This window comes from Paenilisteria newyorkensis, from assembly GCF_000766145.1.
GTDB classification, from domain to species: domain Bacteria; phylum Bacillota; class Bacilli; order Lactobacillales; family Listeriaceae; genus Listeria_A; species Listeria_A newyorkensis.
On sequence record NZ_JNFB01000012.1, the window covers coordinates 1 to 461373 of the forward strand.

445 protein-coding genes, 7 tRNA genes, 1 other RNA gene, 1 pseudogene and 3 riboswitches (1 of these 457 only partly in view) are annotated in these 461373 nt (G+C 42.6%); of the genes and pseudogenes, 343 read left to right on the top strand and 111 right to left on the bottom strand.

The window, feature by feature from the left end; genetic code table 11:
- Positions 1-1193: toxin Cry1Ac domain D-VI-related protein (locus EP58_RS04570; protein ID WP_036090682.1), on the bottom strand; the 1193-nt coding region annotated here is incomplete at its 3' end.
- 275 nt (positions 1194-1468) lie between these two features.
- Here EP58_RS04570 and rapZ point away from each other — a divergent pair.
- The 4 genes from rapZ to namA are packed head-to-tail and all read left to right on the top strand — an operon-like array spanning position 1469 to position 5333.
- Entirely contained in the window at positions 1469-2344 is an 876-nt protein-coding gene (rapZ, locus tag EP58_RS04575) for an RNase adapter RapZ (protein WP_036090684.1), read from the top strand.
- Position 2345: 1 nt separating this feature from the next.
- A complete protein-coding gene (locus tag EP58_RS04580; RefSeq protein ID WP_036090687.1) occupies positions 2346-3311 on the top strand; it encodes a gluconeogenesis factor YvcK family protein in 966 nt (321 codons plus the stop codon).
- Positions 3312-3317: 6 nt separating this feature from the next.
- On the top strand, positions 3318-4286 hold the full coding sequence (gene whiA, locus EP58_RS04585; RefSeq protein WP_036076742.1) for a DNA-binding protein WhiA: 969 nt from the start codon (positions 3318-3320) through the stop codon (positions 4284-4286).
- A 30-nt stretch (positions 4287-4316) separates the two neighbouring features.
- Positions 4317-5333 carry an NADPH dehydrogenase NamA gene (gene namA, locus EP58_RS04590; RefSeq protein WP_036090689.1) on the top strand — a complete coding sequence of 339 codons (1017 nt, stop codon included), beginning with the start codon at positions 4317-4319 and terminating at the stop codon, positions 5331-5333.
- Positions 5334-5390: 57 nt separating this feature from the next.
- Here namA and EP58_RS04595 read toward each other — a convergent pair whose 3' ends face one another.
- Complete coding sequence (locus EP58_RS04595; RefSeq protein WP_036090691.1) at positions 5391-6023, bottom strand: hypothetical protein; 633 nt, start codon at positions 6021-6023, stop codon at positions 5391-5393.
- 127 nt (positions 6024-6150) lie between these two features.
- Here EP58_RS04595 and EP58_RS04600 point away from each other — a divergent pair, with 127 nt between their 5' ends.
- The 6 genes from EP58_RS04600 to EP58_RS04620 all read left to right on the top strand — a co-directional run bounded on the left by EP58_RS04600 (position 6151) and on the right by EP58_RS04620 (position 10877).
- The gene (locus tag EP58_RS04600) at positions 6151-6777 is read left to right on the top strand and encodes a hypothetical protein (RefSeq protein WP_036090693.1); all 627 of its coding nucleotides are present in this window, start codon (positions 6151-6153) and stop codon (positions 6775-6777) included.
- A gap of 613 nt (positions 6778-7390) precedes the next feature.
- Positions 7391-7969 (top strand): hypothetical protein, encoded by a 579-nt coding sequence (locus EP58_RS04605; RefSeq protein ID WP_036090696.1) that lies wholly within the window; start codon positions 7391-7393, stop codon positions 7967-7969.
- 14 nt (positions 7970-7983) lie between these two features.
- A complete protein-coding gene (locus EP58_RS04610; protein ID WP_052171347.1) occupies positions 7984-8586 on the top strand; it encodes an accessory gene regulator B family protein in 603 nt (200 codons plus the stop codon).
- 7 nt (positions 8587-8593) lie between these two features.
- Positions 8594-8749, top strand: coding sequence for a cyclic lactone autoinducer peptide (locus EP58_RS17865; RefSeq protein ID WP_420063863.1), 156 nt, complete (start codon positions 8594-8596; stop codon positions 8747-8749).
- 598 nt (positions 8750-9347) lie between these two features.
- Positions 9348-10097 carry a sensor histidine kinase gene (locus EP58_RS17465; RefSeq protein WP_159106208.1) on the top strand — a complete coding sequence of 250 codons (750 nt, stop codon included), beginning with the start codon at positions 9348-9350 and terminating at the stop codon, positions 10095-10097.
- A gap of 15 nt (positions 10098-10112) precedes the next feature.
- The gene (locus tag EP58_RS04620) at positions 10113-10877 is read left to right on the top strand and encodes a LytR/AlgR family response regulator transcription factor (RefSeq protein WP_036076760.1); all 765 of its coding nucleotides are present in this window, start codon (positions 10113-10115) and stop codon (positions 10875-10877) included.
- A gap of 239 nt (positions 10878-11116) precedes the next feature.
- Here the strand turns inward: EP58_RS04620 and clpP are convergent, their stop codons facing one another.
- Complete coding sequence (gene clpP / locus EP58_RS04625) at positions 11117-11710, bottom strand: ATP-dependent Clp endopeptidase proteolytic subunit ClpP (protein ID WP_036062063.1); 594 nt, start codon at positions 11708-11710, stop codon at positions 11117-11119.
- A 395-nt stretch (positions 11711-12105) separates the two neighbouring features.
- Between clpP and EP58_RS04630 the strand changes: the two genes are divergently transcribed.
- The 25 genes from EP58_RS04630 to ssrA all read left to right on the top strand — a co-directional run bounded on the left by EP58_RS04630 (position 12106) and on the right by ssrA (position 40264).
- A tRNA-Arg gene (locus EP58_RS04630) sits at positions 12106-12177 on the top strand.
- A gap of 261 nt (positions 12178-12438) precedes the next feature.
- A complete protein-coding gene (locus EP58_RS17470) occupies positions 12439-12606 on the top strand; it encodes a hypothetical protein (RefSeq protein WP_156110573.1) in 168 nt (55 codons plus the stop codon).
- A gap of 11 nt (positions 12607-12617) precedes the next feature.
- The gene (locus EP58_RS04635) at positions 12618-13205 is read left to right on the top strand and encodes a GNAT family N-acetyltransferase (protein ID WP_036090701.1); all 588 of its coding nucleotides are present in this window, start codon (positions 12618-12620) and stop codon (positions 13203-13205) included.
- Between the two features lie 213 nt (positions 13206-13418).
- Positions 13419-14588, top strand: a complete 1170-nt coding sequence (locus EP58_RS04640) for a hypothetical protein (protein WP_036090704.1) — start codon at positions 13419-13421, stop codon at positions 14586-14588.
- 88 nt (positions 14589-14676) lie between these two features.
- Positions 14677-15543, top strand: coding sequence for a UV DNA damage repair endonuclease UvsE (uvsE, locus tag EP58_RS04645; protein ID WP_036090706.1), 867 nt, complete (start codon positions 14677-14679; stop codon positions 15541-15543).
- 68 nt (positions 15544-15611) lie between these two features.
- Positions 15612-16214 (top strand): TetR/AcrR family transcriptional regulator, encoded by a 603-nt coding sequence (locus EP58_RS04650; RefSeq protein WP_036090708.1) that lies wholly within the window; start codon positions 15612-15614, stop codon positions 16212-16214.
- A gap of 90 nt (positions 16215-16304) precedes the next feature.
- Positions 16305-18509 (top strand): MMPL family transporter, encoded by a 2205-nt coding sequence (locus tag EP58_RS04655; RefSeq protein WP_036090711.1) that lies wholly within the window; start codon positions 16305-16307, stop codon positions 18507-18509.
- Between the two features lie 68 nt (positions 18510-18577).
- Positions 18578-19507, top strand: a complete 930-nt coding sequence (locus EP58_RS04660) for a dipeptidase (protein ID WP_036091599.1) — start codon at positions 18578-18580, stop codon at positions 19505-19507.
- Between the two features lie 111 nt (positions 19508-19618).
- Positions 19619-20974: an RNA polymerase factor sigma-54 gene (gene rpoN / locus EP58_RS04665; RefSeq protein ID WP_036090714.1), complete on the top strand. Its 1356-nt coding sequence runs from the start codon at positions 19619-19621 to the stop codon at positions 20972-20974.
- Between the two features lie 406 nt (positions 20975-21380).
- Positions 21381-22427, top strand: coding sequence for a sugar-binding transcriptional regulator (locus EP58_RS04670; RefSeq protein WP_036090718.1), 1047 nt, complete (start codon positions 21381-21383; stop codon positions 22425-22427).
- Positions 22428-22461: 34 nt separating this feature from the next.
- On the top strand, positions 22462-23472 hold the full coding sequence (gap, locus tag EP58_RS04675; protein WP_036090720.1) for a type I glyceraldehyde-3-phosphate dehydrogenase: 1011 nt from the start codon (positions 22462-22464) through the stop codon (positions 23470-23472).
- Between the two features lie 88 nt (positions 23473-23560).
- A complete protein-coding gene (locus tag EP58_RS04680; protein WP_036090722.1) occupies positions 23561-24751 on the top strand; it encodes a phosphoglycerate kinase in 1191 nt (396 codons plus the stop codon).
- A gap of 198 nt (positions 24752-24949) precedes the next feature.
- Positions 24950-25705 carry a triose-phosphate isomerase gene (gene tpiA / locus EP58_RS04685; RefSeq protein ID WP_036090723.1) on the top strand — a complete coding sequence of 252 codons (756 nt, stop codon included), beginning with the start codon at positions 24950-24952 and terminating at the stop codon, positions 25703-25705.
- Positions 25706-27238 (top strand): 2,3-bisphosphoglycerate-independent phosphoglycerate mutase, encoded by a 1533-nt coding sequence (gene gpmI / locus EP58_RS04690; RefSeq protein WP_036090726.1) that lies wholly within the window; start codon positions 25706-25708, stop codon positions 27236-27238. It begins immediately after the preceding gene.
- A gap of 111 nt (positions 27239-27349) precedes the next feature.
- Positions 27350-28642, top strand: a complete 1293-nt coding sequence (eno, locus tag EP58_RS04695; protein ID WP_036090728.1) for a phosphopyruvate hydratase — start codon at positions 27350-27352, stop codon at positions 28640-28642.
- A 143-nt stretch (positions 28643-28785) separates the two neighbouring features.
- Positions 28786-29493, top strand: a complete 708-nt coding sequence (locus EP58_RS04700; protein ID WP_036090730.1) for an alpha/beta fold hydrolase — start codon at positions 28786-28788, stop codon at positions 29491-29493.
- A gap of 246 nt (positions 29494-29739) precedes the next feature.
- Entirely contained in the window at positions 29740-30483 is a 744-nt protein-coding gene (locus EP58_RS04710; protein WP_036090737.1) for an alpha/beta hydrolase, read from the top strand.
- A 477-nt stretch (positions 30484-30960) separates the two neighbouring features.
- A complete protein-coding gene (locus EP58_RS04715) occupies positions 30961-32874 on the top strand; it encodes an immunoglobulin-like domain-containing protein (protein ID WP_036090738.1) in 1914 nt (637 codons plus the stop codon).
- A gap of 209 nt (positions 32875-33083) precedes the next feature.
- Positions 33084-33530: a carboxymuconolactone decarboxylase family protein gene (locus EP58_RS04720; protein WP_036090741.1), complete on the top strand. Its 447-nt coding sequence runs from the start codon at positions 33084-33086 to the stop codon at positions 33528-33530.
- Between the two features lie 296 nt (positions 33531-33826).
- Complete coding sequence (secG, locus tag EP58_RS04725; RefSeq protein WP_036063112.1) at positions 33827-34057, top strand: preprotein translocase subunit SecG; 231 nt, start codon at positions 33827-33829, stop codon at positions 34055-34057.
- A 210-nt stretch (positions 34058-34267) separates the two neighbouring features.
- Positions 34268-35014 carry an alpha/beta hydrolase gene (locus EP58_RS04730; protein ID WP_036090744.1) on the top strand — a complete coding sequence of 249 codons (747 nt, stop codon included), beginning with the start codon at positions 34268-34270 and terminating at the stop codon, positions 35012-35014.
- Between the two features lie 27 nt (positions 35015-35041).
- Positions 35042-37399, top strand: a complete 2358-nt coding sequence (rnr, locus tag EP58_RS04735; protein ID WP_036090747.1) for a ribonuclease R — start codon at positions 35042-35044, stop codon at positions 37397-37399.
- Between the two features lie 15 nt (positions 37400-37414).
- The gene (gene smpB / locus EP58_RS04740) at positions 37415-37879 is read left to right on the top strand and encodes an SsrA-binding protein SmpB (RefSeq protein ID WP_036090750.1); all 465 of its coding nucleotides are present in this window, start codon (positions 37415-37417) and stop codon (positions 37877-37879) included.
- Positions 37880-37958: 79 nt separating this feature from the next.
- Positions 37959-39566 carry a tetratricopeptide repeat protein gene (locus tag EP58_RS04745; protein ID WP_112859908.1) on the top strand — a complete coding sequence of 536 codons (1608 nt, stop codon included), beginning with the start codon at positions 37959-37961 and terminating at the stop codon, positions 39564-39566.
- A gap of 330 nt (positions 39567-39896) precedes the next feature.
- Positions 39897-40264: a transfer-messenger RNA gene (ssrA, locus tag EP58_RS17190) on the top strand.
- Between the two features lie 477 nt (positions 40265-40741).
- On the opposite strand, the gene EP58_RS04750 is transcribed toward ssrA, so the two are convergent.
- The 4 genes from EP58_RS04750 to EP58_RS04765 all read right to left on the bottom strand — a co-directional run bounded on the left by EP58_RS04750 (position 40742) and on the right by EP58_RS04765 (position 46747).
- Positions 40742-42067, bottom strand: a complete 1326-nt coding sequence (locus EP58_RS04750; protein ID WP_036090756.1) for an APC family permease — start codon at positions 42065-42067, stop codon at positions 40742-40744.
- Positions 42068-42157: 90 nt separating this feature from the next.
- Positions 42158-43129 carry an L-threonine 3-dehydrogenase gene (locus EP58_RS04755; protein WP_036090758.1) on the bottom strand — a complete coding sequence of 324 codons (972 nt, stop codon included), beginning with the start codon at positions 43127-43129 and terminating at the stop codon, positions 42158-42160.
- 222 nt (positions 43130-43351) lie between these two features.
- The gene (locus EP58_RS04760) at positions 43352-44542 is read right to left on the bottom strand and encodes a glycine C-acetyltransferase (protein ID WP_036090760.1); all 1191 of its coding nucleotides are present in this window, start codon (positions 44540-44542) and stop codon (positions 43352-43354) included.
- Between the two features lie 99 nt (positions 44543-44641).
- Complete coding sequence (locus EP58_RS04765) at positions 44642-46747, bottom strand: BglG family transcription antiterminator (RefSeq protein ID WP_036090761.1); 2106 nt, start codon at positions 46745-46747, stop codon at positions 44642-44644.
- A 353-nt stretch (positions 46748-47100) separates the two neighbouring features.
- Between EP58_RS04765 and ald the strand changes: the two genes are divergently transcribed.
- The 3 genes from ald (at position 47101) to EP58_RS04780 (ending at position 49514) form a co-directional block, all read left to right on the top strand.
- On the top strand, positions 47101-48204 hold the full coding sequence (gene ald / locus EP58_RS04770; protein ID WP_036090763.1) for an alanine dehydrogenase: 1104 nt from the start codon (positions 47101-47103) through the stop codon (positions 48202-48204).
- Positions 48204-49202, top strand: coding sequence for a bifunctional threonine ammonia-lyase/L-serine ammonia-lyase TdcB (gene tdcB / locus EP58_RS04775; RefSeq protein ID WP_077917863.1), 999 nt, complete (start codon positions 48204-48206; stop codon positions 49200-49202). The genes ald and tdcB overlap by 1 nt, the downstream gene beginning before the upstream one ends.
- An 81-nt stretch (positions 49203-49283) precedes the next feature.
- A complete protein-coding gene (locus tag EP58_RS04780) occupies positions 49284-49514 on the top strand; it encodes a lipopolysaccharide assembly protein LapA domain-containing protein (RefSeq protein ID WP_036091601.1) in 231 nt (76 codons plus the stop codon).
- A gap of 55 nt (positions 49515-49569) precedes the next feature.
- Here the strand turns inward: EP58_RS04780 and EP58_RS17475 are convergent, their stop codons facing one another.
- Complete coding sequence (locus EP58_RS17475) at positions 49570-49740, bottom strand: hypothetical protein (RefSeq protein WP_156110608.1); 171 nt, start codon at positions 49738-49740, stop codon at positions 49570-49572.
- Positions 49741-49942: 202 nt separating this feature from the next.
- On the opposite strand from EP58_RS17475, the gene EP58_RS04785 reads away from it, so the two are divergent.
- From EP58_RS04785 to EP58_RS04800, 4 genes are all read left to right on the top strand, one after another.
- Positions 49943-50893, top strand: coding sequence for an ABC transporter permease (locus EP58_RS04785; protein ID WP_036090767.1), 951 nt, complete (start codon positions 49943-49945; stop codon positions 50891-50893).
- A complete protein-coding gene (locus tag EP58_RS04790; RefSeq protein ID WP_036090769.1) occupies positions 50886-51827 on the top strand; it encodes an iron chelate uptake ABC transporter family permease subunit in 942 nt (313 codons plus the stop codon). The genes EP58_RS04785 and EP58_RS04790 overlap by 8 nt, the downstream gene beginning before the upstream one ends.
- Positions 51824-52582 (top strand): iron ABC transporter ATP-binding protein, encoded by a 759-nt coding sequence (locus EP58_RS04795; protein ID WP_036090772.1) that lies wholly within the window; start codon positions 51824-51826, stop codon positions 52580-52582. Before EP58_RS04790 ends, EP58_RS04795 begins: the two co-directional genes overlap by 4 nt.
- A 79-nt stretch (positions 52583-52661) precedes the next feature.
- Entirely contained in the window at positions 52662-53603 is a 942-nt protein-coding gene (locus EP58_RS04800; protein ID WP_036090774.1) for a siderophore ABC transporter substrate-binding protein, read from the top strand.
- 40 nt (positions 53604-53643) lie between these two features.
- On the opposite strand, the gene EP58_RS04805 is transcribed toward EP58_RS04800, so the two are convergent.
- Entirely contained in the window at positions 53644-54198 is a 555-nt protein-coding gene (locus EP58_RS04805) for a GNAT family N-acetyltransferase (protein ID WP_036090777.1), read from the bottom strand.
- A 126-nt stretch (positions 54199-54324) separates the two neighbouring features.
- Between EP58_RS04805 and EP58_RS04810 the strand changes: the two genes are divergently transcribed.
- From EP58_RS04810 to EP58_RS17195, 27 genes are all read left to right on the top strand, one after another.
- Entirely contained in the window at positions 54325-55128 is an 804-nt protein-coding gene (locus EP58_RS04810; protein ID WP_036090780.1) for a YwqG family protein, read from the top strand.
- A gap of 248 nt (positions 55129-55376) precedes the next feature.
- Positions 55377-55721, top strand: a complete 345-nt coding sequence (locus tag EP58_RS04815; protein ID WP_036090783.1) for a PadR family transcriptional regulator — start codon at positions 55377-55379, stop codon at positions 55719-55721.
- Positions 55712-56989: an FtsW/RodA/SpoVE family cell cycle protein gene (locus tag EP58_RS04820; RefSeq protein ID WP_036090785.1), complete on the top strand. Its 1278-nt coding sequence runs from the start codon at positions 55712-55714 to the stop codon at positions 56987-56989. The genes EP58_RS04815 and EP58_RS04820 overlap by 10 nt, the downstream gene beginning before the upstream one ends.
- 178 nt (positions 56990-57167) lie before the next feature.
- Entirely contained in the window at positions 57168-57758 is a 591-nt protein-coding gene (locus EP58_RS04825) for a VanZ family protein (protein ID WP_036090788.1), read from the top strand.
- A gap of 10 nt (positions 57759-57768) precedes the next feature.
- On the top strand, positions 57769-58338 hold the full coding sequence (locus tag EP58_RS04830; protein ID WP_036090791.1) for a YdcF family protein: 570 nt from the start codon (positions 57769-57771) through the stop codon (positions 58336-58338).
- 78 nt (positions 58339-58416) lie between these two features.
- Positions 58417-59175 carry a MerR family transcriptional regulator gene (locus EP58_RS04835; protein WP_036090794.1) on the top strand — a complete coding sequence of 253 codons (759 nt, stop codon included), beginning with the start codon at positions 58417-58419 and terminating at the stop codon, positions 59173-59175.
- A gap of 67 nt (positions 59176-59242) precedes the next feature.
- Positions 59243-59740, top strand: a complete 498-nt coding sequence (locus EP58_RS04840) for a GNAT family N-acetyltransferase (RefSeq protein ID WP_036090797.1) — start codon at positions 59243-59245, stop codon at positions 59738-59740.
- Positions 59741-59805: 65 nt separating this feature from the next.
- Positions 59806-60786, top strand: coding sequence for an ABC transporter substrate-binding protein (locus EP58_RS04845; RefSeq protein ID WP_036090800.1), 981 nt, complete (start codon positions 59806-59808; stop codon positions 60784-60786).
- The gene (locus tag EP58_RS04850) at positions 60786-61781 is read left to right on the top strand and encodes a FecCD family ABC transporter permease (RefSeq protein WP_036076844.1); all 996 of its coding nucleotides are present in this window, start codon (positions 60786-60788) and stop codon (positions 61779-61781) included. Before EP58_RS04845 ends, EP58_RS04850 begins: the two co-directional genes overlap by 1 nt.
- Positions 61778-62569, top strand: a complete 792-nt coding sequence (locus EP58_RS04855; RefSeq protein WP_036090803.1) for an ABC transporter ATP-binding protein — start codon at positions 61778-61780, stop codon at positions 62567-62569. Before EP58_RS04850 ends, EP58_RS04855 begins: the two co-directional genes overlap by 4 nt.
- A gap of 181 nt (positions 62570-62750) precedes the next feature.
- Positions 62751-63908 carry an FtsW/RodA/SpoVE family cell cycle protein gene (locus EP58_RS04860; protein WP_036090806.1) on the top strand — a complete coding sequence of 386 codons (1158 nt, stop codon included), beginning with the start codon at positions 62751-62753 and terminating at the stop codon, positions 63906-63908.
- Between the two features lie 74 nt (positions 63909-63982).
- Entirely contained in the window at positions 63983-65158 is a 1176-nt protein-coding gene (gene rodA / locus EP58_RS04865) for a rod shape-determining protein RodA (RefSeq protein WP_036090809.1), read from the top strand.
- 132 nt (positions 65159-65290) lie between these two features.
- A complete protein-coding gene (locus EP58_RS04870) occupies positions 65291-65644 on the top strand; it encodes an arsenate reductase family protein (RefSeq protein WP_036090812.1) in 354 nt (117 codons plus the stop codon).
- 28 nt (positions 65645-65672) lie between these two features.
- Positions 65673-66050 carry a glycine cleavage system protein GcvH gene (gene gcvH, locus EP58_RS04875; RefSeq protein ID WP_036090814.1) on the top strand — a complete coding sequence of 126 codons (378 nt, stop codon included), beginning with the start codon at positions 65673-65675 and terminating at the stop codon, positions 66048-66050.
- 66 nt (positions 66051-66116) lie between these two features.
- Entirely contained in the window at positions 66117-66422 is a 306-nt protein-coding gene (locus tag EP58_RS04880; RefSeq protein WP_052165044.1) for a thioredoxin family protein, read from the top strand.
- A 105-nt stretch (positions 66423-66527) separates the two neighbouring features.
- Positions 66528-67181: a DUF6088 family protein gene (locus tag EP58_RS04885; RefSeq protein ID WP_052165043.1), complete on the top strand. Its 654-nt coding sequence runs from the start codon at positions 66528-66530 to the stop codon at positions 67179-67181.
- Positions 67150-68157, top strand: a complete 1008-nt coding sequence (locus EP58_RS04890) for a nucleotidyl transferase AbiEii/AbiGii toxin family protein (protein WP_052165042.1) — start codon at positions 67150-67152, stop codon at positions 68155-68157. The genes EP58_RS04885 and EP58_RS04890 overlap by 32 nt, the downstream gene beginning before the upstream one ends.
- A 29-nt stretch (positions 68158-68186) precedes the next feature.
- A complete protein-coding gene (locus EP58_RS04895; RefSeq protein WP_036090820.1) occupies positions 68187-69059 on the top strand; it encodes a cation diffusion facilitator family transporter in 873 nt (290 codons plus the stop codon).
- Positions 69060-69116: 57 nt separating this feature from the next.
- Positions 69117-69815 carry a response regulator transcription factor gene (locus EP58_RS04900; RefSeq protein WP_036090821.1) on the top strand — a complete coding sequence of 233 codons (699 nt, stop codon included), beginning with the start codon at positions 69117-69119 and terminating at the stop codon, positions 69813-69815.
- The gene (locus tag EP58_RS04905) at positions 69799-70947 is read left to right on the top strand and encodes a sensor histidine kinase (protein WP_373862714.1); all 1149 of its coding nucleotides are present in this window, start codon (positions 69799-69801) and stop codon (positions 70945-70947) included. Before EP58_RS04900 ends, EP58_RS04905 begins: the two co-directional genes overlap by 17 nt.
- Positions 70948-71096: 149 nt before the next feature.
- On the top strand, positions 71097-71933 hold the full coding sequence (locus EP58_RS04910; RefSeq protein WP_036090825.1) for a D-alanyl-D-alanine carboxypeptidase family protein: 837 nt from the start codon (positions 71097-71099) through the stop codon (positions 71931-71933).
- Positions 71934-72019: 86 nt separating this feature from the next.
- Positions 72020-72139, top strand: a riboswitch (SAM riboswitch).
- A 95-nt stretch (positions 72140-72234) separates the two neighbouring features.
- Positions 72235-73257: a methionine ABC transporter ATP-binding protein gene (locus tag EP58_RS04915; RefSeq protein WP_036090828.1), complete on the top strand. Its 1023-nt coding sequence runs from the start codon at positions 72235-72237 to the stop codon at positions 73255-73257.
- Positions 73254-73928, top strand: a complete 675-nt coding sequence (locus tag EP58_RS04920; RefSeq protein WP_036090830.1) for a methionine ABC transporter permease — start codon at positions 73254-73256, stop codon at positions 73926-73928. Before EP58_RS04915 ends, EP58_RS04920 begins: the two co-directional genes overlap by 4 nt.
- An 18-nt stretch (positions 73929-73946) precedes the next feature.
- On the top strand, positions 73947-74777 hold the full coding sequence (locus EP58_RS04925) for a MetQ/NlpA family ABC transporter substrate-binding protein (RefSeq protein ID WP_036090832.1): 831 nt from the start codon (positions 73947-73949) through the stop codon (positions 74775-74777).
- A 147-nt stretch (positions 74778-74924) separates the two neighbouring features.
- Positions 74925-75863: an ABC transporter ATP-binding protein gene (locus EP58_RS04930; RefSeq protein WP_036090834.1), complete on the top strand. Its 939-nt coding sequence runs from the start codon at positions 74925-74927 to the stop codon at positions 75861-75863.
- Positions 75864-75882: 19 nt separating this feature from the next.
- Positions 75883-76989 carry an ABC transporter permease gene (locus tag EP58_RS04935; RefSeq protein WP_236637301.1) on the top strand — a complete coding sequence of 369 codons (1107 nt, stop codon included), beginning with the start codon at positions 75883-75885 and terminating at the stop codon, positions 76987-76989.
- Between the two features lies 1 nt (position 76990).
- Positions 76991-78139 (top strand): ABC transporter permease, encoded by a 1149-nt coding sequence (locus EP58_RS17195; RefSeq protein ID WP_077917830.1) that lies wholly within the window; start codon positions 76991-76993, stop codon positions 78137-78139.
- 20 nt (positions 78140-78159) lie between these two features.
- Here EP58_RS17195 and EP58_RS04945 read toward each other — a convergent pair whose 3' ends face one another.
- The 4 genes from EP58_RS04945 to EP58_RS04960 all read right to left on the bottom strand — a co-directional run bounded on the left by EP58_RS04945 (position 78160) and on the right by EP58_RS04960 (position 80149).
- Positions 78160-78561, bottom strand: a complete 402-nt coding sequence (locus tag EP58_RS04945) for a type II toxin-antitoxin system death-on-curing family toxin (protein WP_036090837.1) — start codon at positions 78559-78561, stop codon at positions 78160-78162.
- Entirely contained in the window at positions 78558-78806 is a 249-nt protein-coding gene (locus EP58_RS04950) for an AbrB/MazE/SpoVT family DNA-binding domain-containing protein (RefSeq protein WP_124892757.1), read from the bottom strand. The genes EP58_RS04945 and EP58_RS04950 overlap by 4 nt, the downstream gene beginning before the upstream one ends.
- Before the next feature lie 117 nt (positions 78807-78923).
- The gene (locus tag EP58_RS04955; RefSeq protein WP_036090840.1) at positions 78924-79376 is read right to left on the bottom strand and encodes a threonine/serine exporter family protein; all 453 of its coding nucleotides are present in this window, start codon (positions 79374-79376) and stop codon (positions 78924-78926) included.
- Positions 79377-79396: 20 nt separating this feature from the next.
- Positions 79397-80149, bottom strand: coding sequence for a threonine/serine exporter family protein (locus tag EP58_RS04960; RefSeq protein WP_036090841.1), 753 nt, complete (start codon positions 80147-80149; stop codon positions 79397-79399).
- A 171-nt stretch (positions 80150-80320) separates the two neighbouring features.
- Between EP58_RS04960 and EP58_RS04965 the strand changes: the two genes are divergently transcribed.
- The 4 genes from EP58_RS04965 to EP58_RS04980 all read left to right on the top strand — a co-directional run bounded on the left by EP58_RS04965 (position 80321) and on the right by EP58_RS04980 (position 82705).
- Complete coding sequence (locus EP58_RS04965; protein WP_036060774.1) at positions 80321-80530, top strand: YdbC family protein; 210 nt, start codon at positions 80321-80323, stop codon at positions 80528-80530.
- 15 nt (positions 80531-80545) lie between these two features.
- On the top strand, positions 80546-81211 hold the full coding sequence (locus EP58_RS04970) for an alpha/beta hydrolase (RefSeq protein ID WP_036090843.1): 666 nt from the start codon (positions 80546-80548) through the stop codon (positions 81209-81211).
- Between the two features lie 22 nt (positions 81212-81233).
- Positions 81234-82160, top strand: coding sequence for an NADP-dependent oxidoreductase (locus EP58_RS04975; RefSeq protein WP_036090844.1), 927 nt, complete (start codon positions 81234-81236; stop codon positions 82158-82160).
- Between the two features lie 233 nt (positions 82161-82393).
- On the top strand, positions 82394-82705 hold the full coding sequence (locus tag EP58_RS04980; RefSeq protein ID WP_036090846.1) for a hypothetical protein: 312 nt from the start codon (positions 82394-82396) through the stop codon (positions 82703-82705).
- 57 nt (positions 82706-82762) lie between these two features.
- Here the strand turns inward: EP58_RS04980 and EP58_RS04985 are convergent, their stop codons facing one another.
- Complete coding sequence (locus EP58_RS04985) at positions 82763-84013, bottom strand: hypothetical protein (protein WP_036090849.1); 1251 nt, start codon at positions 84011-84013, stop codon at positions 82763-82765.
- A 533-nt stretch (positions 84014-84546) separates the two neighbouring features.
- Positions 84547-85737, bottom strand: a complete 1191-nt coding sequence (locus EP58_RS04995; RefSeq protein WP_036091622.1) for a class I SAM-dependent rRNA methyltransferase — start codon at positions 85735-85737, stop codon at positions 84547-84549.
- 225 nt (positions 85738-85962) lie between these two features.
- On the opposite strand from EP58_RS04995, the gene EP58_RS05000 reads away from it, so the two are divergent.
- Positions 85963-88428, top strand: coding sequence for a glycosyl hydrolase family 28-related protein (locus EP58_RS05000; protein ID WP_159106209.1), 2466 nt, complete (start codon positions 85963-85965; stop codon positions 88426-88428).
- A gap of 64 nt (positions 88429-88492) precedes the next feature.
- On the opposite strand, the gene EP58_RS05005 is transcribed toward EP58_RS05000, so the two are convergent.
- A complete protein-coding gene (locus EP58_RS05005) occupies positions 88493-90313 on the bottom strand; it encodes a LysM peptidoglycan-binding domain-containing protein (protein ID WP_036090857.1) in 1821 nt (606 codons plus the stop codon).
- Between the two features lie 428 nt (positions 90314-90741).
- Between EP58_RS05005 and secA2 the strand changes: the two genes are divergently transcribed.
- From secA2 to EP58_RS05040, 7 genes are all read left to right on the top strand, one after another.
- Complete coding sequence (gene secA2 / locus EP58_RS05010) at positions 90742-93060, top strand: accessory Sec system translocase SecA2 (RefSeq protein WP_036090860.1); 2319 nt, start codon at positions 90742-90744, stop codon at positions 93058-93060.
- An 83-nt stretch (positions 93061-93143) separates the two neighbouring features.
- Complete coding sequence (locus tag EP58_RS05015; RefSeq protein ID WP_036090863.1) at positions 93144-94310, top strand: AI-2E family transporter; 1167 nt, start codon at positions 93144-93146, stop codon at positions 94308-94310.
- 694 nt (positions 94311-95004) lie between these two features.
- Complete coding sequence (locus EP58_RS05020; protein ID WP_036090866.1) at positions 95005-100257, top strand: FN3 associated domain-containing protein; 5253 nt, start codon at positions 95005-95007, stop codon at positions 100255-100257.
- A 240-nt stretch (positions 100258-100497) separates the two neighbouring features.
- Positions 100498-100752: a hypothetical protein gene (locus EP58_RS05025; RefSeq protein ID WP_036090869.1), complete on the top strand. Its 255-nt coding sequence runs from the start codon at positions 100498-100500 to the stop codon at positions 100750-100752.
- A complete protein-coding gene (locus EP58_RS16905) occupies positions 100749-101255 on the top strand; it encodes a DUF2716 domain-containing protein (protein WP_052171348.1) in 507 nt (168 codons plus the stop codon). The genes EP58_RS05025 and EP58_RS16905 overlap by 4 nt, the downstream gene beginning before the upstream one ends.
- A 572-nt stretch (positions 101256-101827) precedes the next feature.
- The gene (locus EP58_RS05035; RefSeq protein ID WP_036090871.1) at positions 101828-105238 is read left to right on the top strand and encodes a leucine-rich repeat domain-containing protein; all 3411 of its coding nucleotides are present in this window, start codon (positions 101828-101830) and stop codon (positions 105236-105238) included.
- Positions 105219-107303, top strand: a complete 2085-nt coding sequence (locus EP58_RS05040) for a MucBP domain-containing protein (protein WP_036090873.1) — start codon at positions 105219-105221, stop codon at positions 107301-107303. The genes EP58_RS05035 and EP58_RS05040 overlap by 20 nt, the downstream gene beginning before the upstream one ends.
- 586 nt (positions 107304-107889) lie before the next feature.
- Here the strand turns inward: EP58_RS05040 and EP58_RS05045 are convergent.
- Entirely contained in the window at positions 107890-109623 is a 1734-nt protein-coding gene (locus tag EP58_RS05045; RefSeq protein ID WP_036090874.1) for a pyruvate oxidase, read from the bottom strand.
- 136 nt (positions 109624-109759) lie between these two features.
- On the opposite strand from EP58_RS05045, the gene EP58_RS05050 reads away from it, so the two are divergent.
- From EP58_RS05050 to EP58_RS05075, 7 genes are all read left to right on the top strand, one after another.
- Positions 109760-110788: a hypothetical protein gene (locus EP58_RS05050; RefSeq protein WP_036090878.1), complete on the top strand. Its 1029-nt coding sequence runs from the start codon at positions 109760-109762 to the stop codon at positions 110786-110788.
- 36 nt (positions 110789-110824) lie between these two features.
- Complete coding sequence (locus EP58_RS05055; RefSeq protein WP_036090881.1) at positions 110825-111151, top strand: hypothetical protein; 327 nt, start codon at positions 110825-110827, stop codon at positions 111149-111151.
- A 24-nt stretch (positions 111152-111175) separates the two neighbouring features.
- Positions 111176-111583: an SMI1/KNR4 family protein gene (locus EP58_RS05060; protein ID WP_036090885.1), complete on the top strand. Its 408-nt coding sequence runs from the start codon at positions 111176-111178 to the stop codon at positions 111581-111583.
- 12 nt (positions 111584-111595) lie between these two features.
- On the top strand, positions 111596-111733 hold the full coding sequence (locus EP58_RS17480) for a hypothetical protein (RefSeq protein WP_159106210.1): 138 nt from the start codon (positions 111596-111598) through the stop codon (positions 111731-111733).
- A 70-nt stretch (positions 111734-111803) separates the two neighbouring features.
- A complete protein-coding gene (locus EP58_RS05065) occupies positions 111804-113195 on the top strand; it encodes a branched-chain amino acid transporter BcaP (RefSeq protein WP_036090887.1) in 1392 nt (463 codons plus the stop codon).
- Between the two features lie 147 nt (positions 113196-113342).
- Positions 113343-113534, top strand: a complete 192-nt coding sequence (locus EP58_RS05070) for a hypothetical protein (protein WP_036090890.1) — start codon at positions 113343-113345, stop codon at positions 113532-113534.
- Between the two features lie 15 nt (positions 113535-113549).
- Positions 113550-113771, top strand: a complete 222-nt coding sequence (locus tag EP58_RS05075; RefSeq protein WP_124892752.1) for a hypothetical protein — start codon at positions 113550-113552, stop codon at positions 113769-113771.
- 133 nt (positions 113772-113904) lie between these two features.
- On the opposite strand, the gene EP58_RS05080 is transcribed toward EP58_RS05075, so the two are convergent.
- Positions 113905-114450 carry a PadR family transcriptional regulator gene (locus EP58_RS05080; protein ID WP_036090894.1) on the bottom strand — a complete coding sequence of 182 codons (546 nt, stop codon included), beginning with the start codon at positions 114448-114450 and terminating at the stop codon, positions 113905-113907.
- Positions 114451-114600: 150 nt separating this feature from the next.
- Between EP58_RS05080 and EP58_RS05085 the strand changes: the two genes are divergently transcribed.
- Both EP58_RS05085 and EP58_RS05090 read left to right on the top strand, forming a co-directional pair.
- Positions 114601-115800: an MFS transporter gene (locus EP58_RS05085; RefSeq protein WP_052171349.1), complete on the top strand. Its 1200-nt coding sequence runs from the start codon at positions 114601-114603 to the stop codon at positions 115798-115800.
- 13 nt (positions 115801-115813) lie between these two features.
- Positions 115814-116233 (top strand): universal stress protein, encoded by a 420-nt coding sequence (locus tag EP58_RS05090; protein WP_036090898.1) that lies wholly within the window; start codon positions 115814-115816, stop codon positions 116231-116233.
- Positions 116234-116280: 47 nt separating this feature from the next.
- Here the strand turns inward: EP58_RS05090 and EP58_RS05095 are convergent, their stop codons facing one another.
- Complete coding sequence (locus tag EP58_RS05095) at positions 116281-117126, bottom strand: alpha/beta hydrolase (protein WP_052171350.1); 846 nt, start codon at positions 117124-117126, stop codon at positions 116281-116283.
- 252 nt (positions 117127-117378) lie between these two features.
- Here EP58_RS05095 and allC point away from each other — a divergent pair, with 252 nt between their 5' ends.
- From allC to arcC, 9 genes and pseudogenes are all read left to right on the top strand, one after another.
- Positions 117379-118608 (top strand): allantoate deiminase, encoded by a 1230-nt coding sequence (allC, locus tag EP58_RS05100; protein WP_036090900.1) that lies wholly within the window; start codon positions 117379-117381, stop codon positions 118606-118608.
- 111 nt (positions 118609-118719) lie between these two features.
- Complete coding sequence (locus tag EP58_RS05105) at positions 118720-119958, top strand: MFS transporter (RefSeq protein ID WP_103034780.1); 1239 nt, start codon at positions 118720-118722, stop codon at positions 119956-119958.
- Positions 119959-120026: 68 nt separating this feature from the next.
- Positions 120027-120815, top strand: a complete 789-nt coding sequence (gene allE, locus EP58_RS05110; protein ID WP_036090904.1) for a (S)-ureidoglycine aminohydrolase — start codon at positions 120027-120029, stop codon at positions 120813-120815.
- 35 nt (positions 120816-120850) lie between these two features.
- Complete coding sequence (gene allD, locus EP58_RS05115; protein ID WP_036091632.1) at positions 120851-121906, top strand: ureidoglycolate dehydrogenase; 1056 nt, start codon at positions 120851-120853, stop codon at positions 121904-121906.
- A 16-nt stretch (positions 121907-121922) separates the two neighbouring features.
- Positions 121923-122972: an ureidoglycolate dehydrogenase gene (gene allD / locus EP58_RS05120; protein WP_036090905.1), complete on the top strand. Its 1050-nt coding sequence runs from the start codon at positions 121923-121925 to the stop codon at positions 122970-122972.
- A 15-nt stretch (positions 122973-122987) separates the two neighbouring features.
- A complete protein-coding gene (fdrA, locus tag EP58_RS05125; RefSeq protein WP_036090907.1) occupies positions 122988-124760 on the top strand; it encodes an acyl-CoA synthetase FdrA in 1773 nt (590 codons plus the stop codon).
- Between the two features lie 22 nt (positions 124761-124782).
- Positions 124783-126051: a YlbE family protein gene (locus EP58_RS05130; RefSeq protein WP_036090910.1), complete on the top strand. Its 1269-nt coding sequence runs from the start codon at positions 124783-124785 to the stop codon at positions 126049-126051.
- A gap of 41 nt (positions 126052-126092) precedes the next feature.
- Positions 126093-126845: pseudogene (locus tag EP58_RS17665) on the top strand (oxamate carbamoyltransferase subunit AllH family protein); the annotation flags it as partial.
- Positions 126846-126875: 30 nt separating this feature from the next.
- Complete coding sequence (arcC, locus tag EP58_RS17670) at positions 126876-127835, top strand: carbamate kinase (protein WP_036091635.1); 960 nt, start codon at positions 126876-126878, stop codon at positions 127833-127835.
- Positions 127836-127891: 56 nt separating this feature from the next.
- On the opposite strand, the gene EP58_RS05140 is transcribed toward arcC, so the two are convergent.
- A complete protein-coding gene (locus tag EP58_RS05140) occupies positions 127892-129271 on the bottom strand; it encodes a sugar porter family MFS transporter (protein WP_036090912.1) in 1380 nt (459 codons plus the stop codon).
- Positions 129272-129537: 266 nt separating this feature from the next.
- Between EP58_RS05140 and EP58_RS05145 the strand changes: the two genes are divergently transcribed.
- Positions 129538-130344, top strand: a complete 807-nt coding sequence (locus EP58_RS05145) for a helix-turn-helix domain-containing protein (protein ID WP_159106211.1) — start codon at positions 129538-129540, stop codon at positions 130342-130344.
- Positions 130345-130961: 617 nt separating this feature from the next.
- Here EP58_RS05145 and EP58_RS05150 read toward each other — a convergent pair.
- Entirely contained in the window at positions 130962-131735 is a 774-nt protein-coding gene (locus EP58_RS05150) for a polysaccharide deacetylase family protein (protein WP_052165035.1), read from the bottom strand.
- Positions 131736-132041: 306 nt separating this feature from the next.
- Here EP58_RS05150 and EP58_RS05155 point away from each other — a divergent pair, with 306 nt between their 5' ends.
- A complete protein-coding gene (locus EP58_RS05155; protein WP_036090918.1) occupies positions 132042-132842 on the top strand; it encodes a formate/nitrite transporter family protein in 801 nt (266 codons plus the stop codon).
- 43 nt (positions 132843-132885) lie between these two features.
- On the opposite strand, the gene EP58_RS05160 is transcribed toward EP58_RS05155, so the two are convergent.
- Positions 132886-134472 carry a leucine-rich repeat protein gene (locus tag EP58_RS05160; RefSeq protein WP_036090920.1) on the bottom strand — a complete coding sequence of 529 codons (1587 nt, stop codon included), beginning with the start codon at positions 134470-134472 and terminating at the stop codon, positions 132886-132888.
- A gap of 187 nt (positions 134473-134659) precedes the next feature.
- Between EP58_RS05160 and EP58_RS05165 the strand changes: the two genes are divergently transcribed.
- Positions 134660-135172 (top strand): GyrI-like domain-containing protein, encoded by a 513-nt coding sequence (locus EP58_RS05165; RefSeq protein WP_036090922.1) that lies wholly within the window; start codon positions 134660-134662, stop codon positions 135170-135172.
- A 125-nt stretch (positions 135173-135297) separates the two neighbouring features.
- Here EP58_RS05165 and metX read toward each other — a convergent pair whose 3' ends face one another.
- On the bottom strand, positions 135298-136407 hold the full coding sequence (gene metX, locus EP58_RS05170; RefSeq protein ID WP_036090925.1) for a homoserine O-acetyltransferase MetX: 1110 nt from the start codon (positions 136405-136407) through the stop codon (positions 135298-135300).
- Between the two features lie 111 nt (positions 136408-136518).
- A riboswitch (SAM riboswitch) is annotated at positions 136519-136619 on the bottom strand.
- 311 nt (positions 136620-136930) lie between these two features.
- Between metX and EP58_RS05175 the strand changes: the two genes are divergently transcribed.
- The gene (locus EP58_RS05175; RefSeq protein WP_036090928.1) at positions 136931-137458 is read left to right on the top strand and encodes an HdeD family acid-resistance protein; all 528 of its coding nucleotides are present in this window, start codon (positions 136931-136933) and stop codon (positions 137456-137458) included.
- A 64-nt stretch (positions 137459-137522) separates the two neighbouring features.
- Here the strand turns inward: EP58_RS05175 and EP58_RS05180 are convergent, their stop codons facing one another.
- The 3 genes from EP58_RS05180 to EP58_RS05190 form a co-directional block, all read right to left on the bottom strand.
- Positions 137523-138893 (bottom strand): LPXTG cell wall anchor domain-containing protein, encoded by a 1371-nt coding sequence (locus EP58_RS05180; RefSeq protein WP_052165034.1) that lies wholly within the window; start codon positions 138891-138893, stop codon positions 137523-137525.
- Positions 138894-139055: 162 nt separating this feature from the next.
- The gene (locus EP58_RS05185; protein WP_052165033.1) at positions 139056-139781 is read right to left on the bottom strand and encodes a Crp/Fnr family transcriptional regulator; all 726 of its coding nucleotides are present in this window, start codon (positions 139779-139781) and stop codon (positions 139056-139058) included.
- 88 nt (positions 139782-139869) lie between these two features.
- Positions 139870-140409, bottom strand: coding sequence for a biotin transporter BioY (locus tag EP58_RS05190; RefSeq protein ID WP_036090930.1), 540 nt, complete (start codon positions 140407-140409; stop codon positions 139870-139872).
- 180 nt (positions 140410-140589) lie between these two features.
- On the opposite strand from EP58_RS05190, the gene EP58_RS05195 reads away from it, so the two are divergent.
- The 5 genes from EP58_RS05195 to EP58_RS05215 all read left to right on the top strand — a co-directional run bounded on the left by EP58_RS05195 (position 140590) and on the right by EP58_RS05215 (position 143701).
- Positions 140590-140922 (top strand): PadR family transcriptional regulator, encoded by a 333-nt coding sequence (locus EP58_RS05195; protein ID WP_036059127.1) that lies wholly within the window; start codon positions 140590-140592, stop codon positions 140920-140922.
- Entirely contained in the window at positions 140915-141493 is a 579-nt protein-coding gene (locus tag EP58_RS16910) for a DUF1700 domain-containing protein (protein ID WP_052165032.1), read from the top strand. The genes EP58_RS05195 and EP58_RS16910 overlap by 8 nt, the downstream gene beginning before the upstream one ends.
- Positions 141486-142514, top strand: a complete 1029-nt coding sequence (locus EP58_RS05205; protein ID WP_036090933.1) for a DUF4097 family beta strand repeat-containing protein — start codon at positions 141486-141488, stop codon at positions 142512-142514. Before EP58_RS16910 ends, EP58_RS05205 begins: the two co-directional genes overlap by 8 nt.
- Before the next feature lie 52 nt (positions 142515-142566).
- Entirely contained in the window at positions 142567-143130 is a 564-nt protein-coding gene (locus tag EP58_RS05210; protein ID WP_052165031.1) for a hypothetical protein, read from the top strand.
- Between the two features lie 70 nt (positions 143131-143200).
- The gene (locus EP58_RS05215) at positions 143201-143701 is read left to right on the top strand and encodes a GNAT family N-acetyltransferase (RefSeq protein WP_036090936.1); all 501 of its coding nucleotides are present in this window, start codon (positions 143201-143203) and stop codon (positions 143699-143701) included.
- A gap of 53 nt (positions 143702-143754) precedes the next feature.
- Here EP58_RS05215 and EP58_RS05220 read toward each other — a convergent pair whose 3' ends face one another.
- The 5 genes from EP58_RS05220 to EP58_RS05240 all read right to left on the bottom strand — a co-directional run bounded on the left by EP58_RS05220 (position 143755) and on the right by EP58_RS05240 (position 147628).
- The gene (locus EP58_RS05220; RefSeq protein ID WP_036090939.1) at positions 143755-144435 is read right to left on the bottom strand and encodes a cyclic nucleotide-binding domain-containing protein; all 681 of its coding nucleotides are present in this window, start codon (positions 144433-144435) and stop codon (positions 143755-143757) included.
- Between the two features lie 137 nt (positions 144436-144572).
- Positions 144573-144974, bottom strand: a complete 402-nt coding sequence (locus tag EP58_RS05225; RefSeq protein WP_036090942.1) for a hypothetical protein — start codon at positions 144972-144974, stop codon at positions 144573-144575.
- 78 nt (positions 144975-145052) lie between these two features.
- On the bottom strand, positions 145053-145403 hold the full coding sequence (locus EP58_RS05230) for a magnetosome magnetite crystal formation protein family (protein ID WP_036090945.1): 351 nt from the start codon (positions 145401-145403) through the stop codon (positions 145053-145055).
- Positions 145404-145575: 172 nt separating this feature from the next.
- Positions 145576-146916, bottom strand: coding sequence for an MATE family efflux transporter (locus EP58_RS05235; protein ID WP_036090948.1), 1341 nt, complete (start codon positions 146914-146916; stop codon positions 145576-145578).
- A 133-nt stretch (positions 146917-147049) separates the two neighbouring features.
- Positions 147050-147628, bottom strand: a complete 579-nt coding sequence (locus tag EP58_RS05240; protein ID WP_036091647.1) for a TetR/AcrR family transcriptional regulator — start codon at positions 147626-147628, stop codon at positions 147050-147052.
- 169 nt (positions 147629-147797) lie between these two features.
- Here EP58_RS05240 and EP58_RS05245 point away from each other — a divergent pair, with 169 nt between their 5' ends.
- The 5 genes from EP58_RS05245 to EP58_RS05265 all read left to right on the top strand — a co-directional run bounded on the left by EP58_RS05245 (position 147798) and on the right by EP58_RS05265 (position 153590).
- Entirely contained in the window at positions 147798-148559 is a 762-nt protein-coding gene (locus EP58_RS05245) for an SDR family oxidoreductase (protein WP_036090949.1), read from the top strand.
- A 127-nt stretch (positions 148560-148686) separates the two neighbouring features.
- The gene (locus EP58_RS05250) at positions 148687-149154 is read left to right on the top strand and encodes a MarR family winged helix-turn-helix transcriptional regulator (RefSeq protein ID WP_036090952.1); all 468 of its coding nucleotides are present in this window, start codon (positions 148687-148689) and stop codon (positions 149152-149154) included.
- A gap of 8 nt (positions 149155-149162) precedes the next feature.
- Positions 149163-150887, top strand: a complete 1725-nt coding sequence (locus tag EP58_RS05255) for an ABC transporter ATP-binding protein (protein WP_036090955.1) — start codon at positions 149163-149165, stop codon at positions 150885-150887.
- Positions 150884-152710, top strand: a complete 1827-nt coding sequence (locus tag EP58_RS05260; protein WP_036090958.1) for an ABC transporter ATP-binding protein — start codon at positions 150884-150886, stop codon at positions 152708-152710. Before EP58_RS05255 ends, EP58_RS05260 begins: the two co-directional genes overlap by 4 nt.
- Before the next feature lie 346 nt (positions 152711-153056).
- Positions 153057-153590 (top strand): shikimate kinase, encoded by a 534-nt coding sequence (locus EP58_RS05265; RefSeq protein WP_036090961.1) that lies wholly within the window; start codon positions 153057-153059, stop codon positions 153588-153590.
- 48 nt (positions 153591-153638) lie between these two features.
- Here the strand turns inward: EP58_RS05265 and EP58_RS17485 are convergent, their stop codons facing one another.
- The gene (locus EP58_RS17485; RefSeq protein WP_156110606.1) at positions 153639-153815 is read right to left on the bottom strand and encodes a hypothetical protein; all 177 of its coding nucleotides are present in this window, start codon (positions 153813-153815) and stop codon (positions 153639-153641) included.
- A gap of 113 nt (positions 153816-153928) precedes the next feature.
- On the opposite strand from EP58_RS17485, the gene EP58_RS05270 reads away from it, so the two are divergent.
- The 3 genes from EP58_RS05270 (at position 153929) to EP58_RS05285 (ending at position 157136) form a co-directional block, all read left to right on the top strand.
- Positions 153929-154609, top strand: a complete 681-nt coding sequence (locus tag EP58_RS05270) for a L,D-transpeptidase family protein (RefSeq protein WP_052171351.1) — start codon at positions 153929-153931, stop codon at positions 154607-154609.
- A gap of 136 nt (positions 154610-154745) precedes the next feature.
- Positions 154746-156386, top strand: a complete 1641-nt coding sequence (locus EP58_RS16915; RefSeq protein WP_052171352.1) for a M6 family metalloprotease domain-containing protein — start codon at positions 154746-154748, stop codon at positions 156384-156386.
- A gap of 99 nt (positions 156387-156485) precedes the next feature.
- A complete protein-coding gene (locus EP58_RS05285) occupies positions 156486-157136 on the top strand; it encodes a MarR family winged helix-turn-helix transcriptional regulator (protein ID WP_077917836.1) in 651 nt (216 codons plus the stop codon).
- A gap of 41 nt (positions 157137-157177) precedes the next feature.
- On the opposite strand, the gene EP58_RS05290 is transcribed toward EP58_RS05285, so the two are convergent.
- From EP58_RS05290 to EP58_RS05305, 4 genes are all read right to left on the bottom strand, one after another.
- Positions 157178-158407: a chloride channel protein gene (locus EP58_RS05290; RefSeq protein ID WP_036090963.1), complete on the bottom strand. Its 1230-nt coding sequence runs from the start codon at positions 158405-158407 to the stop codon at positions 157178-157180.
- 135 nt (positions 158408-158542) lie between these two features.
- Positions 158543-158920, bottom strand: a complete 378-nt coding sequence (locus EP58_RS05295) for a hypothetical protein (RefSeq protein ID WP_036090966.1) — start codon at positions 158918-158920, stop codon at positions 158543-158545.
- Between the two features lie 219 nt (positions 158921-159139).
- Positions 159140-160075 carry a flotillin-like protein FloA gene (gene floA, locus EP58_RS05300; RefSeq protein WP_036059155.1) on the bottom strand — a complete coding sequence of 312 codons (936 nt, stop codon included), beginning with the start codon at positions 160073-160075 and terminating at the stop codon, positions 159140-159142.
- A complete protein-coding gene (locus tag EP58_RS05305) occupies positions 160072-160377 on the bottom strand; it encodes an NfeD family protein (protein ID WP_036090969.1) in 306 nt (101 codons plus the stop codon). The genes floA and EP58_RS05305 overlap by 4 nt, the downstream gene beginning before the upstream one ends.
- A 169-nt stretch (positions 160378-160546) precedes the next feature.
- Between EP58_RS05305 and EP58_RS05310 the strand changes: the two genes are divergently transcribed.
- Positions 160547-160879 (top strand): MerR family transcriptional regulator, encoded by a 333-nt coding sequence (locus EP58_RS05310; protein WP_036090971.1) that lies wholly within the window; start codon positions 160547-160549, stop codon positions 160877-160879.
- A 3-nt stretch (positions 160880-160882) separates the two neighbouring features.
- Positions 160883-161341 carry a hypothetical protein gene (locus tag EP58_RS05315; protein WP_036090974.1) on the top strand — a complete coding sequence of 153 codons (459 nt, stop codon included), beginning with the start codon at positions 160883-160885 and terminating at the stop codon, positions 161339-161341.
- A 48-nt stretch (positions 161342-161389) separates the two neighbouring features.
- Here the strand turns inward: EP58_RS05315 and EP58_RS05320 are convergent, their stop codons facing one another.
- Entirely contained in the window at positions 161390-162016 is a 627-nt protein-coding gene (locus EP58_RS05320; RefSeq protein ID WP_036090977.1) for an FMN-dependent NADH-azoreductase, read from the bottom strand.
- 173 nt (positions 162017-162189) lie between these two features.
- Between EP58_RS05320 and EP58_RS05325 the strand changes: the two genes are divergently transcribed.
- From EP58_RS05325 to EP58_RS05370, 11 genes are all read left to right on the top strand, one after another.
- Complete coding sequence (locus EP58_RS05325) at positions 162190-163353, top strand: GNAT family N-acetyltransferase (protein WP_036090979.1); 1164 nt, start codon at positions 162190-162192, stop codon at positions 163351-163353.
- Between the two features lie 108 nt (positions 163354-163461).
- Positions 163462-163551, top strand: a tRNA-Ser gene (locus EP58_RS05330).
- Between the two features lie 141 nt (positions 163552-163692).
- Positions 163693-164265 carry a hypothetical protein gene (locus EP58_RS05335; RefSeq protein ID WP_036090981.1) on the top strand — a complete coding sequence of 191 codons (573 nt, stop codon included), beginning with the start codon at positions 163693-163695 and terminating at the stop codon, positions 164263-164265.
- A 2-nt stretch (positions 164266-164267) separates the two neighbouring features.
- Positions 164268-164876, top strand: a complete 609-nt coding sequence (locus EP58_RS05340) for a hypothetical protein (protein WP_036090984.1) — start codon at positions 164268-164270, stop codon at positions 164874-164876.
- 132 nt (positions 164877-165008) lie between these two features.
- Positions 165009-165305, top strand: coding sequence for a hypothetical protein (locus EP58_RS05345; protein WP_036090985.1), 297 nt, complete (start codon positions 165009-165011; stop codon positions 165303-165305).
- Between the two features lie 19 nt (positions 165306-165324).
- Positions 165325-165636 (top strand): hypothetical protein, encoded by a 312-nt coding sequence (locus EP58_RS17335; protein ID WP_036090988.1) that lies wholly within the window; start codon positions 165325-165327, stop codon positions 165634-165636.
- A complete protein-coding gene (locus tag EP58_RS17490) occupies positions 165623-167095 on the top strand; it encodes a T7SS effector LXG polymorphic toxin (RefSeq protein ID WP_052171353.1) in 1473 nt (490 codons plus the stop codon). The genes EP58_RS17335 and EP58_RS17490 overlap by 14 nt, the downstream gene beginning before the upstream one ends.
- Positions 167095-167541, top strand: a complete 447-nt coding sequence (locus tag EP58_RS05360) for an SMI1/KNR4 family protein (RefSeq protein WP_036090991.1) — start codon at positions 167095-167097, stop codon at positions 167539-167541. The genes EP58_RS17490 and EP58_RS05360 overlap by 1 nt, the downstream gene beginning before the upstream one ends.
- A 56-nt stretch (positions 167542-167597) precedes the next feature.
- Positions 167598-167720: an SMI1/KNR4 family protein gene (locus EP58_RS17870; RefSeq protein ID WP_077917838.1), complete on the top strand. Its 123-nt coding sequence runs from the start codon at positions 167598-167600 to the stop codon at positions 167718-167720.
- Positions 167696-168172 (top strand): immunity protein YezG family protein, encoded by a 477-nt coding sequence (locus EP58_RS05365; protein ID WP_036090995.1) that lies wholly within the window; start codon positions 167696-167698, stop codon positions 168170-168172. Before EP58_RS17870 ends, EP58_RS05365 begins: the two co-directional genes overlap by 25 nt.
- A 12-nt stretch (positions 168173-168184) precedes the next feature.
- A complete protein-coding gene (locus tag EP58_RS05370; protein ID WP_036090997.1) occupies positions 168185-168655 on the top strand; it encodes an SMI1/KNR4 family protein in 471 nt (156 codons plus the stop codon).
- A gap of 171 nt (positions 168656-168826) precedes the next feature.
- On the opposite strand, the gene EP58_RS05375 is transcribed toward EP58_RS05370, so the two are convergent.
- Positions 168827-169108 (bottom strand): hypothetical protein, encoded by a 282-nt coding sequence (locus tag EP58_RS05375; RefSeq protein WP_036091000.1) that lies wholly within the window; start codon positions 169106-169108, stop codon positions 168827-168829.
- Between the two features lie 89 nt (positions 169109-169197).
- Here EP58_RS05375 and EP58_RS17210 point away from each other — a divergent pair, with 89 nt between their 5' ends.
- Both EP58_RS17210 and cas13a read left to right on the top strand, forming a co-directional pair.
- Positions 169198-169416 carry a helix-turn-helix domain-containing protein gene (locus EP58_RS17210; protein WP_216362197.1) on the top strand — a complete coding sequence of 73 codons (219 nt, stop codon included), beginning with the start codon at positions 169198-169200 and terminating at the stop codon, positions 169414-169416.
- Between the two features lie 737 nt (positions 169417-170153).
- Positions 170154-173309, top strand: a complete 3156-nt coding sequence (gene cas13a / locus EP58_RS05380; RefSeq protein ID WP_036091002.1) for a type VI-A CRISPR-associated RNA-guided ribonuclease Cas13a — start codon at positions 170154-170156, stop codon at positions 173307-173309.
- Between the two features lie 521 nt (positions 173310-173830).
- Here cas13a and EP58_RS05385 read toward each other — a convergent pair.
- The 3 genes from EP58_RS05385 to EP58_RS05395 form a co-directional block, all read right to left on the bottom strand.
- The gene (locus EP58_RS05385) at positions 173831-174391 is read right to left on the bottom strand and encodes a DUF4240 domain-containing protein (RefSeq protein ID WP_077917840.1); all 561 of its coding nucleotides are present in this window, start codon (positions 174389-174391) and stop codon (positions 173831-173833) included.
- On the bottom strand, positions 174324-174632 hold the full coding sequence (locus EP58_RS05390) for a hypothetical protein (RefSeq protein WP_036091009.1): 309 nt from the start codon (positions 174630-174632) through the stop codon (positions 174324-174326). Before EP58_RS05390 ends, EP58_RS05385 begins: the two co-directional genes overlap by 68 nt.
- A gap of 95 nt (positions 174633-174727) precedes the next feature.
- The gene (locus EP58_RS05395; protein ID WP_052171354.1) at positions 174728-175546 is read right to left on the bottom strand and encodes a LysR family transcriptional regulator; all 819 of its coding nucleotides are present in this window, start codon (positions 175544-175546) and stop codon (positions 174728-174730) included.
- Between the two features lie 68 nt (positions 175547-175614).
- On the opposite strand from EP58_RS05395, the gene EP58_RS05400 reads away from it, so the two are divergent.
- Positions 175615-176613, top strand: a complete 999-nt coding sequence (locus EP58_RS05400) for a YeiH family protein (protein ID WP_036091013.1) — start codon at positions 175615-175617, stop codon at positions 176611-176613.
- 52 nt (positions 176614-176665) lie between these two features.
- Here EP58_RS05400 and EP58_RS05405 read toward each other — a convergent pair whose 3' ends face one another.
- Complete coding sequence (locus tag EP58_RS05405; protein WP_036091016.1) at positions 176666-178438, bottom strand: ABC transporter ATP-binding protein; 1773 nt, start codon at positions 178436-178438, stop codon at positions 176666-176668.
- Positions 178438-180159, bottom strand: coding sequence for an ABC transporter ATP-binding protein (locus EP58_RS05410; protein ID WP_036091019.1), 1722 nt, complete (start codon positions 180157-180159; stop codon positions 178438-178440). Before EP58_RS05410 ends, EP58_RS05405 begins: the two co-directional genes overlap by 1 nt.
- A 354-nt stretch (positions 180160-180513) precedes the next feature.
- Here EP58_RS05410 and EP58_RS05415 point away from each other — a divergent pair, with 354 nt between their 5' ends.
- Together EP58_RS05415 and EP58_RS05420 are read left to right on the top strand one after the other, a co-directional pair.
- Positions 180514-181377, top strand: coding sequence for a GRP family sugar transporter (locus EP58_RS05415; protein ID WP_036091022.1), 864 nt, complete (start codon positions 180514-180516; stop codon positions 181375-181377).
- Positions 181378-181746: 369 nt separating this feature from the next.
- Positions 181747-182478, top strand: coding sequence for a WxL domain-containing protein (locus EP58_RS05420; protein ID WP_036091024.1), 732 nt, complete (start codon positions 181747-181749; stop codon positions 182476-182478).
- Between the two features lie 419 nt (positions 182479-182897).
- On the opposite strand, the gene EP58_RS05425 is transcribed toward EP58_RS05420, so the two are convergent.
- Entirely contained in the window at positions 182898-184367 is a 1470-nt protein-coding gene (locus tag EP58_RS05425) for an AcpB/EbpR/MafR family transcriptional regulator (protein ID WP_036091027.1), read from the bottom strand.
- A gap of 1201 nt (positions 184368-185568) precedes the next feature.
- Here EP58_RS05425 and EP58_RS05430 point away from each other — a divergent pair.
- The 21 genes from EP58_RS05430 (at position 185569) to cls (ending at position 215948) form a co-directional block, all read left to right on the top strand.
- A complete protein-coding gene (locus EP58_RS05430; protein WP_036091031.1) occupies positions 185569-190404 on the top strand; it encodes an immunoglobulin-like domain-containing protein in 4836 nt (1611 codons plus the stop codon).
- Between the two features lie 70 nt (positions 190405-190474).
- Positions 190475-190954, top strand: coding sequence for a DUF4352 domain-containing protein (locus tag EP58_RS05435; protein WP_159106212.1), 480 nt, complete (start codon positions 190475-190477; stop codon positions 190952-190954).
- A gap of 50 nt (positions 190955-191004) precedes the next feature.
- Complete coding sequence (locus EP58_RS05440) at positions 191005-192294, top strand: nucleotide sugar dehydrogenase (RefSeq protein WP_036091037.1); 1290 nt, start codon at positions 191005-191007, stop codon at positions 192292-192294.
- Positions 192295-192304: 10 nt separating this feature from the next.
- Positions 192305-192532 carry a hypothetical protein gene (locus tag EP58_RS05445; RefSeq protein ID WP_036091040.1) on the top strand — a complete coding sequence of 76 codons (228 nt, stop codon included), beginning with the start codon at positions 192305-192307 and terminating at the stop codon, positions 192530-192532.
- Positions 192533-192577: 45 nt separating this feature from the next.
- Entirely contained in the window at positions 192578-193780 is a 1203-nt protein-coding gene (locus tag EP58_RS05450; RefSeq protein WP_052165029.1) for a glycosyltransferase family 4 protein, read from the top strand.
- Positions 193767-195035, top strand: coding sequence for a glycosyltransferase (locus EP58_RS05455; RefSeq protein WP_103034778.1), 1269 nt, complete (start codon positions 193767-193769; stop codon positions 195033-195035). Before EP58_RS05450 ends, EP58_RS05455 begins: the two co-directional genes overlap by 14 nt.
- A 4-nt stretch (positions 195036-195039) precedes the next feature.
- Positions 195040-195375 (top strand): hypothetical protein, encoded by a 336-nt coding sequence (locus EP58_RS05460; protein WP_036091042.1) that lies wholly within the window; start codon positions 195040-195042, stop codon positions 195373-195375.
- Positions 195372-197480, top strand: coding sequence for a CgeB family protein (locus tag EP58_RS05465; RefSeq protein ID WP_052171355.1), 2109 nt, complete (start codon positions 195372-195374; stop codon positions 197478-197480). Before EP58_RS05460 ends, EP58_RS05465 begins: the two co-directional genes overlap by 4 nt.
- Positions 197481-197490: 10 nt before the next feature.
- Complete coding sequence (locus EP58_RS05470) at positions 197491-199641, top strand: glycosyltransferase family 4 protein (RefSeq protein ID WP_103034777.1); 2151 nt, start codon at positions 197491-197493, stop codon at positions 199639-199641.
- Positions 199616-200584 (top strand): hypothetical protein, encoded by a 969-nt coding sequence (locus EP58_RS05475; protein ID WP_036091045.1) that lies wholly within the window; start codon positions 199616-199618, stop codon positions 200582-200584. Before EP58_RS05470 ends, EP58_RS05475 begins: the two co-directional genes overlap by 26 nt.
- Positions 200585-200608: 24 nt before the next feature.
- Positions 200609-201400: a hypothetical protein gene (locus tag EP58_RS05480; protein WP_036091048.1), complete on the top strand. Its 792-nt coding sequence runs from the start codon at positions 200609-200611 to the stop codon at positions 201398-201400.
- Between the two features lie 233 nt (positions 201401-201633).
- Positions 201634-201828 carry a hypothetical protein gene (locus tag EP58_RS17340; protein ID WP_124892737.1) on the top strand — a complete coding sequence of 65 codons (195 nt, stop codon included), beginning with the start codon at positions 201634-201636 and terminating at the stop codon, positions 201826-201828.
- 141 nt (positions 201829-201969) lie between these two features.
- Positions 201970-202662 carry a Crp/Fnr family transcriptional regulator gene (locus EP58_RS05485; protein WP_036091050.1) on the top strand — a complete coding sequence of 231 codons (693 nt, stop codon included), beginning with the start codon at positions 201970-201972 and terminating at the stop codon, positions 202660-202662.
- Positions 202663-202775: 113 nt separating this feature from the next.
- Positions 202776-203486, top strand: a complete 711-nt coding sequence (locus EP58_RS05490) for a polyphosphate polymerase domain-containing protein (RefSeq protein WP_036091053.1) — start codon at positions 202776-202778, stop codon at positions 203484-203486.
- Positions 203486-204163, top strand: coding sequence for a DUF4956 domain-containing protein (locus EP58_RS05495; protein ID WP_036091056.1), 678 nt, complete (start codon positions 203486-203488; stop codon positions 204161-204163). The genes EP58_RS05490 and EP58_RS05495 overlap by 1 nt, the downstream gene beginning before the upstream one ends.
- 182 nt (positions 204164-204345) lie before the next feature.
- Positions 204346-205257 (top strand): class A beta-lactamase, encoded by a 912-nt coding sequence (gene bla, locus EP58_RS05500; protein ID WP_036091059.1) that lies wholly within the window; start codon positions 204346-204348, stop codon positions 205255-205257.
- Between the two features lie 512 nt (positions 205258-205769).
- Complete coding sequence (locus EP58_RS05505) at positions 205770-208412, top strand: cation-translocating P-type ATPase (RefSeq protein WP_036091061.1); 2643 nt, start codon at positions 205770-205772, stop codon at positions 208410-208412.
- A complete protein-coding gene (locus tag EP58_RS05510; RefSeq protein ID WP_036091064.1) occupies positions 208405-209346 on the top strand; it encodes an L-lactate dehydrogenase in 942 nt (313 codons plus the stop codon). Before EP58_RS05505 ends, EP58_RS05510 begins: the two co-directional genes overlap by 8 nt.
- Before the next feature lie 247 nt (positions 209347-209593).
- Complete coding sequence (ytvI, locus tag EP58_RS05515) at positions 209594-210703, top strand: sporulation integral membrane protein YtvI (protein WP_036091067.1); 1110 nt, start codon at positions 209594-209596, stop codon at positions 210701-210703.
- A 195-nt stretch (positions 210704-210898) separates the two neighbouring features.
- On the top strand, positions 210899-214306 hold the full coding sequence (locus tag EP58_RS16925; protein ID WP_052171356.1) for a M6 family metalloprotease domain-containing protein: 3408 nt from the start codon (positions 210899-210901) through the stop codon (positions 214304-214306).
- 118 nt (positions 214307-214424) lie between these two features.
- Positions 214425-215948: a cardiolipin synthase gene (gene cls, locus EP58_RS05525; RefSeq protein WP_036091070.1), complete on the top strand. Its 1524-nt coding sequence runs from the start codon at positions 214425-214427 to the stop codon at positions 215946-215948.
- A gap of 217 nt (positions 215949-216165) precedes the next feature.
- Here cls and EP58_RS16930 read toward each other — a convergent pair whose 3' ends face one another.
- Positions 216166-216672, bottom strand: coding sequence for a hypothetical protein (locus tag EP58_RS16930; protein WP_052171357.1), 507 nt, complete (start codon positions 216670-216672; stop codon positions 216166-216168).
- A gap of 148 nt (positions 216673-216820) precedes the next feature.
- On the opposite strand from EP58_RS16930, the gene EP58_RS05535 reads away from it, so the two are divergent.
- Positions 216821-217033 carry a hypothetical protein gene (locus tag EP58_RS05535; RefSeq protein WP_036091071.1) on the top strand — a complete coding sequence of 71 codons (213 nt, stop codon included), beginning with the start codon at positions 216821-216823 and terminating at the stop codon, positions 217031-217033.
- A 169-nt stretch (positions 217034-217202) separates the two neighbouring features.
- Here EP58_RS05535 and EP58_RS05540 read toward each other — a convergent pair whose 3' ends face one another.
- Positions 217203-219530 carry a glycoside hydrolase gene (locus tag EP58_RS05540; RefSeq protein ID WP_036091073.1) on the bottom strand — a complete coding sequence of 776 codons (2328 nt, stop codon included), beginning with the start codon at positions 219528-219530 and terminating at the stop codon, positions 217203-217205.
- 125 nt (positions 219531-219655) lie between these two features.
- On the opposite strand from EP58_RS05540, the gene EP58_RS05545 reads away from it, so the two are divergent.
- From EP58_RS05545 to EP58_RS05555, 3 genes are read left to right on the top strand one after another with little or no spacing between them, the layout of a single operon-like run.
- Positions 219656-220528, top strand: coding sequence for a PhzF family phenazine biosynthesis protein (locus EP58_RS05545; protein ID WP_241481000.1), 873 nt, complete (start codon positions 219656-219658; stop codon positions 220526-220528).
- A 56-nt stretch (positions 220529-220584) separates the two neighbouring features.
- Entirely contained in the window at positions 220585-221322 is a 738-nt protein-coding gene (locus EP58_RS05550) for a DUF2238 domain-containing protein (RefSeq protein ID WP_373862713.1), read from the top strand.
- Entirely contained in the window at positions 221319-221699 is a 381-nt protein-coding gene (locus EP58_RS05555) for a VOC family protein (RefSeq protein ID WP_036091079.1), read from the top strand. The genes EP58_RS05550 and EP58_RS05555 overlap by 4 nt, the downstream gene beginning before the upstream one ends.
- A gap of 45 nt (positions 221700-221744) precedes the next feature.
- Here the strand turns inward: EP58_RS05555 and EP58_RS05560 are convergent, their stop codons facing one another.
- Positions 221745-222401 carry a Crp/Fnr family transcriptional regulator gene (locus EP58_RS05560; RefSeq protein ID WP_036091080.1) on the bottom strand — a complete coding sequence of 219 codons (657 nt, stop codon included), beginning with the start codon at positions 222399-222401 and terminating at the stop codon, positions 221745-221747.
- Between the two features lie 327 nt (positions 222402-222728).
- Here EP58_RS05560 and EP58_RS05565 point away from each other — a divergent pair, with 327 nt between their 5' ends.
- Complete coding sequence (locus tag EP58_RS05565; protein ID WP_036091082.1) at positions 222729-222959, top strand: helix-turn-helix domain-containing protein; 231 nt, start codon at positions 222729-222731, stop codon at positions 222957-222959.
- A gap of 85 nt (positions 222960-223044) precedes the next feature.
- Positions 223045-223881 (top strand): VOC family protein, encoded by an 837-nt coding sequence (locus EP58_RS05570; protein WP_036091083.1) that lies wholly within the window; start codon positions 223045-223047, stop codon positions 223879-223881.
- Between the two features lie 54 nt (positions 223882-223935).
- Here the strand turns inward: EP58_RS05570 and EP58_RS05575 are convergent, their stop codons facing one another.
- The gene (locus EP58_RS05575) at positions 223936-224235 is read right to left on the bottom strand and encodes a hypothetical protein (protein ID WP_036091085.1); all 300 of its coding nucleotides are present in this window, start codon (positions 224233-224235) and stop codon (positions 223936-223938) included.
- 113 nt (positions 224236-224348) lie between these two features.
- Here EP58_RS05575 and EP58_RS05580 point away from each other — a divergent pair, with 113 nt between their 5' ends.
- From EP58_RS05580 to EP58_RS05590, 3 genes are read left to right on the top strand one after another with little or no spacing between them, the layout of a single operon-like run.
- A complete protein-coding gene (locus EP58_RS05580; RefSeq protein WP_036091086.1) occupies positions 224349-225302 on the top strand; it encodes a magnesium transporter CorA family protein in 954 nt (317 codons plus the stop codon).
- Positions 225303-225331: 29 nt separating this feature from the next.
- Complete coding sequence (locus EP58_RS05585) at positions 225332-225973, top strand: GntR family transcriptional regulator (RefSeq protein WP_036091089.1); 642 nt, start codon at positions 225332-225334, stop codon at positions 225971-225973.
- Positions 225974-226033: 60 nt separating this feature from the next.
- Positions 226034-226690: a GntR family transcriptional regulator gene (locus EP58_RS05590; protein WP_036091090.1), complete on the top strand. Its 657-nt coding sequence runs from the start codon at positions 226034-226036 to the stop codon at positions 226688-226690.
- 24 nt (positions 226691-226714) lie between these two features.
- On the opposite strand, the gene EP58_RS05595 is transcribed toward EP58_RS05590, so the two are convergent.
- The gene (locus tag EP58_RS05595; RefSeq protein ID WP_052171358.1) at positions 226715-227248 is read right to left on the bottom strand and encodes a GNAT family N-acetyltransferase; all 534 of its coding nucleotides are present in this window, start codon (positions 227246-227248) and stop codon (positions 226715-226717) included.
- Entirely contained in the window at positions 227229-228296 is a 1068-nt protein-coding gene (locus EP58_RS05600) for a DUF975 family protein (RefSeq protein WP_052171359.1), read from the bottom strand. Before EP58_RS05600 ends, EP58_RS05595 begins: the two co-directional genes overlap by 20 nt.
- 174 nt (positions 228297-228470) lie before the next feature.
- Between EP58_RS05600 and EP58_RS05605 the strand changes: the two genes are divergently transcribed.
- Positions 228471-228662, top strand: a complete 192-nt coding sequence (locus tag EP58_RS05605) for an Lmo0654 family protein (protein ID WP_036080536.1) — start codon at positions 228471-228473, stop codon at positions 228660-228662.
- A gap of 88 nt (positions 228663-228750) precedes the next feature.
- A complete protein-coding gene (locus EP58_RS05610) occupies positions 228751-229470 on the top strand; it encodes a metallophosphoesterase (protein WP_036091685.1) in 720 nt (239 codons plus the stop codon).
- 9 nt (positions 229471-229479) lie between these two features.
- Here EP58_RS05610 and EP58_RS05615 read toward each other — a convergent pair whose 3' ends face one another.
- The 5 genes from EP58_RS05615 to EP58_RS05635 all read right to left on the bottom strand — a co-directional run bounded on the left by EP58_RS05615 (position 229480) and on the right by EP58_RS05635 (position 234064).
- Positions 229480-230493 carry an LLM class flavin-dependent oxidoreductase gene (locus EP58_RS05615; RefSeq protein WP_036091093.1) on the bottom strand — a complete coding sequence of 338 codons (1014 nt, stop codon included), beginning with the start codon at positions 230491-230493 and terminating at the stop codon, positions 229480-229482.
- 99 nt (positions 230494-230592) lie between these two features.
- A complete protein-coding gene (locus tag EP58_RS05620) occupies positions 230593-231528 on the bottom strand; it encodes an LCP family protein (protein WP_036091687.1) in 936 nt (311 codons plus the stop codon).
- Between the two features lie 93 nt (positions 231529-231621).
- The gene (locus EP58_RS05625) at positions 231622-232185 is read right to left on the bottom strand and encodes a DUF420 domain-containing protein (protein ID WP_036091094.1); all 564 of its coding nucleotides are present in this window, start codon (positions 232183-232185) and stop codon (positions 231622-231624) included.
- A gap of 175 nt (positions 232186-232360) precedes the next feature.
- A complete protein-coding gene (pdxK, locus tag EP58_RS05630; RefSeq protein ID WP_036091096.1) occupies positions 232361-233176 on the bottom strand; it encodes a pyridoxine/pyridoxal/pyridoxamine kinase in 816 nt (271 codons plus the stop codon).
- A 21-nt stretch (positions 233177-233197) separates the two neighbouring features.
- Complete coding sequence (locus tag EP58_RS05635; RefSeq protein WP_036091098.1) at positions 233198-234064, bottom strand: Cof-type HAD-IIB family hydrolase; 867 nt, start codon at positions 234062-234064, stop codon at positions 233198-233200.
- 192 nt (positions 234065-234256) lie between these two features.
- On the opposite strand from EP58_RS05635, the gene EP58_RS05640 reads away from it, so the two are divergent.
- From EP58_RS05640 to EP58_RS05655, 4 genes are all read left to right on the top strand, one after another.
- Complete coding sequence (locus tag EP58_RS05640) at positions 234257-234643, top strand: DoxX family protein (protein ID WP_036091099.1); 387 nt, start codon at positions 234257-234259, stop codon at positions 234641-234643.
- 102 nt (positions 234644-234745) lie between these two features.
- Positions 234746-235318, top strand: a complete 573-nt coding sequence (locus EP58_RS05645; RefSeq protein WP_036091101.1) for a maltose acetyltransferase domain-containing protein — start codon at positions 234746-234748, stop codon at positions 235316-235318.
- Complete coding sequence (locus EP58_RS05650; protein ID WP_036091103.1) at positions 235318-235605, top strand: YwdI family protein; 288 nt, start codon at positions 235318-235320, stop codon at positions 235603-235605. The genes EP58_RS05645 and EP58_RS05650 overlap by 1 nt, the downstream gene beginning before the upstream one ends.
- A gap of 16 nt (positions 235606-235621) precedes the next feature.
- Entirely contained in the window at positions 235622-235996 is a 375-nt protein-coding gene (locus tag EP58_RS05655) for a DUF423 domain-containing protein (RefSeq protein WP_036091106.1), read from the top strand.
- Between the two features lie 301 nt (positions 235997-236297).
- On the opposite strand, the gene EP58_RS05660 is transcribed toward EP58_RS05655, so the two are convergent.
- The 6 genes from EP58_RS05660 to EP58_RS05685 all read right to left on the bottom strand — a co-directional run bounded on the left by EP58_RS05660 (position 236298) and on the right by EP58_RS05685 (position 243157).
- Positions 236298-236669: an iron chaperone gene (locus tag EP58_RS05660; protein ID WP_036091107.1), complete on the bottom strand. Its 372-nt coding sequence runs from the start codon at positions 236667-236669 to the stop codon at positions 236298-236300.
- Between the two features lie 131 nt (positions 236670-236800).
- Entirely contained in the window at positions 236801-238735 is a 1935-nt protein-coding gene (locus EP58_RS05665) for an ABC transporter permease (RefSeq protein WP_036091109.1), read from the bottom strand.
- Positions 238722-239489: an ABC transporter ATP-binding protein gene (locus EP58_RS05670; RefSeq protein ID WP_036091110.1), complete on the bottom strand. Its 768-nt coding sequence runs from the start codon at positions 239487-239489 to the stop codon at positions 238722-238724. Before EP58_RS05670 ends, EP58_RS05665 begins: the two co-directional genes overlap by 14 nt.
- A 900-nt stretch (positions 239490-240389) precedes the next feature.
- Positions 240390-241145 carry a hydrogen peroxide-dependent heme synthase gene (hemQ, locus tag EP58_RS05675; protein ID WP_036091113.1) on the bottom strand — a complete coding sequence of 252 codons (756 nt, stop codon included), beginning with the start codon at positions 241143-241145 and terminating at the stop codon, positions 240390-240392.
- Positions 241146-241449: 304 nt separating this feature from the next.
- Positions 241450-242403, bottom strand: coding sequence for a mannose-6-phosphate isomerase, class I (manA, locus tag EP58_RS05680; protein WP_036091115.1), 954 nt, complete (start codon positions 242401-242403; stop codon positions 241450-241452).
- A gap of 19 nt (positions 242404-242422) precedes the next feature.
- Positions 242423-243157 carry an NADPH-dependent oxidoreductase gene (locus EP58_RS05685; protein ID WP_036091118.1) on the bottom strand — a complete coding sequence of 245 codons (735 nt, stop codon included), beginning with the start codon at positions 243155-243157 and terminating at the stop codon, positions 242423-242425.
- Positions 243158-243295: 138 nt separating this feature from the next.
- On the opposite strand from EP58_RS05685, the gene EP58_RS05690 reads away from it, so the two are divergent.
- Positions 243296-243520, top strand: a complete 225-nt coding sequence (locus EP58_RS05690; RefSeq protein WP_036091121.1) for a helix-turn-helix domain-containing protein — start codon at positions 243296-243298, stop codon at positions 243518-243520.
- Between the two features lie 37 nt (positions 243521-243557).
- On the opposite strand, the gene EP58_RS17215 is transcribed toward EP58_RS05690, so the two are convergent.
- The 3 genes from EP58_RS17215 to EP58_RS05700 are packed head-to-tail and all read right to left on the bottom strand — an operon-like array spanning position 243558 to position 245933.
- A complete protein-coding gene (locus tag EP58_RS17215) occupies positions 243558-243701 on the bottom strand; it encodes a FeoB-associated Cys-rich membrane protein (RefSeq protein WP_059141181.1) in 144 nt (47 codons plus the stop codon).
- 16 nt (positions 243702-243717) lie between these two features.
- Positions 243718-245706 carry a ferrous iron transport protein B gene (gene feoB, locus EP58_RS05695; RefSeq protein ID WP_036091123.1) on the bottom strand — a complete coding sequence of 663 codons (1989 nt, stop codon included), beginning with the start codon at positions 245704-245706 and terminating at the stop codon, positions 243718-243720.
- Positions 245703-245933: a FeoA family protein gene (locus tag EP58_RS05700; RefSeq protein WP_036091126.1), complete on the bottom strand. Its 231-nt coding sequence runs from the start codon at positions 245931-245933 to the stop codon at positions 245703-245705. The genes feoB and EP58_RS05700 overlap by 4 nt, the downstream gene beginning before the upstream one ends.
- A gap of 181 nt (positions 245934-246114) precedes the next feature.
- Between EP58_RS05700 and EP58_RS05705 the strand changes: the two genes are divergently transcribed.
- Together EP58_RS05705 and pta are read left to right on the top strand one after the other, a co-directional pair.
- Positions 246115-246834, top strand: a complete 720-nt coding sequence (locus EP58_RS05705) for a pseudouridine synthase (protein WP_036091129.1) — start codon at positions 246115-246117, stop codon at positions 246832-246834.
- 192 nt (positions 246835-247026) lie between these two features.
- Positions 247027-248004 carry a phosphate acetyltransferase gene (pta, locus tag EP58_RS05710; protein ID WP_036091132.1) on the top strand — a complete coding sequence of 326 codons (978 nt, stop codon included), beginning with the start codon at positions 247027-247029 and terminating at the stop codon, positions 248002-248004.
- Between the two features lie 53 nt (positions 248005-248057).
- Here the strand turns inward: pta and pdxT are convergent, their stop codons facing one another.
- Complete coding sequence (pdxT, locus tag EP58_RS05715; RefSeq protein WP_036091135.1) at positions 248058-248624, bottom strand: pyridoxal 5'-phosphate synthase glutaminase subunit PdxT; 567 nt, start codon at positions 248622-248624, stop codon at positions 248058-248060.
- A 1-nt stretch (position 248625) separates the two neighbouring features.
- Positions 248626-249513, bottom strand: coding sequence for a pyridoxal 5'-phosphate synthase lyase subunit PdxS (gene pdxS / locus EP58_RS05720; protein WP_036091137.1), 888 nt, complete (start codon positions 249511-249513; stop codon positions 248626-248628).
- Between the two features lie 984 nt (positions 249514-250497).
- Here pdxS and EP58_RS05725 point away from each other — a divergent pair.
- Positions 250498-251916, top strand: a complete 1419-nt coding sequence (locus EP58_RS05725; RefSeq protein ID WP_036091140.1) for an aminotransferase-like domain-containing protein — start codon at positions 250498-250500, stop codon at positions 251914-251916.
- A 64-nt stretch (positions 251917-251980) separates the two neighbouring features.
- Here EP58_RS05725 and EP58_RS05730 read toward each other — a convergent pair whose 3' ends face one another.
- Both EP58_RS05730 and EP58_RS05735 read right to left on the bottom strand, forming a co-directional pair.
- Positions 251981-252322 (bottom strand): YxeA family protein, encoded by a 342-nt coding sequence (locus tag EP58_RS05730; RefSeq protein WP_036091143.1) that lies wholly within the window; start codon positions 252320-252322, stop codon positions 251981-251983.
- Between the two features lie 16 nt (positions 252323-252338).
- Complete coding sequence (locus tag EP58_RS05735; protein WP_036091146.1) at positions 252339-252701, bottom strand: YxeA family protein; 363 nt, start codon at positions 252699-252701, stop codon at positions 252339-252341.
- A 194-nt stretch (positions 252702-252895) separates the two neighbouring features.
- Between EP58_RS05735 and EP58_RS05740 the strand changes: the two genes are divergently transcribed.
- The 12 genes from EP58_RS05740 (at position 252896) to mreB (ending at position 266524) form a co-directional block, all read left to right on the top strand.
- Entirely contained in the window at positions 252896-254230 is a 1335-nt protein-coding gene (locus EP58_RS05740) for an MATE family efflux transporter (RefSeq protein WP_036091148.1), read from the top strand.
- A gap of 438 nt (positions 254231-254668) precedes the next feature.
- A complete protein-coding gene (locus tag EP58_RS05745; RefSeq protein ID WP_036091150.1) occupies positions 254669-256945 on the top strand; it encodes a ribonucleoside-diphosphate reductase subunit alpha in 2277 nt (758 codons plus the stop codon).
- A gap of 71 nt (positions 256946-257016) precedes the next feature.
- Positions 257017-258066 carry a ribonucleotide-diphosphate reductase subunit beta gene (locus EP58_RS05750; protein ID WP_036091151.1) on the top strand — a complete coding sequence of 350 codons (1050 nt, stop codon included), beginning with the start codon at positions 257017-257019 and terminating at the stop codon, positions 258064-258066.
- Positions 258063-258503: a flavodoxin gene (locus tag EP58_RS05755; RefSeq protein WP_036091154.1), complete on the top strand. Its 441-nt coding sequence runs from the start codon at positions 258063-258065 to the stop codon at positions 258501-258503. Before EP58_RS05750 ends, EP58_RS05755 begins: the two co-directional genes overlap by 4 nt.
- Positions 258500-258829: a thioredoxin family protein gene (locus EP58_RS05760; protein ID WP_036081872.1), complete on the top strand. Its 330-nt coding sequence runs from the start codon at positions 258500-258502 to the stop codon at positions 258827-258829. The genes EP58_RS05755 and EP58_RS05760 overlap by 4 nt, the downstream gene beginning before the upstream one ends.
- Positions 258830-259062: 233 nt before the next feature.
- Positions 259063-259581: a hypothetical protein gene (locus EP58_RS05765; protein ID WP_036091157.1), complete on the top strand. Its 519-nt coding sequence runs from the start codon at positions 259063-259065 to the stop codon at positions 259579-259581.
- Positions 259582-259879: 298 nt separating this feature from the next.
- Positions 259880-261319: a PTS mannitol transporter subunit IIBC gene (locus EP58_RS05770; protein ID WP_036091161.1), complete on the top strand. Its 1440-nt coding sequence runs from the start codon at positions 259880-259882 to the stop codon at positions 261317-261319.
- Positions 261320-261333: 14 nt separating this feature from the next.
- Entirely contained in the window at positions 261334-263418 is a 2085-nt protein-coding gene (locus EP58_RS05775) for a BglG family transcription antiterminator (RefSeq protein ID WP_036091163.1), read from the top strand.
- Between the two features lie 2 nt (positions 263419-263420).
- Positions 263421-263855, top strand: coding sequence for a PTS mannitol transporter subunit IIA (locus EP58_RS05780; RefSeq protein WP_036091166.1), 435 nt, complete (start codon positions 263421-263423; stop codon positions 263853-263855).
- A complete protein-coding gene (locus EP58_RS05785) occupies positions 263852-264997 on the top strand; it encodes a mannitol-1-phosphate 5-dehydrogenase (RefSeq protein ID WP_036091168.1) in 1146 nt (381 codons plus the stop codon). Before EP58_RS05780 ends, EP58_RS05785 begins: the two co-directional genes overlap by 4 nt.
- Before the next feature lie 46 nt (positions 264998-265043).
- Entirely contained in the window at positions 265044-265346 is a 303-nt protein-coding gene (locus tag EP58_RS05790) for a nucleotide pyrophosphohydrolase (RefSeq protein ID WP_036091170.1), read from the top strand.
- A 161-nt stretch (positions 265347-265507) separates the two neighbouring features.
- Positions 265508-266524, top strand: a complete 1017-nt coding sequence (gene mreB / locus EP58_RS05795; RefSeq protein ID WP_036091172.1) for a rod shape-determining protein — start codon at positions 265508-265510, stop codon at positions 266522-266524.
- 72 nt (positions 266525-266596) lie between these two features.
- Here mreB and EP58_RS05800 read toward each other — a convergent pair whose 3' ends face one another.
- Both EP58_RS05800 and EP58_RS05805 read right to left on the bottom strand, forming a co-directional pair.
- A complete protein-coding gene (locus tag EP58_RS05800) occupies positions 266597-267058 on the bottom strand; it encodes a GNAT family N-acetyltransferase (RefSeq protein WP_052165019.1) in 462 nt (153 codons plus the stop codon).
- 41 nt (positions 267059-267099) lie between these two features.
- Positions 267100-267279 carry a hypothetical protein gene (locus EP58_RS05805; protein WP_036091175.1) on the bottom strand — a complete coding sequence of 60 codons (180 nt, stop codon included), beginning with the start codon at positions 267277-267279 and terminating at the stop codon, positions 267100-267102.
- Positions 267280-267543: 264 nt separating this feature from the next.
- Here EP58_RS05805 and EP58_RS05810 point away from each other — a divergent pair, with 264 nt between their 5' ends.
- Positions 267544-268560: a PTS sugar transporter subunit IIC gene (locus EP58_RS05810; protein ID WP_036091177.1), complete on the top strand. Its 1017-nt coding sequence runs from the start codon at positions 267544-267546 to the stop codon at positions 268558-268560.
- 907 nt (positions 268561-269467) lie between these two features.
- Here EP58_RS05810 and EP58_RS05815 read toward each other — a convergent pair.
- From EP58_RS05815 to EP58_RS05830, 4 genes are read right to left on the bottom strand one after another with little or no spacing between them, the layout of a single operon-like run.
- Positions 269468-269941 carry a GNAT family N-acetyltransferase gene (locus EP58_RS05815; RefSeq protein WP_036091180.1) on the bottom strand — a complete coding sequence of 158 codons (474 nt, stop codon included), beginning with the start codon at positions 269939-269941 and terminating at the stop codon, positions 269468-269470.
- A 15-nt stretch (positions 269942-269956) separates the two neighbouring features.
- Positions 269957-271192 (bottom strand): ABC transporter permease, encoded by a 1236-nt coding sequence (locus tag EP58_RS05820; protein WP_036091183.1) that lies wholly within the window; start codon positions 271190-271192, stop codon positions 269957-269959.
- Positions 271185-272081 carry an ABC transporter ATP-binding protein gene (locus EP58_RS05825; protein ID WP_036091185.1) on the bottom strand — a complete coding sequence of 299 codons (897 nt, stop codon included), beginning with the start codon at positions 272079-272081 and terminating at the stop codon, positions 271185-271187. The genes EP58_RS05820 and EP58_RS05825 overlap by 8 nt, the downstream gene beginning before the upstream one ends.
- Positions 272082-272105: 24 nt before the next feature.
- Positions 272106-273554 (bottom strand): AcpB/EbpR/MafR family transcriptional regulator, encoded by a 1449-nt coding sequence (locus EP58_RS05830; protein WP_036132911.1) that lies wholly within the window; start codon positions 273552-273554, stop codon positions 272106-272108.
- A 147-nt stretch (positions 273555-273701) separates the two neighbouring features.
- Between EP58_RS05830 and EP58_RS05835 the strand changes: the two genes are divergently transcribed.
- From EP58_RS05835 to EP58_RS05850, 4 genes are all read left to right on the top strand, one after another.
- Complete coding sequence (locus EP58_RS05835) at positions 273702-274349, top strand: GntR family transcriptional regulator (protein WP_036091190.1); 648 nt, start codon at positions 273702-273704, stop codon at positions 274347-274349.
- 359 nt (positions 274350-274708) lie between these two features.
- Positions 274709-275452 carry a (Fe-S)-binding protein gene (locus EP58_RS05840; protein ID WP_036091192.1) on the top strand — a complete coding sequence of 248 codons (744 nt, stop codon included), beginning with the start codon at positions 274709-274711 and terminating at the stop codon, positions 275450-275452.
- A 15-nt stretch (positions 275453-275467) separates the two neighbouring features.
- Positions 275468-276940: a LutB/LldF family L-lactate oxidation iron-sulfur protein gene (locus EP58_RS05845; RefSeq protein WP_036091194.1), complete on the top strand. Its 1473-nt coding sequence runs from the start codon at positions 275468-275470 to the stop codon at positions 276938-276940.
- Entirely contained in the window at positions 276937-277653 is a 717-nt protein-coding gene (locus EP58_RS05850; RefSeq protein WP_036091197.1) for a LutC/YkgG family protein, read from the top strand. The genes EP58_RS05845 and EP58_RS05850 overlap by 4 nt, the downstream gene beginning before the upstream one ends.
- A gap of 60 nt (positions 277654-277713) precedes the next feature.
- On the opposite strand, the gene EP58_RS05855 is transcribed toward EP58_RS05850, so the two are convergent.
- Entirely contained in the window at positions 277714-278358 is a 645-nt protein-coding gene (locus EP58_RS05855) for a cyclic nucleotide-binding domain-containing protein (protein WP_036091199.1), read from the bottom strand.
- A gap of 323 nt (positions 278359-278681) precedes the next feature.
- Between EP58_RS05855 and EP58_RS05860 the strand changes: the two genes are divergently transcribed.
- Complete coding sequence (locus EP58_RS05860; protein ID WP_036091201.1) at positions 278682-281027, top strand: cation-translocating P-type ATPase; 2346 nt, start codon at positions 278682-278684, stop codon at positions 281025-281027.
- A 50-nt stretch (positions 281028-281077) separates the two neighbouring features.
- Here the strand turns inward: EP58_RS05860 and EP58_RS05865 are convergent, their stop codons facing one another.
- Positions 281078-282433, bottom strand: a complete 1356-nt coding sequence (locus EP58_RS05865) for an aspartate kinase (protein ID WP_036091204.1) — start codon at positions 282431-282433, stop codon at positions 281078-281080.
- 192 nt (positions 282434-282625) lie between these two features.
- Positions 282626-284587, bottom strand: a complete 1962-nt coding sequence (locus EP58_RS05870) for a fructose-1,6-bisphosphatase (protein ID WP_036091206.1) — start codon at positions 284585-284587, stop codon at positions 282626-282628.
- Between the two features lie 155 nt (positions 284588-284742).
- Between EP58_RS05870 and EP58_RS05875 the strand changes: the two genes are divergently transcribed.
- The 7 genes from EP58_RS05875 (at position 284743) to EP58_RS05905 (ending at position 290632) form a co-directional block, all read left to right on the top strand.
- On the top strand, positions 284743-285468 hold the full coding sequence (locus EP58_RS05875) for a gamma-glutamyl-gamma-aminobutyrate hydrolase family protein (protein WP_036091208.1): 726 nt from the start codon (positions 284743-284745) through the stop codon (positions 285466-285468).
- 72 nt (positions 285469-285540) lie between these two features.
- Positions 285541-285954: a phosphate-starvation-inducible protein PsiE gene (gene psiE, locus EP58_RS05880; RefSeq protein ID WP_036091692.1), complete on the top strand. Its 414-nt coding sequence runs from the start codon at positions 285541-285543 to the stop codon at positions 285952-285954.
- Positions 285955-285972: 18 nt separating this feature from the next.
- Positions 285973-286572, top strand: coding sequence for a short chain dehydrogenase (locus EP58_RS05885; protein WP_036091210.1), 600 nt, complete (start codon positions 285973-285975; stop codon positions 286570-286572).
- 13 nt (positions 286573-286585) lie between these two features.
- Entirely contained in the window at positions 286586-286963 is a 378-nt protein-coding gene (locus EP58_RS05890; RefSeq protein WP_036091211.1) for an OsmC family protein, read from the top strand.
- Between the two features lie 329 nt (positions 286964-287292).
- Positions 287293-288576: a glycosyltransferase family 4 protein gene (locus EP58_RS05895; RefSeq protein WP_036091213.1), complete on the top strand. Its 1284-nt coding sequence runs from the start codon at positions 287293-287295 to the stop codon at positions 288574-288576.
- A complete protein-coding gene (locus EP58_RS05900) occupies positions 288569-289591 on the top strand; it encodes a glycosyltransferase family 4 protein (RefSeq protein WP_036091215.1) in 1023 nt (340 codons plus the stop codon). Before EP58_RS05895 ends, EP58_RS05900 begins: the two co-directional genes overlap by 8 nt.
- Before the next feature lie 6 nt (positions 289592-289597).
- Complete coding sequence (locus tag EP58_RS05905; protein ID WP_052165018.1) at positions 289598-290632, top strand: lysylphosphatidylglycerol synthase transmembrane domain-containing protein; 1035 nt, start codon at positions 289598-289600, stop codon at positions 290630-290632.
- 493 nt (positions 290633-291125) lie between these two features.
- Here EP58_RS05905 and EP58_RS05910 read toward each other — a convergent pair whose 3' ends face one another.
- Positions 291126-291371 (bottom strand): hypothetical protein, encoded by a 246-nt coding sequence (locus EP58_RS05910; RefSeq protein ID WP_036091217.1) that lies wholly within the window; start codon positions 291369-291371, stop codon positions 291126-291128.
- The gene (locus EP58_RS05915) at positions 291368-292573 is read right to left on the bottom strand and encodes an MFS transporter (protein WP_036091218.1); all 1206 of its coding nucleotides are present in this window, start codon (positions 292571-292573) and stop codon (positions 291368-291370) included. Before EP58_RS05915 ends, EP58_RS05910 begins: the two co-directional genes overlap by 4 nt.
- Positions 292574-292756: 183 nt before the next feature.
- Between EP58_RS05915 and EP58_RS05920 the strand changes: the two genes are divergently transcribed.
- The 3 genes from EP58_RS05920 (at position 292757) to EP58_RS05930 (ending at position 303856) form a co-directional block, all read left to right on the top strand.
- A complete protein-coding gene (locus tag EP58_RS05920; RefSeq protein ID WP_036091220.1) occupies positions 292757-293416 on the top strand; it encodes a Crp/Fnr family transcriptional regulator in 660 nt (219 codons plus the stop codon).
- Positions 293417-293532: 116 nt separating this feature from the next.
- On the top strand, positions 293533-295254 hold the full coding sequence (locus EP58_RS05925) for an ABC transporter ATP-binding protein (RefSeq protein ID WP_036091222.1): 1722 nt from the start codon (positions 293533-293535) through the stop codon (positions 295252-295254).
- 406 nt (positions 295255-295660) lie between these two features.
- Positions 295661-303856 carry a SpaA isopeptide-forming pilin-related protein gene (locus EP58_RS05930; RefSeq protein WP_159106213.1) on the top strand — a complete coding sequence of 2732 codons (8196 nt, stop codon included), beginning with the start codon at positions 295661-295663 and terminating at the stop codon, positions 303854-303856.
- Between the two features lie 59 nt (positions 303857-303915).
- Here the strand turns inward: EP58_RS05930 and EP58_RS05935 are convergent, their stop codons facing one another.
- Both EP58_RS05935 and EP58_RS16935 read right to left on the bottom strand, forming a co-directional pair.
- A complete protein-coding gene (locus tag EP58_RS05935; protein WP_036091226.1) occupies positions 303916-304467 on the bottom strand; it encodes a GNAT family N-acetyltransferase in 552 nt (183 codons plus the stop codon).
- A 3-nt stretch (positions 304468-304470) separates the two neighbouring features.
- Positions 304471-305136, bottom strand: a complete 666-nt coding sequence (locus EP58_RS16935) for a TetR/AcrR family transcriptional regulator C-terminal domain-containing protein (protein WP_052171360.1) — start codon at positions 305134-305136, stop codon at positions 304471-304473.
- A gap of 126 nt (positions 305137-305262) precedes the next feature.
- Between EP58_RS16935 and EP58_RS05945 the strand changes: the two genes are divergently transcribed.
- Both EP58_RS05945 and EP58_RS05950 read left to right on the top strand, forming a co-directional pair.
- Positions 305263-306735, top strand: a complete 1473-nt coding sequence (locus EP58_RS05945; RefSeq protein ID WP_036091228.1) for an MDR family MFS transporter — start codon at positions 305263-305265, stop codon at positions 306733-306735.
- Positions 306736-306920: 185 nt separating this feature from the next.
- Positions 306921-309569, top strand: a complete 2649-nt coding sequence (locus tag EP58_RS05950; RefSeq protein ID WP_036091230.1) for a cation-translocating P-type ATPase — start codon at positions 306921-306923, stop codon at positions 309567-309569.
- Positions 309570-309627: 58 nt separating this feature from the next.
- Here EP58_RS05950 and EP58_RS05955 read toward each other — a convergent pair whose 3' ends face one another.
- Positions 309628-309918 (bottom strand): rhodanese-like domain-containing protein, encoded by a 291-nt coding sequence (locus tag EP58_RS05955; RefSeq protein WP_036091232.1) that lies wholly within the window; start codon positions 309916-309918, stop codon positions 309628-309630.
- A 76-nt stretch (positions 309919-309994) separates the two neighbouring features.
- Positions 309995-310270, bottom strand: coding sequence for a DUF1294 domain-containing protein (locus tag EP58_RS05960; protein WP_052171361.1), 276 nt, complete (start codon positions 310268-310270; stop codon positions 309995-309997).
- Positions 310271-310369: 99 nt separating this feature from the next.
- Here EP58_RS05960 and EP58_RS05965 point away from each other — a divergent pair, with 99 nt between their 5' ends.
- From EP58_RS05965 to EP58_RS06005, 9 genes are all read left to right on the top strand, one after another.
- The gene (locus EP58_RS05965) at positions 310370-311050 is read left to right on the top strand and encodes a hypothetical protein (protein WP_036091234.1); all 681 of its coding nucleotides are present in this window, start codon (positions 310370-310372) and stop codon (positions 311048-311050) included.
- A 65-nt stretch (positions 311051-311115) separates the two neighbouring features.
- Complete coding sequence (locus EP58_RS05970; protein WP_036091235.1) at positions 311116-311493, top strand: RidA family protein; 378 nt, start codon at positions 311116-311118, stop codon at positions 311491-311493.
- A gap of 63 nt (positions 311494-311556) precedes the next feature.
- Positions 311557-312666: a 5-methyltetrahydropteroyltriglutamate--homocysteine S-methyltransferase gene (locus EP58_RS05975; RefSeq protein ID WP_112859893.1), complete on the top strand. Its 1110-nt coding sequence runs from the start codon at positions 311557-311559 to the stop codon at positions 312664-312666.
- Between the two features lie 362 nt (positions 312667-313028).
- The gene (locus EP58_RS05980) at positions 313029-314423 is read left to right on the top strand and encodes an amino acid ABC transporter substrate-binding protein/permease (RefSeq protein ID WP_373862715.1); all 1395 of its coding nucleotides are present in this window, start codon (positions 313029-313031) and stop codon (positions 314421-314423) included.
- Positions 314416-315144 carry an amino acid ABC transporter ATP-binding protein gene (locus EP58_RS05985; protein ID WP_036091240.1) on the top strand — a complete coding sequence of 243 codons (729 nt, stop codon included), beginning with the start codon at positions 314416-314418 and terminating at the stop codon, positions 315142-315144. Before EP58_RS05980 ends, EP58_RS05985 begins: the two co-directional genes overlap by 8 nt.
- A 118-nt stretch (positions 315145-315262) precedes the next feature.
- Entirely contained in the window at positions 315263-315940 is a 678-nt protein-coding gene (locus EP58_RS05990) for a response regulator transcription factor (RefSeq protein ID WP_036091243.1), read from the top strand.
- Positions 315937-317364 carry a sensor histidine kinase gene (locus tag EP58_RS05995; protein WP_052171362.1) on the top strand — a complete coding sequence of 476 codons (1428 nt, stop codon included), beginning with the start codon at positions 315937-315939 and terminating at the stop codon, positions 317362-317364. Before EP58_RS05990 ends, EP58_RS05995 begins: the two co-directional genes overlap by 4 nt.
- Positions 317365-317394: 30 nt before the next feature.
- On the top strand, positions 317395-318483 hold the full coding sequence (locus tag EP58_RS06000) for an ABC transporter permease (protein WP_036091245.1): 1089 nt from the start codon (positions 317395-317397) through the stop codon (positions 318481-318483).
- Positions 318483-319151 (top strand): ABC transporter ATP-binding protein, encoded by a 669-nt coding sequence (locus EP58_RS06005; RefSeq protein ID WP_036091247.1) that lies wholly within the window; start codon positions 318483-318485, stop codon positions 319149-319151. The genes EP58_RS06000 and EP58_RS06005 overlap by 1 nt, the downstream gene beginning before the upstream one ends.
- On the opposite strand, the gene EP58_RS06010 is transcribed toward EP58_RS06005, so the two are convergent.
- Positions 319148-319351, bottom strand: coding sequence for a hypothetical protein (locus EP58_RS06010; protein ID WP_036091249.1), 204 nt, complete (start codon positions 319349-319351; stop codon positions 319148-319150). The genes EP58_RS06005 and EP58_RS06010 overlap by 4 nt on opposite strands.
- 253 nt (positions 319352-319604) lie before the next feature.
- Between EP58_RS06010 and EP58_RS17785 the strand changes: the two genes are divergently transcribed.
- The 8 genes from EP58_RS17785 (at position 319605) to cshA (ending at position 327917) form a co-directional block, all read left to right on the top strand.
- A complete protein-coding gene (locus EP58_RS17785; protein ID WP_252371094.1) occupies positions 319605-319730 on the top strand; it encodes an Lmo0850 family protein in 126 nt (41 codons plus the stop codon).
- Positions 319731-320587: 857 nt separating this feature from the next.
- Complete coding sequence (locus tag EP58_RS06015) at positions 320588-321358, top strand: hypothetical protein (protein ID WP_036091700.1); 771 nt, start codon at positions 320588-320590, stop codon at positions 321356-321358.
- Between the two features lie 114 nt (positions 321359-321472).
- The gene (locus EP58_RS06020; RefSeq protein ID WP_036091251.1) at positions 321473-322024 is read left to right on the top strand and encodes a TetR/AcrR family transcriptional regulator; all 552 of its coding nucleotides are present in this window, start codon (positions 321473-321475) and stop codon (positions 322022-322024) included.
- A gap of 86 nt (positions 322025-322110) precedes the next feature.
- Positions 322111-322461, top strand: coding sequence for a DMT family transporter (locus EP58_RS06025; protein WP_036091253.1), 351 nt, complete (start codon positions 322111-322113; stop codon positions 322459-322461).
- Positions 322461-322781: a DMT family transporter gene (locus tag EP58_RS06030; RefSeq protein ID WP_036091702.1), complete on the top strand. Its 321-nt coding sequence runs from the start codon at positions 322461-322463 to the stop codon at positions 322779-322781. Before EP58_RS06025 ends, EP58_RS06030 begins: the two co-directional genes overlap by 1 nt.
- A 352-nt stretch (positions 322782-323133) precedes the next feature.
- Entirely contained in the window at positions 323134-324252 is a 1119-nt protein-coding gene (locus tag EP58_RS06035) for a D-alanine--D-alanine ligase (protein WP_036091256.1), read from the top strand.
- A gap of 72 nt (positions 324253-324324) precedes the next feature.
- Complete coding sequence (locus EP58_RS06040) at positions 324325-325698, top strand: UDP-N-acetylmuramoyl-tripeptide--D-alanyl-D-alanine ligase (RefSeq protein ID WP_036091258.1); 1374 nt, start codon at positions 324325-324327, stop codon at positions 325696-325698.
- A gap of 677 nt (positions 325699-326375) precedes the next feature.
- Positions 326376-327917, top strand: coding sequence for a degradosome RNA helicase CshA (gene cshA, locus EP58_RS06050; RefSeq protein WP_036091262.1), 1542 nt, complete (start codon positions 326376-326378; stop codon positions 327915-327917).
- A 193-nt stretch (positions 327918-328110) separates the two neighbouring features.
- Here the strand turns inward: cshA and EP58_RS17220 are convergent, their stop codons facing one another.
- A complete protein-coding gene (locus tag EP58_RS17220) occupies positions 328111-328356 on the bottom strand; it encodes a transposase (protein WP_077917850.1) in 246 nt (81 codons plus the stop codon).
- Between the two features lie 224 nt (positions 328357-328580).
- On the opposite strand from EP58_RS17220, the gene EP58_RS06055 reads away from it, so the two are divergent.
- Positions 328581-329255, top strand: coding sequence for a hypothetical protein (locus tag EP58_RS06055; RefSeq protein WP_036091265.1), 675 nt, complete (start codon positions 328581-328583; stop codon positions 329253-329255).
- 520 nt (positions 329256-329775) lie between these two features.
- Here the strand turns inward: EP58_RS06055 and EP58_RS06065 are convergent.
- From EP58_RS06065 to EP58_RS06080, 4 genes are all read right to left on the bottom strand, one after another.
- Positions 329776-330627 (bottom strand): aldo/keto reductase, encoded by an 852-nt coding sequence (locus tag EP58_RS06065; RefSeq protein WP_036091269.1) that lies wholly within the window; start codon positions 330625-330627, stop codon positions 329776-329778.
- A 76-nt stretch (positions 330628-330703) separates the two neighbouring features.
- Positions 330704-331126, bottom strand: coding sequence for a MerR family transcriptional regulator (locus EP58_RS06070; protein ID WP_036091271.1), 423 nt, complete (start codon positions 331124-331126; stop codon positions 330704-330706).
- A 134-nt stretch (positions 331127-331260) separates the two neighbouring features.
- Positions 331261-333957: a YhgE/Pip domain-containing protein gene (locus EP58_RS06075; protein WP_036091273.1), complete on the bottom strand. Its 2697-nt coding sequence runs from the start codon at positions 333955-333957 to the stop codon at positions 331261-331263.
- A 5-nt stretch (positions 333958-333962) separates the two neighbouring features.
- Positions 333963-334454: an RrF2 family transcriptional regulator gene (locus EP58_RS06080; RefSeq protein ID WP_036091275.1), complete on the bottom strand. Its 492-nt coding sequence runs from the start codon at positions 334452-334454 to the stop codon at positions 333963-333965.
- Between the two features lie 198 nt (positions 334455-334652).
- Positions 334653-334697, top strand: a riboswitch (PreQ1 riboswitch).
- Between the two features lie 10 nt (positions 334698-334707).
- On the opposite strand from EP58_RS06080, the gene EP58_RS06085 reads away from it, so the two are divergent.
- A complete protein-coding gene (locus EP58_RS06085; RefSeq protein WP_036091276.1) occupies positions 334708-335193 on the top strand; it encodes a QueT transporter family protein in 486 nt (161 codons plus the stop codon).
- Positions 335194-335247: 54 nt separating this feature from the next.
- On the opposite strand, the gene EP58_RS06090 is transcribed toward EP58_RS06085, so the two are convergent.
- Positions 335248-335457, bottom strand: a complete 210-nt coding sequence (locus EP58_RS06090; RefSeq protein ID WP_036091278.1) for a hypothetical protein — start codon at positions 335455-335457, stop codon at positions 335248-335250.
- Positions 335458-335538: 81 nt separating this feature from the next.
- Positions 335539-335994 carry a hypothetical protein gene (locus EP58_RS06095; RefSeq protein ID WP_036091280.1) on the bottom strand — a complete coding sequence of 152 codons (456 nt, stop codon included), beginning with the start codon at positions 335992-335994 and terminating at the stop codon, positions 335539-335541.
- A 219-nt stretch (positions 335995-336213) separates the two neighbouring features.
- Between EP58_RS06095 and EP58_RS06100 the strand changes: the two genes are divergently transcribed.
- The 19 genes from EP58_RS06100 (at position 336214) to EP58_RS06190 (ending at position 350383) form a co-directional block, all read left to right on the top strand.
- Positions 336214-336696, top strand: a complete 483-nt coding sequence (locus EP58_RS06100) for a PH domain-containing protein (RefSeq protein WP_036091283.1) — start codon at positions 336214-336216, stop codon at positions 336694-336696.
- The gene (locus EP58_RS06105) at positions 336689-338161 is read left to right on the top strand and encodes a PH domain-containing protein (RefSeq protein ID WP_036091286.1); all 1473 of its coding nucleotides are present in this window, start codon (positions 336689-336691) and stop codon (positions 338159-338161) included. Before EP58_RS06100 ends, EP58_RS06105 begins: the two co-directional genes overlap by 8 nt.
- A 31-nt stretch (positions 338162-338192) precedes the next feature.
- The gene (gene hemG, locus EP58_RS06110) at positions 338193-339581 is read left to right on the top strand and encodes a protoporphyrinogen oxidase (RefSeq protein ID WP_036091288.1); all 1389 of its coding nucleotides are present in this window, start codon (positions 338193-338195) and stop codon (positions 339579-339581) included.
- Positions 339578-339961 (top strand): holo-ACP synthase, encoded by a 384-nt coding sequence (gene acpS / locus EP58_RS06115; protein ID WP_036091290.1) that lies wholly within the window; start codon positions 339578-339580, stop codon positions 339959-339961. Before hemG ends, acpS begins: the two co-directional genes overlap by 4 nt.
- The gene (gene alr, locus EP58_RS06120) at positions 339952-341049 is read left to right on the top strand and encodes an alanine racemase (RefSeq protein ID WP_036091292.1); all 1098 of its coding nucleotides are present in this window, start codon (positions 339952-339954) and stop codon (positions 341047-341049) included. The genes acpS and alr overlap by 10 nt, the downstream gene beginning before the upstream one ends.
- Positions 341050-341265: 216 nt before the next feature.
- Positions 341266-341544, top strand: a complete 279-nt coding sequence (locus tag EP58_RS06125) for a hypothetical protein (RefSeq protein WP_036079655.1) — start codon at positions 341266-341268, stop codon at positions 341542-341544.
- Between the two features lie 8 nt (positions 341545-341552).
- Positions 341553-341897 (top strand): type II toxin-antitoxin system PemK/MazF family toxin, encoded by a 345-nt coding sequence (locus tag EP58_RS06130; protein WP_036079839.1) that lies wholly within the window; start codon positions 341553-341555, stop codon positions 341895-341897.
- Positions 341898-342209: 312 nt separating this feature from the next.
- Positions 342210-343049, top strand: a complete 840-nt coding sequence (locus EP58_RS06135) for an RsbT co-antagonist protein RsbRA (RefSeq protein WP_036091295.1) — start codon at positions 342210-342212, stop codon at positions 343047-343049.
- Positions 343050-343053: 4 nt separating this feature from the next.
- Positions 343054-343410 carry an STAS domain-containing protein gene (locus EP58_RS06140; RefSeq protein ID WP_036073255.1) on the top strand — a complete coding sequence of 119 codons (357 nt, stop codon included), beginning with the start codon at positions 343054-343056 and terminating at the stop codon, positions 343408-343410.
- Between the two features lie 2 nt (positions 343411-343412).
- A complete protein-coding gene (locus EP58_RS06145; RefSeq protein WP_036091297.1) occupies positions 343413-343823 on the top strand; it encodes an anti-sigma regulatory factor in 411 nt (136 codons plus the stop codon).
- A gap of 15 nt (positions 343824-343838) precedes the next feature.
- The gene (locus tag EP58_RS06150; protein ID WP_036091299.1) at positions 343839-344852 is read left to right on the top strand and encodes a PP2C family protein-serine/threonine phosphatase; all 1014 of its coding nucleotides are present in this window, start codon (positions 343839-343841) and stop codon (positions 344850-344852) included.
- 55 nt (positions 344853-344907) lie between these two features.
- Positions 344908-345252 carry an STAS domain-containing protein gene (locus EP58_RS06155; RefSeq protein WP_036091300.1) on the top strand — a complete coding sequence of 115 codons (345 nt, stop codon included), beginning with the start codon at positions 344908-344910 and terminating at the stop codon, positions 345250-345252.
- Positions 345236-345709 (top strand): anti-sigma B factor RsbW, encoded by a 474-nt coding sequence (gene rsbW, locus EP58_RS06160; protein WP_036091302.1) that lies wholly within the window; start codon positions 345236-345238, stop codon positions 345707-345709. The genes EP58_RS06155 and rsbW overlap by 17 nt, the downstream gene beginning before the upstream one ends.
- Positions 345687-346493 carry an RNA polymerase sigma factor SigB gene (sigB, locus tag EP58_RS06165; protein WP_036091304.1) on the top strand — a complete coding sequence of 269 codons (807 nt, stop codon included), beginning with the start codon at positions 345687-345689 and terminating at the stop codon, positions 346491-346493. Before rsbW ends, sigB begins: the two co-directional genes overlap by 23 nt.
- 9 nt (positions 346494-346502) lie before the next feature.
- Positions 346503-347105, top strand: coding sequence for a PP2C family serine/threonine-protein phosphatase (locus EP58_RS06170; RefSeq protein WP_036091703.1), 603 nt, complete (start codon positions 346503-346505; stop codon positions 347103-347105).
- A 362-nt stretch (positions 347106-347467) separates the two neighbouring features.
- Positions 347468-349630 carry a Tex family protein gene (locus tag EP58_RS06175; protein ID WP_176579691.1) on the top strand — a complete coding sequence of 721 codons (2163 nt, stop codon included), beginning with the start codon at positions 347468-347470 and terminating at the stop codon, positions 349628-349630.
- 7 nt (positions 349631-349637) lie between these two features.
- On the top strand, positions 349638-350096 hold the full coding sequence (locus EP58_RS06180; protein WP_036091706.1) for a SprT family protein: 459 nt from the start codon (positions 349638-349640) through the stop codon (positions 350094-350096).
- 92 nt (positions 350097-350188) lie between these two features.
- Positions 350189-350261 (top strand) — tRNA-Asn (locus EP58_RS06185).
- A 31-nt stretch (positions 350262-350292) separates the two neighbouring features.
- Positions 350293-350383, top strand: a tRNA-Ser gene (locus tag EP58_RS06190).
- An 89-nt stretch (positions 350384-350472) separates the two neighbouring features.
- Here EP58_RS06190 and EP58_RS06195 read toward each other — a convergent pair.
- From EP58_RS06195 to EP58_RS06210, 4 genes are all read right to left on the bottom strand, one after another.
- The gene (locus EP58_RS06195; protein ID WP_036091308.1) at positions 350473-351561 is read right to left on the bottom strand and encodes a DUF871 domain-containing protein; all 1089 of its coding nucleotides are present in this window, start codon (positions 351559-351561) and stop codon (positions 350473-350475) included.
- Positions 351554-352729, bottom strand: coding sequence for an anhydro-N-acetylmuramic acid kinase AnmK (gene anmK / locus EP58_RS06200; protein ID WP_036091310.1), 1176 nt, complete (start codon positions 352727-352729; stop codon positions 351554-351556). The genes EP58_RS06195 and anmK overlap by 8 nt, the downstream gene beginning before the upstream one ends.
- A gap of 18 nt (positions 352730-352747) precedes the next feature.
- Positions 352748-353035, bottom strand: a complete 288-nt coding sequence (locus tag EP58_RS06205) for a hypothetical protein (protein ID WP_036091312.1) — start codon at positions 353033-353035, stop codon at positions 352748-352750.
- 63 nt (positions 353036-353098) lie between these two features.
- Positions 353099-354403, bottom strand: coding sequence for a PTS sugar transporter subunit IIC (locus EP58_RS06210; protein ID WP_052165013.1), 1305 nt, complete (start codon positions 354401-354403; stop codon positions 353099-353101).
- A gap of 350 nt (positions 354404-354753) precedes the next feature.
- Between EP58_RS06210 and EP58_RS06215 the strand changes: the two genes are divergently transcribed.
- The 3 genes from EP58_RS06215 to EP58_RS06225 all read left to right on the top strand — a co-directional run bounded on the left by EP58_RS06215 (position 354754) and on the right by EP58_RS06225 (position 357666).
- Positions 354754-357057, top strand: coding sequence for a family 10 glycosylhydrolase (locus EP58_RS06215; protein ID WP_052171363.1), 2304 nt, complete (start codon positions 354754-354756; stop codon positions 357055-357057).
- Positions 357058-357182: 125 nt separating this feature from the next.
- Positions 357183-357254, top strand: a tRNA-Glu gene (locus EP58_RS06220).
- 328 nt (positions 357255-357582) lie between these two features.
- Positions 357583-357666, top strand: a tRNA-Leu gene (locus tag EP58_RS06225).
- A gap of 92 nt (positions 357667-357758) precedes the next feature.
- Here EP58_RS06225 and EP58_RS06230 read toward each other — a convergent pair.
- Positions 357759-358814 carry a tyrosine-type recombinase/integrase gene (locus tag EP58_RS06230; protein ID WP_159106214.1) on the bottom strand — a complete coding sequence of 352 codons (1056 nt, stop codon included), beginning with the start codon at positions 358812-358814 and terminating at the stop codon, positions 357759-357761.
- A gap of 211 nt (positions 358815-359025) precedes the next feature.
- Here EP58_RS06230 and EP58_RS06235 point away from each other — a divergent pair, with 211 nt between their 5' ends.
- A complete protein-coding gene (locus tag EP58_RS06235; RefSeq protein WP_036091315.1) occupies positions 359026-359715 on the top strand; it encodes a hypothetical protein in 690 nt (229 codons plus the stop codon).
- Between the two features lie 281 nt (positions 359716-359996).
- Here the strand turns inward: EP58_RS06235 and EP58_RS06240 are convergent, their stop codons facing one another.
- Positions 359997-360488: a hypothetical protein gene (locus EP58_RS06240; RefSeq protein ID WP_036091317.1), complete on the bottom strand. Its 492-nt coding sequence runs from the start codon at positions 360486-360488 to the stop codon at positions 359997-359999.
- A 59-nt stretch (positions 360489-360547) separates the two neighbouring features.
- Positions 360548-361462, bottom strand: coding sequence for a helix-turn-helix domain-containing protein (locus EP58_RS06245; RefSeq protein WP_036091319.1), 915 nt, complete (start codon positions 361460-361462; stop codon positions 360548-360550).
- Positions 361463-361807: 345 nt separating this feature from the next.
- On the opposite strand from EP58_RS06245, the gene EP58_RS06250 reads away from it, so the two are divergent.
- Positions 361808-362011 carry a hypothetical protein gene (locus EP58_RS06250; protein WP_036079619.1) on the top strand — a complete coding sequence of 68 codons (204 nt, stop codon included), beginning with the start codon at positions 361808-361810 and terminating at the stop codon, positions 362009-362011.
- A 26-nt stretch (positions 362012-362037) separates the two neighbouring features.
- Here EP58_RS06250 and EP58_RS06255 read toward each other — a convergent pair whose 3' ends face one another.
- On the bottom strand, positions 362038-362496 hold the full coding sequence (locus EP58_RS06255; RefSeq protein WP_241433139.1) for a helix-turn-helix domain-containing protein: 459 nt from the start codon (positions 362494-362496) through the stop codon (positions 362038-362040).
- A 91-nt stretch (positions 362497-362587) separates the two neighbouring features.
- Here EP58_RS06255 and EP58_RS06260 point away from each other — a divergent pair, with 91 nt between their 5' ends.
- Complete coding sequence (locus tag EP58_RS06260) at positions 362588-362806, top strand: DUF739 family protein (RefSeq protein WP_036079617.1); 219 nt, start codon at positions 362588-362590, stop codon at positions 362804-362806.
- Between the two features lie 308 nt (positions 362807-363114).
- Here EP58_RS06260 and EP58_RS06265 read toward each other — a convergent pair whose 3' ends face one another.
- Both EP58_RS06265 and EP58_RS06270 read right to left on the bottom strand, forming a co-directional pair.
- Complete coding sequence (locus EP58_RS06265; protein WP_036091321.1) at positions 363115-363351, bottom strand: hypothetical protein; 237 nt, start codon at positions 363349-363351, stop codon at positions 363115-363117.
- Between the two features lie 253 nt (positions 363352-363604).
- The gene (locus tag EP58_RS06270) at positions 363605-363796 is read right to left on the bottom strand and encodes a hypothetical protein (RefSeq protein WP_036091323.1); all 192 of its coding nucleotides are present in this window, start codon (positions 363794-363796) and stop codon (positions 363605-363607) included.
- 77 nt (positions 363797-363873) lie between these two features.
- Between EP58_RS06270 and EP58_RS06275 the strand changes: the two genes are divergently transcribed.
- The 49 genes from EP58_RS06275 to EP58_RS06525 all read left to right on the top strand — a co-directional run bounded on the left by EP58_RS06275 (position 363874) and on the right by EP58_RS06525 (position 402636).
- A complete protein-coding gene (locus tag EP58_RS06275) occupies positions 363874-364095 on the top strand; it encodes a helix-turn-helix domain-containing protein (protein WP_052171364.1) in 222 nt (73 codons plus the stop codon).
- A 455-nt stretch (positions 364096-364550) separates the two neighbouring features.
- Positions 364551-365363: a hypothetical protein gene (locus EP58_RS06280; RefSeq protein ID WP_036079613.1), complete on the top strand. Its 813-nt coding sequence runs from the start codon at positions 364551-364553 to the stop codon at positions 365361-365363.
- A gap of 130 nt (positions 365364-365493) precedes the next feature.
- A complete protein-coding gene (locus EP58_RS16940; RefSeq protein ID WP_052171365.1) occupies positions 365494-366303 on the top strand; it encodes a hypothetical protein in 810 nt (269 codons plus the stop codon).
- A complete protein-coding gene (locus tag EP58_RS06290) occupies positions 366300-366740 on the top strand; it encodes a hypothetical protein (protein ID WP_036091325.1) in 441 nt (146 codons plus the stop codon). The genes EP58_RS16940 and EP58_RS06290 overlap by 4 nt, the downstream gene beginning before the upstream one ends.
- 2 nt (positions 366741-366742) lie before the next feature.
- Positions 366743-368056 (top strand): replicative DNA helicase, encoded by a 1314-nt coding sequence (locus EP58_RS06295; protein WP_036091327.1) that lies wholly within the window; start codon positions 366743-366745, stop codon positions 368054-368056.
- On the top strand, positions 368056-368274 hold the full coding sequence (locus EP58_RS06300; RefSeq protein ID WP_036091328.1) for a hypothetical protein: 219 nt from the start codon (positions 368056-368058) through the stop codon (positions 368272-368274). Before EP58_RS06295 ends, EP58_RS06300 begins: the two co-directional genes overlap by 1 nt.
- Positions 368249-368404, top strand: a complete 156-nt coding sequence (locus EP58_RS17875; RefSeq protein ID WP_420912087.1) for a DUF6906 family protein — start codon at positions 368249-368251, stop codon at positions 368402-368404. Before EP58_RS06300 ends, EP58_RS17875 begins: the two co-directional genes overlap by 26 nt.
- An 8-nt stretch (positions 368405-368412) precedes the next feature.
- Complete coding sequence (locus tag EP58_RS06305; RefSeq protein ID WP_036091330.1) at positions 368413-368925, top strand: hypothetical protein; 513 nt, start codon at positions 368413-368415, stop codon at positions 368923-368925.
- A complete protein-coding gene (locus tag EP58_RS06310) occupies positions 368925-369680 on the top strand; it encodes a putative HNHc nuclease (RefSeq protein WP_052171366.1) in 756 nt (251 codons plus the stop codon). The genes EP58_RS06305 and EP58_RS06310 overlap by 1 nt, the downstream gene beginning before the upstream one ends.
- Before the next feature lie 10 nt (positions 369681-369690).
- On the top strand, positions 369691-370080 hold the full coding sequence (locus EP58_RS06315; RefSeq protein WP_052171367.1) for a hypothetical protein: 390 nt from the start codon (positions 369691-369693) through the stop codon (positions 370078-370080).
- Positions 370081-370119: 39 nt separating this feature from the next.
- A complete protein-coding gene (locus tag EP58_RS06320; RefSeq protein ID WP_036091332.1) occupies positions 370120-370836 on the top strand; it encodes a hypothetical protein in 717 nt (238 codons plus the stop codon).
- Positions 370837-370880: 44 nt separating this feature from the next.
- Positions 370881-371714: a DNA adenine methylase gene (locus EP58_RS06325; RefSeq protein ID WP_052171368.1), complete on the top strand. Its 834-nt coding sequence runs from the start codon at positions 370881-370883 to the stop codon at positions 371712-371714.
- Positions 371711-372349 (top strand): hypothetical protein, encoded by a 639-nt coding sequence (locus EP58_RS06330; protein WP_036091335.1) that lies wholly within the window; start codon positions 371711-371713, stop codon positions 372347-372349. The genes EP58_RS06325 and EP58_RS06330 overlap by 4 nt, the downstream gene beginning before the upstream one ends.
- 27 nt (positions 372350-372376) lie before the next feature.
- Positions 372377-372931, top strand: a complete 555-nt coding sequence (locus EP58_RS06335) for a hypothetical protein (protein ID WP_036091337.1) — start codon at positions 372377-372379, stop codon at positions 372929-372931.
- Positions 372928-373515: a hypothetical protein gene (locus EP58_RS16945; RefSeq protein ID WP_052171369.1), complete on the top strand. Its 588-nt coding sequence runs from the start codon at positions 372928-372930 to the stop codon at positions 373513-373515. The genes EP58_RS06335 and EP58_RS16945 overlap by 4 nt, the downstream gene beginning before the upstream one ends.
- A 6-nt stretch (positions 373516-373521) precedes the next feature.
- Positions 373522-373734, top strand: coding sequence for a hypothetical protein (locus tag EP58_RS06345; RefSeq protein WP_036091339.1), 213 nt, complete (start codon positions 373522-373524; stop codon positions 373732-373734).
- Positions 373735-373939: 205 nt separating this feature from the next.
- Positions 373940-374185 (top strand): hypothetical protein, encoded by a 246-nt coding sequence (locus tag EP58_RS06355; RefSeq protein WP_036091343.1) that lies wholly within the window; start codon positions 373940-373942, stop codon positions 374183-374185.
- Positions 374175-374531: a hypothetical protein gene (locus EP58_RS06360; protein ID WP_036091346.1), complete on the top strand. Its 357-nt coding sequence runs from the start codon at positions 374175-374177 to the stop codon at positions 374529-374531. The genes EP58_RS06355 and EP58_RS06360 overlap by 11 nt, the downstream gene beginning before the upstream one ends.
- Positions 374528-374782: a hypothetical protein gene (locus EP58_RS06365; protein WP_036091348.1), complete on the top strand. Its 255-nt coding sequence runs from the start codon at positions 374528-374530 to the stop codon at positions 374780-374782. Before EP58_RS06360 ends, EP58_RS06365 begins: the two co-directional genes overlap by 4 nt.
- Positions 374783-375260: 478 nt before the next feature.
- Complete coding sequence (locus EP58_RS06370; RefSeq protein WP_036091349.1) at positions 375261-376088, top strand: prohibitin family protein; 828 nt, start codon at positions 375261-375263, stop codon at positions 376086-376088.
- 372 nt (positions 376089-376460) lie between these two features.
- Positions 376461-376634, top strand: coding sequence for a DUF3954 domain-containing protein (locus EP58_RS17345; protein ID WP_143812793.1), 174 nt, complete (start codon positions 376461-376463; stop codon positions 376632-376634).
- Between the two features lie 83 nt (positions 376635-376717).
- The gene (locus tag EP58_RS06385; protein WP_036091355.1) at positions 376718-377269 is read left to right on the top strand and encodes a sigma factor-like helix-turn-helix DNA-binding protein; all 552 of its coding nucleotides are present in this window, start codon (positions 376718-376720) and stop codon (positions 377267-377269) included.
- A gap of 178 nt (positions 377270-377447) precedes the next feature.
- A complete protein-coding gene (locus tag EP58_RS16950; protein WP_112859889.1) occupies positions 377448-378176 on the top strand; it encodes a DNA methyltransferase in 729 nt (242 codons plus the stop codon).
- Positions 378177-378191: 15 nt separating this feature from the next.
- A complete protein-coding gene (locus EP58_RS06395) occupies positions 378192-378506 on the top strand; it encodes an HNH endonuclease (protein ID WP_036091357.1) in 315 nt (104 codons plus the stop codon).
- Between the two features lie 206 nt (positions 378507-378712).
- Complete coding sequence (locus EP58_RS06400) at positions 378713-379168, top strand: phage terminase small subunit P27 family (RefSeq protein ID WP_036091359.1); 456 nt, start codon at positions 378713-378715, stop codon at positions 379166-379168.
- Positions 379149-380948 carry a terminase large subunit gene (locus EP58_RS06405; protein WP_036091741.1) on the top strand — a complete coding sequence of 600 codons (1800 nt, stop codon included), beginning with the start codon at positions 379149-379151 and terminating at the stop codon, positions 380946-380948. The genes EP58_RS06400 and EP58_RS06405 overlap by 20 nt, the downstream gene beginning before the upstream one ends.
- 19 nt (positions 380949-380967) lie before the next feature.
- The gene (locus EP58_RS06410; RefSeq protein WP_036091360.1) at positions 380968-382197 is read left to right on the top strand and encodes a phage portal protein; all 1230 of its coding nucleotides are present in this window, start codon (positions 380968-380970) and stop codon (positions 382195-382197) included.
- Positions 382198-382234: 37 nt separating this feature from the next.
- Positions 382235-382966, top strand: coding sequence for a head maturation protease, ClpP-related (locus EP58_RS06415; RefSeq protein WP_036079572.1), 732 nt, complete (start codon positions 382235-382237; stop codon positions 382964-382966).
- A gap of 2 nt (positions 382967-382968) precedes the next feature.
- The gene (locus EP58_RS06420) at positions 382969-384108 is read left to right on the top strand and encodes a phage major capsid protein (protein ID WP_036091362.1); all 1140 of its coding nucleotides are present in this window, start codon (positions 382969-382971) and stop codon (positions 384106-384108) included.
- 271 nt (positions 384109-384379) lie between these two features.
- Entirely contained in the window at positions 384380-384721 is a 342-nt protein-coding gene (locus EP58_RS06430) for a head-tail connector protein (protein WP_036091365.1), read from the top strand.
- Entirely contained in the window at positions 384711-385046 is a 336-nt protein-coding gene (locus tag EP58_RS06435; protein WP_036079566.1) for a phage head closure protein, read from the top strand. The genes EP58_RS06430 and EP58_RS06435 overlap by 11 nt, the downstream gene beginning before the upstream one ends.
- Positions 385047-385059: 13 nt before the next feature.
- The gene (locus tag EP58_RS06440) at positions 385060-385440 is read left to right on the top strand and encodes an HK97-gp10 family putative phage morphogenesis protein (protein ID WP_036091368.1); all 381 of its coding nucleotides are present in this window, start codon (positions 385060-385062) and stop codon (positions 385438-385440) included.
- Complete coding sequence (locus EP58_RS06445; protein WP_036079564.1) at positions 385437-385835, top strand: hypothetical protein; 399 nt, start codon at positions 385437-385439, stop codon at positions 385833-385835. Before EP58_RS06440 ends, EP58_RS06445 begins: the two co-directional genes overlap by 4 nt.
- Before the next feature lie 15 nt (positions 385836-385850).
- Positions 385851-386426 carry a major tail protein gene (locus tag EP58_RS06450; protein WP_036091371.1) on the top strand — a complete coding sequence of 192 codons (576 nt, stop codon included), beginning with the start codon at positions 385851-385853 and terminating at the stop codon, positions 386424-386426.
- A 154-nt stretch (positions 386427-386580) separates the two neighbouring features.
- Positions 386581-388332, top strand: coding sequence for a polysaccharide deacetylase family protein (locus tag EP58_RS06455; RefSeq protein WP_143812795.1), 1752 nt, complete (start codon positions 386581-386583; stop codon positions 388330-388332).
- Positions 388333-388350: 18 nt separating this feature from the next.
- A complete protein-coding gene (locus EP58_RS06460; RefSeq protein WP_036091375.1) occupies positions 388351-388701 on the top strand; it encodes a hypothetical protein in 351 nt (116 codons plus the stop codon).
- A 49-nt stretch (positions 388702-388750) separates the two neighbouring features.
- Positions 388751-389191 carry a phage tail assembly chaperone G gene (gene gpG, locus EP58_RS06465; RefSeq protein ID WP_036091376.1) on the top strand — a complete coding sequence of 147 codons (441 nt, stop codon included), beginning with the start codon at positions 388751-388753 and terminating at the stop codon, positions 389189-389191.
- Positions 389192-389383: 192 nt separating this feature from the next.
- Positions 389384-394819, top strand: coding sequence for a phage tail tape measure protein (locus EP58_RS06470; protein WP_052171372.1), 5436 nt, complete (start codon positions 389384-389386; stop codon positions 394817-394819).
- 2 nt (positions 394820-394821) lie between these two features.
- Positions 394822-395682 carry a phage tail family protein gene (locus EP58_RS06475; protein WP_052171373.1) on the top strand — a complete coding sequence of 287 codons (861 nt, stop codon included), beginning with the start codon at positions 394822-394824 and terminating at the stop codon, positions 395680-395682.
- 21 nt (positions 395683-395703) lie between these two features.
- A complete protein-coding gene (locus EP58_RS06480) occupies positions 395704-396708 on the top strand; it encodes a phage tail protein (RefSeq protein WP_052171374.1) in 1005 nt (334 codons plus the stop codon).
- Positions 396705-397733: a hypothetical protein gene (locus EP58_RS06485; RefSeq protein ID WP_052171375.1), complete on the top strand. Its 1029-nt coding sequence runs from the start codon at positions 396705-396707 to the stop codon at positions 397731-397733. Before EP58_RS06480 ends, EP58_RS06485 begins: the two co-directional genes overlap by 4 nt.
- Entirely contained in the window at positions 397733-399364 is a 1632-nt protein-coding gene (locus EP58_RS06490) for a BppU family phage baseplate upper protein (RefSeq protein ID WP_036091379.1), read from the top strand. The genes EP58_RS06485 and EP58_RS06490 overlap by 1 nt, the downstream gene beginning before the upstream one ends.
- Entirely contained in the window at positions 399361-399858 is a 498-nt protein-coding gene (locus tag EP58_RS06495; RefSeq protein WP_036091381.1) for a hypothetical protein, read from the top strand. The genes EP58_RS06490 and EP58_RS06495 overlap by 4 nt, the downstream gene beginning before the upstream one ends.
- Positions 399859-399868: 10 nt before the next feature.
- On the top strand, positions 399869-400018 hold the full coding sequence (locus EP58_RS17585; RefSeq protein WP_167333278.1) for a hypothetical protein: 150 nt from the start codon (positions 399869-399871) through the stop codon (positions 400016-400018).
- Between the two features lie 35 nt (positions 400019-400053).
- Complete coding sequence (locus tag EP58_RS06500; RefSeq protein ID WP_036091382.1) at positions 400054-400467, top strand: hypothetical protein; 414 nt, start codon at positions 400054-400056, stop codon at positions 400465-400467.
- On the top strand, positions 400440-400838 hold the full coding sequence (locus EP58_RS06505; protein WP_036091385.1) for a hypothetical protein: 399 nt from the start codon (positions 400440-400442) through the stop codon (positions 400836-400838). The genes EP58_RS06500 and EP58_RS06505 overlap by 28 nt, the downstream gene beginning before the upstream one ends.
- 58 nt (positions 400839-400896) lie before the next feature.
- Positions 400897-401184: a hypothetical protein gene (locus EP58_RS06510; protein WP_052171376.1), complete on the top strand. Its 288-nt coding sequence runs from the start codon at positions 400897-400899 to the stop codon at positions 401182-401184.
- 68 nt (positions 401185-401252) lie between these two features.
- Positions 401253-402107: an N-acetylmuramoyl-L-alanine amidase gene (locus tag EP58_RS16955; protein WP_241481001.1), complete on the top strand. Its 855-nt coding sequence runs from the start codon at positions 401253-401255 to the stop codon at positions 402105-402107.
- Positions 402108-402138: 31 nt separating this feature from the next.
- Positions 402139-402636 carry a hypothetical protein gene (locus EP58_RS06525; RefSeq protein WP_052171378.1) on the top strand — a complete coding sequence of 166 codons (498 nt, stop codon included), beginning with the start codon at positions 402139-402141 and terminating at the stop codon, positions 402634-402636.
- An 800-nt stretch (positions 402637-403436) separates the two neighbouring features.
- Here the strand turns inward: EP58_RS06525 and EP58_RS06535 are convergent.
- Positions 403437-404123, bottom strand: a complete 687-nt coding sequence (locus EP58_RS06535; RefSeq protein ID WP_036091390.1) for a hypothetical protein — start codon at positions 404121-404123, stop codon at positions 403437-403439.
- A gap of 388 nt (positions 404124-404511) precedes the next feature.
- Positions 404512-406020, bottom strand: a complete 1509-nt coding sequence (locus EP58_RS06540; protein ID WP_036091393.1) for a P-loop ATPase, Sll1717 family — start codon at positions 406018-406020, stop codon at positions 404512-404514.
- 564 nt (positions 406021-406584) lie between these two features.
- Between EP58_RS06540 and EP58_RS06545 the strand changes: the two genes are divergently transcribed.
- The 5 genes from EP58_RS06545 to EP58_RS06565 all read left to right on the top strand — a co-directional run bounded on the left by EP58_RS06545 (position 406585) and on the right by EP58_RS06565 (position 410241).
- Positions 406585-406803, top strand: coding sequence for a hypothetical protein (locus EP58_RS06545; RefSeq protein ID WP_036091395.1), 219 nt, complete (start codon positions 406585-406587; stop codon positions 406801-406803).
- Positions 406804-406805: 2 nt separating this feature from the next.
- Positions 406806-407096, top strand: a complete 291-nt coding sequence (locus EP58_RS06550) for a hypothetical protein (protein ID WP_036091397.1) — start codon at positions 406806-406808, stop codon at positions 407094-407096.
- Positions 407096-408562 (top strand): hypothetical protein, encoded by a 1467-nt coding sequence (locus EP58_RS16960; RefSeq protein WP_052171379.1) that lies wholly within the window; start codon positions 407096-407098, stop codon positions 408560-408562. Before EP58_RS06550 ends, EP58_RS16960 begins: the two co-directional genes overlap by 1 nt.
- An 11-nt stretch (positions 408563-408573) precedes the next feature.
- Positions 408574-408912, top strand: a complete 339-nt coding sequence (locus EP58_RS06560; RefSeq protein WP_036091398.1) for a hypothetical protein — start codon at positions 408574-408576, stop codon at positions 408910-408912.
- Between the two features lie 384 nt (positions 408913-409296).
- Positions 409297-410241, top strand: coding sequence for a tyrosine-type recombinase/integrase (locus EP58_RS06565; protein WP_036091401.1), 945 nt, complete (start codon positions 409297-409299; stop codon positions 410239-410241).
- A 35-nt stretch (positions 410242-410276) separates the two neighbouring features.
- On the opposite strand, the gene EP58_RS06570 is transcribed toward EP58_RS06565, so the two are convergent.
- Complete coding sequence (locus EP58_RS06570; RefSeq protein ID WP_036091403.1) at positions 410277-410606, bottom strand: helix-turn-helix transcriptional regulator; 330 nt, start codon at positions 410604-410606, stop codon at positions 410277-410279.
- Between the two features lie 125 nt (positions 410607-410731).
- On the opposite strand from EP58_RS06570, the gene EP58_RS06575 reads away from it, so the two are divergent.
- The 14 genes from EP58_RS06575 (at position 410732) to EP58_RS06640 (ending at position 420785) form a co-directional block, all read left to right on the top strand.
- Complete coding sequence (locus EP58_RS06575) at positions 410732-410953, top strand: helix-turn-helix transcriptional regulator (protein WP_036091405.1); 222 nt, start codon at positions 410732-410734, stop codon at positions 410951-410953.
- A complete protein-coding gene (locus tag EP58_RS06580) occupies positions 410950-411438 on the top strand; it encodes a hypothetical protein (protein WP_036091407.1) in 489 nt (162 codons plus the stop codon). Before EP58_RS06575 ends, EP58_RS06580 begins: the two co-directional genes overlap by 4 nt.
- Positions 411439-411497: 59 nt before the next feature.
- Positions 411498-411929: a hypothetical protein gene (locus EP58_RS06585; RefSeq protein WP_036091409.1), complete on the top strand. Its 432-nt coding sequence runs from the start codon at positions 411498-411500 to the stop codon at positions 411927-411929.
- A gap of 771 nt (positions 411930-412700) precedes the next feature.
- Positions 412701-413423: a hypothetical protein gene (locus tag EP58_RS06590; RefSeq protein WP_036091411.1), complete on the top strand. Its 723-nt coding sequence runs from the start codon at positions 412701-412703 to the stop codon at positions 413421-413423.
- 181 nt (positions 413424-413604) lie between these two features.
- Positions 413605-413898, top strand: coding sequence for a hypothetical protein (locus tag EP58_RS06595; RefSeq protein ID WP_036091413.1), 294 nt, complete (start codon positions 413605-413607; stop codon positions 413896-413898).
- A gap of 22 nt (positions 413899-413920) precedes the next feature.
- Positions 413921-414235, top strand: coding sequence for a hypothetical protein (locus EP58_RS06600; protein ID WP_036091415.1), 315 nt, complete (start codon positions 413921-413923; stop codon positions 414233-414235).
- Positions 414222-415697, top strand: coding sequence for a T7SS effector LXG polymorphic toxin (locus EP58_RS16965; RefSeq protein ID WP_052165011.1), 1476 nt, complete (start codon positions 414222-414224; stop codon positions 415695-415697). Before EP58_RS06600 ends, EP58_RS16965 begins: the two co-directional genes overlap by 14 nt.
- A 17-nt stretch (positions 415698-415714) precedes the next feature.
- Complete coding sequence (locus EP58_RS06610; protein WP_036091417.1) at positions 415715-416425, top strand: PoNe immunity protein domain-containing protein; 711 nt, start codon at positions 415715-415717, stop codon at positions 416423-416425.
- A 301-nt stretch (positions 416426-416726) separates the two neighbouring features.
- Positions 416727-417614, top strand: a complete 888-nt coding sequence (locus EP58_RS06615; RefSeq protein WP_036091419.1) for a hypothetical protein — start codon at positions 416727-416729, stop codon at positions 417612-417614.
- 173 nt (positions 417615-417787) lie between these two features.
- Positions 417788-418387 (top strand): recombinase family protein, encoded by a 600-nt coding sequence (locus EP58_RS06620; protein WP_036091421.1) that lies wholly within the window; start codon positions 417788-417790, stop codon positions 418385-418387.
- Positions 418388-418504: 117 nt separating this feature from the next.
- Positions 418505-419452, top strand: a complete 948-nt coding sequence (locus EP58_RS06625; protein WP_036091422.1) for a hypothetical protein — start codon at positions 418505-418507, stop codon at positions 419450-419452.
- A 20-nt stretch (positions 419453-419472) separates the two neighbouring features.
- Positions 419473-419895, top strand: coding sequence for a hypothetical protein (locus tag EP58_RS06630; RefSeq protein WP_052165010.1), 423 nt, complete (start codon positions 419473-419475; stop codon positions 419893-419895).
- 29 nt (positions 419896-419924) lie between these two features.
- Positions 419925-420248, top strand: a complete 324-nt coding sequence (locus EP58_RS06635; RefSeq protein ID WP_124892670.1) for a hypothetical protein — start codon at positions 419925-419927, stop codon at positions 420246-420248.
- A 464-nt stretch (positions 420249-420712) separates the two neighbouring features.
- Positions 420713-420785 (top strand) — tRNA-Ala (locus tag EP58_RS06640).
- Between the two features lie 57 nt (positions 420786-420842).
- On the opposite strand, the gene EP58_RS16970 is transcribed toward EP58_RS06640, so the two are convergent.
- Both EP58_RS16970 and EP58_RS06650 read right to left on the bottom strand, forming a co-directional pair.
- Entirely contained in the window at positions 420843-421574 is a 732-nt protein-coding gene (locus EP58_RS16970) for a hypothetical protein (protein WP_052171380.1), read from the bottom strand.
- An 82-nt stretch (positions 421575-421656) separates the two neighbouring features.
- Entirely contained in the window at positions 421657-422889 is a 1233-nt protein-coding gene (locus EP58_RS06650) for a threonine/serine exporter family protein (RefSeq protein ID WP_036091425.1), read from the bottom strand.
- A 150-nt stretch (positions 422890-423039) separates the two neighbouring features.
- On the opposite strand from EP58_RS06650, the gene EP58_RS06655 reads away from it, so the two are divergent.
- The 3 genes from EP58_RS06655 (at position 423040) to EP58_RS17350 (ending at position 424654) form a co-directional block, all read left to right on the top strand.
- Entirely contained in the window at positions 423040-423465 is a 426-nt protein-coding gene (locus tag EP58_RS06655; RefSeq protein ID WP_036091427.1) for a MarR family winged helix-turn-helix transcriptional regulator, read from the top strand.
- A gap of 21 nt (positions 423466-423486) precedes the next feature.
- Positions 423487-424422: an NADP-dependent oxidoreductase gene (locus EP58_RS06660; RefSeq protein WP_036091777.1), complete on the top strand. Its 936-nt coding sequence runs from the start codon at positions 423487-423489 to the stop codon at positions 424420-424422.
- Positions 424423-424492: 70 nt separating this feature from the next.
- Positions 424493-424654, top strand: a complete 162-nt coding sequence (locus tag EP58_RS17350; RefSeq protein WP_103034833.1) for a lmo0937 family membrane protein — start codon at positions 424493-424495, stop codon at positions 424652-424654.
- A 60-nt stretch (positions 424655-424714) separates the two neighbouring features.
- Here the strand turns inward: EP58_RS17350 and EP58_RS06665 are convergent, their stop codons facing one another.
- Both EP58_RS06665 and EP58_RS06670 read right to left on the bottom strand, forming a co-directional pair.
- Complete coding sequence (locus EP58_RS06665) at positions 424715-425410, bottom strand: phosphatase PAP2 family protein (RefSeq protein WP_077917855.1); 696 nt, start codon at positions 425408-425410, stop codon at positions 424715-424717.
- On the bottom strand, positions 425407-426156 hold the full coding sequence (locus EP58_RS06670) for an alpha/beta hydrolase (RefSeq protein WP_036091429.1): 750 nt from the start codon (positions 426154-426156) through the stop codon (positions 425407-425409). Before EP58_RS06670 ends, EP58_RS06665 begins: the two co-directional genes overlap by 4 nt.
- A 209-nt stretch (positions 426157-426365) precedes the next feature.
- On the opposite strand from EP58_RS06670, the gene EP58_RS06675 reads away from it, so the two are divergent.
- From EP58_RS06675 to EP58_RS06725, 11 genes are all read left to right on the top strand, one after another.
- On the top strand, positions 426366-426782 hold the full coding sequence (locus tag EP58_RS06675; RefSeq protein ID WP_036091431.1) for a hypothetical protein: 417 nt from the start codon (positions 426366-426368) through the stop codon (positions 426780-426782).
- A 383-nt stretch (positions 426783-427165) separates the two neighbouring features.
- A complete protein-coding gene (gene msrA / locus EP58_RS06680) occupies positions 427166-428293 on the top strand; it encodes a peptide-methionine (S)-S-oxide reductase MsrA (protein WP_036091433.1) in 1128 nt (375 codons plus the stop codon).
- 18 nt (positions 428294-428311) lie between these two features.
- Positions 428312-429001: a response regulator transcription factor gene (locus EP58_RS06685; protein ID WP_036091435.1), complete on the top strand. Its 690-nt coding sequence runs from the start codon at positions 428312-428314 to the stop codon at positions 428999-429001.
- Positions 428998-430047, top strand: coding sequence for a sensor histidine kinase (locus EP58_RS06690; RefSeq protein ID WP_036091437.1), 1050 nt, complete (start codon positions 428998-429000; stop codon positions 430045-430047). Before EP58_RS06685 ends, EP58_RS06690 begins: the two co-directional genes overlap by 4 nt.
- Complete coding sequence (locus EP58_RS06695; protein WP_036091439.1) at positions 430044-431234, top strand: ABC transporter substrate-binding protein; 1191 nt, start codon at positions 430044-430046, stop codon at positions 431232-431234. Before EP58_RS06690 ends, EP58_RS06695 begins: the two co-directional genes overlap by 4 nt.
- Positions 431221-432024: an ABC transporter permease subunit gene (locus EP58_RS06700; protein WP_036091440.1), complete on the top strand. Its 804-nt coding sequence runs from the start codon at positions 431221-431223 to the stop codon at positions 432022-432024. Before EP58_RS06695 ends, EP58_RS06700 begins: the two co-directional genes overlap by 14 nt.
- Positions 432021-432755, top strand: a complete 735-nt coding sequence (locus tag EP58_RS06705) for an ABC transporter permease (protein WP_036091442.1) — start codon at positions 432021-432023, stop codon at positions 432753-432755. The genes EP58_RS06700 and EP58_RS06705 overlap by 4 nt, the downstream gene beginning before the upstream one ends.
- Positions 432746-433606 carry an ABC transporter ATP-binding protein gene (locus EP58_RS06710; RefSeq protein ID WP_052165007.1) on the top strand — a complete coding sequence of 287 codons (861 nt, stop codon included), beginning with the start codon at positions 432746-432748 and terminating at the stop codon, positions 433604-433606. Before EP58_RS06705 ends, EP58_RS06710 begins: the two co-directional genes overlap by 10 nt.
- Entirely contained in the window at positions 433599-434192 is a 594-nt protein-coding gene (locus EP58_RS06715; RefSeq protein WP_036091443.1) for a CDP-alcohol phosphatidyltransferase family protein, read from the top strand. The genes EP58_RS06710 and EP58_RS06715 overlap by 8 nt, the downstream gene beginning before the upstream one ends.
- Positions 434193-434197: 5 nt before the next feature.
- Complete coding sequence (locus EP58_RS06720) at positions 434198-435550, top strand: dihydrolipoyl dehydrogenase family protein (RefSeq protein WP_036091444.1); 1353 nt, start codon at positions 434198-434200, stop codon at positions 435548-435550.
- On the top strand, positions 435547-436194 hold the full coding sequence (locus tag EP58_RS06725; protein ID WP_036091445.1) for a TVP38/TMEM64 family protein: 648 nt from the start codon (positions 435547-435549) through the stop codon (positions 436192-436194). Before EP58_RS06720 ends, EP58_RS06725 begins: the two co-directional genes overlap by 4 nt.
- 91 nt (positions 436195-436285) lie before the next feature.
- On the opposite strand, the gene EP58_RS06730 is transcribed toward EP58_RS06725, so the two are convergent.
- Positions 436286-437218, bottom strand: coding sequence for an LCP family glycopolymer transferase (locus EP58_RS06730; protein ID WP_077917858.1), 933 nt, complete (start codon positions 437216-437218; stop codon positions 436286-436288).
- A gap of 213 nt (positions 437219-437431) precedes the next feature.
- On the opposite strand from EP58_RS06730, the gene EP58_RS06735 reads away from it, so the two are divergent.
- The 6 genes from EP58_RS06735 to EP58_RS06760 all read left to right on the top strand — a co-directional run bounded on the left by EP58_RS06735 (position 437432) and on the right by EP58_RS06760 (position 449416).
- Positions 437432-438493, top strand: coding sequence for a glycosyltransferase family 4 protein (locus tag EP58_RS06735; protein ID WP_373862719.1), 1062 nt, complete (start codon positions 437432-437434; stop codon positions 438491-438493).
- A gap of 117 nt (positions 438494-438610) precedes the next feature.
- Positions 438611-439519 carry a peptidase U32 family protein gene (locus tag EP58_RS06740; RefSeq protein ID WP_036091449.1) on the top strand — a complete coding sequence of 303 codons (909 nt, stop codon included), beginning with the start codon at positions 438611-438613 and terminating at the stop codon, positions 439517-439519.
- 13 nt (positions 439520-439532) lie between these two features.
- Positions 439533-440798 carry a peptidase U32 family protein gene (locus EP58_RS06745; RefSeq protein ID WP_036091451.1) on the top strand — a complete coding sequence of 422 codons (1266 nt, stop codon included), beginning with the start codon at positions 439533-439535 and terminating at the stop codon, positions 440796-440798.
- A gap of 90 nt (positions 440799-440888) precedes the next feature.
- Positions 440889-441446, top strand: a complete 558-nt coding sequence (locus EP58_RS06750) for a LemA family protein (RefSeq protein ID WP_036091453.1) — start codon at positions 440889-440891, stop codon at positions 441444-441446.
- A gap of 23 nt (positions 441447-441469) precedes the next feature.
- Positions 441470-442396: a zinc metalloprotease HtpX gene (gene htpX, locus EP58_RS06755; protein ID WP_036091455.1), complete on the top strand. Its 927-nt coding sequence runs from the start codon at positions 441470-441472 to the stop codon at positions 442394-442396.
- 453 nt (positions 442397-442849) lie between these two features.
- Positions 442850-449416 carry an immunoglobulin-like domain-containing protein gene (locus EP58_RS06760; RefSeq protein ID WP_036091457.1) on the top strand — a complete coding sequence of 2189 codons (6567 nt, stop codon included), beginning with the start codon at positions 442850-442852 and terminating at the stop codon, positions 449414-449416.
- Between the two features lie 99 nt (positions 449417-449515).
- Here EP58_RS06760 and EP58_RS06765 read toward each other — a convergent pair whose 3' ends face one another.
- On the bottom strand, positions 449516-451357 hold the full coding sequence (locus EP58_RS06765; RefSeq protein ID WP_036091458.1) for a heavy metal translocating P-type ATPase: 1842 nt from the start codon (positions 451355-451357) through the stop codon (positions 449516-449518).
- Positions 451358-451755: 398 nt separating this feature from the next.
- Positions 451756-452766, bottom strand: a complete 1011-nt coding sequence (locus tag EP58_RS06770; RefSeq protein ID WP_036091460.1) for a LacI family DNA-binding transcriptional regulator — start codon at positions 452764-452766, stop codon at positions 451756-451758.
- A gap of 199 nt (positions 452767-452965) precedes the next feature.
- Between EP58_RS06770 and EP58_RS06775 the strand changes: the two genes are divergently transcribed.
- The 7 genes in view from EP58_RS06775 to EP58_RS06805 are tightly spaced (at most 41 nt apart) and all read left to right on the top strand, a layout consistent with a single transcriptional unit that may run on beyond the window.
- Positions 452966-453925 carry a sugar kinase gene (locus tag EP58_RS06775; protein ID WP_308738472.1) on the top strand — a complete coding sequence of 320 codons (960 nt, stop codon included), beginning with the start codon at positions 452966-452968 and terminating at the stop codon, positions 453923-453925.
- Between the two features lie 18 nt (positions 453926-453943).
- The gene (locus EP58_RS06780; RefSeq protein ID WP_036091462.1) at positions 453944-454579 is read left to right on the top strand and encodes a bifunctional 4-hydroxy-2-oxoglutarate aldolase/2-dehydro-3-deoxy-phosphogluconate aldolase; all 636 of its coding nucleotides are present in this window, start codon (positions 453944-453946) and stop codon (positions 454577-454579) included.
- Between the two features lie 22 nt (positions 454580-454601).
- Complete coding sequence (locus EP58_RS06785; RefSeq protein ID WP_036091464.1) at positions 454602-457025, top strand: glycoside hydrolase family 31 protein; 2424 nt, start codon at positions 454602-454604, stop codon at positions 457023-457025.
- The gene (gene uxaC / locus EP58_RS06790; protein WP_036091466.1) at positions 457022-458428 is read left to right on the top strand and encodes a glucuronate isomerase; all 1407 of its coding nucleotides are present in this window, start codon (positions 457022-457024) and stop codon (positions 458426-458428) included. Before EP58_RS06785 ends, uxaC begins: the two co-directional genes overlap by 4 nt.
- A 41-nt stretch (positions 458429-458469) precedes the next feature.
- Complete coding sequence (gene uxuA, locus EP58_RS06795) at positions 458470-459549, top strand: mannonate dehydratase (RefSeq protein ID WP_036091468.1); 1080 nt, start codon at positions 458470-458472, stop codon at positions 459547-459549.
- A gap of 1 nt (position 459550) precedes the next feature.
- Complete coding sequence (locus EP58_RS06800; RefSeq protein WP_036091470.1) at positions 459551-460393, top strand: SDR family oxidoreductase; 843 nt, start codon at positions 459551-459553, stop codon at positions 460391-460393.
- 33 nt (positions 460394-460426) lie between these two features.
- Positions 460427-461373: the 5' portion of an MFS transporter gene (locus EP58_RS06805; protein WP_036091472.1), read on the top strand. Its footprint extends 565 nt past the window's final position; the window shows 947 of its 1512 coding nt (coding positions 1-947); the start codon lies at positions 460427-460429; its stop codon lies beyond the right edge, outside the window.

Consider the following 461373-nt stretch of genomic DNA (forward strand, 5'->3'; position numbering starts at 1 on the left):
AACGTACCATCTGCTTTGACAGTGCCAGTACCGATAGTTGTCGTGCCGTTTTTGATGGTCACAGGAGCGTTGGGTTCCCCACTTCCTGTTACTTTGACAGAATCTGTCGTTAAAGCGCTTATAGTAGTTGGCGCGATAACATTGAAAGCTGTTGTTGCTTTGTCAAGTTCTGCTTGAAGTTCTGCTTTTTTAGTTGCGTCTGTTACAGCATCGATTTTAGCTTGCGCTGCGTCGATATCCGCTTGAGTGGTTGTTTGTCGGATGCTTTTTTCGGGATCATTGTCTACGAAAAGTTGATTTACAGCGGTTGTTGCAGCTTCAATTGTAGTGAAATCTGCAAGTCCTGCTGTAGCTTTGTCGATAGCTGCTTGTACAGCTGTCTTGTCAACTGTGTCAACAACTAAGTCTAGCGCCGCTTGTACGGCATCGATATCCGCTTGTGTGACAGTAGGCTTAATGCTTTTACTGGTATCATTATCAATGAATAGAGCGTCAACAAGATCTTGGGAGTGGTTTGTTGATGGGTCCTGGATGATTACTTTTGCAGGTGCGCTTACATTAGAGTATTCTGCTAAGGATGATCCGTAACCTTGATATGCCATAATGTAGTCTCCAGGCGAATATCTGGATAAATCGATATTGAATGTTAGATTTCCACCAGATGGAGCCATTTTTTGAAGAAGCCGGTTTAAATATGCTCCATTTTTATCATAAACGTCAATCTTTATTAGTTGAAGATATTCAGCATTGGTCAGTTGGACGCTAGTGGAAGAAACGGTTAATGGATTTATATTTAGTTTGGGAAATTGAACAGGTGTTTTTGTTATAGAGCTCTCAACACCATTAACAACTTGACTGATAGATATAGACATTCCTGCTTCAAGATGCATATTTGCTACTGAAATATTAAAGGAACCGTCTGTATCGATATCAGTAAACTCATAATTGGCTAATACAGACTGATTTGGGTTATGGACTTGAACTTTAATAGATGATGTATGGGGATCCACTTTACCAGTTATATGAGTAGAGTTCGTAATGATAGGATTAACAATGGGACTTGTTACGCTCGTTTCTGTATTTTCTTGAGTAGATGTTGCATAAGTGCCAGCAGGTAATGTCGTCAGTACTGTGCTTGCTAACACATTGGTTGCTAAGATTACTGTGGCTACTTTTTTGATATTCTTATTCATTTTTATAATTCCTCCTTCAAGTTATCGCATTTTCTAGTGCTTCTAAATAGTATCATGGTTGTGTGGGCTAAAAAATACAGAATTTCCGTATATTGGAATGGAATTGTGTACAGTTTGTGACAGTTTACGAAAGGGAAATGAAACGCCCGGCTGATTTACTTTGTTAGGTTTTTGGGTGGAGATATGGTAGAATGAGTTTGTATATTAGTATAGAAAGAAGTAGCCTAGAGTACACATTGGGACTACTTTTTGAGATAGGAAAGGTTGGGCTATAGATGGCGACGAATCATTTGCAGTTAGTGATTATTACGGGGATGAGTGGGGCAGGGAAGACTGTCGCAATGCAATCTTTGGAGGATTTGGGCTACTTTTGTGTGGATAATTTACCGCCGAGTTTATTGCCGAAGTTCTGGGAATTGATGAAGGAATCTGGCAAAATGAACAAAATTGCGCTCGTGATGGATTTGCGGGGTCGCGAGTTTTTTGATTCGATTCAGCCGGCGCTTGATGAGTTGGATAATACGTCTTTTATTACGACGAAAATGTTGTTTTTGGATGCGGATGACCAGGTTTTGGTGTCTCGTTATAAGGAGACTCGCCGTCATCACCCGCTTGAGCCTAATGGTTCGGTGTTGGAGGGAATTAAGCAGGAGCGCGAGTTGTTGGAGGACTTGAAGGGTCGTTCGCAGCTTGTGATTAATACGTCGACATTGGCGCCGCGCGAGCTTCGTGAACGGATGAACAATGAGTTTCAGACGAGTGACCGGGAAGTTTTCAACGTGCAGGTGATGTCGTTTGGGTTTAAGTATGGTTTGCCGATCGATGCGGACTTGGTTTTTGATGTGAGGTTCTTGCCGAATCCGCATTATATTGATAAGATGCGTCCGCTGACTGGGCTTGATCGGGATGTTTATAATTATGTGATGAAATGGCCGGAGACGGAGACTTTCTTGAATAAATTGATGGACATGATCTTGTTTACGTTGCCGTATTATAAGCGTGAAGGGAAGACGCAGTTGGTGATTGCAATTGGTTGTACTGGCGGTCAGCATCGTTCTGTGGCGCTTTCGGAGTACGTTGGTAATAACTTGAAAACGAAATATGAGACGCAGATCTCGCATCGTGATATGAAACGCAGAAAGGGAAAGTGAGATGACAACGACGCAAAAGCCGAAAGTGGTCGTGATTGGTGGCGGGACAGGCTTACCGGTCATACTGCGAGGCTTGAAAAAACAACCGATTGATTTGACTGCGATTGTCACGGTTGCTGATGATGGCGGGAGTTCGGGCAAGATTCGCGAACAAATGGATGTATTGCCACCTGGTGATATTAGAAACGTGATGGTGGCGCTGTCGAATACGGATCCGCGGATGGAAGCTTTGATGCAATATCGTTTTAAAGTGGAAGGTGATTTGTCGGGGCACGTGATTGGAAACCTGATTTTGACGGCGTTATCGCAGTTGAATGATAGTTACGTGGAGGCGATCGAAGTACTTAGCAAGGCTATGCGGATTCGTGGAAAAGTGATTCCGGCGACGGATCGACCGCTGATTTTGAATGCGGTGATGGAGGATGGTTCGCTTGTGCAAGGGGAGTCGGCGATTCCGATGCAGGGCCAGCCGATTGACCGCGTGTTTATTACGCCGGCGGATGTGAAGGCTTTGCCAGCCGCGATTGAGGCGATTCATGACGCGGATTTGATTGTGCTTGGGCCGGGAAGCCTGTATACGAGTATTTTGCCGAGCTTGTTGGTGCAGGATTTGCAAGATGCGATTTTTGAAAGTAAGGCGTACAAGGTGTATATCTGCAATATTTTGACGCAAGTTGGGGAAACGGATTTCTTCACGGACGCGGATCATGCGCAGGTGATTTTGAACCATGTGGGTCGGCCGATTATTGACGCAATGATGATTAATACGGCGGAAGTGCCGCGACATTTGATGTTCCCGGATGATGTGATGCAGGTTGAGCAGAATTTTGAGAAGGATCACGCGCTGAATATTAACGTCATTGCAGGCGATTTACTCTCCACAGAAGGCGGATTAGTAAGGCATGCTGCGGATAAAGTGACGAATACATTATTACAGATTCTGATGAATTTGAAAGAAAAGGAATGAGGGTCTATGTCCTTTGCCTCGGAAACAAAGAAAGAATTAACCAATTTAGATATTACAAAAACGGATGCAAAAGTGGAACTGTCGGCTTTTATCCGCATGAACGGTGCCGTCTCGTTTTCTAACCAGATGATGGTGGTGGACGTCCAGACGGAGAACGCAGCGATTGCGCGCCGAATGTATCGACTTTTGAAGGAATTGTATCAAGTGCCGATCGAATTATTGGTACGCAAAAAAATGAAATTGAAGAAAAATAACGTCTATATTGTGCGTTTGAAGGCTAAGACGAAAGAGATTCTGGCCGATTTGGCGATTTTAAATGATGGCGTGTTTCAGAATGCGATTAATCCTGCGTTAATTAAGACGAAGAGTGCGCGCCGGGCCTATCTTCGCGGCGCATTTTTGGCGAGTGGATCGGTGAATAATCCGGAGACGTCGTCGTATCATTTGGAGATTAACTCGGTGTATGAGGAGCACAACGACGCGATTTGTAGTTTGATGAACAGTTTCAAGCTCAATGCGCGGACATTGGAACGCCGAAATGGCTATATTACGTACTTGAAAGAGGCGGAGAAAATTACGGAATTCCTGAATATTATCGGGGCAACTGGGGCGCTGCTTCATTTTGAAGACGTTCGGATTATGCGCGATATGAGGAATTCGGTGAACCGGCTTGTGAATTGTGAGACGGCAAACTTGAATAAAACGATTAACGCGGCGGTGCGGCAAATTGATAATATTAAATTTATCGCGGCGGCGGTGGGCTTAGAAGCATTACCTGAAAAGTTGCGGGAAATCGCGGTTTTGCGCGTGCAATATGAAGACGTGACGCTGCAGGAACTCGGCGACATGCTCTCCAGCGGGCCAATCAGCAAATCAGGAATCAACCACCGTTTGCGCAAACTTGACCAAATCGCGGACCAACTACGAAGCGGCGAATCCCCGTCACAATTAGGACTTAGAATACCTTCGAAATAAATATAACTAAGAAAAGGATGCGATCAAACCATGTCAAAATTGTTTTCTACGTATAAAACGAAAGGTCTTACTTTGAAAAACCGTGTGGCGATGTCCCCAATGTGTATGTATTCTGTAGAGACGGATGACGGAGTGGCGAACGATTTTCATTTCGCGCATTACGTTTCCCGCGCGGCCGGTCAAGTTGGCCTTATCATCTTGGAAGCAACAGCGGTACAGGCGGTTGGCCGAATTTCTCACGGCGATTTAGGATTATGGGATGACGTCCAAATTCCAGCCTTGAAGCGAATCGTTGACGGTGTGCATTACCATAAAGGCGCAGCTGGAATCCAGTTGGCACACGCCGGTCGAAAAGCCGTTTTAGACGTAGATCCAGTCGCACCAAGCCCCGTCGCATTTGACGATGAAAGCAAAAAACCGCACGAACTGACAGCAGCAGAAATAGAAGAAGTCGTAGCTGATTTCAAAAAAGCAGCCTTCCGCGCGAAAGAAGCCGGATTTGATGTCATTGAAATTCACGCAGCGCACGGCTATTTATTACACGAATTCCTATCACCGATTTCGAATTTACGCGAAGACCAATATGGCGGCCCAGCAGGGAACCGTTACCGCGTTTTAGGCGATGTGATTAAAGCCGTTCGCGAAGTTTGGGATGGCCCACTTTTCGTTCGTATTTCCGCGACCGATTACGCGCATGGCGGTTTGACAGTAGACGATTACATCCCGTTCGCCAAATGGATGAAAGCAGACGGCGCCGATTTACTAGATGTCAGCAGTGGCGCACTAGTAAATACCGTTCCAAAAGTATATCCAGGCTATCAAGTACCATTCGCTGAAAAAATCCGCACAGGAGCAGGAATCGCGACAGGCGCAGTAGGCCTAATTACGACAGGCGTTCAAGCAGAAGAAATTCTGCAAAATGACCGCGCCGATTTGATTTTCCTAGGACGCGAATTGTTGCGTGACCCGTATTGGGCGAGAACCGCTGCGAAAGATGTTCGTGGAGAAGTGACACCGCCTGAGCAGTATTCGCGTGGTGGTTGGTAATTAAATAGAAAAACAAGCATTCCGAGTTTGATGGGATGCTTGTTTTTGGCTATAAACCTATTCGTTTTCTTGTGAAATTTCGGTGTATAAGTCTCCGTATAAATCTTGGTAATCCGAGTTCTCCAAACTATGGGTTGAGCCGTTCTCATTCAAAAATAGTTCATGTTTAGGCTCCTTATTCACAGGATACTTACTCAAAAATGCATTTGTTAAAACGTAGTTATCGCCGGATGTGCTGTTTCTAAGATAGAGATAATAAGACTTTCCTATGTCCATTTTTTTATAATAATCAAAAGTAAGCGTCTTTTTTTCGTTTTCAATCAGTACATCAGTCACTACATTCTCTACAATTTCAATCTTGTCACCGACTTTTAGAGAGCTGGTGGCATCTTTTTGTATGTCTTTGATAATTACACTGCTCAGCGTATAAAATTCGGTGGGCATAATACTTTCTTCGGATTCCTTAATCACCGTTTGCTTTTCTCCATTTTTCGCGACCTCTACAATAATCGGCGATGTATTTTCTAATTCGGTTAGATTGGAAGCCAAGGAAGTGTATTTATTAGGCGATGAGATAATAGTTCGTTCATCAACTGGCACTACTTTTTGGGTTATTTTATTATCTGCTGCCACCTCGTTTGTCGAACAACCTGATACAAGAAGTAAACTAGCTATTGCGATTCTTATCATGAATAACGGCTCCTTTTTTGTTAGTATGTCTAACCATAATACCATTATTTAGGTTCAGACGCTAATTTGGTATTTCGACTCAAAACGTGTTATTGTAAAACTATCTTATAAAAAAGGGAGCGCTTATATGAAAAAAATGAGAATTATTATCCTATCACTGTGTTGTTTTGCTTTAGTCTCGTGTGGTGATGAAGATACTAACAGCAAGCCCAGTGGAAGCAATGAGCTAAAAGCGAGCGTCCATACATCAATCGAAGCTGTTACATATAATCAAGCAATCAAAGAATCTGATTTAATAGCAGAAGTCCAGATTGCAAAGAAAAGCGATACAATTTCAGGTGGGAACAATATTGTCCCAAAAACCAAATTTGAAAGTAAGATTAAAAAAGTCTACGCAGGAGATAAGAAGAATCAGGATATAATTGATATTCTCCAAGGTGGCCAAGAAGGACTGGAGATTGAAAATTATCCATTATTCCAATCAGGCGAAACGTATATTTTAATGCTGATGGATTCAGGTGATGGTCAGACATTTTGGATTAAAGGTCAAGTAAATGGAACTTATTTCGTCGATGGAAATACAACACTGAAATTCGGAAATAGAGAGCCGGGTTTGCCTGGAAATAACGGCAGAAGTAAGCTGGGAATGCTCATTACTAAGAAACAGAAAGAAATGACAAGCAATTTTCAAGTGCTGGATACATCAGCTTTAAAAGAGAAAATTGAAAAAGACGCGAATGAAACTGCCTACTAAAGATTTGCGAAATAAGAACTTAATTATTAATGTAAAAACGCTAATCAAAGTAAAATTCATATTTATCTTGTATATATGTTATAGTGTTCATATAGTGAAACCAGTTACGAGTCATGGAGTGTAAAAATAAGATTATAAATAACAGGAGGCTAAATATATGAGTCAATACATACCTATCACAATGGTTGCTGTAGTTGTAATTGCCATAGCAGTTCTCACAGTCATCATCAGAAAATCTATAAAGAAAAGCCAGCCCTAAAAACTTTTGAGTTAAAGTTTATGAAGGTTGTTCGAATATAGGAGTAATTTATTTTCTATTTTAGAAATCAAGAATTAGGGCGTCACTCATATGATAAACGGAAAATAAAAACCAGGATAAAACATTGGACTCACCTCCGATATTTTATCCTTTTTTTGGCTATGAAATCAATTAATGTTACATACATGACTAAAAAACACCCCTTTTTTCGCGCTTACGAACGAAATCGCTACGTTCACGACAAAATGATAAAAATGCTACCTTTCTGTCGTATAATTGGTTTATGGAAATAAGGCTTACCGAGATGAGCTTTTTGAACCACATTATTCGACGCTGAAAGGAGTAGATCACGAAATGATGAAACCATTTGTTCAAGCAAAAATGGCTAGCACACAACCATGCTTATTTTTCCAAAAGGAAATTGTTCGTGATTTGCAGTTTTTTAGCCCCGTCTTGGCTAAAATTAATTTAGTAGACCGTAATAGTGAGGATTCAAAATGGGATTGTCTCATGTTGGCAGTATTTTCAAAGCTTGGACGTGACTATATAAATAAAGAAGACTACTTTTTAGATCGGTTTCCAGTAGCTGGCCATCAACCAAAATATAAAATGTTGATTACATACCGTGGTTACATCTATTTTTTGGATAGCATCACAAGGCACGTTGGGATCAGTGATAATCGGTTTTTGGTAGGACTTAATCGCGACAAGCTGTACATGATTGTTTATCGGGATGAGGCACTGTATAGTAAGCCGTTGAGAGGGAAGCACAATCTTCTCTCTCAAGACGCAAGAGTTACACGAAATATAGAGAAAATATTGAATGAGAATGAAATACCAAATGATAGGGTAGAAATTGCAGAGTTTGTTAATTCGGACAGAGCTAGTGAAATCTCGCTAGTCTCTGTCTGGGAATTAGCACTCGATGAATAGGGAGGCGAATTGGAATGTTTAGTTTGACCGTCCCCAATATGGCAGCAAAGATTACCAGAACAATTTTCCGCGATAGGGAAGTTGACGAAGACAGATTTGCGATTGTAAAGTATGGTGTAGAAATATTTTTAGTGAACGTGACGAAGGGAATTACCGTATACCTCGCCGCTGCCTTGTTAGGGATGATTTGGCAGACGTTGATTGTACATCTTTCTTACTTGATTGTTCGTAGGCATTCGTTTGGACTGCATGCGAAGACTAGTTTGGGGTGCACAATAACGAGTGTTGTGGTGTTTGTGGTGTTACCTTACATTGTGAAGGAAGTTCAATTGTCTGGATGGATGATTGTACTTATAAGCGCTCTAATTTTACTGAATATTGCGATATTTTCACCTTCGGATACTGAAAATATACCACTTTTTAACGCTCAAAAAAGACACATTTTGAGGCGAAAATCAATAAATAACACCATTGTTGTTATTTTTATCATGTTGCTAATATCAAATGGAGTTGTAAAAAGCCTAATACTGCTTGGTCTATTGATTCAAGTAATTTCAATTCATCCATGGACTTACTTTTTATTGAAAAGGAGATATAATAATTATGCGAAAAAATAAATTTAATATGAATTCTATAAAAAATAAAATATCCAACGAACTAGAGGATAGGTTTGAAAAGTTAGCTGATAATGCTCGACAATCAGAGGGAAGTTGCTTTTTGATTTTCTATGAACCTGAGATGCCCGAGATTTTAAAAAAAAAGAATGAAGACTGTGAATAGTGCATGGATTAAGTTGTAAAAAAGAGTATTTTAGACTATAATTTAGTTAAAGTACTCTTAGATTCACGAAGGAGGAATTATGCAAGCTTTACTATTCGGACTTTTTTTGCTAATAGGTTGTTTATTGATAGGTATCCAAGTTTTAAGTAGAGTTAGATTTCAATGGAAGAAGCTACTCATTTTACTTACATTTTTAACATTAACAGCTCTACCGCTGTATGTATATCTGGAGTTTATGTCGATACCATACATAATGCTAGTTTTATTTATCTTTATGTACCGAAGTACTAAAAATGTAAAACTTTCGCTAATGAGTATTGTTCTTTCTTTTGCAGTAGGAATTATATCAAATTTATTGACAAGCTTGACACTAGGCAACACATTTTTAGATCAGGAATTTAGTACAGCCATTTTTATCTTCGTGTATTCATGTATTATTTTTAAAATAATAGACGTTTTTTTAGCTCGCATAGGGAGTGAAGTTATATTTCAAGGGAGGTACTTAGCTCTTATCCTCATTGTTAGCTCAGCAACAGTAGCTCTATTTTATTTTTATATAATTCGTGATGCTAGGACTGAGCTAACTCAAGAAGCTTTGATGGTGAATGCTGTGGTCTTTCTATTCTATACATTTTTCATGATTATTGTACTAACAGTCATTGTCAGAAGCGCAGTCAAAAACGCAAAAGTCGAAGCTCAAGCTCTCCAAATGAGCCAACTTCGCGAATATGTCGGGGCACTCGAAGCGCTTCAAAAAGACATGCGGGTTTTCCGACATGATTATGTGAATATTTTATCTGGCATCAATGGTTTCATCACAAATTCGGACATGGATGGGCTTAGCGTTTATTTTCGGACGAAGGTTATTCCGATGAATTCGGATATGGAAGTTAATATTTCGAAGCTGTCGACGTTGCAGAATTTGGAGGTTATTGAACTGAAGGGACTGTTTGCTACGAAGATGATTCGGGCTCAGGAATTGGGCGTGGATGCGCAGGTTGAGGTTTATAAGCGAATTGATGAAATGAATATGGATAGTATTGATTTATGTCGGGTGACGGGGATTTTATTGGATAATGCGATTGAGGCGGTCGTTGATACTGCTGATCCAACTGTTCGCGTTGCAATTATTCAGAAAAAAGAGGCGATTGTACTCATTTTTGCTAATAGTTTACCGGAGGATTCGCCGCCGATTCATCAATTTTTCGAGGAAGGGTTTTCTACGAAGGGCGAGAACCGCGGGATTGGGCTTTCGACTTTGAAGAAGACGTTAAAGAAATATCCCAATGTATCTCTGGACACGAAGATAACGCAGCATGGTTTTGTGCAGGAACTGGAAATCGGCTAACAGGAGGGTGAGGAGATGATTGAGGTTTTTATCTGTGAGGACGAGGTTAATCAACGAAGCGAGCTTGTGAAACATGTTGAGAATTACATCATGATGGAGAATTTTGACATGGAGCTCGCTTTATCCACAGGTGATCCTGAAGAACTATTATCTTACGTCCAATTTGGTGGCGAAGGTATGGGTCTTTACTTTCTAGATGTTGACTTGAAGCATCCGCGGCTGGACGGTTTGGAGCTGGCGCAGAAGATTCGGGAATACGATCCTAGAGGGTTTATCGTTTTCATCACAACTCACGCAGAACTCAGTTACTTGACTTTTACATATAAAGTGGAGGCCATGGATTATATTATCAAGGACGATTTCGACAAAGTGCGCAATCGGATTTTTGATTGTATGAGAAGTGTTGAGGAAAGAGTTGGCAGGGAACGTAAAGAGGTCGGCAAGTTTTTTACTATGAAAACAGATGAAAAAGTTATTCACGAGCTCTATGATGATATCTTGTTTTTGAGTACGTTAAAAACGAAGGCGCGGAGGATTATTTTGCATGGGCAAGACCGCCAAATCGAGTTTTATGGCACGCTTAAGAGCTTGGAAGATAGTTTCGACGAGCGATTTTATAAGACGCATCGGGCTTTCATTGTGAATACGGACAAAATTGAATCGGTGAACTATGTAAATGGTATTATCACGATGGTAAATCAAGAGGAATGCCTGCTTTCTACGAGGTCGAGTAAGGATTTTCGTGATTTTATTCGTAGACGTCGTGGGAATATTGATTAAAAAACTCCCGAGTCTCAGCCTGTCGACAAACACCCATTTTCGTCGTTAAAAGCTCTGTTCCGATGCTCACGTACCTCAGTACGCTCCGCTTCGGTACTCACTTTTGCCTAGAAACTAGGTATTTGTCGACAGGCTGAGGTTTGGAGGAACGGACAGGTTTCTGTGGAAAATATAGTTTTTGAAAAGCAAAACTCCCGAGTTATCTCTGAAAACGAGAATGGCTCGGGAGTTTTGTTTGGTTATTTTAGACCAGCTTTGTTGACTACGATGTCGTCGATTAGGCCGTATTCTTTGGCTTCGCTTGCAGTCATGAAGTTGTCGCGATCTGTGTCGCGTGAAATAACTTCGATTGGTTGACCTGTGCGCTCTGCCATGATTGTGTTCATGCGCTCTTTTATTTTTAAAATGTGGCGAGCTGCGATTTCGATTTCCGTTGCTTGGCCTTGTGCGCCTCCAAGCGGTTGGTGAATCATGATTTCAGCGTTTGGAAGTGCGAAACGTTTGCCGTCTGCGCCAGCTGTAAGTAGGAATGATCCCATCGATGCTGCCATACCCATCGCGATTGTTTGAACGTCCGCTTTTACGAAGTTCATTGTGTCATAAATCGCCATCCCAGCAGAAATACTGCCGCCTGGTGAGTTGATATAAAGGAAAATATCTTTCTCAGGGTCTTGCGCGTCTAGAAATAGCAATTGCGAAACGATCGAGTTCGCTACGTTATCGTCAATCGCACTGCCTAGCATAATAATCCGATCTTTAAGTAAGCGGGAATAGATGTCATAAGCGCGTTCCCCACGGCTAGTTTGCTCGATTACTGTTGGAATTAAATTCATAATAAAACCCTCCTGTTTAGGTATATTTCATTTAAAAAAGAAACTGAGACAAAATCGAAATAATGAAAAGATTGCCAAACCCTTTTACGGGTAAGATGAAGATAATGCTTTACACGAATCGAGCGAAAGCGTTTGTATTCCAATAATTTGGTGGAAGCCGGAAGCGGAGCATACTAGTGTATGTGAGAACCGGAAGTCCGCCGAATTATTGGAATGCATGCGCTTGTCGCCGATTTATTTCGATTATGTTCCATTCTCCTCTTGATGCTTCTATATTACACGAATGGTCAAACTAGGTCAAACGAAAGGCTCGAATGAAATATTCCTATGAGATAAAGCTTGTGTAATTGGCATTTTTCCGCTATAATTATTGATTGTGAGTGTATTAAAATTTCGTCCTCGTGGTGCAACGGATAGCACGTGAGCCTCCGAAGCTCAAAATACAGGTTCGATTCCTGTCGAGGGCATTAAAAGTGAGTAGTACCAATGTGTCCATGTGATTAATGGCTGTTAATTACATGAATCATAATTCCTTTGTCCAATTAGGCTAAACTAATTGGACACTTTTTGTTATATATGTGTACCGTTTTTTCTTAATCTGTGGTACTATAGGATTAGAGGTATAAGGCTATACGAACTATGTAGTTTTGCACATTGCTTGGCGTTGTATTAAATTTTAAAATTAAATTTACTATCAAGACTAATAATATAATTTGGAGGAATGAGCTATGGTAACAGGTACATTGAAAAAAAATGATGTCATTGTTCTACCGGATAAGGATTTTAAGAATGCAGTTAAATTGTTTGAAAATCCAGTAGTTGATTTAAATAAAGTGAATGAAGTTGTCCTAAGAATGAGAAGAGCAAAGAAAAACAAAAACATAAATATTCATTGAGGGATGGAAATATGATGAGGGATAACGAGAAGCAGCAAAGTGGCGACATAGATATTTTCTCTCTTAATGGATTAGTGTCTCATGATAATGTTGTGGGACCATTTGGATGTGGGATTGATCTATTGAATGACTTTATTCGTACAGACGCGATGAAACAAGATTCTGAGATGCTTAGTGCCACAACGATTATGATGATGGGGAACGAATTAATTGGTTACTTCACAGTATGCGCGAGTGAGGTGAGTTTAGCTAAGAAATTTAAACGTTCCAATACGAAATATTTTACAAATCAATTAAGAGTTTATCCAGCTTTTAAAATTACACACTTTGCAATAAAAGAAGAGCATCAAGGCCAAGGATATGGATCAGCTCTGATGAATGCTTTGTTCAGGATATGTAGTATTAATATATCTCCATATGTTAAGTTCCCAGTGTTGGTTGTGGATTCGCTAAATGAAAAATCAACCAGCTTTTATAAATCGATGGGGTTTGCGGATATTGTTCATTTTTCTGGTGCGGGAGAACATCTTATGGGAATTGCTACAAAACAAGTTCAAGAAACGATTTATAGAGAGATGGAAGATATGTTGCATAATTAGCCTATATTTTGGGCTTTTTTTATTTGATAATTTGCTATGAATTGTGCTACAATCCTTGTGACAGTAAATTATTTTACTCTTTTTGATTGGTTATTAGTACTTATTGTTACTTTTAAATTTCAGAACATTCTATCAGTTTGTTCGGTAATTAACAGAGTGAAAGCATACAGAGAGAAGATTGGTTGGAATAATTTAATGAGATGGGGGATTTATATGAATCCGGTTACGGCTTTTACGATTATCATGCTTATTTGGACGATTGGGGATTTTGTGGCTAAGAAAACGAAATCAATTATTTCTTCTTTACTTGTGGCGGCGATTATTTTCATAGTCGGGTTTAAAACGAATATGTTTCCGGAAGATTTGCTGACTAGTTCTTCTTTACTCGCGCTGGGCCAGACGGTTATTGGCATGCTAATTGTTCATATTGGGACGATGATTAGTATTGATGAGCTGAAAAAGCAGTGGAGAACGGTTCTTATCGGTGTTTCTGCGATTCTTGGTATTATCGTTTTCCTTTTCACAATTGGCTCTTTCTTTTTGGATCAAAATTTCATCATTTCGGCGATTGGGGCGATTAGTGGTACGACGGTCGCGGTCATCATTATTCAAGAGGCCGCGCTGGCATCTGGACTGGTGTTGGTTGCTGTTTTTGCTGTGCTGATTTCGGCTTTTCAGGGGTTGATTGGTTATCCGCTCACTTCGATTATTTTGCGGAAAGAGGCGAATCGTTTGAAGGGAGAATATCGGGCTGGCCGATTGAAAGTGAAGGAGCCTGTGGAAAAAGCGGTGAAGGAGGAGCCGAAAACAATATTGCCGAAAGCTTTCCAAACGACGGCGGGGACTTTGTTCGTGGTCGGTGCAGTCGTGATGCTTGCTGGATTTATTTCTGATTTGACGAATGGGATTGTGAATCAATTTGTTATTGCGTTGCTGCTTGGTATTTTACTGCGTGCGTTTGGTGTTCTAAAACCGAATATTTTGACTGGTATCGATGCGTATGGGTTGATGATGATTGGGATTTTGCTCATTATTTTTGGCCCGCTCGCTACGTCTTCTGTGGACGATTTAATTGCGTTGATTGGTCCGCTTTGCATCGCGTTTGCCATTGGGGTTACAGGAAGTGTCGCGTTTTCGGCTGTTTTGGGAAAACTTCTTGGGTATAGTATGGCGATGTCGATGGCGATTGGGCTCACGACGCTCTATGGTTTTCCTGGAACGATGATTTTGAGTCAAGAGGCCGCGAAAAGTGCTGGTGAGAACAAGGAAGAAATCGCGGCGATTGAGGCAGAAATATTACCGAAAATGATTGTGGCTGGTTTTTCGACGGTGACGATTTTGTCGGTGGTGGTTACGAGTATTTTGGCTGAGTTTATACATTAGGATGGATAGCGAAAGCAACGATCAAAACCACTTTACTTGGTGTGATGGTTGCTTTTTTGCTATGATGGTGTGCGGAAGGGGTGGAGTGATGAAATTAGGATATGCGTGTATTAATATGTCGATGCCTTCGAAGTTTCGGACGTGTCGGTTGCGGACGGTGGAGGAGCAGGGGCTGGAAAAAGTGAAGGAGATTGCGGTACATAATTTGGCGGAGGTTATTCGGGTTTTGGAGTGGAATATTGCGCATGAGATTTATTTTTTCCGAATGTCGAGTGATTTGATTCCTTTTGCGTCGCATCCGATTATGACGTGGGATTGGCAGCGGGATGCGGATATTTTGGCGTTGACGGAGGAGATTAGTCGGCTGCGGGAGCTTCATGGGATGCGGTTGTCGATGCATCCTGGGCAGTACACGATTATTAATTCGCCGCGTGCGGATGTTGTGGAGAAGGCGATTGCGGAACTTTCGTATCATCAGCAGTTGTTGGATTTGGTCGGTGGCACGGATATGATTTTGCATATTGGTGGGGCTTATGGCGATAAGAAAACGGCAAGTGAGCGCTTTATACAGGCATATAAAGGCTTATCGGATGATATTAAGCGGCTTTTACGGCTGGAAAATGATGATAAGACGTATACGGCGAATGATGTTTTGGCTATTGCGGAGGCTACGGGCGCAACGGTTTGTTTTGATATTCATCATCATATTTGTAATCATGAGCCGGATGCAGATGTGGCGCAAATTGTGACGGATGTTTTTAAAACGTGGGAAACGACGCCAAAAATGCATATTAGCTCTGGAAAAACGGGGGCTACGGATCGGTCGCATCATGATTTGATTCATTTGGAGGATTTTCAGCGGTTGATGGGATTATTGGCTGGGCGTGATGTGGATATTATGTTTGAGGCGAAGCGCAAGGAGCAGTCGGTTTTGGTGTTGCGGGAGGAGTTGTGATGTGAGGTTTACGGATTGGCGAAGTCGTGATAAAATGATGGAGGAATGAGTGATGGAGGCGAAACGGGATGAAGAAGCGGACTCGTGCGGAGGAATTGGTTTTTACGCGGAATAAAATCTTAACGACGGCTCGTGATTTGTTTATGGAGAAGGGTTATCGAACGGTTTCTACGCGTGATATCGCGGCGCAGTGCCAGATGACGCAGCCTGGGCTTTACCATCATTTCAAGGATAAGGAATCGCTTTATGTCGAGGTTGTTCGGCAGTTGACGATTGAGATTCATACGGATATGATTCCGATTGAGCAAGCAAATGATTCGCCAAAAGTGCAACTAAAGGCTATGCTAATGATGTTGATTGAGAATCATCCGACGAATATTTTGATGATGATTCATGATATATTGAACGAGCTGAAGAAGGAAAATCAGTTTTTGATGTTTCAGCTTTGGCAATCGACGTATTTGGATCCGTTTAAGCGTCTCTTTGAAAAGATGGCAGATGATGGGACATTACGCCCGGGGGTGACGAGTGAGACGGCGGCGCGTTATTGTTTGTCGACGATTAGCCCGGTTTTTGCTAGTGATAGCCCGTTTCGTACTGGTTCTATTTCGGACCGTTTGGACGAGTTGATTGATTTTATGATGTTTGGAATTTGTAAAAAAGAGGTATAATTGGAATGTCTCTTTTTTTATAAATAAAAATTTATCGATTGATAAACGAAAATGTTGATCAAGTGATAAATGAATTAGGGGGAAGTTGAGATGAGTCATGGTATTTTTAGTAAGATTGCGAACGCGGTAGGTGGAAAGCGTGGACGGTGGATTACGCTTGCTGTCTGGATTTTGATTGTGGTCGCATTGCAGGTGTTTTTGCCGAAATCGGCGGATTATAAGGATGATGCGGCGTCGGATTTGGCGGCATCGGAGCCTTCTGTCGTGGCGCAAAAAGTGATGGATGAGCAGTTTCCGACTGGGGAAGGTACGCCGGCTCTGATTACGTGGTTTCGGAGTACGGGGCTGACAAATACTGATTTAGCGCAAATTCAGGAGTTTTCGAAGGCGTTGCAGCAAAACCCAGTGGATCATCAGAAAACGGTGGTTCCGTATGATAAGATGCCACTTCCGGTTTTGAAGCAGCAGGTTTCGAAGGATGGTACGACGTTTATTCAGACGGTTTTGATGGATTCGAAGGCGTCTTCGGATGAGCTGAAAACAAGTTTTGAGGAGTTAGAAAAGACGGCGAATGGGATTTTTGCGGATAAGCCGTTTGATCAGAAGGTGAGTAGTAAGGATACGTTGACGGCGCGCACGACTGGGCCTGCGGGGATTAGCGTGGATGCGACGGAGTTATTTAGTGATGCGGATGTGTCGCTGTTAATCGGGACGGTCTTGCTTGTTTTGATATTCTTGTTGCTGATTTATCGCTCACCGATTTTGGCATTTATTCCGCTTATTGCGGTTGGTTTCGCTTACTTGGCGGTGACGCCGATTATTGCGTTGCTTGGGAAAGAGGGCATTATTACGTACGGTTCGCAGGGGCTTTCGATTATGACGGTGCTTTTGTTCGGGGCTGGGACGGATTATTGTTTGTTCTTGATTGCGAGATTCCGCAGTCAGTTGCATCATGATGAAAATCGCTATACGGCTTTCAAAAAGGCGTTTAGTAACACGGCGGGCGCGATTGCGCTTAGTGGCTTTACGGTGATGGCAGCGTTACTTATTTTACTTGTTGCAAAATATGGTTCAATTCACAATTTTGCGGTACCGTTTAGCTTGTCGATTTTGATTATGATGATTTCTTCGTTGACGCTCGTTCCAGCGCTACTCGGCATTTTTGGACGGATTTCGTTCTGGCCGTTCGTTCCGCGCACAGAGGAAATGGCAAAAGCGCATGCTGCTAAAAAGGGTAAAACGGTGAAACCTCATCGCGAAAACCGTTTTTGGCACCGTGTTGGTGAAATGTCAGCGCAACATCCGATTAAAACGTTTGTGATTACGATTTTGATTTTGGGTGGTTGTGCGATTTTTGCGACGCAGGTGAAGTATACGTATGACACGCTTTCGACATTCCCGAAAGATATGCCTTCGCGTGAAGGTTTTACGCTAATTAGTGATCATTTTGGTGCGGGGCAATTAGCACCGGTGAACTTAATTGTAAAAACGGATGGGGAGAAGACGGATCTTCGGGCTGATTTGGAGAAAGAGGATGGTATTGCGAATGTGTCTGTGGGTATTCCGAGCACGAAAAATCCGGATTATGTGATGTACACGATTGAGCTGGCGGATAACCCGTATAGCAACGAGGCGATGGACGTGATTCCGGATATTCGTGATACGGCAAAAACGACGCTGAGTGATGCTGGGATTTCAAAAGACAATGTTTGGATTGCTGGACAAACGGCGACACAATACGATTCGCGCGCTGTGACGAAACAGGATGAGGCGTTGATTATTCCACTTGTTATCGGCTTGATTGCGTTGCTACTACTCGTTTACTTGCGTTCGGTGACAGCGATGATATACCTTGTGGCGACGGTTCTGCTTTCGTTCTTCAGTGCACTTGGACTGGGCTGGCTTATCATTCATTACGTGATGGGCGTCGAGGCAATCGCTGGTTTGATCCCGATTTACGCGTTCGTCTTTATCGTAGCGCTCGGCGAGGATTACAACATTTTCATGATTTCAAGCATCTGGAAAAAAAGTCGGGAATTGCCGTTACGTGAGGCGATTACAGAAGGCGTGGGACAAACGGGTGGCGTTATCACATCAGCGGGTATTATTTTAGCAGGAACGTTCGCTGTTTTGACAACCTTACCGATTCAATTGCTCGTCCAATTTGGCTTAATAACGGCGATTGGTGTCTTATTGGATACTTTCATTGTCCGTCCATTCTTAGTCCCAGCGATAACGATGCTGCTTGGAAAGTGGTCATTTTGGCCGGGGAAAGGGCATAATAAAGAACGTTGATCAAATAACGCTTGTTTCCCACCTCAAAAAGTATATAATAGAGATATTAAATGGGGGTGGGTGTAATGATGAACATCGTGGATATGCATTGTGACGCGCTTTATAAGCTGCAGGCGGGTGCTGGGAAAGTGACGTTTCAGGATTCGGAGCAGTTGGACGTGAATTTTGAAAAAATGATTGCGGGCGGTATTAAAATGCAGGCTTTTGCGATTTTTCTAGAACCGACGACACCTGTCGAACAGAAATGGAAGAAAGCGATTGAGCAAGTGAATATTTATAAGCAGCATGTTTTGCATCGAAATGGTGTGATTAAGCCGCTCAGACAGTGGTCCGATTTTGCTCGTGTGCCGGAGGAGAAAATCGCGGCGTTCCTGACTTTGGAGAGTGTGGAGCCGATTGGGACGGACTTGCGCAAATTGGATCAAATGCTTGATTATGGGGTGCTTTCGGTCGGTTTGACTTGGAATAACGCGAATTTGGCGGCGGATGGGATTGAGGAGTCTCGTGGCGCTGGTTTGACGGATTTCGGAAAGGCGATTGTGGCGCGGCTGAATGATCGCAAGGTGTTTACGGACGTTTCGCATTTGAGTGAGAAGGCATTCTGGGACGTGATGGAACTCGCGGATTACCCGATTGCTAGCCATTCTAATGCCAAAGCGATTTGCCCGCACCCCCGTAATTTGACGGACGAACAAATCAAGGCATTACTTGAAAAAGACGCGATGATTCACCTGGTTTTCTATCCACTTTTTGTGAAGGAGACGGCGGACACGGTTTATATGGAAGATTTAATTGCTCATATCAAACATATTTGCGATCTTGGCGGTGTTAAAAATATTGGCTTTGGCTCTGATTTTGATGGTATTCCGTATCATATTGAGGGCTTGGAGGATTGCTCCAAATATCCGGCTTTTATCGCGGAGCTTCGAAAGCATTTTACGGAACAGGAAATTAAGGGCTTTTGCTACGATAATTTTTTGGAGCATTTGCCGAAATAGGACGATGCGCCTCCCAGCATGATTGGGAGGTGTTTTTGATTTAGGGCTTATCGACTTGGAGGGGACGTGTTATAATAGAGAGGACGAGTATGAAATAGGAGGAGTTATCTCATGAGATTAGAGTCCAATTTTGTCCAGAAGCAGCAGCAGACGCAATCGATGAAGTTGATGATGACACAACAGTTGTCGCAATCTATCGCGATGTTGCAGTTTAATATGGAAGATTTGACGGCTTTTCTGGAAGATAAGGCACTGGAGAATCCTTTGATTGAGGTGATTCCGGGTGTGGATACGGCTCCTGATTATACAATAACGACGACGCGCAAAAAAGATAATCTTGCGGGAGCGGATGATACGGATTGGCTGGAGCAAATTGCGGATACGACGATGACGCTTTCCGATGCTTTGAAGGAGCAGATGCAATTTTTAGATATGACGAGTCAGCAGAAGTTGGCGTTATTGTTTTTGATTGAAAGCCTTGATAAAAATGGCTATTTGCAGACGGAGCTGGATGTTGTAGCTTCGGCGTTGCTTATTTCTGAGGGCGATGTGCTGGAAATGCTGGAGACGTTGCAGGGGTTTGAGCCTGCGGGGGTCGGCGCGCGTGATGCGAAGGAATGTATTTTACTGCAAATCCAGAGGCATGAAAGAGCGCCAGATAAGGCTTACGAGCTAATTCGGGATTATTTCGAGGACTTTGCGAACAAGCGCTGGAAAAAGATTGCGGATGGCTTGGGTATTGAGATGGTGGACATTCAGGCGATTTCGGATTTCATCATTACGCTCAATCCAAAACCTGGTGCGGAATTTGAATCGGAACGGGTACAATATGTTGTGCCAGATCTTGTGTTGCAGCGGGATGGGGATGAGCTGCGGGTCAAGGTAGCTAAGCAATTTTTGCCGCGGATGAAGTTTCAAGAGGGTTACTTCAAGATGATGCAGGCGACGCAAGAAAAAGATGTGGCGGCTTTTTTGAAGGAGAAGGCTGGCGAATTTGACTGGTTGAAGAAGGGTTTGGAGCAGCGGGAAAGTACGATTGGTCGTGTTGGTGAGGCGATTGTGAGGCATCAGCGGGAATTCTTTTTGCATGAGGGAAAGCATTTGCAGCCATTGACTTTAAAGGAAATCGCGGAGGAAATTGATGTCCATGAATCGACGGTGAGCCGGGCGGTGAATGGGAAATATATGGAGACGGTGCAAGGTGTATACGAGTTGAAGTATTTCTTTTCATCGAGCCTGACGAAAAAAGCGAGCGAAGAATCGGATGCGGGTGATGTTTCAAGTCAAAGTATTAAGAAGTTAATCCAGCAATTTGTGAACGAAGAAAATAAGCTAAAACCACTTTCTGATCAAAAAATTGTGGAGATGCTGGATGATCAAAGTATTCAAGTTTCGCGCCGGGCGATTGCGAAATATCGCGGTGAGTTGAATATTCCATCTTCATCGAAACGGAAAAGATTTGTTTGACCTCTTGTCATGTGGCGAGAGGTTTTCTTCTCGATTTGAATTGTTCATGTTTTAACATAGTCATTCCGTGGAATATGGTAGTGTGTGCTTATTATATAGTAGGAACACAGTGTTAATGAATCATGAATTTTTCTTTAAATGATAGCTTAATGCTTGAATTTTGACCTAATCACTGGTAGAATGGTTGTTGTAGGGTAATGAAATAGCTACTTGCTTTATGGCAGGCGATTTACGAGAAGAGATGGGTTAGTTTAGAAACGAAAAGATGACTGGCGTTGCATTTTAACGAGCGATGGTCACAATAGTTTACTAGCAAAGACTTAGTTCTCTTGTTTTTTTAGTTTTATCGGGACATCTTATGACTAAGCGGGTCAAGAAGAGTCCAAGATGGTTAGGAGACTTTGAAATGTCAGATATTATTAACATTCAAAAGAAATTGTTACCCGACATGCTTCTAGTAATGCAGAAGCGCTATCAAATCTTGCGTTCGATTTATTTTGCGGAACCGGTTGGTAGACGGACACTTGCCCAGATGTTGGGTATGAGTGAGCGGGTGCTGCGCGGTGAGGTTGAATTTTTGAAAGCACAAGGGTTGATTGGCATTGCTCCTGCTGGGATGACAGTGACGAAGGATGGTCTGGTCGTATTTCGCGAATTAGAATCCGTTATGAATCAATTGACGGGAATACATACAATGGAAGATCGACTCCGCGAGAAATTAAAGATCAAAGCTTGTTTTGTTGTTCAAGGTGATAGTGATGTGACGCCGTGGGTCCTGGAAGAAATGGGACGTGTGGCACTCGAACAGCTGGATATATCGCTCACGGAGAAGAAGAATACGATTGCCGTGATGGGTGGTTCTACCATGGCGACGCTAGCCGAAATGATGACACCTGATTTTTCAAATGGACGCGAACTACTTTTTGTCCCGGGACGTGGTGGGCTTGGTGAGGATCTCAATAATCAAGCGAACACGATTTGTGACAGGATGGCAACGAAGACGAACGGCAAACACCGTATGTTTTATGTACCGGAACAGCTTGGCGAAGAAGCATATCAATCATTGATGAAAGAGCCTGCAATTCAAGAAGGACTGCGACTCGTTCAATCTGCGAATGCGATATTACATGGCATTGGCGACGCGATGACGATGGCACAGCGCCGGCACACGAACGCCGAAACGATGCAGAAAATCACGGAAAGACAAGCCGTGGGAGAAGCATTTGGCTATTACTTCAATGAGCAAGGAGAAGTCGTGTACAAAGTTCCAACATTTGGTTTACAATTTGAAGACCTACCTCGCATACCGAATATTATTGCGCTAGCAGGAGGCACTTCGAAAGCCAAAGCAATCAAATCGTATATGAAAACCGCTCCGGCACATACGATTTTAGTAACAGACGAAGGAGCCGCAACGATGCTTTTAAAAGGGGAAAACACCCTTTTGAAATAAAAAATTTCATTATTTTCAAGGAGGAAATTGACTTATGACAGTTAAAGTTGGTATTAATGGTTTTGGACGTATCGGACGTCTAGCATTCCGTCGTATTCAAAATGTGGAAGGTATTGAAGTTGTTGCAATCAATGACTTAACAGACGCTAAAATGTTAGCTCACCTGTTGAAATATGATACTACTCAAGGTCGTTTTGATGGCGATGTTGAAGTACATGATGGTTATTTCAACGTGAACGGCAAAGAAGTTAAAGTTTTAGCTAACCGTAACCCTGAGGAATTACCATGGGGCGAACTTGGTGTAGATATCGTTCTTGAGTGTACTGGTTTCTTCACTGCGAAAGAAAAAGCTGAACTACACATCAAAGCTGGTGCTAAAAAAGTTGTTATCTCAGCTCCTGCATCTGGCGACATGAAAACAATCGTTTACAATGTAAACCATGATACTTTAGATGGAACAGAAACAGTTATCTCTGGTGCTTCATGTACTACTAACTGTCTTGCTCCAATGGCTAACGTATTAGAAAAACAATTTGGTATTGAACAAGGTCTTATGACTACAATTCACGCTTACACAGGCGACCAAATGACACTTGATGGTCCTCACCCAGGTGGAGACTTCCGTCGTGCGCGTGCTGCAGCAGAAAACATCACTCCTAACACGACTGGTGCTGCTAAAGCAATCGGTCTTGTATTACCATCACTTGTTGGTAAATTAGACGGTGCTGCTCAACGTGTTCCAGTTGCAACTGGTTCATTAACTGAATTAGTAACTGTTCTTAAGAAAGAAGTTACTGTTGAAGAAGTGAACGCTGCAATGGAAGCTGCAAGTGATGCAGATACATTCGGTTACACTAACGATCCAATCGTTTCTTCTGATATCGCTGGAATCACTTTCGGTTCTTTATTCGACGAAACACAAACTAAAGTCCTTTCAGTTGGTGGCAAACAATTAGTGAAAACTGTTGCTTGGTATGACAACGAAATGTCTTACACTGCACAATTAGTTCGTACACTTGAATATTTCGCTAAAATTGCTAAATAAGATTGCTAAGAACTAAATAATAAACAAATAAGCGGGAACAGGTCTTTTGTTTCCGCTTTTTATTTGAAAAGTATGGAGGAAAAGTATTATGGCTAAAAAAGTTGTGACCGATTTAGACTTAAACGACAAAAAAGTTCTAGTACGTGTTGATTTTAACGTTCCAATGAAAGACGGTAAAATTACCAATGATAATCGTATCGTAGCGGCACTTCCAACGATTCAATATATCCTTGAACAAAACGGGAAAGCAATTCTTTTCTCTCACTTAGGTAAAGTGAAGACAGAAGAAGACAAAGCGGACAAATCTCTTCGCCCAGTTGCTGAACGTTTGAGCGAATTATTAGGTAAAGAAGTCAAATTCGTACCTGTAACTCGTGGACCAGAACTTGAAGGCGCAATTAACGAAATGAAAGACGGCGACGTGATCCTTTTCGAAAATACGCGTTTTGAAGATGTTGACGGTAAAAAAGAAAGCAAAAATGATCCTGAACTAGGCAAGTATTGGGCTTCTCTAGGTGATGTTTTTGTAAATGATGCATTTGGTACAGCCCACCGTGCGCATGCTTCTAACGTTGGAATCGCTTCTAACTTAGACTCAGCGGCAGGCTTCCTAATGGAAAAAGAAATCAAATTCATCGGTGGCGTTGTGGATAACCCATCACGTCCACTAGTTGCAATCCTTGGTGGCGCGAAAGTTTCCGACAAAATCGGCGTTATCGAGAACTTAATCGAAAAAGCAGACAAATTACTTATCGGTGGCGGAATGGCGTATACATTCTTTGTAGCGCAAGGTAAAGAAGTTGGCATTTCCCTTTTAGAAAAAGACAAAATCGATCTTGCGAAGAGCTTACTTGAAAAAGCAGGCGACAAATTAGTACTTCCAATCGACAATGTTGTTTCTCATGAATTCAGCAATGACGCACCATTCCACACGGTTGACTCAAACCACATTCCAGCTGACGAAGAAGGTTTGGATATCGGTCCTGCAACAGTGGAACTTTTCACAAAAGAATTGCAAGGCGCGAAAACAGTTGTTTGGAACGGTCCTATGGGCGTATTCGAAATGAGCAACTTTGCTAAAGGAACAATCGGCGTTTGTGAAGCAATCGCGAATCTTGAAGGCGCAACTACAATCATCGGCGGTGGCGATAGTGCAGCTGCAGCGATGGACCTAGGTTACGCTGACAAATTCACACACATTTCAACTGGTGGCGGCGCTTCTCTAGAATACCTAGAAGGCAAAAAACTACCAGGCGTTGAATCAATTAGCGATAAATAAGGACTGAAATTGTGAGCCATTCGTATTTCGCAGAGCAAGATAGAACCTGTGAACCTCAGCGTGTCGACAAATGCTTAGATTTTAGGCAAAGCTGAGTACTGAAGTGGAGCATACTTGGGTATGTGAGCATCGGAACGGAAGGTTTAACGACAAAGATGAGCGTTTGTCGGCGCGCTGAAGAGGAAGGTGGAATAAATTATGCGTAAACCTATCATTGCAGGAAACTGGAAAATGAACAAAACGGCGGCGAAAGCTGGACAATTTGCTGAGGACGTTAAGAATAAAGTTCCAAGTAACGATGTTGTGGATTCTGTCATCGCAGCACCAGCTCTATTTTTAAAAGAATTAGTTGGCCTAACTGAGGGGACTGATCTTAGAATCGCAGCGCAAAATACTTATTTCGAAGACGAAGGTGCTTTCACAGGCGAAATCAGCCCGTTTGCAGTCGCTGATCTAGGCGTTTCTTACGTTGTTATCGGACATTCTGAACGTCGTGAGTATTTCCACGAAACAGACGAAGATATCAACAAAAAAGCACACGCAATCTTCAAACACGGCATGACGCCAATCATTTGCTGTGGTGAAACATTGGAACAACGCGAAGCTGGCCAAACGAACGAATGGGTTAGTGGACAAATCCGTGCAGCGCTTAAAGGCTTGACGGAAGAGCAAGTTGCTAAATCTGTTATTGCTTATGAGCCAATCTGGGCAATCGGAACTGGTAAATCTTCTACAAGTAAAGACGCTAACGACACATGTGCTGTTGTTCGTCAAACCGTTGCAGAAGTTGTTTCTAAAGAAGCGGCAGACGCTGTTCGTATTCAATACGGCGGTAGTGTAAAACCTGAAAATATTGCTGAATATATGGCACAATCCGACATTGATGGAGCTTTAGTTGGTGGCGCGAGTCTTGAGCCAGCATCATTCTTAGCTTTATTGGAGGCAGTGAAATAAATGGCAAAATCACCTGTAGCTATCATCATTCTTGATGGTTTCGGTTTACGTAACGAAACAGTTGGGAATGCTGTTGCCTTAGCTAATAAACCTAACTTTGACCGCTACTGGGAAACGTATCCACATGGACAACTGAAAGCAGCCGGCCTTGATGTCGGTCTTCCAGAAGGCCAAATGGGTAACTCAGAAGTGGGACATACAAATATCGGCGCTGGACGTATTGTTTACCAAAGTTTGACGCGTATTGATAAAGCCATTGAAGAAGGCGAATTCGCGAAAAACGAAGCGTTAAACAATGCTTTCACGCACACTAAAACGAACAATTCTGACCTTCACTTGTTCGGCTTGTTATCAGATGGCGGCGTGCACAGTCACATCAACCATTTAGTAGCCTTGCTTGAAACAGCGAAGCAAGAAGGCGTGAAAAACGTCTACATCCATGCTTTCCTTGATGGGCGTGACGTGGCACCACAATCCGCAGTAGGATATTTAGAGACGTTACAAAAAGCTATTGCTGATCTTAACTATGGCGAAATTGCAACGGTTTCTGGACGTTTCTACGCGATGGATCGTGATAAGCGCTGGGAACGTGTCGAAAAAGCCTATAACACGATTGTTAAAGGTGAAGGCGCGCAATTTGAAGATCCTGTGAAATTGGTCGAAGCTTCTTACGCAGATGGCAAAAATGACGAGTTCGTTGTTCCTGCTGTTGTAGCGAAAGATGGTAAACCGGTTGCAACAGTGAAAGATAACGACGCTGTTATTTTCTTCAACTTCCGTCCTGACCGCGCGATCCAACTTTCGAATGCGTTCACGGATACAGAATGGGAACATTTTGACCGTGGTGAAACACATCCGAAAAACATCAAATTCGTAACGATGACACTTTACAATCCGAGTATTATCGCAGAAGTTGCTTTTGCGCCGATGCCAATGACGAATGTGATCGGGGAAGTTTTATCTAATGAAGGCTTATCGCAGTTGCGTATTGCTGAAACAGAGAAATATCCTCACGTTACTTTCTTCATGAACGGTGGACGTAACGAAGAGTTTCCTGGTGAAAGCCGGATTCTAATCGATTCGCCGAAAGTGGAAACGTACGATTTGAAACCTGAAATGAGCGCCTATGAAGTAACGGACGCGTTAGTAGCAGATATCGAGAATGATAAACATGACGCGATTATCTTAAACTTTGCGAATCCTGATATGGTAGGTCACTCAGGCATGGTTGAACCAACGATTAAAGCGATTGAAGCAGTGGATGAGAACCTTGGGCGCGTTGTCGATGCTATTTTGGAAAAAGGCGGTTCTGCGATTATTTTCGCCGATCACGGTAATTCCGAAACGATGACAACACCAGAAGGCAAGCCACATACAGCGCATACGACAGTTCCGGTTCCAGTAATCGTAACAAAGCCAGGCGTAACATTGCGTGAAGGCGGTCGTTTAGCCGATGTAGCCCCAACAATGCTTGATCTTTTAGGCGTGAAAAAACCAGCAGAAATGACTGGCGAAAGTTTAATTCAAAAATAAACAAGGTCTTGCTTTGCGTTTTCGACCAAACAAGGCTAAAATAAGAAGGTAAGCAACCGGTAATTCGGTCACTTCCTTACAAAAATTCATTTTTAGAGGAGAGTATAAATTATGTCTATTATTACTGAAGTATACGCACGCGAAGTTCTTGATTCCCGTGGTAACCCAACTATCGAGGTAGAAGTTTACACAGAAACTGGCGCATTCGGTCGCGCATTAGTTCCAAGTGGTGCATCTACTGGTGAATATGAAGCAGTAGAATTACGCGACAACGATTCAAGCCGTTACATGGGTAAAGGTGTTTTGAAAGCAGTTGAAAACGTAAATGACATTATTGCAGACAAAATTATCGGTTTTGACGTAACAGACCAAATCGGTTTAGACCAAGCAATGATCGAGCTTGACGGTACTGAAAACAAAGGTAAATTAGGCGCTAACGCAATTTTAGGTGTTTCTTTAGCAGCAGCTCGTGCAGCAGCAGAAGAATTAGGCCTTGAGTTATACGAATACATTGGCGGCGTAAACGCGAAAGTATTACCAGTTCCAATGATGAACATCGTTAATGGCGGCGAACATGCTGACAATAACGTTGACATTCAAGAATTCATGGTTATGCCAGTTGGAGCTAAAACTTTCTCTGAAGCATTACGTATGGGTACTGAAATTTTGCATAACCTTAAAACAGTTCTTAAAGGCAAAGGGCTTAACACTGGTGTTGGTGATGAAGGTGGATTCGCTCCTGACCTTAAATCTAATGAAGAAGCATTAGAAACAATCATCGAAGCAATCAAAAAAGCTGGTTATACGCCAGGCGAACAAGTTAAATTGGCAATGGACGCAGCATCTTCTGAGTTCTATAACCGCGAAACTGGTAACTATGAACTTAAAGGTGAAGGCGTAACGCGTACTTCAGAAGAAATGGTTGCTTGGTACGAAGAGTTAGTTAACAAATACCCAATCATCTCTATTGAAGATGGTTTAGACGAAAACGACTGGAAAGGTCACAAACTGTTGACTGAACGCCTTGGCGATCGCGTACAATTAGTTGGTGATGACTTGTTCGTTACAAACACGAAGAAACTAAAAGAAGGAATTGACAATGGCATCGCTAACTCAATCCTTATCAAAGTAAACCAAATCGGTACGCTTACTGAAACATTAGACGCTATCGAAATGGCTAAACGCGCTGGTTACACAGCAGTTATTTCCCATCGTTCAGGTGAAACAGAAGACAGCACAATCGCTGATATTGCTGTTGCAACAAACGCTGGACAAATCAAAACAGGTGCTCCAACTCGTACAGACCGTGTTGCTAAATACAACCAATTGCTACGTATTGAAGATAACCTAGGTAACTTAGCACAATACCATGGCGACGATACTTTCTATAACTTGAAAAAATAATCGCTAAATGAAACGAAGCACTCCAGAAATTATGGGGTGCTTTTTGTATTGCAAAATGTCAGTTCCTAGTCGTATGGAAAATGTGTTTTTTCTGCTATAATTGCTTTACTAAGACTTCGGTGTTAAAAGGTTTGGTGATAGCGATGAAAGTACATGTGAATGGAATTGACCTTTCTTATCATATTTATGGCAGAGGCGAGCCGCTTGTTTTGTTGCATGGAAATGGGCAGAGCCATGGTGCAATGAAGCGCCAAATCGACTTTTTTCGAAAAAAATATCAAGTGATTGCGGTGGATTCGCGTGGACATGGGAAGTCGGAATTGGGTTTTCGACCGCTAGATTTTCAGATTATGGCGTTGGATATTTTATGTTTATTAGATTATTTGAAAATTAATAGGTATCGCGTGATTGGGTATAGTGATGGTGGAATTATTGCGTTGGAAATGGCGATGTATCAGCCAAATCGGCAGGTGCAGATGGTTGTGATTGGGACGAATTATGACACGAGTCAGATTAAATGGTGGGCTAATATTTTTACTTTTGTCGGTTATTTATTTTCAATTCTTTTGGCGCCGTTTAGCTTCTTTTTTAGGCGTATCAAGGCGCAGATGGGATTGATGATTTTTCATCCGCATATTAAAGAAAGGGATTTGGCGAGGATTTCAGCTCCGATGTTGGCGATTATCGGGGAGTATGATGTGATTTCAAAGGCGGACACGCAGAAAATGGTGCGTTTGGTTCAGCGCGGGGAGATGACGGTTATTCATCATGGTACGCATTTTTTGACTCGGCAGAAACCGCGCGAGTTGCACCAGGTTATTGCCTCCTTTTTTGACGAAGATGTGACGTAAATGTAGGGATAAAGTAGCTAAATGGTGTTTTTCGATGGATTATGTGAGAATTAGATTGACAGTTCCTCCGTTTGGCGTTATCATATGTCTATTGTATAAATTACTTACCCAAAAAACAGAGATTGTGAACGGTGCTGAATCCTTTGATACCAAGGGTTTTCGGGGCTCGAATCAAAAGTTGGCAATTGGCGCAAATATGGCGTACAATGAGGGCAAGTTAAGGAAGATGGAGGAGTGCAATTAATCATGAGTACGGATCGTAGCTTTCTTTTAAAAGCAGGCAGTCGTGCTGTTCTATTACTGCATGGATTTGCAGGAACGACAGAGGATGTTAGAGAATTAGGTGAATATCTAGCAGAGAATGGTTATACAGTGTATGCACCAAATTATCGCGGTCATGGCGAGGAACCGGCAATTTTCCTGAAAACCACACCAGATATGTGGTACGAGGATGCGAAAGCTGGTTATAAACACTTGCAGGACCAAGGATATCACGAAATAGCAATAGTAGGCGCTGCAATGGGTGGTGTTTTTGCTCTGAAAATGGCGGAAACATTTAATCCGAAAGCAATCGCTCCATTATGTGCGAACGTGAACCGTAAAATGCGATATATTCCAGTGGAGAAGTATCTATTAAAGAGCATGAGTAGAGAAGGTATTGCAGATGAGGAAGCACAAGTAATGCTTGCTAATTATGCACCTGAGATAAAAACAATGACTGACGCGCGTTCTTCTTTTTACAAGGCAGTGGCGAGCGATATTGAACGCATTGAAGTGCCGACGATGATTGGCCAAGGTTGTCAGGATGAAGAAATTGCGCCAGACGACGCGAACTATATTTTCAAAAATATTCACTCGGATGATAAGCAACTTTGCTTTTATGCGGGCTCGGGTCACGATATTACAACGGACTGCGAGAAAGATATTTTAGCGGAGGATTTAGTTTATTTCTTGGACGATTTGATGTGGGTAGAAGAAGTCGTGGTATAAGATAGAAAGAAGCAACCGAATTGCATTGAATCCCAAAATTTGGACCCTAATTTAATCGAATTTCCTGGCTGGCCTAAAAAACGGTGTTTCACCGGACTAAGGTCAGCCAATTTTTTTGGTACGATAATGATTGTAGGCTCGGTCTGTCCGCCTTGCTTGTACTTTAAAGGTACATTAATTTTAGCGTAGATTACTTTAATTCAGCTAAAAAGTCAAAAAAAATTCACAAAAACAGATGTTAAAATCCACATTTTTAGAAAACTGTATTGATTTATTGCAATATACTAAATTCATCAACTAGAAAGATAATTTCTTGAAAGAGAAGGAATCGCTTATTAGTGGGCCTACTATGAGCAAGGTAATGTTGCAAGTTGTTATTAATGGCAGCGGTTACATTCGAAGTGATATCTTAGGTGTGATGCGGATGTAACGAGTTTAGAACTCCTGTTAAAAAAAAGAGGAAAGAAGGAATGGATTATGAAAAGTAGAAAGGTTGCAAAATTAATAAGCCATTTGTTAGTAGTATCAGTTGTAGGAGCGACTATTTCATCTTCATTTAGCATGTTCACGGGTCAAGTTCAAGCAATGCAAAATGTTCAGGCAGTGTCAATGGAAACAACGAATCAATATACTACGCAAAAAGCAATGGAAAATTTATTTAGAAATCCCTCATTTTACTTTGAAGTAGGGAATAGTACAATGGAGGGATGGAAACTTTTAAGGAATACAACAGCTGTACTTACTGCTAATGTCCCTATAGCATTAAAAAATGAACTAGATGAAAATGGGGATGTATTGACGGAGAGTAAACATATCAAATTAAAGACTGATTTACCCTCAGGTGAAATTGGAGGTTACGTGAGAGCAGATACGGTTGTTATAATTGGACAGACGATTGACACTATTGCAGGCCATGAATATCAAATAGAGGGGACACATACTGGTCTAGATAAAATGGGCTATACGGTTTTTGATGGGATAGATGTGTATGCCGGTCACAAAGCCTTAACTACTTCTTATGTAATGAATCCAGATGAACAAAAGCGTCAAGTAGTGTTTATTGCCAAATCAAATAAAACGAGCATTGGCAATCGTGCATACTCCAATAAAAGCGATAATTGGCAAGCATTTCATATGAAACATCTAAAAGTGGTCGATTTAACGGTGATAAAAGAGGAGGAAGCAAAAAAAATAGTGAGTCAACTATTCATAAATGATGATCCAACTATGAATGTATTAAAAGATACCACTAATCAAGAGGCGATTGCCGTGGCTCAAAAAGCGATTGACAGGGTGGAAGATACTTTGAAAAAAGCCAAGTTGCAAGCTGATTTAGATAGGGTACAGGAGCTTTTGAGCCAAAAGGTGATAGAGACACAAGCGGAAAAAGATAAGCAAGATGTTGCAACAAAGGCTGTGCAAGATTTATTTATCAATGGTAATCCGCTGACTAATCAAATCAAAGATACTACAAATCAACAAGCAATTGATAATGCTCAGAAGCTGGTAAATGAAATACAGGATGAAACTGTTAAAAAGGATTTGCAAATGTATCTGGATGTTGCAAAAGTACACTTGAAGAAGCAGGATGAAGTGCAAGTAGTGATAGCACCGCATGATTATGTCTTGGGAGTAAGTCGCTATATAACTGGAACATATGAAGGTGATGTGGCCTTTGTCAGGGTTACAATTGATGGAAAAGAGTATAAAGGCGGGGTGACAAGCAATGGTACATTCAACTTCTACAGTTTTGATAAGATTCAGTCATTGACAAGTGAAGTTATTGTAAGTGCTTACGATGCCTCAGGTGAGTTACTAGACACGAAAATAGTGACACTCAAATCAAATGTTGAGGTTACAAAAGGGTATATTGCGCCAGATGATTTTATAATAGGTAATAAGAACATTACTGGAACCTACGCACATGATGTGAAATCACTCATTGTCACTGTAAATGGTACAAGTTATAAAGGAGGCACATTCCATGGTGACGGTGAGTTTAAATTCTATGTCTTTGGTAAAATTAAATCAGCGAATGATATCGTTACAATTCAAGCTTTGGACAAGAAAAATAACATATTGGACACGAAAATAGTGACGGTTAAATCGGCATTTATTGAAGATATCGGGGAAATAAATTTGGATACATTTACAATTGGTGATAAGAATATTACGGGCTCGTATACAGGTAGTGTGAAATCTATTGTCATAAAAGTCAATGGTATCAGCTATAAAGGAGGTACATTCCATAATAATGGTACATTTAAGTTTTATGCGGTCGACAAAATAAAAAAAGCTACTGACGTTGTATCGGTAGAAGGATTTGATAAGTTTGGTAAATTGTTGGATATAAAAAACCTAACTATGAACACAAAAAAGTTAACTAAATAATCGATTGGGGAATGGCTTAACGAATGCTTTGTACAGGCAACTTTCAAGCTTTACCTATATATTAAAATATGCTATCATGGAACCACCTTGGACTCTGTATAGATGTGAGGTATAGGACAAACTGAAGATTAGCATTTTGTCAAACATGTAGTCGAATTTGTAGCATAGATTCTATTCTATACTCTAGGAAGATATGGAGGGGAAAGTAAATGAGTGCACGTTTTAATTTGATGAAAGAAAATGCGGAGGTTTATGCAACATTAGGTAAGTTGGATACGTTAGGGCGGGAGAGTAGTATTCCGAAAGATTTGCAGGAATTGATTAAGATTTATGCGTCGAGCTTGAACCATTGTGCGTTTTGTATTGATATGCATACGAAAGAGGCTTTGGAGAATGGTGAGACGGTGCAGCGTGTGATGGGCGTGAATGCTTGGCGTGAGGCTCCGTTTTATACGGATAAAGAGCGTGTGGTGTTGGAGCTTGTTGAGGAAGTAACGTTTATTCATCAGCACGGTGTTTCTGACGCGGTTTATACAGAGCTTGAGAAGCATTATGGTGAGAAGGAGATTGGTGAGTTGTACTTGTTGATTGCGACGATTAATGCGTACAATCGATTGGGCGTTATGAGTCGCTTGCAACCTAAAGTGGATAAATAGATTTTGTGATTCTAAAAAATGATTAAATCGCTTTCTATTATTTTTTGAGTAGGTTTAAGATCATGCTACACGCAAATCGAGCGAAAGCGTTTGTATTCAGGGGATTTGGTGGAAGCCGGAAGCGGAGTGTACGACTTGTACATGAGAACCGGAAGTCCGCCAAATCCCCTGAATGCGAGCGCTTGTCGCCGATTTATTTGGGTTATGATCCGAACTCCTTTTAGGCTTTACGTTCTTTGTAAAATATGCTATCATAAAAGGTAGTCAAAAAGAGGACGGTTTTAGGAGGAAAGAGCATGAATACAGCGTTAACAATTTTATTAGTTATTGTATCGGTATTGTTAATAATCGTAGTTGTTCTTCAACCAGGTAAGAGTAACGGGTTATCCGGAGCTATCTCTGGTGGAGCAGAAGAACTATTTGGTAAACAAAAAGCAAGAGGACTTGAGCGTATTTTACATCGTACAACGATTGTTTTAGCGGTAATCTTCTTTGCAATATTGATTGCTTTAGGATTTTTCTTGTAATTTTAAAAAGCTCCACCTGAATTTTTTTCGGGTGGAGCTTTTTGTTGGTGGGGCTATGGACGAAGAGAGCAGTTAATCCATTGTAAAACCAATTGTCTTGAACTCCAGTGCCGCTAACTTGATTCATTCAATACCTTCTTTTTGAATTTTAGGTGTGGAGGCGGTACACTGGGTGTAGTGATATTTTTAGAATGAAGGGGATTTTTTGATATGAAGATGAAGGCGCCAGAGCCATTTTTATTTGAGACGGGGAAGCGTGCGGTATTGTTGTTGCATGGTTTTACGGGTAGTTCGGCGGATGTGCGGATGTTGGGTCGGTTTTTGCAGGATAATCATTATACGTGTTATGCGCCGCAGTATAAGGGGCATGGTGTGTCGCCTGACGTGCTGTTGACGACGGGGCCTGAGGATTGGTGGCAGGATGTGCTTGAGGCTTATGATCGCTTGAAATCGCTTGGCTACGAGGAGATTGCGGTGGCTGGGCTTTCGCTCGGTGGACTTTTCTCGTTGAAGCTGGGGTATAATCGGCCGCTGAAGGGGATTGTCGCGATGAGTACACCGACGCGGATGGATAGTTCTTCGCCGATTATTCAAGGGTTTTTGGATTATGTGCGGAATTATAAGAAGTATGAGGGCAAGACGCCGGACGTGATTGATGCGGAGATGTTGGCGTATCAGGATGCGCCGATGGACACGATTGCAAAATTGAAGGATGAGATTCAGGATGTTATTCCGCAAATTGATATGATTTATGCGCCGATCATGGTCGTTCAGGGAAAAAAAGATCAGATGGTGGATGTAAATGGAGCGGAATTGATTTATAATAAGGTAGAGTCAGATCAAAAGGAACTGAAATGGTACGAGAATTCTGGGCATGTTATTACGATTGACAAGGAAAAGGCGCAGTTGCAAGCGGATATTTTGGCCTTTTTAGATACGCTGGATTGGCATGTTTAAGTTTTACGAAGAGAAAGGAGGGAAACAATGAAGAAAATAGAAGATAAGATTTTAGAATTTATGAAGGAATCGCCGAAAAAGACGTTTTCGCTAGATGATTTAGAGGCGGAGATGGGTCTGCAGGATGCGGATGATTTTAAGGCGATGGTGAAGTCGCTTGTTGCGATGGAGGATCGCGGGGATGTGCTTCGGACGAAGAAGAACCGTTATGCGTTGCCGGAGGAGCTGGATTTTGTGAAGGGGACTTTCCGGGCGCATGAGAAGGGCTTTGGATTTGTGCTTCCTGAGGACCAAGAGATGGATGATATTTTTATCCCGCCAACGCAAGTGAATAACGCGATGAATGGGGATATTGTCTTTGCGAATATCACGAAGATTAAGGGTGATAATTTAGCGGAGGGCACGATTCATAAAATTGTGGAACGGAAAACGTCGCAGGTTGTTGGGACTTATATGGAAGATTTGATGGGCGATCCGATTGTGATTCCAGATGATAAGCGGACTTTTGGGCAGGTGGAAATTGACCTTGCAAGTGGTCTGAAACCCGTGGATGGTCATAAGGTTATCGTGGAATTGACGGAGTATCCTGAGGGTCGTCACCGTGCGCGTGGGATTGTCAAAATGATTATTGGGCATCGGAATGATCCGGGTGTTGATATTTTGTCGATTATTCATAAGCATGGGATTCCGATTGCGTTTCCGGATGATGTGATGGAGGAGGCTAACAAAGTTCCTGCTGAGATTTCGGATGGTGAGATTGGGGCGCGTCGTGACTTGCGTGATCAGGTTATTATTACGATTGATGGCGCGGATGCGAAGGATTTGGATGATGCTGTAACGGTGTCGCAACTTCCGAACGGGAATCATAAACTGGGTGTACATATTGCGGATGTGAGTTCGTATGTGACGGAGGGCTCGGCGCTTGATCGTGAGGCGGCAGAGCGTGGCACGAGTGTATACTTGGTGGACCGGGTTATTCCGATGATTCCGCATCGTTTGTCAAATGGTATTTGTTCGCTGAATCCACATGTGGACAGGTTTACGATGTCGTGTGAGATGGAAATTGATGCATCGGGAGCGGTCGTTTCGCATGAGATTTTTGAGAGTGTGATCAATACAACGGAACGGATGACGTATACGGATGTGAATGATATTTTAGTGGCGGAGGATGCGGATTTACGCGCGAAGTATGCGCCGATTGTGCCGATGCTTGAGGATATGTATGCTTTGTCCAAAATTTTGAATAAGAAGCGGGATGCGCGTGGGGCGATTGATTTCGACTTTAAGGAAGCGCGTGTTGTCGTGGATGAAGAGGGGCGTCCGACGGGAGTTGTGACGCGGGAACGTTCGGCTGGTGAGCGCCTGATTGAGGAGTTCATGTTGGCGGCCAATGAATGTATCGCGGAGCATTTTTTCTGGATGCAGGTACCGTTTATTTATCGTATCCATGAAAATCCAAAAGAAGAGAAGTTACAGCGTTTCTTTGAATTTATTACGAACTTCGGCTTGGTTGTGAAGGGGACGGCGAATGATGTGCATCCGCGGGCTTTGCAGCAAGTTTTGGAAGAGGTTAAGGGGAAACCGGAGGAGATGGTTGTTTCGACGATCATGCTTCGTTCGATGCAACAGGCGAAATATGATACGGCGAACTTAGGGCATTTCGGGTTGTCGACGGAATATTATACGCATTTCACGTCGCCGATTCGCAGGTATCCGGATTTGATCGTACATCGCTTAATTCGCGAGTATTTGATTCATGGGGATATTGATGACGCAACGATGGCGAAATGGGCTGAGCGCCTTCCTGAGATCGCAGAGCATACGTCTAAAATGGAGCGCCGTGCTGTAGAGGCGGAACGTGAGACGGATGAGCTGAAGAAGACGGAGTACATGGTGGATCATGTTGGTGAAATTTTTAAAGGGATTATTAGTTCGGTGACGAATTTCGGTCTGTTTATTGAGTTGCCAAATACGATTGAGGGCCTTGTGCACGTGAGTACGATGAAGGACGATTACTATCAATTCCATCAAAATCAGCTGGCTATGATCGGTGAACGTACGGGTCGTGTGTACCGAATTGGTGACGAGGTCGAGGTTGAGGTAACGAAGGTGGACGTGGATCATCGCGAAATCGATTTTGCGCTTCGCAGTCTTGGTAAGGAAACGCCTGGCTTTAAGCGGAGTAAGAAAACGGTGGAAATCTCGAAATCGTTTAAGAAAAATAAAAACCGTCCGAGTGGCGATAAAAAACGGAAGGACAACGATTCCTCGCGTAAGAAGGGCAAGCAAGATGGTGGGGACGCTGGACAACCGAAGAAGAAAAAGAAAAAACCATTTTACCAAGGTGTGGCAAAGGGCACGAAGCCGAAGAAACCACGCCGTTAGAAGGGAAGATGTATCATGCCTAAAGGTGATGGACGTTTACTAGCGCAAAATAAGAAGGCGCGTCATGATTACGCGATTGAAGAGACTTTTGAGGCTGGGATTGTGCTTCAGGGAACGGAGATTAAGTCGGTTCGTAATGCGCGCGTGAATTTGAAGGATGCGTATGCGCGAATCGATCGTGGCGAAATTTTTCTGCATAATATGCATATTAGTCCGTATGAGCAGGGAAATCGCTATAATCATGAACCGCTGCGGACGCGTAAGTTATTGTTGCACAAGAAGCAAATTAACAAGTTAATCGGCGAGACAAAAGAGGCGGGGTACTCGATTATTCCGCTGAAAATGTATATCAAGGATGGCTATGCAAAAGTGTTGATTGGTGTGGCGAAGGGTAAGAAGAAATACGATAAGCGTCAAGATTTGAAGAGTAAAGAAGCGAAACGTGATGTGGAGCGGGCGTTTAAAGAAAGACAGCGATAAGATTGGGAGGCTGAATAGATATGTGGTTGAGATGCCTATCTATTTGGTCTTTTTTAGCAGATATTAATAGGGAGTGTAGATGATGATTCCAACTAGAATAATGAAGTTTGAGGCGTTTATGAAGCTTGTGGATCAGGGGGAGATGACGGAAGCTAGGGAGGTTGCGGCGGCTTATGTGGAAGCGCAACCACGAGGGTTTCTAGGTTATTTATGCTGGACGTATGCGGCGTTTGTTGGGGATGGCGACTTGGATTTGGCAGACGGGTATCTGGAGGAGACATTGCGATGGGACTCGCGTTGTGAGGAAGCGATTCATTTAGGTGTGTTGATTTGGGCAGACCGCGATGATGCTAAGGAGAAATATTTTATCGAGCAAGGGATGCGTTATGTTTCACGGGAGCCGTTTTATCCCTATCGGATGGGACTTTTGCTTGAAAAGAAGGATTTGAAAGAGGCTGCTGTTTATTTTGAAAAGGCGGCGATTTTAGGTTCGCGAAATGCGTCATATCTTGGGAAATACGCGACGGTGATGTATTCGCTAGGCAAGAAAAAGGTTGCGCGTGAGTACATAAAACGGGCGCTCGGAATTGATCCGAATCATACGGAGAACGTGCGGCGTTTCGCGCAGATGAGTTATGAGGCTGGTGATTTTAAGGCTGCTCGGGAATTCTCGGAACGGGCTTTGGAGATGACACCAAATGATTTGGAAGCGCAGACTTTAGTCAGGCAAGCCTATCCAACTGGGAATGGACTAGTAGCTTTTGTTCGGAAATTCGGCATGTTTTTCGCACGTTTATTTCGAGGGAAAATGACGGATGCAAAAATAAATGCTGGTTTTCTGCTGGGCTTCGGTATTTTGTATGTGCCATTGTTTTTTATCAACGCGACTTGGGGAATTGCATGTCTTGCGGGTGTTCTAATCGTTGTGGCTCTGGCCAGGTTGATTGCTGATGTTCGATTGGCAAAGCGGAAAATTGGGCGGGTTGAACCGGGACCAGTGCCTGTTATCGCAAAAACGCCAGTACCTAAAGTAGCCACGGCGCCTGCTAAGAAAAACGTGGCACCGCGGGAAGTGAAGAAGCATCGCGAAGTTAATCCACCACTTACGAGGAAAGCGGTAAATAGTAAGCGATTAAACCCAAAAATTATCCTTGTTCCGGCTGCCATTTTGCTTGGATTTGGAATAATTAGTAGCGCGATAGATTCCAATAACGGTTTGGTGGACGGTGAATCTTTCATGGAAGATGATGCATTTGCGGATTCAGAGAGCATCTCGAGCTTTTTAGCGATTCAAGAGGGATATTACGAGGATGCGGATGAGGAGACACGAACGAATGCGCTAGATTATGTGGACGAATCGTATCGGCCAACCTTTGAAAAATTGATGGGAACAGAAGCGCTGAAGGATGAGTTTATGCTTGGAATGACGGATTATTATTTTGATGATCAGGAATTTCAGTATGTAAAAATTATGAATGAAGCGGGCGATTTGTTGTTCCTGGCTGAATTTCAAGAGGGGCAGCTGCATTATCTATACGGTGATGATTGGAATCAGACGGCGGAGGATAAGGCGCGTTATCAAGCGTTGTTGCAGGTGACGGAGGAAGAATACACAGATGAAGATACCGAAGATTATTATATAGAAGAAGATGATGCAATTCTAGACGATGAATATATAGAAGAATAAAATGGATGTCACTCATGATTGGCTTTAATTTGCCATCTGTGAGCCGTTCGTGTATAATATTAGATACTGTCACGTTTGGTGTTTCGCAAAAAGAAACATTTTTCTCGTAGAATGTTGATACTAACTCTAAACCATGCAGAATCAAGGAATCCCTCAATTGGGTAGGACGAAGATGATGCTTTAAACAAATTGAGCGAAAGCGTTTGTATTCAGCAAGTTTTGTAGAAGCCGGAAGCGGAGTGTACGACTGTACATGAGAACCGGAAGTCTGCAAAACTTGCTGAATGCGAGCGGTTGTCGCCAATTTACTAGGGTTAGGCTCTATTACACGGGGACGTTACGGATTCGACAGGGATAGTTCGAGCTTGGATTGCGAGTCGGGGGGATCGGCCTCGTTACAAACGTCAAAGCCAATAATAACTGGCAAAACTAATAATAACCTAGCTTTCGCTGCCTAAGAACAGTCGATAGCTGATCCTCCGTGCATCGCCCATGTGCTACGGTAAGGGTCTCAAATGAAGTGGGATACGATTCTAAGTCTCCGTCTGGGGCTTAGGAGAAGAGCTCAATCAGACTAGCTTTATGGAAGCCTGTTGTCGGGCTGATGTATATGCGAAATCCTAATACGACGACTACGCTCGTAGAAGTCTAAGTGCCGTTATTTCTGGACGTGGGTTCGACTCCCACCGTCTCCATAAGACGAAAAAAACCGCTTGAAGCATTAGTAAAATGTTTCAAGCGGTTTTTTCATGTGGAAAAGCGTTGTTAAATAATCAGAATGGTGTTATACTGGGTTTATAAGTTTATAGCGTGTCAATACGAAACCCCACAAGTCTTATCACCTTGTGGGGTTTCTTGTCGCCTAAAACCTATTCAGTAACCAATGAATGAGTGCAAGCACAATTCCAATAAATAAGGGGGTTATCAAGCCCCTAATGAAAAATTGTTCTCGCTCCCGTCGTCTTTGTTTATTTCGTTTATAGCGTGTCATGTTCGCACCTCCTTCACGTTAAACACACGCGAAAAAAGTGGGATGGCGACATGGCTAGTATAGCATGATTCGTGTTTTTTGGAATCTATCGAAAAATCGATTTTCACCGCGATTACATCATTTTACAGAACAAAAAAGCATTGGAAAACGGTTTTTACACCAGTTTCCAATGCTTTTAATACTGTTATTCAGAAAAATGACCTTTTTTCTTTTTGTAAAGGTAGATTGGTAGTCCAATTGCCGTTAGAACTAGTCCAATTCCGGCGTTCATCGGTTGTGTGAAGAGGGTGTTGAGTACGATGAAGGCACCACCTAGAATCGCAATGATTGGTATCACTGGATAGAGTGGAACTTTGTATGGCCGGACGAGTTCTGGTTCTCGTTTTCGCAGTACGAAGACGGCAATGAACGTGAGTGTGTAGAAAATCCAAATGACGAAGATAAGCATGTCGGTTAATTGGTTGAATCCTCCGCTGAAAATCATGATGATGGAAATGATTAGAATCACGATTCCGCCGTTGTAAGGAACACTACTTTTCGCGCCGAGTTTCTTGAACCAGTTACTGAATGGCAGTTGGTTATCAAGAGCCATTGCGTACGGGATACGAATTCCGGTCATTGTGTAGCCGTTGATTGTGCCGAATACAGAGATCAGAATACCAACAGTGATGAGCTTACCGCCAATCGAGCCGAAGATGATATTCGCAACGTCTGATGCTGGTGTTGCTGTAGCAGCTAGTGCAGCGGCTGGCATAACGAACAAGTAAGCGATATTGATCAATAAGTACACCAACATAACGCCAGTTAGACCGAACACGATAGCTTTTGGTAAATCTTTTTTCGGGTTTTTCATTTCGCCGGCAATGTTACCAACGTGAATCCAGCCGTCATACGCAAACATGGTTGCTACGAGACCTGATCCTAAGCTTGTCAAAAATGGGTGATCTTCTACGCTGATCGGGAATAACCGGAACGCAACGTCTCCCTGATGAAAGAGTCCAAATATAATAATTAAGATAAGTGGTACTAGTTTGCAGATTGTTGTGACTGCTTGGAATGACCCAGCGACTTTTGCCCCGATAAAATTCATGAGCATAATGAACGCTGCTGCTGCAATGGCCACTGGGACGATGATGCCATCACCAGTTCCAAAAAGGTTCGCGACTTGTGTTGCAAAAATGATCGATAATGCCGCGATATTCGCTGGGAAGTAAATAACGGTTTGCGCCCAGCCAAGTAAGTACGCGGTTAATTTGCCATATGTTTTTTGAAGGTACATCATCATTCCACCGGTTTGCGGGATGGCAGCGGAAAGTTCGGCTGCGGTTAGCCCTCCACAAATGGTGATGACGCCGCCGAGAATCCAAGCTAGTAGGCCAAGACTCGCGGTTCCTGTTGCTGAATAAACGGCTTCAGGTTTGAAGAATACGCCGGAACCGATAACAGTTCCCATAACAATGGTTAGTGCAGTAAAAAAGCCAATCTCTTTTTTTAGTTTCTGATTTTCCATGTGTTTTCCCCTCGCTTGTTGTCAGGAATCAGCGCCCCCTTTGAACACTAATTCCTAATCAACAGTTGTTTTGTTAAAAATAGAAATTTATTAATGCCTTACTACTGTATCATTTTCTAGCTTTTTTGTCAGCTTTTCCAGCATATCTTTTGTCATGCGGTCTAGGTCATATTGCGGGTCAAAATCCCATTCGTTTCTAGCACAGCTTGCATCGAGTGAATCTGGCCATGAGTCTGCAATCGCTTGGCGGGCAGGATCAACATCATATTTCAGCTCAAAATCAGGGATAAATTTGCGAATGGACGCGGCGATTTGTTCTGGTTCAAAGCTCATTGCCGTGATATTGAAGGCATTGCGATGAACTAAACGTTTTGGATCCGCTTTCATCAGTTTGATAATGGCATCGATTGCGTCTGGCATATACATCATATCCATGTGCGTGCCTTTCGCGATGAACGAGGTGTAGCTCTTATTTTTCAGTGCTTCGTAGTAAATATCTACGGCATAATCGGTGGTTCCGCCGCCTGGAAGTGTTTTGTAGGAAATCAGGCCTGGGAAGCGCACGCCGCGAGTGTCTACACCAAATTTGTGGAAGTAGTAGTCGCATAGTAGTTCGCCACTTACTTTCGTGACACCGTACATGGTCGTTGGGCGTTGCAAGGTGTCTTGTGGTGTGTTATCTGCTGGTGTGCCAGGTCCGAACGAGCCAATCGAGCTTGGTGTGAAGAATTTCAATTTCAATTCGCGAGCGACTTCAAGTGCGTTCACAAGACCGCCCATATTGAGGCTCCACGCGAGTTGTGGTTTTTCTTCGGCTACAGCAGAAAGCAATGCGGCCAAATGAATAATCGTGTCGACTTCATATTCACGCGCGATATCCATCATTTTATCTTTATCGGTTACGTCTAAAATTTCGAAGGGACCGCTTTCAATAACTTCGTTGCCAGCGATACGGCGGATGTCTGTTGCGATAACGCTGTCCGTGCCGTTTTCAGCGCGCAAACGCATCGTTAATTCGGAGCCAATTTGACCTAGACAACCAGTGATAAGTACTTTTTTCATTTAAAAAACCTCCATTGTATTAGAAATCGTATTTTTATATGTTCTATCGCTTTAGTGGTATAATTAAGTTTGGTATTAGAAAGAGTAATCGGCTGGGTGAACATTGAGACGAATGGCCACTCAGTTGCTCTTTTTTGTTTCTTAATCACACGAATTGAGTTGTTATTTTACTTTGGAAGGGAGCGAAAGTGCGTTTGAAATCACTTTCTCCCAGCCTGTTTTTTAGATGACTTTTAGTTCTTTGCCGACTTTTTCGTATGTTGCTAGTACTTCGTCGAGCATTTCTTTCGTGTGGGCAGCGGTTGGCATGTTACGTACGCGGCCGGTACCTTTTGGAACGGTTGGGAAGACGATGGATTTCGCATAAACGCCTTCTTCTAGCAAACGACGTGAGAATTGTTGTGTTAGGTTCTCGTCGCCGATGATGCAAGGCGTGATGGGTGTTTCGGAATGACCGATGTCAAAACCTAATTTTGCTAAGCCGATTTTTAGATACGTGCCATTTCCCCATAGTTTTTCCATGCGTTCTGGGTCGCTTTCCATGATATCGATGGCTTCGATACATGCTGCTGCGGTTCCAGGTGTTAAAGAGGTCGAGAATAGGAACGGTCTAGCGCGAACTTTTAGCCAATCGATGAGTTGTTGGGAGCCTGCTACGTAGCCGCCGACAACGCCGATTGCTTTAGATAGGGTACCCATTTGGAAGTCGATTTTGTCGGACATGCCGAAATGTTTTACGGTCCCTGCACCTTTGCCCATTACGCCTGAGCCATGCGCGTCATCTACATAAGTAATTAAGCCGAATTCTTCTGCGATAGCAACGATTTCAGGGATTTTTGCAACATCGCCATCCATGGAAAAAACGCCATCCGTGATGTACATAATTTTTTCGTATAGTCCGCTTTCTGTTGCTTCTTTGGCGACGCGGCGAAGATCGTCCATGTCTTGATGCTTGGCGCGCAATACTTTAGCACCGGATAGGCGACACCCGTCAATAATCGATGCGTGATTCAGTTCATCGGAAATGATGGCGTCTTTTTTCGTCATAACGGCGGATATAGCGCCCATGTTACAGTTGAAACCGGATTGGAAAGCGATCGCAGCTTCGGTATGCTTGAATTCTGCTAGGCGTGTTTCGAGTTCATTATGGATTGTCATGGTACCGTTGATAGTGCGCACAGCCCCAGCGCCGACGCCATATTGTTCGGTTGCTTCGATGCATTTCTTTTTCAGGCGGTCGTCATTGGAGAAGCCTAAATAGTTATTGGAAGAAAGGTTGATCAACTCAGCGCCGTTCACCTTGATCTTCGCGCCGTTTGGACCTTCAACGGTATCGATAGTGTTGTAAAGTCCTTGATCTCGTAGTGCTTGTAATTGTGGTTCTAGAAAGTCGTTTAAAACTTTGTTCGTCATGTGAGAGATGCCTCCTAAAAAATTTTTTATATATTATCACGCGTCCCTTACGCCGGATGGGGTTGGGAAAGGGAACCGCGCGGTAATGCCAAAATAAAACTAGAAACCAAGCGATCGATCGGTCACCAGATGGTTGATGTTCTTTTGTTCTAAAAACTCTTGAAGTATCGAGAGAATCAGGTTTTTGATTTTTTCTGGGTTGCCGGATTCAATCATGCTGGTCGCGATTTCATCTTCGGTTAACATCGTGATTAAGTAGGTGAAAATCTCGATTTCTTCGCTCGATAAGGTTTCTGGAAGTAAGAAGACGAGGATGTTCGTGATGTTGACTTTGCCTTCTGATGCGATGTGCATTTCTAAATTATGCTTGGAGCTAAAAACGTGAACCGAGGCCGTTTCAACCTCTGTATTAATAAGAAACATGGCCGTATTTGTTCCGCAGGCCAAGACTTTGCGGTGATTCTCGTGTTTGTTTAATTGTTCGTAAAGGTCGTCCGCCGCGAGATTGGTTTTCTGGGCGATCTCTTGACTGAAGCCGCGGAGGTTATCTTCTAAATTGCGGGTCATCACGCTGCTCGCTGTAAAATGGGTCGCCTTAATGAGTGAGATAATTAAATGATAATAGGTTTGCATCACAGTCAAACTCGATAAAGCCGTCTCAAAATCGGTCGTTGCAACGGCATCCATTGGGAAAGTCTCGTTTTGCTTACGATTCGCGATTTTTTCGAGCTTTTTATTGATGGCGTTGATTTCATTATCTGTGAAAAAAATACTGATAAATTGATAATCATGGGCGAAATTCTCTAAGTGTGATGTCGAGAGGATCATATCGTATTTTTCTAGATTGGTTTCTTTCATAAGATCGATTGGCGTGATAAACTTCATTTTTTTTAGTTTAGGTAAGCGCTTCCTAAATCTTGCTTGTAGCCAGGTATTGATGCCACTGCTGCGCGAGGTCACGATGAGTGCGCTGTACGGTCGCATGTTTTCAGAATGGATAATCGCGGCTTCGAAGTGAAGGACGATGAATCCAGTTTCTTCTTCGGGAATTTGTTTAAAGGGATAGACGTCACACGCTGCTCTGTGCACGATGTCGAATAAATCCGGGAACTCGGCTTTGATCATTTCGAGTAGGGGATTGCTCATCGGCATTTTTTTCTTCAATCGGATGATGGAATACTGGATGTGTTCGGTGAGCCCTTTTAAAACAGTGATTTGTGATAGCGGTGTATCAATTTCTTTCGCGACACGGGAAATGAGTTTTTTCGCGATTCGAATGGCTTGTACTTTCTCGTTTCGGTAAAAAACATCTTGTCCGCGGCGAATTTCTGATTCGAGCACGAGCATCGTCAGCTCCGCGATTTCGCTGTCTGGAATTTCGACCATATCTGGCAAACAGTCACGCAAAATCCGTTCGGCGATGTCGTATTCAGGGTATTCTTGCAGGAAAACATGATTGCCGTCACTTTTAGCGATGATTTTCCCTTTTGGAATTTGTTGAATCGTTATCATGAGGTAAGTCAGCAGGTTTATGTAGGAATCATTGCTAATTTCATAGGAAAGCTTTTTCATCCATTTAGTGATAATCGGATCGCACATGTGCAAAAGGGATAGGTCGACGAAATCCGCGATACGCTCATCGATGTGGGCTTCGTTATCATCTAGGAGGTCGCTGAACATTTGATAGAGCTTGATTTTCGGAACTGTCATTAAAAGCAGTTCTCCGAGCAGTTCGCGTTTTTCTAGGACGGAAGATTCTAATTCGACGCCGATGCCACGTTTTCGCTTAATGTGGATTTTGCCGTTCCAGTCTTCTTCCAGCCGGGTTAAATCACTGCTCACAGTGGCGACGGTGACCGAAAGTTCGTTGGCAAGCGCAATCAATTTCACCGGTTCGGACTCGTTTAAAAGCACCCGCAAAATGATTTGTTGTCTCTCAAAAGGTGTAAACTCATTATTGACGAGTTCCAATATGTTTTTTTGAATGCGATCACGATGGGCAGACGCGCCGGTGACAGTGAGCCGACTCCCGTGTTTGACTAAGGTTAATTTGAAATCCTGCAATGTTTCGCCGACTTCTTTTAAATCGCGACGCACGGTTCGTTCGCTGACATCTAAATAAGAAGCGAGCTGTGCAATCGAAATATCGCCGGGTACCGATAGGATTTTTTCTAAAATGATTCGTGAGCGTGCAGATAGGTACATTATGTTTCTTCCTTTCGCAGAAATTTTCCCCATGAAAGCTGCGTATGCGTTTCATTTTCTTTCGCTGCTAAAGATTCACCTTACACCCTTATACTATGACTCCGCTTGCATATAAGCAATACAAACATATTGCTAATTTGTCCAGTTTTGAAATTGAAAAGTTGGACAAAGTTATATCAAGCCACGAAATGAGTGCTTTTCCTAGTGTTTGCAGGTGTTGGCGCGCAATGCTTTTCGGGATTTAATTGCTATTTTATATTGTGAAATACTTATCAAACTCGATTTGACAGCGTTTACGTCAGGGTGCTATTCTGTACTCGCAAACACAATCTAAAAGAAGGACGTGAACGAAGATGAGAATTAGTGTCGTGAAAGAAATCAAGGCGGGCGAGGCTCGTGTTGGTATGACGCCTGAAAACGCGGCGGTATTGGTGAACCAAGGGAACGTTGTATTAGTAGAACAAGATGCTGGGATTGGTTCCGGTTATACAAATCAAGAATATGTGGACGCTGGTGCGACGCTTGTTGATCAAGCAGAAGCATGGATGGCGGACATGGTTGTCAAAGTGAAAGAGCCACAGCCTTCCGAATATCCGTTTTTCAAGCGAGGTCAGATTATCTGGGGATTTCTTCATTTAGCCGCGTCGAAACCGTGTGTGGAAGCCCTTTTAAAAGCAGGTGCCACAGCGATTGGCGGGGAAACGATTGAAAAAGATGGCGTGCTTACGTTGTTAAAACCAATGAGCGCGATTGCAGGACGTCGAGCGATTTTCATGGGTGCGTATTATTTGGAAAAACAACATCAAGGTGAGGGAATCTTGCTATCTGGAATTGAAAATATCCCGGCTGGTGAGGTGGTGATTCTTGGTGGGGGAAACGCAGCGATCAACGCGTGCGATATGGCGATTGGAATTGGCTGTAGCGTGACGATTTTGGAGTTGAATCCAGAACGAATTGCGTATTTAACGGAACATTACGCAGGGAAATCAGTCACAATTTTGCCATCGACAACGGAAAATCTCGAGCGGGAAATCCAGAAGGCGGACGTCTTTATTTCGACAATCCTCATTCCTGGAGCGAAACCGCCAAAAATAGTCAAGGAATCTATGGTGAAATCGATGAAACCGGGCAGCGTCATTGTTGATATCGCTATCGATCAAGGCGGAACGGTGGAAACCATCGAGCACTATACGACGCATGATGATCCGATTTTTATCAAGCATGGTGTGCTTCATTATGCGGTTCCAAACATGCCGGGTGCGACGCCTAGAACCTCGACCATGGCGCTGGCAACGGGGAACCTTCCGTATTTATCAGCCATCGCGGAAAAAGGACTGGAACAAGCCTTACGCGCAGATGTTTCTTTGGCAAGTGGGCTGAACATTCATCAAGGGAACATCATGTCAAAAAGCCTCGCCGACACGTTAGGAATGGAATATAGTGAGGTACTCCAATGATGAAAACCGACGAATATGTGACGATTTGGGACATTAATAAAGCGAAAGAAGTGCTTCAAGATAACGCCCGCAAAACACCGCTTGTAAAATCATTCTACTTAACAAGTGTGGCAGAAGCAAACGTTTACCTAAAGTTAGAAAACATGCAATTAACTGGCTCTTTCAAATTCCGTGGTGCTTATAACAAAATCGCGGCCTTGACGACGACCGAAAAGGAGCACGGTGTCATCGCTTGTTCAGCAGGAAATCACGCGCAAGGCGTTGCTCTGTCCTCAAAATTACTCGGAATCAATAGTAAAATCGTGATGCCTGAAACCGCGCCACAAGCTAAAATCGATGCAACGAGAGGTTATGGTTCGGACGTTGTTTTATATGGGCAAACGTTTGATGAAGCCAAAGAGAAATGCATCGAAATCGCGGAGAAAACAGGACGCACCTTTTTGCATCCATATGACGATCCGGCGGTGATTGCTGGGCAAGGAACGATTGGTTTGGAGATTTTGGACAACATGTGGGATGTCGATACGGTTATCGTGCCAATTGGTGGCGGTGGTTTAATATCGGGCATCGCGATTGCGCTGAAATCGTTTAATCCGAACATTCGCATTATCGGCGTGCAAGCGGAAAATGTGCATGGAATGAAATCGTCGTTTGATGCTGAAAAAATCACGCCGCATTACGCAGCGCCAACGATGGCAGATGGCTGTGCGGTGAAAGTTCCTGGGGACATCACGTTTTCTATTGTGAAAGAATTGGTAGACGAGATCATCACGGTTTCGGAAGACGAGTTAGAACAAGCGATGAAAGATTTGCTACAGCGTGGAAAAGCGGTTGTTGAAGGCGCCGGGGCACTCAGCACGGCCGCACTCGTTTCCGATAAAATAACAGATTATGTGAAAGGCAAAAATGTTGTTTGCATCATATCTGGCGGAAATGTTGATTTAGAGCGAATTTCTCAAGTTTGCGAACATTTCTTTTCTAGCGAAGTTGTCGAGTAATAGTAATCACAATCATTGTAACTAGTTGCTAAAGTGGGTATACTTAGAAAAACAGTACTATCCGTAGAAGGAGTGAGTGCAATGAAGGTACAGTGGCAAGTGATTGTTGGGATTATTATAGCTATTTTGATTCTTGTGTTTGGAACGACGAACATGGGAACAGTAGATGTCAAATTATTATTCTGGACGGTGCAATGGCCGCTTATTATCGTGATTCTAGGCTCGGTCGCAGCGGGCATTATCATGGTGCTTTGCTTTAATTATTACAGATCGAGAAAGAAGAAAAAAAGCGTGAAAGTCAAAGCAAAATAAGCATATGTACAAAAAATCTCCAAAGGTTGTTCCTAAACCTTTGGAGATTAGTATTTTATTTTAGAATTTTTCGGTGAAATTGTTGGTGAGAATCCTGCACTTGTTGGTGCGGTTTCCCATGTAAATTTTCGGCGAATGGCTTTTTCTCTTTGTCCTTTGGAAGAGCGTCACTGATTTTCGGTGTGTGAATCGCTTGCGAGGTCTGACTTTTTTTAGAATTGGTCATTTTTTAAAACCTCCTTTGTTGTTCCTTACCCTGAGGGCGGAGAGTTAAAACACAGATTTTGGATTGGAAGTTTCTCATTAGATGGGAGGCTTTTTTGTTTGTGCATTTGAAAACATGTCCTTGACAAGCAGAAGTGTTTCTATTAGAATAGGTTCTGTAAACGATAATGAAAATCATTCTCAATTAAAAGGCGGGTGATTACTTGAAGAGAGCGATACTTATTATTGTGTTTTTATTATTGGCATTGCTTTCGGTGTTCGTTGGCGTGCAGAAGATTTCTATTGTACATATTTTTGAATTGACGCGGGAACAGTGGGACATTATTTGGATAAGTCGGATTCCTAGGCTTGTGAGTATTATTTTGGCCGGAGCTGGGATTAGTATTTGTGGGATGATTATGCAGAGTTTGACGCAGAATAAGTTTGTTTCACCAACGACGGCGGGGACGATGGATGCTGCGAGATTAGGGATATTGGTGTCTTTGCTTGTTTTTACAACGGCGAGTCCTTTGGTGAAAATGGGTGTGGCGTTTCTGTTTGCGCTTCTCGGGACATTTATATTTATGCAGATTTTGGAGCGAATTCCGTTTAAAGATACGATTTTTATTCCGCTTGTTGGGTTGATGTTCGGCGGGATTCTCAGTTCGATTACGACGTTCTTTGCGTATAAGTTTGATTTGATTCAAAATATTTCTTCGTGGCTTCAAGGGGATTTCTCGATGGTGCTAAAAGGGCGATATGAGCTGCTTTACGTTGCGGTTCCGCTGATTGTGATTGCGTATTTGTATGCGAATCAGCTCACGGTTGCTGGGATGGGGGAGACGTTTTCGCGGAATTTGGGATTGTCTTATAAGGCGATTATGCGGATTGGATTGGTGATAGTTGCGTTTATTACGGCGTCTGTGGTTCTGACGGTTGGCATGATACCTTTTCTTGGCTTGATTGTACCGAATATTGTGTCGATTTATCGCGGGGATAATATTAAGAAAACTTTGTTTGATACGGCGGTTTTTGGTGCGACTTTCTTGCTGTTTTGTGACGTGCTCGGTCGGGTGATTATTTATCCGTACGAAATTTCGATTAGTTTGATGGTTGGGATTATTGGGAGCGCGATTTTTATTTATCTGCTAATGAGGAGAAAAGCTTATGCGTAAAAATTGGATTTTAGCAGGTATTGTTGTGTTTTTGATGGCGGGTTATTTGTTTTTGTTCATGGGTGGAAGTCCGGCGTTTGCGCTGGAACTGAGGTCGACGAAGCTGATTGCGATTGTGTTTACGGGGATTGCGATTGCGGTTTCGACGGTGGTTTTCCAGACGATTACGCAGAATAAGATTTTGACGCCTTCGATTATGGGGCTGGATTCGTTATACATGTTATTGCAGACGTCGCTCGTGTTTCTTTTTGGGTCACAGGCGTTGATGCGGGCTGGAAGTGGGCGCTGGAATTTCTTTTTATCGGTCGTTTTGATGATGGGATTTGCACTTGTTTTATACTGGTTGATGTTTAAGCGGAATGGACGGAATATTTATTTCTTGCTGCTGGTCGGGATTGTGTGCGGGACGTTTTTCTCTAGTTTTTCATCGTTTATGGAGATGTTGATTGATCCGAATGAGTTCCAGATTGTGCAGGATAAGATGTTTGCGAGTTTTAATAATGTGAATACGTCGATTTTGGCGATTGCAATCCTTATTTTCGTAGCGGCGATGCTTTATTTGTTGCGATTTGTGAAGTATTTGGATGTGCTGGCGCTGGGCAAGGATCACGCGGTGAATTTGGGCGTTCCGTATAACAAAATTGTGAAACAGTTGCTGCTCATTATCGTGGTGCTGGTCTCGGTTGCGACGGCGCTCGTTGGACCGATTACGTTTTTAGGATTGATTGTGGCGAATGTGGCGTATCAATTTTTGAAAACGCATCGGCATGTGACGTTGCTTGTTGGGGCGAGCTTGATAAGTCTGGTGGCGCTCGTTGGTGGGCAGTTGTTGGCGGAGCGGGTGTTCCATTTCGATACGCCGATCAGTGTGATTATTAACCTGTGCGGCGGCGTGTATTTCTTGTATTTGCTTTTGAGAGGGGCGAAATTATGATTGAAGTGCGGAACTTAGGAAAAAAATATGGGACAAAAAATGTGCTTCAAGCGGTTGATTTGGTGATTCCTGAGAAGCAGATCGTGTCGTTTATCGGGGCAAATGGCGCTGGAAAAAGTACGTTGTTGTCGATTATTGCGCGGTTGATGAAAGCGGATAGTGGCGAGGTGTTGGTGGATGGCGTGGCGCTCGGTGATTGGAAGTCGGATGATTTGGCGAAACGGTTGTCGATTTTGAAGCAGAGTAATCATGTCACGATGCGTTTGACAGTGCGAGATTTGGTGGCTTTTGGGCGGTTTCCGCATTCGAAGGGACGCTTGCAAAAGGATGATGAGGCGTTTATCGAGATGGCGCTGGATTATATGGAATTGCGGGATTTGGCGTCGCGCTATTTGGATGAGCTTAGTGGTGGTCAGCAGCAGCGGGCGTATATTGCGATGATTATTGCGCAGAATACGGATTATATTTTGCTGGATGAGCCACTGAATAATTTGGATATGAAACATTCGGTGCAAATTATGCAGTTGTTGCGGCGTTTGGTGGATGAGCTGGGCAAGACGGTGTTGCTGGTTTTGCATGATATTAATTTTGCGTCGTGTTATTCGGATTCGATTGTGGCTTTGAAGAATGGCGCGGTTGTGGCGAATGGCAGCACGGCGGAGATGATTCAGGAAGACGTGTTGGCGCAGGTTTTTGATATGCATATTCCGATTTCGTTGATTAATAATGACCGGATTGGCGTGTATTTTAAATAAAGGAGGTGAGGGCGCGAAACGGTTGGTATGACAAGGAATAATAGCTTCAAAAATAGATAAATAAGGGTGGTTAAAGTAGATGAAGAAATTAGTAATGGTCGCAATGTTGATGCTTTTGACGGTGTTTGCGGTTGCTTGTGGGACGGATGAAAAGACGAATGCGGACGCGGAAAAAACAGCGAAGGAATTAACGATTAAGCACGAACTTGGCGATACGAAAGTGAAGCAAAACCCTGGAAAAGTGGTTGTTTTTGATTTTGGAACACTTGATACGTTGCAGGCACTCGATTTGTCTAAAAATGTGACTGGTTTGCCGAAACAATCTTTGCCGAAGTATTTGGATGCTTTTGCGAGTGATAAATACGCGGATCTTGGCGGTTTGAAAGAGCCTGATTTTGAGAAAATAAACGAGGCGGCACCGGATTTGAACATTATTTCTGGGCGCCAATCCGATTCTTATGATAAATTTTCCGATATTGCACCAACGATTTATCAAGGTGTGGACACGAAGGATTATATGAAGTCGTTCCAAGCGAATGTGAACACGGTGGCTAGTTTGTTTGGAAAAGAGGACGAAGCGAAGAAGCAATTGGATGCGATTGACAAGCAGGTTGCGGATGTAAAAGCGAGCGTGCCAGCTGGTAAAACGGGATTAATTATCTTGGCGAACGATGGAAAAATGAGTGCGTATGGCCCTGGTTCGCGCTTTGGATTGATTCATGATGTACTTGGTGTGACGCCGGCGGATCCGAAAATTGAAGCGTCAACGCATGGTCAAAGTATTTCTTCCGAGTATATTGCGGAGAAAAATCCAGATTACTTGTATGTGATCGACCGCGGTGCAGCGATTGGTGGGGAATCTTCCGCGAAATCAGTTGTTGAGAATGATTTAGTGAAAAAGACGAATGCTTATAAAAATGGCAATATTGTTTACTTAAATCCAGAGTATTGGTACTTGTCTGGAGGCGGGTTAGAGTCTGTTTCGGAAATGGTGAAAGAGGTTGGAGATAGCTTTAAATAAGGAGGAAAAACTGCTCCGCGACATATGTCGCTGAGCAGTTTTATTTGGCGTTATATTCTTCTTTTAAAATAGCGTAATAAGCGTCGTCTACGAATTCTTCTTTGACGTAGCGGCTTTTTCGAAGTGTGCCTTCGTAAGTCATACCTAGTCGCTGCATGACTTTTCCGGAGGCGGGGTTGCGGACGTCGTGCATGGCGTAAACGCGTTCTAGTTGTAGTGTTTGGAAAGCAAGATCGAGGATAGCGCGCGCAGCTTCGATCATGTACCCATGGCCCCAGTAATCGCGATGGAGGACGTAGCCGAGACAACCGCTTCGGTTCATCGGATCAATGCGAATATCGATGGTACCGATAAATTTGCCAGTTTCAGCGAGTTCTATCCCGTATTTTCCGATTGGAGACGCGACGAAATACTCGGCGATTTTTTGACGGGTTATCTCGATGGATGGATGTGTATCAAAAACAAAGCGTGTATTTTCATCATCAGAGGCGTATTCGAACATGTCTTTTGCGTCGGCGAGCGTTATTGGGCGTAAGATGAGTCGTTCGGTGTGAATGATTTGATGTTCCACTAACAAGTAAGTAAAGCTTTCCATTTTCGTTCCCTCCTTTTGGGTATTGTTGCTTATTTTAGCACATTTATAGTGGCGATTAAAGTCTATATTGAAAGTTTTTTATAATATGCTATGATGAAGTTATTATATAAAAAGGGAGGCTTTTCCATGTTAAAAGAAAAACTTGAAAAATTGGTAGCACCTGAAATTGTAGATCGGATTCTTGCGACGGAAGTAGAACGGATTTTGTTGTCTTGTGAAGGCGATGGGGAGTTAGGATTGACTGATAGTAAGGCGGGCGGGCGTGGCTATGTGCCTAAATCTATGGAATATCCACGTAATAACGACGGGGGTCCTCTTAGTTTGCTGGCGCAGATTAATTTTTCAGAAATGCCTGATTTGGAGGACTTTCCGAAAACGGGATTGTTAGCGTTTTACATTGATTATTTCGATGATTTGACTGGGCTTGATTTTGATGATCAGACGTGTCAAAATGGCTTCCGAGTTTTGTATTTTGAAACAGCGGATGAGGCTAGTTATTCAGCAGAGGAACAGGATACTTTTTTTGCGTCGGTGGATGAGGCGTTTTATCCAATTGTGGATGGTGAATTTCGTTTACAAGGGGAAATCCAGAAACAAGTGGCTTTGAAAGATAGTTATGATTTTAAGCAGGCGTATGGCGGTGAGTTTTATGATTTGATGGATACGTGGACTGGTGAGGATGAGGATAAGGTGGACGCGCTGTTTGAATTGGATAGTAGCAGTAGTCAGCTTGGCGGTTATCCGTTTTTCACGCAAGAAGATCCGCGGCTTAGTGATGAGAAGGCGCATCACGACACGTTGTTATTTCAGCTAGATTCAGTTGATGGTATTATGTGGGGGGATATGGGTGTTGGCAACTTCTTTATTAACCGGGAAGATTTGAAGCGAAAAGATTTCTCGAATGTGTTATATAACTGGGATTGTTATTGATTTTAAGGGGGGCGTGTGTTGTTCCTAAATGAGATTTTAGAGCAAATAGCTAATTTCCAAAGTTAAGTCCTGTAATAAATGTTGGGGTAGAAAATAATCTGCCTCAGCATTTTTTTTGTTCTTATTTCTAAATAGCAGGTGTAGAATCAAAAAGCTATATCCAAAGAATTGACACGCATTAATTTATAATATAATATATACATAGAATTACTATGCATATGTGATATATGTATCGGAGGGAGACTGTTATGAAGATTAGTAAAGAGTTGCTAAAAGGTAGTACCACCACGCTTATTTTAAGCCTACTCCATTCAAAACCAATGTATGGCTATGAAATTATTAAAGAGTTGGAAAGGAAGTCTGAGGGAATTTTTAGTCTTAAAGAAGGAACGATTTATCCCCTTCTGCATACGCTTGAAGATAAAGGCTTGATTATTTCTTATTGGGAAGAAGGTCAAGGGAAGAGAAAGAGAAAATACTATAATATCAACGAAAAAGGTAAGGAATTTATAAAAGAAAAAAAGGAAGAATGGTCCATCTTTAAAACGGCAGTGGACGAAGTGTTGAAAGGAGAGAAAACGGTATGCGATTAGAGCACGATTTTGAAGTATATATGAAAGAATTGTGTAAAAAAATAAGAAATAAAGATGTACATGCTAGTTTAAAATTGGAAATAAGTGATCATCTTCAAACGCTTAAAGAGGAAGGTTTGCTTGCTGGGCTCTCAGAAAAAGAGGCAATTGCTCAAGCATTGAGTCGTATGGGGGATGTAAATGTACTTGGAAAGCAACTCAACAAAACACACAAAGCTCCAATGGATATCAAAACCATATTTCCAGTAATGATAGCCTCCCTGTTTGGATTAATCGTCATGTATTATTTACAATTTCATTCTACTTTTGCAGCGCTCCAGGACATGGAAGTATTTAGAAAAAGTCTGCTCTTTTACTTAGTAGGAATTCTTCTTATGCTAAGCTTGTCTAGGTTTGACTATAGAAAGTTATTAAAGTTCTCCAAACCTTTATACGTGGGAACGGTCTTCATTCTATTAATAACTGTTCTTTTTGGTGTTAGGGTGGATGGGATTCCGTTTTTAATCTTAGGTTTTGCTAATGTTAATTTTATCGAGATTACTCCTTTTCTCCTAGTTATATCCTTTGCTGGAATCTTTCACTCTTGGAATTGGAATGATTCTCGAAAATCTTGGCTTGGAGTAGGCATCTTGGCACTCCCTGTCTTATTACTATTAACAACAAGTGCCATAGCAACTTCTATCATTTGTATTATTGCCTGCACAGCCATTATGTTGAGTTCTAGAGCAAGTATGAAGCAAACGGTGGCATTTACAGCTACTACATTTATATGGCCAATCTTCAATCTATGGACGCTATCGCAAAATGGTACATTGATTGATGCTGGGTATATAAAAAACCTAGGCACATCTCATTTTATTGGAAGTAGTCTTCAGTTAACCCCAAATTTAATTTCTGAGGTACATACAGATTTCATATTCACGTACATCGTCTATTCATTTGGCTGGTTAGCCGCGGTTATTGCTCTTGTGCTGCTTCTATTCTTTATTTGTAGAATATGGAGTACCGCAAAAGGGATTCATTTCAATTATGGTAAAATGCTGGTTATAGGGCTGGCAGTAACCTTTGCAAGCCAATTTATACTAAGTATCCTGACAAACCTGGGCTTATCATCTTCACTTGGTGTAGCAATGCCATTCATGAGCTTTGGAGGCTCACATATATTGTTGGAAATGATTGCATTAGGTTTGATTTTAAGCATATTTAGAAGACGAAAAACAGCTGTACAAATAAATGAAGCAGAAAACCAGAGTCTGGGAGAAAGTTAGATTTTTTCGTTGGCGTTTAATGTATCGTTATTGATTTTAAGGGAGTTTAGGAGCGAGTGTTGTTCCTAAACTTCTTTTTCTGTCTGTAAAACCTTAACATTTCTTTAAAAAGTTTTTAGTAAGCCTTGATTGTTGGGTGGTATGCTAGAAACTATAGAAAAGACGAGGAGGAGATAGAATGAAAAAGTTAACGATTTGGACGGTTCTGCCAGTGCTATCCCTTTGCGCGGCGGTCATGATGTATTATTTTTGGTTTCAAGGATGGTTGCAATTTTATTTGAGAGATGTGATGCAAGCGGTGGATCACATGGGATATATAACGGTTGGTGTGACGGCATTGATGCTTTATCTTTGCGCGGTACAGCTGGTCAATTGGAAAATTAATAAGACGTTGCTTGTTTTGACGTATGTGATTTATTTTGGGATTATGATTGGGCTTCTTTTTGGAAAAGCGTCTGGTGCGCAAGGCTTCTCGACGGATACGTTTGGTTTTGTGGATACGTTTATTTCGGGGAACTTGCGGGTGATCACGATTGGAAACGTGCTGGCTTTTGTGCCGATTGGTTTCTTGATGAAGAAATTATCACCCTTGATGGCGTTGTTTTCAGCGGGAATCATGATTTTTATCGTGGAAGGGTTGCAATATGCGCTACATGTAGGGTATTTTGATACGGGAGATGTCTTTTTGAATGTATCTGGTATTATGATTGGGTACGTGACTATTCGTATTTTTTCAAGTTCGCATAAACATATCATCGAGCAGAAATGAGTGAACAGACGTGAAATTGTGGAAAAAAGTGATTTTGGGAGTAGTCGGAATTGGCATTGTGTATGTTGGCGTCGTGTTTGGCTTTATGTACAGCGGGGCGCGGTCGGTACCAGCGCCAAATCCGGATACGATTCTTATTTTAGGTTCAAAAGTAATCGATGATCCGGCGCGGCCAATGCCTGTTTTGCGGGAACGATTGGACGCGGCGATTCCGTTTATTGAGAAACACGACACGGCGAAAGTGGTTGTGTCGGGCGGTCAGGGCGAGGATGAATCGGCGTCAGAGGCAAGCGTGATGAAGGCATATTTAGTCGCGCATGGTGTTGCGGCATCAAGGATTGCGGTCGAGGATACATCGATGCGTACTGAGGAAAACTTAGCGAACAGTAAGGCTGAATTTGAGCTTGGGAAAACGGTCATCGTGACGAGTGATTATCATTTGTACCGTGCGCTGATGCTTGCTGGACGGCAAAATATCGATGCAACGGGATTGCCTGCCAAAACACAGACGGGAGCGCTTTTCAAAGGGGTGCCTCGCGAAATTTTATCGATTAGTTATGCATGGGTTTTTGATCGGTAGCTTTTTTTTTTGAGAAAGTCATTGACATTCACGTTACGTCAAGGTGTAAAGTAGAGTTATCAAGGAGGCGAGAGACGCATGGAATATACGGTTCAAAAGCTTGGACAGCTTGCGGGAGTTAGCACGAGGACGCTGCGGTATTATGATGAAATTGGGATTCTGAAGCCGGCGAGAATCAATTCATCGGGTTATCGGATTTATGGACAAACCGAGGTCGACCGATTGCAGCAAATCATGTTTTACAGGGAAATGAATGTGAGCTTGGAAAAAATCAAGGCGATTCTAGAACAACCTGATTTTAACGAGGCGGAAGCACTTCGAAAACATCGCGTCGAGCTGCTTGATAAACGAAAACAATTAGACGACCTGATTCGCAATGTGGAGAAATCTATCGCGTATTCAGAAAGGAGAATGACAATGACGGATCAAGAAAAATTCGAAGGTTTTAAGCAAAAAATGATAGATGACAATGAAGAGAAATACGGCGCGGAAATTCGCGGGAAGTATGGCGATGAGAAAATCGATCGGTCGAATGCCAAGCTTAAAGGGATGAGCGAGGCTGAGATGGAACGGATAAATCAGCTTGCGGAGACTATTTTAGCGGACTTGCAAGTGGCGTTTGAAACGGGTGATCCAGCTGGCGAGAAGGCTCAAGCGGTTGCGGCGATGCATAAAGAATGGTTATCGGCGTACTGGGACACCTACAGCAAAGAGGCGCACGCAGGACTTGCCCAGATGTATGTGGACGACGAACGTTTCACGGCTTATTATGATAAAAAGCAACCTGGTTTGGCGGCATTTTTACGTGACGCAATTGTTATTTTCACGAGTAAGTAATATAATGAAGGGAGCTTCCAAGCACAATGATGCGGAGGCTCTTTTTTCATTGGGAGGGATTTTTTAGATGATAGAAACGAAACGACTTATTTTGCGCGAATTGGATCAGTTAGATTTTGCGGATTTATGTGAGATATTGCAAGACGATAGTGTGATGACGGCTTATGAGGGCGCTTTTACGGATGAGGAAGTGCAGCGTTGGCTTGCGAAACAGTTGGATAATTATGAGCGTTGGGGCTTCGGTTTGTGGGCGGTGATTAAGAAAGATACTGGCGAATTTGTCGGGCAAGTTGGGTTGACGATGCAGCGTGTGGAGGAAGAGGAAGTGCTTGAGATTGGCTACTTGCTGAAGCAGAAATTTTGGTATCAGGGGTTTGCGACGGAGGCTGCGCTTGGCTGTAGGAAATACGCGCTGGAAACGCTTGGTGCGGAATTGGTGACGTGTACGATTCGCGATACGAACTTGGCTTCCCAAAAAGTCGCGGAACGTATTGGTATGACAAGGCATAAGCGCTACGTGAAATATTACAAAGGCGTGGAGATGCCGCATTATTTGTATTACTAAAAGAAGAGCGAGACATTACGCCCGATTTTTAGTACAATAGAAGGGAGCGTGAGAAGGAGGAAAGCATGAAAAAAATTCTAATTATAAGTCTATTTTCATTACTTCTCGTTTTAATGGCGGCATGCGGACCTAAGGAAATCGGTTCTTCTGGAAACACTAGTGAAAAAACCAGCAAACAAAAGGTATCCGAGGAAGCAGCTGTTTTAACGATTACTGATATGGCGGGCAGAACCATCAATTTCGCAAAGAAACCAGAACGTATTATTACACTGACCAATTCTGATATGGGCATTGTTTATGCGCTTGGAGGCTCGGTTGTCGGGCGCCAAACGATGGATGCTAGTGGTGTGGAGCCAAGTGCCGCGCTAAAAGCTACAGAAGTCGGCAACACGCACGATCTAAACTTGGAGAAAATCGCATCCTTGACACCAGACGTCATTATCGCGAGTTCCGAACAGAATTTGAAAGATGTTCCGGCGCTCGAAGGCATCGGTGCACAGGTCGTTTTGACAGGAGCCAATTCAATCGCAGACATTAAGAAACAAGAAGCGATTTTGGGCCAATTACTAGGAAAAGATGCGACTAATTTACAAAAAGAAATCGATCAAAAAGTCGCTGAAATAAAGCAAGAACAAACAGGAAAGGCAGTTCGCGCGTTGCTCATACTCGGCGCGCCGGGCAGTAATTACGCAGCATTGCCGAATTCGCTGAGCGGGGATATTCTCGAGGCAGCAGGCGGCGTCAATGTTGCAAAGGATTTCAAAGGGGTCGAGAATTTCCCACAATACGCATCGCTTAACATCGAAAAAATCGTCGAATCAGATCCAGAGGTTATTTTCTTGATGATTCACGGTGGCGATGAAAAGGAAACCGAGCTCGCGTTCCAAAAAGAAATGAAGCAAAACGACGCGTGGAATTCCACAACGGCTGTGAAAAACAATCATATCGTCGTGCTTCCCGCTGATCTTTTCGGTACAAATCCTGGCATCCGTATTACAAAAGCGCTCGATTACATGGCAAATGAACTGAATCAGGTTAGTAAATAATGCATGATCCACGTAAAAAAAGAAGAATCATTACATTTATCGTCACGATTCTACTGCTCGTTGTCGTGTTCTTTTATGGCTTAACGACGGGTTCAGTGAAAGTGAGTTATGCTGAGGTTTGGCAAACATTAATGGGGCATGGCGATGACCTTTCGACACAACTCATTTGGAATCTACGTTTGCCGCGGATGTTCCTCGCGTTTCTTGTCGGAGCAGCACTCGCGATTGCAGGCTGCTTATTGCAAGGCGTAATGCGAAACCCACTTGCTGATCCAGGCGTTATCGGCGTCTCGGCCGGCGGTGGACTCGTCGCCATCATCCTCACCATCGTATTGCCGTCCCTGAGCCAGTTCGTCCCACTCGGCGCATTTCTCGGCGCATTCGGTACCGCGTTACTTATTTACGCTGTCGCCTGGGACAAAGGCGTAGCACCACTTCGCGTTATTTTATCCGGTGTTGCCATCAATGCCTTCATCGGCGCGATGACATCAGGCATCATGGTTCTTTACAGCAACCGCGTCCAAAGCATCATTTCCTGGATGACCGGTACGCTATCCGGGAAAAGCTGGTACCATCTCAATCTTATTTTGCCATATATGCTCGTCGGATTCGCGCTCAGCATCTTTGCAATTCGCTCGTCAAATGTCCTGCTACTAGGCGATGACGCGGCAAAACTGCTCGGATATTCCGTCGAAAAACACCGATTCTTCATCATCATGTTGGCGGCATTCCTAAGCGGCGTCGCAGTCAGCGTTGCCGGACTCATCGGCTTTGTCGGACTCGTCGTCCCGCACATTTTCCGACTCATTATCGGCAATGACTATCGCTACTTACTGCCCATGTCAGCAATCGGCGGCGCCCTACTCGTCGGGTTCGCAGACACGGCCGCGCGCAGCTGGTTCGGCTCCATCGAACTACCCGTCGGCATCCTGCTGGCCATGATCGGCGCACCGTTCTTCCTATTCCTACTACAAAGAGGGAGGGTTGCATCATGACCGCCATCACAACACTACAAAACGTCACCTTCATTCGCAAGCGTTCCTTCGAGATTAAGAACCTCGAGCTTGCGATCCCAGAAGGCAAAATAACCACGATTATCGGTCCAAATGGTTCGGGTAAATCCACCATTCTGCGTCTGATCATGCGCCTCCTAGCACCAAACGAAGGCAAAATCATGCTTCACGGCACCGACATCGACGCCATCAGTGCGAAAAAATTAGCACGCGAAATGACGATGCTATCCCAATCACCAGATGGCCTAATCGATGTCGTCGTTCGCGATCTCGTCAGCTATGGCCGGATGCCGTACAAATCATGGCTTGGCACAATGGAAAAAGAAGATGAGCTTGCCGTGGATTGGGCGATGAACGTTTGCAACCTAGAAGAACTCGCGTATCGACCACTACACACGCTTTCAGGAGGCGAAAAGCAACGCGCTTGGCTTGCGATGGCGCTCGCACAAAAAACACCGATTCTGCTCTTAGACGAGCCGACAACGTATCTCGATATTTCGCATCAACTCGAATTACTCGACTTATTGAAGCAACTCAATCAAGATTTCAACATGTCGATTATTCTCGTCCTGCACGATCTAAACCAGGCAGCCGGATACAGCGATCACGTGATTGTCTGTGAAGAAGGAACCATCCAAAAAACAGGAACACCCGAAGAAGTTTTTACAAAACCCCTATTACGCGATATTTTCAAAATCGAAGCAGAGATCCATCCGACCGAGCGAGGATTACGCGTTTTGCCAATCGCCTCGACGAAATTTCATTCATAAAGTTAAAGATAATTTAAAGATTTATAAAGCCGGTTCTAGGAAACTAAGACAGCACCTTGTTTTGTTCCCTAGAGCCGTTTTTCGATGCATTAGAATTCGATGAAAAAGCTTCCTATCTCGCTTGAAATTTTATATAATAGAGGGGTTGATTTAGACAGAATAAGGACGCAGGAGGCCGCACATGAACACGAGTCGAGAAAATAGCACCAGAATAGATTATTCCATCATTTTATTGGTTATGTGCTTGTGTCTTACCGGCATCGCAGCAATCTACATCGCGAGTTTAACGAACAATCAATACGCAACGGACTTCCTCGTTAGGCAGCTTATTTGGCTTGTCGCAGGAGCCGTTATTATCATAATTATCGTGAAATATTTCGACTATGACAGACTACAACAAACGGCGTATTATCTCTACGGATTAGGTCTTTTTTTATTGGTGCTCGTTTTTGCACCGGTCATTGGTATCGAGCGAAAAGGCGCGCAGAGTTGGGTCGGAACAGAGGCGATCAACATCCAGCCTTCCGAACTGATGAAAAGTTTCCTGATTGTCGCGCTCGCGAAGCTCATCTGGGATCACACGAAGAAAACATCTATTCGCACGCTAAAAACCGATTTTCACCTTTTTATAAAAATCAGTCTCATGACCTTGGCGCCGATTACGCTAATTATGCTACAATCGGACTTGGGAACTTCGCTCGTGCTCATCTCAATCATGGTGGGCATGATGTTTATCTCAGGTATCACTTGGCGCCTACTACTGCCCATTTTTGGCGGGATCGCAGCGATTGGAACGACCTTAATTCTACTCGTGCTAAAAAGTCCAAGTACCCTGACGTCGCTTGGATTCCAGAAATATCAGTTCAACCGGATTACGTCTTGGCTGGAGCCTGAAAAAGATCCGCTAGATACGGGGATGCAGCTTTTGAAATCGATGCGGGCGGTTGGTTCAGGAGAATTACAAGGAAGCGGCATCGGATATGAGGCGATTGAAATACCGGAGAACCATAATGATTTTATTTTTACAATTATCGGTGGGGACTTCGGCTTTGTTGGTGCATGCGTCTTAATTGTGTTATACTTCTTATTAGTTTACCAAATTATTCGTGTCGCTCTGGATGTGGGAATTCCTTTTTATTCCTATATTTGTACAGGCGTCGTAGCGATGATTTTCTTTCATGTGCTACAAAATATTGGGATGACGATCGGTATGTTGCCGATTACGGGGATTCCGCTGCTATTTGTTAGTTATGGCGGAAGTGCAATGTTAGGGAGTTTAATGGCGATTGGCCTTGTATTATCTGTCCGTTACAATGCGCCAAAAGCAATGGATTTATAAATTTTTAGAACTGTATGGAAAGTAACAGAGGTTTGGAAGAAATAACTTATTCCATCCAGTAAGGAGCGTTAAGAATGAATTCGCAAAACAAAATGTCTGCGAGAATCGATTATGGCATCGTGTTATCTCTCATGTTATTATGCGTTATAAGTATGATTTCAATTTACAGCGCACAGTTAACAAATGAGCAATACAACGCCAACTTTGTCATGAAACAAGCCGTGTGGTTTGTAGTCAGTGGCTTTGCTATTTTCGTTATTATGCAATTTGATTATGAACGGCTGACTAAATGGGCCTACTATTTTTATGGAATCGGTCTTTTAATGTTAGTTTTCGTATTATTCTTCGGAAAAGAAATAAACGGCGCGAAAAGTTGGATTATCATTCCGTTTCTAGGAAGTCTGCAACCATCGGAAGTCGTGAAAGTCATCCTGATTATCACCCTCGCAAAAGTGATTTGGGATCATAATCGGAAATATAAGATGCATAACGTGAAATATGATTTCCTATTACTGGTAAAAATGGGTATCATCACAATTATCCCGATTGGTTTAATCATGTTGCAACCCGATTTAGGAACTGGTCTCGTTTTCATCGCGATTATGTCTGGGATGATTCTCGTGTCCGGCATCACGTGGAAACTGATTGTGCCGATTTATGGCTCGATTGTTGCTGTCGGCGGTACATTGCTATACTTAGTGCTCTATCATGAGAGCTGGCTCGTAAAATTAGGCTTTAAATCCTATCAATTTGAGCGGATTCATACGTGGATTAATCCAGAATCGGATCCTCAAGGTGGCGGTTATCAAGTGCTGCGAGCGATGACGGCGATTGGCTCTGGTCAAATTGGCGGGAATGGTGCGGGTTATAATGCCATCGCGATTCCGGAAAACCATAATGATTTTATTTTCACAGTCATTGGTGGCGATTTTGGATTCATCGGTGCGAGTATTTTGCTAGCGATTTATTTCTTGTTGATTTACCAAATTATTCGTGTGGCACTTGATATTGGGATTCCGTTTTATTCGTATATTTGTACAGGCGTTGTCATGATGATTATGTTCCACGTTTTCGAAAATGTGGGGATGAACATCGGCTTGCTACCAATTACAGGGATTCCGTTACCGTTCATTAGTTACGGAGGAAGTGCGCTCCTCGGAAATATGATGGCGATTGGTCTGGTTCTTGGAATTAGGTACAATTACCAGAAATCGATGTTTACGGTGAAAGAGGAGAAACTCGCGGACTAAAATAGATTACCTTGTCTGGAAGATGCGGATAAGGTAATTTTTTTATGTTTTTTTCAGGGAACTATTTGTTATTGTAATCGAAATCTATTATGATAGGGGTAGCACTACAATTTTGGGAGGGGAAAAACAAATATGATTACTTTTTACTGGTATCCGAAATGTTCGACATGCAAGAAAGCAAAACAGTGGCTAGATGAGAACGATGTGGCTTATAATCAAGTAGACATGATTGAAACACCACCGAAAAAAGAGGAATTACAGAAATGGTTTAAAAATAGTGACTTAGGAATTCGCCGTTTCTTCAATACAAGTGGCATTTTGTATCGCGAAATGGGTTTAAAAGATAAAGTGGACCAAATGACGGAGGATGAAGCGTTTACATTACTCGCGACAGATGGTAAACTAATTAAGAGGCCAATCGTTACGGATGGCAAAAAAGTGACACTTGGCTTCAAGGAAAGCGAATTTGTAGAAAACTGGAAGTAAATACTGACTTGAAGGGGGATTTATTAAGATGAGTTTACCAAAGGATTTACGTTATTCAGAAGAGCACGAATGGGTGAAAGATGACGCGGGAAATTTCGTTATCGGGATTACAGATTTTGCGCAAGATCAACTAGGCGACATCGTTTTCGTTGAGTTACCAGAAGTGGGCGACACGATTACACAAGGCGATTCGATTGGAAGTATTGAATCTGTTAAAACTGTATCTGATTTTTACGCGCCAATCACGGGTAAAGTGGTTGCAGTGAATGAGGAATTAGAAGATGCGCCAGAACTACTTAACTCAGCGCCATATGATGCGGGTTGGTTGTTGAAAGTGGAAGATGCGGACGCGGCTCAAGTTGCAGCATTACTTTCGGCGGAAGATTACGAAAAAACATTAGACTAATGGTGATACATAGAAGACCCTGCTTGCATTATGCGACGGGGTTTTCTTCTTTTGGAGGGATTGAACTTGGTAGATATTTGGAATAAACAGCAATTGATGGCGCGACTCGATGCTCGTGAAGATTTTGCGGTATATTTTTTCACGCCGATGTGTTTGGGATGTCAGCAGGCGATGAAGTTGGTGGATTTGGCGGATGAAACGATACCAGAGCTTACGATTGGCAAAATGGATTTGAATTATGTCCCGGAATTGGCGGAGCGCTGGGCGATTACGAATGTGCCGGTGTTGCTCGTGTTTAAGGGCGGGGAACTTGCGGGGACGAGTTATCGGATGGGGAATATGATGGAGGTTTATGATTTTTTGAAGGAGTGAGGGAACTTGGGAGCGGGGGGCTTCTGAGTTTTTTTGTCTCGATTTTTTATTTTTTTATTTAAATATTGTATACTTAAGAAGAATGAGGGCGCGGAGGTGGAGAAGATGGCGATAAGAGAGATTTTGTTGGATGAATATGGTTACAATGAACCGATTGTGACGACGAATATGAGTAAGCAGAATTTCGGATTGAAGCCGGATAGCTTGCGCAGAAATATTAATCGATTAGTGGAGAAAAAGGAGATGGCGCGTTTTTGTGACGGTGTTTATTATTTTCCGAAATGGAACGAAATGTTGCAGCAGAACACGCAAGTTAGTGAGCGAGTCGTGATTGAAAGGAAATATATTCAAGATAAAACGGAGCGTTATGGTTATTTTTCGGGGCTTGCATTGGCGAATGAATTGCAGCTAACGACACAAGTTCCTGCTGTGCTTGAAATTGTAACGGAGAATAATGCGAGTAAAAAAAGAACGGTGATGTTGAAAAATACGCCGTTAACGTTGAAAAAGGCGCGCGTCCCAATTACGTTTGAGAATTATAAAGTCCTGCAAGTGTTTGATTTATTGACAGATAAGGTTTCCTACAATGAGGTACCGAAAGAAATCATGATAGATCGGCTTAAAGCTTATTTGGAGGACGTCACTTTATCGGAAGCGGAGATTATTGAAATTATTGCTAAGTATCCCAGTAAAACATCGAAAGAATTAATTGAAACGGGGTTATATCATGCACTTATTCAAGGACAAAGAGACGTTTGAGCAACTTATCATTGCGACGGGTGCTGCTAAATCGTTATCAGAAGCTATTGTAGAGAAAGATTATTATGTGTCGATGCTATTGAGAGAGTTGAGCGAACGGTTGCCAGATATTGTTTTTAAAGGTGGCACGTCGTTATCGAAAGCGTACCATGTGATAGATCGGTTTTCTGAGGATATTGATCTTACGTTTGTGGCGAGGTTGAAGAATACGGAATTGAAGCGGAGTAAGGAATGTATTATAGCGATAATTGCTGATTTGGGCTTAGAGTTAGCTAATCCGGATAGAGTTATGTCGCGGAGACGGTTTAATTGTTACGAAATTTATTTGGATAATTTGCGGCCCAATCATGCATTAAAGGAACATCTTCTGATTGAGACTTTTGCGCATTATGTGCCTTATCCTGTTGTGGAAAAGCGGATTTCTAATTATATTTTTGAATATCTGGAATCTATAGATAGAATCGATTTAGCAGAGGTATTTCCTGAGTTGAAACCATTTTCAATGAAAGTCCAGTCGATAGAGCGAACCTACATCGATAAAATTTTTGCTGTGATGGATCATTATGTGAAATGTAATAGCATTGGGCTATCGAGGCATTTGTATGATTTGCATAAGATAGCCGAGCATGTAGATGTAAAAAGTGAGACGATACGCTCGCTTTTTTTAGATGTGCAAAAAGAGCTTGCTGTCGATGTGGAACAGAATCCTTCTGCGGAGATTGGCTTTGCATGCCAGAAGGTGCTTATATCGTTGTTGGAATCGGATTACTATAAAGCGGATTATGAGTCAATTACAGCGCAACTTATTCAAGATAATATGTCGTATGAGGCGGTTAAATTATTCTTATTGGTCACGTTTGAGAACATGTGTGATTGTTTCGCTCGCCCAACAAAGTTTCGTGTCCGATATAGAAATGAGTCGCCTAAAAAAGGTTGCTATAGACCCACACGAATGAGGTGTGGTACTATACTTTAGGTAGTTATTTATGTTAACGGGGGTAAGTGATGAGCAATTCTAATTTGACTATTCTATCGGTAATAAGTAATTTTGTTATCGTTATTTTGAAATTTATTGTGGGGTTTTTGACGGGATCGGTCGCGGTTATTTCGGAGGCTGTGCATTCGTCGATGGATTTGTTTGCGTCGGTGATTACTTTTTTCTCGATTCGGATTTCGAACCGGCCGGCAGATGATGATCATCCATATGGGCATGGGAAGGCAGAGAACATCGCTGGGACGATTGAGACGCTGCTTATTTTTGTGGCGGGTATTTGGATTATTTATGAGTCGATGAATAAGTTTTTCAATCCGCATGAGATTCGGTTTCCTGCGCTTGGGATTGCGGTGATGTTGTTTGGGGCAGCGGTGAATATTGTGGTTTCTCGGGTGATTAAGAAGGCGGCGGACAAGGAGAATTCGGTGGCGATGAAGTCGAACGCGCTTCATTTGTATACGGATGTGTTTACGTCGCTTGGGATTGCGTTTAGTTTGTTGCTCGTTCATTTGACGGGCTGGTTATGGCTTGATCCGGTGATCGCGATTCTGACGGCGTTTTATATTATGTATGAGGCTTGGAAGTTGTTGAAGGAATCGTTTCCACCACTCATGGATAAGCGTTTGTCGCCGAGTGAGGAAGCGGAGATTAAGCGGATTATTATGTCGCATCAGGCGGATTTTATTGAGTTTCATGATTTCCGGTCGCGTCGTGCTGGTGCGCAGGAATATATTGATTTTCATTTGGTTGTGGCGAATAATCAGACGATCGAGCAGGCGCATTCGCTATGTGATGTGATTGAGAAGGAAATTTATGATTTTTATGCGAAGGCACAAGTGTTGATTCATTTGGAGCCGGAGCAGGAACGAATTTTGACGAAATAACGCGGGCCTTTATGTTACAATACAAGTATGTGAAACGAAAAGTGAGGTGGCGCAAGGATGACATCGATTTTAATTGCGGATGATGATAAGGAAATTGTGGATTTAGTGAAATTATATCTTCAGAATGAGGGCTATACGATTTATTATGCTTATGACGGCGCGCAGGTCTGGGAAACGGTGCAAAAAGAGCAGCTGGATTTGGTTGTGTTGGATATTATGATGCCGAAAATGGATGGTCTGGAGGTCTGTCGATTAATGCGTCAAGAGGGGATTACGACGCCGATTTTGATGCTGAGTGCGAAGGCAGAGGATAATGATAAAATTATGGGACTCTTGACTGGAGCGGATGATTATATGGTGAAGCCGTTTAATCCGCTAGAGTTGTCGGTGCGCGTGAAGGCGATTTTGCGACGGGTGCAGTTGATGCGTCAGGGGAATATGGGTAGTACGCCGCTGAATCAGTTGATTTTAGGCCCCATCGTGATTGATCGGGAGTTGCATACGGTGATGGTGAATGAGAAGGATTTGCATTTGACGACGTCGGAATTTGATATTTTATTTTTGCTGGCGAATGAGCCGGGTCGTGTTTTTAGTTCTGAGCTGATTTTTGAACGGATTTGGCAGGAGAAGGCGCTGGGTGCGAGTAAGACGGTGATGGTGCATATCAGCAATTTACGTGATAAGTTGAAGGATGCGATGGACGGAGAAAATGTGATCAAAACCATTTGGGGAGTAGGTTATAAAATTGAGGTTTAAGCAGTTCATATGGCGAATTTGGCAGCAAATGCATCCATTACAAATCGTTATTTTTGCGTTGTTGTCTTGGTTTGCTAGCTTTGTGGCATTGCGGAGTATCGGTTTGTGGCTCGTTTCGGTGACGCAGGATTCGGTTGTGTTGACTGGGACGACGAAGAGTTTTATTGATTTATTCGGCTACGGTCGTTATGATAAATTGCTGAATTCGCCGTGGCTTATCATGTTAAAATATCTTGGTATGACTGGTGTAGCGCTCGTATTTTTCATTTTTTTCTATTGGCTTTTTAAACAGAATTTACTTAGAAAACAGTTGCGACAGATTAATGAGGCGATACTTCAAGATCAGCCGATGGAGCAGGACAGTTTGATTCCCGAGATTGTGCAGTTGGAGGAGAGCATCGAGAAAATGCGGGTGCACCAGGCGGAATTGATTGAGCAGGAGCAGGAGGCGCAACAGGCAAAAAACGACTTGATTACGAATGTGTCGCATGATTTACGTACGCCGCTGACTTCGATATTGGGTTATTTGAGTTATATTCATGAGGACCGGTATCGCGATGAGGTGGAGTTGCGCCATTATACGGAATTGGTGTATGGAAAAGCGCAAAGACTGCATAAATTGATTGATGATTTGTTTGATTATACGCGTCTTGAGAGCACGGAGTTTCAGATTAAAGAGGATACGCTCGATATGGTGGAATTATTGCGCCAGCTCGTTTCAGAGTACGAACGTTCTGCTGCTGAAAAAGAGGTTCGGATCGTTGAAATGTATGCCGTTGAGAACTTGAAAGTTATGGGGGATGGTATGCAGATTATGCGTTTATTTGAGAATCTGTTTTCGAATGCACTTCGGTACGGTGCTTCTGGGAAGAAAATCGATATTAGCGCGAAAAAAGAAGCAGGTATGGCGATTATCGAGGTTTCGAACTATGGAGCTGAGATTCCGGCTGGTGATTTACCGCAGTTGTTTGATCGGTTTTATAAAGTGGATAAAAATCGGACGACGACGGGAACAGGGCTCGGTTTGGCGATTGCGAAGTCGATTGTTGAGCGTCATGGTGGACAGGTTTTCGCTACGAGTAGAAAAGGAAAAACGACATTTACGGTGAAGTTACCAGTTACCGAGAGTTAGTAAGGTATGATATTTTGCAAGAAGCAGCGCGTAATAGGGACTTTTCTTACAGAACTGTCATTTTACGCGCGGAATCTTAAGCTTTTCTTTCTAATTTCTTACTCTCCATTTTATCATTTTTAGGTAAGATGTAATCAGGAGGGGAAATTATGAAAAAACAGACATTGATTTTAATTCTCGCTTGTTTGACGATTGTTGCTATTTTAGTTTTTGTATTATTAGGAAGAGATATTCGTGCGACGCCATCGATTGAGGCTAGTAGCGCGCTTGTTGTGAACACGAAACAGGAGAAGGCGCTTTTTGCGGAAGATGTGAATCGCGCGGTTCCGATTGCAAGTATAACGAAATTAATGACGACCTATTTAGTTTTAGAGGCGATACATAAAAAATCTCTTTCTTGGGATGAGATGTTGCCGTTGGGGCGTCTGGATGATCCACAGGCGGTGAGTCTGTACGCGAAAACGGGAACGAAACACTATTCGGTGGAGGATTTATTTGCGGCGATGCTGATTATGTCGGCAAATGATGCGGCGGAGGCTTTGGCTGAGCGAGTGGACGCGGAGCATTTCACGGAGAAGATGAATGCGCGGGCAAAAGAGTTCGGCATGTCAGCGAAGACGCATTTCAGCAGTGCGAGCGGTTTGGATAAGGATGGCGACATGTCGATGTCAACCGCAGCGGATTTGATGATTTTGACGAAGCGGTTGTTGAAGGATTATCCGGAAGTGCTGGATACGACATCGCGAACGGATTACGTGACGAAAAAAGGCGATACGATTCATACGACGAATGGTGCGCTCCAAGAAGGCATGGTAAGCGGGATGGATGGCTTGAAAACGGGTTATACGGATCAAGCTGGGTACTGTTTTGTAGGAACGGCGGTTCAAAATGGAGAGCGAGTCATCTCGATTACGTTGGGTAGTTCGACGGATGAAGGACGAATAAAAGATGCTAAAAAAATGATGGAGTTCGGCTTTTCGAAATAAAATTGAAACTGAATCTTGACAAATCCGACTAAAAACATGTAATATTAATAAACACAAGGCGTGTAAGTGAATGCGTCTAAAAAATAATCTTATCAAGAGTGGTGGAGGGATATGCCCGAAGAAACCCGGCAACCTAAGTGGATGAATGATTTTATCCATTGCAAGGTGCTAAATCATACAGAGTGTCAGACTCTGAGAGATGAGAGAAAAGCGTAAATTATGCATGTAATTACACCTTTCTTCGCTCAAGTGGCAAGAGAGGTTTTTTGTTTTTAGAAAAAGATTGAGGGTGGAGTTTACTTTGATAAGGCTTAAAAGTGTTGCGAAGGATTATAAGACTCGAAAAAACAATGTGAGAGCAGTGGATGATGTTAATTTGGACATCGCGGACGGTGAAATTTTTGGCGTTGTGGGGTATTCTGGCGCTGGGAAAAGTACGCTGATTCGGATGTTTAACGGTTTGGAGTTGCCGACAGAAGGCACGGTGGAAGTGGATGATTTGTTTATTTCCCAAATTAGAGGGAGTAAATTGCGTAAGGCGCGTCAGCAAATCGGGATGATTTTTCAGCATTTTAATTTGCTTTGGTCGCGTACAGTGTATGATAATATCGCGTTTCCGCTGGAGATTGCGGGAGTGCGTGGCGAGAAGCGGCGTTTTCGAGTGAATGAGTTGATTAGACTTGTTGGCTTGGAGGGCAAGGAAGACGCGTATCCTTCTGAGCTAAGTGGTGGTCAGAAGCAGCGTGTTGGGATTGCGCGGGCACTTGCGAATAATCCGAAAGTATTGCTTTGTGATGAGGCGACATCGGCACTCGATCCACAAACGACGGATGAAGTGTTGGAGTTATTGCTCGATATTAATCGCCGTCTGAACTTGACGATTATTGTGATTACGCACGAAATGCACGTTATTCGCAAAATTTGTAATCGTGTGGCGGTCATGGAAGCGGGGCGTGTAGTCGAACTTGGCGATGTTATTGAAGTATTCCAACATCCGAAAGAGTCGGTGACAAAACGGTTTGTGCGCCAAGTAACCGAATCCGATGAGACGGAAGAATTGATTCACATGTTGCTGGAAAACTATTCGGAAGGCAAGCTTGTGAAGCTGCTTTTTGTTGGTGGGAAGGCGACGCAGCCGATTATTTCACAAGTAGCGCAAGACAATAAGGTATTACTCAACATTTTACACGGGAACCTGACGCAAACGCAAAATGGAGCGTACGGGACTTTATATATTCAAATTCAAGGTGAGGAATCGCAAGTCGATGCCACAATCACCCGGTTACGCGAGCTTGAGATAGAAACGGAAGTGATTGAAGGATGAACGATTCGACAGGATATTTCGCAAATGTAGATTGGGACATGATGAAAACGGCCACAGAGGAAACGCTTTACATGACGATTGTTTCGCTGTTCGCGGTCTTCTTCCTCGGCTTGGCTTTGGGGCTCGTTTTATTCTTGACGAACCGTAAAAAGGACGCTGGATCACGGACGGCTTACTGGATAACGGCGATTTTGGTCAACGTATTCCGGTCGATTCCGTTTATCATTTTAATCGTGTTATTACTTCCGATGACAAAAACGCTTGTCGGTACGATTATTGGGCCTAAAGCGGCGCTACCAGCTTTAATTATTTCGGCGGCTCCATTTTATGCACGAATGGTGGAAATCGCGTTTCGTGAGGTCGACAAGGGCGTTATTGAGGCGGCAAAAGCGATGGGTGCGAACCTATTCACGATTATTGGTAAAGTTTTGATTCCAGAAGCTTTGCCCGCAATCATTTCAGGCATTACCGTGACGGCGATTTCACTGGTTGGCTTCACGGCCATGGCGGGTGTTATCGGTGCAGGCGGGCTCGGAAACGCGGCTTATCTAGAAGGTTTCCAACGAGCACAGCCAGCAGTCACATTAGTTGCGACTATTATTATTTTAATTATAGTATTTGTTTTCCAGTTCATTGGGGACATCTTGACCAAATGGGTCGACAAACGATAGGAAAAGGGGAGTTAACGGATGAAAAAAGTTTTATTAGGATTATTTACACTGACATTGGTATTAGTTTTAGCGGCTTGTGGCGGAGGTTCGAAGGATGATGCGAGTGGCGACAAAGAAACAACGCTTGTTATTGGTGCATCTAACTCACCGCATGCTGTCATTTTAGAAAAAGCGAAACCTATTTTAGCGAAAAAAGGTATTAATTTAGATATTAAAAAGTACACGGACTATGTAATGCCGAATGTGGCGTTGGATGAAGGCGATTTGGATGCGAACTATTTCCAAACGATTCCTTACATGGAGCTTGAAATGAAGGAAAAAGGTTATAAATTCGTGAACATGGGCGGTATTCATATCGAGCCAATGGGTCTTTATTCTAAGAAAATTGATTCGTTAGACGACCTACCGAAAAATGCGCAAGTGATCATGTCTAATAGTAAATCGGATTGGCCGCGTGTGCTGGGCATTTTAGCGGATAATGGCGTGATTAAACTGAAAGACGGCGTAAAGCGTCAAGATGTCACATTTGATGATATCGTTGAAAATCCGAAAAATATCAAATTTAAATACGATGTGGATGCTGGTTACTTGATGACGGCGTATAATAATGAAGAAGGTGATATTGTTGCAATCAACTCGAATTTTGTGGTGGATCAAGGCATGAATCCTAAGGAAGATGCGATTGCGATTGAGCAAACAGATTCTCCTTACGTGAATATCGTTGCGGCACAAGAGAAGAATAAAGATAACAAGGATATTAAAGAATTGGTGAAAGTTTTACAGTCTAAAGAGATTCAAGATTTCATCACAAAAGAGTGGAAGGGTGCAGTCGTACCGGTTTCTAACTAATAAGCGTTATGTCGTCCTACCTGATTTGGGTGGGGCGATTTTTTTGTGAGTGGAAATGTGCTATATTTGATTTATAAAATGGACTGGATTAAAATTGTAATGCTGATTTAGAAATTATTTTTGGAGTAATGGAAGTGAGGAAACGTCATGAAAATCGTGGAGATTGAGCAGTTAACGAAGAAATTTGAAAAGAATATCGCGGTGGATAATCTGGATTTGACGATAGAAGAGGGACAGATTTTCGGATTGCTTGGGCCTAATGGGGCTGGGAAAAGTACGACGATCAGTGTTTTGTGCGGGCTTTTGAAGAAGAATAGTGGGCAGATTCGGCTGTTTGGGGAGGAGCAGGAGACGCATAGTTTGGAGATTAAGCAGCGAATTGGCTTGGTGCCACAGGATATTGCGCTTTATAGTGATTTGTCGGCGTTTGAGAATGTGCGCTTTTTCGCGGGGCTTTATGGGTTGCGTGGGAAGGAATTGGATGCGGCTACGAACAGGGCTTTGGAGTTCGTTGGTTTGGCGGATAAGGCGAAGGATAAGCCGGGGACTTTTTCTGGTGGGATGAAGCGGCGCCTGAATATTGCGTGTGCGATTGCGCATAAACCGGAGCTGATTATTATGGATGAGCCGACCGTGGGGATCGATCCGCAGTCTCGGAATTATATTTTGAAGTCGATTAAGAAGTTGAATGCGTCGGGTTGCACGATTATTTATACGAGTCACTATATGGAAGAAGTCGAGGAGTTGTGTGATTATATTTCGATTATTGACCACGGAAAAGTGATTGCGGAAGGCACGAAGGAGCAGTTGGTGAGCCTTGTTTCGGATCGGAAAGAGATGCGTTTAGTTGTGGATGATGCGTCGAAAATTGATCTGGAGGCGTTGCGGGCCATTCCTGGGATTTTGGCGGTGGATGTGACGGAGGGCAATGTGCTTGGCATCACGTCGAACAGTGAGGTAAATAATTTGAACGCGGTTTTAGAACGGCTGATTGGGCAGGCGGTTGAAGTGTTGGAGATGAACCAGCAGACGTTGAATTTGGAAACAGTCTTTTTGAATTTGACGGGCCGAAAATTACGGGATTAGAGAGGAAGTTGAGCTTGTGATGATGATTTTTCATATAATGTTGAAGGCAATCAAGCTGACGCTGCGTGATAAGGGCTATTTTCTCTATATGATGATTTTCCCGTTGGCGTTGATTTTGGTGCTGGGAAGTGTGTTGCAGGACGCTTTTAGTAGCGACGTGGAGCTGGACAAGATGACGGTGGAGTACACGGTGCAAAAGGATAGTCCGGTTGGCAAGGCGTTCGGTGAGTTCGCGACGGGGGCTAGTGGGAAGCAGGTGACGTTTAAGGAAGCGGACAGTGCGAAGGCTGGCAAAGATGCGGTGGCGAATGGGGATGCTGTTGGTTTTGTGGACGTGAAGGATGATTTGACGGTGACGACGAATGCGCCGAGTCAGATTGAAATGAGTGTGCTGGATGGCTATTTGGATGGCTTTGCAGCGCAGTATCGACTGGCGAGTACGATTATAAAAGTAGACCCGACGCAGGCGAGCGTTTTGCAGAATCCTCCAAAAGCCTCGGATTCCGCGATTCAGGTGGAGAAATTGGCTTCGGGAAACAATATTAGTGCTTTTGAATATTATGCGATTGCGATGATTGCGATGGTGATGATGTTTGGGATTAATAGTGGGATTAACGTTTTTCGCGAGGAGAAGGTGCGGCATACGGACGTGCGGCTATTTATCGCGCCAATCAAGAAGTCGACTGCAATTATTGGGAATTTTCTCGGCGCTATTTTTATGCAGACAATGTCACTGATTTTGCTGATGGTGATTTCGAATTTGTTTTTCGGGGTTCATTGGGGTGACTATGCGCTCGTGATTTTCGTGATTTATTTCAGTTTATTGTTCTTGTCGGTGGCGCTCGGTATGGCGGTCGACGTGTTTAGTAATGGGAATCCGGCGGCGAATGGGGCTGCGACGATTTTGATACAAGTATTCGCTTTTTTGGGTGGCGCGTATTTCCCGACCGGCGATGGCTTGATGTCCAAATTATCACCGATTGGCTGGGTTCGGATTGGTGTTCGGGATGTCTTGTATAATCATGATGTAGCAGCGGCCGTATTTCCGATAGGCCTGAACTTGTTGATAACAGCGGTTCTTGTTGCTGGAATGAGCCTGTGGATTAGACGAAAGGAAGTGTATTAAGATGCAGCAAATTGGTTGGATATTCAAGCATAATTTGAAAAGTCTCACGCAAAACAAGGCGAAATTAATCATGATTATAGGTTTGCCAATCTTGAGTATTTTAATCTATTTTCTTTCATACGGTGCACAATCTGGGACGACGACGCTGAAAATCGGTTTGGTAAATGATGACCCGGGCGTGTATACGAGTCAAATGGTGACATGGATGAAACAGGATAGCGACAGCGTGCAGTCCGTTTCGAAGCCAGCTGGGGATAAGAAGCTGACTGGCGGCCAATTGGATGCGCTGGTGATTTTTGAGGAGGGTTCGGAAAATAGTATCGCGACACTTGATCCGCAGCATATTAAGGTGAAATCGATGCAGGGCGATGCGGTCAACAAGACTGTGAAGCGAACGGTTGACGCCTCGCTTAGCAACATCATGACGATGATTCAGGCGAGTGAAAAAGGTGGGCAAGATTTCGCGACATATGCCACGACGTTTGATCAGTCAAAACTCAGTGTAACGCAAAAAACGACGAGTAATCAACACGATGTTGTGCTGATGATGTCGACGCAAATCCTTGGTTTTCTATGTATGATGTTGTTGTATGCAGCGGGAAATTTGGGGGAACTTATTTTGCAGGAGAAGGAAGATGGCACGTTTTATCGGTTGATGTCGACGCCGCTTAGTAGCAAAGCGTATCTTTTCGGGAATGCTTTGTTCGCGCTAGCCGTCGTTGTGACCGAGGTCGTCATCTGCTTAACGGTGATGCGATTTGCATTTGGTATCGATCCAGGAGTGTCCTACTTCGCGCTATTTGGTGTGTTGTTCGTCTTCTCGATCATGGCGGTTTTGCTATCATTGGCACTCGGATTCACAGCGACGAGCAGAAAAAGCGTCAGTGGATTACAAATGATCCTGTTCACGCTAACAAGTCTGCTTTCCGGCGCACTAATTCCGGTTCAAATCATGCCAGCCTTCATGCAAAAAATCGCGGAGTTCTTGCCACAATACTGGGTGATGAACGCGATTACGACACTACAGCAAAATGGCGATTTAGCATCGATTAGCTTGAACATCGCGATTATACTAGGTTACGCCTTGCTATTCTTTTGCATCGCGAGCTACAAATTTACGAAAAACAATCGAGTTAACTCTTTTGTATAGAAAAATTCGGCGATGCCTCGTTAAAGATGCGTCGCCGAATTTTTATTAATCCAATTAGAAATAGTAGCCAGCTCCATATCGCTATTCAGTGCAATACTGACCGTGAAGTCCTCTGCATCCTGATTGGAAGCCATTAATTGTGAACCATTATATTTTAAGAATAAACCTAAAGAAGCAAGCGCTGTCCGCTTATTTGCATTAGCGAAACAATGTTTGATGACTAAGTTTTTATAAAGAATTCCAGCTTTATCATGCAGCGTTGGATAGAGTTCGCGCTCAAAAACAATTTGTTTTGGCTGTTCCACACACATGTTTAGCGCTCCCGGCTCCATGATACCAATAGGCTCCATTGGGCTAAATTTCTTAATCAACAAACCGTTCAACATAATGACCTCGGGTTCCGTGAGATAGCGAAGTGTCATCGATCAACTAAACCGCGGAAGGCTTGGTCGTATTCTTCCAACACTTCTTCGGCCATTTTTAGGAAATCTTGAGAGACAGCTTCTTTCTTCTCAGCGGCTTTTCTTAATTCTACAACGTTATCCTTGATTACAAACTCGACATTATCTCCAGAAACGAGTTCTAGCTTCGACATAACATCTGGCGGCAACGTTGTAATGACACTATGGCCAGATTTTCTAGTAGATCTTTTCAATGCGTACATCATTGTCATCACCTCTTCTATAATAGTATACATGTATATACGTATCGATTCAAGTGTCATAATCCCTATTTTTCGCTCATTGTCCAGATTATTTATTCCATACATAAAAAGAAATGAAGATTAGATATTCTCCTTATGCTCCCGGAAGCGCCGAATACTATGGTTCAAAACCTCTGAAAGTACTAGTCCTGCAGCAATCGCGCCGGCAACTAAGGCAACGCGAACCGAGAATGAAATAGCTTCGAGATAATCGCCGAGCACAAAATTACGAACGGCTTGATAGGCGAGGCCACCTGGTACAAGCGGAACGATGCCTGGAACGTTAAAAATCGTGACAGGTAGCCTTTTTGATTTTGCGAAGAAGAAGCTGGCGATGGCGACCACAAAAGCACCAGCGAGCGTACTCATCGTCGTGCCAGCGTCGAGATGCATTAAAATCCAATAGGTCATCCAGCCAAATGTACCAGTTAGACCACAAGCAATGAGCGAGCGGCGCGGGACATTGGTGATGATAGCGAATGCAAGTGTGGCGAGAAAACTAAATGACAGTTGCATGAGTATAGTCCAAAACATTTGCTTTTACCCCCTTATTTCTATCCAAAAAACCGAAACACAACGGCGATTCCAATTCCGATCGTCCCAGCTGTAATCAAAGCTTCCGTCCCGCGTGCCATTCCTGATAGCAGATGTCCCGCGAGCAAATCGCGCACGGCGTTCGTAATTGGAACCCCTGGCACAAGTGGCATTACACCACCGATAATCATCTTATCCAAACTCACGCCCCAGCCAATCGAAATCGACAAAACCGCCAACATTCCGACCGTAAACGCAGCTAAAAATTCTGCTAAAAATTTAACTTTGAAAAATTCTGTCCCGTAATAAAAAATCGAAAATCCAATCGCGCCAATAATACAAGTCGTTAATAAGTCTTTCCAAACCCCTCCGAAAATCATCATCAGCGTTCCACTAACCACTGCGGCCGCAACAATTTGCAACCAGACTGGGAAGAAAATCACTTCCTTATCAAGCGTCCGCAACTTCGTATAAAATTGACCCAATGAAATCTGCTTCATCGTGAATTCACGCGACAAATCATTGACCTTTGAAACCTTTTCCAAGTCAATCGTCCGCGTTGGAATCTGCTCCATTTTCACCGTTGTACCGCCTTGCAAAGCCATAAAAATACCAGTCGGCGTCACAAAGCTAATCCCTTTCGAATCCGAGCCAGCTTCTGCAATCCGGCTCATCGTATCTTCCACACGGTACATTTCCGCACCACTTTCCATCATAATTTTTCCCGCCAATAAACATGTGTCCAGCAAAAAATCTTGAGGAGTTTCTTCCATCGTTCTGACCTCCGTTCTATCTAGTCTCTAATCCCATCCTAACGCAACCACGGCGATATTTCTAGTTAAAATAAAAAGATTTTTGGAAAATACGATTCTACGAGGGGATTTGAGGGTAAATATCTGTTAGTATGAACTATGGTAGATTACTTAATAAAGGAGTTTTTGCAGATGAGCAGTATTGAATATGAAATTGTAGAGCATATCGGTGTTTTGTCGGAGAATTCGAAAGGGTGGCGCAGAGAGGTCAATCTGATTAGCTGGAACGGTCGCGCGCCGAAATACGATATTCGTGATTGGTCACCAGGCAATGAAAAAATGGGCAAAGGCATCACGCTCACGGAGGAAGAATTTAAAAAAATCGCTGAATTAGCGAAGTAACGGGGGAATTGTTTTATGTTTGCATATGATATTTATGAACCGATTGATCGGAAGGTAGAAGATACGTTTCCGACCATCTTTACACTTCACGGTATTGGAGCAGATGAACTAGATATGCCAGGTACACTCGAGTCAATAATGGATCGCTTCGTTATTGTCAGCATTCGAGGTAGCGTGCAACAAGGTCCAGGATATTCCTACTACAAGCCGGTATTGGACGGCGAACCTAGTGAAAAGACGATTTCATATGCAGCAAACAACGTTCACGAATTTATTGAAACCATTTTGAAGCAGTACCCATCGATTGACCGAAAAAAGCTCTATCTGTTCGGCTTTGATCAAGGTGGAATCGTTGCGATGACTGAGTTTGTGAAAAATGGTGGGATGTATCACGGCGGCGTTTTTCTGAGCGCAAAATTACCAGCCTTTTTAGAAGATGGACCGAAAAACTTATTATTGAAGTCCAAACGTATTTTTATCGGGCATGGAACAAAAGATCCGATATTTCCTGTCACAGAAGGCGAGCGGTCGGCGAAATATTTTGAAAGTCTAAGCAATGATGTAACATTCCAGACTTTTGATGTGGTGCATAATGTCAGCGCAGAAGAAGCAGAGATTATATTGGATTGGTTTACGAAAGTGGAAGTGAATAATCCAGCAGCGAATAAAGAAAAAAGTTAAACAAACATGGAGGTTTTACAGGATGAAAGCATTAGGTTTTACAAAATATGGCGATCCAGAAGTATTTGAAGAATTAGAATTACCAAAACCAAAAGCAAGTGAAAAAGGCGTGGTTATCAAAGTTTTAGCAGCGGGGGTGAATCCTTACGACGGCTTATTACGATCAGGCGCGATGCAAAAAATGCGCCCACTCGAGTTCCCGATTGTTCCAGGAAGTGACATTGTCGGCGAAATTACCGAGATCGGCTCTAAAGTGAAGAATTACGCGGTTGGCGATATCGTGATTGGCCATCCAGCAATTGGCGGCTACAGCGAATATGTCGCGACTCCGAGCTACAACGTCGTGAAAAAACCGAAAGAAATGACCATCGAGGAAGCAGCAGGACTAGCTTCAGTCGGAATTACGGCTTACTATGCCCTTCAAGTTGCCAAACTGAAAAAAGGCGAAAAACTGATCATTCTCGGCGCGTCAGGAGCAGTTGGTTCGATAGCTGTCCAAATCGCGAAGGAACAAGGACATAAAGTGATTGGTGTAGCGAGCAGTAAAAACGCGGATTACGTAAGTGCATTAGGCGCTGACCACGTTTTCTCCTACGATCGCGATGATTTATCTCAAGTGTTGCACAATAAAGCGAACGTTGTGTTGGACATGAGTTTTGGCGGTAAAGGTTCCGCGGAAGGATTGCACTACGTGAAAAGAGGCGGACGCTATGTTTCGCTAACAAGTTTGCCAGAAAATGCAGACGAGAAGAAAGTGAAAGCTATCCGTATGAAGCGTTCGAAAGATATGAAGGACAAAGAAGCGTTGGGATACTTGGCCGATTTGTACCGTGCGCATAAATTACAATTAAAAACAGCGGAAGTGCTGACATTCGATCTACGCGGCGTGATTGGCGCGCATCAGTTGATTGATAAGAAGCAAGTGGCTGGGAAGTTGATTTTGAAGTAATAAATGGAGACACCTGAGAAATTGGGTGTCTCAGCGTGTCGATAAACGACCATTTTCGCTGTTAAAAGCTCTGTTCCGATGCTCATGTACCCCAGTACGCTCCGCTTCGGTACTCACTTTTTCCTAGAAACTAGTCATTTGTCGACACGCTGAGGTTTTGCGGGAAATCACGGGAAGTAGTTTTTCTACAGTCTGATGTGCCTATGTGATTTTGAAAAAAGGTGAGGATGAAAATGCATATATTAAATGGAAATCATAAGTACTCGCAGCAGGCAACGAAAGCCCTATTAATCGTATTTTTTACGACAAGTGCATTGATTCTTTTGTCGATTATAGCCATGTTCCTCTTGAAGGCTTGGTGGCCGCTGATTGTTATCGCGGTGACTGTATTAGGTTGGTATTTATTTAATACAACGCGTAAAACGGTGCCGCTGTATGATTTGACGGAGCAGACGGATATTGTGGTGGCTAATAAAGATTGGGTGGCGTTTAAAAAAAGTTATCCGAATCAAGTCGTTGCGAATGGCAAGAAAACAGAAGTGTGAGTCAGAGAAAAGGTAGTATATTCATGGAGCGACCAATCCGTGAATATACTACCTTTTTTAGCGTAGAATTTTGCCTAAATAGAGGCCACTGCAAGCTGCGTGTGACAGAGAATGCGTGGCGCCGGAACAATCACCGATGAAATAGAGGTTCGGAACATCAGACTCAAATGCCATGTTGGTTTGTATCTCCGGCCCGAAATCCTTCGTGTCGTAGCAGTATAATAATGTATTTCCATCTATTTTAGACGGCATACTCTGTTCTAAATGGCGGAAAAAAGCGAGCGTATCTTGCAATAAGTCCTCTAAAAGAATGTCAGCCGAGAAATCCGATTCGTATGGCACGGTGCCTTGGATTTCCTTGCGCGGCTCGAATTCTGAGGATAAGGAGGAAAGCGGATAACCAATGATTCTGTCTTGATTTTGGTTGATTTTAGAGAATAGCGACTCGAGATAAGCGTTCATTTCTGCTTCGGTATCAAAATAATAAGGACGGAAAAGTGTGAAGTTTAGATTCTTGCTTGGTTTGTCTTCTCGAGAGTTCTGGCCCTCTGCCGTCACGCGGCCGTGCAGATGGCGCTTAATGACCCGCCCGAATTTGTTCATACAATAGCTATAAAGATTGCCACTCCTCATTTTGACTTCCAGGTTGTTTTGGAGAATTGGATCAAATGTTTCGCTTAACATTTCGATGCGGAAACCGATGTCGACTCTCGTTTTCTGATATGTAAGGCCTAATTCCGCAAAGCTTTTGTTCAGGAGTGGATTCTTTTTGGAACCGGTGGCAACAATGACTTTTTTGGCGTGAAAAATATTGTTTTCTGAGGTTGTGATTTGGAATGTATCGCCGGTTTTCTCAATGTGGCTCACGGCGTTGTTAAAGAGGAATTCTAATTTAGTAGATAGGTATGCGAATATATTGTTATACACTTCTTTTGAAAGCGCGGTGCCTAGGTGCTTGGTTGGGCAGTCTAGGAATTGGATGAAAGAATCATTTTCGATATCCGCGTGGGATTGATAGGTTAATGCAGATTTCCCACCGAATGTATCGATTATTTCCTCGACTTCTGATAGATGCTTGATGACCAAGTTTTCTCCGATTTTGCTACTTAAATTACCACCCAAATCAGGCGAAAAATTATATTTTCCTTCCGATAAACCTAAGCCGCCAAAACCAGTTGTGGAAGGTTGAGCGAGGCGATTTTCCATGCTAGGACCGGCATCGATGGCGAGGATTTTTTTGTTAGTGTCTAGTTTCAGCATGGTGAAGATACTGCTGACGCCAGAGCCGATGAATATGATATCGTACATTTTTTTGACTCCTTTCTAAGTATGTTAACTTCGTTTTATAATAGGTTAACATCGATGGGAGGAAATTGCAATAGGCTTTCCTAAATCTCAACTAAAGGCGCTTTTTAGCTAGCTCTTTTTTATTTTTTCAATGCGGAATCAATTTACTATAGCAAATATTCGAGGTATGATTAAATGAAAGATAGAAAAGGAGAAAAATTACATGTGGGCTCTATTTTGCTTGATCTTAATAACAATCAGTATACTTACGATTATTCCAAGGACCATTATTGGCGTTCAAAAAATAAAGAAAGGGCGACTGGAAAACTATTTTGTACATCGCATGGTAAGTGGTCGGATATGGCGCGATATTAAAGATAAGAATACAGTTACCGTTTTGAGCTATAAAGTGCAGCGTCTTCTATTTATATCCTATTTTTTCTCCATGGTTGGGCTCGTATTTCAGGTACTGGCTTCAACAGGAGTACTCCAACTAAATCCAATAAAAACCTCCAATCAGGGCATCTCGACGCGCCGTGACTGGAGGTTTTTTCCTATTTTACTTCCAAAAACAAGACCTTCAAATAATCGCCTTCTTTAAAACTACTCCGCGTTGCAAAATCTGCGGGGAGCGTAAACTGCTCAACAATGCGGTATTCGCGTCCTTGATTCCTAAACGCTTCTTGCACGACCTGCTTGAATTTATCCATGCCATAGCCGGCGTAATTCGTTGATGCGACGATTATTCCGTTCGGATTCGTAATCGCTATACTTTCCTCCAACAGTTTTCCGTAGTCTTTCGCGACGCTGAATGTTGTTTTTTTCGTGCGGGCGAAGCTTGGTGGGTCTAGGATGACCATATCGAACGCCAATTCTTTACGGTTCGCGTATTTGAAATATTGGAAAACGTCTTCGGCCATGATGGTGTGTGCAGCTGGATCGAGCTCGTTCACAGTGAACTGTTCGCGGGTTTTCGGGATGCTGCGATTGGCGACGTCGACATTGGTTGTATGTGCGGCGCCTCCGAATGCTGCGGCTACGGAAAACGCGCCGGTGTAGGAGAATGTGTTCAAAACGGTTCGTCCAGCGGCGTATGTGTCGCAAATCGTTTTACGAACATCGCGCTGATCGAGGAAAATGCCGGTCATCGCGCCGTCGTTTAGGTATACTGCATAATTAATGCCGTTTTCCTTGATGATAAGCGGTTCTGGGGCAGTGTCGCTTGCTAAGAAATCATCGCTTTCTAGATACTGACCTTTTGCGTCGAAGCGTCGTTTTTCGTAGATGCCGCGCGTGGTAATCGCTGTTTTGATAGCGGCAAGGATCATCGACTTCCATTGATAAATCCCGTGGCTATACCATTGCAGGACGAGAAAGCCGTCGTAATAATCGATCGTTAAACCGCCTAAACCATCGCCCTCGCCGTTAAAAATTCGAAACGCGGTTGTGGCGTCATCATTGAAAAAAACTTGGCGTTTCGCAAAAGCTTCTTCGAAAAGTGTGGCGAAAAAGGCTTGATCAAGTGCTTGTTTTTCGTCGTAGGTCAGTATCCAGCCGATGCCTTTATTCTGATTGCCGTGATAGCCTTTTGCGAGGAAGCGGCCGGATTCGTCGACTAAGCGCAGAATCACGCCTTCTTCCATGTCTGGGAAGGTCACGAGTGCTTCTTTTGTTAGTAAGGGGTAGCCTTTTATGTAGCTTTGAGCTGATTTTTTCTTTATTTTAACGGTTATTTCATTCACAATTTTCATCCTCATTTATAAAGTAGTACCTCCACTATATCACAAAACAATCGGAAACGAAATTGTGACAGAACGTTCATATCTATCTGGCTTTTATCGGAAATATTTAACTTTTGGGATAGCGAATTATGCTATGATTTTAGTTGAAGGGGCTATTTTGAAGGAGGTGTTGACGCAAGGATCTTCAGGAGATAAGCATGATATCCAAAAATAGGGAGGATGTTTCGTGTGAAGAAGTTACTGTTTATGTTAATTGTTGTTGTTTTTTGTGCTGTTGGTCATCAGGGGATTCAGGCAGAAACGAACGAATTGGATTTAAATAAATATGTAACCGCTAACAATAAGGAACTTGCTGAACAAAATGCTTATAACTGGAATGATCTGATGCGTAAATTGGATAGTTCCGAACCTACAACGATTTATGTGCCAAAAGGAGATTTTTACTTTAGTCAAACGCTGGCGATTCCGTCAAATGTTACGATTATTGGGGCGGGGAATCACGATACGGCTTTCATTTTTACGAAAGTGGTGGTGGGAATTACGAATCGTTTTCCTGCGAATGAGATGCGGGCGAGCGGGATTCGTCTGGAGAATTTGAAAATCACGTATGCGGATGCGGCGGTGGATCAGAAGGCGTCAAGTCTTGTGAGTTTTGGGACGGCGTATGATGAGGCGAGCTATGAGGATTATCAGGTCATTGATACGCTTACAATCGAGAATTGTATCATCGACGCGAAGAAGAAGGGGAGTTCCGCGCTTTATCTTGGACGGGTTGCGAATGCGACGATTAGCGGGAACGTGATTCGGAATTCGGGTTTGCAGAACGGGATTGGATTGGAATTTTGCAAGAATGTGCGGATTTATGATAATGAGTTGACGGATCTCGGGCGTTCGGGGATTCAGATGTATCGCTTTAATGGCGGGAAAAACGAGCCGATTTTGATTGAGAATAATCGGATTACGAATTGGATGCAGCGGTATGGTTACGAGCATTTCAAGACGAAATATGAGGCGGGCATTCCGGTCGACGTGATGAATGATGCGGGGATTGATAGCTACGGTCCGAAAAATGAGAATTTGATGATCAAAAATAATGTTTTGACGGCTGGCAGGGTGAATAGTTACAATCCGAATAATACGAAGATTCTCGCGGATTATGGGGAAAATATTTATAAGGAGCACGTCATTTTTTTCACGGGAATTCGGTTGTGTGGTGTGAAGGACCTGCTTGCAAAGGGAAACGAGGTCGATTTGAAGGGGCGCGATATTTTCACGTTGGTGTATATTAATAGTCGCGAAAAGGAGAAGGACGGCGCGCCGATTGTGACGAAGCCGGACAATATTATGCTGGAGCAAAACACGTTTCGTGCGGAGGGCAATATTCGCTACCCAGTTCGTATTTTTGAGGGGGACACGGCGGGGATAGCGTTTACAAACAATCAATTTGCGGTGGACGGGAAGCTGGTCGATAACGGCTATTTCGCGTTTTTCACAGTCAGTTCGACGACGGAAAAACTGCTTCTGATCGGAAATAAAATCGAGATGTCGACGCGGCTGGATCATCTTGTTTCGGTGAGTGACAACGAATACAACGGGGAAAAGGTAAAGCTGGCAGAGCTCGGAATGGTTTTGAATACGTGGAATGGCGATGTGGCAAAAAAGGTTCGCGGGAATATTGGGTCGCTGGACGGCACGTATTTTTTGCAGGATAAACCGCTGTATACCAACACGAATTTGTATACGGGGCAGTATCGGGAACCAGTTTGGAAGGTTCGATTAGTGAAAAATGGCGTGGTTATCAAGCAAGCGGAAATGGATGAGGCGGTCAAAAGCTACACATTCCGAGGCGTGGATGGGTTGGTGAAAGAAGACGGGGCATCGTACGAACTGCTCAGCGTGGACAAGGCGTACAAAGAAGTGCTGCGGATTCCACTGATGGTCCTGCCAATCCTAGATGTTCCAGCGTATATCATCGGCACCAGTGATTATCAAGGTCGTTTTGGAGGCGCTATCACGAAGGTTCGACTTTTGAAAAATAAGCAGGTGTTGAAGCAAGCGGACACGATCGGGGCGGATTATCGGTTCAAAGATATGAAGAGTCTCATTCAGGATGACGGTAGCAGTTATGAAATTATCGGTGTGGATAAAAATTATCAAGAGGTCATTCGTATTCCACTGGAAATGCGGTCGATCCTGACGGTGCCGGAATATACGGTTGGTGATCGGGAATTAACGGGGGATTTCCAGGATAATATCTGTTTTGTGCGGCTGTATAAAGACGGGAATATCGTGAAGAATGCGGATATCACGGCGAATAAGTATGCGCTGAAAGGTTTGGAGAATATCGTGGCGAAGGATGGAAGCAACTATGAAGTGGCCGGTTTGGATGCGAGTTACAAAGAGGTAGTCCGAATCGATTTAAAAGTGAATGCGCTACAGGTGAGCTTGACGCCGAATCTTTATACGCTAGGGGCAAGAGAAAATAGCGGGGTATTCGATGGTCCGGTTGCGCGTGTGCGTTTATCGAAAAATGGTGCCATCGTGAAACAAGCGGATGTGGACGTGTTAGCCAAAACTTACGTATTAAAAGGGCTAGATACCATTGTTCAAAAGGATGGGAGCAAATATGAACTCGTCGGCGTGGATCAGTTTTTCAAGGAGATCATTAGAGTGGATTTTAGAATAGCGAACTAGTGCAAAATAAAGAAGCGGAAAGGATTATCCGAGTTTGGACAATCATTCCGCTTCTTTTTATTGTTTAGAAATTAGCAACTTTGCCGTATCCTACAAGATACTTAGCCCAGTAACCAGATGTTACGTTGTCAATTTTCACGCCATCGTTTTGTGCGTTGATCATTTGACCGCCGCCGATGTAGATACCAACGTGTGCAATGCCGCTACCATAATCAAAGAATACTAGGTCGCCGGGTTGTGCTTGGCTCGCGCTGACCTTTGTGGAAGCTGCGTATTGGGATCCAGATGTACGTGGAATCGAAATGCCTTGTTTTGCAAAGACGTATTTCGTATAACCAGAGCAATCGAAGGATGATGGTCCATTTCCGCCCCATGAATAAGGTTTTCCAAGGTGTTTCTGCGCTTCGTTCATTAATGCGCTGAAACTTGCAGTGCCAGACGATGAATTGCTGTTGGAATTGTTATTGGAGTTGCCAGTGTTGGCGTTGGAATTCGAATTGCTGTTATTATTGTTTGATGTTGATGGTTTGTTAACGTTGGAAGCTGTTCCTTTTACTTTTAATACATCGCCAACTTGTAGGTTGTCACTTGATGCGTTGTTGAGTGCTTTCAAGTTAGCTACCGTTGTGCCAAATTTTTGCGCGATTGTGAAGTACGAGTCGCCGCTTTGGACAGTGTAGTTAGATGTATTCGAAGTGTTGACAGCTGGTTTATTCGGCGTGCTTGGTTTGTTGACATTGGTTGTCGTGTTTGTATCTGGTTTCGATACTTCTGGTGTTACGACTGGTTTTTCTGTGTCGGGTTTGTTCACCGTTTCTTTCACTGGTGCGGAACCTTTCACTTTCAAAACGTCGCCGACAACGATATTATCATCAGTTAGGCTGTTGATTGCTTTTAAGTTTGCTACGCTTGTGCCAAAAAGTGTTGCAATTTTAGAAAGCGAGTCGCCAGATTGAACGGTGTATGTAGATGCGTTTGTATCTACTTGAACGACTGGAGCTTCGTTTTGTTCCAATTTCGGTGGTGCAACTGGAGCAGGTGTTTCTTCTTTAGCCTCTTCTTTCACTTCTTCTTTCGCTGGTGGTGCAGTTTCTGTAACGGTTTCCGGTGCTTCGTCTTTCACAACGGGAGCGGTTACTTCTTCTTTTTCAGGTGCAGCGGGAGCTTGTGCTTCGCTTTGATTGACTGCAAGTGTTTGACCAACGTAGATCGAAGAGGAAGATAGGTTATTCCATGCGATCAAGTCTTGAACGGATACGCCGTATTTGGTTGATAATGCCCAAAGTGTGTCGCCGCTTTTTACTTTATGTGTTGTCGCGTTCGCTGTTACTTCTTGTTCTGCAGCAGGTTGTGTTGCTTCTGCCTCAGCTTTTGGCGCGACTGGTGTTTCGGTTTTTTGTTCGTTTACTTCTTCTTTTGCAGGTGTGCTTGGTGCTTCTTCTGCTTCTACAACGGGCGCTACAGCCGTGACATCAGATAGATATTTGCCATTGACATAACCTGATTTACCGTCTTCGTATACGACTTTATTCCAGCCGTTTGCTTCGGTTGTTTCGACAGTGACTTGTGTGCCACCTTTAATGGAAGTGATAATGTTGTTGTCAGCGCTTGGTCCTTGACGAACGTTTAGCCACGTTGCGTTGACCGCTTTCTTCGTTTCCTCGGTAACTTTGTTTACCTCTAATTTTTGACCAGGATAAATTGTATCTGAAGTTAGTTTATTGGCTTTTTTAATAGAATCAACGTCTGTACCTGCTTTTTGAGCGATTCCCCATAGTGTGTCGCCTGCTTGTACGATTACCGTGCTTGCTGATGCGATAGTTGGTGCTGCGAAGGCTGTTACTGCGATTCCTGCAGTTGCCGTTGCGATTGCCGCCTTTTTCATATTTTTAAAACTCCTCTCTTACTTTTTGTTCTAGGTTTTTCTTTTTATACATACTCATGTAATACCCATTCTACGGGGAATTAAATTAAATTACAAATGGAGAAATCAGGATTTGGAGCTATTTCATGAACACGCGGTTGTTTCTGTAACATAGTTGTAAAGAAGCAAAATCAGAACGCGTGTTTCATCCGTGCATAGAACGCATGAACTTGGGAAGTAGGGAGGTGAATTAATATACAATAGCTTTATTAGACTTGCGCAACACGAAACCTATTGGTAATCAGCAACAGAAAAATTTAATCAAACTGTAACAATTGAATTCGAGTTGTTTTCACTAACCGTGACGTAATGTGAAAATTGTTCCGTGATTTCCTTGGTTTTGCAATGGTTTCTAGGTTATAATAGGAGAGGATTAGGAGGCATAAAAAATGGCACAAACATATGATGATCGAAAAATAGTAAAAGCATATCGGGATTTGGCTCGCGAGGTAGTGAAGCGGGAAGATTTATATAGATTGATGGATCAGTCGGCGTTACAGGAGCAGACACAACACTGGTTGCAAAAGTTTCAGGAACGTGAGATTACGGAGCGGGATCGGATTTATATTTTTGCACTTGTAAGGGAGGCTGCGCGGCGTGTGGTTGGCCTGGAGGCGGTGATGGTGCAGTTGATTGGTGCTTTCGTGCTCGGTGATGGGAAAATTGCGGAGATGAAGACGGGGGAAGGGAAGACGCTCGTTTCTTTGTTTGTCATGTACATAGAAATTTTGCGGGGGAATAAGGTGCATCTTGTGACGGCGAATGAATATTTGGCGAAGCGTGACCGTGAGGAAATTGGGCGCGTGTTGGAGTACCTTGGCTTGTCTGTGGGCTTGAATGTTTCGGGGCTTGATAAGGAGCAGAAACAGGCGATTTATAAGGCGGACGTTATTTATGGAACGGCGGCGGAGTTTGGATTTGATTATTTGCGGGACAATATGGTGCGTCAGACGGAGGACAAAGTGCAGACGAGCCTTGATTTCGTGCTGATAGATGAGGCGGATTCGATTTTGATTGATGAGGCTCGGACGCCGCTTTTGATTTCGGATCGCAAGGAAGAGGATTTGACGCTGTATGGTGTGGCGGATACGCTCGTTCGGACGATGTTGACGGATGATTATGAGGTCGAGGAGAAGAAGCGTTTCGTGTGGTTGCATGACGCGGGAATCGAGAAGGCGCAGCGTTTCTGGGGCATTGATTCGTTATATGCGGAGGAACATCAGCCGCTCCACCGGATTACGACGCTACTTTTACGGGCGCATTTTTTGATGCATAAGGACAAGGATTATGTCGTGTTGGACGGGGAAGTCTTGATTATCGATCCGCATACGGGACGGGCTTTGCCGGGACGGCGTTTTAATGATGGTTTGCACCAAGCGATTGAGGCAAAAGAAGGCGTGGAGGTTCGGGAAGAATCGCGGACGCTGGCGACGATTACGGTGCAGAATTATTTCCGGATGTACAAGAAGCTTTCGGGCATGACGGGGACGGCGAAAACGGAGGAAGAGGAATTTCGGCATATTTATAATATGGATGTCGTGGTGATTCCGACGCATTTGCGGGTGAACCGGGTAGATAATGCGGATGAAGTTTTCTATACGCGGGAGCAAAAAGGGGAAGCGATTGTTCGCGAGGTTTCGTGGCTTTATGAGCGGGGGCAACCGATTTTGATTGGGACGTCTTCGATTAAGAGCAATGAGTGGGTCAGCGAGTTGCTTTTGAAAGCGGGGATTCCGCATCAAGTGCTGAACGCGAAAAATCATGAACAAGAGGCGGAGATCATTGCGCGCGCTGGAAAACGAGGCATGGTGACGCTGGCGACGAATATGGCGGGACGCGGAACGGATATTAAGCTTGATAAAGGCGTCTACACATTGGGTGGTCTTGCGGTGATCGGGACGGAGCGTCATGAGAGTCGCCGTATCGATTTGCAGTTAATGGGACGTTCTGGCCGCCGTGGTGACCCTGGTTTTAGTAAGTTTATTTTGTCACTGGACGATGAATTGGTCGATCACTTCGATAACAAGCGTTGGGAAAGCTATATTCGCCGGATGAAGCGGAAATATAATTTTGATGATAAACCGGTGCATTCGCGAAAAGTGCATCAGTTGGTGATTGAGGCGCAGAAACGTTTAGAGGGCTCGAACTATGACATTCGGAAGGACTTGCTCGCGTATGATGAGGTCATCGATATCCAACGCAAAAAGGTATACGAAGAGCGCGACCGCCTGCTTGGCATCGATAAATTGGGCGCTTTCTCCGAGCGAATTTTGCGGGAAGTGGCGGAAGATGTTTTCTCGGAACGCGAACCAGATTTAGACGCGCGCTACGCAAAAATGGGCGAATTACTCGGCGGAACGAAATTTCCATATTCGTTTGACCAGGTCACGTTGATGTCGCAAGAAGAAGCCGTAGAAGCGCTCATTTTCTGGCATCGGAAACAACGAACGAAATTCCCAACCGGGACAATCAATCAAATCGAAAAAGAGGTTTATCTGAACTTGCTGGATCAAATGTGGGTGATGCACTTGGATCAAATGGTGCAACTCCGAGAAGGAATTCATTTGCGCGCTTACGGGCAACAAGATCCACTCGTGATGTACCAAAAAGAAGGCGCAGACCTATTTACCAACTTCCAAGATCGCTATCATTTCTATTTTGCGCACGCTTTATTGGAGCTCGATCCAGAAGGACTTGTATTAGGATAAACGTAAATACGTGATATCTCTAGGGATTACTTGTATACTAGTTTACAAACGAGACGAAAATAAAGGGAAAGAAGGTTGGGAGAATGAAAGAGTCCATTTCGAAATTCAAACAGTTTATTACAGAAAACAAATTTGTACTCGGTCTGCTAATTTTCTTGTTAGTGGCGCTGGACATCTATGTTTTAACGAAGATATCATTTATTTTTGACCCGATTATGGTCATTATAGCTACGATTGCGGCGCCGATTATTTTGGCCGGAATTGCTTACTATCTATTTAATCCAATGATTGATTGGCTGGAGAAAAAAGGCTGGAAACGCGGTTGGTCGATCGCTTTGCTGTACGTGATTATCACCGGTGTTATCGTGTTGATTTTCAGTTTTATCGTGCCAGCCGTGAAAGATCAAATCGTGAGCTTGGTGAAAACTTTCCCGTCTTATTGGGATAAAGTCGTCGCGAAGTTCAATGAATTCTCAGAGTCACCACTTTTCGATCAAGTAAAAGACAAGGTGCAAGGCAATCTGAGCGAAATCACCAAAACAATTTCTGAAAAAGGCGGAAGTGTTGTAAGTAGCGCGGTCGACAGCATTGGAAACGTCGTTGGAACCGTGACCGAAGTCGTACTCGCCATCGTAACAACGCCTCTAGTCCTGTTCTATCTATTAAAAGACGGCAATAAACTACCAGACTACCTATTGAAAATGTTGCCAGTCAACTCACGCGCACATACACGCCAAGTACTACACGAATCGAACGGCCAAATCAGTTCATACATTCGCGGACAGATTATCGTTAGTTTGTGCATCGGTATTTTGCTATTCATCGGTTACATCATTATCGGTTTGCCGTACGCACTGACACTAGCAATCATCGCGGCATGTACGAGCATTGTGCCATACTTAGGACCCGTTATTGCGATTACACCAGCGATTATTATAGCCATCGTGACATCGCCATGGCTACTTTTAAAACTGATTATCGTTTGGGTCGTCGTGCAATTATTAGAAGGTAAATTCATTTCGCCACAAGTCATGGGTAAAACGCTAAAAGTACATCCGATTACGATACTATTCGTGATTTTGGTTTCCGGAAAACTATTTGGTATACTAGGCGTCATTTTCGCAGTACCAGGCTACGCGGTGCTTAAAGTCATTGTGACACACATGTTCACTTGGTTTAAACGCGTATCCGGACTTTATGGCGAACAACCAGAAAGCGACTATTTAGAAGAAGACAAGCCGACAAAATAAAATCCAATGGAATTCTCATAAAGAACACAAGAGAATTTCATCGAACCTCTGTAATATAGAGAATGTAAACAAGGTAGCAGTCAGTTTCCCCCCCTTTTTCTAACTGGGAACCTTGAAAACTCCTTTTTCGACCAGCCCCCCCTAGGCTGGTCGTTTTTTGTTGGTACTGTAGGAACAAAGTGACTTACAGTACCAATATAAGGACGAACGAAGTGAGAAGTTAATCCATGCCCTAAATCCCTAAAACATGATCACCTACTCTAACCCCTCGACCAAACCACCATATAACCGATTGAATAAAAATACATAAAAATGTATATTAAAACCGCCATCACCATCATAAAAAACATTGTCCAAACTGTGAACACGCCCCATTAAAATCCCCAAATTACCAGACAATTAAATGACACATCAACTCAGATAACGATAAGGTATGTATAGGGACAGAATAAAATACACCAATAAGAACCTACTGAAAATAAAGACTAGAAAGGTAGGAGGAAATCACATGGGAGTAGGCGTATTCAGCGCCAATCGTCTTTTTTTAAAGGCTAAATAGGTGAGAGAGAGAAAACCTTTACGCAAAATAAGTATGCAACACTAGTGCGGATAAATGTATACTATATCACAATCAAAAAGGAGGATATGACTATTTTGCATGAAAACTTATGTATAAATAGTTGTGAATTTAACCATGAAAAAGAGAGAAAAGTTTGGTTTGAAAATTTTATCGGCGGCGATGATCGTTGCTTTGATGGTGCCGAGTTCGATTGGGAACATCGCAACATCGGCGGAAACGGAAGTAGCTACAAAAACAGAACAAGCAATTGAAAAAACGTTTAGCCATAAAACAGAATATCCAATACAAAAGGGAATAGATGACGCAGAAGTTACGAGTACAGCAGTCAATTTAACGAGCACAGGGCTGGATTTACACGGTTTAGCTGGAGCAACACAAGCCACTTACTTACGATTTGCCGATGTCGTTTTACCGAGTGATGCGAAAATTTCAAAGGCGTATATTTCATTCACCACACGCGATGCATCGGCGGCAGCGAACGCGACGACTATTAGCATCACAGGGGAACTTGGTACGCAGGCTGCATTTGCAAGTACGGTAGCCTCTTTTACAAGCCGCCAATTTACAGAAACTGCTGTGAAAATGATAACGCCGGTCGTAGCGGTCAACACAGTTTTCAATACGAATGACGTGTCTTCTATTGTGAACGAAATGCGCGCGAATACAGCAGACATCAAAGACTACGTGTTCAAAGTAACTGGGAGCGGATTAGGGTCATTTGTGATGCGTTCTTACGAGTCAAACGCAGCGATGGCGCCAAAACTCGTGTTTGAATATACATCTGCATCTGGCGAGTACAAAGCCAATATCGCGAGCACATCGGATGACGCAGAAGAATACGGCATAAATAAAACGATGGATCTGAACTCGGCGATGGAAATAGGCGGGTATTATTCAGCCACGTTAACACCGGCCTACAAAGATACCTCCGCTTTCCGTTTTGCGAATGTAGCGTTGCCGGAAAATGCAAAAATTGACGACGCTTATCTAGAATTCACGACTTACGGCACCACTGCAAATCGTGTTTCCAATATGTCCATTGTGTCAGAACTCGGCAATCCCACGGCTTACACGAGCGTAGCAGGAAACATAAGCAGCCGTAACTACACGAGTTCGACTGTGAAATATGAACAAGCTTCCTTCACGACAACTGGCCAATCCATCCGAACGCCAAACCTCAAAAGCATCATCGACGAAACGCGCTTAATGGGCTGGCAAAATGGCAATGCTCTCGCGTTTAAAGTCAACGGTGATAACTTTATTGGTAGCGTTTATCAAGGTGGTTCAGCCGTAGCATACCAACCGAAATTAGTCATCAAATACACGTATAGTGAAAATGACGCGGTTGGGGAAAATGTCGAAAAAGACCCAGCACAGCTCAAAAATATTTTTATCAACGAAGTAGCAAGCATGGGCACGGACGCTCAGAAAGATGGCTGGATTGAGGTTTTTAACAACAATGATGTGCCAGTCTTTTTTGAAAAAGATGTTTTTATATCCGATGAAGCGAGTGCTTTAGGGAAATCAGAGTTGAAAAACCTCTATATCCCTGCAAAAGGTTACCGAATTGTGAAAGCGGACGGGACGGCAAACTTCACATTAGGCGATCACGAAACCACGCTTTATTTAGCAACAAAATATGACGATAGCTTCCACAAAATAGATACGTTCGACGTGAAAAAGATGGCGTTTGGCGAAACAATGGGACGCTTCAATGACGGGGAATCTAATATTGTTTCTTATAAACCAGGAACGTATGAAAGCACGAATAACGACGCGAAACCAATTGTGGCGATTGCGCTAAACCAAAAACCAGGGATGTATAAAACTGGCTTTGATTTAACGATGAAATCCGATAGCGTCAACACGATTAAATATACACTCGATGGCACGACGCCAAGCGAAACGAATGGTATTTTATACACAGGCCCAATTACGATTGACAAAACGATGACCGTTAAAGCTTACGCGTACAATGCGAAACAAAATAGCGGCGTCCAAACTTATGTCTACTCGATTCGAGAGGATGCGGAAAACATACCGCTAGCTAAAAAAGAATTTAGCGTCAAAACTGGCACGGATGACGCCGAGGTTAGCGCGACAGCCGTCAATTTAACAAGCACGGGTCTAGATTTGCACGGTCTCGTTGGCGCGGTACCGCAAGCCACTTTTGTGCGTTTTACCGATGTGGCATTTCCAGCGGATGCCGTGATTAGCAAAGCATATATCACATTCACCACACGCGATGCATCTAGCACGCCAACGAATTTGACGATTTCAGGAGAAGTTGGAAACGGTAGCGCGTTCAGTTCTGCAGTCACAACCTTCACGAATCGCCAACTAACAAATAGCACAGTGAAAACAACGACTCCTGCCAAAGTAGCGGTGAATGAACTCGTAAACACCGAAGATTTAGCACCAGTAATCGACGAAATGCGTGCAGGAAATCCGGACGTGACGAATCTCGTTTTCAAAATCGACGGGGATAAAACGGGCTCTTATCTTGCTCGTGCGTACGAATCAAACGCTGCAATGGCGCCAAAATTGGTCGTCGAATATTACTCGGGATATGGTGATTTTACTGGAAAAGTCGCGGCGGCTTCCGATGACGCAGAAGAATACGGCACGGCAAAAGCCATCGATTTAGGCTCTGTTCTAGAAATTGGCGGCTACTACTCCACCAATCTGATTCCGGCGTACAAAAACACCGCAGCTCTGCGATTTACCAACGTCGCGATCCCAGAAACTGCCGAGATTGAAGATGCTTACATGGAGTTCACGACCTACAACACCAACGCCGCAAAAGTGAGTTCTAACATGGAAATCCGTTCTGAACTTGGCAATCCTGAAACATACAAAGCGGTAGCAGGCAACATCACCGCGCGTAACTACACCAATTTGGCAGTGAAATATAGTCAGCCAGCTTTCACGGCGAGCAATCAAATCGTTCGTACGGCTAACTTGAAAAATATCATCGACGAAAATCGTTTAGCAGGCTGGAAAAATGGCCAAGCGATGGCATTCCGTATCGACGGCGATAATTATATCGGAAGTGTGTACCAAAACGGCTATCCCCAAGCGGCGAAACTGATTGTGAAATATAAAAACAACGGCAAAGGTCCAGGCATCGACGGCGCACTCACGACACCTGACAAAATTCAAAACGTCTACATCAACGAGCTATCATCAGAGGGTACCGCGAGCTCCAAAGCAGCATGGATCGAGCTTTACAACGACAACGATGTACCGGTTATTTTGGATAAAGGAATGTACTTGACCGACAAAGCGAAGACACTCGACAAATTCGAGTTTTCCAACTTCCTTATCCCTGCAAAAGGCTACCGGATTCTGTATTCTGATAAGGCGACCGAGCTTGGAAATAACCACCTGAATTTTGAAATCGGTGGGAGTGGGGATGTTATTTTATCCGCAAAAGTTGGCGCCACAATGAAAACGGTGGATTCGATTAAGTATACGAAGCAAGCGTACAATCAAACATTCGGACGCAAGCCGGATGCCAGTAAGAATTTGACTGTATTCAGCTCTGAAACATTCGCGAAAACGAACAACGATGGGCAAGAAAATTATGCCGTGCAATTCAGCAAGGAACGCGGCGTTTACGATACCGGTTTTGAATTGAGTCTGTCTTCTAAAGCGGGAACAACCATCAAATATACGCTGGATGGCATCACGGATCCGAGCGCGACAAAAGGAACGGTCTACACAGGACCAATCACGATTAGCAAAACAGCCGTTGTTAAAGTGTACGCCTATGACGCGGATGGCAATACAGGCGTGATTTCAAGCACCTACGTTCTGCGCGACAACTACAAAAATGAAGTGACATCTGGGTATCAATGGCAGTTTAAAAACACGATAACGAGCGATGAATATGCCGAAGCAATAGATGATTTCCCGATTGTTTCCGAGACAGGTAACACGGCGAATCTGAACGCGACGACTTACGTACCAGGAACTTTCGAGTATTTAGACACGCATATGAATAAAGGTGGAACCAACTACGTCAGCTATACAGGCGGGAAAAAATTCGGACAAGTCAGTTCTGGGCAATACAATTCGGGAGTAGCAGTGAAGTTCCACCGTGACTATAACGCGAAAAAAGCAAAATACAACTTCTTTGACGCAACGCCGGGCGAAGCCTTCCCAGTCGTAGGCAAATTCAGCAAGTTAGAATTAAAAGAAGGCCAAGACGGCCCGCAAAATGATATCTACAATCTTGGCTACAATCGTTACGACGAAAAAGTAACGAACACGTTGGCGCAACAAATGAACAAGATTTCACTACACGCAAGATACGTGCATTATTTCTACAACGGAAAATACATGGGCGTGAAAACGATGCGTGAAGATTTTGGTCAAAATATGTTTGAAGAATATTTCGGTGGCAGCGATGATGATTATACTAAAATTCGTTTCCAAGATGGCTATTTTGTACCGGGAATTGTCGAAGCTGGCGATGGTGACACGAACATTTTGACGAAAGTAAAAGCCGTTGCCGCAGCGAAAAATTTCCAAGAATTTAAGCATTATGTCGATGTGGAAGATATGATTAAAATGCAGATTCTATTCATGTTCGTGGATACAGAGCGTGAAGTGGATGCGGTTGTTTCGAATGATATTTTGAATGGAAATGGCGTGAAAATGAAGTTCAATATTAATGACACGGACGGTGCTTTTTACAATAATGGTGGTACTGGAACGAGTTATTCGGCGCTAGCTGGAGGCGGTGGAACGTATCGCTTCAAGTGGCTCGATGTGACGTCAAGACGTGGTGCTGGTGATTTCTTCGGGAATTTCTCTGGAGATAGCCAAACAGCAACGGCCGGAAATTTGGAATTCAAAACGCTCGTTAAAGATCAAGTTTTAGCACAAATTGGTCCAGCGAGTGGTGAGTTCGCGGGTGCAGCAGGAGCTCCGCTGTCCGTAGCGAATGTGAAGCAGCTCATCGCGGATAACCAGAAAGAAATCGACGCGGCCTACAAACTCGATGCAGCATACATGGGCGCGAGAAACACGATGTATAAAGACTGGTTGAATGTTCAAGTTAAAGTGCAGAACCAAACCGCAGATCGTGTGAAATATTCGCTCGAAATGTGGGCGAAATACGGCATGGCGCATACGTTGCAAGCCGTGAAAATCGTGGCAAACGATGCGGGTGTGGTTTTAGAAAATCCTAACGCCGGAACCGATGTTTACTATACAACAGATGGCAGCGATCCAATGGGCGCAAATGGCGTTGTTTCAAGTACAGCAACGAAATACGAAGCAGGAACAAAACTTGACGCAAACGCAAAACTGACCGTGCGCGCCTTTACTACTAACAACTGGGGGCCACTAATAAAATAAGATTGGAAAAGCCCAGCGTGGCGACAAACGCTCATTTTCGTCGTTAAAAGCTCCGTTCCAGTGCTCACGTACCCTAGTATGTTCCACGCTGGTACTCGCTTTTGCCTAGAAACTAAGCATCTGTCGCCACGCTGAGGTTTGGTAGGAACGCATAGGGCATAGTTTTCAATAGCCTTGGAAAAGTCTTTTATCTCATGTATACTGTGAGGTAAAAGGCTTTTTATGTTGGGAGAGTTAAAAATGAGTGCTGGAAAAATTATAGTTGGCGTCGTGGGTCTGATTTACGCGGTGATTTTGGTTAATATTATTTACTATATGGTGCAAACGAAGGCTGGGCTGGCATTTCCGGTTTGGATTCAAATCGTGCTCGGTGTTTGTTTCTTATTTGTTTCGGTATCTAATTGGAAGGCGAAACATTATATTTTCGGGAGTCTTTTTGCCAGCGCGGTGATTTTGATTGCAGCAAGTGTGATTGTGACTAGCGTGTTCGGATGATGGAATGGTATGAAATAGAGCATTGGCGCGCGGTGGATGAGAAGTTTCATGCGCGATATAACTTTCAGCCGTTGTGTTCGATTTTTGCGAAGGGGATTGAACCGCGAGATTCGAATGTGGTTTTTAAGGAATATAAGATGGCGGTTAAGCGTACATATACGGAAAATGATGATTTGGAACAAGCGTATTTTGACGGGGAGAAATGGACGAAAGAGCTGTTTTTACGGTTTTTCGGGGAGGAGATGTATGCGCTGGATTCGTATCATGACTATTATCGTTTTCTTGTGAATACTGAATATCCGCGTGGGGAATTTGGCGAGTGGTGCGTTCCGTATTTGCCGGACGGTGACTATTATTTCTTTCTAAATATGGACATGAGTTTGGCGTGGCTCGGCCATCCGTGGCGGAATACAGTGACGGTCGTTGGCGCGGAGCTGGTGGCGTATATTGAGGAAAATGGTTGCCCGTTTTTAGAGGGAGAACCAGCATCTCCGAGTAAATAGGACATCGCGTAATATTCTGAATATTACGCGATGAACGAAGTTCCTTTTCATTATAGCGGAATGATGGAAGGAGGCAAATCATCACTTGCTGTTCTTCTCCTAGTGTTTGAAAACGCTAGCGTGTCCCATTTACTCGAAGTTAATGGTTCTACCGCAATATGGGACGTACGCTTCTTAAAATTTCTTTCCATCATCCCTTCTATCCATGTAAACAAAGACACCATTTCGTCTTATTTTGTATACATAATGAAAGTGCCTCAATGACTTGATTCGAGTATACCCCAGTCACCCAGCACCATGCCGTCTGATTGCAAGCATATGGGAGGGGAAGATCATGCCATTTGTAAGTCATAAATCTTAAAAGAAAGCGGTTCTTTTTTATAAATGCTTCCGCTATAATAAGTGAAGGAATCTAGGTGGCTCGCCTGGATGAACGTGAATGGGAGGCTATTTGTTCACAAAATGGTAACAAAAAAAGGGGAGAAACGAAAAATAGTAGACATGGACGGTCATTTCAACATGGTATGCTAAACAATGACGAGACATTTGATAGGAAAAAGGGGAGAAAGAACATGTTTAAAAAAAAGGGATTACTTCTGTGGCTGTACATACTGCTAGGCATTGGTTGTTGGGACATCAAAGGAGAGACACAGGTACATGCGAGCACGTTGGAAAGCTATCGTACTTTGTTTCCGGACATCACGTTAGCGCAGGAGGTCTATCGCACGATTCATCCAGAAATCGAAGAGGAAGAAGAGATGGATTTAAATCGCTCGGTAACAGAGGAAGAATTGGCACACGTAAAAACGGTCACAGACTACACACGTGGCCTTCGCATCCAGAATCTAACAGGGATCGAACATTTGCCAGCATTAGAGTCGCTCTATTTAGAAGGCGATCAAACCGGCAAAATCAATTCTTTACAAGGAATAGAAACATTAAAGCAGCTACGGGTGCTGTCCTTGAAAAATGAAAACATCACAACCATTGATAGGTTGCGCGACTTACCACAATTGGAAGAAGTGAACCTAGTAGGCAATGAGATCGAAGATGTAGCGCCATTAGCAGGTTTGGCATCCCTCACCGTGTTAAACATCTCCGGGAATAAAGTCATGGATTTGCGTGCTTTAAGGGATTTAGCCGTCGTGAAGACGCCTGGTTTTCAGGCCTTATCGCAAGCAGTCACAAAGGAAGCGACAACAACGGGAGAAAACCAATGGATGTCGATTTGGGATGAGAATGGCCAGCCGTTGTCCCCTGTTGGTTTTACAGGGAACCTGGAACCATTAGGGGAAACTAGTTTTTATTGGACGACACCTGGCACCAATAAAGCATGGTATGGCGGGGGAAATACGAGTAGTGCGCCCTTTAGTGTGTTTGTCACACAAGAGGTGCGTGGCGAAAAGCTAGACCCACCTGTTGGTATACGAGCGGCAAGCAGTACACCAGAGGGAACCCCCTTAGTGCTGTTGAATGCGGATGGACAAGAGATTATTGGAAGTGCATTTTTCTTGACACCCAGTAGCGCTGATAACGGTAATATTGAAATGTCTAATTCACAATCGATAGAACAAGCAATAGCCGTATTGAATCAGTTACCAAGTAATTCGAGCCAGCACAAAGGAACCTTGATTATCCCAAAAGGAACGTGGCAGATGATGCGCCAAATCAAGGTTTTAGAAGGGATTACCGTACAAGGGGAGAACACGACAACAACGCTCATACGTCAACCAAAGTATTTCGAAAAAAAGCTAGAAGACCGGAACTTCCAGTATGATTCACTAGTTCGTTTGTATAACTATACAACCATTAAACAACTACGATTAGATGGACAACGAACTCTGACAGATAAATCACCATCCGATTTGTACTATCAAAATGGGATTACGCTACATGGACAGTATGAACCAGAGGGGATTGTTCCGCCTCCCTTATCCCAGTATCAACATGATATTCTTATCCAAGATGTACAGATTGAAAATTTTAATGGAACAGGCATTATGGCGGACTTAGTCTATGATGTCACGATAGAAGGGACAGAGGCGCCAACGCCAAGATATCATCCAATGGCCGTCGATAACATGGGGCATGATGGGATTATGGTTTACTCTGGAAAGAATGTGCGTATGCATCAAACATTGGTTAGAAAATTAGGTCACGACAAAGGCGACTCCGTCCGTGCGCACTTTTATGGTATTGCGGCTTCAATGCGAAAGGTTAGCGGTTATTCAGGGGAACAATCTGTCATTGTAAGAGATCAATTACGGTTTCCGCTCAGTGAGGATATCACCGTAGAAAAAAATGTGGTGTTAGAAAATCCCTATTGGGAAGGGATTGATGGGCATTCGGTTCAAAACTATACCATTCGGGAGAATGTGGTCATTGGTGCGGATCGTGCCATTGTGATTGGTGGCCAAGAATATAGCCAACGCTATTTTTTCCCGTCGCAACAGGTGCGGATTACGCACAATCGCATCAATCAACTACAAGATCGGGAAGCTTGGGTATCCCATACGCCAACGTCGCAAGCGGGTATTGTTGTGTGGGGAACCACCGATGGTACACCTCTATTTGATAGCGTAGGAAACGTATTGCCAAAAATAGAGACCAATAAAGGGTATACAGAAGATACCCTCATTGCTTATAATACCATCGACGCTATTTATCCGAGAGAAGTCGATACGCTCTTTTTTGGTGGGATTGCGATCAAGCTAACACGACAGCTGACGATCGAACAGAATAAAATTGGATTGGAGCGACCGCATTCGGTACAAGTCGCAGGCATTAGTTTGACGTCTAGTAATATGGGGTTTGTCATCACGGACAATCAATTTGGTGCCATTGGGTATTTGGAAACAGCCACCGGAGGGAAAGCGAAAGCCGTCCCTAGTTTGCGCGATGTATTTTCACCGATTGCGTTTCGTGAGATGCATAATGCGCATACAGATACGGCGATGCCAAGCGTCAAAGATCGGACGAGCCGGATAGAACGGAATGTCGCTGCGAGCTGGAATCCGTCCATCATTGGCGATACGAAATTTGGAGAGCGGTCGAATAATCGTTATAGTGGTGGCGAAACGAATCTGTTCCAAGACACGATCGGAGAAGGTGTGACGACGCTGACACGTGTTGCGTCGGCTTATGGCGTCACACAGGTGCAATGGTTGCCGTCGTTTGGTACCGTGGAAGGAAAGGCGGGTATGGATATCGCACGCGTGGATATTTATGCCGCACCGATTGCGGATATGGCGGAGCTTGATACCAGCAAGCGAGTACCCATCGCCACGGCAAACGTGGATGCATCAGGGAATTTTCAAGTGACTGGTGTGGACGGAGCAGCGCTCGGGGCATCGCCGCTTCTCCTAGTGGCACGGAATAAACATGCCAATCCCTTGTATCAGTATGCGGTCACGCAACAGCTATTGATCCCATCTTACCGGCTTACCGTTTCACCTTATCCATTGGATAGTCAAGATATTGTCGGACTTTACGACCCAGCAGCTACGAAGGTGGTGCTGTATGTGAATGGGGTCGCGAAGAAAAGCGGGGCATTAGATGCGAGCACAGGCAGCTATCGGATTAGTGCCAAAGGATTGATTGACACGGCGATTCAAGACGTGGAGCTGGTGATGGTACGTGGAAGTTCGGAGATTCTACACCGTGTGAAAGTCCGTGTCGAAGATCCTTTGACGGTGGAGCCTTATGTCGTAGGCGATGCCTATGTACGGGGACAATTCCCACGAGGGGTGACGAAAGTGGTGCTCTATGTGGACGGGGTCGCGAAGAAAAGTGGTGCGTTGCAGACCACTGACCCGAATCGTCCCTATCTCATCTCGGCGCAAGGCCTGATAACCAATCCCAAACAAGTGGTGGAAGTAGTCGCTTCGGATGGAAACGTGGTGCGGGAACGATTAATCGTCCCGATTTCTACCACCCCAATACAAACGATAAAGGAGTATGAATATGTACAAGCAAAGGAGTAAATCGAGTTGGTTTAAATTATTTTTATGTGTGCTAGTCATCGGCAGCACCATCTGGTTACCGAAAACAGCACAGGCAGAAGATGGGCCTGTTTTTCCCGTAGGGAAAACATTCGAAGAGGTCATGCCAGATATGTTTACACGGGCAGCATTTGGTGCAGAAATTATGCAGACGACCGAAGCGGACTACGCCAAGAATGGAATAAAATACGGGAAGCAGATTGTAACACAAGCAGATTTTGATCGTGCGATTACTAGCCGTGTTAAATATGAGGACTCTATTAACTATACATTTGACACGGAAGGGATGCAGTACTTGCGCAATTTGGAGGTCTTTCGTTTTTATTCTGGTTATACGGGTGTGGATATGGATGACCTTTCCTATTTAGCCCCATTAAAAAAACTAAGGGAACTATCGTTGGGGGATGTGACGGGTGTGACAGATTTATCCCCCTTACGTGGTTTAACGAATCTAGAGTATTTGTTCTTGTGGTCGAACATAGGGATTACGGATCTATCGCCATTAGCTAATTTAACGAAATTAGAACAGTTGCAGTTAAATAAAACGAGTGTGACAAGTATTGCACCACTCCGAAACTTAACGCATCTAAAAGGGCTAACCCTTGACGGTTATTTTGACGATGCATGGACACTAAAAGATTTACCATTATTTCAGCGAGAGGATACCATTTATTCGATGAGTACCACCATCACTTTGCCGCCAACAGTGATAGGAAAACCTACGGTCGTAAATATACGAGATAGGTTTGGCAACCCCCTATCTAGTGCAGACTTATGGATGGACTTTAAAAATGGAGATGATATAGGAACTTTCGAAAATGGCGTGGTGACTTGGAATAAAATTGGGATGGGTACTATTAGTAAAGGAAATCCAGGGAAAACCCAATATCAGAGGTTTGGTATGTCCATTAATCAAGAAGTAAAACCCCAAGTAGCCGGTCAACCAGTTACCGTGCAGTATGAAACCGAAACAGGGGATGTGTTGGCGGACCCCATTGTCTTGCAAGGGATGCAGGAGTTTCCTTATGAAGCCGTTGCGAAGGCATTGGATGGGTATACCTTAGTGGCGGAGCCATCCAATGCGACAGGTGTGTTTCGTGATCAACCGCAGACGGTACGTTTTGTCTATAAAAAAATCGAAACAGGAAGTGTCCATGTGCATTATGTCGATGCAGAAGGAAAAACAGTACGCATGAGTGATGTCTATACAGGAAATGTAGGAGAAGCGTATGAACTGGTATGGCCAACGATTGCTGGGTATCAGGTGAAGGAAGCGCTAACCTCAACAGGTCAGTATACAGTAGAACCGCAAAAAATCACGCTTGTGTATGTTCCAGAACAAGCAACAAAAGGAATCGTGGACGTGCAGTATGTCGATAGCGACGGAAAGGCGCTACGTGCGCCAGATAGATATGAGGGTAAAATTGGAGAAGCGTATGAACTGGTATGGCCAACGATTGCTGGGTATCAAGTGAAGGAAGCGCCAACCTCAACAGGTCAGTATACAGTAGAACCGCAAAAAATCACGCTTGTGTATGTTTCAGAACAAGCAACAAAAGGAATCGTGGACGTGCAGTATGTCGATGTCGATGGAAAGGCGCTACGCGCGACAGATAGATATGAGGGTAAAATGGGAGAAGGCTATACGTTGACATTTCCGACGATTCCAGGTTATCGTCTAGCGAAAACACCGGAGGCAAAAGGAACATACGGAGAAGGTGTGACAACGCTTCGGGTGGTCTATAGCGCCCAAGGAAAAGAAGTAGAACCGAAGAAAGATGGGCAAGAAGAAAGCCCCCCTAGACCTACACCAGAAGCCGTGCCGTTGCATGAAAAACCGGCTACGCCAGTAGCAGCGACCATCCTCAAGCAAGGTGTGAGTCTACCTGCCACGAGTATACAGGAGGCAGGAAGTGATGCTGTTCAACAAGTAATCGGAGCCCGACTTCCAGTAACAGGGGATGCTTCCGGTGTACCGATGGCACACCTATTCCTAGGCGTTTTCTGTTTCGTTAGTGGGATGTGGCTCTGGAGAAGAAAATTTTAAGCAAACGTATTAGCAAGTTCCGAAGGGTGTAATTTCCATGGTGGGTTGCACCTCCATTAGTCTATAATAAAAGATCTCGTTGACTGTGGTAACTAAACATGGGAAATGAAAATGTTTGTCATTAAATTCTAATCTGGATCACAGCATATTTTTTTCTTTACGATGTAATATGTAAACATAAGCTAACAACAAGCATATTCATACTTCTCCCAAAGCATGGATATATGAACTCCTTTTTTGACCGTCGCGGTTACTCCCTTTTCCGCGGTGGTTTTTTGTTGTCTGAACAAAAAGTAAATGTCTGATAAGGGTTTACCCTTATCAGACACTTTCAAGTGATTGCTAAATGCCAAGTTCCATTGTAAAATTAGGGTGTTAAATAAATTGTAGCCAATATTATATTTGGAAGAAACTCGATTCATAAGATATTCCAATCATTATAGCCAGAACATTGCGTAATACCCGAATTGATCGGAAATTCTGGTGATACCCCTTTTAGAATGAAAATAGAGCGTTGGGACAGACCTCTAAACATGACAAAATCGCCTACCCAATTAATATGGGTAGACGAAGATTATGCCTCTTTCTAAAAGAACCGACGAATGATGGTTTTTAGTGATGGCATCTTGCTGAAACGGTGATCTTCTAGGACGGAGCGGATTTCGAATTTTGTGTATCCGAGTGCTTCGTCCATCACGATTTTTCCGGGAAGTGGTGCGGCGTTGCTATCTACTACCACGTCGATAATTACTGGACGTTTGGCGGTACGGGCGGCTTCGAAGGCAATTTCGAGGTCTTCGAATGCTTCTACGCGGAACCCAAGTCCACCGCAACTTTCGGCAAAATCGGCGTAATTGATATCGGGCAGGTCAATCGCATAATTCAGCTCGCCGGCGGATTGTTGCTCGTATTTGATGAAGGAAAGCTCCTTGTTGTTCAGCACGACGATAATCATTGGGAGTTTGTAATGCACGGCTGTGACAAAATCTTGCATCACCATCGAAAAACCACCGTCTCCTGCAAGCGCGATGACTTGGCGATTGGGGAAGGCATATTTTGCGGCGATAGCTCCTGGTAGTGCGCAACCCATCGTTCCAAGCCAAGCGGAGATGAGAAAATCGTTCTGGTGATCGAGTTGTAAATAACGCGTACTCCAAACTGTTGACGTGCCGACATCGATAGAGAAGATTGCGTCTTTCTCGGCGATTTTTTGAATGCTTGCCATCACGGCTTCTGGTGCGATTGGAGTGCCGGTTTTCGCTTGATCTTCGCGGAGCCATTTCCACCAGTTAGCCATGTTTTCCTGAGAGGCTTCGAGAAATTCGCGCTTCGCTATGTAATCTGTCGTTTCGATTAGAGCGGTAAGTGCTTCTTTGGCGTCGCCGACAATGCCGACCGTTGCTGGAAAACGATGGCCAATTTTGGATGGATCGATATCGATTTGAATGCATGTGACGTCATGTTGCGGCAAATAGTCTGTATACGGATAATCATTGCCAATCATGAGCAGTAAATCCGCTTCCTGCATCGCTTCATAAGCTGGTTTTGTGCCGATTTTGCCAAGGTTACCGAGGAAATTCGGATGCGAGTCTGGCATGACTCCTTTGGCTGGCAGGGAGATGATGACGGGCGTTTTTGTGTGCTCGGAAAATTGGACGAGCGTTTCTTTGGCGTTTTTGGTGCCGATGCCTGCTAGGATAATCGGATTTTTCGCGGAGTTGATAAGCTCTGCTGCCCGAGCGATGGTTTCTGTCGCGATTTCCGGTTTGATTTGCTCGTAAACTTCCCGTTTTGGCTTGACGGTATTTTTGATTTCTGTCAGTGGAATGTTGTTTGGAATCGTTAAAACGGCGACTCCTTTTTTCTCGTAAGCGGTGCGAATGGCTTCGTCCACGATGTCTGGCAAGGTTTCCGCGCTTTCGATTTGTTTATTGAAAACGGCGACATCCGCGAATAAAGTTGGCAGGTCGACTTCTTGGAAATATTTCGTGTTGGCGACGCTGGTTGGGACTTGGCCGGCTAGAACGAGCATCGGCACGTTATCCATTTTGGCATCGTACATACCGTTTAGCATGTGAATCGCGCCGGGGCCACCGATTGACAGGGCCACTCCGATTTTTCCGGTAAGTTTGCTGTAAGAGGAAGCGGCGAGTGTGGCGACTTCTTCATGGCGAACGTGGATGAACTGAATGGCTTCCTGCTCGGCACGGAGCGCATCGACAATCGTATCGATCGAGTCACCCGGAATCCCGTAGACATGATCGATATCCCAGTTTTTTAGCGTGTTCACGAGAGCTGTACTTGCTTTGATTCTTGACATGTGTTCGTCCTCCTTCATAGTAATTGAGCGTATAGTGTTGTCTACCCTACTTGCGCGTAGGAAAACTTTTTTACTATTGAAGATATTTGGAAAACTGGGTATGATGGAGGTTAGAATATTTTAAAAGGAGAGGCATATGGGGAAAATAGAGGGAATTGAGAAATTAGCAGATACATCAGATTTTGACGTGATTCCTAATGCAAAATCGTTATATGAGATTAGCTTTGGTCGGGAATATGGAACGGAAGATTTATTGGCGATTTGCGGGAATGATGTGGCGACGATTATTATGGATTCCGATAAGGATTTGGAGGCTGGGCTAAAAGAACGTGGGACGCCGTATCATTTTTTTGGATATCAAATTTTTGTGCCACTTCCGAGTTTGAGCGATGTGCGTTTTTTGATAGAAGGCTTTTATTTGAGTAAAGTTGTGGATCACATGTCGGTATTTTTGATGAAGGAATGCCAGCCGAAATTGGATAAGGTTCAGCTGAAAAAGAAGGCGGAATGGTGGTCGGAATATTACTTGCAAGATGGCGCGGTTTCTTTATTTTTGACGGATTATCAACGTGTGGCGCTTGTTTGTGCGCAGGATGATGCTACCGCTAAGGACTTTATTGAGGTTCTGAAAAAACGGATGGCGGGGGAGCGCGCGCCTTTAATTGAAACAATTGAGGAAGCTACGGCGCTAGAAATTCCGGATGAACTACTTGCGGATTTGAAGTTGCCACCAGCATCGGGGTTTAATCACGTGACTGGGCAGTTATTGTCTGACGCGTCAATTATGAAGGTGTCGCGAGCACGTGATGAGATTGATGCCATTTATGACGACGAATTGGTGCAGGTCATTACGACAGAAGACTTGGATGATTTTTTCAAAAAGGAGAAGATTCCGGTTCAAAGGCAGAATGGTTGGCTTGTTTCTGATGCGATTCCAAAGGCGAAGCGGAAAGCGGTGTTATCGAGATGCCATAATGAGGCTTTAACGGATGTGACCTATTTATTTTATGGTAGCGTGCCGAATGTGCGCTATGAGAAGAAACAGAATCAGGGATTTTGGAGTAAGTTGTTGACATCGTATTATTATCCGGTTTTTGAATTGGATGAAGAGGGCAAATGTGTGGTGCTGGCTCTGAATGGTCAAGTCGCGATTTGTTTTGAATAAATAATTATTAATAGAGAGAATAGGAGAACAGGGAATATGGATATTATTTTATTAGCGATCATTGCTTTTTTTACATTGATTTTTGGATATTATGGGAGTATGGTAGGTTACTTTTGTGTGACTGGACGGCCTGCGAAAATAGACGATCTGATTTTTTTGAAGAAAACGAAAGCGTATTTGCGTGAAGAAAAAGTAGAACCGACGAAACTGTTTAAAATGAAGTTTGCGGTTATTGTGCAGTTTGTTGCGTTTACGTTGTTGGCAATCGTTTATTTTACGACGGATGGCTGGGGTTTTGCGTTGATGACTGTTTTTGCGGGGATTTATTTCGGGACGAATGCTTTTATTGCTAAGTTGATTTAGGAATTAATCACAGGAGGGATAGATATGGAACGTTATATAGCAATGAGTACGACGCAAAAGGAAGGCGTAATGCTGGCAGATTTGGTGAAGTTAGAGCATGAGTTGGGGATTCGTTTTAGTTCGGAGTATCGAGAGTTGGTGCAATTGGTGAACGCGCCGGAGTTTGGTGAGTGGCTGTTCTATCCTGTGAGAGATACGAGGGATTTGAAAAAAACATTTGATGATGTGGCACGGAATACAAAGTTAGCACGTGAAAATGGTCTATCGGATGCATTTATTGCTATTGCGGAAGATGGGACAGGTGATTTGCTATGTTTGCGGATTGGGGATTCGGGGGAACTTTTGAAAGAAGTATATGTGTGGCTTCATGAGACTGGTGAATGTGAGCAGACATACCGTGATTTAGGCGAGATGATTAAGATGCAAGAATGAGGAGGTTGAAAAATGAAACACTGGTGTGGCTGGGATAAAATGAACAGCTTTGATTCTATCGTGGCAATTTTGCAGGAATATCGGGAATTGGAAGAAACGGTTGCCGCTCGTGAGGCGTTCGATCGTGCGTTGGAGGAATTAGTTGGGTAATTTTATTCCGACTAAGGTTGAAGTAGTCCGAAAATTATGCTAAAATCGTGTATAGGAACGGAGGAGTTTGATGGAAAACAATAATTCATTTTTCAGAAAAAAGAAATTTCATTTAGAAACGAGTGGCGAACACCACTTAAACAAGACGCTCGGTGCATTTGATTTAACGATGCTAGGCGTTGGGGCAGTAGTTGGGGCAGGTATTTTTATTTTACCGGGACAAATTGCGTCAGTTACAGCAGGGCCAGGAATCATTATTTCATTTATTATTGCAGGATTAGCTTGTTGTTTGGCGGCACTTTGTTATTCGGAGTTTGCTTCTAAATTGCCGATTGCGGGTAGTGCGTATACATATAGTTACCATGTGTTCGGCGAAGGGATCGCATGGATACTAGGATGGTCGCTACTACTAGAGTACGGACTTGCTGTTGCTGCTGTTGCAAGTGGTTGGGCGGCTTATGTGAAAAGCTTGCTGGCCGGGTTTAGCCTTCATGTGCCAACAGCGATATCAGGTTCTTACAATCCAGATAACGGGACTTATTTCGATTTATTAGCATTTATCATCATTATTGTGATAGGTATTTTACTGAGTCTTGGCATTAAGGAATCCACGCGCGTCAACAATATCATGGTACTCATCAAGGTTGCCGTTGTTGTCCTATTTATTGTCGTTGGTGTTTTCTATGTAAAACCAGACAATTGGACACCGTTCTTGCCGTTTGGATTTAGCGGTGTGATCACGGGAGCATCGATGGTATTCTTCGCTTATATCGGTTTTGATGCGGTTTCGACGGCATCGGAGGAAGTGAAGAATCCGCAACGCAACATGCCAATCGGGATTATTGCTTCCCTCGCGATTTGTACGTTATTGTACATTTTGCTATCCGGCGTGTTGACAGGGATCGTTCCTTACGCTGATCTAGAAGGCATTAGCGCGCCTGTAGCTTTTGCACTTCAAGCAATCGGGCAAAATTGGTTCGCAGGTCTCTTGTCACTTGGCGCAATTGTTGGGATGACAACTGTTATCCTCGTTATGTCATATGGCGGAACACGTTTGTTGTTCGCGATGGGGCGTGACGGACTGTTGCCAGAAAGCTTCTCTAAGTTAGGAAAACGCAATACACCAGTTCGTAATACACTTATTTTTGCGATTGCAATGGGGCTTGTGTCTGGTGTGGTACCATTAGCGCAACTGGCCGAACTAATCAATATTGGAACATTGTTCGCGTTCTCGATGGTTTCACTCGGAATTTTCTTCTTACGTAAAAATAAAGACCTACCGACAACTGGTTTCAAAACACCGTTATATCCAGTTGTACCAGCGTTATCATTCCTATTATGTGTGTACTTGATCTTAAATCTTTCCGCGATTACATGGATTTCATTTGCGATCTGGTTCGTGGTTGGATTGGCTGTGTACTTCGTTTATGGAAAACGGCATTCTAATTTGAACGCAAAATAAAAACAATCAAAAACCCTTGAAAAAAGGGTTTTTTGATTGTAGAAATATAGCGTTCAGGATCAAAATCCGTACGTTTAGGACGAATTTGGTTTTTCGGGTCATTTTTATGATACGCTAAGTGTAAAAAAGATGAGGGAGTTTCATAGCATGAGGAAAATGATTGCGGCGGGCCTGATTTTGGTAGCGTTGATTTTGATTGGGGTTGCGTGTTACAGTTATTCGAAAAAAGAAGAATTTATTGATCGGAGACATCCTATGCGAAAGGATTTTTATCGGACATTGTACGATGAGAGATGGCTTGAGCGGTTTCCGATACAGCGATTACATAGGGGAGAGTAGTATAGGATGGTTATTTTGAAATTAATTTTTTATCTTGTTTGTGCCATTACATTGGCTGGATTGGCGGATTATGTTTTTCATTGGGAACGTTGGCGTAAGTGGATTCGGTATCTAGTTGCTGCCGTTTTATTTGTGATTGGCTTGGAGTTATTTCAAGCAGCAGGCGGGATTATTTTTAATGAGTTGGGTGTGCCAATGCCATCTTGGTTAAGATGGTTAACAGAAGAAAGCGATTGAGGTTCGGGCAAAACTCAATATAAAGAAAAATCGCCTCACCCTTTTTGGGGGTAAGACGGAAAATTTTGCTTGACACAAATCGAGCGCTTGTCGCCGATTTATATGGGTTATGCACCAGACTCAATGACTTTTTTCATATCTTATCAAACGAACTATGATACAAATCTTCGGCCCAGTCACACCATGCGAGTTCCTGCGCACAAACATCATCGCGGCGCTTCACAATCAAATACCGGCCGAATGAATTGCGCCATTCTTCTTTTCGTGTTGGGTCATTTTGCAGTGCTTCCAGTTCCTCGAGCTTCGGTTTATTAATCGTGGCTCTTTTTTTGTAGTGTCTGCGGCGGTCGTTGAAAAGTTGGGCAACGGTGTTTTTGTCCATTAGCGCGATGACGTAAATTTTTGCGAGGAATTCATCGCGGCTAATCGGCTCGGCGGTTTCTTCTAGCACCCATTCGCTGACGGCTTGAACGCCTTTTTTTGTTAGCGAGTAGATTTTCTTCGTCGTATCAGGATCAGCCTCGAATTGGACGTAGCCTTCTGTTTCCATTTTGCCGAGAACGGTGTAGATTTGGCTGTGATGTGCTTGCCAAAATAATTCCATATATTGCTTTAATTCGTAGCCTGTGCACGATTTGCGCGCGAGCATGCATAGCAGGACGTAACTCAATGTATTCAATTCGAACCCCTCCAACGCAACGTTTATGTGTTCAGTATACCACATCCGATTCTAAAATTTAATGTAAAAAAAAACATGTCAATATTGACATTATAGTCGAATGAGGAGTATACTTTAAAACAGGTTAATAAACAAACAGGAGTGGTAAACGTGGTAGAAGGAAAAGTAGCAATAAAAAAAGAGGATGGCGTTTTGAAAAGTTTGCTGCACCAGCCTAAATCGGCGTTGGCAGTAGCTTTTTCATGTGTGGTCGCCTTTATGGGAATCGGACTTGTCGATCCTATCTTAAAATCAATTTCGGAGCAGTTGCATGCGACGCCGGCACAAACATCGTTATTATTTACGAGTTATATGTTGGTAACGGGCATTGTGATGCTGTTTACTGGATTTATATCGAGCCGAATCGGGGCAAAAAAGACATTGCTTATCGGGCTCGTCATTATTATTATTTTCGCAGGGCTGGGTGGATTATCGCAATCTGTTGGGCAGTTAGTTGGGCTCCGCGCTGGTTGGGGACTTGGAAATGCGCTCTTTATTTCGACGGCGCTGGCAACGATTATTGCGGTTAGTTCAGGCGCGACGGAAAAAGCGATTATCATGTATGAGGCCGCGATGGGGCTCGGTATGTCGGTCGGTCCGCTGGTTGGTGGTTTGCTTGGAAGCATCACGTGGCGCGCACCATTTTTCGGAGTAGCGACTTTAATGGCAATTGGATTTGTGGCGATTATCATGTTGCTCGATCCGATACCAAAGCCAAAAGTGAAATCGAAATTCTGGGATTCACTCCGAGCTTTGCGTCACAAGGGCTTGCTTGTCACCGGTTTAACGGCGTTATTTTATAATTTCGGATTCTTTACGTTACTTGCTTATTCGCCATTTTTGATGGTTGGATATAGCGCGATTCAAGTGGGATTAGTATTCTTCGGTTGGGGCTTAATGCTCGCGATTTCCTCGGTTTTCGTGGCGCCGCGATTGGAAGAAATGTGGGGGACAAAATTGGTGATGATGGGCGCACTGGGACTTTTTGCGGTTGTTTTAGTCGTGATGGGAATTGGCGCGAATGATAGCACGGTCATTTCCGTCTGCATCGTGATCGCTGGCTTTTTCCAAGGGATTAACAACACGCTGATTACGTCGGCGGTGATGGTCGTTTCGCCAGTGGAGCGTGCGACGGCGTCCTCGGCCTACAGCTTTATCCGGTTTACGGGCGGTGCGATTGCGCCATGGCTCGCAGGGAGTTTGGCGGTTTGGTTCAATCCGCACGTGACGTTTTATGTGGCAGGATTTGCCGTACTCATCGGGATTATTATTTTGCTAGCAGGTCGAAAAGCATTGAGCGCACTTGATTAATGGAGGGATTAGAATGAAATTAGCGGTATTAATTGCAGACGATCAACTATCTAAAAAAATCGTGACAAAAACCGTGGCGTTGTGCCAAGAATTTGCAGAGGCGCCGGAAATCACGCTGATTCATGTCGTGAATGACAAAGCGATTGCGGAGGACGTGGAAGTTGGCGTAGACATTTCGGAGAATTTAGAGGAAGACGCACAGAAGATGCTGGCGGAAAAAGGCGCGATGTTCAGCGAGGCAGGACTGATGTATAAAACGGCTATCTTGAGCGGTTTTCCAGCAAAAGAAGTGACGAAATACGCGGGGGAAGCGGGATTGGATATGCTGATTATGGGGCATCACGATTTGTCGCTCGTTCAGAAAATGACGATTGGCAGTGTCGCGAAGAAAGTCGTCCAGCACGCGGAATGTCCGGTATTATTGATCAAATAAAAGCTAGTAGGAAGCTCACGTTCGTTGTGATTTTCCTACTAGCTTTTTTATTTGTACTCTTCTAAAAAACGTAAGGCTTGTTTGTAGGCCGGTAAACCGTCGTCGATGTTGGAATCGAAATCATGCTCCAAATTCTGCACGGTGAAAAGTTCATTTTGGAAGGTAGTCTGAGCTATTTTTTCAGCTTCGGTGTAGGGCACGTCTTTGTCAGTCGTACTATGCGCGATGAATACGGGCGGCAAAAAGCTGAAATCGCGCATGTCTTCGAGTGAAAAGGCGTCGATATCGGCGTCTTGATGCGGTCCAAAAACTTCATCGAGCCACTGCCCCTTTTGGCGACAGTATATGTACAAGGCGTAACGCTTTTCGATGTAACCTTCTGTGAGCTCCGTTTTGCCAGTTAAAGCGGTTTTTAAATCGGCTGGAATCGTTGGGAGCTTCGCGTAATGTGGACTCGGATTTTGATACCAGGAACCGTCAATCGAAGCGTAGCCATAGAAGGATAGCACGGCGTCGGCGGTTGGAAGCGTGGCGTCGGATGCGGCTTGGAGTGCGAGATAAGCGCCGGCGGAACGTCCGAACAAGATGAACGCGTTGGCAACACCGAACGTTGCGCGGGCGTTGGCTTCAAACCAGGAAATCGCGTCTTGCACATCTTCATAAATCGCAGGTAGCTTGGTTTCCGGCGCCAATCGATAATCGACCGCGAAAAAATGATACCCAGCTTCGAGAAAAAGATTGCGGTACGTTTCCGGCAAATCGTTGCGAAGTCCCCAAATGAGACCGCCACCGTGAAAATAAATAATCGTTTTAGCGGCATCAGGACGCGGACTTGGATAGAAATCCCCTTTTAGCGCCAAGCCATTTTTTTCAGCAAAAATAATTGTTTGCAATTGGGTCATCTCCTTTGTTATTCTTCAAAGACAGCATACACTAGATTTCCTGTGAGCTCAACGATTTATGATTGGGCACGCGAAATCTATATAATCACTATCAACAATTTGGGCAGCTTAATTAGTCATAATGAACAAAAAGCGAACAGGGTTTTTATCGCTTTTAAACGATGCAATCAAAACTTGAAACGCTTACACTTTAAAGAGTAGAGAACAAGTAGGACAAATCAGATGAAGGGTGGACTTTTAACGATGGACAGAATTTTTCAAGATGTGGCGGATAATGTGGCTTGGCTTTCGGGAATTGGCGCGGATCCGACTGGTGGAACGACGCGGTTGCTTTACTCGGATTATTGGGTGGAGGCGCAGCAGGGCGTGAAGAAGAAAATGGACGATGCGGGTTTCACGACGTATTTTGATGATATCGGCAATCTTTTTGGCCGTGTGGAAGGGTCTACATATAAGGATGAGACGATTATGTCGGGTTCTCATATTGATACGGTGGTCAACGGCGGGAAACTAGACGGTCAATTTGGCGTTTTGGCTGCGTACCTTGCGATTAAATATTTGAAGGAAAAACACGGTCAGCCGCTTCGGAACCTAGAAGTTATTTCGATGGCAGAAGAGGAAGGAAGCCGTTTTCCGTATGTTTTCTGGGGAAGTAAGAACTTCTTTGGACTTGCGAATAAAGAGGAAATGGCGGACGTTGCGGATTTTGAAGGTGTAAAATTTGTGGATGCGATGCGCGGAGCTGGGTTCGATTTCCGCGATGAAACGAAGCCGCTGCGTGACGATATTAAGGCGTTCGTCGAGATTCATATCGAGCAGGGGAAAGTGCTGGAAAACGAGGGTAAAGTAGTTGGTGTGGTGAATAGTATCGCTGGGCAACGTCGCTATACTATCGTGCTAAACGGCGAGTCAAACCACGCGGGAACAACGCCGATGGGCTACCGCAAAGATACCGTTTATGCGTTCAGTAAAATCGTGTCGCAATCGATTGACAAAGCCAAAAAACTTGGCGACCCACTCGTGCTTACGTTCGGAAAAGTAGAGCCGAAGCCAAATACGGTGAATGTCGTTCCTGGTGAGACACTGTTCACGATGGATTGCCGTCACACGGATGAGGCTGAACTGCATAGCTTCACGCAAGAAATTGAGCAAGATATGAAAACAATTTGCGCAGAAATGGGCATCGATATCTTGATTGATCTATGGATGGACGAAGCACCAGTGCCGATGGATCCACATATCGTGTCCGTGCTAGAAGGCGTTTGTAAAAAAGAAGGACTCAATTATCGCGTGATGCATAGCGGCGCAGGTCATGATTCTCAAATTTTTGCACCGCGTGTACCGACGGCGATGTTCTTCGTGCCTAGTATTGGTGGGATTAGCCACAACCCGGCGGAAGATACGAAAACAGAAGACTTGGTTGAAGGCGTGAAAGCACTAACAGAAGCATTATACGAATTAGCATATAAATAAATAGCTCATACATCATGTAAATCGGCGGCAAGCGCTCGATTTGTTGGAAGCAAAATGTAGATGTTATACGAAATGAGAAATGATTAAGATTTCATAGGGAGTGAATCAAAAATGGAAAACGAAACGGCAACAATGAAAAAGGGGCTCCAGTATTGGCAGCAAATTATTATTATTTTATGTTTAGGTTGGGTAGTTATCTGGATTTACCGCAGTGTCTTAACACCGATTTTTCCGGAAATTCAACAAACGATTGGGCAACATTCTGATGCACAAATGGGCTTGATTGCGAGTTTCTATTTCTTCGCGTATACAGGAATGCAGATTCCAGCGGGGATTTTAGTCGATAAATTTGGTAAGAAAGTCGTGCTTATCCCTGGTTTCTCACTGTTCGCCATCGCAGCACTTGTGATTGGTACGGCGCAAAACTTGGAAATGATTTATCTCGGTAGTTTGCTTGCCGGTCTTGGCTGTGGATCTTATTACGGTGCGGCTTACTCGCTGTCCTCTGAGAATATTCCAGCAGAAAAACGTGGCCTATCAACGGCTATCATCAACAGTGGTTCCGCGCTCGGTATGGGTATTGGCTTGATTGCTTCTAGTTTACTTGTAAAATCGGTCGGTATGAACTGGCAAATCATGCTTTTCATTATCGCTGGTTTGATTGTTGTGATGATCTTTGTTTTTGCGAGTGTGATTAAAAGTTCGCCAAAAGTGGATCGTTCCGCGGTGGCCAAAGAAAAAGCAGCACCAAAAGAGAAAGCGCCAATCAAAAACTTGTTTACAGGTCGGATGATTGCGTCGTACATTCTTTATTTTGCAACGTGTTACGGGTACTACATGGTCGTGACGTGGTTGCCATCTTTCTTACAACAAGAACGTGGATTCCAAGGCGTGGCGATTGGATTTTCCGCTGCACTTGTAGCTTTTTCCGCGATTCCAGGGGCATTATTTTTCAGTAGAATGTCGGATATCTTCAGAACGAAAAAAGTGCGTTTCATCGTTGGTTTGACGGTTGCAGCCGCGGCGATGTTGATGCTTACAGTACTGGCGCCAACTTCGGGCATCTTGCTAGTCGGCCTGATTTTATACGGATTGCTAGGAAAACTTGCAGTAGAGCCAATCCTGATCTCTTACGTAGCAGATAGCGCACCGAAAAAAGGATACGGAACATCGTTTGGCGTATTCAACTTCTTCGGAATGAGTTCATCGGTTATCGCGCCATTCTTGACAGGGGTTATCTCCGACTCGACAGGATCGAAAGTAATGGGCTTCTATATTTCCGCGATTATCCTGGTTATCGGAGCAACAGTATTTTTGATTGCAAATATTAAATCGAAGAAAATAGCATAATTTGAATAGGGAATCAGTGTTTTCGAGCGCTGATTCCAATTATAATTTGGAAAAGAGAGGTTTTTAGAATGGGTTACAGAAATAAGAATACGGGTTATGTGAGCGATATTCTCGCTTCGAGATCGGTAATCAAGCGTGGCAATTACGCGATTATTCCGCCGAATGGATTGGTGAATAACTCGATTCCAGGTTTTGAGAACTGTGAATTGTCGATTTTAGCAACGCCGAAATTGGGCGCTTCTTTCGTGGATTATATTATCACGTTGCTAGATGGCGGCCAAAATAAGGCTGGTTTCGGCGCACCTGGCGTAGAGACTTTCTTCTATTGCTTGGACGGGAAAATCACGGTTTGGGCGGATGACGCGAAGCATACACTTGAGGCTGGTGGCTATATTTATTGCCCAGCAGGTGTGATTTTGAAATTCGAAAATGACAACGGTGGCGCGAATAGTGAGGCGTTCCTTTATAAGAAGAAATATGAGGCGGTAGCAGGTTACGAGGCGCATGTTATTGTGAATAATGTGGCGAATCTGGAGAAAATTGCGTACGAAGGTATGGAAGATGTGATTTTGCAAAACTTATTGCCGGCGGATCTTGGTTTTGATATGAATTTCCACATTTTAAGCTTTGAGCCGGGTGCGTGTCACGGATATATTGAAACGCATTATCAAGAGCACGGCGCGTATATGCTATCTGGAGAAGGCGTTTACAATTTGGACAACGAATGGGTTCCAGTCAAAAAAGGTGATTATTTATTCATGGGTGCGTATGTGCCACAAGCGACGTATGCGGTCGGACGCGGTGAAGCATTCAGTTATTTGTATTCGAAAGACTGTAATCGCGATCCACAATTATGAGAAGGTAGGGAATTGGTGTGAAAGAGCCACAAATGATTCGAGTAAGGAAACATGATTTACATGATTTAATTCAAAAGAAATTGGAAGCAGCGGGGCTTTCTGAGGAGCATGCGGATGGCGTCGCGGAATCTTTAGCATTCGCTGACGCGCGCGGAATTCACTCACATGGTGCGGTTCGCGTGGATTATTATGCGGAACGAATTGCCAAAGGTGGCACGACGATTGAGCCTAACTTCCGATTCAATAAAACGGGACCGAGTTCGGGCGTTTTTGAAGCGGATAATGGCGTCGGGCATGTGGCGGCACGCAAGGCGATGGATGAGGCGATTGGTTTGGCACAGGAAACAGGCGTCGGGATTGTCGGCGTGCATGAAATGGGACACAGTGGCGCGCTCGCTTATTTTGTGAAGCAGGCGGCGGATCAAGATATGGTCGCGATTTCTGTTTGTCAGTCGGACCCGATGGTGGTGCCGTTTGGTGGCGCTGAGCCTTATTTTGGAACGAATCCGATCGCGTTTGCAGCGCCGCGCATGGACGGTGAGCCGGTTATTTTTGATATGGCGACGACGGTTCAGGCATGGGGCAAAATTTTGGACGCGCGCTCAAAAGGGGTGGATATTCCGCCAACGTGGGCTGTGGATGCGAACGGCGAACCAACGACGGACCCGCACCAAGTGAACGCATTGCTTCCGGTTGCTGGACCAAAAGGGTACGGTTTGATGATGATGGTCGATATTTTATCGGGAATTTTGCTAGGATTGCCATTCGGAAAACGGGTGTCTTCGATGTATACGGATTTGACGAAAGGTCGCAACTTAGGGCAGTTACATATCGTGATTAACCCGGCTTTCTTCACGTCTTTGAAGGAGTTTAAGCAAAATATCGCGCAAATGGTCGATGAACTGCATGCGACGAAAGCGGCACCGGGATTCAGTCAAGTGTTGTATCCAGGCGAGTTAGCGGAGATTGTGGAAACGGACTATGCGGATGCGGGAATTCCGATTGTGAAAGATGTGTATGATTATTTGATCAGTGACACGGTTCATTACAATCAGTACGATCACGCGGGGTTATTCGCGGAACAAGACTAGAAAGGTGGCAGGCAGAATGCGAGTTTCAAAGGAAGATTTGCACCAGCTGATTCAAACAAAAATAGAGCGGGCTGGTTTGACGGAAGAACACGCCGATATTGTCGCTGATGTGTTGGCGTTTGCGGATGCGCGCGGGATTCATTCGCATGGCGCGGTTCGTGTCGAGTATTATTCGGAGCGGATTGCCAAAGGTGGCATCACGAATCGACCGGATTTTCGGTTTGAGCAGACGGGACCGACGAGTGGTATTTTCCACGGGGATAATGGTTCTGGGCACGTGGCGGCGAAACGATCGATGGAAGAGGCGATCCGGATTGCTGGCAAAAATGGTGTCGCGGTTGTGGGCGTGAAAAATATGTCGCATAGCGGGGCGCTGGCTTATTTTGTAGAACAAGCTGCGAGTTGTGATTTTGTAGCGCTTTCTGTTTGCCAGTCGGATCCAATGGTGGTGCCGTTTGGTGGCGCGGAGGACTATTTTGGCACGAATCCGATTGCGTTTGCAGCGCCGACCGATGACGGGAGAATGTTGACGTTTGACATGGCGACGACGGTTCAGGCTTGGGGCAAGGTGCTTCATGCGAGGTCGCGCGGGGAATCGATTCCGCCGACTTGGGCGGTAGACGCGGACGGGGCGCCAACGACGGATCCAGCGAAGGTCAACGCGTTATTGCCAATCGCTGGGCCAAAAGGGTACGGCTTAATGATGATGGTGGACGTTTTGTCGGGAATTTTGCTGGGATTGCCATTCGGGAAGCATGTGAGCTCGATGTACGCGGATTTGTCGAAGGGGCGCGATTTGGGGCAATTGCATATCGTGATTAATCCAGCGTTCTTCACGGATATCGAGGCGTTTAAGGCGAACATGTCGGAGGTTCTAGATGAGGTGACGGCTGTTGCTCCTGCGCCGGGCGTGGATCGGGTGTATTATCCTGGTGAGCGTGGACGGTTGCGTGAGAAGGCTTACGAGGAGCAAGGAATCGAGATTGTGGATGATATTTATGAGTATCTGATTTCGGATGCGATTCATTTTGACAATTATGATGGAAAAAATAAATTTGCGGAATAAGGAGAGGTGAGCACGATGTTACACACGATTATTAAGGAAAATGCGTATCAAGATTCGGTTGTTTTGATGCTGCTTACGAATAAGGTTTCGACGATTGATGGGGTAAACCGGGTATCGATCATGATGGGAACGCCTGCGAATAAAGATATTTTCGGAACATCGGGCTTGCGTACAGAAGAGCTGGAAGCGGCATCGGCGAACGATATGGCGATTGTTGTAGACACGGAAGATGCTTCTAAAATTGATGAAATTTTGGCGGAAGTGGATGCGTTTTTAGCCAGTCAAGCGACGAAGGAAAGCAGCAACACGACGGAAACGGCGCGGACTTGGGATAAGGCGATGAAGCTCGATCCGGATGCGAATATGGCTTTGATCTCGATTCCAGGTACATATGCGGTGGCGGAAGCGGATCGCGCATTGGATGAAGGGCTGCACGCGTTTATTTTTAGTGATAATATGCCGATCGAGGAAGAGCTGCGTTTGAAGCAGAAAGCGCATGACAAAGGTCTTTTTGTAATGGGGCCAGATTGTGGAACGGGGATTGTGAATGGTGTTCCGATGGCGTTTACAAACGTCGTGAAGCCTGGAAACATCGGCATTGTCGGTGCATCTGGAACGGGAATTCAAGAAGTTTCGACGATTATTGACCGTCTTGGTGGTGGCGTGACGAACGCGATTGGAACGGGTGGTCGCGATTTATCCGAAACGGTTGGCGGTATCACGATGCTAGACGCGATTGCAGCGCTTGAAAAACAAGCCGATACAGACGTGATTGTCGTTATTTCGAAGCCACCTGCAAAAGCGATTCGCGATAAAGTTTTGGCGTTATTACGCACGATTTCAAAGCCTGCCGTGACGATCTTTTTAGGTGAAAAACCGACATATCACGAGGCGAATTTATATCACGCTTACACGCTCGAAGAAACGGCGCGCATTGCGGTGGAGCTTGCGAAAGGTGAGGCGATAACGGCGGTTGAGACGGAAATCGTGACGCCTGACATCCGCTTAACTCCGGAGCAAAAACACATCAAAGGCTACTATTCTGGCGGGACTTTAGCATCTGAGGCGGCAATGCTTATCGCGGACGCCTTACAGTTAAAAGAAGGTCTGATTAAGCAAGACGGCTATATTTTGAAAACAGAGGGTCACGAGGTTATCGATCTCGGCGATGATATTTACACGCAAGGAAAACCGCATCCAATGATTGACCCTGAAAAACGGATTGCGTTCATTGAAGATGCGGCAAATGATCCGGAAACGGCAGTTATTTTGCTTGATGTGGTGCTTGGTTACGGCTCACATGAAGACATGGCGGGGCAATTGGCGCCAGCGATTAAAGACGTGATTGCAAAAGCGAAAGCGGCCGGACGCGAATTGGCTGTTATTGGAACGGTATGTGGGACGCTTCAAGATCCGCAAGACTACAAGGAACAGCGTCAAACGTTGGAAAATTCTGGCGTAATCGTGAAAGACAGCAATAATGAAGCGGTTAGAACGGGACTCGCGCTCGTTGGTCGTACGGTGGAAGAGGCTGATAAAGCGATTCGTGAAGTCGAGTCAGGCGAAGCAGCGCCAATTTTAGAAGCATCAGACGCGATGTTAAACTTGTTGGCAAAACAACCACGTGTCATCAACGTTGGACTAAAAAGTTTTGCGGAGGCGATTACCGAAACTGGCGGACGTGTCGTGCAATTTGACTGGCGCCCAGTGGCTGGTGGAAATACTGAACTACAAAAAGTACTACAATTCTTGAATAGTTACCGCGCTGAGACGGCGGACGTGAAATAAATTTTTGAAGGAGGAAAAAACAATGACAAACTACCAGACAATTGATGAAGCAAACCGCGCAGTGGCGGACAAAATCGTTGCATCAGCCCCATTTTTATTGGACGTCGTGCCTGCTAAATCTGTAATCGCTGAGTTAAATGAAGGAAAGGTTTTACTTCACGCGGGCCCTCCGATTAAATGGGAAAACATGACGAGCCCAATGCAAGGTTCGTGTGTTGGGGCCGCATTATTTGAAGAATGGGCGGACAATGAAGACGACGCGCGTGCGATGCTTGACCGCGGCGATGTCACGTTTATTCCGTGCCATCACGTGGACGCAGTTGGACCAATGGGCGGTATTACCTCGGCGAATATGCCAGTTGTTGTCGTGGAAAACCACACAGACGGCAATCGCGCTTACTGTACGATGAACGAAGGCATTGGCGCAGTGCTGCGTTTTGGTGCTTATTCCGCAGAAGTTGTGAATCGCTTGCGCTGGATGCGTGACGTGCTTGGCCCAGTGCTTAGCAAAGCACTGCAAACGCTCGATGAAGGCATGAATCTAAACGTTATCGTTGCAAAAGCAATCGCGATGGGAGACGAGTTCCACCAACGCAATATCGCGGCTTCCCTCGTATTTTTGAAAGAAGTGAGCCCAATCATTGTGAGCCTGGATATCGATGAAAAAGAACGCCAAGAAGTCATCAAGTTCCTCGCAGATACCGATCAATTTTTCCTAAATATCATGATGGCTTCCGCAAAAGCAGTGATGGATGGCGCGCGGATGATTCAAGAAGGCACGATTGTAACTGCGATGTGTCGTAACGGCGAAAACTTCGGAATTCGCATCAGCGGTATGGGAGACGAATGGTTCACAGCACCCGTCAACACTCCGCAAGGCCTTTATTTCACAGGTTATTCCGGCGAAGATGCGAACCCAGATATCGGGGACAGCGCGATTACAGAAACGTTTGGCGTTGGCGGTATGGCAATGATTGCAGCACCAGCCGTGACTCGTTTTGTCGGTACAGGCGGATTTGGCGACGCACTGAAAACAAGTAATGAAATGCTTGAAATCGTGATCGACCAAAACCCAAATTTCACCGTTCCAACATGGGATTTTCAAGGAATTTGCCTCGGTATTGACGCTCGTAAAGTAGTCGAAACCGGCATTACACCAGTCATCAACACTGGAATCGCCCATAAAAAAGCAGGTATCGGCCAAATCGGCGCTGGAACCGTAAACCCACCAGTTGCCTGTTTTGAAAAAGCAATCACAGCCTACGCAGAAAAGTTAGGCTTAACCGTATAAAAAGGAGGTGAAAAAGGATGTCAATGATTCAATCACAGCGCATGGCTCAAAACGTCGCGAATTTGCTAGTTGAGCGTCAAACATGGCGCGTCCACAGTGTTTTCACAAACGGTTTCAACTTGGAAAACGAAGCCGAACGCATTTTTATCGGCACAACCAAAAACGGCCAACTACCATTTGCTGTTCAAATAACAACTCGCGACGTAACCAAGCTTATCGCTACGATTCAAGCCAATCAAACCTTCCAATACGAAGGCGGCATCCTTTTTCACCAACAATCCAAGCTTCAAATCACGCTCACTGGTGCCACCCAATACACCAGCAAACGTGAAAAAACAGCAATTCAGCCGAATCCCAGTTTTTTAACACACACATTGCAAAGCGAGAAGCAAACAGGACTAGGTTTTTCCATCCGAGAATGGCTAACCCAGCCCGAAACCGCGAATCTCGCAAAAGCAATAAGCAGCACAGACTCGGCGTTTATCGAACAAACCTTGCGCTATTTTATAGGTCGCGGCAGTGGTTTGACGCCATCCGGAGACGACATCTTGCTCGGCATTTTGCTCGTTGGGCAGGAAAGCCGGACTTTTAAAGAAGTATTAGCGACATTAATCCAGACCGAGCTATTGACCACAGACATCAGCCAAACCTATCTGAAATACGCGTTACAAGACCAATTCAGCGACACATTACTCGCACTATACGAAGCATTCCAAAAGGGCGCAGAAACTGGGGAAATCATCGAACACATTTACCAAAACGGACATACGTCGGGAATAGACACGATAGCAGGTGTCGCACTCGCAATAAAGGAGGAATTTTCAATGGGAAAACGCGTAGTTATCGCGCTTGGCGGTAATGCAATCTTGCAACCGAATCAAGAAGCAACATTTGAAAACCAATTAAAAAACGTGGAAGACAGCTGTGCAAAAATCGCAGAAATCACAGAAGCAGGGCACAAAGTCATCGTGACACACGGAAACGGCCCGCAAGTCGGCAATATTTTACGTCAAAACGAAGAAGCCAAAGCATACGTTCCAGCGCTGCCAATCGACGCGTGTAGCGCAGAATCACAAGGTTTTATCGGCTACATGATGGAACAATCACTAAAAAATGAACTCGCACGCAAAAAACTACCAACAAACGTCATCACGCTTTTAACACAAACCGAAGTTAGCGCGAGCGATCCCGCATTCCAAAGCCCAACAAAGCCAATCGGTGTTTTCTATACACGCGAAGAAGCCGTTGAACTCTCCGCTGAAAAAGGCTGGGAAATGGCAGAAGACGCAGGCCGAGGATACCGCCGCGTTGTCCCATCCCCACAACCACAAAAAATCCATGGCGTCGAAGCGATTAAGCAACTTGTAGCCACGGATACCGTCGTTATTTCGACAGGCGGAGGCGGAATTCCCGTCGTGCAAAATGAAGAAGGCGACCTAAAAGGCGTCGAAGCAGTCATCGACAAAGACCGTTCCGCATTACGCCTATCCGAACAAGTCGAAGCTGACGTTTTCATGATTTTAACCGACGTGCCAAACGTTTACCTACATTTCGGCGAACCAAATCAACAAAAACTAGAAGGCGTTCCAGTCAAAGAAGCGAAAGAATACATGAAAGAAGGCCATTTCGCAGACGGCAGCATGGGTCCAAAAATGGAAGCAGCGATTGCCTTTGCCGAATCTGGAAAAGAAGCCATCATTTGCTCACTAGACGCTGCAGTAGAAGCATTAGCTGGCTGCGCAGGAACACGAATTTTGCCCCAAAAAAGCACGGTAAACGCTTAAAAATGTATTTTAAAAAGGTCAAATAGCTCATCGCTACTTGACCTTTTTCATTGCTACTAAATTGCTTTCGCAGTACTCGTTCTATTTTTATTATTCAATGCTTTCGTCTCATTTTTCACTAGCGCATCCTCAATTTCCTCTAACGTATAGCCCCGTGTCTCAAATACAAAGCTTCTAACAAAGAATACCGCAGCGACGCAAACCAGTCCGAAAATAATGAACAGCGTCACATTTCCAATCGTTTCTTCTAAAACCGGAAAACTAACCGAAACAGTCCAGTTAGCCACCCAGTTCACCAGCGACGCGATACCAACAGCTAAACCGCGAATTTGCAACGGGAAGATTTCGCCGATCATAACCCACATAACCGGTCCCCAAGTTGCGCAAAAACTAGAAATATAAGTAGCTAGGAAAATAAAGGTGAACAGATGGAATCCAGGTTTATCCGCTTCTAAATGGAACGCCGCAGATAAAGCAAAGAACGAAACGCCCATCGCCAAAGCCCCAACCATCAGCACTTTTCTCCGGTCAAACCGATCCATCAATGACACGGCTACGGCAGTTACAATAACATAGAAAATACCTAGAAAAATTTGCGTCTGAATCGCCGAAGTAGCGTCTGTCCCACCACTCATTAAAATACGCGGCGCATAATAAAAGACCGTATTACAACCCATCCACTGTTGCAAAATAGCTAAACCAAAAGCCGCAATCACGGATGGACGCACCCATTTTGAAAAGACATCTTTCAAACGACCTTTTTCAATATGACTCTGCTCCTCGATTTCAAGGATTTCCGCTTCCGCCTCTGACTTGCTACGAATGTTTAGCAAGATGGCTTCCGCTTCCGCACGTTTCCCAACTTTCACCAAATAACGCGGTGATTCTGGTAATAAAATGCCACCAATAAACAGAATAAGTGCAGGCACCGCAGCAAAACCTAACATCAATTCCCAACCAATCGGTGAATCCCGCCAAACATAATTCGCAATGTAAGCGAGCAACATCCCAATCATAATCATCAACTGATTCAAAGAAGATAAGCTTCCACGCTGATTCGCTGGTGCCAATTCGGCCAAGTACATCGGAACAAGCGCACTAGCTCCACCAACCGCTATACCTAAGAACATCCGCGAAATAATTAAGGCCGTCACATCAGGCGACAAGGCACTGCCCAAAGCCCCCACAAAGAAGATAAAAGCAGTCAAAATAACCATTTTCTTACGGCCATATCGATCCGATAACGGTGAAATTAAGACCGCCCCGACAACCGCCCCAATCAAAATACAACTAACGACAAATCCAATCTCGCCATTACTTAATTGAAGCTCATCCTGAATAAAAATCTGCGCTCCAGCAATGACACCAGTATCATAACCAAATAATAGTCCACCTAAAGCACCGAAAAAGTAAATTAAATTTTTTGATAATCTCATAAATATCCCCCATTTTTAGTAGTATAAACAATGATTGCGCTATTCATTTCCTCCTTTGATGATATAAATTATATATTGCTTCCGCTTTCAATTTCGCTTATAGTAAGAATATTGAGGAGGGAAGGAACATGACCAATGAATTTGAGTTAATTGAACATAGTAAAGTACAAGACATTCATGTTTTTCTGATTGAGATGCATTATCGTAGCATGCACCTACATATGGATATCGAAGTCGTCTATTTGCTAAGTGGTTCGCTAAATATTGTGACAAATAACAAGAAAATTTCACTCGAAAAAGGCGATTTTATTGTCTTAAATTCCTGCCAATTACACGAATTAGATTCGAAAAATTCTGCATTGTTATTAATTTTTCAATTTTCGCCAAAGATTTTTGAAGCTTTTTTCCCGCAAATTAACGAGGTTTATTTCGACACAACGCCTATCACCTTAGAAGCTTCCGAAACGGGCCGGCGTCTGTTAGGAAATATAGTAGCCGCAAGTCAAGCCTATTTTAAAGAAGAAGCCTACTTTTCACTGCTGTGCCACGGCTTTTCCTCCATTATCATGTTTGATTTAATGAAACTCGTCCCGCACAAACAAATGAAAGAAGAAAAGAAAGATCAGCTACTATTAAAACTCGAAAGAATCAAAAGAATAAGCGATTACATTTCCAAACACTATCAAGAAAAGCTGTTACTTTCTGACATAGCAGAGAAAGAAGCGCTATCATTTACCTATTTATCGCACTTTTTCCACGAAAATTTTGGTGTAACGTTCCAAGAATACGTCAATCTTCTCCGATGTGAAAAAGCGAAATATTTATTAATCCATACAGAAAGCACACTCTTAACTATTTGCGGCATTTGCGGTTTTTCCGATTTGCGTTATCTCAATAGTTCCTTCCAGCGCTTTTATGGCGTAAGCCCGAAAACATTTCGAAAGCAGAACCAAGATTGCCCAAACCAAGTGAATACGCTAAAACAAGATGTGACAAATAAACAGTATATTTTCTCAAAAACGCAGAGCCTGGAGAAAATCACGCGGTTCTTCACGCCACCATTTCAGCAATAACTAAAACTACAATGTTGCGTTCAATTAAATAGCCGTTTTTCGCCATCATTTAAAGTTAGCGCTTACTTAACTACTATAAACTGTATTTTATCACTTTTATTTTTGGTTTTCCCACATGATTTTATTCTCATTAATAGACAATCTTGCTATTTTAGAGAATGTCCATAAATTAGTTAAAATCACAGCCCCCAAAAGCCCAGGATTAAGCTCCGTTTATTTTTTAATTAAATTCTAATCTAGATCACAGCTAAATCTCCCCGACGACCGTTATTATATAGTTATAAGCTAACAAATTAAATTTTTATTCTTTCCCCTGAGAATAAAATCCCAAACTCCCTTTTTGACCACCGCGGTTCCTCCCTTTCCGCGGTGGTTTTTTGTTGTGTATTTTTCACCAAATTTTGTTTAATTGTCTAATTTTAAAGGTCATGCTACACCTCAGCGAAGCGACAAATGCTTAGATTCTAGGCAAAAGCGAGTACCGAAGCGGAATGTACTAAGGTACATGAGCACCGGAACACAGCTTTTAACGACGGAGATGAGCGTTTGTCGCTTCGCTGAAAGACCAAACGCTCTTTTTGACCACAGTGGTTTTTTGTTGTGCTTTTATGCACTGATTACAAATCTGGATCCTTCCGAAAATTCAGATGAAAGTCATTATCCTCAAAATAAGGCATCAATTCAAAACCCTTTTCTCGAATTGCTTTTACTAAGCTGGGAATTGCTTTTAATGTATCTTCTGTTTCGTGTACCAAAATAACGGGGGAAATTTTATGGAATTTATCTAGTTGTTCCTTAATAGAGGTCACTATTTCTTGAGGTTTTCCTTTGTGTCGCCAATCTTCACTATCGATATTCCAATCAAGTAGGCGGTACTTTTTTTCCTGCGCATTTTTGATTTGCATCGCACTTAAATATGTACTGCCATAAGGTGCCCGAATTAGCTTTATTTGCTTACCTAGAAGGCTGTTAAGTAGTGTCGATTCTTGTTCCATTTCTGGGATGAACTGGCCATTTTTGTACAATTTTTTTGCGTCGTGCGTCATACTATGCATACCTATACTATTACCGGCTTGGGCGGCTTCTTTGACTGCCTGTTTGCGGTCTCCTGTAATATTATTGCCAACGAGGAAAAAAGTAGCCTTCACGTTTTCCTTTTTTAGTGCGGCTACAATCGCTGACATGTACTTTGTCGGGCCGTCATCAATGGTCAAATAAGCAATTTTGTGTTCACTGGCTTGTTTTGGCGCTTGTTGACGTGGTGGTTCTTGTTTACTCGTTTTTTTGTCTACTTTTGCTACATCCGCGGATTTCAGAAAGAAAGAAGCGCCAACGACTAAACAGGGAATGAGTAACAGAATCGATGCTATCACGATAAGTTTCTTTTTCATTTCATTACCTCCATCTGATTTATTAAATGATATCGTTCCATGCTACCAATAAAGTTTAAAGAAATTTATAAAGCTTCTCTAATATTCGCATAAGATAAAGGACGCGATGCACGCTTTCATGTTTAGCCAGCAAACACAATGGGAATGGTAGTCTAGATTCATAAAAATAAATCGGTTTCAGTAACTTTTCAGAAAAAGTGTGAAAATATTTCATTATCGTTAAAATGGTTATTTTCAAAGCGCTTATTTCGTGCTACAATAGTAAAGTTGTGGCGTTATGAAAACTGATTAATGGAGATGAAGAATTTGGACTCAGAAAATAGTACATTAATGCAGAAAATCGATTACAGTACGCGTAAGAAAATCGATCTTGTGCATCATAGTGTTGCCCGTTATATTTTCCGTGCTGTGCTAGCTTGTTTATTTTTAACATTAGGAACGGCGGTTGCGGTTATGATTGGCGACAAGGTGGATCATTTTGCACACGGACTTGGTAAAATCGTTTATGCATTCATGTTCAGCTGGTCACTTGTAATGATTATTTATATGAACGCCGAGCTCGGTACAAGTAATATGATGTACATGACAACAGGTGTCTACCAAAAAATCATTAAACCCGGTAAAGCTTTAGGTATTTTATTTTTTTGTATATTATGTAATTTAATCGGTGGTATTTTGGCTGGGTATTTGATGTCACTCACATCGGCATTCCACGCGTTACCAGCCGACCATTTCTTATTCACAGCCGTTACTGGCAAACTCGAAAAAGAACCATTACAAATTTTTATTGAAGCGATATTTGCGAATATTGTCGTGAACACGGCGGTTATTTGTACGATGCGGATGAAAGACGATGCAGGAAAAATCTTCGCGATGGTCTTCATTATCTTCATCTTTGCTTTCCTAGGTTTCGAGCACGTTATCGCTAACTTCTCGTCATTCTCACTGGCATTCTTTGCCTCAGGCGGTCACTTAGACGCGATGACATGGAGCAGCGTATCAACGAACCTCTCTCTAGCATTACTCGGAAACTATGTCGGCGGTGGTCTCGTTATCGGACTTGGCTATGCATGGCTCAATAAGACGAAATCGATTTATAAAGACTAAAAAATGCGCGGTCTAGGAGATTTTCCTAAACTGCGCATTTTTTCTATGGAGCGAGAACGAGTTCCCACTGGATTTCTGTGCTAAACTTGCCGACGAAGGCTTGCTGACTTGCGATGTTTAGCAAAATGCCGCGATCTTGTGCCCACTGAATTTCGGTCGCGTTATTTTTAGCCGTACTTTTATAGACGGGGAGGGCTTCGTTCGTTAGTGGTGTTTTGTTGCCAGTTTCATCGACGTAAACCAATGCGTTATCTAGCGTTCTTGCTGAGATAGGATCGGTTAAAGGTGCTTTGATTTTTGCATGAACCTCCCAGTCGCTTTTGTGGAACCGTTCGTCTAGGATTTGAATACCTGTGGAAGATGCTCGACGCTTCACTAAAAGATCCCGTTCGGAAATCGCAAAGTCTTCGAATGAAAAGATGGGATACACGGCGCCAAAACCAATCGTGCCTGCGAGGACGCTTACGATATGTTCCGCCGAGGTTGGCCAACTAGTCGGTGTCGCTTGATTATTAATAAAAAAGCGAGCGGTGATGGTTCCGGAATGTGTGGATAGTGCTTGTGGCGTCACTAATAATGATGGCGTTGTTGCGAATAATGCGTTATCTTTGAACCACTGGAATGCGACATTTGTTGTTGGCGCAGTTTTAAAATCGAAGGCTGAAATGGTCAACGGATCGCCTTCCTTTATGGATTGTTCCGTGGAGCCCTTTGGAGAAGCGACAACGGTATTTGTGTGTAAACTAGTATCGCTAATATCATCAAAATTCATTTTATCAGAAACATGAATCAAAAGGTTAGAAATATTGGTGCTTCCAGTAGAAAAGGCAATATCTTGTTCGGCGTATGCTGTATTTTTAATCTCGACATATTCTAACCGTTCAGAATTAATCGCATTCAGAAAATTTCTAGGAGCGATTGAAATACCGTTTAGTTTTAGTACACGCAAATTTTTGAGGTCACCTAGTTGCATCCACGGAGAAACACTTGTTATATTAGGCAAATCTAGGGTATCAATATTTGTATTCTCGAGTGCGGTACTTGTGATTGCCCCCGACAAATTTGGTGCTTCAAAGATAGTTAATAATGTACAGCCAGAAAATCCCCAGTTATTCAAGCTTGTCAGGGTAGAACTTTTGAAAGAGGTGAGTGATAGACATTCTCGAAAAGCACCTGTATCCAGTGATGTGACGCTATTCAGTTCAACTTCTTCCAAACCGCTATACGCAAAAGCATACATCCCAATGGCTCTAATCGTTTTGTTCGTATCAATCAGTGTTTTCAAATGAGGGGCTTGATAAGCTAAAAAGCTGGGAACTTCTGTGGTACCATCTAATTCAAGTTCTTCCAAATCGTGAAAGGTATACACGCCTTGATTACCATACGTTGTCATGTCGCCGATAATCTTTAGCCGCTTAATTTTATTCCCTTGCAAGTCCATGTTTTTCAAGTAGTTCAGCACTTCATTTCCAGTTGCCGCGGAACCAGTGATTTGTAATACGACGTAATCAGGACTGGGAATGCTAGACGTAAAGGCTGGTGCACGTGTCTCTGCGGTTGCTGGTGTGCTTATCAGATGCGGCACTAAGAAGAAGCACAGTGCGACGAGTGTAAGTCCATATTTTTTCATAAGAATAGAGAATCCTCCTTGTATTTTTAATATATCTTTATGATAGCCTTAGTACAGGAGAAAATCTCTAACTTCTTTTTCTGATTTCGCGCATTTTGTGTGGTACAGGTTTTGAAAAGAAATCTGCTTCCAAAAGAGGTATACTGGAGTGGAGTAAAGGAAAACTGATTTTGAGAGGGGTAGAAATATGGACTATAAAATCGTGGAACAGGAAGGCTTTCAAGTCATTGGGGTCAAAAAAGTATTTTCATTTAACGCCGGGCAAAATTTAGTCGAGATTCCGAAGTTTTGGGAAGCAGTGTGGTCGGACGGGACAATGGAGCGTTTGGAGGCGTTGGGGAACGGTGCGGTTTCGCGTTATTTGGGGATTTGCAGCGTTTCTGAGGAGCAGGCGCCGAAACAGGAAATGGATTATTGGATTGCGGTGGAGAATGACGGAGAGCCACCTGCTGGCATGGAAAAATGGCAAGTTCCGAGTTTACAGTGGGCGGTGTTTCGTTCAGTGGGAGCGATGCCCGACGCGATTCAACAAACGTGGCAAAAAATCTATGCGGAGTGGTTGCCAAATAGTGACTATGAACATGGACCTGGGCCGGAGATAGAGGTTTATGGACCGGGTGATAATAAGGCGGACGATTATGAATGTGAAGTGTGGATACCAATCGTCAGCGTGTCGACAAACGCTCATTTTCGTCGTTAAAAGCTCCGTTCCAGTGCTCACATACCCTAGTATGCTCCGCGCTGGTACTCGCTTTTGCCTAGAAACTAAGCATTTGTCGACACGCTGAGGTTTTGCGGAAAATCATATGAGGCGATTTTCCGCACTTATTTTTTCAACTCAATTCGCGAATGCTGCGTCAAGAAAGTACTAATCAGCGGATGAAATTTCTCAACCTCGACCAAAAACGCATCATGCCCATAATCCGAATCTACTTCATAATATGTCACCGGCACATCCCATTCCTTCAAAAGCTCGTAATCCCGACGCAAATCATGAATCCGAAACAGCTGATCGCTCGTCACGCCAACCAACAAATACGGAATCTGAATCCCCGTAAAAAGCGGTTTTTCATCCCGACCATTCACCGTCACATCAAACAAATCAATCGCTTTCGTCAAATACAGGTAACTATTCGCATCAAACCGCTCCACAAACGAATCTCCCTGATATTGCAAATACGACTCGACTTGGAAATGCTCCTTCGAAAAAGCGCCAGGAGAAGAATCAGCCACTGTAAATCGCTCAAACCGCTTTGAAAACAGCTCACTCGTGCGATACGTCATCATCCCGACCATCCGCGCCGTAGCAAGACCACCCTCAGGCTGCCCAACATAATCCCCACCATTAAAATCAGGATCATTCAAAATCGCCATCCGCATAATCAGATTATACCCAATCGCCTCAGGACTTGCCGCTAATGGAGAAGCCAAATTAATCACACTCCCCGTTATTTCCGGATAATCAATCGCCCACTGCGTCGCCTGCATACCACCCATCGAACCACCAATCACCGACACCACATGCACCACGCCGAGCGCATCCAGTAGCGCTTTTTGCACCTTAATAATATCCTTAATCGTAAACCCTGGAAAATGCAATCGGTATTCCGCACCAGTCTGCGCATCCACCGAAGAAGGTCCGGTTGTCCCACTACACCCCCCAAAAACATTCGTACAAATAATAAAATAGTCAGCCGGATCAATCGTTTTTCCAGCTCCGATAAAATCATCCCACCAACCAGCCACGTCCTCCTCAAAATGCTTCGCCGCGTGCGCCGTCCCAGTCAAGGCGTGCTCCAACAAAATACAATTATCCTTCGCCAAAGCAAGCTCACCATACGTCTCAAAGCCAACCACAATCGGCCCAATCGTTTCCCCATTTTCAAGCTTCAACGGTGTATCCTTAAAAAGTTCCATCTGCCTAAGCGTTCCCATGCCATCACCTTTTCTCTCTTTAATAATAGTCCAAAATAAAACCTCCCCATCAAGGCGCCTAATAAGCGTCACGACGGAGAGGTTGAACAAACAACAAATCTACAATCCATTAGCTTATCTTCGCAAAAAAATTGCTGGAATTAGCACCGTGATCACAATGTCCGGTTGCTAAGGTTTCAAAGGGCCAGTCCCTCCACCTTTCTTGATAAGAAGCGTATTAAATTGGTTCTATCATACAATTAGTTGGGCACGTTTGTCAAGAGAAGTAGACAGATTTTTCTAAAGAATGGCACCCAAATCAAATTATGAACTTTTTCTACCTGTTTTTCCGAAAAAAGCGCTCCAATGGTTGTAAATAACAACAAAATAACGCTTGCACATGAGATAAATCAAGCGTTTGTGACTAAAGACAAAATCCATAAAATGTTATCCGATACAAAAAGTGTTTTAATTTAAAAAGATAGGGTAAAATAAGCAACAGAGCCTAAAAATTCTAATCATAAAAAAGGAAGTGTTACATATCATGAAAACATTCACACGTATATTGGTCTTATTAGCCGGTATCGCGATGATCTGTTTAGGAATCTGGTTTGTTTTCCATCCAGGTATTTCTTTACTATCATTCACTCTATTCATCGGAATCTTAATGCTAGTCGTTGGGGTATTCCAAATCATTCAATATTTCTCAAACCGCGGCGGGCAAAAAGTCTCCGGCTGGATTTTAGCGGAAGGAATCTTATCCGTCTTACTAGGAATCCTGCTACTTGCTGACCAATTAGAAGGAACAGTCACACTCGTTCTTGTCTTCGGCATGTGGGTTCTATTCGCAGGAATCATGCGTACAATCGGTGCTTTCGCTGCTAAAAATGAAGGCGTACAAGGCTGGGGTTGGATTTTAACACTTGGTATTCTAGGAATCATTCTTGGATTTATCTCGTTATTCAACCCAATCGTTGGCGCAATCGGTATCGTTATCCTCGTTGGAACATTCTTCATCGTTCAAGGAATTAACTGTATCGCAACATTCTTCTTTGTAGGTAAACTAAAATAATTAAAAATGAGACAAAAAAAGGCTAGAGATCTGAAGTTACAGATCTCTAGCCTTTTTGCTTATATTAGCCACGTTTTCTAAGAAGTGCTACAGCAAGTCCAGAAACAAGGAAGCCTGCGAATACCAAGCCAGCAGAACTATTGTCTCCTGTTTTTGGTAATTCTTTAAGCGTTGTTGTTTTTGTTGGTGCAGCAGGGGCTGCGGCTTTTTTCACTGCTTGAATGACAGCAGGTTTCACTGTATTTTCAACAGGGGCAGGGGAAACTGATAGAGCGGATTGTTTGAATGTGAATGAAGATTCATTACTATACTCGCCAGTTTCAAAATCGATGCTTGCAAGGAGAACTGTTTGTCCATTAACAAGAGGTGTATCTAATTTGATATGGAAGTTACCGTCAGCATCTGCATCTCCCATACCAAGGAGCTCTTCGCCGTCTTCTGAAACGATAAAGACAGTTGTATTTGGTTCAGCTTTACCGTAAACATCTGTAGCGGTCGTTTTTGCTACGTTTACAACAGGTGCATCGAAGAAATATGCATCCTCGCCAAGTACTTCATAAGAAAGAGTCACGCTAGAAGTATTACCGCTAGCATCTTCTGCAATGATAACAGTTGTATGTGGGCCTTCTGTTGATGTATCAAGGAACTCTTTACCGTTCTCAAAGTATACTTTAACGAAGCCAGAGTTATCTGTTGCATCAACCAATTCTTCAGCGTACCACTCTTCATCAATACCTACATAAAAATCATCTTCAAAAACGTCAATCACTGGTTTTGTTGTATCAACCACTGTGTAGTTTGCAACGATGTTTTCAGTCGTTGTGCCATTTGTAGCCGCAACTGTTACTGTTTGCGCGCCTAAGCGATTGACAGCTGGTGCTTTTACGAAAGATAGTGTCACGCCAGATGTTGCCGTTACGAATTTACTTGGATCTTTCACTGCAACATTGATTTCAGTGGTTACATTTGTTTTTGCCGTAGCAAGAGCAGCCGCTTTAACAGGTGCTTTCGCTGGTTCTGTTACTTTGTAGCTCACAACGAATTCTTGAGTTGTTGTGTCAGCTAGAGTTGCAACGATGGTTGTTGAGAATGTTCCAGCAACCGCTGTTTTTGGTTCTGTTCCTGCTTTAAAAGCAAGTGTTGTGCTTGCATCTGAAACAGTTACGAAATCGGCAGGCGTTGTCGTAGCATCTTTAACAAATGATACATCTGTTTTTGGGACGGCTGCTGACACAGCCGCTGCTTTTAGTTGCGCTTGTGGTGCTTCTTCTGTAGCTTCAGGTGCTGTTTCTGTAATCTCTTTAGCTTCTGGAGCTGGTGTTTCTGCGGTTACTGCTGGAACTTGTACTTCTTCCTCCGCGAATACTGGTGCTGCAAGTGAAAAAGTTAGTCCGCATGCGAGCAATCCGCAAGCTAATTTAGTTGGTTTTGACATTCAATTCTCTCCCTTTTATGTGTAATAAGGCTATTATACTAAAGTTTAGTCGAATCGTCACTAAAAATTTGCAACGATTCCCAAAAGAAAGCGCATTCCGTCAAAAATTTGTCACATGTGTGTAATAAAAAACCAGCGATAGAAATATCACTGGCATACTTTTTATTCTTTTGTTAAGGAATAAAGATCGGTATATTTCATGTCCAACATCTCTTTAACCGCTGCCATATCATGTATTTTCCATGGTTTTGGAGAGAGGGAAATGAGACCGTCTTGTTCTAATTTGCGTAGATTAGTGGCTACATAAGCGCGTGCCAAATTTAAATACTTCCCGATTACTTTTTGTGTAAAATAATACGGAATGAGATAAGAGCCATCAGGTTCAGCGCGACCGAAACGCTCGGCGACAATAACGAGACCGGCTAGAATTTTTTTGTCGGACGGTAGATTAGAAAGTGATTCGCGAACGAGAATCGGGTGTGTAAAATTAAGATAGAAGAAATACGCATACCAGAAGCTTTCTTGGCTAAAGGTGATTTTGTCGATAACGTATTGGCGCTCAAATCGGAGCAAGGTAACTTCACTAATAGCTGTGTAGGAAATGGGCGATACGGCGTTTTCTAGGACACTTAAAAATCCTAAAATATCGTCCGGACCGCAGAATGTCAGAATGGAATCATCCCGAACCGTTCCTTTTGACATCGCGACCATTCCTTTTTTGACAACGTAGAAGTGCCGATTGGCGGAGCCTTCTTCCATGATGACTTCATTTCTACGGTATGTAAGTTCCGTATAAGGTGGTGTGTCTTCGTTTGTTTTCATCAAGGTGGCAAGCATTTTGTCGGTATCGAAACTTTCTTTCAGATTGTTGTAATCGTATAGCGTCATATTATGTCCCCTTTTCATACAGATTGTCTTTTTTATTATATCGAAGGAAAGAGGGTTTGTATAACGTTTTCCCTTGAATTCGGAAAATTTAGATCAATTTCCCAGAGACAAGACGTTTGCGGATGCCGATTCCAGCGAGTGCCGCAAGTGTTGCTTTTAGAATGCCTGGGATGATGAATGGAACAGCACCAGCTGTGAAAGCTGTACTCCACGATAGGTCTCCGCTGATTTTTAACCAAATGACGCCGAAAAGTAGCGTGACAAATGAACCTAGGATATTGGCGAAAATAGCGTATGCCATGCCGAAATTTGTTTTTTCGATGATGTATCCTGTGATGTAGGCGTTGAATAGGAAACCGATGATGAAACCACCTGTTGGGCCGAAAATGATGCCGAGTCCAGCGGCCATGCCAGCGAAAACGGGAATACCAATGGCACCAAGGACGATGTAAACGGCGACGGAGATGGTTGCATTGCGGGCACCGAGAATGGTAGCGGCAAGGCCAACTGCGAAGGTTTGTCCTGTGAGTGGGATGGGGCCAATGGGGATTGTGATTTGGGCCAGAATAGCGATAATCACTGCGAATAGGGCGTTAATAATAAGTTGTTTTAATTTTTTATCTCTCATACATTTCTCCTTTGTTAACTTGATATGATATTAGGTTAACATCAAAATAATAAATTGGCAATACTATTTTTTTTCGTCACTACCTTGCATTAATTAGTAGTGCGTGATATAGTTATCTATAACAAGTAGTGATTATTGTTCAGTACTGGAATTTTGACAATAAGAAATGGAGGGTTCGGCATGGAAGTGAATGTGCAGTTTAAAAAAGGTGTGCTTGAGTTATGCTGCCTTTTCCTGATTCATAAGAAGGATCAATACGGTTATGAGCTGGCGCAACATGTTTCACAGTATGTGGAAGTTGCGGAGGGTGCGATTTATCCGGTATTGCGGCGCTTGGTAAAAGAGGGGTATTGCGACACGTATTTGAAGGAGTCGACGGAAGGCCCATCGCGGAAATATTATCAATTAACGGTTAAGGGTGAGATGTATATGACAGAATTAATGTTTGAATGGAAAGATTTTGTGGCGAATGTCAACAGATTATTTGTAGAAGGAGGAGAGCAAATTGGATAAAACACAATTTCTAGATGAGCTCGCGCTAAAATTGGCGGGATTGGATTCTGAGGAAAGACAGGAGATATTGGCGGATTACATGGAGCATTTTGCTGCGGGTGAAACGAGTGGGAAAACGGAACAGGAGATTGTTTTTGATCTCGGGAGTCCGGATGAAATTGCGCGTGATATTTTAGCGGGGCGCGGCGAGTCGTTGCCAGAGGAGCCGTATTATGTGCCGAGACCGAGCCAGCCGAAGAAACGGGGCGCGGGTTTTAAAACGGGCGTATTTTTAGCGATGTTGATTCCGAATTTGGTCGTTTACTCCTTACTGTTATCTTTTTGGGGTGTGGTCGCAGGATTTATTGGATCAACGGTGGGCTTTTTCTTAACGCCATTTGGTTTTATTTTGGACGCGGTATTGAATCAAGCGTTTGAATGGTATAAATTCTTTGGAACGATTGGTATTGTAGGGCTGGGCTTCATTTTCTTCGTCGTGACGATTTGGATGGCGAAAGCGATGATTATGGCTACGGTTGGTTATACGAAATTCAATATGCATTTGATGAAGGGAGAGAGCAAACATGTTTAAAAATAAAGTGAGATTGCTGATTATCGGTGCGGCTCTTCTAGTCGTTGGTGGTATTGGATTTGGACTGACTTTTGATAATAATAATGTGGATCGTGGCGAGTCTTACAATCGTGAGTGGCAGCTGGCGGACGGTGACATTTCGCAAATTAAATTGATGGGTGATCAGGATTTGCGCGTGAATGTGACGGAAAGTACGACTGGGAAAAGTTACGTGACGATGAGCGGGCATCTATCGCAAGAGGCGATTAATCGCTTGGATAAGAGCGTGAAGCCGAATCAGGATAATTTAACGATCGATGTGGAAAATGAGCAGGAATGGTTCGAGTTTTTGGAGTTCCAAATTTACGGGGAGCAGACGGTGACGGTTCACGTGGCTAAGGGCGCGAAGCTTGGCGAATTGGCGAGTGATATGAGTTCGAGTGACCTCGTAGTGCACAATGCGACGGCGAAAACGATTACGCTGAAAAATGGTTCTGGTGAAGTGGAAGCGTCGAATTTGACGGCGGACACAACGACGGTTACGAACAGTTCGGGAGATATCGACTTGAAAAACGTGACGTCGAATCTGGAGCTAAAGAATGGCTCTGGTGAGAGTTCTGTGCAAGGAATGACTGGCGATACGCTGAGCGCGACTTCGAGTTCTGGTGATATGGAGGTGAATCAGGTTACGGCGAAAACAACGATGCTGAAAAATGGTTCGGGTAGTATTGACGGGGAGCAAGTGAGCGGCGCGGTGACAGTGGATAATAATTCTGGTGATATCGAGTTGTCAGGGTTGGATAGCGCGGCGAATGTTACGAGTGGATCTGGCGAAGTAGACTTGACATTTAGCGATGTGACGAAAAATGTGACGGTGGATGCGAGTTCTGGTGACGTGAACATCGAAATTCCAGCAGCGTTTAACGGCTTCTTAGATCTGCGTAGCAATTCTGGGGATATTAAATCGCCGAACATTAAAACGAGCGGCAACAAAGTCATCAAGGTACGTACAGGATCTGGAAACATTAAAGTAGAGCAATAATTTGGAGGTGGGCTCTCGCGCTCACTTCTTTATTTTATGGGGGAAATGGCCGATGAAAGTATACGTGATTTTGACAAAAACAGAGACGATTCCAGGGCGTGCTATTCAAAAATATACGCGAAAACCGTTTAATCATGTGTCGATTAGTTTGACGGAGGATTTGACGAAGGTGTATAGTTTTGGTCGGATTGGGAAACGGAATCCGCTGAATGGTGGGTTTATTGAGGAAGATATGCGTAGTGGTGTCTTGGAAAATGCGGCGACGGCGATTCTTAGCTATGATATTACAGTGGAACAACGGACGCGTATTCAAAAGGAATTGGATTGGTTTTCGCTGACTGCGGAGAATTATCGCTACAATTTTTGGGGAATTTTAGGGTTGGTATTGCGTTTGAATTTGTCGGGGAAAAATGAGTTTTTCTGTTCACAGTTTGTGGGGCATATTTTGGAGCTTGGTGGGATATCGGTCGTAGGAAACCGCGTGCAGCATTTTTTACAGCCATGTGATTTTTTGTATGAGGGCGCGATGGAAGTGGTGTTTTGCGGGGCGATGTCGCGGTATTTGGAGCAGTTCGAAACGGAGAATCAGGAATTGGTGTCGTGTGCTTTGGCGTGACTAAAATGCCAATGAAAGGGTATACTAAGTGATAATGCTTCATCTCAATGGATGAAAGGGGAAATCACAGATGACAGTTGAAATTCGAAAAGGAACGCTAGAAGATATTGAGGCAATCCAAGATATCGCGGTAAAATCTTGGCATGACACGTATGAGGATATTATTCCACGCGCTGTGCAAAATCGTTTTTTAGACATGTTTTATAATTTGGAAACGCTGAAAACGCGTGTTGGTGCGACGCCATTCGCGGTGTTGGAGCAGGACGGAAGTGTGATTGGTTTCGCTAATTTTATCGAGCTTGAGAAACGTAAGAGCGAACTCGCGGCTTTTTATTTGTTACCGGGTGTGCAGAATAAGGGATATGGGACGATGTTGCTTGACGAAGGTATCAAGTTGTTCGCGTTGCCATTGCCGTTATTTGTGAATGTAGAACAGGAAAATACGAATGCGATTGCGTTTTATAAGGCGCGCGGATTTGTGGATTGGGATAAATTTGAGGAGGACTTTTACGGACATAAGTTGGAGACGGTTCGCTTGCAGTTAATTCAACATGTGGAAGAAGAGGTTTAAGTCAGAAAAGCACCACTAAGATTAGATTTGGCGTCTAATCTTAGTGGTGCTTTTTATTGGAGATTATTTTCTGGGATATTTTTAGATTCTAGGATGGCGTTAAACGCTGTGACATTTGTTATCGTCCCATTTTTTTCGAGTAGCTGGTTCGCTTGCAATTGGTTCAAGATGTCGGTGGTGTAGTCCAGTGGCGTGAGAGCGTACTCGGCGATTTTTTGATGATCGGCAAAAGCAGGAAGTTGGATGGCGTTGGATGCAATTGGCGAACCTAGGCGCATCAAGTTGAGTAGGGTAAAGTAAATGCGTTCTTCGGGATGCATGCGGTCGAGCAGAAAATGGTTCTCAATATTTTTTCGAGATTTATCGGAATGCGTGGTGAAAAACGCCTGATCTGGATCTTTTTGACGCACCGTTTCATTGAAAAAAGAGGGATCTATTTTCCACCAAGTCACGTCTGTTAGTGCTTCACAAGCCATGATTTCTGGGGTTTCTTCGTCATCGGATGGTAGATAGGGAAAATCGCCTGCTTGTAAGATTATATGTAGGTATTCGTCTGTTCCAATATCGCGTAAACAGCTTAGAAAACCGCTTTCTATGAGATAGAGGTTATCGCCTAGATGGGATGCAGGAATGGTATCGCCTGTTTTTAATGCTTCCTGAACACAGTAATGATGGAAATCTGGGGCCATTTGTAGCAATGTGAGAATAGGTGGTGTCTCCTTATTTGTATGCATAGTAATTTTTTCCCTCCTGACATAATTATGAATAACAGTTTTATATACCCAAACATGTGGAAAGTTAATCTTCCTTTATTATACAAAAATAGCGATGAAAAATCGAATTTCATCGCTTGATGTGTTTTTGCAGAGAATTATGTGTTGTTTTTTGGAGCGGTTGCTGCTTTGCCACTTGCTTTTTGACCGCCGCGAATCGCGAAGAAAATCCAAGCTAGAATCGCGCATAAAACGCCGCCGAGAAGCGAAATCAAGATGACCATGATGGCGCTGATGAGCTGCAGAATACTTGTGATAATTACGGTAGCGATGACGCCAAACAGAAAGCCCCAGACGATGAAGCGTTTCGCCGTGGCATTTTTGCTGAAGCCGTAGAACATTTCGGCAATGGTTGTGCCGACGAGTATGAGTGGCGCGGCGAACAGAATCGCTGCAAACACGAGCTGATACGTTATTTCACCGTACATAATGGCTTCCATTCCAATGACGGAAAAGATGCCGAGTATAAATACAGTTAAGTAAGCAAAGATAAAACGCATGATGCATTCCCCCATTTCATCCCATATTATATCACAAAAGCTAGCCGGAATCTTCTTCCCAGCTAGCTTTTATACGAATTAATCGATGGAGTTAAAACGTGGATTATCTTCTTTTGCCGTTAGCGCTTGGATACCGCGGATAATGTTGAATAGGGCGAGTACGATGGTCATAAGGCCAACTGCAACGACTAGGCCAAGCCCGATAAAGCCGGTGACGTTCGAACTGTTGGTACTAAATCCGACAATTCCGACGCTGAGTGCGGTGATGATTCCTCCGATTGTTGGTAGTATATGTGTGAATAAAGCCACTTTTGCGTGATGTTTGGTATTTTCCGTGCCACTAAAAATCCAGATGGCAATCGGTACGATAAATGGTGCGAAAAATAGGCTGAAATAGCTGAGTGCGTTTAATATTTTTTGATCGTTCATAGTGATAACGTCCTTTCGTAACTTGATGTCTTTATTATACGATAGTTAGGGACGCATGAACCATTGAATTAGGTGACAATTTGCGGGATGGAACGTTACATTTTTGTAAGTAGTGTGCTCTTAAACTCGGCTTTACACCAATCGAGCGAACGCTTGTCGCCGATTATCAGGATTATAGAACTGACTTGAGCGACCATACCTTTGAGCGCCATCGGTAGACCATTAGTCCGCCGCGGATTCCTTCGTCGATGATGTAGGCGAGCCAGACGCCGACGAGTCCCATTCCTGCGGTGATTCCGAGGATGTAGGAGAACGGGAGGCTGACTATCCACATCACGATGATGCCGACAATGAATGGGAATCGGACGTCACCTGTCGAGTTGAGACTGCTGATGATAATGATGTTGGTGGAGCGCGCGATTTCTAGGAAGATGGATAGGAAAAATAGTTGTTTTGTCATCGCGATGATTTCTTCGTTGGATGTGAAGAGATGCATGATTGGTTCTGAAAAGAAATAGATGAGAATGCTTAGAAAAACGGCGATTGCGAGTCCGATTTTCCAGCTTCGCAAGCCTTGCTTGTAGGCGCGGTCTACTTCTTTTGCTCCGACTGCGCGTCCGATGATGATTTGGGATGCCTGGCCGATCGAGATGGCGAACAGGGCAACGAATTGGCTAACCGTTGAGGCGTACACTTTGGTCGTCAGGGCATCGGTACCCATGAGGGCGATGATGGCGGTGACGACAAGCTGGGAACCTGCGTAGGACATATTTTCGCCAGCGGAAGGTAGGCCGAGTCGCAAAATGGAATACATGGTCCGCCGTGATAGTTCTTTGAATTTATGCCATTTGAAGCGGTATTCGACGTGGCGATGCAGGAGCCAAATGGATAGGAAAACGGCGATAAAGTTGCCGAAAACCGTGGCTAGTGCTACGCCGGTAACGCCTAAATCTAAATAGGAAAGCGGTCCGTAAAGAACGAGAAAGTTCCCAATAACCGTGATGATTCCAGCAACAACGGGAATGTACATGGCTTGGCGAACATAGCCGTGTGTCCGCAGAATGGGCATGATTGCGTACGGAATCGCAGTCAGGATGGAAACGCCACCGATGATTTCGAGAAACGGTGTGCCGATTTCGACTAGGTGTGGGTCAAGCCCCATCCACGTTAGGAAGTGCGCGGATAATAGAAGGAAAACAAGGCTGACAATCGCGCCAATCACGACAGAAAACACGATGCCGTTTGTGATGACTTGTTCGATGAGCCGGTGTTTCTTAGCGCCGATCATTTGTGCAACGAGAATTTGTACGCCGACACTGATGAAGGCGAACATGATGACGGAGAGTACGAGAATCTGGTTCGCGACACCTGTTGCTGCCACGGCGTCATCGGAATAATGCCCCAACATAAAGACGGTGACGTAGCTAATCATGACCCGCAAAAATTGCTCAATAAAGATGGGCCAAGCGAGGGAGAATAGACTTAATTTTGATGCGGATTGACTTTTATCCATGCGACCTGCTCCTTTCGATGAACCTAGGCGTTAAGTGAATTTTATCACGCTCACAACAATATCTCCTTATTATAAGGCAGGTCATGCTTAAAGTATAGACTAATCGGCAAATGATAACGAACTGTAACAATTACTAAGTAGTAAAGGAAGTGTCAGGATGAACGATTTGGAGCAGCTGTTCGGACATGTAGACGGGTGTGTATTCAAAGTCGGATTGCGCCCAGTAAACGATTAGACCAAAAATGGCATGGGCTTGATAGCTCGCGTGGAGTTCTGGATTGGCGTTTGACTGTTTTAAAACGGTTGCAAAATCGCGAAGGGCAATGCGTTTTATTGCGTCACATAGCTGATTTTGAAAACCTGGTCGGAATTTGTCATCGATGGCTTGTTTGTAGAATAGTTTGTGCGCATAGACATGATCGAAAATCTTGACCATCGCTGGTGTCATTCTTTTTACGGAAAATGGCGTCATTTTTTCATAGGGATTGCGGTAGGCGACTTCGAGGTCAGCGAGCACGTCCGCGATAACTTCATCGAGCAAGTCTTCTTTTTCTTGGTAGTGTTTGTAGAAGGTTCCGCGGTTGACGTCGGCGTACGTGACGATATCGGTGACGGTGATTTTCTTGAATGGCTTCTCGTCTAGAAGTGTCAGCAGAGCTTTCGCGAAGGCGGCTTTCGTTTTTCGGATGCGGCGGTCTGGTTTTTCGGTCATTTTTTCACGTCCTTTTTCATCGTTAGTATACATATACCGCAAAAGTGTCGCCAAAGCAACAAAAACCGCTTTCATTACCTATTGAAGTTGGGTGCTGAACAGGGCTATACTGAATGCATGGAGTTGTTTTTGAAACTCTGGCGCAATTTAAATTCGAGGAGGAATAATCATGGGTAAATTAACTGGAAAAGTAGCCGTCGTCACTGGTGCGGCATCAGGAATGGGTCGCGAAATTGCGTTGCTGTATGCAAAAGAGGGCGCGAAAGTAGTCGTTGCGGATATTCAATTAGAGGCAGCGGAGAAAACGGTGACGGAGATCAAAGCTAGCAATGGGGAAGCTTTGGCGGTTGTTGCTAATGTAATGAAGGAAGACGACGTGCAAGCGATGATTGATAAAGCGGTCGAGGCTTACGGCACGCTTGATATACTTGTAAATAATGCGGGAATCATGGATAATTTTGTTCCGGCTGGAGAAATAACGGATGACCTTTGGGATCGTGTATTTGCGATTAATACAACAGGTGTGATGCGCGCTACGAGAAAAGCGTTGTCGATTTTTGAACCGAAAGAAAGTGGTGTGATTGTGAATATTGCATCGGCGGGCGGTTTATTCGGCTCACGTGCAGGCGCGGCTTACACGGCTTCGAAACATGCAGTTGTTGGCTTTACGAAAAATGTTGGCTTCCAATACGCAACCAAGAATATTCGTTGTAACGCGATTGCACCTGGTGCGGTGGAGACGAATATCGGGACTACGCTTTATGCGCCGGATGCGTTTGGCCAAGCGCGCGCAACAATTGGTATGGGAACGAATCCACGTGTTGGGCAAGCTTCCGAAATCGCAAAAGTCGCGTTATTCTTAGCATCGGATGATTCTAGCTTCGTCAATGGTACAGTTGTGACGGCTGATGCTGGTTGGACGGCGTATTAATATATCGAACGAAGAGTGGCTCCTAGCTTCATTGCTGGGAGTTTTTTCGTGATGGTTTATGCTTGACTTTCTACATAAGAGTAATATACTTAGTTAAGTAAACTAAATAAAAAGGGGATGCAAGAGAGTGCAGAATTCGGAGGAAGATTTAGGCCAATCCGTTGTGAAAGCTTTTATGAATTTCAAGCGGGCTGAACTGCAAAATTTTAAGGTTGCTGGTTTGAAACGGTCCGAAACACGATTCTTGTTTATGTTACACCAAGGTTTACGACACGCAGATCATGAACAAGGCATGAAAGTATCGGATGCAACCGCGATTCTCAGGGTATCAAAACCGAGTGTGACGCAGCAAATCAATGCGTTAGAGGAGAAGAAGCTAATCATTCGAAGCCAGGATCCAGTGGACAAACGAGCGGCATATATTCAGCTCACGGAAAAAGGCAAGAAGGTAGTAGAAGAAATTATTTCAACTTTTCACAAGAATTTTGAGGATATGACCTTGTTTTTGGGTAAAGAAGAAATGGAGAGATTAATTTCACTACTGGATAAACTAACGGAGTATCTCAACAAAAAAGCTGAGAACGAGGAGGTATAAGCAACGTTATGATGAGATTAATGAAGCGAATGGGCGCCTATAAATGGGGCATCGTACTAGTTTTAGTACTAACATTTCTGCAAGTGCTTGGCCAGTTGTATTTGCCGACATTGATGGCAGATATTATTGACAATGGTGTTGCGAAGGGTGACACGAGCCACATATGGAAAGTAGGATTGCAGATGTTAGGCATTTCTGCGCTTTCAGGCGGACTTTCCGTTGTTATCGTGTACTATGCATCCAAAATTTCGATGGGATTTGGACGCGATTTGCGGGATAACATTTTTGGACGGGTCGAGAATTTTTCATTGCAGGAGTTTGACAAAGTTGGGACGGCGTCTTTGATTACGCGCTCAACGAATGACGTGGTACAAATTCAAAACGTATTGTACATGATGTTACGAATGATGGTAATGGCACCGATTATGTTGATTGGTGGCGTGATTATGGCAGTTGGGAAAGACGCCAAACTGTCACTTATTTTTGTGGTCGTTTTACCGATTTTACTCGTATTGGTCGTACTTATCGGTGGAAAAGCGATGCCGATGTTTAAATCACTACAAAAGAAAATGGATAAACTGAACCAAGTGATTCGCGAAGGTTTGACGGGGATTCGAGTGATTCGCGCGTTTAACCGTGGCGATGATGAGTTGAAGAAATTCGATGCTTCGAATGAGGACTATGCAAAAACGGCGGTTGGTGTGAATAGACTGCTTTCCTTGATGAGCCCGATGATGATGCTGATTATGAACTTGACAACGATCGCGATTATTTGGATCGGTGCCAAATTTGTCGGTGACGGCAGTATGCAAGTCGGGGATTTGATGGCGTTTATTCAGTATGCGACACAAATTATGATTGCGTTCATGATGGTTTCTGCGGTATTTATTATGATTCCACGTGCGGCGGCTTCGGCAGAACGTATCAATGAAGTATTGGAAATGGATACCGAAATTCATGATCCTAAAGATGCGAAAAACGTGATGGCTCCAGTTTCTTTGGAATTTGACAACGTGTCGTTCCGTTATTCTGGTGCTGAAAAACCGGTCATTGAAGGTATTTCTTTTAAAGCCAAAGCTGGCGAGACGATCGCGATTATTGGTAGTACGGGGGCTGGGAAGTCTACGATTATCAACATGATTCCGCGTTTTTACGATGTGGCGGAAGGGTCTGTTCGCGTGAATGGCCTCGATGTCAAAGAAATGACGCAGGAAGATTTGCGGATGAAGGTCGGTTTAGTTCCTCAAAAAGCGATGTTGTTTACTGGTGATATCGAGGAAAACATGCGCTACGGTAACGAAACGGCGACCGAGGAAGAAATTTGGGCGGGATTACGAACGGCTCAAGCGGAAGATTTTGTTTCAAAATTGGAGGACGGCTTACATAGTCGTGTTGAACAAGGCGGAAACAACTTCTCGGGTGGTCAAAAGCAACGTTTGGCGATTGCGCGTGCGTTGATTCGGAAACCACAGATTTATATTTTTGATGATAGTTTTTCAGCGCTTGATTTTAAAACGGACTCGTTGTTGCGTGCGGCTTTAAAACCGGAAACGCGGGAATCGATTACCATTATTGTGGCGCAACGGATTACGTCGGTTGTTGATTCAGATCAAATCATTGTGGTCAACGAAGGTAAAGTTGCCGGAATTGGGACGCATGAAGAATTGAAAGAATCGAACACGATTTACCAAGAAATTATGAGATCACAATTGTCAGAGGAGGAGATAGCATGAGTCCAGGACCAGGATCAGGTGGACATGGCGGCAGAACCGTGATGCCAGCAGCCAAGCCTAAGGAATTTAAAAAGTCCTTGTTTCGCCTATTAGGATATATGAAACCGCGCGCTATCTCACTCATTGTAGTGCTCTTACTCGCGATATTGTCGACCATTTTCAACGTTATTAGCCCGAAAGAACTCGGGAAGGCGACGACGGAAATATTCGCTGGTGTGATGACGCCGGCTGGAATTAATTACGATAAGATTTTTGATATACTATTTATCGTATTGATGCTTTACTTAGGTAGCTCGCTCTTTAGCTTCCTGCAACAATATGTGATGTCGAGTGTGGCGCAACGCACGGTGTATGATATGCGTAAAGAATTGAAGGCCAAACTGGGTCGTCTACCGCTTCGCTATTTTGATACGCGTTCGAATGGTGATATTTTGAGTCGTTCTGTGAATGACATGGATAACATCGCGAATACGTTGCAACAGGCATTGACACAGGCGATTACGGCGATTGTACAAATTGTCGGCGTTCTGATTATGATGTTGACGATTAGTTGGCAGATGACGCTGATTGTTGTCGCGACTGTCCCACTTAGCGTGTTGCTTGTCGCCATTGTTGCTAGCCGTTCGCAAAAGTATTTCAGCGCGCAACAGAAAAATCTCGGTGTGCTAAACGATCACGTGGAAGAAACATTTGGCGGGCACACGGTGGTGAAGGCATTTGGTCAAGAGAAGAAGACGCTTGGCAAATTCGATGTGGTGAATAAAGATTACTACGTCGCTGCGAAAAAAGCGCAATTTATCTCGGGTATCATGATGCCATTAATGCAATTTGTCGGTAATCTTGGTTACGTGGCGGTCTGTGTTGGTGGTGGGATTTTCGTAACGAATGGCACGCTAACAGTTGGTAATATCCAAGCGTTTACGCAATATGTACAACTGTTCTCCCAACCGATTTCAAGCGTGGCGAACATCTCGAATGTCATTCAATCCACGATGGCATCGGCAGAACGAATTTTTGAAGTATTGGATGAAAAAGAAGAAGAGGATATTATTCCTGAAAAGGTAGAACGTCGTGCGGGAGAGTCGGATCGGATTGTTTTCGATCACGTGAAATTTGGCTATACGCCAGATAAACCGCTGATGCACGATTTGAATATTGATGTAAAAGAAGGTCAGATGGTGGCGATTGTTGGTCCGACTGGTGCGGGTAAAACGACGATTATCAACTTGCTGATGCGTTTTTACGATGTGGAAGGCGGCGGTATTCGTCTTGGCGGTGTCGATACGCGTGATATGACGAAAAACGATGTGCGCTCAAAATTCGGAATGGTGCTTCAGGATACGTGGTTATTTAATGGTACAATTGCAGAAAATATTGCGTACGGCCGAGATAACGTGACGACAGAAGAGGTTATCGCGGCGGCAGAAGCGGCGTATGCGGATGAGTTTATCAGACGTTTGCCGGATGGTTATGACACGGTTCTGAATGAAGAAGGCTCGAACATTTCGCAAGGGCAAAAACAATTATTGACGATTGCGCGCGCGATTCTTTCTGATCCGAGCATTCTGATTTTGGATGAGGCGACGTCAAGTGTGGATACACGGACCGAGCTGAATATTCAACTGGCGATGGGTAACTTGATGGAAGGCCGGACGAGCTTTGTGATTGCACATAGATTGTCGACGATTCGTGATGCGGACTTGATTTTGGTCATGAATCACGGGAATGTGATTGAACAAGGAACGCATAAGGAATTGCTTGCTGAAAACGGCTTCTATGCAGATCTTTATAATAGTCAGTTTGCTAATGACCAAGCCGTCTAGGTCTCTCAGGCGGACGACAAACGTTCAGCTGCGTCGTTAAAGATTCCGTTCCGATGCTCACGTACAGGTCGTACGCTCCACTTCGGTACTCGTCTTTGCCTAGCATCTAAGCATTTGTTGTCCGCCTGAGGTGTAGCTTTGCCTTCAACGTTTGGCGTGAAGATATTAGAGAACAAGAACTTTAGAATCAGGAAAAACCACTTTACATGATATTTCACCAAACTTCAGCGTGCCGAGAAATGCTTAGTTTCTCGGCACGCTGAAAGAAGTGCTATTGGCTTTGGCTGGTAGCGCTTTTTTTGTGATAAAATGGTGGGGAAGTTTCTTTTATGAGGAGGGATTAAGTATGACTAGAATTCATGTGATGGGGGCGTCGGGGGCTGGGACTTCAACGCTTGGTAAGGCGCTGGCTGATAGGCTGGGGTTGCCTTTTTTTGATACGGATGATTATTATTGGGAGGAGAAGTTCTCTGTTAAAAGGGCGATTGAGACGCGGTTGGAGATGATGGAGCGAGATTTTGTGGGGCGTGAGGATTGGGTATTGTCGGGGGCGTTGTCTAATTGGGGAACGTCGTTGGAACCGTTTTTTGATGTGGTCGTATTTCTAGAAATTCCGCGGGAGGTGCGATTGGAGCGCTTGTTGACTCGGGAACGGGCGCGGTATGGTGAGGCGATTTTGCCGGGTGGAAGTCGCTATCAGGAGCATCTTGAATTCGTTGCGTGGGCATCTAGATATGAGGACGGGGATGTGGATGTGCGGAGTAAAAAACTGCATGAAGTCTGGTTTGAAAGGCTAGCGTGCCCTGTGCTGCGAGTGACTGGGGACATGACGGTGGAGGAGGAAGTGGAGCTGGTTTTGGTAGCGCTTCATTCGAAATAAAAAAAACGAGAGTGAGCATCCAGTTTCAGCGGATGTTCGCTCTCGTTTTTAATGTAATGCTTTATCTTTAGATTTTAAAGGTAGTTGGGCGTGTTCTTTTTTTGCTCGGTCAAAGTCGGTTTGGGAGAAATTGCGCTCATTCTCGACTTTTTTAGTGTTCCATTTGTGCGAGGCTGTTGCTCCATGTGCGGCTAGCTTCTCAGAAAATAGTTGATTTAAACCCATTGTAAGCACCTCCTAGTGTTCTTTCACATTCATTATACCACAGAATTATTTGTGCCATGTTTAAACATCCGAAAAAGTGGAACCTTATAAAGATAAGTAGGGGGGATTTTGTTGTGAAAAAAGTATTTTGGAGCTTGATGGTTGTTTTTCTAGCGTTTGGGGTTATTTTTGCAGTTGGGGGCAAGGCGGATGCGGCGACGAATGATGCGCAGCGTTTCAAAACGGTTGGGGCGAATAAGCAGCTGATTTTGGTGACGACGCCGGGCTACAAGTCCAACAAGGCAACGATTCAGACGTTTGAGCGGGATAGTAAGGGCGTGTGGCAGCGCAAGGCGTTGATGTACGGTTTTATCGGCCGGGACGGTTTTGCGACGACGATGCGAGAAACGGTCGTTCAAAGTCCGCGCGGGAAGTTCACGCTAGGCACGGCGTTCGGTCGCTACGCTAATCCGGGGACGAAGATGCCTTATCGCAAAACGACGACGCGCGATGTCTGGGTGGATGACGGCAAGTCGAAACTCTACAATTCGTGGCAAGTACTGCCGGTCAATAATCGCTGGAAATCCGCAGAAAAATTATATCAGCCAGCATATAATTATGCGTTCGTGATTAACTATAATCCACTTAGAAAACCAGGCTGGGGTTCGGCAATCTTTTTCCACGTATCTAGTAGCTACACGATGGGCTGCACTGGAACAAGCCAAGCCAACGTCGTCAAAATTCTGAAATGGCTCGATCCGAAGAAAAAACCGGTGATTATTCAGTCGCCGCGGACGGAATTGAGTAGATATTAAGTAAGTCAAGTCTTCCAAATTCGGAGGGCTTTTTTCTTTGTGCACCAGTGCGCATCGTTTAACCTTTTTTAATTACGGGTATTAATTACCAATCAAGAAGCGGTGAATTTTGCCGAAATTAAAGGAGGAACAAATCATGCGGCCTATTCTAAAATGGATGGCGCTGATAGTCATGATGGTTCTATCGATAGGTACCGCAACGATAGCACAAGCAAGTTCCGCAGAATCCTTACAAGCAGCAAATCAAAAAACGACACCCGTTACGGTAAGTAAATATCCGAGCGCATCATCTCTACCAGCGCAAACACCAACGACGGCGATTCCTAAAGTGAGCGCAATGCCAACGACAAATCGCTTGCTAGTGATCCTGGTGAGTTTCAAGGACGTGGCAATCAAGCAGAGCGAGGCAAGCTGGAATCAGAAGGTTTTTAGTACGACGAGTAAATCAGTGCGACTTTATTATACACAAGCGACGAATGCAAAAATTAATCTCGTTCCCGCCAGCGAAACGTCAGGAACTGCGAACAATGGCGTAGTGCGGGTCAAATTGAATCGTAATCATCCTCGAACTGGCACGGCGATTGATACGCGTAACCAATATATTGTGCGGGACGCGTTGATTGCAGCGAACGGCTTTGTTAATTTTGCGCAATATGATACGAATAGAAACGGGCGCATCGACGCGAGTGAGCTACACATCATGACGATTGTGGCCGGGCAAGAACGGGCGTACACGAATACGGCAATCTCCGTTTGGGGGCACATGTGGGGCATGAACGCGAATATCACACCGAAATTGGACGGTAAGACGTTCTTCACGTACACGCAGTTTGGCGAGATGCACGGCACGCACATGGCAACTATTGGCGTCATCGCGCATGAACTCGGCCATGATCTCGGCTTGCTGGATCTCTATAATACAAACGGCTCAGGCAGCGGGCTCGGAACTTACAGTTTGATGGCAAAAGGAGCTTGGGGAAAACAGTCCGGCGATAGTTATCCTGGTCAGACGCCCGTCCTTCTAGACGCCTATTCCAAAGTGAAAATTGGCGCTGTGACGCCGCGCGTTGTGAGCACGACCACATCATCCACTCAGACAGTTTACACAGGCACCACCATTTTGCGAATCAACACGAGTTCCCCGAGAGAGTACTTTTTGATCGAAAATCGGCAGTTTATCGGCTTTGATCGTGCGCTGATTGGGAAAGTATATAAAGGCGGCATCGCTATCTATCACGTGAATACGAATTATGGCGGCAATCAAACGGTCGGCAAGCAACTCGTCACGCTGAAAGAAGCGAATCAAGGCATTGCAGGTTATTCGCAATTAAATAGTGGCAGCACCGCGATGTCCGACGCCTTCTATTATGTTGGCACGGGCTCTCGAGGAAAAGCGCAACAAGTCTATTTGACGAATCGCACAAATCCATCGAACCGTCTCAGCAACGGCGCCTATCCGAATTTTTCATTCAAAGTCAATTCAAAACCGGGAACCGCGATGTCTGTCAGGATTGGCCCAGCTTATCCAGTGACAGCCATCTCACTCAACCGTAGCGGCGTCTATCTCAAGAAGAATACCGCTTTCCAAATGCGAGCCACCATCGCACCAGCCAATGCATCGAATAAAGGAATCGCATGGACCACCTCGAATGCAAAAATCGCAACCGTAGATGCAAAAGGTAAAATAACCGGTAAAACAGTTGGTACAGCTACAATCACGGCGCGAACATTAGACGGTTCCAAAAAGGATACAGTGCTCATTAAAGTAACCAATTAAATCAGCTTGACAAAATAGAAAGGTGCCTTTATAATATAAAACAAAGGTACCTTTTAATTATGTCTCATGACTAAAAATAAACAAACGGAGGAATTACAAATGAGCGAAACAGAAAACAATTTAATGAAACAGTTTATTCAATTTAACCGGATGTTGCACCATTACCAAATCCACAATTTACGCAGTGCAGGACCGTTTGGCAACCCATATCGAGGTCAAGGCCGCGTGCTATCCATTTTAAAAATGAAACCAGAGATCACGCAGAAAGAATTGGCGTATTTGCTCGATATGCGCAACCAGTCATTGGGTGAGTTGTTGGCGAAACTGGAGAAAAGCGAGTATATCACGCGTGAACCGTCAGAAGCAGACCGCCGTGTGATGAATGTGAAGTTGACCGAAGCGGGCGCTGAGGCAGCAGAGCAAAGCAAAGATAACCAAACCGATTACAACAAGATTTTCGACGTGTTAAGTGATGAAGAAAAAGCTAATTTACACGATTACATGCACCGAATCACAGATGAACTTGAGAAAGAGTTGGGCGATATGAGTGGAGATGAGCCTTTCGAGGACCCACGGATGCAAGGTAGAGGTGGCTTCCCAGGTTTTGGCGGAGGTAGACCACATCCCGGCGGTCATGGTCATCGCGGTCACCACTGCGACCCACGTTTTGCCCGAGGCAGATATCCAGATTTCGGCGCTATGCGTGATGTAGATCATTTTGGACACCATGATTTTGAAAGTCAAAAATAACAAATTTTCACATTTATAAAAAATCGAGTATCGCTGTTTTTTCAGACAGCCGATACTCGATTTTTGCTTTTAGGTTTATATACTGCAAGATAGGCTGCGACAATGATGAATGGCCATAATTGGATTGGGAAGAACAATGCTAATAAAAAAGCAGCAGCTAGCGGTTTCTTCAGAATCACAGAACAAGATGCTGTTGCAAAAATGGCTACTATGAATATTGGATCGACTGGGAGTATTTTTGTTAATGCAAATCCCACTGCAATGCTTGCAAAGATGATTGGAAAGATGTGGCCACCACGCCAACCAGTACCTAGGCATATTTTAGTGACAAATAATTTTGCAAAACCTATAGTAAGTAAGAGATAGATAGACATAGTATCGTATTCGTTAGAGATTTCTCCGACTCCATGTTCACCAGAGTAGAGCATGTAGGGTAGCAAGGTTGCAAGAATACCTAATATTAGACCGCCACTTACGGCAAGAATGACTGGTTTGGCTTGTATTTTACGAGTTGCAAAAGCAATGACCATTTCGAAGAGTCCATATATTTTACCGAAATATTTGCCGGCAAGTAAGAGCGGAATTAGTAATAGCAATTCTGGCCAAGATACGGTAGCAGAACCTAAATTTGCGAAAGGGCTCGGGCCATCGTTAAGTTGTAGTAAATAGTAGAAAACCAGGAAGCCAGCAGATACGGAGAAGAAGTAAATGACTATTTTTTGAATATGTAATTTCTTATTTACTGGAGGAGCTGATTCTCTTTCTTGTGTGGAAGCAACACCAAATAAGGGCGAGGAAAAGATGATGGAAAGTAAGGCGCCGATTCCAAATTCTATGAGAGCATCGCGTTGTTGGTAGGTAAAGTGAAGTTTATCGCCGACCCAGGTGACAAGCCCTGCGCAGATGCTGACTAAAGCGGCTTCGGGGCCGAGACTTGCGCCAAACATTAGCACAATAAGCGCAGCTACTAGATTTCTCCATATTTTCCCTTGGTAGGAAACGCGGCCATTTGCGTGGAATTCGCCCATGACTTCATCCATTTCACGTGGGTATGGGCCGATGTGTTTTCGGGATAAACCGACAAATATGCCGCCTAATGTACATATCAAGATTGGCCAAAATACGGGATTACCGAATAATGAAGCCCCTGCATCCCAGACTAGGTAGATGAGGAAGTTTGTTAATCGGAGGAATAAGAAGGCGATAACTGCTACAAGCGTGCCTAGTATAACACCGTATAAAGTTAGAACTAATTGCAATCGAAATTTCATGCTAAATCCCCCTGAAAAGTAAGCGTAGTGATAGACTACCAATTCCCTAGAATAATTTATACTAAACTTAGTGGATGTGATTAAAAAAGACCAGTAAGTGCGCGCGGCGATTGGCAACGCTTTACTGGCCCGCTCTTATTTTTCCTGTCTCAATGAAACCGGTTTATCTAGAATTTCTTTCATGATAATCGCTTCCTGCATCTTACCACGAACCCGCTTTTTTGTAACGGTATGGTGATGATGCAACTGCGTCACGTTTGTGTCGGCATTCGTGATGGCATCTTTAATGACAGTATCTTTATACCCCGATGGTTGCGATTTTTTAGCAGGTGTTTTTTTAGATTTGGAATGGGATGACGGGCGTTGTTTCGGGACTTTTGGAAGGTTCGATTTCTCCTCTTCCTCCTTCTCGGTCTCGGCTTTTTTGAAATAGCTGATGAGGCCAAACAGAATCCCGATGATAACAACAGCAGTTCCAAACCAATCGCCAATATTAGCAAAAATACTATCCATTTTCGTTACACCTTCTTTCTGAACTACGTGGATAGGAACTAAGAGAGTATCCTATCCACTAACGAACGACAATGTCTCACCAAATTTATTTATCTTCTTTCGCAATAGCCTCACGCATTGTTGGGACTGTACGAATAAAATGAGTTACAGTCCCAATGTAAGCGAGAACAAAGTGAGCGGTTAATCATTAATCAACTACAACGACGATGTCCGCCAAACTTATTTATCCTCTTTCGCTATAGCTTCTCTCATTGTCGTATCCGCCTGAACATTATCCATCCGATAAATATCCATCGCACCTAAATTTCCTTTTTCAAGCGCTTTTGCAAGGGCTCTTGGAACTTCGGCTTCAGCGGCAACAACGACAGCGCGGTTTTCTTGTTCTAACGCGATAGCTTCTGCTTTACGTTTTGAGGCTGCGGCTTGGGCAACTTCCATGTCTGCGTTGGCTTTTTCGATGTCTAGTTTAGCCTTGATGTTGTCGCCAATACGCATTTCAGCAATATCAATCGATAGAATCGTGTAGGCTGTGCCATCGCCCAGACCTTGTTCTTGTACTTTTTTCGAGATACTGTTTGGATTTTCGAGAACATCGGTATGCTCGCGAGTTTCACCGACTGTGGAGACTACGGCTTCACCAACACGCGCGATAACGGTATCTTCACCGGCACCACCGACGATACGGTCGATATTGGATTGCACGGTAATTTGTGTGATAACTTTTACTTCGACACCATTTTGAGCAACACCGGTAAATTCAGGTGTGCGGATAACTTTTGGTGTAACGGAAGTTTGAACGGCTTCTAAAACGTCGCGTCCTGCAAGGTCAATCGCTGCGGCACGGCTAAAATCAAGTTGAATATTGGCACGGTGCGCGGCAATCAAAGCATCGACGGTTTTATCGACGTCACCACCAGCTAAGTAATGGCTTTCCAGTTGGTTTACTTCTAGGTCAAGTCCAGCTTTTACGGCTTTAATTAGTGGTTTGACAACGCGAGAAGGAGTTACACGGCGCAGACGCATGCCGACAAGTGTTCCCAGTCCTACGCGAACTTGTGCGGAAATAGCGCTGATCCATAGGCCTACTGGTACGAGTGTGAAAAATATAATCAAAACTACAAGTACTAAAACTGCGATAATAATTGGTCCAATCATGAATTATCTTCCTCTCTTTTTAGGTCTTCGTTTACTAAAACATAGCCAATATCAATGCCGACAACAACGATAGGAGTTCCTATGTCTAAATAGCCGTCTTTTAGCCTAGCGTCGTACCATTCGCCATCAATGATAACTCTGCCAATTGGTTTCAAGGTTGTTCCGGCTTTTCCATGCTTGCCCATCACTTTATCTCGTAGCGCTTTCATTCGTTCGATCTCGCTGTCCGCTAAGAAACCACGATGTACAAGTCCCCAAGATTCGCCGTATACAAGATCGTCTTCTGTATATTCTCGCGACATTATGTCTCACCATCCTTACAATAATATTAGGCTCCCTTCTAGTATAACCTATTTTACGTTAGGTGTGGTGGGTAATGTGGAAATAGTATGAAATTTTTTTCACGAAAGCTCCTTATTGACACGGTGGTGCGCTACATGGTTTATACTTGGGGATGAGGAGGGGAAAAACATGTATCGAATTGGGGAGTTTGCGGAGATGACTGGGCTTACAAAGGAAACTTTGCGATATTATGCGCAGATAGGGTTACTGTTACCTGTATTTGTGGAACCTCGAAATAAATATAGTTACTATGATAACAACTCATTTTTGCTGGCGAGGTTGCTCGTTTATTTGCGCCGATTCGATTTTTCGATTCAGGAAATGTTGACGGTGGTGCATGATCGGTCGCTGGATGAGTTAGAGGAAATTTTGAAGGAGAAGAAGGTGGCTTTGCGTCAGCGGATTGCGGATACGGAGGCGATTATTAGTGAGATTGATGGGTTTTTGGAAATGGAGGAATGACGGATGGTGACGTGGCATGAGGAAATGGAGATTAAGGCAAATATTGAGGTGATTTGGAATTTGTTTGCGCTTGAAAATATGCAGCGAGTGATGCCTCAGGTGGTGGAAAATGAAGTGATTGAGATGAAGGAAGGTATTGTGGGCTCGACATATCGGCAGAAATATCAGGAAGGGAAGCGGGTAGAGACGTATATTGTCGAGGATTTGGAGCATGAGGATACGCCGGAACGCAAGCATAATACAAGTGGATTTGTGTTGGCGAAGGCTTTCAAAATCGAGACGTCTATTACGCTTGAAAAAATCGATGAGAATACGACGCGATTTATTTATTATGGCTCGAATCAAGGCGTTAATTTTTTAGGGAAAACATTGATGAAGCTTGGCGGATCAAAGAATAATGATAAAGTTGTAGCGGATTTCATGAAACGTGTGGAGTCTGAGGCACTGAAAGATATATCATAAAAAAATAAGTCTCACTACCTTTTTGAGGAGTAGCGAGACTTATTTACATTAAAATTTAGTTGCTAATTCGCCAGCTTCTTTAACACCAGCTGCAATTAAATCTTGCGCTTGGTCTGGTGCTGCGTTGTGACCTTCTACGACAACGGTTTGTGGATTCGTGATACCGAAGTGAGTTAAGATATTTTTCACGTAGTTAAGAGACATTTCCCAGTTTGCCATTGGGCCGTCTGAGTATACGCCGCCGCGTGCGTTTAGTAATACGACTTCTTTGTCCGTTACTAGACCAACTGGACCTTGTGCTGTGTATTTGAAAGTTTTTCCAGCTTGGTTTAAGTAGAATAGGTACGTTAGGAATTGTGCTGGGATGCTGAAGTTCCACAATGGGAAGGCCATCACAACTTTGTCTGCTGCTAAAAATTGATCTAGGTAGCTGTTTGCAACTTTTGCTAGGCGCGCTTCGTCTTCTGTTAATGTTTCGCCGATGGACTCTTTGTGAAGACCGCTCATCATCGTTGCATCGTAATAAGGAAGGTCGACTTGGAACAAATCAAGTTCCGTGATTGTGTCGCCTGCATTGCTTGCTGTATAGTTTTTTAAGAATTCTTCGTATAATTTCACACTCACGGAACGCTCCGCTGGTAAACCGTTTGCTTTGATAAATAATACATTAGCCATTTTATAAATTCCTCCAATATGTTTTGTTTACTTTTACAGTGTATAATATTGTACGCTACACTTCAAGTAATATGCTTACAAAAAATTAGTTTGTTGTAAAAAGTAAGTGAAAACGTTTTCGTGAACAATTAGACGCATTTTGTGCTAAAATAAAGGAGAATGGGGGTGTCGGCATGGAATTGAGGGAAATTAAGGATTCAGAGATTGGAAAAGTGAAGGAATTACGCGATTATGCGTTCCGAGTTCCTGCATCTGGTGGAGAAGCAGATTTTAATTATTGGGCTGAAAATGCGCGGCGTCTGGGGTTGTTTTATGGCGAGCATTTACTAGCACAGGTTTTGACATATCCGCTCAACGTTTCGATTTTAGGCGAAAGTTTTTCGATGGGTGGCATTGCGTATGTGGCGAGTTATCCGGAGTATCGGAATGCTGGCTTGATTCGCCGTTTGATGGAGGAATCGCTCGTTAGAATGAAGGAAGCTGGGCAACTGGTCTCTTATTTGAGCCCGTTCTCGATACCGTTTTATCGGAAATTCGGCTATGAGGTTTTCACTGAAAAAATTGAGGTGGAAATTCTGAGCAATGCGTTGCCGGATATGGGAACGGTGCCGGGGCGCGTGATGCGGTTTTCGAGTGAAGATGGTACAGGGATTTCGGTCGTTCGCGAGCTGTATAACCGGTTTGCATTGACGAAAAAAAGTGGCATGATGATGCGTGACGATGCGTGGTGGTTGCGACTGGCGCGGCGCGGATACACGAAGGAAATCGCGGTGTATTGCGATATGAACGGCGTGACGATGGGGTATATGTTGTTTACGCTGGATTCGGAAGTGTTCAAAGTGCACGAGATGGTCGCACTGGATTACGAGGCTGAAAGAGGTTTGTGGCGGTTTGTTGGGACGCATGGCATGATGGTGGACCGAGTTGTCGCGAAAAATGTAGGAAGCTTGCGTGATATCGCGCTTGCCTTTCCATCACCGGATTTCCAGAAACGCGAGATTTTGGACTTCATGATGCGAATCGTGGATGTCGAAGCATTTTTAGGTAAATATCGGTTTGAGCGGACGGAAAACACGTTGTATCTGCAAGTCGAGGATGAAACAGCGCCGTGGAATGACGGGATTTTTGAAGTTCGAGGCAGTTTTGTGAAGCGATTAGAGCAGACTAGCGAACCAGTTTTGGCGATTTCCATCCAAGCGCTAGGGCAGATGCTGATGGGCTTTGTACGACCGCGAGACCTCGTGTATTACGGAAAAGCAACGGCGAGCGAAGTAACGATTGCGACTTGGGAAAAAGCAGTGCCACACGTGCGAAGCGATTTTTACGACGCGTTTTAAAAAACGGAGAGAAAACACTGGATTTTTACGAAAAAATGCATTAGAATGGAACTTGTGATTGTTCAGGGTACTGCGTTTAGCACGTATTCAGACAAGCATCTGCATGTTGGGGAAATACCCAAGTCCGGCTGAAGGGGACAGACTCGAAATCTGTTAGGCGGTTCAGGCCGCGCCGGGGTTCGAATCCCCGTTTCTCCGTTTTTAGGAAATGAAGAAGCACCATAAATCGTTGATAGTAAACGGTTTATGGTGCTTCTTTGTCCTGAAAAAAGTAGTGAAAGATTATATTGAGTAACTCAGTAAAAACATGTATAATTAAACAAAAAAAGGGTGATAATTATGCTTAATGATTTTTTTAGTAATCCATTGGTTCAAAGAGTACTTACCGACATATTGCTAATATCAATCGTAGGATTTATTTTTAACAGGAAGCTAGAAAAATATAAATCTGAGAATGCAAAAAAACTTCAAATTGATAATTTTTTTAGACAAATTAGTGGGGTTAAGATTGAAGAAACTTTTGATCATTGGTCTAATTTATTAATGAATACGGAGGAATTCAGCAAAAGTACGACGGTGGAGGCTATGAATGATATGCTAAAGAAGATTGTAATGTATGGGTCCGAAGAAACTGTAAAGATTGCTTCATTATTTCAGCAGTATAATTATAAATACAATTCAGCAGAAAAAAATGAAGATTCAGAACGAGTTGAGGCAAGGACTATGTTTACATTGCTTTTTTTAGCTGCGGAGACAATTTGTTCTTTAAAAAATGATTTCACAGGTCATAAAATTAATGTAATGGACTTAATGAGGATGAAATTAAACGATACATATAAAAAAGAGGTATACGATGAACTTGTTATGGCGGAGAAAGCTGCTCGAAGTATAATACGAAATGGGGTTCATTAATTATGGAACTCTATAAAATTCTTATTTCTTTAATAGCCTTACTCATCGCTTTTTTAGCAGGGTTCTTTTCTGACTACTGGCAAAGAATGGCTAGCACAAAGAATGCTAGAGCTATATTGTTGAAGACAATATCTTATTTAGTACTACACTATAAGTTTTTGCAACATAAAGCAACCACAAACGCCTCAATTGAAAATATAACTCTGACTATGAATTCTATAAAGAAGGCTATATCTATTCTAGATGAAATTGATATTAACAAGCTGGATAAGGATTTTTTCTTCACATATCACATGATTAGAACGACTATTAACGATATGCTTTTTATTACTGAGGATGAGTTAGCAAAAGCCATAAAACAGAATAAATTAGCTGGGAAGAAATATGAACATTATAAAGTGGTTGAACAACAGTTATTTGTAATTCCTAAATCTAATTCAGGATTTATTGGGTGTACAAGAGAAATATGGGGCACTCTAGAAGAGATGTATAATCGTTTGGGCTATGCAAAAACGTATAAGCCTGATGAGTTTTATAATGGTATTGGTATGAAAGTAGAGGAAGTAGTTGAGGAAATAAGCGAGTATTCATTTGACAAAAAATATATGTGATCTTGTCTATTAGTGTGTTGCAAAAATTAGAGGAGCATACTGACTTATAAAAATAGATATGCGTACTTAGAGTATAATTAGAAAATACGGTATAGTTAATAAAGAAATAACAATGGAAAGGGATGGATGAGCATGGCGAAAAAGATACAATTACCAAGCGGTCGAATAGCGGCACATGCGAGTGCGATCCAAGCGACAACAAATACGTTGAAATTACAGCCCAAACCGAGTGTATCGTATTCTACTGGTAGCGCACGACAACTGGTAGAAGGCGCGATGGAGTTTGCACAAATGACAGCATCAACTCCCGCTGCGTTTCAAAAAGATACAGCGAATTTGAAGAATGTGGAGAAAGCATTTGTTGCCTCGGAAAAAGCGCTGGGCGACATGCTGCACAAAGGAATCGAATGGGTGGGAAGTAAAAAATAGGTCAGGGGGATACATAGCAATGCAACCAAGACAACGGGAAGAAGACGCTTGGAAAGAACAAATCAAGAAAGAGCGGCAGTTTGAAGAGTTGGAGCAACTATTTTCAAAAGCGAAACGGGCGCAAGAAAATGTGTTACATACATTTCAGGATGCGTGGCAGGGGAACCGGTCAAGACAGCGATTAGGACTAGTGGAAGAGACCATGACAGAAGAATGGCGGAAGCGGAAAAAGCAGATGTATGCCGTGGATGATGCGATACAGGAATCGCGTCGTGCGCATCAACGAGCCAAATTTGCATCGAAGGAGGCTGGGACGCATGCCTCGAATTGAGATTGGGGAAGTACGTTATTTTGTGGAACAGTTTTTACGAGAAAGTAAACGATTACGGGATGCGTTGCGGGATTATCGAAAAGCCGTCGCGAAATTAGTGGCGGATGGTGAGATCCAAGGCGAGTTTGTGGATAGTGCAAAAAGCTATTATGAAACGGTGCATTATCCCATCGTAGATACGACCATCGAGTGCTTGAGTGAAGCGGATCGGATTTTGAAGAAGTATGTGCAGGATTTTGAATCGCAGGTAGATGATGCGTTTGACTCCCGATTGGATTCGGATAAATTGGATGCGCTGTATGCCGAAATCAGGCGGTCGGAGAATTTATTGGATGACTTCACGCACGCGATGGATTCGATGACGGGGAACTTGAACCTCGGACAACAGATAGGCATGAAGCTGGGGCTGGAAACATCCATGATGCAAATCAAAGAAGAAATCAAGATTTTAGAACGCTATCTGGATTTTGAGCATAGTCATACGAATGTGATGCACGATGTTTTATCGCGGATGTATCAGGTGAAGACGGGCGTGAATGAAATCCTAGCTGGAAAAGCGTTCAATGGGACGACACATACCTATGATTCCAGTAAAATGCAATTAGGCTGGTTGAATCATCTAGTACCAGAGAAGAAGCCAAAGAAAACATATAACTTCGATGATTACACAAAGACATTAGAGGGTGGTTACTGGATTTTAAGCAAGAATGGCGTGACAGATCAAGAATCTGCAAGAGCAACAATTGCCTACAATGATGGCTTAAAAGATGGTACAATTAAGCGCAAAGCTGAAGACGCAGATATTGATTTTGAAACAGAATACATGCTAGCTGCAATGGAAGGCTACAATTTACTCACAGGCGAACCAATCACCAAAGCACAAAGCTTTTCTATCATATCAGCAGTGCTTCTCGGCGCTGTTGCAATGAAAGGCAGAGGTATTAAAGTTCCAAAAAGTAGCCTAAGCAAGATACAAAGTGACTTGAAAATCAAAGCAACCAAAGATTTAGAAATGAAAAATATTAGTAAGAAAATCATGGCGACGAAGCCAATGAACTCCCCAGTACCAGAGAAATGGATTAAAAAAGGTGGCAGTATTGCTATTGATAGTAAAGGCACATGGAGTTATACCAACAAGAACGGTCAGACGGTTAGGTATCCGAATGGTTATCCAGACTTTAAAGACTACAGACACCCCAATGTTGAGCCTGTTACGATAAAGGTGGCGTCGCCTAAGAACCCTCAAGCCGATTTCAGGGCTGCAAACCTTGAAGCAAAATTAGATAAGAATTCGCAACCACCTGTTCCTGAACTGAGTAAGCCACCGATAGGATATACTTGGCACCATCATGAGGATGGGATGACAATGGAGCTTGTTGAAGCGAAAATTCATAAAGATTTTAGGCATATTGGTGGACAATCTGCTGTAAATGGAAAAATAAATAGGAGCGTGAAATAATGTTTAAGATGAACAGTGAAAATAAAAAAATAACTAGTAAGGATATTGAAGCATTTGAATCTAAGCATGGTTTACACCTACCACAAGAATATAAGGCTTTCTTGCTTGAATTTAATGGTGGATACCCTGAAAAATCTAATTTTATAATATCAGACGATGAAGGCGTTAGCTTAGTCAATAAATTTTATGGTATTGGAGAAGAATCTGGGGATTTAGGTGAGACATTTGAAATATTGGATGGTGAAATACCAGATGGCTTCATTTCTATTGCTGACGATCCTGCTGGAAATGAAATCTGCATAGGAACAGAGAAGAGCAAGTATAAAGAAAAAGTATATTTTTGGCGCCACGATATGGAATCGGATTCGGAAATGGATAATATGTTTTTACTTGCTGAGGATTTACAAACATTTTTGAATAAATTGTATGGAGATAATGATGAATAGTGGGTACTTGTAGTGATAAAAGAATTTAGTAAGGCACAGGCAGGGATATAAAAGCTATGGAAAAACGATACGATATCAATCTGCCATGGGATTATATAGCTTTTCTAGAATTGTCCAATGGTGGCATAGTAGATAAGTCTGAAAGGAACCAAGTATGGAAGTATTGTATCAAGAAATAGCTAATCAAGTGAATAATGTTATTCCAGAGGACTGGAGCCGGCTCTTGCTTTACTCTGAAATGGATCAATACAGAGGAGCAACTTTCTTTTACTATTATCCAGTTGAAGGTAAAGATCCCATCTACAGTTTGGATATTGAAGACATGGAGCATATTGATATGGATGAGGTTCAAAATGGACTAAGCAATTTAAATGGATTATTAAGAGATTTATGGAATGAATTTATCAATCAGAAACAAGAACCATGGAAAAGCTTAAATTTAAGTCTGGATTCTGAGGGCAAGTTCAATATTCAATACAGCTATGATGACTTGGAGAAAGACGGCTATGATTATATTGAACGGGTTAAAATTTGGAAGTATGAAAAACTAGGTATCCTGCCTAACATTAAGGATGTAAGTGGCTGCAAGTTAATTGAGAAGTATAAAAAAGATGCAAGCAAGAAAAAGTGAGTGGAGTGTAAAATGCGCATAGAAAAAGGTTCAATCGTACTGCCATTACCTACAGAAGACATAGTAAGCAATGAGGAAAATATGTGGGGGATTAAACTTCCAACAAAATACAAAGCTTTGTTAATTGAAAATAATGGCGGGATCCCAATCGAAAAATCATTTGTGGCTAATAATCATTCATATGCAATTGACCGATTTTTATGTGTATTAGAGGATACTGAGGGTAATAATCTAGGAGAATATGATATAGATGTTACGCTCACAAGAATCGAAGAGAGGCTAACAGGTAATGAGGATTTAGTAGGTGTAGACTTGTTACCAATTGCGATACTATTTGCTGGTGATTACCTATGTTTGGACTATAGAGAATCAAAAGATACACCCAAATTATGCGTTTGGAACCATGAAGAATCTGGAGAATTTGATCCAGTAGTATACTTTGCGGCGAGCAGTTTTGAAGACTTTATCAACAGCTCAGAATAGTATGTAAGCATTTTCTGAAACTAAATAAATAATAAAAATGGCGGAGGGGCGTGCTGGACATGCTGCTTAGTAAATTGAACAAATGATGTAGTTGGTTTAAAAAGAATTAAATAAGATTAATGATTAGATAAGACATTGAACTGTGGTTGGGTTCAATGTCTTATTTAGTGTTTATATAATATGGTTTTGGAGTAACAGAGTTTTAGCATCATTAAAGCCTAGCTTATAAATGTGTTGAGTAAGAAGTTGTTCATAGTTAAGGACGGTTTTTTCATAACGATTTAGAAGATCTAACGCTCGGTCATCTTCGTCTAATTGTAAAAATAATTTATTTAATAAGGAAGTGCAATTAGAATTGAATTCCCCTATTTTTTTATCAGTTGAAGGGCTTTCCATAAGGGTTTCAATTCGAGTAAGAACAAATTCTTGAAAATCAATATCTAAATTTTTCATTAATAACTCCTTTCTGATGTCTTTAGCGACACCATATGATTACACATTATACTATATGATGTTCTTATAAACAACAGAAAGGGATGAGCATGTTGAGTAGATATGTAATTATTAACTTGAAGAATCTGGTGGAGAGCAGAAATATATCTTTACGAGAACTTGCACGGTTATCTGATATTGAGCCTTCGATTATTAATAAGTTATCAAATAATAAGCATGAGAGAATTTCATTGCGGCATATTGAAAGGATTGCAGATGCTCTAGAAATTGATGACATACGGGAGATAATAAGTATAGAATCTTATTAATGAAGGTTTAAGGTGGAGATATTATGCGCAGAGGAATTGACAGTGGGAAAATTAGACATGTAGAGGCAATTCTGTATTCTGAGTTGTCTCTTAATTTATGAAAAAATAATTATGTTTTGGTAATCTGTCAAGATGCAGATCCATTAATAATCTGGTATAGTTATGTTGTTGCAAGTGAATATATTACCTCAAAATAAAAGAGGACTAAAACTAATTGGTGGCGTGATACGCCGTAATGCTTGATTTAGAGTACCTCAAAACAAAAGAGGACTAAAACTACTTGTCGATATGGTATAGCTTTTTTCAGATTTAGAGTACCTCAAAACAAAAGAGGACTAAAACTAAAGCTTCTAAATGGTGGCGCGTTACGCCGATTTAGAATACCTCAAAACAAAAGAGGACTAAAACCTAGCAAGCCGGTCGCCGCGCTCAAAGTAAGATTTAGAGTACCTCAAAACAAAAGAGGACTAAAACCTCTTTTGTGGATAAGTATTCGAAATAAAGCCATAAAAACTGTGATCCAAAGAGCTGGATTATTGGTTTTTATGGCTTTATTCAATTCTTAGTATTGTAGATGAACCATCAGTGAATGTTGTCTTGCAACGTGCCTTCTTGTATAATGAATATATTGATAAATAATAGAAATTTCATACACGCATGAAGAAACCAATTAAATTTTCAGCATTAATGAAGCATTAGGTACATGACTATAAAACCAAATGGAGCTGAGTAGACAGATGAAAATCACAAAGATGAGAGTAGATGGAAGAACTATCGTAATGGAGAGGACAAGCAAGGAAGGTCAACTGGGTTATGAAGGTATCGATGGAAATAAGACAACAGAAATTATATTTGATAAGAAAAAAGAGTCATTTTATAAGAGTATCCTCAATAAAACTGTGAGAAAACCCGATGAAAAAGAAAAGAATAGGCGTAAGCAGGCAATTAATAAAGCGATTAATAAAGAAATAACAGAATTAATGTTGGCGGTGTTACATCAAGAAGTGCCAAGCCAAAAGTTACATAATTTAAAGAGTCTAAATACGGAATCTTTAACTAAACTATTTAAACCGAAGTTCCAAAACATGATTTCTTATCCGCCTAGCAAAGGTGCCGAACATGTTCAGTTTTGCCTTACAGATATAGCGGTACCAGCGATTCGAGATTTAGATGAAATTAAGCCAGATTGGGGCATTTTTTTTGAAAAATTGAAACCCTATACGGATTGGGCAGAATCATACATTCACTATAAGCAGACAACCATACAGAAATCCATTGAGCAAAACAAAATACAGTCCCCTGATTCGCCAAGGAAATTAGTATTGCAAAAATATGTCACAGCCTTTTTGAATGGAGAACCGCTGGGACTCGATCTTGTGGCGAAAAAATATAAACTGGCAGACTTAGCGGAGTCGTTTAAATTAGTAGATTTGAACGAGGATAAAAGTGCAAACTATAAAATTAAAGCGTGCTTGCAACAACATCAGCGAAATATTTTGGATGAATTGAAAGAAGATCCGGAGTTAAATCAATATGGTATAGAAGTGAAGAAATATATACAGCGATATTTCCCAATCAAACGTGCACCGAATAGAAGTAAACATGCACGAGCGGACTTTTTGAAAAAGGAATTAATTGAGTCTACAGTGGAGCAACAATTTAAAAATGCTGTATATCATTATGTACTGGAACAAGGCAAAATGGAGGCATATGAGCTAACAGATCCTAAAACAAAAGACTTGCAGGATATTAGATCTGGTGAGGCATTTAGCTTCAAATTTATTAATGCTTGCGCCTTCGCATCGAATAATTTGAAGATGATTTTAAACCCTGAATGTGAAAAGGATATCCTAGGTAAGGGCAATTTTAAAAAGAATTTGCCAAACAGTACTACGCGATCTGATGTTGTGAAGAAAATGATTCCCTTTTTCTCGGATGAGCTTCAAAATGTGAATTTTGATGAAGCTATCTGGGCGATTAGGGGCTCTATTCAGCAAATTAGAAATGAGGTTTACCATTGTAAAAAGCATTCTTGGAAAAGCATACTTAAAATAAAAGGCTTTGAATTTGAACCTAACAATATGAAATATGCGGATTCTGATATGCAAAAATTGATGGATAAAGATATCGCCAAAATTCCAGAGTTCATCGAAGAAAAACTTAAAAGTAGTGGAGTAGTAAGGTTCTACAGGCATGATGAGTTGCAATCCATATGGGAAATGAAACAAGGATTTTCGTTGCTGACTACTAATGCGCCGTTTGTCCCAAGCTTTAAGCGTGTCTACGCAAAAGGGCACGACTACCAAACTTCTAAAAATAGATACTATAATTTGGATTTGACTACTTTTGATATTTTGGAATATGGAGAAGAAGATTTTCGTGCACGCTATTTCCTGACGAAGCTAGTTTATTATCAGCAATTTATGCCATGGTTTACAGCTGATAATAATGCTTTCCGAGATGCTGCCAATTTTGTATTGCGATTAAATAAAAATAGACAGCAGGATGCAAAAGCTTTTATTAACATTAGAGAAGTTGAAGAAGGTGAGATGCCTAGAGACTATATGGGTTATGTCCAAGGTCAAATAGCGATACATGAGGATTCAATTGAGGATACACCGAATCATTTTGAGAAATTTATTAGTCAGGTTTTTATTAAGGGCTTTGATAGGCATATGAGATCTGCTAATTTAAAATTTATTAAAAATCCAAGAAATCAGGGGCTAGAACAAAGTGAGATTGAGGAAATGAGCTTTGATATTAAAGTGGAGCCGTCATTTTTGAAAAATAAAGATGACTATATTGCATTTTGGATATTCTGCAAAATGCTTGATGCTAGGCATTTAAGCGAGCTAAGAAACGAAATGATTAAGTATGACGGTCATTTAACTGGAGAACAAGAAATCATTGGTTTAGCATTGCTCGGAGTGGATTCACGAGAGAATGATTGGAAGCAGTTTTTTAGCTCAGAACGGGAATACGAGAAAATTATGAAGGGCTATGTTGTAGAGGAATTGTATCAGCGGGAACCGTACCGACAAAGTGATGGCAAAACACCGATTCTTTTTCGTGGTGTAGAGCAAGCGAGGAAGTATGGTACTGAAACAGTGATTCAACGGCTTTTTGATGCTAATCCTGAGTTCAAAGTGTCAAAATGCAACTTAGCAGAGTGGGAGCGGCAAAAAGAAACCATTGAAGAGACTATTAAGCGAAGAAAAGAATTGCATAATGAATGGGCAAAAAATCCAAAAAAACCGCAAAATAATGCATTTTTTAAAGAGTATAAAGAGTGTTGTGACGCTATTGACGCTTACAATTGGCATAAAAATAAAACTACGCTTGCATACGTTAATGAGCTGCACCATTTGCTAATTGAAATTCTGGGAAGATATGTTGGCTATGTAGCAATAGCTGATAGAGACTTTCAATGTATGGCGAATCAATATTTTAAGCATTCAGGAATAACTGAGAGAGTGGAATATTGGGGCGATAATAGACTAAAAAGTATTAAAAAGCTGGATACATTCTTGAAAAAAGAAGGACTGTTTGTTTCTGAGAAAAATGCAAGGAATCATATAGCGCATTTAAATTATTTATCACTCAAATCTGAGTGCACGTTGCTGTATTTATCCGAGAGGTTGAGAGAAATTTTTAAGTATGATCGTAAATTAAAGAATGCCGTTTCCAAGTCATTAATCGATATTTTAGATAGACATGGTATGAGCGTCGTATTTGCTAACTTGAAAGAAAATAAACATAGGTTGGTGATAAAAAGCTTAGAGCCAAAAAAATTGAGACATCTGGGTGGGAAAAAAATCGATGGTGGTTATATAGAAACAAATCAAGTTTCAGAAGAGTATTGTGGTATAGTGAAGAGACTGTTAGAAATGTGATGTAGGATGTTACAGTCAATCTCAAAATGAAATTGGAAGTTACAAGAGGACGTAATATGATGTTACTATTAAAAATACCTCAGAATAGAAGAGGACTAAAACAAATGATTGCAAGCCGTTACAAAAAATATGATTTAGAGTACCTCAGAACAAAAGAGGGCTAAAACTAGAATAATCGATTGAGACGGTCTACAAGTGATTTAGAGTACCTCAAAACAGAAGAGGACTAAAAACCTGCTGTGGATAAGTGAGGAATAACATTTTCAATTGTAATGGCTGTGAAGAGAAAAAGTCAGCGCACAACAAAGAAGATGACGAACAAAATCTCTCGCCATCTTCTTAAAATTATTTGCCACACAGCCAACATTATAAGCGTTAAAACCAGCACCATGAGTACATTTCACCCAACAATCAGAATCCCCGTTTCTCCGTTTTTAGGAAATGAAGAAGCACCATAAATCGTTGATAGTAAACGGTTTATGGTGCTTTTTTGTCCTGCGAAAAAACGCTAAATAAATGGCCTATTTCAGAGCGGCTGCAATTTTAGGGAAAATAATTTCTAAATCATCGTCTTCGTCCCATTCTAAAGCTTCCGGTAATACAATATCGGCATGAATCTCGGCTTTCTCTTCGGCGGTTAGAGCCAAACGATCGCAGGCTTCAAAGAAAACTTCTTCCTCATCCTGCTCGGTTTTCTCTAAATACGCGTCACTACTGATATACATAATTTCTTCAAATTCGGCTAAAAAATCATCGTCAACATTGCCTTGAAGCAGTTCGCCGAGACAATCCGGGTCTTTTAGTATCGCCAAAAAAGCATCCTGTCCGAGGGAAATGAGCCAAGCGCGGAAATAATCGAAACCGTCGTCACTCGCTCCGTCATTCAATAGATAAGCCGCGGCCCAGAGCCTGTCTGCCTTCGAAACTTCAAGATATTCGTCAAAAATAAGTTGCCATTTCACCATATCATCTGGCTTTAGTTTACGGAGCAACTTTTCAAGCATTTCTACGTATTCATCGATGTCTGCGCCGCTTCGCACGATAGCTTTGTTGACGATTTTCCAGAACTTTTTCTTGTTCATTCTTTTGACTCCCTTTCATTATCCAAAGTGTGATGGTTGTTGCGGCAAACAGGAATAATATGCTCATAATCGAAATATACAGCATCCAACTGTCCATCTCAGAAAAATCATCGAGCGGAAAGTTATGGAGATAGGAACTACTAATCGATGCGACTATATCCGGTGTTTTATACATAAAAACAGCAATCGCGAGCAAAATACCTGTAAAAAGCCAATCTAAATCTGTCCATTTCTTCTTCATTTTCTCTAAACTCCTTTTCATCAATAATACTGATAATTAGTATCTAAAATATCTATTTTACTTATCACGAAATCCTTTGTATACTGTAAATGTAGTCAAGAAAAGCTAGCTATCAACAATTCGTGTAGCGCGATTTGTAGCGGATCTTGCGGGAAAGCATGATTGTGAATCTGAAAAAGTGGGCGAACAATCGGTGTTGGCGGGTGCTCATACGGAAAATCGCGGACGCTCAAATCAGAAAGTAGCGTTTTTCCGACGCCTTGCCGCAACATAGTCAAAATCGCCTCATTGCTTGCAATCTCCATTTTTTGCGCGGGAATTATGTTTTCTTGTTGAAAAAATTGGTCCGTGTACGTGCGAATTCCAGAACCAGTTTCACGCAACAGCCAAAGATCGTTCGTCATATCACCAGCCAAAACAAGCGAATCGTGGGCAAAAACAGTGCGCGTAATCATCGGTGCAATCATCGGCGATTCCACAAGCCCAACTTGGTATTCATGCGTTTCCACCCGATTAAAAATTACCGTCGAATTCGCAATCGAGACCACAAAATCATAGTTCGGAAACTGCTTTTGAAGCTGCGGTAAAACAAGAGGGAGCATATACACACCAATCGTTTGCGAGGCGCCAATCGTGTAAGTAATCCGCGTGTTTCCCTGCAATTGCTGGATATCGCTCAAACTAGTTTCCCATAAAGAATCGAGTTGTTTCGCGCGAACATAGAGTAAGTCAGCGCTTTCGGTCGGTACAGCATGATTGCGTCCGCTCCGGATAAACAATTCGCTCCCCGTTATTTCTTCCAATTTTTGAATATGTAACGAAACAGTTGGCTGTGAGATAAATCGTTTTTCGGCGGCGTGCGTAAAATTCTTCTCTTCATAAACCGTCATAAACGTTTGAAGCCAGTGAAACATGCGAGAGAGCCCCCTTTTACATAAGATTTCTTATTATTATAACACGGATTTAGGAGATGAATGGAAAAATGAAGATAAAATGGCAGGAAAAAGGATTTTGGATCGGTGTAGCCGTCACGCTCGCCTGTTCACTAGCAGGAAAATATTTAGCACAAATACCGGGCTTGCAGATTGTCGGCGCACTCGTCATCGCACTAATACTCGGAATGCTCGTCCAAATGAGCCGGACACTTGTCGTCAGCGCACAACCTGGAACGAGCTTCATATCGAATAAATTTTTGCGGTTAGGGATTATTTTGTTAGGATTCCGGTTGAACTTAAAGGCGTTGGCGGATTCTGGCGTGAAAACGATTATCTTCGCGATTGTGGTCGTCGCATTCACGATTGTCACAGTATATTTCCTCTGCAAATGGCTAAAAGTAGACAGCACACTCGGCATGCTCACGGCTTGCGGGTGCGGGATTTGCGGTGCCGCTGCGGTCATGGGCGTGTCTCCCCAGTTGAAGGCAAAAAATGATGATGCGGTGCTAGCGGTGGCCGTGGTTTGCATCTTAGGAACGGTATTTACGCTCATCGAAGTAGGACTGATGCCCGTTTTAGGTATGACGCCAACGCAATTCGGTGTCATGGCCGGCTCATCTTTACATGAAATCGCACATGCGGTAGCAGCTGGTGGGGCAGGGGGAACGCAGGCACTTGACGCGTCGATTATCATGAAATTATCTCGCGTCTTGCTACTCGCACCAGTTGCTTTAATAGTAGGAATCATCGCCCAACGCAAAACACAAGGAGCATCAGACGAAAAGGCCAAATTACCGATTCCGTGGTTCATGGGTGGATTCCTATTGACGAGTGCGATTGGCACCTTCATCGCGATGCCAGCAAGCTTATTAGACGGCCTGGTTTCACTGGCGTATCTTTGCCTCGGAATGGCGATGGCAGGACTCGGTATGAGCGTGAATTTCCAAGTGATTATCCGTCGCGGCGGGCGTGTATTTTTAGCGGCAACTATTGGTTCTGTTGCGTTATTAGCCCTATCGATTACCGCGAGTAAACTCTTCTTTTAAACGCAAAAACAGCGCATCCCGCGAAAAGGATGCGCTGTTTCTATAGAAAAACTTATTCAATCACAAACTGATTATGATACAATTCGGAGTAGAATCCTTCTTCTTTCAGCAATGATTCATGTGTGCCTTGCTCGATAACTTCTCCTTGATGCAAGACCACGATATGATCGGCGTCAAGAATCGTTTTCAAACGGTGGGCAATAACGAAACTAGTACGACCCGAGATAACGTTATCCATCGCTTTTTGAATGCGGCTCTCGGTCACGGTATCTACATTACTTGTCGCCTCATCTAGAATAAGCAGGGACGGATTTGTAATAATCGTACGCGCGATACTAATCAATTGCTTCTGACCAACACTGAAAATATTATTCTCATCCGTGATTTCCGTGTCATAACCGTTCTCAAGCGTCATGATGAAATCGTGAATATTGGCTTGTTTCGCAGCATCCGTAACTTCTGCATCTGTTGCTTCCGGTTTACCGAAGACGATATTATCGCGGATAGTACCCGAGAAAAGCACAGAATCTTGAAGCACGATACCAACTTCTTTACGAAGAGACGCGAGTTTAATGTCACGAATATCGACATCATCGAACAAAATCGCACCGTTATCGACATTGTAGAAACGGTTCAGTAGGTTCATGACGGTCGTTTTACCAGAACCAGTCGGGCCAACGAGGGCAACCATTTTACCTCTTTCCACATCAATCGAGACATTTTTAAGCACTGGTTTTTCAGGCGTATAAGCGAAGTCCACATTTTGCAACTTCACGCTTTTGTGAACGCCATCGATTGTTTTCAGGTCTTTACGCTCCACTTCTTCTTCTTCGTCAAAAATTTCACTAACACGGCGCGCACCAGTAATTGCTAATTGAAGCATGCTGTACTGAGACGAAATTTGAGTAAGTGGCATATAAAATTGTTGCGAATACTGCACGAACATAACGATCAAACCAAGAGCTGCGGCACGTTCGATACTACCGTCAAGCGCTAGGTAACCACCGAAGAAGATTACGACAGCTGTATTGATTAACGAAATACCTTGCATCATCGGGAAAAGTAAACCGGAGTAAACTTGACCTTTAAAAGTTGCGTCTTTCACGATGTTATTATGTTTCACGAAGCCTTCAATCGTTTCTTGCTCTAAACCGTTTGTAATAACGATTTTTTGACCGGAGATTTTTTCATCGATATAGCCGTTTAGTTCGCCGAGACGATCTTGTTGCATATCCACGTATTTACGAGCTTTGCGGATAATCAACGCGGCAATAACAATCGCAATTGGTGCCATCAGAAGCGTCACCGTTGCTAATTTCACATTTTGGTTATACATCATGATGATAACACCAATCATTAACGCAACGTTTGACAAAACTTGCACGAGCGCTTGGTTCAGCGTATTCGAGATGTTGTCTAAGTCACTTGTAAAACGGCTCAGCATTTCGCCATCTTTATGCCCATCGAAGAAACGAATCGACAGTTTCTCCATTTTGCGGAACAATCCGATACGCATCCGGTTCGTCGCGCGACCAGAAACGCCGGCCATCAAGATCGTTTGAATGAATGTTGCAGCGGCAAGTAGGACATAGAATAGAATTAGCATCCAAATAATATGGACGAAATCCGTCTTGTCATCAACGCCAGTCGTGAAGAAGCGTTGCGCGTAAGTTGCCAGTTCTTGGATAGCTTTCCCGATATATTCAGGAGCCTTGACTTGTAAATAAGTAGCACCGATAATCGCGATAATAATCACGGTCAGCTGCAACTTGTAAGCTTTTAAATAGTGCCAGAAAAAGCGGCAGATACGTTTAAATTCAGCCATTACGCGTCAACCTCCTTTCCCTTTTGTGTGTCATAGATTTCTCTGTAAACCGCACTTGTTTCAACGAGTTCTTTGTGTGAACCGACGCCAACAAGTTCCCCAGCATCAAGCACGAGAATCTTGTCTGCATGAATCACAGAAGAGATTTTTTGCGCGATAATGAAAGTGGTCGTGTTGCTCAGTTCTTTATTCAGCGCTTCTTTGACAAGTTTCTCACTGCGCGCATCTAGGGCACTCGTAGAATCATCAAGAATCAGAATCTTCGGATCACCGATAATACCGCGTGAGATGGAAAGGCGTTGTTTCTGCCCGCCGGAGAAGTTATTACCACGCTCAACGATTGGCGCTTCATACACATCCGCATGGCGTTCAATAAATTCTTTCGCCTGCGCAATGCGTGTCGCTTTTTCCATATCGTCTGGCGTTGCGTCTTTCTTACCATGACGTAAGTTCTCGGCAATCGTACCTGAGAAAAGAATCGCGCGTTGCAATACAAGCGAAACCGTATCGCGTAACGTCTGTTTATTCACTTTCTTCAAGTCCGTTCCACCAATCAAAATTTCACCCTCGGTTGGGTCGTATAATCGTGGAATCAGTTGTGCCAAGGTCGATTTACCAGACCCGGTCGCTCCAACGATACCAACCATTTCGCCAGGTTTCGCTTCGAATGAAATATGTTTCAGCGCTTTTGTTTCATCGCCTTCATATTGGAAACTAACATCGCGGAACTCCACGCTACCAACTAAATCTTGTTTTGGCGCGTTTTCGTCATACGTAATATCAGGCTCTGTTTCTAGCACTTCACCGATACGTTTCAATGAAATCATCGCACGTGACGCCATCATCATCATCATACCACCGATAATAATCGCCATCATAATTTGCATTAAGTAGTTCATGAAAGATGCAATTGCACCAATTACCGCAGGATCATCTTTCACTAAATCCCCAGCAAAATAAATTGCCGCGACAACTGCCATGTTTGAAACGAGCATAAATGCCGGAATCATAATCGAGAAAAGCTGTCCAACTACGATGGTGTGATGCGTTAATTTATCACTTGTTTTTGTGAATCGCTCTAGTTCATTATCTTCTTGTACGAACGATTTCACGACGCGCATACCAGCCAAGTTTTCCTTCGCAATAGCATTGACGCGATCAATAAAGCCTTGAATTTTGCCAAAATGTTTGCCCATGCGTCCAAAAATCAAGAAAACAATGAGGAGAACAAGGACAACGAGCACGATAATAATCCACCAAAGTTCTGGCAGGGTATACATCGCTAAAATAAAACTACCAATAAACATAATCGGAATTCGAGTGATGGATTGTAGCGACATCATCACTAAGTTTTGAACTTGCGTAATATCATTCGTTTGACGAACCACTAGATTTCCCGTCGAAAGTCTCTCGATATTGCTGAATGAGAAAGTTTGAATTTTGCGGAAACTAGTTTCACGAATGTCGGCTCCTACACCTTGTGCCACTTTTGCGGAGAGGATGGTGTTGAGGATACCAGCGATAAGTCCGACGACCGCAATAATAATAAGTAAAATACCAATTCGCGTAATGTCATCCATATCGTCTTTAATAATTGCTTCCAGTACTTGTTGTAATAATTTCGGCTGCCATAATTGTGAGATAACCATGACGACGATGAAAAGTGTGGAGAGCGTGGTTTGAAGCTTGTATTTCTTCAAGTGTTGAAATAAAACTTTCATTATATACCTCCTTGTGTATGCGTTAAAAACCAGCACGAACATATATTCTAAACCAAATTGGACTTATATGCAAGGGAAAAATGAAACTTTATTCTAGTAAATGAGGCTTGTCATAAAATGTTCACAAAATATTGCAAAGTACAAGGGGCTCTAGGAGTAGGTGTCATCGATCTTTAGGCTGATTGGATACAAAAAATACGAAAATGAGCATAAAAAAGCTTGCTATGAAACGGCTTTCATTTTGTATAATAAGAAATAGGAATATCGACATATGAAATAGAATGTGGGATAATCAATTTTTAAGGGATTGCCGTACATAACTTGGTTCGATAATGATGGGAGGAAAAGGGACAGATGAATATTTTGATAGCGCTTATACCTGCTTTACTATGGGGATTCATGCCGTTACTTATTACAAAAATTGGCGGGACAACGAGGCAACAAACGACGGGTATCACGTTTGGAGCCCTTATTTTTGCGTGTATTGCGTTCGTTTTTACAGATCCGGTGTATACAATGGAAACGGTGATTATTAGTTTTTTGACGGGGTGTTTGTGGAGTGTCGGGCAAATGTTCCAGTTGAAGTCATTTAAGCTGATCGGTGTTTCGAAGGCGATGCCGATTTCGACGGGGATGCAACTCGTTGGGACGACGCTTTGTGGTGTGTTGCTATTTCACGAATGGGATACGACATTCCGAATTGTGTTTGGGTTTACCGCGTTGGCGCTGATTGTTATCGGTATTTTCATGACATCCTACGCGGAAAAAGAAGAAGCGGGGCAAGCGACGTTGAACCGCGGACTGCTCGCACTAGCCATTTCGTCGGCGGGTTACGTTAGCTACGTCGTGATTATTCAAGGTTTCGCGATCAATGGGCTGGACGCGATTTTGCCGCAAGCGATTGGAATGGTGATAGCGGCGCTGATTATGACGGCGCGTAGTAAGGACGACAAAGAAAGCCGATTCATTAAGAAAACAGCATGGCTTGCGATTCCCGGCATGATTTGGGCGCTCGGGAATGTGGCGATGATATACGCGAACAGTCTTGTTGGTGTCGCGACGGGATTCTCCCTTTCACAACTCGGCGTCGTTATTTCGACACTGGGCGCGATTCTTCTATTAAATGAACGCAAAACACGAAAAGAAATCATTTTTGTCATTATCGGTGTTATTTTAGTAGTTGTCGGTGGAATAATGATAGGTGCCACCAAAGCCTAGTCGCTCAGCGGGGCGACAAATATTCATTTTCGTCGTTAAAAGCTCCGTTCCAGCGCTCTTCTACACTGCGTTTCGCATAACTTCTCACATGGTCGGAGATAAGACTCCCTTCCTGTTTTCAGTCAACGTACCCCAGTACGCTCTGCGCTGGTACTCGCTTTTGCCTAGAAACCAAGCATTTGTCACCCCGCTGAGTTTTTGAGAAATATCATGTAAATCGGTTTTTCTATTTCAACGATCTGAGCCTAATCGTTTTCATTTTTTTCTAGCTTTCTATATTTTTTGACATAACTCCTGAATTTCGTCTTTTGTGTAGTAATCTTATGTATGTAAGGGACACAATAAAAAACGAGAGAAGGAATTGATAATATGAAATTAACGAAATTCGCGATCGTCGGTATGGTAACAGTGGCAACCTTAGTAGGAACGGGTACGGGAACAATGGCTCATGCAGCGGACGGTGGAACATTGGGCTCCAAAGCAGATGTCAACTTTATTCCTAATGATACAATCACAAATCCAGTTGATCCAACAGATCCAGGCAATCCAGAAGTAGTGGTACCCGTTGATCCGGATCATCCAGCAGGTACAGCAGGACCTCTAAGCATCGATTATATCTCTAATATTCACTTCGGAGATCAAAAAATATCCGGTAACAATGAGGTTTACTCCGCGAAGCTTGATCAAATTAAAGTTGGCGCTGCAGAAACGGTAAAAGATATTCCGAACTATATCCAAATTACGGATAACCGTGGTTCTAACGCAGGTTGGCATCTAACGGTAAAACAAGACGGCCAATTTGTTAACGGTACATCTGAATTACTTGGTGCTGTATTAAGTTTTGAAAATCCAACATTGAACTCGGCATCAGAAAGTGACGCACCAACAGCAACAGGATTCTCGCTTGATCCAGCTGGAACGTCATCGGATGTTATGAGTGCAGAAGAAGACCAAGGTATGGGAACGTGGGTTGATATGTTCGGAGCGGATGCAACAGAAGCCGCAGACAGCATTAAACTAAGCGTACCAGGTAAAACTTCGAAAATTCCAGGTCAGTACGAAGCAACACTAACTTGGGAATTAACAGATACGCCAGCATAAGCTCGATTTATGTATAGCAAAATCTTCGTCCTGCCCAACATGGGTAGGACGATTTTTCATAGGACTGGACCATAACCCAAATAAATCGGCGACAAGCGCTCGCATTCAGGGGATTTGGCGGACTTCCGGTTCTGCTACGCAATACTTGCTACGCTTAACTTCTTGCATGGTCGAGGAAACTACCCTCTCCCTGCTTTCAGTCATCACATACACCAGTATGCTCCGCTTTGTTGGGACTGTTCGACATGTAATGAGTTACAGTCCCAATATAAGCGTGAACAAAGTGAACGGTTAATCCTATCCAAATCCCCTGAATACAACCGCTTTCGCTCGATTTGTGTATAGCATTATGATCGTCTTACCCAAAAAGAAAGGGAAGGCGATTTTATCTTGTTTGGAATTTAGTTCTAGCCTGGTTTTTATTCAGCAAAGCGCTCATTCTTCTTACTCAAAAACAGATCTAGTTGTTCAAAATCTTTTTTTACAGGGGGCATGTTCCAGACAAGCGTGTCGGCTGTGATGCCAGTTTCTTCATAGAACGGGAAATCGCTGATGATGAGGTCGATGTGTTGCATGTGTTCGTGGGAATGCAACTCGTCACAAATGATGATTTGTTCTTCTGAATATCGCTTCCGTAACTCAGTCCGCAGATACTCCTCCCAAAAATAGCCGTTCTCTGAAACAATTTTCACATGAAGGATCCGATATTGCTGCTCTTGTTGTATCACAATATTGTAGAAATCCGTTAAATAGTGGATCATCATGGCCTTGTTAGAGCGAATATAACGGTGATTTGGATTCGTTTCAAAGCTATTTAGCACCGTTCTAATCTTTTGACTAAGCGCATGTTTATCGGGGGCTATGTGCGTATATGGAACCTCTGGCAGGTTGTTCATTTTATCAATAAAGAGGAAGCGCGTCAGAAAATCAATCGTTTCTGCTAATATATGCGTTGAATTATGAATCTGATACTCCTCTAAAAGTTTCACCAAATCCTGAGCAAGTTCATACTTAGGAGGATTCACAAGTTTACTATTTTTCACCCGAACTTCTGCTTGCCCCTCGTCAACATAAGAGAATTTTGTCCAAAAGCACATCAAGACATTGATATAACACTCCTGTTTTGATAACGGAAAGCCAACAATATCCCCTAAAATCGAATAATCAACGGGATGGAATTCACGCTGCGCATCGGCAATACTTTTCCAAGAGTGGAGGTCGGCTTGCGTCATGGTGTAGTGATAACCCTGCTTCACCCGCTCCAAACAAACCGCAATCGCAATCGCATAATTTATCCGGGCAGACAGCGAAAAATAAATCCCAAAGCAACTCTCCACCGTCTTAATAAAGTCATTCACACGCGCATAAGGTATCTCTGGAAATGGCCACTTCGTATAAGGATAGGAACGGCTATAAATCTGGAAATAATAAAAACGCAAGCGAATCTCCGTCCCCTTAATATCAAGCGGTGTCGTCTCCAACACGAGGCGACTCTCAGCAAGATATGTATCGATCTGACGAACACGGCGATACATCGTCGGCAAACTACTGAAATTCGCTTCCGCCCAATCCGTCAAGTTTTGCCGTTTCCCTGTAAAGATATCCTTAGAAATCAAATACATATACGAACTACTAACGGTCATGGCATATAAATAGGAGAAATTGATTTGCTCCCCTACATCGAGCAACACATAAAATTCATCCTCATGCACACGAGCAATCGCCGGGTCAAAAATTTCCTGCAAGCTTTTTATATCACTATCCAGCGTCTTAATAGAACAATGCAGCAAGGCCGCAAGCTCTTTCTTCGTGTAATTCTGCTCTGCCGTAAACAAGATATGCAACAGCCTTAGCTTCCGATATTCTGAAGCAATAACAAGATTTTTCATACGTAAACACGCTCCTAAAGCACGATTTTCTATTACGCCAAATATAGCACCATAATTTCCATTTGTCATTCTTTTTTACTAAACAGAGTCAAAAATTTCTCGATAAAAGAACTTTTTGATAATAATCGCATTTTCGGACTTTTATGTAGTATTCTTATAACTGTAAGAGGCACCGAGAACGGAATACATAAGCACAAAGCGATTCCAAATCTCAGGTACCTAGCGAAAAAAACTTCTTCTGGTCATCCCCCGACCAATCGAACGAAATCGGCTGCCCCCTCGCAGTCACACTATCTCTTCTAATTTCCCCAGAAACAAACTTCACAAACCAAACCAAAATCCGTAAAACAATGAAAAACCTCACTACAATGGAACTCCATTCTGAGCAAATCGATGGATCCCTTTTAAAAAGCATATCGAAAGGAGGTGATGCTACCCACAGCAGCACGGCATCTAGAATGAACTGTCAGTGATGTATGACAATTCAAAAAAAGAAGAAAGATAAGTTACATCAAGTTGTGATAAATCTACAAATTTAGAGTATAACCAGTAAAAATACCCTAAAAGAAGTGAAATTTGTTACCAAAAAAAAGCCTTTTGTTTTGGGTTATAAAGTAGCTAAAATAAAAGGAAGCAATACAAAAACAGAAAAATGAAGCAACAAAGGCAAGAAAATATTTATTTTACACCACGTTACTAAAAGATGAAAAAGCATCATAACTTAGTAATATGTAGTATAAGCAAGATGGATTAACTTAAGTCCAGAGTTTTTAGTAATACTAATCAGAATTTTTAAAATAATCAAACTCTAATTTTGCTAGATTTAACAAAGGTTTCACCCACGCACCATTAAAGTAAAGTATTTTACAAATTAAAATGGATATATCGTCCAACTACATTTCTTTTTAGAAGAAACTGGCGATTTACAGAAAAAAACATCGCAAAGTGACTCTGAAATACTATGATATAATCCAATCAGCACGAATGAAGTAATGAAATTTACTTTGAAAAAATGACTGCAGGGACGTATTCCAAAACATAAACAAACACTACTTCAGATGATTCTATATTTTTAATAAATATAAATGAGAATACAGTTTTGTTGCAACTTAGGGGGTGTTTATTATGTGAAGGCAGCACGGTTCACGCAGGAAAACAAACAGACAAATAAACAGTTTAAGGAAGAAGGAGAAAAATAAACATGAAAATCGAACAAAAGGGACCAATTAACGTTCTATCTAAGGCGTCGGTCAAGAAAGCTGCCAAATCACTTTTAGTAGCTACAGTTATTGCAAGCCAAGTATTTACAGTATTACCAGCAGGGTCATTCGCAGCAGAAGCGACTAACCCAGCATTACCAAGTGCAGACGCAGCAGCTAGCAAAATTTCAATCGAACCGATGTCATTAGCTCTAGACAATGGGGTAACAGAAAGACGCGCACAAGTTTCTACATTTGCAGAGTTTAAAATAGCAGCAGAATCTACAACTATCAACGTTATCGAAATCACTGGGAACTTCCAATTCACAAGTAACGTATCAATCAACAGCAACATCCGCATTGAAGGTAACGGCCAAGCAATAACTGCTGGTAAATATCAAATGGTTATGCGTTCTACTTCTATCATCGATGTACAAGACTTAAGTATCACGAACAACGGAACACAAGGTGTATTTACAGGATATAACTCAACAGCAGCACCTACAGTTAACTTGACGAACAACGTACAAGTATGGGGAGAAATCATGGGTGGAACGGGTAAACTTTCCCTATCCATCGCTGGAACAAACAATAAGATTGTAAGTCCAGATGATTACGGTGTAGAAGTTGATGAATTAATCATCAAAGACAATGCACGTATCGAAGAATTATCCGCTTTACTGACAGCTGTTAAAGTTCGTACATCTGGTAATGTAAGTATTGGCGATAATGTTTATATCAACATGAACTCAAACAAAGGTTACGCATTTGACGTAGCGACAAGTGCTCTTGTTATCGGTGAAAATACAGTCTTGAAATCAGCATCTAAATACGGGACAGTAAGAGCAGCAACATTGGTTGCTAAAAATGGCTCTGACTTAACGTTAGCATCTGGTGATTCGAGTTATGGAATCTACGTAACTGGAAATATCACATTTGGAGACGATGTAAAACTTAAAGCAACTGGTACCGGTACTGCCGTTTATGCATACAACACAGGAGCAGCAATCGTTGTAGGTAAAAATGCTAATATCGATATTGTTAGTGATAATGGTTATGGTATCTACGGAAATGCATCGATTACATTTGGTGACGGCTCGTCTCTAAAATTAAGAACACAAAATAAAGCTATTTACTCAGCGGGATCAGCAGCAATAACTTTTGGTACAGTGTCTAATCAACCAAAAGCAGCGGCAGATCGTGTGAAAATTGACATCGACTCTGCTATTAGTGACGGTATCTACTCTGCTGGTGGCCCAATCCTTTTTGGTGATGACACAGAAGTTAATGTAAAAGCAAAATCAGCAGCAATTTATGCAGCAGGAAACTCACGTGTAACCTTTGGAGCAAACACAAAAACTACAATTTCATCTTCAAATGGTAGAGGTATTGATGCTGGTGGTGTGAAAATCACTGATAACTCAAGCATGGATATTAAAGGCTATGTAGATGGTATCTATACAAATGATACAAGCGGTGAAGGCTTATCAACTGGTAAAAACGTCAACCTAAATATCACAGCATCTAGTCACGATGGTATTTACACGGCAAAAGATACTACTTTTGGAGCGAATAATACGGTTGTTATTAAAGCGCTGAACAGCCATGCAATGCACTCACTTTATGGTTCAGTAATTAATATCGGTGCTGACTCAAGCTATGATCTTTCAGGAACAGAAGGTGTTCAACAAGCAGGTGGCGCAGCAGCAGCACTTAACGTTGGAGCAAATTCAACAGTTAAAATTTCAGCAGTAGGCTATGGTATAAACACTACTGGTTCTGTAACATTTGCTACTGGTTCAAAAGCTAACATCCGCGCTGCTTCACAAGCATCAAAAGCAGCAGTAAAAGCAAACGGTGTTGTAACATTCCAAAAAGATACAATGGCGTATGTTGAAGCACTTTATCCATCAACAACATATTCAGTACCTGTATTTGACTTAAGTGGCGCATCCAACTCTAAGTTAGTGCTTAATAGCCCTAAATTTATTGATTTCCGCCAAAACAATAATAATGCAACATCTAAAACTGGTCATATTGTGAAAGGTGCGGGGACTGCAACAGTTGCAAACCAATCACGTGTAGAAATCAACAACGTAAAAAACCTAATGGCATGGAATCACGGAACAGACTGGTCTAAAGCAGCAAACACTGCATGGACTGACATTGACTTAGGTCGAGTTACTCTATCAAGTAAAAATGGTACGGCGACAACTAGCTACTACGGTGGTGTTGCGTCAGGTATTGACGGATTCAGCCTATTCGATTACACACGTCTTTCAACAGAAGGATCAAGTGCAATTGCTCGTCCAGTAGTTAGCCCAATCTACGCTGGTGCTAAAACAGTAACAGGTACTGGTGTTGCAGGTAACGACATTATTGTTACATTCCCTAACGGATCAACTGCAAAAGCAACAGTTAAACAAGATGGCACATGGACAGTAGATGTACCAGCAGGCGTTAATCTTCTTAAAGATCAATCTGTAGTTTCATACCAAACAAATGGTGTAAACGACAGTCCAAACGTAACAACAAAAGTACAAGAAGATCTACGCGCACCAGCAGCTCCAACAGTTAATGACATCAAAGAAGGCGACACAACTGTTACAGGTAAAGCTGAGCCAAATAAAGACATCACCGTAACACTTCCAGACGGAACAAAAGTACCTGGTAAAACAGATGCTAACGGCGACTTTACTGTCACAGTTCCAGCACAAAAAGAAGGCGATGAAGTTAAAGTAACACAAAAAGGCGACAACGGTGTTGAAAGCCCAGAAACATCAAAAATCGTAGCATCAAACCAAAAACCAGTCATCACAGCAGCTAACAAAACAATCAAAGTTGGCGACACATTCGCTCCACTAACAGGTGTAACAGCAACAGATAAAGAAGATGGTATCTTAACATCTAAAGTAACTGTAACAGCAAACAACGTTGATACAACAAAAGCTGGCACTTACAACGTAACTTACTCAGTAACAGATTCAGATGGCAACAAAGTAACAAAAACAATCACAGTAACAGTAAAAACTAACGAAAAACCAGTCATCACAGCATCTAATCAATCAATCAAAATGGGTACTACATTCAACCCATTAACAGGTGTAACAGCAACAGATAGCGAAGATGGTAACTTAACATCTAAAGTAACTGTAACAGCAAACAACGTTGACACAACAAAAGAAGGCACATACAGCGTAACTTACTCTGTAACTGATGCAGATGGCAACAAAGTAACAAAAACAATCACAGTGACAGTAGAAGATCTAACTGGTTCAGTACTTCCAAACGTCTTCTATCTAAATGGCGACACTTACCTTGAAGGAACTTACACAGGTAAGGTTACTAAAGTGAAACTACAAGTAAATGGTGTAGATTACACAACGGTTGCTGTAACTAATGGCGTACTTCGCTATTATGCAAAAGACAAAATCTTGAACCTAACAGATGATGTTAAAATCCTAGCTTACAGCGCAAGTGGCAAGCTTATCGAAACGAAAAAAGTAACAGTTTTAGATGCAGCAGCATTGAAAGGTACTGTTGTTCCAGCAACATTCAACTTAGGTAGCGATCTACGTGTACAAGGAACATTCACAGGCGACATCAAGAAAGTAGCTCTGTCTGTAAACGGAACACTTTATACAAGTGTAGCAGTAGCACCAGATGGAACATTCACTTACTACGGAAAAGACAAGATTCTAAACCTAACAGATGACGTTAAAATCATTGGTTACAACTCAGCAGGAACAGCCGTATCTACAGTGAAAGTTAAGATTCAAGATTCAGGAGCACTTTCAGGAACAATCAAAGCAAGTGACTTTGTAGTAGGTAGTGATCAACGTGTAGCAGGAACATACACAGGTGGCGTGAAGAAAGTTGCCCTATCTGTAAACGGAACGGTTTACACTTCAGTTGGTGTAGCAGCAGACGGAACATTCACTTACTATGCAAAAGATAAAGTTCTAAGTAAAACGGACGATGTTAAAGTATTGGCTTACAATGCTAATGGCGACCTTATCCAAACAGTTAAAGTTAATTTAACAGATTCATCAGCTTTACAAGGAACTGTAACACCAGCGAAATTTACTATCGGAAGTGATCTACGTGTAACAGGAACATATACAGGCGGCGTGAAGAAAGTAGAGCTTGAAGTAAATGGAACAGTTTACACAGGAGTAGGAGTAGCAGCAGATGGAACATTCACTTACTATGCAAAAGATAAAGTTTTCGCAACAACAGATGTAGTGAAAGTACTAGCATACAACTCAGCAGGCACACTAATTGATACAAAAACAGTAGCTCTTACAGATTCAGCAGCATTACAAGGTAACATCTTCCCAACAACTTATACTTTGGGTGACCTTCGCGTAGCAGGAACATACACAGGCGGCGTGAAAAAAGTAGCACTTGAAGTAAATGGAACAGTTTACTCATCAGTAGGAGTAGCAACAGATGGAACATTCACTTACTATGCAAAAGATAAAGTATTAGCAAAAACAGATGTAGTTAAAGTTATTGCTTACAATGCAAACAATGATGTTGTAGACACAAAAACAGTAACAGTAACAGACGGCTCATCAACAGTAACAGGTGACATCTTCCCAGCGACATACAAAATCAATGATGCTCGCGTAACAGGAACATACACTGGCGCTGTGAAAAAAGTTGGTCTAGAAGTTAACGGAACAGTATTTGCTTATGTACCAGTAGCAGCAGACGGAACATTCCAATACTATGCAAAAGACAAAATTGCAGCTGACACAGACACTGTAAAAGTTATCGCTTACGATAGCACAAACACAGTAATCAAAACACAAACAGTTACACTTACAAAATAAGACAAAACTAGAAGCAGTTGGCGAGGGGACAAAGGGTTCCCTCCCAGCCATGCTTCATAAAAGGACGGTAATGATGATAAAAAGAATAGCAATTTTTGGTCTTACAATTTTGACAGCAACAACATTAGTAGCTTGTGGAAATCCGGATACAAGTACTGATAAAACACCTAAAACAGAAGAAACAGCAAAAGATAAAGTATCCACCACTAAGACAGTAGATAACATCGACATGAAAATCGCCAATTTAAAACTAACTGAGAGTGGCGATGGAAAACAAGACATTTTACAGATAGAAATGAATATTCAAAATAACAGTACTACACCATTTGCAATTGGCGGTGGAGATTTCAAACTAAAAACAGCCAAAGACAAGACCATCAAAGTAGATCCACAAGCAAGTAACTTCGGTGATGAAATAGCAGCAGGAAAAACATTGACTGGAAAAGCGTATTTTAACTTACCAAAAGACACTGAAAAAGCAACATTAGTTTACCAACCGAAAGATAAAGCCGAAGCACAATGGGAAGTCACGATACCAGAAAAAGAATAATCTTTTTCTCGATGGACAAAAAAACTATAGATAATTAGGAGTGCTATATTTTGAAAATTTTAGTTATAGGTTTAGGATATATTGGATTACCGACGTCTATTATGTTTGCTAATCACGGACAAGAAGTGGTTGGTGTGGACGTTAGTGAGCGAGTGGTTAAATCATTGAACAATGGAACAATTCATATTGAAGAGCCAGGTTTGCAAGAAGAACTGGATCAGGCAATCGCTGCTGGAAACTTCCGAGCTAGCTTGCAAGCAGAAGAAGCGGATGCATTCATTATTTCTGTACCAACACCAAACAATAACGATGCTTTAAAATCATGTGACTTATCCTATGTGAAGTCAGCAGTCGTTTCGACATTACCTTATTTGAAAAAAGGCAATACCGTGATTATCGAATCCACGATTGCCCCACGTACAACAGAAGATCACATCTTACCACTAATCGAGCAAGCAGGTTTCACTGTTGGAGAAGATATTTTCTTAGTACACTGCCCAGAACGCGTATTACCAGGTCAAATTATTCATGAATTAATTTATAACAACCGCATTATCGGTGGTGTAACGGATGCTTGTACAGAAGCAGGAAAAGCAGTGTATGGCGTTTTTGTAAAAGGTGAATTGATTTCCGCAAAGGCTTCTACAGCAGAAATGTCCAAACTAATGGAAAACACGTACCGTGACGTTAATATCGCACTTGCCAATGAACTTGCCAAGATATCCGCTGATTTAGGAATCAATGCGCTTGATGTTATTGACATGGCAAATAAACATCCCCGTGTAAACTTACACTTCCCAGGTCCAGGAGTTGGCGGTCACTGTTTAGCTGTTGACCCATACTTTATTGCCGCAGCCTCTCCAGATTATTCCCCGCTTATCCAACAAGCCCGCGCCATCAACACATCGATGCCAAGCTATATCGTAGCACAAGTAAAAACGATGATGGAACGCGTAGCAGGTAAGAAAATTGCTATTTTTGGCTTAACTTACAAAGGTGATATTGACGATATTCGTGAAAGCCCAGCAAATGAAATCTGGGAGATGTTAATGAACGAAACAAGTTATGAAGTCGTTGCACATGATCCACATGTAGATGCTCCTTTTGTTGAGAAAAATAGCGAAGTAGCAACAGCTGATGCTGATTTATTATTAATATTAGCTGATCATTCAGAATTTAAGACATTAACACTTGATACGATTGCCAACATGAAGCAGCAAAACGTGTTCGATACGAAGAACATCGCAAAAGAATTAACGGCTGCGAGTAGCTATACCCATATGGGAAATATTTCAGAGGTTTCTCAGTATCCAGTCGAATCCAAGGTTCTTTCTGTCTAAAGGAGTCGAAATGAAAAATAAGGAACTGTTAGAACTACTCGATGCCAACTTTATGTCAACCAGTGAAGCAATTGAAGCCTTAGCAGTCTCTAAGCAATGCTTTCATTCGCTCGTCACAAGAAATAAATTAACGAAAATAAAAAAAGGCTCTTGTGTCTTATATTTTCGCTATCAAATCGAGGATAGAAAAAAACGCCAAGAAGATCTGAGGAATAAGTACCGACCATACGGTGTTTAGCATCGATGGCAGAGGCGTGAAATCTAGCCAGAAATGGGAAGCTCTATGAAAAAAATCTTAATTATTTCACAAAACTTTTATCCTGAAATCGGTAGCGCTGCGAATCGTACGAAGTTCTTATTTCAAGAATTTTCTGAGTCTAGCGAAGTAACACTCATCACTACTGATCCGCGATACCCTAATCAAAATTTATATAAACAAGATGATTTTTGGGAAGAAGGCTTGGACGAAACGCGTGTTATCCGAGTGAAGCCTCGCACGAAAAAGTATGCCAATAGCATTCTAAAACGCTTCCTGTTTTATCTAGAAGTTATGTGTCAATTCATTCAAGCTATCATGCGACAAGGCAAAGATACCGATACGGTTTACATTTCAACACCGCCGATTTCGGTTGGCGTTGCGGGACTTTTCGCTAAGCGCTTTTTAAAGACCAGGTTAATCGTAGAAGTAAGAGATTTGTGGCCTGAGACTTTGCTTGGTGTTAAACGCTGGAATAATCGTTTATTTCTTCGTTTTGCTTACTGGCTAGAAAATAAAATTTACCAACAGGCAGATGAAATTGTGGTCAATAGTGAAGGCTTTGTAGACTATATTGTTGGAAAAGGTGTACCCAAGAAGAAAATCCACTTCATTCCGAATTCCCTAACAGAAGCAGAGTTCGAGTGTAGCGCTAGCCAGAATAAGCAACTGCATCAAAAACCTAAAACGGTCATCTATACTGGAAACGTCGGTTTAGCACAGGAAATGGATTGCTTTTTTGAATTAGCAGAACGCTTCAAAACAAACGACGCCATTACATTCAAAATTATTGGCTATGGCTTTAGACTCCAAGAAATTAAGGAGCGACTAAAACAATACCAGCTAACAAACATCGCGATTCTTCCACCGCAGAAACGCTCGCAAGTTTTAAAAGAAATTGGTAAAGCGGATGTGGCATATGTGACACTCGTAGATCATCCCATTTTTGAAAAAGTGATCCCTGGTAAAGTCATTGATTACATGGGTATGGGTGTACCAATAGTTGGAAACGTGTCGGGTTATAGTAGTCGTGTTATTGAAAAAGCAAAATGTGGCTATACATTCCAACATAGTCAAGTCGATGAGATGTATCAAAAAATAAAAGAACTCATTGAAAATCCAGAAATGGCTCAGGAGATTGGTCACAACGGGTATCAATATGCATACCAAAATCACCGCTGGCAACAAAATTTCAAGAAAATGGAGGCTGTAATCAATCGTGACAACTAAAGTCGGTATGTTTGTATGGAACTATTTCACCAATGATGCACGCGTTTTACGGGAATGCACAGCGCTTAGTGAAGCTGGATATCATGTAGATTTAATCGCATTACATCAAGCCGGATTACCAAAAGTAGAACAAAAAAATGCTAATTTCCACGTTTACCGAATGTCTCAAAAGTTACCATTCACTCCAATACTGAGCTGGCTTAAAAACAAGAAATATCTACTCGGAATGCTTGCATTAGTGTATGCCATTGCTTGCTTTTATTGGCCATTACTCCTCCTCTTATTACTAACCTCCCTCTTATTTACAAAACCAATGCGAACTATCATGTTTCGAAGTATTGTTTTCTTACGGATGGTACGTGCAGGTTTTCGTCAGCGATATGATATCTATCACGCAAATGACTTGAATACATTGCTACAAGCTGTCATTTGTGCGAAATGGCTAGGGCGAAGTAAACTTATCTACGATTCGCATGAAGTTCAGACAAGTAGAACTGGATACGATAGCCCTTTATACGGTATAACAGAACGCTTTTTGCTACGATTTGTGGATGTTTGTATCCATGAAAACCATACACGTGCAGCTTATGTAGAAGAACGCTATGGTTTTTATCCAGAAGTTGTGCATAATTATCCATTTAAACAAGAGCAAGATACGAAAATGACGGTGGACTTACACCAGCAACTAGAAATACCGCGCGAAGAACCAATTTTACTATATCAAGGTGGAATCCAGTCGGGGCGTGGTTTAGATCGATTAATCGAAGCCGTTCCGCACATCAAAATGGGAACCATTGTTTTAATCGGAGATGGACGCATAAAGCCAGCATTAGAAAAAAAGGTGGCAGAGCGAAAATTGGAAAACCGAGTGAAATTTATGGATAAAGTAGCATTAGAATCCTTGCCAAGTCACACGAAAGAGGCATACTTAGGGTTCCAAATACTCAATAATACGTGTTTCAATCATTACTCCGCTTCATCGAATAAGTTGTTTGAATATATTATGAGTGGGATTCCAATCATTGCTTGCGACTTTCCAGAAATAAGCCGTGTTGTTAAAGGATACGAGGTTGGCTTAACCGTCAATTCACACGATCCAGAAGCGATTGCTAAAGCTGTTAATGAGCTAGTGAATAATCCGGAAAAAAGAAAAAAATTGCATCAAAATTGTTTGCAAGCACGTGACATTTTTAATTGGGATAAGGAAAAACTGATTTTTCTAGCTATATACGAAAAAATAGTAATAAGGAGTTAAAGCAATGACGAATGCAGAACAGCAAATAAAGCAGTTGAAAGAAAAAATCACAGAGCAGGAGCAGGTCATCCAGAAAAAGCAGGTAGAAACGACTGCTTTCAAGAAGAAAATATATGATTTGCTAGGAGAACAGAAGTCGGCGCTGGAAACCTTAAATATGGAACTAGCAGAACGACAAAATGAAGTACAAGCACAGAAAGAAAAATGTGCTAAGACACTACAGCAATTAGAACACATGAAACAGCGTTATGAACGTTTGAACGATTCTAAACTTGTCAAAATATCACGCAAGTATTGGGCTATGAACAAGAACACAAAAGCTAAAGGAGAGAACCAATGATCGACATTAATGAGCTGTACGAAGAAATTGAAGCTGTCCAAAAGCAGATATTGGACGATACGAACCCTAATATTGTCGATGTGAAGCAATTAAATGCGATCGAAAATTGGCATAATCCTAGCAAAAAATTAGTGACTTACGAGCAAAATGGTCATCTGTATATATCAAGTTCAGATTCCAGTTTTGATTACCTTACTTTTCTTGAAAATAACAATGTCTTCACGAGGGAACCAGCACACGGTATTCCAGTGATGCCCAAAGAGACACTAGAACTTCATTTTGAAGCAGAAATGATGGGAAATGTTTCTGTGAAAATGGCATTGATTGAATATAATCATTCTGAAAAATGTAACGTGTCATTTTTCAATCCAAATAAAAAAGTTAAAATTCATTTGTCGGAAGAAACAACACAAGTACGACTCGCATTGAAGATAACCCATTCCGGCGTAACAATAGTAAAACGCATGCAATTAGAACGTGTCGTGGCAAGCGAAGTAAATAGACAAACGATGACTCTAACAGCACCAAGCCATGCACCAGCGATTAAAAGTTTGAAAGATTTACAAGTAGCCTGCATTTTCGATGAATTTACACGTACTTGTTACGAAAAAGAAGTACAGCTTTTGCCAATCACTCCAACAGATTGGTGCGAAGTATTGACTGAAAACCGCCCCCATTTCCTATTTGTGGAGTCGGCGTGGAAAGGAAACTATGGCGCGTGGGAGTTCAAGATTGCTACCTATAATAATCAGTCAAAAGAAGAACTTTTCGACTTGCTAGATTGGTGTAAGGAGCAAGGAATCCCAACTGTTTTTTGGAATAAAGAGGATCCGATTCATTTCGAGAAATTTATTGCCACGGCTGAGCGGTTTGACTATATTTATACGACAGATGCCGATATGATTCCAAAATATCAGGAACGTGCAGGACATACCAATGTATTTGCCCAAAGTTTCGCGGTACAGCCATCGATGCATAACCCGATTGCTTTGGCAGAGCCACGCATAGACAAGATGTGTTTTGCAGGTTCTTATTATGGTAATCGACATGAGGAACGACGCAAGGATATGGAGGATGTGCTTGATGTGGCGCTTGATTATGGCTTAGCTATTTATGATCGTAATCATGGCAAACCATTAAAGGATAAAGCGATGTTCGAGTTTCCTGAGCGTTATCAGCAAGCGGTTCTTGGAAGTTTACCCTACAGTGAGATGGAATTGGCGTATAAAGGCTATAAATATATGATTAACATTAACAGTATTAAGTACTCGCCGACGATGTTTTCTCGCCGTGTATTTGAAGGGCTAGCTTCTGGGACACCTGTTCTGAGTAGTTATTCGAAAGGAATTCGCCGCCTCTTTGGAGATGTTGTGATGATTTCGGAGGACACGGACAAGCTACATCAACAAATGCAAGCCATTACGAAAGATGAGCAGATCTATAATCAAAAATCACTTGCTGGTATTCGAGCAGTTTACCGGGAACACACCTATCAACACCGTTTGGCCAGCATGCTAGGCGATTTGAATATAGCTGTACCAACATTTACAAAAAATGTGACGATTGTTTCGGTCGCCCGTTCTAAACAAGCATTTAAGAAAATTCTAAAGCAATATGAAGCCCAGTCTTATCAAGGAAAAAAGCTAGTCGTTTTTGTAACGATGTTTGACGAGGCAATTGAGCTAATGAATCAATACAATACAGGAGATATCAGCGTATTTGTCCATAGTTACATGGCACATTACAACAAGATAGCTGAGGTCATTGATACGGATTATTTCGCCTATTTCTCAGATCTTCATTTCTATGGAAGATATTATCTAGAGGATATGATGCATGCAGCGCTCTACAGTGAGGCTGATTTTATTGGAAAAAGTGAAGCGCGTTATGAATTTGTGACGGATCTTCATTTCCATAGTAGTTTGATTGCAACAGATTGGCATTTTGGTAAGAAGTTACCAGTATTGTTGAGCGAGATGGAGCAGGATGCATCGATGGCCCCTTATTTGAAACAAGGAGCGCGATTATTCAGTGCTGACACCTATAATTTTATGAAAGACGGCAACGAAATAAAACCAGAAGAACGACAGCAGATCGAGATTTAGGAGGAATAGTGTGAGAACTTTAAAAGTGTTAGTGTATGGAGATGTGGATTTGAATATTATGGATGGGTCAGCAGTATGGCTTACCTCGATGGCTGGAATGCTAGCTACAAATCCAGATATCCAGACTGAAATTTTGCTAAAAGCACGTATCAAGAATACACTATTAACCGACGAAATGGCAGGCTACCCAAATGTGAAGATGATCCAGCCTTATGAGGATTTGGGAAACCGCTCCTTTGCTAACGGAAACCGGATGAATGCTGCGGAAGCGGTGCGTGTGATGAAGGAACTCGATGCTAAAAATCACTATCATTTAATTATTGTTCGTGGTTTCGATTTAGTACGCCAGCTTGTGCAAGAATCTAAATTAGTAGGAAAAACAGTCCCTTATATTACGGACTTTAATCATACGCTTACAAGGTCATCACGAAAAGAACGTTCCGAGTTAGGAGAAGTATATAGACGTTTTCCAAACCTTTTCATGCAAACCGAGCCAATGAAACAGGCCTTTATGCGACTTATGAACGTGGATGGAGAAAAAATTCAAATTTTATTCCCAATGGTACCGAATGGAGCGGCTCAACCGAGTTTTCGAAATGAGAATGACCGCTTAGTTTACACTGGAAAGTTTGCTGCGGATTGGTATACAGAAGAAATAGTAGAAGCAGCTTCAGAATTAGAAGGAAATATAACAGTTGGTATTGCAGGAGATAAATTCCAAGGCGAATTAACTGCTAAAAAAGAGCAGATTATGAAACAATTTGCGGAAGAGCCGAAGATTGACTGGCGTGGAGCCATGTCACGTTCAGCGAGTCAACAATTTATTGAAGACGGAGATATTGGCATCAGCTGGCGCAGTGAAGTCATTGACAATGATGAATCGGTAGAATTATCTACAAAGTTATTGGAATACGGGCGCCTTGGGAAACCAGTTTTGCTGCGACGTACCAAAATGCACGAAGGTTTGCTTGGTAAGGATTATCCACTATTTGTAACGACAAAAGAGCAATTTATCGAAAAAGCAACGCAGAGTTTAACAGACAGCACGTTGTACGAAAAGGCCGCACGTATGACATATGGAGCGAGTCAACATTTCACGATGGCAGCATCTTACAAGCGTTTAAGCTCCTTCCTATGGAGTTATCAAAAAGATAAAATCCGCGTTGTTTTTGCGGGGCATGACCTGAAATTCCTGACGATGGCAATAGATGCATGTGAGGCAAATCCTCGTTTAGAGGTAAAGGTTGATAAATGGAAAGGACATGCGACCCACGATGAAAAAGCGAGTCAGAAGCTACTAAACTGGGCAGATGTTATTTTTTGTGAATGGGGATTGGGAAATGCGGTCTGGTATTCGAAACATAAAAAGGCCCACCAAAAGCTCATTGTCAGGATGCATTTGCAAGAGCGTGAAACCGAACATCCAGCGAACTACACAATGGATAATATCGATCAAATCATCGCGATCTCACCGTATATTTTTGAAGAGTTCCACCGAGTTTGCGGAATTCCACGTGAAAAGATGACGATGATCTATAATATGATTGATACGGCACAATATCGTCGCAAGAAAACAGTCGATAGTCGCTACAACATTGGTGTTTGTGGTATTTTGCCAAGTCGTAAGCGCATGGATTTAACACTAGATATTTTAGAAAAACTATGGCAGAAAGATAAGCGTTACCGTCTTTATGTGAAAAGCAGAATGCCACAAGATTTGCCGTGGTTGATGCAACGTGAAGATGAAAAAATGTATTATGATGCTATTTTCAAACGGATAGAGGATGCACCATGGAAAGACGCTGTTATTTTTGACGAGCATGGTGATGATGTTCCCGAGTGGATGAGAAAAATTGGTTTCATGCTATCGACAAGTGATTTTGAAAGTTTTCATTTGGCACCGATGGAAGGCATGGCATCTGGAAGCGTACCATGTGTTCTTCATTGGCCAGGAGCAGAAACGATTTATCCAGAAGAGCATATTTTTGAGACGACGGAAGACATCGCGGAATATATCGGAGCATACAAGCAAACGCCCGACAAAAAACTAGAGCTGCGCCTTTATCCTCAAGCCAATTTTGATAAATTGATTATTTGTAAAAAATTAGAAAACGTGATAATGGAGGCGTTCGTAAATGGAGAAACTAGCAACAAACATTGAGATGGAAACGACAACAGGAAAAACGCCAGTGCAGTATCATATTGCCACATCGAATCCGGTAAGTGAATACCTTCTTGTATGTTTTGCAGAGCTGAATGATGCTGGCGAACCGTTTGATTATTTGGGAGAAGTCAGTAAGACGTATGATCAGAATCGACTTTTCCTGATGCCCCCTGCAAAGGAGAATAACAAAATCACGCAGGCGCAATATGAAAAAACAGCGAATGAACTCGTGGAATCTGTTGCGGAGAAGCTCAAGGTGAAACGCCAAAATATCATGATTACAGGTTACGGTGAAAGCGGTGCAGTGGCCATTTATTTTGGCTTACGATTCCATTACAACCATACGATTGCCGGCGATCCAAAAACCTTGAAAAATCACTATCTTTTTCATCAGAATGTGGTGAAGGCGTCTCTAAAAGGCAATCAACGGATAGATAAGTTATTCTCACAACTTCATATCGAGGATTTTAATCGCCCGCACGTTTATTTTTACAGTGGGTCTAGTTCTCAAAATTATGAAGAAGAGACAAAATATATGTTAGAGGTTCTAAAAGAGAAGCAAGTTTTGAGCAAGGTTTGCCGTCAACGTAATGTTGGTATAGCAGGTTTTCCAAACTTTCTTGAAAAAGAGCTACATGAGCATACGAACCAATTGGCGTGTGAGGAAATCATTGCTTGGCAACACGATAATAAAGTACTTGCCGAATGTGTTTTGCCCGAATATTTAATGGAAGATAAGAGCGTCGAATTTGCGTATTATTTCTATAAAATCGGTGAAAAAGAAGCGTTGCACAAAACCAAATATCAAGCAAGTTCCCAGTACCGTTATACAGCGGAAGATGGTGGCAGTTATTTTGTCAAAGTATTCATCAAGCGAAACAAAGACACAATCACGAAAAACTCAGGAAAAATCCGCATTACTGTCGCGGAAGACTTCTAAAATGATAATGGAAAAGGTGAAATTATGTTACATGGCAGGCATTTGAAAAATGGGAGCAAACATTTGATCCTTGTTTTTCAATCAGTCAGTAAGAAAATTTTGGACGAGATACCAAGCGTATTGGACGGCACGGCAGATCATGCAAAAATCAAGAAATTGCACGAACGGTATAACTGGATGAATTTTTGTATGGATTATAAAGAAAGTGACTATTTATTTGTTCAAGATTATTTTTCAGATAGTTATGGTTGGTATTTGTTCGACGGTGGCAAAGCGATTTATAATGAGTTAAATCAGGAATTAGAGCAGTTTATTAAGAAACACGGTTATGAAAAAGTCATCGCGTTTGGTAGTAGTAAAGGTGGGACCGGAGCATTGGTATATGGCGTTTTGAATCCTTATATCACAGATGTTTTTTCGCTTGTACCACAAGTGAAGGTAAGCAACTTTATTGACCGGTACCACGCCACAGAGAAAGAAGCTTTTTACCGAGGTAACACAGAACTGGAAGAGGAAGTAGATACATTCTTCTTTGATCCAAAAAATTACCAGCAAGAAGCGATAAAAAATACGACATTCCATTTATATACAGGGAAAAACGATATGCAGTTTGCGGAGTTAATGGCATTTAAAGATTATTTGCAAGCACACAATGTACGTGTGAAAATGATTGTTAATTCGTTTCGTAAAAGCCACAGTCCACTCGTGACAGAGCATACTGAATTGGTTTATCAAACAATACGAGATATCAACGAATCGCGCACGCTTACATCTCCGGAGTTGATTCGACTGAATGATGATGCATATATGATTTAATTTTAGAAGGGCTAAAAAGGGTTATCACAAAAAGGCCAGCCTGCAAGCATACGAATAGAAGTTAGCAAGAGTAATTAACTCCATACTGCGTCCGTATTTATCATTACTTTATGTACGGCGCAGGTACATTGCCTCGATACAAAATAGAAAGCAATACTTCTTCCTTTTCCCCATACTACCATCACGACTATACCTACGAAAAAAACTTGATTATGACACAAGCGTGAATAATCTTGAATCCCCGATTGCCACACTACTATGTGAACAACGCATACAGTATCCAAAATGTTTGTATACAGGATTATTATTATATTGAGGATGTGATGGAAGCCAAGCGACTAGTATGTGAAAAAGCAGTAACTATCGGTATGCATATCGGTTCTGGAGACGAAATCGCGATTTTAAAAGTATTACTAAATAGGCAATAACGCCCGGGCTATGTAAGATGTTCTATTACTTACAAACTAGGCTATCACCGAATGAGTGTGAAAAAAGTTTAACCACTTTAAAGATGCTATGTTACAAAGACAAACTAAAAGATACATGAAAATTAAAAGGAGGCATTCATTATGCTACAAACATTTGGTGTTGAAATCGACGAAAATTTCCTGGAAATACTGCTATTTTCCAATAAATCATTTGATAAATATTCCAAAAAGAAAGTACTACCAGCTAAAACAGTTATTGATTCCACGGTGACAGACAATCGATCGTTTATCTATATAGAGAAGGGCTTGACCAAAATTGTGGCAAGTCATAACACGAAGGAGACTACTATTTCATTCTCGGGGGATGGCGAATTTATTGGTTTTGCATCATTATTATCAAGGGGAAGCAATCAGTTTGAATTAGAAACGATTTCAGAAACAACAGCGTATTTTATTGATCCATACTTCGTTTTAAATGTTATTGACGAATCGGGTTGGGGGACTTCGATTCTACTAAAAATTATTGAAAATTTAACACAATCCGTGAACTATTACGGCAAATTTAACCTACTACCGGCAAAAGCAAAAGTAGCAGCATCTTTGCTACACCTAGAATCTAAAAAACTAGGTAAATCGGTTGGACACTTACCAAAAGAAATTTGCCAACATCATTTAGCTAGCTATTGTCAAATTACACGCGAGTATGCAACGACGATACTATCTAAATTTGAAGAAGAGGGGCTTGTTAAATTAACGCCGAAACCAATTACAATTTTGGATAGTCATGCACTAAAAGAAATGGTTGGGTTTGAAATATCAGGATCTTTGCATTAATAAATACATGGCGTGAAGTGTTGCTATTAGTATGCTTCGCGTCGTGTAATCACTATAGATAGATATAGAGTATTAAAAGGTATATTAAGAATATTCAAGAAAAGGTGGATGGTATGCAGATTTTTGAACGGAAAGAAAAGAAGTACATCTTGAGTGAGGAGAAATACAGCTTGCTGTTAGATAGAATTTCTGAGCACATGAAAGAAGATAAGTATGGCTTACACACCATTTGCTCGCTTTATTATGATACAAACAACTACGATTTAATTAAGCGATCGAGTGAAAAGCCGACATTTAAGGAGAAGTTCAGAGTTCGCACATATGGGGTTCCAAGCTCTGAGCAGATGGTCTATTTAGAAATCAAGAAGAAATTAAAAGGGATTGTGTATAAACGAAGAATTTCGATGCGCTTGAGTCAAGTAGATGCATACATGAAAAGCAAGGAAGCGCAAGAATTTGACGACAGACTAAATCAACAAATTAGCAACGAGATTTTTTGGCTAAAGAAAAAGGAGACAATCGCGCCTAAAGTTATTATTTCATATGATAGAAGAGCTTTTAGCGCATACAAAGAGGACGAGTTTAGAGTAACATTCGATGCGAAAATAAGGTGGCGCAACGATGACCTCCAGTTGGCAAATGGTCATGATGGGGAACTTGTGGCACCAGAAATAGATGTATTAATGGAAGTAAAATCACTGCATGCCTATCCTTTATGGTTTGTACGAATACTTTCTGATTTAGATCTTTATCCATCCAAATTTTCAAAATATGAGCAAGTGTATAGACGCTATTTAAACAATCAGAAAGTAGGAGTTTTGTAATGTTAGAAAATGTAGTAAAAAGTTCAATGGTGAACTTAGATGTGTGGCAAATTATCATGTATAGTGGAGCTTCGGTTCTTTTAGGGGTACTTGTGGCTTGCGTGCACATGTATCGCAACACCTATTCGCAAAGTTTTATCGTGACATTGACGATTTTGCCAATTTTGGTGCAGTCGGTCATCATGCTGGTCAATGGAAATGTGGGTACGGGTATCGCTGTTTTAGGAGCGTTCAGCTTGATTCGTTTCCGTTCTGTGGCAGGTGGCGCGCGCGAAATTAGTAGTATTTTTTGGTCGATGGGTATTGGCCTTGCAACTGGAATGGGATATATTATGTATGCGCTCATTTTCTCTGCCTTTGTTGCGGTCGTATTGATTGTCTTGACGCGCACGAGATTCGGATCAAAAAGTAAAGTGGCGGAGCGGAGCCTGCGTATTTCGATTCCAGAGGATATTGATTATGCGAACCTTTTCGATGATTTATTGCAAAGCTATGGCTATGAAATCTCGCTTGAGCAGGTGCGGACAACGAATATGGGGAGTTTGATGGAGCTTCGTTATTATATTAAACTAAAAAACGTCGAGCAGGAAAAAGAACTCATCGATGCCATCCGAACTAAAAATGGGAATTTACCAGTTATTTCGGGTCGCGTTTCGAGTATTAAAGCCGAATTATAAGATCAAAGTGAGAGTCTGGGATGATAGCCTAGGCTCTTATTCGCGAAAAAAATAGCCTAAAAGATAAATTTGTATATAATCATCAAATCATTAATGTTTTCTTTCTGTTTTCTGTAGTTTCTATTTAAATTTGTCCGATAGAATAGGCTTTGTGACAAATAAGTCTAGGAGGAGTTGAAAAAATGGTTTTCAAAAAATATGTGGTAGGATTGCTGTTTCTTTTTGCAGTAACGGCTTTGGTGGCGTGTGGCATGCCTGACAAGGATGTGGCGGCTACTAAAACCAAAAAGGAGACGGCGATGGAAGAGGCTAAAGCAGAGTTGAAAAAACTCGAGGAGAAGTACGGCGCGACGTTAGGAATTTATGCGGTCAACACGGCGGATAAGAAGAAAATCAGCTACAACGACCAAGAACGATTTGCCTACGTATCTACGTACAAAGCAATTGCTGGGGGATTATTACTTAAAAATCTAACAACAGAACAGTTAAATAAGCGCATCTATTTCTCAAAAGAAGATTTAGTCGACTATTCACCAGTCACAGAAAAGCACGTGGACAGCGGCATGACGGTGAAAGAAATTATTAACGCAGCCATGACGTACAGTGATAACACGGCGGGAAATATCTTATTCCAGCAATTGGACGATCCTAAAGGCTATCAAAAAGAGCTCGCAAAAATTGGCGATAAAACAACGCAGGCCGATCGATTGGAACCAGAATTAAATGAGGCAGTGCCAGGAGATAAGCGTGATACAACGACTCCTGAGGCGATGGCAAACGTGCTATCCTTCCTCACCACGAAAGGAAATATGGCGTCTGATCGTTTGGATTATTTCAAGCAAACGCTGATAGATAATACAACGGGCGATAAATTGATTCGCGCAGGCGTTCCAGCTGGTTATACGGTTGGCGATAAAACTGGCGCTGGATCATACGGTACTCGGAATGATATCGCAGTCATCTATCCGAAAGACAAGGACGCAAAACCGCTAGTCTGGGTTATCTATTCCAAAAAATCGGGCAAAGACGACGAATACAACGATCAATTGATAGCAGACGCGGCAAAAGTACTTAGTAACTATTTTGCTTTATAATACATTTTATTAGGTTGAGAGAAAGGAGACTCGCTTCATGGGTTTCCTTTTTCTGTTGTCAAGAAAGAAATTGTCATATATGAGTCCTAGGTCACACAATTTTGGCCTGAAAAAAGAAATCAATGAGCTACGGTTTCGCACCTTTTTATGGTATTATTAGAGATGAAAGTAATAGTGGAGATGAGGGCGGTGAAGGGGACTGTCAAGCGTTGTTTGCAGTTGCATTTTTCACACTATTTACAATTAGTCGTTGATCACACATCGGAATTCTAAGAAACAGCTTTGTACATAACATAATAAGGCTAGAACAACTCGTAAAATCTTGAAAGAATGCTATTTTTGATCAGGAATAGGTATTAGAGTGGTTGTAGTCTATTTTTTCGGGAATAGAGAGAGTAGCTATTTGATTATGACATACACCACGGAGACACGAATTGTAAGATTACTTTAATAGTGCAATTATTTTAAAGGTAGAATCACGAATTTGGAAACAGAGTGTGGAGGTAATCAGGATGAAATGGATGGAAAAAGAAATACAAGCCATTTTTACAGCGCTAAATACGAGTGCTGACAAGGGGTTAACAGGTGCGGCTGCGTCGAAGAAAAAGGCGGAAGTTGGACCGAATAAATTCGAGGAAGGGCAAAAAGAGACGTTGCTCGCCAAAATTGGGCATCATTTGCTGGAAATCACGACGATTATTTTATTGGTGGCTGCGGCGATTTCGCTTTACTTGGCGGTTACGACGGGTTATGGTTATCCGAAAGTCATCGTTATTTTGGCGATTGTAGTGCTGAATATGGTACTGGGAATTTATCAGGAAAACAATGCGGAGCGGGCGCTTGAGGCGCTTCAGAATATGAATGCGCACATGACGTTGGTCGTTCGCGATGGCGTGAAGCAGGAGATTGACGCGACGGAATTGGTGCCTGGGGACGTGATTGAACTTGGCGCGGGGGACATGATTCCAGCGGATGCGCGGATTATTGAGAGTAGCAGTTTGCAGGTCGAGGAGTCGGCGCTGACCGGGGAAAGTTTGCCGGTGGAGAAGGACGCGGACGCGATTGTGAGCGAGAAGTCGCCGCTTGGAGACCGCTTTAACATGCTGTTTTCGGGATGTCTGGTGACGGGAGGTCGTGCGCGGGCTGTCGTTGTGGAAACTGGGATGCATACGGAAATGGGAAAAATTGCGAGCCTGATTAACGCGACGAAGAAAACGGAGACGCCACTTCAAAAACGCTTGAAGGAACTTGCGAAACGTTTGAGTATTGTGGCGCTCGTGGCTGGTGTGCTAGTGTTCGGAATCGGCTTATGGCACGGGGAAACGATGATTGAGATGTTGATGATCGCGGTATCACTTGCGGTTGCAGCGGTTCCGGAGACGCTTCCTGTGATTGTGACGATTACGCTTGCTTATGGCGTGCAGAATATGGTGAAGAAAAACACGATTATTAGACGGATTCCAGCTGTGGAAACGATTGGGAATACGTCGGTAATTTGTTCGGATAAGACGGGTACGTTGACGCAGAATAAGATGCGGATTCAGCAGATTTGGTCGGTGGGCGTGATGCCAAAACCGGTGGAGGAGACGTTTGATGCATCGGAAAATGAGCTTTTGGAAATGCTGAGCTTATCGAATAACGCGACGATTGAAGTGACAGACGGTGAGGAGACGATTATTGGGGACCCGACGGAATCTTCTATTATTCGTTTGCTGAATGAGAAGGGCTTGGCAAAAGCGGATTTGGAGCAGAAATCACCACGGGTATTTGAATTGCCGTTTGACTCGGAGCGTAAGTTGATGACGACGATTCATGAAGTGGATGGTGGATTCCTCTCGATTACGAAGGGTGCTTTTGATCGGATTCCGGTTGCTTTTTCGGAGGATTTGCTGGAGCAGGCACGGGAGATTCATGATCGGTTTGCGGAGAAGGCCTTGCGTGTCATTTCGGTGGGTTATAAACGCTACGCCGAGATGCCAGAGGATTTGACGGCGGAGGCGCTGGAACACGATTTAACTTTTGCGGGGATGGTTGGGATGATTGATCCGCCACGACCTGAGAGTAAGCGCGCGGTTTCAGAGGCGAAGCAAGCGGGAATAAAGACGGTAATGATTACGGGAGACCATATTGTGACGGCTTCCGCGATTGCTAGGGAAATTGGTATTTTGGAAGAGGGCGACAAATCGATTACTGGCGCGGAACTTGCCGAGATGTCGCAGGAGGAATTGGAGCGCACGGTACGCGATTATGCGGTGTATGCGCGCGTGAGCCCTGAGGATAAAATTCGGATCGTGCAAGCATGGCAGAAAAACGGTGAAGTGGTGACGATGACGGGGGATGGCGTGAATGATGCGCCGGCCTTGAAAGCAGCGGATGTTGGAGCTGCGATGGGAATCACTGGTACCGATGTATCGAAAAATGCGGCGGATATGGTGATTACGGATGATAATTTTGCGACGATTGTGGATGCTGTGTCGGAAGGTCGGACGGCGTATGAGAATATTCGCAAAACGATTTATTTCTTGCTCAGCACGAACTTTTCGCAGATTTTCATTATGTTCATCGCGATCACACTTGGATGGGGCGCGCCAGTTGTGGCGGTACAATTGCTGCTTATTAACGTGGTTGCCGACGGGATTCCTGGTTTTTGTTTAAGCCGTGAAAAAGCGGATGCCAACGTGATGGATCGCCCGCCGATGAAGAAAAACAGTGGTATTTTTGCCAATGGTTTAGGTGCGAAAGTCGCGACGCAAGCGGTCGTGTTTACCTTCGTGACATTGATTGGATTTTATATTGGAAGATTCGTGGATATTAATGCTGAAATTGGCGCCAGTGCTGAGGTTGGGATGACAATGGCGTTTGTTATTTTAGCTTGGTCATCTGTATCGCATATTTTCAACGTTCGCAGCGACGAGTCTATCTTCAAAATTGGTTTTTTATCGAATAAGCCACTATTCTTTAGCGCGATGCTATCGATGGTGATTATTTTGCTAATGGTTCTCATTCCGCCGGTTGCTAACATGTTCTACCTTGTGCCACTAAGCTTGACGCACTGGTTGCTAGCATTCGGATTATCGGTTTTCCCATTAGTATTTGTAGAAATTCAAAAAGCAATCAAAAATCGTAAACAAAAAGGAGACGAGAAATATGCGTAACGACAAACAAAAAGTGATTTTAGTAGGTGCTGGAGACGTTGGAGCAAGTTATGCCTTCGCATTGACAGCGCAAAATATTGCCCGCGAAATTGGCATTATTGATTTAAATGTAGGTAAAAAAACAGGCGATGCATTGGATTTATCGCATGGTTTGGCATATACGTCACCAAAACAAATCTATGTTGCGAGCTATGATGACTGCGCAGATGCCGATCTCGTCGTGATTACGGCAGGCGCGGCACAAGCACCCGGCGAAACGCGACTTGATTTAATTGGCAAAAATTTAAAAATCACGAAAGCCATCGTGGATAGCGTCATGGCAAGCGGTTTTGACGGACTATTTTTAGTAGCATCAAATCCAGTGGATGTCTTGTCGTATGCGGTTTGGAAATATTCCGGTCTACCAAAACACCGCGTCATTGGATCTGGAACATCTCTTGATAGCGCTCGTTTCCAACAAGCACTCGCTGAACTTGTCGGCGTCGATGCTCGCGACGTGCAAGCCTATACACTCGGCGAACACGGTGACAGCCAATTCCCAGTTTGGTCACACGCGAATATCGGTGGTTTGCAAATTAAAGAATGGATGAAAGACCATCCGGAAATTACGGACGACGTTCTGGATGAGCTATTTCATAAAGTTCGTGACGCCGCCTACGAGATCATCGAGCATAAAGGTTCGACTTATTACGGTATTGCGATTTCACTGGCCCGCATTACAAAAGCCATTTTTAACGATGAAAACGCCATTTTGCCACTTTCGGTTTATTTAGAAGGTCAGTACGGCCACAACGATATTTATATTGGCTCAACAGCAGTCATCAATCGCGAAGGAATCAAGTTTATCATTGAAATGCCGCTGAACGAAAAAGAACAATCGGACATGGATAAATCGGTTGGGGAGATCAAGGATATGATGCACGACTTCTTCTAACCCGCTCAGCGAAGCGAGAAGACTGCATTTCCGTCGTTAAAAGCTGTGCTCCGATGCTCACGTACAATCGTACGCTCCGCTTCGGTGCTCGCTTTTGCCTAGGAACTACAGCCTTCTCGCTTCGCTGAGGTTTGGTGGTGGGGACGGATTTGGCGGGAGAACACGATTTCGTACGCTTTGGTGATGAAAGGCTAGAATTGGCAAGGAAACATGGTTACATAGATTTAGATAGACGGGGGAGTTTTGCATGGAAGAGAAACATGAGGTTGGAGAAAAGTCGAATTTGGAGGGGCAGAAGCGGTTTTTGGTCCGGTTTTTGTATCTGGCTAGTATCGTTGTTATTATTTTCCTTTTCTTGAAATATGTTTTACCGCTGACGTATCCATTTCTGATCGGATTCGGCTTGGCGTGGATGTGTATGCCGCTCACTCGCTTGCTTGCGCGCAAAACGAAATGGCGTAATCGCAAGGCTTGGGGATTAATCGTCATGCTGTTTTTCTATGCTATTCTCAGTGGTCTGCTCGTTCTAGGCTTGCTGGAGCTATTTAAGTTGCTCGGACAGTCGATTAGCAGCATTCCTGGCTACTATCAGAACGATATCTTGCCCGCTTTGCAAAAAATCGAGGACTGGGGCGCGGATTGGATCGATAATATTGCGCCAGATCTCGCTCAGCAGTATCACAATGTTTTCCATGCCGTTATTGCCAAAATTGGCCGTTTCGCACTTTCGCTGTCGGGCAGTATTGCGAGTTGGGTTGCCTCTGTCACGCTTTCCCTACCAAGCATCTTCATCTTCTTTTCTTTCAGCATGTTGTTCTCCTTTTTCATCGTCTGGGACTTTGACAAAGTGGGGGCATTCATGCGGAAGCAACTGCCAGATCGTGTGAATGAAACCGTGCAAAACGTGCATAAACATTTTAAAACCACAACCGTCGAGTACATCAAAGCTTACCTGATTATCGCTGGTGTGACTTGCGTCGAGCTCTTTATCGGGCTCACGATTCTAGGCGTGCCAAACGCGATTTGGATTGCCCTCGGAATTTCCGTTTTCGATATGATTCCCGTATTCGGAACCGGCGGTATCATGATTCCCTGGGTCCTCCTAGCATTCATCAACGGCGATCTCGCGTTTGCAATCGAACTGCTCATTCTGTACACTGTTATCACCGTTATTAGAAACATCATCGAACCAAAGATTCTCGGTACAAAATTAGGCCTGAACCCAGTTATCGCCCTATTCACGCTCTACATCGGCTTACAACTATTTGGTATTATCGGCCTGATTCTCGCACCAATCATCACGGTTATCGTAAAAGACCTACACGATGCGGGCAAATTCAAACTTTGGAGATACTAGTACTCAACACGCTTTGTAATATAAGCGTGTTTTTTTGCTTAAAACTCAATTTATAATAGTTCATAACAGCTTTGAATATTACATATATCTCCTTATATTTGTATTATTTCTCTTTTTTTGTTATACTCCAATTTAATCAACTTAGAGAGGAGTAAGGGAGGACGAGATAAAATAAAGATAAAAGGGGCGTAAATTTTGAAAACATTCCAAAAAACAGTACTTTTTCTAGGGTTAATCCTTGTATTTTTAGGGACTTCAACATTAATTGTTTCAGCAGCACCAGCATTGGAAAAGAGCTTTAATGTGAAACAACCAACAGGTCAAAGCTTTGCTATTACACAGTATGGTGATGAGCGTTTGCATTACTCAGCGACGAGTTCTGGAGATATCGTTGAGCAAAAAAAAGATGGTTATTGGTATTATGTAGCTGTAAATGAATTTGAACACAACGGGAAAAAGGTAGCTGAATTAGTTGCAACAACGAATAAATATCTCATTGATAAAGAGCCAGGAAGTGCCGTTAATCATGGTGATATTAGTAATTACCCAGCCTTAGAATATCAGAGTGAATCATCTATACAAGAAACAATGAAGTTTCCAACTTTGAAATCAGCGATACCCAATTCCAAAAAACAGAACCTACTAGTTATATTAGTCTCTTTTGAGGATATTAGTATCGTGAAAACAGGTGCAGAGTGGGAGTCGAAAATTTTTGGCACATCAGGTAGCACATTAAAAGCATATTATCAGGAAGCAACGAATGGTAAGGTGAATATTGTTCCAGCTTCTGGAAATGGCATTATACATGTTAAGCTAGCGCGCAAGCACCCACAAACTACGATAAAAACAGACCAGACTAACATGAACAATATAATTACAAAAGAAGCATTGATAGCAGCGAACGAATCCATTGATTTTGCACAGTATGACGTGAATGGGGATGGGAAATTAGAGGCCGATGAATTACACATTATGACAATTATCGCTGGAGGAGAGGCATCTGTCGGTGGAACAGGCAAGGCAACTTGGGGGCACCAAGGAACATTTACGGCAATAGATGTCCCACAACTCGATGGAAAAATATTCGATACATTTACTCAATTTGGTGAACTACATGGTACAAATCAGGCATCGGTTGGAATAATAGCTCACGAAATGGGGCATGACCTAGGTTTACCAGATTTATATAATATCTATAATACGGGAGCTGGACTGGGTCAATATAGCGTTATGGGAGGAGGTTCATGGGGCGCAGTGGGTTCAGAACAAGCAGGATCTACACCTGTACATTTTGATGCTTATTCGAAAATGAAATTAGGAGTGATAGAACCACGAACGGTATCTCCAAATACGACACAATCAATCGATGTATTTAGCTTAGATCAGGCTAATCGTAATATCATACGAATGGATACTGCAAATGCAAAAGAATATTATTTGATTGAGAATAGACAGTTTGTTGGTTTTGATAAAGCACTTGGAGAACGTGTTAAATCACCAGGTATTGCCATTTATCATATAAATGAGAGCCATGACAGGAACTATACAGTTGGAAGGCAGTTGGTAACGCTTAAAGAAGCCAACGAAGGTATAGTAGGTTTGTCGCAACTGAATGCTGATCAGTCAATGGGACTAGATGGTTTATATTATGTCGGAATGGGCAGTCGCGGTGTAATGCAACAAACAGAGCTAAACAAAACAACAAAACCAGCAGCAGTTCGTGATGATGGAGGAGTTACCAGTTTTTCAGTAAAGGTAAACTCGCCAATTAGTACAAAAATGAATATAACTCTCAACAATCAAGGGGTAGAAATAGCAATCAATACGCCGACAGCACCAAGTAAAACAGAGTCTATCGCAGGTATTGAAAAAAATGAAACAATCCAATTATCTGCTACCATCTTACCAGAAAGCACAGCTGATAAGACCGTGAGATGGTCAAGTTCTGATGAGAATATCGCTAGTGTGGATCAAACAGGCAGAGTGACAGCTAAGAACCATGCTGGTCCAGTATTCATAACGGCTAAATCTGCATCTGGAACAGAAGATACGTACAAGTTAAATATAGATGGGCACGGTAAAACATTTGAAACAGCCGAAACCATACAAGACACAGGGCAAATAGGCGCATATGGTAGTTATGATGAAGATGATGACTATTTTAAATTTACGGCTACAGAAACAGGAGAGTATGAGTTTTGGTCGTCGGGGCCATACTATAATCGTTTAAGAGGGATTTTGTATGATGCCAGCACGAAAGAGCGACTAATATATGATAATCAAGGAATGATAGCAGAAGACAATAATAATTATAATTTCAAACTCAAATATAATTTAGTTGCTGGAAAATCGTATCACATTGTTACGAGGACCTATCTTGAAGGAATAGGGCGTGATTATAACCTTCATATTAAAAGACCCGGAGATACCGGTATTCCAGTAACAGAAATTAAATTGAATGCCTCAGCAATCGGACCAAAGGAAAAAGCTGATATTATCCAATTAGCACCAACTATATTACCTGCAAATGCTGGAAATAAAGGCGTGGAATGGGACAGTTCAGATGATGATATTGCAACAGTTAGTCAAACTGGTCGAGTAGTTATTGGAAATAAGAGCGGGATTGTTACTATAACAGCTAAATCAAAAGATGGCGGGAAAATGGCGATGTGTACAATCACGGTGGACGATCATGGGAAAACAAATGACACCGCAACGACAATATTAGATAACAGCTTAACTGATGGTGCGATTTCTTACATTGGCGATCCGGATTTCTTTAAATTCACTCCCAAAAATACAGGTATGCACAAATTTACAAGTGAAGGAACATATGCCGTAAGAGCAGAATTATATTCTAGCACTGGAATCAAATTGATCAGCAGCACAAACCTTAATGGACAATTTGAAATGAGTTATCAATTAACAGCAGATGAAACGTACTATGTTCGACTTTATCAGTCTGGGCCCCCTATAGTAGGAACATATAAGTTACGTATAACATCACCAGAACCACCAATTAGAGTCTTTGGAATTAGCATAAACCAGACAATCGGAGCTATTTATTTACCGAAAAATGGAACGATGCAGTATAATGCAACAGTATTGCCAACAAATGCTACGAATAAGAAGGTAGAGTGGACGAGTTCAAATCCTAATATCGCAAAAGTAGATCAAGCTGGTAAAGTAATAGCAGGCGACATCGAGGGTATGACTACCATCGCTGTCACCACAGATGACAATCATTATAGGGCTGAACATGTTGTATTAGTTGGGAAAGAAAGACAAACCAACGCAACGGCAACGATAGTAACAGATGATAGCTTGACATCAGGAAGTATTGACTTCAAAGGGGATTTTGAACTCTATAAAATTATTCCGACAGCAACAAGAAGCTATGTTTTGACCAGTGAGAGTGAGATAGACACAGTAGCATTTTTGAAAGATGGCTCTGGTAATTTACTTGCTATAGGTGATAACGATGGTGCTTCGAAACAATTTAAAATAATAAAAACATTAAATGCAAACACCGCCTACTATTTGAGTGTACAACATAAAAGCAGTGGTGTAGGTTTATTTAAGCTTAGGATTCAACCACAATAAATAGAAATAAAGAATTGCTGCCTCGTAATCTAGAGCGCGGCAATTCTTTGTATAGAACAGGACAAAAACACCATTTCCATGTATAATTAAAACAGAAATAAGAAAAGGGAGCCATCAAATGCAAAAATTAATCCAGTTTATCGTTATTTTAGTCATGTTTGCTCTAGTTGGATATTTCCTATTTACATGGTCAGGAGCTATCTTAACGTGGGCAACAATTATTGGGGAAGTGTTCGCAGTTGTCATCGCCGTACGCCTGCTTCTCTGGGATCAAAGAAATACCACATCAAAAATTGCTTGGTTAGCCGCTGTCTTTGTCTTGCCAGTACTCGGCGTCGTGCTCTACCTATTCTTCGGTAGAAACCCACAAAATCGAATTTTCACAGCGAATCAAGTAAAAGAAAAAGAAAAACTAATCGAGGCAATACATAATTTGCCGATTCCACAGTCCGATAAAGAACTACCAGAACTATCAAAAAGTTTGTATTCACTGACCGATATCAGGCCGATAAACGGCAACAAAGTAACCATCCTAACCAATGGCCAAGAGACATTCCCAGCCATTTTAGAAGCCTTGCGCAAGGCCACAGATCATATTCACATTCAATATTACATCTATCGCCAAGACGAGATTTCCACTGAAATTCGCGATATTTTGATTGAAAAAGCGAAGGCTGGAGTCACCGTCCGTTTCCTATTCGATGGCATGGGCTCCGCGCACCTGAAAGAGGAATTTTTAGAACCACTAAAACAAGCGGGCGCAACGGTCTACGCCTATGATCCCGTGCGTTCTATCTGGATTGCGCGTACTGCGAACCTCAGAAATCACCGCAAAATGATTATTATCGATAGCAAAATCGGTTTTACCGGAGGTCTTAACGTCGGTGAAGAATACCGCAGCAATACGCCAGATTTCGAAGTGTGGCGCGATACCCACGTGAAAATCGAAGGAACCGGCGTCCTCGAGCTACAAGAATCCTTCCTATTTGACTGGGTTTACATGGAAAACCGTGCCGGTGCAGCTGACGAATTCATCAGTGAAGCAGGAATTGCACGCTATCTAAGCGCCCAGCAAGCCGAAGACACCGATGATTGGGTGCAAATCGTATACGGCGGTCCATACGATAAAGAGAAGTGGGTGCGCGATTCCATGCTTGATCTCATGGATTCCGCGAAGAAATCAGTCTGGATTGCGAGTCCCTATTTTGTACCAGATGAAGAATCACTTGCCGTTATCCGCCGTGTATCGATGAGTGGTATAGATGTCCGCGTCATTGTGCCCGGTAAAGGCGACCGCGGCGTTTCTTTCCACGGAAGTAATGCCTACATCCAAACCATGATTGACGCCGGTGCAAAAATGTATTCCTACCGCGATGACTCATTCATTCATGCAAAAGTGATGCTTGTCGATGGTGAACGCGCAGCAGTCGGAACCGCGAATTTTGATATCCGTAGTTTCCGTTTAAATCACGAACTCATGGTATTCCTATACGATCGCAGTGACGCGGTTGTACAATTAGAACGCGATTTCAATGCGGACTTCCTAGAAAGCCACTTATTTACAGAAGCAGAAATGAAGGCGAAATCCAAAACACAACGCATGAAGGAAACATTAGCCAGCTTACTATCACCAATACTATAAAATCAGTAATGCTAGGTGAACGTATTATAGTCTCATTCGGACTAGTGTGCCAATTAGAATCTTATAAGTAAGAGGCTAGGGAGAAAGGGCCACTAAAATGAAATTAAGCAGGGATCTCGTATTCGCCATTTTCTCTAGTGGCTCTATATAATGATCCCTGCTTATCTATTATTGAAGCTGAATTTTAATTATATCTCAGCCCCTTTGCATGTTAAGGCTATATTTTCTTCCAAGAATATTCCCAGTGATTAAAGGATTTGACTGTTGCTGTTGAGTAAGTATTAGTTGCTTCTGTTATTCCACCTGTGCGATAGTATTTTCTTTGCTTCACTGTGTAAACATTATAGACAGGGCGATAAATTATTTGATACTTCTTACCTGAAGGGATGTTAACTGAATAACTTGTTCCATATGTTTTTGATTCCCCAATCGTAATATTCAATGAAGATCCAATAGCTTTTTTCCCTATTGGAAAACTTCCAGAAATAGAGCTAGTGACATTGATATCCTTTGTTTTAGATTGATTTATATTGAGCGTCGCAGGACCTTTTCCAGAAGGACCATTTCTCCAAGGACCTGTACTTGTGCCAGTTTTCTTTTTACTTGAAATTTTCCAAACTGTCTCTGTGTTGTAAATGATGGCTTTAGCATTAATAAATGAGGGAGATATAACTGTTCCAAAAACCAAAATTGATGCTAATAAGACTTGAATAATTTTTTTCATGATGTTCACTCCTATTTTTTTATATTATTTAACACATTTTATTCTGACATATAAAAATTATAATTGATACTTTTATTTTAAATTAACTTTTGCTTGGCTAATTCATACATTATTTGTTATAATTGTAAGGCACGATAGATATAGAAAAATGAAAACAAAGGATGGTGCTATTCATATGCAATCACGGGATGCATTGAAAGATGGCGAGAAAGATAATGTATGGGCGGAGTGCTCAGAAGCATTTCAAGTAATTATCGATCGCATGCGGGAGCAGACAGAGGAACAACAACAAAGACTCCAAAAAACAATCGATATGTTTAAAGAGAGACAAAGAGAATTGCAAGAAGAGATGGATAAGTAAGGCTATGTCATTCATGATGAAAAGCTGGGACCCGCATACAAGGTTCCAGCTTTTTTTGTTCGCTTAAAAAGGCGTATGACGTAGCTAGAAATGCTCATTATCTTATTATCTGACAAGAAATAACCCACATTGATAAACCTTCACCAATGTGGGTTATAAAATCTATTTTTTACTCTAAATGATCCGTTGAAATAGTTGTTTTTTTGCCGTTGTTGATAATCAGTGCAGTATGAGCTGGAATTGACTGTTTATTGGACTGGAAATCTTTATTAGAAAAATTAGCGATCACTTGTAAATCAGAACCGAATTCTGTTTTTTGAACAAGGCGATCTGTATCAAGGGTTTGGAAATTCGTCATCTCATGCCGCAACGCCTCTTGTTGGAACGGTGTCCAGTTTTTCATATTGGCAGTAATGTCTGCTTGATGCAGCTTCCAGTTTGCTTCGTCCAAATGGAACAATGGCGGCGTGTTATACAAATATTCCTTGAGACGGCGCTCACCAGTCTGTCCCTTGACCTTGTAACTATCCCATTCCCAGTGATGTGTCGTGATAACCGAACGATTATACACCAATTTAAAAAGTGGAATCGAATACACCGGGCTCGTATAGATTGGCTTATATTCTTCTTTAATCGGAACAATTTTACTGTATCGCGTCGGGATTGAGCCATCCATCGAAGCGTATTTCCCTATAAAATAAGGACTGTCCTCATTCTCGCGCATATCAGGATCATCCCATTTAATCACAGGTGTCTCCAAACCATGGGCAAACGCAATATCAGAAGCAGCATAGTCATTGCCACCCTCTGAGCCAATAACAAATCCTTTTTTATTTAAATAATTCAGGCGTTTCATTCGAGCTGCCGCGTCTTCTTTTTGTGTCGTAGGATGTGCTTTGGCAAAATCATCATGCAGTTCTCCCGCAGCATCAACGTCCATAAACCATGAATTAAAACCAATGCCTTCTGCCAAAATGCCGTCAACACGCGCTTTAACAGCATCAAAAACGAGCGTTGGATTTATTTTCCGCCCTTTGCCGAGAAAACCGGTAAGCTTCTCGCCTTGCTCATTTTCGACAGTAGCGTCCTCGTATAGCTTCGGATCGGGGAAAGATGCCGTGTTCCAATCGATACTCGCGTCCTGTTGAATGGATTGATAAGAATCGTATGGCCCCATGAGATACCCAGCTTTAACCGCTGCATCTACGGAAGCGGGATTCATCAAGCCATTCACCCAGTTAGGAAGGCCAAGCCATGCTTTTTTTATGCCCGCCTGCTCCATTTCTTGAATGATTTGAGTGGCATTAGATTGTCCCCATTCATCCACGGGTGTAGTCAAACCACTGATATGGCTACTTATCAGATGTTTATTCAAATCATAACGTTCCTGCTCATTCAGGTTTGCCACGCCCTTATCAATGTATTTTTTAGCAGTAGTATCTGGATTTTTAAAGATAGCAGGGTTGTATAATTGCGGCATTTGCAGGATATATTGAAACGAATTCAGCATCATATTTTTTTCGTATTGATACATCTCGCCATTTTTAATATTCGCTAAAACAGTTCTATATTCCGTAGCCCCATCTTCACCGTATTTATCAAGCAAGGTTCCCATCCATTCAAAAAGCGGGTCATCGATAGAAGTCTTCAATTTGTTCCAATGCATATCGGCGTCCGTTAAAACGCGGCTATTCCAAAGATAGGCATGGGGTGCTCCGTATAGTTTCTTTATCTCAGGATTTTGCTTTTCTTTTTCGGCTAAAGTGGTGAATTGATGCTGCTCTTTTATATAATTTTGATAGTTTTTTGCGATCGCTACAGGATTGTTATCTGTGATGAAAATGCTATATTTGTAGTCTTTTTCTTTATTTACAGAGGAAAATGTATGGTTAATGCTGAACTGAATCGCCGGATCTGTATGGAATAAAATATCATTATTGAACGTATCAGGCATCACGTAAGACGCAGCGAACTTCTCTTTATTCAATGTGAAAAACTTCATCGAAAAGTATTCGTTCATCGTTTGTTCCTTATCTGTGGTGAAAAATTTCTTCCAAGCGGGATCGTTTTGAGGAATCTGTTTTCCTTCTGAAATAGGAAGTGTATACGTAGGTGCATCGACACGTGGCCATTCAAAATGGGATGTCTTTGGATTGGTGGAATGGATTTTAACGTCCAGTGATTTCACTTGTTTTTTGATGGTGACATGTAGCTTTTCATCGGGATAATCCCAACTGGTTTCTGTTTTTGTTTTTTTGAGGTTTGTCACTTTGCGTTTGGCTTGAGGTTCGGCAATGGTTTCTGTGGTGCCATCTTTGGTTACTTTTAATTCGAATGTCTCAGGAATGGCTTCATACGTGAAATTTCCTTGAGCGTATTCGGTGCGTTTATTATTTTCCTTGTCGATTTGTGATGGTGTCTTAGCGCTGGATTTGTGTGAGCAGGCAGTGCCGATAATTAGAATCAGCGCCATACTTACGATTATCATTTTTTTCATATCTCTATTCCTCCTTGGTTGGTTCGAGGATAACTATAGCATTCTTATGTGACGTTAGTTTGACGATATAAGATTATTTCCCGGGAAATAAATGATATAATGGGAGCAAAAGGGGGGCTATGGAAATGAAGGTATATCATTATGATGCATTTAGTAACGTTCCGGGAAAAGGGAATCCAGCAGGTGTTGTGTTGGATGCAGACACATTAACGGCAGAAAAGATGCAAGAAATCGCGGAAAAAGTAGGCTTTAATGAAACAGCTTTTGCGATGAAATCCGAGGTAGCAGACATTCGATTGCGTTATTTTACGCCAGGTCATGAGATGGATCTTTGTGGTCACGGCACGATGGCTGCTATTCAAGCATTAAGCGAGCATCATTTTTTGACTGAAAAAGCGAAAATACGGGTAGAGACTAAAGTGGGTATTTTAGAAGTGGAAATCAAGTATTCCGAAGATGGACAACGATGGATGACGATGCAGCAGGCACCCGCCGTTTTTGAAAGTTTTGCAGGTTCACGTGTTGATTTAGCAGAAGTGATTGGCGTAACAGAAAGCGAGTTATCTGATGAATGGCCGATTATGTATGGAAATACTGGTATTTGGACACTGCTCGTACCGATGAAAGAACTGGCGAGTTTCAAGCGGATGAAGCCAGATAATGCTAGATTTCCAGAAGTTCTGCAAGAGATGCCACGCGCTTCGATTCATCCTTTTTGCTTAGAGACAATCCATCCTGATGCAGCGATGCATGCCCGCCATTTTTCCTCTCCGTTTTCTGGCACAATAGAAGATCCGGTGACAGGAACGGCATCGGGTGTTATGGGCGCCTATTATGCGAAATATATCAAGGACACGCAACATATTGTGGTAGAACAAGGCGCGGAGATGGGACGTGATGGGAAAGTCATGGTCCATATTGATAAAAAGGAAACTACTTATGCGATCCAGGTTACAGGAACGGCCGTTTTGGTAGATGAAGTAGGAGAATTCTACTAAACTCTGCTATAATGAAAGACATGTTAGCTATTATGTAAGATTGGGAGATGAAAACAATGTTAAAAAAACTGAAAGGGCTTAGCGTCGCACAATGGATTGCGATCTTTATTTTCGTCTCAATGGGGATTTCGATGATTTTTATCACGGTTGAAATTTTCCTAGCGCCGATAGAGCAAACGCCGGGGCAGCCGAAAGTGACACTGCGAAGCGACTATATTTTCTTACTGTTTGAGTGTGTATTGGGAGTCATTATTTTACTATTACCGACCATTTTATCCCACCGATTTAAATTTGAAATACCAGGTTTGGTCTATATTTTATTCTTAGTTTTCTTGTACGCATCCATCTATCTAGGTACCGTTCAAAAATTCTATTCCACGGTTCCTCATTGGGACAAAATTCTGCATACGTTCAGTGGTGCCATGCTCGGTGCCATTGGTTTCTCTTTCGTCAACTTGCTCAATAATGATAAGCATGTCGTGATGAAGATGAAACCAGGCTTTATCTCTGTATTTGCCTTCTGTTTTGCTGTCACATTAGGCGCTTTTTGGGAGATTTATGAGTATACATTTGATGGCTTAATGAACTTGAATATGCAGCGTTATGCAATGTCTAATGGCACACCACTTGTTGGGCGCGCAGCTTTAGCAGACACGATGGGAGATATTATTGTTGATGTTCTCGGTTCACTGGTCTTTGTTCTCATTGGCTACTGGTCACTGAAAAAAGGTCGACCATGGATGGTAAATTTTGAATTTAAGAAGAAAAAACCGAAAGAGGGAGTGGCAAAATGAAGATAGAACACGTAGCGATTTGGGTGGCGGATATCGAGCAAGCGAAGCGTTTTTATACGGCTTATTTTGAAGGAGTCGCAAACGATAAATACACGAATGAAGCGAAAGGCTTTTCTTCCTACTTTATCAGCTATCCTACAGGCGCTAGACTCGAAATTATGCAGCGTACAGACATTATCGATGCAAAAGAAAAACCATTATTAGGCTGGGCTCACATTGCTTTTTGTGTTGGTAGTAAAGAGCGTGTGGACGAGTTAACGAAACAGCTCCAAAAGGATGGCTATACATTGGAGAGCGGTCCAAGAACAACTGGGGATGGCTATTATGAAAGTGTTATTTTAGATAGTGAAGGAAATCAAATTGAAATTACAGCTTAACTAAAAAAGGGCGATGCGCAGATTTTCAGCGCATCGTCCTTTTGGCTAGAGGGCGAGTGATTCATTATCAAAGACTAGTTCCCCGGTTTCAGTCCACTCATTGCAAAGGATAGTGAATGTTTTGGTGCTTAAATTGGCGTAATTAGCCAACAATGTTTTAGAGAAATAATTAGGAATAACTAAAATACCATCCCGATATTCACCAAAGAGACGAGCAACCTCTTTTAGGAGTACCAACAAACGGTGTTCTGCCGCTTCCTGTAAGAGCAGTGTTTTGTTAAATAGCATTTCTTCTTTTTTGTGATTATTTGCATATAGAAATAGCCAGCCTTCTTGGAAACCTAGCAACATTGTTAGCATATCGGCTCTATCAAACTCATAGACAGTTGTGGGCTGAAGTACTTTTATCGTGTAGAAGGAGTTATCATTTGTATAAGGATTAGAGAGACCAACAATATTTTTCTCCCCCAAAAAACCAATAATATTTTTATCTCTGTTACACGAAATCACGCCGCTCTCAATGAAATAAATATGTTTAAAAGGTTGGTTTTCGATAGAGATATGTGTATTTCTCTTCAAAGTGCGTTGTTTGTAAGGGATACGATGCGTCAGTAGGAACTTTAAGAAGTGATCGTAGTCGAATTTTCCTTGTTCCATTTTTTCTAGGTGTATTTCTTTTAAGCTCTTTATTTTTTCTTCCATTCATTCAGCCACCTTTCTTAATAATCTTATTATAGCACTAGTTTATCGGTCTTCTTTTTGGTAAAATGGCTACCTAGGATGATACGTGTAGCGAGAATATAAATCTAGAACTATAAATAAAGGCCATATGTTTTTGAAACAGTCTATTTGTGACAGATATGTATTATTTATTTATGGGAGATGGAAGGTCATTTTATTGAATCAAGGCTATATATGGTGAAAAAATGTAGTTCTATATGAATAAAGAGGGAATATACTTATTTTTTCTTAGGCTTATTTTATGTTATAATATGTTCAATGATGAGCAATTCGAGGAGGAGAATAAATGTGGTTAAGTTAACAAGAACTAAAAAATCTATTTCTACACTCGATATGTATTATGAAGAACATATAGATAACTTCGTTGATTTGAAAACATATTTGTCTGAGGTAGAGGCCCATTGTATAAAAAAAATGATTGAGAGAAATGATGGGAACATGACGCAGGCCGCAATACAACTTGGTATTCATCGCTCGATATTGTACCGAAAGTTGAACGGGTTTGATAAGAAAAAGTAAACACTTACTAATTGTAAGCGTGAAGATGGACTTTTAATGGGAAATGTGTTGTAATGTTATTAGTTACAACGAAAGGGTGACCTATATGACAATGGAGATAGGAAAAGTTGTGTTGAAAACGAAAAGTAAACATACATTAGCGGCTTTTTATAACGAAATAATCGGTCTAAAAGTGATGGCTGATGAGGATAACAGAATAGCGTTAGGCGTTGATGGACGAGTACTTTTAGAATTGATGGAGGTAAAGCAAGGAATGACTGCGAAACAGGCGAAAACAGGTTTATATCATACGGCTTTTTTATTGCCTAGCAGAGCGGAATTGGGTAGCTTTTTGCATCATTTGTTGGAAAGTAATTACCCAATAGATGGCGCGGGGGACCATATTTATAGTGAGGCATTGTATTTCCGGGATCCAGATGGGAATGGTATTGAAGTTTACGCGGACCGGGCTCGAGAGGAGTGGCAGCGAGATGAACTTGGGAATCTGCCCATGGCGACAAATGAAGTCGATGGTGATGGCATATTGATGGCGGGAGCTGAGCTTGACTGGAATGGGGCACCATCCGATACTACAATTGGTCACATCCATTTGCAAGTCAGTCATTTAGAAGAAACGCGCCACTTTTATGAAACGGTTCTGGGTTTCCAGGTGACCACGGAGATTCCGTCTGCGCTATTTTTTGCAGATGGAGATTATCACCATCATATTGGCACAAATATTTGGGCTGGTCGTGATTTGCCTAAATTGGATGAATTAGAGACTGGGCTTGCGTATTTCACAATCAAAACAGAAGCCATCGAGATGCTAGAGGATCGGTTGAAGCAGTTTGATATCGCTTTTGAAAAGGAATCAGATAACGTGATTAGGTTGGAAGATCCGAACGGGATTGCCGTAAAGATTGTAAATAATACAAAAAGCTAAGCGTCGACATGATGCTTAGCTTTTCTTTATAGGCAAAATTTTGCTATAATTGATTTAAGAGTGTTTCCAATTCTTTTGGCGCGTTGTTGTCTTCTTTAGTAGCCAATGTGCAAGTCCAAGTGCGGCTTGAATGAGTACAAAAGTTAGGATGCCTAGATTCAGATAGAACAGGGCGGTTTGGGCCTCTGCTGGAAAGGCGCGTTGGACGAATAGAAAAGCCAGAAAGAAACCGGCATTGGCGCCCAGCGAAACCCAGTAAACAGAGATTTTCCCAAGCTTACTAATGACAAAAGATAGCGTAAAGAAAAAGATCGCGAAACAAAAACCAATCAATATCATTTGTATCGACCCCATGACGCTCACCTCACATTGTTACAGAATTAGTTTTATTGATAATAATTGTAACACAAATGAAATGTATTGTAAAGGTTGCCTAGAAAAACGTTACTTGGCGGGGAGGTACGAGGATGATTGAATATTATAGAACGCAAGAAAATGATGAAATACATCAGATTGATGGCTATCAGGCAAGGTGTTGGGTTCATGTCGTAGCGCCAAGTCCTGATGAGATTGATTATTTATCCCAAAAATTAGATATACCGAAAGATCATATTTTAGACCCTTTGGACAAAGAGGAACGTTCACGAATTGAATTAAAGCATGTGGAAGAGAATTTCAAGCATTCTTTGGTGATTGTGGATTGCCCGATAGAGGCGAAGGATGAAATGGGTTTCCTCGAATTTAAGACGATACCAATTGGGATTATTACCACAAAAGAAGTCGTCGTAACGGTTGTGCTGAAACAGTTGCCAGTTTTGGAAGATATTATGGATAGGCGCATGGAGCAGTATAATACAGCCAATCATGTCCAGTTTGTGCTACAAATTCTGTATGCGGTATCCTACTATTTTTTGAAATATTTAAACAGCCTGATTGAGCATATGCATACGCTTGAAAAAAATATTCGCCAGTCGATGCAAAATGAGGAGCTATACGCTTTTATGGCGGCGCAACGGAGCCTAGTCTTTTTTGCAACAGCGCTTCAATCCAACAAGGCAGTTCTGGATAAAATGATTCAGGCAGCGCATTACACAGCGAAAGATGCGGACAAAGAATTGTTGCAGGATGTCATCATCGAGAACAAGCAAGCTATCGCGATGACGGATACATATACGCAAATTGTTGGTGGGATGTCTGATACTTTTTCGTCTGTGATTGCGAATAATTTAAATCGGGTGATGAAATTTTTGACGTCGTTTACGATTATTTTGTCGTTACCAACGATTGTGGCGAGCATTTACGGGATGAATGTGAAATTGCCGTTTTCAAATCAGGAATATGCGTTTGGGCTGATTATGGTGGGGACATTGTTTATTACGATTATCACGACGGTTGTATTTTGGCGCAAAAAGTACTTCTAAAATGGGACTTCGAGAGGAACTGATTCTTTATGGAAAAACAAAGCTATGAGAAAAAAGCGTACGAAACAATGAAGGAAAAGATATTGAACGGGCAATTGCGGACGGGGGATCGCGTGCCTGAGAATACGATTGCAAAAGAGCTCGGCATTAGTCGGACGCCGGTGCGTCGCGCTTTAGTTATGCTTGAAACGGAGGGCTTTTTGACGATTGAGAGTAATCGGGGTGCTTTTGTTTGTGAAAGTAAGGTGACGGTGGGCAGATTCATTGAGATGCTTGAAATGTTGGAAGTTCTGACGATTAAGACGATGGACAAAATCGAGACGAAGGGGATTTCTTTTGAGCCGCAACATTTGTATAGGCGTTTGTCGGTCATGGAAGGGCATTTGAAAGCCGGGAATAGTAGTGGGTTTGTGGAAGAAGGCTGGCAAACTATTTTTGATTTTATCGCTTACATGGGGAATTCTTACGCAAATAATGCGGTTAGAAAGATGGGTATTGACTTTTTGACGAAGGCGCCGAAAGAAATTATTTTAATACCGTTTCATAATGGCGCGTATTTAATTGAGCAGTATATGCGAATGAATGAACTGCTGAGAACGAAGGATTTTGATAAGGCAGAGACAATTGTTCGTGAATTGGTCAATTATTTTATTATAAAAACGTTCCGATAGGTGAATTTTTTGGAAGGTTATGCTACAATATTGGTAATTAAGATAGGGGTGTCGAGAGCATTGAAAAGTAAACGAGAGTATAAGACGCTAGACAGAATGGTCTATTTTAGCATTATTGAGAAGATAAAAACAGGAGAATTAAAACCGAATGAGCATTTGACCGAGGAACGATTAGCGAAGGAATTAAATGTTAGTAGGTCACCGATACGCAAGGCAATCACGGCATTGGTTTCAGAGGGAATTCTAGATTATCGTACATATAGTGGTGTTGTTGTTCGAGATTCGATGATTGATCCAGCGAAATACGGGTACCTCCTAGAAGTGATAGAGGTGTTTATAGATGCAGCGATTCAGAAAATGAAGAAAAATAATACGCCAGTTGATATAGCAGCACTACGGAATTATATCGCGTCGATGGACCGCTCTTCTTATTTGCAAAATATGGAGGATTACATCTTCAACCAGCACCAATTCTTCTTCCGTATTCTAAAACATGATTCGAATCCATATTATTATGAGAATGTGAAGCGCGTCTTTTTCACGATTAATAATTTCTCGATGGAAACGGTCGTGAAGCAAGGTTCGGAAGATAAACGTGATTTGACGGTGAAGAAATTTACGGCGATTGCAGACGCATTTGAACAAAACGAATATGATTTAGCGAATGAGCGTATTCAAGCCTTATTTAATGATTTTGCGCTTAGTGCTTTCCGGTAAGAAAAAAAGAGCGTAGAGAATTCTCTACGTTCTTTTTTCGTATATACAGAACCCATCCACGATTGCCAATTGCGTGAAGCCGGCGTTCTGATAGAGTTTGTTTAATTTTTGATTGTCAGCAATGCAGTCAAGGCGTAGATAGGGATAATCTGTTTGTGCGGATTCAGCGCTTGCCCATTCTAAAATTGCTTGACTCAAGTTTTGACCAGCGAAATCTCGCGCAATCATTAAGCGGTGTAGGTATCGTGCAGGTGTTTGGTAGCCGTGATCGCGCCACAGACGTTGGTCCCACTCGCTCGCTGTTTTTCGTAAAATGAAAGCTGCTGTGATGTAGTCTGACTCGCGAACTAAAAAGACTTCGCCATCTCGAATACGATCTTTTAGTCCGTGTACATCTTTTCCTTCTAAAATATCGCCCCATTGTGAGGAACCGCGACTTTTTAGCCAAGATGCTGTGTCAATCATGAGTTGCTGTAAAGGGGCTTCATCGGAAACAGAAGCTTCTTGCACAGTCAACATGGTATTACCTAATGGAATTTTATTTTTGTTCGTCGTCATTTTTTTGTTCCGTTGTTTCTTCGTGATCGACTGGTTGAGATGGACGGACAGCTTCACTGATTGTATCGTCGTGCGTTTCTTCTACCGTTGATTCTGGCCCAGTTAAATCCGTTGCTGGTGTTGCCTCAGGTTCCGGTGTCACAGCAGGATCAACCATGGAGTCAGCACCCCACGTTTTATTTTCGAAATGTGGTGCTTCAGGCTCTTCTGGCGGTGTCGGATCAACTGGTGGAATCGCGCCAAATGTCGTGTCGTCCTCTGGAACCGTCGTTGTGTATGTGCCCATATCCGGGTCGTCGCCAAATGTGCCAGTGCTCGCATATAAATCATCGTAGAACACGGCGCAAGCTACAAGAACCTGTGGATAAATCCAAATAGCTAGACCGAATAATACGGCAAGCATCAAAAAGTAACCAAGAACAAACACAATCAAAAATACAGGGCTCATGTCTGGTACGCTACTATAATAATCATACGAATACGAATTATAGCCATAATCGAACATCGCCGTTGTAGCCGCCGCAATGATTCCAAGCACCATCATAATAATAACAGGGATAAAGAACACCCAAATATAAGATAGTACGAGTCCAAACAAGCGACCCTTATGCCCATTCATGCGGTGACGACTTTCCGTAATCGCATCAAGCGGCGAAATATTAGGATCATCACGTAAAATCATAAAAGTTTGCGAGTACGAGAACGATTTAATAATACCAGGAATAAGGAATAGTAAACTCCATAAAAATGTAAAAATAAATACAAGTACTGCGGCAAGTAAATTACGGCCAAACGTTTTAAAACCGCTGAATAAGTAGCCAATTTCAGGTTTTTCCTGACGGCTAAGAGCGAGGAAGAACCACGTTGCACCAATCATAAAAGGACCAGCGAAAACATAATAAGCAATCGTTCCAAGCACTGGAATGAAATTGACCATCGAAACAGCCATTAAAATCACATACGCGAGCGCCATACCTCCAATTGCCAGCCCCCAATTCCCTTTTAAGGACTGCTTCGTCATCTTTCTAATTTCTGAAATACTCATCATAAAAATTCTATCCCCTTTCTTTTGTGAAAATACATATATACTTAAAAATACCATAGAATCAGACACATTGATAGTCATAATCGATAATTTTATAAAATGATTGACTTTTCGCGTAAAGGGGAATAGGCTATAAGGTAAAATAGATGCGAATCATGTGAGTGGAGGTGAAAATAGATGGCCTATGAAAAACAAGATTTAGAAGAGCGTCTCATCGAATTGCGCCGCCAACACCAAGAGTTGCTTGGAGAAACGGATCAATTTAATGATACGAACCTAGTGAATGGGACGATTTCAGCGACAGAACTGAGAATGAACGCGCTTGAAAAAGAAATCAAATCAGTGGAGAAAAAATTAAATAAGCTATAAAATGATCTTGATTAGCATGAAGATCAGCCTTTCGAAGTTTGGTGGCTTTAGCCAGTACTTCAGAGGTACTACATATGAGGTGATGGCGATGGATGACATTTTTGCAGTTGGTGATATTCATGGGGAAATAGCGGCTTTCGAGGAACTTTTGACGCATTGGAATCCGGAGAGAGAGCGGCTAGTGTCTGTTGGCGACTTAATTGATCGAGGAACAGATCCTGGTGCGGTTATTCGCAAAGCTATGTTTCTTGAGGCGAAATACGATGCTATTTTCTTGCGTGGAAATCACGAAAATATGTTGTTGGATTGGCTCGCGAACCCGAGTGAGAAGATGATGTATTACATTAGTCAAGGCGGAATGGAGACGATTGAAAGCCTACTAACCCATAAAAAAAACGCAAAAATAACGCCAGAAGAACTAGCGCGATGTGTGGAAGCGGAGGCTGCAGCTGAACTTGCCTTTGTTAGAAAACGCCCATATTATTTGGAATGGAAGCAATTCGTATTTGTGCACGCTGGCGTGGATTTGACCTTACAGGATTGGAAGCAGACATCCGAGCATGACATGGTTTGGATTCGCGAGCCGTTTCAACAAGGTACGAACCGGACGGGCAAGACGTTTGTGGTGGGCCACACGCCGACAGAAAGCTTGAATCCAGATGGCGGGGCAGACGTTTGGTATTCACCAGACCGCTCGATTATCGATATTGATGGTGGTGCGGTGTTTGGCGGAGCTTTACACGGTGTCATTTTCTCACAGAATGGTGTGGAAAAAATTTATAGTATTCCGAACAAAAAAGAAGTTTAGACGCGCCGTCTAAACTTCTTTTTCTTGCCAAATTTTATAGAGTAGTTCGTAGTTCTTCTGTTTGAGCGCTGGGTCGTAGATGTTGGACGCGACAATCAGTTCGTTTGGTTGATGAATCGCCATGAATTGTTGCAGTTCCGCTTTTACTTTTTGCTGGTCGCCGATGAAGGAGTATTTTAGTTGGTGTTGTAAAGCATGTTTTTCGTAATCGGTCCAAAGCTCATCCATATTTGTCACGGGTTTTGGCAATGGTGTGGGAGCGCCTCGGGTCAGATTTAAGAACGAGAGATAGCCAGATGTTGCTAGAAAATTCGCTTCTTCGGTGGTATCACTAATAATCGTGCTGACTGTCACCATTGCATAAGGTTCATCCAAAACATCCGATGGCTCAAAGCGACTGCGATAAAGTTCCAACGCATTTTCTAATTCATCGGGTGCAAAGTGGCTCGCAAAAGCAAACGGTAGACCAAATTTTGCAGCTAGCTTGGCGCTGTAGGTACTAGAACCGAGCAGATAAAGCGGTACATGGAGGCCACGACCTGGAATCGCGATAATACCGTCGTTGCCACCATCTGAAAAATAATTACTAAGTTCCAAGACAGAATTAGGAAAAGCTTCCACGGTTTCATGCAAGTCGCGCCGGAGTGCCCGCGCGGTTTTGAAATCGGTTCCTGGTGCGCGACCAAGCCCGAGGTCGATGCGATTTGGATACATCGTTGCAAGCGTCCCGAACTGCTCGGCAATAATAAGCGGAGAGTGGTTTGGAAGCATAACGCCACCAGAACCGACGCGAATTTTTTCCGTATGTCCAGCTAAGAATCCTATCAAAACAGCTGTCGCAGAACTGGCAACACCAGGAATACCGTGATGTTCAGCCACCCAATAGCGATGAAATCCTGCTTTTTCAGCAAATTGAATGAGCGATTTACTATTTTGAAAAGCATCTGCTTCATTGAAACCTTCACGAATCGTTGCTAAATCGAGAATAGATAAGGGAACTTGCCCAAATTTATTGTTTGTCATAAAATCACTGCCCTTCTTTGACTAATAGTATATGCTTCTTCCTCGCCGTAGTCAAAAAAAAGAAACCACCCGCTACTAGTAACGAGTGATTTCACAGTATCAATCATTTAAAAAATCTTGTAAAGCCTTCGCATTCGCGGCAACGTCAATGTCTAACACAGAGCCATGCGAATTTCGGACGTTTTTATACGTGCCATCAACCGGTAGGCGGAAATCTTCCATATCTTTGGCATTGCCCAATACGAAATCTTTCCCAATTGAAATCATCATACCTGTTGTCACATTCGTGTTTGTGTAGCCTTGCATCGTACCAATTAAACTTGGAAGCTTCGTCACAGTACCAATGCTTTGCGCTTGATCTTTCAGGGCGTTCAGCACTTGTTGTTGACGACGGACCCGGCCGAAATCACTTTCAGCATCATGACGGAAACGCGCGTATTGCAGCAATGTTTCGCCATCCATTTTTTGCTTACCAGCTTTGATGTTAGCATCGATATTTTTCGACATATCTTTTTCGGCGTCAATCTCGATTCCATTAGGCGCGAGCGTGTCGACAATTTTTGGGAAACCCTCGAAATTGGCAACGACATAATACTCAATATTCACGCCAAAATTCTCTTTGATTGTTTGGCGAACCAGCTCAGGACCACCAAAAGAATAAGCCGCGTTGATTTTGTTCAAACCGTAACCAGGGATATCGACATATGTATCACGCATAATCGAGACTAATTTCGGTGATTTTGACTTCGTATCATAGTGAGCGATAAGCAAGGAATCCGAACGACCTTGGTCTTTGCCACGCGAGTCACTCCCGATTAGAAGGACGTTGAGATCATTCACATCTTCAGCTTTTTGCCCATTAAATTCAAATTCTTTCATGTTATTATCAGCTTCAGCCGCATTCAGACTCGATTTATACTGATAAAATCCAAGCCCGGCAATGGCCAGTATAATGACTAAAATTACTGCAAAAATAGTCCTGCCTTTTCGTAGTTTCTTCTTTGTTGGTTGATTGCGATCCTGGCGAGTGGCCATATCTTTCACCTCGTTCATTAATTTGAAGCTAACAACAAAACGATGCTCCCAGAATAATTATAGCTAACGAATGTTACATGAATGTGGCGAAACTCAATAATAAGGTGCCATAAACAGGTAAACAAGCACGCCGGTTAGACTTACATACAGCCAAATTGGCATGGTCCAACGAACGATTTTTTTATGTTTTTGGATTTGATTTGTCCAGCCCCATACGAGTGCGAAGAGCGCTAGAGGCACAACGACTGCAGCAAGGAAGCTATGTGTAATTAGGATAAAGAAGTAGATAGGACGAACGATCCCTTCGCCGCCAAATGTCGATGTTTCTGCGGACATATAATGGAATGTCAAATAACTAACTAGGAAAAATAACGTCGATGTAAATGCGGCTAAAATGAAACCACGATGCATCTTGATGTTTTTTTTCGCAATAATCGCCCATAAAGCAATTAATAAAAAGACAAACGTAAAGCTGTTAAAAATCGCATTGAGGCGCGGGAAAATAGATAAATCGTAGTCGACTTTCCCTTGGTAGCCAATCGGTGAGAAGAAGAGCAGTAAAATAACAACTACCGCTACAAACGATAAAATCATAATAGGCCAAAAATAGTTCTTGTCAGACGACGCTTTATTTATCGCATCTTTTTTTTGTGTCATGAATTTAAATCCCCCTAAAATAAGTTTCGCTACCATTATAACATGTTCGAGAGGTGAAAGGGTATGAAAAGTGATTCACATACATAAAAAGCACCGTACCAGCGCTCGCACACTCTGGTATGCAAGCGTTGATATGGCGCTTTTGTCTAGAAATCCTGTTTGGAATTTAAGATATTTATCTATTCTCAGCGTTGTTGTATGCGCCGTGCCATACTGGGCCGATAAATTTATTTAATGCAAAACCGCCTTTTATCGCGGCTGTTACGAAGTCTTTCGCTTTGTGCACGGATTCTTCTACAGTCAAACCTTTAGCAAGGCCGGCTGTGATGGCTGCTGCAAAGGTACAGCCTGCGCCGTGATTGAAGTTGGTGTCGATTTTTGGTGTTTCAAGGACGGTGAATGTTGTTCCATCGTATAGTAGATCGATGGCTTTGTCGCTTTGCAGTGCTTTTCCGCCTTTGATGACTACGTATTTCACGCCGAGCGCGACAATTTTTTCCGCAGCGGCTTTCATATCATCAAGGGTTGTTAATTTGCCAAGTCCAGAAAGTTGGCCTGCTTCAAATAGGTTTGGTGTCGTGATTAACGCGCGAGGTAGCAATAAATCGCGGATTGCTTCGGCGTTTTCTGGTTGGATTAGCTCATCTTCGCCTTTACAAACCATCACGGGATCGATTACGACATTTTGTAACTTGTACTCATCGATAGCGTCACGCGTTGCTTCGATAATTTCAACGGAGCCGAGCATGCCTGTTTTCATCGCGTCAACTGGGCCACCGGAAAGGATTGTTTTCAATTGGGCACGCAATAAATCGGCATCAAGCGGCGTTACGCCATGACTCCAATTATTGTCCGGATCCATCGTCACGATTGTTGTAATCGCTGAAAATCCGAATGTGCCGTACTCTTCAAATGTTTTTAAATCCGCTTGGAGTCCAGCGCCACCACTAGAATCCGAGCCTGCAACGGTTAATGTTTTTTTGATTGTCATGATAAATTCCCTCCAGTTACCTTAATTATTTGATTCGAGCATTTTGTGAATGGCAGTTGCCACGCCATGTTCGTCATTAGAATCCGTGACGTGTTTGGCTAGTTTTTTGACAGCCGGTTCGGCATTGCCCATCGCGACGCTGTAACCCGCCATTTTCAGCATGGAAACGTCATTGAAGTTGTCGCCAATCGCGAAGGTTTCGTCCATCGTCACGCCGAGTTTTTCCACGTAAAATTGCAGGGAAAGGCCTTTTTGCGCGTCGATATGTGTAATTTCGATGTTGTCAGAAAACGAAGAGCTGACCGCCAGATTTCCTTTGGACTCAAGCGCGTCTTTCGCTTTTTTGAGCACCGCTTGATCAGAAGAAAAGGCGATAAATTTCAAAATCGTGATATCCTCGTTTGTGAAAAGGCGTTCGGGATCATCAATCACATGAACGTCCTTGCTTTCAAAGCGTTCCTCGACATAGCGGTGAATTTCTTCCTCGGTAAAATCAGGGTGAACTTTCGCTTGGATTTCTTTCATAAGCTCGATGCCTTTATCTTTATTCGGCGAAATCGGACCAATATCGGTGAAAAATTCGCAATACATCCCCAAATCCGTTAAAACTTGATAGGTATATCGTGCTGAAGTTTTATCGATCGGGATTTGTTTCAAAATCTTGCCGTGTTCGTCACGAATTTCAGCACCATTCATGCAAATCGCTGGTGCATAAAGGTTCGCGTGGTTGATGAGTTGCATCGCGTCATCGTACATTCGCCCTGTGCATAAGACGAAATGAATGCCTTTTGCCCGAGCCTGTTCGATGGCTTTCACACCTTCATCGTCCACTTGGATTTTTGAGTTAAGCAGTGTGCCGTCCATATCTGAAGCAATTACTTTTATCATATAATAGAATCCTCCCATTTTCGTACCTACAACACTAGGATATCATTTTTTCAACAAAATTGCAGTAAGTAAAATCGGGAAATCAGGGGTTATAAAGTGGAGATTTAATAAAAATTTAATACCTAGTTAAGCGGTAGGATATATTTTTTCGACATAATTAATTTTACTACACAGATAAAGGAGATTAGAAAAATGAATAAATACGGTATTTTGATTGTTCGAATTTTACTTGGAGGGCTGATGTTCCTGCATGGCTTACAGAAGTTCACGAACGGGATTGGCGGAACGGTGCAGTTTTTCGATAGTTTAGGCATTCCTGGTTTTATGGCTTATGTCGTTGCCGTGATTGAATTAGTCGGTGGTTTGGCGCTCGTTTTTGGCGTGTTAGTTCCTTATGTTTCGGCGTTATTCGTGGTCGTTTTGGCCGTTGCGATCGTGACAGTAAAATTCTCAAGTGGCTTCTTAGGCGGCTACGAACCAGAATTCGTCCTGCTCGTGCTATCCGTCGTCACCTTGATAACAGGCTCGTTCAAGCAAATTTTTCAATTCCTACCAGCAAATGAAAAAATAGAAAAATAATGCGTTATCAGCCCAGTTCCGAAATATTTTTGAATTGGGCTTTTTGCTGGAAAAACGGTATAATGGAAGGAGTGGATAAATTATGGAAGGTGGCTATTAAAAATGATGACAGAACGTGAAAAGATGATTAGTGGCGAATTATATCGACCGGGGGACGCGGAACTTGTGGCGGATCGGATTCGAGCGCGTGAACTATGCGCGAAAATTAATGGCGTTGTGAGCGATAGTGACGAGCGCGAAGTACATATTCGAGAACTCCTAGGCATGGCGGGAAAAGCGGTCTATATGGAGCCGAATGTGCGCTGTGACTATGGTTACAATTTGGAAGTCGGCGATTATTTTTATGCGAATTTCGATTGCGTGTTCTTGGATTGCGCACCGATTAAGATTGGCGATAATTGCATGTTTGCGCCGGGCGTGCATGTGTATACAGCGTACCATCCACTGGATGCGACGGAACGCAATAGTGGGCAGGAATTGGCGAAAAGTGTTACGATTGGGCATAACGTGTGGGTTGGCGGCCGTAGTGTCATCAATCCGGGAATCACGATTGGCGATAATGCCGTTATTGGCTCTGGTTCGGTCGTAACACGAGATGTGCCGGCCAATACCGTCGTTGCAGGAAATCCAGCCCGCGTGATTCGTCAGTTAGATAAGCAGGAGGAAAACGCCTGATGACAGTATCCGACCAAGCCCTTTTTGCGAAGATGGAACAGGAGTTAAACCTCGCGAAGGCAGCTTCATCTGAACAAGAAAAACAAATACATTTGCACGGATTAGCCGTATTGATTGACGTGATGCGCGGCCAAGAAACACCATCTGCAAAACCAGTAAGCCTCAGCTCAAGCATGGAATACCAAGCGATGACAGGCGAATTACCAATTGCAAAAACCACAACACTTGGCGGTGGGAAAATAGAAACAGAAGACGGATCCAATGGCGATTCACTGTTAGATTTTTAGGAGGTTCAAGGAAGAAATGAGAAAAATGTTAATACTAGGAGCGATATTTGCAGGTTTAGCCGTAGGAATAGGCGCTTTCGGAGCACACGCGCTGAAAGAAACACTTGGAAGTTACCACACGACCTTTGAAACCGGCGTCCAATACCAAATGTTTCACGCAACAGCGATTCTAATCGTAGGTTTACTCCTCGGAAAACTAGATAGCGGCTTATTACGAACTGCTGGCTATTTGTTTGCAACTGGAATCATCCTATTTTCAGGAAGTTTATACGTGCTTAGCATCACGAAAGTATCCGTTTTAGGCGCGATTACACCACTTGGCGGCGTAGCATTCATCGCCGGATGGATTTGTTTTATTATCGCCGTAGCAAAAGATAAACCAGCTCTGTAATATAAAAAGTGTTGCGTAAGAAGGGATTTCACCGTATCACTCGAACGATGGTAATTATTGTTACCTAACCTTAATAAAAAAAGTTAAAAAAAAGGATTACATTCCAAATTAGCGGGGTATTATACATGTAAGCAACGACATCTTAATTACTTTTTCTCCCTTTTTAGTAATTGAGAGTCTTTCTTACCTTAAACTCCCTTTTAATCGCTAAACCTGCTGACATTGCCGGTCTAGCGATATTTTTTTGTCTTTATATGAAAAAAACGCCCGCTAAAAAGAGGACGCTGCATCACGCATATTCTTATTTCCGCCAAAATGTCTCACAGTCTGCTTTATCCGCTATGTTAAACGCAATCATGTCGCGCAGCAAATCATAATTCACAGGTTTATCCCACGGGAAGCGCACTAGGTTCGCTGTATGTGTGTAGCCAGCTGCTTTGATAGCATCTGAAAAACGAGCGACAACGACTGCTTCTGGGGAAACGGCGAAGTTATTCTTGGCAATGCTGAATCCGACGATAAACGTATCGTGATCGGTGAACATTGGTTGGTTCCATGCGATTTTTGACTTTAAGTCGGGAAATTCTTCATTGACCCAATTGAAAACGTCTGCCATTTGTGCGCGGTGTTCAGGGTTGTCGATTTTTGCTAAATAATCTGATATAGTTTCCATCTTCGTGCCTCCAGTCAGTTTTAAAAGATATATGTCTATTTTAGCGTAAATGGGTGAAAATACAAGTAAACAGGAAAGAAGTATGGCGTACCAGTCGACAAGATTGGTGCGCCATACTTCTTATTTTGTGGTTATTTCTTTTTGCCCATGACGATATTTGTGTAGGTGTTGACTGTCAGGAAGTAGTAAATAATGAACATCGCTGTGTAGATTCCTGTACTGATGAGAACTGGTAATGTGAGATCCATCTGCAACATATTGGAAAGCATGCTAAGCGCGACGGAACTATGAGCAATACCAAGTACGAGCGGAATAAGGAAAATCACGAGTACTTGCTTGGCGATTGTTTTGCGAATTTCTTTGCGATCTAAACCGATTTTCTTCAGGATATCATAGGTGGCGACATCGTTGTAGGCTTCGGTTAGTTGCTTGAAGTAGATAATACTACCAGTTGCTGCAAGGAAAACGAGGCCGATAAACATGCCGATGAAAAGAAGTACGCCACTGATACTCATTGCGTTTTCATAGTTGGTTGGATAACTTATAAAATTAGCGTTTTCTGGAAGCGCCTTATCGATTTGTTCACTTAGTGGAATCGCGTCTTTTGGATTATCGACCATGATGGATTGAATGGTTTGTGTTTTTTGAGTCGAAATCGTTTTAGCTACATCATCTGAGATAATGAGCAGAGCATATAGGCTAGCGATCGGTGAACTTTTTATTGTCTCTGTTAGCGTTATTTTTTGCTTCGTGCTATTTTCCAAGATAAAACTTTGATTTTCAAGCATTTTCGTGGCTTTTTCATCAAAGAGGGAACCTGGTGCAATCAGAATCGCTTCATCATTGTTTAGATCAGCTTTTGTTGTTTCTGTATCATTTTGTAAGGCTAGAAGTTTATTGTAAGCTGTTTGACTGATGAAAGTAAAACCGCTTTCAGGATCATATTCCATTGGCATTTCGCGATCACTTGTCGCCTTGATATGGTTCAAAGCCGTTTCTTGATGGCCAGTCATCGGTGTTTTTGTGCTGGTTTCAGCAAGTTTCAATGCTTCTTGGTTACTTTTTTGATCGACAACCGTGTATTCAAAAGTAGAAGGGAAGGAATTGGCGGATTCTTTGTTGACGTTGTAGTAAATACTTCCGATTGCACCAATTGCTGTCAGTGTTGTAGCGCTCAAAATCGCGATGATAGCAAGGGTTCTCGCATTCGATCCAATCCGAAAAGCGAGCTGGGAATTACTAATAATATTCGTGCCTTTATAGAAAATCCGTTTATTTTTGCGAATCTGGTTGAGTAAGAACGGTAAGAAATTGCTTAGTAGTAGCGCCGTTCCGATGATAACGGAGAATAGGATGGCCAGCATGCTATATCCTGGGCCTAACTCTGCTAGAAGGCTACTGTCATCAAGTGGTTGGAGGGCAAGGAAGTAGCCGACTCCAATTAGTAATATCGAAAGAATTGCTAGAATAGGATTATTTTTTGGCGTTTTTTCACGCTTACTTTCCGAATGAAAAAGATCGAGAAGTGTCGTGCGATAAATAATACGGTAACCGGTAAATGATGTAATCAGCGTGATAATGATGAAAATAATGACCGTATTAATCACGGCATCCATCGAAAAGACGAAATTACTCACACCGCCAAAATTCATGACTTTGAGCAGCACCGTGACGAATAGCTTGGATAGTAATGTTCCAAGTCCAATCCCGATAACAAGTGCAACCACGCCCATCAAAAAGTTCTCATAGAAAAGCATGCGACCAATTTCTTTTTTACGAAGACCAAGTAGGGAATAGAGGCCGATTTCTTTTTTGCGTTTCCGTGTGAAAAAGTGATTGGAGTACAAAATAAAGATCGCGACAAAGATAATCAAGACAATCGATGAGGCGTTGAACACAGCGGAAAGCTTGGCGCTCCTATCGATGCGCTCCACAACGGCTGGATCTTTCGCTAACGAGACAAAGGTGTAGTAAATCATAATCGAGAAAATCATCGACGCGAAATAGAGGAAGTAATGGACAAAATTATGTTTGATATTCTTTTTTGCTAGGTCAAATAACGTCATTCATGTCCCCTCCTAGTTGCGCCAACACATCGAGAATTTTTTGGAAGAACTCCTTACGCGTCTTCGTGCCACGGTAAATTTCCGTATAAATCGCGCCATCTTTAATGAATAAAATCCGCTTACAAAAACTCGCCGCATAAGCATCATGCGTCACCATCATAATCGTGGAATGTTCCTGTTCATTGAGGCCCTTCAAGCTTTCGAGCAAATCAGTGGCTGACTTAGAATCAAGCGCCCCAGTCGGTTCATCCGCGAAAATCAAACTAGGATTCGCGATAATCGCACGACTTGCGGCAGTTCGCTGTTTTTGTCCACCAGAAATCTCATTCGGATACTTATCTAAAATATCGCGAATGCCAAACGTATCGGCGACTTTCTCAAGACTCGCTTCCATTTCCTTCACAGGACGTTTTGCGAGTGCGAGTGGTAAGATAATATTTTCCCGAACATTCAGTGTATCCAACAAGTTATAATCTTGGAAGATAAAACCTAACTGATCCCGGCGGAACGCGGACATTTGTTGTTCGTTCATTGATTCCAGTTCCTGACCAGAAATCTGAATTTCACCAGAAGTTGGCTTGTCGATGGTTGAGAAGACGTTCAGAAGTGTTGATTTACCAGCCCCACTCGGCCCCATGATACCAACAAAATCCCCCTTTGCAATTTCCAGACTAATATTATCTAAAGCTGTGTAAACATTTCCTTTAATGCCGTAAACTTTACGAACATTTTTTGCCTGTAGAACTATTTCCATGTAAACTCCTCCTAAATAAATAACTTATAATCTTAGTTTAACGGGAAAAAGAGGCGCGTTCCATTGACTAAGATGACATTATGGGAGGGAAGACTTACAATTTTGTAATAATGAAGAGCTGAAACGGCCCGTTCAGCTCCGACAAAAACTGGAGCGGCCGCAGGAAAAACCCGAACTTGGTTTTTGTGGAGGGCGTGAAGTTTTCGAGGAGTTGGCCGTTGAAGCTTGATCTAATGAAAAGCTGAAAGAGCCCGTTAGACTCGAAAAAATACAAGGAACGAATCTCACTCTGTTCGTACTCGTATTGAGGCTCTAAATCGGCAAAGGATGCCTCATAAGAGCCACAACATAGAGGGCGCAGTGAAAACCCTCTTTTGGTTTTTGCGGAGGCCACGAAATTTCCGAGAGTCTGTTGAAAAGGAAGGCAGTTTCATTACATTCCACTGCATATTGAGGTTCTAAAAAAGCACACGACGCTTTTCAAGAACCACAACAAAGCTGGATCTGGAAATGATGATACGTCAAAAATCGGAGCGTTCCCGCAATTGTGATGGCTGGGTTAGGAATAACTACTGAATTATTATTAGTCCGCTGTTCAGCTACGAAAATTTCGAGGGTTTGGCTAAATGGAAGGCAGTCTTATTACATTCCACTGTATATTGAGGTTAGATTGGAGGCGTGAAACATGACGCTGCGCATGATTAGGTGTTTTAAAACATGGCGTTTCAATAGTTGAGTTGTGATGGTTCGGGGATAAGAGCCGCTGGTGGATTACATGCTCACTGCGTTCTCATGCATATTGAGGCTCTAATTCAGCAGGGGATGCTTCATAAGAGCCACAACAACAAAACCCACCCCCTCATCACAAGGGGGTGGGCTCTAAATCTTATTTTACCATCATTAAATCCTAAAAAAATTCGGCAACTCGTCTGCTGCAACATAATTCCCAATCAAGAACGAGCCAAACTCGGCAAATCGAGCACTAGATTCATCAAAGCGCATTTCTGTCACAATTCGTTTAAAATCAAGCGCATCATCTGCAAACAGTGTCACGCCCCATTCGAAATCATCTAAACCAATCGATCCGCCAATAATCTGCTTAATCTTCCCAGCATACGTACGGCCAATCGCCCCATGGTCACGAATCATCGCTTGGCGTTCTTCCATCGGCAACATGTACCAGTTATCGGATAAACTACGTCGCTTCGTCATCGGATAAAAACAAATATGCTTGCGCGCTGGCAACTCTGGATACAAACGTTCACGCACGTGCTTATTTTCGTAAGGATCTTCCCCTTTTGCCATATGGTTCGCCAAATAATTGCTAAGTTCCACAACGGAAACATACGAATAGGCTGGCAGTAAGTAATCCGCAATCCGGAGTTTGTTTAATTGATTCTCGACTTCGTTCAAGCCCTCAAGTGTTGGTCTCAGCGTGAAAAATAACAAATCCGCTTTTTGACCAACAATCGAATAAATCGTATGCTCGCCTTCTCCCATTTTTTTCGTAATATCCATATCGCCCAAGAAATTTTGTAATTCATTGAGCATAGAATCGCGATCAGCAGGAGAAACTTCTCTTAACGCAGGCCAGTCAATCGTTCTGAAATCATGTAACGAAAACCAACCATCTAATGTTTTAACAGCTTCATTCATAATAAAGCACTTCCTTCCTATGTATTACTTGAATTGTAACATAAAAACAGGAAGCTTGTCTGGCGTCCTGTTTGTGAAAAAAACCTCCACAAAAAGATGTGGAGCCCTACTTTAGAAAAACTACTTCACTGGATTTTTCGCAAAACCTCAGCGTGTCGACAAATGCTTAGTTTCTAGGCAAAAGCGAGTACCAGCGCGGAGCATACTAGGGTATGTGAGCACTGGAACGGAGTTTTTAACGACGAAAATGAGCGTTTGTCGACACGCTGACCTCCACAAAAAGATGTGAAGGCTAGTCAAAAGATTATTTTGCAGGTGTCGAAACGATGCAGCTCACATCACCATCAATGGTCCAGTTTTTACATGTGGACGGTAGAATGAAGTGGTCTGCTTTTTTGATGGGTGTTGCTTCGCCGTCGATGGTTAGCGTTGCTTCGCCTGATAGGACGCTGACTAATGTGTAGGGAGCGGTAGCCGTGAAATCTGCTTTTCCGTTGATGTCCCATTTATACACCGCGAAAAATTCACTGTTTACAAACGTGGTTTCTGTTAGAGCACCAGTTGTTTTTGTTGTGATATTTAAAACGGCGTCATGATGAGGAACGGTCGTCACATCGATGGATTTCTCCAAGTGAAGTTCGCGCTTGTTGCCATCTTTGTCAACGCGATCGTAATCGTACACACGATAAGTCGTATCAGAGCTTTGCTGCGTTTCCAGAACGAGCGTCCCGGTACACAGCGCGTGAATCGTGCCGCTCGGCACATAGAAAAAATCGCCTGGTTTAATTGCGACTTTACGAAGCAACTCGCTCCATTTGCCGTCACGCGTCCACTCAATCAACTCCTGTTTCGACGTTGCATTATGTCCATAAACAAGCTCGGCGCCTGGCTCACAATCAATGATATACCAACATTCCGTTTTGCCGAGTTCGCCGTTTTCATGTTCTTTCGCATAAGCATCATTCGGGTGAACTTGCACAGATAAGTCCGTGTTCGCGTCCAAAATCTTCGTCAACAATGGGAATACGGCTTCTTTCGGATTGCCGAATAAAGCAGGTTGTTCCGCCCATAATTCAATCAGCGTTTTTCCAGCAAATTCACCGTTTTTCACTGTAGAAGGGCCGTGCGGATGTGCCGAAATCGACCAATGTTCGCCAGTCGTCTCTGTTGGAATCGTGTAGCCGAAGAAATCACGTAATTTCGTGCCTCCCCATATGCGATCTTGAAAAACCGAATCTAAAAATAAAGCTTTTGTCATTGTATTTGCCTCCTAATTTTTATACATCTTTCATCAAAAAACCTTGTTGTTTCAGCGTTTCTGCGATTGAAGGATAGTAATCTTTATCGTAAAATTTCGAAACGCGCGCTGTCCAAGAAATACCACCTTCGCGTGCTGAGAAAGGGATAATCGTTTCATCATAATCCGCCATCAAGTCCGCAACGTCCGTTTGATATGTCTCCTCAAAGTATACGGCTTCTTTCGGGAAACGGGGTTTAATCGGCATTTCCACATCAGGATAACCGATGCAAAGCCCGACAACCGGAAAAACGTGTTTTGGCAGTTTTAGAAAATCGATGACTTCTGCCATGTTGCGACGAATGCCACCGATGCAAACAACGCCTAAATCAAAGGATTCTGCGGCGATAATCGCATTTTCACACGCAAGTCCAACATCGGCCGCCCCAACGAGTAAAGCGTCCACATTTTGAACCGCGGAATGAGAACCTTGATGTTGTTCACTCGCCAGATGTGTGCGATAGAAATCAGCGACGAACACGAGAAAAACGGAACTTTCCGCTATGTAAGGTTGGTTGCCGCAGAGCTCTGCCATTTTAGCCTTGCGCTCTGGATTTTGGATGGCAATAATCGAATATTGCTGACCGTTAATCCACGATGGGGCACTTTGAGCAGAACGAACAATGCTGTCTAATTGCGCTTTTGGAATCGTTTTATCCGTTTGATATTTACGGAAAGAACGATGATTCCGCAGATGATCTATGATTGGATTCATAGGAAATACCTCCATTTCGATACTGTTAACAGACTAAGTATAGCCTTTTTTAGAATTAGATGAAAGTATTTTTAGGCTAAGAGTTGAAAAAAGCATCCGACTTCCAGTAAAATAACGATAGAAAGCAGGTGAGCGCGCATGGATAAAAAGAAAGCCATCGTCCTACTGGAAAACTATTTTTTTACGACGGAAGAAGCCGCTATGTTTTTAGGAATTTCCAAACAAGCCCTGTCATCACTAGTGAAGCGCGGGAAAATAGAGCGCGTTGAAAAGGGGCAAGTTAGTTTGTTTTTTAGAGATGATTTGGAAGCGCGGAAGAATGAACAAGTGTCGCTTCGGAAAAAATATCGACCGTATACATAACGAAATTCCACATCAAATTAGGTGGAATTTTTTCGTATCAGAATGGTGTTGACTTGTCGCTATCGCAGGATTTTTCCAGATCGCAGCCGCCGCATTTGCCTTGTTTGCTTTTCTTGATGTAGCGAGCGAGCGCATAGATTGTGTAGCCGAATATGAGGCCACCGATTACAATATTTATCATTTTTCACAGCCTCCTTTTATAAGAATAAACGTCCGATTTGATAGACTAAAAGTGTTAGGACATAGGCGGTTACGAGTGGATAAATCACCGCAAAAGCTGTCCATTTGAAGGAAACGATTTCTTTTCGAATTGCTGCAACTGTCGCCAAACAAGGAATGTATAATAGAATGAAAAGCATGAAGCAGTAGGCGGATAGCGGTGTGTAATGCATGCCGACCACGGATGCGAGCGTGCTTTCTTTTGTTGCGTAAATAATCGACATGGTGGAAATTACGACTTCTTTCGCTAAAAAACCGGGAATGAGTGTCGCGCCGGCCTGCCAAGTTCCGAATCCGAGTGGTGCGAGAATTGGAGCGAGCAGACTGCCGAATATGGCGAGAAAACTTTCACCCATTGGGACGTTGAATCCGGTTGGGCCAGTGTAGTTTAACAGCCAGATAATAACGGAGCCTGCGAAAATGAAGGTTCCAGCTTTTCGCAAGAAGCCGCGGCCTTTTTCCCATGTGCTGCGCCACAATGTGCGGAAAGACGGGGCGCGGTAAGGCGGGAGCTCAATCACGAATACCGAATTGTCTTTTTTGAGCAGTGTCACGGACAGAATTTTTGTCACGAGTAGGGCGAGCACGATGCCGATCACGTAAAAGGAAAGTACGACGAGCGCTTGATTTTGGGCGAAAAATACACCGGCAAAAAGCGCGTAAACGGGAAGTCGCGCGGAACAGGACATGAACGGCGTCACGAGAATCGTCAAGGTTCGTTCTTTGGATTCCTCAATGGAGCGCGCGGCCATGATTCCTGGGACGTTACAGCCGAAGCCGATAATCATCGGTATGAACGCCTTGCCATTTAAACCGAAAAACTCCATCACGCGATCCATCACGACCGCAATCCGCGCCATGTAGCCGGAGTCCTCCAATAGTGAAATGAAGAAGAACAGCACCAAAATCTGCGGGATGAAAACAAGGACGCCGCCAACACCCGCGATAATTCCGCTAACAATGAGGTCGATAATGAACTGGGAAGCGCCGATAAACGTCAAGCCAGAAGTCACCCAATCGGATAAAGTACCGCCAAAAAAGCCATCCAGCAAATCGGAAAGGGGCACGCCAATCCACGTAAATGTAACTTGAAAAATGAGATACATCACGAGCAGAAACAACGGAATGCCAAGCCATGGATGCGTAAACGCGCGGTCAAGCTTATCGGAAAGCGGGATATTATGTTTTTTCGTATACTCGACGGTTTCCAAACAAATATCTGCAATAAAAGCTTCGCGAATTTGATAGAAATGCAGTTCTAGCGGCGTTTCCAGCTTTTCTTGCAAGCGACCCCGAATAATGAGGGCATCTGTGAGCAAGTTATGGCGTTTCAAGAAATCAGTCATCGCCTCATTTCCACTGAAAAATTGGACGCTAAACCAGCGCTGTTGTTTTGGTTTTATATGCGGCTCAATGATGGGCTGTAACTCCGAAATCGCTTTGTCCACTGCTTCTCCATATGGCAAAATGAGGCCACGTGCGGGCGCTGGGCTTTTTTCGGTAATAGCCGCAAGAATTTCATCCGTGCCTTTTCCAGTTCTAGCAACGACAGGCAAAATTGGAATATGTAGTTTGCGCGCAATGGCAGGAATTTGAATGCGAATACCGCGATTAGCAGCGACGTCGACCATGTTTAGCCCCATCACGATTGGCGCGCCATGCTCGAGTAGTTGTACGGTGAGCTGTAAATTACGCTCCAATTGCGAGGCGTCCACAATATTTAGAATCGAATCAAAACGCTCCTCAAGCAAAAAACGGGTGACAATGGTTTCGTCATGTGAGAGCGGACTCAAATCATAGATGCCTGGCAAATCAATAATCTTACCAGCTTTTTGGCGCAGCGTCCCGAGTTTTTTCTCCACGGTCACGCCACTCCAATTGCCGACCGTTTCATACGAACCAGTAAGCGCGTTAAAAAGCGAGGTTTTCCCTGTGTTAGGATTTCCAAGTAAACAAACCGTCGTCATCGTATCTCGACCATGATAGCGCACGCATCACAGTTTCTAATACTAATATACTGCCCTTTCGTCTCAAATGTGCAAGGCCCACCAAATAAACCTTTTTGTTTGATACAAACTTCACAACCGATTTTACAACCAAGCGATAAAAGCCGTTTTTCAAGCTTAGGATTTGCGATATTTAGTTGCGTAATCGTAACGTGCTCCCCAATAGCTACTTCATTTAGTTGTTTCATTTTGACTGGTGCCTCCGATCGTATGTATAATGATTATCATTATCAATTGGTTCTATTTTAGCATATAAAATCCACTCTGAAAAGTAAAACCAGAACGAGCGCAATTGTCAGGATTCGAAATAAACGGTAGAATGGGTTATATAGAAGAAATGCAAAATCGGGTATGGAGGCGTTTGAGGGAATGAGATTAGATAAATTGCTCGCGAACAGTGGCTTTGGAAGTAGAACAGAAGTGAAACAGCTACTGAAAAATGGTGCGATTACAGTGAACGATGTGCGCCAAAAAGAAGCGAAATTTCAGGTGGATGTGGCGCAAGACTCGGTAGAAGTTTACGGAGAAACGGTTGTGTACGAAGAATTTACATACTTGATGATGAATAAACCACCAGGCGTCGTCAGTGCGACGGAGGACAATTGGGATCAGACGGTCATTGATTTGTTAGAGGAGCGGGATCGATTGAAAAAACTTTTCCCGTTCGGGCGTTTGGACAAAGATACAGAAGGATTGCTGCTTATTTCGAATAATGGTGTTTTGGCGCATAATTTATTATCTCCTAAAAAGCATGTGGATAAGACGTATTTTGCTAAAATCGAAGGCGCTGTGACGGAAGCGGATATCGCGATTTTTAGAGATGGCGTTACGATTTCAGATAATTATACGTGTAAATCGGCGGAATTAGTTATTTTGCAAGTCGAAAATGGTTTTTCTGATGTGGAAGTGACGATTCAAGAAGGGAAGTTCCACCAAGTGAAGCGGATGTTTGAGGCAGTCGATAAACAGGTCGTGTACTTGAAACGTTTGCGGATGGGGGCGTTGCATTTAGATGAAACGCTTGCACTCGGAGAATACCGCCCGTTAACGCCGGATGAGTTAGCCGCTTTGACGACATTTGAAAAGTAAACTGTACTAGTCGCGGAAATTAGTTGACCGCTACAGTTCGATAAAGCAATTTGAATAACAGTGGGCTACTGTATTGATACAAAGGCTACTCATTTTAAACTGTATCAGTCGGTTTGTATTGCTGTCAAAGTGCTCGGATTCATAGTAGAATAGAGATATCATATTATTATTTAATTGGAGGAAAAGGAAATTATGAGTGATTTATTTACAACGTTAAAAGCGCAAGTAGCAGGAAAAGGTTTACGCATTGTTTTACCAGAAGGCGAAGATGCGCGTATTGTTGGCGCAGCGGCGGAGCTTTTGAAGGATGGTATTGTAACACCGATTCTTTTAGGCGATAAAACGGCGATTGCGGCGACTGCGAAGGAACTGAATGTATCGCTTGATGGCATCGCAATTCATGAGCCAGCAACAGATCCACTTTTTGACGAGTTGGTTGCAGCGTTTGTGGAACGTCGTAAAGGCAAGGCGACAGAAGAAGACGCGCGCAAAATCCTCGTTGACCCGAACTATTTCGGCACGATGTTGGTTTATACTGGAAAAGCGGATGGCCTTGTGAGTGGCGCAGCGCATTCTACAGCGGATACGGTTCGTCCAGCGCTACAAATTATCAAAACAAAACCTGGCATTTCAAAAGTAGCGGGCGCGATGATCATGGTACGCGGCGACGAAAAATATGTTTTCAGTGACGTAGCGATCAACATTGCACCTGTTGCGCAAGATTTGGCAGAAAATGCAATTGTCAGTGCGGAAACAGCATCTGTATTCGGCATCGACCCACGCGTTGCGATGCTTAGCTTCTCGACAAAAGGTTCGGCTAAGTCTGAGGAAACCGAGAAAGTGGCTGAGGCAACGGCAATCGCGAAAGAAAAAGCGCCTGATCTAGTACTTGACGGCGAGTTCCAATTCGACGCAGCGTTCGTTCCTTCCGTAGCAGCGAGCAAAGCACCAGACTCCGTTCTTAAAGGAGACGCGAACGTGTTTATTTTCCCAAGTCTAGAAGCAGGAAACATTGGTTACAAAATTGCGCAACGCCTCGGTAATTTTGAAGCGGTTGGCCCGATTTTACAAGGCTTGAACGCGCCAGTGAACGATCTTTCTCGTGGCTGTAATACGAAAGATGTTTACAATTTAACGCTAATCACTGCGGCACAAGCTGTAGCAGAATAATTGCATACAAAAATACCGATTGCGGACTTATTTTCGCAATCGGTATTTTTTATTTAGAGTGACGCAATGAAAAGCTCTAGTAAGCGCGTGTCACCAGTTAGTTCAGGATGAAATGCGGTGACGAGAATTTTTCCGTGTCTTGCCGCGACGCATGTATCATCAACAGTTGCGAGAACCTCCACTTGTTCACCCACCGAGGCGATGTAAGGCGCTCGAATGAAAACCGTTGGAAACGGCTCGCCCTCCAAACCTTTTATCGCAATCGCCACTTCAAAACTATCTTTTTGCCGGCCAAAACCATTTCGCATCACAACGGTATCGATTAAACCGAGCGTTTCGTCGTTGCTACCGTCGATTTCGCGTGCCGTCAAAACCAATCCCGCGCATGTCCCAAAAACACCTTTTCCAGCTTTCGCGAATGCCTGAATCGTTTCGAATAAATCGTACTTCTTCATGAGCCGGCGCATCGTCGTACTTTCGCCACCGGGTAAAATGAGCCCGTCGAGATCCTGCAACTGATCGGGATGCTTCACGGCAACTGCAGTGGCACCAGTCCGTGAAATCGCGTCTAAGTGTTCCGATACAGCACCTTGAAGCGCTAAAACACCAATTTTTTTCATGTTACCAGCCTCGATCTTGCATACGATCTTCAGGGTTTAAACGAGAAATCTCGATTCCCTTCATTGCTGCACCGAGTTCTTTGGAAAGTTTGCCAATCAGTTCATAGTCTGTGTAATACGTCGTTGCTTGCACGATCGCATTCGCAAATTTAGCCGGATTATCCGATTTGAAAATACCCGATCCAACGAAAACACCATCCGCGCCAAGTTCCATCATCAAGGCAGCATCCGCAGGCGTCGCGACACCACCAGCCGCGAAATTCACGACCGGCAATTTACCAAGCGCTTTAATTTCTTTTAAAAGTTCATAAGGAGCGCCTACAAGTTTCGCTTCGGTCATTAGTTCATCGTCACTCATCACGCTTACTTTGCGAATTTGGCTGTTCACTTTGCGCATGTGGCGAACGGCCTCCACGATATTACCAGTTCCAGGCTCACCTTTTGTACGAAGCATTGAGGCACCTTCGCCGATACGACGGAGCGCTTCGCCAAGATCGCGACAACCACACACGAAAGGTACGGTAAAATCGCTTTTTAGAAGGTGGAATTCATCATCAGCAGGGGTCAAAACTTCACTTTCATCGATATAATCGACGCCCATCGCTTCTAATACGCGAGCTTCAGAAATATGACCAATCCGAGCTTTCGCCATGACTGGAATCGAAACCGCATTCATCACTTCCTCGATAATACGCGGATCGGCCATACGAGCGACGCCACCCGCGGCACGAATATCAGAGGGCACCCGTTCCAGCGCCATAACAGCCACAGCACCAGCATCCTCCGCGATTTTCGCTTGCTCCGCGTTAATAACGTCCATGATAACGCCACCCTTTTGCATCTGCGCCATACCTCTTTTTACCAAATCACTACCAGTTTGCTTTTCCATTTGATCCATTCCTCCTTTATATATGTAGAACTTCTGCCTTGGAAACCTGTCCACCTTATGGTAAGCTAAAACCAAATTTTAAGAAACAGCCAATTGGAGGGGAAAATGGTGGTCCAATTATGAAAAGCTGAGGAAGCCCGTTATGTTGATGAACTTTCAAACCGTTGTTTGGTTTGATTTAGTGAATCAATAGGCAGTTGAACAAAGTGAAACTGACAACCTTTTATTTGTTAGGGGGCGCAGTGAAAACCCTCTTTTGGTTTTTGCGGAGGCACCGAAAATTCCGAGAGGCTGGCTGTTGGAGCTGGATCTGGAAACGATGATACGTCAAAAATCGGAGCGTTCCCGCAACCATGATTGCTAGATGAGGAATAACTACCGAATTATTATTAGTCTTGCTCTTGAAGTTAGATTTAGAGGCGCAAGTCATGATGCGGAAAAAGGAAGGCAGTTTTATTACATTCCACTGCATATTGAGGTTCTAAAAAAGCACACGACGCTTTTCAAGAACCACAACAAAGCTAGATCTGGAAACGATGATACGTAAAAAAATCGGCGCGTTCCCGCAGGCGTGATTGCTAGATGAGGAATAACCACCGAATTATGATTAGTCCGGCTCTTGAAGTTAGATCCAGAGGCACAAGTCATGACGCGGAAAAAGGAAGGCAGTCTCATTACATTCCACTGCATATTGAGGTTCTAAAAAAGCACACGACGCTTTTCAAGAACCACAACAAAGCTAGATCTGGAAACGATGATACGTAAAAAATCGGCGCGTTCCCGCAGGCGTGATTGCTAGATGAGGAATAACTACCGAATTATTATTAGTCCGGCTCTTAAAACTAAATCTAGAGGCACAAGTCATGAGGCAGAACAAGGGACGAATGCTCGCTTTGCTCACACTCATATTGAGGCTCTAAATCGGCAAGTGATGCCTCATAAGAGCCACAACAAAGAGCCACAACAAAACAAGGAGGAATCGCCATGTGGAAAATCACAAAAACAGAATCATTCCCAATCTACCAACAAATCATAACGCTTATCGAAGACTACATCGAAGTAGGCCAATTACTCCCCGGCGACAAAATCCCAGCAGAGCGCGAACTCGCAGCCATGCTAAACGTCAATCGTTCCACGCTAGTCAAAGCTCTCGACGAACTCAGCGCACGTGGTATTATCACGCGCAAGCAAGGAAGTGGCACCCGAATCAGCGAAGATAAATGGGGCGTTTTCACCGGTCAGAAAACTAACTGGCGTCATTACGTCACGCAAGGTTCCTTTTTGCAAGCAACGCCCTACATGGATAAAATGAAGCAACTCCTGCGCGAATCGCCGGATGACGTCATCGATCTTGCTTCTGGAGAGCTCCCAGTTCACCTCATTCCAAAAATCTCGACCCCAGCCCTATCTTGGCAAAGTTTCTTAGCGGAAGAAGATAGCGAAGACACGGCAGGTTATCAACCACTAAAAGCAACGATTCGCGACATGATTGCGCGAGATCACGATGTTAAAACGAGCCTAGATCAAATTTTTATCACATCTGGTGCGCAACAAGCCTTGTTCCTAATTACGCAATGCCTATTAACGAGCGGGGATGCGATTGCCATTGAATCACCATCTTATTTTTATGCGCTTTCGATATTTCAGTCGGCTGGCTTACGAATCTATGCGTTACCGATGGACGAAACTGGCGTGAAATTAGACGAACTGGAGCAACTTTACCGCAAACATCGCATCAAAATGGTATTTGTCAATCCAACTTTTCAAAATCCAACAAGTTTGACAATGGGCACAGAACGCCGGGAAGCACTCGTGAAATTATGTGCCAAAATCCAAGTTCCAATCGTAGAGGACGATCCATACAGTATGCTAGCCTTCACCGACCAGCCGATGCCGCCACTTCTAAAAAAATTAGACCCTGACAACGTTCTATACATCGGCTCTTTATCAAAAGTCATGGGCTCCACGACGCGTATTGGTTGGCTTCTTGGCCCTGCGGCTGTCGTGACGAGGCTTGCCGAAGCGCGCCAAGAAATGGATTTTGGACTCAGTATTTTCCCGCAAGTTTTGGCGAATCACGTTTTGAATGATCTTGGTTTTGACAAACATATTGTTTGGTTACAAGAAACATTAAGGAGGCAAAGGGATACACTTATTGCGCATTTACCGGAGGGACTCACGTACCATATCCCAGAAGGCGGATTTCATCTATGGTGCCATTTACCTGACACTAAAATGTGGATGAATCGGGATTTTGATATTTTCTTAGAACATAAATTACTAGTGATGCCAGCCTTTTTATTTGGTATTAAAGAGCCGTCGATTAGACTGACTTTTGCGAGATTAAATGAAACGGAATTAATCGGTATTCAGAAGAAATTAGCTGACATTATCACTGGATAGGAGCACATCAAAATAAAAATGGTGTTACATAAAAGGCGACTGCCCTCCAATGTAACACCATTTTTTATTGCTCTGCATAATATTGAATCGTGGATGGTAATTTTTTTACTTGTTTGTAGTTCGCGACAAATTGGTTATTCGCAACATGAATTTTGAATTTCTTGTTTTTCGCTAGTTTATCAGGTGAGTAAAATGTGATGTTTTCCGAACTTCCATCTTTTTTATAAGCTTTCAATGTGTATTTATAGCCGGAAAAATGGTTTTTCTGGATTTTCTCCCCGTTCGTATTCACATCTACAAAATAGGCCTTGGCAGCAGCATCTGAGGGCATACCATATTCAAATACGACACATAGTGCAATCAATAATCCTGCTAACACGAGTAATAATCCTTTTTTGTTTTTCATTTTCCTCAACCTTTCTTTACTTGTTTAATTGATCAGCGGCTTTTTTTGGAACGTCCGCCTGCTTAACTTCTTGATAGGACGTCACGCCTTTATCTTCTTTTACGAATACTTCGAGGTATGCGCCTTTTCGTAAGTTCTTTTGGGCGATAAGCTCGAGTTGTTTTCCTTTACCATCTTCGTTGTAACCGGTGAAATCGTAATTATAGTCTGTATAAGTGGAACCATCGCTTGCTTGGCCGCTTGTTTTTTTACCGTCTGTTTCTACTTTGACATAATAGGCATCAGCGCCCAATCGATTAAAATTCACAAAACGCATGGCCAGCAATCCGCCGCCGATGATAATAACGATAACGATGAGTGCAATCATTGCTTTCTTCATAAGTAAGATGTCAACTCCTTTACTTGATACATTTATTATAGCGTGCCAAAAGATTTGGTTCCCGCTTCTTAACTAACAAAAGGGATGCCGAACCTTACAATTTTGCAATGTTGGTTGTCATGTTGCAATTTTTACGATAATGTGATTAAATGGTATAGTTGACTAATTAACGTTAGGTTAGGAAGTGAGAAGTTATGAAAGAAATGGACACAAGAATGGAAACGGACTCGGTTTTGAGGGTTTTTCTGAGGTATTTAATTCCTTCACTCGTTGGGATGTTGCTGATGTCGGTGAATATTGTGACGGATGGGATTTTTGTAGGACATAGACTCGGTGGGGTAGCGCTTGCTGGGATTAATATTGCGGTGCCGGTGTTCTCGATCTTCACGGCGATCTCGCTTTGGATTGGGATTGGTGGCGCGACGCAATACTCGTTCGCTCTAGGTGAGAAGAACATTCCGGAGGCGCAACGCATCTTTACTCGTTCTATTATAATGGTGTTTGTCATCACGATTACGCTGGCGGCGATTGCATTCGTGTTCCGGGTGCCACTGGCGAATGTGCTGGGTGCGAATCCAGAGACGTTGCCGTACGTGATGGATTATATGACGATTTTGCTGATGTTCGGTTTTGCGTTTACGATTGAAAACATTTTGAGTATTTTCGTACGTAATGATGGTGATCCGAACCTTTCTATGATCGCGTTAATTGTGACGGCGATCGTGAATGTGATTTTGAATTATTGTTTCTTGTTTATTTTGGACTGGGGTGTGAGCGGTTCAGCAGGCGCAACAATCATTGCGGTTACGGTTGGAATCGGCGTATTATCGATACACTTTTTCAAAAAAACCTCACGCTTAAAATTCGTGAAATTCCGCTTTACGAAAAATTCGCTTGCCAAAACGTTCTCGATTGGATTGCCGAGTTTCTTGTCGGAGCTTGGCTTGTCGGTGTTCACGATGGGCTACAATATCGCAATTGCAGCGGTGGCGGGAACGGCTGGCGTCGCGGCATTCTCTGTGCTGAACTATACGCATAGTGTGATTTTGATGTTGTTCCTCGGGATGAGTTCGGCGATTCAACCGCTGATCAGTTACTATCGTGGCGCGAAACAACAAGATCGGGAGCAGCAAACAATGCGGCTTGCGATTATAACGGCGATTGGCACAGGGCTTGTTTTCTTCGTCGGTGGCTTTTTCGGAGCAGGCCATATCGTAGCGATGTTCGGTACATTTAGCCAGGAGATTGTGGATTTGGCGACGGTCGCTGTGCGGGTTTTCTTTGCGGGTTACCTATTTATGGGCTTCAACTTCGTGATGATGACGTATTTCCAAACGAGTGGCCGCGTAGGCATGGCGATTTGGATTACGGTCGCGCGCGAAATGCTGTTCATGGTAGCCTTCCTGATCATCTTACCGCCGTTTTTCGGAGCAGAAGGTGTTTGGGCATCGATTCCACTTTCAGAAGCTGTGGTGGCCTTGTCGATCGTGATATACGCGAGACGCAAGCATATTTTCGGCAAAGTATAATAAAGTTAGGAAATCCGTGTCTTTATCGGCATGGATTTTCTAATGTTTGTGAAATAAATAAACCATAAAAATCCTGCTACTAAATGTGGTATAAGATGTTGCTCTAATCACAACTTGTAGTGGTTGACAAACGTGAATTTTGTGGTCTCATTCACAAAGAATTTTGCTTAAAAATAAATTTAAAATCCGAAAACCTTTGAAATGAAACGCTTCGTATCGATTCTAGGAAAAAAGCCGAGACACAATATCTTGCATTCACATTCGAAACGAGGTACTATATATAGTATCGAAAGCCGTTAAAACATGAAATGCTATTTTAACTTTTACAAAGGATCAGACTTTTGCAAAAGTTAATTTTTTTGTTCGGATGAGGCTCGTTTCGATGGATGAATGAGACCAGGTATAACTTGAAATATTGGGAAGAAATGGGGACTACAAATGACAACTTACATAGTGAAAGACGGAGGGAATCGCAAACTACCTTTCGACAAGGAACGACTAAACAGATATCTGGATACGATTCATGCAGAATTTCCAGCACTTGAGATGGAAGATTACAAGCGTAAAGTGTTTACATTTATTGAGAAGAAAGAGGACTACGCGGCGGATGAGCTTGTGGATTACTTGATTCGCGAAGCAGAGGCGCGTACGGATGTTCACCTTCCAGCATGGGAATTATTCGCGGCACGACTTTATTTGAACAAGTTATACAAGAAAGCGAGTAAAAATCGTTTTTATAATGACGATGACAAATATGGTTCGTATGTTGGCTTGCAAGAAAGCCTTGGCGAACGTGGTATTTATTCTGGTAGCATTTTGAAAAACTATTCGAAAGATGAGTTAATCGAAGCTGGTGACATGATTGATCCAGAGAAAGATAAACTTTTCACATATAATGGTTTGTACTTATTGGCAACGCGTTACCTAGCGACGGATCAAGCGCGTAATGTGTACGAGTTGCCGCAAGAACGTTGGTTGACCATCGCGCTTTATTTGATGCAAGATGAGCCGAAAGAAAAGCGGATGGATTTAGTTCGCGAAGCTTATTGGGCGCTTAGCAATTTATACATGACAGTAGCGACGCCAACGCTTGCCAATGCTGGTAAAGTCGGCGGACAATTGTCTAGTTGCTTCATTGATACGGTGGATGATAGTTTGCAAGGGATTTACGATAGTAATACTGATGTGGCGCGGGTAAGTAAGCATGGTGGCGGCGTTGGTGCTTATCTTGGTTATGTACGTTCTTCGGGTTCTGCAATTCGCGGCGTGCGTGGCGCTAGTGGTGGCGTTGTTCCTTGGATTAAGCAACTGAACAATACGGCGGTTAGTGTCGATCAATTAGGCCAACGTAAAGGCGCGATTGCGGTTTACTTGGATGTTTTCCATAAAGATATCGAAGCGTTCCTAGATCTTCGTCTAAACAACGGAGACCAACGTTTACGCGCACATGACGTCTTTACAGCGGTTTGTATGCCAGACTTATTTATGGAAGCTGTCGAGCGTCGTGGCGACTGGTACTTATTTGATCCACATGAAGTCAAAGAGAAAAAAGGCTGGTACCTACAAGATTTCTACGATGAGCAAAAAGGTGACGGCTCGTTCCGCGAGAAATATGAAGAGTTAGTAATGGATGAAACGGTGAGCAGAAAAATCGTGAAGGCGATTGATATCATGAAACGCATCATGGTGAGTCAACTGGAAACCGGTAATCCGTTCATGTTCTACCGCGATGAAGTCAACCGGATGAATCCTAACAAACATGCGGGAATGGTTTACTCGAGTAATCTATGTACGGAAATTATGCAAAATATGAGTCCGACGCGGATGATTCAAGAGATCATTAGTGGCGACCAAATCGTGATTACGAAGCAAGCCGGCGATTTCGTTGTTTGTAACTTGTCTTCTGTGAATCTAGGTCGCGCTGTTACGGCGGAAGATCCAAATACGTTGGAACGCTTGATTGCAATTGAAGTTCGGATGCTGGATAATGTTATCGATTTGAACGAGCTTCCAGTACCGCAAGCAACAATTACGAATAAGAAATACCGCTCGATTGGTCTTGGAACTTTTGGCTGGCATCACTTGCTTGCCCTTAAGAATATTGCGTGGGATAGCGAAGAAGCGGAAGTTTTTGCCGATGAATTATATGAGCAAATCAATTTCCTAACGATCAAAGCGAGCGCGGCTTTAGGGAAAGAAAAAGGCACGTACTCCGTCTTTAAAGGCAGTGATTGGAATACTGGCGAATACTTCGAACGCCGCGGTTATACATCGGATGCATGGCAAGAACTTGCAGCAGACGTTGCGAAAAATGGTATCCGGAATGCGTATCTGCTAGCTGTTGCTCCAAACATGAGTACAGCACAAATCGCGGGCTCAACGGCATCCATCGATCCAATTTTCAGTCCGTTTTATTATGAAGAGAAGAAAGATTATCGCCGTCCAGTTATTGCGCCGGATCTTTCACTTAAAACATACCCATACTATGGCAAAGGCGCGTATCAAGTGGACCAATTCGCAAGTGTCCGCCAAAACGGTCGCCGTCAACGCCATGTCGATCAATCACAAAGCTTCAACTTCTATGTGCCAAGTGGAATTAAAGCAAGTAAATTGCTAGAACTCCATATGTTGGCTTGGAGTGAAGGTCTGAAAACGACGTATTATGTCCGTTCGAATGACATCGATGTAGAAGAGTGCGAATGGTGCTCAAGCTGATAACTAAATAGCGAAACGAGCAAAGCGATTGTCTTTGCTCGTGTTTTACATATCTTGAAGGAGGTTATTATATGACGGATCAAAAAGAAGAATTGCACCGTATTAAAATTTTGGAACCGTTGAGCCCGAATCGCTCAACTGCAATTATAAATGGTGACACGAGTGGCATTTTGAATTGGAATGATATTCCGTATCCATCGTTTTATCGTGCGTATAAAGAGTTATCGACGAACTATTGGATTCCTGATGAGGTCGATATGAAGAGTGATGCTAAGCAATATCCGTTGCTTTCAGAAGAAGAGAAATATGCTTTTGATGCGATTATTGGTTTGCTTGCGACACTTGATTCTCCGCAAACAAGGTTTATTTATAATGTCGCGGAATATATTACAGATCCAGCAGTGCACGCGAATACCGCGATTATTGGACAGCAAGAAGTAATTCATAATGAGAGTTATTCTTACGTGCTTGCTTCGATTACGAATTTGCAAGAGCAGAAACGTATTTTTGAACTGGCGCGGACGCATCCGACGATTGTGAAGCGTAATGAGCCGATTATGAAGTCTTATGATGATTTTATGAACAATAAGACGGGCGAGAATTTAGTCAAAGCGTTGATTCAATCTTCTATTTTAGAAGGTATTAATTTTTATAGTGGTTTTGCTTATTTTTATAACTTGGTTCGTCAAAATAAAATGACGGGAACTGGGAAAATTATTAGTTTTATCAATCGTGATGAATTGGCACATTCTAAGTTTATCTCAGAAGTTATTCGCGCGATTCTTGGTGAAAATCCGGAATTGCAAACAGATGAGCTTGTGGAATATACGCATGAGGCCTTCCGCCACGCCGTGGAACTTGAGACGATTTGGTCGGAGGAAGTGTTGGACGGAATTGAAGGTATCGATGTATCGGAAATGGTGGATTACGTGAAATATCGCGCCAATAAGATGCTTGGTATGCTTGGGATTCCTGAACTTTATCCAGGTCACAGCGAGAATAAGATGTCGTGGATTAAGGCGTATGCAGATAATTTTACCGAGACGAAAACGGACTTTTTCGAAATGCGCAATAGTAGTTACAAAAAAACAAATGTTGACAACGGTTTTGACGATCTATGAGAATCCTCTTGGCGTATGATTCTTTGAGTGGTAATACGAAGATGGTCGCAGAGGAAGTGGAGGCGGAACTTGTACGAGCACAGCATGATGTGACAAGTTTCCGCGTTCATCCCGGCGCCCAGTATCCACTTGAGACGGACTACGATTTGTTCATTTTAGGGGCATGGACAGCTGATTTAGGTAGGACACCGCCAGACATGAAGGATTTTATCGCAGAATTAGGAACGAAACCGCCACACGTCGCGATTTTTGGGACGGGTGAGACACAATGGAGCATGGCCTATTTTTGCGGGGCAGTCGATCGGATGGCAACGTATTTTGCATCGGAGTATCCGCGGTTGAAGATTGAGCAAATGCCGAATAATGAACGGGACCATGTGGCGATTCAGGAATGGGTCGCGGAAGTATTGTCCATGAGAGAAGGGGTAGTAAAATGACAAGTATCGAAATTAAATCAATGGAAGAATTCGAACAACATATAGCAGCTGGAGAACTAGTATACGTGGATTACTGGAAAGACAACTGCCCAAATTGCAAGATGTTAGATCTCTCATTCCAAGAGTTTAAAAATTCATCGATGGCAGATAAGGTGAAGGTATTGAAAGTGAAATTAGAAGAAGTTGGGGAAAATTTCTTTTTTGATCGGAATATTCGTCAAACGCCGACATTGGTGTTGTATAAGGGGGGCGAAGAGGTTTCACGATTGAATGGATTTATTCCGCCGGAGCATATTGAGGAAGCAGTTGTGGCTCAAGAGGCTTGATCTCAATAAAAAGGCACTCAGACAACTGGGTGCCTTTTTAATATAATTTTGTCCTCATTATACGGACAAAATTATATTTGGTTTATATTGAATTTTTGTTAACGCTTTCGTAATATAAATGTGAGAGCTTTTATGCAGTATAAATTTAACTTAGAAGGTGCGCACTTCATAGTAAGTTTAGCTGTAAGTTGCTCGATATTTCGTAAAAAAACTATAAAATGGGGGTAAGGATAATGAGTACAAAAAAGAAAATTCAAATCTGCTGTACAGGAATAGCGCTAACTATGGGGTTGACAGTGTTGGCACCAGGAGCTGAAACATTTGCAACTACAGTAAAAAGCGATGAAGTTAGTTTAGACAAATCTACTACGGACGCCTATACAGAAAAGACATTGGCTCTGTCGCCAATTACTGAAGAATCAGTAGATATTACGTATGCTATACAACCTAGAGCATCAAGAGTGACACTTGGATCGTACACACTTTCGAAAGCTCAAACTAAGAGCTTGGCATCATCTATGAAAACTGCGAGTGGTGGTGCGCAACTTAATGCTGTAGTTGTCATACTAGGTCCAGTATTTGGTGCAGGAGCGGCTGCATATTCAGCTGCCACTATTCTTTCTCGAAATGCTGTATTCAAAAAAGAAGTCATATCTGCGGCAAATCAAGGGAAAAGAGTAAAAGTAACTATTACAGACGGAGTTCCACACACTTCATATTCAACTCAAGTAACATATAAAGTTGTTAAATAAGTTCTAGAATGAGAAGCTATATGCTGTATGATTTAATGTCGTATGCATATAGCTTCTTTTTCTTCCCACAAAACTCTTCTCCAATCTTGTCCACCCTCCGAGGACAAATTCCAATTTTGATTGTATTGCTATGTTGTTACCGCTATCATACAATGTAATTAAGAGCTGAGTCGATATGTGAAGCTAGGGTTTGGAAGGGCGCACTTCTAGTAGTGGAACGGGCGAGGCATTGCTTTGGAGCAGAAAACAAAGGGATTCTTTTCTGGATGATTAGGAGAAAATGGAGGAGGACATAAAAATGGAGCAACAACAAGAAAAGTCTGGCTTTCGTGTGAAGGTTCAGCATTTTGGTAGTTTTTTAAGTGGTATGATTATGCCCAATATTGGGGCGTTTATTGCATGGGGACTTATTACGGCATTATTTATTCCGACTGGTCGAATTCCAAATGCGGAGTTTGCGAAACTTGTTGATCCAATGATTAAATATTTATTGCCCCTTCTAATTGCTTATACTGGAGGGAAATTGGTATATGAGACTCGTGGTGGTGTCGTTGGTGCGGCTGTGACCATGGGGGCTATTGTGGGAACATCAATGCCAATGTTACTTGGTGCGATGATATTAGGACCATTCTCGGCTTGGTTGATTAAGCGATTTGATAAATTAATCGAAGGAAAAATAAAAGCTGGATTTGAAATGTTAGTTAATAACTTCTCAGCAGGTATTTTGGCAGGTACCTTGGCCATTATATCTTTAAAAACGATTGGGCCTGCATTGCAAACCGTGAATCAGGCGATGGCTTCGGGTGTTCAATTCCTAATTGATAATCATCTTTTGCCACTGGTTAGTATTTTTGTAGAGCCTGCCAAGGTATTGTTTTTGAATAATGCGATTAATCAAGGTGTATTATCTCCGCTAGGTATTGATCAGGCAGTAAGTACGGGGAAATCGATATTATTCTTGATCGAGACAAACCCAGGACCGGGATTAGGGATTTTGCTTGCTTATACGGTATTTGGTAAAGGAACTGCGAGACAAACAGCTCCTGGCGCTATTATTATTCAGTTTTTAGGTGGGATTCATGAAATTTACTTCCCATATGTTCTAATGAAACCTGCGTTACTTTTAGGTGCTATTGCTGGTGGGATGACAGGGATTATTACATTTAACTTATTTGATGTCGGTTTGGTTGCAACGGCTTCTCCGGGTAGTATTTTCGCAATACTTGCATTGACGCCCCAAGGGGATTATATCGGTATTATCGCAGGAATTCTATTCGCGACGATTGTCTCGTTTACGGTGTCTGCGGTGGTGTTGAAAACGTCGAAAGAGACAGATGATGCGGAACTGAGGACAGCGGAGCAAAAAATGGCTACAATGAAAGGTAAGAAGGCGATGGTAGCTAGTGCGGTTGTTGGGACGACGGATGCGGAACTTGCTGCGGACGGGATTCCGGTTGGCACTAGAAAAATTATTTTTGCGTGTGATGCTGGTATGGGTTCGAGTGCGATGGGCGCGTCGGTGTTGCGGAATAAGGTGAAGAAGGCGGGGCTGGATATCGAAGTTGTGAATTTTGCGATTGCGCAGTTGCCTCCGGACGCTGATATTGTCGTGACGCATCAAGATTTGACGGCTCGTGCGACGGAAAAACTACCAAAGGCCTATCATATTTCGGTGGACAATTTCTTGAATAGTCATAAATACGATGAGCTAGTGCAGAATTTGGCTGACCAGAAATAACTGGGGGAATTTAGATGTATATTTCGGCAAGGACGAGACTTATTTTGGAGCAGCTTTTAATGAGCCATGAACCTGTGGCAACGGCGGATTTGGCGGAATATATGGATGTGAGTGAGCGGACAATTAGGCGCGATTTGAAGGAAGTGGAGGCTGTTCTTGGGTCGTACCAGTTGGCTTTGGAGCGCAAGGATGCGAAGCTTTCGGTGTTTGGCTCGGAATCTAGTCGCCAAGCTTTCAAGTGGCAATTGCTCGACCTTTCTTACAATGAATTCACACCGATGGAACGGCAGCAGTTTATTTTAAAAACGTTATTAAAGGAAAATGAACCGGTAAAATTGATCGCGTTGGCAAATGATCTCAATGTGACGATATCGACGGTCAGCAGTGATTTGACGAAGTTAGAGGACGAGCTAATTGGGCGTGCGGAGATTGAGCGCAAACGTGGATACGGCGTGAAATTGATGGCGGATGAAGTGATAAAACGGGCGCTTCTTAGTGATTTAATCGCGACGACGGGTTCTAAAAATTCACTGTTCCAATTGTTTCAGCAACAAAAGCAGGGTGAAATCGAAACGCTGGCGGATGATCGTTTGCTTGGTGTGATTGATAATGCGTTGATTCAAAAAGTGGAGGAGAATGTGCGGACGTGGCGCAAGGATTTGGCGTATGAGATTACGGATGAGGCGTATTTGACGCTCGTCGTGCACATTTCGATTTCGGTGGAACGGATGATTAGCGGGAATTATTTGCAGGAGATGAAGCCGGAACAGGAGTATTTTCGGAATTTTCCAGAATTTTCAGTGGCGAAAGAATTGCTGGCGGCTTGCTTGGGAATGGAGCCATTTGTCGTGCCGGATGGTGAAGCGCTTTACGTGACGATGCATATTCGCGGGGCCAAGGCGCAGGATGAGTCGGGGATTTTCTCGGGGAATGAGAATGTGCAGGCGGTGACGATTGCCAAACGACTGATTTCAAAAGTGGAGGCTGAGCTTGGTAGTAGGTTTCAGGAGGCGGCGTTACTTAGCGGTTTGACCGCGCATTTACGACCGGCGTTACGCAGACTGGATCAGAATATGCGGATTCACAATCCATTGATTAAAACGATTAAGCACGACTATCCGTCACTTTTCCAAATTGTGCGGGTGGCGTTTCGTGAGATTTACCAGCAAGCTGAGGTGCCGGATGAGGAAATTGGCTATTTGGTGTTGCATTTCGGGGCGGCGTTGTTGCAGAAAAATGAGAGTCGCGTGTTTTCGGGACTGGTCGTTTGTTCGAGCGGGATTGGAACGTCCAAAATGTTGGCGACGCGCTTGAAACAGGCGTTACCGCAGCTCAAGGATTTGCAGAATGTGTCATTGTTTGAGGTGTTGAATCAGCGGAATACGCGACATTTTGATGTGATTGTGTCGACGATTGATTTAGGAAAAGTGGATTTTGAATATTTTCTGGTGAGTCCGATGTTGACGGATCGGGAAATTTCGCAGGTCGAGGTTTTTTTGAAGCAGAAGGAAATGTTTGTGCCGCAAAAGGCGCCACGCGAGCAAGAGGAGCAGATGACGTTGCTTGAGGCGGTGCATCGTTTGGAAAGTCAGCAGGAGTATGTGAACACGGTTTTGGCGATTTTGAAAGGGTTTCAGGTCGCGAAAATGGAGGAGACGCAACACGATTTGGAAGATACGTTGCGCGCGGTTTGTATGGCGATGTTTGAGCAGGAGCGGGATATCCAAGTCGAGATATTGCTCCGGTCTTTGTTGGAACGGGAAAAGTGGAGTGGTTTCGGCATTCCAGAGACGCGGCTTGCGTTGTTTCATGTCCGAAATGAGTTTGTGCATCAGCCGGTTTTTCAGATTTTTTCGTTGCAGGATGCGGTCGATGTACCGGCGATGGGTGGCGGAAATGTGGCGGCGACGACCTTACTTGTTTTGCTAGCACCGGAAAAATTGGCGCCGCAGGGACTCGAAGTGATGAGTTTTATCAGTGCGATGGCGATTGAAAATGAGGACACGACGCGGTTGTTGGAATCGGGTAATGGTGCGGAAATCACTGCTTTTGTGATTAGTAGATTGAACCAATTTTTAGATGATATGAGGAGGAAATAGGGATGGTAGCATTGAATAATCAAGATATTGCGTTGAAACAGGCGTTTAGCACGAAGGAAGAGGCGATTACGGCCGCGGGACAATTGTTGGTGGATCAGGGTTACGTGGATGTGCCTTATATTGAGAAGATGAAAGAGCGTGACGCGATGACGACGACGTTTATCGGGAATATGGTGGCGATTCCGCATGGTACGGATGATTCGCGGGATATGATAAAAAACTCGGGAATCGTGATTTTGCAGGTGCCGGATGGTGTTTCGTTTGATGGCAATGAGGTGAAGGTTTTGATTGGTATTGCGGGTGCGGACGGCGAGCATATGGATTTACTGAGCAGTATCGCGATTGTGTGCTCGGAGGAAGAAAACGTGGCGCAAATCGTTGCTGCGGAGTCGAAGCAGGAGATTATTGACTTCTTTGAAGGGAGCGAAAGCGCATGATCGCTGTACATTTTGGAGCTGGAAATATTGGTCGCGGTTTTATTGGGCAACTGCTGCATGAGGCGAAATACCATGTCACGTTTGTGGACGTGAACAAGACGGTTGTGAACGCGCTGAACGAGAAAAAGCAATACAATGTGATTTTAGCGGATGATTCGCAGCAAGTGGATTTGATCACAGATGTGAGCGCGATTAATAGCCAGGAAAATCCGGAGCAGGTCATCGCTGCCATTTTGGAAACAGAGCTTGTAACGACGGCGGTTGGACCAACGATTTTACCGTTTATTGCGAAGACGTTGGTGGTTGCAATAAAAGCAAGAACGGCGATTCAAAAACCATTGATTATTATGGCGTGTGAAAATATGATCGGTGCCTCGGCGTCGCTTCAAGAGCGTGTTTACGCGGAGTTGACAGATGCTGAGAAAAAATATGCGGACGAATTCGTGTCATTCCCGAACGCTGCGGTGGACCGGATTGTGCCGAACCAAACGCACGATGACCCGCTGACTGTCCTAGTAGAGCCGTTTTATGAGTGGGTTGTTGAGAAAAGTGCGATTAAAGGCGCGGCGCCAGACGTTCCAGGAATCACTTACGTGGCCGATTTAACGCCGTATATTGAGCGCAAATTGTTCACGGTAAACACGGGTCACGCGGTAACGGCCTATATCGGTCATATGAAAAATATTGATTCCATTGAAGCGGCCATTCATAACGACAAAGTGCTATTCGCTGTTCGGAGCGCGCTCGAAGAAACTGGTGCGTTACTAGAAAAGAAATTCGACTTTGCGCATAAAGAACATCAAGCTTATATTGACAAAATTATTGAAAGATTCAAAAATCCTCACATTTCGGACTATGTATCCCGTGTTGGTCGTTCGCCAATGCGCAAATTAGGCCCAAATGACCGTTTTGTGCAGCCTGCGCGCCAATTTGTCGAAGCTTTTAACGAAACACCAAAAGCACTCGCAGATGCGATTGCAGCGGCTCTGCGATTCAACGATCCAGATGATACGGAAGCTGTAGAGTTACAAGCACTTGTTGCCGCTGTAGGACTTGAGAAAGCGATTGCGGACGTGACAGGAATCGAGAGTTACTCCAAATTATTTGAGAAAGTAAAAGATTCGTATTTAAAATTAGCTTGATATTGTGCGATATGATACACTCTTTTTAAAAGAGGGGGTGGCAACAGTGGAGCAATTAAAGCAAACAGTGCGTCAATTTGTCGAAGCGCGTGGCTGGGAAGGGCAATATGCCTTGCAAAAAGACTTAGCCTTGTCTCTGACGCTAGAAGCAAGCGAACTACTCGAATGTTTCCAATGGAAAACGAGTGAGGAGGCTGTGACGGCGAATCGCGCGGAAATTTTAGACGAGTTGGCAGATGTTTTTATTTATGCGATTCAGATGGCTGATGCGATGGATGTCAGCGTGGAAACAATCGTACAGGATAAGCTGGCGAAAAATGCAAGGAAATATCCGACAAAGAGTATCTGACTCAAAAAGGTACTCTTTGTTGTCTTTTTTTACTTTTTTTTTGGAAATGTTCACGGCTTCGTCATGGATTATATTTTTTAGACCTGATATACTAGAAGAGGATAGCTATAAACGATAAGGCGAATCTGAAAATCAACATTTAGGAAAGTGGGAAAAGAAATATGGGGAAAGTAACAATTGGTATTGATATTGGCACGGCTAATATTAGTATCTACTCAGACATGGAGAAAATGATTTTTCATGAGCCTACAGTTTTAGCATATGATACGAAAAAAGATAAAGTTCTGGAAATTGGCCATGAAGCGAAAGAGTTAGCAGAAAAGACACCGGGCTCGATTGTTGTGCTTAGTCCGTTACAAGGTGGTATTATTGCCGATTTTGATATGACATTACGATTGATGAAGAAAGTGGAAGGCCGTGTTAGCGCGGTTACCGGTAAGCGTTTTAAACAAATGGATTTGATTGTAGCACTACTTCCTGGGGCTACGAATATTGAACGTCAAGCGATTGGAGACATCTTGTTTTCACTGGGAGTCAAGTCGCTTTATTTTATAGAAGGATCGCTCGCTGCAACGATGGGCGCGGGTTTACCGTTCGAGAAACCGATTGCAAACGTGATTGTAGACATCGGCGCTGGCAAAATTTCAACATCGCTCGTTTCCTATGGCGGCATCGTTACGAGTGCCACATTGCGCAAATCGGGTGACGAACTCGACCGTGATATCGCCCAACTGGTTCGCAATAAATATAATGTATTGATTGGTTTAGAAACGGCGGAACAGGTGAAGTGGCAGTTGCATTGCGACACATCGTTGGTGGCAGAGAAGTCGATCGAGATTGAGGGGCGTGATTTAGTGACAGGTTTTCCAATCACGATTGAAGTACCAGCTACTGAATTCCAAGAAGAGATTGATGAATTTTTGAAACGCATTTTGAGCGTGGTTCAATCGACACTAGAAACGAGTCCTCCTGAACTGAGCGGTAATATCCGTGCAAGTGGCGTAACGCTGACAGGCGGTGGCTCACTACTGGAAGGTTTATCCGATTGGTTGCATAGCCAAATTATGGTGCCGGTTCATATGGCCCCAGCACCGTTCGAGTCCGTAGCGCTTGGAACGAGCATGGCAGGAGAACATTTAGATCGACTGATAAATATTGAAAAAGTAACGGCACGATAAAAAAGGAATTGAAACATAAGAAAAACCGGGAGATTTTTTATACAATCTCTCGGTTTTTTAGATGTAGAGTTGTTATTTTTTTAGTTTCGTATTTCCATACATAGTGACGGAATCTGGATTACTACTGAATCCATGTTTGCGATAAAAAAAGTCAGATGGATAGCCAATCTCAGTATCCAATGCGATATTTGGAATATCCTTTTGCGCCAAATCAGCCTTTACAAAATCCAAAAAGGCGCCACCAATCCCTTTACTCTGAAAGGCATTAGCAATATAAAAGGAATCTAAATGATACTGTACACCGCGAAACCACGGACGAATGAAGCCGAGGGAGGCCGCGATAACTGCACCAGTAGCGTCGAGCGTAAGATAGCCCTCAAAGGTATTCATAGCGAGTAAGCGATCAAAATAAAGCTTTATTTCTTCGTAGGTCAATACATCATTCCAAGGTTCATCGGTAAAAACATCGATATATAACTGGATTGCATCCTCAAGATACTGATTATCCCAAACAATAAAGCGTGTATCAATCATCGTAATCCTCCGTAGCAAACAATATTTGGTGATGCGATAAACTATCTATATGAATAAGAACGATTATTTTTTCTCTTGGAACGAATCATGAATAGGATGCCTAGCACGAAGAGAACAATGGATGCGAGACAAACGATAAAGCCAATGATTCCAACGATACTGAACGATACGCCAACACCAACGATGCCTAAAACAAGCAGGATTAAACCGATAAGTTTCATTCAAAAACTCCTTTCTTTATGTAGGTATGTAATCTATTATAGCGAAAAAAGTAAGAATTATTAAGAGACTTTTGTCATGAAATCAAAAATTTAATAGACTAAACAAGATATTAAACAGGGGCTAGCTATTTTGTCTATAATAAAGCTTTCGGTGTTAGTTTAAGCGATTCTTCCTCATTTTTGTTTAGTAATTAAAACTTTCTTTGCTTTCAGTCTGTATTCTCGGTAAGATGGAAAGGATTAAACGAGAAAAGGGGATAAGGCATGAAGGATTATATTGTGGACCGCTCTTACAAGGCGTCGATGGGGATAGCGAACGCGGTTTTAGTAACACTTGGCATGGGTTTATTATTGCAGACGATAGGGCAGATGATCGGTTTTACATGGTTAACAGAAATTGGAGCTGTCGGAAAATTATTATTGATTCCTGGGCTTGGCGTGGGGATTGCGATATGTCTTGGTGCGAATACGCTTGTCGTGATTAGCGCGGCTGCTGCGTCGGTTATTGGTGGAGGCGCGATATTAGCGCTTGAAAATGGTGGTTTTTCGATTATTGGCGGGGAACCGATTGGCGCGATTCTGGCTGTTATTGTGGCGGTTTGGGTCGGTAAACGTGTGACGGGTAAAACAAATTTTGATATGATTTTAATTCCTGCCGCAGCACTGCTTTCGGGCGGGATTAGCGGATTGTTGTTTTCAAAGATTATGGCGCCGGTTTTGACGTCGGTGAGTGGTGGCATTACGTCGCTTGTGGACGGGTCACCGATTCTTTCGTCGATGGTAATCGCGTTAGTGTTCGCGATTTTGATTCTGAGTCCGGCTTCATCGGCGGCACTGGCGATTGCTTTGCAGCTCGATCCGACGGCGAGTGCAGCGGCATTGATAGGCTGTTCGGTACAGTTTGTTTCTTTTGCAGTGCTAGGCTTCCGGGATAATAATTGGGGCGCGTTTTTTGCACAATTGATTTGCACGCCAAAATTGCAGACGCCAAATATCATTAAGCGACCGGCGGTGATGATTGTGCCACTTATTTCGGCGGTGATTGCAAGCCCAATCGGCGTACTTGTTTTCCATTTGCAAGCATCAGCAGAAGTGGCAGGGCTTGGTTTATGCGCCTTTGTTGCACCACTTTTCTTGATTGCGAATTACGGTTGGTTGTCTTTCGGTGCTTTCTTAATCGTCGCTGTTGTGATACCAGCAGTGATTGCACTCGTTGCTCGGCCATTCCTTTTGCGTTCGTCTTGGTTGCGGAGCGGGGATTTACGAGTCGAATTAGAATAACAAAAAAGAGGATGAAGTAGGAAGTGACCTGTTAAAGGGCCAGAACCTATTCATCCTCTTTCCTCGTGATGTGCCGGAATTTGCCTGAGTAATTGGTTTAAATAAATCGGAATACGATAGAATATCTAAAAATAGTTGGTAGATAGAATTGGAAAATCCAGATATTTACTAGACAACTTTGGACTAGTAGATATGACTAACGTGTAACTAAGTTTAGAATTCAATGGTTGAATACGAAACTTTTTCGCTAGCTATACTAAAAAGTGAGGTAAAACAATATTTTAATATAGTTGGAGCGACGTATCGAGATTCCGTATTCCTTGCCTTACGAGTGGATAAATCTCTTGACGCGACCTTTTCATTTACCGTGGTCTTCCTCAAGCTCCCGTAAAACTGACCAATTACTTAAAAACTTCCTTCACCAGACGATATCCGACTATAGCAAAGTTATGGTAACTCCATCCATACCGTCTATATGCACTAAAAGTGAGACAAAACATATAGACTCTCTCGCACGATATTCATTGAAAACAAATACCGCTTTCGTTAACGAGAATAGGGAAAAAGGAGAAACGAATAACTTGTGCAAACAATAATCGTTGGATAATCGAATTTCTTACTACGTTTCAAACATCCATCTTAAATACGGGCTGCTCCGACAATGTCATTGGTTAACTTACTAAACTGACCTTTGGCTCGTGTGGCTAATTTGTCCTTTTCACCTATAAGCTTTTCTTTCAGTCTATGCGATTCTGTCATCCAATCACCCTCTATCGCTTTGATACTATACATTAACCGCTTTTCGCAAAGTTAAAACATAAATAGTAAAAAATGATACATTCGGAATATGCTAAAGTGATTACGGATGGAAAAATGAGCTAATTTTTATGGACGAAAGTAATCGAAATTAGAGGAAAACCGCCATAAAAATGTCATCTACATACTCACCATTGATAATAAATTCGTTGTGAAGCTGGCCTTCTTTTTGGAAACCATGTTTCGTATAAAATTGGATGGCTTTTTCGTTTGTCGATAGGACGCGTAAAGAGATTTTTTTCTTGTTTTCGGCTTTGGCGATGCGGTACAGTTCTTTCATGAGTGCAGAGCCGACGCCGTGTTTTTGGAAATCGGGATGTACAGCGATGTCCAGTGTCCAAACATGTTCGTTACTTTTTAGTGGAATCGGTGAGTGATAGCCTAGAATGCCCGCGATTTTTCCATCGATTTCGGCAACGACTTTGGATGCTGGTGGGTTTTTTAGTAGGTATTCGGATTCGGTATTGTAATGGGTTTCACCGGGTGTTGTTTCGGCTGTCCAAACGAGATGCTCGAGTTCAATCATTCCCGCAGCATCTTGTTTCGTTGATTTTCTGATTAACATAATAAAACCTCTTTTCTAGTCGCGTTTCGCATATTTTAAGGATGTTTTCCAAGTTTTGAATAGGCCGTCGTTTGTATAAAGAAGTACGTTGCCGCGGTAAAGTCGGATCGCTAGCCAGAACGCGAGGGCGTTGGTTAGGGCAAGGATGCCGAGCGAGATGAAGATACCAGTGGCATCAACGGCGAGCAGGTCCATCCGGGCAAGCATCATCATCGGTGAGAACGTCGGCACGTAAGAACCGATCACGACGAGCATGTTATTCGGTGCATTAGCGGCTGCAATCGAGCCCCAGTAGCCAATGATGGCAAACATTGTCATCGGATACATGAACTGCGATACGGTTTCGACATTTGGTGCCATCGAGCCGATAATCGCAGAGAGCAGGATATAGAGTAGCAAGCCAAGGACGACGAATAGCAGGTTTAGAATGAGATAATACGTCGGGAACTGGGCGAGTTGGTCCAGAATTCCTTGAATCATCTCGGTGTTTTTACCGCCAATCATGACGACCGCAATACAGAGTCCGTAAAAGGCAATCTGGGTGAGCAACATGAGTAGAATCGCGGTCAATTTCGCCATTAAATGGGTGGTTGACGAGACGCTGGATAAAATGATTTCCATAATCCGTGTGCCTTTTTCGTTCGCGATTTCTGCTGCCACAATGCTGGCGTAACTCATCACGAAGATAAAAATCACGAGTGTCAGCATCAAAATCGCTGCGCTCATCGCTTCTTTTTGGCTGTTGGTTAATTGATCGTTGGATAGCAACTCGTTCTTGACTGGAACTGGTGTGGTGAGGCTCGCGAGTTGTTTTTCTGTAATGTTGTATTCTTTGATTTTCTGCTGCAAGGTCACGCTGGTTATGTCGTTTTGTAAGGCGGTGATGAGGGCGTTTCCTGCGGTTTCTTGGGATGTGTAAACGGCTTTGACTTCGTTGCCCAGTGGCGCGATCGTTACGAAGCCTTCGATATCACCAGCTGTCAGTGCTTTTTTTGCTGCCTTCTCGGTTTCGATTTTTTTGTCGACTTTGAAATTGGCTTTATCTGCGGCAATGGCCATGGAGAAAGCTGGATTTTCAGAGATGACGGCGATTTTTGTAGGTTCGTCACCGCCGCCGAAGTAGTCGACGATTTTTGGCAGGGCAAAGATTGCCGCGCCGATAAGTAGTGGGAGAAGTAGGGAGATTAGGAATGATTTCGTTTTGACGCGGCGTTTGTAGACTTGTGATGTGATGACCCAGAATTTACTCATTCGTCTCACCTGCTTTCCATTTAAAAATTTCTTCGAGTGTTGGTGGCTCTAGGCTAAACATTGGAATGAAGCCGTCTTTCGTGACAAAATCGAACACGGTATTGGCATCGGATTCTTCTGCTAAGTGGACGATTCGAATGCCTTTGTGGTTCTCGATTTGCGTGACGCCAGGTAAGGCGGCTAGCGCTTCTGTTGGATGCGGTGCGTCAAGCATGATGCGTTTGCGCCCAAAACTGTTTTTGACGTCTTTGGATTTGCCGCGTAACACGGTTTTGCCTTGTTTTAGCATCACGAGCGAGTCGCATAATTCATCGACATTTTCCATGCGATGACTTGAGAAAATAATTGTTGCGCCGTCTGCTTTGAGATCGAAAACGAATTTCTTCAGGATTTCGGCGTTGACAGGATCGAGGCCGCTGAATGGTTCGTCGAGAATAACTAGCTTGGGACGGTGAATAATTGTGCTGATCAGTTGAATTTTTTGCTGATTCCCTTTGGATAGCGTTTTGACGAGATCGGTCTTTTTGCCGACGATTTCCGCGCGTTCCATCCAAAGATCGATTTCTGGCTTGATTTTAGCGCGAGAATAGCCTTTTAACTCTGCGAAAAAGGTGATTTGATCCTCAATCGTGACGTTTGGATAAAGGCCGCGTTCTTCTGGAAGATAGCCGATGATGTCGGTGTTTATTTTGGTGATGTCCTGGTTATCCCAGAGAATTTCGCCGCTATTTGGACGTAAAAAATTAAGAATAAGGCGGAATGTGGTTGTTTTTCCAGCTCCGTTTTGGCCGATTAAACCGAGAATTTCGCCTTCATTAATCTGGAAATGTAAATCATCGACGGCTGTTTTTGCGCCGAATTGTTTGGACACGTTATTGACTTGTAGCATGTGGGTATCAGCTCCTTTTTTGGTTTACAGTAGTTCTTCTTTTTGATGTGTTCTTTCGTTAATATAGGCGTCGAGCATCTGCCAGTCGCGCAATGTCGGGTTGGTATTCCAGACGAGTTGTGGGACGGTGCTATGAGGTAGCGGCAGGTCCGTAATGATGAAATCGGCTTGTGGATGCCCGCTACCAACGATGATAAGTTGCTGCGCGGAATAGCGTGAGCGAATCGTTTTCTTCACAAGATCCTCCCATAAAAAACCGTTCTGTGAGAAAATTTTCGCGGTTAAACTTGCTGGTCGCGTGGTGCGTTCCATGGCGGTTTGGATGCTAATTCCAATGCGATACATCAGGACATCATGGTTCTCGCGTAAATAGGCGTAAATGGATTCCTTGGCAAACGTTTGAAAAATAGTCGCAATCTGCTTCTCTAAATCAGGGGATAAAATGTGCTCTTCCTTAATCAAAAAACGCTCTTGTGCTAGGAAAAGCGGACTTTCGACGGCATGAAACATGGAAAAGGTATCAATGAGACTAACCATTAAATCGTCCGCATCCCAGCCAATCTTCGGCAAAATATTGAAAATTGTTTCCACAAGCCGATACGTTACTGGATTGATTTCTTTGCATGTTTCGATGCGCGCTGTTCTAGATTTTTCAGAATTGTAGGATTTAGAACAAAAGAAAATGCAGGACAAGATGAAAATCGATTCGGATTCTGAAATCTCGATATGTGTCGTATCGGCCAAGATTTGAAAAGCTTCCGCGAGATTGTTGCGTTTATTATATGCTTCCCACGTGCGCGTCGTTCTTTCACCGCGCGGGTCGATGGGATAACCGCGTTTGATGCGAGTCAAGGAAAGTCCCACCCAAGCCGCGTATTGAATTTTGGCAGCGGGGGAGAAATAGATATCTAATTTTCGCATAATATCTTCAATAAAGCCATCGATAATTTCCCAGTGGATGCCCATGAAAAACAAGTCTTGGGCGGGGTAGGCGTTAAAGAATAGGTCGTAAAATAGGAAACGGATTTGCGATTCTTTGCCAATGAGGTGGAGTGGCTTATTCTCGAGTTGGAGGTGAATCGACTTTAAATAGCGGTGAACAGGCGTTAATTTACGGTAGATGGTTGCGGGACTTACAAAATTTTCTTGACACCAAGCCGCGAGTGAAATCTCTTTTTCATCGTAAATATCATAGCAAAGCCGGAATAAATAGGTTTCTGAGAAGAAGGCGGAAAATAGGTGAATAAAGTTCTCATCTATTGGTTTTTCTAATAGGATGCCCTCGGTTGTATTGATAAGTTGCCATTTTTCGGGTAGCGTGTTTTCTAGATTTTTAATATCGCGAGCGAGTGTTTTTTTGGAACAGCGCACGATTTTGCAAATTTCTTGGCGATCCCAGATTTTATGGTCAGATAAAAGGACTTTAATGATGCGTAATTGGCGTTCTTTATCTTTTTCTAAAATACCGTTCATGGTGACATCATCCTTCCTCGGTTTATCAAACTTCTTATTTTTGCTGTTCTTCAAAGTCAACTTTGAGAGAGTATCCTCTTTTTTAGTTGGTTTATATGGTTTACAATGAATAGAGATACCAATAAGCGAAAAAAGCAGGTAATAACTATGATTTTAAACAATGATCGCGTAGCAGATGAGATTTATGCTTCTATAAAAACGGCGGTTCTTTGCCAAAAATATAAAATTGGTGACACGATTGAGGTGCAGAATTTGGCAGCTGAATTTGGCGTGTCGAGTCATATTGCAGAGCAGGCACTCCAATTATTATGTCAAAGAGGACTGCTGAATCAGCTTACGACCGATATGTATGACGTGAAGGAAACGCATACCAAAGAATTTTATTACTCAGGTCGGTTCCAAATCATGTTTTTGAATATGGAATATATTATCCAGCGATTGAAAGAAACGAATGTTCCGATTGTAAAAAGTCCACTCATTATACATGTGGAGGCGATGAAGGACGGGGTTCAGAATCGCGATTATACAGCTTATATTGATGCATGTGAGGGATTCTATTTAGAACTTTGCAAACAGGCGAGTATGAGCATTTTAGGTAAAAGTTTGAGAACAATCAATGAGCAGTTAACCGCGTTTGATGACATATTTGGTAAGAAGTTTTTGTTGACGTCATCTATGTGTACGGTTGAAGCTGTGGAACTTATTTTGGTTGCGCTGGAAGATCGCGATTACGAGCGGGCAATCAGTGTTGTGCAGCAACTGTATCATTATTATATTTCCTTGTTGGTGGATTAGGCTTGCTCCTTTTAATAGTAGCGCTTTCGGCGAGATAATGCCATTAAAAAATTCGATTTGCTAGGAAAAATTTAATTTGGAGATAAAACGGCTTTTTGATGTGGGAGGACTGCATTGGAAAGCTGTTTTTTGATGTTGGGAAAATTGGATGAAATACAGGGGAAACCACTTTTAAACCTCGTCTATTAGTGGTTTTTGTTTTGGTGATGGATGTATTGGGAAGTGGCTTCCTGACTGGATTTCTATCGCAAGTGTTCGATAAGTCGTTATTTTTCAAGGGTTTCCATTCGTTTTTCGCTATTTTTTATGCTAGAATTTAATGGTAGAAGAAGATGCAAAAGATGATGGGGGCGTATAGGATGAAAGTCAGTATTTTTTCGACGTGTCTTGTGGACATGATGTTTCCGAATGTTGGGATTGCGATGGTGGAATGTTTGGAACGGCTGGGATGTGAGACGGATTTCCCTGAGTCGCAGGTGTGTTGTGGACAACCTACTTATAACAGCGGTTACATGGAGAAGACGCGGGCTACGTTGATTAATCAGTTGAAGGCGTTTAAGGATTCGGAATATGTCGTTGGACCATCGGGATCGTGCGTTGGTATGATGCGTGAGTATGCGGAGATTTTTAAGGGTGATCCGGAATATGCGGATGCGGCGCGGGAACTGGGCGAGAAAACCTATGAATTTTCGCAGTTTTTATATCATGTGTTGGGCGTGACGGATGTTGGCGCGACGCTTGAGGGCAAGGCTACATATCATCGTTCGTGCCATATGACGCGGATTTTGGGTGAGAAAGAGGCGCCGTATGCGTTGCTTGCGGAGGTGCGCGGATTGGAATTAGTACCGTTACCACACGTGGAAAATTGTTGCGGGTTTGGCGGGACTTTTTCGGTGAAGATGCCGGCGATTTCGGAGCAGATGGTGGAGGAAAAAATGGCGGATGTTGTAGCGACGGATGCGGAGATTTTGATCAGCGCGGATATGGGTTGCTTGATGAATATTGGCGGAAAGTTTAATCGTGAGGGCAAGGAAATCAAGATTATGCATATCGCGGAAGTGTTGAATAGTAACGTCACAAAGCCTGTTCGGGCGACTGTTTAAGGGGGATTTTTGAAAATGGGACTATCGACGAGTACGAAGGATTTTGATACGCGGGTGAAGGAGAGTCTGGACGACGCGTTTATGCAAAAAGCGGTTGCCAAGGCGCAGGATGACCAGTGGGTGAAACGGGAAACGTCGCGGGAGAACTTGGGCAACTGGGAAGAGTGGCGTGATCTCGGGGAGCAGATTCGGCAGCATACGCTTGAGAACTTGGATTATTATTTGGAGCAGTTTAGTGATAATGTGACGAAGAACGGTGGAAAAGTGTTTTTTGCGTCGACAGAACAGGAGGCGACGGATTATGTGAAAGACGTGATTCGGCAGAAAAATGCGAAGAAAATCGTGAAGTCGAAATCGATGGTGACGACGGAGATTGATTTGGATCGGTTGCTGCTTGAGATGGACGGGGTTTCGGTGATGGAGACGGATCTCGCGGAATTTATTTTGCAGATGGATGATTGGGATGAGCCGTCGCATATTGTTTTTCCGGATATACATAAGAACCGGGAGCAGATTCGGCTGGTTTTTAAGGAGAAGCTGGGGTATGACGGGGACAATGAGCCGGAGCATATGGCGCGGTTTGCACGTGAGGTGTTGCGGGAATTTTTCCTGGATGCGGATGTCGGGATTACGGGTTGTAATTTTGCGATTGCGAGCAGTGGCATGGTGAATTTGGTGACGAATGAGGGGAACGCGGATTTGTGCGAGAGCATTCCGGATACGCAGGTTGTGTTGATGGGGATGGAGCGCATTGTGCCGAATATGGCGGACGCGGAAGTAATGGATAACTTGTTGTCGCGCAGTGCGGTCGGGCAGAGTTTGACGAGTTACATTACTTTTTCGGGGCCAAAATTGACGGAGGAATCGGATGGACCAGATGATTTTCATGTGGTGATTTTGGATAATAAACGTTCGGAGGCGCTGGGTACGGAGTTTCAGTCGGTGTTGCAATGTATTCGCTGCGGATCGTGTTTGAATGTGTGCCCGGTGTATCGGACGATTGGCGGACATGGTTATGGCTCGATTTATCCGGGTCCGATTGGCGCGGTGCTCTCGCCTGTACTTGGCGGTTACGAACAGTTTGGCGAGTTGCCTTACGCGTCGAGTTTGTGCGGTGCTTGTACGGATACGTGCCCTGTCAAAATTCCACTTCACGGTTTGTTGATCGAGCATCGGCGGGTGATGACGGATGAGCTGAAAATGGGACACGGTTTCGTGGATCAGCAAATGCGCTTTATCGCTAAGGCTACCTCGTCGCCGTTCTTGTTTAAGCAGGCGCTCAAATTTGGACATGTTGGTCTGGGTGTACTTGGTGCGAAACCGTCTACTACGACGGAAAATTTGTATCAGTATGGCGGTTTTATTAACGGTGGATTTGGTTTGATTAAAGGCTGGACGAGTGTGCGCGATTTGCCGAGACCGCCGAAAGAGCGCGATAATTTCCGATCATGGTATAAAAATCGGGAGCAGGGAGGTGCAGCGAAATGACAGCGACGGATAATCGGGAAGCATTTTTGAATGGGATTGCGGAGAAATTAGGCCGGGAACGGCGTCGGACAGGTGTGGTGAGACCAGAGCGCGTGCACACGATTGCAGATACGACGCTCACTGGGAAACCGCAGGACGAGTTGCTTGCGATTGCGAAAGAAGCTTGTTCGCGGATTCATACCGATGTGGTGGAAACGCCCGTCGCAGAACTTGCGGCGCACATCGAAAAAATCGCTACCAATTATGGTAACGAGTCGGTGCTTATTGCGGATGATCCACGTTTCGCGGAATTCGGATTGCAAAATTTAGCGGATAATGCATGGGACAATTGCGCGGTTTCGATTTGGAAAGAAGGGCGTGAGAATCGTGCGGCGAATATTGCGACGGCGGCAGACGCGAATATTGCGATTGCCTTCGCAGAGTTTCTCCTTGCTGAGAGTGGATCGGTCGTTGTGGAGTCGAGTCCGAAACAAGGCCGGACGCTTCATTTTTTACCAGTGCATTACATCGCGATTGTTCCAAAAAGCAAGATTGTACCGCGTTCCACACAAGCCGCAGACTATTATGATGCGCGTATTGCGAGCGGTCAGGAAATCGGTTCTTCCATCAACTTCATCTCAGGCCCGTCAAACTCCGGCGATATCGAGATGCAGCTTGTTGTCGGTGTTCATGGCCCGATTAGCGTTACGTATATTGTAGTAACAGATAAATAGGTCGAATAGAAAGTCATGTTTAGTCCAGCGCTAGGCATGATTTTTTATTCGACTTATTTTTTAGGCTTCGTTCTCTTCACCGATAAGAAGTACGCGGGAATTAAAGATAACACGGCCTTCTTCCATCAATTGTTGTAAATGAGCCGTCATCGTACTAAGACTAACGCCAGCATAGTTCGCAATCATTTTTCTTGAAAAATATCTTGGTAATTCAATCATACCTTGGTCATCGGCTTTCGGGTTATAACGTGTCGCCAAGGTGTGGATGAACGCTGCAATCATATTTTTCGTGTCTAAAGTTGCTTGGATTTGCTTCTTCTCTAAACGACGTTGAATCGTTTGTAACATGTGATAGTGCTGTAATTGAATCTCTGCGTTCTCTGCAATTTTGTTAAATACATCGCTTTGTGCAAATCTCCAAACCGTTAATTCGTCTGTCAAAGCTTTTCCGAATAGTTGGCTAGAGTAGACGTTGTAATCTAGTAAATCACCTTCGCCAGCAAAATCAATCGCTACATTTTTATTGGAGAAAATACCGGCAACACCAGCTACAATCACAAAGATATAAGGCGTGTTGTTCGTTGCAGTCAATTCGATTTTGTCGTTCTTTTTTAATTCCAATCTTTCCTTGGCGATATCTGACTCGAGTAATGACGTAAGAAACTTCCCAGCTTGTATCTTTGTATCTAATGTATTTGTGTTCATATTATCTCCTCCTATGATTTTTTTTGGCGTTTCGTTAACTGCCTCTATAACCATTAAACCATGAATACGATTTTTTCGACATTCATTATTGTCATCGAAATGGACAGAAATGAAAAAATTGATTTTTATGGAATCTAATGTCGAAAAAAAGGGTAGTATATAATAGGTGATAAAAGTCGGAGAAATTATGAAAAAAGCCAAGAATCTCATCATATTTTTATTTTTCTCTGATATAATCTGGAGATGAATTAAATAGATGGAGTGATTGCTTCATTTGCTAGTTTTAAGAGAGTGTCATTCTAAAGCGAAAAGGATCTGGTGAGATGGAAAATAAAATGAAAACACCAGCAGGCTTAACTTCTAGTGAGGTTGCCGAGCGAGTAAAACATGGACAGGTCAATCACGCGCTGAAGCCACTAACGCGTAGTGTGCTTGGAATTATACGGGATAATACGTTTACGCTTTTTAATATGATAAATGTGGTCATCGCGAGCTTCATTATTCTTGTGGGAAGCTATCAAAACTTGCTGTTTTTGGGCGTCGCGCTCTGCAATACGGCGATGGGGATTTTTCAGGAGATCCGGGCGAAGCGGAATATCGATAAGTTGACAATTTTGACGCAGGCGAAGGTGAAAGTCATGCGGGATGGCAAGCTTTGTGAACTGGAGCAGGACGAGCTCGTGCTTGGGGATGTGATGGTTCTGAATCGCGAAGATCAGATTTGTGCGGATGGCATGATTTTTCAGACGGATGGTTTGGAGGTCGATGAATCGCAGTTGACGGGTGAGGCTGAGCCAGTCGTGAAGCGTGCGGATGACTACGTGATGTCGGGCAGCTATATCGTCAGTGGGCAGGCGTACGTGAAGGTTTCCGCTGTCGGAGAGCACAGCTTTGTGTCGAAAATTTCGATGGAAGTGAAGCAGGAGAAGCGGCCAGATAGCGAGTTAATTCGCTCGATTAAGAAGATTATCAAAGTGTTGACGTTTATCATTATTCCGATTGGTTTGGCACTATTTTTCTCGAAGTATTTTCAAGGATTGCCGCTGAAGGAATCGGTGCTCGGGACGGCGGCTGCGATGATTGGGATGATTCCAGAAGGGCTCGTGCTTTTGACGAGTATCGCGCTGGCTGTTGGGGTTATTAACTTGGCGAAGCAGAAAGTGCTCGTGAAATCGATGCCGTGTATTGAGACATTGGCGCGTGTGGATGTGCTCTGTTTGGATAAAACGGGGACGATTACAGATGGAAAATTAGACGTGACGGATATCGTGTTGAAGCATCCGCGTGTGACGTCTTCGCAAATCGACGCTAGTGTTGGTGCCATTGTTGGTTCGCTTTCGGATAATAACGCGACCAGTATCGCGCTCGGAAAGCACTTCACGGAGAATCCAGATTGGCAAATCGAGAAGCGTATCCCGTTTTCTTCCGCGCGCAAATGGAGCGGTTGTAGTTTTACGGAAAAAGGAACGTTTTTGATCGGTGCGCCAGAGTTTATTTTCAGAGATTTATCTGCGGAAAATCGGCAGGAATTGGATGATTATGCGCATCAAGGTTTTCGAGTTTTGGCCGTGGCGCATTCGTTGGAAACATTGACAGAAAGCGTTTTGCCGGAGCAATGTGAGTTGTTGGCTTTCATTTTGATTGCGGATAATATTCGTGCGGAGGCGCCAGATACGTTCGCATTTTTCGCGGCGGAAGGTGTGTCGATTAAAGTTATTTCGGGAGACAATCCGGTGACGGTTTCCAATGTCGCGGTTCGTGCGGGCATTGCGAATGGTGATAAATACATTGATATGAGCGAAGTCGCGGAAGACGCCGATCTCTTGCCGATTATCGAAGCGTATACGGTTTTTGGTCGCGTAACCCCGCATCAAAAGAAAGATTTGATTAACACGTATAAAAATCAGGGACATACCGTTGCGATGACGGGTGATGGTGTCAATGATGTGCTCGCTTTAAAAGAAGCCAATTGTAGCATCGCGATGGCAGAAGGTAGTGACGCCGCGCGTAGCGTTTCCGATTTTGTCCTGCTATCGAATAATTTCGACTCGATGATTGGCGTTATGCGGGAAGGTCGGCGTGTTGTCAATAATATTGAGCGTGTGGCATCGCTTTACCTCATCAAAACGATGTATTCGACGGTACTCGCGCTCGCGTTCATTTTTCTAGCCGGCGCGTACCCATTCCAACCGATTCAACTTAGCCCAATCTCGGCGCTAACTGTTGGGATTCCGTCCTTCTTCTTAGCCTTAAAACCGAACTACGACCGCATTAAAGGACAATTCTTACACAAAGTACTACAAACATCCGTGCCCGCAGCGACATGCGTTATCACGTATATTATGCTTATCCTTGGGTTCGGAAACATGCTAGGTCTAAGTTTCGCGCAAACATCGACAATGAACGTGATGCTAACAGGCGCAACATGTTTCGTCGCCTTAATCAGCGTTGGACACCCATTCGGACGCAAAACAAAAGTACTTGTAGCAACGATGATGGCTGCATTTGTTTGCTTATTCCTATTCGGCGGCAAATTCTTCTCACTCGTATCGATTTTCGATTGGCAAATGATGCTTATCTATGTACCACTACTGGTATCATGTGGCCCACTTTATTGGTTCATTCGCCATACCATCATGCGTTTTGGCTGGGCTGGCGCAAGAGATTAAGGCACACAAAAAAATGGATCGACTCCGTAATCTCGGGTCGATCCATTTGCTCATTTTGCGTCAAAAAACTCATTATATAAGGCACGTACTGCTTTTTTCTCCTGTTCTTCCTTCACGCCGAACATAATGCTGACCTCCGACGAACCTTGGTTAATCATCTCAATATTGATTTTAGCTTCGGACAGAGCTTTCGAAGCGCGCGCCGTAGTTCCGACGTTATGCTTCATGGCTTCACCAACGACCATCACAAGCGCGATGCCGTGTTCGATAATGACTTCATCAGATGCCAACTCATTTTTCAAGCGATCCAACACAGTCGTTTCCGTCTGGCGATCCATCTGGTTTTCTCGCAAAATAATCGTTAAATCATCAATCCCAGAAGGCATATGCTCATACGTCAAGCCCACATCCTCCAAAATCTCCAACACTTTGCGGCCAAATCCAATCTCGCGGTTCATCAAATATTTCGTAATATAAATACTGCAAAAACCGCCATCACTCGCAATCCCGACAACAGGTCCATTCGTATTTTCACGATGATGAATCACACGCGTACCAGGCAATTCCGGGCGATTGGTATTTTTAATTTGCACAGGAATTCCAGCTTGGAAGGCCGGAACGAGCGCCTCATCATGGAATACCGAAAAACCAGCGTAAGACAGCTCGCGCATTTCCCGATACGTCAGCTCCACAATCGCATTCGGCTTATGCACAATCGATGGATTCACTGCATAAACCGCATCGACATCCGTGAAATTCTCATAAACCTCCGCCTTCACACCGTTCGCCACAATCGCCCCCGTAATATCCGAGCCACTGCGCGAAAATGTGCTGATTTCGCCGTCCTTCGTATAGCCAAAGAACCCTGGAAAAACAACAATCCCGTCGCGTTCCAACAACTTATACAAGTTATCGTAACTCTCCGGCAAAACCTGGGCATTTCCTGGCTCATCGGTCACAAACAATCCCGCATCTTTCGGATTCACATAGTGCGCCTCCGTGCCTTGACTGCGGAAAAACGCGGCAATTAATTTCGCATTATTATCCTCGCCACTAGCTTTAATCCGGTCCATGTAGCGGTCGGGGTTCGCTTTATCCGAGTTCAGAAGCTCCTTGAAATCTCGCGTAATTCGCGCCATCACTTCCTCACCAAGTCCAAGCTCATCCGCAATCGAGGCGTAGCGAGCCAAGACTTCCTGCTCCAAATCCGACGCCGTTTCCCCTAAAAGATGTTTCGCGCCACAATCAATTAATAAATCCGTTACCTTCACATCATCTGCAAAACGCTTACCAGGAGCTGATACAACAACGAATTTTCGCTTCGAATCCTCTACCACGATTTTGTATACTTTTTGTAGTTGCGTAGCCGAAGCCAGCGAACTTCCGCCGAATTTAATAACTTTCATTTTTCACACTCCTGCTTTCATTCATTTGGCTAAGTATTCTGTTAACGAGATTCCTAAAAACGCCTAGCCTGTATTATCTATCCATTATGACCGTTTTTGCTAGAAAAAACAATATGTTTTTAGAATTATTGGAATTTATTTAGATGAAAAAAATAGAAGTTCCGTGGAAAGGAACCTCTACTTTTGGTCTAGTTATCCGTGCCGTTCTTTAATCAAGCCTTGCCGATACGCGCCCAATAAGCATTTCAATTCATCAATTTGCTGCAATAAATCCTTCCCAATATCCGTATCACGAACGAGTTTCCGCTCGGTTTCGGTTTCAATCACTTGGCGTGTCGAGAGGATGTCGGTTTCTTGCTGAATCGCGTCCTCTGTCGAAGTAAACGGCTGATGGGACACGAGTTGCAGGCCAAAGGAGTTGTATAGCAACGTGTAACCCGCCAGACCTGTTGTTTTTTGGTAAGCAGGGGAGAAACCACCATCGATGACTAACATCTTGCCACCCGCCTTAATCGGACTCTCGCCTTTGCCTTCTTTGACAGGTGTGTGGCCGTTGATAATGTGCCCGCTGGAATCTAAATCGAATTCCGCTAGAATCTGATGGCAAACCTTTTCTTCGTTTCGCAGTTTATAATACGCGTTCTTTTTTTCAATATGCGTTTCTTTATCCTCCACAAAATAGCGTTCAAACGTCGTCATTTCGCTTTTTCCAAATAAGGAAGAGGCGGCGCCGGTCCAGAGATACCAAACGATATCGAGTGCATATTTCTTTTCAGGGGTGCCACTTGTTCGGAAATAGCCTTCGCGTGCGATTTGCTCAAATTGTTCCAGCAAAGCCCGCCCAGCGTATTTCTGCCCTTTTAGCGTCATCTCCATAAAACTACCATCTTCGTTCAACGGAATACAGCCGTGGTAAAGCAGGTTGCTATTGTAAGTCAAAACCATGCTTCCTTTGGCGTATAAAAACGAAACATGACGCTGCAGTTTTTCACAATTTTTGAAAGAGGAGACGAGTTTGTCGATCAGTTCGTGCTCTTCAGGCGTAAGGGCGTATGGATTAGCTGGGTCAATCGTTGGAAAATGGTGATCTTTGAGCGGATAGGTTTTTCCTTTGATGGTCACCGTCCCAGCTTCATAATCAATCATATCCAACAACAACCGATGCTCCATCTCGAATTCGGGATGGCGAGCAATGATTTCACCTTCCAGCTTAAACTGAATCACCGCAATCGCTTTATGCATCCGCGCAATCTGATTGATCTCGGTCGTACTTTGCTCGGTAATCGCGGTTTTCTGGGGCAAAAAGGCGGTACAAGGATCTTCACCATAATTTTCCTCGGCAAAAAGGGCAAGCGGACGAATCGAGATGCCGTAGCTGTCCTCGATAATATCCAGATTCAAATACCGACTCGAAATCCGCAAAACGTTGGCCAAACAAACGCGCGATCCACTCGCAGCACCCATCCAGAGCATGTCATGATTGCCCCACTGAAAATCGATGGAATGGTAGGACATCAAGGAATCCATAATTTTATCAGGATAAGGTCCGCGGTCATAGACGTCGCCAACAATATGTAAATGGTCCACCACGAGGCGCTGAATCAGTCGGGCAAGCGCGCCAATGAACTCAGCGGCACGATCAAGCGCGATAATACTCGTGATAATTTCCTGATAATAGAGCGATTTATCCATGACGAGATGATTTTCGTGCAGTAATTCTTGCAAAATATATTCAAAATCGGCAGGCATTGCTTTGCGGACCTTGGAGCGGGTATACTTAGAAGAGACGTGGACGCAGAGCTCAATCAATTGGAACAGCGTACTGCGATACCACAAATCAAGATTCTCCGTCGTTTCGGTGACCAAATCGAGCTTTTGTTCCGGATAATAGATTAAAGTTGCCAAACTATTAATCTCGGCGTCGGTCAGCCGATTCCCAAACACATCATGAATTTTTCGTTTGACAACACCGGAACCGTTGCGGATGACTTGCTCAAAAGCTTCATATTCCCCGTGTAAATCGCTCAGAAAATGCTCCGTGCCTTTCGGTAAATTGAGAATGGCCTCTAAATTAATGATTTCTGTGGCTGTGCTTGCGATGGTAGGATAGTTACGAGACAACAAACGTAAATACTTAAATTGGTCTGCTTGCATAAATATAATTCCTCCCTTTATAAAAGCCATATAATATTAATTGGTATAGTTCATTATAGAGAACGAAGACGTATTTCGCAAGGCAGATGATTCGAATTTTGAAAAACGGTTATGTACTATAGTAGAAAGTAAGCTTTGAGAGGATGCGATGGAAAATGACAGTCATTATCGGAATTTCGGGGACACGCCGCAGTATGGAGTTCCCACAAAATATATTTGAGGACCGCGCGACAGTGAATGATACGTATGTCAAAGCTGTTGCAAAAGCAGGAGGCGCACCGATTATTTTGCCGGTGACAGAAACGGGTTATGCGAAGGAAATCGTTGCGCATATCGATGGCTTGATACTTACAGGCGGTGATGATATTTCGCCGTTCTTATATGGGGAAGAACCATTGGCACGACTGAGTGGGACGCTACCAGATCGCGATTTATATGAGATGGAATTATTGAAAGAAACACTTGCGCAAAATAAACCGGTGTTAGCGATTTGCCGCGGTGTACAGCTGATGAATGTGGCGTTTGGTGGTTCGCTTTATCAAGATATTAGTTACGCGCCAGGCATTGAGCGGCAACATTTACAACACACCGATCCGGCTTTTCCGATTCATTCTGTCACCACAAAAGAGAATTCGGAGTTGAGGGCCATTTTTGGTGAGAAGACGATGGTGAACTCGCTACATCATCAAGTGATTAGAAACGTGGCGGCAGAATTTCATGCGACGGCTTGGGCATCGGATGGTGTGATTGAGGCGCTGGAACGCGAAGGAGATTTATTCGTCGTTGGTGTTCAGTGGCATCCTGAAATTATGGTGAAGCAGGATGATGAAATGTGCGCCTTATTCGAAACCTTCATTCAAAAAGTAGAAGCGAATAATTGAGTACAGCAAATGAATTCTAGGGCAAAATCTGGTACAATAGATAAACACACGAGAGGAGCTGGCAAACAGATGATAGAATCCATTAAAAAATGGTCGGATAAAACACCACGGTTATTGCGGGCTGCGTTAAATCTAGCATTGATTCTAGTGGCGGTGATACTTGTCATTGCGATGTTTAAAGAGATTTGGGAAATTTTTCACAGCATTTTTTATGATACTTCCGAGAGTTTTTATCAGATTACCGAAGAAATTTTGGTATTCTTTCTTTATTTTGAGTTTTTAGCCTTGATTATTAAATATTTTGAGATGGAGTACCATTTCCCGCTACGTTATTTTATTTACATCGGGATTACAGCGATTGTTCGCTACATTATTATCGATCATGAAAGTGCACTGGCGACGCTGTTTTTGTCCGGCGCGATTCTTGTACTTTTGATATCCCTTTTTGTTGCTAATACGAAGACGCTGCGGCGGGACACGAATTAGGTTTAGGAGGAATGTTAGATGAAAATAGTAGTAGTCGGCGCAACGGGGACGATTGGCAAAGCGATTGTCGCAAAATTAGAGCAGGAACACACGGTGATTATGGCGAGTCGTAAGGGTGCGGATGTGGCGGTGGATATGACGTCTCCCGCGAGCATCCAAGCGATGTATGAGCAAGTCGGAAAAATCGATGCGCTGGTCGTTGCTGCGGGTGCTGCTTATTTCGGACCGCTCACGACGATGACGCCGGAAAACAACGAGCAATCCATCGACGGCAAGCTAAAAGGACAAATGAATCTCGTCTTGTTGGGACTCGAATATCTGAACGATGGTGGTAGTTTTACACTTGTCACGGGAATCATGATGGATGATCCAATTAAACAAGGCGCCTCTGCTGCCATGGTGAACGGTGGGATTCGCTCATTCGTCAAATCAGCGGCGATTGAGATGCCACGAGGGATTCGAATTAACAGTGTAAGCCCAAACGTATTGCAAGAATCTTGGGATAAATACGCAGACTTTTTCGTAGGTTTCAACCCAGTTCCTGCCGAGCGAGTGGCGCAAGCATTTGTGAAAAGTATCCTTGGAGGCCAAACTGGTCAGAATTACGAAGTGTATTAGGAGGAATTAGAAAATGGATATAGTAAGAGGTACAAACGGTTTTGACGTGATTCATGAGAACGGAAATTGGCAGCTAAATCGCGATACAGGTTTTTCGCCAACACAAGCGACGGTCGCGGCCGTAGCAGCATGCAGCGGTTATGTATATGATTCTATTTTAGAAAAAAAGCGGATTGACTACACAATTGAGAATATCCATGCTGATTTTGAGCAAGATCAAGAAGCGGTCGTCCGTGTTTTAAAGAAAATCGAAGTAACCTTCACCTTAAAAGTCGCGCCAGAAAACCAAGCAAAGGCGGAAAAAGCGCTACATCTCGTGAAAAAATCATGCCCAGTTGCGATGTCCTTAGATCCAAAAATCGAGATTATCGAAAAAGTCATCTTCTCATAATAAAGACGTAGGTATGAGGAAAAATCAAACCATAGGCCTAGGTAATTTAGGCACCAATGTAGCATAATGTAATTATAAGTACCAAATGTGTCGACATTGTAGAAAAATAAAATGATTTTTTGGCTGAATTTTTGTTATAATAAGGATGGACAAGAAAAACCAGCGCGTCGCTAAATGCTTAGTTTCTAGGCGAAAGTGAGTACCAGAGCGGGATGTACTAGGGTGCACGGCAATGGGACGGAGCTTTTAATGACGAAAATATGCTGGAAAACAAGCTTGGGTAATGGCACGATGGTATTGTATCATGGTGTGGAGGGAAGGCGAAAACAGTGAACATAGGTATTTTTACAGATACTTTTTTTCCGCAGATTAGCGGTGTAGCAACATCAATTAAGACGATGGAAAAAGAGTTAACCAAACGAGGACACAATGTGTATATATTTACAACTTCAGACCCACAGGCTGACTTGGAGGCGGAACGAGGAAAAGTATTCCGTTTTTCAAGCATTCCGTTTGTGTTTTTTCCTGAGCGACGAATCGCAATGGCTGGAACGCAAAAGGTGGCCCGTTTAATTAAGCGTCTCGAAATTGATGTTATTCATACCCACACGGAATTTTCGATGGGGCTAATCGGGAAAAAGATGGCAAAAAAATTCGATCTTCCTGTTTTGCATACGTATCACACGATGTATGAAGATTATTTACACTATATTGGTAAGGGGAAACTGATTGGGCAAGGCGTTGTGCAGAAGTTAAGTCGTGCGTTCTGTGATTCGATGGATACGGTCATCGTGCCAACGGAGAAAGTACAGACGTCGCTTAGAAGTTACGGCATCGCCAATCATATTCGGATTATCCCGACTGGTACGGAATTTAAATCGTTTGAACCGGATCGATTTAAGCAAGCAGATTTAGCGCAGACCAAGGCGGATTTAGGTATTTTACCTGATGATAAAGTGGTCGTTTCGGTGGGACGTGTAGCGCAAGAAAAAGGTATCGACATTATCGTGAGAGCTTTTCCAAGTGTTTTGGCGAAGGTTCCTAATGCGAAATTGCTGATTGTTGGTGATGGACCTGCGCGTGCGGAGCTTGAAGAACTCGCGTTTACGGAAGATATTTCGAAATCGGTTATCTTTGCGGGAGAACAAGACTGGGAAACAATTGGTCGTTTTTATCAATTGGGCGATGTGTTTGTGAGCGCGTCTACATCGGAAACGCAAGGTATGACATATATTGAAGCGATGGCATCGGGAATTCCGGTGATTGCAAAAGCGGATCGCAGTAATGAGAATCTGATTTTGAATCGGAAAACGGGTCGTAGTTTTAGAGCGGATTGGGAGTTGCCTGAGGTGATGTGTGATATGTTGCAACAGCCTGAGGTGGCAGAACGTTTGGCAGCGAATGCGCTACAACATATTGGTAGTTTTTCCGCGGAACGGTTTGGTGCTAATATTGAACAAATTTACATGGAAGTATGCGAGAATTATGGCTGGGTCGATGGGCAAAGAACGTATGAGCCGCTTGATCAGTATACGGTGAGCAATTATGTTTTAAGCATTCCGGCGGCGGTTCTCCAAAAACGAGAGAAGAAAGTGAGAAAATATCATGAATAGAATTACGATGCTATCCTCTGCGGAAAAAGTAAAAGGACAGGGGGTAGCTTCTGCTTACCGAGAATTAATTAATTTAATGACGACACACCATGCGGATAAGTACGACGTGGCTATTAATACATATCGCAAATCTGAGATAACACACTATCACACGATTGATTTCCCGTTCTTTTTATCGACATTTGCGAAGAAACGGCGCGGCGTGATGGTCGGTTATGTGCATTTTTTGCCGGAGACGCTAGATGAGAGTCTAGAGCTTCCGTGGATTGCGAAAAAAGTTTTTTATAAATATGTGATTCTATTTTATAAGCGGATGGACGTGCTTGTTGTGGTGAATCCGTCGTTTATTCCGCAATTGGTGGCGTACGGTATACCAGAAGAGAAAATTAAGTACATTCCGAATTTCGTGTCCGCGAATACGTTTTACCCAATGGAGACGACTGAAAAAATGGCGCTGCGCAAGGAACATGGTATTGCGCCGGACGCGTTTGTGGCGATTGGTGTTGGGCAAGTACAGCATCGTAAAGGCGTTCTGGATTTCATTGAGGTCGCGAAACAGTTGCCGGAGATGCAGTTTATTTGGGCTGGCGGTTTTTCGTTTGGGAAAATCACGGCGGGCTACAAGGAATTGAAAGAAATTTATGATAATCCGCCTGCGAATGTACAGTTTCCTGGGATTGTCGAGCGTGCGGATATGAATGCGTATTATAATATGGCGGATGTGCTCTTTTTGCCGTCTTTTAACGAATTATTCCCGATGGCGATTCTTGAAGGAATGAGTAGCGGGCTTTCGGTATTGCTTCGCGATTTAGAGCTCTACGAAGGGATTCTCGCGGGGAATTACATGGAAGCGTCTGATGTGGCTGGGTTTAAAGCACAATTAGAACGGATGGCGACCGATAAGGCTTACTTAGAAACGGCCAAAGAAGGCGCGAAAAAAGGTGCGGCGTATTATTCAGAAGCCAGACTGACAGGATTGTGGCAGGAATTTTATGATGGGCTTTTGAAAGGATAGAGGCAGATGAGTAAAAATACGAGCCGGCATCTGATTAGTATTTTGCTAGTCGTTGCGATTAGTGTTGGATTTATTTATTTCCAATTTCGTGATGTCAAATGGAGTACGGTTTTCGATGTTCTGAAGCATGTGAATTTAGTTTATATTGGGATTGCTTGTTTGGCGATGTTTTTGTATTGGTGGCTGGAAGCGGTTGTGTTGCATCGTTTTGGAAAGCAAGCAGATCCTACATTGAAGCTTCGAACATCGTTTCGAATCACGATGATTGGGCAGTTTTTTAATTCGGTGACGCCGTTTGCGAGTGGTGGACAGCCCGCGCAGCTTTATTTATTGACGCGACGGAAAATCGATATCGGACTTGCGAGCTCGGTCTTACTCATCAAGTTTATTATTTATCAAGCGGTGATTGTCGGCACGTTTATTTTCTTTTTGATCGTCGGTTTTCCGTTGCTTGGACACACGACATTTGAAATTAAGTACTTGATTTTGATTGGATTTGTGATTAATTTAGGAGTCATTGTTTTTCTGATGACGGTGGCTAAAAGCGAACGTGTGGCTGCGGCAATTGTACATCTTCTGTTGAAGCCAGCGCTTTTATTCGTTAAAAAGGAAAAGCGTGAGGGGATTCGTGAAAGCGCGGATAGCAAGATTTTCTCGTTTCATGAGGAGAGTGTGCGTTTTAGTGGGAATAAACGATTGATTTGGGAATGTGTCGGGTACACGACTGTTCAGCTCCTATTTTATTTGAGTATTCCTTATTTTGTGTTACTTAGCATGGGCGTGACGGATGTTGGTTTGATGACAGTGATGACATATCATGCATTTGTGATGAAATTGTCGTCCTCGATCCCAACGCCTGGTGGTAGTGGTGGTGCGGAATATAGCTTTACCTCGTTTTTTGGAATGGTGCTGAGCCCAGATAAATTGGTGATTGGACTGATTTTATGGCGCTTGATTACGTATTATAGTTGCACGATTTTCGGCGCGATTGCGATGATACCATTTGGACGGCGAACCAAGAATACAGAGTCTGATGCATAACCCAAATAAATCGGCGACAAGCGTTCGCATTGTTGGGGCTGTTCGAAATGTAATGAGTTACAGCCCCAATATGCATGAGAGCAAAGCGAGCATGTAATCCTTCCCGGCTGTTCGAAATGAGTTGTACCTATAAGCATCGAAAATAGGCGTTCCTTCTAGCTATTTAAAACAAGGATTCGGTACATCTTTACGGTTCTGCTACACAAGAGCCGTTTCGCTTAACTTCTCGCATGGTTGAGGATACGACTCCCTCCCTGCTTTCAGTCATCACATACACCAGTATGCTCCGCTTTGTTGTGGTTCTTTGAAGCAAGGCGAATTAGAACCTCAATATGCAAAAGAATGGAATGAGTTTGCCATCCTCATTCCACCAAATCCCCTGAATACAAACGCTTTCGCTCGATTTGTGTAACGCATTATTTTCGTCTTACCCAAAAATAAAGGGGCAGGCGATTTTGTCTTGTTTGGAGTTATATCCTAAACCTTTCATCTATTATGAAGTGGTAAAATAATCGGCTTGCCATCTTGCAATGAGGTTTTGTGTGTCGTCGGTGGATAGGGTTTTATAGCCGATAATGTGTTCTTTCGCGATTTCTAAGCTTTCAAAATGGTCGATCAGCCGTTGCGCGGTATTATTGATATGAACGTCTCCGAGTGTGATGGATTGATTTTTGTCGTTATCTGCAAGTTGATGGCCGATGATGTAGCCGGCTGCTGTTACTAAAAGTAGATGGTTCATATTTCTTCACTTCCTTTTAAATTTTTTGGTGCGGGCATGGTGACATATCTTTTTGAAAAGTACATATAAACGAAAATGCAGGCGAAGGCGATGATTCCGGCAATGATGTAGAGGCCTTGGAAGGATAGGACGTGGTGGATTTCGCCCATGATGTAGGGTCCGATTCCTAAGCCGAGATCAAGCCCGATAAAGTAGGTGGATAAGCCGATGCCGATTCTGTGTGGCTCGCAAACTTTTAAACTGACGGCTTGCCCATTGGACATAAATGTTCCGTAGCCTAAGCCGATTAAGCCGCCGGAAAGAAGCAGAACGAAGCTGGTCGAGGCGGTGCTTAGAACGAATAATCCCACGGCTAAGAAGAAATAGCTTGGATACATAACGAATTTTTCACCTTTGACATCGAATAGTTTGCCGGACATGGGTCTGGTGAAGGTGATGACTAAGGCGTAAACCACGAAGAAAAAGGTGCTGGCGCTGACGAGATCGATGGTTCTGGCGTAAGAAGCAAGAAATGTGAGTACGGTGGAATAAGAGATGCCCATCAAAAAGGCGACGAAAGCGATTGGCAGTACTTTCAATTCCACGAAGCTTGATAGAGTCCAGGTTTTCAATGCTTTGCGGTGTTCGTCTGTTAAAACGATATTTTTCACAGGGAGGTAGAAGCAGAGAAGGGTTGTTAGGAGTACAAGGATGCTGGAGAAAAGAATGATGGTATAAAAACTTGTTTGACTGAGCATAATCATGCCGATAAAGGGACCAATTGCTGCGGCTAAACTTGTGCTAAGTCCGTAATAATTGATGCCTTCCCCGTTTCTTGATTTAGGGATATAGGATGTGACGATGGCATTGGTGGCTGTGGAGGTAGTTCCGTAAGCAAAGCCGTTTAAAAAGCGAATGAGGAACATGACGGAAATAGAGGGCATGTATATGTAAGCGATTGTGGTGAATAAAAAGAACAAGATACCGTATCTCAGAACGCGTTGTCGACCGAGTAATTCTAGTTTCTTTCCCATATAGAGTCTGGCTAGCAATGTACCGATGATGTAGATGCCAGATGCAAAACCAGCCTCGCCAAGTGATGCGTTCAAGTTTTCTTGGGCGATGACGGCGATGATAACCATTAATAAGTAATAGACGAGGTACACGACGAAGTTAATGAGTGTGATTAAAATGAAACCTTTGTTGAATAATTTTTCTTTCATGCGATAAAACTCCCTTTCTTGATAACAAGCATTAGTATAGAGCTTTTTTTGTCCGCGTACTTTTTAATTTGGTAATCTAGTATGATATATACAAAAATGTATAACAAATGTTGTGAATAAATGTGGAGGGATTCTGTATGATGGAGATAGATAAGCGGGATTTTGGATAAAGGGGATGGAATAATGAATCAGGATATTCTTAGTGAATATGTCAGTGCCAATGATTTTCCGATTGTTACGAGGGCGCGCCGCAAATATTTAACGTATGAGGGACTGGAAGATTCGTATGTGTATATTTTAAAAAGTGGGATTATCAAGACGAGTATTATTTCAAGGGATGGTCGCGAATTTAATCTGGGTTATATTAATAAGATGGATATTGTGTCGCTACTAAAAGATGAGTATTCTCAGTTTGCGAATGCGCCTTTTAATATTCGGGTGGAGTCGGATAGTGCGGAGTTATATCGGATTGATCGGGTTCAGTTTTGGCGGGATGTGAATGGGAATGGTGATTTGCAGATTTATGTGAAGGATTACTACCGGACGCGGCTTTTGGAGTCGATTAAGAAGATGCAGCAAATGTTGATGAATGGCAAATTAGGGGCTATTTGTACGCAGCTTTATGAGTTGTATAAATTGTTTGGTGTGGAGATAGAACAGGATCAGTTTTTGATTGATTTTTTGGTGAGCAATGAGGAAATTGGGCATTTTTGCGGGATTAATTCGGCGAGTAGTGTGAATCGGATTTTTCAGCAGTTGAAGGCGGAGGGCGTTATAGCGATGCGGAATCGGTATATTATTATTAAAAAGCTCGATGTGATTCAGGAAAATGTGATTTTTTGAGGGGGAGGTTCTTGCGTGTAGCGGGAACTTTTTTTATTGAGAAAGATTCTCAACTAGGCAGGTGCGCGTTTGTTTGTTATAATAGAATTTCCGTGACAGAAAGGGGAGGTAAGATGATGTTGAGACGATTTTTTAGTTATTATAAGCCTTATAAGCTTTTATTTATAATTGATTTTGGGTGTGCGGTTATTGCGGCGCTCCTTGAGTTGGCGTTTCCAGTGGCTGTGAATCAGGTGATTGATAAGTTGTTGCCGAATAAGGACTGGGGATTGATTGTGACGGCGGCTTTGGCGTTATTGTTTTTCTATTTTTTGAATATGTTTATGCAGTATATTGTGACGTATTGGGGGCATATGTTGGGGCTCAATATTGAGACGGATATGCGCCGGGATTTGTTTGCGCATTTGCAGAAGCAGCCGTTTGAGTATTATGACAATCAGAAAACAGGGAAATTGATGTCGCGGATGACGACGGATTTGTTTGAGATTGGAGAGGTCGCGCATCACGGACCGGAGGATATTTTCATTTCGATTATGTCGCTTGTTGGGGCGTTTCTGTTGATGATGACGATCAATGTGAAGCTTGCCGTGATGACGATTGTGCTCGTGCCGATTTTAGGAGTTTTGATTATTCTGTTTAACAAAAAGATGACGGGTGTGAATACGCAGATTTTTAAGGATTTGGGTAGTTTTAATGCGGGCGTGGAGAACGCGATTAGTGGTGTGCGTGTGGTGCAGGCGTTTGCGAATGAAGGTTTTGAGCGGGAGCGTTTTGGATTGCTGAATCAGACGTATCGCCAATCGAAATTGATGTTTTATAAGGTGATGGGATTTAGTTTCTCGTTTAACTACTTTTTGATGCGCTTGATTACGTTATTTGCGCTGTTTTTTGGATCGTATTTTGTGATTAATGATGAGATTTCGTACGGGCAGTTTGTGAGCTTTATTTTGCTAACGAATGTGTTTATGCGGCCGATTGAGAAGATTAATTCGGTGATTGAGAGTTATCCGAAAGGGATTGCTGGATTTAAGCGGTTTATTGAGGTGATTGACACGAAGCCGGCGATTGTGGACCGGGAGGATGCAGTGGACGTGGCGCATTTGCATGGTGATATTTCGTACAAGAATGTGTCGTTCCAATATGATTCAGGAAAAATGGTGCTGGATGGGATTGATTTGCAGGTGAAGGCGGGCGAGACGATTGCGTTTGTTGGGCCTTCTGGTGCTGGGAAAACGACGATTTGTAACTTGTTGCCGCGGTTTTATGATGTGACGGCGGGCGCGATTACGATCGATGGGATGGACATTCAGGCGATGACGCTGGCTTCTTTACGGGCGCAAATTGGTGTGGTGCAGCAGGATGTGTTCTTGTTTTCGGGATCGATTCGGGAGAACATTGCGTACGGAAAATTGGATGCGACGGATGAGGAAATTCAATATGTGGTGAAACTGGCGCATTTGGAGAAAGTTGTGGATGAGATGCCGAATGGTTTGGATACGCTTATCGGGGAGCGGGGTGTGAAGCTTTCTGGTGGACAGAAGCAGCGGCTGGCGATTGCGCGCATGTTCTTGAAAAACCCGCCGATTTTGATTTTGGATGAGGCGACATCAGCGCTTGATACGGAAACGGAACTGGTGATTCAGCAGTCGTTAGACGAGCTCGCGAAGGGGCGGACGACGTTGATTATTGCGCATCGATTGGCGACGATTAAACATGCGGACCGGATTATTGTGGTGAACGAGTCTGGAATTGCGGAACAGGGAACGCATGCGGAGTTGCTGGCAAGGAATGGCGCGTACCGTAATTTGCATGATGCACAGTTTTCAAGAAATGAATAATACTAGCTTTAGAGGTAAGAGATTTTATTGTTAGAGTCCTTACCTTTTTTTAATCTAATAATGGAAAATAAATCTATATTAAAAGGTGTATTAGCTATAGTGAAAAAATTTTTTTGAAACGGGAATAATGTGTATTTGTGTCTTATTTGACGCTGTTTTGTAAATCTTTTGTTCTTTATATGTAGCTTTATTTCCCATATTTAGAATTTTATCGTGTTTGGAAATAGTAGATAGTGGTATTAAATACTTCTAGAGTGATTTTGTGTGAAAAAAATTACTTATTAGATAATTATAATGCGAAATTTGTGGTTACTTTAGGTACATATATAATCCGATAGGAAAGTAGTTCGGTTTTTTCGGAGAGATAGAAGTAGCTGTTTTTTTGTATTAGAAAATGGGGGAGAGAATGATGAAGAGAATACTGGCTTCGGTGCTTACTTTCATGTTGGTGGCGTTCACGGTTTTGACGGCGATTCCGGCTCAATCTGAGAATCTGGACGCTGTGGAAAAGGACTTTTTTACAGGTGTTGTTGTGGAGGATGGGGCTGGTAAGGCGATAACGGCGGATTCGGAACCGCTGCAATTGGAGAAAAGCAAGGTGGCTATTCGGTACGGCTGGACGATTGCTAGTGGGGAAAATTTGGCTGGCAAAGAGGTTTATTTGACGATTCCAGAAAACGTGAATTTGGAGAAGAATTTGAGTGAGGATTTCCAAATTGATGGTGTGACGTACGGGACATTGGTAACGGATAACGCGAAGCATACGTTGCGCTTGACTTTTAATGAGAAGGCAACGGGATTTACGGAGGATAAACAGGGGGAAATCGTTTTAGATGCGACGCTTAAGAGTGATACGAAAGAGAAGCTTCTGCCGCTGAAATTTAATCTTGGTACGCAGTTAGTGACGGTTGATGTTCCGTTAGAGCAGGAAGTACAGGATGAAAAGACTGATAAAGGAACCGAGACTACAAAAGAGCCTGTGAAAGATCCGGTGACGAAGCCTAAAGCTAAGTCGAATGCATCGGTTGCTTCTATAGAGGGCACAGCTATCGCGTCGAATATTTTGACGAATGTTATTTTTACGGATGCGGATGGTGTGCCATTTACGGATGAAAATCGGCCAACTGCGGATTCTTCGGCGAAAATTCAGTTTGAGTGGGCGCTGCCGGATGCGTTGAATGTCAAAAATGGAGATACGTACACGTTTACGTTGCCAAGTATTTTTGCGATAACGGCGCCGATTACGGGCACGCTTGGGGATTACGGGTCGTTTGTGGTGAATACGGATCACAAGGTTACTATGACGTTTAATGAAAATGCGGAGACGTCTTCGGAGGTTCACGGGGAGCTGCATTTCACGACGTATTTTGATAAGCAGCATATTATTGGGATTACGACGAAAGAGATTACCTTTCCGATAGAAGAGGCGATGTCTTTTACGCTTAATTTTGTGCCGAGTGGTGGGACTAGTCTTGCTAAAACGGGTGTTGCGAATGCTACGTATAACCCGACTTCGGTGAGTTGGGCGGTGAAAGTCAATGGGAATCAGCGACTTTTGAAAAATGCGGTGTTGAAAGATCCGATGCAGGCGGGGCTTTCGCTTGATGCGGCGTCGATCAAAGTCTACAAATTGAATGTTTTTGTGGATGGGACGAATTCTCTCGGTGAGCTTGCGGACCCATCGGAATATACGATTGTGCCTAATGCGAATAATACGCTAGAAGTTAGGTTTGGGGACAGTACGATTAAGGCGTATGAGGTCAGATATACGACGACGATTACGGATTTGACGAAAACGAGATTCACGAATAGTGCGACATTAACGAGTACGGGAAATCCTTCTGTTACGGCGACGTCGACGGTGAATATTAATCGTGGAAAACGTCTGAATAAGTCGAGTACGTATGATTCTAAGACGCAAAAAATTTCTTGGACGATTAATTATAATTATGATACCGCTGCAATCACACAGCCTAACGCGATTATCCGTGATTTATTTACGAATACGTATGGACTTGTGGCGGGATCGATTGTTGTTAAAAATGTGAGCATCGATGGAGCAGGCGTGGCGACGGTTGGTAGCGTGGTGCCGAGTAGTGCGTATACGGTGACGCCTGTGTCGAATAGCGGGCAGAACGGTTTTAATTTACAGTTTAATGCGCCGATTACAGGGGCGTATGTGATTACGTATGATACGGTGCCGACGAATTTGATTACGAGCAATTTGACGGTTTCCAATCAGGTGAGCGCGCCTAATACGACAACGGTGGCGGCAACGCGAGCAGTGACGCAGGGGAATATTAGTAAGCGGGTCACGAGCACGAACTATAATACAAAAGTGATGCAGTGGGAACAGATTATTAATAATAACAATTATATTATGAATGATGTTTTTATTAAGGATCGGTTTACTTCGGATGGTTTAACGCTGATTCAGAATTCGGTGAAGATAGTGGACATGAATAATGCGAGTAGTGTACTTGTTGCGGGTGTGGACTATGTGCTCGCGATGAACTCGGATGGAAAAGGGTTCACGATTGAATTGATTGGGAATTATCAGCATAATATGACGCATACGTTGAAGTTGACGTACAATACGTCGTTTAATTACTCGGAAGTGACGGCGCCGAACAATTTTGAAAATGTGGCATCGATTATTTGGACGGATATTAGTGGGGACGATACGAGTTCGGTCGTTGTGAATGTGAATCCGGGTGATTATACGAAGAACAATGGCTTTAAATCGGGGACGTATGATGCTCAGAAGAAAGAGATTACGTGGACGGTTGGCATGAACTATAACTTGCAACCTGTTGCGGATCCGATTTTTACCGATTCGATTGCGGCGAATCAGACGTTGTTACCGAACACGATTGAAGTGCATAAGATGACGCTTGGCACGGGGCAAAATAGTTATTCGGATGGCGGTATTGTGCCGAGTAGTGAGTATACGCTTGATACGACTGGCGGTGTGATTACGGTTCATTTCAATCACAGTATTCAGACGGCGTATTATATTACGTATAAAACGAGCATTGCGGATAAACTGATTGTGGCGTCCTATCAGAACACGGCGACGCTAAAAGATGGGGATCAGAATTTTGCATCGTGGACTGGTACGGTGACGATTCCAAGTGGTGGTAGTTATGTGACGAAAACGGGTGTGCAAAATGGGAAGAATATTGATTGGACAGCGAATATTAATGCTGGGCAGTCTACGATTTCCAACGCTACGATCGTGGATACGCCAACAAGTAACCAAGTGTTGATTCCATCGACGTTCCACCTGTATAAAACGGTGATTGCGGCAAATGGAACGTTTACGCAAGGTGCGGAGTTGGTGCAGGGACAGGATTACACGTTAGAGATTACAACGAATAATACGACGGGAGCGCAGACGTTTAAGATAATTTTTGCGAATAAAATTTCGTCGGCTTATATTTTGAAATATAGTTCATTTATTGATGCAAATGATAAAGAAACGGTGAGCAATAGTATTAAGTTGGCCGGTAGCAATATTACGACGGAGCAAGTGGAGACGGCATCGGATATTGTCGTGAAAGTGACGGACGGTGGTGGTAGTGGTACCGGTGTTCGTGGTACGATTACGGTGACGAAAACGGATAGTGGAACGACGCCACTTGCTGGTTCTACACTCGCGCTTTATGATTCGACGGGAACGGTTGTGTTGCGTTCGGGCGTCTCGGATAGCAATGGTCAAGTTGTTTTTGGTGCTTTGCGGTACGGGAACTACCTGATAAAAGAGCTGGTGGCGCCGACTGGTTATGTTATTTCAGACTCGTTGGAAACGGGGATTGCAGTGAATATCGCGGCGACGACAAAAGCGGTGACAGTGAAAAATGCGCTGTTTGTTGGAGAAGTGACGCTGACGAAATATCAAACGAGTACGACGACGGCCTTGGCTGGTGCGGTTTATCAGTTGAAAAAGGGCAATGTGGTGGTTCAGGACAATTTGACAACAGATAGTAACGGGAAAATTAAAGTGTCGAATTTGTCGGCGGGCAGTTATTCGTTTGTGGAAGTTACGCCGCCAACGGGTTACCAGCTGAACACGACGCCAGTTCCGTTCACGATTGCGGCAAAACAGACGACGGCGGTTGCGGTGAGTGCTTACGATTCGCTGATTCCGGGCACGATTTCACTGACGAAAGAGGATAGTGTGACGCATGTGCCGCTCGCTGGTGCGGTGTTTAAATTGCTGAACAGTGCGGGGACGACGTTGCAATCGAATTTGACGACGAATATTCAAGGGAAGCTGGAGATTCCGAACTTGCCGCTTGGAAATTATACATTGGTGGAAACGGTGGCTCCGACGGATTACAAGTTGGATGCGACACCAATTCCGTTTACGATTTCAAAAGCGACGGGAAGCACGAATGTTGTTGCTAAAACGATGACAAATACGCTGAAAACGGGCGGGGTCACGTTGACGAAGAAGGATAAGAAGTCGGGAGCGGTACTTGCAGGAGCGGTTTTCTCGTTGCAAAAGAGTAACGGTGATTTGGTGCAGGCGAACTTGACGAGTGACTCGGCTGGGAAAGTGCATGTGACGAATTTGGCGCCGGGAACGTATCAGTTTGTGGAGACGGCGGCACCGACGGGTTATTATTTGGATAGTACGGCGATTCCGTTTACGATTGTGAAATCGCAGTTGCAGGAAGTGACGGTTAACGCGCTTGATAAGGTGATTCCGGGGACGGTTGTTTTGACGAAGGTGGATAATGTGAGTGGGGAAACGCTTGCTGGTGCTACTTTTAAATTATTGGATGGGAATCAGAATGAGCTGCAAACGGGGCTTGTGACGGATGCGTCCGGGAAGTTGACGATTCCAGACCTTGATCCAGGAAATTATGCTTTGGTGGAAACGGGGGCGCCGGTTGCTTATCAGCTGAATAGTACGCCGATTCCATTTACGATTACGCTAGCGCAACAGGATGCTTTGCAGTTGACGGCGAAGAATACGCTGAAAACGGGCGCGATGATGTTCCATAAGGTGGATAGTGTGGATGCCGCGCAGAAATTGGCTGGCGCGAAGTTCACGTTGACGGATAGCGCGACGGGGAATGTGGTCGATGCATCGCTTGAGGTCGATGCGAATGGTGATTTGTACATCGATGGTTTGGCGCCTGGGGAGTATGACTTGATGGAAACGAAGGCTCCGACGCATTATCAGTTGCCGACGACGCCATACCATTTTACGATTGTTAAAAATCAGACGACGGCGCTGGATGTGAATTATGCGAACGCGTTGATTAAAGGCAAGGCGGAGTTGACGAAACGGGATAGTGTGAATCCGCTGATTACGATTCCGGATGCGACGTTTGATGTGTTGGATGCGGATGGTGACACGGTGCAAACGGGCTTAGTGACGGACGCTGATGGTGTGGTTACGACGCAGGATTTGGCGCCGGGTGATTATACGTTTGTGGAAACGAGCGCGCCATTTGGCTATATTCTAGACGCGACGCCAGTTCCGTTTACGATTGGTAAGTCGCAAGTGGCGGCGGTGAAAGTGGACGCGAGCAATGTGCTGACGCCGGGCGATGTTATATTGACGAAAGTAGATCAGAAAACCAATACGCCGATTGATGGTGCTACTTTTAAAGTGGTGGATAGTAACGGCGACCTAGTGCAGGAGGACTTGGTTGGTGGTTCTGATGGTGTGATTCGCGTGAATGATTTGGCACCGGGGGACTATCAGTTTATCGAGACGGCGGCACCGACGGGATATTATTTAAATGCAACGCCGATTCCATTTACGATTACAAAAGGGCAGGCGGAACCTGTTTCGGTGAGTGCTCCAAATAAAATTATACCGGGTACCGTGACGTTGTCGAAAACGGACGATGTGTCGGGAGAAGTTTTGCCGGGCGCGGTTTACAAGTTGCTGGACGGCGATGATAATGTGTTGCAGGAAGACTTGACGACGGATGCGTTTGGTAAAATAACGATTCCGAACTTGGATCCAGGTGATTATGCGTTGCAGGAAACGATAGCGCCGCAATATTATCAATTGGATAGTACGCTGATTCCGTTTACGATTGTGAAGGCACAACAGGAGGCGGTGCAGTTAACGGCGACGAATACGCTGGAAACGGGTGCTGTGACCTTGCATAAAACGGATGATGTGGATGCGGCTGTGAATTTGGCAGGGGCGAAGTTTTCACTGAAATCGGTGACGACGGATACAGACCTTGGCGAAACGGTAGCGACGGATCAAGATGGTAAACTTTCGATCGATAATTTGGCACCGGGGGATTATGAACTCATGGAAACGGTGGCACCAACGGATTACCAACTGCCAACGACGCCGATTGCATTCACGGTTGTGAAAGGACAGCAGACGGCTTTGGAGATTGCTTACACGAATACGTTATTGACTGGGAAGGCGATGTTGACGAAAACGGATAGCGTGAATCCACTGCTCATGATTGAGGGCGCGACTTTTGACGTGAAAAATTCACAAGGAGAAGTGGTGCAATCGGGCTTAGTGACGAATCAAGGTGGTCAAATCACAACGAAAGACTTGGCGCCGGGCGCGTATACGTTTGTGGAAACCGCGGCACCATTTGGCTATATGCTGGATGCGACGCCAATTCCGTTTACAATTGTTAAATCGCAACAAACGAAGGCGAGTGTTGCGACGACGAATACGCTGACAAAAGGTGGTGCAGTCTTAACGAAGCTGGATCAGAAAACAAGAACGCCGATTGATGGTGCTACTTTTAAAGTGGTGGATAGTAACGGTGACTTGGTGCAGGATAATTTGACTGGCAGCGAAGACGGGCTTATCCGGGTGAACGATTTGGCGCCGGGAGATTATCAGTTTATTGAAACTGCCGCGCCATATGGTTATTATTTGGACGCGACGCCAGTAGACTTTACGATTGCAAAAGGACAACAGGAGGCTGTGGCGGTTCAAGCGCTGAATAAGATTATTCCGGGTACTGTATCGTTGGATAAAGTAGATAGTGTGTCTGGCGAAGCATTGCCGGGAGCAGTGTTTAAGCTGACAGATGGTGAAGGTGTGACGTTGCAAGAAAACCTAGTGACGGACGTCTTCGGGAAGATAACGATACCGGATCTTGATCCAGGCGATTATATTTTGCAAGAAACGCAAGCACCAGAATTTTATCAGTTAGATAGCACGCCAATACCGTTTACGATTGTAAAAGCGCAACAAGAGGGGCTGTATTTGGAAGCGAAGAATACACTTTTGACAGGATCGATTCGGTTGCATAAAGCGGATAGCGTGAATCCATCGAAAAGTTTGTTGGGTGCTAAATTTAGATTGAAATCGTTGGGCTTGAATATCTCGCTTGGAGAAACGGCTGCAACGGATGAAACGGGAGATATCTACATCGATAACTTAGCGCCGGGTGAGTACGAATTGATGGAAACACAAGCGCCGACGCATTATCGCTTACCGACGATTCCGCTCAAATTTACCGTGGTGAAAGGGCAGCAGCAAACCTTGACGATTAATTATGCGAACGAGATGATACGTGGTAAGGCGATGCTGATGAAGGAAGATAGCGTCAATCCTGATGATCACTTGTTTGGAGCAGTTTTCAAGGTAGAGGACCTGAACGGCAACGTTATTCAGACGGATTTAACGACGAATGCGGATGGTGAAATTGAAACGGCTGATTTGTTACCAGGAGATTATCAGTTTATCGAGACGAGGGCACCGATTGGCTATGAACTCGATCCAACGCCAGTACCGTTCACGATTGTTCCGTCTCAACAAGAAGAAGTCGAGGTGACGATGCCAAATACGCTTATTCCGGGCTCGGTCAAATTGACGAAAACGGCTAGCGAGACGAAAGAACGGCTAGCAGGTGCCACTTTTGACTTATATACAGATGGTGGAACGCGCATTCAAGAAAATCTCGTGAGCAATAATTTGGGTGAGTTAGGCGCGACGGATTTAGTACCAGGGGATTATTATTTCCAAGAGAAAACAGCGCCAAAAGGTTATCTGTTGGATACCACAAAAATACCGTTCACGATTGATGAAAACCAAACGGCGGTGAAAGAAGTAACATTTACGAACCAAAAAGATTATGGCAGCATCATCGTTCATAAAGTCGATCGGGATGACGAGAAAATATCGCTAAAAGGCGCCTCTTACAGCATTCTAGACGAAGATCAAAAAATGGTTGCCAAAGGAATCACGCAGGCAGATGGTAAAGTGCATTTCCCTAAATTGATTCCAGGTAAGTACTATGTCAAGGAACTGAAGCCGCCAAAAGGGTATACAGTTGACCCAGAACCGAAGCAGGTAGCGATTCCAGAGCTTAGTACGAAGCCAATCACAGTTGTCGTAACCGATGCGAAAATTGTGATACCACCAACGAATCCAGATAAGCCAGATAAACCAAACAAACCAAGCACGCCAGATAAGCCGGACACGAATACACCAACACCGATGAATCATGGCAGTGACACGACGATAAAAGGTGTGAAAAAAGGGAATCAGACGTTGCCGCATACCGGGGACGCAGAGGAATGGCTATTCTTGTTTGCTGGTGGATTCTTGATTCTGAGCACGATGTTATACACACGCAGAAAACGTTAATAGTATAGGAAAAGGATGGAGGCTGACTCAAATACATCAGCTTCCATCCTTTTTTGAGGCTATTTTAGATATTTTTCGTGATATTCCTGAGCGAGTATACTCATCACAATCGAATCGTGATACGCGTGGTCGTAAAACAAGGCTTCTCGTTGCAGGCCTTCGATTGTGAAACCGACTTTTTCATAGGCGCGGGCGGCTTGTTTATTGTAGGCAAATACGTTTAACTCGACGCGGTGCAAATTCAAAATCCCGAAGCCGTAATCGAGCATGAGTCGCATCGCCTCTGAGCCGTAGCCTTTACTTTGATGTTCCGCTTTTCCAATCGCGATCCGTATGTTGGCGTTGCGATTCGTCGTGTCGATATCCTGTAGCGCAATGTCGCCAATCACTTCCTCCGTATCTTGCAAGCAAATCAGCAACAACAACGCGCTACTGTCCTGCCATTTATTCGCGATATATTGCTCGATTTGGGCGTACGTAAAAGCCTGTTTTGTCCCCGTTAACCGGCGCACATCCTTGTCAAAAAATAACGTATAGTATGTATCTTGATCGTCTGCATTCAATGGGCGCAAGAAAACGCGTTCCCCTTGTAATAACTTATCTTTGCGCATAGTTTACACTCCTTCATTTGACGCCAGCAACTTCTCAGCACCAGCGATAATAACGTCCAGTCCAAATAGAAAATTCAAATCAAAACGATTGCCAGATGCAGCGTGCTTTTTCATAGCCGGCAGTACTTTGAGATTTTGCGTGTCTTCCCGTTCGAACATCGAGGCAAAAAGTCCATGTATTTTATCTGGCCCAACCTCGCTCAGCGTCCGGTCCTGTGACGTTTCATCCAGCGCAATGCCCGTCACATAATTATCGATCAAATTGCATAGAGCAAGCGTCTGATCTTCACTGAATCCAGCGTCTGAAAAAGCGCGGAACAAGCAATCGATCAGCGTCAAACGGTGGATATCCACAGGAACAGTTTTCATCATGATTTCCGCGCCGTCTGGGATTTCGCGCATCATATCGTGGCTTCGGATCGCAATAATACGCGCTTTTTCCTGCCAAGAGAGCGCCGAATCAGGGAGCTCAATCTGAGATGACATGTAGCTTGCCAACCCTTGAAGCAAATCCTGTTTGTTCTTGAAATGCCAATAAATCGCAGGGGCTTGGACGTTCATCGCTTCGGCCACTTTACGCATCGACAATTTTTGCATACCATGCTTCTGTAAAACTTCTAATGAGGCCAGAATGATCTTTTCTTTGGTCAGATTCCTTTTTTTGCTCACTAAAAATACTCCTTTAGACTGATTTTATTTTCAGGGGAATAGGGATATAATTTAACAGTGTTAAATTAAGAAGACGAACTGTGATAACTCTATTATACATGGTTGGGGTCAAGAAGGGTGAGGAAAATGGCAAAAACAGAAACGAAAATAGTTCCGGTATTGGTAGCGCTCATGCTCGGAATCTTTGTTTCTTCTCTTGACAACACGATTGTTGCGGCAAGTATGGGCACAATCGTAGGGGATTTAGGGGGACTTGATAAGTATGTTTGGATTACATCGGCGTACTTAGTTGCAGAAATGGCTGGAATGCCGATTTTCGGGAAATTATCGGATATGTATGGACGGAAACGATTCTATATATTCGGGATTACATTATTTTTAATTGGATCGATTCTTTGTGGAACGGCGGAATCTATGACGCAACTCGCGATTTACCGTGCGATTCAAGGTATCGGTGGTAGTGCGTTGATGCCGATTGCGTTCACGATTATTTGGGACGTATTGCCGCTAGAAAAAAGAGCGAGCGTCGGCGGTTGGTTTGGTGCGGTATTCGGACTATCAAGCGTTGTTGGACCGCTACTTGGCGCGTTCATCACGGATAACATTAGCTGGCACTGGATTTTCTATATCAATATACCGATTGGAATTGTGGCCTTATTTTTAATTAGTACTTTTTATAAAGAATCGCCGAAACATAATAAAGCTAAAATTGATTGGCTGGGCGCGTTCTTCCTTGTTGGTGGAACGGTTGCTTTGATGTTCGGGCTAGAGCTTGGTGGGCAGACATATGCATGGGATTCTGTGCAGATTTTGAGTCTGTTTGCGTTGTTTGTGGTCGCGATGATTGTGCTGATTTTCGTGGAGCGCCGCGCGTCGGATCCGATTTTACCGTTTTACTTGTTTAAGCGAAACGTTTACTTGGGGACGGTGCTGACGGGGATGCTGTACGGTGGCGTCTTCATGGTGGCGACGATTTATATTCCGCTTTATGTGCAAGGTGTGGATGGTGGAACGGCGACGAATTCGGGCTTGTTACTCCTGCCGATGATGGTTGGGACGAGCGTGATGGCGGCCGTTTCGGGGAATTTGGCGAACCGCTTTAGTTTCCGCTCGATTATGATTTGCGCTGGGATTTTGACGTTTGTCACGACGATTTTGTTCGGGACGCTGACGCCGGATACGCCGCGCTACATGTTGACGATTTACATGGTGATGCTAGGCGTTGGGATTGGCCCATCGTTCTCGATTCTCGGGACGGCGAGCCTGTATAAAATTAATCCGAGTGAGCGCGGAACGGCGAGTGCGACGAACAACTTTATCCGCTCGTTCGGGATGACCGTTGGGATTACAATTTATGGCGTGGTGCAGCGGAACCTGTTTGCAGACGGGGTTCCGGCTATGTTTAAGCACATCGATAGCCGCGCGATTTTATCTCCAGAACTACGTGCAAAAATTCCAACTGACATTTTGGACAAGGTGACGGAAGTGTTATGTAGTTCGATCGCGCAAACGTTCTTGTGGACGCTGATTCCGCTAAGTTTGGCATTCTTTACGATGCTGTTGATGGGCAAGGCGAAGATGTCCGACCTACGCGAGTAATTCAACGTGGCGACAAACGCTGAGGTTCGGCGGAATAGTAAGATTTTGAGTGAAAACATAAATTTTTTTAATAGTGATTTTAGACCGCGACATTCGATTTTTTTGGATTTCGTGGTTTTTTGATTTGAAAATGGGGTTTTTCGGGTATAATGGATAGTATATTGGGAAAAAAGAGGTGTTTAGGGATGCAGAGATATCAAGAGGAAGCGGATAAGGTTTTAGAAGAGTTAGAAACTTCTGCGAAAACTGGCTTGACGACGGCGGAGGTTACGAAACGGTTGGATCGGGATGGTTATAATGAGCTGAAAGATAAGTTGCGGGATCCGTTGTGGAAACTGTTTTTAGAGACGTTTAAGGATCCGATGGTCATCGTTTTGCTTGCCGCAGCGTTCGTGCAGATTTTGATTGGCGAGGTTGTGGAGTCGTTGATTATTTTTGCGGTGCTGATTCTGAACTCGGTGATTAGTGTGGTGCAGACGCGCAAGGCGGAGGGGTCGCTCGATGCCTTGAAGGAGATGTCGGCGCCTGAGGCTAAGGTGATTAGGAACGGCGAGAAGTTGACGATTGCGGCGCGGGAACTCGTTGTTGGCGATATCGTTTTACTGGATGCTGGGGATTTTGTTCCGGCGGATGGACGGATTTTTGAAAGTGGTTCGCTTAAAGTGGATGAGGGCATGCTGACGGGGGAATCGGAGGCGGTTGAGAAACACGTTCGGGCGATTTCGGAGGATGTGGCGCTTGGGGATCGGAAAAACATGGTCTTCAGTGGTGCGCTGACGGTTTACGGCCGTGGTGCTTTTGTCGTGACGGGAACGGGCGGCGGCACGGAAATCGGTAAAATTGCTGGTTTGTTGGAGAGTGCGGAGGCGAAACAGACGCCATTGCAGCAAAAATTGGAGAGCTTTAGTAAGAAACTGGGCGTCGGGATTTTGCTGTTGTGTATTTTGATTTTCGCGATTGAGGCTGGGCGTGCCTGGCTTGGCGGCGGAAGTGGAGACATGACGAAGGCGATTTTGAACGCGTTTATGTTTGCGGTGGCTGTGGCTGTTGCGGCGATTCCGGAGGCGTTGTCGTCGATTGTGACGATTGTGTTGTCGGTTGGGACGAACAAGATGGCGAAACGGCACGCGATTATTCGCAAACTGCCGGCTGTTGAGACGCTTGGTTCGACGAGCGTGATTTGTACGGATAAAACGGGGACATTGACGCAGAATAAGATGACGGTCGTGGATTATTATTTGCCGGACGGGACGCAGGAAGTTTTTCCGGATACGCCGGATACGTGGTCGGAGGGCGAGCGTCGTTTGATTCATATCGCGGTGCTTTGTAATGATTCGAACATCAATGAGGAGGGGCTTGAGCTTGGTGACCCGACGGAGGTTGCGCTGATCGCGTTTAGTAATAAGAACAATAAGAATTATAACGAGATTCGGGAGCGATATTTGCGGGAGGCGGAGATTCCGTTTGACTCGGAGCGGAAGTTGATGTCGACGGTGCATACGTTTGATGGGCAAAAAGCGATGCTGACAAAAGGTGGACCGGATGTCGTGTTTGCGCGCTGTAGCCAGGTGTTTTTGGATGGCAAGGAGCAGCCGTTGACGGATGAATTGAAGGCGACTTTGATGCAGGCGAATGAGGACTTTTCGAATCAGGCGTTACGGGTTTTGGCGTATGCGTATAAGCGCTTGGACGGTTCACAGTCGGATGTTGATTTGGATGATGAGCATGATTTGGTGCTTGTTGGTTTGACGGCGATGATTGATCCGCCACGTGAAGCGGTGTATGCGGCGATTGAGGAGTCGAAAAAGGCTGGGATTCGCACGGTAATGATTACAGGGGATCACAAGACGACGGCGCAGGCGATTGGTCGCGATATTGGTTTGATGGAACCGGATGACATTGCGCTTACAGGGCAAGAACTGGACGCGTTAACGGAAGCGGAACTTGACGCAAAACTGGAGCATATTTCGGTATATGCCCGCGTATCTCCTGAAAATAAAATTCGAATCGTAAAGGCGTGGCAGAAAAAAGGCAAAGTTACTTCGATGACGGGTGATGGTGTGAATGATGCGCCGGCCTTAAAACAAGCCGATATTGGTGTCGCGATGGGAAGTGGGACCGATGTTGCCAAAGATGCTTCGGCGATGGTCTTGACGGATGATAATTTCGTTTCGATTGTGAGCGCGGTGGAAGTTGGCCGAACTGTTTTTGATAACATAAAAAAATCGATTGCGTACCTATTTGCTGGGAATTTAGGCGCGATTATTGCGATTTTATTTGCCTTAATTTTTGATTGGATTAATCCGTTTACAGCGTTGCAACTCTTGTTTATCAACTTGGTCAATGATTCCTTACCAGCGATTGCACTCGGAATGGAAAAAGCGGAGCCAGACGTTATGGAGCGCAAACCGCGGGATATTAAAGAAGGTATTTTTGCGGGTGGAACGATGCAGGCGGTTATTACGCGTGGTGCGTTGATTGGGATTGCGGTTATTATTTCGCAATATATCGGGTTGCAACATTCGCCTGAAATCAGTGTGGCGATGGCATTTACGACATTGATCTTGGCTCGTACATTGCAAACTTTTGCGGCACGTTCTAACAAACAAACCGCGTTCGAAGCAGGATTTTTCAGTAATAAATATGTGATTTACGCTGTGTTGGTATGTTTCGTGCTTTATGGCGTGACAATCCTTCCAGGCGCACGTGAAGTCTTCTCGATTCCTGCATCGTTCGGTTTAAATGAGTGGGGAATTGCGGCGGGACTAGCGCTAGGAGCTGTTATTTTAATGGAACTCGGCAAACTAGTGAGTCGAATTGGAAAAGGAAAATAACGCAAAATAAAGAGGCACGCCAGACCCGTTTTTTTCTGTGGATTTGGCGTACCTCTTTTTAGTTTTCTTTTTCCAGCCAAGCGTTCATCCCACCAACGACATTTTCGCATTGGAAACCGCGGGCACTCAAGTATTCACAAGCTTGCGTGGAGCGATTACCAGAATAACAAATCACGCTATAAATCGTGTTTGGGTCCAGTTCTTCTACAAAATTTGGCAAGCCAATCAGCGGAATGTTGCGGACTCCTTCGATATGAACGGCATTGAAATCGGCCGTGTCGCGTACGTCGATAATGTTTTCTGCCGAACGATTTTCTAATTCTTCCACGGAAATAAGATTAAAACTCATAGCTAAAAACCCCTCTCGAATAGTTTTATTTTAAAGGATAGCGGGGGCAGAAACAACTTCCGCGCTTGTGATAAAGCTACTTAAAATAAGTGATGAGGTAGAGGATGATTCCGATGTGCAGGACAATCGAAAAAGGGACGCAGAATTTGAATTTCCATTTATGCGTTTTGTGGTGAAAGGTGTGCATACCGAGCCAGGAGCCAATACCACCGCCGAGAAAGGCAACGAGCAAAAGTGTCGCTTCTGGAATGCGCCATTGGTGTTTGACGGCTTTATTTTTGTCGATAGCCATGGTTGCAAAGCCAATGATGTTCATCATTAAGTAATACGCCGAGGCGAGTAAAATAAGCATAAAATCCTCCTGTTCATTTCAAAAAACATTTTAAAAGTGCCAAATGGATGGCAACACGTTATAATTATAGCATATTAAAAATAAGGGAGGTTTTACAAAATGATTCGGGATTATGCAACCTTTGTTGGGATGACGATTGTGCGACCAGTGAGAACAAGTATGCAGGCGGAAAAACAGCGACATGGAGCGTTTGGATTGATACATATGCTTTTATTCGTGTTTGGCCTAACCCTTCAATATGCGTGGAACATGCGAGACTTAATCTTAAACTCACTTCAAGATTACCCGATACTGCAACGGATTATCGTGACGATTTTTGTTTCATCGGGACAGGTGATGCTTTATATTTTGGTGATGATGTTGCTAAATGTCACGGTCGTTTGGCTGGCAGTGCGCTATGTTATGGGCATAAAAGAAGTCAGTTTTCTAAAATGTGCGGCAGGTGTCGGCGGGATGATGACGTTTCCGCTCGTTCTAATGATACTTTCGCTACTGGCAACATGGTATATCTCGACGCTTGTTTCTGTATTATTATGCATTGTCGCTCTGCTATTTTTACCGTTTTCGATGATGTATTTTATCATTGGGCACTACGAGAAATCGCGAGTGGACGTGTATTGGATTAGCCTACTCGTCTTTGTTTTAGTCGCGTTTATCACGATTGAAGGAATGATTCTGCTCGTCCAAATTTTCACATCGAATATCCACGATTTAACGCAAGAAATTCACCAAGCCGTCGTCAACTGGCTAGACACGTTGAAATCGAGGCTACGACGCTGAAAATTGCAAAACTATCTGAATTGGCATACAATACTAACATAAACATAATTTAGGAGGATTTAAACATGACAAAAGAAATTATACACACAGATCAAGCACCAAAAGCGTTGGGGCCATATTCCCAAGCGGTGAAAGTAAACGGTTTTATTTATGCATCGGGGCAACTTGGTATCGATCCAGCGACGGGCGAAATGGTACAAGGCGTGGAAGCGCAAACGAAGCAAGCATTCGCAAACATCAAAGCGGTGCTAGAAGCTGGCGGCTCAAGCCTTGATAAAATCGTTAAAACAACGGTACTTTTCAAAGATCTTGGTAATTTTATCGCGGTCAATGAAATTTATGCGTCGTTTTTCGAAGGAGATTACCCGGCACGTAGCGCTTTTCAGGTGGCTAAATTGCCGAATGACGCGGATATCGAAATCGAAGTAATCGCGGAAGCATAAGATTAGAAAACTGAGCCTCGTAAAAAGGGTTCGGTTTTTTCAAATTCGAGGATTGGAGTGGAAATCATGATGAAAGCACCATTTAAAGCAGATCAGGTCGGCAGTATTTTGAGAACGGAAGCGATTAAACAGGCACGTCTGGACAAGGCAGCGGGCAAAATAAATGACGCGGAACTGCGCGCGATTGAGGACGAAGAAATTAAATACATCGTGGCGAAGCAAAAAGAAGCGGGCTTGAAAGCGGTGACGGATGGCGAGTTCCGCCGCGCTTGGTGGCATTTCGATTTTCTGGAAGGGTTGGATGGCGTAGAAGGGTACGACGCGCAGGACGGCATTCAGTTCGCTAACGTCCAAACGAAGACACATTCTGTCAAAATTGTAGCTCCGATCCAATTCGGAAATCACCCGATGCTCGCAGATTATGCGTTTTTACATAGCATTGCGGGAGACGATGCCGTTGCGAAAATGACGATTCCAAGCCCAGCAATGTTGCATTACCGCGGGGACATGGAGTATGCGCCATATTTGGCAGACAACGCGCTGTTCGTTCAAGATTTGGCGAATGCCTACAAACAAGCGATTCAGGCTTTCTACGATGCGGGCTGCCGTTATTTGCAACTCGACGACACATCTTGGAGTTATTTATGTTCCAATGAGCAGCGGGAAGTCGTTCGTTCGCGCGGTTTTGACCCAGATGCTCTGCAAGAAACATACAAACATTTAATCAACGAAGCTATCTCCGAAAAACCAGCAGACATGGTGATCACGATGCACATTTGTCGCGGTAATTTCCGCTCGACTTGGATTGCTTCGGGTGGCTATGAACCCGTTGCCGAAACGCTATTTGGCGGCCTAAACATCGACGGCTTTTTCCTAGAGTATGACAACGATCGTTCCGGCGATTTTGCCCCGTTGCGCTACGTCAAACGTCCAGATTTGAAAATCATCCTCGGCCTCATCACATCAAAAAATGGCGTTCTAGAAGACCCAGAAGCCATTAAAGCAAGAATCAAAGAAGCATCCGAGTTCGTCCCACTTTCCCAACTTTGCCTAAGCCCACAATGCGGTTTTGCATCGACAGAAGAAGGAAATATCCTGGCCGAAGACGAACAATGGGCAAAATTAGCACACGTTGTAGCGATTGCAAAAGATGTATGGGGCGACGAAGCCTAATAAAATTTATAAAGTCGAAATGCCATAAAAAACCTTGGAATAGCGCGATTATTCCGAGGTTTTCTGCTGTCTTCTACTAACCTTATCCGAATTGGGTATTTTCAATAAGGTTACATTATGATAAAATCGAGAATGTGTCATGTTTGTTGGTGTTGTTCGAAGTAGAACGAGATACATCACCAATATGTAGGGGAACGAAAGTGAGCCTGTCATCCTTATCAATGCGTGACTTCTCCTGAAGATGGAGCACATATTAATTTTGGAAAGCAATTTTTACAGATGGAATTTACCGATATACATACTTGCAAAATGGGGAGGAAACAATGAAAAAGACGAAAATACTATTTTTACTTTTGTCATTTATGGCAGTATTCGCAATGGTTGCAGGTAGTTTTGTACCACAGGCGCAGGCAGCAGAACAGAAAGTGTATGAAATCGGGACAGACGAGACGTTTGCTCCGTTTGAATTTCAAAATAAGAAAGGCGAGCTAGTCGGGATCGATATGGACATCCTGAAAGCCATCGCCAAAGATCAAGATTTTCAGTACAATGTCAAGCCACTCGGTTTTAATGCGGCGGTTCAAGCGCTGACGAGTAACCAAGTGGACGGCGTCATCGCGGGCATGAGTATCACTGATGAACGCAAGCAAAAATTCGATTTCTCGGATCCTTATTTTGAATCCGGCATCGTTATGGCCATCAAAAAAGGCGACGATTCGATTAAATCCTATGAAGACCTACGCGGCAAAAAAGTCGCTGTCAAAACGGGAACGGAAGGCTATGCTTTTGCAGATGCCAATAAAGAAAAATACGGCTACACACTCGTGCCATTCGACGATTCTGCGAGCATGTATGCAGACGTTAGAACCGGCAATTCTGTCGCGTGTTTCGATGACTATCCTGTCCTCGCTTACGGCGTCAAACAAGGCAATGGCCTCGATATCGTCACAGAAAAAGAAAAAGGAAACTCATACGGTTTTGCAGTCAACAAGGGCAAAAACCAAGAACTCCTTGAGAAATTCAACGTTGGGCTAACGAACATCAAAGCAAGCGGGGAATACAAAGAAATCATCGATCGGTACATTGGCAGCGACGTAAAGCCCCAATCATTCTGGGATTTACTCATCGAAAGCGCGCCAGCCTTACTACTCGGTCTTTGGTACACGATTAAATTAACCCTTATTTCGCTCGTTTTCGCAGCGATTCTAGGACTGGTTTTCGGCTTCCTAAAAGTGAGTCGCAGCAAAGTATTGCGCGGTATTGCAACGGTTTACGTCGACATTTTCCGCGGTATTCCGCTAATCGTTCTGGCCTTCTTCATCTATTTCGGAATTCCCGAAGCAATGGGCTTTAAGATGGACGCTACCGTCGCCGCCGTCATCACTCTGAGTCTAAACGCGGGGGCTTACATTACCGAAATCATCCGCGGCGGAATTCAAGCGGTCGATAAAGGGCAGATGGAGGCAGGCCGTTCCCTTGGCTTACCGTACGGCAAAACGATGATCAAAATTATTCTGCCACAAGCGATTCGCGTCATGATTCCGTCGTTCATCAATCAATTCGTTATCACTTTGAAAGATACGTCGATCATGAGTGTTATCGGTCTTGTTGAGCTGACACAATCTGGTAAAATAATCATCGCGCGTACATTCGAATCGTCTACTATTTGGCTGATCGTTGCAATCATGTACTTGATTGTTATCACTGCCTTGACGAAACTATCGAACGTGATGGAACGGAGGGTAAACAATGACTAAACTAAAAGTAACCGATTTGAAGAAAAGTTTCGGCACCAATGAAGTTTTAAAAGGAATCAATCTCGAAGTGGCAGAAGGCGAAGTAGTTTGCGTCATCGGCCCATCTGGTTCCGGGAAAAGTACCTTTTTGCGCTGCATGAATAACCTTGAGGAAATCACAGCAGGCGACGTGATTGTGGACGACTTCCAAATCACCGATAAAAAAACCGACATCAACAAAGTACGCGAAAATATTGGCATGGTATTCCAGCATTTCAACCTTTTTCCACACATGTCGGTGTTGAAAAACATCACGCTTGCTCCGACCGAATTACGCAAACAATCCAAAGAAGAAGCGCGTAAAACCGGTCTGGCGCTCTTGCAACGTGTCGGCTTAGCTGACAAAGCAGATGCGCTACCAAGTCAACTTTCCGGCGGGCAAAAACAGCGTGTCGCGATTGCCCGAGCGCTCGCGATGAATCCTGATATCATGCTTTTCGATGAGCCAACTTCCGCACTCGATCCAGAAATGGTCGGTGAAGTTTTGGGCGTTATGAAGGATTTGGCGAAAGAAGGCATGACGATGATGGTTGTCACGCATGAAATGGGCTTCGCAAAAGAAGTTGGTGACCGCGTTATATTCATGGACGGCGGTTATATCGTCGAAGAAGGCACGCCAGAGCAAGTGTTTGACGCGCCACAACATGAACGTACGATTAGCTTTTTAGAAAAGGTATTATAAGCTTGAAAATCATGTCTCGATACAGCGGGGCATGGTTTTTTTTCGCGAAATTTTGGCATTGGCGCGGATTTTTTGATATGATGCAGTAAAAGTAGGACGGGATAGGTGAAGGAAGACGATGAAACAAATTTTAGTAGTAGATGATGATCGGAATATTCGCCAATTGGTGGGGCTTTGCTTACGCGCGGAAGGGTTCCACGTATTGGAGGCGGGGGACGGTTCGGAAGCGGCGACGATGGTCGAAAAGCAGCAAGTCCATCTGGCGGTAATCGATATTATGATGCCCAACATGGACGGTTTCGATCTGTGCCAAAAACTGCATACGAATTATCCAGATATCCCTGTCATCATGCTGACCGCCAAAGACGCGCTCGCCGATAAAGCACGCGGATTTGAGGTCGGGACCGATGATTATATCACGAAACCATTCGAACCCCAAGAACTCGTTTTTCGGATTCGCGCTTTGTTACGGCGTTCCAACCAATCAAGCGAAGTGAAAATTAAGATTGGCAACATTTCTATCGACCAAAAAAGCTACGGCATCACGATTGGCAATCGCGAAAGAATGATTCCGGTCAAAGAGTTCGAGCTACTTTACCAACTTGCGAGCTATCCAGGGCGTATTTTCACGCGGGAAGAACTGCTAGAACGGATTTGGCAACGAGATTACGATGGCAGTGACCGCACGATAGATGTGCACATTAAGCGGTTACGAGACCATTTTGACGAAGAAAAAGACGGCATTCGAATCACAACGGTGCGCGGTGTCGGCTACAAATTGGAGGAGATAACATGAAGTCGCTATACACGCGAATCGTCATCACGATGCTTGTCGTCATTCTTTCCAGCAGCTTACTGGGCTTCTTTTTCGCGAATATTTACTATCAAGTGAAGCTAAAACCGTTCAACGACGAGAAAATAACGGAGATGGCAAAAGCGGTGCAAAAGTTCTATCAAACGAATGAGTCGGTGCCCCTAGACAGCTACCTTGAGAACGTTGGCACGCTTGGCTACGAGTTATATCTCACAGATGGTGACGGGAACTCTCGTTATTTTGGCGGGGAATTCCGCGAAACGTATTTGCCGGAGAAAACGGTGCAACAGGTGCTGGCCGGTGAAACATATCACGGCATCGATACATTTCAGACAGGCCTTTTTATCACGGGATTTTTCGATAATGATGTTCGAAATACGATTGGTGTACCGGTCGAATCAGATGGGAAAACGATGGCGCTGTTTTTACGGCAAGACCCAGAACGGCAATTTGGCGAGTTGCGAATCTTTTTTGCGATGATTCTAACGTTTACATCGATTATCAGCATTTTGCTCGTGCTTATTAGCGGGCGGTACATCGTGAACCCGATTGTGAAACTGACGAACGCGACGAAGCAGATTCGTAAGGGGAACTATGATGTGGGCTTACAAGTGCGGCGTAAAGACGAGATTGGCCAGCTCGCCGATTCCTTTGCAAAAATGGCTGGGGAACTGGAAAAATCGGAGGCTGCGCGCCAAGAGTTCGTGGCCAATGTCTCGCATGAACTGCAATCACCACTTACATCGATGCAAGGCTTCGCGACATTGCTAGGCTCAGAAACGCTGACTGCCACAGAACGAGCCGAATATTTAGCCGTTTTATCAGAGGAAACGAAGCGCTTATCATCCTTGACGAAGCAACTGCTAACCCTCGCGTCACTAGATCAAGAAGCCGAATTGCGCAAAAAAGACGTGTTCCAATTGGAAACGCAGTGGCGACAACTATTGCAAATGACGGAATGGAGCTGGCGTGCCAAGGAGTTGACGATGGACATGGAGCTAGCAGAGGTAACCTACACCGGCGACGCGGAATTGCTATATCAAGTTTGGTCGAATCTGCTGACGAACGCGATCAAGTTTACACCAAAAGGAGGCACCATCCGGATTCGACTGCATGAAACAGCCAGCGAGGTACGTGTGGAAGTCGAGGATAGCGGCATCGGAATAAGCGACGCAGAAATCCCGAACATTTTCCGTCGATTTTATAAAGCCAATCAAAGTCGGTCGCGCGAAGAAGGATCTAGCGGTCTCGGCCTATCCATTAGCAAAAAAATTATCGACCTGCACCACGGCACCATTTTTGTCGAAAGCAAACTAGGAAAAGGCACAACATTCACCGTGACGCTTCCGAAAACTAAATTTGTAAAATCCGATTCACATTCCGTTTACAAAACTCCTCTAAACTAAGTGTAAGATCTTATAGAGGAGTTGGACGGAATGTTTTTGGCATTAAGAGAATTGAAACACGCAAAACTACGCTATTTTTTAATAGGACTCATCATGGTGTTGATCGCTTGGCTTGTTTTGTTTGTCACGGGTTTAGCAAATGGGCTCGCAAACGATAACGGAGCCGCGATTTCATCGAACCAAGCAACTTATTATGTATTGCAAAAAGACTCGGATAACCGCTTAACGAGGTCGAATTTGACCGCGACAGAGACGGAAGGAATCGCGAAACAAGTCGGGAAATCGGCTAGTACGAATCTCGGCGTACAAATGGGGACGGTCACGCCACCCGCAAAAGACAAGAAAACAGACATTACTTATTTTGGCATCGATAAGAATAGCTTCATGAAACCAGAAATCACAGAAGGAACAGCGCCTCAGAGCAAAAATGAGGTGATAGCGGATATTTCATTGAAAGAATCCGGTTACAAGCTGAAAAGTGAGATTAAAGACAGCGCAACAGGAAACATATTCACCATCACGGCGTTTACGAAAAACAATACATTCAGCCATTCACCGGTTATTTTCGTCGATTGGGACGCTTGGAAACTGATTCACCAAACAAATCAAGCGGCGCAAGGCGAATATACAGCAGTCGCGCTCAACGTTTCAGAAAGTAAAGCCGAGAGTTTATCGCTCGGAAAACTAGAACTTGCATCGAGCAAAGAGGTACTTCAAGGCATTCCAGGATATTCCGAAGAGCAAGGCTCGCTACTCATGATGATCGCGTTTTTATTCGTCATCGCCGCCTTTGTTCTAGCCGCCTTTTTCTACGTCATCACGATTCAAAAAATCAACCAATTTGGCGTTTTAAAAGCTGTCGGAGCGAGAACCGCCTATCTTGGACGCAGCATCGTGAGCCAAGTCATTTTTCTATCGGTTGTAAGCTTGCTCATTGGTAACGCCCTAACATTTGGGCTCGCAGCGATTTTACCAGCCAGCATGCCGTTCACACTCAGCCCACTACTCGCCATCGGTTGCTCGGTCCTATTCCTTGTCGTAGCCGTAGCTGGATCGATGTTATCACTCTACCGCGTGGCTAAAGTAGACGCACTAGAAGCAATTGGGAGGGCAATCTAATGACATTAACGATGAAAAATATTTCAAAAAGTTATCAAGACGGAGATCAGATTGTAGAAGTTTTGAAAAATGTATCTCTGGAAGTCGCACAAGGAGAATTCGTCGCGATTGTCGGTCCATCGGGTGCTGGGAAAAGTACGTTTCTATCCATTGCCGGCGCGCTATTATCACCGACAGCAGGAGAAATCACGATTGGTGGCGTAGAACTAAGCGATCTTTCCAACAAAGCGCTGACAGAAATTCGGCTTGAAAAAGTCGGTTTTATCTTCCAAGGCGCGAACTTGATTCCTTATTTAAACGTCCGCGACCAACTCTTACTCATTGCCGAGTTAGCGGGTCATCGAGGTAGCGAGGCGAAGCAGAAAGCCGACACATTGCTCCGCGATTTAGGACTAACGGCTCGCCAACATAATTACCCGGAAAGCTTATCGGGTGGTGAAAAACAGCGTGTCGCAATTGCCAGATCGCTAATGAATAATCCGGATGTAATTTTGGCCGACGAACCGACAGCCAGTCTAGATGCGAATCGAGGACACAAAGTGGTACAAATGATCGCCGAAGAAGTGAAGCGCAACAACAAAGCAGCCATTATGGTAACGCATGACGAACGCGTACTGGACTTAGTTGACCGCGTAGTAAGAATAGAAGACGGCCATCTAAAAGGCTAGATAAATAAAAAATACAAGCTATCCTGTTCCGCATTGGAATAAGAGGGCTTGTATTTTTTCTGATTCAATTTCTCCTGCTTGGTTTTTGTTCGTTTCGTGCGTAAATCCAATGTCGCAAAAGAACTTCTATGAACCGCTGGATCGAGTTTTCCTTCTCTAACACGCTTCATTCGCGCTTTCTTGGCCTGTGAAATTGCCATGTTCATCACTCCTTCGTATTTTCTAATTGTAACAAAATTTCCTGAAATAGTCTCTTTTGGCGTATAATATTCGGTTTTAAACCGTTTACAGGACTTAGAAATAAAAAATAATTCGTAAATAAGAGATATTTTTTGAAAAAGGGGTATTTTTGTCAGCCGTTTTGTGTTAAAGTGAACCTATAGAGAAAATACAAACGGGATAATTTGTAAAAAGCGATTGGAGTGATACCATTTGCAAGAAAATAAAGATGTATTGAATAAGGTAATCCAACAATTAGAGAAGAAAGGTATTTTTGTAGAGAAGACCAAATCCAGAAACGACATTTGGCACAACCTACAAAAAAACAATTTGAACATTGTAAAGCTAGGCATACGATAAATTACATAGACACTTTTTGGCGCTGGTATCTGAGGATGCTGGCGTTTTTATATGAAAAGCTGAAACGGCCCGTTAGACCCGAAAAAATTTGTTAGGGGGCGCAGTGAAAGTCCTCTTTTGACTTTTACGGAGGCCACGAAAATTTCGAGGGTCTGGCCGTTGAAGCTGGATCTGGAAATGATGATACGTCAAAAATCGGCGCGTTCCCGCAGACGTGATTGCTAAGATAGGAATAATTACCGAATTAATATTAGTCTGGCTCTTGGAGCTAAATACAGATGTGCAAGTCATGGCAGGGTATAAGGAACGAATGCTCACTTTGCTCACACTCATATTGAGGCTCTAAATCAGCAAGGGATGCTTCATAAGAACCACAACAAAGCTAGATCTGGAAACGACGATACGTCAAAAATCGGCGCGTTCCCGTAGACGTGATTGCTATATTAGGAATAACTACTGAATTATTATTAGTCTGGCTCTTGAAACTAAATCAGATGAAAAGCTGAAACGGCTCGTTCAGCTCCGAAAAAAACTGGATCAGAAGCGTGAAACATGACGTTACGCATGATTGGATGCTTTAAAACATGGCGTTTCAATATTTAAGTCGTGATGATTCAGAGCTTGGCGTAAAAGAGCCGCTGGTGGATTACATGCTCACTGCGTTCGCATGCATATTGAGGCTCTAAATCAGCAAGGGATGCTTCATAAGAGCCACAACAATAAGTCCCACAACATTGTCATCAATTAGTAACTAATATTTGAATCAATTGACACATACATTTTGGCATAAGTGTTGTATGATAGACATAAGGTGTGCAAAAGTGGACAGAAATATGAGAAATTGGGTGAGTGAGGCAATGAAAAAAGAAATATTGAAGCAACAAACGATTTATGTACATATGGATAATGTGATAAATAATGTTGTGACGAGTGGTATTACATTTTGCGATTTTATGAACGGTGTGATGTCTCCACCTCAAAATGTTTTGTTGTTAAAGCATCAATTTCCAGAAGCATCTTTCAATGCGCACACGTCTTTCCACTATAGCGAAGTGAGTGATTTATCGGAATTGAAGAAGGCTCCGGTTTCGCAGTACGCTGATTTTTGCTGGGTGGATTTTGAAGATATCGATTTGGTCAATCAGCTAACGGCGCAGGAAGTGGCGGAGTTGCTCTATTTGGCGCATACTGGTAGACATTTACGCTCCCCGTTTTACTATAAACTACAAAATAATTTCGTCTACTTAACGAAGGAAGATGGGCGCTACAATAAGGTTTATTATCGCAATTTGGACCAGTTTTATCATGTGCTTGGTTATGCGATTTGGAAAAATATGATGCAGATGACGACGGAGAAAATCGTGCTTCCTTTTGTAAAACGGAAAAAAATTGCGGATATTCCAGTGGACTTGCTGAAGAAGTTCGCGGAATATTTCCGAGAAGGCGCGTGTATTTCGTTTGATGATGCGGTGAAGTCGCGGAATCAGATTGAGGTGCCGATTGGTTTGAATTTGAAAGATGATATGCAGGAGTTGCTGCGCTCGAGTGATTTAATCGAATATGAGCACGTGGTCGCGCATTTAATCTACGATATGAAGCAAAATGAATGGTCTGTTATTGACGGCTAATATGATTTTTTGAATAATTATGAAACAGTTTACGTAAAACTAGGTTCTCTAGGTTTACGTGAGCTATTTTTTTTGCTATAATAAAACTAATGAATGTTAGTTAGGAGGTTTCTTATGTCAAGTCAGCGTTTGAAAGAGGCGGCATTACCACTTTTTGCGGAGCAGGGCTATGAAGGTACGGCGTTGTCGGAGATTGCGAAGGCAGTCGGGATTAAGACACCATCCATTTATGCACATTTTGCCTCGAAGGAAGCGTTGTTTTTGGAGATTTATCGCGATGTGATGCGACATGAATTGGTGATGTTGGAGGAAGTTGCGAAGGAAAAGCATGGCACGATGGAGGCGGAATTGCGCGCTTTCTTCTATAGAGTAACTGATTTCGGTGTGGATCCTGATGTGAAACGATTTTTCCAGCGGGCGATTTTCTTTCCGCCACAGTCACTGGCAAAGCAGATGCGTGAAGAAATGACGACGTATGAAGCGATGACGTCTGAATCTATTGGTGAGATTTTAGGCCAAAAGCTAGACGCGGCGCAGAAGGAGAAGTGGATTTATGTGTTCTATTGTTTGCTCGATGGTTTGAGCTTGGAGCATGAAATCTATGATACCGAGGATTTTGCGAAACGGCGCGACGCAGCATGGGAAGCACTGGCAGCATTGTTGTAAGAACGAGAGAGGATGACCTTTTGGATACGTGATAGCTCGTATTTTTAACAAATTTGGGACAGCCCAGTATCTAGGAGGAAATAGTGATGGCATGGATTTATTTAATGCTCGCTGGATTGTCTGAAATCGTTTGGGCGTTCGGTTTGAAGGAAGCGCACGGCTTCAGTAGGTTAGGATGGAGTCTGTTAACGATTGCATTTTTGATTGTCAGTTTTTATTTATTCGCGCGGGCGATGCGCAAGATTCCGATTGGGACGGCGTATGCTGTTTTTACGGGGATTGGTGCGGCTGGAACGGCGATTATTGGCATGTTATTTTTGGATGAATCGGCAAACCTTTGGAAAATTATCTCGCTGATTGTTCTGATTTCAGGGATTATCGGTCTGAAATTGGTAGATGGCGGCGCGAAGTCGGATGAAAAGGCTGGTGACGCATGATGGCATGGATTTTTCTATTGATTGCTGGACTTTGCGAAATGGCTTTTGTCGTGATGATGAAGCTTTCGGAAGGGTTTAAAAAGCTGAATTATTCTATTTATACGATCGTGTTTATGATTGCGAGTTTCTTCTTGCTCTCGCTTGCTTTAAAGACGATTCCGATTGGGACGGGTTACGCGATTTGGACCGGGATTGGTGCAGTCGGCTCTGTTGTGATGGGGATGGTGCTTTTTAAGGAGAAGAAGAGTGTGTTGAAATTATTCTTTATTGCGCTGATTGTGGCTGGGGTTATTGGCCTAAAACTCACCAGTGGTCTCTAAACGTGGCGACAAACGCTCATCTTCGTCGTTAAAGCCTGTGCTTCGGTGCTCATGTACTTTAGTACATTCTGCTCCGATGCTCGGCTTTGCCTAGAATCTAAGCATTTGTCGCCACGTTTAGGACTCGGCGGGCCATCGAGGGTTTAGGGATTAGACCTAAAACCTAAAACCTAAAACCTAAAACCTAAAACCTAAAACCTAAAACCTAAAACCTAAAACCTAAAACCTAAAACCTAAAACCTATATATAAAAGATTTGGGCATTGAGAAATTTTTCAGTGCTTTTTCTGTTATTCCTGCAAAAACGTGTTAAAATAGATTGTATTGATTTAGGTAGTAAACGGAGGGGTATCATGAAAACAAAATTAGTGCTGTTATATGGTGGGAAATCGGCGGAACACGAGATTTCTTTGCAGACTGCTTTTTCGGTGATTAATGCGCTGGAATTTGATAAATTTGAAGTAAAACCCATTTACATAACGAACGAGGGTGACTGGGTGCAAGGCCCGGATTTGACTGGAAAATTGGATTTTGTGGAGCAGTTGCGTTTTGAACAGAAGGATGTTTTGCGGATCACGGAAACGAAGGAATCGGCGTCCTATGGCTTGGCGGTTAGTCCGGCTTCTTTACGTGAAGAGGGCGATATGGATCAGATGGTTGTTTTCCCATTATTGCATGGACCAAACGGCGAAGATGGCACAGTGCAGGGCTTGCTAGAGGTTCTGAACTTGCCTTACGTTGGCGCGGGAGTCTTGGCTTCGGCAGCGGCAATGGATAAAATTGTGATGAAAATGGTGTTCGCTGATGCGGGCATTCCGCAGGTTCCAGCTGTGCCAGTTCGCGCGATTGAGTGGCAAGAAACGCAAGACGAGGTTGTTGCAAAAATTGAGACGGCGCTTGTGTATCCGGTTTTTGTTAAGCCTGCGAATCTTGGTTCGAGTGTGGGAATCAGTAAGGCAACGGATCGTGTGACGCTTGTTGCGGCGATGGTGGAGGCGCTTCGTTATGACCGCCGAATCGTTGTAGAACAGGGCGTTGTAGCTCGTGAGGTGGAGATTGCGGTTCTTGGAAATGACACGCCGGCTTGTTCTGTTGCGGGTGAGATTATTCCAAAAGGTGCGGAGGCGGTTTTTTATGATTACAGGGCGAAGTACCAAGATAATGACACGGTGATGGCGATTCCAGCGGAGCTTGATCCCGCTGTGTACGAGCAATTGGTAGACTACTCGAAACGGGCTTTCCTGGGGCTTTCCGGTAGCGGTCTCGTGCGTGCAGACTTTTTTGTGACGGGGGATAACCAGATTTTCTTAAATGAGGTCAACACGATGCCAGGATTTACACCATACAGCATGTACCCGCTACTTTGGCAAGAAAGTGGTTTGCCATATTCCGAGTTGATTGTGAAATTGGTAGATCTTGCAAAAGAACGCCATGAAGCGAAGAATAGCTTAAAATATACATTAGAAGACTAGGACTAAGCGAGTTAGGAAAGCAGTGCCAAATGCGGGCTGCTTTTTTCTCGGGATTTTTAGGAGGAGCAAGATTTGAAAAAGACAGTAGCAGAAATGGCAGAAATGATTTCGGTTTTTAATGATGTGGAGGCTTGGCGGGACGTTGTGCTGACTGGTGTTTGCTTCGATACGCGCCAAATCCAAGCGGGAGATTTGTTCGTTCCTTTTGTCGGCGAATCGCGTGATGGCCATGCGTTTGTCAAGGATGCGTACGATGCTGGTGCCAGTGCGGCGCTGTGGCAAAAAGATGTGCCAAATCCTCCTGCGGGCGTGCCAGTTTTGATGGTGGAAGATACGTTGACTGCGCTGCAGGACTTGGCGAAGGCGTATTTAAAAGAGGTGCATCCAAAAACAATCGCGATTACCGGAAGCAACGGGAAAACGACGACGAAGGATATCATGGCCGCGATCGTGGCGTCGAAATATCGCGTGCACAAAACCGGTGGGAATTTTAACAATCATATCGGTTTGCCGTATACGATTCTCAGCATGCCCGCGGATACAGAGGTTGCGGTGCTTGAGATGGGGATGAATCATCGTCGCGAGATCGAGGTGCTGACGAAGATTGTGATGCCAGATATCGCGCTAATTACGAACATCGGCGAGGCGCATTTGGAGCATTTAGGTTCCAGAGAAGAGATCGCCAAGGCAAAAATGGAAATCGCGATGGGGCTTGATGCGTCGAGTCTGCTCATTTATCCGAGTGAGGAAGAACTTCTAAAACCGCTCGTAACGGACAACTATCGCGTAGCTACTTTTGGGGAAAATGGCGATTTGCGTCCTGAAATGATGCGAACCGAGATGGAAGGTACGTCCTTCACGACGAATGCCGCGCCAGATGTGGAAATTTTCGTGCCGATTGTCGGGGAACATAACGTGTTTAATACGATGGCCGCAATGTTAGCCGCACAAGAACTCGGCATTTCGGCGAGCGATGTAAAAGAAGCTTTGGCGAATATGGAACGCTCGAATAGCCGTCTCGAATGGCTTGTCGGCGCGAAAGGTAGCGATATTTTAAATGACGCCTACAATTCGAGCCCAACCGCCTTGATGGCCGTTCTAAAAACATTCATGCACCTAGAAGCACCGAGCAAAAAGAAATTCGTCGTCGTAGCAGATATGTTAGAACTTGGAGCAGACGCAGACACTTTCCACTATAACGCTGGAAAATCCATCGGAAAAGGTAGCATTGATAAAGTTTTTGCATATGGAAATCATATCGAAGCCTTCACAAAAGCTGCCGCAGAACAAATTGGCGAAGAGAACGTATTCTATTTTGAAACAAAAGCCGCGCTCGAAGCAGAACTACTAGCTCAAGTTACCGGCGAAGAATACATCATGGTCAAAGGCTCTTATGGCATGGGATTAAAGGATATTGTAGAGGCGTTGATGAGCGAAACTATATGAAAAAAAACATGTGGATACTATTCATTTCTCTTTTTGTCGTGTTTAGCTTTGTAGATATAATGCTACTCATGGATACTAACGTTTCAGATATACTGGGAGCTCTGTTCTTAGGCGCCATCCAGTCACTGATTGTTTTTACAGGAGTACTAATCATCATACTTCTAGTCAAAATGATAAAAAAATATACGACAAACTAATCAGATCGTAGCTTTCAACCATTTCGGATGTTGGAGGCTACTTTTTTTTCTGGGCAACTTTGTGTAGCTACTTCATATGTATGCGCATACTTGAAAATAAAAAGCAAATATCACGCTTAAATCGAGTATAATCATTGAAAACACAAGGAATTCATGTTATGATGGTTTGTGGAAGTTAATTAGGTTTTTACGATAAGCCTACATTATTATTAGAGGGCTTTTTTATTTTTTGCGTAAGAGACTGTGGACTGAATCGATCGCTTGTCGGCGTTGATGTTTGCTCCCAGCCTCCATTATGTCGTGAATCATATGCTTGGTTTATCCAAGCTTTTCTATTGCAGAAAAATGAAATATGCGGGCGTTAGTTTCGAAGTATAACAACTTGCTTGCATTAACCAGATGAATTAAAACGATGAGTAAAGATGATGAAGATGAGAAAGTGCTCTCCCAAAAAAACTTATTTTTAAAGGAGAAATGACATTGACAAAGTTTTCGGAGTTCGGTTTAGATCCGCTAATTGTTAAATCAGTAAACAGAATGGGATTTGAGGAAGCGACCCCAATCCAAGAAAAAACAATTCCACTAGGTCTTTTAGGTAAAGACATTATTGGACAAGCACAAACAGGTACAGGTAAAACGGCAGCATTCGGTTTGCCACTTATCAACAAAATTGACACTAAAAAAACAGGGGTACAATCGCTAATTATCGCGCCAACACGTGAGCTTGCGATTCAAGTTTCAGAAGAGCTATATCGCTTAGCATCTGACAAACGCCTTCACGTTTTAGCAGTATATGGCGGTTCTGACATCAGTCGCCAAATCCGTTCATTAAAGAAAAATCCACAAATCGTTGTTGGTACGCCAGGACGTATTTTAGACCATATCAACCGTAAAACGTTGCGTCTAGAAAACGTGGAAACATTAGTATTGGATGAAGCAGATGAAATGCTAAACATGGGATTCATCGATGATATCGAGTCGATCCTAAAAACAGTTCCAGACGAGCGTCAAACGTTGCTATTCTCAGCAACAATGCCAAAACCAATCCAACGCATCGCAGAACGTTTCATGAAAAATCCGGAATTGGTACAAGTAAAAGCAAAAGAAATGACAGCTCTATTAATCGAGCAATTCTTCGTAAAAGTGAACGAAAGAGAGAAATTCGACGTTCTTTCAAGACTTTTAGACGTACAAGCACCAGAACTTGCGATCGTATTTGGTCGTACAAAACGCCGTGTTGACGAAGTATCTCGCGCGCTTGACATGCGTGGCTATGTTGCAGAAGGTATTCATGGTGATTTGACCCAAGCGAAACGTATGAGCGTATTGCGTAAGTTTAAAGAAGGAAAAATCGACATCCTTGTTGCGACAGATGTAGCAGCACGTGGTTTAGATATTTCTGGCGTAACACACGTTTATAACTTCGATATCCCGCAAGATCCAGAGTCATATGTCCATCGTGTTGGACGTACTGGTCGTGCCGGCAAAGAAGGTATGGCAGTAACATTCGTATCACCACGTGAAATGGGTTACCTAAAAATCGTGGAAGATACTACGAAAAAACGCATGACACCACTTCAACCACCAACATGGGACGAAGCATTCGAAGGTCAATTGCGTGTAGCTACTGAAAAAATTAGCGATATCGTTCGCGAAGACAGCCTAGCTGACTATAAAGTAGTAGCAACGAAATTACTAGAAGAATACGATCCAACAGATATCGCAGCAGCAATGTTGAAACTGTTATCAAAAGAACCAGACCAAACACCAGTCCACATTTCCGAAGAACGTCCATTACCTCATCGCGGAGGAAAAGGCGGAGGCGGTAAAGGCAAAGGTGGCGGTGGCTATCGCGGTAAAGGTGGCTATCGTGGCGGCTCTGGCGGTGGAGATCGCAAAGGCGGAGGCGGCGGTTATCGCGGCAAAGGCGGTTCAGGCGCTGGAAATGGCGGCGGACGTCGTTACAGCAACGATCGCAAAGCTGGCTCTGGCGGCGGAAACAAAGGCGGCAACGCTAAATAATAAAACCAAACTCCGAATTAGTTGTTATCAGCTGATTCGGAGTTTTTTTTGTATGTTTTTCGTTAGAGAAATACCTTCTTAGAAATATGTTTGTAACAAAACTATATGGATTATGAATGTTTTATGGCTCTTTGTCAATTGTTGAGGTAAAATATCGAGGCCAAGCTAGGGAAACAATAGCCTGTGCCTCTTTTTAGCCTACAGAAATGTCAAAATTTTTGATAAAGTGCTGGGCAAGTATCTTGGCGCGGAATCGTGAAAAGTCACGGTAGCCATAAGAAGTACGTTTGATAACCTTGGTTCGGTTGTTGATGCCTTCTACGAAGCCATTGGATAAGTGTGGGTAAGGCATTGATAATTTCTGTTTCCCAGCGTTGAAAAGTGCCGATAGCTTGGATGAATTCTGGAAGTTGCTTGTCTTGTACGAGTTGATAGAAATATAGAGAAGTAGTGAGTAACAAACGTGATTTCATATGTGTATGGTAAAGTAGTCATACCTGTTGCTCATAAATAAACAAAAAACAGAGTAAGATTATAATAAGTAATGAGATATCGTACTAAAATTTAATACTTGTAGTTACAAAAATTTTAATATTGGCTTAAGGACCAGTTAATATTTTCTAGGTATACTAAGATGTATTAAGAAGAAAGGTGGTAAATTAGATGACAAAAATATTTAAATCTTTACTAGTAATTTTAATGTTTTCTGGATCCTTGTTTTCAAGCACACTTTCAGTAAAGGCAGAAACAAACTCAGCAGGTGACAAGTTGACAATTGATCCACTTGTTTCAGGAATTCATTATATTTCTGGTAATCAACAACCTGGAGCAGCATCCTATGCTATTTATGTAAATGGAAGGTATATTCAGCAAGTTCCAGCTCCATTATCAGGCCGCTACACAACAAAAACATTGTATACCAATCCCTTATCATTAAATGCTGGCGATGTTGTGGAAGTGATAGCTCGTACAGAAGGGGACGGAGTATATGTTCCTTTTAAAGAAATTGGTTCTGCTAAAACGACCGTAACACAGGGTGTAGTAGCTCCATTGCCAGAGCCCGGAACCGATTTTTCAATCGATCCATTAATTTCAGGAATTCATTATATTTCTGGTAATCAACTACCTGGAGCAGCATCCTATGCTATTTATGTAAACGGAAGGTATATTCAGCAAGTTCCAGCTCCATTATCAGACCGCTATACAACAAAAACATTGTATACCAAGCCTTTATCATTAAATGCTGGCGATGTTGTAAAAGTTGTCGCTAGAACAGAGGGTGATGGTGTTTATGTACCGTTTAAGGAGATTGCATCTGTAGAAAGAATGGTCCAGTAATAAATACTTTGTATGTAAAAGTACAAGTACGCGGGTAGAGTACCTTAAACTTGAAATGGGATATATTTTTACTACCTAAAAAAATTTCCTCCCAAACTTGATGTGCACCCCAAAAGTTAGACCAAAAATCTAAATTTAGGGGTGTTTTATTATGGTGAAATATATCATAGAAGAAACTCGATTTACAAAAGATTCTAATTATTATAGTCAGAATATTACGTAATGTCCGATTTACTCGGAGATGCTGGTTCTACCCCTATTCGGAATCTGGGATAGTGTTGCTTGAAACTGGGAATGAATATTTACTTTTTTTACAAGATTATGAGGGCTCACCTTCTAGTATTGTCAACCCTACACAAGGAATGTATGTGGAAGAGAATGGGGCATACGTAGCGCCAGAGCAGGCTGAAACTAGTATTGAAATAAGCGAATCAAAATTAGAAGAACTTGAGAACTAAAAATAAAGCTTAGTACCACGGTGAGGTTTTGCCTCAATCATGTGATACTAAGCTTTTCTTTGTTAAACGCCCATTTTCCGGCTCGCCATCCAGCGAATCATTTCTGGATCGGCGTGCGAGAAGAACTGGCTTTCTCCTTCATTTAGCGTCGCGATTTCCTGTTTATCCGCATCTGTCAACGCAAAATCAAAGACATCGAGGTTTTCCTGCATTCGTTCAGGTTTCACGGATTTCGCTAAGACGATGATGTCCTGTTCCACCAGCCAGCGAGTAATCACTTGCGCGACGGATTTGCCGTATTTTTCACCGATTTTCACGAGAATTGGGTTGTGGAAAATATCGTTTTTACCTTCCGCGAACGGTGCCCAGGCTTCTGGCATGATGCCTTCTGCTTTTAGCGCCGCGATATTTTGCGTTTGTTGTTGGAATGGATTGATTTCGATTTGGTTGACTTGTGGCGTAACTTTGTTGAATTCAGCTAAGTCCACAGCCCGATCCACTGCAAAATTGGAAATTCCGATGGCGCGAATTTTTCCTTGTTCTTGTAATTCTTCCATGGCTCGCCAAGCACCGTAAACGTCGCTGTACGGTTGGTGAATCAGCAGTAAATCAATGTAGTCCAAGCCAAGGCGTTGCAACGAGCGATCAAATGAGGAAAGAACACCGTCGTAGCTAGCGTTTTCGACCCAAATTTTTGTTGTGATAAACAGCTCTTCGCGTGCGACGCCGGATTTAGCGATGCCACGACCAACCGTCTCTTCGTTCATGTAACTTTGCGCGGTGTCGATGTGACGATAACCGGCTTGGATCGCTTCCTGCACAGCCGTTTCTGCTTGCTCAGGGTCCGTAATTTGAAACGTTCCAAATCCTAAAATCGGTATTTCCACACCATTGTTCAATGTAACAGTTTTCATGCATAACTCCTCCTAGATTTTAGTGATAGCTCTCATGCTAACTATAAACCCTGAAGTGCACTCCATAGCAAATATTTTAGTCCTGTTTTCGTTCCCAGAGTTTTTCGATGTTCTCCGCGTTCAGTTCACCTGTTTTAAATTTCGCGATATGTTCGTCGTACGTTTCGATTTTATAGACGAGCAAATCGCGCACTTGGTTCATTTCGGCTAGTTTGTCGTCCAGTTCTTTCAACTGATCTCGCAAAACTTGTTTTTGAGCCTCTTCGACATTTTGCGTTTCACGTAATTGGGCGAGCGTAGCAAATTCGATGAGGGATTCCACGGAAAGACCGGCTCTGCGCAAATTTTTCGCGAGGTAAATCCAGTTCAAATCGCTCGTCGCATAATCCCGATAGCCACTCGCATTGCGATGAACTGGGGGAATAACGCCAACTCGTTCGTAATAACGCAGCGTATCGACGGTTAACTCAAACATATCCGCCGCTTGCTTAATATTCATCTTTGTTCACCTCCGAATGATACTTTCATTATAAACCTTGGAGTTAGGACAAAGGCAAGGAAGAACCTCCGATACGCAAAAAATACCGCAAAACCTGGCATGTTAAAAGAGCCGGATTTTCGCGGTATTTTGGGTTATACTGTTTGTTCTTGTAATGTTGTCACTGGGAAGCGTTTGTTTTTTCTGATCGTTAGTGTCAGGATGAGTAGGGCGTTGAATAGGACAATCAAGCCGACTAATACCCACGCGCTGACGACGAAAAGATGATTTCCTAGTCCTGATGAGATCGCTTGACGGAAGCCGTAAACGGAATGTGTCATCGGTAGGAATGGGTTAAGCGCGTTGAAGAATCCGTCTGTGAGTGGCATTGGGAATGTTCCACCACTTGCGCCGAGTTGTAGCACGAGGATGACCATCGCAATGAAGCGACCTGGGTTTCCGAATGCTGTTGCGAGTAGCATAACAAGGAACATGAAAGTGAGCGACGTCAAAATCGAGATTAGGAAGAAGTCTCCTAAATGTGCCACTTCAAGGCCGAGCGCTAACATCACGAAATCAAGAATCAATGCTTGTAAAATCGCGGCAACAAAGCCAATCGAGAATTTACTTAACCACCATGATACGCCAGATGATGGTGTCATCGATGGGCGACGAATTGGGAAGATAAAGTTAAATACCAATGCGCCGACATATAGGCCAAGTGATAGGACGTAAGGAGCTAAACCGTGTCCGTAGTTTGGTACGTTGCTTAGTTTTTTCTCGGTGAGGTCGGTTGGTTGTGCGATCATGTCATACGTTTTCGATGAAGGATCGATTTTGCCGACTTCCGCTGCGCCGTCTTTTAGTTTGGTTGCTAGTTCGCTTGTGCCGTCGTTTAGTTTCACGAGATTAGAGGCGATGGTTGCTGATCCGGTTGCGAGTTTGCCTGAGCCGTCGCTTACTTGTGTCGCGCCACTTGCAAGGGCATTGGTTCCGTTGATGAGTTCTGGTAAACCGCCTGCTAGTGTGTTTGTTCCGTTTGCGAGAGCGGATGAACCTGCGAGTAAGGCTGGGTTGTTCTCGGCTAATTGGGTTGCGCCGCTGCTCGCTTGGTTGATGCCGTCATGCACGGTGCCAACGCCGTTCGTGTAGGTTTGCAAACCGCTGTTTAATGTGTCAGAACCTGCTGCGAGTTGCGATACGCCACCGACTAGGGCGGGAACGCTATTGTTCAACGTGGCTGTTCCGGATGCGAGTTGGTTGCTTCCTGATACGGCTGAATCAAGACCTGCTTTTAAGGCTGCTGATCCGTCTAAAATGCTATTGTTAGCAACGAACGCGCTGCGGATGGTGTCGTAGCCTTGGATTGCTTGGACTGCGACAGGGATGCCGACCGATGCTTTGCTATCTAGTTCCGCAACGCCAGCTTTTAATGTACCTAAGCTTCCTGCCACGGGTTGTAATTTATTTTGTAAAATGTCTGCGGTACTGGATAAATTAGCGCCGAGTTTTTGTGCAATAGCTACTTGTTGTCCAGCTTGTTTCGTTAATTCTGTGCCGAGCGCGTCTGTGATTTCTTTTTGTTGTGCTGGTGTTAGGCTTTGGAACGCGCTCGTACTAGCAACGGCGGTCGTTGTGTTTTTGCCGTTATTTTGGATGGAAGTGCCTAGATCGGTGATGGCTGTTTCCATTGTTTTTAAATTGGTTTGTAATGTTTTCATCGAAGCACTTAGGTCGCCGCCTGCTTGTAGGGACGAGTTAATCGTGTTGATGCCGGCTTTCATCGCGTTTAATCCGGATGTTAGTTCTTTAACGTTGTCCGCGGTTGGAAGTCCGTTCGCCAATTTGTTAAGACCAGCGTCTAACTTGGTGCTTCCGGCTTGTAATTTTTGCAAACCGTTGTTTAGGGATTGTTGGCCGTTGTTTAGTTCGGGAACTTTGGCGGCAAGTGTTTCTGTGCTTGCGTTTAGCGTGCCGAGTCCTTCTGCTAATTTACCGCTTCCGGCAAGTAGGGCAGGGGAGTTCGCGTTTAGTTGCGCCGTTCCATCTTGCAATTTTCCCAGACCTGATTGGACTTGTGACACGCCAGCCGTATATTGGCCGAGTGAGCTGTTTAGTTTGCCAGCGCCGGCGTTTAATTTGTCCACGCCATCTGCTACCGTTGTGCCGAGCGCTACGTTGATTTTATTCGCGCCATCTGCCAGTTTCGGCGTACTTGCTGCGAGTTCGTTTAGTTTTGCAGTCAGTGTTTTACTGCCGTCTTTCAACTGAATCGTGCCGTCGTCGATTTTTTTAGAACCGTCCGCGGCTGTTTCGAAGCCATCGCCAACTTTTGCTATCTGTGAAAAAATGGCTTTGGCATAGCTTTCCGTTACTTTTTTCGAAATTTTGGCGTTGACGGCTGATGCGCCTTGGCCAGTGACGACTTCCCCGATATAGTTCTGCGCGGGGTTGATTTCATAAGAAAGATTCATTTTTTTAGGTGTCGCATCAAGAACGGTAGAGGCATTTTTGGAAAAGTCTTTCGGAATCGTGATGACCATGTAATACTTGCCGTCTTTTAAACCTTTATTGGCGGTTTTCGCATCAAGAAAATTCCAGTCTAAATCGTTATTTTTCTTCAGTTCTTTGACGAGTTCATTCCCGACATCGAGCTCTTGGCCTTCGTAATTCGCCGCTTGGTCTTCATTGACGACCGCAACAGGAAGCTCACTTGTTTTGCCGTACGGGTCCCAAACAGATTTCAGGAAAACGCCGCCGTATAAAATCGGGATAAACATAATAACGATCGTCGAAACGAGCAGGATTTTGTTGTTTAAAAGTCGTTTCCATTCTTGCTTTAACATATTCATAAAACTCACTCTTTCTCCTTTTGATTGCTTAGATTCATTGTGTTCCAGTTAAGTACTGGTATTTCGGATTGTTCCATCGTGCGTTTCAGTAAGTCTGCGGCTGTTTGTTTAGATAAGTAGTCGCGAATCAGGTCGTTGGCGCCGTTAAAAACATCATGTAACACCGCTTCCCCTTTAGAAGTGTGCTCGCCATCGCGGAAAACTTTGTTGATTAGGCCTGTATCTGGATAAATCGAAATTGGGCCTTCCATCGATTCCACGACTTCCAGCAACGTGATTTGCTCCGGGCTTTTCGCTAGTGAAAAACCGCCGTTATTGCCTGGCACGGAGCGGATAATATTCTGGACAACGAGTTTGCGCATAATCTTCTTTAAATAGGAAGGAGATACTTGCAAATGCTCACTAATCGCGTCGGATGCTAGCGGATTGTGGTTATCCTGGGTTGACAGCAGAACGATAATACAAATCGCTTGCTCTACGCCTTTCGTTAATTGCATACTCGAGTTCACCTCTCTTTCATTGTGGATATAATTTGTCGCTATTGAAAATAAATTCATCGTGGACAATTAAAGTCTATAATTGAATTTACACCCATTTACGAAAAAAAGCAAGTACTTTATCATAAGATACCGCTTACTTGCGAAAAAAGTTGAAATGACCTTGATATAGCGGGGTTTTTAAGGTAACATAGATGAGAAAACGTAGTTCGAAACCATCCTACGTAAAAAAACTAAGGGGAGCTCATATAAAATGAAAATAAAAACGTTGACGGTAAATGCGATCGTTGCGGCGCTTTATGTTGTCGTGACTTTGGTTGTGGCGCCTTTCGGGTTTACGAATATTCAATTTCGTTTGTCGGAGATGTTCAATCATTTAATCGTGTTTGATAAGAAATACTTTTTTGGAATTGTAGTTGGGGTATTGATTGCGAATTTCTTCTCGCCACTCGGTTGGTATGACTGGGTATTTGGTGTCGGGCAGTCCGCGATTTCGCTAGCCATCGTGATTTTGCTAAGCCGCTATGTGGCAAATGTGAAGGTACGAATGGTCCTGACGACGCTTGTTTTCTCTGTGACGATGTTTATCATTGCTTGGGAACTGGCCGTAGTATTGGGATGGCCGTTTTTGTACACATGGTTAACACTGGCTATCAGCGAATTCGTTGTTTTAGCTATTGGTGCACCGATTATGTATTACATCAACAAACGCATCAACTTCAAGAAAATTATCAATTAGAACGTCAAAAGCATGATGACAAGTCGTTAAATCGCGACTGTTATCATGCTTTTTTTATGATCCGCTTAATTTCTTAATAAACCAATCTTTCTGTTCTTCTACGAGCTCTGAGAACGGATCGCTTACATTTTCGACGGTAGTTGCTTCTATATAGTCCGTTTTTAATTTGCTGGCCGTGTCTTTTACATCAGGTCGTGTGAGTAAGATACTGACACCTAACGCGATCAGGAAACATAAGGCACCAAATCCGATTTTCTTTTTCAAGGCTGTCCATCCCTCCAGTAGTGGTTAAGTCCATACTACAGGATAAAGGTGAGATGAAAATGAAAATCGTGGGAGAGTTTTCTAAGAATGCGTTCTTCTTGAGGAGGAAAGTGATGTTTCGGTGATTCTTGGCACGACTTTATGCTTGGGTTCCGGTGTTGTTTTGATCGTTATTGGATAGGAAGTACTGACGCCTGCTTTTGTTGTAACGGTTAAAATGAGCTGGTTTGTCTCTTGTAATTGATTGATAGATAGTTCTTGGTCGCGCGTATAGTCTGTTGTTTTTACATAGATAGAACCGCTGCGAATGCTCACTTTGGCGTCTTCATCCGTGGTGAACATGATAGTAGCCGTATTTCCACTCACTAAAATATATGGGTTTGCCGCTGTATATGTGTCAATTTCGAACATTTCCATGAAGTCATTGGCGCTGTCATCGGAAGTAGTAGGACTTGTTGTGGCCGCGTTTACTGGCATATGTATGCTCGTTGAAAAGAATAAAATAAATAATAGGAATCCATAAAATCGTTTTTTCATGCTTACTACCACCTTTCTATCTCTCATTATAAAACGGATAAATGAACAAACTGTGAACGAAAAACGACTAGTTTAAGAAGTTTTGATTGGAAACTAAGTATACACAAAATCGAGAAATAAGGGGATAAATATGCTTGGTTCCTATGCAAAATAGCAGGGGATAAAGCTTTATTTTTCAACGGGTTTCAGGTATTATTAAAAGAAAAGGGAGGGCGTTTTATGGAACTTGAGAATTTAGCGCAGAAATTACCAGAGAAGATTAAAACAGTGTGGCGTCAAGGGTATGCGATTGCCATTTTGATATTTTTAGCGATATCGATTGGAGCGGCGATTTTATTTTATGCCATTGATGTGTCACTTTGGTGGAGCGCGATTGGCTTTGCGTTTACGATTTTATATTTTGTGTTGACATTTTTCTTGATTGTACCTTTTCGTTGGGCAAGGTGGAGTTATCAAATTCGACACGACGAGATTGAGATTCAACATGGGATTATTTTTAGAAGTCGGGTGTTGATTCCGATGATTCGGGTGCAGCATGTGGAGACGGATCAGGGACCATTGCTACGGAAGCAGAAGTTAGTTAGTGTGTCCATTTCCACTGCGGCGACGGTACATACGATTGAGGCTGTCCAAGCGGAGGAATCGGATGCGCTCAGACACCATATTTTAGAGCTTGTAAAGGTGGCGAAGGAAGATGTATGAAGATAGACGTCTGCATCCGATTGCGCTTATTAAGGAATTAATTGTTAGTGTGAGACAGAGCATTATCCCGATTGCTGTTGTTATTTTTGCGGTGTTTCGAAATTTGAATGACACGGGGATACTATCGTGGTGGATGTATCCGCTACTCGTGATTGCTTTGATTATTTTGTTATTAGCACCTGCCTTGATCAAGTATTTTACATACCGTTATCGCATGGATGATAAGGGGATTCGCGTGAAGTACGGCCTGTTTTTTAAGAAAAATATTTTTATCCCATACGAGCGAATTCAGACGGTTCAGCAGAAGCAATGGTTTTTCTATATGCCGTTTCATGTCGTTCAAATTCTAATTGAAACAGCTGGTGGTGGGAAAGCCGAGGCAGATTTGAGCGCAGTTCCGGCAAGCGTGGCACAGGAATTGAAGGATTTACGCGCTGGAAAAGTCGCGGAATTGGCGGAAGAGGAGAGCGTAGAAACGGCAGAAATTCCTGTTGTCGAGGAAAAGAATGCGAAACCACTGCTTACATTTCAGTTAGAGGTCAAGGAGTTATTGCTTATGGCGGTAACATCGGGTGGCGTCTTTGGGATTTTCTTCATCATCTTGGCATTCGGTCAGCAATTCCGTGACCTTATTCCAGCCGATTTTGTGGAAGAGCAGTTCGATACGATACTTCGTTATGGCGTGTTAATCCTTGTTATCATTGGATTTGTCGTGTTACTTATTCTTTGGGGAGTCGCGATTGTCGCTACGCTATTCAAGTATTTCCAGTTCAAGCTCATGAAGTTCGACGACCATATCGTCATTGAAAAAGGACTACTGCAACGGGAGCATACGTCGATTGCATTTGAGCGGATTCAATCTGTTAAATTAATCGAGTCGCCGCTTCGTCAAATGCTCAAGTTGGCATCGGTGCGTGTTGTGACAGCAGGAAGTTCGGGAGATGATGAGCATTCTGGTGACATTCTGATTTTGCCGATTGTGAAAAAAGCGAAGGCACTTGAGATATTACCGCAGTTTCTGGAGGATTATCAATTCCCAATAGAAAAGCTAGAGCGAGCGCCAAAAACGAGCTTGAGACGGTTTTTCTTTATTAATCTGATCTGGACGATTCCTGTCATTTTACTCGTCAGCATTTTACTGTTCCCATGGGGATTATTCAGCTTGTTATTGGTGCCATTGTTTACTTGGAAAGCGTACGCGGCGTATCGTGCCACAGGCTTTTACACGACGGAGACCGAGCTTGTGATGCAAGGGCGTGCTTTCATTTCTAGACAGACGAATTTCATGCTAAAGCGTCGCGTTCAATCGGTGGACTACGCGCAAAGTATTTGGATGAAAAAAGGGAATGTTGTTCACTTTACAGTACTTTTGAAGTCGGGGCAAACGCATTTGAATGCAGGCGTGCACTACATTGCTCAGCAAGATGCGAACCGACTGTATCATTGGTATCAGCCATCAAAATAAGAAAGCTTTATTTAGAAAGAAGGAACCTATTATGAAAAAAGTCATCATTATCGGCGGCGGTCTCACTGGATTATCCGCAGCGCATTATATCAATAAGCAGGCAAGTCAGGAAGCGGTGGACTGGCAGTTATTCGAGTCAGATGACCATTTTGGCGGGAAATTCCATACGGTGCATCGCGACGGTTTTATCATTGAAAAAGGTCCGGATTCTTTTTTAGCACGTAAGCCTGCGGGACTGGCGCTTGTTGAGGAATTGGGATTGACGGATCAATTGATTACGAATGCGACGGGAAAATCGTATATTTATCATGACGCGGCGTTACACCCGATTCCAGAAGGTTCTGTGATGGGGATTCCGACAGATATTCGGGCGCTTTTAGAGAGTGATTTATTAACGCAAGACGGCAAAATCAGAGCGTTAGAGGAATTGATGCTGGATTCGAACGTGACAGATGAGGACCAGTCGATTGGTGACTTTTTTGAGCAACGTTTTGGTAAAGAGATGGTTGTTCGCTTAATTGAGCCGCTACTTGCTGGCATTTATGCGGGAAACATTTATGAGATGAGTCTGCGCGCTACGTTTCCGCAGTTTGAGCAGGTGGCGAAGGAACATCGGAGTTTGATGTATGGGTTGAAGAGTCATCGACCGGAGACGGTGAATACGACTGGAACGGCTAAAACAATAGGGGCTTTTCGGACGCTTTCTGGTGGTTTATCGACGCTAACGGACGCTTTGGTGGATTCTCTTCCAGCGGAGCGATTGCATGCGAGTACGAAAGTGAAGGCGATTGAGAATACGACGGTTGTTTTGGAGAGTGGCGAGCGGATTGTTGCAGATGCGATTATTATTGCTGCGACGCATGATGTGGTGCTTTCTTTGCTTGATACGCCGGCTGTTAAACCACTAGCGGAGCAACCGATGACAAGTTTGGCGACGATTTCGCTGGCTTTTGATAAGGCCGCAGTTCCGGAGATTCCAGAGGGCACGGGCTTTTTGGTAGCAAGAACGGGGGATTATAATATTACGGCTTGCACATGGGTACATGAAAAATGGCCGCATATGGTGCCAAAAGGGAAAATTTTGCTTCGCGGGTTTCTGGGAAAAGCAGGACAAGTTGGGTTATTAGACCAAACAGATGAGGAAATGGCAAATAAAGTGCAGGCGGACCTGAGAGAAATGATTGGGCTCACAGGGGAACCACTATTTTATGAAGTAAGCCGAATGAAGGAAGCAATGCCGCAATATACGGTGGGACATCAAGAGCGACTCGCGTTTGTGGAGAAAGAGTTGAAGCATAGCCATCCGACTGTGTTCTTAGCGGGGATGTCGTATCGTGGCGTAGGAATTCCAGACTGTATTCAGGCTGGGAAAGCAGCGGCAGATGAGGCGTGTCAACTTTTGGAGCAGGTGATGCCATGATAAAGGGTGTCGGGTTAGATATGATTGATTTAGATCGTGTGGAGAAGGTTTTGGAGCACAATCCGCGGTTTGTGGAACGCATTCTGACGGATGAGGAGCAGAAGTTGCTCGCTAAGTATAGTGGTTCGCGCAAGGTGGAGTTTTTGGCGGGACGTTTTTCTGCGAAGGAAGCCTATGCAAAGGCGAACGGGACGGGATTTGGGAAGGATCTCAGTTTTACGGATGTGGAAATTTTGACATTGCCGAATGGGCGGCCGATTTTAACGAAGCCAAAGCGTTTGGATGAGCAGGTTTTTGTCAGCATTACGCATACGGGGAGAAGTGCTGCAGCGCAAGTCATCATTGAAGAAATAGATCGGGGGCGGAAAGAATGGCAGTAACAGGATGGCATCGCCCGACTTGGGCGGAAGTGGATCGTGCGGCGATCAGGGCTAATATTCAGAATGAGCGGACGCATTTACCAGAGAATGTAGCTTTGTTCGCTGTTGTTAAAGCGGATGCGTACGGGCACGGGATGGTGGAAGTCGCAAAAACAGCGAAGGAAGCTGGTGCCAAAGGTTTTTGTGTTGCGATTTTGGATGAGGCTTTGGCGTTGCGAGAAGCGGGATTTGATGATTTTATTTTGGTGATGGGGGCAGTTCCGCAGGCGTTTGCAGGAGTTGCCGCGCAAAAACGGATTGCCGTTACAGTTTTTGACATCGAATGGTTAACCGGATTAGCGCCGTTACCAACGAATCTGGATGTTCATTTGAAAGTGGATACGGGCATGGGACGGTTAGGATTGCGTTCTATGGAAGCAGTGCGTGAGATAGAGGCGGAGATCGCTAAACGAGAGGACATCACGATAGAAGGTATTTTTACACATTTCGCGACGGCGGATCAATTGGAAACATCCTATTTCGAGAAGCAACTGGCTTGTTTTCGGGAGGTTGTAGGTTCGATGGAGGTACGCCCGACTTTAGTACATTGTGCGAATAGCGCTACGGCTTTATTGCATGAGCAGGCGGATTTTGATGCGGTGCGTTTCGGGATTTCGATGTATGGATTAACGCCGTCACCGGAAATTGTTCCTGCTTTACCGTTTGAGCTACGCCCAGCTTTATCGCTATACACGGAAATGGTGCAGGTGAAGGAATTGATGCCTGGAGATCATGTGAGCTACGGCGCCACGTATGAAGCGGAAGAACGTGAATGGGTTGCGACATTGCCTGTTGGTTACGCGGACGGTTTTATACGTGCGTATTCAGGATTTCAGGTGTCGGTGGATGGTGTTTTGATGCCGGTTATTGGTCGGGTTTGTATGGATCAGTGTATCATTAAATTACCGCGCGAATATCCAGTTGGGACAAAAGTGACGCTCATTGGTGGGCCAAACTCGGCAGACGTTGCGGCAAGCCACTTGAACACGATTAATTATGAAATTACATGCCTTATTTCGGAACGAGTACCAAAAAAATACATCAATTGAGGGTTTTTTACGTGCATAGTTTTTGATTAGGAATTATAATGAGAAAGTACACACCATATTTCCTAACTCTTAGGTATTCAGTCTAGCCTAAAAGATAGGGAATCAGGTCTAATAGCGTATTTTTAGTGAAAAACACTCCGAAAAGCCTTTCAATCGCGCGTCTATAATGTTACGATATACATGTTATGGAGTAATACACAGCTGGGGGTGTGACGCGTGTTAGAAAAGACAGACACGACAGAAATCTGGGTAGAAATGACGCAGCAGGTATTGGACGACTTAGATGAGGCTCGGGCAAAAGAAAAAATGGGGCGGAGTGAAATGATTATGGAAGCAACACAACAGTTTTTACGTCAAAGAAAAGCACGCGATTTGCGTGACGAAATGGAACGTGGGTATACTGAAATGGCTTCTATTAACTTTTCGATTGCATGTGAATGTACACATGTAGAATCGGAAGCCGAGGATAAAAATTTACAAGTTTTAGGAGGATGAATGAGCCGATGGTGAAGCGTGGGGATGTTTACTACGCGGACTTATCTCCTGTTGTTGGAAGTGAACAAGGGGGAATACGGCCTGTTCTCGTTATTCAAAACGATATTGGCAATCGATTTAGTCCTACTGTCATCGTGGCGGCAATTACGGCAAAGATTTCTAAAGCCAAATTGCCGACTCACGTTGAGGCAGCTCGAAAACATGGTTTTGATCGTGATTCTGTTATTTTGTTAGAACAGGTGAGAACGATTGATAAACAACGCTTGACGGACAAGATTACGCATTTGGACGATAACTTGATGAATCAGGTAAACAAGGCGTTAGAAATTAGCATGGGCTTAGTAGATTTTTAAAATTGCGAATATTTATGAGTAGTAGAGCGGATGTATCTTTTACATAATTGATGATTAGGGACGGCTTTACTAGGTGAATGATGAGTCAGTACGTGAAGGTTTCGCGAAGATTCAAAGGAACAAAAAAAGAATTACATATTAGATGTTACTTGAGTTTAGAATATAATGTCTGGCTTTTAGTACCCGACATGAGAAAAGCTTCTTAGGCTGTGGCAAACCCCATTTTGCTCCCCCCCTTGCTTTTCTTGTGTCTCTTTTTTTTAGAAAGATTAGACTAGGCTTCAATCAAGGAGAAAGGTTGGAAATAGAGATATGTATAGAGATTTTGCGAATTTTATCCATACAAACAAAGATGTGTTGCTAGGTAAGTGGATGGAACAGATGAAGGAGCAGGCGGACCCAGCAATTCTACTGGTGACGAGTGATATTCTATATGAGGATACAAGTCGCGAATTTTTAGATTTGATTGTTGCTAATGTGCTGGGGACGAAAGATGGTTCCTTTAATGAAAAACTGGATGACTTCGCGCAAAAAGTGGTGCATCTTGGTTGGTCGGTACATTTTGTGACGGCGGGCTTGCGAACGTTTGGACTTCTTGTGTATAGCGAAATGAAGCGGCAAGGGTTGTTTAGTACTGTGAAAAAGAATGCGGATGAGGATATTTATTATCATTTTGAGAATTGGTTATCCTCGATGTATAATGTGGTTGTGAACGCGTATGCCGATTCTTGGGAGAAGACGGTGTCGATTCAGAAAACGGCGTTACAGGAGCTTTCGGCACCGCTTTTACCGATTTTTGATGGGATTTCGGTGATGCCGCTTATTGGAACGATTGATACGGAGCGGGCGAAGCTGATCATGGAGAATTTGCTGATTGGCGTCGTGAAGAATCGCTCGGATGTTGTGCTGATTGACATTACCGGGGTTCCAATTGTGGACACGATGGTGGCGCATCACATTATTCAAGCCAGTGATGCGGTCAGGTTGGTGGGATGCCAAGCGATGCTCGTTGGAATCAGACCGGAGATTGCGCAGACGATTGTGAATTTAGGGATAGAATTAGATCAAGTTATCACGACGAGCACGATGAAAAAAGGCATGGAGAAGGCACTCGCGATGACGAATAGAGAGATTGTAGAAAAAGAGGAGTGAGAGAATGGGAATTCCGATTTTGAAATTGGGAGAATGTCTATTAATTTCCATCCAGAGTGAACTCGATGACCATACGGCGGTAGAATTCCAAGAGGATCTGCTTGCCAAAATCCATGAAACATCTGCAAGGGGAGTCGTGATTGACATTACGTCGATTGATTTTATTGATTCCTTCATTGCAAAAATTTTAGGCGATGTTGTCAGCATGTCTCGATTGATGGGAGCGACAGTGGTTGTGACGGGAATCCAGCCGGCAGTTGCGATTACATTGATTGAGCTTGGTATTACATTCGAAGGTGTCCTTTCCGCGATGGATCTAGAAAGCGGTTTGGAAAAATTAAAACAGGAATTGGGGGAATAGAGATGGAATTCCAATCCTGTGTCAAGATTATCAATGAGTGGGACATTGTCGCCGCTCGCCAGTTAGGACGAAAAGTATCGAAGGAAATCGGTTTTGGTACGGTGGACCAAGCAAGAATCACGACGGCAATTAGTGAGCTTGCGCGAAATATTTTTCTCTATGCGGGAACTGGAGAGATATGTATTGAAAAGGTAGCAGAAGCAGGAAAAGACGGGCTGAAAATTATAGCGAAAGATAAAGGCCCAGGAATAAAAGATGTCAGACAAGTGATGCAAGATGGTTACACAACATCTGGTGGTCTGGGTGCAGGTTTGCCAGGCGTGAAGCGGTTGATGGACACGTTTGATTTAGTATCTAACGTGGAAGAAGGGGCACAGGGAACCATTATTACAACACATAAGTGGGTCCGCTAGGGGGGACGACGCTAGATGGAAGATAGGGAGATTAAGGAATTTAAAGAGAAATATCGTGACATTATGCTGAAATACTTAGAACATCAAGATGAAGAAATATTGTATTCATGCGAAAGATTGACGCGTGAAGCGATGGAAAATCGGGTGGCGCCAGAGGAAGTGGTGAATCTGCATCGCTCGATTTTAGAGGAATATGATGCGGATTTGCCGGAATATGTCTCTTCTTCGTTTGACGTGTTACTTGAGATGATGGTCGGCTACGGGCTGGCCCACATGGAGCATCTTAGCTTGCGTACGGAGCAGATAGCGCTTCGGCGTGAAATTGCGCAGGCTGAGGACATGCAAAAAACGATGATGAAATCGGACATTCCGATGGTTAAAGGCCTTGAGGTTGGTGCGGTGAGCGTGCCGATGCGTCAGATGAGTGGTGATTTTTACAGTTTTACGAATGAGGGCGAGGATAAAATCAGTGTGACGCTTGCGGATGTGATTGGAAAAGGTATTCCAGCGGCGTTTAGTATGTCGATGCTGAAATATGCAGCGGATAGCTATGGCGGTGATACGAAGACGCCGAGTGAGATGTTGCAGAATCTGAATGCAGTGGCGGAAACGAACATTGCGGATAATATGTTTATTACGATGTTTTATGGGTTGTATGACACGGCGCACCACTTGTTTGAATTTGCGTCGGCGGGGCATGAAGTGGGACTGTATTTTAGCGCAAAAACGCGACAGTTTACCGATTTGTATGCGCGTGGTTTACCGCTTGGTATTGATCGCAGCGCTACGTATCGTGCTTTTGAGAAGGAAGTGGAGTTGGACGATATGATTTTTATTATGTCGGATGGTGTGACGGAAACGCGGACAGCGGATGGATTCATTGAACGTGAGGATTTGATTGCTGTTTTTGAAGAGCGCATTGATTTGCCGCCTCAGAGGTTGGTTAAGGAGGTGTATGATCACTTGTGTAAAGTCCAGGACTATGAATTGCGCGACGATTTTACACTCATTTGTTTAAAACGTGTTTAGGGTAATGGTATTCAGGGTAAGTATTCTGGATATACAAAATGGGCGAGGTGAAATGATGAATATCAAAGTAGAGATCAGAGAAACTGATAGTAATCATGCGAAAGTAGTTGTGGGTGGCGAGATTGACGCGTACACGGCACCGAAATTAAAAGAGGCCTTGAGCGAGTTTGTGGATCAAGATAATTTCAAGTTACAGATTGATTTAGCTGGTGTGAGTTACATGGACAGCACGGGTTTAGGCGTTTTTGTTGGCCTGTTTAAAAACTTGCGTGCGAAGAAGAGTGAATTGGAATTGGTTGGATTGTCGGATCGTATTTATCGTTTATTCGAGATTACTGGTTTGACTGATATTATTGAAATCAAAAATGTAGAGGGTGAAATGAATGGCAACAATGTATGACACGATTGAGCTAAAAATTCCGGCAAAACCTGAGTTCGTAAGCTTAGGACGATTAGCAGTATCAGGCGTCGCAAGCCGAATCGGATTTTCTTTTGAAGCAATTGAAGATTTGAAGATTGCGATTAGTGAAGCGATCACGAATGCTGTAAAACATGCTTTTAGTGAAGAGGATAGTGGTGAAATTCAGATTACTTTCTCCATTTATGAAGATAAGTTAGAGGTGCGTGTCACGGATGAAGGCAAGAGCTTTGATCTCGAGAAGCGCAAGGCTGAAATTGGCCCGTATGAAGAGGAAAGCGATGCGGATATGTTGCGCGTTGGAGGGTTAGGTTTATTTTTAATTGAGGCATTGATGGATGATGTCGAGCTGCATTATGATAACGGAGTTTCGGTTGTTATGACTAAATATATAGAGGAAAAGCAGGTGGAGGGGAATGCCAAAATTATCTCGACCTGAGGAACTAGCGGCAAGAGAAGAAGCCCGTGAGAAGGCCAAAGAAAAGGTCTACAAATGGATTAGTGATTACCAAGAAACCGGCGATGAGGAAGCGCAATATGAGCTTGTTGTTCACTATAAGAATTTGGTGGAATCCATTGCCCGCAAGTATTCTCAAGGTAAATCATTTCATGAAGATTTAGTGCAGGTTGGAAATATCGGTTTGCTAGGTGCGATTCGCAGATATGATGCAACGTTCGGTAAGAGTTTCGAAGCGTTTGCGGTACCAACGATTGTCGGGGAAATCAAGCGCTTTTTACGAGATAAAACTTGGAGTGTTCACGTGCCACGTCGGATTAAAGAACTGGGTCCGAAGATAAAAAACGCGGTGGAAGAGTTGACGCGCGAACTGCAACGCTCACCACAAATTAGCGATATCGCGGATTTTATCGGTGCGACAGAAGAGGAAATTTTAGAAGCTATGGAAATGGGCAAAAGTTATCAGGCTTTGTCTGTGGATCATTCGATTGAGGCGGATTCGGACGGAAGCACAATCACGCTGCTGGATGTTGTTGGCGGCGAGGACGATGGTTTTGAACGAGTGAATCAGCGGATGTTGCTGGAGAAGGTATTGCCAGCGCTAGATGAGCGGGAGCAGAAAATTTTGCAATATACGTTCATTGAGAACCGCAGTCAAAAAGAGACCGGTGACTTGCTGGATATTTCGCAGATGCACGTTTCGCGGATTCAGCGCCAAGCGATTAAGAAGTTACGCGCGGCATTGCAAGATGAGGATTTAGAATAGATGCAGGCGATGTGGCAGTCGGATTTAGACACGGAAATCTATGTTTTCCAGCGTGCAAAACACTTACAGCGACATTGTGGTGATCAATTTTTTATAAAAGAAGACGCGTCGGGAATTCTCTGCGCACTAGTGGATGGCCTTGGAAGCGGTAAGGAAGCCGAGAAGGCCGCAAAAGCGGTTGTGGAAGCTATTGATGCGAATAGCTCATTAAAGTCGCTAGCGGACATCGTGGCGCGCTCTAACGAAGCAGTAGCTGGACTACGAGGCGCCGCGATTGCGATTTGGCGAACAGATTGGGCTAAGCAAAAACTGATTTATTGCGGAATTGGGAATATCCGATTTTTTATGGTAGGAGAAGACGACGAGTTGGTCTATCCGATATCATCGACAGGATTTCTATCTGGAAGAAGGCAAAAAATTCGGACACAAGAATTCAGCTACCGCCCAGGCTCCAGATTCTTGATGCACTCCGATGGCTTGACACTAGCAGGGATAAAGAAATACCTCTACGCGAGCGCCAACATAGAAAACACAGGCCACTGCATTGAGAGCAATGTTGTTGAAGTGCCGGAAGATGATGTGACTTTTTTGATGGGGAAAATGAAGTGCTGAGGAAGCCCGTTAGACCCGAAAAAATTTGTTAGGGGCCGCAGTGAAAACCCGTTCTTGGTTTTTGCGGAGGGCACGAAAATTTCGAGGGTCTGGCTTCCGAAGCCGGATCAAATGAAGTGCTGAAAGAGCCCGTTTAGCCTCGACATAATGCAAGGAACGAATGCTCACTCTGTTCGTACTCGTATTGAGGCTCTAAATCGGCAAGTGATGCCTCATAAGAGCCACAACATACTGATACTCTAAGGATTTATCCACTCAACCCAGTCGATAAATCCTTATTTCCTTATGCTCGTGATTCCCCCTCAACCCCAATTTCTATGGTACAATACAAACAGATGAATTTTATGGAGGCAAAGATAAAAATGGAAGAAATTTTAAAACTAGTACATAAATCACTACCATATCGCCCAAACCAGATTAACGCGGTTATTGGCCTACTAAACGAGGGAAATACCGTGCCGTTTATCGCGCGTTACCGGAAGGAAATGACTGGTAGCCTGGATGAGGTCGAGATTCGAAATATTGAAGAACGTTACGCGTATGTGGAAAAATTGGAGCAGCGCAAGGAAGAAATTTTACGATTGATTGAGGAGCAGGGCAAGCTTACGGAGGATTTGGCGGCGGCGATTACGAAGGCGGAGAAACACCAAGCGTTGGAGGATTTATATCGCCCGTACAAACAGAAGAAGCGTACGAAAGCAACGATTGCTAAAGAAAAAGGCTTGGAACCATTCGCGACTTGGCTGCTGACATTCCCGCAGTCAGGGGACGTGATGGCGGAAGCGGCAAAATATATCTCCGCGGAACACGAAGTAGCGACGACCGAGGATGTCCTTTTAGGGGCGCATGAAATCATCGCGGAAGTCATTTCAGACGAGCCGACATACCGAAAATGGATTCGCGAATTTACTCGGAAATTTGGCATGATGCAATCGGTCGGTAAAAAGGTCGAACTGGATGAGAAATCGGTGTACGAGATGTATTACGACTACCAAGAAATCATCGGAAAAGTGGCGAGTCACCGCGTGTTGGCTTTCAATCGTGGCGAAAAAGAGGACATCTTACGCGTTTCGGTCGTGGTAGATCCGCTTAAAATCATCGAATATCTACGCAAACAGGTGATTAAGAAACCTGGATCAATCGCGGAAAGCTATGTGGTGACGGCGTTAGAGGATGCATACAAGCGCTTTATCGGCCCAGCCATTGAGCGCGAAATGCGTGCGGAATTGACGGAAGCCGCGGAAGAACAAGCGATTCATATTTTTGCGGAAAACTTGCGTAAACTACTTTTGCAACCGCCGTTGAAGGGAAAAATCATCTTAGGACTTGATCCGGCTTATCGGACGGGATGTAAGCTGGCATTGCTTGATAAAACGGGGAAAGTGTTGACAATCGACGTGATTTATCCACATCCGCCTCAAAATAAAAAAGCAGACGCGAAGCAAAAAGTATTGCAGTTGATGAAGGCGTACGATGTCGAAGTTGTGGCGATTGGAAACGGAACGGCGTCACGCGAATCCGAGCAATTTATCGCCGAACTAATCAAGGAAGAGAGCCTGAACGCGTATTATTGTATCGTGAATGAAGCTGGGGCTAGCGTGTATTCCGCGAGTGACATTGCGCGCGAAGAATTTCCTGATTTCCAAGTCGAGCAACGAAGCGCAGTTTCCATCGGGCGTCGCTTACAAGACCCGCTTGCCGAACTCGTAAAAATCGATCCGAAATCCGTCGGTGTTGGGCAATACCAGCATGATGTGGCGCAAAAACAACTCAACGACACGCTGACATTTGTCGTTGAAACAGCGGTAAACCAAGTCGGTGTCAACGTGAACACGGCCTCGGCGTCTCTTTTGCAATATGTTGCTGGTTTGAATAAAACGGTGGCGGGGAACATTCGCAAATACCGCGAGGAAAATGGACCGTTCGCATCACGCAAAGAACTCAAAAAAGTACCGCGTCTAGGCGCTAAATCATATGAACAAAGTATCGGATTCTTGCGTATTTTGGAAGGAAAGCACCCGCTTGATGCCACGGCAATCCATCCAGAAAGCTACGCGACAGCAGAGAAAATCGTCGTTTCTGCTGGATTCCAATTGACAGATCTCGGTTCACAGGAGCTGAAAAAAGCATTGGAGCAGTTCAGCCTAACCGAGATGGCGGCAGAGCTTGACGTCGGAAAAGAGACGCTTCAGGATATCGTGGATTCGCTCGTGGCTCCAGGACGCGATTTGCGTGATGAGCTCGATGCACCACTTTTGAAGCAAGATGTTATTTCGATGGAAGATTTGAAAAGCGGTATGGAGTTGCAAGGAACGGTGCGGAATGTCGTTGATTTCGGGGCTTTTGTCGATATCGGCGTGAAGCAGGACGGCCTCGTTCATATTTCGAAGCTGAGCAATTCTTTCGTCCGCAAGCCGATGGATGTTGTTTCGGTGGGCGATATTGTGACGGTTTGGGTGGATGATGTCGACCAGAAAAAAGGCCGGATTTCGCTAACGATGCTGAGTCCAGATCAAGGGAAGTAAGCAGATGATGACAGAACTAGAGTTGCAGCGGCATATGGAACGCGTGTCGTTGCAATTTTTCCAAAAAAGGTTCCAGCACCAAGCCCGCTTTAATCAGCGCCTGCGCACGACTGGTGGGCGTTATTTGTTACAGAGTCACGATATCGAAATGAATCCGCGGTATCTGGAGAATTTCGGCTTGGATTATTTCATCGGGATTATGAAACACGAGCTGTGTCACTATCACCTACACCTTGAGGGAAAAGGCTACCAACATCGTGATGCGGATTTTCGAGCACTGCTTGCAAAAGTCGATGCCCCGCGGTTTTGCCAAGCGATTCCGACGACGCAAAAAATGCACCGCTACACGTGTTTATCATGCCAAACAGAATTTCTACGCAAGCGCCGCTTCGATGTGAAAAAATACCGTTGTGGCCGCTGTAATGGACGATTGGCGTATAAGAATGAAGAACTTGTGAACAGGTGAAAAATTGTTTTAGTGAAATAACCAGATAAAGCTTGATTTTTTCAGTATTCCTGCTTATAATGTAAAGAGTCAGCAAAACAAAATGACGCTATTCCACAGTAGCTCAGTTGGTAGAGCAATCGGCTGTTAACCGATCGGTCGCAAGTTCGAGTCTTGCCTGTGGAGTTCTTTTTATGCGAGCTGACGATTCAAATATGGGGAAGTACTCAAGTGGCTGAAGAGGTGCCCCTGCTAAGGGTATAGGTCGTTAACGCGGCGCGAGGGTTCAAATCCCTCCTTCTCCGCCATATTATAAACTTTCAAAACGATGCAGAAATGTATCGTTTTTTTCATACACAAAAACAGGCCAGTCTAGATGACCAGCCTGCTTGTATAGTTACTCCACAAAAAATTCAAACTTCGTCCACGGTTCCATGTAGTCCAGCAAGAAAATTTCCTCATCCAGAATCCGTCCAACAACATTGGTTTTGCCGCGGTTTTCCATGTCTTTTAGAGCGATTTGTAATTCGCCTTTATATTGGCCGTATAGCTCATTTTCAATCAAGATATCGCCACGTTTGATATTTGGTGTGAAGGTAGGTTTGAAATCTTCGCCGCGATATTTGACGCGTGATTGTGTCGAGCGAATGAAATAATCGGATACGTCGCCGCGATAGAAGTGAGGCTCTTCCGTGACAATTTTGCGCTCTAATGGAGTGATGGTGTCGTGAAGTTGTATTTTTAAGCCGAATTTCTCTGCTTGGAGCACGGCGCTCAGTCGCGCTAGTTCGTCCTCAGAAGCATAGGCATTCGCGACGATAATATCATCGATGAGCTTGGTCGCTAAAAGGTGCTTTGCCTGCGTATCAATCGGCAAACCGCGGTGCATCTCAAGCGTGCACAAGCCCTCCGTCACTGGCCAAGGACCATACGTCGCGTCATTCGAATGAACAAACGCGGCGGTGCGAATCTGAAAACTGCGGAAACGCTCGCTGCATTTCACAAAATAATCATAGGAAAGACCAGCATAACGGTGTGGATAAAAATTATGGGAACCAATCAAATTATCACGATTCGGCTGAAAATCGATGATATTATTCAAGTAATTCGTGTCGTTACTCATATTAATCTCGATTTTGAGACCGTACGGATTAAACGTCATCGCAGCTTCTTCATTGCCCGTAAAGCCCATATCTAGGCGAATCCCGTAGGCGCCGAGCTCGTGGAAAAAGGACAGATCATCGTAAGAAATGCCAAGCGCTTCGAAAATGCGTGGCGAAATATCAACCAAGACTTCCATGCCGAGCTCGTTCGCATAACTAATCGTTTCTTTAAATTCGCGTAAAATCAGTTCTTTATCGCCGCTCACCGACAATAAACACGTAAACACCCGTGTAAAACCGTATTTGTGCGCCAAACTAATGTAAGCCTTATCTTTTTCAGGTGTCGCGTGTTCTGGATAAATCGAAATGCCAAGTTTATGCATGAATCGTACCTTCTTCCTTATATTTTAGCGGGGGATACGTGACGTTACCGAGAATGACGTGTTCGCGAGCGCCGGTTGCCATCGGAACGTTGGACGGCCGACCATGCAATGTTTCATACGCCAGCAAGCCAAACGCGACCGCCTCTTTTGCGTCGGAGGAATAGCCAATGTCTTCCTGCGTCAATACCTCACAACGCCCCTCCAAAAGTTCCGCCAAATAGCGCAATAACGTCTTGTTATAACTTCCGCCACCGCTGACAATCACTTCATCGATCGCCATTTTTGAAAAGACGAATTGTTCGTAGTTGGAAGCGATGGTTTTGGCTGTAAACATGGTCATTGTCGCGATCAAATCCTCCGGCGCCAAATGCCCGTATGTAGTCAGCAATTCATCGGTATATTCCTTCCCAAAAAGCTCGCGCCCAGTGGATTTTGGAATCGCAGCGGTGATAAAAGGGTCATCCATACAATAGGCGAGCAACTCCTCGTTCACCACGCCGTGCGCCGCCATTTCGCCACCATCATCGTAGCCACGCCCGAATAAGCGCTGCATCAAATCATCGATAATCATATTTCCAGGGCCCGTATCAAACGCAAAAACTTGATCCAGCGTCGCATTTTTAGGCAAAACTGTCACGTTCCCAATCCCGCCGATATTTTGCAATAAGCGATTTTTGTGCGTGTCCCGATAGAGCAGTAACTCCGTGAACGGCACGAGCGGCGCGCCTTGACCACCGGCAGCCATGTCCATCGTGCGGAAATTCGAGACAACCGTCGCGCCCGTTTCATACGCAATCACCGCAGGCTCCCCAATTTGCAATGTCGAAGCAGCGAAATCACCGACTTGCTCTGGCTGATGAAAAATCGTCTGGCCATGCGAGCCAATCACGCCAAGCTCTGACGCCGCAATCCCGTTTTTACTACAAATCATTTTCACACTTTCCGCAAAAAGCACACCTAATTTGAAATTTAAACTACAAATCAGCTGTGAATCCGATTCCTCTATACTCAAACTTTTACGAATTTCCGTCACGATTCCAGGTTGAAAGGGCACCGTTTTGAAATCGATCAGTTTTGTCGACAAATTCCCATCAAGCTCTTTGATATCAAGCAAAGCCACGTCCACGCCATCGAGTGACGTACCAGACATTAATCCAACAACATACATCGTTTGAACCTCCTCATTTTAGCTCAGATACATTAAAAAGTAACAACTCGCCGTGCAGACCAGCGTAACGACCGTTGTAAAAATCGCCGCCTGTTTCTTGGATTTATAAAAACCGTGTTTCGCGAGTAAAATATAAGATAGCCCAGCGCTACTACCAAGGCTCGTAAGTAGGAACAAAGCGAGAGCCTTAGAGACGCCAAGGCCGGTAAGTACAGGAAGGAAAATAAGATTGGCTAGAATCGTGATTGCGAAAAAGATAATCGCGCTTTTATAGTTAAACTTGATCCATTTACTATTCGTTTCCATGCGGGTAAAACCTCCTTTTTAAATGAAGAGGGACAACGATGCTGCCCCTCCTTGTGTTTCGTGTTAAGCCAAATTCGGCTCATTGCTGTGCGTTTCTTTATTTTCATCTGCCTGTGCTTGCTCTTCATCCAGTAGTTTTTGATCATACATTTTGAAGAATGGGATGTAGATGACAAACGATATCGCGATATTGACGAGGACGAGAACGATGGCTCGCCAGTCGCCACCTGTAGACAGATATGCTCCAATCGGGGCGGGTAAAGTCCACGGCGCCATGACATAGGTTGGTGAAATGAAACCAAGCGTAGTCGCGAAATAGGCGATCGTTGTTGTGATAAGCGGAATGAAGATAAACGGAATAATCAACATCGGATTGAGTACAATCGGCGTCCCGAAGATAACGGGCTCATTGATATTGAAAAGACTCGGAACCAGTGTTGTTTTGCCAAGCGCTTTCAAATAACTCGATTTGGCAAAGAACAGCATGGCAAGGACTAAACCGAGTGTCGCGCCAGAACCGCCAATCCATACGAACCATTGGAAAAACGTCTCAGGAGCAACGTGAGGAAGTGGATTACCAGCCGCGACAGCTTCCGCATTGGCGCCCAAATATTTCTCCCAAAGAGGTCTTGCAACGGCTCCAATAACGGAAATTCCGTGAATACCAAAGGACCAGAAGAACCCAATTAAAAATACTGGTAAGAGGACACCGAATAAGGTATCGCCAGCTTTTACAATAGGTGAAACGGCTTGGTCGACGAGTGAATGCAGGTCGATGCCAAGGACAACCGTGATTAGTGTCATAAATACAACAACAAAAGCTACGGGAATAAGTGCTTCAAACGATCTTGCTACGCTAGGTGGAACTTGTTCTGGCATTTTGATTGTAATATTACGCGTTTTACAGAAGCGCATCACTTCAACAGAAAAAATTGAAACAATCATTGCCATAAATAATCCGTGACCGCCTAAGTTTGCCATTGGTAGAACAAAACCGACTTTATCAAGTGCGATAGGCGTCAAGGTAAGTAGAAACGAAGCAACAGCAATTTGTCCGCCAGATAGTGGATCAAGTTTGTAGCTCTTCGCTAAATTGTAACCGATTCCAAAAGTGATATAGAGGGACATGATAAACATCGTCATCCTATAAGGAATTAAAATTTCAAAAGCGTGCTCCTGGGCCCATTGATAAAGCGCCGTACTCTCAGGCACCGGTGGAAAAGCAACGATTAAAAACATACTACCAACAATGATAAACGGTAGCGACGAAACAACACCATCACGAATCGCGCGTAGATGTCGCTGTTCAGACAATTTTGCCATTGGAATCGACAAATACTTCTCTAAAAAATTCATAAATGCTTGCATAATGATTCTCCCTTTTTATTTAGTTAGTTATGTATTAGCTCTGCTGTGAAAATGGTGATGAAAAACCTCCTTTTAGCATAAAATAGTTCTCAAGGTGTATTCTAGTTCATTTGAAATAAAATGTCAACGCTTGCAAAAAATATTTAAAAATTTATTTCAGTTGGTTTGAAACATGAAATAACTTGCTATCAGAGGTCTGGCGGCTTTTTTTTGCAGTGTGTAAAAGCTGAATATAATTAATTTTTCTAAAAAATAAGTTGAAATCCATGTGTGAAGATGATATATTGAACCCGTAATCGTCATCTGGAAAATATTATAAAATTTGGCGATATTAAAAAGGGGGATGAAGAATGAAAAAGTGGGCATCAATGTTATTCATACTTATATTAAGTGTATCCGTTTTCTCCGTTGCAGTACAGGCGGATGAGACAACAGAGGGACTGACAAAATTCATCAAAAAAGCGGATGGGACCTATGGCTATGACGCCAACACACCAGTTTTCTACTATAACGGTTCCAGCGAGCAAGTCCAGATTCCAACGACTTACACGCAAGATAAGGAACAATTCAAGAGTTCCTGGGTTGCGACGATTGCCAATCTGAACTTCGCAAAAGTGGCATCAGAATCGGCTTTCCGTGCACAATATAAAACGGTGTTGGATGATTTTGAAACGTGGAATATGAACGCGGTTATTTTCCAAGTTCGGCCACTCCTTGACGCGTACTATCCATCTAAAATAAATCCATGGTCAGAGTTCATCGCAAGTGGTGTGCAGGGCGCAGATCCAGGATATGACCCGCTCGCAATCATGGTCGAGGAAACACACAAACGCAGCATGGAATATCACGCTTGGTTTAATCCATATCGCGTGACGAATACGAAGCTGACGACACAAAGCGTTTTGACTAAAATCGGCGCGACCAAAGAGGAAGCGCTTGCGATGACGGTTCCAGAGCAAATCGTAGCATGGAACAAGGCGGGACTGTTAGCAGATACGAATTACGCTGTTTTGCATCCGGAGAGCGTGCTGCGTTTTGACGAAAAGCTATTTCTCAATCCTGGCATTCCGGAAGTGCAAGATCATGTAGCCGCAACCATCGAGGAAGTCGTAACTAATTATGATGTCGATGCGATTCATTTCGATGATTATTTTTACCCATATCGCATCACAGTAGATGGAAAAAATGTGCTGTTCGGCGATAAAGATGAGGACGCGGCAACCTTTGCCAAATACGGCATTCCGGCCGGTTATCCGAACACAAAAGCAGGGATTGATGATTGGCGCCGCGATAATATTACGACGCTCGTTGATAAGGTGAAAAATACCATCGACACGAGCAACCATGCTAAGAAAACCGCCGTTCAATTCGGGATCAGTCCATTTGGCATTTGGGAGCACAAAGCGAATAATCCGCTCGGTTCCAACACGCCGACAGGTTCCTCGCAGTCCTATTCACAAAGCATTTTCGCGGACACCTATCAGTGGATTAAAGACGAGAAAGTGGACTATATGACCCCGCAAATTTACTGGAGTTTTGACCAAGCAGCCGCACCTTATGGCGATTTAGCGAGATGGTGGAACAAGGCCGCAGAAGGGACGCACGTACAGATTTACGTTGGGCATGCGAACTATAAACACGTCGGAAACGGCGGTTGGGAAGCTGCGTGGATGAACCCAGCCGAAATTCCGAATCAGATGCGTTTCAATCAGCTACTAGACCAAGTTTCCGGAAGCGTTCTGTTCAGCTATAATGACATCAAAAAAAGCGATATCGCAACCCCAACAAACCAAGCAAAAAACGACGCGATTGATCTTTTAAAAGAGACCTATTTCGCGATACCTTCTCTAACACCGAGTAAACCATGGCTGGCGCACCAAGCGATTGCCGCACCGGTGGAAGTCAAGCAAACCGCGGACGCCCTCACTTGGTCAGACACAACCACCAATTCCGCGCGCTACTATGTCGTTTATAAAGGCACAGGAACAGCCGCAGAAATCACTGCCAACCCAGCCAACATCGTCACCAAAATTTGGCGCGGCGACGCATCCGAATTCAGCTATCCAATTAGCGAATCCGGCACCTATGTCGTGACCGCACTTGACGCTGCCAGCAATGAATCCGCACCAGTTATCGCTCAAATCCCTGGCGCTGATGTGACCGTTTTATACCAAGATGAAAATGGTGGAGAAATCGCGTCACCAGAAATTCTAAAAGGAAACGTCGGTGAAAATTTTGCAGCGGAAATAAAAGCGATTGCAGGCTACACACAAAAAGCATCGCAAACAACCGGAACGTTCACAGATCAAGCGCAGACGGTCATTGTGAGCTATACGAAAGACCCAGAGGAAGTCGTGCCAACAGAACCTAATCCAGAGCCGACACCAAAACCCGAACCGAAACCAACGCCAGATCCAACACCAAAACCAGATGGAACAATCGTGATACCGCCAGAGAAAGAAATCGTGCCAAACCAGCCAGAAAAAGCACCATCTGTGGAAAAAGTAGCGAAGAGTCCCGATGAAACGAGTACAGATAAAGGCATGTTGCCAACAACCGGTGACAAGTCGATGGATTTAGCTATTGTGTTGGGATTGGTAGTTAGCATGGCAGGTGTGCTACTACTGATACGTTGGAAAAGAAGACAAGCCTAGGAAGAAAGATTAGCGTCTCTGTTTAGAAATAAGCAGAGACTTTTTTTTGAGAATTTTGAAATAAGTATTGCAAGTTTTGGGGAGTATGCTATAATAAAAAAGTTGGCTTTAGAGCTACGCGTCACGGCCCGTTGGTCAAGCGGTTAAGACACCGCCCTTTCACGGCGGTAACACGGGTTCGAATCCCGTACGGGTCATAGCATTATTTTGTGTATACGCAAAGGAATCGGCGGCAAGCGTTCGCATTCCACCAGTTTCGTGGACTTCCGGTTCTCATGTACGTAAGTACATTCCGCTTCCGGCTTCCACAAAACTGGCGGAATGCAAACGTTTTCGCTCGATTTGTGTAAAGCGGAGATTTCGTCCTACCTGAAAAAGAAAAGAGATGGGTTGGGCGTTTTTTTTGTATTTGATTGTGCTGGTTTTGTGGTGTGAGTGTCGGTTTTGAATAAATATTCATGTTTTTTGAGATAATCATTGACATGGTGGGGTTCCAATAATATAATATTAATTAGTGTTGATAGAGCGGTCGTGGCGGAATCGGCAGACGCGCTAGGTTGAGGGCCTAGTGGGGTAAAACCCGTGGAGGTTCAAGTCCTCTCGGCCGCATAAGTAGTATCAATGGGTTTCAAAGATGGTTCAGATCTTTGGAATCCTTTTTTTCGCCGTTTTTGGCAAATGGGGCAGAAATGGGGCAGGATTTAAGATTTTCTTTTTTTAGCATCAAGTAACCCTCCAAATGTTTCTGCAGCTGTTTGATCGGCTTCTCTAAATACATGACCGTATACATTCATTGTTGTTCCGATATCAGCATGTCCAAGTCTTTCTTGAATGATTTTCGCATGAACTCCGTTAGCTATTAAAAGTGTTGCTGATGTATGCCTTAAATCGTGGAATCGTATATGGTCTAATTCGTGATTCTTAACAAAAGCAGTCCAGCGATGCCCAATTGAATCTGGCCGTTTTGGTTTTCCGTTACGGTTTGAAAATATGAACGAATGTTCAGGCCAAACTATCTCGTCAGAGGTCATATCACGATCTTTAAATTTTTGTGCCTTGAAGCGAGCAATTAAACTTTTTAGTGATTCGGGATATGAAACTATTTTATCCTTACCGTTTTTTAGTTCTTTTTTGATGGTTACTCCAATACCTGGCTGCTCAACAATCGTTTGCTCAAATAATATTGTTCGTTTCTTAGTATCGATATGTTTCCATTCTAATCCAGCAATTTCTCCTTGGCGTGCACCAGTCATAATTGCGATGCTGATAAGTAGCTGCCATTCTAAATTTTCCTTTTTTAATGCATCAAACAGTTTCTCTAAAGCTTTTTGGTCGTAAACCTTTTGTACTTTCTTAGGGGGCTTTTTGACTTGCACACCATTACAGGGGTTAGATTTTAATACATTCCATTTTACAGCACAAGTGAATAATGAACGTAGAACACCCATTGTATTTTTGATTGTATAGACAGACAGACCGTCTTGTTCCAACTTATCCATAAATGCGAGTATATGCATCGTTTTTATTTTTACAAGCTTAGAACCGCCCAATTGGGGCAAAATAGTGCGTGTTAGAAGTGATGAATATAGTTCTTGTGTAGTAGGGGATAAGTTTTTGTTAACATGTTGTTTTAAAAAGTCCTCACTGAACGCCGAAAATGTAACGTTTGTTGTTTCAGTGTAGTCATCTGCCTCAAGGTCAGCGATAAATAGAGCTAACTCTTTTTTTGCATCGGTTTTGTTTGTTGATTTTGCCATCTTGGATCGCCTTATCGGGTTCCCAACTTCGTTATAACCAACGGTGACCCGCATACGGAATCCGTTTCCTCGCTTTTCTATAGATCCGAACATATAAAACTCCTCCTTTTGAGTAATCTTAATTTAGCATTGGTTTTTTGTATCTGATGCTCAACGTAGATTAATGTGTTATAATCAAACTCTAATCAATCTAATTTGGTGGGTGAGCTAGATGGATAAAATAATTTCACAATTTGTAACAATAGCAATGACTTTGATAACACTTGGAATGCCAGGCTTTTTTAGCTTTTGGTTAATGGATAAAGTAGGAATTATTACAGATAATCCTCATAAAGCTGATAATAAAAAAATACTCCTTGTTATTCTTTCGATCGTAAACACATTTATACCAATTGTAATTCTCTGTTACTATTTCAATGTGTCCACATTATCAGAATTAGTACCGAAAATTGATAGTGTATCTTTGTTGTTTCTAACCGTCATTGGTTCTTTAGTTATTAGTTTTATCCTAGTGTTATTTTATGGTGGGATTAAAAAATTAATTTATTATTTGATCAATGTTTATTTGAAAATAAATGGTCGAGCAACCAACTCTAAGTATTCAGGATATAAAACAGCACTTACAGATGATTGCCCGAAAATTATTTTCATTGAAGATATGAGTACTGGCAGATTAACTACCTCAGGTCCAGTAATAGAAGTAACAGAATCAGAGTATGAACCGCTTCATTTTTTACTTGGACAAATGGATCCGCAATTAACATATATTGATACTACTGATAAGTTATTAGCATATATAGAATACAATAATAGTACAGTTTCTTATCAAAAGTATGTAGATGTTGAAAAGAAAATTATTATCCATGTTATAAAAATGAAAGAACAACCTCTATCCGAATAAATTATTTCTGTGTAGTGCTAGGTTTTTGTGGCGGTGGTGGTGGAAACATGCCAGGGGTTACTGACTTAGGTGCAACATCTTCACGAAATTCAGATGGTGTTCGATGTGAAGGTGTTGGCTTATTATTAGATGTATTTGTCATTTTTAATATCCTCCTTTCTATGATAAAATGGGTATAATAAATAGCCCTGAGTTAGAGGTATTTATGGGAACGCACTCTTGGCGGGGGGCGTTCTATTTATTTAGGGTTAGGACCGGTTATAAATATTCTACGATATATTTTAATCTTCTGTGATGCCAATTTTTTCGATTAAATAATCATTGATTTTATCAGCATCGTTTTGGTTATCTGTTACTTTTTTTGCCTCCCTTTGGATTACCTCCTTGATGCTGCTATTTATTAGCTGATATTCTGTATTACTTATTTCCCGGGAGTATTTTACAGCGTTCTTTGGTATGGACGCCACTGATACATTTGTATAAAAGAGTAAGTTACTTTCTTTTTTTTCGTCTTTGGACATTCCTTTGCCTAAGGTTCCTTGTAGCTCAGAAGCAGAATCCACAATCTTATTTACACTGTCCACATCATCTTTTTCAATACTGAATGTGTCTAATAATGAATATAGATTCCTAGCTTCTTCTTCGAATTTGGTTACATTTGAATAATCTGAAGTACTTAACTCGACACCTGCATATGTTTTCGAATCATTTCCACAAGCGAATAATACAAGTGCTGGTATTAAAAGAATGGATAATATCAATCCCTTTTTCAAATAAAACTCCCCTTTATATAATATAATTTAAACTCCATTCTATTATATAGTTTCCAATATCATACATCAAGGCTATTTTGCTGAGCTAAAAACTTGTTCCACTCTTTAGAATGATCTGCTGCTATCTTGTTATAGTTCAGTGCATCTTCGTCAAGGGGAGTAAATTCGTTCAGAGCCTCTAAAGCATGCAAAACTTTGGTTGTTCGATTAACTCTTTGTTGAGCCTCTTCATGATACCCTTCGAGGAATTCAGAATATGCAAGTAGGTGATGGGCGGTAACTCGTGAAATTTCTACTTGATGCAGTCGTGCGAGCTTTTCGGCTTCAATTAAATGTGGCTTACTTCTTAAAGGTACTCCACCTAAAATATAGTGTCTGGCGCAATTTAGAAGAAATGAAATCTTGAACAGATGGATCTGAGGATAATTATCATATTTTTTTAGCTCTTCGGTTGCTCTAACAATTACTTTTTCTGCATGATCGACAGGGAATGTATAGAAAATCTTTGTAATAAGGTATATATCATTGTGGTACCAAACCTCTTGCATTGCTATCCGTTCCCAAATGTCTTTGGCCTCTTGGCTTTCAATATCAAAAGTTTGTTTTCTATTGATTTCTACAGAGATACTGAGAACATGTCTTAAGGATTCAGCAAAAGGATCATTGGCTCGTGATAAATATTCATCATATTTTGCGATTAAACTAAGCAGAAAAGGCTCATTTAATGATTGTTTTTGTTCACGAAATAGCTTGAATAGATGGTCTCGTTCTACGAGTTTAAAATCATTCTGAATATAGAAAAATTCAAGGACATTAATATCAAGTTCTTGTAAGATATCCATAAATATCTCAACAGAAGGTATTCGCCCCCTTTCGATATTTGCTAGAGAGCTTTGTCTAACACTAGACATATTTTTTTGCTTAATATTTTTATTTATTCGGATTTCCCGAATTGTCTCACCAAATGTTTTCACAAAAAAACCTCCTTTTTATTCGGATTAGAATATTTTTTTTGTATTTCTGGGAATTCATAGTATACTATTACTAATAGTAAGGAGGTGTTACATAATGAAAAAAGTTAAAGTTATTAATTTCTTTGTCGCTGTAGTGGTTGTCATTGCACCACTTATTCACATCAACGTCGGAGGATAATGTAAGCGCACTAAAAAGAACGAAGGCTATACTTTCCCAATCCCGACAGATTGTGTAAAGAAAGATAGACTTCGAACACACAACCAGTCTACCATAAAATATAAAAAATTAAAGAGATATGTGGGTAATGGATGATTAAAATTATAGTCTTACAGGAGTGAAGTTGGATGGGGCAAAAATATAAATTACTGTTAGAACATGCAAAGAGTAACAAAGGGCATTATCAAAATGTAATAGCATTGATCGATGAAGATAGAGATAGTTTAGATGAATTATTAGAAGCTGGGTATACGGAAAAGGAAGCTTTTAAAACATTTTATTTATTGAATGGTGAGCTTCTATCCAAATTAACTAATATAAATAATATTTGAGTACTACCGCCCTTATGGGCGGTTTTTTATTTATCAGATTTTTGATTTTCTATTGATTGTATCAGTTGTCTTATTGATTCTGCGAAGTCAGGGTTTTCTTCAATATAGTTAGCGATTTCCCTAGTTGATGTAGAGTATGTTTTATTCGGACTGTCATTTCGTTCTTCATCTGGAATCCGTTCTCGTGGTACATCATATCCCATTAGCCAAGGTTCGCTTACGCCGAGGGTTTTGGATAGCAAAAATATCCTATCTTGATCAGGTGATTGTACCCCAGTCACGTATTGTGACAAAGTACTTTTACTCATCTTAATATCTAATTCATTTTGGTAAGGTAATGATTTCCTCAGTATGTCAACTTGCTTTAAACCACGCTCTCTCATTATTTCTTTTAGTCTCTGAGAAGTGTTAGTAGCTTTCATTGTTACACCGCCTTTAAAATTATTATATGCCATATTGAATAAAAGTTCAATATAAAAATTCATATTGCGTGAACTTTTTTGTTGACTCAGTTCATCTTTGATGATATTCTTGAAATATAAAGTTCACAATACGTGAACAGGAAGGGGTGTTAAAATGAGTTACGATTACTCTGTTTTATCGGGGGAAATCATTGAGAAGTTTGGTACGCAATATAACTTTGCAACGGCTATGGGGCTTTCCGAGCGGAGCATTTCATTAAAGCTAAATGGCAGAGTTCCTTGGAAAGATGAGGAAATGTCGAAAGCGATGCAGCTTCTTGAGGTAGATATATCGTTTGTAGCTAAATATTTTTTTTACCCCAAAAGTTCATGAATCATGAATTTTTGAATTATAGCAGAACTCTTAAAAGGCATATCGGTATTTTAATGGAAACATTGGATGTTAATAAAACAGCGGTCTGATTTTAGCTCAGACTGAGTATGCAGTCACATTATTTTTAGGAGGTCTTAAAGGGTAAACAAAATTCAAGTGACAGATACTATTGATACACTTGAAGAAGAAGAAGACCAAAATATAGCTAAATTAGTTAATGAAATAAAGAAGGCTTGCGATACATCAAAATAAATAAAGCCCTCTATCTGGCAGACAAAGAGCTTTACTTGAAAAGACTTTATGTGTAGTTAAATACCTGTTAAACGGTCAAGCAATCCTTTTTGATCTTTTAAATACTCATCATATTGTTCTCGTGTTGCTCCAACAACATAAGAAGTCGAGTAATAAGCTTGACTGTTAGTAATATCAGTTAGTTTTGGCCCTACACTAATAAGTAACCATCCTTTTTCAAGATAACTATTCGTAGAGTTATCAGCACTATCATCATTTAATTCTAGTACGAATACAATTTTTGAATAATCCATTATGTATCACCTCGCTTTATAGGATGATTATATCACAAACGGTTGTGCCAATTGTAAATATCAGGGGGGAATAGTAGGGAAGATAACAAACTGTCAGATATAAAGCTTTCATTTAGAAATAAAGAAGTGTTAGTACCACCTGCTGATTTTTACCGAGTGTTTATCGCAACTGGGGTGTATGCATACCTAAAAGAAAATTACAACTTTGAAAATGAGGAAATTAGCAAGATTACCAAAATCCTCATTAGCGTGATTAGCGAATAGATTTAGACAGTCTCCCTAAAGCTTTCATATTTTCTTCTTGCTTTTGCTTAGAAGTAGTTTTATGTTGTTCGTCAGCAAGTGTAAAAGCATTTTTGTATAGCTCTAACTTATCTTCTACCGACAATGAAGGGGACGAAGAGTTTACTACAGCAATCGCAAATTGTTCTGGATTGATTTTCATATGTAATCACCTCGCTTTCTAAGGTGATTATACCACAGGATGTAGCGTTAGATACAAATATTAGGAGGTGATTATATATGTATGCTGTTAAGGCGACTAAACGAGTCATCGTTATAAGACCACGAAAAGCGCTGAGAGCTGAGGAAGCAGCTGAGTTTTTAGACATTGGAATGAGTTCCTTATATAGATATGCCCGAGCTGGCATTATACCTGGTCGTAAGATTGGAACAGATTGGAGATTCAGCAAACTAGCGCTTGAAAAATGGCTAGATGCACAAGTGAAGGAGGAAAACGATTGACGGTATTTGCGATAGTTTCATTATCAACATTGTTCATTATTCCAATCGTGGTAATCAGCCACGGCGACAATAAAACGGGGGAGTGAGTGAAATTGGCAGAAAAACAGCTAGTACTCATAAAAAAAACACATTTATGTGACTTCAAAGTCACGATCTACAAGAAATCACGCTGGGTTTCCATGGAAACGTATCAAGGGGAGCATAACCAAAGTTATCACCAATGCCATCTTAAGAAAACAGGCTCTCGGACCATTCGGGGTTACATTAGAAGATTAATCAAGGAAGGTTATGTAGTTGATGTGTCATGTTGACATTACACCAAGTGTTCGAGTGTATCGTAGTGTCTTATGCTGCAGTATGCATGATAGAGACAGTAAAACAGACTGTTAACGAAATCAAACAAACAGGATTTGAAGCTTGGTACTTCAAAAATAGAGAATAAAGGAGCAAACAAAATGATATTAGGGAAGCAGTTTTTCATTGTGACAAAGATAGGGATTGAAGGTTGGGCCGAACTAAAAGATGCAGGCATGTATCTGATCGAGTGGATTGAGAAACCAGGTATTAACTTGATGGAAAGAAGTAGAACATTCCCAACACAAGACGTAATCGACAATTTAGAAAATGGTACATGGAGTTTAAGGGGATATCGTGGGTATTCTGCTGAGATGAAAGCGCATGTTAGTAGCCTAGGGTATAGCTGGCTGGATCGTCGTAATTTTACATTTACACAATCGGGAGAAGGCAGTATAGGTATTGTAATCGACGGTAAGGGGTTGGTTGAATGTGCGGATTTGGATGATGTAGTGGAGCATTTGTGGTTTTTTGATTACATTTCGAAGGAGGAGAAAACAGCTATGACATTTGAAAAAGGTAAGGATTTTGTATTTATTAGAGTATCATCTGCACAAATTGGGAAAGCTACATTTAACGAAGAAACGGGTGGGTATCATTTCGAAACAAGAGGTGCCGAATTTGTTGGATTTACGCCACTAAGATCACATAATGACTTGGATATAGACCAAGTAGAAAATGAGTTCAAAATGGGTTTTATAGAGGTTGTTGGAATTGAACAGTGGGATTTTGTGAATGTTATTGATGAACTATCGATGAAGATAGGAATACCTACTAAAGAGTATTTGCTTGGGAAAAGGTTGGAGAGAGAAAAAGTGGCAAGCATAAGCGAATTAAGCGCGTTGCAAGTTAAAAACGCGACATTTCACTTTAAAAGAAAGCTTAAAGCTTTAGAAGAAACGCTAAAAAAATAGACTCATGCGCTAACATGAGTCCGGATGTGATACACACCAAATATAACTTATTTATAGTGTATATCACATCCTCCAATTACGCAAGGTTTTGGGGATTTTTCTAGTGATTCTAAGGGAAGGAGGCCATATCATGATGGAGGGATGGATAAAATTACACCGATCAATAATTGAGAGTGACACATATAACTGTCTGTCATTACATCAAAAAATAATCATGATTGAGTTACTTTTACGAGCGAATCACACCGACAATTATTGGTTTGATAAACGACGTGGTGAGAAGGTCGAAGTAAGGCGTGGACAGCTTATAACGAGCGTTCAAACAATCGAAAATGACTGGTTTTCTCGTGATAAAGAAGTCACAACGAAGAAAGTAAGAACGACATTAGATAAATTAAAAAAACTTGATTTTTTGGCAATCGAAACGACAAACAGTTATACCCGTCTAACCATTTGCAAATACAACGATTATCAAGTGTCAGATATTGAAAAGGGCAAACAAGACGACACCCAAAGGGCAATCAAAGGGCAAGCCGAGGGCAACCAAAGGGCAACAAACAAGAATGTAAAGAATGTAAAGAAGAAAAAGACACCTCAGAAAATAGAATTTACTGAGGAGCATTTACAACTTGCTTATTACTTTTTTGATCGCATCTTAGAAAATTTACCAGAGAAAAAGCCCCCTAATTTCGAAAAATGGGCCGATACGATTCGTTTAATGATGAATGATGGGCGTACAAACAAACAAATTAAATGGTTGATGACTTGGGTTCAGCAAGATGATTTCGAAATGGCTAATGTGCTATCGCCTACGAAATTAAGGGCAAGGTTTGATAGCTTGGCGTTAAAGGCGAAGAAGGAACACGAGAAGAAGCAAACTAGTAATACCAGTAAGCAGGAAGCCACCAGACGACTACTTGAGGAAGGTGAGGATTTATGACAAGGAAAGAGGCAATCGAATTATTGCTATTAATAAACGATACTTACAAAGATTTCGAGTTGGATGCAACAAAAAAAGAAAACTGGATCAGTGTATTAACTAAAGGCGATTTTAAACGGAGTAAAGCAGCGTTGCTTAAATACATCCAAACGAAGCCATATATACCAGCAATTGCGAACTTTTTTATACCTATTAACCAAGATGTTGAGAAAACAAAGGCGTATCTTGACAAAATGAAGCAGTATCAACAAGAAGCAGTAACGATGCCTAGTCTTGAAGAGTCGGCACTACCAGATGACTTAAAAGCAGAGATTAAAGCCTATCAAGAAAAGAAGGCATCACGACAAATAGTGCCACTTAATGCAGAACAACAAGAGATTGCAAGACAAAACAACTTGAACAAAATTGCTGAACTCAAAGAAAAAGGAGGTATTTAGGCATGAGTATACAAGTGAAAATTGAAGCCGAAACCTCGGTTTTAGGTGCTGTTTTTTTACAACCAGATTTGATTCACTCGATAGCACTATTGCCTGAACACTTCACTGACGCTAAGAATAGACAGTTATACACAGTGATGCAAGCTTTAAAAAATGAAGGCATCGTTATTGATCCCGTGACAATGTTTTCTAAACTAACAAATGCCGAGGCGTTGAAGTATATGACGGACTTAGCAGGGAGTTGCCCAACGGCAGCGCATTATCAGTATTACGAAAAAATAGTGTTAGATGAATATGAAAAAATGATCGTCATGCAAGCTGCTAAAAAGTTTATCGAAACAAAAGACGAACAATCAATGGGTGAACTAGTAGAAAAAGCACGAGAAGTAAGATCATACGATGTTAAGGACCAAACAACCCAAAACGAAGATATGCTAGAAATCTATAACTCAATGTACGAATACCAGGGCCCTCTAAATGGTGAGCTAAGTTCAGGATATCCAGCTTTAGATAATGTGGTCGGAGGCATGAAAGCATCTGATTTGATTATTATTGCAGGTCGCCCATCGATGGGGAAAACAGCTTTTGCGGTCAATGTTGCAATTAACATCGCCAAAAATGCGGCTGCAGATAAGAAAGTAAATCCAACAGGCGGGTTAAAGCAAGTGGATGTATTCAGCCTAGAAATGCCAAGGAAATCACTATTACAACGAATGATCAGCAGCATTGGCAATGTAAGAAGTGAGGTTTGGCATGATCCATATCATGTACTAGACACGGTGAAGGGTAATATTATTCAAGCTCAAGGCGTTATATCTGGTCTTGATCTTCACATTGATGATAATAGCAGTGTTGGTGTCAGTGACATTGAGCGCCGAATAAGAGAAGTTCGAGCAAGTAATAAAGTATCAAAACACGTTATTGTGATCGATTACCTGGGTTTAATGAAATTACCAGAGAAAGAGCGTCATGATCTATCAATCGGGAAGCTTACCGGTGGACTAAAATTATTATGCAAAAAGTATAATGTAACAATCATCTTACTATCTCAATTATCACGTGGCGTGGAACAACGACAAGATAAGCGACCCATGTTATCCGATTTACGAGATTCGGGGAGTATTGAGCAAGATGCGGATGTTGTGATGTTGCTGTATAGGGATGATTATTATAATCGGGACACAGATGCAGAGGGATTGGTTGAGGTCATCGTTGCTAAAAATCGTAATGGGGCAATTGGTACCGTTCAATTGGCTTTTGTGAAGGAACATAGTAAATTCTTAAACCTCGAGCTGCGTTTGGCGGAGGCGAAGTGATGATTGAAGCCATTTTTACGAAGTCTGGCAAGGTGAAGAAATATGCACCAAGGCAATTTGAATGCACAGAATGTGGAAACATACCACCAACTAGAGAAGCGCTCAATTCGTCTTATTGTAATTTTTGCGGTGGCAACTACGTCATTAGACAAATCTATAAAAATTGGAAACAAGAAAAGGAGAACGCTGCTAATGAAATCAGGAAAGAAGCCGAATAAAAAGCAGTCCATTTTTATTAAAGAGAACGGAATAAATCCCGATAATTGGTTCATCTATAAAAATACCAGTGAAGCCATGCATTTAGTGCATCGCTATGTGGGAAAACGGACACATAAAATTCCAAAGTGAGGTGCGACATGATACGAGAACAACGAAGGGAAAAGGCGAAAGCGATAATTGAGGAAATCAATAAACTAGTCGATTTGCATGATAAGACAAAAAGTTTTCGATCTTGTGAAGTCAAGGGATGTAAATTGTGCGCTCAAATAAAAAAATTAGGCAACGATTTAAATGAGGTCCAAAATAAGCTCAGTCCAGAACCAGGGGAAGAAGTTCCGGCCCTTTCATCACGAACCATTGATGAGTATTTGGATTTAGAAGAAATGTGGACAGACACACAAATTAGCGAAATGTGGGCGATAACCAAAAAGGCATTGAGCCTTTGGAAAAAGGAACAAGGACTTTTTAGGGCAGAATCAAAACCACTTACCATGACGATCGCCGAATATCTGGCATACAAACAGGATGGTTTATCTGATAAAAAAATAGCAGCCAGATTAGGTGCCACAAATGCTCAAATCACACGGTTTAAAGAAAAATACAACTTGAGCTCTAAAATCTATGACTACGGCTATAACGGTAAGTATTGATGGAGTTTGTAGGAACGATTAAATCCATCACTTACCCAGATAATCATACGAGACTAATACTTGATATCGATGAAAAAGTAAGCCCGGCGATAATATCACGCCATACAGCGGGAATTGCACCACAGGTTGGTGTTGAATTTTTTGATAATCGAAAAATATCGGCAGATCAGAGGCGAAAAGCATTCGCGATAATGACCGAGATAACGAGACATTTTTATAACGAGAATTATAGTTCAGAACTTCGGCTAGTCAGTCCAAGTTTTGCTGATGATCGTAAATCAGTTGAAACAGCATTAAAAGCGTCTTTCGCAACATATAAAAACATTGAAGCGTACAGCTTAGCAAGCAGTGATATGACGACAGCAAGGGATTTTATCAATTTTTTAATTGAATTTTGTTTCATGTTTGATGTTCCATTTCATGAAAAAGAGCGCTTTTTGGGCGAAGATATACAGTTTTTCTTGTATATGTGCTTGAAATATCGTAAGTGTGCTATAACCGGCAAAGCTGGATCAGATGTGCATCATATCGACGCGGTGGGTATGGGGCGTAACCGGAATAAAGTAGACAGCACCCAATTTCGTTTTATCTGCTTATCACGAGAAATGCACAACTTAGTACATCAAATCGGATGGAATAAATTTAGTTCCATGCACAAGGTTGGGGCCATTAAATTAAATGAAAAAGGACTCAAAGAATGCCGCATAAAAACACAGCCAGTTTCAGGCTTTTATATAGATATTGACGAAAATTAGGAGGATGAACATGAGTACAATCAATCTATCAGGTATGGCAGGTGGAGCAGTTCAAGAACGATTTGCCGAAGAATTGGACAAGGTGTTAGAAAACATTAATGACCCGAATACGGACCCGTTGAAAGCTAGAAAAATCACAGTCACGGTGACGGTCAAGGGGAATGAAGAACGTGATATGGCGAATGTGGACATTCAAGCCAAATCGACATTGCAACCAGCCAAGGCGCTTACTACCCGTGTTGTATTTGGAGAAGATGCAGGTAAAGTTGTAGGTGAAGAATTGCTCTCTGGACAAAAAGGACAAACCTTTTTAGATCCGGATGACGATATGAAGCTGAAAACAGATACAGGGCAGCCAATTCCAGAAAATCAAAACGTAGTCAATATGAAAAAAGCCTAAGCAACCTAAATATATTATAAGAATGGGAGATAGAAAATTATGAATAATCAAAAAGAAGCGTTGGAATATGTGGCACAGTTGGCACAAAAAGAAGTAAAAGAAATTAATGGCCGTAAATATGCCACGGGTGATTTGCAATTAGTAGCAGATGCCAGAGCGGCAGCGTTTGAATTGCATACACTAACTGGAATCGTGAACTATGTACAATCCAATGTGGATGCTATAAAAGGTCCTGTTGTTGTGCATGTGTTTGGGCCAGAGAAAGTTTCGGTATTTAGCCCACTAAACAATGATCGTAAACGGGAGGAGTTTGTGCGGGCAGAAGCTATTATTCCAGAGTTTAGGTTCGATCATTTTTATGACAGTGATACATTCAATATTAAGATGCAGGCGCTTTTCCTAGAAAGCGACGAGAAAACAGCTATTTTAGGACTTGTTGGAAATATCCAAGAAGAAAATGTTCGGAACACATCAAGTGATGGTACTAGTCAGACAGTTGTTGCAAGATCGGGCATTACAAAAGTAGAAAATGTGACGGTTCCAAACCCAGTAAGCCTGAGACCATATCGGACTTTTGCGGAAATAGATCAGCCAATTAGTAAGTTTGTGTTGCGCATGAAAGATGGCCCAAGCATCGCCCTTTTTGAAGCGGATGGTGGAGCATGGCAAAATATCGCAATTCAAAACATTGAAAAATATCTAGTGCGTGAACTTGACGACTTAATACAAGAAGGCCGAGTACACATTATAGCGTAATAATGAGAGGGCGGCATACGCCCTCAAAGAAGGAGGTTAGGTAATTGAGACGAATATTGAACTATCCAGGAAGTAAATGGCGATTAGCCGATTGGATAATAGAAAACATGCCCCCACATGAAACATACCTAGAACCCTTTTTTGGGAGTGGTGCCGTTTTTTTCAATAAAGCAAAGAGTAAAGTGGAAACTATAAACGATCTGGACGGGCGTATAGTAAACATGTTTCAAGTTATGAGAAATGATCCAGAGAAATTGGCAGCGGTGATAAATGCCACTCCATATGCTAGAGCAGAGTATGAATTAAGTTTATTTATTGCAAATGATCCAGTAGAAGATGCGCGCCGAATGCTTGTACGTTGTTGGTTCTCGATAGGTGGCAAGACACATAGCAAGTCGGGATTTAGAAAGTTAGTTTCGGCAAATGGCCCATACGTGGTACAGGATTGGGCTAGGATGCCAGAAACGATTATAGAGGCAGGAAACAGATTGAAAGAGGCACAAATTGAGAACATAAACGCATTGGACCTATTGCAGCAACATAACCGGCCTGAAATATTGATTTATGCTGACCCGCCGTATTTACCAAGTACACGAGGCGGGAAACACTATTCACATGAATACACCGAACAAGATCATAGGGACCTGTTAGAAGTATTGAAAGATCATGAAGGACCGGTATTACTTAGTGGCTATGAAAGTGATTTGTACAAAAATATGTTGAGTGGTTGGATTGTAAAAGAAAAATCAACAACTGTACTTCATGGCGCAACACGGAACGAAATTTTATATATAAACAAAGTTGCAGAGCAGGGAATCAAGCAAGAATTGAAAGAAAAAATGGAACAAATTAATTTATTCGAGGAGGAAACACAATGAGTCATTTTACAGTAGCTGTAATAACCAAAACAGGAACACCCGAGGAAGTCGATAATCTTTTAGGCCCTTTTGATGAAGAAATCGAGGTGCCGCACTATACTACAAAAGCAGATATCATAAAAAAAGGCCGAGCATCCATTGAATCCTATAAAAATGGAACATATCAGGAATACTTAAATAATCCTGAAAAGTATTTGTCTGAGTGTAACAATGAACGCCATATTAACTATATATCTATTGAATTTCCAAAAAAATTGGAATGGACAGATGAAGAAGTATATGCAGAAGAAATTAAATGGGCAGAGGAAGAAAATATAAAAGATGATGGATCAGTATTTTCAAATTATAACCCTAAATCAAAGTGGGATTGGTACCAAATCGGCGGACGTTGGAAAAACATGCTGATTTTAAAGAATGGTGGAGTTGCAGACACTGCCAAAATTGAAAACATTGATCTGTCAAAAACAAATAAGACTTTTGCGCTACTAACGCCAGAAGGAGAATGGTATGAACGCGGAAAAATGGGATGGTGGGCAACTGTAACAGATAAGAATAACAATTACAGTGAGGAATACACCAAGTTGCTACTAGAAAATCAAGACTGCTTTATTACAATAGTCGATTGCCACATCTAATTACAAGATTCGAAAGGTGGAATTGCAATGAAAATTGAGCAGCGATTTAATATTAATAACGGCATTAAAGTAAAACTGACGGATGCCGGTGTTCAACATTTTATAGATTTTTATAAAAATGAACCTTACCACCGAGTATGTACCCCTGATATTGATGCAGAGGGATACACAAAGTTTTCAATGTGGATGTTAATGAAAATATATGGCTCACAAATGAATATTGGAAGTTGGGAGTTGCCATTTGAAACTAATGTATTTGTTGAAATAGAACAACAGAAGCCAGAATATTACGTGCGATTAACTGCTCCGGAAATAAATATTTTTTCGAAGTATGTTGATAAACGTCTAGAGTTACTTGAAAAAGAGAAGCAACGAATGATGAAAGCAGTGGAATTTCGTGTGAAAATTGGCGATTTGTATTTCGTTAGCTGGGGCGAAGATGGCACACAACCAACATTCACACTTGACGACATGTTAGGTGCGTTAGATAGAGCGCGGAAGTTCGACAGCCAAGAGGAAGCAAATGAAATCGCTAAAATATTTGGCGGCGTGGCAGTGCCAGTTGAGGAGGGTGAAGGATGAAACAAACAGGAAATCAAATAATTAAAAATATACGTGATTCATGGTTTAAGGACCATGTGGCGACGGTAACGGGATTTGACGGAATAACGATAATAAAATGGAGAAACCCAAAATGCTTTCAGTATCACATGGAATATATTTTGAGAGATCATAATTTGTTTATTAGTGGAGACATTGGTTCAGCTGTTTATAATTTGACATGGCAAGCTAAATTAGGGAGTTTCAAAAATATTAATGTTGGCTATTTCACTGAAAAACTAGCGTGTTCAGAGCGTGATAAATACGATTACGATGATTTTGAAGAAGGAACAAAACGATTTATCAATGAACATTTTTATGATGATATGAAAGAGCATAAAGAAGAATTAGAAGAAATCAAACAAGAACTGTCAGATCCAAGTTATTATGGCGAATTTGGGCCATTTGAAGCGTGGCTTAGAGCTGAGGAGGTATCATCGAAAATCGAACTAGATGGTGAGCTTGGAGAGTGTTATAGTCGCGAGGTTAGAAGTCTTAATGCTGTGTTTTATGCTTATCTGATTGGTTTACAGATGATTGAAGAACAAATACTAGATAAGGGGTGAGGCGTGATGACTAAAGTTCCTTATATTGTACAAGATGAGTTAACCGAGTTTAAGCGTATGTGCAAGAATGATGCGTATTTAATTACATGCTTATTCTTTGCAGTGCAAGGTGAATCGCAAGGAATAGCGTTTGCAAGTGGAACTGTGAGCTGGTGTAAACACGATAATAATTTGTATAATGCAGTGCGGTTTATCTTACATGGAGAGGAGGGCGAATGATGAATAAATGTCTGATAACCGTACACACAAAAAAAGGCACAGTATGCCAATGTAAAACTCCGAAAACACTGGAAGAATTGAAAAAAGACTACCGTACATTAAACGCTCAAGGGCACGTTAGTTTGATGGACGATAAGTCGCTAACTATAATACCTGTCAAGTCAATAGATACTATACGCATTGAAAAAATGGATGGTGATGTGCGATGAAACTAATTGCAACTGTATTATTCGACAATGGCACATTATCCAAATATACATCCGATTTCACAAGTGAGGACACAGATGTATTGGATGGGGTTATAGAAGTGGTTCAGGATATTTACCAAAACTCTGCAAATGGTTTTGTAACTATCCCAGGGGGACCAAACGAAGTTGGCACGCTTATAAATGTTGCGAAAACATCAGCAATTACATTTGAAGTCATTAAGGAGGGCGAGCATGAAAGTTAGGCAAACAATTGTCAACGAGTATGAAGCTGTTCAATACTTGTCCAATATGGCGACTGGCTGGGCGTATTTAGATGAATTGGTACGCTTCGCTGGTAAGAAACCTAGTCTTTTCCGTAAAAAAGGTAATGAAACCATTGAAGAAGCACTAAAACGTATTAAATCCGAAAACAGTTATTTGAGACCACGTTTTTTAAAAAAATATTATGAGCATGAAAATGGAAGAATCATAATAAACCCAAGACACAAAGCTATTTATATTTTTGAAGGTGATGAAATTAATGAGATTCGAAAAAGCTATTTAAAACTGCAGGGATATGAAATCATTGAGGAGGATATAGGAAAATGAAAACAAGTGAATTAAAAACAGCGGTGCATGATGAAGGCTTGGAATTGTGGATTTTAGAAAACTATATTGCCGTTGTGAATCCAGCAACTGGAACAGATATGGGTTTTGTAGACCGAAATAATCCGTATGTTGCGCAAGTCGAATCAGCCGCAGTTAAGGAATTAGACAAAACGACCAGAAAAAAACTAATTAAATTACTTTTCGATTATGGCATGACACCGTTAGAGGAACGAGAAGATATGGGGCGCTGAGGCATAAGATGAACAGACTTGATATAACAAAATTACCACCTGTTTCGAAAAGATGCGTATTTTGTAAAAGAAAAGAAGCTATGTATTTATGTGATTACCGATTTGGCTCACCAGGCATATGGTTTACAAGAGATTATAGATCGTTTGTGAAAACGAACTCGAATCTACCTGAATTTATAACATGTGATGCACCGATGTGCAGAGAATGTGTGGACGAAGTGAGTAACGAAATGCATATGTGTCCTGCACATAAAAATTTTATAACAAACGCAAGACATTGCTAATGTATTTGATTGAGGCTGAGAGGAGGTGAATATTTTTGAATGAAAATTTTGTATATTTTGATAATTATATGTGCATTGTTGCTAATTGTATGGATGTCACTTAGCCCTTTATTCGGCAAAATTGGCAAGTTTATATCAAACAGAAAAAACAAAGTAGAAGATGACATTAAAAATAATGAGGAGGACTGGTTTGAATGAAGAAAAGTGTAATTGGAGCTATTGCGATAGGGGTATTATTAATTTTTGGGGCGATCGGATTAATTATGAGTTTAACAAAAGTAGATAATGGGAACGTTGGTATCGTCTACAGCCCGAATGGTGGCATAAAGGAAAAAGCGTTGGGACAGGGATGGCACATGGTTGGTTTGCTGGATAAAGTGAACGAGTACCCAACTAAATTACGCACAGTCGATGCTAAGGACTTAACTGTATCAACCAAAGACGGTAAAAACATCAATTTGGATTTATCATATAGCTACAAAATTGATGCTTCGAAAGCAACAGATATTTATAAAACGTTCGGCAGCGTACCGGTTGAAGAACTGGAAAAAGGATATATGGAACGCCGTTTATTAGAAACGACTCGCCGTGTTGTTAGCAAGTACAATTTACTGGACATTTACGGTGAAGATGCAACCGAAGCATCCATGAACATTCAAAAAGACTTTGCTAAAAATGTTGATAAGCTTGGATTTATTGTATCTGATACAACATTGGGTGCACCAAAGGCGGATGCTAAGACGCAGGCTGCTATTGATGACCGGGTAAAGGTATCACAAGAAAATTCTAAGAAGAAGCTAGAACTTGAAAATGATAAGATCGATGCTCAGCGTAAGGAAGTACAGGCACAAGGTGAAGCGACTAAACGCCAAATCGAAGCAACTGCAGAGGCAAAAGCAAATGAAACAGTTTCCAAGTCCATTACAACGGAGTTACTGAGGAAAATGGAAATGGAGGCACGAATTCAACACGGATGGATTACAACGCAGGGTGCTAATACAGTTGTAACGGATGGTAAGTAACGTGGATAGCTCTGTGAATGTGGACATTAGCCCCGAAGAAGCATATGAACTTGTTACAACCGTTATGGAGGCATTTAAGAAAATCATCAAAAAAATATTGGATTACATTGAATGCTTCTTTACTCGACATGCAAAAGCGAAAACATATATGCGTATAGCTATAGACACTAAGAATTCACGTATTAGGCGAAAAAATATGAAAAAAATACAAATACTACTGAATAGCTAGAAAATCATCACTTGGATGTGATTTAAATGATATGCAGACATATGATTGTAAAGGATCAATTTACGTTGGACGGCCATTTAGTCTCAAGAGAATGCGAAAGATGTGGAATGAAGTTATTTACAGGTTATAAGGAGATGAATGGATTGGAACAGTCTACAAACAATATTAATAATGATGGAGTCTACGTACAAGTAGATAACAAGGTAGTGTCTATAGAGGGCGCACCAGCAACAGGATTTGGACAAACAGTTATCAATTGGGCAGATGGTAAACCAGTAAGTGCAGAGACAACTACGAAACATAAAATCAAATACTAAACGTCTGATCGTAAAAATCGAAGGACGCAATGAGTTAGCTTAACGGCTACTTGTTGCGTCCTTTTTATTTAGGAGGGAATGTCATGATTCACAAATTGAAGAAGGAGTATCAAAGTGGCCGGCTCGATTTGCTAAGAATATTGGACAGTATGCCAAAAGAAGAATCACAGGGTGTTCCTGGTAAAAGAATAGTCAATTCAAAGAAAAAAGATAAAGCGACATTGATCCGTGAAATGATTAGTGACATGACATTCGCAATTGATTGGATGAGAACTGGACGCGAGCCGAATAGCATAAGAGGGATTGAGAGGCAGGGAGTATATAACAACACTGTACACATGGACCCGATGATACTGGCTAATATGATAGGAGCATCTATGACACAGAAAGAGGTGGACGAGTATCCACTAAATGAGTATGAGGCAGAGATATTAGAGTTCTTTCATTCTATTTTATCTGATCGAGAGAAAGAGTGTTTTATGTTGGTACGCGCAAATGAATACAGTTTCCATGAGGCAGCAGAGGCATTACATATTGAGAAAGGATCTGTACAGCAATACGTGCGTAGAGCCGAGGAAAAACTAAAAGAAGCATTTAGTAATAACCTTTGGTTTTATGATTATGTTCGGGGCTAATTCTTGTCTTACGTTTGCCTACTATATATGAAGGAAGCAATGCAAAACAAAAAGAAGGTGCTAGACACACCTTCCCATAGCCAGCCGTCACCGGCTTTGAGATAGCAACTGTAGCACGCGTGCTTTTGAGAGTTTGCTATCTCACCCATTATTTTAAATGAAAGCCGGTGTGAAATCAATGGAAATGGAACAATTGTTCAAGAAAAGTGAGAGAAAAGTATATATTGTAAACGGAAAACACTTATTAATACATGGCAGTTCAATGGATAGCTACTACGATACGTTGCTATCTAACATTAAAATAAGCGCAGTAGTAACTGATCCACCTTATGGAATAAATCTATTGAGTAATAAGAATACACTCGGAAGAAGTAAAACAGTCTACAAACCAGTACATGGAGATACAAGCACGGAAGCTTTCAAGATGTTTTATGAAAAAAGAATTGTATCTATGGGAATTAATAACTATGCAATTTTTGGTGGCAATTATTTTGCACCAATCCTGCCCAGTGCGAAGGGCTGGATTGCATGGGATAAGAAAGTAAATGCAGGAATGAGTTTCAGTAGGACAGAATTAATCTACACTAGTTTTCATAAAAAGACAGACATCATTGAGTATCGGTATGCTGGTGCAGCAGTTGAGCGAGAAGAACGAGAATATGGTTATAAGAGGTTTCACCCCACGCAGAAACCTATCGGATTATTACGTCGGGTTATTCAATTGTTACCAGATACAGAAGAGTATATCCTGGATGGGTTCGGTGGTAGTGCATCTTTAATGTGTGCGGCAGAGTATGAAGGTACCAAGTCAATCATCTTCGAGGTAGATGAGGAGTACATTAACCAAGGCATTAGCCTATACCTTAGTTTGTTCCCATCACATGAAATTAAGGAAATTGTATTTTGATATGGAGTGAGTGACATGCGGACAAGAGATGAGATAGATGCCATCTATAAGACATCGCGATGGGCTAAGACACGTAAAACTGTCTTAGCTCGCGATTATTATTTATGTCAAGAATGCAAGAGACGTGGAATCATTAAACAAGGGAACACGGTTCATCACATTATTGAGTTGAGAGAAGATACTAGCAAAGCTTTTGATTTAAATAACCTAGAGACAGTGTGTCTAGCCTGCCATAACATGGAGCATCCAGAAAAAGCTGGTGGTAGGAGAAAGGCAAAGAGAAATCCCAATGTTATTAAATTTTATAGGAACAATGACTTCAACATATAATTTTACAGGCATTTAAGACTATTTATTATATGTGGTAGGTCTAAATACACCCCCCTACCATGAATTCTGAAAAATTTGGTCAGATCCTGAACGGTTGCCCCCTCCCTTCACAATAAATTCGCTGATCAATTATTTTCAAAGGGCAGAAGGATTGTTTTTATTGCTGGTATATTGCGATTTTGAATACAGAAAGGCGGTGAGGAAATATGCCAACACCAGCAAAATCGATAGGACTTCAATTAATCGATGGAAATAAAAATCACAGAACAAAAGAAGAAATTGATAAAAGAATCAAAAATGAAAACAGATTAAAAATGAGTGCTGAGAATATACACCCACCGTCATGGTTAGACAAAACGGCAAAAAAAGAATTTAACAGAATAACAGCATTATTATTAGAAATAGACTTGATAAATGATGCTGATATTGCCCATCTTGCGCTTTACTGTGATTCGTATTCTCAATATCTTTCATATAAACGACAAGTCAAAAAGAAAGGGCTTTGGGTAGATAATAAACCAAATCCATTTATATTACGGATGAAGGATGCCGCCATTCAAATGCGATCGTTTGGAGCAGATTTGGGGTTGTCTCCAGCAGCGAGAGCAAAGTTAGCAATAAATCTAAGTAGCAATGACGAAAATGAAGACGAAGAATTCTAAGCCACTAATAGAAATGAGCTATACAGAGTTAGAAAGATGGTGGGCTAACTATGTAGAGGAACAAAAAAGCTGGGGTGGAATTTTAGAGAACCCTTATCCGGAACTTTTAACAACCTGGTACGCAGAAAGGCTGATTGATGGAAGTATTCCGGCCAGTAAAGAAAATATTTTAGCGGCTAAGCGTCATATATACGATTTATCAAGGCAAGGAACAGATGACTTTCCCTGGATATTTGATGAGGAAAGAGGTCACCGTCCAATTCGCTTTATTGAAAAAAAGTGTAAGCCTTCAAAAGGGGATTTTGATCAATTAGTTTTACAACCCTGGCAGCATTTTATCATTGGCTCACTTTTTGGATGGGTTCATCGAGATACTGGAATACGGAGGTTCCGTGAAGCTCTAAATATGGTGGGCCGGAAGAATGGGAAAACAACACTTATTTCAGGCGTATCAAACTATATGTTGGGCTTTGATGGAGAAAATGGAGCCCGCGTGTATGTATTAGCCAACGCAGAGCAACAGGCACATGAACTATTCGATGAAGCGAAAGCGATGGTTGAAAAATCTCCTTACTTGTCGAAAAAATTTAAAGCACAGAGAAATAAAATTAAATATGATGCAACTTTCAGTGAAATACAAGCACGCGCTTCTGACAGCAAACGACTGGATGGATTAAACACGCATCTAGGCATTTTTGATGAAATCCATGAATTTAGAAATTATAAGTTGCTAAATGTTATTCAAAAATCACGTGGGGCTAGAAAGCAGCCCTTACTAATCTATATCACCACTGCCGGCTATGTTTTAGATGGCCCGTTAATGGCGTATTTTGAGCAAGGTAAAGAATGCTTGGAAAACCTTAAAGATAATTTGGATGAAAGAACATTTTACTTCCTTGCTAAGTTAGATAATCCAAAAGAGGCAGATCGTCCAGAGCTTTGGATTAAAGCGAACCCAAACATTGGATTGATGGGATTTGTTGATTTAGTAACAGATTGGATCAAGCAACGCAAAAATGAAGAAGAGCGTGCTGATTGGCTGGCAAAACAGTTTAACTTTTTCAGTGATGTGGATGAGTTGCCATTCGTAACAGTAGAGACTATCAATAAAAATAAAAAGATTATTGATATCGAAACATTAAAAGGTCGAAAAGCGGTAGCAGGCTATGATTTGTCGGAAACAGAAGATTTTACGAGTGCTTGTTTGGAATTTCCATTAGATGATGGGACGGTTTTTATTTTGACTCATTCTTGGATTCCGCAAGTAAGATATAACCGTGATGATAACAAACCACGATTAGACAAATGGATAAAGGAAGGTTGGCTGTCTGTTGTTCCAGGTGACTATGTAAATTATGAACATGTCTACGATTGGTTAGTAGAACAATCAGAATTTTATCAAATTGAGTATATCGCTTACGACAGGGCAAAGGCCCTTTATTTAAATAAGTCATTAGAGAAATATGGGTTTAAAACAGAGAAAGTGATTCAAGGTTTTGTGACTTTGGGTGGCCCCTTACAGAATTTTAAAGAAATGATGCTCGATGGCAAAGTGATTTATAATAATTCATCCTTGTTTAGATGGTATTTAAACAATGTTCGATTGGTTGAAGATAGAAATAAAAACTGGATGCCCACTAAACAATCGAAAAATAGAAAAATTGATGGATTTGCCGCTGCATTAAATGCGCACGCCTTAGTAATTGATATGTTAGTAAAACCTGCTGGAAACAGAAATGTTGGTGTTATTAGTATGAGTGAGTTGATGAGAAAAGATTGAAAGGCGGTGAAATCTATATATGAATGTATTTCAAAAAGCAATTTATAAATTGGTACCAAGGTCTATTAAACAATCAATAATAAAGGAATCAGCAACAAAAAGTGATTTTAGCAAATGGATGGGAAGAGTGTTCTTTGGGTTAGAGAATGGAACGCTCGAAACGAATGAAAATATATTTTCTATTGTTTCGAGACTTGCTAATGTCTTATCTAGCCTACCGTTTAAGATGTATAAGAACTATGATCAAGTTAACGACGAATTTACTGATCGTTTAGTTTATTTTCCAAATCAAAATCAGTCACTTGATGATATTTTTAAAGTGTTGGAAGTCAGTAGGAACACCAATGGAAATGGGTACGCCCTAATATTTAGAGATATTAGGATGCAGTTCGAAAAATTAGTTCCGTTTAATCCAAATTATGTAGAGCCTATATTAAACACAGATTCTGGAGACTTGTGGTATCGGGTTAATAATGGAGGGAAATCTTTTTATTTCCATAACTCAGATATAATTCATGTCAAACATATTGCTGGCAATGGTAATTGGAAAGGGATTAGTCCCATTGGTGTATTAAAAAATTCTAATGAATTCGATAAGTCTGTTAGGGAGTTTTCATTAAAAGAAATGCAAACGGCTAGAGATTCGTTTATCTTAACTTATGATACCAATGTAGATGATGATAAGAGAGAAGCTATTGTTGCTGATTTTAGGCGGTTTTATCAGGAAAACGGTGGTGTACTATTTCAGGAAAGCGGTGTAACAATTGAGCAGTTGAAGCGAAACTTTATCGCTGGTGATATGAAAATATCTGAAGACATTACACGTGACAGGATTGCAAATGTTTATAACGTCCCGAACATTATGCTCAATTCGGGTGGTAATAGTTTCTCTTCAAATGAACAGGTAATGCAGATGTTTGTAGATACCAATCTTGCGTCAACTGTTAAGCAGTATGAGCGAGAGTGCAATAAAAAAATTCTTACTAAGGAACAGCGGATTTCTGGTTTATACTTCAAATTTAACTTAAACGGCTTATTACGTGGTGACACTACTGCAAGAGTGGCGCTATATCACGGCGGACTTCGTGATGGATGGTTAACTAGAGATGAAGTTAGGATAAAAGAAGACTATGCGCCACGGGGTGGTCCGGCCGACATGCTGTGGGTGTCGGGTGATATGTATCCATTGGACATGGACCCAGCGTTAAGAAAAATAACAAAACGAAATGAAAGAGACGTATCGGAATGATGTGTCTTATTTTTGTGCCTTTGAAAGGGGTGAGAATATGAAAAAGAAATTTTGGGAGATGAAACAATCAGCAAATAAGAATGAGGCTGATATATACATTTATGGCGAGATTGTAGCATATAAATGGGATGACGGAGATACGACTGCAGCTAGCTTTCACAATGATTTAAAAGCTCTTGGTGATGTAGAAATCATTAATCTGCATGTAAATAGTCCAGGAGGTAGTGTATTTGAAGGTATAGCAATCGGAAACATGCTAAAAGCACACAAAGCGACAGTTAATGCTTATGTTGATGCTTTGGCCGCCTCTATTGCAAGTGTCATCACTGCAAGTTGCGATGTGGTTTATATGTATTCAAACTCAATGCAAATGATCCATCATCCATGGATGGGGTGTCGTGGAAATGCAAAGGATTTTAGGAAAACTGCTGATGATTTAGATGCAATTGCACAAGCGTCAATTATTACCTATCTGAATAAATCTAATGGCAAGTTGAATGAAGAGCAAATAGTGGAAGTTATGGACAATGAGTCATGGATCTCCGCTATTCAGGCGCAAGAATATGGGCTATGTGACATTATCTTGGGTGAAAATCAGATTGCTGCGGCATTGAGTACGGATCTCTTTGAAAAATATCAAAATGTACCTGAACAGTTCAGACAGGTAATTCAAAACAATCAACAAGTTATTACAGAAGAACGTGTACAAATGGCAGAACAAGCTAAGCAAAGTAAGCAATATATTAATGAAATACTAGGAGGAATATGAATATGAAAACACTATTTGAATTAAAACAAGATATGCTAACAATTGGCGATCAGTTACAGAAAACAGAAGGTGAACTTGCGCAGAAAGCGGTAGATCCTAAAGTTAATATTAGTGAATTAACAGATATCAAAGAATTGAAAAAAGACCTTAAAGCTAGGTTTGACATTATTAAAGAACAACATGATTCTCTAGAAGCCGAACAAAAAGCTGCCATGCAAAATAAAGAAATGAGAGCTAGCTTTTCTGATGATCCTAATCAAAAAATTATTGAAGCGAAAGCGGCATTAATTCGGAAAACGATTGCTAAAGAATCAGTACCGGTTGAAATTTTTCAAGCTTTAGGTGATGACGATACATCAAAGGGGAATGCATTTTTACCGAAAACGGTTGCTAATGATATTTTAGTTGAGCCGCTTGTAAAAAACCCTTTACGAAATGTATCGACGATTACTGGTATTCCAAATCTAGAGATTCCAAAAGTTTCTTTTTCGCTGGATGATGATGAGTTTATTGGAGATGACGAAACTGCCAAAGAGTTGAAGGCGAAGGGAGATACAGTATCATTTGGCCGCCATAAATTTAAAGTATTTACTGGTATTTCGGAAACAATTCTACTAGGAACCGATACGAATCTAGTGTCTACCGTAGAAAGCAATCTTCAAAGTGGAGTGGCAGCTAAGGAACGAAAGGTTGCATTCACTAAAAATCCTAAACCTGGTGAGGAGCACATGAGTTTTTACGATAAAACAAAAGTGAAAATTAAAGAAGTTGAAGGCATTGACTTGTACAAGGCGATTAAAGCTGCAGTTGCCAATTTGCATGAAGACTATCGTGAAAATGCAACCATTTTCATGACGTATACAGATTATCTGGATATTATTGAGAAACTTGCAAATGGAAGTGCCACGCTCTATTCAGCGCAACCAGAACAAATTCTAGGGAAACCGGTTGAATTTACTGATTCCGCGGTAGACCCTGTTATCGGAAATTTTGCATATTCTCATTTTAACTATGATATTGCCGCTCAATTTGAGCAAGACAAAGATATCAAGACAGGGATTAATCAGTTTGTTGTAACGGCGTGGTTAGATCACCAAATCAAGTTGTCTTCGGCATTCCGTATCGCAACTGTTAAGCCCTGAGCCGCCCCAAGCGCCATCCGGACTTAAAGGAACAAGTAACGTCACACTTGTAAATTTGAGCTGGGACGCGATAGAAGGGGCAACGAATTATAAAGTATACCGTGACGGAAATGAAATTGGAGAAAGTGATACTAACACCTTTAAAGATACAGGTTTGACAGCGGCAACAGACTATAGCTACCAAGTGAAAGCGGTATGTGGTTTGCTGACGTCTGAACTCTCATCTGCAGCAATAATAGCAACTAAAGAATCGCAGAGTGGGTGATTAATTATGGCACTTGATCCAAACAGCGAAGAAGATTTTGAATATCTGAAAAGTTCTTTACGGATAGATTTGGAAGATGATGACCTTCTTCTAAAACGATTGGTAGGGGCTTCTCAACGAACACTTATTGGGCAGATAGGACCTGATGATAATATTTTTTATGATGAAAACGAGCAATTTGACCTTGCGACAATCATGCTGACGGATCATTTCTACAAAACGCGTTCGGCGACAATCGAAAATGTAACAAGTATTGTACCGCCATTCGGCGTTAATATGATTATTCTGGACTTAAAAGCTAGTTACAGGGTGCATACGCGGAAAGTGAGTGATCTCAGTGCCGATTAGTCGAACGGGCAAGTTGAATAAACGATTAATGTTTCAAGAAATTAAGACCAAAAAATCCCCTACAACTGGGCAAACTATAAAAGAGCCGGTGGACTTATTCAAAGCTTGGTTTGGATATAAACAAAAATATTTAAATGAAGTGAAGGGTGAAGTGGGAACTGTTTTGGAGTCTACAGTTACGCTGATTATTCGACAGAAGCAAAAAAAAGAAGTACAGAGTGATTGGATTGTAAAGATAAAAGGTGAGCTGTTTGATATTATCAAAATAAATCCTGATACGGAAGATGAGGAATTTTTGGTTTTAATATGTAAGGTAAAGGCGTAAGAGGTGATTGGTAATGGTCAAAGGTTTAGATGAGTTAGAGGCCAATATTACAAAGCTCATGTTGCAGAATCAATCAGAAGCAAAGAAAGCGGTGATGGAAGTTGCGGAGGACTTTGCTAAGACGCTAGAACGTAATACGTCGTATGATACTAACAGTAAAACAGGGATTCATCTAAGAGATGACATTCAAGTCAGTGGTTTTAAGGGCGGGGGACAAGGTATTGTAGAAAAAGATATCGGTTTTGGTACACGAACAAGCTGGCGTTCACATTTTCCAGATGGAGGAACTGCCCGTTTTCCTGGTAAGCATTTTAAGGATCAAACTATTAATGAAATGAAACCGAAAGCGCAAAAAATTTATGCAGAAGCTGTGAAAAGGGGCTTAGGCCTATGATTGCTATTATTGATGCTTTTCAAGCCTTATATCATGATGAAGAATTGAATAAGCTTATGAATGAAATAAGGGGAAAGAAGCTAGAGGAACAAACGATTTTTCAATTAGAAATTGATGAAGACTTTCTTAAATTAGAGAAAGCGCCATTGATTCGTATCGAGGATATCGATAGTCATGGCGCTTTTTATAATGATGACAAACGTGGTGCAGATGATGAATCTATTCAAATTTCTACTATGGCTCAGACAGTTGAAGAGTTGGCTGACTTATTGCCCATCATAGATGAAGCAATGAAAAGGGCTAATTTTGAGCAATACAATAGCAAAATATACAAAGAAACTGATCTTGGTTTAATGTATAACGCTAGATCTTACAGGCGTATTAATTATTTATGAAATGGAGTGTTATAAATGGCTACAACAGAAAAAGTTGCAAAGATTGGTTTATCGGAGTTTAAATATGCCAAATTGAATGAAAAAGAAACAGTTGAATCTATGGACGACATTAAAAATATCCCTGGTTTACAGGAAGCCAAGCAAACGGTAGTTATGGATTCGGAAATAATATTCGCAGATGATGGTCCATACCTCATTTTAAATTCAGGGATTACTGAACTGAAATTAGAGGTAGGTATCGTAGATATACCTACTGAACATAAACCTGATTTGTTGGGTGTATTAATTGAACAGGGTATGGAAATTTACAAAAAAGATCTTACGCCGCCATATGTAGCCGTATCATTTAGATTTAAGTTATCTAATAATAAATATGGCTATTTTGGTATGATGAAGGGTCAATTCAGCCTTCCATCGGCAGATATGAAAACACAGGGTGAAAAGAATGAAGCGCAGACAGATAGTATTGAGGGGAATTTTGTTGCTCGTAATGACATTATGTACATTATTGGTCGAGAAGACCACCCCGATTTCAAGTTAGAGGAGTTTATGAATAAAGTTTATGGTGGGGTAAGCGCATCAACACCCTGATCGCCCCTCGAATTTCAGAGTCACTGATATCACAAATTCCACAATAACCTATGAGTGGGATGATGATGCATCAGCAGAATATTTATTGTACTTCAATGGCGAGGATAGACCGCGACGATTTACCACAAATGTCGCGGTAATATCTGATCTGCAGATGAGTACTTATTATTCTGCTAGTATCAGTGGTAAAAGCGGAATACTAGAGGGAGAACTCAGTAATATAGTAACGAAAAAGACTTTATATCCAAAGCCAACCGTTTCAAGAGTTTTATTAGGCGACACCTATATAAATGGTTCGGCAGTCAATAATCCCAATGTCACTAACTGCAGATTGTATAGAAAGGGCGAATCAGTGGCACTTTTAACGGGGACAATCACAGCTGGGGCATTAAAAATTTATGTATTAGGGAATGCCAGCATTACTGCAGAAAAAGAATATGATATTAGAGTAGTTGATGGAAATCCCAATTTGCCAACTTCAATACCTGGGATGCCCGCGACAATAACTATTGAATTACCTAAATTAACACTTAATCCAGTCACCTCAACATTAAAAGTGATTTCTGGAGAAACAGAACCCGCTGGTCAGGTAAGAATAAACATAGACAATGTAAATAAAACAGTCGTAACGGCAGATGTAAATGGTCTGTTTTCAACTGTTTCCAGTAATGTTACTTCAAATTCTATTATAAAAGTAGAGGCAAAAGTTGGGACAATATACCCTGTATATGTCGCTGTACGCGCAGACTCACATGCTTTACCAGATGCGCCAACTCGTGAAGTGAAGGATTTAGAAAGTTTTACAACATTATCTTCATGGGTGCTGCAATCAGGAGTAGGGACAATGAAATCCTCTGATACGGTTAATACAAAAGATACCCAAGCTATCAAGCTAACAGCCGACAAAGTCATTGGATTTATGCGCAATAATACTTTTAATATTGATTTGAAAGAAGCTACTGCAATAGAGTGCTTGTTATTTGTAAAAGATATAGCAGCGCTTGATAAAGTTATTGTTTATCTTGCAAATGATATTGGACTAGCAAATAACATGAGCTTCACAATCAATAGTTATGAGTTAGTGACGGGATGGAATAAAGTAGCTGTAGCATTATCAAGTGGAAAAGTCACGGGTTCTTTTACAAAGGCGCAGGATATTAAAGCAATGCAACTACGTGTTGAACCTAATACGGAAATGAAGGCGGAGGTATCATTCGACTTAATCTCATCCGTTAGAGCAGATAAAGCGAATGTGTTATTTGTATTTGATGACGCTTGGAATGAAGCTAAAGTTGGTATAGCATCGCTTGAAAGTAAAGGTCTTCGGGCCAGTATTAGTGTTGTAGAAGTGAATGAAAAAGATGCTAGATTTATGACTAACACTGAGTTAAAGGGGCTGAATCTTAGCGGACATGATTTACTCAATCATACCAAAGACCATCCTCATTTAGATTTGTTAAGTAAAGCTGATCAACGCGTACAATTTGATTCCTGTAAAACGTATCTAACGGCAAATGGTTGGACACGTGCGAATGATTCAGTGATTTATCCTTACGGTGATTACAATAGCGATACATTATTGGCCTTATCAGAAGGTGGCTACAAGTTGGGCCGTTCATTAACATCGGGGCTTGAAATTAATAATCCAAACAATAATTTCCTGGTGCGTACGTATAATTTGACGCCTGATCGAACTATTGCGCAGGCAAAGAATACTATTGATTATGCAATTGCAACTGGGAGTACATTAGTGTTTTTAAATCATCGTTTAGGTACTGCGGAACAAATGTTAGACACAATGTTTTGGCGCTCTGACTGGTTTGAACAGATGACCGTATATGTGAAACAAAAGGTTGATGATCAAACGCTGAATGTTATTACAGTATCTGAGTGGCTGCTACAATAAAAAAGTAGGTGAATATTTTTGGCAAAAACTATGGAAAAAGTTGATATAGCAATAGGCGAACATGAGTTTGTAATTACAATTAAAAATAAGGAAATAGAAGCCTACAAAGATTTAATTAATAAAGTCAATATAAGCTTACAGCAAGCAACAGCATTTAAAGAAAGTATCGAATTGCTGAAAGATAATATTGAATTATTTCTAGGAGAAGGAACATTTGAAAAAGTGTTTAGTAGTTGCGAATACAGCATGCTAAAAACCATGAATATTATGTTTGTAATTTTGGAGGCAGTTGGTAATAAGATTTTTGAAGATGAAACAGTAGAAATTCCAACAGAAGAAATGGTTGAAGGCGAAATTTTGCCAGAATAAATACAATAAAGGCCTCCATTTGGGGGCTTTTTAAATTGGAGGAATTGTAATGAAGATTGTTTTTAAGGATATAAATGACAAGGTAACAGCATCATATGAGAAGAAAAGAACCACAGCTCGAGATTGGTTAGAAGCGACATTGTTTCAGGAGAGGGCGGAACAAAGAAATAATAAAATGAATGAAGCTCTTCTTAAAATTAAAAGCAGAAGTGATTCAGAGGAGCCGCTTACCGATGATGATGTATCTGCAATTGATGCATCGTTTTCTAATAAAGATGTACGTGAAGGTGTACTTGATGGTATTGATTTCTTGGTTAAAATTTATGGGAAACAGTTTACTAAAGATGAGGCTTTAGATGGTTTGAGCCCAGATGAATATAATAACGCTGTCAACGATGCAATTGAATTTGCATTAGGTGGAAGTGGTACACAAGAGGAAGAAAAAAAGCCACGATCGGGTACAGCGAAGCAGCAAGACGAATTAAGTTGATATATAAACAATTAATTGATGTAGGTTACAAAATAAATGAAATTGACAATTTAGATATCGATGACATAGCTCTACTTGCAAATATCAGCACGATAAATGAAGAAGGATATGGAAAAGATGATGTCGTACCATTTGACGTTGCATTTCCGATGTTCTTCTAAAGTCAAAAAGGTTAAAGTGGGTGAATAATATATGATGGGTAATGGTAAAATTGGTGATTTGGTTGCGACAGCTGGCTTGGACATAGATCCTTTTCAACAATCGGCAAGGGTGCTGAAAACTCAAGTAAGGTCGCTTGGCCAACAAATGAAAAGTGCAGAAGCAACATTTAAAGGCCAAGGTAATACAATTAATGGACTAAAGAACAAGTATCAAATCCTTGGGCAACAGATGAAAACATCCGAGGCTTTGGCTCAAAAAACACGTGCTGAGTACGAAAAACAAAGAAAAGCAGTAGGTGATTTGAGTACAGCTACGGACAAAGAGAAACAGTCGCTTCTGAAAGCTGAGGCGGCAATGCATCAAGCAGAAACAGGAGTAGAGCAGCTACGCCTAAAGCACAAAGCGCTTGAAAAAGACATCCTTTTGGCATCTAACGCCTTTGTTCAACACGGTAAAAAAGCACAAGAGTTTGGTACGAAGATGCAGGGTGTTGGAAAGAACATCTCTAATGTTGGAATGGGTATTACAACTAAATTTTCAGCACCAATTGGTGTGGGGATTGGATTAGCTGTGAAGGCAGCATCTGATTTTGAGAGTGCTTTCACAGGAGTGAAAAAAACAGTTGATGAAGTTGTAGGTAAGAATGGGCAAGTAACATACTCTTATCAAATGCTTGAAGATGGGATCCGGAACATGGCTAAGCAATTACCAGCTTCTGCGACAGAGATTTCAGCTGTTGCCGAGGCTGCAGGTCAATTAGGGATTCAGACCCCAAACGTGCTTTCATTTAGTAGAACCATGATTGATATGGGAGAATCTACAAACATGTCGAGCGAAACGGCAGCAACATCACTAGCTCGTTTTGCTAATATCACTAAAATGAGACAAACGGATTTCGACAAGCTGGGATCTTCTATTGTTGATCTTGGAAATAATTTCGCCACAACAGAATCTGATATTACAGAAATGGCTTTACGCCTAGGTGGTGCAGGTTCACAAATAGGTTTATCCCAGGCTGACATTGTAGGATTGTCGGCTGCTTTGAGTTCGGTTGGTATTGAGGCAGAAATGGGTGGTAGTGCTTTTTCTAAGGTTATGGTTAACATGAAGGTCGCTACTGAAACTGGATTAGACAAGGTAAAAGCGCTTGAAAGGGCTACTGGTATGACTCGGAGAGAATTAGAGCTACTTGCGAACCATGATAGTGATAGCTTTAAAGCAATAGCCATAGACATGGGTCTCACAACAACAGAACTTAATAAAATGTTAAATGCGGGCAAGAACCTAGAAGGATTTAGTAAGGTTGCCGGTATGACTGGGGAAGAATTTAAACAAGCATTTGAAAAGGATGCTGTTGGTGCTATTGGCGCTTTTGTAAATGGTCTTGGTAACGCAGAAAAACATGGAACGTCTGCGATCGAATTATTAGACGAGATGGGGTTCTCAGAAGTCCGTTTACGTGATAGCTTGCTTCGTGCTGGTAATGCAAGTGAGTTATTCGGTAATGCAGTACAAACATCTAACAAGGCTTGGAAAGAAAATTCAGCACTTACGAATGAGGCCACAAAACGTTACAAGACATTTGATTCACAACTTAAGATTTTTAAAAATAAGATTACTGATATTGCTATTGATATCGGTGGGCCGTTTATGAAAGCTATGAACAGCGCTCTTAAAGCGGCAGAACCGTTTTTAGATAATGTTAAAGCAACTGCTAAAGCATTTTCAGAAGCATCACCTGCTACGCAAAAGTTTATTGTTAACCTTGGATTGGCGGCTGTTGCGCTTGGTCCCTTGACCTTAGGTATGGGTAAATTAATTGGTGCCGGTGGAACTATTTTTTCTACAGTCGGAAAGGTTAGTCAAGGGATTGGCAGACTTTCTGTTCAAATGCGACTAGGGAAAACGAGTGCTGATTTATTGACTGCGGGAGCGAAGAATACGGGCACAGGGTTGGCTGTTGCAACCAGAGGTGCTAGCTTATTTGGCTTAGCATTAAATCCTTTAGGGATTACAATTGGCGCTGTTACAGTCGCATTAGTTGGTGGATATGCGGCTTGGAAAATTTGGGGCGAGAAAGCTTATGATTCCGCCCAAAGAACAAAAAAGTGGGGAACAGATGTCGGCGTGAGTGCTGATGAAGCATTAACAAAAGTATCAAGATTTTCTGATGATGGTCGTGTAGCGATTGCTACATTTGATCAAGATTCAAAGAAAAATGCTGAATCAATTAAAATTGCTTATCAGGGTATAGCTAAGGTTATTAATTCTAGCATTGATGATTCTATCAAGGCTTTGAAAAAGTCCTACGAAGGATTAGATCCAGAGATGAAGGCTTTCTGGGAAAAATCAGTTAAAGAGGCTGAAAAAGGAGCAGAAGAGCAAAAGAAAGTAGTAAAAGAACAAGCGGATGCAGCTTACAACATTGCGAAAAATGTTTCTGAAAATAATAGAAAAATGACAAAAACAGAACAAACTATGCTGGGGAATATTAATTCGGCATTGCTTGATGAACATATTAAAGCATTAAAATTATCAGCTTCTCAAGAAAAAAATATAAAGGCTGCCTTATATAGTGATATTTCTCAAATGACGAAAGATCAATCAGGAGAGAATGCAAGCAGGGTTTCAATAGCCGCTAAAAAAGAAGTAGAGATTTTTAAACAGAAGACAAAAGACATTGAGAGGTTGTATGAAGAAACAGGAAATTATGAAGCATATCAAGCATCTCTAAAATCATTAGATTCAAAACATAATACTACATTATCAGCAATGATGACAAGATGGGTGGAGCTTGCGAGAGCAAGTGGAACCTCAGAGAATATGATTGAAGGTTATTTAGAATCCATGGGTCTAAGTTTGAGCAAATTAGACAAAGCCTCAAAAGATGCTGCAAATGGAACGGAAGCAAATTTAGGGATACTTTCTTCAGCGGCTGGCAAGGCTGACCTAGCATGGAACCAGATGATACTTGATCCCAAAACAGGTGAAGTAAGAACAAATGCACTGCCTGAAATTGCGAAGGCAATGAAATCTAAAGCAGGTTGGGATAACTTAAAATTCATTATGAAGGAAGCTAAATTAAATTCAAATGCGAAATTGATTATAGCGGAAGCCGCAATTTCTTCTGGAAAATGGAACGAAATGACTTGGACCGAAAAGAAGGCTTTAATTGAAAATAACAGTGCAGCTGCAGTTGTTCAAGCGTTAGAAGATAACAAGAAATGGAATACTCTCACATTTGAGCAAAAAAGCGCTATATTAAAGAGTAACTCGCCTGAGACATTGAATGATGTAATGATCCAATTTGATTTGTGGAAAAATGTCCCCTGGGATGCGAATAAAAAGAAAGCTGTATTAGAAACCAATGCCCCGGAAACCTTGAAAACATCGCTTGAAGTAAATAATAGATGGACACAGTTACCTTGGATGAAGAAAAACATGCTAACTGGTACAAATGCAAAAGAAACTTTTGATTCTGTTACACGAACACAAAAATATTTTAACAACTCATGGTGGACGACAAAAGCGGCTAATGTAAACACCAATGCTGACTATACAAGTAGTATTTTAAGTCGACTTTTATCTGATTGGGGAAGAATACCAAACAGGGATCAAAAGATATTAGAAATTGCATATAGAACAAGTGGCAAAGCGCCATCTGGACCGCAAGGGTTTGCTACAGGAACACCATTTCATCCAGGTGGGCTAGCAATGGTAAATGACGCCAAAGGAAGGCATTACAGAGAATTAATTACTACGCCGAGTGGTTCTTCGTATGTTCCTGAGGGGCGGAATGTTATTCTCAATTTAGAAAGAGGTACTCAAATTTTGCGAGGTGACAAAACAAGTAAGTTGTTGAGAGGAATACCCAGATACGCTAAAGGTACAAAAAAAGCTAATGCATACTCAACAAAAGTAACTAACATGATCGCTGATGCTGGCCTAGACTATAGAACAGCTTCTATTTCAGCTAAAGCGTATATAGAGCGATTAAAACAAATTAATCAACAATATAAGCTAAATGCTACGCAATCAAGAAAAATTCAGACAAATATTGCTTCAACAAACAAAGCAATGGTACAAGCAAGTAAAAATGCTGTAAAAGCTAATGAAGCGACGACGAAGAAGATTCAAGCAAATTACACTAAAAATGTGAATACCAAAATCGCTGATCTAGGTGCTGATTACAAGACTGGTACTATCAGTGCTCAAACGTATATCACAAAATTAAAGCAGATTAATAAACAGTACCGATTAAACTCGGACCAAGCACGAAATATCAAACTAAATATTTCAGCTGCGACAAAGCAAATAGCGGCACAAAATACGAAGCTCAATAAATCTATTCAAACGTCCACTGACAAGTATTTCAAGCAAGTAGACGCGATAAATAAAAAAACGAGAGATAGCATAACTGAGGCTAGTAATAATTACAAGGAAGCCTTAAAAAGCAATCAAGAAGCTGCTTATAAACAATCGGGTTTATTTGATCGAGTCTCTAAAACTTCATATGATGGCACCGGATTATTATTCAATTTAAAGACGCAAACAGAACAACAAAAAGAATTTATGGCATCAATAAATAAATTGAAGAGTAGAAAAGCAGATAAAAAATTGATTGAAGAACTTTTACAAGAAGGCCTAGGGGCAACCGGAGAAATTACAGCAATCGCCAATCTATCTAATGCGGATTTAAAAGCATATCAAGCAGAATGGACAAAAAAACACAATAATGCTAATAAAATTGGGCTCGAATTGTCTGCAGGTGAGAAGGCCGCAATGGATAAAGCGATAAATGATGCTAAGAAAAAGGCAAGCACAGATTTAGCAAGCGCAAGAAACAGCTGGTTAAAGGAACTGGACAAAGCAAAGCAATTTAAAAACGCTGGTTCTATTCTAGGAAAACAGACTGTTTCTGGTATTATTTCTGGTTTCAAAGCTATGAATGGGCCGTTAAAAAAAGAATCGGATTATATTGCTAAAACGATTGAAAATACGATTAAATCACGATTGAAAATACATTCGCCATCGCGATTAATGGATGAAGAAGTTGGCCGACAAGTTCCAGCTGGAATTGGAGTTGGAATGATTCGAAATGTTGGGGCTATTATTAAGCCTATTGATCAAACGAAGAATTTATTAACTAAGTCATTTGATGGAATGGCTTATTCAGTTTCTCCAAAAATGGATTTACTGAATTCAAAAGGAATGCAATTACTATCAAATTTAGATGTAACCGATCCAGTCGCTGTTAGTAAGGTATCCAATACCCAGAATGTCATTGATTTAGATGAACTGATTAAATCTATTGAACAGGGTAATGCCCAGCAGAACGTCTTGCTAGCCGGAGTTATTCAAGCTATTTCTAAGCTTGTAATGGATAAAGACAGCATGTTGAAATACACAAATGACAAACAAGGCGCTGACACAAATATGTCAATCTTCGAATTGGGGGGACTATAATCATGAATGAGATGTACATTTATAAGCCGGATACAGGAGAACAGATTACAGTTAGCAAAGATACTATTGGAGTCGATTTTTTGAGTCATTTACTTTCGTCCCCCGAAGTTGAAACTGAATTTATCAATTTAGCAGGACATGATGGCATGATTGACACGGATGGAACTTTTGAAAGTAGGAAAATAATTTGTCATTTCGTAACCCAAGCCAAGGATCTTCATGATTTTTATTTAAAACAGCAAGAAGTTTATGGGCTGTTCTTTGATAGGAAAGGGTACTATATTCGTTTTAAAAGAATGCCAGGTATTCAATACATGGTTAAACCACTGCCTTTTGATATTACAAAAGCAAATTTTAAAACGGGTAAATTTGATATTGAATTTAATGTTTTTCGAGGATATGGAGAAAGTATTGGCACCACTTTGTCTCCGTTTACTACGGATTCTGAATTGTGGCAGACAGGGCAAGGTCTTATAGGGACTGAATTTGAGTATTCTTTTGCAACTAATAGATTCAAGGTATTCAATGCAGGGGATTTTGATGTTAATCCGAATTTCCATGACTTACTCATTACAATTACCGGTAAAAGTGAAAACGGGCTAAGACCAGATGATTTTGCTTCCAATACAGGCGGAATGCAACTATACAATCAGACTACAGGCGATCGTTTCATTTACTATCCGGCATTAAATGAAGGGGAAGTGTTAACGATTGACGGTGTCTATCCAAAGCTAAACGGTATTGAATCAGGTAGGTCAACGAATCATGAACTTATTTCCTTGAGAAAAGGATGGAATGCATTTGAAATATTAAATGCAAGCAGATTGAACGTATCGTTCGATTTTCCGTTCTTATATAAGTAGGTGATTAAGCTGAAAAATGTAGTGATCCAAGATTTTGATAACAATTACGCTGAGATATTGACAGATTTTGATAGGTCGAATTTTCAAGAAGAGTGGCAAGAGAATACTAGTTGGCAATTAAAATTGTCGGTAACGAAAACACGAAAAAATAAGTTTACTTTTGACCTTATTAATTTTGAGAGTTCTGTTCTTTTTGATAATCAAGAGTTTGTAATTAAGCAAATGAATCATAACTTTAATGGCATGCGACAAACAAAGGAAGTAACGGCGGTCCATATTATGTACACGATGCAATATGATTTTCAATATGACGTCATATCTGGAAAGAAAACGATAGCACAATTATTGCACCATATTTTTGATAAAAACACACTAGGGTTTACCTGGACAACTGTTGGAACGTTCCCGAGTGTTGAGCAAGAGAACTTTGGTAACGCCAATCTTTTGGACCTAGTAAACGAGGTTTTAAATGATTATTTTGCAGTTATTATTGCTGACAAGAAACACTTGGTATTTTATGCGAAAAGTGAATATGGGATTAAGACAGAGAACACAATACGATACAACTATAATACGGATGAATTTACACTAGATTGTGACACGACAAATTTAAGAACAGAGATACGGGGAATAATGTCGGGGTACTTCCCACCAGTGATTTATCGTAATCAAGCAGCCTTCGAAAGATGGGGACTCAGAATAGCGGCGCCTGTTGAGGATGAACGCTACTCTGATAACAATAGCATGCTCATTCGTTTAGAAAGAGAACTACAATATTATCCGGCCATTTCATGCAGTGTAGTTATGAAACTACCATATCAGGTAGAGAAGGGTGACTACGTTATTATCGTGCATACAGAGCTAGATATGAAATTAGATGTACAACTCGTTGGCTATATTAAATATCCTTTAGTTAAAAGTAAGCCCCCAGAACTAACTTTTTCTAATGCTAAAAAAGACATGATCAATATTCAGCGAGATATTTTAAAAGTAATTAAGAAATTGAAGAAAGGAGCTTCCAAATGAGTGAATTAAAGAAATGGGAGAATAACGCATTAAACGATAGCAATTTTAGGCAAGTGTTTAATGGAAATGTAGACGTTTTAAATAATCGTCTGTTGGACTTAATGAAGTATGACTCATATACGAAATCTCGAATTGATAATTTAATTTTAAATGTGTCGGGAAATGATATAACAGAAGTTGTCGATGCAAGGACCAGTTTAAATGGTACTATTCATCCTACGTTAAGTAGTAGATTAACCGTTTTTGAACAGGCAATGGCCAATCTACTAGCGGAGATGAATACACGTATGGCTGTTTATGAACAGACTAACCGAGAGTTAGAGGCTCAACTAAAAGCCATTTATGGTGCAGCTGAGGCTAATTTGGAACTTTATGTTGATGCGAGTAAAGGGAATGATACGACCGGAACAGGTGCCTTAGATGCGCCATTTAAAACAATCAACAAAGCAGTCCAACAAATTCCGCGAGCCATGAATAGCAGTGCTGTGTATATAAATATTGTACCAGGGACTTATAATGAGGATGTTTATATACGAGATAAGCAGATAAGTGCAATTTTCATTAGAGGAACAAATAGCGCTTCTGTAGAACCTTCAAAAAGTCAAACAGGCGTTTTTGTTCGTCATATTAATTTTCAAGATTGCTTAGGTTACCTTTCTATTGTCGGATTGAACCAAATAAATGCCGACCAAACTCCACAAAAGAAAGGAACGTTTGTATTTACAAGATGTGGCTATGCGAGTGTAGGATTGTGTAGGTTTGATGACAGTAAGGCTAAAACGAACCTAGTACCTGCGATTGTTATTGATTCAGGAAAAGGTGGAGCGCATAGTAGTTATTTTTTGAATCAATATGCAGCGCAAATTGATCAGTATACTTCACATTCCAACTTTCCTTATACAAACACGGGGGCAGGGAACACCTATGGGGTTATTTCAGATGCGTCGATTGTGCAAATAAATCCCCCATTTAAGGTTGAGGCTACTACTCAAACTCTTACTAAGAACGGAGGTATGTTAGTCTAATGGCCATTAATGAAATTTATAAAGATTTAGGAACGGATTTAGAAATATCTAGTTTGCACCAAAATTCAATCGATCTAAAAGGCAGTTTTTCTACACAGGATATTAAAACAGCTCGCTTAATATTTGATATTGAAAAAAATGATATTCCACTTCCAATGAGCTCACTATCTGCAACAATTTATATGAAGGGCAGCGGCTTTGTAGTACAAGATATTTGCCAAGTGAACAAAGAAATGAGTCAGATAACATATATTATTGATAGTGAAACAATCAAGCATTATGGATCAGTGCAGGCAGAGATATATTTGCGGTACAATCAGGGGCAATCATTATCTGTGCATAAATTTCATTTTAGAATAAATCAAGCGCTTATTGATCAAGATATAGAAGTTATTTATCAAGTGTATATTCGTGATTTAGAAGATGTGAAGGCTGAATATATAGCGAACTTCGAAAACTTGGATACGGAGTTACGGAAGATGTTAGAGGAATTGCGAGTTGAGATAACAGCTCTCGAAGACGATTCAGACTCATTGAGCGCAAAACTTACGTTGTTAGAGCAAACATTGATTGCAATGGATGCTCTGAAAAAATCAGGGGACGTTGCAACAGGTACACTAAATAGTACAGCAGAATCAGCCTTTAATGTGAGTTGTGGAGGTTTGAGGCATTATATTGGGTTACAGCAAGCCGGAACGATTGTACGGATACAAATAGGCACATCAGCAACGAAATGGGGAAAATATGTTGATGTAATTGTTGGCGGAACAGAGATTATAGCAGATGGTGATTTGCGGATTAATCCGATTTCGACCACAACAACCTATGCTACAGGGATTGCACCACTTAGTGCTACTTGGACTAAATCAATCATTAACGGAGTCGAGAAACCAGCTTCAAACACTGTTACGATGAAAAATCTTATGGAGTTTGGCAGAAATGGGGATAAACCGTATATCCGAGGTAATGTTGAAGTAGATGGTTCTCTGACATTAGACGTGAGTAAAATTAACTCTGCTATGTATTTTGATGCAAGTAATGTAACAGAAAATATGTCATGGGCTAGGGGGCCAGGTGTGAGGTCTGGTGACCGACTGGCAGAAATGGGGATAAGTGGTGTTGGGAAAACAATCAATTCTGCCTATATCGGTGTAGGGGCTTCCCCCTATCTGAAAGCGAATGGCTTATTTATTGACTTTAGAACCAAAATAATGTCGCTTTTTGGCATTGATATAGAAACCGTCCTAGGCTCACAATCGAAAATTGATAAATTGAAAAAGGATTTCAATACTCCGATTACCCCGCTTACATTAAAAAATGGTTTTACAGCACAAAATAATAGCACTGTGGGGTACTTAGCAATCCCATTAGGAAATCGCTATTTAATCTGGGTAGTTGGTTGGATTAGCGGCAACTCAGGGTTATTTGCAACGATGCCCACTCTATTTTTACCAGATGCGATTTGGCAAACTGCATTTACTGGAGCGCAGCAGTCAAGTGTAGCATCAAATCAAACAAACCTGTATATAAACCCTGTGAATGGGAATATGGAAGTTGTAGCAATTGGAAGCACCACAGTGAATGTAGCGCTGCATACTATGATGTACCTAACGAAAGAGGTGATAGTATGAATTTCCAACTAGCCTATGAATTTGATGAAAATCGTATTTTTTTAAAAGATAGTATTGTATTCCCCAAGTATATCTACATTACGGATGATGGTAAGGAATTTAATGATTTCGGTGAAGCAAGTGAACATCAAAAATTATTATTTCCACTACAGGAGGTTACTATTGAACGTGAGAATAATACTGAGAACCTAGCTGAAGGTGAGGAAAGTGAGATAAAGATAGAAACTATTTTTCTTGAGCCAACTCATATTCCGGATGTTTTAATAAAGGAGATTTTTATATTACCTGATAACTGTACATGGGAACCTGCACCGAGTCCTGCGAATGATGCAACTTGGAATGGGAAACGGTGGATAAATGGCGAAACACCTGAAATGATTCCGCCTCAACCAAGCCAAGCAGAATTACTAGTAAAAGAGATTGAAGTCGCAAAGCAAGATAATGTGGAACTGCGAGAAATATTGCTAGATATCATAACAGAAAGTTTAGAATAGAGGTGCCGATATGAGTTTTTTAATTAAAAAATTTGTTGAGTCTATACTCGATGAGGATGTAGATAGGATGATAGAGGATGTTCCAATGCGCTATAGGGATCAGGTGCAGCAAGCATTAGATGAGCACTATGCAAAACAAGAAGAAGTAAGCGCTGAGTAGCGCTATTTTTATTGGTAAGAAAGGGGTTGTTGATAATGAAAGATAAAAAATATGACGATTCAATAGAAGGAATTGCATTTGTGATGTTGTTATACAATCTGCTGACGGGGCTTTTCTTCATAATTTCTGGGAACCAAGTGATAGAACATAGTCTACTGTACCAACAATTAGGGAGTTTATTTACGATGGATATGTGGGGGCTGATATTTTTAAGTAGTTCTATTCTATTGATGTTCGGAATTGTGACCAAAACAAAAACAGCTTATGTTTCTTTTCTTTTTGGTGGATCGATTGGTGCATGTGTCATGTTTTTATACGCTATCGCCCGGTTTGATACGACAGACTATACTTTATTCGCGGCAAGGTATTCTATGATGGCAATTTTGCAACTGGGCATTGCGATATACGGGGGTGTTATGGCATGGAATCACCGCAAAAAACAGAAATAGAGTATGTCACGCAAAAAGATTTTCAAAAGCATAAGGCTAAAATTAATAGGCGAGTAAATGGTTTAGAAGATATTGTTGGAGAACTTCGATTATCCAATGCAAAAACAAATGCCATATTAACTAACATTGAATTAAATACGAGAGAAACGAAAGAATCAGTAAAAGAACAAGCGGTGGATCAAAAGAAAATAAATGAAAAACTCAATGAGCATGCTGTATCTTTAGTGAAAATTGAGAGTGAGAAAGATTTGAGCAAAACAAAAATTGATACCAAGGGGAGAATTATCGTTGCAGTTATTGGGGCTGTAGGGATTGGACTCACCGTTATTGCTGCAATCGCGTCCCCACTTGCTAATTATTTTTTTAAATAACACACCAAAATTATAACGCTCATTCAGCGTTATTTTTTATGGAAAGGGGGTGGTAATTATGAGTACAAAAAAGCAATGGGTTACGCAATTGACAGGTTTGTTGATGGCCATTTATAGCTTGTTAATGACACTGAATCTTCATTTTGACTGGTTAACTGTAGAAAGTATTAACGCTGCAGTTACTGTGATTGTTGCAGCAGTTGTATTTGGAGGAACGCTTTACGCAGTTTTCAAAAATACATTCCTATTTAAGAATGGGAAACGCCAAGCTGAGCTAATTGAAAAAGGAAAGCTATACGAATGCGGTGAAACGGAAGCAACAGAAAATGGAGAGGATGATAAATAATGACAAAATATACGGTGGAAAAGAAACTAATTCCGGGGTTACCTCAAAACAAAATTATTAGTAGTAATATGGTAGTTGCACATGAAACTGCAAATCCTAGTTCTACTATTGATAATGAGGTAACGTATATGACGAGAAATTGGCAAAACGCATTCGTAACTCATTTTGTAGGCGGTGGTGGCCGTGTTGTTCAAGTTGCAAGTACAGGCTATACGCAATGGGGAGCTGGTGCGAAAGCTAACGGATATGCTTACGCACAAGTTGAATTATGCCGCACGAAAGACAAAGCGCAATTTGCGAAAGACTATGCCGTGTATTGTCAATTACTTGCTGACCTAGCGAAGCAGGCTGGGATTCCAGTGACACTAGATACAGGTTCTAAAGTGACTGATAAAGGCATTAAATCGCACAAATGGGTAACGGATAAATTAGGAGGTACCAATCATCAAGACCCTTACGCATACTTGGCTTCATGGGGCATTGATAAAGCTCTATTTGCAGCAGATTTGGCAAAAGCGAGTGGAACAATAGCACCTACTACGCCTAAGCCACAGCCAACCCCTAGTAAACCATCTGCGAATTCAGGAGGTAGCATTGTTGACTATCTAAACAGTAAAAAAATTGATTCCAGCATGGCGAATCGTAAAAAGCTAGCAGTCAAATATGGCATTGCAAACTACACTGGCACATCTACACAAAATACAGCGCTATTGAATAAACTGAAAGCAGGTGCTGCGCCAACTCCGAGCAAACCAGTTCAATCAGGATATAAGGGAACGTCGTTAGTTGATTATCTGGTATCAGTTAAGAAAGCATCTGATTACTATTCACGTTCAAAATACGCTCATCAGTATGGGATTGATGCCTATCGTGGTAGTACTTCGCAAAACTTACAGTTATTGAAGAAAATGCGTGGATTCTAAAAAATATAATAATGAAAAGGGAGTTTATAAAATGAAAAAATTGATGGTTATGCTTATGGCGGGGTTGCTAGTATTTAGCGTCCCGTCTATTACGTTTGCACAAAAGGATATTGCTGTGGAAGATACGGGGATTTTTAACATGAAATTTGGCTCAAATAAGAAACTGTTACGCACAGTACCACGAGGCGCTATTGTGAATTATATTGGTGATGGCAAATTATTGTTTCGCGGTACTACGGGCTTTTCGCTTTTAACACAAAGACTATGCCCGGTGTCATCGAATGGGTGGTATGCTGCTGTTATGAAGAAAACAATTAGACTCCCTGGTGATTCTGGTGGTGCTAACATGGGTGTAAATGAGGTTGTTAGGGTTAAACCAACTGTTACTAAGAAAATCAGCGGAGTGACTTATATACGTTGTGCTGTTTTTTCAGATGCTTGGGGATGGAATTTCTGGGTTAAGTCTTCCGATGTACTTCGGGTTGATAACTACGGTTTCGATAATATCGCACGGTTTACAACTTTATAAACAAAATAGGCCTCCGAATTATTTTCGGGGGCCTATTTCGTTTTCAAGAAGGTGAATTAAATAATTTTCAGTTAAGTTCCTACGTCGATGCCCTGAAATAAAATTTTTTATTGGATAAGCAAAGAAATAGAAAGCCATAAGAATAATAGAGAGAGGAACTAGGGGATCAGACTCATAATACTTCACTAATAAGGAGGTAATGATTCCAAAGATTGCTGTAATTCCAAGTATAATTAGAGTTGGGATGGGTACACTTTTTTTAGCCTTTAAATAAGCTAAAAGTAATTCTTTATCATAAATAGATAATGATTGTAAATTGGAATTAATACTTTTCATTTTATTAAATGTATCTGTATGGGTATAATTTTTTTCTTTATTAATTGAAAAGGGCAAGATTTCAAAATTAATAAGTAGATCTTCCCCATCTTTAAAATATTTCGTTGAAAACTCATAAGTTGGTGAAATTATAAGGCCGATAGCTATTAAATAAATAAATATTAAATATATAGAAGATATTATCAGTAAAATATCTTTTCTATGGTCGAGGGTAACCCAAGATGCGATTGGAAAACTTAGTAGTAAGAAAATAATAGTAGCAACAAAAAAGACTATCAGTGTACGCCACTTTTTATCGTAGAGCCAAGTAATAAAATTAACTATGATAATTCCTCCTATAATCTATTATGTGTTGGATGGTTTCTATAATAATTTTTGAGTCTGGAAAAGCTTTCAATTTTTATCAAATCGTGGAACTGTTTATCACCATGGGAAAGAAAAATACCTAGGTATCAAACAGATGGTTAATCTGATTTTTTCCTATACCTATTTAATTTTTGTTTGTTATTATTTAATTGAGGTTTTGTCTGTTTAGGTTTTCTCGATGTAATGTAAAGTGCTGCGCAAAGCGCTGAGGTGACTAAAAATGACGCAATGCAATAAATACTCTCTAAAGATCCGACATTAAGACTTGTTACAGTTAACAGTCCGGACATCAACGTAAAGAAGATAAGCGGGATATAAAATATAAAGGAATATTTTAGACATAACATTAGAAAAGCAACACATGCTAAGGTTGCTATCACTACTACGATTAGGAAGGATGCTATAGCCATGGGAGAGATAATCCATGATAGGAGAGCCATATCTTTTTGTACTTCTATATCAGTTACCCCAGAAGTGTTCAGAGCATAGGTTATTAGCGAAAGAGCAGTCAAGTTAGCAAAAAACACGACGCAAACCCCCAGATAGTTGTAGTAGGCTGTATTAATTTCTTTGAATAACTTTTTTTGAACAATCTTAGATATGTTTTTATTACCAAAAAGTATAGAAGGTAGGAATGTAGCTGATATGTTGTAAAAAATAACCAAACCCAGCTCAGACACATCTTCGCTAACTAAGTAAGAAGTTATGATTATACTAAGTAGAACTTGTATTCCTCTTATCACTGCCCAGGTTTCATCCCAGGTCCATTTTATTTCTTTTTCCAAATTCAATCACCTCGTAGGAAAATGTATTTCTGTGACTCTTTGCATTTAGTGGAGAACAGGACTCTAGTAGCCTAGTATCTCTGCCTATAGTTTATATCGTATCAGGTAATGTCTATACTATCAAGAAAAATATGGATTTTAAAAAACTAGATTAGGATATTAGTAAATGAGTGTTCTGGTTTTCTTCGATTGGATTATTAAAATTCAATAAGAATCGTATTAATGTTGATTAATAATTGGTTTGAATGTATAATTGTGTGGTAGTATATAAGTAAGTAGTATTTTAATCGCGTGGAAACTTACCTAAGATGAGGACGCTGTAATTAGGGGGTAAGTGATCAGATGGTGGTTACATCTGAAAAAAGAACTCCTAAAAAAGGAGTTCTTTTTATATGTTTAATGTTTTGAAAAGTGCGTGATGGGGTATCATATTTTTGGCTAGGTTTAGCCCGGTTAGCGAGTTATCTCTGTAAACAAAGGAATATTGCGGTTTATCACTTCTATATGTCCATGTATTTCCTATAATACTTGAATTATAGAGCGCATGTAAAAGGTCTTCAATGGAGTCAATTTTAGCATAATTTGTCTTATGGTTATTATAGAAAGATTTCACAGTGGCTATTTGGAATTTTCTTTTTTTCATATCACTTAAAAGCTTTATTCCCGTCTCCAACAGAGCCCTTTCTTCAGGAGTTTTAATAACCATTTCATTTTGTATTTCACTCATGAATTTTTTAGAGTAGTCTGGTAAAGATTGCATAATTTTTTCCGCAGAAAAAGAATTAGAATCGGGAAATGATTCTGCTACTGTGTTAAGAAATAGAATGAAATCTCTAGGACGTCCTCTTGTATACTTTGTGAAATAGCTAATAAAATCGGTATTATTAATTGTTTCAGGGAATAATAAACTATATAGTTTGCTATCGCTTATAGAGTTTAGTTTTTGATTGGAACTTCTTATTTTTTTAAAAATAATTTGGAGGATTGGATGTTCATAACTCTTTTGATAGTTCCTTAACCAATAAAGACCTATAGAATTGGTTGTCTCTATTTTAGCGAAATTATGACTGTGGGCATTTAAAGAATTGGATACATCTCGTCTCAAAAGAAAGAGATATTTGCTTTGCTTAATATCTTCTCTTTTCTTTATAGTGGCGAATTTTTGGTTTAGAGATTTCCCCTCGATAAGAAGCGTATCTATAAATTTATAAAATTCTTGACTTTTATGAGGTTCACTTAAGGAATCCAAATCGTCAAATATGACAGAATATGAATGTCTTTTCATTTGCTTGTATACATATTTTTTTAAGTCATCGATTTTATCAAAATAATCTTTAGGTTTTAAATTATACCCTTTTTTTGTGGTGATTGTAGTAGAATGATCCGAGAGGCTTTTTGATTGAATACTATTTGTACTTTCGTGAGTTGCAGACTGTATCTTTGTATTTTTTAAGCTTTTATTTTTATATTCATTTGAATGTAAAATTTTATTTAGTTTACGAACATGTGTAAAAGGTATTTTAGAAAGTATAGGGTGATTCTCTACGATTAGTTTGGCTGTTTGGGATAATAAGAGCCACTGGATAAATGATTGGCGATACTCATGGGTAACATCATTGTCGGAAAACTCTTTTAGCTTGTCCATTAATAGTTCTCCAGAGTTTATTATTTCACAATGTTGATTTTTAATTTGATTCATTTTTTTACTATAAAAACTGCCAAGCATCGTTTTCCCGGTTCCTTTTTCGCCGATAACGATAAAATTCTTAGGTTCCTGTAATTTCTCAAATCTGCTTTCATCGTCAAAAAAAATAGTTTCGAAGTGTTCACGCTGTAGCTCATCTTCAGCTGCAGTTTCTCCAAAGAATAAATCTTTTAGTTTTAATTCGATATCCAAAATTAGTCATCCCTTTTTTGTTTTTTTCTATATTATAGCATACCCCTTCCAACTCTAGTGAATAATTTAATGTTTATTTTATCGGTATGAGATGCCTAGAAGAAGACTACTCTCATCTGCTTTACTTCCAACTTCCTATATAGATATGGTGTAATTACTGCTATGATATACCAAATTAAGGTGTGTTTGAGATGGGAGGGTTAAAATGGATATAAAATATAAAGAGAATGAATTGGGATAAATCTGAAAAGGTGCTTAAATCACCGATTGAATTAGGCTGGGGAAAGGTGTGACGGATCATTTAAAGAAAATATACAAGAATTTCAAAGGTGCTCAAAATGAAATTTCGAAAAGATGATAGTGATGACGCAATTTCATTCTCATTAACGGATAAAGAAAACATCTATCAAAAATGTTTGAAAAATTGGAAGTACTTCATACCTATGCAGGTGATGAAGGAAGTATCAAGTGACTTATGAAGTTTCTCATTTGGGAGTCTTTTTTATTTTTTATATATTTGCTATAATGAATATTGGAAGATACTAACACGAGAGGAAGTGTCCTATGCCACATTACGAACAAGTTCGACACACGATATCTGCTAGAAAGCGTAGTTTAGAGAGTATAGTGGATGGTATTAAGAACAGGGAAAATGGGATTCAAGATGAAAATCACGAAATAGAGGAAAAAATGATACATAGGCTTCAACAAATAGAAGCGGAAGCCAAAGACATGATTTCCCGCTGTGAGCAAACAGAAAACGCTTTACGGAGGGAGATATAATCATGGCCACACAAATTGATATAGACACAGCTTGGGTTTTGAAACAATTAAAAAAGGGCGAGCAGGCGGTATCGGATTTTAAAGCCGAGGCGACAAAGATCCAGCACACCATGGATAAATTGAATAAGCAGATTTCCCCTGATTTTATGACACGCTATATTGAAGTAAAAGAAGGATTAGTAACAGAAATAAAAGCGGACCAATTTACGAAGTTAAAACAAGCTTTTGTGGATAGCCAAACCGCAGTGCGTGCGTTCATCGAAACGGATGCCAAGTTAGGAGGCAAAGGCTGATGGACTTTAAAATCAATATGGGAGAATTGGAGGATGTACTGACGTCCCTGCACAAAATGAAGGCGTGTTTAGAGACGTTGGATAGTGTCTTAGTGAATGTTCAAGATGCTGTGTCTAAGCAAAAGGGGAAACTAGTGGATGCCCTCTCGATGGAATTCGGCGCCCACCGAGACGACATTTCCCGGCAACAAGGTACGGTGACAAAACTCTATACGTATCTGGAGAAGTATGTAAATGATTTGAAATCGATTGATAGCCCAACCTATCGGAACAGAGATATGTTAATAGATGCTAGGGGACTTCAAAAACTAGCAGAAACCCAGCGTGATATTCTGGACCACGCGAAGAGTGACGTATTCCGCGTGCCGCAACCGAGTATCGGGACAATTCCAGATGATCCAGATGAGCTTTGGGTGATGCGTCATAACCAAGGCCTGATGGAAGATTTAGATGATTTCTTACGGCAGAAATTAACGCAATTACAGCAAAATGAAGGCGAAGCGATGCACCGAATTAGCCAAGATATGCGGTGGTTGATGGAAATGGATCGTGAACACGCTTCTAAAATAGAGAAAGATTATCGCCAATATGATCGAAATAAAGTACGTCAAATCGGGGCATCTACAAGAGATTCTATTTTCGGATTCGGAAAAAGAGCGATAGAAAGCTTGAAACATCCGGAGAAACAGCTAGAAAGTATTGCTATGTTGATGAAAAATTTAAAAAGTGATCCATCGGGAACGCTAGGCATGATGTGGAATGGCATTGTAGAAAGCTATTTAGAGCCCTATAAAAAAGGGGATGCTTACGGTTTAGCAAGTAGTACGATTTTATTTGCTAGTTTATTTGGAATTACAAAAGGAATTAATGACCTTGGAAAAATAAAAAATTTGAATACAGCCAGTGTAATTTCTAATGAAGCGAATTATGGGAGTAAGTTACATGATTTTCAGAAAGAAATGGATAAGCTCCCTCACTCTGGGTTCTCTTCGAAAATAGAGGATGGCGTAATAAGTACTCCGAAGGGAGAGCGACCATCCCCAGGAAGATATATGACAGACGTAGAAATCAAAAAACATTTAGCGCTATTTGATGACGGGGCAGTGAAAATTCAAAGCAAAGAAGCATTTGAAAGTTCTCAAAAGTATTATGGCAGTGATATTGGTGATCCGCTAACAGGAACTTATGTATTACCCAAAAATACAGTATCGGCGGCTATCAATGCATCTGGCGGTAATCCAAGGGTTTTAGAAAAATTATTAGGTCTAGAGCCTGGCTATTTAGGTGATTCTCCTATACTATTAAATATTGAGAAGGTAAACAACATTAGGATTCCATCTGGCAATGAGTCGGGGGCGTGGCAAGGATATTGGCTTCCAGGAGGTTTCACAGATGGGGGCGTTCCAGAGGCAGTTATTGATCAAATTAAGTCAACGGATTATACTGTATCTAAGATATATAAATAAGGAGTGAGGACATGGAAAAAATTCATCGAGGTAATGGCTTTGCTGTTATTGAAAAAGAAGGCGAATATCAAATATCTTGGCCTCAAGGCCCATATGATCAACCGGTGTTTTATCCAATATCAAAGGAAAATGCCGATAGAGCTTTTAAGTCGCCACAAGATGCTTACGAAGTGATGATTTACGCAGAGACAGGCCAATGGCCAAATGTAAAAGAAGAGAAACATAATAAAGATAGAGAGTTAATAAAAAAATTCCCAGAACTACTCATTAGAATTCCATCAAACCAAGAATTATTTACAGAAGATGAACTTAAAGAACTGATGCCACTGGCCAAACAAGCATTGGAGTAGGGGCTAAGTAAAACACCGATCAGAATTCGACCGGTGTTTTACTTCATATGTGTGGGGCAGAAAAGGGGCAGAGCTACATACCTTTGTATACTTTTGTGTACTTTTTACTTGTGAAATGAAACTTAGAAATATAGCAATACGAATGCGTGTACTCTTGTATAATGTGAAATACTTATCGGCACGCATAATTGAGGGCCTAGTGGGGTAAAACCCGTGGAGGTTCAAGTCCTCTCGGCCGCATCATTTTGGATTAAGAATACTGTAATATCAATAAGTTTGTGAGTCCTGCGCGTATGTCAATTCCGCCACGACCGCAAGCTTTTTTGATAGGCTAAATGAGTCTCTGACCTAGTGGGTAAGTCTAGTGGGGAGGTCATTTTTTTTATGAGAAGAAGTAATCGATTAAGTGCAGAAGAGAAGGCAATCGTTTACCAAACGATTGTGCCTGACGATAATTTTGTATTAGAGGAATTTATACGATCAAGAAGGATTAGAAATGTACGGGAAACGACTATTAAGTACTATGTGGATGCAATTAATGTTCTCAAAAGAGATAGGGACTATATTCAGGTTGAGAAGCCTGTCATGCATCTGTCGCAGAGAGACCTTGAGGACATGATTATGTATTGGAAAGGATTTATGAGGATTAATACAATTAATAGCAAAATAAAGGCTATTAAGGCGTATTATAACTATCTTTATCAGCAAGGTTTTATAAAGGTAAACCCCTGTGAAAATCTTAGTTTATTAAGAGTCAGAGAAGAAATAAGAGAGACTTTAAATTCTGATGAAATTAAGAAAATAGCTAACCATTTCAAGAAAAAAGAAACGTTTAGTTCTTATCGAGATTTGGTTATTTTCCAATTGTTATTAGATACGGGAGTGCGTATTTCGGAAGCAGTCGGTATTAATATACAAGATATTCATAATGATTATATCGTTGTTGTCGAATCAAAGAACCTTAAGCAGAGAATAGTCTATATTTCGAAGGGAATGAAGGAGAAATTAGACTCCTATTTAAAAATACGAGGAGATATTTCGCATACCAAAGTATTTATTAATAGAGATCAGCTTCCATATAGTAAAAATACGTTTCAGCAGAATCTCAGAGAAGCTGGTAAGGCGTGCAAGGTGCAAAAACAAGTAAGTCCTCATGTTTGTAGGAGAACTTACGCTAAAAATGCAATTTTGGCAGGTATGGATGCTTTTTCACTTGCTACTTTGTTAGGGCACTCATCCTTAGAGGTCACGAAGAGATATGTCCAGATATGGGGGAATGATCTAAAAGGGCAGTCCAAACTGAAAAAGGATTATAGCAAATTATTTTAAGACATTCCATGACCAACAAGGCAGAGTGAGCATGGTTAATTAAGGAAATTTTGACGTTCTTCTTCTTGCTTTTTTAACAAGCGCATGTAGTTAATTACTAATTCCTTATCAGAGGCATTTAAAGACTCATAGAGCTTGTTAAAAGACAACTGGCGGTATTCCTCTTCATTGTCTACAAAATAGCTGATAGGCTGTTCTAGGACTCTAGAAAGGGCATGAAAGTTTTCTGACTTTGGCTCGGTACGCCCAACTTCCCAGCTTGCAACAGCTTGTTGTGATACATTGATTAGTCGAGCTAACTCTACTTGAGATAACCTTTTCTTTTGTCTGGCGTGTTTAATTTTGTCACTATATTTTACATTCATAATTAACACCTCATACTATACATTACAACGAATTGTTGTATAAAAAAATAAAAAAGATTAAATACTACTAATAAGAGTTGATAACAACTATTTGTAGTTATATAATGAAATTGGGAGGGGAAAGAATGAATCAACTTGGTAAATTACGAGAAAGCATGGGATTATCTCAGAAAAGCTTGGCAGATGTGCTGAATATTAAACAACAGACGGTTAGCTCATGGGAGAGAGGGAGAACAAGCCCATCTCCATATTACATGCAAAAAATTGAAGGTATTTTTGGAGTGAAGAAGGAAATAATATTTCAAGATGCTTTTTATAAAGGCGAAGAGGGAGGGATAGAACTATGAAACGTTGGATAATCAGCTTTGGTATGATTTTGCTAATCTTAAATATGACTGCGTGTGCTACAGTTTCTGATGATGAAAATGTGGATAAGCCACCTAGTCCAGAAGTGTATGAAGAAGCAGTATCTGTTAAGGTTGGCGCATTAAGGCGTGCTTACGATAGGTACTATGATCTTTTGGTTTATAATGTTATCACTAGCAAAGAATGGCAAGAAGCATTTTCAGAGGCAGTAAGTGATTTAGAGAAATGTGCACTAGAAGTTCAGAATTTGCGCCCAGCAAAAGGCTACGATATTGTACAGGATAACTTAAATAAAGCATCAGAAGGTATATTATTTATTACAGAGAATGTAGTAGATGCTGCGTTTAACTATAATCAAGGTATGTTGATAGAAATTTCATCCGTAAAAGAGGATGTAGATATGTATTTATTGGATGCGGATAATGCACTTAAAACGAAACAAGGCAATGATCCTGAACTACAATAATGCAATTGAGAAATCGGAAAATAAGAGGCATTCATAAAAAAGAGAGAAGAGGAATAAATTTGCTGAATATTATTATAACAATTGCACTTGCTGTTATTGCGGGAACACTTATCAATCAGTATACATCGGGAATGCTTAAACAAGTGCTTATGATCATTTTAATTGTAGTTGGCGTAATCTTTACAGTAAAAGAGTGCTCAAATAATCAATTGGTAGGAAATGAGTATAGTCTAAGTGGTGAGCAACGTTATCAAATAAAGATTGAAGATAATAATCTGATACAGACGAGAATTAGTGGTAACGATTTGCTGAAATATAAAAAGAAAGGTAAGAATTTAATTATAGACCAAGATGATGTATACAATAATTATATTGATTCTGTGGTAGACGTAAGGTTTGTTTTGTCAGACAGAAACAACAAGCTGACTATGATGATTCAGTATGATGACGGATCAGAAAAAGAGATGGGCGTATACAAAAGAATTGATTAGTTAACCCCACCCCGTTCATATAGCGCTATACACCACCCCCGTAGCTTATATACTCCTGATATACAGCTTAAGGGGTGTGTTTTTAGTTAAAAAGCTATAACAATAATTAAAATTTTTTTGATCAAGGTATAGCAAAAAAATAACTGAATAGTAAGATAAAATACTATTTTTCCTGATATAGAATCATCAATATATACCTTGATGATAAAAATGAACTAAAGTAGAAACAGTACTATTCAGTGGTGTTTTTCTAAATTATAGTATTAAATAGTTAGTTTGAAAATACACATACATATCCTGATAACCTATTATTTAATAGTTTACTGATTAAATTTATTTCTGACAAAAAAGGGCATAATTATGGTATTATATAGGTGGGATTAATAATTAATAGAGATTATTTGAATCTGTTAAACTAGCTTGATTAGGAATCTGATTATTATAGTATTAAAGTGAAAACAGGTTTAATTTATGTATCAATAAAATTACTTACTTGTAAGTAAAAGTAATGGGGCGGATGCCCGCCCTCTTATTCAAGGGCACGTCGTGCCCTCGAAAAGATTCCCTCCATGAGCTTACCCAGCTCAACGGGGGGGATTACTTTCTAGTTCCACTAACTCACTGCGTTCGTTTGTGTCCTAGAAAGTAGTCCCTTTTTTAATTAAGTAATTTATTTATTAATTTTTAAATTAAGTTATTAATAGAATTATTTATATCATAGTATATATGCACATTGTAATAGCCTATTGCTTCACCTAAGGAGGAAAAATTTTGAATGAGGATATAAAAATTTATACAGAGGAAGAAATTTTGGATTACTTTTTACAAAAAAACCAAAAGAGAATTAGTAAATTAGAGATAAGGCTTAAAAATAAGTTTAAAGGCAAACGTTATTATTACATACATGAAAATCTATTAATGGATTTCCAACGTGAGATATACAATCAGATTCATAGAGAACTGGATAAAGCTAAGGAAAGAGAAATGAACATTAATGAGTTTTATGAACTACTGATTAATAACAAGAGTGCTATACCAAATCTGTCAGGGTCAATGCTAACTGAAAACATATTGAGGAGCGCGGAAAGAGATACCATTATATTAACATTGAAGGAAGAATTTGGACGGGTGCGAAAGAGTGAAAAGGAAAGAGAGAACGAAAAATCAGAAAAGGGCGTCGTGGACAATAACTATAAGGTTAAAATACCAAATAAATTTGATGCTGATTTAGCTCTAATAAATCAGATACCGGGTAGGAATATAGCCAATGAAGTAGATCTTATATTGACTATAGAATCGGCATTAATTCATATTGATGAGAATAAATTGTTGACAGATAACGAGGTTAATATTTTTTGTACTATGCTTTTAGTGGATTCAGATGAACAAGCGGCTATGCAAACAGGTATAACATTAAAAAGCTATCAACAAGCGAAGCGTAGGTTGCTGAATAAAATGAATAAATTGTTTCAGGAATATCAGAATATAGAGTAATGAAACTGCATTGTTCTCTAGCAACATTTAGTGAGTATGTTGAGAAGGGATACAGTTAATAGTGCTTTTCAGTAAAAATTGAGAATAAGTAATGTAGTTGGATAAAACAGGCTATTCCGTATCACTAAGCTATGGTATAATATTTCCATGAAGACTAGATAAAGGAAGGAATGAGCATCAAGTGGCAAAGAAAATACAGCTACCAAGTGGTAGGTTATCGGAACATGCAACGGCGATGGGAAAGAATCCAGATGCATTGGCATTCAAATTACGTCCGAATGTTGCCTATTCCACAGGCACGGCGCAAGAGTTAGTCTATGATTGTATGGAAATGACGCAATTTTTGCAAGCGTTTCCGAGTGCGTTTGTAAAGGACGGACAGAACTTGAAGAATGTAGAGAAAGCTTTTGTGGCATCGGAAAAAGCACTGGGACAAATGTTGCAATCAGGATTGGATTTTGTCAGTAAGAAATAATCATGTAGGGGGCATAAGGAAGATGGAAAAAGAGAGAAGACTACTAGAAAAACGATTAGAAGAAAGCATCAATAAACGGCGGAAATTAGAAGACATTCAGATAGGATTGATTCAGCTGAATCGGGATAAAGCTAATATTCTTGTGAACTTTAGTGAGGCGTGGCAAGGGCAGAAAGCTGATCAAACGATGAGTAGACTGGAAGATGCGGTAGAAGAGGAATGGCGTGAGACACGCAAATACGTGAATGCGTTAGAAGACGAAATCATCGAGGAAAAGCGACAAATTCGAATCCAGTTGGATAAGTTGAAGGAGAATCCGAAAAATGGCGCGCATTGATATTGCAGAAGTACATAATTTTGTGTCGGTGTTTATTGCCGAGTCCAAGCGAGTACAACAAGAATTAGATCTGCGTAAAACGGCAATTGGAAGTTTTTTATCAGATTCAGATATTCAAGGAGAAATCGGTGATCAAGCGAAGGCATATTATCGAGACGTTTACTATCCGCTTATTAAGGCTACGAAAAATAGCCTGCAGGATGCCGAGAGAAGATTGAAAAAGTATGTCTCGGATTTCTATTCCCAAGTAGATGCTTCGATGAATGCGAAGCTGGATTTGGCACGGATGTATGAATTACAAGCAGACATGCGGAAGTATGAGAACAAAATAGAGGCGTTGAAAGCAGATACTAATTCCGCGGCCAATAGCATGGCTTCCATTGGGAAAAATATTGGGTTACAATTAGGTATGGAGACAGCGATGGGGCAATTCCGTAAAGAAGAAGAGATATTGGAGAAGTATGAGCATTTTGAAGCGACACATCGTAACATGCTACGTGATGTATTGACAGATTTATATCAAGTGAAGCAAAGTCTGGCTCAGATTGAGAGTGGCGTTGCGTTTAATGCTTCGTCTCATATGTTCCAGCCGTCTAAGATAAAATTAGGCGCGCTGGCACCGAAAAAAGCGAAGAAGACGTTTAATTTCGATAAGTATGAAAAGACGTTGCAAGGAAACTACTGGGTACTAACGAAGAATGGTAAGACGGATGCGGATTGTGCAGAAGCTACGATTGCGTATAATGACGGATTAAGAGACGGCTCGGTTAAAGAAGTGAAGAGTGAGCAAGAAGACATTGATGCAGCAATCATAAAAGCCGCAATAGAAGGTAGATACTATTTCACAGATGAGCCAATTACTAGAGCGCAGAGTTTTTCTATCATAGCTGGTTTAGCAACAAGTCTAGTGGCTGTGCGTGCTCGCGGGCGCGTTTTTTCCAAAGATAATCTAAATAGTGTGAAGTCTGATTTAAAGATAAAAATGAATACGATTCCTCCAAATGTCCATACAACGCAGTTCAATATCATTAAGAAGGTGGAAAGTGGTAAAGTGCAGTTAGTTACAAACAAGCGCAAGGGTAACTACGGCGAGATGAAAATGGACGTTTATTTTGAGAGTACTACGTACAAGCGAATTAGTGGAGATCGTGTAACAGGGCTGAATGATAAAATTGTCAAAGGTATTGATGGCGTGTATGAGAATTCAAGTCCACCACCAAAGTATGTTATTGCGGAAGCTAAGTATGGAACTTCTCAATTAAGAAAAACAAAAGATGGTAAACAGATGAGTGATAGTTGGACTAACGGTGGGAAAACGGGTGTTAGACTCGAAAAATCAGTTGGAATTGATAAAGCAGATGATATTCTTCTAGAAGGTTACAACAGAGAGTTAGTTAATATTGCACCAGATGGCTCAATTACTGTTACTAAGCTCGATTCGAAAGGCAATGCTATAAAGTGAGAAGAGGTGGTTAAGCAATGATTAGAGATTATATTAAAGATGAGTTGTATTTTAAAGAATACATTGCACAGCAGAAGCAGCGGATTGAGAAATTTCAATTAAAGCTGGATGCTAATGAAGTAGCAGAAAATCGTGTATTTGCTGTCAAAGAGAAGATAGAGGCGCTAAAATTCCAAATACTCGTTGCAGGCTATTCTAGCGGTGAAAGATTTGGTACTTTGAAAGGGCAGTATGAGGAAATTGTTGCTAATATGGCTGATTTTTGGGATGTCGATGCTAGTTATTCGGATATTTTATGGATGCTATCGATTGGTATTATGCTTGAGATAGATGACAATTCTTTTGATTTATTGAAAGATCTGGTATTGCAAAGTGAGGAGCAAGATTTTTTACTTCGTTATTTAATACATTATCGAGATAGAGATGTTGATTTTATGAGTAGTCAATTTTTACATGAAGCACCATATATGTATTTGGGAGATGTTATAAACAAGGATCAGAATACTGCTGTGATTAGTTTGAAAAATTACCTGACAGAAAAATGGTATGAGGGAAATGCGGATTCTGGTTGGTTTGATATTCATAATGAGAAAGAGAAGCTGTATTATGGGTATTGGAGTTTTGAGAGCGGGGCAATAGCTAAGATAATGGATTTAGATGATGACGTACTAAAAGGCGTTCCATTCTATCCTTACGATTTGGTTCATTATAAGAATAGTGAGGGATGATTTATTTAATGTTGCATGAAAATTAATCTAATTAACCTTGATTTAAGTTGCGCTTTATTATCCTGCTATATTTTGTTATTTTTAAGAAATTGTAAGGTTAATGAGCCTTACAATTTTTTTGTAATTATATAGTAGGACACTCGTAAATATACTATATGGACTAGCATTTAAATTTGAAAAACCAAGAGAACAACAATACAATCAGAGAGCGTTTGTAAATTCAACGATACTGTTCGATAAGTCACTAAGGGCGTTGAAGCTATAAATTTAAGAATCTGATTACTATGGGGGGAAGTGAATTATGAAAGATGTATTTCTGTACATTAAGATGATTAGGGAGTATACGGATAAAACAGTTAATATACCATTAACCTATGTTATTTTTCTAATAGGAATAATTTTATTTTATTGTCCTGAATATAATAAATTATTAAACGTATCAGAATGGATTCCGAAAAAATTACAAAACATTGTGCTAATTCCAATAAATTATGTATATGATAATCTTGTAGTGATACTAGGAGCTTTAATTGTTTTATTTTTTGTGTTATCTCTAGTATCATATTTACCTTGGTGGAAGGTAACTCCAAAAGAAAGAGATTTTGCAGATAATACTACTGAGAGTTGGAATATTTACAGTGGTATAAGAAGATTATTGAGCATTATTGTGCTTTTAATTACATATTACTGGGTTTATTATTTCTTTTTAAATACTATCTTCTTAACATCTCACTACACTGCATTTCTTGCCAATCCTTTAATAATAGAAAGTGGAGATTTAGCAGATTATCTTTTCTCATTAAATCTGGTGTTCTTATTTTGTTATATAGTACGTTCATTATTTTTATTAAAAAGTAGGACTGATATAAATTCTATTGAACACAATAAGTTACGTAGATATATTATTTTAAACAGTTTCGAGTACAGAGGAGAGTCTGAGGAAGAGTTCGAAATAGTGCTATTAAAATCTAAGTACTTAGCGAAGACGGAGTATTTAATCGCGGAAGCTCAGAAGAGCAGGAAGGAAGCTTTGTTTGATCCAAAATGGGGTGAACGCAAGTATATTATATCTAAGCTTAAAAATAGCGAAATATATTATAAGGTATTGAATCAATCTAGGGATTTATCGGAAGTAATTTACCATATGGACGTATTAAAGGATAAAAAAATTGTTGGAAGACGTATGTAATAGTCGGGTATGATTATTCCGCATACGATACTAAAATTTGGAGTCTCGAACTCATAAAATAGAGACTCCGATTTTTCTACCTCAGAATTACTAAACTAGCACTTGATTTAAGTCTCTTGTATAGTCTATAATAAAAGTATCGATTATTGTGTATTATAGACGGAGGTTATGACATGAAACTAGGTTATGCACGTGTAAGCACTGTGGGACAAGATTTAGAAACCCAACAAGAAAAACTACTCAGCTTCGGAGTGGCAAGTGATAATTTATTTATAGAGAAGAAGACTGGTACGACTACAAGAAACAGAGAAGCATTACAAGAATTAATTAAGCATTCTCGTGAAGGAGATATTGTGTACATCACTAAAATAGATCGTTTGGCACGATCCATTATTGACTTAAATAATGTTATGGGCGAGTTTCTTCAAAAGGGAGTTACAGTCGTTTTCATAGATAATAATATGACCTTTGGGGCGGACGTGGAGAGCAATCCTATGCAGAAATTACTATTTAATGTACTAGGTGCATTTGCTGAGTTTGAGCGTGATATGATAGTAAATAGGACGACAGAAGGGAAGGTTAGAGCAAAGCAAGCAGGGAAGAAATTAGGACGCAAAGGACAACCAGAAGAGCAGATAAAGAAAGCAATCCAACTGATGGAGAACAGGGATGCAAATAAATTATCAGTTTTAGATATAGTCAGGATGACAGGAGTTCCAAAAGCTACTTTGTACAAAAAAATATCGAAAAAGAACGTACGTTCTGTACAATAGTAAATTTTTGTGCTAATATAGCTATATAGCAAATATAAAATATTTACATTGAAAAAAATTCCTTTTTTGTATATAATGAAATATGGAATATATTATATACAGAATAGAGGAGAGTTAATGGAATACATTTATTTAGAAACCCCTATTATCAATCGATTTGCTAAGTTACATGGCGTGACAACGGGTCGGAAAACGCGAGAAGATGTCATAGAAGAGATACATAAAATTGGTAAAGAAAAGGAATTAGAATTTTTAAATAAACAATATCAGTTTTCAAGCAAGCATATTTCCTTGTGGAAGTTTCCCGATGGCTTTCCAGATAAATTAAGAACAGCGCAACAATTTATTGATAGTTTAGTAGAAAGAGGCATAATCGGGAAAGATGACATAGACACATCATGGGAACCGCCATTGCTGAATAGACCTCAAATTTGTGCTATTAACATGGTAGGAGAGAATGTCTTTATAACTGTGGTGGAGAAAAATTCCAGAAAAGTAAAGGAAGCATATGGATTAAAGAGCCTTGAATCTGCAAAGCTTACCTCTTTGGTGATTCATTTTGGTACAGATCAACTGATTCAACATAGGTGTGCATTCTCATATACGAAGAAATATACATCATTTATTAAAGATTTAATGTTACTATCATCAGACATAGAGCCATATACTTTTCCAAAAACAACAAAAAGAACAGCAAAAAGAATATGTGAATTGGTATCAGCAGGGGTAATATCTCGAGATATTGATACACCGTCTAGTATAGGTAGCATTACTTTAAATAGCGCAGAAGGAACTGATTTAAATTCAAATGAGGAATGTAAGAGGGTAACAGATGCTTTGAATGAAGCGGGTTTGCCTACAGATAATAATAATTCCGAGACTTGTATGTTCATTTCCGAAGATCCAACAACAGGTTTTAGCATAAAGACTAAGTTCCATATTAATTATAAAAGAGGTTTTTACAAATTTGATAAAGAGATGCCGGAATTTATCTTTGATTATTTTTGGGAAGCACTTACTCTCGCTGAGCAGGAAGAGCAGGACGATCTTTTAGAAAACGTTTAATTTAGAAAGGAGGGGAAATTATGAGCAATTTCTCTATGGTTAAGGTGAATGGACTTCTTGAAGATTGGGCTAAAAGAGAAGTTGGATTACAAAATTTCACTGTAGAGCATATTTTATCAGCACTTTCCCTTCCAGATGATGACTATGAAGCTGTATTTTTATTTTTACGCAATAAGGTGGGAAATGAGTTAGAATTGAAAAAGATGCTTTTATGCCCAGATGGACATAAAAATCAGGTTGTAGATTTGGATACGAATGTATCAGAAATTTATACAGATTGTATGTTTTGTGAGGAGGAAGACTATGACCCATTTTGGGTTTTTGTATTCTCATTTAGCGACAATTATCAACAAGATGCTCGGAAACATGCTTCTACAGATGAAAAAAAAAAAGTGGTAGAATATCTTTCCTTGGTGAATATAGGAGCTGTGAACGGGTTATAGAAGACGGCTTAATGAAAGGGGCAATACTTGTGAAAAATGATATTCATTTTAATGCTGAAGTTAATAATTCAAATATCGCGTATCAAAATGATGGTAAGATGATTGTTCAGAACATGAGTACTAATTCAGAATATGATAAAATTTTCGGGGACTTACGAGATTTTATAAATAATAATAAAGAATTAACTAATCAGGAAAAGACAGAGGCTCTGGGAGATCTTGCAAATGTTAGCGAAGCTGTAGATTGTCAAAAGAAATCACGTGCGCGTACATTATTTGGGCTATTACCAGATGTCATTAAAACGTGTGATGCGGGAATAAAGCTGTTGACGACGGTCTTAAGTACAAGCTAGCTAATGATAATGCTAGTTAAGTAAGTTTATATTTTTTAGTATTAAGTTGAAAATTAGTTTTAAAAATATTATATTGACAAAACCTCCCCCTCAATCTAATATAGTCTTATACTGCTAATTCAGCTCATTTAGCCAAACTCATTGGTATAAGCTCAGTATCTTAATTTCAAAAAAAGGGCAGGTTGAGGGCCTAGTGGGGTAAAACCCGTGGAGGTTCAAGTCCTCTCGGCCGCATCATTTTGGATTAAGAATACTGTAATATCAATAAGTTTGTGAGTCCTGCGCGTATATCATTCCGCCACGACCGCAAGCTTTTTTGATAGGCTAAATGAGTGTCTGAACTAGTGGGTAACTTATTATTTCGACATCTCTACCCGCGCTCTGCCACAGAGCCATTTTTATGTTGTAAAGGGAAAGCAGTTGACAGAGCCAAAAACGCTGTGCTACAATCTTCTCATGACATAGGGGCGTTAGCTCAGCTGGGAGAGCGCTACGCTGGCAGTGTAGAGGTCAGGGGTTCGATCCCCCTACGCTCCATAAATTATAGAAAAGGCATGTTCCTTAATTATCGGGAACATGCCTTTTCTATTTGCTCTATTCCACAACATTAATCGAACTAGCCGTGATACCTGGCATCGTAATCGTCGTGCCATTCGCGTCATCAAATGCATATGTGCCGTAAATCGTTCCATAAACCTCGATGATATCGCCTTTTTTAGCGTCGGTAGTCCCTGTGTAAATCACCATCACGGTATCTTTCCACGTGTCACCAGCTTGGGTCATGTTTACCTTCAAATATTTCGTCGCGCCGCCATCCACGACTTCTGCGATTTGGCCTTTTAAATAATACGATTCTCGCGCGTATTTATCTGGATTTCCGCTCAACATCGCAAAAGTTATCTTCGCTGCGTTCGGTTTCGCGTTTTCCGTTACTTCTTTTTCGGCTTTTTCTTTCGCGGCTTCTTCTTGTTCTTTCTTTTCCTCTTTAATCGCGGTCGGTTGTGTCACGTGAACGGTTGCGCGGACTTCTGTCATGCCTTTCTTGCTGGCCACGACTTCATAGGATTTATCGCTTTCGTAGACGTGCATTAACTCGAATTTGCCTTTTTTATTTGCGTCAATGGAGACGTCGCCGATGCTTACTGTCGCGCTCGGTGTTGTTTTTCCTGTGACTGTGAAAATGTCATTGGCGTCCGCTGCTACGTTTTTTTCATCTAATTGGATCATCATTTTTTCGTTGGAGGTTTCTGCGTTTTTCTCGTTACTTCCGCATGCTGCTAAAAGTAATAGTAGGCCTAAAAGCAGTATCCCGATGCCTTTTTTCATTTCTTTGAATCTCTCCTCTTACCTTGTTTTGTGAAGCTATCTCCATTATATAATCATTGCGAGCTAGATGAAAAGCGGATTTTCAGTTTTTTTGTGGAAATTGTTTCTTTTGTGTCGAAATTAAGTAGCCGAGTGCTATGCCAATGGTCACGGTCGGGAAGAGGATGATCATCGCCATTATTTCGCGCGAGCCTTCCACAACGTAGCCGCCAATGATGCTCGATAGCCCTTCGATGCCTTTCGCGCCAACTGTCAAAATGAAAAAGCTACTGATGAAAAGGATGACGCGTGGCGGTTGCGACGGGGACTGGGTGGCAAGATTCGCCAAAACGCCTGCTACAATCGCTGCAACAAAGGTGCCAATTAAATCTCCGGTCCACTGGCTCACGAGGATTTGTACGGCGTAAGTCAGGATGGCGAAAATGGATAACCACGTCAAATAGGCCATTGGAACGTTAAATGTTAAACATAATCCGAGGCAGAAAACGATGACGAAGAGCAGAATCACGAACGGATTCATGGTATTCGAAATGTCGCCTTTTTCTAGTGTATGAAGCGTTGTATTCGCGACTTCCATCGCTAACAAAATGCCAATCACCATTTGTAGCAAACACATGAATGCGGAGATTAGTCGCGCCGATCCTGCGGTTAATTTTCCGTAAAAAATTTCACCTGCCGCAGCGGACATCGTGTCTCCTGGTATGCAGATGAAGAGCGCCGGAATCATCAGAAAGACTGGCCCATAGCTCATCGCGGTGTCATGGAAAAAGGTTAGCGTGATCATGCCGACTGCAAAGGATGCGATGAGTGGGAACAGGATGCCGAATCGTGTTTTTTCCAAAACGACGCATAGAAGTCCCGAAAGGATTCCTAAAACGCCGCTAATCCACACTTCTGTCCATGTCGCAATCACGAGCGGTGCGAATCCCATCGCAAAAAAGGATGTCCCGATGACGCGTAACCAACCGGGATACATCGCGGGCGCCGTCGCAATTTCCTGCATTTTGTCGTCCGCCACCTTTAATGCCAAGCCTTTTTCCACCGCATGAAGTAATGTTTTCACGGCGGAAATGCGGGACAGTGAGGCGATTCCGGGCGTTGCTTGTACAATCAAATGATCGATCTGCTCCGCGTCACGGTAGGTCGTTATTTCTAAATATTCACTCAAGCAAAGCGTGTTCAGCCGATAGCCGTATGTCGCAGCGACTTGATGTAACTGTCTTTCTATCATGATGGTTCCTTCGCCACTTTCGGCGAGTAAAACGCGTCCCATTGTTGAAATCAGTGAAATAAATGTTTGATCTTGCGTTGTCATTTTTCTACACCCCCATTTTAGTATGAAATAGTACTTTATTATTAGAAAGTATACCATTTGAGCAGTTACCTTGCCAATTTTTCAAAAAGGAGTAAGATAGTTGATATATCAATTGATGGGTCAATTAATTGGTGGATCGGGGGGATTGGGATGGATGATGGCTGTTCGGAGCGTGCGCTGCTAGTCGCGAAAATGCACGGTTTATGCAAAAATATGAATCAAACGTTCGAGGCGACGCTGCAAATGAGTGGAACTAAAGTGGAATTGCTGTACCGCATATCTTGTGCGCATGAGCAAAATCAGCAGGCGTTACAACAGGCGCTAAATCTTGATGCGGCAGCGATTACAAGGCATTTGCGGAAGCTGGAAGAGGATGGTCTGCTCATTCGGGAAAAGCGGGCGCCGGATCGTCGGGCAACTTTTATCAGGTTGACGGCACTTGGGGAAACGAGATTGACCGAATTAATCGCGCAAAAAGAGGCTTTTCAGAGGCAGTTGCTAGATGGTTTATCAAAACAAGAATTTGCGGTTTTTGCGGATATTTTAGAACGGATGTCGGCGAATATCACGCGTTAAATTTAGAGGAGGAAATGAATGATGAAAGCAGTTGTTATTGAAAATTATGGTGGTAAAGAGGAATTGAAAGAGGCGGAGGTTGCGACGCCAAAAGCGGGAGCGGGGCAGGTTGTTGTCGAAATGAAGGCAACTTCGATCAATCCGATTGACTGGAAACTTCGCGAAGGGTACTTAAAACAAATGATGGATTGGCCGTTTCCGATTATTCTTGGCTGGGATGCGGCTGGTGTGATTTCTGAGGTTGGCGCGGACGTGACGGATTGGAAAGTCGGGGACAAAGTGTTTGCGCGCCCTGAAACAACGCGTTTTGGAACGTATGCGGAATATGCTTTGGTGGATGCACCATTACTTGCCAAAATTCCGGATAATGTGTCGTTTGACGAGGCGGCTTCGATTCCCCTGGCTGGTTTGACGGCGTGGCAAGCGTTGTTTGATCATGCAAACTTGCAAGCGGGCGAAAAAGTCTTGATTCATGCGGGTGCTGGCGGCGTTGGAACATTGGCGATTCAGTTGGCGAAAAATGCTGGCGCGTATGTGATTACGACGGCGAGCGCGAAGAATGCTGCCTTTTTGAAGGAGCTTGGCGCGGATGAAGTGATTGATTATAAAACAACGAATTTCGCGGACGTTTTGACGGGTGTGGATGTTGTTTTTGATACGATGGGTGGAGACATTCAGAAGGATAGTTTCCGCGTGTTGAAAGATAATACGGGGCGTCTGATCTCGATTGTTGGGGAACCTGACGCGGAATTAGCGAAGGCGAAAAACGTGTTGGCGAAAAGCATTTGGTTGGCGCCTAACGGGGAGCAACTACAAGCGTTTGCAGATTTAATGGCTGCTGGCAAGGTTAAAGCGGTTGTCGGGGCAACATTCCCATTCTCTGCACAAGGGGTCTATGATGCGCATGCTTTGAGTGAAACCCACCATGCCAAAGGGAAAATCGTGATTAGCTTCTAATTTTTGGATGTTTGCCGATTTTTCATTGTGGTAAAGATATAGATGGCACAAAGCAAGGAGGTTTTTACACATGCTTGGTATCATTTGGGGAATCATCGTTATTCTGTTCGCTTTTTGGGTGATCGGACTAATTTTCCATATCGGTGGAGCGCTGATCAATATTTTATTGGTAGTCGTTCTCGTGTTGGTTATTTGGAACTTGATTCAAAGCGCTAGAAATAAGCGTAAATAAGATAGAAAGAGGCTATACGTTCTGTCCGGATCTGGATTGGAACGTATAGCCTCTTTTGTATTAACTAAAATTTTTCAAATAGACATCTTTCCAGTTTCGCGCTAGTAAATAGCGATGGCAGGCTTGGCTATATAATAGAAACAGGGCGCTTCCGCAAAGAACGGCGGTGCTGCCGAGTAGTAATCCAGCTGTGACGTCGGATGGATAATGCACGCCGAGATAGACGCGGGTGTACATAATCGTCAAAATGATGACGAACGCGATCAGTCCGATGAGGATGCGATGCCATAATTTAGAGCTAGCAATCATCAGAAGCACTGCAATCATGCCGTAAAAAGCCGTCGAGCCTGTGGCGTGACCACTCGGAAAACTGTAGCCGCCTTGGGAAATCAGCATATCGCTCGGGCGTGGACGGGCAATGATTTGTTTGATAATCCACGGTAACAGTGCGCCGCCAATCAGTACAACGCCGCCAAACCAAATCGCGATGGTGTAGCGTTTTAGCAGGATGAAGATGAATAAAAGCACAAGGCTCATTATCACAATCGCTGCGACACCGCCGAAGTTCGTGATAAACGCGATGACATCTGTTTTTTCGGGCGAAATGTTGACGCGAATGATGTCGATCCAGTAGTTGTCGAAGTTGTGAATGAAGCCAGCGTTCGTTGCGACACCAATCAGCATCGTGATGAAACCGATAGCCGTGATAGCGCTAAGCACGAATAAGATGCGGGCATTTTTTTTCGTATGTGTCATGCAAAATCTCCTTTTCGGTCGATCCAGTTGAGTACGGTCTGAATTTCGCGATTCCAGTATTCCCAGTTATGTTCGCCGGGCGATTCTTGGTACGTGTACGGTAAATCTGTCTGCTCGATTCGCGATTTAAAGCCGAGGTTGTTGTCGTATAGAAAATCTTCGGTGCCGCAGAGCTGTAAGACGCGAGGTTTCGCCGTGACTTTGTCGAGCAGGGCGAGTAAATCGTTGTCTGAGCCGCGGTGAGTCTCGATGTCGCCAAACGTTGCTTGCATTTCCGATTCGCCTTCTGGTCTGGCTTCACGCAGGGCAACGATGTCTAGCGCACCGGATAGCGATGCCATGCCTGCGAATTTTTCGGAATAATGTAAGGCCCATTTGAACGCGCCGTAACCGCCCATGGACAAGCCCGCGACGTATGTATTTTCGGGTTCGGTAGGTAGCTTAAACCAGCTGTGAATGAGGCTTGGCAACTCCTCGCTCAAAAATGTCCAGTACCGATTTCCAACGTGCATGTCTGTATAAAAACTGCGATGGACTTGCGGCATGACAATCGCGATATTCCGGTTTTCGGCGTAGCGAACGAGTGATGTGTTGGTCAGCCAAGCGGTGTCGTCGTCGGATAAACCGTGCAGTAAGTAGAGCAAGCGCATTGGTTTTTCTGTGTCGATTTGGTCGGGTACGAAGACTTGCAGAGAGGTTCGTAATTGTAGTGATTCTGAAACGAAATGTGTTGAAAAAAGCGCCATAATGGTGTTCCTCCTTTTAGGTTAGAAAGTATTATTAGTATAACATATCTGGCTTTTTAGTGGGGAAATAGGATGCATTGTAAAACGATTTTCGTGGAATGTGTTCTTTTTGCAGAATGTCGTGAAAAGTACGCTAAATATCCAGATTGTTCCTATGGTCTTGTATTATACTGTACATTATAGACATGCTTGGCGGAGGGATGATAAATATGCAGGTGAAAGAAAGTAACGCGACGTTGTTGTCGGAGTTGAAAAAAGAGTGGCGATTCTTGTTGGAATTAGGGAAGAAAAACAAAAAACGGTTTGAGATTTCGGAGTTCGATACGTTTCAAAGACTCGTATCAGCGAATTTAGTGCATGTTTTATTTGATGATAACTCGATTGTTTTTGAAGGGCTTACTAGGGACGGGAAGAAGCTTTGCGAGGCGTTGGATATTTATCTGGACGGGGAAACGGGAATGGTTCCTATTTTGCTATTTGATCAGGAAGGGTATCCGCTCCAGGTTTTTACAACGATGGAGGAAGCGGCGAACCAGCTCGGAATTAGTGAGAAAAGCGCGAAATTCTATTTGGAAACAGGTGGCGTGAGCGTGTCAGGGCAAAAATTGAAGTTGATTACGGAATGAGTTATTTTCTTGGGATAAAACTCCAAACAAGATAAAATTGCCTTACCATTTATTTTTGGGGTAAGACGAAAATTATGCTTTACACAAATCGAGCGAAAGCGTTTGTATTCATGGAGTTTGGTGGAAGCCGGAAGCGGAGTGTACGACTGTACATGAGAACCGGAAGTCCGCCAAACTCCATGAATGCGAGCGCTTGTCGCCGATTTATTTGGGTTATGCTCAAGACTCTTATTTTGAAACTTAAGAATTACATAATAATTAGCTAAGTGTTAGAAAACTTCTTTTTTGTATGATAGGTGTGAAAGATAATATCGTTTCCTATCTGGTAAAATCGGGAATTAGATATTATCGGTAACTGTCGTATGATTTGGAGGCGGAATGAAATGAAGAAGTGGTTGCGGAATAGTTTGATTGCGGTTGGTGTGATTGGCGTGGCGTGGGGTGTTTATGCGTATGTCTCGCATCAGGACGCGAAATCGCATGGTAGTGAGAATATACAGTATCAAAATGTTGGGGACGATGGTTCTGGGCAGGAGGTCGCGATTTTTGCGGGTGGCTGTTTTTGGTGTATGGAGCCGCCGTTTGAGAAGTTAAAAGGGGTCAATGATGTGATTTCGGGGTATACGGGCGGCACGACGCGGAATCCGACATATGATGAAGTTTCTAGTGGTAATACGGGACATAAGGAGGCGGTTATGGTAAAATTTGACCCGAAGCTAATTTCTTATGAGCAGTTGCTGGATGTGTTTTGGCATCAGATTGACCCGACGGATGCGCAGGGGCAGTTTGTGGATCGAGGAACGCAGTATGGTTCGGGGATTTTTTATGTAAATGCCGAGCAGAAGAAGGAAGCGGAGGCCTCGAAAAAAGCGTTGGCGAAAACGGATCGGTTTAGTAAGGTGGTGACGCCGATTATAGCGTCTGGCGCCTTTTATGAAGCGGAAACGTATCATCAGGACTATTATAAGAAAAATCCGAAGCGCTATGAGTATTATCGGAATGGTTCGGGGCGTGATACCTTCTTGGACAAACATTGGGGTAAAGATAGAGATGTGAAGTTGCCGAGTTATCCTGCGAGTTATTCGGACGCGGATATCAAGGCGAAATTGACGGATGAGCAGTATCGGGTGACGCAGGAAGGTCAAACGGAGACGGCTTTTCAGAATAAATATGATGCGAATAAGGCGGACGGGATTTATGTGGACTTAGTTTCTGGTGAGCCGCTGTTTAGTTCGACGGATAAATTCGATTCGGGCACGGGCTGGCCTAGTTTTACGAAGCCATTGGTGCCGAATAACGTGTATGAAAAAGAGGACAATTTTTTGGTGCAAAAACGGACGGAAATCAGGAGTAAACACGCAGATTCACATTTGGGACATGTTTTTCCGGATGGGCCGCAGCCGACGCATTTGCGGTATTGCATGAACTCGGCGGCGCTTGATTTTATTCCGAAGGCGAAGATGAAAGATGCGGGATACGGGGATTTCTTGTATCTTTTTGAGAAAAAATAAAGGCGAGGTGAGGCGCGGATGAACACGATTTTGTTGGTGGATGATGAGGAAACGATTGTCGATGTGTGTCGGCGGTATTTGGAGAAGGAGGGCTTTCGGGTTCTGACGGCGCGCAATGGGCAGGAGGCGTTGGGGATCTACGATGCGCAGCGTGTGGATTTGATGGTCGTTGATATTATGATGCCGAAAATGGATGGGCACGCGTTTATTATGGAGGTGCAGGAGCGTGGGAAGGATACGCCGTTTTTGTATTTGAGTGCTTTGACGCAGGAGAAGGAGCGGTTGTATGGCTTGACGCTTGGCGCGGATGATTATATGTCGAAACCGTTTAGTCCGCGTGAATTGGTGTTGCGAGTGAAGAATATTTTGCGGCGGTCGCGTCGGTTTGTGGAACCGGAGACGTTGACGCATGGCCCGCTTTTTCTGGATAAGGGGAAGCGTGTGGCGTCGGTTTCGGGGCAGGAGCTGGAGCTGACGATTAAGGAATTTGATTTGTTGTGGCTTTTGGCGAGTGAGAATAAACGGGTTTTCTCGAAATCGGAGTTGTTGGAGCGTGTTTGGGGCTATGAGTATGATGGCGACGCGAACACGATTAATGTCCACATCCACCATTTACGGGAAAAATTGCAGGTGAACGGCGAGGCTCCAGTGTTTATTAAGACGGTTTGGGGGCTTGGTTATAAGTTTGAATTGGTGATGGAGTCATGAAATTGCGGACGCTTATTTTACTTTCTTATGGGATTGGCGCGATTATTGTGACGGTTGTGCTTGGTTTTAGCGCGTATCGGATGATTTTTAACACGGATTTGGTGATTTTCACGATTTTGATTACGCTCGGTGCGAGTACGCTTGCTTTTGTGATTAATTATTTGTTGATGCGCCCGGCGTTTCGGTCGATTGATAAACTCGGAAAAGAAAGTCGGAAAATCGCGCAGGGTGAATTTTCGGGGAAGGTGGATGTGACGGGGCCTCTGGAGACGCGGATGTTGGCGGAGGATTTTAATGAGATGTCGGCAAAATTGGATCAGATGTTTCGGCAGATTAAGGATGGCGAAGTGGCGCGAAATGAGTTGGTGGCGAATTTGTCGCATGATATTAAGACGCCTATTGCTTCGATTCGGTCGTTTTCAGAGGCGCTTTTGGACGGGATGATTGCGACGGATGTGGAGCGGCAGCAGTATTTGCGGACGATTCAGCGGGAAACGATGCGGTTGACGGATTTGGTTGATGAGTTGATGGATGTCGCGGCGATTGATAAGAAGGAGCCTGTGATGGAGCGGACACGGATTTGGCTGGATCAGCTGTTGGTCGATGTGTTGGAGGCTTTTGATGTGCAGTTGAAGCGGGAGCATCGGAATGTGCATGTGGAAATCGCGCCGGAATGCCAGTTTGTTTATGCGGATCAGACGTTTGTGACGCGGATTTTGTATAATTTGCTGGAGAATGCGATGAAGTTTTCGGATGTGGGGACATCGATTGAGATTGGTGTTGCGCGAACGGAGGCTTTTACTATTTTTCGGGTGCGGGATTACGGGCAGGGCATTTCTGCGGCGGAACAGGAGCGGATTTTTGAGCGATTGTATCGTGTGGAGAAATCGCGGAATTTGGCGCATGGTGGTTCGGGGCTCGGGCTGCATATTGCGAAGAATTTGGCGGAGTTGCACGGTGGGACGCTGCGTGTGGAAAGTGCGCTGAACGTTGGTAGTACGTTTATTTTGGCTATACCGATTTGGAAAGAAGGGGAACTGGAATGAAGCGATTGGCGATTTTTGTAGTGATGGGATTGTTGCTGGTCTTGGCAGCGTGCGGGAATGAGAGTTCTCAGGAGAGCTTGAAGGGCAAGGATTTTGCGCAGTTGGAGAAGGATGCGAAAGGCCAGACGGTGAATTTCTATATGTGGGGCGGGGATAAGAATATTAACGCTTACATTGATGATTTTGTGGCGCCGAAGTTGAAGGTGGAGCAGGATATTACGCTGAAACGGGTGCCGATGGATACGGAGAAATTTATTCAGAAGCTGAGCAGTGAGAAGCAGGCTGGGAAGAAGAATGGCAGTGTGGATGTGATTTGGATTAACGGACAGAATTTCAAAACGGCGAAGGATGGTGGGCTGCTTTATGGTGAAATTACCGATCAGATTCCGAATGTGGCGAAGTTTGTTGACCCACTTTTGACGGAAAAGGATGCGGGAAATGCGATCGATAAAATGGAGGCGCCGTGGGGAAAAACGTCTTTTGTATTCCAGTATAATGCGGATAAAGTTTCGAAGCCACCGCTTCAATTAGCGGAATTGACGGCTTGGGTAAAGGCAAATCCAGGACGGTTTACGTATCCTGATGTCGCGGATTTCACGGGGGATGCGTTTGTGAGACAGGTGATTTACGCGCAAAATCCGGGCAAGGAATTCACCGAAGCACCAACAAAAGCGGATCGCGAGAAGGCGTATGCGTATTTGAAATCGATTGGGCCGTATTTGTGGCGTGACGGGAAAACGTATCCGAAAGCGTTGCAGGAGCTGGATCAGTTGTATGCGCAAGGTCAGGTTGATTTCACGATGGGCTTTAACGAGCGTCGTGCGTTGCCGTTTATCAAGGATGGGACGTTTCCAGCATCGACGCGGACTTTTTCGCTGGATAATGGGGCTGTGACGAATGCGCATTATCTTTCAGTGGCGTTTAATACGCAGCAACCAGCGGCATCGCTTGTCGTGATTAATTATTTGCTGTCAGAAGAAGCACAGGCGGAGAAATTGAAAACGTCGGTGTGGGGCGATGGGACGACGCTTCTCACGTCTAAAATGACGAAGGATTGGCAGGGGAAATTCGACGCGGCTGGCGAGACGGGAGACCAATTTTATAATGATTGGCAGGCGTTGAATGAGTTCCCAGATACGACGGCGGAAGCGATCCAGAAAGAATGGGGCAGTTATGTCTATCCGTAAAGCTGTGGCCTGGCTTATACCAGTCGGGCTCGGCGTGGTTAGCTTGATGTCGATTGTGTTGCTCGTTTGGAAAATGCGATTTTTAGGGGCAAATTGGGAAGGGATTCTCGAAGTTAGCCGTCAAAAACGGATTTTCACGAGTGTGTTGTACTCGTTTGGGGTCAGTGCGGTGGCGACGGTGTTATCGATTGGGCTGGGTATTTTGATTGTGCGTCAAGTGTTGCTGAATCCCAAGGTGACGCGATCTGTAGAGCGGTTGAACGTGAGTTTTTACTATCCGCATTTTGTTGTCGCGCTGTATGTGTATCTCATTTTTGCTTTTATTTATCCTTATATCGGTGAGTATTATAAAATTTACGGGACTTTGGAGATTTTGATCACGTATTTGTTGAAAGAAGTGCCGTTTGTTGTTTTTTATCTCATCACGACGTATCGAAAAATCAATTTTGCGGAAGTGGAATTGGTTCGGTTGTCTGGTGGTGGGACGTGGCGCGTTTTTGCACATGTGGAGTTTCCAAAAATAGCGCCGCAAATCGCGGAATTGGCGATTATTTTGCTGGCTTTTATTTGGACGGCGTATGAAATTCCGAGTTTGGTGGGGAATAGTTTTCCGGCGTTTCTCGGGGTGGTGTTTTACCAAGGATATTATGCGACGGACGTGAGCGTGCAGGTGGCGACGATGTTTTGGATGGTTGTTGTGTCGGTGTTTTTGCTTGTGGTAGCGTTTGTTTTATTCGTTTCTGTGCAAAAATATCGGGACTTCTTGCGTGAAGGAAGTGGGCAATTATGAGGCAGTTTGTGGGGATTCAGTATGGAATAATGCTTATTGTTTTCGGCGTTGTCGCTTGGCGTGGCGGGGAAGTTGGGATTTTTGAGGACCCGAATTTTAGGGCCGCGATTGGGACGACGATCGTGGTCGCGGTTTTGGTTGTCGTGCTCAATTTAGTCGTGGCGAACTATGTGGGCTATTATTTGGCGCGCGTGACGGGGCGGAAATTAGCGTTTTTGGATGTTTGCTTGCAGCTACCCCTGATTGTGCCGTTGCTTGTGATTGCAGCGGGGCTTGATATTTGGTTTATACGGATGGATTTGACGGAAACGGTGCTTGATGTGGTGCTGATTCAGCTTTTGCCGACGCTTCCGTATTCGATTCGGATTGCGCGAAATGCTTATTTGGCGCTTGATCAGGATATGAATCAGTATGTTTATTTGATGGGTGGAACGCGGTGGCGACTCGTGTTGGATGTCTATTTGCCGCTTATGCGTCCGATGAATGAGACGATATTATTGTTTGCGGTCGTGATTTCGATTGGGCAGTACGCGATTACGTCGATGATTGGTGGCGGGATTATTCAGACGGTGGCGCTGGTTTTATTTCCGTATTTTGCTTCATCGCAGTTGCAAGTGGTTGCGGCGGCAGCGCTTTTCACGATTTTCATGGCGTTTGCGATGTTGTTTCTATTCAGATGGATGTATAAAGGAATGGTGAAATTGGTGGGGGTGATGGACGAATGGCGATAATCAGGGTTGAAAATGTGACGAAAGGCTTTGAAAAGGAGCTGATTCTGCGAGGGATTAATTTCGAGTTGCAGCGCGGAGAGACGGTGACGATTCTCGGTGGCTCGGGAAGTGGTAAAACGACATTTTTGAAGGTGTTGGCGGGATTATTGTCGTTTGATTCGGGGAGTTATGAGAAAGCAGGGGTTAAAATCGCATATATCTCTCAAAAACCTGTCTTATTTTCGCATATGACCGTGTTGGAAAATCTTGTTTTTCCGTTGAAATGCCAGAAGGTGAAGCGGAAGGAGCGGGAGGCGATTGGGCGGGTTTTCTTGGAGAAAAGTGAACTGGCAAAATGGGCGGATGCGTATCCTTATGAGCTTTCGGGCGGGCAACAGCAACGGGTTTCGGTGGCGCGAGCGTTGATTGGAAATCCGGATTTATTGTTGATGGATGAGCCGTTTAGTAGTTTGGATGTGCGCTTAGGACGCGATATGCGGCAGTGGGTGTTTGCGCAGATTGAGGAGCGGGATATCGCGGCGGTGTTCGTGACGCATCATTATGAGGAGGCAAAAGTGTTTAGTGAGCAGGTTTTGTTGATGGATCATGGTGTTTTGAGTGAAGCGAGCGATGCGGCAATCGATGCTTTTTTCGGGGATGGGCTTTTGTATAACGATGTATATTATCCGATTGGGGCTTGGGGGATGGCGGATGCTGGTGTGGCGGTGCGTGTCGAGCGGCAATTGATGCTTTACGGGCAGGCGTATTGGTCGGTTATTTTAGAGGACGGGACGCAAAAGTTTATTATCGTGGGTGATAATGCGATAGAAAAGGGTTATATTGCGCCAGTAAGGGGTGAAAAAGATGCTTGATACGAAGGCAAGGCCATATGTGAAACCGATATTGGAAAAGACGGCGGATTTCTTTTTGAAAATCGGGTTTTCGGCGAATCAGGTGACGATTTTAGCGTTTGTGGTTGGGGTTGTCGCTGCGATTTTGGTCGGCTTTGGATGGATGTGGACGGGGATTCTGGTGTTATGGTTTTCGGGATTTCTGGATGCGGTGGACGGAACGATGGCGCGGAAAACGAAGCAAAGTGGCTTTGGCACAGTGATGGACGTGACGTTTGATCGGGTCGTCGAAGCGGGAATAATTATTGCACTCGCTGCACGATTTCCGGAACAGCAGTTTATTTTGCTGCTTTTGATGGCGTCGATTTTATTCGGAATTACGGCATTTTTGACGATTGGAAACGTTGTGCAGAACAAGGGCGTGAAGTCGTTTCATTATGCAACGGGACTCGCGGAACGGACGGAAGGATTTATTTTACTTAGTTTGATGGTATTAACAGCGCCGATTTTCTTATTTTGGACGACATTACTGTTTTTTATCATCGAAATTATCTCGACAATACAGCGTTTAATGGAAGCGCACAGACAGCTCGATAAGGAGGAATGAGGGCGATGAAAATGGATCATCAGGTGATTGTGATTGGCGGCGGCGCGGCGGGACTTTATGCTACGGCAGGGCTGGCGCGGCTTGGCGTCGATGTGGCGGTGGTCAATGCGGACGCGAATATGGGCGGCGACTGTCTTCATTATGGCTGTGTCCCTTCAAAAACGCTGCTACATATGGCGCAGGAGACGACGGACTGGACGGAAATTCAGGCAAAAATGAGGGCCGTGATTGCGGAGATTCAAGTGCATGACAGTGTTCCGCGATTTGAGGAGCTTGGCGCGACGGTTTACATTGGAAAAGCGCGTTTTCTGGATGCGCATCGGATTGTGGTCGGGGATCGGGAACTCTGCGCGAAAAAATTCGTTATTGCGACGGGTTCGCGACCGAGGGTTCCAAATGTTGCGGGGCTTGATGTTTCGATGTATGAAACAAACGAGACGCTATTCCAGATGGCAAAACTTCCACGCAAAATGGCGATTATTGGCGCTGGGCCTGTGGGACTCGAACTCGGGCAGGCATTGCAAAACATTGGCGTTGAAATCACGATTTTCGATCATAATACTGAATTTTTAAAACATTTTAGCCGTGATATTGCGGATATTGCTTTGGAAAAACTAGATTTGGCTATTCATCTAGATAGCGAACTAATCGAAGTGACGCGACTTAATAAAGACGAAATCAGCCTTAAAATCACAGAATCAGGGGTAGAAAAAACGCTAGTCGTCGAAAAAATCCTTTTTGCCGCGGGTCAAATCGCGAATATCGATACGTTGGAACTGGAACGAGCTGGCATCGCTTACGACACGAAAATCGATACGAATCGTTATTTGCAAACGACGGCACCGCATATTTATGCCATCGGGGACGTGATCGAAAGCCCAAGCCTCACGCACGCAGGCGGCGCCGAAGCCAGAACTGCACTCACGAACATCGCGTTCGGCAATTTTAGCAAAGTAAACTACAGCACGCTTGCTTCGGTTATTTATACAAAACCAGAAATTTACCAGCTCCCAGCGACGCAAAAAGCAACACGAATCCTATCCGCATCTGGCGCCAACATCGACCGCTTCAAAACCGATAACGAACCAGAAGCACTCGTCAAAATCGGCATCGACGCCAAGGCGAAAATCGTTCACGCGGAGGCAATCGGCACGGATATTTCCACCGTCATGCAGCAAGTCGCGCTCCTCAAATCCACAGGCGCCAAGCTCACAGACCTATCCAAACCAATCTATCCGTACCCAACGAAATCAGAAATTCTTAAAAACATATCCGATCAATTACTCACAGAAAAGCTCGAAAAACCGTTTTTACAACGACTTATACGCAAAATCATCCAATGGAGGGGGTTATCATGAAGAAATTTTGGCAAGAATGGCGTGGCATTATTTTATTCGTCGCTTTTGTCCTCACTGGTTTTTTAGTCATTTATCAGCTCGGAATTGTGGATAGTTTCAACGTCGCGGAGCTCAGTCAAGTCGTGCGCGATATGGGAATCTGGGGCAAAATCCTCTACGTGATCACCTATATTCTGCGTCCACTCGTCCTGTTTCCCGCAACGCCGCTCACGCTTTTTGGCGGATACACATTCGGTGCGGTTCAAGGCACGATTCTGGACGTCATTGGCGCTGGAACGGGAGCACTTCTCGCTTTCTGGATCGCCCGCAAACTTGGAAAAGATAAAATCGAACGGCTCATCCAAGGCAAGAAAATCGAGAAATTTGATCATAAAATCGGCGAAAATGGCTTTTTAGTCATACTATACTTGCGACTCATTCCACTTTTTCCTTTTGATAGTATTAATTATTCGATGGGGCTCAGTTCCGTTCAGACGCGCGATTATGCGGCGGCAACTTATCTCGGCATTATTCCAGGCGCGTTTGTCCTCAATTTCCTCGGTTCCTCGCTCGGTCGGCTTGATTGGCAATTTTACACAGCGATCGGTTTATACGCTTTTATGATTATTTTACCCCTGATTGTGAAAAAATTAAGAAATACCTAATAGCTATCTATTTCAAAGAGATCTATGTTCAAGTTGGTGTGGTAGTCCTATGCAAAAAGGAGACTCCAAAATTGGAATCTCCTTTCATCCATTATTTCAATTCTAAGTTCTTCGCTAGAGAATCGTGTAATTTCTGACGTTCTGCATCGGATACGTTGTAGTACCAAATACCATCCATCTTACCACCGTCGCCGGCAACTGTCATGTTCTCAACGTTTTTACGCGCGCCTAGATAGTTCTTAGCGATACGTGTCATATCTGTCATCGTTAAATCGGTTTGCATGTTATTTCCAACTGCAGACAAGATATCGTTGAAGTTCCATAATGTTTCCGTCGTTGCGATTTTCTCTACAACGGCTTGAATCACTTCTTGTTGACGCATTTGACGACCGAAGTCACCACGCGCATCGGTTTTACGAATACGAGTGTAGGCTAGAGCATCGGTACCGTTTAGCGTCACTTCGCCTTTTTTGAACTCTTTATCTTTCAGGCTAATATCCATATCATTATAAACCGTAACACCACCAACAGCGTCGACCAAATCTTTCAGGCCTTCCATGTTCATTTTGATGTAGTAGTTAATCGGAATACCATTTAAAAAGTGAGTCACCGTATCTTCGGCCATTTTCACGCCACCGTAAGCATAGGCAGCATTGATTTTGTTTGTGGAATCGTGTCCGATAATTTCGGTACGCGTATCACGAGGAATACTCAACATCTGTGCTTTGTTCGTTGTCCCATTAACGGTAGCAACCATGGTTGTATCGGAACGACCAACATCGCCTTCTCGTTCGTCAATACCTAAAATAAGGACGGAGAACGGGTTGCCGCCATCCAATTTGACGGGGTTCGCCGCTCGACCTTCGACGGGCGTATATATGTTATCCATTGTTGATTTTGTTTGGTATACGGCATAACCAACGATGCCTCCTAAAATTAAAAATATACCTAAAACAGACCATAGGAAAATCTTCAAACCTGTACGTTTTTTCTTCTTTGTAGCTGTGCGTTTTTCAGCGCGCATGTGCTTCTCAACCTCTCTAGTGGAATTTCTGTCACCTCCTATTTTACTACAAACTGTCAAATAAGTCACTGTTAATTCCATGAGTATTTGATTAGAAAATGCGGAACAGGAAATCTTGTCTATGGGTTTTCATTGTTTTTTTTCAGGTTTGTGGGTATACTTGTAGGAGTATGAATCTATACATAAATTTGGCACGAGGGAGCACGAGGAATTATGTGGACTGTTATTTTAATATGTTTTTTAGCCTCGCTGCTGTTAACCCCTGTGGTGAGACGCGTTGTACTTAAATTTGATATTACGGACAAACCGGATAAAAGAAGAATTAATGTCGTACCGATACCGAGCTTGGGTGGGGTGGCTATTTTCATCGCCTTTCTCATCGGGATGTTCTTGCTTCCAATCGATAAAACACTATTATGGCCGCTTATCATTGGGGCGAGCGTGATTGCGCTGACGGGTATTCTGGACGATATTTTGGAATTAAAAGCGCGGTACAAGTTGATTGGTCAGCTGCTCGCGGCGGGCATTATTGTTTTCTGGGGTGGCGTCAACATTACGTTTATTAATTTGCCGTTTGGTGGCGAGGTGTACTTCGGTTACCTGTCGATTCCACTGACGATTCTGTGGATTGTGGCGATTACGAACGCGATTAATTTGATTGACGGGCTGGACGGACTCGCGGCAGGTGTTTCGACGATTGCGCTCTTAACGATTATGGGCATGGCTTTCGTGATGGGCGATCCACTCGTTATCATGATTACGGCGGTGCTTGCAGCTTCGACGCTCGGCTTTCTACCATACAATTTCTACCCCGCCAAAATTTTCATGGGTGACACGGGCGCGCTGTTTTTAGGTTATATCATCGCGATTCTTTCGTTGATGGGCTTTAAAAATGTCACGTTTATCTCGCTGATTGTGCCGGTACTTATTCTAGGCGTGCCGATTTTCGATACGATTTTAGCGATTATTAGACGCATTGTGCACCGGACTCCGATTGCGATGGCGGATAAATCGCATTTGCATCACAGTTTGATGAAGCTTGGGTTTACGCATCGCCAAACCGTGATTCTAATCTATGCGATTTCGGCGTTATTCTCGCTATTTGCCCTTATTTTTACGATGTCGACATTCTGGGGATCGTTCCTGCTGATCTTGGTACTACTCGTGATTGTGGAGTTTTTCGTGGAAGTATTAGGACTTGTGAGCCAGAATTACCGACCGATGATGCGGCTTTTGCGGATTGAACGGATGGACCGTGAAGAGGAACAGGAATAGAGGACTTATCTCGCAGTTGGGATAGGTTCTTTTTTTGTGCTAAAAGAGGCTTGATGCGTTGCGCCATCTGTGTTACTCTATTCAAGTAGGTTTTAAAAATCAAAGGAGAGATAAAACATGAATATTATTGCCACGGCAGAGTCGGTTTTGCAAGCTGAATTGTTGTTGGGCGCGGGGGTAGACACGCTATACGTCGGAGGAAGTCGATTTGGACTGCGCATGCCGCAATCACTGACGCTCGCCGATATTAGTGAAATTACTAACAAAGCGCACGAAGCAGGGAAGAAGGTCTTAGTGGCCGTGAATGCGCTCATGCATAATGAGCATTTGAAGGATTTACTTGCTTATTTACGTGAAATAGCTAACATGAAAGTAGACGCCATAACTGTAGGGGATCCAGGTGTTGTTTTTATGTTGCACGAAATGGAACTTGATTTACCGTTTATCTATGACGCGCAGACGTTTGTGACGAGCGCGGAACAGGTGGATTTTTGGGTGAAACAGGGGGCAGTTGGGGCTGTCATGGCTCGTGAATTGACGCTGATTGAGCTGGAAGCAATTACGGCGAAGATGGCTGTGCCGATTGAGGTGCAGGTGTATGGCCCGACGTGTATTCACCAATCGAAGCGCAAACTCGTGACGAATTACCAGAACATTGTCGAGATAAAAGATGATACGTCGAAGGAACGCGGGCTTTATTTGCGTGAACCGAATGACGCGGATAGTCAGTTGCCGATTTATGAGGACGAGAATGGGACGCATATTTTTTCAACGGAGGATTTGTCGTTGATGCCTTATTTGGAGCGTGTGTATAACGCGGGCTTGCGGACTTGGAAGTTGGATGGTGTTTTATTGCCGGGCGAGGATTTTGTCGCGATTGTGACGTTATTCGTGCAGGCGAAAGAAGCGCTCGAGGCAGGCGATTTTGTTGCGGAGACATTTGTGAACCGTTTAGCAAAATTACAGCTGGAGACGCGGACGCTTGGAACAGGATTCTTTTTGAAACAGCCAGATGAGGTAAAATGAGGAGGGCATGACAATGACTGGAAGAAAAAATTTGAAAAAGCCGGAAGTTTTAGCGCCGGCGGGTAACTTGGAGAAATTGAAAATTGCGATTCGCTATGGTGCGGACGCTGTATATATTGGTGGACAGGCTTTCGGGCTTCGTTCGCGTGCTGGGAATTTTTCATATGAGGAGATGCAAGAAGGTGTGGCATTTGCGCATGCGCGTGACGCGAAAGTTTATGTAGCGGCGAATATGGTCGCGCATGATGGGGATACAGAAGGTGCCGGTGAGTTTTTCCGGACGTTGCGTGATATCGGGATTGATGCGGTCATCGTGTCGGATCCAGCGCTAATTAGTATTTGTTTTGCGGATGCGCCGGGACTTCCTGTGCATTTGTCGACGCAGGCTTCGGCGACGAACTACAAAACGCTTGAATTCTGGAAGCAGCAGGGCTTGGAGCGCGTGGTTTTGGCGCGTGAAGTGAGCATGAGCGAGATTCAGGAAATCGGCCAAAATACGGATGTCGAGATGGAAGCGTTCATTCATGGCGCGATGTGTATCTCGTATTCTGGACGCTGTACGCTATCGAATCATATGGCGAATCGGGACGCGAATCGTGGCGGCTGTGCGCAAAGTTGCCGCTGGAAATATGACCTTTTTGAAATCGATAATGGCGTGCCACGTAATTTGGTCGATGAGGATGAGGAGCCGTTTTCGATGAGCGCGGTTGATTTATCGATGATCCGCTTCATTCCCGATATGGTCGAAGCAGGCGTGGATAGTCTCAAAATTGAAGGTCGAATGAAGTCGATTCATTACGTTTCGACGGTGGCAAGCGTGTATCGCAAAGTCGTGGACGCGTATTGTGCTGATCCAGATAATTTCGTTTTCGATCCAGCTTGGGAAGCAGAACTTTGGAAAGTCGCACAACGCGAACTATCGACAGGTTTCTTCTATCAAGAGCCGACCGAAGACGAGCAACTATTCGGCAAAACACGCAAAATTCCACAATACGCGTTCGCAGCACAAGTATTAGACTACGACCCAGCTACGAAAATCGCAACACTACAACAACGAAACAATTTTGGCGTTGGCGAAGAAATTGAATTTTATGGCCCGGGAGAAGTAGGATTTAAACAAGTCGTGAAAGATCTCTGGAACGAACACGATGAGCCAATTGAACGCGCACCAAACGCGATGATGACGGTGAAAATGACTGTCGACCATCCCGTAGAAGAATTTTACTTCATGCGCAAGAAAAAAGAAGAACGCAAAGCTAAGAAACGCGTGAAAGCATAGCACATAAAATTATTTTTAGTGAGCCAATTCCAGCCAGCTGCCTTAAAACATGTTATAATGTAGCTAAACACGAAAAGGAGTTGTATAAACATGATAGGATGGATTATTGCTATTGCGGTCGTTGTTATACTTGTTCTGATTTATTTTGGAATGTATAACAGCCTTGTCAAATATCGCAACAGAGTAGAAGAAACGTGGGCGCAAATCGATGTGCAATTGAAACGTCGCTTTGATTTAATTCCGAATTTAATTGAAACGGTCAAAGGTTACGCGTCACACGAGAAAGAAACGCTTGCAAAAGTGGTGGAAGCTCGTAATATGATGACACAAGCCCCTGCAGACGGTCGTGGCGAACAAATGGAAGCAGATAACATGCTGACTGGCGCGCTGAAATCCGTTTTTGCTTTGGCAGAGTCGTACCCAGATTTAAAAGCGAATACATCATTTATCGAATTGCAACACGAACTAGCAACAACAGAAAACAAAGTGGCTTATTCACGCCAACTGTACAACACGACGGTCATGACCTATAACACAAAAATCGAATCGGTACCTTCTAATATTGTTGCTAAAATGGGCGGATTCACAAAACGTGATATGCTTGCAACACCAGAAGAAGAAAAAGTGGTTCCAAAAGTTCAATTCTAAAACACTGAAAGGAAGAATGCGCCATGTTATTTGAGCAAATAGCGGCTAATAAGCGTAAGACAGTGTTCATTGTTTTAGGATTCTTCATTTTTGTGATGTTGGTCGGATGTGCTATCGGGATTTTGGTTTATAATAATTATTTGAACGGTCTCATTATGGCGGCTGTGATTGGTGCTATTTATATCGCGATTATGATTTTTTCAAGTTCGAAGGTCGTTATGACGATGAACCGGGCGAAGGAAGTCACATCCAAAGATCAGGAACCAGTGCTTTGGGACACCGTGGAGAGTATGGCGATGGTTGCAGGAATTCCAATGCCAAAAGTATACATTGTAGAAGATCCAAGTCCGAATGCTTTCGCAACAGGAATCTCGCCTGAAAAAGGTGCGGTTGCTGTAACGCGAGGTTTGCTTGACAAGTTGGAACGCTACGAGCTAGAGGGCGTTATCGCGCATGAAGTCGCACATATTCGGAACTACGATATCCGCCTTTCTACGATTGCCATCGCGCTTGTCGCTGTCGTTGCGATTTTGTCCGATTTAGCGATGCGGATGCTCTTCTGGGGTAGCATTACTGGTGGCAACAACAATCGGAAAAGTAACGACAACAATGGTGGCGGCGGTGCCCAAGCGATTATCTACATCGTAGCCCTCGTTTTCGTTATTTTAGCTCCAATCATTGCAACGGCGATTCAGTTCGCGCTCAGCCGTAACCGTGAATATTTAGCGGATGCGACAGCGATCGAATTGACGCGGAACCCACAAGGCTTGGCCGACGCCCTACGCAAAATTGGTGGCGACACGACAAAAATGAAACAGCCGAGTGCAGCGTCCGAATCGATCTACTTCACAACGCCGTCAAAAGGTGAAAAGAAGAAGAAAGAGAAAGCCGGAATGTTTGACTCGCATCCGCCAATTGCAAGCAGAATTGAGCGTTTGGAACATATGTAACACAAAACTAGGAAACTTAGCGACTGTTAGTGAAAACTAGCTAGTCTGCGGATTCCTAGTTTTTTTATATGGATGCATGAATAAAAATACATATGATTGTATGTTGATGAACCGTCTTTTTCTGAAAAAACAGAGATGGCATTTTTGTGAACAGTTATTTTTCATGTAAAAAAAGTTGGATTTTTTGCTGACTATTGATGCGAGATGGCGATAAGATATAGTTAGGCGCAAAAAGCATAGGCATAATTAAAATACGACAAATGAGGTGTGTACAGATTGGTATTACTCTAAGCCGGATACGTGATGGATTACGTGGCAACGTAAAAAAATAGAGACAGAAGTGAAAATGTGCGGAAACTGTTTTTGTAAAATAATGGTGCAACACTTGTGCAATGAAAAAGAAATTATTTTAGTCAGAAGAAGGAGGAAATAACTGCTTATCATAGAGATTTTATGCATAAAGTAGTTGTGATTACAAACATGAAAATGAAAAAGAAAAAGAAATTTGGATTAAAAATTTTATCGGTGGCAATGGTTGCTTCCTTAATGGTACCAACTTCCATCGGGAATATCGCTGTTTTTGCGGAAACGGCTGAACCGGTGACAACTGAAAATACACTAAAAAGCGAGCCAACATTCGCACAGAAAAAGGAATTCCAAATCAAAAAAGGGACAGAAGATGCGGAAGTTAGTGCTTCAGCGGTGAACTTAACGAGTACTGGCCTAGACTTACACGGCGTTGTTAGCGGTGTACCTCAAGCGACGTATTTACGATTTTCTGATGTTACCTTACCGAGCGACGCAAAAATTTCGAACGCGTATCTTTCATTCACAACGCGTGATGCTTCGTCGGCAAGCCAGTCTACAACGATTAGCATAACGGGCGAGCGCGGCAGTCAAGCGGAATTTTCCAATACGGTTGCTTCGTTTACGAATCGAAACTTTACGGACGCTTCGGTGAGTATGGCGACCCCGGTCGTTGCGACGAATACGATTTTTAATACAGAGGACATTACTTCTGTGCTCAATGAAATGCGGGCTGATCAGACGGATATCCAAAACTATGTATTCAAAATAGCCGGTAACAATAAAGGTTCTTTTGTGATGCGTTCGTATGATTCAAGCGCAACCATGGCACCGAAATTGATCGTGGAGTATACGTCGCCATCTGCTGATTACAAAGCCAATATCGCGAACACAGCAGATGACGCAAAAGAGTATGGCGCGAACAAAACGATGGATCTGAACTCGGCGATGGAGATCGGTGGTTATTACTCTGCCACATTAACGCCGGCATATAGAAATATATCCGCTTTCCGATTCGCCAATGTCAACCTTCCAGAAAACGCAAAAATTGATGACGCCTATTTGGAATTCACGACATACGGTACAGTCGCCAATCGCGTTTCCAATATGTCTATCGCTTCAGAACTAGGCAATCCACTAGGCTATACAAGTGTCGCTGGAAACATTAGCTCGCGTCCTTACACAGCATCAACCGTGAAATATCAGCAAGCTAGTTTCACTGCAGCAAATCAAGTCATCCGAACGCCGAATCTCAAAAGTATCATTGACGAAACCCGCCTCATGGGATGGCAAAACGGCAATGCACTAGCTTTTCGCGTTGATGGTGACAACTATATCGGTAGCATCTATCAAGGTGGCTCAGCCGTAGCGTACCAACCGAAACTTGTTATTAAATACACATATAGTGAGCAGGATGCCGTTGCCGCTGATGTCGTAAAAAACCCGGCGAAAATGAAAAACCTCTTTATTAACGAAGTCGCAAGTGCGGGGACGGATGCCGAGAAAAACGGCTGGATCGAGATTTTCAACAATAATGATGTCCCCGTCTTTTTTGAAAATGGTGTTTTCCTATCAGACGACATAACGACTTTAGGGAAATCAGAGCTGAAAAACCTCTACATCCCCGCAAAAGGGTATCGTGTCGTGAAAGCAGATGGTACGCAAAACAATGCATCCGTTCATTTTACGTTAGGTGACCGCGCGACGAAGCTTTATTTATCAACAAAATACGATGATAGCTTCCACACGATGGACACGATGGATGTGCGGCCAATGAGTTTTAACGAAACAATGGGGCGTCTGAATGATGGCGATTCGAACGTGGTGACTTTTAAACCAGGGACCTATGAGAGTTCGAATAATGACGCAAACCAAATCGTGTCGGTTACAGCAAGTCAAAAAACGGGATTATACGCGAAACCTTTCGACTTAGCCTTTGCGAGCGATGCTGTTAATACAATCAAATACACGACAGATGGCTCCACGCCAAGTGAAACGAACGGAACAACGTACACAAAACCGTTCACCATTAACAAAAACACGACGGTTAAAGCCTTCGCGTACAATGCGAAACAAAATAGCGGCGTCCAAACCTTCACGTACGCCATTCGCGAAGATGCCGACAAAATCCCGCTAGCGACAAAAGAGTATAGCGTCAAAGCTGGGACGGATGACGCGGCAGTAGCTGCAACGACTGTCAATTTGACAAGTACTGCGCTTAATTTACACGGACTTCTAAACGCTGCACCTCAAGCGACATTTGTGCGTTTTGCTAACGTTGCGATTCCAGCCGATGCCGTGATTACAAAAGCGTATCTTACGTTCACGACACTGACAGCATCGAGCACACCAACGAATTTGGCAGTAGCTGGGGAAATTGGAAATGGTGATGCCTTCGCGTCCACCGTCGCTTCTTTTACCAACCGCAAACTGACAGAAACGACAGTGAAATCGGCTACACCAGACAAAGTAGCCGTCAATGATCTTGTAAACACGGGTGATTTGACAGCAGTTATTGATGAGATGCGTGCAGGAAACCCGGATATGAAAAACCTCGTATTTCGCGTTGACGGTGACAAAACTGGTTCCTACATCGCGCGTTCTTATGAGTCAAGCGCTGCAATGGCTCCGAAATTAGTTTTAGAATATTATTCAGGAGATGGTGATTTCGCTGGTCAAGTCGCGACAGCAAATGATGATGCCGAAGAATATGGAACCGCAAAAGCAATGAGTCTGAATGACAATCTAAGAATCGGCGGTTACTACTCGACAACGCTTACACCAGGTTACAAAGACATTTCGGCGTTTCGTTTCAACAACGTGACACTGCCAGAATCCGCAGAAATTGAAGACGCCTATTTAGAGTTCACCACCTATGCAACCAATGCCGCAAAAGTAAGCTCTAACATGGAAGTCCGCGCCGAACTAGGCAATCCGGAAATTTACAAAAGCACAGCAGGAAACATCACATCTCGCGCTTACAGTGAGTTAGCTGTAAAATACAATCAACCAGCGTTCACAGCAGGAAACCAAATCGTGCGCACCGCCAATCTAAAAGACATCATCGACGAAAATCGCCTAACCGGCTGGAAAAATGGGCAATCCATGGCATTCCGCATTGACGGTGACAACTATATCGGCAGCGTCTATCAAGGCGGAAACGCAAACGCAGCTAGACTCATCATCCAATACAAAAACAACGCCAAAGGTCCAAGCATCGACGGCGCACTCACAACACCAGACAAAATCAAAAACGTTTTCATCAACGAATTGTCATCCGAGGGAACAGCAAGCTCTAAAGAAGCGTGGATCGAGCTTTACAACGACAACGATGTCCCCGTCATTTTAGACAAAGGGATGTACTTGAGCGACAAAGCAAAAACACTCGACAAATTCGAATTTTCAAACCTAGTTATTCCGGCAAAAGGCTACCGCGTCCTGTATTCCGACAAAGCAACCGAGCTCGGAAACAATCATCTGAGCTTCGAAATCGGCGGTAGCGGCGACGTCATTTTATCCGCAAAAGTTGGTTCTGAATTCAAAACAGTGGATTCAATCAAATATACGAAACAAGCGTACAATCAATCATTCGGACGCCAGCCAGATGCGAGTAAAAATCTCACTTTATTCAGCTCTGACACGTTCGGCAAGTCAAACAACAACGGTCAAACCAACTACGCCGTGCAATTCAGTAAAAATCGCGGTATGTATGATACGGCTTTCGACTTAAAGATGACTTCCAAACCTGGCATTACACTAAAATACACGCTAGACGGTACTACACCAAGCGAAACAAAAGGTACCACATACACGGGTCCAATCACGATCGGCAAGACAACAGTCGTCAAAGTTTACGGCTACGATGCAACAGGAAACACAGGCGTACTTTCGAACACCTACGTTCTGCGTGATAACTATAAAAACGAAGTGACATCAGGATCCCAGTGGCAATACAAGACTAACATCACGAGCGATGATTACGCCCAAGCCATTGATGATTTCCCAGTCGTGTCTGTTACCGGCGACGCCACAAATCTGAATGGTTCTACTGATACAGCCGGCACATTCGAATATTTAGACTCCCACATGGGAAATGGCGGAACAAACTACTTCAACTTCGCCGGCTCTAAAAAATTCGGACAAGCGAGCGTATCTCAATTCAATTCTGGAGTCGCGATTAAATTCCACCGCGATTTTAACGGCAAAAAAGCCAAATACAACTTTTTCGATCCACTACCTGGCGAAGTATACCCAGTTGTAGGTAAGTTCAGCAAATTGCAGTTAAAGGAAGGACAAGACGGCCCGCAAAATGACGTTTACAATCTTGGCTACAATCGCTACGATGAAAAAGTAACCGGAACACTCGCGGAACAAATGGGCAAGATTTTCTTACACACCAACTACGTCCATTACTACTACAACGGCAAATACATGGGCGTCAAAACAATGCGTGAAAATTTCAGCCAAAACATGTTTGAAGAATACTTCGGCGGTGACGGTGATGATTACACGAAAATCCGCTTCCAAGATGGCTATTTTGTACCTGGTCACGTAGAAACCGGCGATGGAGATACCGCCATTTTGACAAAAGTAAAAGCAGTATCTGCCGCGAAAAGCTTCCAAGAATTCAAAAACTATGTGGATGTAGAAGATTTAATTAAGACGCAAATCCTCTTCATGTTCACTGATACCGAGCAAGAAGTAGATGCGGTCGTTTCCAATAGCGTGTTAACTGGAAACGGTGGTACGAAGATGAAATTCAATATCAATGACACAGATGGCGCGTTTTACAATAACGGCGGAACTGGCACGAGTTCTTCTTCCTTTACTGGTGGCGGAGGAACGTATCGCTACAAATGGGCAGACGGTAACTCAAGACGCGGCGCCGGCGTGCTATTCGGTAATTTTTCAGGAGATAGCAGTACCGTTGCAACAGCAGGAAACCTCGAATTCAAAACGCTCGTTAAAGACCAAGTTTTGAAACAAATCGGTCCAGCAAACGGTGATTTCGCGGGTGCATCCGGAGCTCCATTATCTGTCGCAAATGTGAGACAACTCATTCTAGATAACCAGAAACAACTCGACGCTGCGTACAAACTCGATGCTGCTTACATGGGCGCGCGAAGAACAATATACCAAGATTGGTTGGCAGCCCAAGTAAAAACGCAAGCGCAAGTCCCAGACCGCGTACGATACAACCTAGAAATGTGGACGAAATACGGCATGGCACATACACTACAAAGCGTCAATGTTGTATCAAGCGGGACAGGCGTTATTTTAGAAAATCCTAATGCCGGAACAGACGTATACTACACGACAGACGGCACCGATCCAATGGGAGCAGATGGCGTCGTATCAAGCCAAGCAACGAAATATATCGATGGAACAGTTCTTGATGCAAAAATAAAATTGACCATCCGCGCATTCAAAACAAACAACTGGGGTCCGATGATCGATAACGGTGCATTTGCAGAACAAGCACAAAAAGAGGACGCCGCGACAAAAGCAGTCCAAGCCTTATTCACCAATGACGACGTTACATCTGGAAGCATCAAAAAAGAAACAAACCAAAAAGCGATAGATGTAGCCCAAAAAGCAGTAGATGCGGTCGCTGATGTAGCAACAAGAGCTGTTTTACAAAACGATCTAAACACAGCCAAAGAACTACTCGCCAACCGAGGTAAAACATCCGGAACCATCACAGCAAACGACTTTATCATAGGGACAGACAGCTACGTCAAAGGAACCTACACTGGCGACGTCGCAAAAATCGCCCTTGAAATCAATGGTACACTACAACAAATCATCAACGCAACCGGCTCCCCGTACCAATATTACGCCAAAGGTAAAATCAACGCGGTGACCGACCAAGTCAACATGATTGGCTACGATAAAGACGGCAATGAGCTTCAAAAAACGAAAGTAAACGTCCAGAAACCAACAGTCGGACAACTCACATTAAACCCGTTCTACCTTGGCAAAGACAACTATGTGACCGGACAATTTTCATGCGATGTAGCGAAAATCAGTTTAACCGTCAATGATGTCGAAGGTACGAAAATCATCGTGAGTGCGCCAGACTTCAAGTACTACGCAAACAACGTCATTCGCAACGTAAGCGATATAGTTAAACTGACCGCTTACGATAATGTCGGCAAAGTCCTTGATACGAAAGCAGTGACCGTTTTAAATGGTATCAGTTTACCAGGTAGTATTACGACTATCGCGCCATTCAAAATCGGCAAAGATAGTTATGTCACTGGAACATTCACTGGCGATGTCGTGAAAGTCGAGCTACAGATTAACAAAGTAGCCTTACAACGTATTAACGTAACAGACGGCACCATCAAATACTACGCCAAAACAAACATCACAAAAACGACCGATATCATCGAACTAGTCGGCTATAACACAGCTGGTAATATCGTTAGCACAAAAATAGTACCAGTAACATCGGCAAACGGTAACGTGACGGTCAATCCGTTCTTGCTGGGAACGGACGGTTATGTTAAAGGCCAGTTTACCGGTGATGTGGCACGCATTAGCTTAACGGTAAATAACGTCAAGCAAACAACAATCAACGTCCCGACAACAGGACCAGACTTCCAATATTACGCGAAGACACTGATTAAAAATCGTGCAGACATCGTTTCACTGACAGCCTATGACTCACTGGGCGGCGAAATCCAAACAGTAAGCGTACCAATTTTATAAGCAAATATACGCGTAGTATCACTCCGAGCAGTACAGAAAAAACAGGATTCCACAACATGAAAATGTGCGGAGTCCTGTTTTTATTTTGGAAAAATGGTATTAGACTTTCAATCGTAGCATTCTCAACCCATTCAAAATAACTAAAATCGTGCTTCCTTCGTGCCCAATGACGCCAAATGGCAAGTTAATGACTTGGAGGAAATTGGACAATATGAGCAGTAGAATAACGCCTATCGAGAAAATAATATTTTGCCATACAATACGGTGTAATTTCTTTGAAAGTTTCACTGCAAAAGCAAGTTTGGATAGGTCATTTTTCATTAAAATAACATCGGCTGTTTCAATCGCAATATCGGTGCCTTCTCCCATTGCGATACCAACATCAGCATTGGCAAGGGCTGGCGCGTCATTAATACCATCACCGATCATAGCGATAGCGCCGTATTTTTTTTGAAGGGCAAGTAAATGGGTGACCTTGTTTTCAGGAAGGCACTCGGCGATGACGCTGCCAATTCCGATTTCTTTGCCTATTGTATCTGCGGTATGCTGGGAGTCGCCGGTAATCATGATCGTTTTAATGGCCATAGAATGAAGCGATGCAATGCCGTTTTGTGCTTCTTTTTGAACCGTGTCTTTTAACGCCAGCACACCAACGACCTGGGAGTCACAGGAAACGAAGACGAGTGTTTTTCCTTGGGAGGTGAGTCTTTTATTCGATTGATTGACGTAGCGCATCGCCTCTTCTTTGCCTACAAAATCTGCCTTGCCGATCCGCCATTCTTGATTCGAAATGATCGATTTCACGCCCCAACCAGGTACATCAGTGACGGTGACATGAGGTAAAATTTCCGCATCTAACGCGTGAAGAATGCTTTGTGCAAGCGGGTGTGTGGACTGACTTTCGATTGTCGCAATGATGTCTGGTGAAACATGAGCCTCCAAATGGATATCCGTTACTTCTGGTTTTCCTCGGGTTAAAGTTCCCGTTTTATCAAAAGCGATGGCTGGTATTTGGTATAAATTCTCTAAATAAGCGCCACCTTTGAATAAAATACCGTGACGTGCGCCGTTAGAAATAGCTGCGAGGGTGGCGGGTGTGACGGAAGCTACGAGGGCACACGGCGAGGCGACAACAAGTAGTACCATCGCGCGATAAAAGCTCTCTGTCCAATCCCAGCCGAACGCGAAATGAGGTAGAAAGAGCATGAGTAGAACCACTAGCAAAACAATTTTGACATAGGTGTCTTCCAAGCGCTCAATAAAACTCGCCGTAGTAGAAGGTGTTTCTTGTGCTTGCTGAACAAGTTGAATGATTCTGCTAAACAAGGTGTTTTCAGACGTTTGAGTCACTTCTACTGTTAAAGCGCCACTCAAGTTAATCGTTCCTGCAAATACGTGATCCTCGGCTTTTTTCTCCACTGGAATAGGTTCACCTGAAATAGTAGCTTCGTCAAGCGTGGATCTCCCTTGTAAAATGATGCCGTCAATTGGAACCGTCTCGCCTGGTCGAACGAGAATATAGTCTCCCAAAGCAAGATTTTCAACCGGAACTTTCGTTGTTGTATTGTCTTTTTTGAGTAGGGAGGCTGTGACCGGTTGCATTTGGAGCAGATTGGAAATTTCACGTTTACTCTTGTTCATCGTGTACGTTTCTAAAGCACCGCTCAGTGAAAAAATAAAGATTAAAATGGCGCCTTCCAGCCAGTAACCAATAATCGAAGCACCGATAGCGGCAATAATCATAAGCAATTCTACATTTAATTTCTTCGTGCGAATCGTACTGGTAATGCCCTCTTTTGCCTTTGCAAAACCGCCGATAATGAAAGCGGAAAGGAAAATGTAAGGTGTGCCCGCCGTTTCAGGAATCATCCATCCAGCAAGAATCAAGAGTCCACTCAGAATAGCCGCGATTAATTCGATATTACGCTTTAAAAATAGCATGTTAGTTCACTCCTCTCCATTGATAATTATTATCATTAACCTTAAAAACACGAAAATCTGCCCTCATAGACTGAGAACAGATGATATTATTGCGTATTTATTACTTAAAGTATAGCCTGAAATTAGAAATAAAGCAACTTAAATGATAAAATAACAATCTAATTGAGAATGATAATTGATGTCAATATCTATGTGGACATAAAAAAACGACCAGCTAGGGGAGGCTGGTCGAAAAAAGGAGTTTGTTAAGGGACACCACAATTAGAAAAAGGGGGGGGAAAACTAATTGCTGTCCTTGCTTTACATTCTCTATATTAAAGCATGTGCATGAAAATCCCACATCATTTCAATGAAAGTTTGATTAGAATTCAGACTGGATAGCCCATTTATAAAGCACGCTATAAAGAAGAGTCTCGTTTCTTCAATTCGGGTGCAAAGCGATAAATCTGAGGAGCCTCCTTGTTTTTATGCTGCAAGCGGTTCAAAATAAGCGCCGCCACTTTGAGCCCCATTTTTTCTGTGGGTTGCGCAATCGTTGTTAAACTAGGCTGGTAAATATCGGCATAGGAAACGTCGTCAATGCCAATGACCGCCACGTCCGAGGGGATTGTTAGTTCCTGCACTTTTAAAAACTGCAAAACCTCACGTAAAACAAGATCATTCCCTGCAATCAGTGCATTTGGTTTATCTGCTAGCTGGAACATGTTTGTTAAGCCAGCTTGTAAGGTATGTAGTTCAGCTGAGCAGATAAAGTCTGGATTGAAAGGAATCTCACAAGCCATTAAAGCAGTCTTATAGCCCTCGATACGTTCAATCCGAGGAGAAATCGCAGACTGTGTTGGCAAGGTTAACATGGCAATTTTGGTGTGGCCACTGGCAGCAAGTGTTGAAACAGCTAGGGATGCGGCCATTTGATTATCCAGTAGAATCGTATCGACAGAAAGCCCAGCGACAATCCGATCAATGAATACGACGGGTATTTCTTCTTCCAGTATTTGTTGGTAGATGGCTGCATTCGTTTCAGTCGGAAAAATGATGAGCCCGTCTACCTTGCGAGAAAGCAAGGCGCGAATGTGATGTTCTTCTTTTTTAGGATTATCATCGGCATTGCAAATAATGACGTTTATATCCTGTTCCTCCAACGAATTCTCGATAATTCGAATCATTTCTGTTGAGAAGGCATGACGAATATTCGCGACGACAATCCCGACAATGGTCGTTTTTTTATTTTTTAAATTGCGGGCAGATTCATTGGGATGGAAATTGAGTTCGTGAATGATTTGTTCGATATTTTCGCGCGTGCTTTGACTCATATATTCGTAGCGCTTATTTAAGTATTGCGAGACGGTGCTTTTGGAAACGCCAGCTTTTTTCGCCACATCGCCAATCGTTATGCTCTTTTTTTTCATAGCATCTACTCCTCTCTTCCTAAAGTCCACTACCCATTAGTATACTTTGTTTTTCCGTAAAGTGCCATTGAACTGCTGTTTGTTTTTAGAATGTGATGGCTGTGAAAAAATGAAAAATATTTACTATTTGTGTTGCATTGCTAAATAAAATCTGGTAAAATCACTTCATAAACCGGTTTAGTAATGATGAAAAAAGTGGGTGTTTGTTATTTTAGATGTTATCACGTTAGGGGATGCGTTGATTTCGATGTATCCGATGAAGGAAGGAGCGTTACGTCTTTGTCCTCAATTTGAAAGAAAAGCTGGCGGTGCGGAGTTGAATTTCGCTATCGGTTGCGCTCGTTTAGGCGTGAAACCAGGCTGGATTAGTAAGCTAGGCAAGGATGATTTTGGTCGCTATATCCTTTCGTTTGCTAGAGGAGAAGGGGTGGATGTGACGCATGTCGAGCTTGTGGATGGTTATGCGACGTCCGTTTATTTTCGCGAAGTGCTCTCTGATGGTTCAAGTAAATCGTTCTACTATCGACAAAACTCGCCGACAGAAGTGTTGACGGAGGCTGATTTTGAAAGCGCTTATTTTGATGGAGCCAAGGTTTTGCATATCACAGGGGTTTTTCCATCGATTCATCGGCATAATCAAGACATGGTCCGATATGCAGTGAAACTCGCGAAAAAACACGGTTTGCTCATTTCATTCGATCCAAATATTCGTTTGAAAATGTGGACGATGGAAGAAGCCAAGGCATTTATTACAACGATTTTGCCGGATGTGGATATTTTATTAACGGGTGAAGAAGAGGCGGAGATGCTACTTGGCAAGATGGCAGTGCACGATTATATTGCCGCATTTCATCAGTATGGCGTGAAGCAAGTCGTCATCAAAAGAGGAGCAGAGGGCGCGATTGGTTCGGATCAGCAAGCGATTTTTGATGTACCAGCCGTCAAGCCAAGAGCGGTAGTCGATACGGTTGGCGCTGGAGACGGATTTGATGCTGGATTTATTTCGTCTTTGCTAAAAGGTCAGTCTTTTGAACAGGCGCTAAATGTTGCCAATGCTGTGGGTTCCATCGTCGTGAGTGTGAAAGGCGATAACGAAGGCCTGCCGTATTATGAGGAAGTACAAGCTGTTTTAGGTGAGTTAGAATTGGTAGATCGCTAAAGCATAGGGGGAAAAAGCATGTTAGATGTACAGGAGCGTTTAGTACGTGAGAAAATTGTCGTCGTTGTGAGGACGGATAGTTTTGAAGAGGCGCAGCAGATTAGTGAGACGATGATTGAGGTTGGAATTAAAATGATTGAAGTCACGATGACGGTACCGGAAGCACCGGCACTGATCGGTTTACTGAAAGAGAAATACCAAGCGGATGTGCTCGTGGGTGCTGGGACGATTGCTACGAAAGAGGAAGCGACAGCCTGTTTTAATAATAAGGCAGATTTTCTTGTCTCGCCGTACTTGATTGACGAAGTGGCAGAAGCAGGGCAAGCGCTCGGGATTCCTGTTTTTTCAGGGGCGATGTCGATGAAGGAAGTGGCGGCTACGCAAAAATATCAAAACAGTTTAGTGAAGATATTCCCGGCTAACATTGTTGGGGCACCATTTTTGAAAGCGGTTAAATCGGTTATTCCTTCTGTGCAGTTGATGCCAACAGGTGGTGTGAATGAAAAAAATATACTGGATTGGTTTGAAGCTGGGGCGGATTGCGTGGGTATTGGCAGTGATTTAGTACGGATTTACCGAAAAGATGGCGTCACCGGTTTGAAAGCATATGGCCAGCAGTTGCAAGAAATTTTAGCTAGCGCCGTGCATGACTAAGTGAAAGAAGGATGTGAATAATTTGTCTATAAAAAATAGTTATTTATTTCAGTTAACAGAAGAGCAGGATAATTGTCTCGTTTTTAAGTTAGACGAAGATAATATGTATGCGCGTGTCTATATTTTGGAAGAGGATATCGTGCGGGTGTTTATGACGGAAGGCGAGCAACCGAAAGTAGATAAAACATGGCTCGTGGCACCGGGATTAGAGGATGTTCCATTTGCGGGCCGAGATCGCTTCGATGTGAGCTTATTTTCTTTACCAGCGTATAAAACGGAGCAAGATGCGGGAAGTTTTTCTATTGAAACGGCGAAGCTAAAAGTAGTGATTTGTTTGGACGGCTTTCAGATGACTTGGTACGCGCGTGAGGAGCAGAATGGCGAGTATAAACAATTTGCCGAAGATCGGGCGACACAGGCTTATAATTTTGATGGTTCGCTGGGTGAAGGGGTGTATCATTATTTGGCAAGAAATCGCCAGGAGCAATATTACGGTTTAGGAGAAAAAAGTGGGGAGATGGATCGGCACGGAAAGCGTTACCGGATGCATAGTTTAGATCCAATGGGCTATGATGCGGAAACGACAGACCCTCTCTACAAGCATATCCCGTATTATTTGACGTATCAGCCGGAGACCAAGATTTCTTTTGGGATTTTCTATGACAATATGTCGCAATCGGTGTTTGATATGGGAAATGAAATGGATAATTATCATGGCTTGTATCGCTATTACCAGGCGGTTGACGGTGATTTAGATTATTATATTATCCTTGGTCCTGAGATGAAACAAGTCGTGGAAAAATTTTCATGGCTAACAGGTCAAACGATTTTTGCGCCAAGATGGAGTCTCGGTTATTCGGGCTCAACGATGTCATATACGGATGCACCAGATGCGCAGGTACAGTTACATAAGTTTCTTGCGTTATGCGAAGAACATGATATTATTTGCGAATCGTTCCAGCTCTCATCGGGTTACACGTCGATTGAGGATAAGCGCTATGTGTTCCACTGGAATAAAGAGAAATTCCCGGACCCAGAACAGCTTTTTCAAACGTTTCATGACAAAGGAGTTCGGCTCTGTGCCAACATCAAACCATGTTTGTTAACGGATCATCCGATGTATCAAACGCTTGCTGATGCGAACATGTTTATTCAAAATTCAGCAGGGACGCAAGAGGAGAAGGCTCAATTTTGGGATGAAACTGGCGCCTATTTAGACTTTACGAATGAAAAAACGATTGCGTGGTGGAAAGAGCAAGTCACAGAGCAACTTTTGAAGTTAAATATTGATTCTACGTGGAACGATAATAATGAGTTCGAGATTTGGACGAGGGATGCGAAATGTAACGGTTTTGGAACGGAAATTGATTTTGAAAAATTGCGTGCGATTCAGCCGTTGTTGATGATGAAGGCATCCTATGAAGCGCAGAAAGAGTACGCGCCCGATTTGCGTCCGTACCTCATTTCTCGTTCGGGTTGTCCTGGTATGCAGCGCTATGTGCAGACGTGGTCCGGGGATAATTATACCGAATGGAAAGCGCTTAAATATAATATCAAAATGGGATTGGGCTTGAGTTTATCCGGTATTTATAATATTGGGCATGATGTTGGCGGCTTTGCTGGTCCTGCGCCGGAACCCGAATTATTCGTTCGTTGGGTGCAAAATGGGATCTTCCATCCGCGTTTCACAATCCATTCTTGGAATTCGGATCAGACGGTGAATGTGCCGTGGATGTATCCGGAAGTCGCGGAAGATATTAAAAATCTGATCAAGTTTCGCTACCAGTTGACGCCGTATTTATACAATGCGCTTTATGAAGCACACGCGTATTATCGCCCGATTATCCGTCCGGTATTTTATGAGTTTAGCGGGGATGACAAGGTTTTTGAGCCAAGTGATGATTTTCTATTAGGTGACGCGATGCTCGTTGCTTCTGTCGTCGAAAAAGGGGCGACAACGAGACAGGTCTATCTACCGGAGTATGCAGACGGTTGGTATGACTATCATGCGGAAACATGGCATGAAGGCGGTAAAATCGTTCTGTTGCCAGCGCCTTTTGACAAGCCACCACTGCTCGTAAAAGCGGGCAGTATGATTCCAATCAATGATGACGCTGCAACATTTGCGACAAGGAAAGAAACGAGAGGAATCAAGCTATTTCCACACGCGGCCGAGGGTCATAGTGAGTATACGCTGTTCGAAGACGATGGTGTTTCTGTGCTCAAACCTACAAACAACGCGAAAATCCATTTGAAGATGACGGTTGCGAAATCGCAAATCGATGTACGTGTGACGAAAACAGGCGGCTACCAACTACCATATGAGCAAATTTCCTTCTACTTACCGGCGAATGAGAAAAGAAAACTCGTTGTTAATGGGCAAGAACTAGCGTTAGAAGACGATCGTTTTTGCATACGTGTATCCGATTGTGAGGATGGAAAATGATGCATTTTATGGATGAAGATTTTTTATTAGATTCAGATAGCGCGAAAATTTTATATCATGATTACGCGAAAAAGATGCCGATTTATGATTATCACTGTCATCTGAGCCCGAAAGAAATTGCGGAAAATAAGGCTTTTGATACGATTACTCAAATTTGGTTGGCGGGTGATCATTACAAGTGGCGAGCGATGCGCAGTTTTGGCGTTGACGAACGATTGATTACAGGGGATGCGAGCGATAAGGAAAAATTCCGAGCTTGGATTGAAACCTTGCCGTATACGATAGGAAATCCGCTGTATCACTGGTCGCATATGGAATTGAAGCGCTATTTTAATTTTGACGGTGTGGTTCAGGCGGCGGATTGGGAGCAGTTGTGGGAGCATTGTCAAGCGCAATTACAGTCCGATGAGCTTCGCCCGCAAAGCATTATTCAGCGCAGCCAAGTGAAGGTGATCTGCACGACGGATGATCCAGTCGATTCGCTTATCTATCACAAGCAAATAGCGGCCGATCAAGCTATTGAAGCAAAAGTACTGCCAACTTTCCGTCCAGACAGGGCTTTGGAAATGAACAAACCGACATTTCTAATGTTCGTGGAAGAGCTTGGCGCGGTATCAAACAAGAAGATTACGCAATTCCAAGATTTTTTAGAAGCACTGGAAAAACGTATCGACTATTTTCATGAAGCAGGATGTCGCGTGGCGGATCACGGCTTTGAGTTTCTTTTTTATGAAGCTGTCACATTGGCTGAGGCGAGTGCGTTGTTTGCAAAAGCTTGTGATGGAGACAGGTTAAACCTCACGGAAGAAAAGCAATACAAGACGTTCTTGCTACAATTTTTGGCGGCGCATTATAGCAGGTTAGGCTGGGTGATGCAATGGCATATCGGCGCGATTCGCAATAACAACACGAAACGATTTGACGCATTAGGGCCAGATAGTGGATTTGATTCCATCAATGATTTCCAGCTTGCAAAACCGCTAAATCAGCTTTTAAATAGCTTGGAAATGCAGGATTGCTTGCCAAAAACGATTATCTACACGTTAAATCCTACGCACAACGATTTAATTGCGAGCACCATCGGGAACTTCCAAGCGAGCGGGCAAAAGGGCAAGATACAGTTCGGCTCTGGCTGGTGGTATAACGATAAAAAAACAGGCATGATTCAGCAGATGACAGCGCTAGCCGAAGCCGGTCTCATCAGTACATTTGTCGGGATGTTGACGGATTCGCGCAGTTTCTTATCCTATACACGACACGAGTATTTCCGGCGCATTCTCTGCCAACTCATTGGCGGCTGGATCGAAGCAGGTGAGTTACCAAGAGATTACGCGTTTATCGGCCAAATCGTGCAGGATATCTCATTTTATAACGCAAAAAATTATTTTCAGATAGCACTGTAACGGTGATGTCATTTAAAAGAGAACGGGAGTGAAGTAACAAGATGGAAATGTCATTTCGATGGTATGGAGACAGTGATCCGATTTCACTAGATTATATTCGACAAATTCCAGGCATGAAAGGAATTGTTTCTGCGATTTACGATGTGCCAGTTGGTGAAGTTTGGCCCGTCGAAAAAATTCAAGCATTAGTAGATAAAATAACAAAGAAAGGCCTCGTGTTGTCGGTCATTGAAAGCGTGCCAGTACACGAGCACATTAAACTAGGCCTGCCAACAAGAGAGCGCTATATTGAAAACTACCAACAAACGATTCGCAATCTGGCAAGCTGCGGTATTCAAACGATTTGCTACAATTTTATGCCAGTTTTTGACTGGACAAGATCTTCCTTAGAGCACCCATTGCCAGATGGATCGACATGTCTTAGCTATGAAAAAGCAATCGTCGAAAAAATGGATCCGCTGCAAGGCGAGCTTAGTTTACCAGGTTGGGACGAAAGCTATCAGAAAGAAGATTTGGAAATACTATTCGATCATTACCGTTCCGTCGACGAGGAGCAGCTTTGGGAAAACCTCGCTTATTTTATCAAGAAAATCATTCCTGTCGCGGAAGAGGAAGATGTCAAAATGGCGATTCATCCGGACGATCCACCGTGGTCGATTTTTGGATTGCCTCGCATTATCACGAATAAAGAAAACCTCACGCGCTTCCTAAATATCGTGGATAGCGATCACAACGGGCTTTGTTTTTGCACAGGTTCTCTCGGAGCGAGTCCGACAAACGACTTACCCGAAATGATTCGCTATTTTGGGGAGAAGCAGAGAATTCATTTTATGCACGCCCGTAATATTAAGCGAACCGGTGATCAAGATTTTCATGAATCTGCGCACATGTCTGCTTACGGATCGATTGATATGTACGAAATTATGAAGGCCCTGTCCGATGTTGACTTTAAAGGCCCGATTCGCCCAGACCACGGCAGAATGATTTGGGGCGAGACCGGAAAACCAGGTTACGGCCTATACGATCGCGCACTCGGAGCTGTATATCTCGGTGGTTTATGGGAAGCCGTGCAAAAAACAAAAGCGTTAGATTCCAAAATTTCAACATACATGGAGGCATAAAATGAGCCAAGCAAATGTAAAAAATAAAGTAGTCGTCATCACTGGCGGATCAGGAGTTCTAGGCGCTTCTTTTTCAAAACGAATGGCAACGCGCGGTGCAAAAGTAGTGATTCTCTGTCGCGATTTGGCAAAAGCAGACACGCTGGCAAAAGAAATCCAAACAGATGGCGGACAAGTCCTATGTTTAGCAGCCGACGTACTTGACCGATCGAGCTTGGAAACAGCGCACAAGCAAGTGTTGGAGACATTCGGGCCATGCGATATTTTAATTAACGGGGCAGGCGGCAATCATCCAGACGGCACGACCTCGAAAGAATATTTTGCCGAAGAAGATGTGCATGATACTACGCTAAAAACGTTTTTTGACTTGACGGAAGCGGGCGTGGAGTCGGTTTTTCACCTGAATTATATGGGGACATTGTTGCCGACACAAGTTTTTGCCAAGGACATGGTTGGGAGGTCCGGTTGTTCCATCATCAACATTTCTTCCATGAACGCCGACACACCGCTAACGAAAATTCCTGCTTACAGTGGCGCCAAAGCAGCAATCAGTAACTTCACAAAATGGCTAGCGGTTCACATGTCAAAAGTCGGTATTCGCGTCAATGCAATTGCTCCAGGCTTCTTCCTAACCTCGCAAAATGAAAAAATGCTCATCGCTGAGGACGGTCAATTAACAGATCGCGCGGAAAAAATCGTAACCCATACACCGCTGGGACGCTTTGGTGAACCAGAGGAGTTATTAGGGACGCTTGAGTTTTTAACGAACGAGGAAGCATCTGGCTTTATAACGGGCATTGTTATTCCAGTTGATGGCGGATTTTCAGCATATTCCGGTGTTTAATGGACACATCAAAACAAAAGGGGAGTTATGAACATGATAAGTAAAACAGCAAATCCAAAAATAGGTTTTAAGACCGTATTATCCTACGGTGCGGGCGATGTATTTGGTGGCGGAGCGTTTGCTATCGCCGGTTTATGGTTAATCTTTTTTTATACGAATATTGCGGGACTGACACCTGTACAAGCGACGTCTATTGTTGCCATTGGTCGTTTTGTCGATGCGTTCTTTGATCCATTGATGGGCTATGTGACAGATAATTTTTATAAAACTAAATTAGGAAAACGGTTCGGTAGAAGGGGATTTTTCTTCCTTATTGGTATGCCGCTATCCTTGAGTTACGCCCTCATGTGGACGGTTGGATTCGGTGGTTATTGGTACTATTTACTTACTTACGTGATGTTCGGCTTTGTATTTTCACTCATAACAGTTCCATATGAGACGTTGCCAGCTGAAATGACGAGAGATTTTAATACGCGCTCCAAATTAACAACAGTTCGCTTACTATTTTCACAAGGGGCGACTTTCCTTGCTTCCTGGTTGCCGGGCGTGTTAATCCAAATTTATGGGGAAGATTCTCCTACGTCCTTCCTATTGATGGGGATCTGCTTTTCGATTATTTACGCGATTATTATGTTTTGCCTCTACAAATTCACTTGGGAACAGCCTGTTGTAGCGAGTGAGCAGGAGCAGGATTCCTTTAAAAATGACATGAGATACCTGTTTAAAGAACTGATTTCCACGTTTAAAGTGAAAACATTCCGGCTGCACGTCCTTATGTATACGGGTGCCTTTCTCGCGCAGGATATATTTGGCGCCACGTTTGCATTTTTCATTGCGTTTGCGATTGGCCAAGATGCGGTATTAGCGTCTAAACTTTTGAGCACGATGGCTGTCGTTCAAATTATATTTGTACCAATTTTCGCGTGGTTCTGTATTAAATTCGGAAATGGCGCTGCGTACAGGATTGCTTTAACAGCGGT

Excerpts from the sequence above, each read along its gene's own strand:
- rapZ (WP_036090684.1), top strand. The coding sequence starts at position 1,469 with ATGGCGACGAATCATTTGCAGTTAGTGATTATTACGGGGATGAGTGGG.
- EP58_RS04580 (WP_036090687.1), top strand. The coding sequence starts at position 2,346 with ATGACAACGACGCAAAAGCCGAAAGTGGTCGTGATTGGTGGCGGGACA.
- whiA (WP_036076742.1), top strand. The coding sequence starts at position 3,318 with ATGTCCTTTGCCTCGGAAACAAAGAAAGAATTAACCAATTTAGATATT.
- namA (WP_036090689.1), top strand. The coding sequence starts at position 4,317 with ATGTCAAAATTGTTTTCTACGTATAAAACGAAAGGTCTTACTTTGAAA.
- EP58_RS04595 (WP_036090691.1), bottom strand. The coding sequence starts at position 6,023 with ATGATAAGAATCGCAATAGCTAGTTTACTTCTTGTATCAGGTTGTTCG.
- EP58_RS04600 (WP_036090693.1), top strand. The coding sequence starts at position 6,151 with ATGAAAAAAATGAGAATTATTATCCTATCACTGTGTTGTTTTGCTTTA.
- EP58_RS04605 (WP_036090696.1), top strand. The coding sequence starts at position 7,391 with ATGATGAAACCATTTGTTCAAGCAAAAATGGCTAGCACACAACCATGC.
- EP58_RS04610 (WP_052171347.1), top strand. The coding sequence starts at position 7,984 with ATGTTTAGTTTGACCGTCCCCAATATGGCAGCAAAGATTACCAGAACA.
- EP58_RS17865 (WP_420063863.1), top strand. The coding sequence starts at position 8,594 with ATGAATTCTATAAAAAATAAAATATCCAACGAACTAGAGGATAGGTTT.
- EP58_RS17465 (WP_159106208.1), top strand. The coding sequence starts at position 9,348 with ATGGTGAATGCTGTGGTCTTTCTATTCTATACATTTTTCATGATTATT.
- EP58_RS04620 (WP_036076760.1), top strand. The coding sequence starts at position 10,113 with ATGATTGAGGTTTTTATCTGTGAGGACGAGGTTAATCAACGAAGCGAG.
- clpP (WP_036062063.1), bottom strand. The coding sequence starts at position 11,710 with ATGAATTTAATTCCAACAGTAATCGAGCAAACTAGCCGTGGGGAACGC.
- EP58_RS17470 (WP_156110573.1), top strand. The coding sequence starts at position 12,439 with ATGGTAACAGGTACATTGAAAAAAAATGATGTCATTGTTCTACCGGAT.
- EP58_RS04635 (WP_036090701.1), top strand. The coding sequence starts at position 12,618 with ATGATGAGGGATAACGAGAAGCAGCAAAGTGGCGACATAGATATTTTC.
- EP58_RS04640 (WP_036090704.1), top strand. The coding sequence starts at position 13,419 with ATGAATCCGGTTACGGCTTTTACGATTATCATGCTTATTTGGACGATT.
- uvsE (WP_036090706.1), top strand. The coding sequence starts at position 14,677 with ATGAAATTAGGATATGCGTGTATTAATATGTCGATGCCTTCGAAGTTT.
- EP58_RS04650 (WP_036090708.1), top strand. The coding sequence starts at position 15,612 with ATGAAGAAGCGGACTCGTGCGGAGGAATTGGTTTTTACGCGGAATAAA.
- EP58_RS04655 (WP_036090711.1), top strand. The coding sequence starts at position 16,305 with ATGAGTCATGGTATTTTTAGTAAGATTGCGAACGCGGTAGGTGGAAAG.
- EP58_RS04660 (WP_036091599.1), top strand. The coding sequence starts at position 18,578 with ATGAACATCGTGGATATGCATTGTGACGCGCTTTATAAGCTGCAGGCG.
- rpoN (WP_036090714.1), top strand. The coding sequence starts at position 19,619 with ATGAGATTAGAGTCCAATTTTGTCCAGAAGCAGCAGCAGACGCAATCG.
- EP58_RS04670 (WP_036090718.1), top strand. The coding sequence starts at position 21,381 with ATGTCAGATATTATTAACATTCAAAAGAAATTGTTACCCGACATGCTT.
- gap (WP_036090720.1), top strand. The coding sequence starts at position 22,462 with ATGACAGTTAAAGTTGGTATTAATGGTTTTGGACGTATCGGACGTCTA.
- EP58_RS04680 (WP_036090722.1), top strand. The coding sequence starts at position 23,561 with ATGGCTAAAAAAGTTGTGACCGATTTAGACTTAAACGACAAAAAAGTT.
- tpiA (WP_036090723.1), top strand. The coding sequence starts at position 24,950 with ATGCGTAAACCTATCATTGCAGGAAACTGGAAAATGAACAAAACGGCG.
- gpmI (WP_036090726.1), top strand. The coding sequence starts at position 25,706 with ATGGCAAAATCACCTGTAGCTATCATCATTCTTGATGGTTTCGGTTTA.
- eno (WP_036090728.1), top strand. The coding sequence starts at position 27,350 with ATGTCTATTATTACTGAAGTATACGCACGCGAAGTTCTTGATTCCCGT.
- EP58_RS04700 (WP_036090730.1), top strand. The coding sequence starts at position 28,786 with ATGAAAGTACATGTGAATGGAATTGACCTTTCTTATCATATTTATGGC.
- EP58_RS04710 (WP_036090737.1), top strand. The coding sequence starts at position 29,740 with ATGAGTACGGATCGTAGCTTTCTTTTAAAAGCAGGCAGTCGTGCTGTT.
- EP58_RS04715 (WP_036090738.1), top strand. The coding sequence starts at position 30,961 with ATGAAAAGTAGAAAGGTTGCAAAATTAATAAGCCATTTGTTAGTAGTA.
- EP58_RS04720 (WP_036090741.1), top strand. The coding sequence starts at position 33,084 with ATGAGTGCACGTTTTAATTTGATGAAAGAAAATGCGGAGGTTTATGCA.
- secG (WP_036063112.1), top strand. The coding sequence starts at position 33,827 with ATGAATACAGCGTTAACAATTTTATTAGTTATTGTATCGGTATTGTTA.
- EP58_RS04730 (WP_036090744.1), top strand. The coding sequence starts at position 34,268 with ATGAAGATGAAGGCGCCAGAGCCATTTTTATTTGAGACGGGGAAGCGT.
- rnr (WP_036090747.1), top strand. The coding sequence starts at position 35,042 with ATGAAGAAAATAGAAGATAAGATTTTAGAATTTATGAAGGAATCGCCG.
- smpB (WP_036090750.1), top strand. The coding sequence starts at position 37,415 with ATGCCTAAAGGTGATGGACGTTTACTAGCGCAAAATAAGAAGGCGCGT.
- EP58_RS04745 (WP_112859908.1), top strand. The coding sequence starts at position 37,959 with ATGATGATTCCAACTAGAATAATGAAGTTTGAGGCGTTTATGAAGCTT.
- EP58_RS04750 (WP_036090756.1), bottom strand. The coding sequence starts at position 42,067 with ATGGAAAATCAGAAACTAAAAAAAGAGATTGGCTTTTTTACTGCACTA.
- EP58_RS04755 (WP_036090758.1), bottom strand. The coding sequence starts at position 43,129 with ATGAAAAAAGTACTTATCACTGGTTGTCTAGGTCAAATTGGCTCCGAA.
- EP58_RS04760 (WP_036090760.1), bottom strand. The coding sequence starts at position 44,542 with ATGACGAACAAAGTTTTAAACGACTTTCTAGAACCACAATTACAAGCA.
- EP58_RS04765 (WP_036090761.1), bottom strand. The coding sequence starts at position 46,747 with ATGTACCTATCTGCACGCTCACGAATCATTTTAGAAAAAATCCTATCG.
- ald (WP_036090763.1), top strand. The coding sequence starts at position 47,101 with ATGAGAATTAGTGTCGTGAAAGAAATCAAGGCGGGCGAGGCTCGTGTT.
- tdcB (WP_077917863.1), top strand. The coding sequence starts at position 48,204 with ATGAAAACCGACGAATATGTGACGATTTGGGACATTAATAAAGCGAAA.
- EP58_RS04780 (WP_036091601.1), top strand. The coding sequence starts at position 49,284 with ATGAAGGTACAGTGGCAAGTGATTGTTGGGATTATTATAGCTATTTTG.
- EP58_RS17475 (WP_156110608.1), bottom strand. The coding sequence starts at position 49,740 with ATGACCAATTCTAAAAAAAGTCAGACCTCGCAAGCGATTCACACACCG.
- EP58_RS04790 (WP_036090769.1), top strand. The coding sequence starts at position 50,886 with ATGCGTAAAAATTGGATTTTAGCAGGTATTGTTGTGTTTTTGATGGCG.
- EP58_RS04795 (WP_036090772.1), top strand. The coding sequence starts at position 51,824 with ATGATTGAAGTGCGGAACTTAGGAAAAAAATATGGGACAAAAAATGTG.
- EP58_RS04800 (WP_036090774.1), top strand. The coding sequence starts at position 52,662 with ATGAAGAAATTAGTAATGGTCGCAATGTTGATGCTTTTGACGGTGTTT.
- EP58_RS04805 (WP_036090777.1), bottom strand. The coding sequence starts at position 54,198 with ATGGAAAGCTTTACTTACTTGTTAGTGGAACATCAAATCATTCACACC.
- EP58_RS04810 (WP_036090780.1), top strand. The coding sequence starts at position 54,325 with ATGTTAAAAGAAAAACTTGAAAAATTGGTAGCACCTGAAATTGTAGAT.
- EP58_RS04815 (WP_036090783.1), top strand. The coding sequence starts at position 55,377 with ATGAAGATTAGTAAAGAGTTGCTAAAAGGTAGTACCACCACGCTTATT.
- EP58_RS04820 (WP_036090785.1), top strand. The coding sequence starts at position 55,712 with ATGCGATTAGAGCACGATTTTGAAGTATATATGAAAGAATTGTGTAAA.
- EP58_RS04825 (WP_036090788.1), top strand. The coding sequence starts at position 57,168 with ATGAAAAAGTTAACGATTTGGACGGTTCTGCCAGTGCTATCCCTTTGC.
- EP58_RS04835 (WP_036090794.1), top strand. The coding sequence starts at position 58,417 with ATGGAATATACGGTTCAAAAGCTTGGACAGCTTGCGGGAGTTAGCACG.
- EP58_RS04840 (WP_036090797.1), top strand. The coding sequence starts at position 59,243 with ATGATAGAAACGAAACGACTTATTTTGCGCGAATTGGATCAGTTAGAT.
- EP58_RS04845 (WP_036090800.1), top strand. The coding sequence starts at position 59,806 with ATGAAAAAAATTCTAATTATAAGTCTATTTTCATTACTTCTCGTTTTA.
- EP58_RS04850 (WP_036076844.1), top strand. The coding sequence starts at position 60,786 with ATGCATGATCCACGTAAAAAAAGAAGAATCATTACATTTATCGTCACG.
- EP58_RS04855 (WP_036090803.1), top strand. The coding sequence starts at position 61,778 with ATGACCGCCATCACAACACTACAAAACGTCACCTTCATTCGCAAGCGT.
- EP58_RS04860 (WP_036090806.1), top strand. The coding sequence starts at position 62,751 with ATGAACACGAGTCGAGAAAATAGCACCAGAATAGATTATTCCATCATT.
- rodA (WP_036090809.1), top strand. The coding sequence starts at position 63,983 with ATGAATTCGCAAAACAAAATGTCTGCGAGAATCGATTATGGCATCGTG.
- EP58_RS04870 (WP_036090812.1), top strand. The coding sequence starts at position 65,291 with ATGATTACTTTTTACTGGTATCCGAAATGTTCGACATGCAAGAAAGCA.
- gcvH (WP_036090814.1), top strand. The coding sequence starts at position 65,673 with ATGAGTTTACCAAAGGATTTACGTTATTCAGAAGAGCACGAATGGGTG.
- EP58_RS04885 (WP_052165043.1), top strand. The coding sequence starts at position 66,528 with ATGGCGATAAGAGAGATTTTGTTGGATGAATATGGTTACAATGAACCG.
- EP58_RS04890 (WP_052165042.1), top strand. The coding sequence starts at position 67,150 with ATGCACTTATTCAAGGACAAAGAGACGTTTGAGCAACTTATCATTGCG.
- EP58_RS04895 (WP_036090820.1), top strand. The coding sequence starts at position 68,187 with ATGAGCAATTCTAATTTGACTATTCTATCGGTAATAAGTAATTTTGTT.
- EP58_RS04900 (WP_036090821.1), top strand. The coding sequence starts at position 69,117 with ATGACATCGATTTTAATTGCGGATGATGATAAGGAAATTGTGGATTTA.
- EP58_RS04910 (WP_036090825.1), top strand. The coding sequence starts at position 71,097 with ATGAAAAAACAGACATTGATTTTAATTCTCGCTTGTTTGACGATTGTT.
- EP58_RS04920 (WP_036090830.1), top strand. The coding sequence starts at position 73,254 with ATGAACGATTCGACAGGATATTTCGCAAATGTAGATTGGGACATGATG.
- EP58_RS04925 (WP_036090832.1), top strand. The coding sequence starts at position 73,947 with ATGAAAAAAGTTTTATTAGGATTATTTACACTGACATTGGTATTAGTT.
- EP58_RS04930 (WP_036090834.1), top strand. The coding sequence starts at position 74,925 with ATGAAAATCGTGGAGATTGAGCAGTTAACGAAGAAATTTGAAAAGAAT.
- EP58_RS04935 (WP_236637301.1), top strand. The coding sequence starts at position 75,883 with ATGATGATTTTTCATATAATGTTGAAGGCAATCAAGCTGACGCTGCGT.
- EP58_RS17195 (WP_077917830.1), top strand. The coding sequence starts at position 76,991 with ATGCAGCAAATTGGTTGGATATTCAAGCATAATTTGAAAAGTCTCACG.
- EP58_RS04945 (WP_036090837.1), bottom strand. The coding sequence starts at position 78,561 with ATGACACTTCGCTATCTCACGGAACCCGAGGTCATTATGTTGAACGGT.
- EP58_RS04950 (WP_124892757.1), bottom strand. The coding sequence starts at position 78,806 with ATGATGTACGCATTGAAAAGATCTACTAGAAAATCTGGCCATAGTGTC.
- EP58_RS04955 (WP_036090840.1), bottom strand. The coding sequence starts at position 79,376 with ATGTTTTGGACTATACTCATGCAACTGTCATTTAGTTTTCTCGCCACA.
- EP58_RS04960 (WP_036090841.1), bottom strand. The coding sequence starts at position 80,149 with ATGGAAGAAACTCCTCAAGATTTTTTGCTGGACACATGTTTATTGGCG.
- EP58_RS04965 (WP_036060774.1), top strand. The coding sequence starts at position 80,321 with ATGAGCAGTATTGAATATGAAATTGTAGAGCATATCGGTGTTTTGTCG.
- EP58_RS04970 (WP_036090843.1), top strand. The coding sequence starts at position 80,546 with ATGTTTGCATATGATATTTATGAACCGATTGATCGGAAGGTAGAAGAT.
- EP58_RS04975 (WP_036090844.1), top strand. The coding sequence starts at position 81,234 with ATGAAAGCATTAGGTTTTACAAAATATGGCGATCCAGAAGTATTTGAA.
- EP58_RS04980 (WP_036090846.1), top strand. The coding sequence starts at position 82,394 with ATGCATATATTAAATGGAAATCATAAGTACTCGCAGCAGGCAACGAAA.
- EP58_RS04985 (WP_036090849.1), bottom strand. The coding sequence starts at position 84,013 with ATGTACGATATCATATTCATCGGCTCTGGCGTCAGCAGTATCTTCACC.
- EP58_RS05005 (WP_036090857.1), bottom strand. The coding sequence starts at position 90,313 with ATGAAAAAGGCGGCAATCGCAACGGCAACTGCAGGAATCGCAGTAACA.
- secA2 (WP_036090860.1), top strand. The coding sequence starts at position 90,742 with ATGGCACAAACATATGATGATCGAAAAATAGTAAAAGCATATCGGGAT.
- EP58_RS05015 (WP_036090863.1), top strand. The coding sequence starts at position 93,144 with ATGAAAGAGTCCATTTCGAAATTCAAACAGTTTATTACAGAAAACAAA.
- EP58_RS05020 (WP_036090866.1), top strand. The coding sequence starts at position 95,005 with ATGAAAAAGAGAGAAAAGTTTGGTTTGAAAATTTTATCGGCGGCGATG.
- EP58_RS05025 (WP_036090869.1), top strand. The coding sequence starts at position 100,498 with ATGAGTGCTGGAAAAATTATAGTTGGCGTCGTGGGTCTGATTTACGCG.
- EP58_RS16905 (WP_052171348.1), top strand. The coding sequence starts at position 100,749 with ATGATGGAATGGTATGAAATAGAGCATTGGCGCGCGGTGGATGAGAAG.
- EP58_RS05035 (WP_036090871.1), top strand. The coding sequence starts at position 101,828 with ATGTTTAAAAAAAAGGGATTACTTCTGTGGCTGTACATACTGCTAGGC.
- EP58_RS05040 (WP_036090873.1), top strand. The coding sequence starts at position 105,219 with ATGTACAAGCAAAGGAGTAAATCGAGTTGGTTTAAATTATTTTTATGT.
- EP58_RS05045 (WP_036090874.1), bottom strand. The coding sequence starts at position 109,623 with ATGTCAAGAATCAAAGCAAGTACAGCTCTCGTGAACACGCTAAAAAAC.
- EP58_RS05050 (WP_036090878.1), top strand. The coding sequence starts at position 109,760 with ATGGGGAAAATAGAGGGAATTGAGAAATTAGCAGATACATCAGATTTT.
- EP58_RS05055 (WP_036090881.1), top strand. The coding sequence starts at position 110,825 with ATGGATATTATTTTATTAGCGATCATTGCTTTTTTTACATTGATTTTT.
- EP58_RS05060 (WP_036090885.1), top strand. The coding sequence starts at position 111,176 with ATGGAACGTTATATAGCAATGAGTACGACGCAAAAGGAAGGCGTAATG.
- EP58_RS17480 (WP_159106210.1), top strand. The coding sequence starts at position 111,596 with ATGAAACACTGGTGTGGCTGGGATAAAATGAACAGCTTTGATTCTATC.
- EP58_RS05065 (WP_036090887.1), top strand. The coding sequence starts at position 111,804 with ATGGAAAACAATAATTCATTTTTCAGAAAAAAGAAATTTCATTTAGAA.
- EP58_RS05070 (WP_036090890.1), top strand. The coding sequence starts at position 113,343 with ATGAGGAAAATGATTGCGGCGGGCCTGATTTTGGTAGCGTTGATTTTG.
- EP58_RS05090 (WP_036090898.1), top strand. The coding sequence starts at position 115,814 with ATGAAATTAGCGGTATTAATTGCAGACGATCAACTATCTAAAAAAATC.
- allC (WP_036090900.1), top strand. The coding sequence starts at position 117,379 with ATGGACAGAATTTTTCAAGATGTGGCGGATAATGTGGCTTGGCTTTCG.
- EP58_RS05105 (WP_103034780.1), top strand. The coding sequence starts at position 118,720 with ATGGAAAACGAAACGGCAACAATGAAAAAGGGGCTCCAGTATTGGCAG.
- allE (WP_036090904.1), top strand. The coding sequence starts at position 120,027 with ATGGGTTACAGAAATAAGAATACGGGTTATGTGAGCGATATTCTCGCT.
- allD (WP_036090905.1), top strand. The coding sequence starts at position 121,923 with ATGCGAGTTTCAAAGGAAGATTTGCACCAGCTGATTCAAACAAAAATA.
- fdrA (WP_036090907.1), top strand. The coding sequence starts at position 122,988 with ATGTTACACACGATTATTAAGGAAAATGCGTATCAAGATTCGGTTGTT.
- EP58_RS05130 (WP_036090910.1), top strand. The coding sequence starts at position 124,783 with ATGACAAACTACCAGACAATTGATGAAGCAAACCGCGCAGTGGCGGAC.
- arcC (WP_036091635.1), top strand. The coding sequence starts at position 126,876 with ATGGGAAAACGCGTAGTTATCGCGCTTGGCGGTAATGCAATCTTGCAA.
- EP58_RS05140 (WP_036090912.1), bottom strand. The coding sequence starts at position 129,271 with ATGAGATTATCAAAAAATTTAATTTACTTTTTCGGTGCTTTAGGTGGA.
- EP58_RS05150 (WP_052165035.1), bottom strand. The coding sequence starts at position 131,735 with ATGAAAAAGAAACTTATCGTGATAGCATCGATTCTGTTACTCATTCCC.
- EP58_RS05160 (WP_036090920.1), bottom strand. The coding sequence starts at position 134,472 with ATGAAAAAATATGGACTTACACTCGTCGCACTGTGCTTCTTCTTAGTG.
- EP58_RS05165 (WP_036090922.1), top strand. The coding sequence starts at position 134,660 with ATGGACTATAAAATCGTGGAACAGGAAGGCTTTCAAGTCATTGGGGTC.
- metX (WP_036090925.1), bottom strand. The coding sequence starts at position 136,407 with ATGGGAACGCTTAGGCAGATGGAACTTTTTAAGGATACACCGTTGAAG.
- EP58_RS05175 (WP_036090928.1), top strand. The coding sequence starts at position 136,931 with ATGAAAACATTCACACGTATATTGGTCTTATTAGCCGGTATCGCGATG.
- EP58_RS05180 (WP_052165034.1), bottom strand. The coding sequence starts at position 138,893 with ATGTCAAAACCAACTAAATTAGCTTGCGGATTGCTCGCATGCGGACTA.
- EP58_RS05185 (WP_052165033.1), bottom strand. The coding sequence starts at position 139,781 with ATGACGCTATACGATTACAACAATCTGAAAGAAAGTTTCGATACCGAC.
- EP58_RS05190 (WP_036090930.1), bottom strand. The coding sequence starts at position 140,409 with ATGAGAGATAAAAAATTAAAACAACTTATTATTAACGCCCTATTCGCA.
- EP58_RS05195 (WP_036059127.1), top strand. The coding sequence starts at position 140,590 with ATGGAAGTGAATGTGCAGTTTAAAAAAGGTGTGCTTGAGTTATGCTGC.
- EP58_RS05205 (WP_036090933.1), top strand. The coding sequence starts at position 141,486 with ATGTTTAAAAATAAAGTGAGATTGCTGATTATCGGTGCGGCTCTTCTA.
- EP58_RS05210 (WP_052165031.1), top strand. The coding sequence starts at position 142,567 with ATGAAAGTATACGTGATTTTGACAAAAACAGAGACGATTCCAGGGCGT.
- EP58_RS05215 (WP_036090936.1), top strand. The coding sequence starts at position 143,201 with ATGACAGTTGAAATTCGAAAAGGAACGCTAGAAGATATTGAGGCAATC.
- EP58_RS05220 (WP_036090939.1), bottom strand. The coding sequence starts at position 144,435 with ATGCATACAAATAAGGAGACACCACCTATTCTCACATTGCTACAAATG.
- EP58_RS05225 (WP_036090942.1), bottom strand. The coding sequence starts at position 144,974 with ATGCGTTTTATCTTTGCTTACTTAACTGTATTTATACTCGGCATCTTT.
- EP58_RS05230 (WP_036090945.1), bottom strand. The coding sequence starts at position 145,403 with ATGAACGATCAAAAAATATTAAACGCACTCAGCTATTTCAGCCTATTT.
- EP58_RS05235 (WP_036090948.1), bottom strand. The coding sequence starts at position 146,916 with ATGGATAAAAGTCAATCCGCATCAAAATTAAGTCTATTCTCCCTCGCT.
- EP58_RS05240 (WP_036091647.1), bottom strand. The coding sequence starts at position 147,628 with ATGACCGAAAAACCAGACCGCCGCATCCGAAAAACGAAAGCCGCCTTC.
- EP58_RS05245 (WP_036090949.1), top strand. The coding sequence starts at position 147,798 with ATGGGTAAATTAACTGGAAAAGTAGCCGTCGTCACTGGTGCGGCATCA.
- EP58_RS05255 (WP_036090955.1), top strand. The coding sequence starts at position 149,163 with ATGATGAGATTAATGAAGCGAATGGGCGCCTATAAATGGGGCATCGTA.
- EP58_RS05260 (WP_036090958.1), top strand. The coding sequence starts at position 150,884 with ATGAGTCCAGGACCAGGATCAGGTGGACATGGCGGCAGAACCGTGATG.
- EP58_RS05265 (WP_036090961.1), top strand. The coding sequence starts at position 153,057 with ATGACTAGAATTCATGTGATGGGGGCGTCGGGGGCTGGGACTTCAACG.
- EP58_RS17485 (WP_156110606.1), bottom strand. The coding sequence starts at position 153,815 with ATGGGTTTAAATCAACTATTTTCTGAGAAGCTAGCCGCACATGGAGCA.
- EP58_RS16915 (WP_052171352.1), top strand. The coding sequence starts at position 154,746 with ATGCGGCCTATTCTAAAATGGATGGCGCTGATAGTCATGATGGTTCTA.
- EP58_RS05285 (WP_077917836.1), top strand. The coding sequence starts at position 156,486 with ATGAGCGAAACAGAAAACAATTTAATGAAACAGTTTATTCAATTTAAC.
- EP58_RS05290 (WP_036090963.1), bottom strand. The coding sequence starts at position 158,407 with ATGAAATTTCGATTGCAATTAGTTCTAACTTTATACGGTGTTATACTA.
- EP58_RS05295 (WP_036090966.1), bottom strand. The coding sequence starts at position 158,920 with ATGGATAGTATTTTTGCTAATATTGGCGATTGGTTTGGAACTGCTGTT.
- floA (WP_036059155.1), bottom strand. The coding sequence starts at position 160,075 with ATGATTGGACCAATTATTATCGCAGTTTTAGTACTTGTAGTTTTGATT.
- EP58_RS05305 (WP_036090969.1), bottom strand. The coding sequence starts at position 160,377 with ATGTCGCGAGAATATACAGAAGACGATCTTGTATACGGCGAATCTTGG.
- EP58_RS05310 (WP_036090971.1), top strand. The coding sequence starts at position 160,547 with ATGTATCGAATTGGGGAGTTTGCGGAGATGACTGGGCTTACAAAGGAA.
- EP58_RS05315 (WP_036090974.1), top strand. The coding sequence starts at position 160,883 with ATGGTGACGTGGCATGAGGAAATGGAGATTAAGGCAAATATTGAGGTG.
- EP58_RS05320 (WP_036090977.1), bottom strand. The coding sequence starts at position 162,016 with ATGGCTAATGTATTATTTATCAAAGCAAACGGTTTACCAGCGGAGCGT.
- EP58_RS05325 (WP_036090979.1), top strand. The coding sequence starts at position 162,190 with ATGGAATTGAGGGAAATTAAGGATTCAGAGATTGGAAAAGTGAAGGAA.
- EP58_RS05335 (WP_036090981.1), top strand. The coding sequence starts at position 163,693 with ATGCTTAATGATTTTTTTAGTAATCCATTGGTTCAAAGAGTACTTACC.
- EP58_RS05340 (WP_036090984.1), top strand. The coding sequence starts at position 164,268 with ATGGAACTCTATAAAATTCTTATTTCTTTAATAGCCTTACTCATCGCT.
- EP58_RS05345 (WP_036090985.1), top strand. The coding sequence starts at position 165,009 with ATGGCGAAAAAGATACAATTACCAAGCGGTCGAATAGCGGCACATGCG.
- EP58_RS17335 (WP_036090988.1), top strand. The coding sequence starts at position 165,325 with ATGCAACCAAGACAACGGGAAGAAGACGCTTGGAAAGAACAAATCAAG.
- EP58_RS17490 (WP_052171353.1), top strand. The coding sequence starts at position 165,623 with ATGCCTCGAATTGAGATTGGGGAAGTACGTTATTTTGTGGAACAGTTT.
- EP58_RS05360 (WP_036090991.1), top strand. The coding sequence starts at position 167,095 with ATGTTTAAGATGAACAGTGAAAATAAAAAAATAACTAGTAAGGATATT.
- EP58_RS17870 (WP_077917838.1), top strand. The coding sequence starts at position 167,598 with ATGGAAAAACGATACGATATCAATCTGCCATGGGATTATATAGCTTTT.
- EP58_RS05365 (WP_036090995.1), top strand. The coding sequence starts at position 167,696 with ATGGAAGTATTGTATCAAGAAATAGCTAATCAAGTGAATAATGTTATT.
- EP58_RS05370 (WP_036090997.1), top strand. The coding sequence starts at position 168,185 with ATGCGCATAGAAAAAGGTTCAATCGTACTGCCATTACCTACAGAAGAC.
- EP58_RS05375 (WP_036091000.1), bottom strand. The coding sequence starts at position 169,108 with ATGAAAAATTTAGATATTGATTTTCAAGAATTTGTTCTTACTCGAATT.
- EP58_RS17210 (WP_216362197.1), top strand. The coding sequence starts at position 169,198 with ATGTTGAGTAGATATGTAATTATTAACTTGAAGAATCTGGTGGAGAGC.
- cas13a (WP_036091002.1), top strand. The coding sequence starts at position 170,154 with ATGAAAATCACAAAGATGAGAGTAGATGGAAGAACTATCGTAATGGAG.
- EP58_RS05385 (WP_077917840.1), bottom strand. The coding sequence starts at position 174,391 with ATGAACAAGAAAAAGTTCTGGAAAATCGTCAACAAAGCTATCGTGCGA.
- EP58_RS05390 (WP_036091009.1), bottom strand. The coding sequence starts at position 174,632 with ATGAAGAAGAAATGGACAGATTTAGATTGGCTTTTTACAGGTATTTTG.
- EP58_RS05395 (WP_052171354.1), bottom strand. The coding sequence starts at position 175,546 with ATGTTTCACTGGCTTCAAACGTTTATGACGGTTTATGAAGAGAAGAAT.
- EP58_RS05400 (WP_036091013.1), top strand. The coding sequence starts at position 175,615 with ATGAAGATAAAATGGCAGGAAAAAGGATTTTGGATCGGTGTAGCCGTC.
- EP58_RS05405 (WP_036091016.1), bottom strand. The coding sequence starts at position 178,438 with ATGGCTGAATTTAAACGTATCTGCCGCTTTTTCTGGCACTATTTAAAA.
- EP58_RS05410 (WP_036091019.1), bottom strand. The coding sequence starts at position 180,159 with ATGAAAGTTTTATTTCAACACTTGAAGAAATACAAGCTTCAAACCACG.
- EP58_RS05415 (WP_036091022.1), top strand. The coding sequence starts at position 180,514 with ATGAATATTTTGATAGCGCTTATACCTGCTTTACTATGGGGATTCATG.
- EP58_RS05420 (WP_036091024.1), top strand. The coding sequence starts at position 181,747 with ATGAAATTAACGAAATTCGCGATCGTCGGTATGGTAACAGTGGCAACC.
- EP58_RS05425 (WP_036091027.1), bottom strand. The coding sequence starts at position 184,367 with ATGAAAAATCTTGTTATTGCTTCAGAATATCGGAAGCTAAGGCTGTTG.
- EP58_RS05430 (WP_036091031.1), top strand. The coding sequence starts at position 185,569 with ATGAAAATCGAACAAAAGGGACCAATTAACGTTCTATCTAAGGCGTCG.
- EP58_RS05435 (WP_159106212.1), top strand. The coding sequence starts at position 190,475 with ATGATGATAAAAAGAATAGCAATTTTTGGTCTTACAATTTTGACAGCA.
- EP58_RS05445 (WP_036091040.1), top strand. The coding sequence starts at position 192,305 with ATGAAAAATAAGGAACTGTTAGAACTACTCGATGCCAACTTTATGTCA.
- EP58_RS05450 (WP_052165029.1), top strand. The coding sequence starts at position 192,578 with ATGAAAAAAATCTTAATTATTTCACAAAACTTTTATCCTGAAATCGGT.
- EP58_RS05460 (WP_036091042.1), top strand. The coding sequence starts at position 195,040 with ATGACGAATGCAGAACAGCAAATAAAGCAGTTGAAAGAAAAAATCACA.
- EP58_RS05465 (WP_052171355.1), top strand. The coding sequence starts at position 195,372 with ATGATCGACATTAATGAGCTGTACGAAGAAATTGAAGCTGTCCAAAAG.
- EP58_RS05475 (WP_036091045.1), top strand. The coding sequence starts at position 199,616 with ATGGAGAAACTAGCAACAAACATTGAGATGGAAACGACAACAGGAAAA.
- EP58_RS05480 (WP_036091048.1), top strand. The coding sequence starts at position 200,609 with ATGTTACATGGCAGGCATTTGAAAAATGGGAGCAAACATTTGATCCTT.
- EP58_RS05485 (WP_036091050.1), top strand. The coding sequence starts at position 201,970 with ATGCTACAAACATTTGGTGTTGAAATCGACGAAAATTTCCTGGAAATA.
- EP58_RS05490 (WP_036091053.1), top strand. The coding sequence starts at position 202,776 with ATGCAGATTTTTGAACGGAAAGAAAAGAAGTACATCTTGAGTGAGGAG.
- EP58_RS05495 (WP_036091056.1), top strand. The coding sequence starts at position 203,486 with ATGTTAGAAAATGTAGTAAAAAGTTCAATGGTGAACTTAGATGTGTGG.
- bla (WP_036091059.1), top strand. The coding sequence starts at position 204,346 with ATGGTTTTCAAAAAATATGTGGTAGGATTGCTGTTTCTTTTTGCAGTA.
- EP58_RS05505 (WP_036091061.1), top strand. The coding sequence starts at position 205,770 with ATGAAATGGATGGAAAAAGAAATACAAGCCATTTTTACAGCGCTAAAT.
- EP58_RS05510 (WP_036091064.1), top strand. The coding sequence starts at position 208,405 with ATGCGTAACGACAAACAAAAAGTGATTTTAGTAGGTGCTGGAGACGTT.
- ytvI (WP_036091067.1), top strand. The coding sequence starts at position 209,594 with ATGGAAGAGAAACATGAGGTTGGAGAAAAGTCGAATTTGGAGGGGCAG.
- cls (WP_036091070.1), top strand. The coding sequence starts at position 214,425 with ATGCAAAAATTAATCCAGTTTATCGTTATTTTAGTCATGTTTGCTCTA.
- EP58_RS16930 (WP_052171357.1), bottom strand. The coding sequence starts at position 216,672 with ATGAAAAAAATTATTCAAGTCTTATTAGCATCAATTTTGGTTTTTGGA.
- EP58_RS05535 (WP_036091071.1), top strand. The coding sequence starts at position 216,821 with ATGAAAACAAAGGATGGTGCTATTCATATGCAATCACGGGATGCATTG.
- EP58_RS05540 (WP_036091073.1), bottom strand. The coding sequence starts at position 219,530 with ATGAAAAAAATGATAATCGTAAGTATGGCGCTGATTCTAATTATCGGC.
- EP58_RS05545 (WP_241481000.1), top strand. The coding sequence starts at position 219,656 with ATGAAGGTATATCATTATGATGCATTTAGTAACGTTCCGGGAAAAGGG.
- EP58_RS05550 (WP_373862713.1), top strand. The coding sequence starts at position 220,585 with ATGTTAAAAAAACTGAAAGGGCTTAGCGTCGCACAATGGATTGCGATC.
- EP58_RS05555 (WP_036091079.1), top strand. The coding sequence starts at position 221,319 with ATGAAGATAGAACACGTAGCGATTTGGGTGGCGGATATCGAGCAAGCG.
- EP58_RS05560 (WP_036091080.1), bottom strand. The coding sequence starts at position 222,401 with ATGGAAGAAAAAATAAAGAGCTTAAAAGAAATACACCTAGAAAAAATG.
- EP58_RS05570 (WP_036091083.1), top strand. The coding sequence starts at position 223,045 with ATGACAATGGAGATAGGAAAAGTTGTGTTGAAAACGAAAAGTAAACAT.
- EP58_RS05575 (WP_036091085.1), bottom strand. The coding sequence starts at position 224,235 with ATGGGGTCGATACAAATGATATTGATTGGTTTTTGTTTCGCGATCTTT.
- EP58_RS05580 (WP_036091086.1), top strand. The coding sequence starts at position 224,349 with ATGATTGAATATTATAGAACGCAAGAAAATGATGAAATACATCAGATT.
- EP58_RS05585 (WP_036091089.1), top strand. The coding sequence starts at position 225,332 with ATGGAAAAACAAAGCTATGAGAAAAAAGCGTACGAAACAATGAAGGAA.
- EP58_RS05595 (WP_052171358.1), bottom strand. The coding sequence starts at position 227,248 with ATGACGACGAACAAAAATAAAATTCCATTAGGTAATACCATGTTGACT.
- EP58_RS05600 (WP_052171359.1), bottom strand. The coding sequence starts at position 228,296 with ATGATGAGTATTTCAGAAATTAGAAAGATGACGAAGCAGTCCTTAAAA.
- EP58_RS05605 (WP_036080536.1), top strand. The coding sequence starts at position 228,471 with ATGGCCTATGAAAAACAAGATTTAGAAGAGCGTCTCATCGAATTGCGC.
- EP58_RS05610 (WP_036091685.1), top strand. The coding sequence starts at position 228,751 with ATGGATGACATTTTTGCAGTTGGTGATATTCATGGGGAAATAGCGGCT.
- EP58_RS05615 (WP_036091093.1), bottom strand. The coding sequence starts at position 230,493 with ATGACAAACAATAAATTTGGGCAAGTTCCCTTATCTATTCTCGATTTA.
- EP58_RS05620 (WP_036091687.1), bottom strand. The coding sequence starts at position 231,528 with ATGGCCACTCGCCAGGATCGCAATCAACCAACAAAGAAGAAACTACGA.
- EP58_RS05625 (WP_036091094.1), bottom strand. The coding sequence starts at position 232,185 with ATGACACAAAAAAAAGATGCGATAAATAAAGCGTCGTCTGACAAGAAC.
- pdxK (WP_036091096.1), bottom strand. The coding sequence starts at position 233,176 with ATGACAATCAAAAAAACATTAACCGTTGCAGGCTCGGATTCTAGTGGT.
- EP58_RS05635 (WP_036091098.1), bottom strand. The coding sequence starts at position 234,064 with ATGATAAAAGTAATTGCTTCAGATATGGACGGCACACTGCTTAACTCA.
- EP58_RS05640 (WP_036091099.1), top strand. The coding sequence starts at position 234,257 with ATGAATAAATACGGTATTTTGATTGTTCGAATTTTACTTGGAGGGCTG.
- EP58_RS05645 (WP_036091101.1), top strand. The coding sequence starts at position 234,746 with ATGATGACAGAACGTGAAAAGATGATTAGTGGCGAATTATATCGACCG.
- EP58_RS05650 (WP_036091103.1), top strand. The coding sequence starts at position 235,318 with ATGACAGTATCCGACCAAGCCCTTTTTGCGAAGATGGAACAGGAGTTA.
- EP58_RS05655 (WP_036091106.1), top strand. The coding sequence starts at position 235,622 with ATGAGAAAAATGTTAATACTAGGAGCGATATTTGCAGGTTTAGCCGTA.
- EP58_RS05660 (WP_036091107.1), bottom strand. The coding sequence starts at position 236,669 with ATGGAAACTATATCAGATTATTTAGCAAAAATCGACAACCCTGAACAC.
- EP58_RS05665 (WP_036091109.1), bottom strand. The coding sequence starts at position 238,735 with ATGACGTTATTTGACCTAGCAAAAAAGAATATCAAACATAATTTTGTC.
- EP58_RS05670 (WP_036091110.1), bottom strand. The coding sequence starts at position 239,489 with ATGGAAATAGTTCTACAGGCAAAAAATGTTCGTAAAGTTTACGGCATT.
- hemQ (WP_036091113.1), bottom strand. The coding sequence starts at position 241,145 with ATGAATGAAGCTGTTAAAACATTAGATGGTTGGTTTTCGTTACATGAT.
- manA (WP_036091115.1), bottom strand. The coding sequence starts at position 242,403 with ATGACAAAAGCTTTATTTTTAGATTCGGTTTTTCAAGATCGCATATGG.
- EP58_RS05685 (WP_036091118.1), bottom strand. The coding sequence starts at position 243,157 with ATGAATCCAATCATAGATCATCTGCGGAATCATCGTTCTTTCCGTAAA.
- EP58_RS05690 (WP_036091121.1), top strand. The coding sequence starts at position 243,296 with ATGGATAAAAAGAAAGCCATCGTCCTACTGGAAAACTATTTTTTTACG.
- EP58_RS17215 (WP_059141181.1), bottom strand. The coding sequence starts at position 243,701 with ATGATAAATATTGTAATCGGTGGCCTCATATTCGGCTACACAATCTAT.
- feoB (WP_036091123.1), bottom strand. The coding sequence starts at position 245,706 with ATGACGACGGTTTGTTTACTTGGAAATCCTAACACAGGGAAAACCTCG.
- EP58_RS05700 (WP_036091126.1), bottom strand. The coding sequence starts at position 245,933 with ATGAAACAACTAAATGAAGTAGCTATTGGGGAGCACGTTACGATTACG.
- EP58_RS05705 (WP_036091129.1), top strand. The coding sequence starts at position 246,115 with ATGAGATTAGATAAATTGCTCGCGAACAGTGGCTTTGGAAGTAGAACA.
- pta (WP_036091132.1), top strand. The coding sequence starts at position 247,027 with ATGAGTGATTTATTTACAACGTTAAAAGCGCAAGTAGCAGGAAAAGGT.
- pdxT (WP_036091135.1), bottom strand. The coding sequence starts at position 248,624 with ATGAAAAAAATTGGTGTTTTAGCGCTTCAAGGTGCTGTATCGGAACAC.
- pdxS (WP_036091137.1), bottom strand. The coding sequence starts at position 249,513 with ATGGAAAAGCAAACTGGTAGTGATTTGGTAAAAAGAGGTATGGCGCAG.
- EP58_RS05725 (WP_036091140.1), top strand. The coding sequence starts at position 250,498 with ATGTGGAAAATCACAAAAACAGAATCATTCCCAATCTACCAACAAATC.
- EP58_RS05730 (WP_036091143.1), bottom strand. The coding sequence starts at position 252,322 with ATGAAAAACAAAAAAGGATTATTACTCGTGTTAGCAGGATTATTGATT.
- EP58_RS05735 (WP_036091146.1), bottom strand. The coding sequence starts at position 252,701 with ATGAAGAAAGCAATGATTGCACTCATCGTTATCGTTATTATCATCGGC.
- EP58_RS05740 (WP_036091148.1), top strand. The coding sequence starts at position 252,896 with ATGAAAGAAATGGACACAAGAATGGAAACGGACTCGGTTTTGAGGGTT.
- EP58_RS05745 (WP_036091150.1), top strand. The coding sequence starts at position 254,669 with ATGACAACTTACATAGTGAAAGACGGAGGGAATCGCAAACTACCTTTC.
- EP58_RS05750 (WP_036091151.1), top strand. The coding sequence starts at position 257,017 with ATGACGGATCAAAAAGAAGAATTGCACCGTATTAAAATTTTGGAACCG.
- EP58_RS05755 (WP_036091154.1), top strand. The coding sequence starts at position 258,063 with ATGAGAATCCTCTTGGCGTATGATTCTTTGAGTGGTAATACGAAGATG.
- EP58_RS05760 (WP_036081872.1), top strand. The coding sequence starts at position 258,500 with ATGACAAGTATCGAAATTAAATCAATGGAAGAATTCGAACAACATATA.
- EP58_RS05765 (WP_036091157.1), top strand. The coding sequence starts at position 259,063 with ATGAGTACAAAAAAGAAAATTCAAATCTGCTGTACAGGAATAGCGCTA.
- EP58_RS05770 (WP_036091161.1), top strand. The coding sequence starts at position 259,880 with ATGGAGCAACAACAAGAAAAGTCTGGCTTTCGTGTGAAGGTTCAGCAT.
- EP58_RS05775 (WP_036091163.1), top strand. The coding sequence starts at position 261,334 with ATGTATATTTCGGCAAGGACGAGACTTATTTTGGAGCAGCTTTTAATG.
- EP58_RS05780 (WP_036091166.1), top strand. The coding sequence starts at position 263,421 with ATGGTAGCATTGAATAATCAAGATATTGCGTTGAAACAGGCGTTTAGC.
- EP58_RS05785 (WP_036091168.1), top strand. The coding sequence starts at position 263,852 with ATGATCGCTGTACATTTTGGAGCTGGAAATATTGGTCGCGGTTTTATT.
- mreB (WP_036091172.1), top strand. The coding sequence starts at position 265,508 with ATGGGGAAAGTAACAATTGGTATTGATATTGGCACGGCTAATATTAGT.
- EP58_RS05800 (WP_052165019.1), bottom strand. The coding sequence starts at position 267,058 with ATGATTGATACACGCTTTATTGTTTGGGATAATCAGTATCTTGAGGAT.
- EP58_RS05805 (WP_036091175.1), bottom strand. The coding sequence starts at position 267,279 with ATGAAACTTATCGGTTTAATCCTGCTTGTTTTAGGCATCGTTGGTGTT.
- EP58_RS05810 (WP_036091177.1), top strand. The coding sequence starts at position 267,544 with ATGAAGGATTATATTGTGGACCGCTCTTACAAGGCGTCGATGGGGATA.
- EP58_RS05815 (WP_036091180.1), bottom strand. The coding sequence starts at position 269,941 with ATGTTAATCAGAAAATCAACGAAACAAGATGCTGCGGGAATGATTGAA.
- EP58_RS05820 (WP_036091183.1), bottom strand. The coding sequence starts at position 271,192 with ATGAGTAAATTCTGGGTCATCACATCACAAGTCTACAAACGCCGCGTC.
- EP58_RS05825 (WP_036091185.1), bottom strand. The coding sequence starts at position 272,081 with ATGCTACAAGTCAATAACGTGTCCAAACAATTCGGCGCAAAAACAGCC.
- EP58_RS05830 (WP_036132911.1), bottom strand. The coding sequence starts at position 273,554 with ATGAACGGTATTTTAGAAAAAGATAAAGAACGCCAATTACGCATCATT.
- EP58_RS05835 (WP_036091190.1), top strand. The coding sequence starts at position 273,702 with ATGATTTTAAACAATGATCGCGTAGCAGATGAGATTTATGCTTCTATA.
- EP58_RS05840 (WP_036091192.1), top strand. The coding sequence starts at position 274,709 with ATGAAAGTCAGTATTTTTTCGACGTGTCTTGTGGACATGATGTTTCCG.
- EP58_RS05845 (WP_036091194.1), top strand. The coding sequence starts at position 275,468 with ATGGGACTATCGACGAGTACGAAGGATTTTGATACGCGGGTGAAGGAG.
- EP58_RS05850 (WP_036091197.1), top strand. The coding sequence starts at position 276,937 with ATGACAGCGACGGATAATCGGGAAGCATTTTTGAATGGGATTGCGGAG.
- EP58_RS05855 (WP_036091199.1), bottom strand. The coding sequence starts at position 278,358 with ATGAACACAAATACATTAGATACAAAGATACAAGCTGGGAAGTTTCTT.
- EP58_RS05860 (WP_036091201.1), top strand. The coding sequence starts at position 278,682 with ATGGAAAATAAAATGAAAACACCAGCAGGCTTAACTTCTAGTGAGGTT.
- EP58_RS05865 (WP_036091204.1), bottom strand. The coding sequence starts at position 282,433 with ATGAAAGTTATTAAATTCGGCGGAAGTTCGCTGGCTTCGGCTACGCAA.
- EP58_RS05870 (WP_036091206.1), bottom strand. The coding sequence starts at position 284,587 with ATGCAAGCAGACCAATTTAAGTATTTACGTTTGTTGTCTCGTAACTAT.
- EP58_RS05875 (WP_036091208.1), top strand. The coding sequence starts at position 284,743 with ATGACAGTCATTATCGGAATTTCGGGGACACGCCGCAGTATGGAGTTC.
- EP58_RS05885 (WP_036091210.1), top strand. The coding sequence starts at position 285,973 with ATGAAAATAGTAGTAGTCGGCGCAACGGGGACGATTGGCAAAGCGATT.
- EP58_RS05890 (WP_036091211.1), top strand. The coding sequence starts at position 286,586 with ATGGATATAGTAAGAGGTACAAACGGTTTTGACGTGATTCATGAGAAC.
- EP58_RS05900 (WP_036091215.1), top strand. The coding sequence starts at position 288,569 with ATGAATAGAATTACGATGCTATCCTCTGCGGAAAAAGTAAAAGGACAG.
- EP58_RS05905 (WP_052165018.1), top strand. The coding sequence starts at position 289,598 with ATGAGTAAAAATACGAGCCGGCATCTGATTAGTATTTTGCTAGTCGTT.
- EP58_RS05910 (WP_036091217.1), bottom strand. The coding sequence starts at position 291,371 with ATGAACCATCTACTTTTAGTAACAGCAGCCGGCTACATCATCGGCCAT.
- EP58_RS05915 (WP_036091218.1), bottom strand. The coding sequence starts at position 292,573 with ATGAAAGAAAAATTATTCAACAAAGGTTTCATTTTAATCACACTCATT.
- EP58_RS05920 (WP_036091220.1), top strand. The coding sequence starts at position 292,757 with ATGAATCAGGATATTCTTAGTGAATATGTCAGTGCCAATGATTTTCCG.
- EP58_RS05925 (WP_036091222.1), top strand. The coding sequence starts at position 293,533 with ATGTTGAGACGATTTTTTAGTTATTATAAGCCTTATAAGCTTTTATTT.
- EP58_RS05930 (WP_159106213.1), top strand. The coding sequence starts at position 295,661 with ATGATGAAGAGAATACTGGCTTCGGTGCTTACTTTCATGTTGGTGGCG.
- EP58_RS05935 (WP_036091226.1), bottom strand. The coding sequence starts at position 304,467 with ATGCGCAAAGATAAGTTATTACAAGGGGAACGCGTTTTCTTGCGCCCA.
- EP58_RS05945 (WP_036091228.1), top strand. The coding sequence starts at position 305,263 with ATGGCAAAAACAGAAACGAAAATAGTTCCGGTATTGGTAGCGCTCATG.
- EP58_RS05950 (WP_036091230.1), top strand. The coding sequence starts at position 306,921 with ATGCAGAGATATCAAGAGGAAGCGGATAAGGTTTTAGAAGAGTTAGAA.
- EP58_RS05955 (WP_036091232.1), bottom strand. The coding sequence starts at position 309,918 with ATGAGTTTTAATCTTATTTCCGTGGAAGAATTAGAAAATCGTTCGGCA.
- EP58_RS05960 (WP_052171361.1), bottom strand. The coding sequence starts at position 310,270 with ATGCTTATTTTACTCGCCTCGGCGTATTACTTAATGATGAACATCATT.
- EP58_RS05965 (WP_036091234.1), top strand. The coding sequence starts at position 310,370 with ATGATTCGGGATTATGCAACCTTTGTTGGGATGACGATTGTGCGACCA.
- EP58_RS05970 (WP_036091235.1), top strand. The coding sequence starts at position 311,116 with ATGACAAAAGAAATTATACACACAGATCAAGCACCAAAAGCGTTGGGG.
- EP58_RS05980 (WP_373862715.1), top strand. The coding sequence starts at position 313,029 with ATGGCAGTATTCGCAATGGTTGCAGGTAGTTTTGTACCACAGGCGCAG.
- EP58_RS05985 (WP_036091240.1), top strand. The coding sequence starts at position 314,416 with ATGACTAAACTAAAAGTAACCGATTTGAAGAAAAGTTTCGGCACCAAT.
- EP58_RS05990 (WP_036091243.1), top strand. The coding sequence starts at position 315,263 with ATGAAACAAATTTTAGTAGTAGATGATGATCGGAATATTCGCCAATTG.
- EP58_RS05995 (WP_052171362.1), top strand. The coding sequence starts at position 315,937 with ATGAAGTCGCTATACACGCGAATCGTCATCACGATGCTTGTCGTCATT.
- EP58_RS06000 (WP_036091245.1), top strand. The coding sequence starts at position 317,395 with ATGTTTTTGGCATTAAGAGAATTGAAACACGCAAAACTACGCTATTTT.
- EP58_RS06005 (WP_036091247.1), top strand. The coding sequence starts at position 318,483 with ATGACATTAACGATGAAAAATATTTCAAAAAGTTATCAAGACGGAGAT.
- EP58_RS06010 (WP_036091249.1), bottom strand. The coding sequence starts at position 319,351 with ATGGCAATTTCACAGGCCAAGAAAGCGCGAATGAAGCGTGTTAGAGAA.
- EP58_RS06015 (WP_036091700.1), top strand. The coding sequence starts at position 320,588 with ATGAAAAAAGAAATATTGAAGCAACAAACGATTTATGTACATATGGAT.
- EP58_RS06020 (WP_036091251.1), top strand. The coding sequence starts at position 321,473 with ATGTCAAGTCAGCGTTTGAAAGAGGCGGCATTACCACTTTTTGCGGAG.
- EP58_RS06025 (WP_036091253.1), top strand. The coding sequence starts at position 322,111 with ATGGCATGGATTTATTTAATGCTCGCTGGATTGTCTGAAATCGTTTGG.
- EP58_RS06030 (WP_036091702.1), top strand. The coding sequence starts at position 322,461 with ATGGCATGGATTTTTCTATTGATTGCTGGACTTTGCGAAATGGCTTTT.
- EP58_RS06035 (WP_036091256.1), top strand. The coding sequence starts at position 323,134 with ATGAAAACAAAATTAGTGCTGTTATATGGTGGGAAATCGGCGGAACAC.
- EP58_RS06055 (WP_036091265.1), top strand. The coding sequence starts at position 328,581 with ATGACAAAAATATTTAAATCTTTACTAGTAATTTTAATGTTTTCTGGA.
- EP58_RS06065 (WP_036091269.1), bottom strand. The coding sequence starts at position 330,627 with ATGAAAACTGTTACATTGAACAATGGTGTGGAAATACCGATTTTAGGA.
- EP58_RS06070 (WP_036091271.1), bottom strand. The coding sequence starts at position 331,126 with ATGAATATTAAGCAAGCGGCGGATATGTTTGAGTTAACCGTCGATACG.
- EP58_RS06075 (WP_036091273.1), bottom strand. The coding sequence starts at position 333,957 with ATGAATATGTTAAAGCAAGAATGGAAACGACTTTTAAACAACAAAATC.
- EP58_RS06080 (WP_036091275.1), bottom strand. The coding sequence starts at position 334,454 with ATGCAATTAACGAAAGGCGTAGAGCAAGCGATTTGTATTATCGTTCTG.
- EP58_RS06085 (WP_036091276.1), top strand. The coding sequence starts at position 334,708 with ATGAAAATAAAAACGTTGACGGTAAATGCGATCGTTGCGGCGCTTTAT.
- EP58_RS06095 (WP_036091280.1), bottom strand. The coding sequence starts at position 335,994 with ATGAAAAAACGATTTTATGGATTCCTATTATTTATTTTATTCTTTTCA.
- EP58_RS06100 (WP_036091283.1), top strand. The coding sequence starts at position 336,214 with ATGGAACTTGAGAATTTAGCGCAGAAATTACCAGAGAAGATTAAAACA.
- EP58_RS06105 (WP_036091286.1), top strand. The coding sequence starts at position 336,689 with ATGTATGAAGATAGACGTCTGCATCCGATTGCGCTTATTAAGGAATTA.
- hemG (WP_036091288.1), top strand. The coding sequence starts at position 338,193 with ATGAAAAAAGTCATCATTATCGGCGGCGGTCTCACTGGATTATCCGCA.
- acpS (WP_036091290.1), top strand. The coding sequence starts at position 339,578 with ATGATAAAGGGTGTCGGGTTAGATATGATTGATTTAGATCGTGTGGAG.
- alr (WP_036091292.1), top strand. The coding sequence starts at position 339,952 with ATGGCAGTAACAGGATGGCATCGCCCGACTTGGGCGGAAGTGGATCGT.
- EP58_RS06130 (WP_036079839.1), top strand. The coding sequence starts at position 341,553 with ATGGTGAAGCGTGGGGATGTTTACTACGCGGACTTATCTCCTGTTGTT.
- EP58_RS06135 (WP_036091295.1), top strand. The coding sequence starts at position 342,210 with ATGTATAGAGATTTTGCGAATTTTATCCATACAAACAAAGATGTGTTG.
- EP58_RS06140 (WP_036073255.1), top strand. The coding sequence starts at position 343,054 with ATGGGAATTCCGATTTTGAAATTGGGAGAATGTCTATTAATTTCCATC.
- EP58_RS06145 (WP_036091297.1), top strand. The coding sequence starts at position 343,413 with ATGGAATTCCAATCCTGTGTCAAGATTATCAATGAGTGGGACATTGTC.
- EP58_RS06150 (WP_036091299.1), top strand. The coding sequence starts at position 343,839 with ATGGAAGATAGGGAGATTAAGGAATTTAAAGAGAAATATCGTGACATT.
- EP58_RS06155 (WP_036091300.1), top strand. The coding sequence starts at position 344,908 with ATGAATATCAAAGTAGAGATCAGAGAAACTGATAGTAATCATGCGAAA.
- rsbW (WP_036091302.1), top strand. The coding sequence starts at position 345,236 with ATGGCAACAATGTATGACACGATTGAGCTAAAAATTCCGGCAAAACCT.
- sigB (WP_036091304.1), top strand. The coding sequence starts at position 345,687 with ATGCCAAAATTATCTCGACCTGAGGAACTAGCGGCAAGAGAAGAAGCC.
- EP58_RS06170 (WP_036091703.1), top strand. The coding sequence starts at position 346,503 with ATGTGGCAGTCGGATTTAGACACGGAAATCTATGTTTTCCAGCGTGCA.
- EP58_RS06175 (WP_176579691.1), top strand. The coding sequence starts at position 347,468 with ATGGAAGAAATTTTAAAACTAGTACATAAATCACTACCATATCGCCCA.
- EP58_RS06180 (WP_036091706.1), top strand. The coding sequence starts at position 349,638 with ATGACAGAACTAGAGTTGCAGCGGCATATGGAACGCGTGTCGTTGCAA.
- EP58_RS06195 (WP_036091308.1), bottom strand. The coding sequence starts at position 351,561 with ATGCATAAACTTGGCATTTCGATTTATCCAGAACACGCGACACCTGAA.
- anmK (WP_036091310.1), bottom strand. The coding sequence starts at position 352,729 with ATGTATGTTGTTGGATTAATGTCTGGTACGTCACTCGATGGCGTGGAC.
- EP58_RS06205 (WP_036091312.1), bottom strand. The coding sequence starts at position 353,035 with ATGGAAACGAATAGTAAATGGATCAAGTTTAACTATAAAAGCGCGATT.
- EP58_RS06210 (WP_052165013.1), bottom strand. The coding sequence starts at position 354,403 with ATGCAAGCATTTATGAATTTTTTAGAGAAGTATTTGTCGATTCCAATG.
- EP58_RS06215 (WP_052171363.1), top strand. The coding sequence starts at position 354,754 with ATGAAAAAGTGGGCATCAATGTTATTCATACTTATATTAAGTGTATCC.
- EP58_RS06230 (WP_159106214.1), bottom strand. The coding sequence starts at position 358,814 with ATGGCAAAATCAACAAACAAAACCGATGCAAAAAAAGAGTTAGCTCTA.
- EP58_RS06235 (WP_036091315.1), top strand. The coding sequence starts at position 359,026 with ATGGATAAAATAATTTCACAATTTGTAACAATAGCAATGACTTTGATA.
- EP58_RS06250 (WP_036079619.1), top strand. The coding sequence starts at position 361,808 with ATGGGGCAAAAATATAAATTACTGTTAGAACATGCAAAGAGTAACAAA.
- EP58_RS06255 (WP_241433139.1), bottom strand. The coding sequence starts at position 362,496 with ATGAATTTTTATATTGAACTTTTATTCAATATGGCATATAATAATTTT.
- EP58_RS06260 (WP_036079617.1), top strand. The coding sequence starts at position 362,588 with ATGAGTTACGATTACTCTGTTTTATCGGGGGAAATCATTGAGAAGTTT.
- EP58_RS06265 (WP_036091321.1), bottom strand. The coding sequence starts at position 363,351 with ATGGATTATTCAAAAATTGTATTCGTACTAGAATTAAATGATGATAGT.
- EP58_RS06270 (WP_036091323.1), bottom strand. The coding sequence starts at position 363,796 with ATGAAAATCAATCCAGAACAATTTGCGATTGCTGTAGTAAACTCTTCG.
- EP58_RS06275 (WP_052171364.1), top strand. The coding sequence starts at position 363,874 with ATGTATGCTGTTAAGGCGACTAAACGAGTCATCGTTATAAGACCACGA.
- EP58_RS06280 (WP_036079613.1), top strand. The coding sequence starts at position 364,551 with ATGATATTAGGGAAGCAGTTTTTCATTGTGACAAAGATAGGGATTGAA.
- EP58_RS16940 (WP_052171365.1), top strand. The coding sequence starts at position 365,494 with ATGATGGAGGGATGGATAAAATTACACCGATCAATAATTGAGAGTGAC.
- EP58_RS06290 (WP_036091325.1), top strand. The coding sequence starts at position 366,300 with ATGACAAGGAAAGAGGCAATCGAATTATTGCTATTAATAAACGATACT.
- EP58_RS06295 (WP_036091327.1), top strand. The coding sequence starts at position 366,743 with ATGAGTATACAAGTGAAAATTGAAGCCGAAACCTCGGTTTTAGGTGCT.
- EP58_RS06300 (WP_036091328.1), top strand. The coding sequence starts at position 368,056 with ATGATTGAAGCCATTTTTACGAAGTCTGGCAAGGTGAAGAAATATGCA.
- EP58_RS17875 (WP_420912087.1), top strand. The coding sequence starts at position 368,249 with ATGAAATCAGGAAAGAAGCCGAATAAAAAGCAGTCCATTTTTATTAAA.
- EP58_RS06305 (WP_036091330.1), top strand. The coding sequence starts at position 368,413 with ATGATACGAGAACAACGAAGGGAAAAGGCGAAAGCGATAATTGAGGAA.
- EP58_RS06310 (WP_052171366.1), top strand. The coding sequence starts at position 368,925 with ATGGAGTTTGTAGGAACGATTAAATCCATCACTTACCCAGATAATCAT.
- EP58_RS06315 (WP_052171367.1), top strand. The coding sequence starts at position 369,691 with ATGAGTACAATCAATCTATCAGGTATGGCAGGTGGAGCAGTTCAAGAA.
- EP58_RS06320 (WP_036091332.1), top strand. The coding sequence starts at position 370,120 with ATGAATAATCAAAAAGAAGCGTTGGAATATGTGGCACAGTTGGCACAA.
- EP58_RS06330 (WP_036091335.1), top strand. The coding sequence starts at position 371,711 with ATGAGTCATTTTACAGTAGCTGTAATAACCAAAACAGGAACACCCGAG.
- EP58_RS06335 (WP_036091337.1), top strand. The coding sequence starts at position 372,377 with ATGAAAATTGAGCAGCGATTTAATATTAATAACGGCATTAAAGTAAAA.
- EP58_RS16945 (WP_052171369.1), top strand. The coding sequence starts at position 372,928 with ATGAAACAAACAGGAAATCAAATAATTAAAAATATACGTGATTCATGG.
- EP58_RS06345 (WP_036091339.1), top strand. The coding sequence starts at position 373,522 with ATGACTAAAGTTCCTTATATTGTACAAGATGAGTTAACCGAGTTTAAG.
- EP58_RS06355 (WP_036091343.1), top strand. The coding sequence starts at position 373,940 with ATGAAACTAATTGCAACTGTATTATTCGACAATGGCACATTATCCAAA.
- EP58_RS06360 (WP_036091346.1), top strand. The coding sequence starts at position 374,175 with ATGAAAGTTAGGCAAACAATTGTCAACGAGTATGAAGCTGTTCAATAC.
- EP58_RS06365 (WP_036091348.1), top strand. The coding sequence starts at position 374,528 with ATGAAAACAAGTGAATTAAAAACAGCGGTGCATGATGAAGGCTTGGAA.
- EP58_RS06370 (WP_036091349.1), top strand. The coding sequence starts at position 375,261 with ATGAAGAAAAGTGTAATTGGAGCTATTGCGATAGGGGTATTATTAATT.
- EP58_RS06385 (WP_036091355.1), top strand. The coding sequence starts at position 376,718 with ATGATTCACAAATTGAAGAAGGAGTATCAAAGTGGCCGGCTCGATTTG.
- EP58_RS16950 (WP_112859889.1), top strand. The coding sequence starts at position 377,448 with ATGGAAATGGAACAATTGTTCAAGAAAAGTGAGAGAAAAGTATATATT.
- EP58_RS06395 (WP_036091357.1), top strand. The coding sequence starts at position 378,192 with ATGCGGACAAGAGATGAGATAGATGCCATCTATAAGACATCGCGATGG.
- EP58_RS06400 (WP_036091359.1), top strand. The coding sequence starts at position 378,713 with ATGCCAACACCAGCAAAATCGATAGGACTTCAATTAATCGATGGAAAT.
- EP58_RS06405 (WP_036091741.1), top strand. The coding sequence starts at position 379,149 with ATGAAGACGAAGAATTCTAAGCCACTAATAGAAATGAGCTATACAGAG.
- EP58_RS06410 (WP_036091360.1), top strand. The coding sequence starts at position 380,968 with ATGAATGTATTTCAAAAAGCAATTTATAAATTGGTACCAAGGTCTATT.
- EP58_RS06415 (WP_036079572.1), top strand. The coding sequence starts at position 382,235 with ATGAAAAAGAAATTTTGGGAGATGAAACAATCAGCAAATAAGAATGAG.
- EP58_RS06420 (WP_036091362.1), top strand. The coding sequence starts at position 382,969 with ATGAAAACACTATTTGAATTAAAACAAGATATGCTAACAATTGGCGAT.
- EP58_RS06430 (WP_036091365.1), top strand. The coding sequence starts at position 384,380 with ATGGCACTTGATCCAAACAGCGAAGAAGATTTTGAATATCTGAAAAGT.
- EP58_RS06440 (WP_036091368.1), top strand. The coding sequence starts at position 385,060 with ATGGTCAAAGGTTTAGATGAGTTAGAGGCCAATATTACAAAGCTCATG.
- EP58_RS06445 (WP_036079564.1), top strand. The coding sequence starts at position 385,437 with ATGATTGCTATTATTGATGCTTTTCAAGCCTTATATCATGATGAAGAA.
- EP58_RS06450 (WP_036091371.1), top strand. The coding sequence starts at position 385,851 with ATGGCTACAACAGAAAAAGTTGCAAAGATTGGTTTATCGGAGTTTAAA.
- EP58_RS06455 (WP_143812795.1), top strand. The coding sequence starts at position 386,581 with ATGAGTACTTATTATTCTGCTAGTATCAGTGGTAAAAGCGGAATACTA.
- gpG (WP_036091376.1), top strand. The coding sequence starts at position 388,751 with ATGAAGATTGTTTTTAAGGATATAAATGACAAGGTAACAGCATCATAT.
- EP58_RS06470 (WP_052171372.1), top strand. The coding sequence starts at position 389,384 with ATGATGGGTAATGGTAAAATTGGTGATTTGGTTGCGACAGCTGGCTTG.
- EP58_RS06475 (WP_052171373.1), top strand. The coding sequence starts at position 394,822 with ATGAATGAGATGTACATTTATAAGCCGGATACAGGAGAACAGATTACA.
- EP58_RS06485 (WP_052171375.1), top strand. The coding sequence starts at position 396,705 with ATGAGTGAATTAAAGAAATGGGAGAATAACGCATTAAACGATAGCAAT.
- EP58_RS06490 (WP_036091379.1), top strand. The coding sequence starts at position 397,733 with ATGGCCATTAATGAAATTTATAAAGATTTAGGAACGGATTTAGAAATA.
- EP58_RS06495 (WP_036091381.1), top strand. The coding sequence starts at position 399,361 with ATGAATTTCCAACTAGCCTATGAATTTGATGAAAATCGTATTTTTTTA.
- EP58_RS17585 (WP_167333278.1), top strand. The coding sequence starts at position 399,869 with ATGAGTTTTTTAATTAAAAAATTTGTTGAGTCTATACTCGATGAGGAT.
- EP58_RS06500 (WP_036091382.1), top strand. The coding sequence starts at position 400,054 with ATGAAAGATAAAAAATATGACGATTCAATAGAAGGAATTGCATTTGTG.
- EP58_RS06505 (WP_036091385.1), top strand. The coding sequence starts at position 400,440 with ATGGAATCACCGCAAAAAACAGAAATAGAGTATGTCACGCAAAAAGAT.
- EP58_RS06510 (WP_052171376.1), top strand. The coding sequence starts at position 400,897 with ATGAGTACAAAAAAGCAATGGGTTACGCAATTGACAGGTTTGTTGATG.
- EP58_RS16955 (WP_241481001.1), top strand. The coding sequence starts at position 401,253 with ATGGTAGTTGCACATGAAACTGCAAATCCTAGTTCTACTATTGATAAT.
- EP58_RS06525 (WP_052171378.1), top strand. The coding sequence starts at position 402,139 with ATGAAAAAATTGATGGTTATGCTTATGGCGGGGTTGCTAGTATTTAGC.
- EP58_RS06545 (WP_036091395.1), top strand. The coding sequence starts at position 406,585 with ATGCCACATTACGAACAAGTTCGACACACGATATCTGCTAGAAAGCGT.
- EP58_RS06550 (WP_036091397.1), top strand. The coding sequence starts at position 406,806 with ATGGCCACACAAATTGATATAGACACAGCTTGGGTTTTGAAACAATTA.
- EP58_RS16960 (WP_052171379.1), top strand. The coding sequence starts at position 407,096 with ATGGACTTTAAAATCAATATGGGAGAATTGGAGGATGTACTGACGTCC.
- EP58_RS06560 (WP_036091398.1), top strand. The coding sequence starts at position 408,574 with ATGGAAAAAATTCATCGAGGTAATGGCTTTGCTGTTATTGAAAAAGAA.
- EP58_RS06565 (WP_036091401.1), top strand. The coding sequence starts at position 409,297 with ATGAGAAGAAGTAATCGATTAAGTGCAGAAGAGAAGGCAATCGTTTAC.
- EP58_RS06570 (WP_036091403.1), bottom strand. The coding sequence starts at position 410,606 with ATGAATGTAAAATATAGTGACAAAATTAAACACGCCAGACAAAAGAAA.
- EP58_RS06575 (WP_036091405.1), top strand. The coding sequence starts at position 410,732 with ATGAATCAACTTGGTAAATTACGAGAAAGCATGGGATTATCTCAGAAA.
- EP58_RS06580 (WP_036091407.1), top strand. The coding sequence starts at position 410,950 with ATGAAACGTTGGATAATCAGCTTTGGTATGATTTTGCTAATCTTAAAT.
- EP58_RS06600 (WP_036091415.1), top strand. The coding sequence starts at position 413,921 with ATGGAAAAAGAGAGAAGACTACTAGAAAAACGATTAGAAGAAAGCATC.
- EP58_RS16965 (WP_052165011.1), top strand. The coding sequence starts at position 414,222 with ATGGCGCGCATTGATATTGCAGAAGTACATAATTTTGTGTCGGTGTTT.
- EP58_RS06610 (WP_036091417.1), top strand. The coding sequence starts at position 415,715 with ATGATTAGAGATTATATTAAAGATGAGTTGTATTTTAAAGAATACATT.
- EP58_RS06615 (WP_036091419.1), top strand. The coding sequence starts at position 416,727 with ATGAAAGATGTATTTCTGTACATTAAGATGATTAGGGAGTATACGGAT.
- EP58_RS06620 (WP_036091421.1), top strand. The coding sequence starts at position 417,788 with ATGAAACTAGGTTATGCACGTGTAAGCACTGTGGGACAAGATTTAGAA.
- EP58_RS06625 (WP_036091422.1), top strand. The coding sequence starts at position 418,505 with ATGGAATACATTTATTTAGAAACCCCTATTATCAATCGATTTGCTAAG.
- EP58_RS06630 (WP_052165010.1), top strand. The coding sequence starts at position 419,473 with ATGAGCAATTTCTCTATGGTTAAGGTGAATGGACTTCTTGAAGATTGG.
- EP58_RS16970 (WP_052171380.1), bottom strand. The coding sequence starts at position 421,574 with ATGAAAAAAGGCATCGGGATACTGCTTTTAGGCCTACTATTACTTTTA.
- EP58_RS06650 (WP_036091425.1), bottom strand. The coding sequence starts at position 422,889 with ATGACAACGCAAGATCAAACATTTATTTCACTGATTTCAACAATGGGA.
- EP58_RS06655 (WP_036091427.1), top strand. The coding sequence starts at position 423,040 with ATGGATGATGGCTGTTCGGAGCGTGCGCTGCTAGTCGCGAAAATGCAC.
- EP58_RS06660 (WP_036091777.1), top strand. The coding sequence starts at position 423,487 with ATGAAAGCAGTTGTTATTGAAAATTATGGTGGTAAAGAGGAATTGAAA.
- EP58_RS17350 (WP_103034833.1), top strand. The coding sequence starts at position 424,493 with ATGCTTGGTATCATTTGGGGAATCATCGTTATTCTGTTCGCTTTTTGG.
- EP58_RS06665 (WP_077917855.1), bottom strand. The coding sequence starts at position 425,410 with ATGACACATACGAAAAAAAATGCCCGCATCTTATTCGTGCTTAGCGCT.
- EP58_RS06670 (WP_036091429.1), bottom strand. The coding sequence starts at position 426,156 with ATGGCGCTTTTTTCAACACATTTCGTTTCAGAATCACTACAATTACGA.
- EP58_RS06675 (WP_036091431.1), top strand. The coding sequence starts at position 426,366 with ATGCAGGTGAAAGAAAGTAACGCGACGTTGTTGTCGGAGTTGAAAAAA.
- msrA (WP_036091433.1), top strand. The coding sequence starts at position 427,166 with ATGAAGAAGTGGTTGCGGAATAGTTTGATTGCGGTTGGTGTGATTGGC.
- EP58_RS06685 (WP_036091435.1), top strand. The coding sequence starts at position 428,312 with ATGAACACGATTTTGTTGGTGGATGATGAGGAAACGATTGTCGATGTG.
- EP58_RS06690 (WP_036091437.1), top strand. The coding sequence starts at position 428,998 with ATGAAATTGCGGACGCTTATTTTACTTTCTTATGGGATTGGCGCGATT.
- EP58_RS06695 (WP_036091439.1), top strand. The coding sequence starts at position 430,044 with ATGAAGCGATTGGCGATTTTTGTAGTGATGGGATTGTTGCTGGTCTTG.
- EP58_RS06700 (WP_036091440.1), top strand. The coding sequence starts at position 431,221 with ATGTCTATCCGTAAAGCTGTGGCCTGGCTTATACCAGTCGGGCTCGGC.
- EP58_RS06705 (WP_036091442.1), top strand. The coding sequence starts at position 432,021 with ATGAGGCAGTTTGTGGGGATTCAGTATGGAATAATGCTTATTGTTTTC.
- EP58_RS06710 (WP_052165007.1), top strand. The coding sequence starts at position 432,746 with ATGGCGATAATCAGGGTTGAAAATGTGACGAAAGGCTTTGAAAAGGAG.
- EP58_RS06715 (WP_036091443.1), top strand. The coding sequence starts at position 433,599 with ATGCTTGATACGAAGGCAAGGCCATATGTGAAACCGATATTGGAAAAG.
- EP58_RS06720 (WP_036091444.1), top strand. The coding sequence starts at position 434,198 with ATGAAAATGGATCATCAGGTGATTGTGATTGGCGGCGGCGCGGCGGGA.
- EP58_RS06725 (WP_036091445.1), top strand. The coding sequence starts at position 435,547 with ATGAAGAAATTTTGGCAAGAATGGCGTGGCATTATTTTATTCGTCGCT.
- EP58_RS06730 (WP_077917858.1), bottom strand. The coding sequence starts at position 437,218 with ATGCGCGCTGAAAAACGCACAGCTACAAAGAAGAAAAAACGTACAGGT.
- EP58_RS06735 (WP_373862719.1), top strand. The coding sequence starts at position 437,432 with ATGTGGACTGTTATTTTAATATGTTTTTTAGCCTCGCTGCTGTTAACC.
- EP58_RS06740 (WP_036091449.1), top strand. The coding sequence starts at position 438,611 with ATGAATATTATTGCCACGGCAGAGTCGGTTTTGCAAGCTGAATTGTTG.
- EP58_RS06745 (WP_036091451.1), top strand. The coding sequence starts at position 439,533 with ATGACTGGAAGAAAAAATTTGAAAAAGCCGGAAGTTTTAGCGCCGGCG.
- EP58_RS06750 (WP_036091453.1), top strand. The coding sequence starts at position 440,889 with ATGATAGGATGGATTATTGCTATTGCGGTCGTTGTTATACTTGTTCTG.
- htpX (WP_036091455.1), top strand. The coding sequence starts at position 441,470 with ATGTTATTTGAGCAAATAGCGGCTAATAAGCGTAAGACAGTGTTCATT.
- EP58_RS06760 (WP_036091457.1), top strand. The coding sequence starts at position 442,850 with ATGCATAAAGTAGTTGTGATTACAAACATGAAAATGAAAAAGAAAAAG.
- EP58_RS06765 (WP_036091458.1), bottom strand. The coding sequence starts at position 451,357 with ATGCTATTTTTAAAGCGTAATATCGAATTAATCGCGGCTATTCTGAGT.
- EP58_RS06770 (WP_036091460.1), bottom strand. The coding sequence starts at position 452,766 with ATGAAAAAAAAGAGCATAACGATTGGCGATGTGGCGAAAAAAGCTGGC.
- EP58_RS06780 (WP_036091462.1), top strand. The coding sequence starts at position 453,944 with ATGTTAGATGTACAGGAGCGTTTAGTACGTGAGAAAATTGTCGTCGTT.
- uxaC (WP_036091466.1), top strand. The coding sequence starts at position 457,022 with ATGATGCATTTTATGGATGAAGATTTTTTATTAGATTCAGATAGCGCG.
- uxuA (WP_036091468.1), top strand. The coding sequence starts at position 458,470 with ATGGAAATGTCATTTCGATGGTATGGAGACAGTGATCCGATTTCACTA.
- EP58_RS06800 (WP_036091470.1), top strand. The coding sequence starts at position 459,551 with ATGAGCCAAGCAAATGTAAAAAATAAAGTAGTCGTCATCACTGGCGGA.